Origin of the sequence: Hydrogenophaga sp. (assembly GCF_051860785.1) — a bacterium.
Classification (GTDB): Bacteria; Pseudomonadota; Gammaproteobacteria; order Burkholderiales; family Burkholderiaceae_C; genus Hydrogenophaga.
This window is the reverse complement of record NZ_JBIMLB010000003.1, coordinates 1-357,404: the sequence shown is the minus strand read 5'-3', so window position 1 is coordinate 357,404 and position 357,404 is coordinate 1. Positions and strand designations below refer to the sequence as shown.

The following is a 357,404-nucleotide window of genomic DNA, read 5'->3' as shown; positions in this document are numbered from 1 at the left end:
CCGGCCTTGGGGTAGTGCGGTTCGATGACCGAGCACAACTCCTGCCACGGCACGATCTGCTCCATCGTCGCCAGGAATGTGTCCCGCTTGGTGAGCTTGCGGTATTGCTCGTAGCCGTCGCCTTGATCGGCTGCCATCGCCAGGGTTTGCTGTTTCATCTTCACCTTCGTGTCTCTGGTGTCTCGATACATGCAAACCTCGCGCCACCTCTCAACTTGTTCAGCGTAGCCCTAAGCCGGCCGGAAAACCTTCCGCGCTGAGCATCGCCCGCAACGTGCACCAGAGCATCCTCAACCTGGATGCGCGGCTGGATCGCCTGGAGCAGGCGCCGACCGGCGACGACTACAACCGCCTGTACCAGCTTGCGAATGGCGGCCTGCTCGACCTGTTGAAGGCGCTGGGCGACCCGTCCTCTACCGCTGCCGACTGACCGGCTGCCACTTTATCCACCCGCTGGGGTTCAATCCCCAGCAGGGGATCGCCTCGGCCATCCTCTGCTGGAGAAATCCCATGTCCTACTCGAACAACAATCCCTTTATCCGCGGCTACGATGGCCTGTCGGTCGAGCGGCTGCTCGCCATCTCCTACGATGACGACTGCCCACTGACCTACCTGCCGCTGCATCCCTCGCAGTCGAATCTACCGGACAGCCAGATCGAACGGCGTAGCTGTGTCTTCTCGGACGACTTCGCGCTAATCACCGAAGACCAGGCCGTGCCTGCCGAGCTGGAAGCGCAATGCCGCAGTCACGGCCTCGCCCGCAACGTGGTCTATGCCGTCATGGCCGAGGAAGAAGGCAAGCCGCTGCACGTGGGCGATACCTACTCCGAGGAATCAGCCCGCGAAGTCGTGCAGCGCCTGCGCTTCGAGACCGGCTACTACAGCCGGTGCTGGGAGATCAGCAGCGCGCACCTCGACGTCGACGCGCATCGCTTCCTCGCCGAGCTGGCGGACATCGCCACGCCGACGCTGTTCCTGTTCGTCGCCTTCCGCATCCCGTACAGCCCGGCCATTGGGTTGAAGCTGATCGCCACGCCCTGGACCGACGAGAACCTGCGTGTGGTCGAAGGCATCACGGCCAAGCGGCTGATGCAGGAGCATCGCAAGAAGGGCATGCCGGAATCCCTCATGCACGTGCTGCACCTGGCCGCGCTCGCCGACGTGCGCATGCTGGTCTTCGATGCCGATGCGCAGGTGCTGGACGGCCTGCCGATCTACGACGACTGACACCACCTTTCGAGCCCCCACGCGGGGCTCGTATTCTTTCTGGACGAAGCCGGTGGACGCGCAGTGCCGATTCCCCCGCGTCGCTGGCCCACGCCTGACGCACGCTGCTCGCATGTTCGCTGGCGTTGCCGGCAAGCATGCCCAGGCAGTCGAGACCTTCGAGGCTGCGGCACGGTTCGCCGTGCTGGTTGCTATTCCTTCTCCGGGCGCATGTCGCGTCCATCCACCTCACCCCCAAGGGACACACCTCCCTTGCGGGCGGAAGTCCCTTGGTTGCCACAAGGAGTCTTCCATGGATACCCAAGCCATCCGCGCACAGATGCCGACGCTGGTTCGCGGCCACGTGCCTTCCAACGTCCGCAGCTTCAAGTTCAACATCTTCGACGGCCAGCCCAAGGTTTCGACGCTGGGCTTCCACGTTGATCCCAAGCCCTTCGAGGGCAAGGTCATCGCCACCACCGACGAGGCCATCGTCGTCAAGACGGGGCGGGCCGAGTTCGCGGTGCTCGACAAGGCCCTCGTCACCGACGTGCCCGACGAAGGCGCCAAGGTGCAGGTCGAACCGTATGCGCGGCGCCGCTTCGACGGCTTGCGCGCGGATACGCCCGAGGAGAGCACTGAGTTCACCGCCGACGGCCAGCCGTACACGGTGAAGCGGCTCATCCTGGGTTCCGCGCCGGCCAAGCTGCCGATCCCCGAGCCGCAGTGCCCCGAGCTGCAGGAGCTGATCCACCAACTGGAGCAGTTGCCCGCGCCCGATGGATTCCGCCGCATCACGCACCTGCTGGTGGATGCCGGCACGCGGGACTTCACGGTGGTCGATCCGAGCCCCAGCAACATCATCGCCACGCCGCCGGCCATCGGCTTCACCGTCGCTTCGGCGAAGTTCCAGGGGCGCGTCACCGTGCTCTACGAACGCGGCCTCGACACCTACGCGGTGGAGCTGCATCGCGAAGGCGAGCTGGTCGAGCGGGTCGATGAAGTGTTCTTCGACACCTTGGGCCAGGTGCTGGAGCGGCTGATCGACGACGGGAGCTGGCGCCTCATCCGCGTACAGCGCCTGTCCGGTCGCAAGCCCGTCCAGCACTGATCCCCTCACGTCCCCAAGCGGCTTCCCGTCCTCGCGGCGGGAAACCTTCTTCCTTCACCGTTGGAGACCACTTCCATGACTGTTCGATTCAAAGGCACCGAGCTTCGGCCCGTGCTTGCCGAGGCGGCGGCCAACCAGTGCCGCGTCATCCTGGTCAAGGACCAGGGCGTGTATTTCATGGCCGAGCACGGCGAGAGCCGGCCCGATGGGCGGCGCAAGACCATCGCCTACGCCGTGGGCTGCAACCCCGATGTCGATGCGTTCGACGACTGGTGGGAACTGGCGCGCGCCGAATTCGGCGGCGACGACTTCGGCGAGTTCTTCGCCCTGCAGGAACGGGTCCTCACCCGTATCCTGCACAGCGAGGACGACCTCGAAGTGTCGGCCACGGTCACGCACCTGTCGATGCAGGCGGTATCCGCTGCACCGGCCGGCCACTGACCGTACTGCTTCCCAGCCCCCTTCACGGGGGCTTCTCTTTATCTCGTGCCGCGGCCCATGGCCGCATCGCACGCGCTCGTCTCCAGTCCGGCTCGGGCCGCTCACGCCGGCATCTGCCGGTGCCACCGCCTGGTGACGCCTGCATGCGAGACCCGTTCAAGATCGAGCAACCGACCTGCATCAGCTTCAGCGGCGGCCGCACCAGCGCGTACATGCTCTGGCGCGTGCTGCAAGCCAACGGCGGCCTGCCCGCAGATGCCGTCGTCTGCTTCGCCAACACCGGAAAAGAAGTGGAAGCCACCTTGCGCTTCGTGCGCGACTGCGCCGAGCACTGGCAAGTGCCGATCCACTGGCTGGAGTACCGGCCCATCGAACCGGGCTTCGTGGTGGTGGACTTCGATACCGCCAGCCGCGCGGGCGAGCCCTTCGAGATGCTGGTCCGCAAGCGGCAGTACCTGCCCAACCCGGTGGCGAGAGGGTGCCACTAATGCGGACAGCCGCCGGTGCCGATTGCCGCTCGCGCGGGCGCGCGCCTGGCGCCACGCTGCCGCCATGTTCCGCTGACGCCCGTCAGCAGCATGCCCAGGCAGTCTCGATCTTCAAGACTGCGACGCGGTTCCGACCGCGTTGATCAACCAGTTCGCTCCGGCATCCCAGCGCGAACAGCCATCGGTTCTCCCGATGGTGATGCCACCCAAGCTGTTCCTTCAACCCACGCGGGGGTTCCACACCTTCCCCGCCTTGGGTCGGGTGTGTCTCCGCCTCATTGTTCTCAGGAGATTCACCATGACCACTTCCACCGACAAGTCCTACTTCGACCTGCACATCACCGGACTCGGGTATCTCAATCGCATCCGCGAAGTGAAGCCCAAGAAAGGCGATGCGTTCCTGGCCTGCGACATCGCGGCGCTCAACGGCCCCAGCGATGACGTGGCCTACGTGCGTTTCGACACGCGCGTCTCGGGCTCCGAAGCGCAGCACCTCGTGCGCCGCTGCATCCAAGCGGTCGATGCCGAGAAGAAAGTGATGATCGGCTTCCGTCTGGGCGACCTGTGGGCCGACACCTTCACCTACTCCAAGGGCAAGCGTGCCGGCGAGCAGGGGGTGAGCTTCAAGGCCCGCCTGCTGTTCGTCAGTTGGATCAAGGTCGACGGCAAGCTCGTCTACAAGGCCGAGCCCAAGCCGACCGATGCCGACCAGCGCGACGAACGCGACGTGCGTAACACGGATGTCCCCGCGACGTTCGCTGAGCCGCAAGCCGCTGCGTTCGAGCCCGCCAGGCCCGCCGCCGAAGCTGCCGACGAAGCCACTGCCGATGCGCCTGCATTGGAAGTTGCCGAGTCGTTCTGATCCGCAAGGCCCCGTCCCCTGGGGCCTTGTCTTCTTCCCACTCGCGTGCGCATGCGACCGTCGCCATGACGGCCGTGTGCGTGATCGCAGCTTCGTCCGCAGGAGTTCTTCATGATCACCATTCCCGGCCAATTGGCCATCAAGACCATCCACGGCCGTAACGGCGACTTCAACGTCGGGCGCCTTGCGACCTCCATCGGCGAGTTCGTCGTGAAGAACGCCGAACTCGACCAGTACGCCGAAGGCAAGTACGAGGGCGATTTCGCCATCGCGGAGATTCGCCCGTCCACGTACACCGCCAACGGCCGCATGGTCATTGAGATCCGCGCCCTCCTGGGTGGGATGACTTTGTCCAACATCGACGCCCTGAGCCGTGACGACGCCCGCCGGCTGAGTCCGCAGGAAGTCGATCCGATCGACGAGGAAGCGCAGACCGCCACGCCGACGCCGACGACCGCCCCCAAGGCGGCCGGCCGGAAGAAGGCGCGCAGCTCGCGCGACCCGCTGGTCGATACCACGCCGTTCGGCAGCGAGCCGGCTGCTGCGTCTGCCGAGGCTACGGCCCATGCGGACGACGACGGCGACGCGGCGCTGTTCGGCACACTCTGGCCGCTGGGCGATGTCGTCAAGCTCGATGCCACCGTGGATCGGCGCGTGCTGCGTCAGCAGCGCGACCGCCTCGGCGACCTGGGCTACGAGTTCGCTCCGCTGTCCCAGGACTGGCACCTCACCAGGGTCTGATCCCATCGCCATTTCACGCCGCATGCCTGCGGCTTTCCACCACCCGCCGGGGCTCCTTCCCCGGCGGGAGGACTCCGGCCCTTTCTCACAGGAGTCATTCCATGGGCTGGACATTCGTTCGATTGACGCGCGATCAGTTGATCCGCGAGCTGACCGCAACCGAGGAAACCGAGCGGTCGCGCAGTGAGGTCATCGACCACACGCTGGTCGGCAACGTGCTGTGGACGGTGGCGCGCGTCACCGCCAAGCAGGCCGGCGTCCTGGGTCTCGCACCCGGCGAGTCGGCCACCTTGATCGGCTGCCATCTGCTGGAAAGCGAGGGCCGCGAATGGGGCTACAAGTTCCTGGTCGAGGCCGAGCACCCGTACTACTACTCGTGCCCGCTGCGCTATCTCGACATGGCGCCGCAGCGCTGCGCCACCTGGCGCGCAAGGGTGCATGCCTTCCACCAGCAGCCGACGCGCAAAGCGGCCGGCGATGCAGCCACCGACTGAGGCGAACATGGACACCCTCATGTCGTCCTTGCCGCCCGAGCTGCTTCGCTTCGTCGAAGACCAGTTGGCCAACAACGAGGTTTCCGACGACGACGAACTGCGCGAGCACTTCATCGCCAACGGCCTGAGCGAAGAACAGGCGTGGCAGGCACTGACCTACCGCGCGCTGTACCTGCGACACGTCTTCCTCGACGGCTTCACGCCGATCCTCAAAGGCCAGGAAGCGCTTTGCTTCAACCCGCACAGCCGCGGCTGGGAGCCGGTTCCGAACCCATAGGCCGGCCTTCACGCGGCGCACTTCTTCATCCCTTTCATCAGGCCCTGTTCAGCAGGGCTTTTCTTCGTCCTACGCAATCGCGCGCATCCGGCCTCGGCCGCTGGATGCCGATTGCTCCATTCCGCAAGGAGATCATCATGCAACTCGCATCCCGCTTCGCCCCTCGTTCCCCGGTGCTGCGCGCCGACCATCCGTTGTCGGACGATCAGATTCGCACCGTGGCCCCATCCATCTTCGCGGACACCCCGCACGAAAGCCGCTCCGAACGGTACAGCTACATCCCCACGGCGGCTGTGCTGACCGAACTGCGCAGAGAAGGTTTCCAGCCGTTCATGGTGTGCCAGACCCGCGTGCGACACGAGGATCGCCGCGACTACACCAAGCACATGCTGCGCCTTCGCCACGCCAGCCAGATCAACGGCGCCGAGGCGAACGAGATCATCCTGCTCAACTCGCACGACGGCACCAGCAGCTACCAGATGCTCGCGGGCATGTTCAGATTCGTCTGCCACAACGGTCTGGTGTGCGGCGACACCTTCGCCGACGTGCGCGTGCCCCACAAGGGCAACGTCACCGATCACGTGATCGAAGGCGCCTACGAGGTGCTGCACGGCTTCGAGCGCGTGCAGGACTCGCGCGACGCCATGCGCGTCATCACCCTCGACGACGGCGAGGCCGAAGTCTTCGCCAGGTCGGCGCTGACCTTAAAGTACGACGAGTCGGGCAAGGCCTTGCCCATCACGGAGACGCAGATCCTGCGGCCTCGTCGTTTCGACGACAACCGTGCCGATCTTTGGTCGGTCTTCAACCGGGTTCAGGAGAACCTTGTCAAGGGCGGCCTGACCGGCTGTGCCGCCAACGGGCGCCAGCAGCGCACGCGACCCGTTCAGGGCATCGACCAGAACGTCCGGCTCAACCGGGCGCTTTGGCTGCTCGCGGATGGCCTGCGTCAGCTCAAAGCCTGACCCACAAGCGGATCGTGCCTCGCGGCATGGTCCGCTTTTTCTTTGGCGGCGCTGTGCTGCCAGCGCACCACGTTCAGTTTGGCTCGGTGTAACCCTAATGCGGCAATTCGCTGCCGCCGCGAAAATTGCGGTTCGACTGCATACCTCCCTGGCTTTTCCTCCCTGAGCCAAGCAGTCATCTTTGCCGCCTCGGTGTCCCCGGGGCGGTTTTCTTTTGTGGCCGTCCTTCCGGCGCCGCGGGCGATGCGCCAGAGCAAACAGGGTTGCGCGCCGGGTCGGTTTTCCGCTCCCGCGACACGCGCACCTTAGCGCAGGCTATGTCCCATGTCCGTCGGCGTTGCCGACAACATGCCCAGGTAGCCCAGACCTTCAAGGCTACGGCGCGTTGCGACGCACGGTCTGATTCTTCACCACGACGCTCACCGCGTCTTCTTCCATCCCCCTGGGGCAGTGACTGCCCTCGCGGGCGGTGCTGTCTCCGCTCACTTCGAGGACATCACCATGCCTGCACCTTCTTCCCCTAAGACGCTCTATCGCATCGACGAATGCCCCGACCTGATGGCCGATGGCGTCGTCGGTGACGAGAACGGCAACCTGGTCTTCATCTCCCTCTGGGCGCGCGACACCGCCGTCCAGGAATTCCTGGCCCGCCTTACCCTGGGCCGGGACGAACAGGGACTGGATCAGTTCCACCTCATCACCGAGCAGGGCGCGAGCATTCCGATCTTCGTCAGCAACGTCGAGAACCTGGAAAAGCGCAGCGCACGCGCCTACCGACGCACGCTGTTCGGCTCGCTGACCAACATCTGGCTGTTCGATCGGCGCTGCGTCAAGCCCGACAAGGCCAACGCCAGCGCGCTGGCGCTCCTGCCTCGCGATTCCACGCACCGGCTCGACCGGCTGTGGAAGCTGGTGCGGGATACCTGCCCGCTGCCGCTTCTTGATCCCTGGCGCGAACCCGTGCTGGAGCTGCTGCAGGCGAAGTCGATGCTGACGCGCCTGCCGTTCGCCCTCGGACCTCTGGAGGGCCATCGACTCGCCATCGACGTGCCGACGCTGACCCAGGTGCTGGGCGGCCTGATCCGCAGCGGCGCGCTCGTCGCGGGCACACCCGCCAGCCGCACCCCTTCGGCACGACCGCTCGAAGCGGTGGCTTGAGGTTTTCGCATCGGACATGCACGCGCGCATGTCCGCATCCCTTCATCTTCAATGCCAGGAGATTCCCATGGCCCTCATGTTCCCGCGGCTCGCCCGCAACTTCGTCAAGAACGGGTACTTCCCCACGGATGAACCCACGCTCGAAAGAGCACTCGCCGCACTGGCGCCCGCCGAATCCTCGAACGGGCCGCTGTGCATCATCGATCCCTGCGCCGGCGAAGGCGTGGCGATCGCCGAAGCCGCGCACGCCCTCGGGCGCGAGCAGGTCCAGGCCTTCGCCGTCGAGTACGAGGCCGAGCGTGCGCACCACGCCCGGCAACTGGTCGATCGCTGCATCCACGGCGACCTGATGGACACGCTGATCAGTCGGCAGAGCTTCGGCCTGCTGTGGCTCAACCCGCCGTATGGCGACCTGGCCAAGGACACCAACGGCAACGTCGGCTACCAGGGCCAGGGCCGCGCGCGGCTGGAAAAGCTGTTCTATCAAAAGGCGCTGCCACTGCTGCAGTACGGCGGCGTGCTGATCTACATCGTGCCGCACTACGTGCTCGATGCCGAGCTGGTCGGGTGGCTGACCCGGCACTTCGCCGATCTGCGCATCTACCGCGCGGTGGAAGCGCAGTTCAAGCAGGTGGTGATCTTCGGCCGCCGTGTTCGTCAGCGCGACCAGGCATCGGATTCGGTCAAAGCCACGCGCGCGCTGCTGCTGCAGATCGGGCAAGGCGACGCCGAAGCGGAGGAGCTGCCGGTCGAATGGCCGTTCCTGCCGTACACGGTGCCTGCCAGCCCGGCCGAGCCGGAGCACTTCTACCGCGTGACGATGGAGCCCGAGCAGTTCGCCGATGAAGTCGGCCGGCTGCAAGGGCTCTGGCCGACGCTCGACACGCACCTGGGCGCCGCGCAGCAATCGCTGCGGCCTCCGGCGCGGGCCTTGTCGCACTGGCATCTTGCCTTGGCGCTTGCTGCCGGCGCGATCTCCGGCGTGGTGAAGTCCAAGACGGGCCGCGTGCTCGTCGTCAAGGGCGACACCCACAAGGAGAAGACGCTGCAGACGGAATACACCGAACGCGACGACGGCTCCGTGGCCGAGACGCGCATCCTGACCGACAAGTTCGTGCCGGTCATCCGTGCCTGGGACATGACACCAGGCTCGCCGACCTGCGGCGAGGTGTTGACCATCCGCTGATCGCTGTTCCCTGACGGTTCGCCGTCGATCTGTTCTTCCACTGCGGCTTCGCGCCGTTCCCCTCTTCCCACCCCGGGGCATGCCATCGCCCCGCAGGGGAGGTGCATGCCCCATTTTCTTTGGAGCATCACCATGTCCCTCGATACCGACGTTGTTCCCGCCGCCGACAGCACGCCCATCCAGGGCGACCTGCTCGAAGCGGCCGCTTCTCCCTTGGCCTTGAGCCTTCAGGATTTCGTCGCCGAGTTCGGCGACGAGCTGCTGGATTCGCTCAACCGCGCCAACCCTCCCGTCTACACCGGCCAGGCCCGGTCGCACCGCCAGCTCGTGCTGGCCAGTCTCAAGCGCAAGCTGTTCCAGGCGCAGGCCGAGGTGGTACATGCCGTCACCGAGCTGTTGGCCGACCGTGGCGAACGCGCCGCGATCGTCAATGGCGAGATGGGCTGCGGCAAGACGACCGTCGGCATCGCCACGGCCGCCGTGCTGCACGCCGAAGGCTACCGCCGCACTCTGGTGCTGTCGCCGCCCCACCTGGTCTACAAGTGGCGCCGCGAAATCCAGGAGACGGTGGCCGGTGCCAAGGTCTGGGTGCTCAACGGCCCGGACACGCTGGTCAAGCTCATCAAGCTGCGCGAGCAGTTGGGCGTACCGGCGCGCGGCCAGGAGTTCTTCGTGCTCGGGCGCGTGCGGATGCGCATGGGTTTCCACTGGAAGCCCGTCTTCAACGTGCGGCGCACGCGGCACGGCGAAGTAGGCGCATGCCCGGACTGCGGCCAGGTCATCACCAACCTCGACGGCGAGCCGATCAACCCGGTCGAACTCGAAGCCGAGGACTACCGCCGCCGGTGCAGCCATTGCGCCGCACCGCTGTGGACGCTGATGCGACCGAGGAGCCTGTCCGCCAGCGACCAGTCCACGGCCGTCTTCAAAGCCTTGCAGCGCATCCCGACCATCGGGGAAGTCACCGCGCGGAAGCTGATGCGCAAGTTCGGCGACTCCTTCCTGGCGTCCATGCTCGGCGACAACATCCACGAGTTCATCAACCTCATGGATGCCAACGGCGAGCTGGTCTTCTCGGATCGCCAAGCGCACCGCATGGAGCGGGCGATGGCGAACATGGAGTTCGGCTTCGGCGAGGGCGGCTACCAGCCGTCCGAGTTCATCAAGCGCTACCTGCCGCAAGGCACGTTCGACCTGCTCATCGCCGACGAGGCGCACGAGTACAAGAACGGCGGCTCCGCACAGGGCCAAGCGATGGGGGTGTTGGCGGCCAAGGCACGCAAGACGCTGCTGCTCACCGGCACGCTGATGGGCGGCTACGGCGACGACCTTTTCCACCTGCTGTTCCGAGCCCTGCCGGGGCGAATGATCGAAGATGGCTACCGCCCGACCAAGAGCGGCAGCATGACCTCGGCCGCGATGGCGTTCATGCGCGATCACGGCGTCCTCAAGGACATCTATTCCGAGAGCACCGGCACGGCGCACAAGACGGCCAAGGGCAACAAGATTTCGGTGCGCACCGTCAAGGCGCCGGGCTTCGGCCCGAAGGGCGTGCTGCGTTGCGTGCTGCCGTTCACGGTCTTCCTCAAGTTGAAGGACATCGGCGGCAATGTGCTGTCGCCCTACGACGAGGAGTTCCGCGAGGTGGCGATGAACACGGCGCAAGCCGCGGCCTATCGCGATCTGTCAGGTCGGCTGACCACAGCGCTGAAAGAAGCGCTGGCGAAGCGCGACACGACGCTGCTCGGCGTGGTCCTCAACGTGCTGCTGGCCTGGCCGGATTGCTGCTTCCGGTCGGAGGCGGTGGTGCACCCGCGCACGCGCCAGACCTTGGCCTTCGTTCCGGCTCAGTTCAACGAGCTGGAGGTGATGCCCAAGGAGCGCGAGCTGATCGAGATCTGCAAGCAGGAGAAGTCTGCGGGTCGCAAGACGCTGGTCTATTCGGTCTACACCGGCACGCGCGACACCACGTCGCGCCTGAAGGTGCTGCTGGAGCAGGAAGGCTTCAAGGTGGCGGTGCTGCGCGCAAGCGTGGATGCCTCCCGCCGCGAGGACTGGATCGCCGAGCAGTTGGACCGCGGCATCGACGTGCTGATCACGAACCCGGAGCTGGTCAAGACGGGTCTCGACCTGTTGGAGTTTCCGACGATCGTGTTCATGCAGTCGGGCTACAACGTCTACAGCCTGCAGCAGGCGGCCCGGCGCTCATGGCGCATCGGCCAGAAGCTGCCGGTTCTCGTGATCTACCTCGGCTATGCGGCTTCCTCGCAGATGACCTGCCTGGGGCTGATGGCGCGAAAGATCATGGTCTCGCAGAGCACGTCGGGAGACGTGCCCGAGTCGGGATTGGACGTGCTGAACCAGGACGGTGATTCCGTCGAGGTAGCACTGGCCCGGCAACTCGTCGCGGCCTGATCCACCCACCCACGCCGGCTGCCCTTCGGGGCGCCGGCTTCTTTTTTCCGTGCATCGATGGCGCGCGATGAAGTCGGGCGCCTGCCAGTTCCCTTTGTTTGCTGCCCGAACGCTTCGCGGCGGCGATGGTGAGGGCTCCGTGTTCCAGGGAACTTGCCCCATGCAACCACTCACCTGCGTCGCCCACCGCCTGGCTGTGCCTGCATTGCTCGCCGGCTGCGTACTGATGGCCGGCTGCGCCACCACGGGCGTGGCGAATCCCCCGACGGCCGCTGCCACCGCGCCCGAGCCTTCGGCGTTTGTCAGGGCCATCGCCCCGGAGTCTGAGCCGAACCTGATCCCGGTGGCGCGCTACGGGCGCTACACGCTGGTCGAGATGGTGCCCGAGCCGGCGCAGCGCGACCTGCTGCGGCAGGTGATCGAGATTTCGATTCCGCCGACCTTGGACGCGAGCGTCGGCGATGCGCTACGGCACGTGCTGCTGCGCACCGGCTACCGCCTTTGCGACGCGCCGGACGCCGCTTCGCTGTTCACGCTGCCGCTGCCGGCGGCGCATCTGCGGCTCGGGCCACTGCCGTTGCGCGATGCCTTGCTGGCGCTCGCCGGGCCGGCCTGGGAGTTGTCCGTCGATGACGCTGCGCGCGCGGTGTGCTTCGCGCGCGTGACGACTGCGCGTGCGCCGAGTGCAAGCCCGATTCCCGCGCCTCCGGCACCGAGCGCGCCGGCCGACGAACCCGCCGATCCCCATGTGCCCCAGGAGGCCCAGCCATGACCATCCCGCAGCTTCCCGACGAGAATGCCGGCCGCGCGCGCTGGTTGAAGATCACAGCGGCCGCGTGGCTGCTGCTCGTGAGCATCCTCGCGGTGGTCAACAGCGTGGGCCTGTCGCGCCTGAGCGAGCAGAGCCAGGCCAGCGCCCAGGACGCGCACGTGCAGGCGCTCAACACGCGCGTCGCCGAACTCGAACAGCAGGCGGCGACCTCGAAGAATCAGCCCAAGCCTGTCACCCAGCCCGACTTCGAGGCCACCCGCAAGGCGCTGGACGAACGCCTGGCACAGGTGGAGCAGGCCCAGGCCACAGACGCCCATGCCGGCGACGTGCAGGCGCTGCAGGCCCGCGTGGGCGACATCGAAGCCCGCATGAAGCGAACCGCCGCGCCTGCCGCAGCACCCCAGCGCACCGCCGAGCCGGCCAAGCCCAAGGTGCCCGAACCGCCATTCAACGTCGTGGGTGTGGAGCTGCGCGGCGGCGAGCGCTTCCTGTCGGTGACGGCACCCAAGGCGTCGTCGGTGCTGGACGTGTGGCTGCTGCGCGAAGGCGATGCCGTGGGCGCGTGGCATCTGCTGGCGATCGAGGCACGCGCCGCCGTGTTCCGCGTGGACGGCCAGACCCAGCGCCTCGCGCTGCCGTAGGGCCCGGCCATGAAGCACGCCGCGATCTGCTTCGCCGCCATCCTCGCCGCTGTCGCAGGAACGGCAGGCACGGCCTCGGCACAGTCGGCGCCGGTCGCGTCCTCGCGCACGGTGCCCGCCCAGATTCAGAACAGCAGCGACGCCGCGCTGGACGAACGGCTGGCGCGCGATTGGGGCCTGCGCTCCGATGAGTGGGCGCGCTACCGCCAACTGATGCAGGGGCCGCTGGGCATCTATTCCCCGAACCTCGATCCGCTCACGGCGCTGGGCATCGAGGCGCGCAGCGACGAGGAACGCAACCGCTATGCGGAGCTGCAGGTGCAGGCGGAATCGAAGCGCGTGGGCAAGACGCTGGCCTACCAGCGGGCCTACGACGCGGCGTGGAAGCGGCTCTATCCGGGACAGCAGCGCGTGAACATGCCGGGTGCGAAGGCGCCGGGCGCCGGCAACCGGGGCTCGGGCCGGCTGGCGGTTTTCGTGAAGGCCGAGTGCCCGTCGTGCGAGCAGCGCGTGCGCCAGCTGCAGGTGGCCGGCACCGCCTTCGACCTCTACATGGTCGGCAGCCGCCAGGAGGACGCCCGCATCCGCCAGTGGGCGACGCAGGCTGGCATCGACGCCGGCCGCGTGCGCTCGCGCGCCATCACGCTCAACCATGACGCCGGGCGCTGGCTGTCACTCGGCCTGCCCGGCGATCTGCCCGCCGTGGTGCGCGAGGTCAACGGCCAATGGCAGCGCCAATAGCGGCATCGAGTTTGGCTCGCCGCGCCGGCCGCGCGGCAGTGGCCCTGGTGCTCTGCGCCTGCACGGCCATCGCCTTCGGCCAGGAGGTGCCACCACCCGCCTACCAGCTCGCCGCCCAGCAGGCGGGTGTGCCGTCGCCGGTGCTGTACGCGGTGGCGCTGCAGGAGAGCGGCGCGCGGCTGCGTGGCCGCCTGATCCCCTGGCCTTGGACGCTCAACGTCGCCGGCCGCGCCGAACGCTACGCCACACGGGCCGGGGCCTGCGCCGGCATTCGCCAGGCGCTCGCCCGCGTGCCGGCCAATCGCATCGACGCCGGACTCGGCCAAGTCAACCTCGGCTACCACGCGCAGCGCTACGAGCATCCCTGCGAACTGCTCGACCCGTACCGCAACCTCGCCATCGCCGCGGAAATCCTGCAGGAGCAGCACACGCCGGGCGAGGACTGGTTGATCGCCATCGGCCGCTACCACCGCCCCGCGGGCGGGGCGCCTGCCGCCCGCTACCGCCGCAGTGTCCACCAGCACCTGACCCGCGTGCTCGGGCCGGGCGCTGCACTTCCCACTGCCCGGAGCCCCATGTCATGAACCGCATCCTCCTTGCCGCCATGGCGGCACTGCTGGCCGCCACGGCCCACGCACAGGGCCGCGGCCCGGTCATCAAGAGCAGCTCCCCGCCGTTGATCGTCGTCGAGGACAAGGGCGGCAGCTCGGCACTGCCGCACTACCGGGCCTTGAACCCGCAGGATGCGCAGCCCAGTCAGCCAGCCGCGCCGCAACCAGCGCCGCAATCCAGGCCGCGCATTGGCGGCCCGACCGATGCCGAGGCGGCCATGCTGCCGGTGCGCTCGATGCGGCTGACACCCGGCGACGAGCCGCGCCGCGTGATCCGCGCGCCGGGCCTGACGCCGCTGTTCCTGGTCGGCGACGACGACCGCTCGCGCGACTGGCTCCAACAGCGGGGCAAGGACTTACAGGCGCTGCGCGCCGTGGGGCTGGTGGTCAACGTCGCGACACCCGAAGCACTGGCCGCGCTGCGCCGCCTCGCGCCGGGCTTGGTGCTGTTGCCCGTCTCGGGCGACGACCTGGCGCAACGCCTGGGCATCAAGCACTACCCGGTGCTGATCACCGCCACGGGCATCGAGCCCTGACGTGACGTGAAGCGCCCGCCATGGCCCAGTCCCAAGCCGTCGAAGTCCTGCTGCGGCCAGCGGTGGAGCTATACACCGTCGCGGTCTGTGCGGGCGCCGCGTTTCTGTGCCTGGTGGCCCCGTGGTCGCTCGCGCTGAGCCCCTTGCTGGGCCTGGGCAGCGCGCTGGCCTTCCTGACCTTCGGCGCGCTGCGCTTGCACGACGCCTGGGCCATCTTGCGCTACCGGCGCAACATCCGGCGCCTGCCGCGCTATGTTATGACCAGCCGCGACGTGCCGGTCAGCCAGCAGCGGCTCTTCGTCGGCCGGGGCTTTCGCTGGGACCAGCGCCACACGCACCGGCTGATGCAGACCTACCGGCCGGAGTTCCGACGCTACGTCGAGCCGACGGCGATCTACCGGATGGCGCGGCGCATGGAAGAGCGCCTGGAGTTCGCGCCGTACCCGTTGTCCAAGATGGCGAAGGCCCTGGCCTGGGACAACCCGCTCAACCCGGCGCGTCCGCTGCCGCCGGTGGGCGGTATGCCGCGGCTACACGGTATCGAACCGCACGAGGTCGACGTCACGCTGCCATTGGCCGAGCGCGTCGGCCATAGCCTGGTGTTAGGTACGACCCGCGTCGGCAAGACGAGGTTGGCCGAGCTGTTCATCACCCAGGACATACGGCGCAAGCTCAACGGACAGCACGAGGTCGTGATCGTCTTCGATCCCAAAGGCGATGCGGACCTCCTGAAGCGCATGTACGTGGAGGCCAAGCGTGCCGGGCGCGAGGGCGAGTTCTATGTGTTCCACCTGGGCTGGCCGGACATCTCCGCGCGCTACAACGCGGTGGGACGCTTCGGGCGCATCTCGGAAGTTGCCACGCGCATCGCCGGCCAGCTTTCCGGTGAAGGCAACAGCGCGGCGTTCCGCGAGTTCGCCTGGCGCTTCGTCAACATCATCGCGCGGGCGTTGGTCGAGCTGGGGCAGCGGCCCGACTACCTGCTGATCCAGCGCCATGTCATCAACATCGATGCGCTGTTCATCGAGTACGCCCAGCACTACTTCGCCCGGAACGAGCCCAAGGCCTGGGAGGTCATCGTCCAGCTCGAAGCCAAGCTGAACGACAAGAACATCCCGCGCAACATGATCGGCCGCGAGAAGCGCGTCGTCGCGCTGGAGCAGTACCTGTCGCAGGTGCGCATCTACGACCCTGTGCTCGACGGCCTGCGCAGCGCGGTGCGCTACGACAGGACGTACTTCGACAAGATCGTCGCATCGCTCCTACCGCTGCTGGAGAAGCTGACCACCGGCAAGATCGCGCAGTTGCTGGCGCCGAACTATTCGGACCTCGCCGACCCACGCCCGATCTTCGACTGGATGCAGATCATCAGGAAGCGGGCCGTGGTCTATGTCGGCCTCGATGCACTGTCGGACGCGGAAGTCGCGGCGGCGGTCGGCAATTCGATGTTCTCCGACCTCGTATCCGTCGCGGGTCACATCTACAAGTTCGGCATCGACGACGGCCTGCCGGGTGCCGCGACGGGCATCAAGGTGCCCATCAACGTCCATGCCGACGAGTTCAACGAACTCATGGGCGACGAGTTCATACCCATGGTCAACAAGGGCGGCGGCGCGGGCGTCCAGGTCACGGCCTACACGCAGACCCTCTCGGACATCGAGGCGCGCATCGGCAACCGCGCGAAGGCGGGCCAGGTCGTCGGCAACTTCAACAACCTGTTCATGCTGCGCGTGCGCGAGACCACCACGGCCGAACTGCTGACGCGCCAACTGCCCAAGGTCGAGGTCTACACGACGACGGTGATGAGCGGCGCCACCGACAGCTCAGACCCGACCGGCAACACCGCCTTCACGTCGAACACGCAGGACCGCATCAGCAGCAACAGCGTGCCGCTGATCGAACCAGCGCACGTCGTGGGCCTGCCCAAGGGCCAATGCTTCGCGCTGATCGAGGGCGGCCACCTGTGGAAGGTGCGCATGCCACTGCCGGCGCCCGACCCCGACGAGGCCATGCCCAAGGATCTGCAGGAACTGGCCGGCTACATGCGGCAGCACTACGTCGAGGCCGGCGAGTGGTGGGACAACAAGGGGCTTCCCGGCCTGCAGGACCAGGCGCTGCCCGACGATCTGCTGGCCGACTTCAAGCAGATGGCCAGCGCGGATGAAGGGGCCACGGCATGAGCGACCCCGCCGTCGCCGTCCAGCGCCAGCAGGTTCGCCAGCAGGGCCTGATCGCAGGCCTCATCACGCTCCCGTTCCGGCTGTTCGGGGTGTTGGCCGGTTCGCTGGTGCTGTGCATCGCGATCGAGTGCATCGGCATGCACTTCTTCTGGCCCGAGCAGGGCTGGCGCCATGCGCAGGGCATGCTGAACTACGAGCTGTCGCAGGTCTCGGAGCATTTCACGCAAAGCGTGCTGGTGCAGGAGCCGGGGCGCAGCGCCCTCCAGCTCGTCGAGTGGGCCTACCAAGGACTGTTCGTGAAAACGGGCCTGCTGGACTGGATACGCGACGCGGCGGCGCAATCGCGTGCCGGCGCGCGCAGCCAGGCGCAGGACTTCCGCTACTACATCGGTCAGCTCTACGTGCATGTCGAGAGCTACCTGATCGCCTCGGCGTACACAGTGCTGGTGTTCCTCGTGCGGCTGCTGGTGCTGGTCCTGACCTTGCCGCTGTTCCTGATGGCGGCCTTCACCGGCCTGGTGGACGGGCTCGTGCGCCGCGACGTGCGCGGCTTCGGCGCCGGCCGCGAATCGGGCTTCGTCTACCACCGGGCGAGAGCCAGCCTGATGCCGCTGGCGGTGCTGCCCTGGGTCACTTACCTCGCGCTGCCGGTCAGCGTGCATCCGCTGCTGATCCTGCTGCCCAGCGCGGCGCTGCTCGGCGTCGCGGTGTGCATCGCGTCGGCGACGTTCAAGAAGTATCTGTGAAAGCGGTTCAAGATAATCTCCGTCTCACTCTTCATGGCGACTCATCGACACCAAACATCTTTTGACCTTTGACACTGCATCCACCCTACATCTTCGAGGCCATGTGGCCACTCAGACACACGAACGCAAATGGCCTCAGCGGCGCCTGCTGCGTCCCGGCCACGGTAGCTGCCCAGTGAGTTCAGCCAAGCCACCGTCGTCCTCGACGCGTACACCGAAGCGGTTCACTTCGACCTCAGGTAAATCGTCGCTGTCGAACCAGAGCAGCGAGGTCGTGGTGTCAGTACGTGCGTAGTGCCTGGAGAGTTCCCAGAGATCGAGGCCCTTTTCCCAGTTGTCGAACCAGATGTCTTGTGCAACCTCATCTGTGTCGGCAGCACTGCTGCCTGAAGAACGGAGACGGTGAGCCACAGAGCCGACAGGAATGGCAGACCTGGGAGATATCCAAGCCCCAGCCTGTCGCAAACTGGTGGAGCGTGCCGCGTAGCGCACTGCACCGCGCTCCATGGTGACGAAGGCGCAAGGGATGTCGCTGAGGGAGGCGAACCGCGACGCAGCGGCGGGAAATGATGTGCTGAAAAGCGCCGCCATGCCCTGGATCAGCTCCAGCGAAGGTTCTTCCTTGGGCACAAGCGATAGCCATTGCTGATACGGCATCAGCAACTCGGCGGCGAAAGTGTCGCATGCGATTTCGTTCGGATGCCGCTTCGCATAGGACCAGGACGGCACCTCTTCGTGGCTCGATTCCAGCGCAAGGACGATATGCGCAATTTCGTGGCAGATGGTGAAGCGTTGGCGTTCTTCTGTCTCCAGCGAATTCACCGTGATCACGTGCTTGCCATTCGGCTTGGTGATCGTGTAGCCGGACTCCCCCTCACTAAGCTCCTCTTTCTTGACTTTGGCGTTGGCCGCGACCACATAGGGCGTCAGGTCTTCTCGGATGCCGGACACATCAACCTTCGCAACAAAGGCCCGTGCTTTCTGTGTGACATCCGCTTCATCCATATTCAGTCGTCCTCGTCCTCGAATGCTCGCTGTATCCGGGCGATCAGTGTCGCGGGATCGGGCCTTGTATTTCCACGATGCCTCACGCCTGCTGCAGCCGAAAAGATGTCGATGCTGATGGAAGGATCGTTCAGCACGAATTCAACAAGGCGGGGATCGGCCTCCGCATGGTCGACAAGCCACATCACCAGCGCAGCATCTCTTTCACCTGGTTTGAGAACCTTCAGCAGCTTCTCGACTAAGTCCACTGACGGATTTGTCTTTTCGCCGGACTCCAGCCGGTGGACATAGGCATGGTCCACCGAAGACAGTTGACCGATTTCGCGCAATGAGAGGGTTCTGCGCTCGCGTAGCGTCTTGAGGGCGACGCCCAGGCCTGTTTGTGACATCCGTTCCGTTCCTTGTGGCTGCGGCGGACAACGGTGTGTGTCCGGTCCGAAGCAGTTGCGTTCTGCGGCACCAAGCCCACCAATTGCAGCTTGGCACCAAGTCTGATACATTGTTGTCCAGCCAGACAACAGAAGTGAGTTCTACGACTGCAGCAAGTTGATTTGGCTTGACTCGCCCGTTGTCTGCAAGAGCAACGAATTTTGCTTCAACCGGTGGTCATTGGCAACCCGGCCGGCTGGCCGGGGTCTCGATGGTTCAACTTTAGGAAATTCGCCATGACAGGCAAAAATCAGCATGTAGTTCCTCACCAGGACGGTTGGGCCGTCAAGGGTGCCGGCAATCAACGGGCAACCTCCGTGCACGATACGCAGCAGCAGGCCATTGACGCGGCGCGGGACATCGCACGCAACCAGCAGTCCGAACTGGTCATCCACCGTCCGGACGGTCGCATCCGTGACAAGGACAGCCACGGTAACGACTCCTTCCCGCCGAAGGGCTGAGTGCCATGATGGGCGTGCCCACCTACCATGTGCTCGCCCTGTCTGGGGGCGGCTATCGCGGCTTGTACACAGCGACGGTTCTTGCCGAGCTTGAAGCCGTGCTAGGCCGCCCCATCGCTTCGCACTTCGACCTGATCTGCGGCACCTCTGCAGGCGGGATGCTGGCCTTGGGGCTGGCCGCGGAAATCCCCGCCATTGAACTCAAAGCCTTGTTCGAACGACAGGGCTCCCGCATCTTTGGTTGCCGAAGTCTCGCTCGGCGCCTTCTGGGCTTCTGGTTGACCGCCAAGCACGACTCCGCAGGGTTGCGGGGCGTGCTGACCGAGCGCTTTCAAGACGCCACGATCGGCAACTTGAAGCACCGCGTTCTCGTGCCAGCCGTCAACTACTCGACGGGGCGCGGCCAGTTCTTCAAAACGCCTCACCATCCCTCATTTGAGATGGACCACCGCATGAGGATCGTGGATGTGGCGTTGGCGACCGCCGCTGCGCCCGTTTACTTTCCGCTAGCGCGCAACGATCGTGGCGTCTTTGCGGATGGAGGACTGGTCGGCAATGCGCCAGGACTGTTCGGGCTGCACGAAGTCAATACGTTCCTCGCGCCGAAACAGAATGCACTGGTCCGGGTGCTGTCCATCGGCACGATGACGATCGGTGCAACCGTCCGTGGCGGCGCCAGCCTCGACCGCGGATTCGGCAAGTGGCGCGGAGGGCTGTTCGATCTGGTGATCTCTGCCCAGGAGTCGTCGGTGGACTACATGCTGCGCCAGTCGTTGGGTAGCAACTACTTCCAGATCGACGACAAGGCCACGCCCGATCAAAGCAAGGACGTAAAGGCGCTGGACCGGGTTTCCATCGGCGCCACGAATACGCTGAAGGACCGCGGCAATCATGCAGCGCAGCGCGCGCTTGGCGACCCTCTTTTCCAACCGTTTCGAGCGCACCAGGCCGGCGCACCCACCTTCTATCACGGCCCCAACAAGAATGTGCCGGAGGCCGAATGCTGAACCTGAGCCCGCTTTTCTTTACCACCGTCGATGACGAATCCTGCATGCATGACGAGCTGGATCTGTCGCCCGAGCAACGAGCCTGGATCGCCAGCGCCCGAAATGATGTCAGGAACTGCCTTCGCACCGGAATTCCGCGCGTGCTGCGCGAACGCGGGTACACGGACGACGTGCCGCAGCCACGCTTCTTCACGCAAGGATCGTGGGCGTACAAGACCTTGAACGGCCCGGCACAACGGCCCCAGCAGGCGGATGTCGATGATGGTTGCTATCTGCCGTTGAGTTTTGTCTCGCAGACGAAGCGTCCCAGCAGGGCCACAACGGTGTTCTTTGCAGCTGCTGAAGAAGCCTTGAGGCTGTTGGTCGAGGAGAAGCACTGGAAGCTTGTCACCGACAAGCCGACATGCATCCGGATTGTCATTGCGGCCTATGCCCACATCGACATTCCGTTGTACGCCATCCCCGACGAAGAATTCGTCACGCTCGCGAAAGCCTCGATGGAGCGATACGGCTATGACTCGCTGACGGAGGCGGTGAACATGGCAGAGCGGGATGCCTGGACGGCATTGCCCGCTGATAAAGTGCTCCTGGCTCACCGCGAGTGCAACTGGATGCCCTCCGACCCCAGGCCTGTGAAGGAATGGTTTTTGGGCGAGGTGGAGGCCAAGGGCGAACAGTTCCGCCGCGTGATTCGCTACTTGAAGGCGTTTCGCGATTGGCGGTGGTCGAGCGGTGGACCGGCTTCGATTCTGTTGATGGCCGCTGCGGCTCCGCTATTCGAGAAGCGGGATCGGCGCGACGACCTGGCGTTGCTGGATGTCGTCGCGGCATTGCCGGCCCGGCTGCGCGCGGGGGTGAACAACCCCGTTGATGAGTCGGAGTCGCTTACTGCACGCCTTGGTAAAGAGGGCGTCGAAGAGGCTGCGAAAGCGTTCGAAGCATTCGAAAAAGTGCTGCGCGGAGCCACCAACGCCGGCAGCCCTTCACAGGCCTGCGTCTGGATGCAAGGCGAATTCGGTCCGCGTTTTCCGAACGAGCCGGACCGGGTCAAGGTGGTATCCGTTGTCGCCACCATTGCCGCAGCGCCGGCTACGGCTGGTCCGAGCGAATTGGTCGGGCGCACGAAGGCCGGATGAGCAGCGTCGCCGTGGTCTCCGATGTGGTCGAAGCCTTCAGGCTGCAAGGCTTCGAGTTTGTCGGCAAGACGGACGACGGCTGGTTCAAGCTGAGGGGGCCGTTGATCCCGTGCGGCGCGGACGATGGCATTCCATGTGAGGTTCAGCTCGACCCTACCTTCTTCGACCTGCCTCGCATTCGGCTGCTCGAAATTCCGCCTGAACTGCCCAATGCAGTTCCTCATCTTGGCGCGGAGGGCGGCCTTTGCTATCTGGCCAAGGGAACTGTCGTGCTGGACATCTACGATCCTGTAGGGCAGTCCTTGGCGTGCCTGCAACGGGCGGCAGCGGTGCTCGGGCAGATCTTGAAGGGCGAGATGATCGAAGATCTCGCCGAAGAGTTCTTTGCCTACTGGAACGGCTGGCTTTGTTTTGTGGACATGCAAGGCGAAGATCTGGGGCGACAAAACTGTATCGTTGCGCAAGCCAATGGGAATCCACTCTGGTTCATCACCGACAACGAAGATCGAACAACAAGAAAGTTGCATTCACTCGGCTACCAGGTCACTGATAAAACGGTGCTGACATACCGGGTCAAGACCACCGCGCAACCCCGCCCACTAACCAGCCACTGGCCCCCCGAAACGGTGGGGGACGTCTTGGCTTGGCAAAGCACCCTGGACCCACGGTGTCGGCGCAAGATTCACGAACGAATCAAGGAAGGGCAAAGCAAAAAAGCAAATGGCGTCCTGATCATCATCGAATCGCCACTGATGACCTACGGCTTTGCCGTGCTCTTTGACCACCAAGTGAGTCAAAAGACCAAGCTTGCTGATCGCAGGGATTCGAGTTTTGGGCTGAAGGTAATGCCCGTCTCAGTGATCAGGATCGATGACCGGTATCTGGCCCAGCGCAACATCCCCAAGTCGAAAACGTTGGCGGGGAAACGAATCGCACTTGTGGGTTGCGGCACGATCGGCGGATACCTCTCGGACATGCTGGTCAAGGCCGGGGCAGGATCATGCGGAGGGAAACTCACGCTGGTGGATTTTGATGGCCTCCTTCCACAGAACATCGGACGGCATCGGCTCGGCTTCCCGGACCTGTTGTCGAACAAGGCTGAGGCGATGGCGAAGGAACTCAAGCGCTTGTCGCCAGGCGTCGAGGTTCATGCGCTCCCCGTGGACGTGAGACAGGCCCAACTGGGAAAGCTGGACCTACTCATCGATGCCACCGGCGAAGAATCCCTCGGGCATTGGCTGTGCGGCCGCTACAGGGCTCCCACGCCCATGCTTTCTGTTTGGATCGAAGGGCCGGGAACGGCTGTGCGTGCGCTCCTGAGAACGAACGCATCGGGTGCGTGCTACCGATGCCTATGGCAGAGCCACAGAAGAGGCGAACTTCGCTCGACCATTGATGCTCTGCCTAACATCTTGGCAGGCCACGGGTGCGAGGGCTTGTACGTGCCATTTCCGGCTTCGGTGTCGGTGCAGGCAGCCAGCTTGGGTGCTGAGATGGCCCTTGATTGGGTCAAGGGCGTCCACTCTCCTGCATTGCGGACCCGGCTGATCGACCAGACCCATCATCTGGCCACGCCTGACTGCGATCCTCTGCGAGATCATGATTGCCCTCTATGCAATTCCTAGGGTCCTGGGCAACTGGCGACAAGAGCAGGTTGCTGCATTTTTCGACCCAGACGCTGGAGACATTCAGTCAGCATATCCAGGCTAGTGATGCCGACTGCGAAGCGGGCGGACTCTTGCTTGGTTCTGTACATGGAGCCCATTTGCTCATTGAGCAGGCGACGGTTCCTACCGCGTGGGACAAGCGGTTTCGCTATCTGTTCGAGCGGATGCCGTTTGGTCATGAGGCTATTGCGTTGTCGCGATGGACGGCGAGTCAGGGAACTGTCCGCTATTTAGGCGAATGGCATACCCACCCGGAAGACCATCCCCAGCCTTCTAGCCTTGACAGATCTGAATGGACTTTGTTGGCAGCGCAGCGTCGGGACAAGCGGCCAGTGCTCGCTGTCATCATCGGGCGTAGATCTCTGTATGCAGAGTTGGTGCCGAGATCAGGCGAAGGGTCGATATTCTTCCCCGTGGAGTAGAGCACTAGCGCAACAACCATCATCGTCTTGACTTGCACCTCCACTCAGACGGTAGTGCATTAAAGACGACGTCATCGGGGAAATTCCTTCCTCTGCAGCGGAGTTTGCCGCGGAAAGCGGTGGCTGGCCGGTTCCGATTGATTGCGGCGCCGGAAGACCGGCCGTTTGAGCATCGAGCCATCCGCATCCCTCGGAGAACGGCTCGATGGAAACCACTCGCAATCCCGCGCAGGTTCGGCGCTTCGCCGTCGAGGCACCCTGGGCCGTGCGTGTTGCCGCGCTGCTGCTTGCCGCTGCCGGATTGCAGCCCGCCATCGCCGCTGACGCCTCCGACAACGCTGCGGAGCGCGAGATGCTCGCCGCGGTAACGCGCCAGCTCGAACTGCTGGACCGCCTCGCCGAGCACGCCGCCACCACCGCGCCGCAGGAGCGCGCCCGCTACCACTTCGACTACGCGCGGCTGCGCGCCGACCTGGAGCGCGTGCGCACCGGCGTGCGCGACTACCTCGTTCCGCAACGCGCCCAGCCGCGTGATCCCGTGCCGCTGGCCGGTGACTACACGCGCAGTAACGCGGCGCCTGCGACGTCGCCCAAGGAGGCGCCGTCGCCATGACGCCTTCCGCCGATCAGGTCGCCGCCTTCACGGCCAACGGCGGCTTCGCGCCCGGGGCCGTCTCCACCGTCGTGCTCGGCTTCGTCTTCGCCATCCTGCTGCTGTGGGGCGTGTGGGCGATGCGCACTGCCTATGTCGGCTGGGCCGAGCACCACCTGACCCAACGCCAGTTCCTCGGCGTCATCGTGCGCTTCGTCGCGATGTACCTGGTGCTGGGCTTTTTCCTCCTGTCCTGACCCCATGAAAGGTACTTCGCCATGAACGCTCCCGCTACTTCTCGCCGTCCCACGTCGCGGCCCGCCGCGCGCATCGCCGCGCTGCTGATCCCGCTGGGCATCGCCGCCACGCCGCTGCCGTCGTTCGCCGACCTTCCCACGCTGGAAGACCCGTCGCGCGGCACCGGCAGCGGCATCATGCAGACGCTGCAAAACTACGGCTACGACATCGTGCTGCTGATCGCGCTGCTCGTCGTCGCCTCGATGTTCGTCGGCGTCTGCTACCACGCCTACACGCGCTACGCCGAGATCCACACCGGCCGCGCAACGTGGGGGCAGTTCGGGTTGACCGTCGCGGTGGGCGCGATCCTGCTGGTCGTCGGCATCTGGCTGCTGACCAAGGCTACCGGCGTCCTGTAAGGCCCGGCAACGATGGCCGGCGCCCTGGAGAGTCCGTCGCGCGACGGGCTCGTGACCTTCCTGCCGCACCGCCTCAACCGCCACCCGGTGGTCGTGCGCGGGCTCACGGCCGACGAGCTGTGGGTCTGCGCCGGGCTGTCCGGCGCGGCCGGTCTCGTGGCCGGCGTACCGCTGGCCTGGCTGACGCACAGCATCGCGATGGTGCCCACGCTGATCGTCGCCGGCATCGGTGTCGGTGTCTTCGTGGGCGGCGGCCTGCTGCGGCGGTGGAAGCGCGGCCGGCCCGACACCTGGCTGTACCGCCAGCTCCAGTGGCGCCTCGCGCTGCGCTACCCCGCGCTGGCTGCGCATGCGGGCGGGGGCCAGCTCATCACCCGGTCGGGCTGGTGGTCCACGCGGCGCCTGCGGCCCGATCCGTCCCTGCGTCGAGGTAGACCATGAGCCGATTCAAGAACGAGGTCGCGCACCTGCAGGCGCATGTGAAGACCTTGCGCCTGGCTGGCGCCGCACTGTTCGTCGTGGCGCTGCTGCTCGGCTTCGGCTGGTGGAGCGCACCCAAGAGCCTGACCATCCACGTGCCACCCGACCTGCGCTCGGGCAGCACGCGCAAGTGGTGGGACGTGCCGCCGGAGAGCGTCTACGCCTTCACCTTCTACATTTGGCAGCAGGCCCAGCGCTGGCCGACCAATGGCGAGCAGGACTACCCGCGCAACCTGCATGCACTGTCTGCGTACTTCACGCCGAGCTGCCGTGCCTTCCTGCAGCAGGACTACGAATTCCGGCGCAGCAACGGCGAGCTACGCCAGCGCGTGCGCGGCATCTACGAGATTCCCGGCCGCGGCTACGGCGACGAGCCGGCCATGCGCGTGCGCACCGTGTCGGCCAACAACTGGATCGTCACGCTGGACGTGAGCGCCGACGAGTACCTGGGCGCCGAGCAGGTCAAGCGCGCGCTCGTGCGCTATGCACTCAAGGTTGTGCGCATGGACGTGGACCCCGAGCGCAACCCCTTCGGCCTGGCGCTGGACTGCCATGCACGCGCGCCGGAGCGCATCGAGACCCCGCCGCCTGCGGCGCCGCCCGGCCGGGCCGCAAGCGCCGGCTCCAACTTGCAGGGAGACACCCCATGAAGTCCCTCGTGAAGCGTTCATCTGCGGCGGCCCTGGCTGGCCTGCTGCTGTGCCTGGCCTTCGTGCCTGCGGCCCATGCCGTCGAAATCCTGCGCTGGGAGCGCCTGCCGCTGGCGGTGCCGCTGGTGGTCGGCCAGGAGCGCGTGGTGTTCATCGAGCGCAACGTGCGCATCGGTGTGCCGCCCACGGTTGGCGAGCAGTTGCGCGTGCAGAGCGCTGGTGGCGCGATCTACCTGCGCGCGAGCGCGCCGATCCCGCCCACACGGCTGCAACTGCAGGACGTGGAGTCGGGCGCGCTGATCCTGCTGGACATCGCGGCCGAGCCGGCGAAGGCGGGCCAGCCTGCACTCGAACCCGTGCGCATCGTCGAAGGCGACGTGCCGGCGACGCGCTACGGCGAGCCGGCCAAGCCGGCGGACGACGATGCGGAGCGCACCGTACCCGCAGCGAAGCGCGCCACGCCGGTGGCGGTTGTGCTCACGCGCTATGCGGCGCAGAACCTCTACGCGCCGCTGCGCACCGTGGAGCCCGTTCCCGGCCTCGGCCGCGTCAATCTGCGCCGTGGGCTGGAGCTTTCCACCTTGCTGCCCACACTGCCGGTGCGTGCGCAGGCGCTGGCCGCTTGGCGGCTCGAAGACCAGTGGGTGACGGCGGTGAAGCTCACCAACGCCTCCGGGCGCTGGCTCGACCTCGATCCCCGCGCGCTGCAGGGCGACTTTCTCGCCGCGACCTTCCAGCACCCGAATCTGGCGCCGGCCGGCCGCGCCGCCGACACCACGGTGGTCTACCTCGTGACCCGTGGCCACGGCCTGGCCGAGTCGCTGCTGCCCAAGCTCTCACCGATCGACGCGACGGTGAACCTGCCGCCGGCCGCGGCGGCCGGCCAGGCCGAAGGAGGTGCCCGCCATGAAAAGTAACCCCCTCCTGAAGTGGCTGCTGATCCCGATGGCGCTGGTGCTGCTGTTCGTCGGCATCAAGATGTTCTCCGGGGATCGCGGCGCCAAGCCCGTTCCGGCCGGCAGCGCCAACTCGCTCACGCCCGAAGAGATGAAGGCGCTGGGCATCGAGGGCGACACGCCGCGCGATACCGTTGCCACACTGGTGGCCCAGGTCAAGCAGTTGCGCAACGAGCTGCAGACGGCGCTCAACGACAACAAGAACCAGAAGAGCGAGAACGAGCGTATGCGCGCGCGGGAAAGCGCGATCGACCAGCGCATCCAGTCCGCGCTGGATGGTGAACGCGGCCGCCTGCAGCAGGACCGCGAGCAGTTGGCCGGCGACCGCCAGCAGACCCAGGGCCTGCTGCAAGACCTGCAGCGGCGCCTGGATGGGCTTTCCGGCAAGGGCGGCCAGGCCGATCTGCCGGTCGGGCTCGGCCTGGAGGACGGCGACGGCAAGGGCTTCAGCGGCAGCCAGGGCGGCGCCGCGCGCAGCACCAGCGGCACGCGCTGGGTGGAACCGGACGATGCGAAGCCTTCGGCGAAGAACGGCAGCAGCGGCGGCCTGAACTTTCCGACCAGCTTCGGGCCGGCGCAGAAGACGCTTTCCGACACGGCCGACAACGTGGCCAGCACCGTCGCGGATGCAGGCAGCCGCGCCGTGGGCACGTCGTCCAAGCCGGTCTACACGGTGCCGTCGAACTCGACGCTGATGGGCTCCATCGCGATGACCGCGCTGATCGGCCGCGTGCCGATCGACGGCACGGTCAACGACCCGTACCCCTTCAAGGTGCTGATCGGCCCGGACAACCTCACCGCCAACGGCATCGACATTCCCGACGTGGCGGGCGCGGTGGTCAGCGGCACGGCCTCGGGCGACTGGACGCTTTCCTGCGTGCGCGGGCAAATCCGCTCGGTGACGTTCGTCTTCAACGACGGCACGGTGCGCACCATGCCGGAGGACGGCAACCGCAACCAGAACGGCGGCTCGGGCGGCAACGCGAACAGCACCACGCACGGCGGCCTGGGCTGGATCAGCGACCCCTACGGCGTCCCCTGCGTCAGCGGGGAACGGCGCAGCAACGCGCAGCAGTACCTCGGTTCGCAGGCCCTCATCACCGCGGCCGGTGCCGGTGCGGCCTCCCTCATCAAGTCGGACAACGGCAGCGTGGCCGTGGTCGCCAACAGCAACGGCTCGCTCGGCACGGTGGGCATTACCGGCAACGAGGCCATGGGCCGCATCCTGGCCGGCGGTGTGCGCGACATGGCCGATTGGGTCAACAAGCTTTACGGGCAGGCCTTCGCCGCCGTCTACGTGCGCCCCGGCGCCAAGGTCGCCGTGCACCTGGAGCAGCCGCTCAACATCGACTACGACGCCAAGGGGCGCCGGGTCAATCACCGCATCGGAGGCAAGCATGCGTCGGATTTGGATTGAATCGGCCGTGGTGCTGTGCGCGGTCGTGGTGCTGGGCGGCTGCGCCACCAGCAAGGACAAGGTACTCCCGCACGGCGACTACACCATGCTCGACGTGTGGAACCAGGAGACGGGCGGCAGTGCCGGCGGCGGGCAAGCGGCGCGGCAACTGCTCGATGCACGCCAGGGCCTGCGCCGGCCGCTGACGGAGGCCGACGTGCATGCGGCGCCCGCCGCCGCTACCGCCTACACGCGCACCGCGGCCAACGAGATCTACCGCCAGTTCCACCGGCTCCCCAACCCCGATCTGGTCATGTACGTGTTCCCGCACCTGGCTGGCAGCGATCCGGTGCCAGTGCCTGGCTACACCACCGTCTTTCCCCTGTATCAGAGGGTCCAGTACGCCATGCCCGGCGAACGCCTGGAGGACTACTGATGGCCTGGACCTTGCCCTGGCCGCGCAAGGCCCTCGCATCGGCTGGCCCTGAGCTGCACGACGAGGATGCCTGGTCGCGGCATGTGACGACACTGGCGGCACACGGCATCCCGGAGCCGGGCACCGTCGCGGATGACCGGCTGCACCGTCCTGCTACCGAGGCGGACCAGCAGGCGCTCTACGGTGTGGCGCCGTCCTTCGCCGACCTGCTGCCTTGGGTGGAGTACCTGCCGGGTTCCAAGAGCATGCTGCTGGAAGACGGCCAGTCGGTGGCGGGCTTCTTCGAGCTGGCGCCGGTGGGCACCGAGGGCCGCGAGATGGCCTGGCTGTGGCAGGCGCGCGATGCGCTGGAGAACGCACTGCAGGACTCCTTCGACGAACTCGACGAGAACCCCTGGGTGGTGCAGCTCTATGCCCAGGACGAATCGAGCTGGGACAACTACCTGCGCGGGCTGGCCGACTACGTTCGGCCGCGCGCCCAGGACAGCGCCTTCACCGACTTCTACCTGCGCTTCTTCGGCCATCACCTGCGCGCCATCGCCAAGCCCGGCGGCCTGTTCGAGGACACGACGGTGACGCGCCTGCCGTGGCGCGGCCAGGTGCGGCGCGTGCGCATGGTGGTCTACCGGCGTGCGAGCGCTACGACCGCATCGCGGCGCGGTCAGTCGCCCGAGCAGGCACTGACGACGATCTGCGACCGGCTCGTGGGCGGCCTCGCCAACGCGGGCGTGAAGTCCCGGCGCATGGCGGCCGACGACATCCACGACTGGCTGCTGCGCTGGTTCAACCCGCACCCGACGCTGCTCGGCCCCAGCGCCGATGACCGCGAGCGCTTCTACGAGCTGACCCGTTACCCCGAGGAAACCGAGCAAGGCGAGATCGAGCTGGCCAGCGGGGACTTCGCGCACCGCCTGTTCTTCGGCCAGCCGCGCTCGGACATGGCGAACGGCACCTGGGTGTTCGACGGCATGCCGCACCGGGTCATCGTGATGGACCGGCTGCGCATGCCGCCCGCCACCGGCCACGTCACCGGCGAAACCCGCAAGGGCGGCGATGCGGTCAATGCGCTGTTCGACCAGATGCCCGAGGACACGGTGATGTGCCTGACGGTCGTCGCGACGCCGCAGGACGTGCTCGAAGCTCACCTGAACCACCTGAGCAAGAAGTCGGTCGGCGAGACGCTGGCCTCGGAGCAGACACGCCGCGACGTGCAGGAAGCGCGCGGGCTGATCGGCAGCGCGCACAAGCTGTACCGCGGCGCGCTCGCCTTCTACCTGCGCGGGCGCGACCTGGCGCAGCTCGACGCCCGCGGCCTGCAACTGGTCAACGTCATGCTCAACGCCGGTCTGCAGCCGGTGCGCGAGGAAGACGAGGTGGCGCCGCTGAACAGCTACCTGCGCTGGCTCCCGTGCGTGTTCGATCCGGCGCTGGACAAGCGCCAGTGGTACACGCAACTGATGTTCGCGCAGCACGCCGCGAACCTTGCGCCGGTGTGGGGCCGCAGCCAGGGCACGGGGCATCCGGGCATCACGTTCTTCAACCGCGGCGGCGGGCCGATCACCTTCGATCCCTTGAACCGGCTCGACCGCCAGATGAACGCGCACCTGTTCCTGTTCGGGCCGACCGGCTCTGGCAAGTCGGCAACGCTCAACAACATCTTGAACCAGGTCACGGCCATCTATCGGCCGAGGCTGTTCATCGTGGAGGCTGGCAATAGCTACGGTCTGTTCGGCGACTTCGCCACGCGGCTCGGCCTCAAGGTGCATCGCGTGAAGCTCGCGCCCGGCGCCGGCGTCAGTCTCGCGCCGTTCGCCGACGCGCACCGGCTGGTCGATACGCCCAGCCAGGTGCAGACCTTGGATGCCGATGCGCTGGACGAGGACCAGGAGCCCGCAGCGCAGGCGGCGAGCCGCAGCGACGAAGTGGACGAGCAGCGCGACGTGCTCGGCGAGCTGGAAATCACCGCGCGGCTGATGATCACCGGTGGCGAGGACAAGGAAGAGGCGCGCATGACGCGCGCCGACCGCAGCCTGATCCGCCAGTGCATCCTCGATGCGGCCCAGCGTTGCGTGGCCAACCAGCGCACCGTCCTGACGCGCGACGTGCGCGATGCGCTGCGCGAGCGCGCCCGCGATACGGCACTACCCGAGGTGCGGCGCGCGCGGCTGCTGGAAATGGCCGACGCGATGGATATGTTCTGCCAGGGCGTGGACGGCGAGATGTTCGACCGGCCCGGCACGCCCTGGCCCGAGGCCGACATCACCATCGTCGATCTGGCGACCTTCGCACGCGAGGGCTACAACGCGCAGCTTTCCATCGCCTACATCAGCCTTATCAACACGGTCAACAACATCGCCGAGCGCGACCAGTTCCTCGGCCGGCCGATCATCAACGTGACGGACGAGGGGCACATCATCACCAAGAACCCGCTGCTTGCGCCCTACGTCGTCAAGATCACGAAGATGTGGCGCAAGCTCGGCGCCTGGTACTGGCTGGCGACGCAGAACATCGACGACCTGCCCAAGGCCGCCGAGCCCATGCTCAACATGATCGAGTGGTGGATCTGCCTCTCGATGCCGCCCGACGAGGTGGAGAAGATCGCGCGCTTTCGCGAGCTGAACGCGGCGCAGAAGGCGCTGATGCTGTCGGCCCGCAAGGAGGCCGGCAAGTTCAGCGAGGGCGTGATCCTTTCCAAGAGCATGGAAGTGCTATTCCGCGCGGTGCCGCCCAGCCTGTACCTGGCGCTGGCTCAGACCGAGCCGGAAGAGAAGGCCGAGCGTTTCCAGTTGATGCAGCAGTACGGCATCGGCGAACTGGACGCCGCTTTCAAGATCGCCGAGAAGATCGACCGCGCCCGCAGCATCGAGCCGCTGGTGCTCGATGCGCTGGCGTGACGGGGAGTCCACGATGCGCATCCCTCGCTTCGCGCCGTCCCGCACCGTCCTTGTCGTCGCGCTGCTGATGGCCGCGGCCCTGACAACGGCCGCATGGCTCGGCCTGCGGCCGCAGTCGCCGCCCGCCGAACCCGATTTTCCTTCGGCAGAAGCAACGCCTGCGCCGGCAACGGCACCAGCCGGCCCGCCCTGGCGCTATGGCCGCGCCGATGCGCGCTTCACGGTGGTCGAGTACGCCGACCTCGAATGCCCGTTCTGCCGCGCCTACTTCGCAGTGCTCAAGCGCTGGATCGACGCGCACCCGGACGTGAGCTGGCAATGGCATCACCTGCCGTTGCCGTTGCACGAGCCGGCCGCGTCTGCCGGTGCGCGCCTGGTGGAGTGCGTCGGCGAGGCCGGCGGCCAGGCCGCGTTCTGGCAGGCCGCCGAGTGGGTCTACACGCACACCCGCGGCGACGGTCAGGGCCTGCCCGAGGGCCTGCGCTATCCCGACCTCACGCCGGCCGCGCAGCAGTGCCTCGACAGCGACCGCCCCGATGCGCTGATCCGCGCACAGTCGGCGAGCGCGGCGCAGGAGGGCATCAAGGTCACGCCCACGCTGCGCCTGCAGGATCGCCAGTCCGGCAAGACGCTGCTGCTGCACGGCCCGGTCGAAGGAGATGCCTTGCTGTCCGCGATCGACCTGCTGGCGGCCAGTGCAGCGGCCGAGCCCGCATCGAAGGAAATGCCTGCCGAGTCTCTCGGAGACATGCCCAGGTAGCCACGATCTTCAAGGCTACGACGCGGCTTGGCCGTGCTGATCGACCCCGTTCGCTGCGCATCCCTGGACGCGAACAGCCACTGTGCATGCGGTGGCGGATGCCCGCTCTTCTGCCGCTTGTTCTTCATCGTCCCCGGAGGGTTTGTCCCTCCCGGGACAGGCGTCCTCCGACTTCATCCCGTGGAGGTTCGCCATGTCCTATGTCGTCGCCGACTCGCGTCCCGAGTCGCTCAGCCTGATCGCCGCCCAGCACGAAGACTGGATCATCCGCCAGGCCATCGCCTTGCTGGAACAACGCATCTTCAAGGCCGGCCCGATGCTGAACAGTCCCGCCGCCGTGCGCGACTACCTGCATCTGAAGCTGGTCGCGGAGCCCAACGAGGTCTTCGCCGTCGTGTTCCTCAACTCTCAGCACCAAGTCCTCGCCTACGAGCCGATGTTCAAGGGCACGGTCGATCAAACCTCGGTGTACCCGCGGGTGCTGGTGCAGCGCGCCCTGGCCCTCAACGCCTCGGCGGTCATCCTGGCCCACCAGCATCCATCTGGCATGACCGTGCCTTCGGCCGCCGATCAGGCGCTGACCGACCGGCTCAAAGCCGCCCTGGCGATAGTCGATGTCCGGGTGGTGGATCACTTCATCGTCGGCAAGGGCACGCCGTACTCCTTCGCCGAATCCGGCCTGCTGTAGCGCCGCTGACCGCCTGGTCCCCGCGGGAGCCTCGGCTCCCGCTTTTCTTTCGCCTGTCTGCCCAAAGCGGAGCGCGCGCGGTGCGCATTCCTTGTCGCGGTTGGACTGCCTTCGGCGTTCGACTAGAGCCTTGCTCTCATTCCCAGGACGCCCGCCATGACGGCTCCCTTCTTGAAACCCATCCCGCGGCTGCGGTGTACGCGCATCGCCTGCGCGGGAGGGCTGCTGCTGTGCCTGCTCGGCCAGGACGCATCCGCAGCCGACGTGCTGGTCGTGACCGACAGCCGCCATCCCGTGCAGTCCGCATCCGGCGCGCGCGTGATCGAGCTGGATCTGCCCGAGCGCATCGAGGCCGAACTGGCCGCGGGCCTGCCTGCCGATCCGGGCCGCGCGGCCGCGCTCGTGCAGCAACGCCTGCGCGATGGCAGCCAGGCACTACAGCGCCGCATCGGCAGCGCCTACCAGGGCGTCGCCGATGCCTGGGGCTTGGGGCTGGCCAAGGTGCCTGCCGTGGTGGTCGATCGCCGCTACGTGGTCTACGGCGAGCCCGATGTCGCGCGCGCCGTGGCACGCATCGAATCACATCGGAGGGCACAGCCATGAACCGCCTGCTGTCGGCGTCGTCGCGCCGGGCCCGCCTTGCCATCGCTTCGGTGCTGCTCGGCGGCGCCGCTTCGAGCTTCGCGCTGAACACGGCTACCATCGTGTCCTCGGCCCTGTCGCCCGACTGCCTGGAATATCGCGTCGTCGGCATCTGCTACTGGCTGTTCTGCACCTGGACGGGCTGCAAGGTGCGCACCTCGGTGAAGGTGCGCCACTACATTCCCGACGCGGTGGTGTCGAGCTACAGCAACACCGGCGAGAACCCGTGGATCGAGGTGCGCGCCATGAGCATGCCCAATCCCACGGCGCAGGCCGGCGGCGACGGGACGACGAACCACGACAACGAGAACAACCTGGCGAAGTTCAAGAACGCCGACGTGATCGGGCATCCCGGCGGTTCGGTGTTCAGCCAGTTCGCCAGCGCGTCCGGCTACGCCTGCCAGGGCGCAGGCACGGCCTTCATGCCGTACCTGCTGAGCACCCTCGACACGCTGGCCTGGCGCTACAACGTCCCGGAGATGGTGTACCCCGAGGCGGTGATCCCCGGCATGCGCGAGATCGGCGGCCGCACGACGCTCAACCTGTGGGGCAACGTCTATCCGCGCGGCGGCTTCCTGCATCAGACCGACGACTACAAGAGCGGCGCCGTCGTCGCGCAGCGCGCGGGCGATGTCGTCACGCGGCGCATGCAGCCGCACGTCTACCAGCCGCTGCTCGCGAGTTCGAGCGACGGCTATTGGCCGGCCGGCGCCCTGGTGGAGAGCGATGCCTCCACCGGCAAGTGGCAGGAGCTGACGCCGACCCTCTCCAACTCCTGCGCCGTGTTCCCCCACTCCAACACGCGCGTGCAGGCCCAGCAAGGCGACTACGCCTGGGCGCTGTGGCGGCCCTATGCCTGCTGCCAGCGCCGCGGGCAGGTCTTCCTCGGCAGCGTCGATTTCCTCTGAGGTATTCCGATGAAAGCGTCTCTCTCCCGTTTCGCACAGCGCGCCAGGCCCTACGCGCTCAGCATCGCGCTCGCCTGCGCCGTCACGGCCGCAGCCGGCGTCGCGTGGGCGCAGACCCGCATCAGCCCCACCGGCGTCGGCGTGAGCGGCAGCGTCATCGGCGACGACGTGCTCTACAGCATCGGCGGCGGCCGGGCCGTGTCCATGGGCGGCGCCGGGAACATGCAGAGCATCGGCGTGGGCATCGGCTGGAACAGCAACCTGATCTGCGGAAACATGAGCATCACGACGACGCTGCAGAACCAGTTGAACGGCCTCACCAATGGCTTTCAGCAGATCATGTCCTCGGTGATCCAGAGCGCCACCAGCGCCGTGGCGTCGCTGCCGGCCCTGATCATCCAGCGCGCCGATCCGGGCCTCTACAACCTGCTGACCAACGGCGTGCTGCAGGCTCGGCTCGATTTCGACCGCAGCAAGTTGACGTGCAAGGCGATGGCCAACCGGATGGCGGACATGGCCGGCGGCCAGGCCGGGTGGGATCAGCTCGCCGAAGGTTTCGCGCTGCGCGATGCGGTGAGCAGCACCGATGCGGTGTCCGCCGTCGAGCAGGCCGAATCGAACAAGGGCAACAACGGCGTGCCCTGGGTGGGCGGCGGCAACGCGGGCGGCTCGGGCCAGGGTTCCATCAAGGTGGTCGGCGACGTGACCCGTGCCGGCTACAACCTGCTCAACAGCCGCGGCGTCAGCGACACCTCATCCATCCCGCGCGCGTCCTGCGGCAACCGGCTGACCTGCCAAACCTGGTCCTCGCCGCAGGCCGCAGCGGACTTCGCAACCCGCGTGCTCGGCGAGCGCGAGCAACGCACCTGCGAGACCTGCACCAAGACGCAGACCACGCCTGGCGTCGGCCTGACGCCGGTGATCCAGGAAGAGTACGAGACCAAGCTGCAGGCACTGCAGGGCCTCGTGACGGGCTCGACGCCGATGACGGTGGCAAACCTCGAAGCCGCCGGCAGCAACTCGCTGCCGATCACGCGCGGCGTGATCGAGGCGCTGCGCGACGAGCCCGATCAAGACCTGCTCGGCAAGCGCCTGGCGTCCGAAGCCGCGCTGTCGAGCGTGCTGGAGAAGGCCCTGCTGTTGCAGCGCACGCTGCTGACCGGCAAGAAGGAGCCGAACGTCGCCGCCAACGAGCTGGCCGTGAAGGCGGTCGATCAGGAGAACAACGCGCTGGAGCAGGAGATCAACAACCTCAAGACCGAGCTGGAGCTGCGGCGCACGCTGGCCGGCAATTCGGCGATGGCGATCGTGCAGCGCCACGGCACCCGCGCCGCGGGCTCGCGCGGCATCTTCGAGGGCGACACGACGCGCGACCGGCTCAAGGAAGTGCAGAAGCCGCGGAGCGGGCCATGACCAGCCGGGCCTGGCTGCGGCCGGCACGGCTGCTCGGCCGCCGCGTCGGCATCGTGCTGCTGTGGGTGCTGCTGGTGGCGGGCATCGCGGTCGGCGTGAACGTCGTCGGCCTCCACATCGTCGGCAGCATCGACGGCTGGGAGCAGTGGCTGCGCGAGCAATCGGGCCACTTCCTCGTCTGGCGGCTGCTGCTCTACGCGGCGACGGCCTACGGCTGGTGGTGGATGCGTCGGCCCCTGCGCGAACGCGAGCCATTGGCCGAGACCCATCAGCGCCTGCTGCGCGCCGAGATCGCGGCCGTCGCCACCCTCGTGCTGCTCGAAGGCAGCCAGCTACTGCGCAATGGCTGAGCCCTGGAGAACGCCATGACGCTCAACACAACGGACTACCTGGAGTATTACCTGACCCTGGTCGGGTGGATCGTCAGCAACGGCATCTGGAACATCCTCGTGGCCAGCGGCGTATTCGCGCTGCCCTTCGTGGTCATGGTGGTGCAGGAATGGCTGCGCGCGCGGGCCGAGGGTGCGGACGAGGGCAACAAGGGGGTGCTGTCATCGATGCGCATCGAGAACCGCGTGTGGGTGGCGATCGTCGTCATCCTGTTCGCCGGCATCCCCTTCATTCCGGTCGACCTCAGCACCATCAAGTTCGACACGACGCGCTCCGCGCAATGCCAGGTCAGCGTCCCGCAGCCCACCGACACGGGCTGGTCGAACGCCTACACCACGCTCAACAACCAGAGCGCGCTGGTGCCGGTGTGGTGGTTCTTCATGCACGCCATCTCGAAGGCGGTGACGGGCGGCGCGGTGGCGGCCATCCCCTGCGGAACGGATCTGCGTCAGATGCGCATGGACGTGGATGCCACGCGCATCGATGACCCGGTGCTGGCCCAGGAGGTCGGCGACTTCGTGCATGACTGCTACGGCCCCTCGCGCGCCAAGCTGTTCATGTCTCGGCCCACGCTCTCCGACGAGCAGATGAATGACGTGACCTGGATCGGTTCGAGCTACTTCCTGAACAACGCGGGCTTCTACGACACCTACCACTCGAACACGCCACGCACGGCCTGGCCCTACGACGCGACGCGCGATGCGGGGCTGGCCCAGGTGGATAGCGGCGGGGGCTACCCCACGTGCCGGCAGTGGTGGTCGGACGGCGGCAGCGGCCTGCGCGCGCGTCTGCTGGCCCAGGTCGATCCCGACCTGCTGACGCGCATCGGCCGCTGGGCGGGCTTCCTGTCGCAGAGCGAGGTGAACGACTCGGTGATCCGCGCCGTGGTCTCGCCGCGGCAGCAGAAGATGAACCAGGGCTCGGTCTACACCGACTACGGCGGCCAGATCGAGAAGACGCTGCCCAACGTCGTGACGCGCGGCGCCGGCGACCTGGGGCTGACCATGGGCTCGCTGGGCTTCTTTCCGGCGATGGACGTGGTACGCCAGGCGCTGCCGATGGTGCTGTCGCTGCTCAAGATGGCGCTGGTGATCTGCATCCCGCTGGTGCTGGTCTTCGGCACCTACGAGCTGAAGGCGCTGGTCGCGGTGAGCTGCGTGCAGTTCGCGCTGTTCTTCGTGGACTTCTGGTTCCAGCTCGCGCGCTGGCTGGACAGCACGATCCTCGACGCGCTCTACGGCTGGGGGTTCGGCGCGAACCGGCCGCACAGCAACTTCGATCCGCTGATCGGCCTGAACAACGCCTTCGGCGACATGCTGCTGAACTTCGTCATGGCGACGATGTTCATCGTGCTGCCTACCTTCTGGGTGGCTGCGCTGGGCTGGGTAGGCGTGCGCGCGGGAACGGCAATTCAAGGGCTGGCGGCAGGAACCAGGGATGCCCAAGCTGCTGGCGGCAGGGGTGCGGGTGTCGCTATGAAAGCAGCGAAGTAACGCCTCTAGGCTTGCTCGTCTTCTGGATCGTGGGGGTCGATCCGGTAATCGTCATGGGTGTAGAGGCCGTACCCGGCAGGGCCGTATCGCCATTCCGGCTTGTGTTCCTCGTCGTAGCTCCCATCGTCGTTGCGGACTACCCAGGCGCCGACCAGCGCGAACGCAAGCAGCAGTGCCAGCCAGAACGCGGTGTAGAGCAGGACACCGATCGCAGCGAGCTTGACGGCCAGCAGCGCGGCCTTGGCAATGCCAGGCGCCCATCCCTGCGCGAGCAGCCAGCCCTGCGCCCGCCGATCCAGACGCGCGCAGCCTCTCCACGCCCGGCCCAGTGTCCGGCCGAGGCGTTCTGCGAAGGTGGTCTGTGCGGCGGTCTTCATGGTGGCTACCTCATGTTCATCCTGTCGTGTGGCTGTGATCCCTGTCCGTGTCGCGATTGAAACCTGTGCTGTTCTTCAACCGCGGTCTAGTCCTTGTCTGCTGCGCGCCAGTCGGCCTGGCTTGCGGCCACCAGCGCCGCCCAATCGTCCGGCGGGTTGCCGCGTCCCAACATCTTCTCGAACACCGCATAGGGGTCGGACTTGCTGCCCGACGACCGCAAGGTCTGCTCGTCGTTGACCCAGGCGAACACGATCGCCTTGGCCTTGGAGTCGAAGCGGAAGAACAGCCGGAACCGCCTCCCGATCTTTGCGCGCCGCCAGTGCCGGTAGGCCGGCCCCAAGGTGTTGCCCTGGCGGAATTCGTCGCGCGCAGGATCGCTCGGCACGACATCCATGATCAACTGGCTCAACGCCCGGAACAGCTTGACGTTGGCGTTGCTCTCGAACCCCTGCGGGTCGTTCTGTTCGGCCCGTTCCGCGGCCGCGTGCAGCTTGCGCAACTGCTCGATCACGCCCTCGTGGAACAGGAGCGTCCAACCGTGCCGCTGCATCAGAGCGCCACTTCGCCTTCGATGTCTTCATCGAGGTTCACCGCGTGGTGCGCGTTGGCCAGCATGGCCCGCGCCAGATCGTCCGGCAGGGACTGGACGTGCCGCCCGGCCCGGATGTCCGCTTCCAGCAGCCCCAGGAAGGCGCCGATGGCCGGGTCTTCATGGTCGGCGTCGGCGCGGGTCACGACGACTTCGCCGCCGCGCAGGTCGAACGCCACCTTGCCGCCGGTGTCCACGCCCAGCGCTTGCCGGATGGACTTGGGCAGCGTGATCTGACCCTTGGAGGTCAGCGTCGCGACTTCGTGGATTTCGGGCATGGCGGCACTCCTGATGGCAATGCCTGGATGGTAAGGAAATTTCCTTACCTTGTCAATCTGGGTGTGCATGGTGCTCCGTCCGGTCGATGAAACGGCTCCATCGTAGGGGCGGCACAGCCAGCCTTCCCGCATCAATCCGACTTGGGCCAAACCCGCATTGGTTGTGGTTCGGCAGGCGTCGTTGCCCTATATCCAAAGGTTTCCGTAAAGGCCAAAGGGCTGGGGAAGGGGCAAGGGAATGGGGCCAAGGGGAAAGGCCCTACCCGAAAAGGCCAAAAGGCTCTCCCGACCGGCCCGCCGTCTGGGGTTCGCCATGCTCTCGCTGTTCCAACGCAAACGGGTGCCACCTGCCGCCAGTGCGCCACCGCCCAAACCTCCCGCCGAGCCCGGCAAAGGGCTGATGCGGCCGGAGCCGGCCGCATCGCTGCTGGCGACGCCGCGCCGGCAGAAGCTGCTGGAACACATCTGGCAGCGCACCTCGCTGTCGCGCCGGCAGTTCGCCACGCTGTACCTCGCCCCGCTGGAACGCTACGCCGAGCTGGTCCAGCAATTCCCCGCGTCGGAGGCCCATCACCACGCCTATCCGGGCGGCATGCTGGACCACGGCCTGGAGATCGTCGCCTACGCGCTCAAGCTGCGGCAGTCGCATCTGCTGCCCGCCGGCGCCACGCCGGAGGCGCAAGCCGCCCAGGCCGAGGCCTGGACCGCAGGCACCGCCTATGCTGCGCTGCTGCACGACATCGGCAAGATCGCGGTCGACCTGCACGTCGAGTACGCGGACGGCACGGTCTGGCATCCCTGGCACGGCCCGCTGCGGCGGCCGTACCGCTTCCGCTACCGCAGGGAGCGCGAATACCGGCTGCACAGCGCCGCCACCGGGCTGCTCTACGCCCGGCTGCTCGATCCGGGCATCTTCGACTGGCTCGCCGACTACCCCGACCTGTGGGCCGCGCTGCTGTACGTCCTGGCCGGCCAGTACGAGCACGCCGGCATGCTCGGCGAACTGGTCGTGCAGGCGGACCAGGCATCCGTCGCCCAGGAACTCGGCGGCGATCCGAGCAAGGCCCTGGCAGCGCCCCGGCACGCACTGCAGCGCAAGCTGCTCGATGGCCTGCGCTACCTCCTGAAGGAAGAATTCAAGCTGAACCAGCCCCAGGCCTCGGATGGCTGGCTGACCCAGGACGCGCTCTGGCTGGTGAGCAAGACCGTCTCGGACAAGCTGCGCGCGCATCTGCTGTCGCAGGGCATCGACGGCATCCCGGCCAGCAACACGGCGGTGTTCAACGTGCTGCAGGATCACGGCATCGCCTTGGCCACACCGGACGGCAAGGCGATCTGGAAGGCCACCGTCACCAGCGATGCCGGCTGGTCGCACAGCTTCACCTTCCTGAAACTGTCTCCGGCCATGGTCTGGGATGCGGCCGACCGGCCGGCGCCGTTCGCGGGTCGCGTGCAGGCCGACGAGGAACAAGGGGCGCCGACACCGCAGGCACCGGCATCCGAAGCGCCAGGCTTGGAAAGCGCCGATACGGCGCCACCAAGCATCGCGCCGACCGTCCCTATGCCCACCGACAACGGCGTGGCTGCGCTGCTCGATCTGCTGAGTGACACGGCCCCACCCGTAGCGCCGGAGGCCCCGAGCGAACCCGAGCCTGCCTCGCCACCGGCGCCTACGGTGCTGCCGCAGATAAGCCTCGCGCCATTTCAGGATCGGCCGGAGCCATCCGGCGAGCATTTCATGGCCTGGCTGCGTCAGGGCATCCAGACGCACAAGCTCATCATCAACGACGCCAAAGCCTTGGTGCACAGCGTCGCCGGAACGGCCTACCTGGTGAGCCCCGGCGTCTTCCAGCGCTATGCGCAGGAACATCTGCAAATCGCCGCACTGGCGAAACCGGAGAACCTGGAGGGATGGCAGTGGGTGCAGAAGCGTTTCGAGAAGCTAGGCCTGCACCGCAAGCAAGCCAGCGGGCTGAATATCTGGACCTGCGAAGTCACGGGGCCGCGCAAATCCAGGCGACTGCACGGCTACCTGCTGAGCGCTCCCGAAGCGCTGTTCCAGGAAATGCCTCCGGACAATCCATACCTGCGCCTCCTCACCGAGGCCGTAAAGCGCGAAAATTCAGCCGCCGGTAATAAGAACGACAACGAACAGGGGTAGACAAGGAGCCACGGCGCGGGCCGGCTTCAGTCCGCTGATTTAGGCGGAGCCGTCTCTGCCAGCTTGGCTTCAGTCAGCGCCATCAAGTGGGCAGAACTGCATTTCAGCGCACGGGCGATTTTGAGAATGAGGGGGAGCGTGGGGACATGCTCGCCACGCTCGATCTTTCCCATGTGCGAACGCTCGATTCCTGACAGATGAGCCAGCGTTTCCTGGGCGATGCCTTGACTGGTTCTTTCTTCGCGCACGGAGGCCCCAAACGCGATGGCTGGTTCCGCTTCGTAGGTTGTTGTCCCGGTGGGCCGGCCTCTTTGAATCGAACGCTTTTGCATTGCCAAAAGCGTCGAGGATTGACACGATATAAACCACGTTAAACTTAACTCAATAGAAGCGACTTCATCGGTCGCCGCGAGTTCACTGCCTGGAGGAACTGGACGTGAAATCGAGCGATGCCTCCACTGAAATCCGGGTGGCTGTGCTCGGCGAGTGGGTGCCTTCACCGCTTGCCGACTTGCTGGCGTTGCAGCGCGCCGAAGAGCCAGAGACCGCCACCGCCTTGATCGGATGCAGTTCCACAGCGCAGGCGCAGGAACTGCCGCACGATAACTTTGACTTGGCCCTGTCCACAGCCGCCTGGGAGTGGCCAGGCTGGGTGTGCGAGCCGTTGTGGCATGACACGCTGGCAGTCGCCGTCGCCAAGCGCTCGCACCTGCTGTCCTACCGTGAAGTGCCTCGCCAAGAGCTGCTCAAGCAGCCGTTGATCTGCGCGCAGTCAACGGCCGACGAGCCGTGGCGCGCGGTGGCGCATGGCCTGGTCGAGGATGCACCGCAGGGCCATGAGCAGACCGTCAGCACCTTCGACATGGCGATGACGCTCGTCTCCGCGGGCTACGGCATTGCCGTCGCACCCGCCGCGAGACTGACCTGCTACCTGCGTCGCGGCATCGCCGCGCGGCCATTGGCTGGCGCACCCATCATCGTGATGGCCTACCTGCTTCGCCCGTCCTCGTCCTTGACCGAGCCCCAGGAAAGATTCGCCCGCCGCGCGCGCTCCGTGTCCTGAGACAGGGGCGCGCACTGCTGGGCGCTGGCGCGCTACGCAAACGCCACCTGCTGCGGGGACCACTCGCTTTCCTTCACCGTCGTGCTCACCGCCATGATGATCTTGTCGAGATTTGTGGCACTGACGCTTTCCAGAGCCGAGCCGCCGCGCAGCTTCGCGCGCGGCTGCAGGAGCGCGTTGTAGATCTGCCAAGGGTCGGCGCCCCTGGTCAGCTTGAGGACCGCCTGGATCAGCGCGTGCTTGACCGGATCGAGATGCCAATCCGGCACGCGCTGACCACGGTTGCCCAGGTTCAGCGCCAGCAGGTTGCCGGCCTTGATCTCGTAGCTGATCCACCGGCGGGACTTGCCCGCCATCTTCGCGTACTCGGCGACTGGCAGGTTGTGTGGTGCCTCGAAGACATCGACCAGTTCCATCCGCTGGCGCTGTATGTCGGACAGCGGTTCCTCCATGACGGAACGCGGCAACGGCACTGCGGGCAGCCGATGCGTCTCGGCTGACACCAGTGGCATCGCGTCTCCCGGCCTGGTCACGATCAGGAGCGGCGCCGACGCGGCCGCTGGTTTGGGTGGCGCACTCGCGGCTTCCTCATCCGAGAGGACGGGCACGCCCTCCAAATGAATGGTGAGCGGCATGCTCGCTGCCTCGACCATGTTCTGCTCGAAGAGATCGAGCCGGTCGGCCCAATCCTGCATCATCCGCCGCCGCTGCTCGACGTACTCGGCGTGGTTGTACGTGGCACTGACCTTGTTGGGATCGACGTGCGAGAGTTGCGCGTCCACCCACACCTTCGGGTAGCCGATCTCGTTGAGCGCGGTGGACATCGTGCCCCGGATGCCGTGCCCGGTCAGCAGGTCGCGATAGCCCATGCGCTTGAGCGCGCCGTTGAGCGTGTTCTCGCTCATGCGCTTCTTCAACTCGCTGTCGTGGCGGAACAGATAGTGCTGGGCCGGTTTGAGCTGTTCGAGCAGGTGCCGGACGATCTCGATGGCCTGCACCGACAGCGGCACGATGTAGGGTGGAATGTCCTTGGGCAACTGGCGCTTTCTGCGCATGTCCACCTGGAGCTGCTTCACGACCTCGGGCGGGATGATCCAGAGGCCCCGATCGAGGTCGAACTGATCCGGCGTCGCCAGGCGCAGCTCGCCCGTGCGCACGCCGGTGAATAGCAGCAGCCGCAGACCGAGCTGGGTCTGCAGCCGGCCACGATACTTGCGCAGGCGCTGCAACAGCTTCGGCAACTCGGCCATGCGCAGGAACGGGTTGTGGTTCACCGGGGGCAGCGGCAGCGCCACCACGTCGAGGTCGGAAGCCGGGTTCTGCTCCAGGCCCGGCACGACCACCAGCGCGTAGCGGAACATCTGGTTGAACCACGTCCTGACTTTCTCGGCGACGGAGAGCGCCTTGCGCCGCTCGATCCTGGCGATCACTTCCAGCAGGTCAGGGCGTTTGATGTCGTAGATCGAGCGCTTGCCCAGCAAGGGCAGCACATCCTTGGCGAAGACGCGAGGGAGGATCGAGAGGGTGGTCTGCCGGCCCTTCTTGAGGCCGAGTTCGCGGTGGGCAAGCCACTTCTTGTAGATCGCCTCGAAGGTGTTTTCACCGGCGAGTTTGACCGCGGCGCGCTTTTGCTTGCGGTGAAGGCGCGGGTTGATGTCCTTGGCCACCAAGGCGCGCGCCTCGTCACGCAGGGCGCGTGCCTCACGAAGGGACACCTCGGGATAGGTGCCCAGCGACATGCGCTTGGGCTCCTTCATCCAGTAGTAACGGAAGTGCCAGCTCTTGCTGCCCGTGGCCGTCACGGCCAGGGAGAGACCATCGATGTCTGGAAGTGTGTAGGCCTTGCCGGTGGCTTTGGCTTGGCGGACCACCAAGTCTGAGAGTGCCATGCTCTAGCTCCTGAACATGAGTCAGGAACCAGATGCTTAACCCATCGACCTCAGCGCCCTAGCAACAATCCGGAAGCCGTCGTGCCCGCAAAAATGGACACAAAAATGGACATAAACGTCGTGGCTTCAGGTGGATTTCCGTGGAGCCCACTGGAACATCGAGGTGTCGAAAACTCAACCAGAATCAACGACTTACGATGCCTCTTGGACTTCCTCAGAATTCCCTGGAACGATGCAGTGGAGCGGGTGAAGGGAATCGAACCCTCGTATGAAGCTTGGGAAGCTGCCGTTCTACCATTGAACTACACCCGCGGCGCTGCGGATTCTAACGCTCTGCGCCTGAAAGACACGTGACGCTTCAGACGAAGTGAACCCGTGGTGCCGTGGTCATGAGGGCTTCGCCGCCGTTTTCGTTCACGAGCAGCGGAAACTCCAGCCGCATGCCACCGACCTTTGGCATGTAGAGGTGGGTTCCCAGTGCCATGACCATGCCGGGCTGCACCACGTCTTCGCTGCGCAGGTTGATGAACGGACGCGTGCGAGCGCAGGTGCCCAGGCCGTGCCCGAAGGTGGGCAGGCAATAGTCACTCAGGCCGTGGCGTTCGAAAACCGCCAATCCTTTCTTCACCACTTCCGGAATGGCGTTGCCGGGGCGCATGTGATCGATCATGGTTGTCACCACTTCTTCCCAGCAGTCAATCAGCTTGCGTTGCTGTGCATCAGGCTTGCCGATGAACACCGGGATGGATGAATCGGCCAGATAGAGATCGATCATCGGGTGCAGGTCGAGGATGACGAACTCGTTGTTGCCGATGGCTTTTTCCGAAGCCTGCTGCGTCACACCATGAAGGTAGCCCGTGCGATCGCCGGACCCGACCTCGGTGCCACCGGTGATGGCCCAGGCCCAGGTGCTTCCGTGGTCACGAATCGCTTTTTCGATCGCGCCGGCCACTGCGTTTTCTGTGACGCCCGTCTGCACCGCATCGCGGCCAGCTTCGAACCCCTTGTCGGCCACGCGTGCCGCAAAGCGAAGCCGCTCGATTTCCTGTGGCTCCTTGATCAGCATCACGTCGTCGATCAACCGCACGCCATTCTCGATGCGTGCACTGGGAAGTTCGACTTGCAACTCCACGTATTCACTGGCCGTGAGCATGCCCGGAGCAACCTGCGCTGCGCCGGGGTGTGAAAGGTCGATGCCGATGCGGCCCTGGCCCAGGCCGAGGTTCTTGAGGCGCGAGCCGATCGTCTTGACGAAGTCCGAGAAGGTGAAGCTTTCCAGGTCCAGGTCGTGTCCTTCTTCCCGCACTCGGCTCGAGTCCCATGCCCAATAGACGAACTTGCAGTCGCCGTTGGCCGTGATGATCACGGCGCCGCGCCAGGGCATGAAGGCGCCGCTGAAGTAGTGCAACGCGGCTTGCCGTGTACCGACGTAGGCGTCGAAACCGGCGGCCTTGACCGCCTTGGCCACACGGGCACGGCGCGCAGCGAAGTCAATGGGGGAAAAGTCTGGTGGTGTCATGTTGAAGGAGGCGGGTTGGAACGGTTCAGTCGGGTTTGATGTTGGCAGCGCGGATGATCTCGGCGGATTTCTTCACTTCGGATTCGATGAAGCTCTGAAACTGCTGAGGCGATCCGGCGACGATCTGCAGGCCGGCTTCCTGCAGCTTGCGTGAGATGTCGGGGTCGCGCACGGCATTCACGATGAGGCTGTTGAGGCGCGTCATGGTGTCCTGAGGGATGCCGGCGGGACCCACGAAGCCATACCAGGATCCTGCCGAGTACCCTTTGACGCCTGCTTCGTCGATGGTGGGTACGTTGGGCAGTTCGGTCAGGCGCTGTGTGCTGGCGGTGCCGAGCGCGATCAATTCGCCGCTGCGAACACGAGGCAGTGCCTGAGGAATGATGTCCATGAGCAGCGTGACGCGTCCCGCCAGCAGATCGACGTAGGAGTTGCCCGATCCCTTGTAGGGAATGTGGTTCATGCGGATGCCGGCCATGCTGGCGAACGATTCCATCGCCAGGTGCATGGACGAACCGCTGCCGCCAGAGGCGTAGACAATGGAATGCGGCGCGGCCTTGGCCTTGGCGATCAGTTCTGCCACGGTCTTCACACCCAGACTGGGGTGCGCCACCAGCACCATGGGGGCGTTCACTGCGAGCGAAACCGCCGCGAAATCCTTGACTGTGTCGTAAGGCACGTCCTTGTAGAGGCTGGCGTTGGCGGCATGGTTGCCGGGGGTCGCGATGCCGATGGTGTAACCGTCCGCCGGTGCTTTTGCGACCACGGACGAACCCAGCATGCCGTTGGCGCCTGGGCGGTTCTCGACCAGAACGGGCTGGCCGGTGTGGTCCGACACGTGTTTGCCCACAACACGCGCCAGCATGTCGGTCGTGCCACCCGCCGCGTAGGGCACGATGATGCGAATGGGCTTGCTGGGAAAATTGTTGGCGGTGGCTGCCATGGGCGCCAGGCCAGCGCCCATCAGCGGCAGGGCGCAAAACAGTCGGCGTTTCATGTGTCTCCTTCGTGTGGCTTATCGGAAAGTCCTGACCATATGACCGGGTTGGGTGTTCGCCAAGACGGCACCGGCTTTACCTGATATACGCTACACGCATGGCTACATCTTCTCCGGACCTCGACTCGCTGAGGCTGTTCATCAAGGTGGCAGAGCTCGGCAACATTTCCCTGGCGGCTTCGGCGGTGGGGCTGAGTCAGCCTTCCGTGAGCCGTTCCCTGCGCGCGCTGGAAGAATGCCTGCAGGCTCCGCTGTTTCATCGAACGGGTCGGGGCGTGCGTCTCACCGAGGTGGGTGAGCAGGCACTTTTGCGTGCGCGTGCCCTGGTGGAGAGCGCGGACCAGTTCGCCTCCGATATCCGCGACCAGGCGCAGGCGCCGAGCGGCGTGGTGACGGTGGCGCTGCTGACGGCCTACATGCGAGCGGTGGGCCCGGATCTCTTCGAAGAGGTGCGTCGACGCTTCCCTGGCGTGGTGCTGCGCCTGCTGGAGAGTTTCAGTGTGCAGCACGAGGACTGGCTGGGCACTGGCCGGGTGGATATTGCGTTGGTGACGCGTTATCGAAAGCCGAGCCGGGACGGTCAGGAGGTGCTGGCGGTATCCGATCTCGTCGTGGTGGGCAATCCCGCCATCGGTGGAGGTGGTGACACCATTCCGTTCAGGGAATTGGCCTCGGTGCCGCTGGTGCTGCCGGCCGCACCCAATGGCTTGCGGGTGCGGGTGGAGGAGGTGGCCAGGCGCCTGGGCATTCGCCTGAACGTGGTGCTGGAGGCCGATTCGGTGGAAGCGCAGCGCGCCATCATTGCCCGGGACCGTTGCTATGCCATGTGGAGCCAGCATTCAGTGAGGCAGGCCGGTGCCGACACCCTGTTCGCAAGCCGTCGGATCGTGGAGCCGCGCCTGCCGCGTTACGTGGTGATGCAGACCACCACGCACCACCCCCTCAGCCGCGCGTCACGCGAGGTGGCGCGCATCCTGCGGCGGTTGGTGTTGGCCGCACACGCGCACACGGCCTGAGGGCTTACTTCAGTACGTCACCCACGCAGAGGAACTTGATCTCCACGTAGTCGTCCATGCCGTGGTGCGAGCCCTCGCGGCCCAGGCCGGACTGCTTGACGCCGCCAAAGGGCACATGCTCGGTGGCCAGAATGCCCACGTTGATGCCCACCATGCCGTACTCCAGGGCCTCGCTCACGCGGAAGATGCGACCCACGTCGCGGCTGTAGAAGTAGCTCGCCAGGCCGAATTCCGTGTTGTTGGCGGCGGCTATCGCTTCCTGCTCGGTCTCGAACTTGAACACCGGGGCGAATGGCCCGAAGGTTTCTTCCTTCGCGCACAGCATGTCGGCGGTGGCGTCGGCCACCACGGTGGGTTCGAAGAACTGACCGCTGCCCATTGAAGACAGGCGTTTGCCGCCCGCCACCACGCGCCCACCTTTGGCCAGTGCGTCGTCCACATGGCGTTGCACCTTCACCAGCGCGGCTTCTTCGATCAGAGGGCCCTGGTTCACACCCTCGTCGAAACCGTTGCCGACCTTGGTGGTCTTCACCCGCGCGGCGAACTTCGCCACGAAGGCGTCGTACACCCCGGCCTGCACGTAGATGCGGTTGGAGCACACGCAGGTCTGCCCGGCGTTGCGGTACTTGCTCGCAAAGGCGCCTTCCACCGCGCTGTCGATGTCGGCGTCGTCGAAGACGATGAAGGGCGCATTGCCACCGAGCTCGAGCGACATCTTCTTGACCGTGGGCGCGCACTGCGCCATGAGAATGCGGCCCACCTCGGTGGAGCCGGTGAAGCTGATGTGGCGCACCACGTCGCTGGCACACAGCACCTTGCCCACCGCAATGGACTGATCGCTGTCGGCCGTGATGACGTTGAGCACCCCGGCCGGAATGCCGGCGCGGATGGCCAGTTCGGCCGCCGCCAGCGCGGTCAATGGCGTGAGTTCGGCCGGCTTGATGATCACCGGGCAGCCCGCGGCCAGGGCCGGCGCCACCTTGCGTGTGATCATGGCCAGGGGGAAGTTCCAGGGTGTGATGGCCGCGCACACGCCGATGGGCTGGCGCAGCACCAGCAGGCGGCGGTTGTTGTCGAACGTGGGCAGGGTCTCGCCGTTGACGCGCTTGGCCTCTTCGGCGAACCACTCCACGAAGCTGGCGCCGTAGGCCACTTCCCCCTTGGCCTCGGCCAGGGGCTTGCCCTGTTCGGCGGTCATGAGGCGGCCCAGATCGTCCTGATGGGTCATGAGCAGGTCGAACCACTTGCGCAGGATGTTGCTGCGCTCCTTGGCGGTCTTGCTCTTCCAGGCGGGCCAGGCGGCGTTGGCCGCTGTGATCGCTGCCTCGGCATGCTGGGGCCCCAGGTTGGCCACGTCGGCCAGCTTGCGGCCGGTGGCGGGGTCGTTCACGTCAAAGCGGGTGTGGCCAGGCACCCACTGACCATTGATCAGGCCATCGGTCTTGAGCAGGCTCGGGTCTTTCAGCAGCGCCAGGGGGGATGTCTTCATGTCCATGAGAGGTCTCCATCGGTTCGGTATTCGGGGCGGTGGCGATCATTTAACTTATTAAATAATTGAGCCGCGATTGTGCCGCGCCAAAGCCTGAAAGCATAGTGGGCCGGCATGTTGGAAAATAGCGGGTTTGGTGCCGCCGTGCGCCAGCCGCCTGCAACGACCTTCCACCCACAAGGCCCTCATGACCCGCCCCGCTTCCGTCGCCGACATCCGCAAGAGCTTTCTGGACTTCTTCGCCTCCAAGGGCCACACCGTGGTGGCGTCGAGCCCGCTCGTGCCCGGCAACGATCCCACGCTCATGTTCACCAACTCGGGCATGGTGCAATTCAAGGACGTGTTTCTGGGCACCGACAAGCGCCCTTACGTGCGCGCGGCCTCGGTGCAGGCCTGTCTGCGCGCGGGCGGCAAGCACAACGACCTGGAAAACGTGGGTTACACCGCGCGCCACCACACCTTCTTCGAGATGCTGGGCAACTGGTCGTTCGGCGACTATTTCAAGCGAGAGTCGCTCAAGTGGGCCTGGGAGCTGCTGACCGAGGTCTACAAGCTGCCCAAGGAGCGCCTGCTGGCCACGGTGTACGAAGAGGATGACGAGGCCTACGAGATCTGGACGAAGGAGATCGGCCTGCCGCCCGAGCGCGTGATCCGCATCGGCGACAACAAGGGTGGTCGCTACAAGTCCGACAACTTCTGGATGATGGCCGACACCGGCCCGTGTGGTCCCTGCAGCGAGATCTTCTACGACCACGGTCCCCACATTCCCGGCGGCCCTCCGGGCAGCCCCGATGAAGACGGCGACCGCTTCATCGAGATCTGGAACAACGTGTTCATGCAGTTCGACATGAAGGAGGACGGCAGCGTCACGCCATTGCCTGCACCCTGCGTGGACACCGGCATGGGCCTGGAGCGCCTGGCCGCGATCCTGCAGCACGTGCACAGCAACTACGAAATCGACATCTTCGATGCGCTCATCAAGGCCGCCGCGCGCGAGACGAAAACCGCCGATCTGGACAACCCTTCGCTCAAGGTGATTGCCGACCACATTCGCGCCACCGCCTTCCTGGTGAGCGATGGCGTGATCCCCAGCAATGAGGGCCGGGGTTACGTGCAGCGCCGCATCGTGCGCCGTGCCATCCGCCATGGGTACAAACTGGGCCAGAAGACGCCGTTCTTCCACAAGCTGGTGGCCGACCTGGTGAAACTGATGGGCGCCGCCTACCCGAGCCTGGCCAGCCAGGCCGACCGGATCACCGAGGTGCTCAAGGCCGAGGAAGAGCGCTTTTACGAAACGCTGGCCAATGGCATGGAAATCCTCGACGCCGCACTGGCGGGTGGCGCCACCGTGCTGCCCGGCGAGGTGGCCTTCAAACTGCACGACACCTACGGCTTCCCGCTCGACCTCTCGGCCGACGTGTGCCGCGAGCGCGGCCTGTCGGTGGACGAGGCGGGCTTCAAGGCCGCCATGGAGAAGCAGAAAGCTGCTGGCCGCGCCGCTGGCAAGTTCAAGATGGACCGCGCGCTGGAGTACGGCGGTGCCGGCAACGCCTTCACCGGTTACGAGCAATTGGCCGCCTCGGCACACGTGCTCGCGCTCTACCACGAAGGCACGCCGGTGCAGCAACTGGCTGAGGGCCAGAGTGGCGTGGTCGTGCTTGACAACACGCCGTTCTATGCCGAGAGCGGTGGCCAGGTGGGCGATGCCGGTGTGCTGACCGCCGAAGGCGTGCAGTTCGGTGTGGAGGACACGCAGAAGATCAAGGCCGACGTGTTCGGCCATCACGGCGTGCAGACGCAGGGCACGCTCAAGGTCGGTGACGCGGTGAACGCGCAGGTCGACGTGGCGCGCCGGCAGGCCACCATGCGCAACCACAGCGTGACCCACCTGATGCACAAGGCGCTGCGCGAGGTGCTCGGCACGCACGTGCAGCAGAAGGGTTCGCTGGTCGACGCCGACAAGACGCGCTTTGACTTCACGCACAACGCGCCCGTGAGCGAGGCACAGATCGCCGAGATCGAGAGGCGTGTGAACGCGGAAATCCTGGCCAATGCCGAGACGCTGGCGCGCGTGATGGATATCGAAGCCGCGCAGGCCACGGGTGCCGTGATGCTGTTCGGCGAGAAGTACGGTGACACGGTGCGCGTGCTCGACATCGGCAGCAGCCGCGAGCTCTGCGGCGGCACGCACGTGGGCCGCACCGGCGACATCGGCCTGTTCAAGATCGTCTCCGAAAGCGGCGTGGCCGCGGGCGTGCGTCGGGTCGAGGCCATCACCGGTGCCAATGCGCTGGCCTATCTGCAGCAGGTGGAAAGCGCGCTGCACCAGGCCGCCGGCAGCTTGAAGGCGCCGGTGGCCGAGCTTCAGACGCGCATCGCGCAGACGCTCGATCAGGTGAAGGCGCTGGAGAAGGAAGTGGCCGCGCTCAAGGGCAAGCTCGCGTCCAGCCAGGGCGATGACCTGGTGGCACAGGCGGTGGACGTGAAAGGCCTTAAGGTGCTGGCCGCGGTGCTCAACGGCGCGGACGCGAAAACTTTGCGCGACACGCTGGACAAGCTCAAGGACAAGCTCAAGACGGCGGCCATCGTGCTGGCGGCCGTGGACGGCGGCAAGGTGCAGCTCGCTGCCGGCGTCACGGCCGACAGCACGGGCAAGGTGAAAGCCGGCGAACTGGTCAACTTCGTGGCCCAGCAGGTGGGTGGCAAGGGCGGCGGCAAGGCCGACATGGCCATGGCCGGTGGCACCGATGCGTCGGGCCTGCCCAGGGCGCTGCAATCGGTGCAGGGCTGGGTGGCCGAGCGCCTGTGAGCGCCTGGAGCCGCCGCGATTGCCTGGGCGCTCTGGGTGCGGCCGTGCTCATGCACGCGGCGCGTGCGCAGGCTCCAGCCCACCGGCGCGACCCCTGGCCTCGTGGCAGTGCCACGCCCAGCCTGGAAACCGTCGATCTGCACGGTCAGGCCGTCCGCCTTGCGGACCTCGAGGGCCGCGCCGTGCTGCTGAACTTCTGGGCCAGTTGGTGTGAACCTTGTCGGACCGAGATGCCCACGTTGCAGGATCTGCCGGCCCTGCTGGGGGAGGACCGGCTGGCTGTCATTGCGCTCAATTTCAAGGAGCCACCACAGCGCGTGCAGCGCTTCGTGTCGCAGACCAGCCTCGTCCTGCCCGTGTGGCTCGACCCGCTGGGCGAGCACGCCAAGGCCTGGGGCGTGCGCGTGTTTCCCACCACGGTGCTGATCGACCGCCACGGTCGTGCACACGAGTGCGTGCGCGGGGAAGTCGACTGGAGCAGCGCGGAGGCACTGACCTGGGTCGAACGGCTGCTGGCACGCTGAGCGTCGTTCGCCGGCCCATAATCCCCGAGTTCGGCCCACCTGGTGTGGCCGGCTTGTCCCAAGGCGATGCACCGCACCCTGTGTCTGCGGTTCCGCCCGTCTGCCCAACATTCCGGAGTCCTTTCCATGACCACCGATCGCCGCACCTTCCTGCGTTGCGCTGCCTCGTCCGTTGCCGCCGCATCGCCCCTTTTTCACGCCACCGGCGCCCTGGCCCAGGCCAGCCCGGTGGTTCGACGCGAATTCGATCCCCAGCCGGGCGAATGGCGCACCTTTGACGTGACCACCCGGGTGGACATCGATCTGCCGCGGGGCGCCACGCAGGTCTGGCTTCCGCTGCCTTCCGTGGAGAGCGCCTGGCAAAGGTCCTTCACGAGCGACTTCCGCACCAATGGCACGGCGCGCCTGAACGAAGAGCGGCACTACGGCGCGCGCATGCTGCACGTGAGCTTCGCTGAAGGCGGTGCCACACCTTACGTCGAACTCAGCAGCCGGGTGCAGACGCGCAACCGCGCGACCGATCTGTCGCAGAAGGTAGGCAGCACCGAGGACGCCGCCAGCCTGCGTTTCTGGACCCGGCCCACGCGCCTGCTGCCCACCGATGGCATCGTGCGCGAGACCGCAATCAAGGCCACGCGCGGTGCGCGCACCGACGTCCAGAAGGCACAGCAGATCTACGACTGGGTGGTGGCCAACACCTACCGCGAACCCAAGGTGCGCGGCTGCGGCGAGGGCGACATCAAGACCATGCTCGAGACGGGCAATCTGGGCGGTAAGTGCGCCGACCTCAATGCCATCTTCGTCGGCCTGTGCCGCGCTGCCGGCCTGCCCGCGCGCGACGTCTACGGCATCCGCCTCGCCCCTTCGGCCTTTGGCTACAAGGAGCTCAGCGGCAATCCGGCCAGCCTCAAGAGTGCGCAGCATTGCCGCGCCGAAGTGCACCTGGCCGGTCACGGCTGGGTGGCGATGGACCCGGCCGATGTGGCCAAGGTCATGCGCCTGGAAACGTCGGACTGGATCAAGACCACGGAGCACCCCGTGGTGGCGCCCGTGAACCGCGCGCTGTTCGGTGGCTGGGAGGGCAACTGGATGGCCTGGAACATGGCGCACGATGTGAAGCTGCCGCAGGCCCAGGGCCCGGAGCTCGGCTTCTTCATGTATCCCGCGGCCGAGACCGGCGGGCAGCGGCTGGATTCCTACGCGCCCGACGACTTCAAATACCAGATCAAGGCGCGCGAAGTCCGGGCCTGAAGGTCGGCCAGGCGAGCTCGAGCGCGCTGCGAAAGCGACGTCGCTCGCCGGTCACCGGATCGTCCATACCGATCTCGCGTGCCAGCAGCCGAAGGGGTCGGGCGAAGTCTTCCACGTCGAGCGGCCCGCGCAGCACATGGGGATAGAACTGGTCGCCCGCGATCGGAAGGCCCAGCGCGTTCATGTGCACGCGCAACTGATGGCGTTTGCCGGTGAGGGGTTCGAGCCGGTAGCGCGCCCATTCGCCGCGCTGCTCCAGCAGGTCGATGCGGGTCTCGCTGTTGGGTTCGCCGTCGGCCTCGTTCATGCGGAAAAACACGCCGTGCTCTTCCACGATGCGGCTGCAACGCACCACGGGCCACGTGAGCGTGGCGTCGTGTGCGGCAATGGCCTCGTACACCTTGTGCACCGCGCGCTCGCGAAACAGTGCCTGGTAGGCGTCGCGGTCTTGCGGACGCACGCTGAACGCCACCAGCCCGGCGGTCTCGCGGTCGATGCGGTGGATGGGGCTCAGCGTGTCGATGTCCAACTGGCGCTTCAGGCGCACCAGCAGGGTCTGTTGCACGTAGCGCCCGCCGGGTGTGACCGGCAGGAAGTGCGGCTTGTCGACCACCAGCAGATGATCGTCTCGAAAGACGATGGATTCGGTGAACGGCACCTCAGGCTCGTGGTCCAGCGAGCGGTAGTAGTAGACACGCGACCCCGCCACAAACGGCGTATCCGGCCGCAGGGCTTCACCCGTTTCGCTGAGCACCTCGCCGCTGGCCAGGCGCTGGCGCCAGCCCTCTCGGTGAACGGCGGGCAATCGCTCGGCCAGGAAATCCAGCAGGGCGGGCCATGGCGAAGGCTTGTCGTATGGCAGTGCCACGCAACTCGGCGAGACGCCCCCGCTCGTGGGGATCTGCGGGTTCCTGGGCAGGCGGGTCACGGATGCCTGTTCAGAGCCGGCGAAACACCAGATCCCACACGCCGTGGCCCAGCTTGAGGCCCCGGTTCTCGAATTTGGTGAGTGGCCTGTAGTCGGGTTTGGGCACGAACCCGGCCCTGCCGGCGGGCGAGGTGCTTTGCAGCAAGGGCTCGGCGTTCAGCACGTCCAGCATCTGCTGGGCATAGGGTTCCCAGTCGGTCGCCAGGTGCAGGTAACCGCCGGGCTTGAGGTGGCGTGCCAGGCGGTTCACGAACGGCCCCTGGATCAGGCGGCGCTTGTGGTGGCGGCTCTTGTGCCAGGGGTCGGGGAAGAAGATGTGCACGCCGTCCAGGCTGGTCTCGCCGAGCATGTGGTCCAGCACCTCGACGGCATCGTGGCGCAGGATGCGGATGTTCTCCAGGCCCTGTTCGCCCACCAGCTTGAGCAGCGCGCCCACGCCGGGCTCGTGCACCTCGCAGCAGAGAAAGTTGTCTTGCGGGCGCACGCTGGCGATGTGCGCGGTGGCATCGCCCATGCCGAAGCCGATCTCCAGGATGAGCGGAGCGTCGCGACCGAATGCGGCCCGGGCATCGAAGCTGCCTGGAGCGTAGGTGAGCAGGAAGCGGGGGCCGTATTGCTCGTAGGCGCGGGCCTGGCCCGGGCCCACGCGGCCAGTGCGCAGCACGTAGCTTTTCACCTCGCGCAGGTAGGGCACGTCGCTGGGGGGAGTGCGCGGCAGCGCGTGGCGGGGGTCGGTCATGGGGCGCAGCAGTCGATCGGCGAAGGGATGGATTTTAGGCGGGCCAGGCCCTTGTCCACGCCTCGAGAGCCTGCGCTGGCATGTCGGCTTTCGCTGCAGGCAGGCCCAGGACTTGTGCCGCTTGTTCCAGCGCCGCCAGCGGATGGCTCAGGTCGAGCGCCTGGGCTCCGTTTTGCTTGCTGAGCTTTTCGCCGTTGGTCCCCAGCACCAGGGGTGTGTGCAGGTACGTCGGCGTGGGTAGGCCCAGGGCACGCTGTAGAAGGATCTGGCGCGCGGTGTTGTCGGTCAGGTCTTCGCCGCGCACGACGTGCGTGATGCCCTGTTCGGCATCGTCCACAACCACGGCGAGCTGGTAGGCCCAAAGGCCGTCGGCGCGCCGAAGCACGAAGTCGCCAACCTCCGTGGTCACGTCCTGGGTCTGCGGTCCCAGGCGTTGATCGGTCCATTTCACCGACGCCTGGATGGCGTTCACGGCGAAGCGCCATGCGCGTGCGGGTTTTCCGTGCAGGCCACCGCGCTCTGGGCGGCAAGTGCCGGGGTAGACGGCAGTTTGGTGGCGTTCTCGGCTCAGCCCTCGGACGAGCAGTGCGGTCTCGATGTCCTTGCGGGAGCAGGCGCAGGGGTAGGCCTGTCCGTTGACGATCAAGGCATCGAGCGCATGCTGGTACAGATCGCTTCGCACGGATTGCCAGACCACCGGCTCGTCGCTGACCAGGCCGCAAAGTGCCAGCTGTCCCAGGATCAGTTCGTCGGCACCTGGCACGCAGCGTGGCATGTCCACGTCTTCCATGCGCACCAGCCAGGTACCCCCATGGGCGCGCGCATCGAGCCAGCTGGCGAGGGCCGCCACCAGCGAGCCCGCGTGAAGGGGGCCGGTGGGAGAGGGGGCAAACCTGCCGCGGTAGATGGCCATCATGGCCAACGCACCATTGGCTTCAGGCGATGGCGAGGGCCATCTCCAGCCCGGAGACGAAGGCGTCTTCCACGCGGTGGCCCAGACACCAGTCGCCACAGGCGCCGATGCCGAGCGACTTGTCGATCAGGTGGGTCTTGCCCAGCGGCGTCTGCGTCTGGGCGAAACGCCAGCGATGCACCACGGCGTGGGTGGGTGTGACGCGAATGCCGGTGATCTCGGCGAAGCCCTTGAGCAGTTTGGCCTTGACGCGCTCGTTGTCGTCCTCCAGGTGCTTGGTGGACCACGTCGGGCTGGCCTGCACGGTCCAGCGTTCGATGGGTTCACGCCCGGGCTTGCTCGATTCGCGCGCCAGCCAGCTGATGCGGTGGTGCGTGCTGCGCGCGGCGTTCCATTGCGGCCCGAGGTGCGGCAGGCCGGGCTGCATGGCCTGCGGGTAGGCGACCATGAGCGTCCAGCAAGGCGCCACGTGCACCGGCGTGAGTGTCTGGCGCAGTTCGGGTGCCAGGCCCGACGTCAGCAGCAGGTCGTGGATCTGGGGGTGGGGCATGGCGAGCACCACGCGGTCAAAGCCCCCCAGCACCTGCTGGCCGCCCTGCGCGTCTTCAGCGCGCAATTGCCATTGCCGGGCGTGAAGGGCATCGCGCTCGATGCGGGAGACGTGCGTGTCGAGCAGGGCCCGGACCAGCAGGCCGCCATGCAGCTCGGGTTGCACCAGCGGCTGCGCCCAGAGGTTGACGAGGGCACTCATGCCGGGGGAAGCGACGAAGTGCGGTTCGGTGGGGGGCGGCGCGCTGGCGAGCACGTGACCGAACTCGTCGAGCACGCGCACGGTGCTCGCGCTCCAGGGCCGCACCACGGCGGTGGCGTTGTTGCGCAGCGCCGTTTCGAAACGCTTGTCGCGCACAGTGAAGTACTGGGTGCCATGGTCGAAGCCGCCGAATTCGGTGCGCCGCGTGGCCATGCGCCCACCGAACCCGCGGCTCTTTTCCAGCAGCGTGACGCGATGGCCCGCCTGCGCCAGCGTGCGGGCACACACCACACCGGCCATGCCGCCACCCACCACCGCGACGTGCATGGGCGCTTCCTTTGAACCGGCCGCCCTCGAGCGGGCCAGCGGTGTGGCAGATGCGCGGGGCTTTTTGGGTTTTTGCATGTCTCGTTGCGCTTTGTGTTGCGGTTGGGCGTGTGGCCGACTGTATCAGCCCGTTCGCTGAAAACGAGCACGCACTGCGGTCAAATCTGATGGTGGTTGTGGAGGAGGGCATCGCGCGTTTTGGGGCTCTGCAGGCGGTCCAGCCACCAGCGCAACGCACGACCGGTGTCGCCCGTGCTGCGCGGCTGGCGCCAGGCGTAAGCCACGCGCAGCGTCCGATTGGGGCGTTGCACGGTCTTGACAACCAGCCGCCCTGCGTTGATGAAAGGTTGCGCCAGCGGAAGCGGCAGGTAGCCGCTTCCGAGTCCGCGCAGTTGCGCTTCCAGCTTGTGCTGCATGGTCGGCACGGTGAGCACGTCTTGTCCCGGCAGCAGGTTGTGCGTGACGCCGCTTCCGCGCTGGGTGCTGTCGGCCACCGCGACGGCGCGGTGTTCACGCAGTTCTTCGTCGCACAAGCTGTGGGTGACCGCCGCCAGGGGGTGGTGCGGTGCCACGGCGTAGACGAACTGCAGCGTGCCCATGGGCGCGGACTGGAATTCGGTGAGTGACATCTCGCTCGGCACACCCAGTGCAATGTCGGCCTGGCCGCTCTGCAGGGCCTCCACGGTGCCGGAGAGCGTTTCCGCACGCAGCTTGAGCCGCGTGGGCGCGCCCTCAGCGTAGAACGCTTCGCAGAGTTCGAACAGCGTGGCGCGGGCGACGATGGCGTCGGCAGCAATGGTGAACTGCGACTCCCAACCAGTCGCCACGCGCTTGACGCGCTGGGCCACGGCGTCCAGTTCGTTCAACAGGTATTGACCCGAGCGCAGCAGCTCGGCACCGGCGGGCGTGAGCACGGCACGGCGGGCGCTTCGGTCGAACAGCAGCACGTCCAGCGCGTCCTCGATCTGGCGGATGCGGTAGGTGAGTGCGCTGGGCACCATGCCCACCTCGCGCGCGGCTGCGGCCATGCTGCCCAGCCGCGCCACGGCCTCCAGCAGGCCCAGGTTTTCGGGCGACAACGCGGCGCGCGGCGTGGAAGTGGCCATCAGGTTCCGCCCATCATTCAAATGATTTGAATGATGCCATCAAATCCGTGCGGTCAGAAGCGGTGTCGGGGCGCCCACAATCCATCCCATGCCAGCCCGATGCGCCACCGCGCAGAAGCCGGCCCCACCGAAGGAAAGGACCAGACCATGTTCCAGATTCGACGCTCCGACGCTCGCGGCTACGCCGACCACGGCTGGCTCAAGAGCCACCACTCGTTTTCTTTCGCCGAGTACTTCGATCCCGCCTGGATGGGATGGGGCAACCTGCGCGTGATCAACGAAGACCGCATCGCCCCCGGCACCGGCTTCGGCACGCACGGTCATCGCGACATGGAGATCATCAGCTACGTGCTGCAGGGCAACCTGGCGCACAAGGACAGCATGGGCAACGTCAAGGGCATCCCGCCGGGCGACGTGCAGCGCATGAGCGCTGGCAGCGGCGTGCGTCACAGCGAGTTCAATCACGCACCCAACAGCACCACGCACTTCCTGCAGATCTGGATCGAGCCCAATGTGCATGGGATCGAGCCTGGCTACGAGCAGAAGAGCTTTGCCGAGGCCGAAAAGCGCGGGCAACTGCGCCTGGTCGCTTCCAACGACGGCGCCGAGGGCTCGGTCACCATCCACGCCGATGCCGCCATGTACGCGGGCCTGCTCGACGGCAATGACGCAGCAGAACTCACGCTGAACCCGGCACGCAAGGCCTATGTGCACCTGGTGCGTGGCGAGCTTGACGTGAACGGCCAACGCCTGCACGGCGGTGATGCCGCTGCGCTCACGGGCGAAAGCCGTCTCGCACTGGCCAACGGCAAGGACGCCGAGGTGCTGGTGTTCGATCTCGCGGCCTGACCCTTTCCCAACCCTGAACCTTCCCTTTCCCTCTCTTTTTAAGGAATCACCATGAACGCTCTGCAAAATCCCCTGGCCCTGATTGGCCGCATCCTGCTGGCCATTCTTTTCGTGCCGGCCGGCTTCGACAAGATCGGCGGCTTTTCAGGCATGGTGGGTTACTCCACTTCCATGGGACTGCCCCTGCCAGAGGTGGGTGTGGCCATTGCGCTCGTGATCGAACTGATCGGTGGCCTGGCGTTGCTCGTCGGCTTCGGCACGCGCATCGCCGCGATTGCCCTGGCGGTGTTCACGCTGGTGGCCAGCTTCTACTTCCACGCCTACTGGGCCCTGCCGGCCGAGCAACAGATGATGCAGCAGCTCATGTTCTTCAAGAACATCGCGATCACCGGTGGCCTGCTCGCCTTCGCCGCCTTCGGTGCCGGTGCCTATAGCGTGGACGCTCGCCGCAAGGCCTGAGCCATCCCAGTTTATTTCAAGGAATCTTTATGTCCAAAGTTGTCGTCGTTTACCACTCGGGTTACGGTCACACCCAGCGCATGGCGCAATCTGTGGCTCAAGGCGCGGGCGCCGAACTCATCGCCATCGATGCAGAAGGCAACCTGCCCGAAGGCGGCTGGGAAGCGCTGGATGCGGCCGACGCCATTATCATGGGATCGCCCACCTACATGGGCACCGTGAGCTGGCAGTTCAAGAAGTTCGCCGACGCCTCCAGCAAACCCTGGTTCTCCCAGAAATGGAAGGACAAGATCGCCGCCGGCTTCACCAACAGCGCGGGCATGAACGGCGACAAGCTCGCCACGCTGAACACCCTGTTCACCCTGGCCATGCAGCACGGCATGATCTGGGTCAGCCAGGGTCTCATGCCCAGCAACACCAAGGGCGCGCAGCGCAACGACGTGAACTACCTGGTGAGCTACAGCGGCGCGATTGCCCAGAGCCCGTCGGATGCGGGCGCGGGCGACATGCTGCCGGGCGATCTGGAAACCGCGCGCCTGTTTGGCGAGCGAGTGGCCTCCGTGGCTGCGAGGTTCAAGCGCTGAATGTTTGATTCGGAGTTCATGCGGCGTATATTTGCCGGATGAAGTTCCTCAGCATCATCCCCTGGGCAGACTGGCTGGCGCTGGTCTGCTTTTTTGCGTTGTGGACCGGCTACGCCTGGTTTGCAAGGGTGTGGGGTCGCAAGGCGGGCTCGCTCATCCAGACCACCAACCGCTACCGTGCCTACTGGATGATGCAGACCACGGCGCGCGAGCCGCGCATGCTCGATGGCCTGATCACGCAGACCCTGTCCAACACCCCGGCCTTCTTTTCGTCCACGTCCATCCTGGTCATTGGTGGCCTGTTTGCCCTGCTGGGCACCACCGACAAGGCGACCGAGCTCATGAGCGAAATTCCGTTTGCGCAGACGACGACGCTGGTGGTCTTCGAGTTCAAGATCCTGGTGATGGTGGCGATCTTCGTGTACGCCTTCTTCCGCTTCTCGTGGTGCATGCGGCAGTACACCTTCGTGGCACTGGTCATCGGGGCGATGCCGCCGGCGGCCGATTTTGAAAGCGGCAAGGCGGATCGGGCGTCTTACGCCAGGCGCGCCGCCGGCATGGTCAGTGCCGCGGCCGAAACGTTCAACGACGGCCTGCGCGCGTACTACTTTTCGTTCGCTGCGTTGGCCTGGTTCATCTCTCCCGTGGCCATGGTGGTGGCCACGCTGCTGGTGGTGGCCATCCTCTACAGCCGTGAGTTCCGCTCTGAAGTGCTGCACCTTCTGAAAGAAGATGTGACACCGATTGTTTAAGCCCCCACGCTCCGCCGCTGCGCGGGTCGCTGCCCCCCAAGGGGGCTGATCCGGCTTGGGGCGGGCCGGCGCCGGATCGTATGAAGGCGTTCGACCGGTGCGGGCCTTCTAAAATGGCCCGATGTTCACCCACCTGCGCCTTCACACCGAATTTTCCGTCGTCGATGGAACCAACCGCATCGACGACGTGGTGGCCGCCGCGGCGGCCGACGGCCAACCCGCCCTGGCCATCACCGACCTGAACAACCTCTTCGGTGCGGTCAAGTTCTACAAGGCCGCGCGCGGTGCCGGTGTCAAGCCGCTGATCGGCGCCGAGGTGATGCTGCAGGGCTTCGCCGAGGAGACCCCCGGCGCCATGCCCGGCAGCCACCAGCCCGCCGCACCCCGCGTGCTGCTGCTGGTGCAGGACCATCAGGGTTACCTCAACCTGTGCGAGTTGCTGGCGCGCGCCTGGACGCGCAACGGCGCGCGCGACCAGGCCGTCGTGCACCGCGACTGGTTGCAGGAACTCAACGCTGGGCTCATCCTTCTTTCGGGCGCGCAGGCCGGGCCGGTGGGACAGGCGCTGCTGCAGGGCGATACGCAGCGCGCTTCTGATCTCGCCCTGCAGCTCTCCACCCTGTTCACGCACCGCTTCTACCTCGAGCTGCAACGCGCCGGCCGCGCCGACGACGAGCGCCACGTGAGCCAGGCGGTGCAGCTCGCTGCCCGCCTGCACCTGCCGGTGGTGGCCACGCACCCGGTGCAGTTTCTGGAAGCCGACGACTACGAGGCCCACGAGGCGCGCGTGTGCATTGCCGATGGCGAGATCCTGGGCAACAACCGGCGCGTGCGCCGCTTCACCCGCGAGCAGTATTTCAAGAGCGCGGAACAGATGCATGCGCTGTTTGCCGATGTGCCTTCGGCATTGGCCAACACACTGGAAATCGCGAAGCGCTGCAATCTCACGCTCACACTGGGCAAGCCGCAGTTGCCCGACTTTCCCACGCCCCTGGTGGACGGCGTGCCCATGCCGATGGAAGAGTTCTTCCGCCAGTCTTCGTTCGAAGGACTGGAGGAGCGCCTGGCCCACTTGTACCCAGACTCGGCCAAGCGCGACGCCGAGCGCCCGCGCTACGTGGAGCGGCTCGAGTTCGAGATCAACACCATCCTGAAGATGGGGTTCCCCGGCTACTTTCTCATCGTGGGCGACTTCATCAACTGGGCCAAGAACAATGGCTGTCCGGTCGGCCCGGGCCGGGGTTCGGGCGCGGGTTCGCTGGTGGCCTATGCGCTGAAGATCACCGATCTCGATCCTCTGCAATACAAGCTGCTGTTCGAGCGTTTCCTGAACCCGGAGCGGGTGTCCATGCCCGACTTCGACATCGACTTCTGCCAGTCCAACCGCGACCGGGTGATCGACTACGTCAAGGACAAGTACGGCAAGGACGCGGTGAGCCAGATTGCCACCTTCGGCACCATGGCCGCGCGCGCGGCGATTCGCGACGTGGGTCGCGTGCTCGATTTTTCCTATGGTTTCTGCGATGGCATCTCCAAGCTGATCCCCAACAAGCCGGGCATGTCGGTCACGCTGCAATACCCGCCGGTGCCGAAGAAGGAGGGCGACAAGAACAACTACGCGATCGAGATGGAGCCGGTGCTGGCCGAGCGCATCCAGAAGGAAGACGACGTCAAGACGCTGATCGAACTCGCGCAGAAGCTCGAGGGGATGGCGCGCAACGTGGGCATGCACGCCGGTGGTGTGTTGATCGCACCCGGCAAGCTCACCGATTTCTGCCCGCTCTACGCGCAGCCCGGTAGCGAATCGGCGGTGAGCCAGTACGACAAGGACGACGTGGAGGCCATCGGCCTGGTGAAGTTCGACTTTTTGGGCCTGGCCACGCTCACCATCCTGGAGATCGCGCGCGAGCTCATCATCAAGCGCCATCCTGGTCAGGAAAGCTTCCGCTTTGAAGACGTGCCACTCAATGACGCGAAGGTGTACGCCTTGTTCTCGCGTGGGCAGACCGAGGCCGTGTTCCAGTTTGAAAGCCGCGGCATGCAGGGCATGCTCAGAGACGCCAAGCCCAGCCGGCTGGAAGACCTGATCGCACTGAACGCGCTGTACCGGCCGGGTCCCATGGACCTGATTCCCAGCTTCGTCAACCGCAAGCACGGCCGCGAACCGGTGGAGTATCCGCATCCGGCTGTGGCGGAGATGCTGTCCGAGACCTACGGGATCATGGTCTACCAGGAGCAGGTGATGCAGACGGCGCAGATCCTGGGCGGCTACTCGCTCGGTGGCGCCGACCTGCTGCGCCGGGCCATGGGCAAAAAGAAGGCCGAAGAGATGGCCGAGCACCGCGAGAAGTTCCGAGCTGGTGCTCTCGAGACGCACAACATCCCCCAGGACAAGGCCGACGAGGTCTTCGACCTGATGGAGAAGTTCGCGGGCTACGGCTTCAACAAGTCGCATGCGGCCGCGTACTCGCTGCTGGCCTACCACACCGGTTGGCTCAAGGTGCACTACACCGCCGAGTTCTTCTGCGCCAACATGACGGTGGAAATGGACGACACCGACAAGCTCAAGGTGTTGTTCGAGGACGCGCTCAAGATGGGCATGACGTTCGAGGCGCCAGACGTCAATCGCGGTGTGCACCGCTTCGAACCCATCACCAACAAGTCCATCCGCTATGGCCTGGGTGCCATCAAGGGCACGGGACAACAAGCCATCGAAGCCATCGTGGCAGCGAGAGAAGGGCGCGGCGAAGGCCCTCGGGGTGAGGAAAAGGGCCCGTTCAAGAGCCTGTTCGATTTCTGCGTGCGCGTGGATCGCACGCGCCTGAACAAGCGCACGGTGGAAGCGCTCATCAAGGCCGGTGCCTTTGATTCACTGCACCTCAACCGCGCCGAATTGCTCGCCTCGGTGGATCGTGCCTTCGATTTCGCCGCCGCCAGTCTGGCCAATGCGAACCAGGGCGGCCTGTTCGACATGATGGGCGGCGACGACCACGGCTCCAGCACGCAGGAACCCGATCTGGTGTCCGTGACGCCTTGGGGCATCAAGGAGCGCCTCACGCACGAGAAGAGTGCCATCGGCTTCTATTTCTCGGGCCACCTTTTTGACGAGGTCGAACGCGAGGTGCGCCGGTTTGCGCGCACGCCACTGGGCGATGTGATGGAAGGCCGCGACCCGCAGATCCTGGCCGGCATCGTGACCGACTTCCGCGTCATCAACGGTCAGCGCGGCAAGCTCGCGCTCTTCAAGCTCGATGACAAGACCGGCGTGTTCGAGACCAGCGCCGACGAGAACCTCATCAACGCGCACCGCCATCTGCTCAAGGACGACGAACTCATCATCGTCCAGGCGGTGGCGCAGCCGGATCGATTCTCGGGCGGTGTGCGTCTGAAGATCCAGCAAGTCTGGGATCTGGCGGCGGCGCGCTGCCGCTTCGGCAAATATTTGCGTGTGGCGGTGAATGGCCATGCGCCCGCGGTGGCTCAACTGGTGCGCGAGTTCCCTCCGAAGCGCGAAGTCACGGAGCAGGGCGAACTCGTGAGGGGCTTGCCGGTGCGCCTGGCGTTGCTGCGCGAAGGTGCTCAGTGCGAGCTGCAACTGGACGACCGGGCGCTGTTCTTTCCTACCGATGCCGCGCTGGCGAGCTGGATGGCTCAGGCCCACGAGCAGCGGGCGGAAATTGTGTTTGAGTAGGAAGCACCCCCTGCGCCGCTGCGCGGCTTCCCCCTGAAGGGGGACAGTGCCTATGGCCCGGCAAAGCCGGTTCCGTGGCACTTCTGGATGGGTGACCGCGCTCCGGAAGGCTTTGATCAGTCGAGAGGGCGCAGGCTGATCGTCAACGGCTGCGGGATGGTGCCGTTGGTGTCCTTGGGCAGGCTGACCGTGCGGTCGATGGCGCGCAGCACGGCTTCGTCCCAGGCCGGGTTGCCGCTGCTCTTGACGAGGCGGCGCGAGGTGATGGTGCCGTCGGCCGATGTGCGCACTTCGACCTCCGCGCGCGGGTTGCCAGGTGCCACATCGGTGAACACCACGTTGGGCCGGATGCGTGCAGCCACCCGTCCGGCGTAACCAGGCGTCGGGCCGCTCGACTGCTGAGCGGTGCCGGTGCTCTGGGGGCCACCGGTGGCACCGGCCTGGCCCATCATGCGTTTGATCTGATCTTCACGGGCCTGGGCCAGGCGCTTTTCTTCGGCCGCTTCCCTGCGTTCCTGTTCCTGCTCGCGCTTCTGTTCGGCCAGTTTCTGCTGGCGTTCCTTTTCCGCTGCGGCCTTTTCCGCGGCCGCCTTCTTTTCGGCTGCGGCCTTTTCTGTCGCGGCTTTCTGGGCGGCCAGCTTCTTCGCTTCTTCTTCGCGTTCGCGTTTTTCCGCCTCGGCCTTCTTCTTGGCCTGAGCGGTTGCAATCTCGGCTTGCGTAGGACCAGGCGGCGGTGGCGCGGGGGTGGGCGCAGGCGCAGGTTTGGGTGGCGGCGTGGGTGTTTGCTGAACCTGAGGTGGCGGTGGTGGCGGCGCCACTTCGCGCGGCGCGGCCTGCTGTGGCGTCCTCGACCAGAGTTCGGCTTCGACCGACATGGGTTCGGCATCGTGCTGCCACTGCACGCCCATGGTGAGCGCGATCACCAGCAGGCCGTGCGCCACCAGTGCCAGGCCCAGTGGGCCCAGCCAGCGCCCGTTGCGCGGTGGTGCGAGGTCGAGGTGGTCGGCGGTGGATTGCATGCGGGTGTGGAAAGACTCAGCGTGAGGTTTGCACGGACAGACCCACGCGCGCAACACCCGCGCGCTGCAAGGTATCCATGACGCGAACAACGGCTTCGTACTTCACGTTCTTGTCGGCGCTGATCACCACTGGCACCCCGCCTTCGGGCATGCTGCCCTTGGCCATCTGCAATTGCTGCACACGCATGACCAGCTGGCCCAGGGCAACGGGTTGCGCCTCGCCGCTGGAAGATCCCTCGCGCGCGGTGATCTGTTCGTCCTTGTCGATCATCACGGCCACGAAGCGGTCGGGCTGGCGTCCTGCCTGGCCCACGCTGGGCAGCGCGATCTGGCTCGGCGTGATCAGCGGCGCCGTGACCATGAAGATGATCAACAGCACGAGCATCACGTCGATGAACGGGACCATGTTGATCTCGTTGATGGTTCGGCGGCCTCGGCCGCGGGAGGAGACGGCGGGCATGTTCAGTGACCCGAGGCTGTCTGGGACTGGGCGCCCAGGTTGCGTTGCAGGATGTTGGAGAACTCTTCCATGAAGGTCTCCATGCCGTTGGCCACGCGGTCGATGTCGTGGGCAAAGCGGTTGTAGAACACCACGGCCGGGATGGCGGCGAACAGGCCGATGGCGGTGGCCACCAGCGCTTCGGCAATGCCAGGCGCCACGGTGGCGAGCGTCACCTGGGCCAGGGCCGCCAGGCCTGTGAAGGCGTGCATGATGCCCCAGACGGTGCCGAACAGGCCGACGTAGGGGGCCACGGAGCCCACGGTGCCGAGGAAGGAGAGGTTGGCTTCCAGCGCATCCAGCTCGCGCTGAAAGCTCGCCCGCATGGCGCGGCGCGCGCCGTCGAGCAATGCCCCGTTGTCGGTGATGCGGCGCTCGCGCAGTTTCTGGTATTCGCGCATGCCGCTGGCAAAGATGCGTTCCATGGGGCCTCCATGGCGGGCGCTTTGCGCTGCGGCGGCGTACAGCTCGTTGAGGTTGGTGCCGGACCAGAATTCGCGCTCGAACTCATCGTTGTGGCCGCGCACGCGCTTCAGGGCAAAAACCTTGCGGAAGATGGCGGCCCAGCTGATCACCGAGACCACCACCAGCAGCACCACCACGGCCTGCACCACCCAGCTCGCATTGAGCATCAATTGAACGATGGAGAGATCTTGGGTCATGGGTTCTCGGAGACGGTTGATGGGAGAAAAGTTTCGAACAGGGCGCTCAAACCCCGGCTTGCAGGGCCTCCAGCACTGAGGTGGGTATGCGCTGAGGACGCAGGCTCTGGGCTTCGACCCAGCCGATGCGGATGTTCCCCTCACAGAGCAGCACGGGTGGCTCGTTCCCGTCGGGAGTGTTCAGCAGTGCGCGCTGCGTGATTGTCAGGGAGGCGCGGCCCGCTTCCTGCACCTGGGCTGTAACCAGAAGCAAATCATCCAGCCGCGCCGGGCGGTGGTATTGCACCCGGGTTTCACTCACGACAAACATGCCGCCCACCTGTTCGCGCAGGGCCTGCTGCCCGATGCCGAGGTGGCGGAGCCATTCGGTTCGCGCGCGTTCGAAGAACTTGAGGTAGTTGGCGTAGAAAACGATGCCGCCGGCATCCGTGTCTTCCCAGTACACGCGCACCGGCCATGTGAACGGAGCCACCACGCCTGCGTTCACCGCGCCTGCTCCAGACGTGCGACCGCTTCCTGAAGCTGGGCCATGGAGTTCGCCGTGGAAAAGCGCAGGTAGCGCCCTGGCTCGGCGGTGCCGAAGTCCCTGCCCGGCGTGGTGGCGAGCTGGCAGCGTTTCATGAGCTCGAAGGCCAGCGCCCAGCTGCCGCCTTTGTCCGGCCGCTCTCCGGTCGGCGGGATGCCCCAGCGAGCGCACAGGCCGCTGACGTCGGCCCAGGCGTAGAACGCACCGTCGGGCATCACGGGCACGTTCAGGCCCAGGCGGTTGAGCTCAGGAATGAAATAGTCGCGTCGCGCCTTGAAGGCTGCGCGGCGACGCTCGTACTCGGCCAGGCTGTCGGGTTCGAAGCAGGCCAGCGCGGCGTGCTGCGCGATGGTGCTGGGGCAGATGAAGAGATTCTGCGCCAGCCGCTCGACCGCAGGCACCAGGGCCGGTGGCAACACCAGCCAGCCCAGGCGCCAGCCGGTCATGCTGAAGTACTTGGAAAAGCTGTTGATGCTGATGACCTCGTCGCCCAGGCCATCGGGCAGGCCGAGGGCGCTGTGGCCATAGTCTTCTTCGTAGCTCAGGCCAAGGTAGATCTCGTCGACCAGGGTGATGCCGCCGCGCTCGCGCACCAGGCGCGCGATGCGTTCGAGTTCATCGCGTGCGATGGAGGTGCCCGTGGGATTGGAGGGTGAGGCCAGCAGCACACCCCGCGTGGCCGGCGTCCAGTTCGCCTCGACCTGCGCCGCGCTGAGCTGGAAACGCTGGCCCGCCCCGCTGGGCACCAGCACCGCGCGGCCTTCGGCCGCCTGCACGAACTGGCGATTGCACGGGTAACTCGGGTCGGGCATGAGGACTTCGTCACCCGCCTCGATGAGCGCCAGGCAGGCCAGTTGCAAGGCCGCAGAAGCGCCCGCCGTGACCACGATGCGCGCCGGATCGATGGACAACCCGAAGTGCGAGGCGTACCAGCCACTGATGGCCCGGCGCAGCGGGGGCAGGCCGGTGGCCGGCGTGTACTGGCTGCGACCCTCGCGGATAGCGCGTTCGGCGGCGGCAGCCACCAGCGGCGGCGCGGTGAAGTCGGGTTCGCCGATGTTGAGGTAGATCATCGGCCGCGCACCCACCGCCGCGTCGGCTGCCATGGAGGCGGCGGCCTTGGCCAGCTCCATCACGTAGAAGGGCTCGATGCGCCTGGCGCGTTGCGCGATCCTCATGGAGCGGTCTTGCGCGAGCCGCTGCGCACCGGTGGGGCGCTGACCTCGGCCGGCCTCAACTGGGCAGCGAGCTGGTGCAGCACGCCATTCACGTACTTGTGGCCATCAGTGCCGCCGAAAGACTTGGCCAGTTCAATGCATTCATTGAGCACCACGCGCCATGGCACGTCCGGACAGTGCTGGAATTCGTAGGCGCCGATCCAGAGCACGCCGCGTTCGATCGGCGAGACCTCGGGCAGGGGACGGTCGAGCCGGGGCGAGATCAGCGCGTCGAGTTCGCCTGCCTCGGCAATGCAGCCATGCATGAGGGCATCGAAGTGTGCGCTGTCGGCTTTGTGAAAGCCCGCCAGGTCGCGGGTGAAGCTGTCGATGTCGACCGACGCATTGCGGCCGACCAGGTGCTGGTAAAGGGCTTGCAGGGCGAACTCGCGCGCCCGTGTGCGGGCCGATTTGTCGGCGGCCTTGCGGCCGGTGGAGCCGCTCTTGCCTTTTTCCGCCGTCTGGCTGGGGGAATCCTGGGACATGTTCAGCCGATCTCTTGAAGCAGGTGGGCCATTTCCACCGCCACACGGGCGGCGTCGCGTCCCTTGTCGACCTGGCGGGCCACGGCCTGCTCCAGGTTTTCGGTGGTCAGGATGGCATTGGCGATGGGAATCTGGTAGTCGAGCGCAAGCCGCGTGACGCCGGCGCCCGACTCGTTGGCCACGAGTTCGAAGTGGTAGGTCTCGCCACGGATGATGCAGCCCAGCGCGATCAATGCGTCGAAGTCGTCGCGTTCGGCCATGGCCTGCAGCGCCACCGGCACTTCCAGCGCGCCCGGCACCTTCACGTGGGCGATGTTCTTTTCCTGCACGCCCAGCGCCAGCAGCTCGCTCAGGCAGGCGTTGAAGAGGGCATCGGTGATGGCTTCGTTGAAGCGTGCCTGAACGATGCCGATGCTGAGTTTCTTTCCATCGAGCAAGCTCGCTGAGCCTTTGTCTGCGCCGAACATGTGCGGATCCGTTTCCTAGTCGTTGTGGCCGAGATAGCCGGTGATTTCGAGCCCGTAGCCGGTCATGCTGGGCATGCGGCGCGGGTTGCCCATGAGCTGCATCTTGAGCACGCCGCACTCACGCAGGATCTGTGCGCCCACGCCGTAGGTGCGCAGGTCCATGCGCCCGCGCTCGGGCGCCTGCGCAGAGCGGGCCGTGCCTTCGAACTGGGCCAGCAGCTGTGCGGCAGACTCCCCGCAGTTGAGCAGCACCGCCACGCCGGCACCCGCCTGGGCGATGTAGCGCAGGCTGGCCTCCAGGCTCCAGGAATGCATGGCGCGGCCGACCTCGAGCGCGTCGAGCACCGACAGCGGTTCATGCACCCGCACGGCCACGCTGTCTTCCGGTTTCCACTGGCCCTTGACCAGGGCCAGATGCAGGGCGCCGCTGGGTTCGTCGCTGAAGGCGGTGGCACTGAACTCGCCGAAAGCGGTGTTGAGCGTGCGCGTGCCGAGCTTGCGGACCAGGCTTTCATGGCGGCTGCGGTGTTCGATCAGGTCGGCGATGGTGCCGATCTTCAGGCCGTGCTGAGCGGCGAAGACCTGGAGGTCGGGCAGGCGGGCCATGGTCCCGTCGTCCTTCATGATTTCGCAGATCACGGCCGCCGGGCTGCAGCCAGCCATGCCGGCGAGATCGCAGCCCGCTTCGGTATGGCCGGCGCGCATCAGCACGCCGCCTTCCACCGCCTGCAGGGGAAAGATGTGGCCCGGCTGCACCAGGTCGGCGGCCTGCGCGTTCGGCGCCACGGCCACCTGCACGGTTCGAGCGCGGTCGGCGGCAGAAATGCCGGTGGTCACCCCTTCGGCTGCCTCGATGGAAACGGTGAAGGCCGTGCCCATCTTGGTGCCGTTGCGCGGCACCATGGGCGGCAGGCGCAGGCGCTCGCAGCGATCGCGGGTCAGCGTGAGGCAGATCAGGCCGCGACCAAAGCGCGCCATGAAGTTGATGGCTTCGGGCGTGACGTGGTCGGCGGCGAGCACGAGGTCGCCCTCATTCTCACGGTCTTCTTCGTCGACCAGGATCACCATGCGCCCCGCTCGCATCTCGGCGACAATCTCCTCGACGGGCGAGATGGCCACCGGGGCCAGGTTTTCACGGGCGTTCATGAAGGTTCCTTCGGGGTGAGGGTACCGGCGCCCAGCATGCGTTCCACGTAGCGGGCGACGGTGTCGATTTCGAGGTTGACCGGGCTGCCCGCGGCCAGTTGGCCCAGCGCGGTGTTCTGCACCGTGTGGGGAATGAGGTTGATGCTGAACTCGCAGCCCCGGGCGGTGTCGCTGATCTGGTTGACCGTCAGGCTCACGCCGTTGACGGTGATCGAGCCCTTGTAGGCCAGGTATTTTCCGAGTTCGGGGGGTGCCATCACGCGCAGTTCCCAGCTCTCGCCCACTTGCGCAAAGTGCGTGACCGTGCCGACGCCATCCACGTGCCCGGAGACGATGTGTCCCCCCAGGCGGTCGTGGGCGCGCAGCGCTTTCTCCAGATTGAGGTGGTGGCCAGGTTGCGACAGCCCGGTGGTGCGGGCCAGCGATTCGGCCGAAACGTCGATGGTGAAGTGCTGGCGGGACAGGTCAAGCGAGGTGACGGTCATGCAGGCGCCATTGAGCGCAATGCTGTCGCCCAGGCCCACGTCGTCAAGATACCCGGCGGGCGCCTCGATGGTGAGTCGCTTGCCGTGTTCCAAAGAGCTGCCCAGGTCGTGGAGGGCGGCGATGCGCCCCACGCCGGTGATGATGCCGGTAAACATCGGCGTATTTTCGCAGGGTTTTCGCTGGGGCACTTTCCGACTGCTTGCGGACGTGGCTTCAGCGTTCCCAGCAGCTCCGGCTGCCCAGCGGCTCGGCCACCCGGGCGGTGGCGCTCTGGCTGCGCTGGCCGGTGTGGTCCATGTGGAAGTTGCCGCAGGCGTCGGCCGCCTGGGTGCCCGTGGGCAGGGCGCTCAGGCGATGGCTCCAGCCGGTTTCTGAACTCACCGCGAGGGTGTAGCGGCCGCCGTCCACCACAAGCCGACTGGCCGGGATCTCGGTCGTCAGTGGGTAGGCACCGCGCGCCGTGGCTTCACGCTCCATCCACTGCGCCAGCTGCAACAGGGCAGCCCGGGCGTGCGCTCGGTGGCCGCGCATCACATACTGGTTGTAGCCGGGCAGAGCAATCATCGCCAGCACGGCAATGATCGCGACCACGATGAGGGTTTCGATCAGCGTGAAGCCACGCACCTTCACCGCTGCACCTCGCGCCAGTCCATTCGCACACCTGGGCCGTTTGCACCGAGCAGGGACGTCTTGTCGGTGCAGGCACGTTCGGTGCATCCGGCACCCTGGCGCACGGAAATGAGATCGAGGCGGTTGCCGCTGCCCGGGAGGGTGATGAACTCCGAAGCCTTCGCGCGCATGCGGCTGACGCGGCTGGTGTTCGCGGTGACGCCGGGCAACGCGAAGACTGGCGTTGCCGGAGGCCAGCCAGAGATCATGTTGAGCACGGTCAGCCAGTGTTCGTCTTCAAGGGGTTCGGTATCGCAACTTTCGCCGGCATTGACGTTTGCGGGAGCGGTGCTGGTGATGATGGCCTTCTGGCCTTCAAAGTACACGGGCGTCTGCAGCACCCGTTCGCGTTCCCCCGGCAGGTCGAGGTACCAGCCGCGAGGACTGGTGGCGTTGGCGCCTCGGGTGTACGCCACGGCCCGCTCCGTCGTGTAGGACAGCTCAGGCACCGATGGCGCCGCGTCGTTGGCGCTTTCACTGCGCGGTGCGGTACCGAGCATCTCCTGCCGGACCAGGGCTTTGCGAGCGTCTGCGGGTGGGATCCGGGCGGTGTCCAGCAGGCTCAGTCGGCCACCACGTTCACCGAAACCGCTCTTGTCCCAGAGACTGTAGATCGTTTGCACCTGGGTGTCTGCGGCGTCGGACGTCTGCAGGTTGCGGCCGGTGCCGAACAGGAGCTGGATGCCGCCCAGCGGGTGTGCCAGCCACAGCGGTGGGGTGGTTATGGGCTGGCGCCTGGCCGGCTCCGCGTTGTCGGTGGACACGAAGAAGGGTTCGCATTGCGTGGAATCGCGACAGGTGTCGCCGCTACCGTCCCAGACGCTCACGCCCCAGTCGGCGTCGCTGTTGCCTGAAAGGTTGAACTTCCAGAGCTGGCCTTGCAGATCACCGGCGTAGGCGACGTCCACCTGGCCGTCGCTGTTCACATCGATGAGGCGTGGGGCAAACAGCCCGTTGGACTGCTTTTCCTGTGAATGGGCCACCAGACGCAAAAGGCTGCGGTCGCCGTCGAGGTACTGGATCAGCAGAACCGGTCGTTCATTGACGCTGTTGACGCCGTTGCCCATGACCACCGCCCACCGGCCGTTGTTGAGCTTGACCAGCTGCTCGCTGCGGCCGGCGTCATCCACCGCGGGTGCGGCATAAATGTGGCCCACATCCTCGTGGCCTGCGAAGTTGCCGCTGGCATCGCCAGCAAAGGTGTGATCGAGCAACACGGACTCGGCTGAGAACGCTTGGGGATCGGTCACGTCGAGCACGAAATATCCGCGCCCGCCGCCGGCGAGCCCACTGACCAGCACCGTGCGCCATTGGGGCTGCGTGCTGCCGCCGGTGCGAAGGTCGGCATCACCGGTAAAGGGATGGCCATCCACGCTGTAGCGGTGCGTGTAGGACGGCAATGTGTAGGCGCGCAGCGCGGCGTAGGCCGCCTGCGGCACGTAGGCCAGTCGCTCGGCGCCGGTGGATGCATCGAAGGCGTGCAGCATGCCGTCGTTTGCGCCCGCGTAGAGCATCGGGCGGCGGGTGGCCTCGCGCGAGCGGAAGTCCGCATGGCCTGCGTGATCAAAGGCCGGTCGAAGCGGGCGCCCGGTGTGCCACAGGTTGGCGTTGACGATGCCGCCCAGGCGGGAGCTGCGCTGGCGCATCGGTCCTCCGTACTGTGTCTCCAGGAACCGGTCGCCGCGAAGGTAGTCCACTCGCAGACGCCCGACTTTCGCGCTGTCTCCGCCTCGGAGCAATGTCTTTTGCGTGCTTGCCAGGCGTGCCCACTCGAATGCCGCACCCTGGCTTCCGTCGTGCGTCAGGATCAAGCGTTGCGCTGGCGCGTGCGCGGGTGAATCGAGCAGGGTGCTGGCGCGCCACACGGGGGGCTCGATTGGGGTGAGCGTGTCCGCGAGGATGCGATGGGCGCTGACCTCGCCGCTCCAGTGCCGTGCATCGAATCCCGCAATGAAGACCATGCCGTCGGCCCGCAGCCGACTGGCGCTGGCAACGAGGCTGGTGTTGGAAGCGGTTTTATGGCACAGGTGCGCAGGCTGTTGAGCGAGCTGAAGCGGAGCGGCAGCGACGACTTGGCACAGTGCGCTGCCAGCGAGCAAGCCCAGGCAGAAGCGGGAGATGCGATGCACGGAAAGACCTTTGCGGTTCAATGGAGTGGGGTCTGCGGATAGGGAACGAACACCGAGCGCAGGTGCACGCGGGTGCCTGGTTTGAGACCATTTGCATAGGCGGTGATCCGGTACACGAAGGAGTGCCGGCGATCGGGTATGGGGGTGTCTCCTGCGGGATTCAGGATGCCGGCGGCTTGCGAATAGCGGAACACCTCCACCCAATACCAGGCTCGGGGAGTGGTCGCGCCCAGCAAGGGGTTGCCGTCGTTCTGGGGAGCTGCCCCTGTGAATTGACCATACGTGGCGGCGATGGCACTGTCGCCCTGGCCGGATGTGAGGGCAGCGAGTTCGGTGGTCCATGCACCTTGCAGCGCTTCGACGTTGTCGGGGAGACAGATCCCCTGCAAACACTGCCGGTGTCCCGCCGACACGCGCGCGCGCAAGAGGTCGAGGTCTTCGTCGTCTTGCGGGAAGAACGGACCTGCGCCAATGCCGGTCCGGCAGGGCGGTTGCGCGGTCGGGTTGGTGTCGCAGCGCGTTCCGTCGGCACGCAGGCCCAGGATGTCCAGCTCCGCGTCGCGGATCAGTGCTTCGGCGGCGGCGAACGCGCGCTGGGTGTCGCTTTCGCTGCCGACGCGGCGCTCGGCAAGCCATCCCACCTGCAGGCTTCCCAGCAACGCGATGCTGGTGAGCAGCAGCGCCGCCAACACCACCAGGAGCGCCACGCCGCGCTGAGGCGATTTCGAGAGCCTCATGCACGCCCATTGCGCAGGTGGATCACGCGAGTGACGACGCGGCGCATGCGGCCGTCGTTGGCGACGGGTTCGTCCCGGCATCCGGTGAGCGTGCTTGAGGTGGTGCCGCGAGCGGGACTGACCAACCGCAGGCAGACTTTCACGCCTTGCACCAGCCCCCAATCGCCCGGCTTCTCGACGTATTGCACCCCCTGACCTGTTCGAATCGCGTAGAGCACCTGAAAATCCTCCACCCCTTCGATGAGCGGGGCAGGGGTGTCGTCGCCAGATCCCAGGCACCGCAGGTTGCCACCGAAGAGTTCAAAGCGGCTCAGGATGCGATTGCCTTCCGGTTCCTTGCCCAGACAGTCACGGGCGTCGATCGAGGTGTCGGCGTCCAGGCCGGTGCGCAAGGTGTCGGGCGCAGTTCCTGCGCCCTGAGTACCGTCCAGCATCGCGGGCTGGGCATTGGGGTTGATCTCCTGGAACTCGACCATGCCGCCCGCGGCGTTTTTCAGCTTGCGTGCGCCCGCCTGCCTCACCTGATGTTCGATGATGCGCATGGCAATGGCCGAGTCCTGGTGCAGGCGCATGGCTTCGCCCAGCGTGGCGGCGGTGGCGCGCGAGTGCGCCATGGTGCCGAGGGCCGCCACGGAAATCAGCAGTCCAATGACGAGGGCGACGAGGAGTTCGACCAGGCCCGTACCGCGTTGAAATCGCTTCGATCGCATGTTCAGGGACGCACATACACCAGGTGGCAGGTCAGCCCCGCCGGGCATTGGGCGTCGCCATCGTCACCTTCGGCAGGCTGCACGTTGGGTTGACTGAAGGGTGTGGCGCTCCCATCCGCCCACCCCAGCATCACACCCAATTGATTGCGATCACTTCGTGAAGGGAACACACGGGCGTCGGCACCCGGCAGCGCCGTCTGCCATGAACTTTTCCAGCGCGACAAATCGTGCTGCGCCAACTGAGCCCCCGTGCATGGGCTGCTCTGGCAGTCGGGCGCCTGCTCGACGCGCACGCCCCAGCCGACCTGGTACAGGGATGCGCCAGAGGGCAGATCGCGCACCGATGGATTCATTTTCATGCGCTCCAGCAGGTCGTTGGCCATCTGCACGGCGGCGGCGCGCGCATTGGCCTGGCGTGCCTGGGCGAGCGTGCCTGCCTGCAGGCCGGCCAGACCCAGCACGCCCAGGGCCAGGAGCAGCAGCGCCACCAGGCTTTCGATCAGGCTCACGCCGCGTTGGCCGCGTGGACGGCGGGCAAAGACGTTCAACATGATGCAGCGCCCTTCACGGTGCGGATGCGGCTACCCGCTGGAAAGCAGATCAAAACGCCATCCAGGGCCGAGAAGCCATCCCCCGCCGGGTAGATTTCCAGCCGAGTCCCGGGTTGAGAAACCTGACCATAGCGGTTGATGGCGACTACCCCCACGTTCACTGCACCCGCTTTCCTGAGGACCATGCCTGGTGGCATGTCAGCGGCCTGCAGCAGCGTTTCACCGTCGTCAAAAACCTGATTGCCGTTGACGTCCGCAAACACGCGCCAGCCGCACCGCCAATCGCTGTTCGAACTGGCCGTAGGACAGGGCTGTACGCGCCGCAGCACCACGGGTTGACCAAGGCGGATGGCCTCCATGCGTGCCAGATGCAGGGTGCCGATGACGTGATCTTTGAGCGCATCCACCCGATGGCGTCGCGCCATGCTGGCGAAGCTGGGTGCCGCGAATGCCACGACGACGGCCAGCAGACCCAAGGCCGCAACGAGCTCCACCAGGGTGAATCCCCTGGCAGTCCGGCCAAGGCTTCGGGAGGAGGGCAGTGCCGTTTTCATGGGCGGCACTGTAACGCAAAAAATAAAACTAAAGAACTATTTTATGGGAATGTTCTGTTTTTGCACCCGCGCCAGTATGCGGAGATCCCCACCCACATCCCGAGTGTCAGTGATCGACAGGCGGATGCTCTGGTTCAGTTGCTGGAGCGGGCCGAAATCAGCCACGCGCGCACCCACCCCGAGCAGGCACGGCGCAAGGTAGAGCAGCGCTTCGTCGACAAGTCCCTCACGCAGGAAAGACCCATTGAGCTTGCTGCCGGCCTCCAGGTGCAGTTCGTTGACCTCGCGTCGACCCAGATCGAGCAGCATGCCGGGCAGATCGACCTTGCCGCCATGACCCGGCATCGGGATGAGCGTGGCGCCGCTGGCTTGCAGCGCGGCCATGGCCGCTTCGTTTTTGCTGGCGTGGTAGATCCAGACCTGGCGTGGCAGGCCGTTGCCTGGAGAGCCAAACAGCCGGGCAGTGGGCGGTGTCTTGAGATGGCTGTCGACCACGACCAGGTGCGGCTGGCGTGGCGTTTCCACCAGGCGCGCGTCCAGCATCGGATCGTCTTCCAGCACGGTGCCCACGCCGGTCAGCACCGCGCACGCCCGGGCGCGCCAGGCATGGCCATCGGCGCGTGCGGCTTCACCTGTGATCCACTGGCTCACTCCGTTTTCCAGCGCACTGGTGCCGTCGAGCGACGAGGCCATCTTCATGCGAACCCACGGCTGGCCCCGCGTCATGCGGCTGAAGAAGCCGATGTTGAGTTCGCGAGATGCCAGCGCCGCAGGGTCGTCGGGCGACAGGAGCTCGACCTCGATGCCTGCGGCGCGCAGTCGATGAAGTCCCTGCCCGGCCACCAGGGGGTTGGGGTCCGTGGTGGCGATCACGACCTTGCCGATGTGCGCCTCGATCAGCGCGTCGCAGCAGGGCGGCGTGCGTCCGTGGTGTGAGCAAGGTTCCAGCGTGACAAAGGCGGTGGCGCCCCGTGTGGTTTCGCTTCGTGCGAGGGCGTTGCGCAAGGCCATCACCTCGGCGTGCGGGCCACCGGCCTGTTGTGTATGACCCTCACCGATCACGCGACCGCTGCTGTCCATCAGCACGCAGCCAACGCGCGGATTGGGGTTGGACAGGCGCAAGGAAAGTTGGGCCAGTTCCAGGGCCCGGACCATGCCGCCGGCATCGGCGCGCGCGGGCGCCATCACCTCCAGCAGCCGGCCGGGGTGGTGCCTGTGGCACCCTTGGCGCCCGCCTGGTTCAGCGTCAGGGTGGCGCAAGCGGTGTCGCCTGCCTGCGGGGCTCCGGGCACCGCTTGAAGGGTGTAGGCCGTGGCGGTGGGGTTGGCAGCGTAGCCGAAGGTGTAGATGCCCGCGAGGTCCGTGCGGCAGGTCAGGTTGGGGAGTTCGGCCGAGGTCAGGGCAGTGGCACAACCCGCACCCGTGCGGTTGTAGGCCAGGCAAGTGGTGAAGTTGCGTTCGGTCCACTGGGCCAGCTCCATCACACAGCCTGCCGCGGCAGCGCGCCGGGACTTCTGCATGTAGTTCAGGTAGCTGGGGTAGGCAATGGCCGTGAGGATGCCGACGATGGCCACCACGATCATCAACTCGACCAGCGTGAAGCCACGCTGTCTTCGTTGAGGTTCCCGGACGATGTGAAAGTGGTTGCTCATGGTCTTGAATCCAGTGAGGGACTGGGTCAGTCCCGGATGATCTCGCGCCAGGTCAGGCGACCCCTGACCGGTATGGCACCCGTGTTGACGCGGATGTCTTCCACCGTGCCTTTGGAGCCACCGACTGCGAGGCGGTTGCCCACCAGAATGGCCTCGCCCGGCATGCCCACGCCGAGATCGATCGAGCCTATGTAGGCGCCGCCAAGCAGGTCGTCGATGAAGCTGCCATTGTCATTGACATCGAAGAAGGGTCGGGTCAGGCGGCCGCCAGTGTAAGGGTTGATGGCATTCAGGTAGCCATTGCCGCCGGGCGTGCACTCGTCCACCACCGGAATGATCGAGCTCACCAGCAGGGTGGGTTCGGCCAGTCGGAAAATGTTGGACGCGGTCACGACGCGCTCGGCCCTGGAGGGCGGCGGGGGGGGGGGCCAGTCGATATAGAAGCCCGACCGCCCGGCCATGTCGCCCGCTGCGGCGGTGGCAAAAACGCGCACCGGTTTTCCTGCAAAAGTTCCTTGAGACGACACTGCGCGCCCCATCAGATTTGCACGACCGTTGACGAGGGTATCCCTGTCGATCAACCCGTACCAGGTCTGCTGGGCGTTGGAGCTCGCATCGGCCTGGGTGAAATAGCTGCCGGTGCCGAAGTGGACGAAGCGCTGGCCGAAGTTGACGTCGGTGGAGGCGTCGTTCCGGGTGATCCGCATCGGCGCGGTGATCGGTTGCGGCTGGTTGAGCGCATCCCTGGCCTGGAACATGGGCGCGCCGCCGTTGGCGATGCCCCAACTGGCTACCGTGGCACCCGATACATCGAATTTCCAGACATTGCCGTGCAGATCGCCTGCATAGATGAAGTCCACCCGGCCATCATTGTTGCTGTCGAACAGCCCTGGTGTGGCCAGGCCGTTGTCGCCGGCCACGCCAGTGTCGATCTTCGCCACCAGTGCGCCGGTGACGAGGTTGAAGATGTACAGGACCGCTTTCTGATCGGTGCTGTTGTAGCCGTTGCCGACGATGACCACACGCTCCCCGTTGTTCATGGTGGCCAGCACCGGGCGACCGACCATTTCACCGAGGTCGCGGTCGGTGGTGGAGAAATACTCCCACAGCACGTTCGTGGGCGCGAAGTTCACCGGGTCGGTGACGTCCAGACCGAACAGGCCTTTTCCACCCCGGCCCAGTGTGGCGACGAGATAGTTCCGCGTGTGCAAGGGTGTGCGCGAGGAAACCGCGATGTCGCCGTCGACAAAGTACTCATGATGGTCGTTGTAGGCTGGCAACGACAGGTTCCTGAGGCGGGGCAGCACGCTGCTGGGCACATGGGCGAACAGCTCGGCGCCTGTCCTGGCGTTGAAGGCATGCAGCATGCCGTCATTGGCGCCCACGTACACCGTGTCGGTCTCTCTCACATAGGCGGGAGAGGAATGACTGATGTCTCCAAGCACCGTGCCCGTGATATCGGGTTGCGAACGGTCTCGGAGCGTGCCGCCCCTGTGAACTTCCAGATCGCGAGCTCCACGCAAGTAGTTCAGGAGGTTCTCGGTGGGGACGTGGGTGCGCTCGTTCGCGGAAAGGTTGCTCCAGATGAACAACTTGCCTTTGTCTGGTCCGGTCGCGTCGGACCAGTAGGTGATTTTGCGTGCGCCATGAACAGGGATGTGTTCTGCGGCTCTCCACGCCGCGATCGATCCCACGCCCTCGCTCGTTGCAGGGTATGCCGACAGGTCGCCGGACCAGCGCATGCTGTTGAAGGTGGCCTGGTAAACGAGCGAATCGGTGGAGAGCACCGTGCTGTTGGCGATGATGTTGCCGCCGCTGCCGCTCGTCTCGATGATGTTGTCGAAAGCTCTCCGGAGCGCCTCGCGCAGCCTGAGCGGGTTCTGCACCAGGAAGTAGGTGTCGGGCACGCCATCGCCGTTGACGTCCCATTCCAGCGGGAGGTCGGGCGTGCTGCTGTTGTTGCGGTCCACGAAACCGCCCCACTTGGCCGCGTACCAGAGAGGGTCTTTCAGCAGGGTAGCGCCGCCCGTGCCCGTGTTGGGCGTGAAGACGAAGGTGTTGCCTGCCGCACCCACGCTGGGCAGCGTAGAGCAATCGGCTGGCGGCGTGGTCACGTCGCAGTAACCTGGTGTGCGGCCGGCCGGCACGTTCAGGAAGTAGGAGCCCGAGCCTGTCTCGTCACGGGCGACAAGGTACACGCCATCGTGGGTGCTGCCCGAGATCACGTAGCCCATGTTCTGGTAGATGCCACCGGCCTGGTAGGTCGGGCGCACCGTGACCGAGAGCGTGTTGTCCGCATTGGCCACCACGGTGTACTCGGAGATGGCGTCCATGTCGTGGTCGCCGCCTTGCTCCACGTCTTCGAAGTTGATCTGGAAGCGAGCGTAGTAGCGTCCATCGTTGATGGTGGGATTGGCGTCGGCCGCGCCCGAGTTGGCGATCTGTTCAACGTAGAAGTCGACGATCTGGTTGGTGGGCTGGTAGTTGCCCTTGGTGGCAGAAATGCCCGAACCACCGACCGACTTCGAGAACGGAACCAGATTGATCACGCTGCCATTGGGCAGCTTGGCCTCGATGCGCGGCAGCGGTGAGCTCAGGGCGACCACGTAGTTGTCGACCGTCTGTCTGCCCTGCAGTGTGGGCCGAAGGTCGGTGGTCTTGGCGTAGTACGCCATGGCGGCCGAGTAGTAGCTGCCCTGCTTGGTGGGTTCTTCGGGCGCCAGGCCGCGAATGGTGCCCAGGGAGGTCACGTTCTTTGGTGTGGGTGCCGCGTCGTATGAGCCCGTTCCGGTGCCCGACTGACCGATGAAGCGCATCCCGGTGATGTTGGATTCCACCGCCGTGATGGTCTCAGCAAGGGTGGTCACATTCAGGCCGGTGAGGTCTCCCGTGAAGTTGCTGAAGTGGCTGCCCGGTATGGAGTTCGAGTCGAACGACGGATTGATGTCGGAGATGGTCAGGAAGTTGGCGCGCGAGCAGAACGAGGCTCTCGCCGCGCTCGTGGTGCTGTAGGGATCGTCCCAGGTCGCGCTGCTCAGGCCCACTTGCGTGTCGATGGTGGTTGACGTGTTGAAGGCGGCGGTGGCCGATCCCATGCCCGCAAAGTAGCGCGTGGCTTCGTACAGCATTTCACCGATCGGGTTGCCCCAGTCCACCAGCTCGCCTTCGGTTGCTGCCTTGGCCGAATCGGCGTACGGGTTGGACTTCCAGTATTCGTCAGAATTGCTGCTCTGGTTGAAGCCACGAATGCGCAGCCGGTTGAAGGTGTTCACGATGCGCGCATTCGTTTCGAAAATGCCCGTGTTGGCCACCACTTCGTTGGAGAACGAAGAAACCACCTTGCGCAGCCGCCCGCCCGACATGTGGTTGTCGTAGCTGCCGGTGAGCAGGCCGAACAGCATGGCATCGTTCTCACCATATTCGTGCAGCAGGCCGATCGGCTTGTACTGGCCGTTGGGGTATTGCCTGCAACCGTCGTGGTAGGTGGCGGTGCACACCAGTACGCGAACCGTGCGGTCGACCTGAGCGTCGGTACCTGCGGGGAATCCGCCAGACGACAGGGTGTCGTGCAGCACTGGACGCTCTTTCGAGGCCCATTCCCACACACGGCGGTCATTGCCCACGTTGGTGCGCGTGCGCAGCAGCGGCGCCATGTTGCTGCAGTTGTCGAGCGTGCTGCAGTTGACGCCTCGGTTGGCAGTCAGGTTGCCGAAAAAGTGGCGGCGGTCTGCGGCGGTGGGCTGGGCCAGGGGCGTGTAGTCGCTGATCAGGTAGCCGTCGGTGGCCAGGCTGTGGTATTCCTTCGCCCAGCTGTGCGCATCTTGCGGAATGTAGGCGCGGCGCAGGATGGTCTGGGTGGTGGAGTCGACCTCACGGTGGCCACCGTAGAGCACCTTGCGCAGCGCGTCGATGCGACTGGTGGTGACGTAGTTGAGCCAGTTGCCCGACCAGCGGTGCGTGGTACTTGCAGAGCACCGGCCCAAGGCGTCGGCGGTGGCGCCGGGGCTGTACAGGCCGGTGAGGCCAGAGCCGCTGTACGCATAGCACAGCGTGGAGTCGAACAGGCCGTAGTACGTGATGCTCGGCTTGAATCGCGTGTCCAGCGTGCCGTCGCCGTCGATGTCGCTCGCGTCGTTGTAGGCTTCATAGAAGAACTTGTGATCGCGTCCTGCCACCAGCATCGTCATGGGCCTGGCGCTGATGGTGGCGCCCAATGGCTTGATGGGCCAGGTCAGCGCTTGCACGCCGAGCGTGGCCGACATGATGGCCGTCATGACGACGATCTTCAGGGCGGTGTTCAGGTGTGACAGACTTTTCATGGCGATACTCCGAGGAAAATCATTCGGCAGCAAAGATCGACTGCAGCGTCACGGCAGCCCGGTCGTTGCCGGCGTTGCTTCGAGCGGTGATGCGGTAGCGCTTGCAGTCGTTGCCGGCAGACGGGGTGCCCGGCTGGCAGGGAAAAGTGTTGCCCAGGTACTCGACGATGTACTGCGGCGTGATGCTGATGGGGCCGTTGGCCACCAAGGTGGCGTCCTGCCAGCCGGTGAAGCTTGCATCGGCCCAGCGCATGGTGGCTGCGGCGTCGGGTGCGCCGCAAACCCCCGCCACACAGGCAGCGAGCGCAGCTGGCGTGGGCACGGTGGTCTCCACCAGCGTTTCGGCTTCGCGCAGGGCGGCCTCGGCCGCCTGGAACGACAGGCTTCGGTCGAAGGTCTGCGCCGTCATCCTTTCCTCCAGCGTCACGGTGCGCAACGCGCTCAGGCCGACCAGGGTCATGATCACCAGCAGGATCAATGCAACGACCAACGCCACACCCGCCTGACGCTGGGGCAGGGTGGTGTGGCGCGAAGGGAGGCGGCGTGGAGGTTTCATCAGGCGGGCCTGTTGCGCAGGTTCACGACATGGATCAGTTGGCGTTCGACCGGTTGCTGGTTGGTGCCCACCGCAGCCTGCGTTTGCAGGGTGAGCCTCAGGCGCACGGCCACGACTTGCGCAGCCGCCCCCTGTGTCCAGTCGGTGATGGCTGAGGCGTTGACCCAGTTGGAATCCAGGTTGCCGGTGGCGCTGTTGCGCAGCAGGTAGTCCAGTTGCATGTCTCGGACGCCTTCTGCAATCTCTTCGGTGCCAGCGGCATTGACGCGGAAGAGCGAACGGCCACCGCGGGCGTTGTTGCCAACGTACCAGGTGCTGGCGGTCATGTGCGTGACGAAGCCGCCGGGCTGGAAGGCGCGCGAGTTGCCGGTTTCGCTCGAACAGTCGGTCGGAAAGTTCAGACCTTCGCTGCAGTTGTCATTGATGCCGGCGCCATTGTCGTGGGCGACCACGGCCGATGTACCTGAGGTCGCGCTGGTGAGCTTGGCCAGCGCGGCCGACTGCCCATCGCAGACCACCACGATGTTGTTGGTACCGAAACCGTGGTTGATCGTGCTGAGCGTGATCTGGGCGGTGCCTGCGTTGTGCGAGGTGATGGTCACGCCATCGAACATGCCACCGCTGAGCACGCGCACGGCATCGGTGTTGGCAACGCGCTCACCGACGGCCGTTCCCGTGGTCACGATGCCGGTGGCTACCTGCGCACCATCGAATCCCTGGAGCACGCCCGCATCCCAATTGGATGTCCAGGCCGTTCCTGCGTTGTTGAGCACGTTGGCCATCAGGGTGGCGCCACACAGGTTGCCGCCGGCCTGGCGCACTTCGCGCGCCATGAGTTCGAAGGAAATGCGGGCGTTCTCCTGCAGCCGCCCGAGGTTCTCGTTGGTGCGGAAGGTCTGCTGGTTGGTCATGAAAATGTTGATCACGCCGCCGATGAGCAAGAGGCCCAGCACCAGCGCGACCATCAGCTCGACAATGCTGAAACCCGCCTGGCGCATGCGACCCGGGCGGGAGAGCGGTTTTGAGGAAGGTGCAGTGCTGCTCATAGGCGGCTCGTGGTTTCGAAGCGCTGGGTGCCCAGACCGCCGGCCCGGCTGTCGTCCCACGTGATCTGGATGGTGCACAGGCCGGTGACATCGCAACTGATGGCGCCGCAAGTCGTGTCTTCGTTGCCCAGGCTCGTGCGAAGGCTCTGTAGCCAATCCCTGCGGTTGTTGTCCGACAGCGTGGCGCCCGTGATGGCCAGTGGGTTGCAGATCGGCGCGATGACGCCTGCGCTGACCGCACCCGTGTTGTAGGTCAGGGAAATGGCTGCGGCGCGGTCTGCGCGCATGGCGTCGAGCATGTAGTAGCTCAGCATCACGGCCTGGCCGCGTGCGTAGCTGCTCTGGTTGGTCTTGAGCGCATTGGCTTGCAGTCCGGCCATGCCCAGCAGACCAAGGGCCAGGATGAGCACGGCCACCAGGATTTCGATCAGGCCCACGCCACGCTGGCTTCGAGCGCTGCGGGGGCGATCTGGAAGGGTGCGGGCAGGGCGCATTCGGTTCCTCATGGTGCAGCGGGGCAAGTGGCGGCGACAGAAGCAGGCGTCGTGGTGGTGACCCGACCTGAAGCGGTGATGGCGATGTCGCGCGCGCGGCGCGTGTCGGCGAGGGATGCGGCGGTGCTGCAAACACGAAGCGTGCCCGCCTGCGAAGCCCCATTCATCAGCTTGGCCTGCCCGTCAGAGGCAAAAGAGACGAAGTTCGGGACACCTGAAGAGCCCAACATGGCGATGTTGCCGCTGGCGGCTGCGTTGCTCGCCAGGATCGCTTCGCCGCCGTCGACCGCTGCGTCGGCCGACGACCGGGTGGTGTCGACAAAAATGATCCAGCCCTGTGCCCAGCTGCCGGCGGTGGTGCAGCCGGTGGCATTGGCGCTCTTGCACATGGTCACGCGCGTGCCGCGACGAATGGCCTCGGTGCGAGCCAGCGCCAGGGCGCTGACCACATCGTTGGTGCTGCTGGTCAGCCGGTTGGATGCCACGGCCGACTGGAAACTGGGCACACCCACGGCCAGCAGGATGGCCATGATCGCCACGCCGACCATGAGCTCGATCAGCGTGAAGCCCGCCTGCGGGCCGCGCACGCGCCCAGGCCAATAGGTAAATGAATGTTTCACGTCCGAATTGTGGGCGGGCGCCACTCTCCGGGCCCCGGACAGACGCCGAAGTGCCGTCTGGAGAGGATGGACGGTCGACGCCGTACCGGACGTCACGAAAACCCGGGACGTTCAGCGCCGAACTTCGTCCACGAGGGCCCGGAATTCGTCGATGTCCTCGAAGCTGCGGTAGACGCTGGCAAAGCGGATGTAGGCCACCTTGTCCAGCTTTTTGAGTTCGCGCATCACCATTTCACCCAGGCGCGTGGCGGGTACTTCGCGCGCACCCAGGTTGAGCAGCTTTTCCTCGATGCGCTCGATCGCGGCGTCCACCACCTCGGTGCTCACCGGGCGCTTGCGCAGCGCCAGGGCGAACGAGGCGCGCAGCTTGGCGGGCACGTAGTCCACTCGCCGCCCGTCCTTCTTCACCACCGCCGGGAAGCTCACTTCGGGCCGCTCGTAGGTGGTGAACCGCTTCTCGCAATGCCCGCACTGGCGCCGCCGGCGGATGAAATCCGCGTCCTCGGAGACCCGGGTCTCAACGACCTGGGTTTCCAGATGGCCGCAGAAAGGGCATTTCATCGGTACACGGGAAAGCGCGCGGTCAACGCGTTGACTTTCGCACGCACCGCTTCAATGTTCGCCGGATCGCGCGGGTTGTCCAGCACGTCGGCGATCAGGTTCGCCGTCAGGCGCGCTTCCTCGTCCTTGAAGCCTCGCGTGGTCATGGCGGGTGTGCCGATGCGCACACCGCTGGTCACCATGGGCTTTTCCGGGTCGTTCGGAATCGCGTTCTTGTTGATCGTCATGTGTGCGCTGCCCAGCACGGCTTCGGCTTCCTTGCCGGTGATGCCCTTGGCGCGCAGGTCGACCAGCATCACGTGGCTTTCAGTGCGCCCGCTGACGATCCGAAGGCCGCGAGAAACCAGCGTTTCGGCGACGATGCGTGCATTTGCCAACACTTGTTGTTGATATGTCTTGAATTCAGGCGCAAGCGCTTCCTTGAAAGCCACCGCCTTGGCCGCAATCACATGCATCAGCGGGCCGCCCTGCAGGCCGGGGAAGATGGCGCTGTTGATGGCCTTTTCGTGCTGGGCCTTCATCAGAATGATGCCGCCGCGCGGGCCCCGTAGGCTCTTGTGGGTGGTGGAGGTCACCACGTCGGCGTGCGGCACCGGGTTGGGGTAGATGCCGGCAGCGATCAGGCCGGCGTAGTGCGCCATGTCGACCATGAAGATGGCGCCCACATCCTTGGCCACCTTGGCGAAGCGCTCGAAGTCGATGCGCAGGCTGTAGGCCGATGCCCCGGCGATGATGAGCTTGGGCTTGGTCTCGTGCGCCTTGCGTTCCATGGCGTCGTAGTCGATCTCCTCCTTGTCGTTCAGGCCGTAGGACACGACGTTGAACCACTTGCCGCTCATGTTGAGCGCCATGCCATGGGTGAGGTGACCACCTTCAGCCAGGCTCATGCCCATGATGGTGTCGCCGGGCTTGAGGAAGGCGAGGAACACGGCCTCGTTGGCCGATGCACCGCAGTGGGCCTGCACGTTGGCCGCTTCGGCGCCGAAGATCTGCTTGACGCGGTCAATGGCGAGCTGCTCGGCGATGTCGACGAACTCGCAACCACCGTAGTAGCGCTTGCCCGGGTAGCCTTCAGCGTATTTGTTGGTGAGCTGCGTGCCCTGCGCGGCCATCACAGCCGGCGAGGCGTAGTTTTCGCTTGCGATCAGCTCGATGTGGTGTTCCTGGCGCGCGTTCTCGGCCTGGATGGCGGCAAAGATCTCAGGATCGGTTTGCTCGATGAGGTGTTGGCGGTCGTACATGGCAGTCCTTCAAGACGTGAATCCTTGCGCAAAGACAAGGGCTGCCCAGGCGAACGGCTGAACACCGGTATCTTCGCGATCCCGGCGGTACGCTTCCCAGTGGTTGTCCCTGCGTCGATCGATGTGAACGGGTCAGGGGGGCCACGTCAGCGCCAGCCCCCGGCCTCTGTGGGTCGGGGTCGCGCGCCTATCGCCAGTTGCGTACCCGGCGAGTTTAGCCGAGCCCGCCAGGTCGACGCTTCGCTCAGGAGCGTGTCAGGCTTCCTGCCGGCAGGGAGGGCTGGGCCGGGCCTTCGGCTTCGAGCTCGGTCCCCGGCTTCGAAGGCGCCGGCACCACCGGCGCGGCGGGTGCCACCACCGGAATGGGGCGCGCCTGCGGCACGTAACGCTGCATGGGCTTGCCCTTGGCCACGCTCTGGATCCGAAGGTGCTCGCTCATCACCTTGTTGATGTACCAGCTGCCGTCGGTGCTGACCGCGCCCACGTACAGGCGCAGTCCGCCCTCCACGGAGCCGGCGCGCTTGATGCAGTCCTGCAGGACGCGAACACCCACGCGCAGGTTGGACATCGGATCGAATGCCGCCAGGTGGCCGCCGAAGTCTTCGTACTTTTCCGTGTGAACGCGGGTCAGCACCTGCATGAGGCCCTGCGCACCCACCGGGCTCTGGGCAAACGGGTTGAAGCGCGATTCAACCGCCATCACGGCCAGGATCAGTGTGGGGTCGAGGTTGGCCCTGGCGCCGATCTCATAGGCCTCTGCGACCAGCGCGCCCAGAGGTTCGGCAGCCACGCGGTATTTGCGGCTGAGCCAGTAGGCCACGTTGGCCTGCTCTTTGGGCAACGCGGCAGGCAGGGCGGCCGTCACACGGTCGATGGCGCTGGGCTCGGCGGCGTACACCGTGTCTTCGGCCAGGGCTTCCTGACGTTCCAGCAGCCAGCCCAGCAGTTGCTGTTCGGCGTTCTGGCGAAGGTCGGCGCGTGCACTCAAGGTAATGAGGGCCACGGCCAGCAGCGTGCCCAGCAGGGCCAGGCTGTTGTGCGTGATGTCGAAGAAGCCCTGATACGTGTCCCGCAGCGCGGTCTTCAGGGATGCCACGGCACGTGAGGTGCTCTGGTGTGGCGATGCGTTGTTCGCGGTCATTTGATCGCTCCTTGGATGGGGTCGCCATCGGCCGGTTGCCTCGTGGGGCGGGGGCCGACTTAGCCAGTCTGGCAGCGTTGCGGGTTAACCCTGAACGGGCAGGCGAGCGGATCGTAGGTGCTTATTAATACCCGGTCAATGTTTTTGAATCAATTTTTAACAACTGAAAGTTATAAACAAGTGTCAGCAAACGTAAGCGATTGGACTTCGCTAGCGCGGACCCTTGCATGCACAGGGGCTGCGGGCGGTTGCATTGGTAACGACCGTTTGTCGGCTGGCGACCACCTTTCATGTTTCGAAATGCGATTTTCAGGCCTCCGAATGGCGTCACCGGGGGTGATTGAAAATCTGCATGGCTTTCTCGCGCCGGCGTATTGATCCCATCGAATGAGGGGAGTAACCTGTGACTGCCTGTTCGATGACAGGCGCACGCTGGCAACGCGGTGAACCGCACGCCGGCACCCAACGGGAGCAATCTCTTGCTTCCAGGCTGGAGGGACATCCAACTCCCACCGCCAAATCGACGGCAAGAGCATTTCGCCCGCCGTCAACCCCGGCAGGCTTTGTCTGCCGGGGTTTCTTTTTGGCGGCACCCCGGCGCGAGCCGGCGCATCGGCGACACTGGCAGTGATACTGGCCCCCGTTTTCATCGCGATGAACGCCATCACCATTTCCCCTCGCATCAGGCCCTGGTTGAGGCGATTGCTGATCGCCCTGGGTGCGCTCCTTCTGCTGTGGGTGCTCGCCTGGCTGGCGGTGCCCCCGTTGCTGAAGTGGCAGTTGGAGAAGCGGGCGTCCGAGATGCTGGGCAGGGCGGTGACGGTGGAGCGCATCGACTTTCAGCCCTGGTCGCTGGCGCTCACCCTGGAAGGTCTGAAGGTGGCCGATGCCTCGGGCGGCGATGCGCAGTTTTCGCTGGCACGCCTGTACGTCAACGCCGAACTGCAATCGATCCTGCGCCTGGCGCCGGTGATTTCCGCGCTGACTTTCGAGCAGCCCCGGTTGAACTTGCGTCATCTGGGCGAGGGTCGCTACGACGTGGACGACATCCTGCAGCGCTTGCGCCCGAGTGAGAGCGCCGAGCCCTCAGAGCCCAGCCACTTTGCGCTCTTCAATATAGGTGTGCTCGGCGGCGCGCTGGATTTTGCGGACGACAGCACCGGCTCCATCCACCGGCTCACCGATTTCAACCTGGGGGTGCCGTTTCTCAGCAACCTGCCGTCCCGGCAGGAGGTGGTGACCGAGCCGCACGTGGCCTTCATGCTCAACGGCAGCGCGTTTGACTCTCGGGCGAGCAGCACGCCCTTTGCCCAGACGCGCGACACAGACGCCGTGCTGGACATCCCGGCCCTGGACCTGGCGCCTTACCTGCCTTACTGGCCCGCGCAATGGCCGGTGCAACCCAAGGCCGGCACCCTGCATCTGGCGCTCAAACTCGATTTCGATCAGCAGGCGCAACCGCGCCTGGCGGTCTCTGGCAAGGTGGGGCTTTCGGGGTTGCGCGTGGTCGAGCGTGCCGGAACGTCGGCCGACGCAGGCTTGTTGTCGTGGGACCGGCTGCAGGTGGACATCAACCGCCTGGAGCCGCTGGCGCGCATGGCCGACCTGGCTTTGTTGGAACTGCACGCCCCGAGCCTGGCGCTCGCACGCGACGCGCAGGGGCGCCTGAACCTCGAGCGCATCGGGACCGCATTCAGCCAACTGTCGCCTGCAGCCACAACCGAGCCGCCACCGGCCACCGCTTCCCCCTGGCAAGTGAAGGTGGCGCGGGTCTCGCTCGATGGCGGCACGCTGCCCTGGGCCGACGCTTCGGTCCGGCCCGCCGCGGATCTGGCCGTGACCGCGCTGAATGTGCAGGTGCAGAACCTGAACTGGCCCATGGAAGCCCCGGCGCCCTTCGAAGTCAGTGCTCGGCTCGGCGACACGCCGATCGGCTTGAAGGGCAGCGCCACTGCCAGTGAAGTGCAGGCGCTCTCGTCCATTGGAGAGCTTGAGCTGAGCACCCTGGCGCCTTACGTGGCTGATGTGCTGACGCCCGAACTCGGCGGACGCCTGCGTGCGGAACTGGGCCTCGTGTGGCGTGCCGCCCAGGGTGAGCAGCCCATGGTCCTCTCGGTCGACGTTCCGGACTTGCAAGTGGATGCCGTGCGGCTGGGCCCATCCCGGCGCCCGCTGGCCAGCCTGGGCACACTGCAGGTGAAGGATGCGCGGGTGGACCTCGGCGCCCGCACCGTGACGGTGGCCAAGGTGCTGGTCAACCGCCTGCAGGCGGGTATTCAGAGGGACAAGAGCGGTCGCTGGCAGGCGCAGGACTGGGCAAAGCCCAGCACTGCAAAGCCTGCCGACGCCGCAGCGTCCCCACCGTGGCAGGTCACGTTGGCCGATGTGGAAGTCGACGGCGGCAACCTGCTGCTGGACGACCGCGCGCCGACGCGCCCGGTGAATCTGGCCGTGAGCCAGCTCAAGCTGCAGTTGAAGAACCTGCAACCATTGGCGAGCAAGCCGCCCGACATGCCGATGTCCCTGCAACTGCGGGTGGGGCCAGCGCAGGCGGCGCGGGGCGAACCTGGCCGGCTCTCTGTCGAAGGTGCGCTGCGCCTGCCAGCCGCCAGCGATGGTCTGCGTGTGAAGGCCAGGGTGCAGGCCGATCGCCTCCCGTTGCACGAGTTCGAACCGTATTTCGGTGACCGACTGAACCTCGAATTGCTGCGCGCGGACGCCAGTTACCGGGGTTCGGTGGAAGCGGCGTTGCCCGCCTCAGGTCTGGCGTTGTCACTGGCGGGTCAGGTCTCGCTGGACGATCTGCGTGCCAACACGCTGTCCCCGGCCGAAGACCTGCTGGCCTGGAAATCGCTGCAGTTGCGCGGCCTGGCATTGACCATGGCGCCCGGCAAGGCGACCCGCCTGGCGGTGGAGGAGACTGTGCTCAGCGATTATTTCGCTCGCCTCATCATCGACGAGACCGGGCGCATCAACCTGCAAGGGCTGCTGAAGCCGGCGGAAGGCGAGCAAGCCGCTGTGGCGGCGCCTCCTGCCTCCGCGCCGGTGGCCGGTGTGTCCCCGGAGCCAGAGGCCGAGGTGCGCTTCGGACCGGTCAGCCTGGTCAACGGTCGCGTGTTGTTCTCCGACCGTTTCATCAAGCCGAACTACTCCGCCAACCTCAGCGAACTCACCGGCGGGCTCAGCGCATTTTCCAATGCCGGTGCCTCCGGCAGCGCCCCTCAGCTCGGCGACCTGACCCTGCGCGGACGCGCCGAGGGCACTGCCGCGCTGGAAATCGACGGCAAGCTCAACCCACTGGTCCAACCCTTGGCGCTGGACATCCGCGGCAAGGTGCGCAACCTGGAGCTGCCACCGCTCTCGCCCTACACCGTGAAGTACGCGGGGCATGGCATCGAACGCGGCAAGCTCAGCGTGGACGTGGCTTACAAGGTGGAGCCCAGCGGACAGCTGACCGCTAGCAACCAGATCATCCTCAACCAGCTCAGCTTCGGCGACCGGGTGGCGGGTAGCGAAGCGCCCAACCTGCCCATCAAGCTGGCGGTGGCCTTGCTGGCCGACCGCAATGGCGTGATCGACATCAACCTGCCCATCAGTGGCTCGCTCAACGACCCGCAGTTTCGCCTCGCGCCATTGATCTTCCGGCTCATCTTCAACCTGATCGGCAAGGCCGTGACCGCCCCGTTCTCGCTGATTGCCAGTGCCTTTGGCGGCGGCGGGCCCGAAATGAGCCAGGTGGCGTTTGGCGAAGGCCGCCAGACGCTGGACGCCGCCAGCCGCGAGCGGCTCGACGCGGTGGCCAAGGCGCTGGTGGAGCGGCCCGCGCTGCAGGTCACGGTGGTGGGGCAGGCCGATCTCGAATCCGAGCGCGCCGGCTACCAGCGCTCTCGACTCGATCAGCAGGTGCTGGCCGAGAAGCGACGCTCGCTCGCCCGCTCGGGCACACCGCCAGCAGAGGGGCTCACGGTCTCGGCGGCGGAATACCCTGCGCTTCTCAAAGAGGTGTACCGGCGCGCCGACATCCCCAAGCCGCGCAACGTGATCGGCCTTGCCAAAGACATTCCACAGGCCGAGATGGAGGCCCTGTTGATGGCGGCGGTCCCGGTCACGCCCGATGCGGTGCGTGAGCTGGCGGTGGCGCGTGCGGTGGCGGTGAAGGACTACCTGGCCAGCCGGGAATTGCCCGAGGAGCGCCTGTTTCTTGGCGCTCCCATGCTGGGGCGCCAGGGCGAGAACTGGCGTCCTCAGGCCGAACTCCGGCTCGCCCCGCGCTGAGTCCGCGAGCGCGGGTAGGGCTGCGCGCCAACTGCGGCGACAATACGCGCTGGTCGCGCCGCCGTGGCGCCGGCCACGAATCGATCAAATCTTTCCCCATGTCGCTGTTTTCCCTGCGCAAAGCCCCGTCTTCGTCCAACGCTTCCGAATCCGCTGTGAACACGCCCACCTCTCCCAAGTCCACCAGTGCCCATGCCGCTCACCCGCTGGACGCCATGACCGGCGGCGCATTCTCTGCGCCCACGTCGGGAGAGCGTGCCGCGCGCATTCGCACCTGGCTGGCCACCGATCCAGCGCTGGAGCAGATGAACGAGGTTTTCAAGGAACTCTCGCACCGCGACCGGGGCGCAGCCAAGCCGCTGAAGGAAAAGCTCGACGAGGTCAGGCGCCAGAAGTCGCAGGAGCAGATGTCGGTGGAATGGGCGCAGAAGGCCGAAGCGATGATCGGCCAGTCCCGCCTCAACCTGGCCGATGCGCTGGCCTGGCAGCGCGATGCCGCTCGCGCTGGTGCACCGCTTTCGCGCGAACCGCTGGCCGCGCTCAAGCAGGCGCTGGCCGAGCGGGTGAAGGCCATCGAAGATTTGCAGCATCGCGTGCAGGTCGAGCGCGAAGCCGCCGTGCTGATGGCCCAGCGCATTGAAGTGCTCTCCACCAAACCCTGGCGCGAAGCGCAGCAGATGGCCGAGACCCTGCGTGCCGATGTGGACCAATGGCAGCAGCAAGCCGGCGCGCTGACGCAGGACCCGCAATGGGCCAGCGTGGATGTGAAATTTCCGCCCATGCTCGATGCCTCGCGCCAGCAGCTCCAGATCGTGTGGGACGCTTTTGGCGCTGCGCTGGCGCAGACCGTGGCCGCCGATGCCAATCCCCAGGCACCCCTGCCTGCGGTGCCTGTGTGGGCCGACGAACTGCGTGCCGCGCGCGGGCAGGAAACGTCTGCCACCGCCGAGAAGAACGCACAGGATTCGCAAGCCCAGCAGGAACGCCGCGCCCGTGCAACCGCTGAGCTGGATGCTGCGCTGACCGTGCTGGAGCGAGAACTCGCAGAGGGCCACGGCAAGGCCACGCCCAAGGCCGCCGCCGACGTGCGCGCCCTGTTGAAAAGCCACGGCCGCCTGGTGGGCGCCGCGCTCGAAGGCCGTGCCAACGCTGCGCTGGCGCAAGCTGGTGAGCTCGAAGGCTGGCAGCGCTGGCGCGCCGACCAGTTGCGCGAGGAACTCGTGGTCAAAGCCGAGGGCTTGCTCCAGGCGCCCGAGGGCCAGCGCCTGGGCGGGCGCAAGATGCAGGAGACCTTGCGCGCGCTGCGCGACCAGTGGAAAACCACCGACCAGGGCGGCCAGCCCAACCACGCGCTGTGGAAACGTTTTGACGAAGCCTGCACCGAAGCCCACAAGGTGGTGGAGGCCTGGCTGGTGCAGGTTCGCCAGCAGAGCGAGGCGCACAAGGCGCAGCGCCTGGCCATCATTGAAGAGTTGCGCGCCTGGACAACGGCCCATGCCGAAAGCACCGACTGGAAAGCCCAGGTGCGCGAGTTGCACGGCTTTTCGGAACGCTGGCGCGAGGCGGGCCACTTGAGCGAGAAGGCTTTTGCCGACATCCAGCCGGTCTGGAAAGAGGCCATGCACACGGCGCACGGTCGCCTGGAAACCGCGCAGGCCGAGAGCACGGCGCGGCGCAAGGTGCTGATCGAGGAGGCCACGCAACTGGGTGCCGCGCCCATGCTGCGCATCGATGCCGTCAAGGCGCTGCAGCAACGCTGGCAGGCCGAGGCGCACGCCGTGCCGCTGGAGCGCAAGCACGAACAGAAACTCTGGGAAGCGTTTCGTCAGCCCATCGACGAGGCATTTGCCCGCAAGAGCACGGAGCGCGAAAAGGCCGTCACGGCGCTCAGCGCGCACGACCAGCGGGTGCTGGATGCGTCGCGCGCCCTGGAGACCGCCAGCGCTGGCGGCGACGTGCAGCAGATCCGCGCCGCCATGGCGGCGCTCGAGGCGGCGCTGAGTGCTCAGCCCGAGGTGGTGGCTGCGAAACCGGCGCCGGCCGATGCACCGGCTCCGGCAGCGTCCGTTGAATCGACCGGTGAAACGCCTGCCGGTGATGCACCGTCCGCCGAAGCGGTGCCCGCACCGGCACCGGCGCCGGCGCCCGCGGCACCACCGAAGAAGCTGGTGGCCATGCGCGGCGATGACCGCCCCGGCATGAAGAAGACCGAACCTGCGGGCCGCGATGCACGCCGCGACGGCAAGCCGGGTGGCCGGCCCGACGGGCGAGGTGGCCCGCGCGATTCCCGCGATGCACGTGGTGCCACGCCCTGGCGCGAAGAGCGCGAGCCGCGCGGCCCGCGCCTGGGCGATGCGGCCTTCCGCGCGCAGCGCCAGGCCGTGGAAGCGGCGCAGGCCAGCCTGCGAAAGCTGGCGGCACAAGCCCATGGTGAAGTGATCACGCAGCTCATGACCGCGTGGGAACAGCGCGATGCCGAACAACTGCCGGCTGCGCAGGCCCTGGGTGCGCGCGTGAATGGCCCGAGCAGAGCGGCCTGGGTCGCGGCGCTGGCCAAGCCCGCAGCCGCCTTGGGCGGCGAGACCTTGTTGCGCCTGGAGATGGCGGCCGAGGTACCCACGCCGGCCGAACACCTGAGCGATCGGCGCCTGCTGCAACTGCAGTTGCTCACGCGCCGCCACGCGGCCGCACCGGCCGACACCTGGGTGGAAGACGTTGGCGCCGTGCTCGCTTCGGCGTTCGACGCGTCGAACGCGCGTCGGCTTCAGAACGTGCTGAAAGCGCTGCTCAAGCGCTGAGCGTTCGCGCCGCCCGGAAGAAGCCGTCGTACAGCGGCATGAGTTCGGGGAATTCCTCGGCGAAGCGCTCGCGGTTGACGAAGTAGGCCTCGCAGGTCACGGCGAAGAACTCGGCAGGGTCCTTGGCCGCGTAATCGTCGAGCCAGGGCACTTCGCCACCGAATCGCTCGGCCATCGACACCGCCTCGCGAAATCGGTCGTAGCTGGCCTGCATGGTCTGGTGCCAGATCTGCTGGGCCCTGGCGCGCTGGCGCGTACCCATGAAGCCGGCCGGCAAGGGTGGCGCGCCATCGGGCGAATCGCCCAGGCGCAGGCCCAGCATGTCCATCTTGTGAGCGAACTCATGGATCACGACGTTGTGACCATGCTCGGCGCGTTCGCCCGCATGGGCCACGTCCTCCCAGCTCAGCATGAGCGGCCCCCGGTCCATGGCCTCGCCTGCGATCACTTCGTCGTAATGGTGCATCACGCCTGCGCTGTCCATGGTCTTGCGCCGCGCCACCACCGCGCCCGGCTGAACGACGATGCCGACGAAGTCGCCATACCAGTCCAGCAGGTCGCGCGGATCCTGCACCGCCTCGCCCGATACCCCGTGCATGTGCAACAGCGGCAGGCAGGCCTGCGCCGCGATGGCCAAGGCCATGGTGTCAGAAACCACCAGTCCGTTGGCGCCATGGAATTCCTTCTCCATCAGGAAATGCGCGCACAGCAGACGCAAACGTTCCTGCTCCAGAGCATTCAGTTCCATGAGAAACGGATGTCCGGCCAGCGTGCGGCGCCACAGCGCATCGGGTACGGGCGTGGGCCGGCGCAGCTTGCGCGGCAGCCAGCGTTGGATGAAGTCGATCATGACACCAGTGGTCGGCGGTGCAGACCCTGCGAGTCCAGGCGGAGCACCTCGGCGCGCGGCGGTATCGCGCTGGCATCCCAGTCACTGAGTACCACGCGCTGCAGCCCGTCGCCCAGCGCATGTTCGGTGGGCCGGTGCGTGTGTCCGTGGATCATCGTATGGGCTCGCGCATGCTGTAGCCAGTCGCGCGCGGCGTCGGTGTCCACATCGGCCCAGAGGGCAGGGTCGTTTCCGGTGAGCTTCTTTCGGGCCTCGCTCTGCGCGCGCAACTCGCGTGCGATGGCTTCGCGCTGTGCCAGAGGCTGGGCCAGGAACCCATGCTGCCAGGCTGCCTGCCGCACCTGCGCGCGAAAGCGCATGTAGTCGGTGTCGTCCAGGCACAGCGCGTCGCCATGGCTGAGCAGCCAGCGCCGTTCCCGGAACACCAGCACGGTGGGGTCGGCCAGGGCCTGCATGCCGCAAGCCTCGAGGGCGCGCGGGCCGAGCAGGAAGTCGCGGTTGCCATGCTGAAAAAACACTGGCGTGTGTCGACTGTGGGCGTGCAGGGCGGCCGCGCAGTCGCGCTGGAAACGGTGCTCGTCGGTGTTGGGTGTGTCGGCCTCCAGCACGTCATCGCCCACCCACACCTCGAACAGGTCACCCAGGATGAACAGCGCATCGGCCGTGCCGTGCGGTGGCATGGTCAGGTAGCGCTGGAAGGCCGCGAAGGTTTCGGGCTCACTGGCCTGCAGGTGCAGATCGGAAATGAAATCGACCGCTTGCCAGCTCGCAGTTGCGGTCAGCTCGGCAAAGCGGTCGATCGGGGTGTCGGGCATGGAGGCTGGGGCGTGATGCCCCGGTGATCAGAGCGCTACCGCTTTTTCGATCACCACGTCGTCCTTGGGCACATCGTCGTGGAAACCCTTGCGACCCGTCGGCAGCCCTTCGATCTTCTTGACGATCTCGGCGCCTGAGACCACCTTGCCGAACACGGCATAGCCCCAGCCTTGTGCGCTGGGAGCGGTGTGGTTGAGGAAACCGTTGTTGGCCACGTTGATGAAGAACTGCGCCGTGGCGGAGTGCGGGTCGCTGGTGCGCGCCATCGCCACGGTGTAGGTGTCGTTCTTCAGGCCATTGTTGGCTTCGTTGGCGATCGGCTTGTCGGTGGGCTTCTGGTTCATGCCCGGCTCGAAACCGCCGCCCTGCACCATGAAGCCAGGGATCACGCGGTGGAACACCGTGTTGTCGTAGTGGCCCTTGGCCACGTAGGCAAGGAAGTTGGCGGTGGACTGGGGGGCTTTCTCGGCGTCGAGCTCCAGCGTGATGACGCCGTGACCGGCAATGTGCAGTTCGACTTGGGGATTGGCCATGGTGTTATTTCTCCAGAGTGGCTTTGAGGATGGTGATGGGGGTCCGGGGCACGTTCTGGTGCATGCCCTGGTCGCCGACGGCAACGGCGCGGATCTTGTCGACCACGTCCATGCCCGCGACGACCTTGCCGAAAACGGCATAGCCGTATCCATCGGGCTTGGGGGCGTTCAGGTTGGGGTTGTCCACCGTGTTGATGAAGAACTGGGACGTGGCCGAATTGGGGTTGCCCGTGCGCGCCATGGCGATGGCGCCGCGGTCGTTCTTCAGGCCGTTGCCGGCTTCCAGCGGAATCGGGGCCTTGGTAGGCTTTTGCTGCAGATCGGGCGTGAAGCCGCCGCCCTGGATCATGAAGTCGCTCATGACGCGGTGAAACACCGTGCCGTCGTAGTGCTTGTCGCGCACATACTGCAGGAAGTTCTCCACCGTCTTTGGCGCCTTCGTCGGGTTGAGCTCCAGCACGATATCGCCCATGGAGGTGGTCACGCGGACCTTGGGCGCAGCGGCTTGAGCCAGTGTGCTCTGGGGCAGCGTGAGCGAAGCGCTGGTGATCAGCGCCGCCAGCAGAGCGCTGGCGCCACGGCGCGACAGGGGGAATGAATACATCAGATGGTTCCTTCAAAAAAGATCGTCCAGCGATCCTGCTCACGCGTCCAGTACTGGCGCTTGGTGACACCCCGGCTCTGGCCGACGGCCACTTCGCCGAAGGTGACGACGAGGGTGTCATCCTGGTCGCGCCAGCGCAGCACGGAAACGTCCTTGAGCTGGATCTGGCGCGAACCGCTGGATCGCAACTCGTTTTCCACGCGGGGCCACCATTGGGCCAGATCGCGGCCCTGGTTCATGAACCGGCTCGAATAAAACCCTTTCAGACCGTTGGCGTCACCCGCGCTGCGCGTCTGGCGCCACGACTCGAGAACCGTCTCGAACTGGCCGCGATCACCTGCCAGTGCCTCGGGTTGCACCCACTGGAGTTCGGGCGCGATCACCACAGGCGTGGTCCGGATCTGCACCGTGGCCAGCACGCGCTCCAGATCGGGGTTGGACAGCACCACACAGCCATCGGACGCCTGCGGCGCGCGCACGAACTGGTCGCTCGGCGTGCCGTGCAGCCAGATCCCGCTGCCGGTCTTGCCGCGCTGTACATCCAGTGGATTGGGGTAGTTGATGGGCAGTGCGCCCACGCCGTACAGGTCGGGCAGGTTGGCGGGGTTGAGCGTGCTGGTGATGTAGTACACGCCCAGCGGCGTGCGCTTGTCGCCTTCGGTCGTCTTCTCGATGCCGGAGAGCCCAACGGAAATGTAGAAGTCGCCGATCAGCTTCAGGCGTGGTGTGCGGTCCTGCTCGCTGGTGGACCGCGTCGAGGTCTGGTTCTCGAACAGGTAGAGCCGTGATCGTGAGGCGTCGATGGCGATGGCGTGGCGGCTCTGCGGGGACAGCGTAAGGAACTGCGTGGGCACGCCGCCTTCGGGCGGGCGCTCGGTCAGTGCGCGCAGCCGCCGGCTGGATTCTTCGCGCAGCGTGGCGAGCTGCTGTGCAGCAGCCAGGGCCTGGGTGTCGGGAACGTCGCCGAGGCGGCGAACCGGTCGCGCCTGCAGGCTGAGAAGGTCGCCGTGCACGAGGTGGGCGAGTTGGAAATTGGGATGGTCGCGCACCAGAGCCTCTGCGCGCTGGAGCGCCTGCCGGTGCCGCGCCTGGCCGATGAGCTGGTAGATCTCGATCAGGCGCGCTTCGGCCTGGCCCATGAGTGGCCGGGAGGCTTTCAACTGTTGATCGGTCAGGGCCACAGGCGCCAGGCCGGATCGCCCGGGTTCTGGCTGGCTCCTTACCGTGTCGTCCATGCGGGCCTGCGCCGCATCGATCAATTTGGGCGAAGCGCTGGGGGGGGCCGGGAGGTGGGAGGTGCCGAAGGAAGCGTACAGCCCAAGCGCCAGCGCCACCGCAAGCGCGGCCAGCCCGACACCCCGAGGCATGCGCCAACCGGTGCCACCGCCCGAGCCCATCACCGAGGTCGGGAAGCTGGCATGACCGCGTTGTGCGAACCGCCGACTGCCCATCAGGATCCCGTGGATTCCCGAACGATCAGCCAGCGGTTTCCGCTCCTCACCAGTTCCAGCGTCTTGCGACTGGTGATGTTCAGGTTGTCCGAGGTGTAGTCCTGGCGGAAGCGGGCGGTGGCACGGTCTGCGTTGACCGTGATCGCCAGGTCGCTCAATTCCACGCCGATGCGCGAGCGCGGTTCGATGCGCGCGCGCCGGTCAGCTTCCCAGGCGCTGCGCGACTGCCCACTCGGCGGCGTGAAGTTCGGGCCGTAGGCGGCCAGGTACTCGCTCATGTTGCGGGCCGACCAGGCCTTGGCCCAGCTGGTTACCGCAGATTCCACGTCGCGTTGGGCGTCGCCGGAGGCGGCGGGTGCGGGGGCAGGCGCCGGTGTGGCAACAGGGGCCGGCGCTGCCGCCACCGGCGGTTTCGCGGCGGGCGCGGGTGTGGCCGTGGCAGCAGGTGCCGGTGCAGCAGCCACCGACGTGGCCGGGCGCGCCGTGCCCGTGCCGTTGGCCGCGAACAGGTTGCGGATCAGGCTGAGCTTGGGCACCACAGCGGCGTTGCCGGCATCGAGCTGCAAAGCCTTGCTGTAGGCCTGGCTGGCCAGCTTGGCGTACACATCGCCCAGGTTCTCGTGGGCCGTGGCATAGCTCGGGTTGGTGCGAATGGCCATCTCGAGCGCGGCACGGGCCTTGTCGAACTGACTCTGGCTGGCATAGAGCACGGCCAGGTTGTTGTAGGGTTCGGGCAGCTCGGGGTAGTCTTCGGTGAGCTTGGTGAAGGTGGCAATCGCATCGGCGGCCTTGCCGCTTTCGGTCTGGATCACACCCTTGAGAAAGCGCATCTGCGGATCGCGCGGTTTGGCGGCCAGGTACTGGTCGGCCTTGTACATCGCCTCATTGAACTGGCCCGAACGGACCAGGCGATTGACCTCGGCGTAATCGTCGGGCTGTGCCCAGGCCAGTGGCGTGGCCAGGCTGAGCAATGCAACCGCAGACCATGTCAGGCGCCGCACCTGCGCAGACAGGGCGGGAAGGGTGGCAGCGTGGAACAGGCCGGTCGAGGATTTCACGGGGTGGTGCATGGGACCTCTGTTGATCGAAGGCCCGAAGCCGCACAGGAGCGAACCGACGGGCTGGATATACTGGCGGATTGTATCTGAGGGGGTCCGGTTCCATGGCCGCGCCAGACCACTCGCCGCCGTTCCATGACCCTGAAAATCCACAACACGCTGTCGCGACGTCTGGAGGCGTTCCAGCCCCTCGAACCCGGTCATGTGCGCATGTACGTCTGCGGCATGACGGTGTACGACCTGTGCCATCTCGGCCATGCGCGCTCCATGCTGGCTTTCGACGTGGTGCAGCGCTGGCTCAAGGCCACGGGCTACCGCGTCACCTATGTGCGCAACGTCACCGACATCGACGACAAGATCATTGCCCGCGCCATCAGGAACGGCGAGACCATCACAGCGCTGACCAACCGCATGGTGGATGCGCTGCACCAGGACGCCGATGCGCTGGGCATCGAGCGACCCACGCACGAACCGCGCGCCACCGAGTACGTGCCGCAGATGCTCGCGCTGATCGGCCGGCTTGAAAAAAAGGGGCTGGCGTATCGCGCTGAAGGTGGCGATGTGAACTTCGCGGTTCGCCGCTTCGAGGGCTATGGCAAGCTCTCGGGCAAGTCGCTCGACGAACTGCGTGCAGGTGAGCGCGTGGCCGTGAACGACGGGAAGCACGACCCGCTGGACTTCGTGCTCTGGAAAGCGGCCAAGGCCGACGAGCCAGCCGAGGCGAAGTGGGACGGTGCCTACGGCGAGGGTCGTCCGGGCTGGCACATCGAATGCTCGGCCATGAGCTGCGAGATGCTGGGCGAGACCTTCGATATCCACGGCGGTGGCGCCGACCTCCAGTTTCCCCATCACGAAAACGAAATTGCGCAAAGCGAGGGCGCCACTGGCCAGCCGCTGGCGCGCTTCTGGATGCACAACGGCTTCGTGCGCGTGGACAACGAGAAGATGTCCAAAAGCCTGGGCAACTTCTTCACCATCCGCGAGGTGCTGGAGAAATACGACCCCGAGACGGTCCGCTTCTTCATCCTGCGTGCCCACTACCGCAGTGCACTGAACTACAGCGATGTGCACCTGGACGATGCGCGTGCCGCGCTCAAACGCCTCTACACCGCGCTCTCACAGGTGACGCCCGTTTCGATGACGGTGATCGACTGGAGTCTGCCGCACGCGCAGCGTTTTCGTTCCGCGATGGACGAGGACTTCGGCACACCCGAGGCGGTGGCGGTGCTCTTCGAACTGGCCAGCGAAGTCAATCGCACACAGGACAAGGCTCTCGCCGGACTCTTGCGGGCGCTCGGTGGCACCCTGGGTCTGTTGCAGGCCGACCCGCAGCGCTTTCTGCAAGGTGGCAACGCCAACGACGAAACAGCCATCCAGGCACTGATCGATCAACGCGTCGCCGCCAAGGCGGCACGCGATTTCGCCGAAGCCGACCGCATCCGCAAGGTCTTGCTGGACCAGGGCATCGTGCTCAAGGACAATCCCACCGGCACCACCTGGGAGCGCGCCTGATGGCCACCAGCACTCTGCCTGACACCATTCCCGAGCCGCCTCCCTACTGGGTCGACGCCTGTCGCCACCTGATGAAGCGCGACCGGGTGCTGAAGAAGCTGATTCCCCAATACGGCAGTGCCTGCCTGCAGTCGCGAGGTGACGCTTTCGGCACGCTCGCACGCAGCATCGTGGGCCAGCAGATTTCGGTGAAGGCCGCGCAATCGGTCTGGGACCGTTTTGCGCTGTTGTCGAAAAAAATGACGCCGGGCCAGGTGCTCAAGCTCAAGGTGGACGACATGCGGGCGGCAGGCTTGTCGGCTCGCAAGGTGGAATACCTCGTGGACCTGGCCCTGCACTTTGCCAACGACCAGGTGCACGTGAAGGGCTGGGCCACGATGGACGACGAGGCCATCATTGCCGAGCTCGTGGCCATCCGCGGCATCGGCCGATGGACGGCGGAAATGTTCCTCATCTTCCACCTCATGCGGCCCAACGTACTACCGCTGGACGACATTGGCCTGCAGAACGGCATCAGCCGGTGTTACTTCTCTGGCGAGCCGGTGAGCCGCAGCGAGATCCGCGAAGTGGCCAACTCCTGGGCCCCTTTCTGCAGCGTGGCAACTTGGTATATTTGGCGCTCGCTCGATCCGCTTCCGGTGAGTTATTGAGCTTTCTTCCGGACTCACCGGGACGTCGTTGCAACAAGACCAAAGGAGCACACCTTGGCCAAAAGGAATTTTCTGGATTTCGAGCAGCCCATTGCCGAGCTCGAGACCAAGATCGAGGAGCTTCGTTATGTGCAGACCGAATCGGCGGTCGACATCTCCGAAGAAATCGAGCAACTGGCTGGCAAGAGCCTGCAGCTCACCAAGGACATCTACAGCAGCCTCACGCCGTGGCAGATCACCAAGATCGCTCGCCACGCCGACCGGCCTTACACGCTGGACTACGTGCGTGAGATCTTCACGCACTTCGTGGAACTGCACGGTGATCGCCATTTTTCGGACGACCTGAGCATCGTCGGGGGCATGGCGCGCTTCAACGGCCAGCCCTGCATGGTCATCGGTCACCAGAAGGGGCGCGACACCAAGGAGCGTGGCATCCGCAACTTCGGCATGACCAAGCCCGAGGGCTACCGCAAGGCGCTGCGCCTCATGAAGCTGGCCGAGAAGTTCAAGCTCCCGGTCTTCACTTTCGTCGACACGCCCGGTGCGTATCCCGGCATCGATGCCGAGGAGCGCGGCCAGTCCGAGGCCATCGGCCGCAACATCTTCGAGATGGCGCAGCTCGAGGTGCCCATCATCTCCACCATCATTGGTGAAGGCGGCTCGGGTGGCGCGCTCGCCATTTCGGTGGCCGACCAGGTGCTGATGCTTCAGTACTCGGTGTACTCCGTGATCAGCCCGGAGGGATGTGCCTCCATCCTCTGGAAGACCAGCGACCGCGCCAGCGATGCGGCTGACGCGCTGGGCATCACTGCGCACCGTCTCAAGGCCCTGGGCCTGGTGGACAAGATCGTCAACGAACCGGTGGGTGGCGCGCACCGCGACCACAAGCAGATGGCCGCCTTCCTCAAGCGCGCTCTGGGCGATGCCTGGCGCCAGGTGGCCGACCTCAAGGTCAAGGAGTTGCTGGACCGCCGCCATGCGCGCCTCAACAGCTACGGCCGGTTCACCGACACCAAGGCCGACGCCAAGGACAAGCGCTGAGGTGAAACCCGCCGGCCACGCATCGGCCAACCCCTGCGAGCAGGCGTTGGCGGCGTGGTGCGATCGGCATCCCCTGGCATCCAGCGCGGTCTCCGCCGTGGCCTTCAGTGCCGGCGCCGATTCCACCGCCTTGCTGCTGGCCGCGAACGCACGCTGGCCTGGAGGTGTGGTGGCCCTTCATGTACACCACGGATTGCAGCCGGCAGCCGATGGGTTCGAGTCGCACGCGCGCGATTTCTGCGCACGGCACGGCGTGTCGTTGCAGGTGGCTCACGTGGACGCGTCGAGCGACCCCGGGCAAAGCCCCGAAGACGCCGCGCGCCTGGCTCGCTACGCCGCATTGGCGCGCCTGGCGCAGGACGCGGGCGCGGCGTGCGTGCTGCTCGGCCAGCACGCCGACGACCAGGCCGAGACGCTTCTGCTCGCGCTCAGTCGGGGCGCGGGCCTGCCGGGCCTGGCCTCCATGCCCGAGCGTTTCGAGCGGCACGGCGTGGTGTTCGGCCGACCCTTGCTGGCGATTCCAGCGGTCGATTTGCGGAACTGGCTGCACCACAGCGGCCACACCTATGTGGACGACCCGAGCAACACCGACGAACGCTTCACGCGCAACCGCATCCGCGCCACGCTGATGCCGGCCTGGGATGCCAGCTTCCCGGGTTTCCGCCCCATGCTCGCGCGCAGTGCCCGGCATGCCGCGCAGGCGCAACGGCTGCTCGATGATCTTGCCGCCATCGACCTCGCGCACATCGGTAAGCCTCCGGTCATTGGGTCGTTGCAATCGCTTTCGCGAGACCGGCAGGGCAACGCCTTGCGCGCCTGGTTGCGGCACGAGGGTGTGGCCGCCAGCGCCGCGCAACTCGACGAACTGCTTGACCAGATTGCCGACTGCACCACACGCGGTCATCGCATCCGGCTCAAGGTGGCCGGTGGACTTGTCACCCGTGAAGGTGCACACCTTCGCTATGGGCCGGCATCGCAACCCCCCATCCTATAATCTCAGGGTTTTGCCTGATGGAGCCCGGGAAGAGGGCATCCAGAGACGACCACTCCACTTCGATTCAACCCCGATGGCTCTGATAGTTCACAAGTACGGCGGCACCTCCATGGGGTCGACCGAGCGCATCCGCAACGTCGCCCGGCGCGTCGCCAAATGGCACCGCGCGGGCAACCAGCTCGTGGTGGTGCCCAGCGCCATGAGCGGCGAAACCAACCGCCTGCTCGGTCTGGCCAAGGAACTGGCCCCCACGAAACCCGGTACGTCCTACGGGCGCGAGCTCGACATGCTCGCCGCCACTGGCGAACAGGCTTCCTCCGCCTTGCTCGCCATTGCCCTGCAGGCCGAAGGCATCGAGGCCGTGAGCTACGCGGGCTGGCAAGTGCCCATCAAGACCAACAGCGCGTACACCAAGGCGCGCATTGAATCCATCGACGATGCCCGCATCCGCGCCGATCTGAACGCCGGCAAGGTCGTCATCGTCACCGGCTTCCAGGGCATGGACCCCGATGGCCACATCACCACGCTCGGCCGTGGCGGCAGTGACACCTCCGCCGTGGCGGTGGCCGCCGCGCTCAAGGCGGCCGAGTGCCTGATCTACACCGATGTCGATGGCGTCTACACCACCGACCCGCGCGTCGTGCCCGAAGCACGTCGCCTGCAGCGCGTGAGCTTCGAGGAAATGCTCGAGATGGCCAGCATGGGCAGCAAGGTGCTGCAGATCCGCTCGGTGGAGTTTGCCGGCAAGTACAAGGTACCGCTGCGCGTGCTCTCCAGCTTCACGCCCTGGGACATCGACCTGAACGAAGAAGCCGCCTCCGGCACCCTGATCACTTTTGAGGAAGACGAAGACATGGAACAAGCCATTGTTTCGGGCATTGCATTCAACCGCGACGAAGCCAAGATCTCGGTGCTCGGCGTGCCCGACACCCCTGGCATCGCCTACCAGATCCTCGGCGCGGTGGCCGACGCGAACATCGAGGTCGACGTCATCATCCAGAACCTGAGCAAAGACGGCAAGACCGACTTCAGCTTCACGGTGCACCGCAACGACTACCAGAAGACGCTGGACCTGCTCAAGGCCAAGGTCGTGCCCGCGCTGGGTGCGGCCGAGGTGGTGGGTGATGCGCGCATCTGCAAGGTCAGCATTGTGGGCATCGGCATGCGCAGCCACGTGGGCGTGGCCAGCCGCATGTTCAAGTGCCTGAGCGTGGAGGGCATCAACATCCAGATGATCTCCACGTCCGAGATCAAGACCTCGGTGGTGATCGACGAGAAATACATGGAGCTGGCGGTGCGTTCACTGCACCGCGAGTTCGACCTGGACCAGACGGCGGACACCATCGCAAGCTGAGGCATAATACGCAGCTTCCGGAGCGATGACCGAGTGGCCGAAGGTGCTCCCCTGCTAAGGGAGTATGGGGTGTAGAGCCTCATCGAGGGTTCGAATCCCTCTCGCTCCGCCAACACATGCCAGCCACACGAAACGCGCCTCCGGGCGCGTTTTTCATTTCTGCGCGGCCATGTCCACATCCAGCACCACCCCCATCTCCACCACCGCGTTCGCCACGCTGCTGCTCATCGCTTTCATGATGGGCGCGAACCACGTGGCCGCACGCCTTGCGTTCGACAACGGGGTGAGCGTGGCCACGGCGGTGGCGTTTCGCAGTTGTGTCACGGCGCTGGTGGTCGGACTGATCCTGGTGGCCTACCGGGTACCGTTGACTCTGCAAGCGCGTCACCGCAAGGCACTGCCGTTGATCGGCCTGCTGGTGGGCGTGCAGAGTCTGTGCCTGTACGCATCGGTGGCGCGTCTGCCGGTGGCGCTGGCGCTGCTGGCGTTCAACACCTACCCGCTGTGGACGGCGTTGTGGGCGCGTGTGGTGTATGGCCAGCGTCCGGCGCCGCGCGTGTTGCGCGCCATGCCGGTCATGCTCCTCGGCCTCGCCCTGGCACTTGATGTGTTCGGTGCGGCATCGGGCCTTGGCGCGTCGGGCCACTGGTCGAGCATTGGCGTGGGCGTGGCCTTTGCACTGGCGGCGGCGGCCACCTTCGGCATGGCGCTGGTGGTCACCCAACACGAAACGGCGGACCTCGATGGCCGGCTGCGCACCACGACCACCATGGCCATCGTTGCGGTGATGGCGCTGGTCGCCACCAGTTTTCAGGGGGGTCTGGCGCTGCCGCAGGTGCCCATGGGCTGGGTGGGCCTGTTCGGGCTCACCTTCCTCTACGGCACGGCCTTCACCATCATGTTCACCGTGTTGCCCAAGCTGGGCGTGGTGGGCAACTCGGCCATCATGAACATCGAGCCCATCTTCGCGCTCGTGCTGGCCTGGGCCATCCTCGGTCAGTCGATTGCCCTGGTGCAGGTGGCGGGCGGGCTGGTGGTGGTGGCCACGGTGATGTGGTTGGGGCTGCGCAAAGGCTGAGTCGCGCCGTCACTCGGCGTCCATCGACGCGCTCCAGCGGTCGTTCCAGTCCGGGCGCGCGTCTTTCTTCATGCCCTCGATGTGGCGGCGGTCGCGTTTCGTGGGTCGGCCCAGTGGCTGGCTGTGCGCGGGTTCGGGTGCCAGGCGGCGGAGTTCGGCGGCTTCCTGGCGTTGCCGCAGCGATTCGGGTGTTTCCTCGAAGAGCAGGGCGGCCACCGGGGCCGGGCCGCGCACGCCACTGAGCGCTCTCACGACCACGGTGCGCACTTCATGGCCGATGCGCAGTTCCAGGACGTCGCCGGCCTTCACCTCACGCGAGGGCTTCACGTTCGCGCCGTTGAGCTTTACGCGGCCCTTGTCGATCTCTTCACTGCTGAGTCCGCGCGTTTTGTAAAAGCGCGCAGCCCAGAGCCATTTGTCCAGGCGAACCTTGGTGGAGGCGTTGTCGGAGGAAGCGATCTTCATGTCTCGTTGAAGGTGGATGACAAGGGCAGGCGCACGGTGGCATCCAGTCCGCGCACCTGGCCGTGCTGCACACGGTTGTCCAGGTCGATGCTGCCGCGCAGCGAGTTCACGATTTCACGGCAGATCGCCAGTCCCAGGCCCGAGCCGGAAAGGGTGGGGCTGCGGCTGTGGTCGGTGGCGAAGGGCTGGAAGAGCCGCTCTCGCAGGGCAAGCGAGATGCCCGGGCCGTCGTCGCTCACCGTGAGCGCAGCGGTTCGCCCATCGGTGACGAGCGATACCGCCAGCCGCGAGCCCACAGGTGTGTTCTTGATGGCGTTGTGCAGCAGGTTGCGGCTGAGTTCGCGCAAGGCCCACTCGTGCGCTTGCACCGGCGCTGGGCTTGCGTCGAGGGAGAAGTCGAGCGAGCGATCTCCGATCAGGGCGGAAAGGTCAAGGGCGACCGCCCGCAGCACGCCGGACCAGTCGACCACCGGCACGCTCTTTTCCTGGCGCAGTTGCTCCACCTTGGCCAGCGCGAGCATCTGGTTGGCCAGTTCGGTGGCGCGGTCGACGGTGTGGCCGATCTCTTCGAGTGCCTGCATCGGTTCCACGTCGCCACGCCGCGCCGATTGCACCTGCGTCTTGAGCACGGCCAGTGGTGTGCGCAACTGGTGCGAGGTGTCGCGCACAAAACGCTTCTGGTGATCGAGCAGGTGCGCCAGGCGCTGCATGTGCTGGTTGGTGGCGTCCAGCAAGGGCCGCAGTTCTCTTGGTGCGCCCTCCGTAGGCAATGGGGAAAGATCGTTCTCGCTGCGCGCGGCCAGCGCGTGGCTCACGGCACGCACCGGCCGCGTGGCGCGCTGCACCACGTACACCACCACCAGCGCGATCACGATCACCAGCACCGCCTGGCGCCAGAGCGTGTCGACCAGGATCTGGCGCGCGAGCGTCTGTCGCAACTCCAGCGTCTCGGCCACCTGGATGGTGGCCATGCCCAGGCCTTCCACGCCGGCCACGGGTTGCAGCAGCACCGCCATGCGCACCGGCACGCCCCGGTACTCGTCGTCGTAGAAGTTCACCAGCGCCGCGTAGATGTTCTTGGCGGGGATGTCGCCGCGCCTGGGCGGCAGGTCTTCGAAGCCCGACACCATTTCGCCGTCGAAGCCGCTCACGCGGTAGAACAGCCGGCTGCGGTTGTCCGCCTCGAAGGCTTCGAGCGCCGAATACAGCATGGTGGACTGCACGCTGGCGCCTGCGCCCTTGCCGGACACCTGCAGCTGTTCGCCCAGCGACTTCGCCGTGGCCAGCAGGGTGCGGTCGTAGGCGGTGTCGGCGGCCGCGAGTGCCTGCCGGTAGAGCACCACCGTGTTGATCAGCACGAAGGCAAACACCGGCAGCAGGATGCCCAGCAGCAGCGTGCGGCGCAACGAAGTGGTCGCCGGACTGTTCATGAAGGGTCGGACTTCAGCAGGTAGCCCAGACCGCGCAGCGTGACCAGTTGCGCACCGGTGTGAGCGATCTTCTTGCGCAGCCGGTAGGCCACCACCTCGATCGCTTCGGGCTGCACCTGGCTTTCGCCTGGAAACACCAGCTCGAACAGGCGTTCCTTGCCCATGGCGTGGCCCGGTTTGCCAAGCAGGGCGCGCAGCAGGGCCAGTTCGCGCGGCGCCAGCTCCATGGGCTGGGCCTCGAAATAGACCGCGCCGCTGTCTTTGTCCACCTGCATGCCGCACCACACGGGCGTGGCGGGCGCGGTGCTGGTGGTGCGGCGCACCAGGGCGCGCAGGCGGGCTTCGAGCTCGTCCAGGTCGAACGGTTTGGGCAGGTAGTCGTCGGCCCCGGTGTTCAGGCCCAGGATGCGGTCGCCCACGGTGCCGCGTGCGGTGAGGATGATCACAGGCGTGGTGAGACCTGCCGCGCGGGCCTGGCTGAGCACTTCCAGGCCATCCAGTCCGGGCAGGCTCAGGTCCAGCAGCACCGCGTCGGGCAGGCTGGCCTGCCACAGGGCCAGGGCCCGGGCGCCGTCGTCGCACCCCAGCACCTGCATGCCACGCCGCTCGAAACTGCGGCGCAGGGTGGTCTGCATGGTGGGGTTGTCTTCGATCAGGAGCAGCTTCATGTCTGGGGAGATTATGGGTGTGGGTCGTGCCGTCGGCGAAGCATGAAATGGGGTCGTCCTAGGGTTTTCACGGGGTCGATGGACAGCGAACTGACAGCGAGCAGGCGCAACATCCGGAGTGTCCGTTTCACCCACAAGGAGACAAGCCATGCGTCGCGATACCTTCCTCAAAACCCTGGCCGCTCTGGCCGCCGCGGGTGCCCTGCCGAATGCGGCCTGGGCCAACGCCAACATCAAGATGATGATTCCCGCCAACCCCGGCGGCGGCTGGGACGGCACCGGCCGTGCGCTCGGCGACGCCCTGCGCGACGCGGGCGTGGCGTCTTCCGTCACCTATGAGAACAAGGGCGGCGCGGCCGGTGCCATCGGCCTGGCCCAGTTCTTCAACGCCAGCAAGGGCGATCCCAATGCGCTGATGGTGATGGGCGCGGTGATGCTCGGTGGCCTGATCACCGGCAAGCCACCGGTGTCCATCACGCAGCTCACGCCCATTGCGCGCCTGACGACCGAATACAACGTGTTCGTGCTGCCCGAGAACTCGCCCCTCAAGACCATGAAAGACGTGGTGGAGCAGCTCAAGAAAGACCCCGGCAGCGTCAAGTGGGGCGGTGGTTCGCGCGGCGCCACGGAGCACATTGCCGCAGCGCAGATCGCGCAGGCCGTGGGCGTGCCAGCCTCCAAGATCAACTACGTGCCGTTCCGTGGCGGCGGTGAAGCCACGGCCGCGATCCTGGGCGGCAACGTCACCGTCGGCGGCAGCGGCTACAGCGAGTTCCAGCAGTACATCGAGAGCGGCAAGATGCGCGCGATCGCGGTCACTTCCGGCCAGCGTGTGAAGGGCATCGACGTACCGACGCTGAAAGAGCAGGGCATCGACGTGGAAATCGGCAACTGGCGCGGCGTGTACGGTGCGCCCGGCATCACGCAGGCGCAACGCGATGCACTGACCGCCATGGTCGTCAAGGCCACGCAGAGCAAGTCCTGGGCAGCCTCGCTGGAGAAGAACGGCTGGACACCCGCTCTGCTGACCGGCAAGGCCTTCGACGAGTTCGTGGACAAGGACTTCTCCTCGCTGCGCGCGACCATGGTTCGTGCCGGCATGGTCTGAATTCGGTCACCCCCCTGCGCCGCTTTGCGGCTTCCCCCCTCTCTGTCGCGCCTTCGGCGCTGGGAGGGGGGACGGCATCTTGGGCCGGCGTAGCCGGACCCTCGATGCCTCTGGTTTTGCGCGGCTTCGTTCGTTGCGCCTGGAGCATTGACATGGAAACTCTTGATCACCAACCTCAGAGCTCGCACCGTCCGGGCCAGCTCGCTGTGGGCATTGGCGCGCTCGTCGTGGCCGCCGTGCTGGCCTACGGTGCGACCGACATCTCGTCCGACTCGGGCTATGCGGGCGTGGGCCCGAACTTCCTGCCCTGGGTGATCAGCGCTGCGCTGGCCATCTGTGGCGTGATGCTGGTGGTGGAGGTGTGGCGCGGCGGCTACCGCAACATGCCGGAGCCTTCGGGCGCAGCGCGTGGCGACTGGCGTTCGCTCGCCTGGGTGTCGGCTGGCGTGCTGCTCAACGCCGCGCTCATCACCACCATCGGCTTCATCCTCAGTTGCGCGCTGTGCTTCGTGCTCGCGGTGCGCGGCCTGCGCGCCAGCGAAGGCAAGCCGGCGGGCGGCGTGCAACAGACCGTGAAAGACGCGGTCATCGGCATCGTCATTGCGGCGCCGGTGTTCTGGCTGTTCACGAAAGTGCTGGCGGTGAACCTGCCGGGCATCACGGCCTCTGGATGGATCTGACACCATGATGGACACCCTCAACCTGTTGCTCGGTGGCTTTGCCACGGCGGGCACGCCCATCAACCTGCTGTGGGCGTTTGCCGGCTGCGCGCTTGGCACCGCCATCGGTGTGCTGCCCGGCCTCGGCCCGGCCGTTACGGTGGCCATGCTGCTGCCCATCACCGGCCAGGTGGAACCCACCGCGTCGATGATCTTCTTCGCCGGCATCTACTACGGCGCCATGTACGGCGGATCGACCACATCGATCCTGCTCAATACCCCGGGCGAGACCGGCACCATGGTGACGGCGCTCGAAGGCTTCAAGATGGCCAAGAGTGGTCGCGCCGGTGCGGCGCTGGCCAGCGCCGCCATCGGCTCCTTCATCGCCGGCAGCATCGCCACCATCCTGGTCACGCTGTTCGCGCCGATCCTGGCGCAGTTCGCCGTGCGACTCGGGCCACCCGAGTATTTCTGCCTCATGCTGCTGGCTTTCACCACGGTGAGTGCGGTGCTCGGCCAGAGCACGCTGCGCGGCCTGACCGCACTGTTCTTCGGTCTGGCGCTGGGCCTGATCGGCATCGACCAGATCACCGGCCAGGTGCGCTACACGGCCGGCGTGCTGGAATTCATGGACGGCATCGAAGTGGTGCTGGTGGCTGTGGGCCTGTTCGCGGTGGCCGAAGCGCTCTACAACGCGCTCTACGAAGGCCGCAGCGAGGCCACCATGAACAAGATGACCAAGGCGCACATGACGCGCAAAGAGTGGCGCCGTTCTTGGCCGGCCTGGCTGCGTGGCACCGCCATTGGTTTTCCTTTCGGCACCATCCCGGCGGGCGGCACCGAGATTCCGACCTTCCTGAGCTACGCCACCGAACGCAAGCTGGCATCGCCCGAGCACAAGGCCGAGTTCGGCAGCACGGGCGCCATCGAAGGCGTGGCCGGCCCCGAGGCGGCGAACAACGCGGCCGTCACGGCCACGCTGGTGCCGCTGCTCACGCTGGGCATTCCCACGTCGGTCACGGCGGCCATTCTGCTGAGCGCGTTGCAGAACTACGGCATCAACGCCGGGCCACAGCTGTTCCAGACGTCCTCTGCGCTGGTGTGGGCGCTGATTGCCTCGCTCTACATCGGCAACGTGATGTTGCTGGTGCTCAATCTTCCGCTGGTGGGCCTGTGGGTGAAGCTCCTGAAGATTCCACGACCGCAGCTCTACGCCGGCATCCTGATCTTTGCCACGGTGGGTGTGTACGGCATGCGCCAGAGCGCGTTCGATCTGTTCCTCATGTACGGCCTGGGTTTGCTGGGCGTGGTGATGCGCCGCTACGACTTCCCCACGGCACCGGTCATCGTGGGCCTGATCCTCGGTCCCATGGCGGAGGCGCAGATGCGCAATGCCGTATCGATCGGCGAGGGCAGCTGGATGGTGTTCCTGCAGCGCCCGATGTCGGCCACTTTGCTGGCGGTGGTGGTGATGGTTCTGATCCTCCCTCGCTTGTTGTCGCGGCGTGTAGTGGTTTAAGACCTCGCGGGCTCGTGAGCGCAGGGCGCTCTGCTCCGCGAATGTCCTCCGGACCGGCTTTGCCGGTCCTCCCCCTTTATTTCGCTGCGCAGAGCGCCCTGCGCTCACGAGCCGGAGTGATGTTGGCACGCCCACAGAACGAGCGCCAACGAGGTCATCGTCGGCCATGGGACATGGCGCAGCGAAATAAAGGGGGAGAGGCGGCGAAGCCGACTCGGAGGACATTCGCGGAGCCGTGCCCCATGGCCGACGATGACCGGACCCACCACCAGGGGTACCATTCGAAAAATGACCCGAGACGACCGCCTCCCACGCGACGCCCAGAGCATTCTTGAGCTGGCCGCGAGGTCCATGTTCGAGCTGTTCGCCAACGCCAGCGAAGGCATGATGCTGGTGGACCGCGACGGCCGTGTGGTGTGGATCAACGACCAGTACCGTCGCTTCCTGCCCGCGCTCGGATTCGAGCGCGAAGAAGACTTCGTCGGTCACCCGGTGTCGCGGGTCGTGCAGAACACGCAGATGCACCAGGTGCTGGCCACCGGCAAGCCCATCCTCATCGACCTGCTCACCAACCGCGCCGGCACCTTCGTCGTCAGCCGCATTCCGCTGCGCGACGATGCGGGCGAAGTCATCGGCGTGCTGGGCATCGTGCTGTTCGACCACCCCGAGACCACGCTGCAACCCCTCATCAGCAAGTTTGCAAGGCTGGAGCAGGACCTGAGCGAGGCGCGCCGCGAACTCGCCAGCCAGCGCCGCACCAAGTACACCTTTGCCAGCTTTGTGGGCAGCAGCGCCGCCGCGCTGGAGGTGAAACGCCAGGCGCGCCGCGCGGCGCAGTCGGCCAGCCCGGTGCTGCTGCTGGGCGAGACCGGCACCGGCAAGGAGCTGCTGGCGCACGCCATCCACGCCGCCTCGCCACGTGCGGGCCGCCCCTTCGTGAGCGTGAACATGGCGGCCGTGCCCGACACCCTGCTGGAGGCCGAGTTCTTCGGCGTGGCGCCGGGCGCCTACACCGGCGCCGACAAGAAGGGCCGCGACGGCAAGTTCAAACTGGCCGACGGTGGCACGCTGTTCCTCGACGAATTGGGCGACATGCCGATGTCGGTGCAGGTCAAGCTGCTGCGCGCCCTGCAGGAAGGCGAGATCGAACCGCTGGGGTCGAACAAGCTGGTGCGTTTCGACGTGCGTGTGGTCGCCGCCACCTCGCGAGACCTGCAGCAGATGGTGCGCGACGGCAGCTTCCGCGAGGATCTGTACTACCGCCTCAACGTGCTGCCGATCCGCGTGCCGCCGCTGCGCGAACGGCAGGACGACATCACGCTGCTGATCGAAGCGCTGTGCGAAGACATTGCCGCTCGCGGCGGCGGCGCACAGCTGGAGCTCACCGCCGATGCGCAGGCCTTGCTCGGCGCGCAACCCTGGCGCGGCAACATCCGCGAACTGCGCAACGTGCTGGAACAACTGGCCTTGCGCAGCGACACCCACCACATCGAAGCCGCACAGGTCGACGCCGTGCTGCGCGAGGCCGGCCTGCCCGCGTTGACACCGAATGCGGTGGCCCGCAGCGCGCCGCGCACCTTGCCCGGTGGCGACCTCCGCCCCCTGCCTGAACAGATCGCCGAACTGGAGCAGCGCGCGATTGCGCTCGCGCTGGAGCGCACTGGCGGCAACCGCACGGCTGCTGCGAAGTTGCTCGGCATCTCGCGGGCCAGCCTGTACGACCGGCTGGGCGGGCAGAGTGAGGTGTCTGAAATTCAGACGATCGTCTGAAAATCAGACAATCAAACGTCGAAGGATTGTCTGAAATTCAGACGAATTTGGATTGGATTTTTGAAATCTGGTTTGAAATCAATGGCTTGAATCTCTGGCACGAAGTCTGCAAAGCAGGGTCACGGCGCTTGGCGCTGTGATCCTTCCAACCAGGAGACAAGACATGATTCACACCACCCGCCGTCTGGCGGTCATTGCGCTCGCCTGCGCGGCCGCACTCGGTACTTCCCTCGCATCCGCTCAAGCCAACAAGGGCGAGATCCGCATCGCCCACATCCACAGCAAGACCGGCCCGCTGGAGGCGTACGCCAAGCAGACCCAGGCCGGCCTGATGATGGGCCTGAGCTATGCCACCGGCGGCACCATGATGGTCGGCGGCAAGAAGATCGTGGTGATCGAGAAGGACGACCAGGGCAAGCCCGACGTGGGCAAGAGCCTGCTGGCCACCGCCTACGCCGACGACAAGGTCGACCTGGCCATTGGCCCTACCGCATCGCCCGTGGCGCTGGCCATGCTGCCTGTGGCGGAGGAATACAGGAAGATCCTGCTGGTGGAGCCCGCCGTGGCCGACTCCATCACCGGCGACAAGTGGAACAAGTACATCTTCCGCACCGGCCGCAACAGCAGCCAGGACGCTGCCGCGAACGCCGTGGCGCTCGACCAGGCCGGCAACGTGGTCGCCACGCTGGCCAACGACAACGCCTTCGGCCGCGACGGCGTGAAGGCCGCCAAGGAATACATCAAGAAGGCCAAGATCGTTCACGAGGAATACCTGCCCGTGGGCACGACCGACTTCACCGCCGGCCTGCTGCGCATCGTCGACAAGCTCAAGGACCAGCCCGGCAACAAGTACATCTCGGTCGGCTGGTCGGGTGCGCCCACGCCGTTCCCCAAGATCGCCGAGATGGAGCTGGAGAAGCGCTACGGCATCAAGCTCGCCACCGGCGGCAACATCCTGCCCGCCATGGTGGCCTACAAGCAGTTCCCCGGCATGGAAGGTGCGCTGTACTACTACTTCGGCATCCCCAAGAACCCGGTGAACGACGCCATGGTGGCCGAGCACTACAAGCAGTTCAAGACGCCGCCCGACTTCTTCACCGCCGGTGGCTTCAGCGCCGCGATGGCCGTGGTCACCGCGCTCAAGAAGACCAACGGCGACACCAACACCGACAAGCTCATCACCACCATGGAAGGCATGAGCTTCGACACGCCCAAGGGCAAGATGACTTTCCGCAAGGAAGACCATCAGGCCATGCAGAGCATGTACCACTTCAAGATCAAGGTGGACCCCGCTTTCGCCTGGGGTGTGCCTGAGCTGGTCCGGGAAATCAAACCGGAGGAGCTGAACATTCCGATTCGGAATAAGCGCTAACCCCCTGCGCCGCTCACGCGGCTTCCCCCTTGAAAGGGGGACAACGCCTGCGGCCCGGCGAAGCCGGTTCCGCGGCATTCACGAACTGTCGCCGCCTGCGCGGCTCCGGGACTCTCCATGCTTGAAACCCAAGACCTCACGGTCCGCTTCGGCGGGCACGTGGCGGTGAGTGCCGTCTCGTGCGCGTTCGCGCCGGGCACGCTCACTGCCATCGTCGGCCCCAATGGGGCGGGCAAGACGACCTACTTCAACCTGATCTCGGGACAGATCAAGGCCAGCGCGGGCCAGGTGCTGCTGGGCGGCAAGGACATCTCTTCGCTGGGTGCGCCGGCGCGGGCGCAGGCGGGGCTGGGTCGTGCGTTCCAGCTCACCAACCTGTTTCCCCGGCTCACGGTGCAGGAGAACGTGCGGCTGGCGGTGCAGGCCAGGGCGCGTGCCGGGCTGAACCTGTGGCGCATCTGGAGCGACCGGCGCGACCTGCTGGAGCGTGCCGACGCGGTGCTGGAGACCGTGGCCCTGGCGGACAAGCGCGACGCGCTGGCTTCAAGCCTGCCGCACGGCGACCAGCGCAAGCTGGAGGTGGGCATCCTCATGGCGCTGGAGCCCGAAGTGTTCATGTTTGACGAGCCGACCGCCGGCATGAGCGTGGACGAGGTGCCGGTGATCCTGAACCTCATCCGCAAGCTCAAGGAAGACAAGAGCAAGACCATCCTGCTGGTCGAACACAAGATGGACGTGGTGCGCGAACTCTCGGACCGCATCATCGTGCTGCACAACGGCGAGCTGGTGGCCGATGGCGACCCGGCCGAAGTGATCGCCTCGCCGGTGGTGCAGCAGGCTTACCTGGGCATCAACCCCGAAGAAGAGGTGCCGGCATGAGCGACAACCTCCTCACTCTCCAGGGTGTGCACACCCACATCGGTGCGTACCACATCCTCCATGGCGTGGACCTGGTGGTGCCGGCCAACCAGCTCACGATGCTGCTCGGCCGCAACGGTGCGGGCAAGACGACCACGCTGCGCACCATCATGGGCCTGTGGCACGCGAGCCAGGGCACGGTGACGCTCGACGGGCACGACATCACCCAGCGCCAGACGCCCGACATCGCACAGAGCGGCGTGGCCTACGTGCCCGAGAGCATGGGCATCTTCTCGGACCTGTCCGTGCGCGAGAACATGCTGCTGGCCGCGCGCGGCGCGCGCACGCTCGACGACATCGACACCCAGCGGCTCGAATGGATCTTCGGCCTGTTCCCCGCCATGAAGAAATTCTGGCTGCACCCGGCCGGCAAGCTCAGCGGCGGGCAGAAGCAGATGCTCGCGGTCTCGCGCGCCATCGTCGAGCCGCGCAAGCTGCTGCTGATCGACGAGCCCAGCAAGGGCCTGGCGCCCGCGATCATCCAGAACATGATCGCGGCCTTCCGCGAACTCAAGGCCGCGAAGACCACCATCCTGCTCGTGGAGCAGAACTTCAACTTCGCGCGCCAGCTCGGCGACACCGTGGCCGTGATGGACGACGGGCGCGTGGTGCACAGCGGGTCGATGGCGGAACTGGCCGCCGATGAAGTCATGCAATCGAAGCTGCTTGGCCTCTCACTCGGAGCCCACCAATGAAACTCAACGCCGACTTCGACTGGAAGCCGCTCGCGCTGGTGCCCGTGCTCGCGTTGCTGGCCCTGCCGGCCGTGGGCAGCGGTTCCACCTGGCTCACGCTCACCGTGGCGGGCCTGGCCATGGGCATGATCATCTTCATCATCGCCTCGGGCCTCACGCTGGTGTTCGGCCTCATGGACGTGCTGAACTTCGGCCACGGCGTGTTCATTGCGCTCGGTGCCTTCGTGGCCACCACGGTGCTGGGCAGCATGAACAGCTTCACCACGGCCGACAGCCTGTGGCTGAACCTGGTGGCGCTGCTGCCGGCCATGCTGGTGGCCATGGCGGTGGCCGGCGCGCTGGGCTGGGTGTTCGAGCGGCTCATCATCCGCCCGGTGTACGGGATGCACCTGAAGCAGATCCTCATCACCATGGGCGGCATGATCATCGGCGAGGAGCTCATCAAGGTGGTGTGGGGTCCCGAGCAGATTGCGCTGCCGCTGCCCGAGAGCCTGCGCGGTTCCTTCATCTTCGGTGATGCGGCGGTGGAGAAATACCGTCTGCTCGCGGTGCTGGTGGGCGGTGCCGTGTTCGCCGCCATGGTGTGGACGCTCAACCGCACCAAGGTCGGCCTGCTGGTGCGTGCCGGCGTGCAGGACCGCGAGATGGTCGAATCGCTCGGCTACCGCATCCGCCAACTCTTCATCGGCGTGTTCGTGGTGGGCAGCGCCCTGGCCGGCCTGGGCGGCGTGATGTGGGGCCTGTACCAGCAGAGCGTGGTGCCGCAGATGGGCGCGCAGGTCAACGTGCTGATCTTCATCGTCATCATCATCGGCGGCCTCGGTTCCACCACCGGCGCGCTCATCGGTGCGCTGCTGGTGGGCCTGATGGCCAACTACACCGGCTTCCTGGCCCCCAAGGTGGCGCTGTTCTCCAACATTGCGCTCATGGTGGCCATCCTGCTGTGGCGGCCACAGGGCGTGTACCCGGTGACGAACCGTTGAACGACAGGAGCGCCGCATGATTTCCCGACTCCTCTCCAACGACCTCCCGCGCAGCCGCTGGCTCAGCGTGCTGCTGATCGTGCTCTTCCTCGGCCTGGCGTTCGCGCCGTTCCTGTTCCCGGGCGTGAAGGCGCTCAACGTCGCGGCCAAGGTGCTGATCTTCGTGGCGCTGGTCGCCAGCTTCGACCTGCTGCTGGGCTACACCGGCATCGTGAGCTTTGCGCACACCATGTTCTTCGGCATCGGCGCGTATGGCGTGGCGATCGCGCTGAACTCGGTGGAGCAGGCCAGCTGGGGCGCCATGCTGGTCGGCATCGTCTGCGCGCTGCTGATCTCGCTGGTGCTCTCGCTGCTGATCGGCCTGTTCTCGCTGCGCGTGAAGGCGATCTTCTTCGCCATGATCACGCTCGCCGTGGCCTCGGCTTTCCTCACGCTGGCCTCGCAGCTTTCGGACTTCACCGGCGGTGAAGACGGCCTCACTTTCCGCGTGCCCGAGCTGCTTTCGCCCGGCTTCACGCTGACCGAAGAACCGCTGCAGACGCCGCTGGGTTCCGTGGATCTGAACGGCAGGCTCATCACCTACTACCTGATCTTCCTGGCCGTCACCGCCATCTTCCTCACCATCCTGCGCATCGTGAACTCGCCGTTCGGCCGCGTGCTGCAGGCCATCCGGGAAAACGATTTCCGCGCTGAAGCGCTGGGCTACCGCACGGTGGTGTACCGCACGCTGTCCAACGTGTTGTCGGCGTCCTTCGCCACGCTCGCCGGCTGCCTGCTCGCCATCTGGCTGCGCTACAACGGGCCGGACACTTCGCTCTCGTTCGAGATCATGCTGGATATCCTGCTCATCGTCGTCATCGGGGGCATGGGCACGCTGTACGGCGCGCTCATCGGCAGCGTGCTGTTCCTGGTGGCGCAAAGCTATCTGCAGGACCTGCTGCGCCTGGCCGGCCAGGCCACCGAAGGCATTCCCCTGCTGCCCGCGCTGCTCACGCCCGACCGCTGGCTGCTCTGGCTGGGCCTGCTGTTCGTGCTCTCGGTGTATTACTTTCCCACCGGCATCGTGGGCAGGCTGCGCGAGAGAGCCGTGCTCACCCGCCTGAAAGGCAGCAAATGAACACCGCCATCGCCACTGCCGCCGCCGTGGTGGTGCCCCGCTCGCGCTACCTGAAGTGCGAAGGCCGCGAAATCCACTTCATGGATTGGGAGCCCGAGGAGCCCGCCGGCCCCGTGGTGGTGGCCTGGCACGGCCTGGCGCGCACGGGCCGTGACATGGACCCGCTGGCCGAACACCTGTGCGCCCTGGGCTGGCGCGTGATATGCCCCGACACCATCGGCCGGGGCCTGAGCCAGTGGAGCCCGAAGCCCGAAGCTGAGTATTGCCTGGACTTCTACAGCCGCATCGCCACCTCGCTGGTGGATCAGCTCGCCCTCAAGCGCTTCCACTGGGTGGGCACCTCCATGGGCGGCGCCATCGGCATGGCTTGCGCCGCCGGGCCATTGCACGGGCGCATTGAAAGACTCGTGCTCAACGACATCGGCCCCAAACTGGCCGATCCCGCCGTGCAACGCATCCGCAGCTACGCGGGGAGCCCGCCAGGCTTCGACACGGTGAGCGAACTGGAACAGTACTTCCGCACCATCTACAAGCCTTACGGCTACATCAGCGACGCGCAATGGCGCCTGTTCACCGAGAGTTCCACGCGCCGCCTGCCGGACGGCCGCGTGACGCCGCATTACGACCCAGCCATGGTGAGGCAGTTCATCGACCACCCCGACGACTACGACCTCTGGCCCACCTACGACCGCATCGACGTGCCGGTGTTATGCCTGCGAGGCGCAGAGTCCGACCTGCTGCTGGCCGACACCGCAGAAGCCATGCGCGACCGGGGACCGCGGGCGCTGGTGGTGACCATTGCCGGCTGCGGACACGCGCCGGCCCTGAATGTGCCGGATCAACTCGATCTGGTGCAGCGTTTTCTGGCGGGGCACTGAGTGAAGACCCTGCTTTCAACCGCAGCCAAGCGCGAGTACGCTTGCCCACCCATCACCATCGATCGCTTCTGGCTCATGCCGACGCGTGCATGGACAAACCGTCGCCGGAGAATCAATTGACAGCAGAATGCATTCTTGAAACGCAGCGTCTGAGCAGGGAATTCAAGGGGTTCGTGGCGGTCAATCAGGTGGACCTGAAGGTGCAGCGTGGCCACATCCATGCGCTGATCGGCCCGAACGGCGCGGGCAAGACCACGTTCTTCAACCTGCTCACCAAGTTTCTTCCGCCCAGCAGTGGAAGCATCCACTTCAATGGCGTCGACATCACCCAGGAAAAGCCCGCACAGACCGCGCGGCGCGGCATCGTCCGTTCCTTCCAGATCTCTGCGGTGTTCCCTCACATGACGGTGCTGGAGAACGTGCGTGCGGCCCTGCAGCGCAATCTCGGCACCTCGTTCCATTTCTGGAAGCCGGAAAGCTCGCTGCATCACCTGCACGAGCGTGCACGCGAATTGCTGGCGGCGGTGGACCTGCAGGACTTTGCCGACGAGTTGACGGTGAACCTGCCCTATGGCCGAAAACGTGCGCTGGAACTGGCCACCACGCTGGCACTGGAGCCCGAGCTGATGTTGCTGGACGAGCCCACGCAGGGCATGGGCCATGAAGACGTGGACCGGGTGACGCAGTTGATCAAGAAGGTTTCGAAAGGGCGCACCATCCTGATGGTGGAACACAACATGAACGTCGTGGCTTCGATTGCCGATCGCATCACGGTGCTGCAACGGGGCGCGATCATCGCCGACGGGCCCTATGCAGAAGTGTCGAAGAATCCGCAGGTGATCGAGGCCTACATGGGCTCGGCCGACACCGCCTTGCAGGGAGCGCACTGACATGGCCAAGGAAATGCTCCGCATCGACGACCTGCATGCCTGGTACGGCGAGTCCCATATCCTGCATGGCGTGAACCTCACCGTGCACGAGGGCGAAGTCATCACGCTGTTGGGTCGCAATGGCGCCGGTCGCACCACCACCATGCGCGCCATCGTGGGCCTTACAGGCAAGCGCACGGGCTCCATCCGCATCCAGGGCACCGAGTCCATCGGCATGGCGCCGCACCGGGTGGCCCATCTTGGCATTGGTTATTGCCCCGAAGAGCGCGGCATCTTCGCCAGCCTGAGCGCCGAAGAAAACCTCATGTTGCCGCCCGTGCTGGGGCCGGGTGGCATGTCGCTGGACGAGATCTACGACATGTTCCCGAACCTGAAGGAACGCGCCAGCAGCCCGGGTACGCGCCTCTCGGGCGGTGAGCAGCAGATGCTGGCGGTCGCCCGCATCCTGCGCACCGGCGCCCGCCTGCTGCTGCTGGACGAAATATCCGAAGGCCTCGCGCCCGTGATCGTGCAGAAGCTCGCCGAGATGATCCTCGCCCTCAAGAAGAAGGGCTACACGATCGTGCTGGTCGAACAGAACTTCCGCTTTGCAGCGCCCCTGGCCGATCAGTTCTACGTGATGGAGCACGGCGTCATCGTCAAGCAATTCGAGAAAAAGGAATTGAGCCAGAACATGGCCATGTTGCAGGAGTACCTGGGCGTCTGACCGCGGCATCCGCATCGGAATTTCGTCCGGCTTTTTTTAACCCGAAGGAGACATCATGAAACTCAAACCCATCGTCATCGCCGCGTCCATCGCGCTGGCCACCGCCGCATCCGCGCAGGGCACCGGCCCGGTCAGGATCGGCTTCATCACCGACATGTCCAGCCTCTATGCAGACATCGACGGCCCCGCCGGCGCCGAGATGGTCAAGTGGGCGGCCGCAGACTTCGGCGGCAAGGTGCTGGGCCGCCCGATCGAGGTGCTGTCGGCCGACCACCAGAACAAGGCCGACGTGGCCAGTTCCAAGGCCCGTGAGTGGATCGACAAGGAAGGCCTGTCCATGCTGGTGGGTGGCACCAACTCCGGCACGGCCCTGGCCATGGCCAAGGTGGCTGAAGAGAAGAAGCGCCCGTTCATCGTCATCGGTGCCGGCTCGGCGCGCCTGACCAACGAAGCCTGCTCGCCCTACACCGTGCACTACGCCTACGACACCGTGGCACTGGCCAAGGTGGCGGGCAATGCGCTGGTCAAGGGCGGTGCCAAGAACTGGTACTTCCTGACCGCCGACTACGCTTTCGGCCACTCGCTGGAAGCCGACGCGTCGACGGTGGTGAAGGCCAACGGTGGCACCGTGGCAGGCTCTGTGCGCCACCCGCTCAATGCGTCTGACTTCTCCTCGTTCCTGCTGCAGGCACAGACCTCCAAGGCCGACGTGCTGGCGCTGGCCAACGCCGGTGGCGACTTCACCAATGCGATGAAGGCCGCCCGGGAATTCGGCATCAACAAGAGCATGAAGATCGCTGGCTTGCTGGTGTTCATCAACGACGTGCACAGCCTGGGCCTGGCCAACACCGAAGGCCTGCAACTGGCCGACAGCTGGTACTGGAACCAGGACGATGCCTCGCGCAAGTTTGCCAAGCGCTTCTTCGAGAAATACAAGCGCATGCCTTCGTCGCTCCAGGCCGCCAACTACTCGGCAACCACCACCTACCTGAAGGCGGTGCAGGCGACGGGCACCACCGACGCCGACAAGGTCATGGCTGCCATGAAAAGCACGAAGGTCAACGACTTCTACAGCAAAGGTCAGATCCGCGCCGATGGCCGCATGATCCACGACATGTACCTGTACCAGGTCAAGGGCAACAAGGAATCCACCACGCCGTGGGACTACTACAAGCTGGTGGCCAAGGTGCCGGGGGACCAGGCGTACACCACCCTGGCCGAGTCCAAGTGCACGCTGGTCAAGAAGTAAACGCTTGAAGCAGGGCGCGCCCCGATCGGGGCGCGCTCATGTCGAATCACTGGCTGCTTTTTTGAGTCTGGCCTGACCGGACGAGATTCCATGGAAATTTTCGGCATACCCCATCAGGCCTTCATGGGCCAGATCCTGCTCGGGCTCGTCAATGGCGCGTTCTACGCCATGCTCAGCCTCGGTCTGGCGGTGATCTTCGGACTTCTGGGCGTGGTCAACTTCGCGCACGGGACCCTCTACATGCTGGGCGCGTTTGCCGCCTGGATCATGCTCGACCAGTTCGGCGTGAACTACTGGATTTCGTTGCTGGTTGCACCGCTCCTCGTGGGGGCGCTGGGTGTGGTGATCGAGCGCCTCTTCCTGCGGCACCTCTACAAGCTCGACCCGCTATACGGCCTGCTGCTCACCTTCGGCCTCACGCTGATTCTCGAAGGCGTGTTCCGCGAGATCTACGGCGCCTCGGGCCAGAACTACCCGGTGCCTGATCTGCTGCAAGGTGCCACCAACCTGGGCTTCATGTTCCTGCCCAACTACCGTGCCTGGGTGGTCTTCGCATCGCTGGCGGTGTGCTTCGGCACCTGGTACCTCATCGAGCGCACGCGCCTGGGCGCCTACCTCAGGGCCGGCACCGAAAACTCCGCCCTGGTCCAGACCTTCGGCGTCAACGTGCCCCTGATGGTGATGCTCACCTACGGCGCGGGCGCGGCCCTGGCCGCGCTGGCCGGCGTGCTGGCCGCACCCATCATCCAGGTGAGTCCGTTGATGGGCTCGAACCTCATCATCGTGGTGTTCGCGGTGGTGGTGATCGGTGGCATGGGCTCCATCATGGGTTCGATCCTCACGGGGCTCGCACTCGGCGTGGTCGAAGGCATGACCCGCGTTTTCTACCCCGAGGCGTCGAACATCGTGGTGTTCGTCATCATGGTCCTGGTGCTCATGGTGCGCCCGGCCGGCCTGTTCGGCAAAGAGGCCTGAAGTCATCCTATGAAAAACCTGTCCAGATCCACCCGCGTCACCTACGCCGTCCTGCTGGCGATCGCCGTGGTCGCCCCTCTCGTGGGGTTGTATCCCGTGTTCCTGATGAAGCTGCTGTGCTTCGCGCTGTTCGCCTGCGCGTTCAACCTGCTGCTCGGCTTCACCGGTCTGCTGTCCTTCGGGCATGCCGCCTTCTTCGGCTCGGCGGCCTACATCTCCGGCCACCTCATCAAGGTCTACGCGCTCACGCCCGAATGGGGCCTGCTGGCCGGCACCGTGGGCGCCGGGCTCATCGGCCTGGTGGTGGGTGCGGTCGCGATTCGCCGCCAGGGCATCTACTTCGCCATGATCACGCTGGCCATTGCGCAGATGGTGTACTTCGTCTGCCTGCAGGTGCCGCAGACCGGCGGTGAAGATGGCCTGCAGGGCGTGCCGCGCGGCGAGCTGTTCGGGCTGATCTCGCTGGCGTCGGACACCAGCATGTACTACCTGGTGCTTGCCATCTTCGTCGCCTGCTTCATGGCCATCTCGCGCATCGTCCATTCACCTTTTGGCCAGGTGCTGAAGATGATCCGCGAGAACGAACCCCGCGCCATCTCGCTCGGTTACCAGACCGACAAATACAAGCTGCTGGCCTTCGTGCTCTCAGCCGCTCTGGCGGGCCTCGCCGGTTCGCTCAAGACCCTGGTGATGGGTTTTGCCACGTTGTCTGACGCGCACTGGAGCATGTCGGGCGAGGTCATCCTCATGACCCTGCTGGGCGGCGTGGGCACCCTGTTCGGCCCCGTGCTGGGCGCCGGCATCGTCATTGCGCTGCAGAACCTGCTGGCCGACAAGGTCGGCTCGTGGGTCACCGTGATCATCGGTGTGATCTTCGTGGTGTGCGTGCTGGCATTCCGCAAGGGGATCGTGGGTGAGCTGCGGGCGGCGCTGGAGCGGCGACCGAGCAACTAGATCAGCTGCGGTCCGCGTGCGACCAGCCGGGCACGTTGACAAAGTAGCGCAGCGCCTTGCCCCGGGTGAAGAGCAAACCTTCATCCATCAGTTGCGACAGGTCGCGCGTGGCGGTGGCTTTGGATATGCGGGTCATCTGGACTCGAACCACAGGTGCGCGATCGCCGCGCGGGCGATGCCATCCAATGGCGCTGCTTCTTGCGGCTGGCCGGGCCGCGTGCTCGCAAACCAGTTTTGCATCGGGTCTTCGTGATCGCGGTAGTTGCCCACCTGAATGCGCCGCAAGCCACTGGCCCCGTTGGGGAACAACGCCGCGTGCCAGCGGCACAGCCGGTCCTTGTCCAGCACATCGGAAAAACTGTGGGTCGCGTCTTCCATCACGTCCACCAGTCCATCCACCTGCCGGCTTACCGGCACTGAATCATCCGATTCCAGCACCCAGGTGCCTCAGCGCGTTTTTGGCACGACGGGCTGCTCGTACCAGGATCTGGAGCGGTTCACCACCGCCACCACCGCCAGCATCAAGGGCACCTCGATCAGCACGCCCACCACGGTGGCCAGCGCGGCGCCGGACTGGAAGCCGAACAGGCTGATGGCGGTGGCCACCGCCAGTTCGAAGAAATTGCTCGCACCGATGAGCGCCGACGGCCCGGCCACGCAGTGCTGCACGCCCAGTTTTCGGCTGAGGCCATACGCCAGGCTCGCGTTGAACACCACTTGAATCAGGATGGGCACGGCCAGCAGCGCAATCACCAGCGGCTGAGCCAGGATGGCCTCGCCCTGGAAGGCAAACAGCAGCACCAGCGTCAGCAACAGGGCGCCGATGGAGGCTGGCCCCAGGCGGGAAATCACCTTGTCGAAATGCGCCTGCCCGCGCTTGAGCAAGGCTTTGCGCCATGCCTGTGCCACGATGACCGGCACCATGATGTACAGACCCACCGAGGTCAGCAGGGTGTCCCATGGCACGGTGATGGAGGACAGGCCGAGCAGCAAGGCCACGATGGGTGCGAAGGCCACCACCATGATGGCGTCGTTCAAGGCCACCTGGGACAGGGTGAAGTACGGGTCGCCCTTGCAGAGCTGGCTCCAGACGAACACCATGGCGGTGCAGGGCGCGGCCGCCAGCAGGATGAGGCCGGCCACGTAGCTGTCAAGCTGGTCTTGCGGCAGCCAGGGCGTGAACACATGGCGGATGAAAATCCAGCCCAGCAGTGCCATCGAGAAGGGCTTGACCGCCCAGTTGATGAACAGGGTCACGCCGATGCCGCGCGCATGCGCGCGAACCTGACCCAGCGCTGCGAAGTCGATCTTCAGCAGCATTGGAACGATCATCACCCAGATGAGCACCCCGACCGGGATGTTCACCTGCGCCACCTCCAGCGCCGCAACACCTTGAAAGAAGCCCGGCATCCACTGGCCGAGCGCGATGCCGGCCACGATGCACAACGCCACCCACAAGGTCAGGTAGCGCTCGAAGAAACCCATGGTGGGCTGGGCGGCTGCGGACGCCGCCTGCGCTGTCGTGGTGGTGCTCATGGGTCAGTGTTTGGCCAGGCCGCGTGCGGCGTCTTGCAGCGCCAGCTTGTCCACGCTCGAAGCCGGCAGGTTCACCAGCAGCTCGATGCGCCGGCGGATGGCCAGAAGCGTCTGCCGAAAAGCCTCGAGCTGCTGCGCATGCGTGCCCTTCACCTCCGAAGGGTCCGCATAGCCCCAATGAGCGGTGGCCGGTTGACCCGGCCAGTACGGGCACACCTCGCCAGCGGCGTTGTCGCACACCGTGATCACCAGATCCATGTGGGGTGCATCGGGCTCACCGAACGTGTCCCAACTCTTGCTGTTCAGGCCTTCGGTGGAGATGCCGGCTCGCTGCAGCACCTCCAGGGCCAGCGGGTTGGGTTGCTGGTTCTCGCGAGGGCTGCTGCCCGCAGAGAACGCCTTGAAGCGCCCGCTGCCCAGGTGGTTGAGCGTGGCTTCGGCCAGGATGCTGCGAGCCGAGTTGTGTGTGCACAGGAAGAGCACGTTGAGAGGACGATTCATGGTGGTGGCTCAGCTTGATGCATCAGCACTTGCACGAGGCGCTTTCCACGTCGCACGCCGCGCCCTGGCAGCAGTTCTCGGTGAGGTAGGCCAGCAAGCCATTCATGTGGGCGTAGGCCGCGCGGTAGATGAGGTTGCGTCCATCCCGCTGCTGGGTGGCCAGGCCGGCGTTGACCAGTTCCTTCAGGTGAAAGGACAGCTTGGTGGCCGCAATGTCGAGTTGCTCGGTCATGACGCCGGGCGTGAGGCCTTCTTCTCCTGCCACGACCAGCGCGCGGAAGACGCGAAGACGGTGTTCATGGGCAAGAGCCGCGAGGGATTGGATGACGGTGTCTTCGTTCATGATTCTATCATACAAGTATTGTTGAATTATTTTTGGAAAGCATCAAAATTTGTTGGGGACATGCGGCTCATGGGTGGACGGTTTGATACCGTGGGGCGTTTGCTGGCTGCGAACCGCCTGCGGTAAAGTCGGCCCCGCTCACGAAAAAGGTGAGCCGGGCCTGAGAACCCGATGCATTGCAGCCTGAAAGGCTGCATCGATCCGACAAGGACTGCAGCCTTTGTCGTTCGTGCTCCATTTTTATGGCGGCCCGGACGGGAGGCTCGCGAGAGCCTGCCGGTTTCGCTGCGATGCCCGGTTCTCAGCCCGTTCGGGCCGCCGCCACTCTTTTGCAGTGGCGGCGGCAAACAAAGAACGAACAGGGGAGCGCCGAATGCCCAGCCGGCTGCACAAACAACGGAACCTCGCGGTTCTCATCGACGCCGAAAACGCGTCCCACACACTCACCCGCTCCATCCTGCTGCGCGCCGCGTGCTACGGCGTGCTCGCCGTCAAGCGCGCCTACGCAGACTGGTCCCGCCCCGGCATGCGCCACTTCAGGCAGGTGCTCAACCACAACGCCATCGAACCCGTCCACCTCTTCAGCTATACCGCAGGCAAGAACGCATCCGACATGGCCCTGAGCCTCGACGCCATGGACCTGCTGCACATGGGCCAACTCGACGGCTTCTGCATCGTGTCATCCGACAGCGACTTCACGCCGCTGGCGATCCGCATCCGGCGAGAGGGGTTGCGGGTGTATGGGTTTGGTGGGAGGCAGACGCCGAAGGCGTTTGTGGCGGCTTGCAATGGGTTCGTGTTTACGGAGACGATTTTGGGGTGAGGGTGTGATAACTCATGGGAGGCTGGTTTGCGGCGATAGCGGAAGCTCGCAGTACCCATGTCCGAGAAAGCGGTGGCTTGGGGTCTGAAACATGAGCGCCGCGGCGCTGCCGAACCTTTGCTACAACGCAATCACAGCGTATTGCTTGGAAAGACCTAGCCGTTCACATCTGGAGAAAAGGTAATAGGCTGCTCCTGATCTCGCGGGCCGGGAAAGCGAATGCGATCAGGACTGTTCGAGAATGCCGAGAGTACCCAACCGCGCACATCAACATGAGCCCACTGATCAGTATCCCGGTTTCCTCAGTAGCCGCACTCACGCCCGAACGAGCTGTGGAGCTGATCACGCGAATCTTGATGGCCGAGTCAACCTACGCCAGGCTCAGTCCGGCAGTAGTGACGATTTCTAACCGGTTGACCGTAGCGGACGGAGGCATTGACGCCGAAGTCGACGTGGCGCCGGATGCACTCATTCCTGCCGACTGCTTCTTTGCTCCTGGTTTGACTGGATTTCAGTTGAAATCCGGGGCCTCCTTTAAGCCTTGGACCGAAAGCTCGATTCGCGGCGAACTTATCAACAGCACAGGGAAGCTGTTCCCGGAGGTAGCGCGGCTGACTCAAAGAAGAGGTCGCTACGTCGTCGTCTGCACGGGACATGACCTGACTCCTCAGCAACGGAATGACGCCCGCGAACGAATTGTCGACGTACTTGCATCCGTAGGCGTACAGGGCTACAGCAGTTTGGTCGATGTTCTGGGCGCAAGCCAGCTCTCGATGTTTGCGGAGCGCTATCCGGGTATCGCAGCGCTGCTTTCGGTTGAAACCATCCACGAGGCTTGGGTGCTCGAAGAATGGGATCGCGATGCACACATGGCCAATTCCTTCCGGCCATCGCCGGAACAAGCTGATCTCATCGCGCAGATTCAGGCGGGCATCGAAGGAGACGCCAAGCACATTCGTGTGCTTGGAGAACCAGGTTTGGGAAAGACACGTATGGCCCTAGAGGCCCTGAGAGCGCCGCATATCGCGCCCTCAGTGCTCTATCTGTGTCACGGTTCCAAGTTCGGTCAGACGGCACTGTTCAGGCAACTACTGCGAACAGGCTGGACAAAGCCACTCGTGCTAGTACTTGACGATCTCTCAGAACCCGAGATGTCCGACCTATGGCGACATCTGAAGAATCGCTGCGGTGCAATGAAGCTGGTGACGCTCGATCATGGTCACGATGAAGGTCACGATGACGACATCCTCCGTCTCAAGGCCCCCCACCTTCCCAACGAAACGATCAAATGCATCCTTGCGAGAAGGGTCGGAGAATCACGGGAGCTTGATCGATGGGTCCCTATCTGTGAAGGGTCGCCGCGTGTAGCACATGCAGTTGCCGAAAATCTTTATGCAAACCCGGCTGATTTGCTGCGACCGCCTGCTACGGTTCCTCTATGGACCAGGTTCTTGCATGGATATGGCGTACAGGAGGACGCAGCGTCTAGACAGGTCGACTGTGTTGCGCACCACCTTGCCTTGTTCAGTCGGTTCGGATTTGAAGATCCGGTGTCCGACGAAGCTGCCTACATCTCGCGGTTGATTGACAAGGTTGATCCGACGATCGGCTGGGCCCGCTTCCAGGAGATTGTTCAGAGTCTCCGAGCCCGACGCGTCCTGCAAGGGAGTCGAACGCTGTTCTTTGTACCCAAGGCGCTGCACATCTATCTTTGGAAGCAGTTCTGGACTCGCTATGGACGCGGTTTCGACTTCGTTTCGACCTTCGAAACGATGCCTCCATCTCTTCACGCTTGGTTTCTGAACAAATTCAGGTTTGCCGGAGGTAAGGACGCGGCATTTGTAGTGGAAGAGATTCTCAAGCCCGATGGCGTCTTTTCAAGACGCGACATGCTGACCTCGGCGACCGGCTCGCGATTTCTTTCGACCCTCGCAGAGGCAAACCCAGCTGCAGTCTTGCGCCTGCTTGAGAACACAATTGGAACCTGGCCGGACACCGAACTCCTAGAGTTCAAAAATGATCGTCAGAACATCGTCTGGGCACTCGAGAAAATTGCCGTCTGGCCTCAGCTCATCGTGAGAGCCTTGAACGTGCTAGCTCGGCTGGCTGTCAATGAGAATGCCGACTTTTCCAACAACTCGACGGGCACACTGTTGAGCTTGTTTCGCATCGGCCCCGAAGCCGCTGCTACCGAAGCGAGCCCCGAGCAAAGGCTGCCCGCATTGCTTAAGCTGTTCAGAGGCACCACCGATGCAGAACGTTTGCTTGGACTAAAGGCGCTGACTTCGGCTTTGGACAGTCATGGTTTGGGATTTCGGACCGTGGGACCGGAGTATCAGGGGCTAAAGGAGCGAGCGAAGCTGTGGATCCCCGCGACATACGGCGACTGGTGGCACGCGCACTTCTTGTATTTCCAAACCTTTATCGATGAGACAGTCTCGTGGCCTTTGGCACTGCGCCCCCACGTCTGCTCAGCGCTGCTCGACGCTGTCGAAAATCAAATTCGCACACCGCCGTGCACTGAGCTTGCATTCCAGGTGCTAGAGAAGCTGACTTTCGACAGCGCCATCTCTCCAAGCAAGTTGAACCGGTTCTTTCGGCACTCACTAAAGTCCGATGAGAATGAGCAACAGCATGAACTGGCGGTTCGCCTCAAGCGCCTTGCCCGTCGATATGCGCGTCGCGACCTAGTCAGTCGGTTCCAGAGATACGTCCTCGATGTTGATTTTCTTGAATGGGAAGAGGAGTATCGTGATCTGCACAACAAGCCACCTTCGCATGCGAAGGCGTTGGTCGCAGCACTTGCGCGGCGAATAGCTTCGAACCCCGATTGCCTTGACGAAATTTCGCACCTTCTGGCTCCGGATGGCTATACGCCGGCGGTTTGGCATTTTGGCGAGCAATTGGCAGCGAGCGATGTAGCGGAAGCCCTTCTTCCTTTGCTTACGAGAATCGCTATAAGGTCACCACACGGCGCTTGTCTGCATGGCTATTTGGCATGTGTAAGAGCAAGGTCCTTAAAGCGATTCGAATCGTGGTTGATGGATATGTTGGCAAGTGTCGAGACGGCAAGTCTCGGAGTGGACACGGCCCTCCGATTTCCCTATTACGAAGAAACCTTCAACCGCTGTCTCGACGCACTTGAGGCGGGATGGGTCGAACCGACTTTGTTTGGCATGTTGCAGTACGGCAGGACGTTGGACTCAGTGCCAACAGCACAGGTAGAGCGGCTGCTTTGTCTGATTTACGCGCGAGCAACCCCAGAGGCCATTTGGTTGCTAATCGGCCTGCTTGATTCTCGTGAACCAAGTCAGCCATTTCCTTGCGGCCCGGACTTTGTGTTCGCAGTCGTGAAAAAGACGATTCCTAGTTCCCAACACTCGTGGCAATCCTCCGCGTTCCATTGGAAGCGAGTTTGCTCAAGACTGGTCAAGTCAGATATGGCATTCGCAGCCCCCCTGCTCGATGCGATCCTGACGGCCATGGGCGAGGTATACGAACTGAGCTATGACCACAACATCGAGGAGGTGAGCAGGAGTTTGGTCAGCATCGATCCCGAAAGTGCTTGGCAGGTCATCGCGAGGCAATTTGAGGCCACTTTGCCGAAATGGAGAAGTGACTTATACGGCTGGCTGAAGGGTGGACTTCTCTCGTTTGGCGAGGGAGCACAGCGAGGTCTCATCGCGGACCTGCCTGAGAGCAGCATTTTGAACTGGATCGAGTCCGATCCTGACGAACGAGCTGCCCTTGTCGCCCATGCCGCGCCACCCACGCTCGACGACGATTTCGGCGGAGGCCTGACGCGGCAGTTGTTGACGCGGTACGGGCACATCAAAGGCGTTTGCTCAGGGATCACTGCCTCGTTCCATTCAGGTTCATGGACTGGCCCTACAAGTCAGTATCTAAAGCGCAAGCGAGACACTCTGCGACGGTGGCTCACCGCTGGATTCGCCTTCGAGGTAACCCAATGGATTGAACTTGAGATCGAGCGGATTGATCGGGACATTCAACGAGAAGAGATCAACGAAGAACGTGATCGATTTGAGTGATGTTCTGTTCGGGCTGATAGCACTGCGCGTGAGTTTCTATCGGAACTGCGCGAGGCCTAAGGTTGGACGCAACCTCTTGGTAAGTGGCCGACTACCGCTTTCAGTGGCGGATTCAACCGGTCGATGCAACACATTCGCTGAACATCTCAGCGGGTGTGTTGCATCGACCGGTTGAATCCGCCGTCTCAAGCGGCCATTTGTCGAATGACTACGCCGACGCGTCCTAGTGGTCACCGTGCAAACTTGAAAATGTCAATCCGGATCTCGAGATTCCCCATCCGAGGGCTCCGCCATGAAACATAAAGTCGGCTGGTAAGCGAGCTGTGTTGCGCTTGCATGTGGCAAGCCTCGTTGAGGAAGTTAAAAAATGCCTCGATCAGCAGAAACACGGACTACTGGACCAGACGGTCGGAGAGAATCATCAAACCATGAACAAATCACTCGCTCGCATCCATCTGGGCCTCGCCATCTTCTACACCCTGATCGCGGTCCTGTTGATTGCAGTGCACCTGTCAGGCAGCAAGGCGAGCCTGGGCGGTGTGCTGATCATCCTGGCCATCTTCGGGGTGTTGCCCGTGCTGCATGTGCTGGCGCTGAAGGGCGTCCGCCAGGGGCGGCATTGGGGTCGAAATCTGTCCCGCGTGCTGGGTGTGCTGCTGCTGTTCGCCGTGCCCATCGGAACGATCCTTGGCGCCTTCATGTTGATGCGCACGGGCAAGATGGACTGGGAGCAGGCTGCTGCCTGACGCAACGCCAGATAGGTCTTTTTCAGCTGCTGGCCCCTTCGCAGTCCATCGCCAGTTCGTTAAGGGGACAGGTTTCAAAAACACCCCTGTGTTTACATAGGTTTCTCAAGAAACTAAACTACGTCCAGTTTCTTGGGAAACCTGATGCCTGACCAGAAAACCAAAATCGCTCCTTCACCGCTGGAAGCCCATCTGGGTTTCTGGCTGCGCTTCGTTTCCAACCATGTGTCCATGCGCTTCCAGCAACTGCTGGAAGAAAGAGGGGTCACCGTCACCGAATGGGTGGCGCTGCGCACGCTGTGGTCGCAGGACGAAACCACGCACGCTGCGTTGATCCAGGCCCTGGGCCTGACCAAGGGCGCGGCATCCAAGGTGGTGTCCCGCCTGGAAGAAAAGGGGTTGGCTGTGCGGCAACTGGCGGAAGGCCGGGCGCGTGAGCAGAGCCTGCGTCTCACAGCCGCTGGCAAGTCACTGGTGCCGAAACTGGCGGCGCTGGCCGATGCCAACGACACCCACTTCTTTGGCCATCTGTCTGTGCGGGAGCGCCGGGCGCTGACCCAGGCCATGCAGGCCCTGGTGCAACACCACCAGCTCAAAGACATTCCCACCGGCTGATCCAGCGGTCATTGCCTCACCCAAAAGACACCACCCATGAACGAATCCACCCGCGCCACCCTTCAGTCCACGTTTGACGCATCCAACCAGGGCAGCATCCACTTCGGTCAGGTGATCGGGCAGTTGATGGGCGCCGGGGTGGAGTCCTACCACGTGGACTATCGCTCCGGCCGCACCACTTACTACCTGCCCGATGGCAGCACCGCCGATTTCGGTTTTGAGCGCCCGCAACACGGCATTGGAGATGCCTTTGATGCAAACGCCTTGCGGGCCGCCATCCTGGGGGCGCAACAGGGCCGCGTGATGTACCCCGAATTCAAGAAACTGTCACAGCAAGCGGGGTGTGTCGGCTACACGGTGTGGATTTCAGGCCGCCACGTCACGTACCTGGGGCGCAGGGGGGAAGCGCACGTTGAGCGCTTCCCCGACTGAACGGTTCGGCTGCTGCGCTGAAGCATGAAATCGGCAGGACTACTGCCGAAGGATCTTCTCCATCTTCTTGCCCTTCGCCAACTCGTCGATCAGCTTGTCGAGTTGACGAATCCTCTGCATCAGCGGATCGTCGACCTCTTCGACGCGCACCCCGCAGACCACGCCTTTGATCAACGACGCGTTCGTGTGCATCGCCGGGGCTTTTGCGAAGAAGCTCTCGAAATCGTTGCCCTGTTCGATCTGTCGTTCCAGGCCCTTCTGGTCGTAGCCCGTCAGCCAGCGGATGATCTGATCGACCTCTTCTTTTGTCCGGCCCTTGCGCTCCGCTTTCTGCACATACAGAGGGTAGACCTTGGCAAAGGCCATCTTGAAGATGCGGTGTTCGGGCATGGTGTGGCGTTAGGCTTGAGGGGACAAGGTCGCATCATGAGCGATGTGGCTGGGGTGGTGCAATGGCCTGGGCTTGAGCCCGTGGAAACACCGATGACGGGCCTGGAATCCGGCCAACAGAATCCGGGGCAATTCCCCAATTCGAACAACGGACGTATGAGATGCGCATTCTTCTGGCAGAAGACGAGGCCGCCCTGGCGACCTGGCTGGTCAAGGCCTTGGGCCAGAACGATTTTCAGGTCGACTGGGTGGACGATGGCCGCATGGTGCGGCGCAGCCTGAAAGCCACGCGGTACGACGCGCTGATCCTGGACCTGGGCCTGCCGGGGCTCGATGGGCACGATGTGCTGAGCGACCTTCGCGAGGCGGACCAGCGCCTTCCTGTGCTGGTGCTGACGGCCCGCGATTCGCTCAACGAGCGGGTGACTTGTCTGCACGGAGGGGCAGACGATTTTCTCGCCAAGCCTTTCGATGTGGCCGAGCTGGAGGCTCGGCTGACGGCCTTGATCCGCCGTTCGAAAGGGCAGGAGCATCCGCGCTTTGCCTGTGGCCCGCTGAGCTACGACAGCGCTTCCAAGCAGTTTCGCCTGCAGCACGAGCGCCTGGTGTTGACGCCGCGTGAGCATGCGGTGCTGCGCGCCTTGATCCAGAACCCGGGCGAGCCGCTTTCAAAGCGCGAACTGCTCGACCGCGTGTTTTCGGATGAGCAGGACGTGCACCCGGAAGCCATAGAGGTGCTCATTCACCGCATCCGCAAGCGGCTGGAGCCTTCCACGGTTCGTGTGACCACGCTGCGCGGGCTGGGCTACATGCTCGAGGCCGGGGAATGATGCGCTTGAAGTGGCCGCTGGTCAGCATCCGGCGGGTGCTGCTGTTGTTGCTGATTCCGGGCATGGTGCTGGTGGCGGCGGCCGAATTCTGGGTGTCGTGGAAGACGGTGAACGACGCGGCGGACGCGGCCTACGACCGTTCCCTGCTGGGCGCTGTGAAGTCGATCGATTCCAGCATCTCCACCGCCAGCGGGGGCCTGGGCGTGGAGCTGCCTTACCGCATGCTGGAGTTCTTCGAGCTCACGGCGCAAGGGCAGGTGTTCTACCGGGTGGCCACGGAAGATGGCCTGGTGGAGATTGGCAGCCCGGGGCTGCCCGAGCCGCCCACGCCGCTGGCCACCGGGCGGCCGCAGTTCTACAACGGCGAGTACCACGGCCAGCCGGTGCGGGTGGGCAGCTATGCGCGGGTGTTGAACGAGGCGGTGGCGGGGCAGTTGGTGCCGCAGCGCGTGGTGGTGCAGGTGGCTGAAACGCTGGAGGCGCGCCAGGAATTTCAAAGGGGCTTGCTGCTGCGCACGCTGGTTCGCGATGTGGTGCTGATGGTTCTGGCCACCGGCTTGCTCGTGGTGGCCATTGCGCTGGCCATGAAGCCGCTCACGCGTTTTCGGCAGGAGGTGGAAGCTCGGGCGGCAGACGACCTCACGCCCATGTCGCCCGAAGGGGTGCCGGCCGAGGTGCTGCCGGTGGTTCAGGCCATCAACCACCACGTGGCGCGCGCGCAGGAGCAGGCAGAACTGCGCCGGCAATTCGTGGACGACGCTTCCCACCAGTTGCGAACGCCACTGACCGTGTTGTCGACGCAGGTGGCCTACGCCCTGCGCGAAGACGACGCCGTGGAGCAGCACCGCGTGCTGGAATCGATCCGCACGCAGCTCGACCAGACCATCATCCAGACCAACCAGTTGCTGGCGCTCGCCCGCGCGGATGGCGCGGCGCTGGACTCGCGCGAGTTCGATCTGGTGTGGCTGGCAGAAACCGTGGTGCGCCAGTGGTGGACGACCGCGCGCGACCAGTCGATCGACCTGGGGCTGGACGTGTCCACCCAGCCGTTGAACTTCTGGGGCGATGCCGACCTGTTGCGCGAAGCGCTGTCGAACCTCATCCACAACGCCATTCGGCACGGTGGTGCGGGCTGCCATGTCACGCTATCGGTGTTCGAGCGAGTGAACCCTGCGGGCGACTGCGTGGCCACGTTGCGCGTGGTCGACAACGGGCAGGGCCTGGTCACGGCGGAGCTGGCGCGGCTCGGTGAGCGCTTTTTTCGGGGGAGCGGGACGAGTGCGCCGGGCTCGGGGTTGGGGTTGTCGTTCGTGCAGACGGTGGCGCAGCGCCATGGTGGGCAGATGCGCGTGGTGCCGGGGCCCGAGGGGCGGGGGCTCGATGTGGCGATGGAGTTGCCGGTGGGTCGACACGCCCGACAACTGCGGGATAACCCCTAGTTTTTGACCCCTTGGCCTGAAAGCGGTCTGAAAGTCTCGGTTTTCTACATTGGCGTGCCGGTGCCATGGCGCCGTTCCATCCCCTTTCCAGACCGAGGAGACACATCATGAAGACGACGAAACACCTCCTGGCCGCTGCGCTGTCGGCCTGTGCCTTGACCGCGTGGGCCAATCCGCTGGCCAAGACCGAATGCATTGCGCCCGCCAAGCCGGGCGGCGGTTTCGACCTCACCTGCAAGCTCGCGCAGTCGGCGTTGTACGACGGCAAGTTCATCGCCGACCAGATGCGCGTGACCTACATGCCCGGTGGCATTGGCGCGGTGGCCTACAACACCATCGTGGCGCAGCGCCCGGACTCGGCCAACACCATCGTGGCGTTTTCAGGTGGCTCGCTGCTCAACCTGGCGCAGGGCAAGTTCGGTCGCTACACCGAGAACGACGTGCGATGGGTGGCGGCCGTGGGCACCGACTACGGCGCGGTGATCGTGGCGGAGAGCTCGCCGTTCAAGTCGCTCAAGGACGTGATGGCCGCCATCAAGGCCGATCCTTCCAAGGTGGTGCTGGGCGCGGGCGGCACGGTGGGCAGCCAGGACTGGATGAAGGCCGCGCTGACCGCGCGCGCCGGCGGCGTGAACCCCAAGACCATGCGCTATGTGGCGTTCGAAGGCGGTGGCGAAGCCATGACCGCATTGCAGGGCGGCCACATTCAGGTGTTCACCGGCGACGCGGCCGAGGCCCTGCAACAGATCAAGGCAGGCGCCAGGATCCGCATGCTGGCGGTCATGAACGACAAGCGCCTGACCGGCGAGATGGCGAACATTCCTACCGCGGCAGAGCAGGGCTTCGCGGTGGAATGGCCCATCGTGCGCGGCTTCTACGTGGGCCCCAAGGTGAGCGATGCCGACTACCAGGCGTGGGTGAGTGCTTTCGACAAGATGATGGCCACGCCGGCCTACGAGAAGCTGCGCGATGAACGTGGTCTGTTTCCCCTGGCCATCACCGGCGCGCCGCTCGATGCCTACGTGAAGAAGCAGGTAGCCGGCTACCGCAAGCTGGCTGAAGAGTTCGGCCTGTCCACCACGCCAGCCAAGTAAGCCATGAGCGACCGCATCCTGGGCGCTGTGTGCGTCGTCACGGCCGTGGCCATGGCCTGGGCGACGCGCGACTACGTGGCGCCTTATTCGTATGAACCCCTGGGACCCCGGGCCTTCCCGTTGCTGCTGGCGGTGTGCATGGGGCTCAGTGGCCTGTGGTTGCTGCTGCGCCCCGCAGCGGGAAGCACGGCGTTTCACGGCGTGCCCTGGAAAGGCACGCTGGTCTGCTGTGGTGCGGTGATGGTCTACGCGGTGCTGTTCCAGTCCCTCGGCTTCATCCTGGCCACGGTGTTGATGTCGTTCCCCGTGGGCATGGCTTTCGGTGGCAACTGGAAACAATCGCTCGGGGCCGGTGTGGGCCTTGGGGTGGGGTTCCACTTTCTCTTCGACAAACTGCTGGACGTGACCATGCCCGGCGGTCTGCTGTCTTCTCTGCTTTGAGACCCCGACATGGACACCTTCAGTCATTTGCTTGACGGCTTTGGCGTTGCCCTGAGCCCCATGAACCTGGCCATCGCGGCCATCGGTTCCTTCATCGGCACCGTGGTGGGCCTGCTGCCCGGCCTCGGGCCCATCAACGGCGTGGCCATCCTGATGCCGCTGGCCTTTGCCATGAAGCTGCCACCGGAGGCTTCGCTCATTTTGCTGGCCGCCGTCTACATCGGCTGTGAATACGGTGGGCGAATATCGTCGATCCTGCTGAACGTGCCGGGCGATGCCGGCGCCATCATGACGGCGCTGGACGGCTATCCCATGGCGCGAAAGGGCATGGCGGGCGTGGCCTTGTCCATCTCCGCGTGGAGCTCGTTTGTCGGCTCGCTGGTGGCCACGTTCGGCATCGTGATGTTTGCGCCGCTGCTCGCCGACTGGGCCTTGTCCTTCGGACCGTCGGAGTATTTCGCGCTGATGTGTTTTGCCTTCGCCTGCATTGCGGGCTTGCTGGGGAATTCGCCGGTGAAGGCTGGCCTGGCCGCCATCATCGGCCTGTCGATGTCGTGCGTAGGTCTGGACTCGAATTCCGGCGTCTACCGTTTCACGGGCGGCGACGTGCACCTGTCGGACGGCATCCAGTTCGTGGTGGTGGTCATCGGCGTGTTCTCCATCAGCGAGATCCTGCTCATGCTCCAGGAGCACCACAGCAGTTCGGGCCTGGTCACGCAGACCGGGCGGATGCTCTTCAACCTCAAGGAGATGGCCTACACATGGTGGAGCACGCTGCGCGCCAGCGTGGTGGGTTTTGTGGTGGGTGTGCTGCCGGGTGCGGGCGCCACCGTGGCCAGCGCCATGACCTATTCCATGGAGAAGCGGCTCATCGACAAGGAAGGTACGTTCGGCCAGGGTGACATTCGCGGCGTGGCGGTGCCCGAAGCCGCCAACAACTCGGCCGCCACCGGCTCCTTCGTGCCCATGCTGACGCTGGGCGTGCCGGGGTCGGGCACCACGGCGGTGATGATGGGTGCGCTCGCGCTCTACAACATCACGCCCGGCCCGGCGCTGTTCACGCAGCAGCCCGACCTGGTGTGGGGGCTGATTGCGTCGATGTTCCTGGCAAACATCATCCTGCTGGTGCTGAACATTCCCATGGTGGGGCTCTTCACGCGGATACTGAACGTGCCCTACTGGGTGCTCGTGCCCGGCATCCTCGCGGTGTCCAGCGTGGGCGTGTATGCGGTCCACGCCACCACGTTCGACCTGATGCTGATGGTGGTGCTGGGTTTTGCGGCGTACCTGCTGCGCAAGCAGGACGTGCCCATGGCGCCGCTGATTCTCGGCTTCGTGCTCGGGCCCTTGATGGAGCAGAACCTGCGCCGCGCGCTCTCCATCAGCAATGGCGATTACGCGATTCTGGTGCACAGCCCGATCTCGATCGGCCTGTGGATCACCGTGGGCATCACGCTGATCGTTCCGGCGGTGCTGCGGATGCGATCTGTGAAGAAGTAGCCCCATCCAGGATCTCCTCCATCTTGAAGCTTGAGTGAAATTGGCACATCGGCACAATGGCGCATTCCTGGACTCTGCCACCTGCCGCCGATGAAACACCGCACCGCCGTGCTTGCGCAAGGCGACCTGGCCACCCTGCGAGACATGCTCGCGATGTTTGGCGAGGCCTTCGAAGACGTTCCCACCTACACACAGGCCCAGCCGGACGATGCCTACCTGCGCGGCCTGCTGGCGGACGCGAGCTTCATTGCCGTCGCGGCGATGGTCGGGGAGCGGGTGGTGGGCGGTCTCGCCGCGTATGTGCTGCGCAAGTTCGAGCAGGCGCGCTCTGAGATCTACATCTACGACCTGGCGGTGGATGACGCGCACCGCAGGCAGGGCATTGCCACGGCGTTGATCGAAGCACTCAAGCAGGTAGCCCGGGAGCGCGGGGCTTATGTGATCTTCGTGCAGGCCGATCATGGTGACGATCCCGCGATTGCGCTCTACACCAAGCTCGGCATGCGGGAAGACGTTCTGCATTTCGACATCGACCCATGAGGTTCCCGCTCCTATCGCTGATCGGGCTGGTCGTGGTGGTGCTTATGGCCGCTTGCGCGCATGCGCCGCTGCCCATCGATTCCCTGGGCATTGCCTTCGTGCAGGTGCCCGCAGGCGAGTTCCTCATGGGCAGCGACGAATCACCCGAGGCGCTGGCGCTGGCCTATCCGGGGATGGAGCGTTCCCGCTTCGAAGGCCTGTCGGACGAAGCGCCGGTGCACCGCGTTCGCATCACGAAGGCTTTCGAAATGAGCCGGCACGAGATCACCGTGGGGCAGTTCCGGGCCTTTCTGAGGCGCTCGGGCCATGTGCCGGAGTCGGTGGCAGACGGCACCGGCGGCTATGGCTACAACCCCGCCTACGATCCCGCCACCAGCAGCCGGGGCGATGCGTTCGAGGGACGGTCGCCCAGGTATTCGTGGGAGAACCCGGGCTTTGCGCAAGGCGACGACCACCCGGTGGTGAACGTGACGTGGAACGATGCGGTGGCGCTGGCGCGCTGGCTGTCGCACGAAGAGGGCCGCACCTACCGGCTGCCCACGGAGGCCGAGTGGGAATACGCGTGCCGCGCCGGTGGCCGAGGCCGGTACCAGCATGGCGACGACCCCGCCGGACTCCTGCACGTGGGCAACACCTTCGATGAGGACTCGGCGGTGAACTGGCCGGCCTGGCGCGATCGTGCGCTGCCGGGGCGCGATGGCCATGCGTTCACGGCGCCGGTGGGTTCTTTCGCGCCCAACGCGTTCGGCCTGCACGACATGCACGGCAACGTGTGGGAGTGGGTATCGGACTGGTACGGTGAGGACACCTACGCGCGATCGCCCCAGGAAAATCCCACCGGTCCGCCCGATGGCAACGCGAAGGTGCGACGGGGTGGGTCGTGGCACACGTGGTCGCTGTACGCGCGCTGTTCCTTCCGCAACTGGAACACGGTGCAGACGCGCTACACGCTGGTGGGTATCCGGCTGGTTCGCGAGGTGTTGCCCTGACCCCTTCTCGCGAACCCTTGCCGGATGCCCTGCGCGCCCTCGCGCTGGTGGCCGTGCTGGTGGTGAACACCCTGGGCTATGCCCTCACGCCGGTGGGCCCGCAGCTGGGCTTGCGCCTTCCCGCCGACAGCACTTGGGCCGCCGTCACGCAGGGACTCGTGGCGGGCCTGTTGCAGGGCAAGGGCTACCCCTTGCTCGCATTCGTGTTCGGCATGGGGCTCTGGATGTCGGCCCGAAAGCGCTCGCGGGACGACGCGCTGCGGCATGGTGTGGTGCGGCATCGCCGCCTGCTGGGCCTGGGTGTGGTGCACGGCGTGTTCATCTACCTGGGCGACATCCTCACCATGTATGCGCTGGTGGGCCGGCAGTTGCTGGGGCGCCTGCACCTGCCGTGGAAGCGGTTTCGTCGCCATCTGCGAATCGCGCTGGTGTTTGCCGTGGTGGCCAAGCTGGTGCTGATCGGCCTGATCTTCAACCTGTCGGACCTGCCGCTGGTGGTGGATGGTCCGTCGCTGTCCAGTGCTTCCGGGGTTGGGCAGTTCCTGAGGCTGAACGCCAGTTCTTATCTGGTGGCGCAGGTGTCGGCCGCGGTGGTGTCGGCGCCGGTGCTGTATTTCTGCATGGCCTGCGGCGTGGCCGCCGCGCGCCTGAGGCTGCTGACGCACCGCCGCTGGCGGCCTGTGTTGATGCGCGGACTGAAACGCTTTGGTCTGCCGGTGCTGGCATTGAGCTGGGTGTACGGATGGGGTTACGCGACCATGCCGCCGGTCGACCCCATCAACCCCTTGCTTGAAGTGCTGGCCGAAGTGATCTCCCTGCCCATGACGGCCTTCTACATCATGGTGCTGGCGCTGGCGTCCGCCGGAGGCAGGGCGCGCTGGTGCCACTGGCTCAGCCCGCTCGGCCAGCGCACGCTGACGCTTTATGTGGGACACGGGCTGATCTGCATGGCCCTGTTCTCAGGCGTGGGCCTTGCCCTCGCGCTGACCACGGTGCAGACCGTGCTCTTCTGCCTGGGGCTGTGGTTGCTGGCTTGGGCCGCCGCCGCGCTCAGCGGCAAGACAAGGTGGCCGCTGGAGGCGTGGATGGCCCGGCGTTGAGAACGGTCAACAGCGTTGTTACTTCTGCAGTTCCGGCAGCGCCTGAGGGCGCAGTTCGCGCCATGCTTTGATGTCGCTGTCCACGGTGCGAGAGAAACGGTCTGCGTTTTCGAAGTCCGGCTCAAGTCCGACGCGGCGCAGCTTCTGCTGGGTATCCGGGCGCTTGAATGCCGCTTCGAGTGCACCAGAAAGGCGATCCACCACGGCCTTTGGCGTTCCCTTGGGCGCGAACACCCCGAGCCATGAATCCACGTCGATCGCCTGTCCCTGCTCGATGAGGGTGGGAATGGCTGGCGCGAGCGTGGCACGCTGACGACTGGTCACGGCCAACGCATTCAGCTTGCCCGCGGCAATGTGCTGCTCAACCGCCGTGAGGTCCAAAGCCGCAAAAGGGATCTGCCCTCCCAGCACGTCCACGATGGACTGACCAGCGCCTTTGTAGGGCACGTGTGTGAAGCGGGCGGTCGTCTTGACACCGACCAGTTCCACGGCAATGCGGTGGCTGGTGTATTGCCCCGGAGAACCAAAATTTAGTCCGGCCGGATTGGCCTTGCTCTTCTCAATCAGCTCCGCGACGGATTTGATGCCTGTGCTCGCGTTGGCCACGAACACGATGGGCACGCCGGCGATCTTGGCGATGGGTTGCAATCGTTCGCGTGGATCAAACGGGAGGCCTCCCGGTACCGTGGGACCAATCACGATCGGACCGCGCGGGCCGATGCCGATCGTGTAGCCGTCACCCGGTGCCTGTTCGACCGCAGTGAGGCCAATCACCATGCCCGCGCCTGGCCGGTTGTCCACCAGAACCGGCTGACCCAAGGCAGGGGCAAGTTCCTCGGCAATGATGCGAGCGATCGCATCCGCCGAGCCACCTGGAACGGCGGGCACCACGATCTTGATGGGGGCTTTGGGGTAGTCGGTCTGCGCATGGGAAAAGGCGCTGAACGCCAGCGCAGCACACGCCAGCACGGTGCGACGTTGAAGGAGGGGAGACAGGGAAGAGGTCAGGGATTTCATGGGTGATGAACTTTGTTGAGGGCCTTTTCTTTCAAGGCCGCGAGGGTTTTGGAGTCTGGAAGTTCGGCTTGCTGAGTGCAACGAAGATTTCCGAGTTTGCTCATGCGTTCTGCGTTAGTCAGGAACGTAGCCGGAGGCCTTGATCGGCTTCTCCCAGTACCTGTGTTGAGCACGCTGCACCGCAGTCACTTCCTGCGAGTCGAGGTAGTGAGGCTCCTGGCCGATGGCGTAGAGCGTGTCCTGCAGCTCTTGCACCTTGAGTGCTTCGCGCACGGCATCGCTCAGACGGCGCACGGTGTCCGGTGGCACGCCGGCTGGCGCGCAGAGGGCGAAATGCTGGTCCACCACCAGATCAACACCCAGTTCCTTGAGCGTTGGCACATCAGGCAGCTCACGGTAACGGCGTTCGCCGGAGGTGGCCACGATCTTCAGCTGGCGGCTCTTGTGCCGATCGACCCAGAGCGTGTCCGTCATCATCGGGAACTGCCCGCCGAGAAAGTCGTTCATCGCCGGGCCACTGCCTTTGTAAGAGATGTGTGTGAGCGACATGTTCAGCGCGTTCGCCAGCATCAGGCCCACGAAATGGGGCAGGGTGCCGGGCCCGGGGCTGGCGAAGTTCGCCTGGTTCGGGTGGCGCTTCAGGTAGCTGACCAGCGTCCTGAAGTCAGTGATCTCCGGGTTGCGCATGTTGATCATCACGCAGAAGTCCATCTTGGAGACACTGGCGATCTGCACGTAATCCTTCACCGGGTCGTACCCCAGTTTGTCGCCGGGATACAGCCATGGCCAGACCGTGAACGGGCCTGCCGGCGTCAGAAACACAGTGTTGCCGTCTGCCGGAGCGCGCCGGAGTTCGGTGATGCCAATTCGACCGCCGGCACCAGGCCGGTTTTCGACGATGACGGATTGGCCCAGAAGGGGCGACAGGCGCACGCCCAGGGCGCGTGCCACGGCATCGGCTGACCCCCCGGGTGCGAAGCCAACCTGAATCTTGAGCGGTGAGCGATTCTGTGCGTGCACCATCGGCGGCGCGATGCAACAGGCGGCAGCGGCCAAAGCCGTGCGGTGGAAATCCCGGCGTTTCATCTTGTCTCCTTCTTTTGTTTTTGCCTCGCACTCAGTGGCTCGACGTTCGAGGCCGCTTGATCATCAGGGTGCGTATTTGGTGCGTCAATCCAGCTTCGGCGATGCTCCTTATCGCCAACGGCGATGTGATCGTCGCTGCGGGGATCTCGAGGGAGAGCGGCGCGCAGCTGCGGGCCATCGCCGCTTGCGATATTGACTATCGCGGTCCTTCGTAGACCAAGGGGAGGGTTGAACCTAGGATTTGAAGTCTCCTCAACAAGGCTCCTTTCGATGGAAACAACCAACTCATGCCTGCAGCAAGAATCGAGCTGCGAAAGTACCGCCACGGTCTCGCCTGTCGCGATGCCGATGAAAAAACTCAAATGGCCCGAAGGTGGTGTCAGCCGCGTGCCGTTCCAGGTTTTCTCCGACCCTGCCATCTATGCCATGGAGCAGGAAAAGATCTTCAGGGGTCCGGTATGGCACTACCTGTGTCTTGAAACCGAGATCGCCAGGCAGGGCGATATCCGCACCACGTGGGTTGGAGAGACCCCGGTCATCGTGACCCGCGATGAACACGGCGACATCCATGCCATGGTCAACCGCTGTGCGCACAAAGGCGCGCTCGTGTGTCTGAAAGACCACGACAACCGCCAGTCGCTCACCTGCGTTTACCACGCCTGGAACTATGGACTCGACGGCAAGCTCAAGGGTGTGGCGTTTCAGAACGGCGTGCGTGGAAAGGGCGGCATGCCTGCCGACTTCGACCCTGCCAAGCACCGCCTGCAACCACTTCGCACGGCATCCTGCGCGGGCATCGTGTTCGGCACCTTTTCAGATGAGACGCCTGCGCTGGAGGAATACCTGGGTGAACGCATCACCAGTTTCCTCAAGCGAAACATGGATCATCCGCTGAAGATTCTGGGCACCCACAGCCAGATGATTCACAACAACTGGAAGCTGTATGCGGAGAACGTGCGCGATTCGTACCACGCCACGCTGCTGCACACCTTCTACACAACCTTCAAGGTCAACCGGCTGGACATGGATGGCGGCATCGTGTTGTCCGACAAGAAGTGGCACCACATCAGCTACTCCAAGCGCGCCACGCTCCAGGCCGCGGAGGAGTACAAGAGCGCCGAGGTGCACTCGGCGAAATACGATTCGGCGCTGGAAGGTCCGGCGCTGCTGGAAGCGTGGGACGCGTTTGACGATCAGATCACGCACAGCATCCAGACCATCTTTCCGACGTTGGTGCTGCAACTCACACTGAATTCGCTGGCGGTTCGCTTCTTTGTTCCACGCGGTGTGGACAAGACGGAGTTGTACTGGGTGTTCCTCGGCTATGAGACCGACACGCCTGTGCAGGAGAAGATGCGCATCATGCAGGCCAACCTGACTGGCGCTGCCGGCCTGGTTGCTCTGGAAGACGGATGCATCAACTCATTCGTGCAGCGCGGTACACATTCAAGCCCCGACAAGGCGGCTTTCATCGAAATGGGTGGCGTGACAGCCGAATCCAACGAATCCTCGCGTGCCACGGAAGCTGCGGTGCGCGGCTTCTGGCATGGCTACCGAAACATCATGGGGTTCGATCAATGACCGCCCGACCCGTTTTTGCCACCACGATGAATACCACGCCCTTCGACGCCATCGCCGATTTTCTGGAACGCTACTGCCACACGCTGGATGATGGCAGCGTTGACGACTGGAGTGCCTACTTTGAGCAGGACGGCGTCTACCGGGTGACCACCCGCGAGAACGTCGAAGCGAATCGACCCATCGGCATCGTGCTGTGCGAGGGGCGGGGCATGATGGACGACCGCATCAAGGCGCTGAAGATTGCCAACATCTTCGAGAGCCACACGTTCCGGCACATGGTCGGTCGACCGATCGTGGAACCGGAATTCGAAGGCCGTTTCACCGTCCGTTCGAGCTTCTCGGTGTTCCGCATCATGTACACCGGCAAGACCGATCTGTTCGCCACCGGCCGCTACGAGGACGTGGTGTCGGTTTCGGAGAGCGGCATCCTGTTTGCCGAGCGTTCGGTGGTGCTCGACTCTCGCCTCCTGGACACGTTGATGGTGTACCCGCTATGAGCCACGATCCCTGCACCAATGGAATTTCCCGACGCAAGGCCGCTGCGTTGATGGGCTTGGCCACGCTGGGCCTGGCCAGCCCGGCATACGCCCAGGAATGGCCTTCGCGCGCCATTCGCATCATCGTGCCATATGCACCGGGCGGCATTGCCGATCTTGTAGCTCGGCTCATCCAGCCGGGTTTGCAAGAGAGTTTGCGCCAGCCCGTCGTGATCGAAAACAAGCCTGGGGCGAGCGGCAGCCTCGGAACGGAATTCGTCGCTCGCAGCCAGCCCGATGGGTACACCCTGCTGCTCGCGCTGGCGGCACCGCAGACGCTTAACCAGTCCATTTACAAGGTCGGATACGACGGCGTGAAGGATTTCGCGCCGATCACGTTGATCAACACCAATCCTTTGGTGCTGATGGCCCATCCGGATCTGCCCGTGCGCAATGTTCAGGAACTGATCGCGTACGCCAAGGCGCGTCCCGGTGTGCTGAACTTTGCAGGCGCCGGCGGGCTGACCCAGTTCTCTGGGGAGATCATGAAGTACATGGCCGGTATCGACATGGTCCACGTGCCCTATCGGGGAGGCGCGCCGGCTGTGGCGGCCGCTGCTGCGGGCGATGTGCAACTGACCTTCGCCAACTACTCCGATGCGCTGACCTGGATGAAGTCCGGCAGGCTTCGCCCTCTGGCCATCACCAGCAGCAAGCGCTTTGCCCAGTCTCCGGAGTTGCCGACGATGGCTGAGTCCGGATTGCCCGGCTACGAGGTGACTGGCTGGAGCGGCATCCTCGCGCCCGCAGGCACACCTGCTGCGATCATCGACCGGCTTGCCGGTGTGTTGCGGCCACTTCTGACCTCGGCGGAGATGAAGAAGCGCATGGACACCATCGGTGCGGAACCCGGCGGGACTTCTCCGGCCGAGTTTGGCCAGCAGATAGCCGCGGAAACTGTCAAATGGGCAGACTTTGTGCAGCGCACCGGCATCAAGGTGGGCCAGTGAGCGCGAGCACGGATCCTCTGATTTCGACCGAAGAACTCGCCAGACGCCTGCATGAACCGGGCCTGCGGGTGCTCGACGCCAGCTGGTCCATGGATGGCGCCGATCACCGGGTCGCATTCGAAGCCGGGCATATCCCGGGCGCGAGGCGGTTCGACCTGGAAGGTGCCGCCCAGCCGGACGCGCCGCTTTCGCACACGCTTGCGTCCGAGAGCCATTTCGCTGCCTTCGCGGCCGCCTGCGGCGTGTCGAACGGCGACGAGGTCGTCATCTACGACGCCACCGGCATGTCGCCTTCCGCGCGGGCGTGGTGGATGTTCAAGGTACAAGGACATCACAACGTCCGGGTGCTCGATGGCGGTTTGGCGAAATGGACGCGCGAAGGCCGAAAGATTGAACAAGGCCGCGAGACCGGCGGATCGGGTTCCTTCGCTGCGCGCCGGGTACCCCATCGCCTTGCCGATATGGCTTCGGTGCGGGAGGCTGTGCGAGCCGGCGCCCAAGTGGTCGATGCCCGGCCGGCTGCGCGCTTTGCCGGTGACGCGCCCGAGCCGCGAGCAGGGCTGCGTTCCGGCCACATCCCCGGGAGTGTGAACCTCCCTTGGAGCCGGCTGGTCGATGCGACCACCGGCGCGTTCGTCGGTGTGGACGAGGCGGCGGCGCTTTTTCGTCAGGCGGGTATCGATCCCTCACGGGCTGTGGTCTGCACATGCGGCTCAGGCGTCACTGCCTGCGTGCTCGCGCTGAACCTGGAGCGGATCGGCAACACCGAGGTTGCCGTCTACGACGGTTCCTGGTCCGAATGGGCCACCCACCAACCGGCTTGATTTCTGATTGCCAAGGAAGAAATTTTTCATGATTCACGAACTGAAGCGCTACGAGGCAAACCTTCACAAGGCCGATGCATTGCGCGCCCGTTTTCTGACGGTCACCCTTCCCATCTTCAGCCGCCTGGGCATCACCGTCCGCCACTATTGGACGCATCCGAGCGAGCCGGACGCGATGTACTACCTGGCCGAATTTCCCGACGAGGCATCCCGCACGGCGGCTTGGGCTGCGTTTGGTGCCGATGCGCAATGGAAAGCCGCCAAGGCCGCAAGCGAGAAGGAGGGGCCTCTGCTTGCCAGCCAGACCACGGTACTTCTGCATCCGCAGCCACTTTCGATGCCGGAGATGCGCTGACACCGCGCGCTCATGCCGCAGATGCAACGCGGCCTGCCCATCGTGGTGGGCATCGCCTTTTTCATGGAGCAACTGGACGCGACCATCATCGCGCCGGCCATTCCCGACATTGCCACCGCTTTCCAGACCGATCCGCTGAACCTGAATCTGACGATGACGGTTTACCTGATGTGCGGCGTGGCCTTCATTCCGGTGGGAGGACTGTTGGCTTCCCGATGGGGGACGCGCACCGTGTTCCAGGGCGCCATGGCGCTGTTCGTTGTCAGCTCCGTGTTGTGCGCTCTTTCCACCAACCTGATCGCTCTTTGCGCGGCGCGCGCCTTGCAAGGTGTGGCCGCAGCGTTGATGGTGCCGGTGGGGCGCATTGCGATCGTGCGCAATACCCCTCGCGCCGAACTGGTCAAGGCCCTGGCCTGGATGATCACACCGGCCATGCTGGGGCCGCTGCTCGGGCCTCCGCTGGGTGGCTTGCTTACCACCTGGCTGACCTGGCACTGGATTTTCCTGATCAATGTGCCGATCGGGCTGGCCGTCCTATGGGGCGCGCGGGTGTATGTCCCCCAGATCTTTCTCGAAACGCCGGGTCGCTTCGATGTGGTTTCATGGTTGCTGCTGGCCGTGGCGCTGGCCTGCGCCATCCTGGGTCTTGAGATGCTGCGTCATGGAACGCCGACGCTGCACTGGCTGGTGTTTGGCGCGTTGCTGGTGTTTGCACTTGGTGGCTATGCAAGGCGTTCGAGGCGCGTGAGCACACCGCTGCTCGACTTCAGCTTGCTCAGCACGGCGACCTTTCGGATCTCTTTGGTGGCAGGTTCCCTGTTGCGCGTGGGTTACGGTGCCCTTCCGTTCCTGCTTCCGCTCATGCTTCAGCTGTCGCTGGGACTGAGCGCTCTGGAAAGTGGCATGGCCCTGTTGGCCACGGGGGCCGTGGCCTTCCTCACCAAGACACAGACGACCTGGATGCTTCGTCGCTGGGGTTTTCGCCGCGTGCTTCTCGTCAACGGTGTGTTTTGTGCGGCGGCGCTCTTTCTTTGCGGACTGTTTCGGGTGGGATGGGGTTTGCCGGTCATTGCTGGCGTGGCTGCCCTCGCGGGTTTCGTCCGGGCCATTCAGTTCAATGCGCTCGCGGCCATTGCATATGCCGATCTGCCGATGGACAAAGTCGCCCCGGCCACCACGCTGAACACCATGGCGCAGCAGTTGTCGGTCACGATCGGCATCTCCGTTGCCTCCCTGGTGGTGGCGTGGAGCAGCCGAATGGCCGGGCGAAGTTCTCCATCGGCAGAGGATTTCTCCATCGCGTTCTACGCACTGGCGCTGATCGGCGCGGCCGCGATCCCCAGCTACCTGGCGGTGCGGCGCGATGCCGGTCAGGCGCTGAGCGGACACACCGCCCGGAATTGAACGAAGCGCCGCCCGTTCACCCGTCCGTGGCGATCTGCTGCGTTCCGGCGACGGATGGCGGTTCTTCTTCCCGATCTCCGGGTGTTTCGGAAACCCCGTTGCGGTGATACCCACGGGCGCGGATGGCGGGGAACTGGTCGATCAACAGGCCGCGCAACCAGCGATTGCCTGCATCCTTGTGAGCGCTGCGGTGCCAGTAGAGGTTGACTTCAAAGGTCGGCGGAACGAACGGCAGCTGGACCTGCTGGATTTCGCCATGGCCCTTGATGAAATCCCCGAGCGCCTGAGGAATCACGGCGATCGTGTCGGTCTCCGCCACGATGATGGGCACGCTCATGAAGTGCGGCGTTCGCAGCACGATGCGCCGCTTCATCTGGTTGAGCTTGAGAAAGTTCTCAAACACTTCCTGACTTCGTCCCGGCGGCTCCACCACCACGTGGCCCAGCTCTGCGAACTGCTGCGCGGTCAGGCGGCCTGAGGCGTGCGGGTGGCCGGTGCGTGCAATGCAGGTGAAGGAGTGCAGGCCAATGCGCCGCATGTGAAACCGGTTGCTGGTGATGTCGGGAAAGTAACCCGCCGCCAGATCCACTTCCCCGGCGGCCATGGCTTCATCCAGCTGGCGCGCTGGCATGTAAAGGGATCGAAGCGTGATGCCTGAGTGCTTCTGGTAGAGGCTTCGAATGGCGCTGGGCAGGTAGATGCCTTCCCCGATATCCGACAAGGCCAGGACAAATTCACGGGTCGATTTTGCGGGGTCGAAGGCCAGTGGCGCCAGCAGATGTGACTCGATGTCGTGAATGATTTTTCGAGCAGGTCCGATCAATTCACGCGCTCGGGCCGTTGGCTCCATGCCGTTGGCCGTCTTGGTGAAGAGCGGGTCCTGCAGTTGCAGCCGCAGGCGAGCCAGCGCGGTGCTGACGCCCGATTGGCTGAGGTCGAGTTCCACGCCCGCTGCGCTCACGCTGCGCAGGTCGTGCACCGCAATGAATACGCGCAGTGTGTTGAGATCGAGGTTCGCTCTCTTCAGGTCCATGGAACGACAGGTCGGCTGGTTGGCCCCTCAGGTGGCGAGGGTTCGAATCCAGCGGCGCAGCAGGAGTGCGATCTCTTCGGGGACTTCGGCCGCGCTGACGTGCGCGGCATCGACTTCGGCCAGCCGTGCACCGGCAATGCTGGCGGCGATGTCTTGCGACATTTGCAGGGGTGTGGCCATGTCCTGGCGACCACCGATGACCAGAGTCGGCGTGCCGCTGCGGCGATTGCCGGCACGAAGATCCATGCCAGCAATGGCTTCGCAGGTTCTCACGTAGGCGATGGGGTCCGTGCGAAGCAGCACCTCTCGAAGACGGGTCGCCATGGCCTGTCCTTGCGCCGTCTGCCGGAATCCGGGTGTCAGCCAGCGATCGATCGAACCGTCTGCCACCGCAGCCATGCCGCCTTCTTTCACCGCCTTGATGCGCGTGTCCCAGATGCTGCGGTTGGGGTAGTGAGCCGCGGAGTTGATGACAGCCAGACCGCGCAGCAGGGCAGGGTGGCGCGTCGCGAGCGCCTGACCCACCATGGCCCCGAGCGAGAGACCGACGAACACCACGGGCTCGCCTGTGACCTCGCGGATCATCGCAGCGGCGTCGTCAGCCAGGTCTTCGATCGTGAAAGGTGCGTCGTCTGCAGTGTTCTCGCCATGACCGCGATGGTCATGGCACACCACCGTGAAGTTGCGGTCCAGGGATGCGGCGACGTCGGACCACATGGTGCGGTCCAGGGCCAACGCATGGCTGAGAACCACCACCGGGCCTTGTCCTTGTTTGCTCCAGTTCATCGGCTGTGCTCAGGGGATAAAGAGAGCGTCAGTCTAGTTCGCGACCGGTGATTTCTTCATCGGCCACAGCGATTCGCAGTATGTGCAAATCCATGCAAGGCGTCAGCCCGGCTCGGTGGCTCGCGCGTTGCGGTCGTACGCGCGAGCCCGAAGCATGGGGAAGCGCTTTATCAGCGCCTGTCGCAGCCATTGGTTGCCAGGGTCGGCATGGGCGCTTCGATGCCAGTACAGGTTGGACTGGAACACCGGTGGCTTGAAGGGCAGTGCCACCTGCCTGATCTGCGGATGGTGGGCGACGAAGTCGGCCAGGGCCTGAGGCACCACGGCGACGGCATTGCTGCCTGCCACGATGTAGGGCACGCTCATGAAGTGCGGTGATCGCAAGATCACGTGTCGGGATATCTTTCGGGTCTGCAGAAACCGGTCAAAGAGCTCCTGGCTTCGCCCGGTGGCTTCTACCGCCACGTGAGGCAGACTGGAGAACTGTTCCATCGTCATCCGGTCGCCCAGCTTGGGCTGCTGCTTGTTGGCAATGCAGGCGAACGAGTGCAGGCCAATGCGCCGATGCATCATGGCCGAGCCCTTGATGTCCGGGTAATAGCCAACGGCAAGATCGACCGTTCCGGAGGCCATCTCATCCTCGAGCTGGCGTGGCGACATGAAGACAGAACGCAGGCTGATGTGCGATGAGCCGGCCTGCAACGCCTGCAGCACGGTGGGCAGGTAGATGCCCTCCGCGATGTCGGTCAACGCGATACGAAACTCACGGGTCGAGGTTGCTGGGTCAAAGGTGGGCGGCGCGAGGACTTCCTGGTCAATGGCCCGCAGGATGTTGCGCACCGTATCGGCGAGCTCACGGGCGCGGCTGGTGGGCTCCATGCCCGACGACCCTCGCAGAAACAGGGGGTCCCCCATCTGCTTGCGCAGCCTTGCCAGCGCCGTGCTCAGGCCCGGCTGGCTCATGTTCAGCGCTTGTGCGGCGCCTCCGACGCTTCTGGCTTCATGGATCGCCATGAAGACGCGCAACAGGTTCAGATCCATTCGAGAGGCATTGCCCGTGGTCATGTTGGTCTCATCTGCCGTGAAGATATTTTAGATACGGGTCATCTTATCGACTTATCGAGATCGTAGACCTAGGATCGCCAAATTCCTTCACAAGACCTTGTCATGAGCGACATCATTCGACCCCCAATCTGCTTCACTGAATGCCTTGAAAGGGGCCCGATTCCGAGAACTTCCGATGGGAGCGCGAGCCGATGAACGCGAGCGACAGCGCATACATCGTCGGCATCTACGAGCACCCGACGCGAAAGGCCGAGAACACCACGACGGCCCAGTTGCACGCCGACGTGGCCAGGGGGGCTCTTGAGGATGCAGGCCTTTCGCTGCAGGACGTGGACGGGTATTTCTGCGGCTCTGACGCACCCGGCATGGGCGGCATGACCATGGCCGAGTACATCGGCCTCTCAAACCTGCGCTACATCGACAGCACGGAGACCGGTGGTTCCTCTTACGTCCTGCACTTGCAGCACGCCGTGCAGGCCATCGCCTTGGGCAAGTGCAACGTCGCGCTCGTGACGCTGGCCGATCGACCGGTGGCGGGGGCTCGCGGCGCTGGCCTGGCCGGTGTCGATTTTCGGCAGCTGCCGGAGTCGGAGTTTCAAACTCCCGTGCCCAGAAGTCCGGTGTCTGGTTACGCCATGGTTGCCCGGCGCCACATGCACGAGTTCGGTACGACCAGCGAGCAACTGGCGTGGGTGAAGGTGGCCGCCTCTCACCATGCTCAACACAACCCCCACGCGCTGCTGCGCCAGGTGGTCACGGTCGAGGAGGTGGTCAATTCGCCTCTTGTGGCCGACCCCTTGCACCGGCTGGATTGTTGTGTCGTTTCCGATGGGGGCGGCGCCTTCATCGTCGCCCGAGCCGACATCGCGAAGACGTTGCGGCGCCCCTTGGTCAAGGTGATCGGAACGGGGTCGGCGCTCAAGCACAACCATGGCGGCGTCATCGACCTGAGTTACTCGGCCGGGGCCAGTTCGGGTGCGCAGGCATTTGCCGAAGCCGGTGTCACGCCGAAGGACATCAAGTACGCCTCGCTGTACGACAGCTTCACGATCACCGTGATCATGCAACTGGAGGACCTGGGGTTCTGCGCCAAGGGTGCGGGCGGGCGCTTCGTACAGGACGGCAACCTGATTTCCGGTGTCGGCCAGTTGCCGTTCAACACCGACGGTGGCGGACTGTGCAACAACCACCCCGGCAACAAAGGGGGAATGACCAAGATCCTGGAGGCCGTGCGGCAGTGCCGCGGCGAAGCCCATCCGGCCGTTCAGGTCAAGGATCACTCGATTGTTCTGGCCCATGCAACCGGGGGCTTGCTGTCGAGCTACCACGTGGCCGGTACCGCCATCCTGGCAGCGGAGTAAGACATGACAACCAACACGCTCGAAGCCCTGGGCCTTCCGGTCTTTGCCGCACCTCAACCTGCCCCGAGCAGTGCGCCTTTCTGGCAGGCGACTGCTGAAGGCAAGCTGCTGATCAAACGGTGCGATGCCTGCGGAAAGAACCACTTCTATCCGCGTCCGCTGTGCCCGTTTTGCGCCAGCGATCGAACGTCGTGGATCGAGGCAAGCGGCAAAGGCCGGATCTACACGCTGACGACGGTCAGGAAGTGGGAGGTCAAGGCGGCCATCGCCTTTGTCGAACTCGACGAAGGCCCCAGGGTGCAGGCCCTCGTCGCGGATCAGGACCCTCAGAGCCTGCAGATCGGCGACACGGTGATGGCGCAGTTTGCGCCGGCCGAAGACAACTTCCGGGTTCTGGTGTTCACGCGCGTCGATCGCGGATGAACGTCATTCCCATTCAGACCCTGTTTCAAATCGGAGATTCCCAAGAATGAACAACGCCGTTCAGAACGCGCAGCCCGCCGCCGCGGAGGTTGTGCGCACGGCCCGCCACGGTGCCGTGGTGTGCGTCACCCTCGACAGCCCGCCGGTGAATGCGCTATCCAGTGCCGTTCGCAAGGGACTTTGGCGGGCCATTGAGGAGGCTGAGGCCGACAGTTCGGTGCAGGCCATTGTGCTGGTGGGGCAAGGAGGAAATTTCATTGCTGGCGCCGACATTCGCGAGTTCGGCAAACCGCCCGTGCCACCCACTCTGCCAGAGCTGTGCAAGCGAATCGAAGTCTGCAACAAGCCCGTCGTGGCGGTGTTGAATGGTGCAGTGCTGGGTGGCGGTCTGGAAATTGCCATGGCGGCGCACCACCGCATTGCGCTTGCCGACGCTCGGCTGGGACTGCCGGAGGTCCAGCTCGGCCTGATGCCGGGGGCGGGTGGAACCGTGCGCACGCCGTACCTCATTGGTGCGCAAGCGGCCCTGGACATGATGCTCAGCGGGCGGCACGTCAAGGCCCAGGAGGCGTTCGACCTCGGACTCGTGGACCGTCTGGTTGAAGGGGACAACGCCGAGACCGTTGGTCTGGCCTGTGTGCGTGAGTTGCTTGACCAAGGGCTGGTCGTGCGCCGCGCGCGCGACGCGGGCGGCCTGGCCAACGCGGCGGAGGCTCAGGCCGCCATCGACGCGGCGAAAGCGGACGTTGCGAAAAAGTCGCGGGGCTTGTTCTCTCCGGGGAAGATCGTTGAATCGGTGCAGGCCGCGCTGGAGTTGCCGTTCGACGAGGCCATTGCCTTTGAACGGCAGGCCTTTCTGGCTTGCCTGGACAGCCCGCAGCGTGCGGGCCTGATTCATGCCTTCTTCTCGGAGCGTGAAACGGCCAAGGTGCCCGAGGCGCGGGCGGCGACACCACGCAAGGTATCGGCACTGGGGGTGATCGGTGGCGGCACGATGGGTGTGGGCATCACGGTGGCCGCGCTGGACGCGGGCTTGCCCGTGACCATGGTCGAGCGCGACGCGGAGGCCATCGCCAGGGGTCAGGCCAATGTCGAGAAGGTGTACGACGCACTCGTTTCCAAGGGGCGCATGAGCGAAGCGGGCAAGTCGGCCGTCATGGCGCGCTACACCCCGAGCACGCGTTATGAAGACGTGCGGGACGCCGACCTCGTCATTGAGGCGGTGTTCGAGGATATCGAAACCAAAAAGGCGGTGTTCAAGGAACTCGACCGCGTGTGCAAGCCTGGAGCGGTGCTCGGCACGAACACGTCATTTCTGGACATCGATGCGATCGCGGCTTCCATCAGCCGTCCGCAGGATGTGATCGGCCTGCATTTCTTCAGCCCGGCGAACGTCATGAAGCTGCTCGAGATCGTGGTGCCTGCCAAGGCCAGTGCCGAGGTGGTTGCGACCGCGTTCGATCTGGCCAGGAAGCTCAGGAAAACACCCGTCAGGGCGGGCGTGTGCGATGGCTTCATCGGCAATCGCATCATGGCCGTGTACAAGCAGGCGGTGGACGGCATCATGGAAGACGGTGCCAGCCCCTATGAGATCGACGAAGCGCTGCGTGGCTTCGGCTACCCGATGGGTACGTTCCAGGTGGCCGACCTCGCCGGCGGGGACATCGGGTGGGCAACACGCAAGCGGCGTGCCGCCACACGAGATCCACGTGCCCGCTACGTCCACGTGGCGGACCGCCTTTGTGAGCGTGGTTGGTTCGGCCAGAAAACGGGACGTGGCTTCTACCTCTATCCACAAGGCGCGCGCACCGGACAACCCGATCCTGAAGTGCTGGCCATCCTGGACGAAGAACGCGACAAGAAGGGCATCATCCCCCGCAAGTTCACGCCGGAAGAGATTGTTCGCCGTTACATGGCCGCGATGATCAACGAAGGCGCGCGGGTCGTGGAGGAGGGCATCGCTCTGCGTCCACTGGATGTGGACGTCACATTCCTGGCCGGTTATGGCTTTCCGCGCTACCGCGGCGGCCCCATGAAGTATGCCGACATGGTGGGTCTCGACACCGTTCTCGCAGATCTGCAGGAATTCTCCAGAGAGGATCCCCTGTTCTGGAAACCCGCCGCGCTTCTGGAAAGACTGGTGGCAGAGGGCAAGAAGTTCGAGAGCCTCAACTGAGACCGGTATGCGCCTGAACACCTTTATCGACGCGCACGCCACCCGGACCCCGGACAAGACCGCCGTGGTGGTGGGCGAGTGCCGCTGGACCTATCGGGAGCTGTCGCAATCCATCGCCCATGTGGCGCGCGGGCTGCACAGGCTGGGCCTCAAGAGCGGTGACCGCATCGCCGTCTACCTGCCCAACGGCATTGAGTTCGTGACACTCACCTACGCGGCTTGGTCGCTGGGCGCCGTGATGATTCCCGTCAATACGCGAAACACACTCGAAGAGCTCGCCTATTTCGTCGCCGACAGCGGCGCCACCATGCTCGCCCTCCAGGGTTCATTGGCCGAAGAATTCCAGTCGAGATTCGAGACCGGAAGCCGGATGACCTTGATCTCGGTTTCCGGAGATAGGGCCCCCGGCGTGAGCTACGCATCCCTTGCGCAGCCATCCACCTTGGAGCTTCCAGACGTTTCGGTCGATTGCGACGACGCAGTCATCATGTACACGGCCGGCACCACGGGAAAGCCGAAGGGTGCCGTGCTCACCCATCCGAACTTCGTCATCACGAACGGCTTCTCCAACACCGTTCAATGGGGCATCACCGAGAACGACATCAACCTGGTGACCACGCCGCTCGCCCACAGGACGGGTCTGGCTCGCATGGTCAATGCACTCTGCCTGGGTGCCACTATGGTGGTGATGGAGCGCTTTGATGCCGAGAGCGCGCTCCAGCTGATCGAGGACGAAGGCGTGACGGTGTTGGGCATGGTGCCGACTGTGGGGCGCATGATGCTGTCGCTGCTGAAGACGCACCCCGATCGCGCCCGCAGCCTGCGTCACCTGCTGGTCACTGGAGAGGCTTTCCCCGTGGAGTTGAAGCGGGAGCTCGCCGCGATGCTGCCCCAGGTCCGCTTGTGTTCATTCTTCGCCATGACGGAGGCCGGTGCGGTCACCGGCTTGACGCACGAAGAACAGTTTTCCCACCCCACGTCCGTGGGCCGTCCTTCACCGGGCATCGAAGTCAAGCTCACGAACGAGACGGGTGACCGCGTCCAGCAAGGCGAGGTGGGCGAGATACTGGTTCGCGCCGGTGCACCAGGTCGCTTCACCATCATGAAGCAGTACCACGGTCGGCCGGAGGCCACGGCAGAAGCCATCACCGATGGATGGTTCCGGACCGGGGATCTCGGCCGGTTCGATGAGCAGGGCTATCTCTACATCGTTGACAGGAAGAAGGACATGGTGCTCAGTGGCGGCTTCAACATCTACACCAAGGAAGTTGAACAGACGCTGCTGCAGCACCCCGACATCGCGGACGCCGCAGTGGTGGGTGTGCCGGACCCCATCTTCGGAGAAGCGGTGGTCGCTTTCATCCAGTTGCAGGCGAACGCCCATCTGAGTGCGGAGTCGGTGCAGGCCTTTGCGAAAGAAAAGATCGCCAGCTACAAGAAGCCCAAGCATGTCTTCTTTCGCGACGACTTTCCGCGCAACGCGCTGGGGAAGGTTCTCAAGGCGGAGCTGCGAAACATTGCCGAACAGGAAGTTTCGCGGGCTCACTGACACGCAAGAGGAGAAGAGATCATGAACTCAATGAAGACGGCTCTGCTGGTCGCGGCTGGCGATGCGATCGGCGCTGGTGTGGCAAGGCGTTTTGCGATGGGCGGTTATGCAGTCTGCATTGCCCGACGGGAACCTGAGAAGTCCGCGAAACTGGTCGAGGAACTCCGTGCCCAGGGTGGCGACGTGAGAGCCGTTGCTGTGGATGCGAGGGATGAGCAGAGCGTCGCTCGTCTCTTCGATGAAGTCCAGTCTTCGATGGGCGGCATCGACATGTGCCTGTTCAACGGCGGCGCGAACACCCGCATGCCGATCGAGGACACATCGACCAAACTCTTTCACCGCGTCTGGGAGCTCGCCTGCCAGGCCGCTTTCGTGGTGGGCCGCGAGGCGGCAAAGCACATGGTGCCGAGAGAACGCGGATCGATCTTCTTCACCGGGGCCACGGCCAGTGTGCGCGGTGGCGCCGAATACGCCGCATTCGCTTCTGCCAAGTTCGCTTTGCGGGGTCTGGCGCAAGCCCTGGCGCGAGAGCTCGGGCCGCGCAACATCCATGTTGCCCATCTCGTCATCGATGGCGGCGTGGACAGCGAAGCGATCCGGCGCATTCTGAAAGCCAGAGGCGGTGCGGATGCCGCCGAACGACCCGCCGATGCGCTTCTCAGCACCCGTTCCGTGGCGGAGGCCTACTGGTTTCTTCATCATCAGAGCCGCGATGCCTGGACCCATGAGCTCGATCTTCGTCCGTCCGTGGAGAAATGGTGAACAACAGCAGCGAACTTACCCTGTGGGGAATCGGCACGAGCCGGACCATGCGGGCTCATTGGGCGCTTCATGAGGCCTCGCTCTCCTACGAGTGCGAGCAGATTCTTCCGCGCACGGGCCAGACGCAGACGGCCGAATACACCGCACTCAACCTTCGCCAGAAGGTGCCCTTGCTGCAGGATGGGAGTTTCACCATCGGAGAAAGTGCGGCCATCGCGGCCTACGTGGCGCGGAAATGTCCGCGCGGTGCCCTGATTCCCGAAGGACTTCACGAGCATGCGATCTGGCTTGAGTGGTGCTTCTTCCTCATGACCGAACTGGATGCGACCAGTCTGTATGTGATGCGCCGACACAGGGAGCTTGAGGCGGTTTACGGCGCGGCGCCTGAAGTCGTCGGCAAGGCGTCCCTCTATTTCCAGAAACAGCTTCAATTCGTGAGTCAGGCCATGCAGGACGGTCGGCCGTATCTGTGCGGCTCCTCTTTCACGATCGCCGACATCCTGCTCACCACCTGCCTGACCTGGGCGGCGCAGTACGGCATACCGGTGGGCCAGGACTTGATGTCCTACCTGCGCACCACCACGGCGCGCGAGACTTATCGCGCCGCGTTCCTCCGCAACCGTGGCGATGGTGATGCCATGCGCTACGACTCGGGCCATTGGCGGCATTTCGAATGACTGTCTGGCCCTTTGATGACTCAACCTATTCCGAAAGAAGACCATGAGCGGACCACTGACCGGGGTCAAGGTGCTGGATTTCACGGGCGTCGTGTCCGGGCCTTTGTCGACGATGTTCCTCGCCGATCAGGGGGCCGACGTGCTCAAGGTCGAGCCGCTGGGCGGCGACATCACGCGGCGCAGTCGACAACCCATTGACGAGGCCGGCGAGTTCTCGGCGTTGTTCGTCTCCTCCAACCGGGGGAAGCGTTCCATCTCCCTGGATGCCAAGTCGGAGGCGGGTCGCAAAATTCTGCTCAGGCTGATCGAGGATACCGACGTTCTGGTGCAGAACTTCAGGCCGGGTGCCATGGAGCGGCTCGACCTGGGTGCGGATCAATTGCGGTCACGCTTTCCGCGGTTGATCTACGTGTCGATCAACGGCGTGGGGGAAGACGGTCCGTACGCCAGCAAGCGCGTCTATGACCCCATCGTCCAGGCCTTGTCTGGCATCGCGGACATCCAGGCCGAACCCGTCACCGGTCGTCCTCGCATGATCCGGACCATCGTCGCAGACAAGACGAGCGCGATCTTCACGGCGCAGGCCATTTCCGCGGCACTGTATGCACGCGAGAAGACCGGCTTGGGCGACCACATCAAGGTCGCCATGCTGGACGCGATGCTTTCCTACCTGTGGCCAGAGGGGATGATGCAGTACACCGTGGTGGGCAAGGAAGCGACCACCGCCGACCCGAACCTGCGACCGGATCAGGTCTTCGAGACCGCCGACGGCTACATCACGGCCGGCACCATCTCGAACCTGGAGTGGAAAGGCTTTTGCGATGCGGTCGAACGGCCGGACTTGATCGACGACCCGCGTTTCTCTACCCCATCGGCGCGCACCGCCAACGGCACCGAGCGCATCAACTTGATGGGCGCCTTGCTGAAGGACCGGAGCAGCGAGGAGTGGTTGAACCGGCTCGACGCCGCCGACGTACCCTGCGCGCCGATATTGCGGCGCAAAGACATTGTCGGAAACGCGCACATCGTCGCCCGAAATCTGCTGGCTGAACTGGATCAACCGACCGTGGGCCTGGTTCGACAGCCCCAGCCAGCGGCGCGTTTCCAGCAGAACTTGCTGGCGCCTCTGCGACCCGCTCCACGGATCGGGGGCGATACGCAGGCCGTGCTTCGTCAGCTCGGTTTTACCGATGCGGACATCGAACGCCTGATCGCCGAGAAGGTGGTGAGAGCGCCGCGCCGATCTGTGTGACGGGGAGCGCTGACCCGTTCTCCGAGCCCATTGGCAACCGAATGCGGGCCCGTCCTACAACGAATGCTCCGGTATGAAGCTAAGGTGCAGGCTTCCAACCCCAAGGAGCCCCATCATGGTCGAGAGGACACGCCGCGCTGCTCCGGCAACCCCCGAAGTCACCCCTGTGCGCAAGCTCAAAGCCCTGGACGACGCGCGTCCCAGCGCCCCCGGCGAGCACTGGCTCGTACTGGGCGCCGGCATTGCGGCCTGGGCCATCACACGCAAGAGCCCGTCGTTTCTGCTGCGTACGGCCGGCTTGCTGGCTGGGTCGGCACTGGTCGGCCGTGCGGCCACGGGGCGGGATGGCTTGAGCAAGCTGCTTCGCTTCACGCCACTGGGTCGGCGCATCAAGTAAGTGCGGTTGACGAAGCCCGCTCCCATGGGCCGACTCCATAAAGCCCGCGACGGCGTCAAGCACTTTGCGTTGAACACACCGGGCTTGCGGGTTCTCGTTCGGGGCATTCGCAACTACATCCTTCACCAGAGCGCGAACCAGGCCGGCAGCCTGGCGTTTTCCTCGGTGCTGGCGATGTTCCCGCTGCTGATCCTGCTGTCGGCTTCGGCTGGCTACATCGGCAAGCCGGGTGACGCGGCTCAATTGGTGAGCCGGGTGATGGAATACGCACCGCAACTGGTGCGCGAGGTGATGCAACCGGTGATTGACCAGGTGCTCTCGCAGCGCAACCAGGCGCTGCTGGCCATCGGTGTGGTGGTGACGTTGTGGACGGCGTCCTCGGGCATGCAGGCGATCCGTTCTGCACTGAATCGCGCCTACGGCATCGAACGGGGCCTGTCCTTCTGGAAGGCGCGCATCAAGGTCACGCTGTTCACGGTGATCGTGGGTTCGGCCGTTCTGGTGGCGTTCAGCTCGGTGGTGATCCTGCCCTATGTATGGCAACTGCTGGCCGACAACGTGGGAGAAGGTCCGGATGTGCACTGGATCCGCCACGCCGTGCGCTATGCCCTGGCTTACCTGGTGCTGGTGGCGCTCTACGCGTTGATGTACGGCTGGCTGCCGGACATCCGCCAACGCATCTACACGGTGCTGCCTGGCGCACTGGTGGGCGCGGCCATGTGGGTGGGCGCGGCGGCCGCGCTCTCGTACACCTTGCGCACCGCCGGAAAGCTGGCGCTGCTGTACGGCAGCTTTGCGGGCGTGGTGGCCACGCTGGTGTTTCTCTACATCAGCGCCACCACGTTGATCTTTGGCGCGGAGATCAACGGCGTGCTGCGCAGCCGGCTGGAAGAGGAAAGGCAGAAGGACTGATATGCTGGCCTTTCGCTGCAACCTCAGGTTCCTTTCACCATGTTTCCTCCTGAAGTCCTTGGCCCCTACCTTGTCGCCGTGCTGGTCGTCGTCATGGCACCCGGGCCCGACAACATCCTTGCCATCAGCCGGGGCTTGAGCCAGGGCTGGCCCGCCGCGGCAGCGTCTTCCGCCGGAGCGGGGCTGGGCATCATGGTGCACTCCATCGCCGCCACGCTGGGCCTGGTGCTCGTGCTTCAAACCTCGCCGTGGGCCTTCTGGGCCGTCAAGCTCGCGGGTGCGACGTATCTGCTCTGGCTGGGCTACAAGGCCATCACCTCCCGAAGCCTGATCTCGTTCACGCCGGCCAACCGGCAACCCTTGCGCCGGGTCTTCACCACCGGCTTGCTCTCCAACGTGCTCAACCCCAAACCCGGGCTCTTCGTGGTCGCCTTCATCCCGCAGTTCGTTTCCGAGTCCCGCGGCTCGGTGCAGGTGCAGATGCTGGTGTACGGTGCCATCTTCGCTGTGCTCACCGCGCTGATCTTCACCTTGATCGGTGGCTTTGCCGGCCGGTTGTCCACGTGGCTCATGCGCAAGCCCAGGGTTTTGCTGTTCGCCAATGTCGGCGCGGGACTCACCTTCGTCGCGGCGGGCCTCTCCATCCTGGCACTGGATCGCCGCCGTTGATGAACATCGATTGGGCCCATTTCACACCGTGGGCATCGCTCTCCGGTGGCGTTCTGCTGGGCATGGCATCGGCCTTGTTCATCCTGCTCAACGGCCGGGTGCTGGGCATCAGCGGCATTCTGGGCGGCCTGTTGCCGCCGAAGGCGGGCGACGCGGGCTGGCGCATCACCTTTCTGCTCGGCATGCTGGCGGCACCATTGGTCTACGGCATGCTGGCGCCTGAAGGCTTTGCACAGGCTCCGCGCATCGATACCGGCTTCGCCACCATCGTGGTCGCGGGTCTGCTGGTGGGTCTGGGCACGCGCTACGGCTCGGGCTGCACGAGCGGACACGGTGTCTGCGGTCTGTCGCGTCTGTCACCCCGTTCCCTGGTGGCCACGCTGGCCTTCATGGGTGCAGGCTTCGCCACGGTCTTCGTGGTTCGCCACCTGTTGTGAGGAGCCTGCACATGCAACGCATCATCGAATTTGTTGTCGGGCTGCTGTTTGGCGTGGGCCTGCTGCTCTCCGGCATGACCGATCCAGGCAAGGTGCTGGGCTTCCTGGACCTCTTCGGCGCATGGGACCCGTCGCTCGCTTTCGTCATGGCCGGCGCCATCGCCGTGGGCTTCTTTGCGTTTGCGCTGGCGCGCAAACGGACCACCAGTTTTCTGGGGGGAGCCATGCACATGCCGAAGTCGAACCACATCGACAGGCGCCTGGTGCTCGGGAGCCTTGTCTTTGGCGCTGGCTGGGGCCTGGCAGGCTTCTGCCCAGGGCCGGGCATTGTCTCCATGGCTTCAGGCGAGATGAAGGCGGCCGTGTTCGTGGCAGCCATGGTGGCTGGCATGGTGATCTTCGAAGTTGCCGAGCGCATCGGCCGGCTGCGGCGCGCCAGCACCTGAGGCCGCTCGCGCTCCTCGGGCAGCCGCTTTCTGAAAGACCACTACAGTCAATCTCATGCAGACCAAATGGCTGGAAGACCTGATTGCTCTGTCCCACACGGGCAGCCTCACGCGCGCTGCCGAGCAGCGGCATGTGACCCATCCCGCTTTCGGGCGGCGCATCAAGGCACTGGAGGCTTGGGCCGGCGCGCCGCTGATCGAACGGAGGGGTACGTCGGTGAAGCTGACGGGCCAGGGTGAAAAGCTGCTTGGCTACGCACTGCAGATGGTGCCGGCCATGGCGCAGGCACGAAGCGAGATCGCGGGCGTCGATGGAGAGGGAGCGGGCGCGACGGTCACGCTGAGTACGGGTCGCACGCTCGCGCGCACGGTGGCCGCCGACTGGCTGGCGAGAATCCGTCGGCAGCGAACCGGCGTGCGCGTGGTGGTGCGCACGGGCTCCATGGCGGAAACGCTGCAGCGCTTCGAGCGTGGCGAGGCAGACTTCATGCTGACCTACCACCACCCGCAGATTGCCATGCGCTTGAGTTCGCACCAGTACCTTCAGCGCCGGGTGGCGAACGACCGGCTGGTGCCGGTGGGCAAGGTGAATGCGCTCGGGCAGGCGTCGTTCAGTTTTGATCACGCGCAGCCTGTGCCCTACCTGGCTTACGCCGACACGCTGGCGCTGGGACGTCTGGTTCGCGACCACCTGAGCAACCACCCGAAGGGGCCGCGGCTGACGGAGACGATCGAGTGCGATTCGGCCGATGCGCTGCTGGAGTACGCGCTCAAGGGTCTGGGTGTGGCCTGGTTGCCGTGGTCGCTGGCTGCGGGAGCGTGCAGGGCAAAGCAACTCGCCCCCGTGGGCAGCAAGGCGTTGGAGATCGGCTTCGAGATCCGCATGGTGCGGGCCAAGCGCAGGCTCTCCCCGGCGGCGGAAGCGTTCTGGCTCACCGTGGACCCGGCCTGAACGGTACGTTCCGGCAATGCCATGTGCCGAAATGGCACAACAGGCCGCGCAAGCCGAAACAAGAATCTGGGCTCTACAGGAGACCCGCCATGAAATTTTCGTTTTCCCTCGGCCTCGTTCCTTTACTGATGCTGTCCCTTCATGCAGGCAGCGCGGTCGCCCAGGACGCCAGTTACCCGAACAAGCCCATCACCGTGCTGGTGGGCTACCCACCCGGCGGCAGCACCGACCTCACGGGCCGTGCCGTGGCCGATCAGCTCGCGAAGAAGCTGGGCGTGCCGGTGGTGGTGGAAAACGTGGGCGGTGCAGGCGGCGCCATTGCCGCCATGCGCGCCACCCGCGCGCCCGCCGACGGCTACACGCTCTTTGTGGGCGCCAACAACGAGATCGCCATCAACCGGCTGATCACACCCGCCACGGTGAAGTACAGCTACCAGGACTTCACGCCCATCGGCCTGGTGGCCTCGCAGCCCATGGTGCTCGTGGCTTCACCTTCCACCGGCATCAAGGACACCAACGAGTTCCTGACCACCGTGCAAGGCAAGCCGGGCCGATTCAGCTACGGCAGCAGCGGCATCGGCACCGCGCTGCATCTGGCAGGAGAAATGGTGAAAGAGCAGGGCGGCCTGTTTCTGACACACATCCCGTACCGTGGTGTGGGCCCGCTCACCACCGACCTGCTGGGCGGCACGCTGGAATATGGCGTGTTCGTGCTCTCCAGCGGCCTGCCGCTCATCCGCAGTGGCAAGGTGGTGGCGCTGGGCGTGACGGAGAAAACCCGTTCGCCCGCGGCGCCCGACATCCCGGCGCTGGCGGAGATCCCGAAACTCAAGAACATGGACATCAGCGTGTGGTTTGCGTTGATGGCGCCGCCCAAGCTGCCGACGCCCGTGCTGACCCGGCTGCGCGCCGCACTCAACGAGATTCTTCAGACGCCCGAATTCCGCAAGACGCTGGAAGCGGCTGGTTCGACCATCGCCCCGCTGGACGTGGACATGCCACGCTTTCTGGCCGACGAAACGGCCAAGTACCAGAAGGTCGTGGACTTTGCAAAGATCAAGGAATGACGGACCTCCACTTCGAACTGGCCCGGCCAGACATCGGCCCCTGGCGTGTGGGCAACACGGGCACCGAGGGCGTCTGGCATTTCGATTCGGGCCTGCCGGGCCGCCATGTGCTGGTCACTGCGCTCGTGCATGGCAACGAGCTCTGTGGTGCCTGGGCGTTGAAGGGTTTGCTGGAGGCAGGCGTGCGCCCCGCGCGCGGCTGCCTCACGCTGGCTTTCTGCAATCTATCGGCGTACGACCGTTTTGACGCTACCGCTTTCGATGCCTCGCGTTTTGTCGATGAAGATTTGAATCGGCAGTGGAGCGATGATCGGCTGACCGATCCCCACACCACGGAGCGGCGCCGCGCGCTCGAGCTGCTGCCGTTCGTGCAGCGCGCCGACTGGCTGCTGGACCTGCACTCCATGCACGAGCGCGGCGAGGCCTTGCTGTTGACGGGGCCGCACGTCCGCAACATGGATCTGACCAGGAAGATCGGCGCACCCGAGCATGTGGTGGTGGACGAAGGCCACAGGGACGGCACGCGCTTGCGGGACTTTGGCCGGTTCGGCATGCCCGATTCACAGGCCGGCGAAACGCGCTCGCTGCTTGTGGAATGCGGATTTCATGGCGATGTGTCGAGCCGCGACGTGGCGCGAGACATCTCGGTTCGTTTCCTGGTAGCGGCCGAAGTGATTGACGCCGCCACCGCCGCCGGTGCGCTGGCCGGCTGGCGACGCCCTGACCCGCCACGGCAATGCGTGTTGCGCGTGACCGGTGGCGTGACGGCGCGCAGCAGTGGCTTTCGCTTTCTGGACGCGTACTCGGGCCTTCAGGTGATTGACAAGGCCGACACGCCCATCGGGGACAACGATGGGGAGGTCGTCACGACGCCTTACGATCATTGCGTGCTGGTCATGCCATCGATCAGGCAGGCGCGCGCCGGGGTGACGGTGGTGCGCTTCGCCCAGGCGACACCGTTGTGAAAGTGTCATCAGTGGCCGCGACGGTCGCGATCAATGGCGTCTGACACCAGATTGGCCATCGCCTGCGCCTGCTGGCACGAGGCCTTGCGCAGTGCGCTGACCGTTCCCAGCCGGTCCTGCATGTTTTCATCCTGACTGGCTTTGAGCTTGCCCTCAATCCGCTCGACGGGCATCTCGATGCCAACGATGGCATTCATCATGGCCTCGATGTACGGCGCCGGGGCATCCGTCACTCGCCATGGAAGGGGCTGACCGACCTCGTTCCGCTGGGTCAGGCGAACCAGCATGTCGCGCATCCATGAGCGGTCCTGCACGGCTCTTGCCACGCCGTGCGCGTGCGCCACCACGTAGTTCCATGTCGGCACCACCTTGCCATGCGCGGCTTTGCCCGGATAGGCGCTCGGGGAGATGTAGGCTTGCGAACCCTGGAAGATCATCACGGAAGGCCATCCGCCCGTCAGTTCGCGCCACACCGGGTTGGCGCGAGAAACGTGACCGATCAGTGTGCCGAATGTTCCCCGTTGGCGATCCAGATAAAAGGGCACATGATTCGCCGTCAGCCCGTTCGCGCCCTGGCAAACCCAGGTGGCCAATGGATGAGAATCCATCAGCGCACAGATGGCTTCGTGGTCGGTGAGTTGGTGGTGCTTCGGGACGTACATCGCTGAATCCTACACAGCCGGCAGCGCATGTCGCAGCAAGAGAATGGCCAGTGCCCACATGGTCAAACCGATCAGCGCGTCCAGCACCTGCCAGGCCTGCGGGCGAGCGAACATGGGCGCGAGCCAGCGTGCGCCATAGCCCAGCGAGACGAACCACAAGAGGCTGGCTGTGCTGGCGCCGGCCACAAACCAGCCGCGCAACGCGGCGGGTTGCTGCGCCCCGATGCTGCCCACCAGCAGCACGGTGTCCAGGTAGACATGCGGGTTGAGCAGGGTGAAAGCCGCCGCTTGCGCCAGCGCTGCACCCCGGCTGACGGCAAGGCCGTCGATGCTTGCCGTCATGGGTTGCGGATGGCGCGCACGCTGAAGAGCGCGCCATCCGTACGCAGCGAGAAACAGGGCGCCCGCGACCGCGAGCGCGCGTGCCATGCCGGGGTGATGGGCAAGTGCCTGCGCCATGCCCATCACCCCGGCCATGATCAGCGCGGCATCGGCCGCGGCGCAGAACAGCACCACGCTGCCCACGTGCTCCCGGCGAAGCCCCTGCCTCAGCACAAACGCGTTTTGCGCGCCAATGGCCACGATCAGCCCAAAGCTCAGGAACAGCGCCTGCATGAACACGGGCCAGGCGGTCTGCAGGGTGGATGCAAGGGTCGACATGCAGCGAGATTGCCAGCCCTTGACGGTGAAGGCAAACTATCTTTACTTGTATCGATTAAGAGAAACTGCATTTATGCTGGACTATTCCTCACTCTCTGCTTTGGCAACCGTGGTTCGGGAAGGCAGTTTCGAGCGCGCAGCCCGCGCGCTCCACGTCACACCGTCGGCCATTTCACAACGCATCCGCTTGCTGGAGGAGCGCGCTGGCTGTGCGCTGGTGGTTCGTGGCCAACCCTGCGTGGCCACCGAAACCGGTCGACGCCTTTGTCAGCACGTGGACCGTGTGCGGCTTCTGGAGCATGAGCTGCAGGGCGCGTTGCCCTTATGGGCTGAAGACAAAGTTGCGCGCATCACGCTTCCGGTGGCGGTGAACGCCGACAGTCTGGCCACGTGGTTTGCTCCCGCCGTAGCAGGATTTGCCGCGCACGCGCCGGTGTTGATGGGGGTCGCTGTTGACGATCAGGATCACACAGCCGAGTGGTTGCGAACCGGTGAGGTAGTGGCAGCGGTCACGTCGTCGAATCGACCCGCTGTGGGTTGCAACAGCCAGCCACTGGGCGCGATGCGCTACCTGGCCACCGCCAGTCCCCGCTTCGTGGCGGAGCATTTCGCCGAAGGCGTCGGTGCTGGCAGCCTGGCGCGTGCGCCCAGTCTTCAGTTCAACACCAAGGACGAGCTGCAGTCGCGCTGGGTGCGGCGCTTGTGCCATCGGCATGTGGAGTTGCCCCGGCACAGTCTGCCGTCGTCGCACGCGTTCGTGATTGCGGCGGTCGCGGGAATGGGTTGGGGTTTGCAGCCTGAGTCGATGATTCGCGCCCAACTGAAGTCGGGCGCGCTGGTGGAGCTGGTGCCGGACAGCCCACTGGATGTGCCCCTGCACTGGCAGCAGGCGCGTGTGGCTTCCTCGTTGCTCGATGGACTGACGCGGCACGTGGTGTCTGCAGCGCGCAGTGCGTTGTTGAACGCCTGACAGGCCTGCGCCGATCACTACAATCCGCGCCATGTTTTCCCGCCTGTTGCGCTTGCGCCTGACCTGGACCCTGGCCCTTCTGGCCTGGTTCACGCAATTGGGTTTGCCGGTGGGGCATGCAGCCATGCAGGCGGCGCCACCCGGCGCCATGTCGGCTTGGTGCGGCGATCCGGCATTGGCCCAGGAAGCGGCCGCGTTGCTGCCGCCCGAGATCCGCGATGCGCTGGCGCACGACAGCATCGGCCTGGACCACCTGGCGACTTGCGCCAAGCTGTGCGCGGTGGGCACCACGCCCGCGCTCCTGCCCATGGCCAGCCCGGCAGCCTTGCTGCAGGCCACTGCCGCACCGTTGGCCAAACCCCGGCCAGCCACGATCGCGATCCGTCGGCACGCGCTGCCGCCGCCATCGCACGGGCCTCCCGAGCACGCCTGACTCGCGTTTGCTCTCGTCTCGGCGGCCCAGCCCTGGTGGGTGCGGCCGTGTGTGCCCTTTCTCTTCGGAACTCGAAAACCATGAACCGATCTTCCTGCGCCGTGCTTTGCGCGGCGGTGCTGTCGCCTTGCGCGATCGCCCAGACCTCATCCTCCCCTTCCGCGCCTGCCCATGTGGCGGGCCAGTTGCCCGCCATTGAAATCAAGGCCAGTCGGGACGAAGCCCGTGTCCAGCTTGAGGCCGAACAGGCCCTCACACCTGGCGGTGTCTCGCTGATCGACGGTGAAAGCCTGCGCCAGCGCAGTGTGGTCAGCGTGGGCGACATGCTCCGCTACGTGCCCGGTCTTTGGACCGCTGGCGGCTCCACCGGCGACTCGTCCTTCGCCTCCAGTCGAGGCTCCAACCTGGACGCCACCAACTACGATGGCAACGGCATCAAGTACCTGCAGGATGGCCTGCCGGTTTCAGCGGCCGACGGCAACAACCACAACCGCCAGCCCAACCCGCTGGCGGCCAGCCACGCGGTGGTGGCGCGGGGCGCGAACGCACTGACCTACGGCGCCAGCACGCTGGGTGGTGCGATCGACTTCACCACGCCCACCGCGCGAGACGGCGCGCCGAACGAACTCCTGCTTCAGCTCGGCAGCCACGGCCAGCGCCAGGGCAGCGTGACGCTGGGCAAGGTGGTGGGCAGCTTCGACGGCATGGTGTCGGCCGAGATGCGGCGCTACGACGGCTACCGCCAGCACCAGAAGCAGGAGCGCAGCAGCTTGTACGCGAATGGCGGCTGGCAGCTCGGCGATGCGGTGCAGACCCGGTTCTTTGTCACGCACATCGACAACGACCAGCAACTGCCTGGCGCGCTCACGCGCCAGCAGTGGCTGGACGATCCGCGCCAGGCGGAGGCGGCAGCAGTAGCTGGCAACTACCGCTACAACGTGGAGACCTGGCGCCTGGCCAACAAGACGGTGTGGGATATCGACGCCGACAGCAAGCTCACGTTCGGCCTGTCGTACGAGAACCAGCAGCTTTACCATCCCATCGTCTACTCGCCACCGTTCTTCTCGCTGCTGATCGACACCGAGCAGCGGACCCTGGGCAGCACCGTGCGGTACCAGCGCCGCATGGGATCGCACGACCTGCTCGTCGGCATGAACCTTGCCCGGACCACTTTGGATGGCGGCAACTTCAGCTATGTGCCAGGTGGTGCCCAGACGCAGTTCGCGGCCGTGGCCAACCGCGCCAGCAGCCTGGAGCTCTTCGTGATGGACCGCTGGCAGTTCGCACCGGACTGGACGGCTGTGTATGGCGCGCAAGGCGTGTCCACCAGCCGCGAGGTGAGGGGTTCGAATCTCAAGGGTGATTTCAACAGCTTCAACCCGCGCGCCGGCCTGATCCGCCAGCTCTCGCCGTCGTCGCAGCTGTTCGCAAACGTCAGCCGCGTGTATGAAGCGCCGACCTTCTACGAACTGCAGGACGAAACGCCTGGTGGCGCGCCCAACACGTTGCTCGAGGCCATGCGCGGAACGGTGTTCGAAGTGGGTACGCGCGGCAGGCAGGAGCTCGGTGCGAAGCACCGCTGGAACTGGGACGTGGCCGTGTACCACACCCAGCTGCGCGACGAGATCCTCTCGCGCGACAACCCGACCGCACCCGGCACCAGTTTGTCCATCAACGCGGATCGCACGGTGCACGCCGGCGTCGAAGCCCTGGTGGGCGCGAGCTTCGCTCTCGGTGGCAGCAGCGCGCACCGCATCGAGCCGCTGGTCAACCTGACGCTCAACCACTTCCGTTTCCGGGGCGATTCGATCTACGGCAACAACGTGCTGCCGGCCGCGCCCAAGGTGGCCGTCAAGGGCGAGGTGCTGTACCGCCATGCCGACACGGGCTTCTTCTTCGGACCCACGTTCGATCTCGTGAGCAGCCGCTATGCCGATTTCAGCAACACCTACAAGGTGGACTCGTACGCCCTGTGGGGCTTGCGCGCGGGCTGGACCGGAAAGGACTGGGAGGTGTTTGCCGAAGCGCGCAACCTGGCGAACAGGAACCACGTGTCGCTGTTCAGCGTGCGTGATATGGCGGGGGCCAATGCGGCCATTCTCTCGCCCGGCGAACCCCGTTCCGTGTACGTGGGTGCGCGGTTCAAGTTCTGAGCGGCTTCAGGCCAGCGGCAGGACCAGGCTGGCGCGCAAGCCCCGGCCATGGTCCGCGCTGTCCAGTTGCAGATCGGAACCCAGCAACTGCGCGTAGCGGGCCACGATGGACAGGCCCAGTCCCGAGCCCTGGCCCAGTTGCACGCCTTCACGGCCCTGGGTCCAGCGCCGCATCAGGTCGCGGCGTGCTGCATCAGGGATGCCAGGCCCGTCGTCCACCACGGCCAGTGTGCAGGTGCGGGTTTCGGCGTTCACACCCATTTCCACGGTCAGCGTAGGCCCACCGTAGCGCAGCGCGTTGTCGATGAGGTTGTCCAGGATGCCTTCGATGAGCGCGGTATCGGCCATCACATGCACGTCTTCGGCGCCGCCCTCCAGGCCTCGTGCCCCCAGGTCCACGCCGCGTGCATCGGCCTTGTCCAGGTGGCGCAGCACGGCCTGGCCCAGCAGGGGCGCCAGCGCGATGCGCTCGGTCTGCAGCGCCAGCACGGCCTCGTGGGCCATGGCCAGATCGAGCAACTGATTCACCAGCCGGCCGGCGCGTTCAGCGCTGGCGGTGATCTTCTCCAGCTGCTGCCTTGCCAGGGTGGCGTCGCCGTGCGCAAGGCCATAGTCGGCCAGGGCACGAATGCGCGCCAGGGGGGTGCGCAACTCATGGGCCACGTTGCCGGCGAATTCGCGCTGGGCACGCACACTGCGTTGCAACCGGGCAAACAGTTCGTTCACCGCCAGGCCCACCTGCTCGATTTCATCCGTTGACGGTGAGATCGCCACCGGCGTGAGGTCTCTGGCGTCACGGTGGGCCAGAGAGGCTTGCAGGCGGCCCAGCGGGGCGAGGTCTCGGCGGATGCCGTGCCAGAGCCACCCGGCCAGCAAGGCAAGCAACAGCAGCAAGGGCAGGGCACCGAACAGCAGCATGCGTTGCACCAGCGCGGCGCGCACATAGGTGGTGTGAGCCATCACCACATGGTGTACCTGGCCCATCACCTCGTGGCGCAGCGTCACGGCGCGCACTGGCAGGCCCTGGTAGACGATGTCGCTGTAGCGGAACAGTTGGGCCGCGTCGGGCAGCGGTGTGGGGGGCAGCGCTTTGCCGGCCAGGACCGAGCCATCGGGACGCATCACGGAGAAGTGCACGGCCTCGGCCTGATCGAACAGGGCGGCGGTCAGTTCGCCCTCGGTGAGTTGCAGCACGACCTCGCCATCTTCCTGCATTTGCACATGCGATGCGATGGCATAGGCGTCGTCGAGCAGTGCGCGGTCAAAGGCCTGTTCGGTGAAGTGGCTGGCCACGCCCAGGGTGGCCACCGTGCCGACCAGCCAGGTGAGCGCCAGCGGCACCATCACATGCCGCAACATGCGAATGCGCAGCGAAGGTGGCGAGAGGCTCAAGCCTCGGGCTCCAGCAGGTAGCCAATGCCGCGCAGCGTGCGGATGGACGCACCGCTGCCCGCGAGCTTCTTGCGCAGGCGCGAGATGAAAGACTCCAGCGCGTTGTCGCCCAGTGCCTCGTCGAAGTTCGAGAGCTTGTCGGAAAGCGTGCGTTTGCTGACGGCGTGGCCGGGCGGGCTCATGAGTTCCCACAACACTTCGAACTCGCGCGCCGGCAGTTCCAGGTGCGCATCTGCCACGGTGAAGCGCCTCGCGCGCCGGTCCAGCCTGAGATTGCCCAACTGGGCCACATCGTCGCTGCCGGTGGCGCGGCGCACCAGCGCGCGCAATCGCGCCTCCACCTCGGCCAGGTCGAAGGGCTTGCCCAGGTAGTCGTCGGCACCGGCGTCCAGGCCCGCTATGCGCTCTTCGGTGCGGTTGCGCGCGGTGAGCACCAGCACCGGCGTGCGATCGCCACGCGAGCGCGCCTCGCGCAGCACACTCAGGCCATTGCCCTGCGGGCTGTCGGGTCGTTCGTGTCGCGGCAGGTTCAGATCCAGCAGCACGGCGTCGAACGGCTGCACGCGCCACAGATGATCGGCCTCGCGCACATTGCCTGCCGGGTCGACGCGGTGGCCCGCTTCCTCCAGGCTGCGCGCAATCACGTCGCGCAGCACCGCATCGTCTTCGACCAACAGGATCCGCATGACCCCGAGGCTAGCAGATGGGGTGTAGTGCCAGTTCAATCGGGTAGAGGGCGCAAGGCGTCGAGTTCTTCCTTGGCGCGCAGGCTGTTGCGGATCGTTGACCAGAAGGCCCACACCAGAAGGGCCGCGGTAAAGGCCAGCAGCGTGGCGCTGATGGGGCGCTCCAGGAAGACCATGGGATCGCCGCGCGAGATCAGCAGGGCGCGGCGCAGGTATTCCTCCAGCATGGGTCCGAGGATGTAGCCCAGCAACAGCGGCGCGGGCTCGAACTTCAGCACCATCAGGGCATAGCCCATGATGCCCAGGGCCGCCACGGAGTAGATGTCGAAGGTGTTGTTGTTCACGCTGTAGACACCCAGCGCCACGAACACCAGGATCGCTGGGTACATCCAGGCGAAGGGAATGCGCAGCAGCGCCACCCACAGGCCGATCGTGGGCAGATTCAGGATCACCAGCATGATGTTGCCGATGGCGAAGCTCACGATCAGGCCCCAGAACAGGTTGGGCTGTTCGGTGATGAGCATGGGCCCGGGCTGGATGCCGTGGATGATCAGCGCACCCAGCATCACGGCCATGACCGCGTCGCCCGGGATCCCGAGCGAGAGCGACGGCACAAAGGCAGTCTGGGCAGCCGCGTTGTTGGCAGATTCGGGTGCGGTGATGCCTTCAATGGCTCCGTGACCAAACCGGCTGGGGTCTTTGGCCACCTTCTTTTCAATCGCGTAGGACATGAAGGCGGCTATCGACGGACCCACGCCAGGCAACGCGCCCAGAGCCGAGCCGAGTGCCGATCCACGCGCCATAGGCTTGAGGGTTGCCTTGAATTCCTCGCCGGTGGGGGCCATTGATCGCAGCGTGACCTTCTCGACCTTGCGGTTGGCATCGGCGGAGTTGATGCAACGGACAACTTCAGCCACGCCGAACAGGCCCATGGCCAGGGCGACCAGGTTGACGCCGTCCATGAGCTCCGGCACATCGAAGGTGAAGCGCGATGCGCCGCTGTTCACATCGGTGCCGACCATGCCCAGCAGCAGGCCGAAGACCATCATGCACAGGCCCTTCATGGCCGAGCCCGCACTCATGGACGACGCGGCCACCAGGCCGAGCAGCATCATGGCGCAGAACTCGGCGGGACCGAACTTCAGTCCGACCTCGGAGATGGCCGGTGAGAACAGCGTGAGCAGCACAAGGCCGGACATGGCGCCGGCCAGTGAGGCGATGGTGGTGACGAACAGCGCCACGCCCGCCTTGCCTTTGCGTGCCATCGGGTAGCCGTCCAGACAGGTCACGGCCGACGACGGCGTGCCCGGCAGATTCAACAGGATGGAAGCGGTCGAGCCACCGTATTGCGCGCCGTAGTAGACGCCAGCCAGCATGATGATGGCCGCCGTGGGTGCGATGTGGTAGGTGAGCGGCAGCAGCAAGGAGATGGCCGCGAGCGCGCCAATGCCGGGCAGCACGCCGACCACCGTGCCAAGGAAGACGCCGAGAAAACAGTAGGCCAGGTTGACGGGTTCAACCGCCACTTGCAGGCCGAGCCAGAGGTTCGAGAAAAGATCCATGGTGTGGTGTCCGTCAAGGTCTCAATGGCTCCAGGGCCAGAGGGGCAGCAACATCTGCAGCCCGATCGGGAAGATCAACGTGGTGAGCAGCGCCACCACGGCACACACCATCAGGCGCGTGCGCAGCGGCATGGACGAAGGGACCAGCGAGATCAGCGCGGCGATGAAGGATGTGAGCACCACGCCCAGGAACTTCAGGGTGAAGGCAAACACCAGCAGACTGAGTACGCACCAGAGCAGGTTGCTCCATTGCACGGTGACCGCGGTGCCGCGCCGCCACCACGCTGGCACGGCGACCAGCAGGCCGAGCACGGCCAGCGTCCATCCCAGCACCACGGGAAAGTAGCCGGGCCCCATGCGTGCCATGGTGCCGAATTCGTATTGCTGCCCATACAGGGCGAAGAAGAGGCCGGTGGCTGTCATCAGCGCACCGCCCACCAGATCGTGAAGGTCTCGGGTCGTTTTCATGCCGGCAGCTTAGAAGGCGCTCCCTGACCGGAACCTGATCTCGAGACACCTCACCGCCGGGGTGAGTCCGGCATCAGTCCTTGGCGCCCATCGCCAGCGCGCGCTCGCGGCTGGCCTTTTGCGCCATGGGGTTGTCGGCCGCCTTGGTGGGCCAGCCCTGCAGGTGCTGTTCAGCCAGGTTGGCCAGTGCCCGGATCCATTCGGGGTGGTCGTTGAGGCACGGGATGTAGGCAAAACGTTCGCCGCCCGCATGCAGGAAAGCCTCGCGCGCTTCCATGTTGATTTCTTCCAGCGTTTCCAGGCAGTCGCTGGTGAAACCCGGGCAGACCACGTCCACGCTCTTCAGGCCCTTCTGCGCGAGTTCGATCAGTGTGGGCTCGGTGTACGGCTCCAGCCACCGGGCCTTGCCGAAACGCGACTGGAAGGTGACCTTGTAGCGGTCCCTGGCCAGGCCGAGCTGCTCGGCCAGCAGGCGCGCGGTCTTGTGGCATTCGCAGTGGTAGGGGTCGCCCAGCTGCAAGGTGCGCTCGGGCACGCCATGGAAGCTCATCACGAGTTGATCGCTCTGGCCGTGTGCAGCCCAGTGTGCACGGATGGTGCGCGCCAGTGCATGGATGTAGCCCGCGTCGTCGTGGTAGCGGTTGACGAAGCGCAACTCGGGCAGGTGGCGCACGTGGCGCGCCCAGTTCATGACGCCGTCGACCACGCTGGCGGTGGTGGTGCCGCTGTATTGCGGGTAGGCCGGGAGCACCAGCACGCGGCTCACGCCCTCGGCATGGAGCTCGTCCATCACCGACGCGATGGAGGGGTTGCCATAGCGCATGGCGTAGCGCACCGTGACCTGGTGGCCGCGTTCACCCAGGTAGCCGCGCAGCAGCGTGGCCTGCCGGTCGGTCCACACCTTCAGGGGTGAGCCTTCGGGCAGCCAGATGCCGGCGTACTTCGCGGCCGACTTCTTCGGTCGCGTGCGCAGGATGATGCCGTGCAGGATCGGCAGCCAGACCAGGCGTGGGATTTCGACTACCCGAGGGTCGCCCAGGAACTCTGCCAGGTAGCGGCGCAGGGCTGGGGCAGTGGGTTCGTCCGGCGTGCCCAGATTGCACAGCAGCACTGCGGTTCGGGCGGCTTTCCCGTGGGCGTGAGACGGTTCGGTCTTGAAGGGCATGCGCTATTCTCTCGCAAGCATGAACACGCTCCCGAGCACCCCCGCGATTCCCGCCACCGTCACGCTGGACCCTTCCCGGGTCCGCGCCATCACCCTCGATCTGGACGACACGCTCTGGCCCATCTGGCCCACGATCGAGCGGGCCGAGGCGGCGCTGGCGGCCTGGTTGCTGACCCACGCGCCGGCCACTGCCGCGAAGTGGGGTGACCCGGTGGCGCTGCGCGAGGTGCGCAACCAGATGCACACCTTGCGCCCGGAGCTGGCCAACGACATGAGCGCGCTGCGCCGCGAGTCGATCCGCCTGGTGCTGCAGCGCGAGGGCGACGACCCCGCACTCGCCGAGGCTGCATTCGAGGTGTTCTTCGCCGAACGCCAGCGCGTTGAACTGTTCGAAGACGCCTTGCCCGCGCTCGAATGGCTGGCCAGCCGTTATCCGGTGGTGGCGCTGTCCAACGGCAACGCCGATGTGCACCGCGTGGGCCTGGGCCAACATTTCCGCGCTTCGCTGAGTGCGCATGTGTTCGGCGTGGGAAAGCCCGATGTGCGCATCTTTCATGCCGCTGCGCAGGCCGCCGGTGTGCCGTCGGAGGCGGTGCTGCACATCGGCGACGACGCGCACCTGGACGCCGTGGGCGCCCTGCGCGCAGGCATGCAGGTCGCGTGGCTCAACCGGGGAGGGCACCCTTGGGATCACGCGCCACTGCAACCGCACGTCACCGTACCGGACCTGATGACGCTGTGCCACCAGCTCGGTGGAGCTGCCTTGCCAGCATGAGCCTCATGGCCTGCGGCATGGCGGCGTGGCGCGCAGGCCTGCGCCTTACCAGCCCCAGAGCAGTTGCTTCGCGATCCAGCCACCCACGCCTTCTTCGCGCTCGACGCGCACCCAGTCGGCCCGCTTCTCGCGCGTGCGCACCAGATCACCGTAGCTTGCCTTGCCCACGATGCGGTGCTGGGTGCCAGGGCCACTGCGGATGTTGGCGACCTTCGACTTGACGATGTGGTGCGGGGTGTTTCCTGTGAGCGAGCGCAACACCCAGCCGGAGTCGCCTTCAAAATCGCTCACCTTCACCCAGTTGCCTTTGCGCTGCGTGATCTGCAGCGGGTAACCTTTCTTCAACTCCCACAGCACAGGTGTGTTGGTGCCCGGACCTTCGCGCATGTTCAGCGTGCTGCCTTTGACGCTGACCATGTTCTGTGCGGTGGCCGCGCTGCTGGCAAGAGCCAGCAGACCGATGCCGAGTGCGGAGAAAAGAGGACGGGTGGAGATGGTGCCGATCATCCTGAGAGATTCCTTTCCTGGGGGTGGGTTGGTTGACGGGATGGCTCAAGTGGGAACGGTGGCGTCCGCAGAGGTTCCCGAGGCTGCCTGCAGACCGCTGCGGACAGCGCCTTCGAGTGTGGCAGGGTAGGGCCCCTGTACGTAATCGCCCGCTGCAAGCAGTCCAGGTGCGATGTGGGCGGGTGGCCGCTTCACGCCGGGCAGGCAGGCAAACGTGGCGCGCTTCTCTACCACCGTCTGCACGGCTTGCAGCGCGGGCAGGTTCAGCTCACGCGCCGCCTGTGCGAGCACATGGGCCTGCAGTTCGTCACGCTCACCGTGGCTGGCACTTACCACGAAAGCCAGCAAGCCCTGCGCGGCGCGGTGGGCCGCATCAAGCTGGCCGCGATCGAACACGAACTGCGCGGGACCCTCGCGCAGGGCGAGCATGGGTGCGGCGAGGCGGACGCCTCGGGCCCATGCATAGACGGTGGTGATGGCGGTGAACGACAGGCCCTCCGTCGTGGCGGCCCAGGTGCGCAGTTCCCCTGGTGCATCCACAGCGTCCGCCATGGCCTGCGCCGCCGGGCTGGCGGCGGTGGCCCAGATCACGCGGTCGAAGGCCTCCTCGTTGCCGTCGACTTGCAGCAACCACTGGCCCGCATGCGCTCGCAATCGGGTCACGCGGTGCCCCAGGCGAAGGCGGGTGCGTTCAGTGTGGTGCTTCGCCAGCCAGTCCGCCGCAGCCTGCGGAAACAGCGCGGAGAGATCGCAGCGCGGCAGCAGCAGGCTGGAGGCGCTGAAGCCATGGCTGCCCGGGCCGAAGAGGGCGTCGCGCATCACTCGCAGGAACACCGCGCCGCTGGCCTCTCGTGCGGGAACGTTCAGGGCCGAGACGCACAGAGGGTCGATCAGGTCACGCATCACGCGGCCTGGCAGGCCACAGCACACATCGGCTACGGTGTGCGCGGGCGGACAAAGAAAGCGGGTGCGTTGCCAGCGCAGCGATGCGCGCACGAGCGCGAGGCGATCACGCCACTGCCAGCCTCGCGCGGTGGCAATCGCTGCCAGCGCGTCGAGCGGCGCGGGCCAGCTCGATGCCCAGCCCGGTGTGCGCAGGCCTTGGCCATCGGGGTAGGGCAGCGCAAGCGGCAAAGCCAGCAGGGCACTTTGTGGATGCAGGCCCACGCGCTGCATCACCGCCAGCGTCTCGCTGTACGCACCAATCAGAATGTGCTGCCCGTTGTCCAGCGTGATGGGTGTGCCGTCGGGCAGGTGCGCAGGCAGCGCGCGTGCTCGGCCGCCGAGCACGCGCGTGGCCTCGAACACCGTCACATCCATGCCGCTGGACCCCGCTTCCACCGCTGCGGCCATGCCGGCCCAGCCTGCGCCGACGATGGCGAGTTTCATATTCAAAGTCGGCCGAGGGCTTGAACCTTCCAGGCCAGCCAGAATTTGCGCAGGGGTGTGAGACTCACGCGCTGCGTCAGCACCAGCATGGGATCGGTCGTGATTTCCTGCAGCAGCGTGCGGTAGATGCTGGCCATCATCAGGCCGGGCTTCTGCGCGCGGCGGTCGGCCTCGGGCAGCAGGGCCAGGGCGTCGCCGTAGAGCTGGAGGGCGCGCGAGCTCTGGAACTGCATGAGGGCGGTGAAGCGCCGGTTGAAGTCGGCGCTGTCGGTGCCGGGGGATTTGCCGCGCTGCAGCAGTTCGTGCGCCTTCACGTTGAAGCTTTGCAGCTCGTTGACCGGCAGGTAGATGCGACCACGCGCCGCGTCTTCGCCCACGTCGCGGATGATGTTGGTGAGCTGGAACGCCAGGCCCAGCCGGTGCGCGTATTCGGTGGTGCGCACCTGCGTCTGGCCGAAGATGCGCGCGGCGACTTCACCCACGATGCCGGCCACCAGGTGGCAATAACGTTGCAGGTTGGCGAAGTCGAGGTAGCGGTTCTGCTCCAGGTCCATCTGGCAACCGTCGATCACGGCAAAGAGGTGGCGCGATTCGATCTCATACGGTTTGCACAGCGGCATGAGCGCTTTCATCACCGGGTGGGTGGGCGTGCCGGCGAAGGCCTGGGCGACCTCGCGCCGCCACCAGGCGAGCTTGGTCTGGGCCACGGCGGGGTCGCTCACTTCGTCCACCACGTCGTCGACTTCGCGGCAGAAGGCATAGAACGCGGTGATGGCGGCGCGGCGCTCGGGCGGCAGGAACAGGAAGGCGTAGTAGAAGCTGCTGCCTGAGGCGGCGGCTTTTTGCTGGACGTAATCTTGTGGGCTCATCGGGATGTGTGTATCCGCCCAAGTGTAAGCACCACGCCTGGCACGCCGCCAGAGCGCGGGTGGCAATGGGTGAGTGGGGCAGTCAGGCCTTAAGTTGGCGTTCACAGAGCGGCTGTAGCATGCATCTGGCAATCTTGCAGTCCCCCACGAAATCCCTCATGAACGGTTCAAATCGTCGCATCTTCATGCTCCAGCTGGCGGCAGGTGGCTCGGCATTGCTGGCCGCCAGCGTCCACGCCCAGACCCCGCCCCCTCCCATGGTGACCGACCGGGATGCCACCGCCGCGGCACTGGGTTACACCGTCGATGCCACCAAGGTGGACATCAAGAAGTACCCGAAGTACGCCCGGGGCCAACGCTGTGGCAACTGCCAGCTCTACACCGGCAAGGTGGGAGAACCGGCTGGTGCCTGTGGCATCTTTCCCGGCAAGCTGGTCTCGGCCAACGCGTGGTGCAGCGCGTACGCGCAGAAGGCTTGACGGCGTTCAAGGCCTTCGGGCCCTGGCCACTTCCTCAGCCACCAGGGCAGCCAGTTGTTCGCGCCCGAAGCTGGGCAGGCCCCGCCCGTTGACGAAGAAGGTGGGCGTGCGCGTCACTTCCAGCGCGGTCAGGTCTTCCACGTCCTGCCGCAGCAGGGCATCGATCTCCGGCTTCTGCACGTCCTCCATGGCCCGCTCCACGTTGAGCCCGGCCTCCGCGGCCGCCTTGACGGCCAGGACGACGTTGGGTTGCCCGTGGTCGGCCCACTGCGGCTGCGCATCCAGTACCGCCTCGAGCACGGGCAGGTACTTGTCCTGCATTCGTGCCGCTTCCAGCAGCTTGACCACCAGATCCGATCCCTGGTGGAACGGCGCGTACCGGATCACCAGCCGCAGTTCCTTCGGATACTGGTCCATCAGATCCTTGACGATCGGGTAGAAGGCGCGGCAGGTCTCGCAGGCGGGGTCGAAGAACTCCACCAGCGTCACCGGTGCGTCGCGTGGGCCGAGAACCGGGGAGTGCATTCGCACGAGGCGCGCCTCCTGCTGACTGACCTTCTCCATCTGCGAGTTCTGCACCCGCCGCTGGTAGTTGTAGGCGCCGAGCGCGAAGGCCACGAGCACCACGCCCAGCAGCAGGAAGACAGTGAGTTTTCTGGACATCATGAGCGGGTCTTTCTCAAATACAGGGTGAGCAGGAAGGCGATGGCCAGGAAGGCTGCGAGCGAAAGCCAGGGAATCTGCAGGCCATCGAGGATGTCGAGCTTCTGGTCGGCGCACGAGACGCCGGGGCCGCAAGGCACCCAGGCCTTGGGCACGATGCCGGCGACCAGCAGCGTGTGGTACAGGGCGATGCCCGCACCCACCACGGCCAGCGGCAGCGCATACACCGCGCCGCGCCGGTCTTCGGTGAAGCAGGCCATGCCCAGCACAAGGGCGAGCGGAAACATGGCGATGCGCTGGTACCAGCAGAGCGTGCAGGGCACCATGCCCATCACCTCGCCGATGAACAGCGCGCCCGCGGTGGCAGCAACGGCCACCAGCCAGGCCATGAGCAGGAGCGTCCAGGTCGATTTCATGGAGACATCCTTTTTCAGGAATGAGAGCGATGGACAGCGGCCCGTGCGCACGGGGCCGATGCCGGAAAGGAGGGAGTGGGGAGGCGAATCAGGCCGCAGCTTGGGCGGCCGGGGCCCGGATCAGCCTCGAAGGCGCCACTGGGGCCGCTCGGGAAGATCGGCCGGCCTGGAGGTCGGCTGGGGCGTGGCAAGCGCCACCGGAAAGGCGGCGGGCATGACCGCCTGGGGGAGTGGCGCGCCGAGCAGGGCCAGGGAACAGCCATGGTGGCAAGTTCCGCAGTCGGTGGTGTGAAGCCCGGTATGCGAATCGGTGGCGGCGGCCTGGGCGACGTGGTGCGCCGCTGCAGGCCCGGCATGGTGACGCTCCATCGCTGAGGAAGCCGCCCAGGACCACTGCAATGGCATGCAGACCAGGAGGAAGATGGCGAGCCAGGAACGCATCGGCGGATTGTAGGGGGCTGGTTTTTTGTTTTCGGGGCAGCACGCCTTGAAAACCATGAAGTGACTACGATGTCAGACAGCAGAGGCCACTGTTGGCTCTGGAGCGAAACATGCAGATCAAGGAACTGGCCAGCGCCACGGGCGTGGACGTGGAGACCATCCGTTTCTATGAAAAGGAAGGTCTGCTGCCCGAGCCCGCGCGGCTGGACAACGGCTATCGCAACTACGCACAGGCACACCTGGAGCGCCTGTCGTTCATCCGGCATTGCCGCGCGCTGGACATGCCGTTGGCCGACGTGAAGCGCCTGCTGGGTTTCGTGGACGACCCGCAGGGGCATTGCCTCAACGTGGACGAACTGGTGGACGAACAACTCAGCCGGGTGCGTGCGCGCCTCAAGAGCATGCGCGCGCTGGAGAAGCAGTTGCTGCAACTGCGTTCGCGCTGCACGGGCGAGCATGGTGATGGCGGTCCCTGCGGCATCCTCGACGAGCTGGTGTCGGCGGCGCATGGCGAGGCCTGCGCCTGCCATCCATAAGGCAAACGGCCTCGTTTGTATCGACAGGTTGCGAGTGTTACCAGGTTGTTGCGACACGCGATCCATGCACCGCCGTAGCATGGATTTCCAGCTCCTGCTGGCGACGCAACTCTCAAACCTGATGGAGGACACCATGGCACAGACCGCACACATCATTGGCAAGGTCGAGTTCCGTGAGGGAGAAGGCCCGAACCTCGTCATTCGCCCCGGTCCGGTGAGCGTGGAGACCGGCTTGATCGATGCGACCTTGAGTTGGGAAGAAGAGGAAACGCACAACTCGGCCGCGATGCCGCTGATCGATTTCACGCGTTACATCGACGAAGGGAAGATCACGCTCAACGCCTGAGGTTGCGTGGCGGATCGGTAACTTTTACCGCAACTTCGGTTGCGGTTTTTCATTTCGCTTTTTCTCGGCAGTCTGGTGGAGCGGGAACGCTGCTTGCCCCTACGTGGTTCCAAACGAAAGACCACGCTGAAAGGGCTCTGCCATGACATCCACCATCACCCTGTTGCCGGGCAAGAACCAGTTGCTCGCCGCGATGTCGAGTGCCGAATGGCAACAGCTCGAACCCGATCTGGTCTGGGAAGAGTTGCGAGCGGGCGCGGTGTTGCACCAGGTCGGCACCGAAGTGCGCCACGTCTACTTCCCTGCCACCGCCACGGTGTCACTGGTGTCTTCCCTGGAAGACGGCGCTTCCTCTGAAGTGGCCGTGGTGGGCGGCGAAGGCGTGGTGGGCGTGTGCGCTTTCATGGGCAACACCAGCGCCCTGTGCGAGGCGATCGTGCAACGCCCGGGACTGGCCTACCGCATGAGCACGCAGGCCATTCTTCATCACACACGCCGCTCGCCCGCGTTCATGCAGAAGCTGCTGTCGTACACGCAGGCCCTGTTCACGCACATGGCGCAGTCGTCGGCCTGCAACCGCCACCATGCGCTCGACCAGCAACTCTGCCGCTGGCTGCTGCAGCACCTGGATCGCCAGGACAGCACCGAGATGCAGATCACCCAGGAGCGCATTGCCAGCCTGCTCGGCGTGCGCCGTGAGGGCGTGACCAACGGCGCGCTCAAGCTGCAGAAGGCCGGTGTCATCGACTACCACCGCGGCCACATTTCCATTCTGGACCGCGACGCATTGGAAACCCGCACCTGCGAGTGCTACAGCGTCGTGCGCCGCGCCTACGACAAACTGGCCTGCGAACATGGCTCGTCGCGCCACCACCCCTTCCGCGATGTGGGCCACGGCCAGCCCGCGCTGGCAGGCGCGCGCCGTCTGCTCACGGCTTGAACACTCCGGAAACCCCCATGACACAAACCCCACAGAACGCTCAAATCGTCGGCAAGGTGGAGTACCGCGAAGGCGACGGTGCGAACATCGTGATCCGTCCCGGGCCGGTGAAGGTCCAGATGGGGCAGAACGACGTGACCCTGAGCTGGGTGGATGAAGAGGTTCGCGGCTCCACGGCGATTCCCCTGGCCGACTTCAAGCGCTACGTGGCCGAAGGCAAGATCAAGCTCGCGGCTTGACAGCGCCTGCGCTTCAGATGTTCACGCGCGTACCCAGTTCGACCACCGCGTTGCCGGGCAATCGGAAGTAGTCCACCACACCGCCTGCATTGCGGCTCATGGCGGCAAACAGGTGTTCGCGCCAGGCCGCCATGCCGCTGCCCGGTGAGGGCACCACGGTCTCGCGGCTGAGGAAGTAGCTGGTCTCGAACACGGGCACGCGAAGGCCGTGTGATTCGGTGAGCGTCAACGCCTTGGGGACGTCGGGCGTGTTCATGAAGCCAAAGTGCAGCGTGACGCGCCAGAAGCCATGGCCCAGCGGTTCCACCTGCACGCGTTCGTCCATCGAGACCCAGGGCACCTCGTGGAACACCACGGTCAGGATCACGTTGCGTTCGTGGAGCACCTCGTTGTGCTTGAGGTTGTGCAGCAGCGCCTGTGGCACGGTGGCGGGATCGGCCACGGGATACACCGCGGTGCGCGAGGCACGGTTCGCGGTCGCGGGGTCGAGACCATCGATGAACGGTTGCAGCTCGAGTCCGTCGCTGCGGATGCTCTCCAGCAGGATGCCGCGCCCGCGTGACCAGGTGCTCATCACGCCAAAGAGCAGCAGCCCCAACGCCAGCGGGAACCAGCCCCCATCGAAGAACTTGATCGCACAGCCCGCCACCAACAGGGCGTCGATGACCAGGAAAAACACCGTGGCACCAACGGCCAACGGCCTGGGCAGGCGCCAGCCTTCGCTGACCACGAAATAGGTCAGCACGGTAGTGATCATCATCGTTAGCGTGACCGCAATGCCGTAGGCCCCGGCCAGCGCCGACGAGCTGCCGAAACCTACCACTGCAGCCACGACACCGGCCATGAGCGCCCAGTTGACAGCGGGCATGTAGATCTGGCCGGCTTCGCGTGCCGAGGTGTAGCGGATCGTCATGCGCGGCAGGAAGCCGAGCTGGATGGCCTGCTTGGTCATGGAGTACGCACCCGAGATGACGGCCTGCGAGGCAATGATGGCCGCCATGGTGGCAAGCACCAGCGCGGGCAGCACCCAGGCTTCGGGGAACAGGCGGTAGAAAGGGTTTTCGATGGCGGTGGGGTCGCCCATCAGCAGTGCGCCCTGGCCCATGTAGTTCAGTGCCAGGCCCGGCAGCACGAGGCCGGTCCAGGCGAGCTGGATGGGCCTGCGCCCGAAATGGCCCATGTCGGCGTAGAGCGCCTCGGCGCCTGTGAGTGCGAGCACGATGGCGCCCACGGCGGCGAACACCTTCCAGCCGCGCTCCGCCAGGAAGTTCCACGCGTGCACCGGGTTCAATGCGCTCAGGATGGCGGGCTGGTCCGCGATGTGCACGATACCAATGGCGCCGAGCGTGACGAACCACAGCACGATGATGGGACCGAAGAGCTTGCCCACCAGGCCGGTGCCGAAGCGCTGCACCGCGAACAGGGCGAGCACGATCGCCACGGTGATCGGGATCACATAGGGCGCCAACGCAGGGGCGACGAGTTGCAGGCCCTCCATGGCACCGAGCACCGAGATGGCGGGCGTGATGACGCTGTCGCCGTAGAACAGCGTGGCGCCGAACACGCCCAGCAGCAGCAGGCCGCGGCGCAGGCCCGGGCGAGAGCGCACCGCCTGCGCGGCGAGTGCGGTCAGCGCCAGGCCACCGCCTTCGCCCCGGTTGTCGGCGCGCAGGATGAGCGTCACGTACTTGAGGGTGACCACCAGCATGAGCGCCCAGAAGATCACTGAGACCGCACCGATGAGGTTGGTGGTGTTCAACGCCACGCCGGTGGCGGGCGCGAAGATTTCCTTGACGGTGTAGAGCGGGCTGGTGCCGATGTCGCCATAGACGACACCGATGGCGCCCAGGGTGAGGGCGGCATTGCCCTGGCGGCGCAGGGAAGGGGAAGGCAGATCGGCGTCGAGCGTGGAAGCGGTCGCGGACATGGGTGGACAGACGAAGTGGAGAGGAGCCGCAGCGTACCGAGGGGTGCATCAGGAACGCATATGGACCGCCTGTGTGCCGTCAGTCGTCGCCCTCCACGAGGCGGTAGCCCACGCCGGGCTCGGTGAGCAGGCGCTGGGGGTCGGCCGCATCGGCCTCCAGCTTCGCACGCAGCTGGCCCATGTACAGGCGCAGGTAGTGCGTGTGCTCGGTGAATTCGGCGCCCCACACGTCGGCCAGCAACTGCCGGTGCGTGACCACCTGGCCGGCGCTGCGCACCAGGCGCGCGAGCAGCTTGAATTCCGTGGGCGTGAGGTGCATGTCATCGCCACCGCGCTGCACGCGGTGCGCGCGCAGGTCGATGAGCAGGTCGCCCTGAGCGTAGCGCGTCACCGCGGGTTGCGTGGCCGTGCCGCGATGTCGCAGGGCCACGCGCATGCGCGCGAGCAACTCGCCGAGCGGGAACGGCTTGACCAGGTAGTCGTCGGCGCCGGCGTCGAGCAGGCGGATCTTCGGCGCTTCGGTTTCGCGCGCCGAGATCACGATCACCGGAGTGCTCCTGGCCTGGCGCAACGCGGCGAGCAGCGATTCGCCATCCCCATCGGGCAGGCCGAGGTCGAGCAGCACGATGTGGATGCCGCCCTGTGCATCCGCGTGGGCCATCAGCGCGTGGGCATCGGCCAGGCTGGCCGCTGGCAGGACGTCGTAGCCCTCCACGCGGAGCGATTCGCTCAGGGTGGCGCGGAGTTCGCGGTCGTCCTCCACCAGCAGCACGCGCAGGCTCATAGGAGCACCTCCGTGCTTCGCACTGCGGTGCGAGCACCCTTCGCAGCGGCCGGGCGGGTGCTCATGGTGGCGCTTCCGCCGCCGTCGCCTGCGCGTCCGAGGCCGGTAACGTGCATTCGAAGCTGCAGCCACCGCCTTCGCGATCGCGCAGCACGAGTTCTCCGCCGTGGGCGCGCGCGATGATGCGGCACAGCGCCAGGCCCACGCCGGCGCCCCGGCGCGGCGACGCTTCGGACGCACCGCGCTGGAAGGCATCGAACACGCGCTCGCGCCAGGCCGGCACGATGCCAGGTCCACGATCGCGCACGGCCATGCGCACCCGATCGGCTTCGCGCGTCACGTCGATCTCGACCGGTGTCGCATCGCCGCCGTGCTTGAGCGCGTTGTCCACCAGGTTGTCGAGAAGTTGCACCAGCAGCACCGCATCGCAGCGCAGCAAGGGCAGGGCGGGTTGCACATGCGCCAGCACCTTCCGCGAGGGGTGGCGCTGGCGCGTGCGGCGCAGCACGGTGCCGACGATCTCCTCGGCCGATTCCCAGTCCAGGTGCAGGACCAGGCCCGGCTGGTCCAGGCGCGCGAGCTGCAGCGTGTTGTCGGTGATGCGGCCCAGTTGGCCTGCCTCGTCGATGATGGTGGCGGCCAGGCGCTGACGTTGCTCGGGTGACAGCCGATCGGCCTGGTCGTGCAGGGACGAGGCCGCACCGAGGATGGTGGCCAGCGGCGTTCGGTAGTCGTGCGAGATGGCGGCCAGCAAGGTGTTGCGCAGGCGTTGCGCGCCGGCTTCCTCGCGCGCGGCGTGGGCCGCGTGCGTGGTCGCTGCGCGTTCGAGCGCCAGGCCCATCTGGTCGCACAGCGCCTGGGCGTGGGCACGCAGCGCCGCATCGGCTTCGGGCAGCGCGTCCAGCGGCAGCAAGGCCGCGCCCAGGCCGGTGCGCCGCCCGCGCAGCGGCAGGTACCACGCGGTCTGCTCTTCATGGCGTCCGCTGCCGGGTCCCATGGCCTGGCCTTGCCGCAGGCTGGTCCACAGACCTTCCCATTCGTCGCTGGTGGCTTCACCGATCCGGGTGGCGTCGCCACCCGGCAGCAGCAGCGCGACCGGCCGGTGCACCAGCGCCGCCAGTGCGGCCTGCAACTGGGGCAGTCGATCGCGCGGGTCGTCGGTGTCGCGCAGCAGGTCGCCGAACGCCTGCAGTTGCCGCGCCCGCTTCGCCAGCAGGCGCTCGGACTCGGCCAGCCGGCGTTGCCGCGCCATGAGCAGGGCCACCATCCAGCTCACCGACAGCATGGTGATGAGCAGCAGGGCGTGCTGGTGCAGGTCGACCGTGAAGGTGCCCAGCGGCGGCACGAAGACGAAATTGAAGGCAAGTACAGCCACCGCGCAGACCAGCAGGGAGAGCACCGGTGGCAGCCAGAGCGCCGCCAGTGCCGAGGCCAGCACCAGCAGCATGGCCAGGTTGGCCAGGTCGAGCGTGCGGTGCAGGGCCAGCATCACCAGCCAGGCGAGTGCCCAGACGACGGCGCCTGGCCAGCGGCGCGGCGTGTCGGGATGATCGGGTGGTGTGGCGGGCGGTGGCGTCATCGCCCGCAACGTAGCACACCCGGTATCAGGATCGCATCAGGATCGCGTGCAGATCAGGCCGGCTGGGGCTGCAGGAACACCCGCGCCTTCTTCGGCGAGACCACCAGCGTGTCGCCTTCCTTGAAGCCCAGTTCCTTGAACTGCTCGGACGACATGCGGGCTTCGATCAGCGGATCGTGTCCGCCCGGGGCCTGCGCGTCCACCGGCAGCAGTTCGAGGCGTGCAATCGGCCCCACGACCACCGCGCGGTCCAGCTTGGCCACGATGCCGGGCAGGCCGGCCTGGTAGCGCTGCACCTCGAGATCGTGCGGGCGCACGTAGGCGAAGGCCTTGGCGTCGCGCGCGCCGGCGTGCTCGGGCGAGTCGATGGACACACCGTCCAAATGCAGCAGGCCTTCGTTGGCGCGGCCGTGGAACAGGTTCACGTCGCCGAGGAAGCCGTACACGAACGGGCTGGCCGGGTGTTCCCACACTTCCTGCGGTGCGCCGATCTGCTCCACCTGGCCCTGGTTCATCAGCACCACGCGGTCGGCCACTTCCAGGGCTTCTTCCTGGTCGTGCGTGACGAACACGCTGGTCACATGCAGTTCGTCGTGCAGGCGGCGCAGCCAGCGGCGAAGTTCCTTGCGCACCTTGGCATCGAGTGCGCCAAAGGGTTCGTCCAGCAACAGCACTTTGGGCTCCACAGCCAATGCGCGCGCGAGGGCGATGCGCTGGCGCTGGCCACCGGAGAGTTGCGAAGGGTAGCGGTCGGCCAGCCAGTCCAGTTGCACGAGCTTGAGCAGGTCCAGCACCTTGGTCTTGATCTGCGCGTCGCTCGGGCGCTCCCCGCGCGGCTTCACGCGCAGGCCGAAGGCCACGTTCTCGAACACCGTCATGTGGCGGAACAGCGCGTAGTGCTGGAACACGAAGCCCACGTTGCGCTCGCGCACGTGCACGTCGGTGGTGTCTTCGCCGCTGAAGAGGATGTTGCCGGTGTCCGGCGTTTCCAGGCCCGCGATGATGCGCAGCAGCGTCGTCTTGCCGCAGCCCGAGGGCCCCAGCAGTGCCAGCAGCTCGCCGGAGTGGATGTCCAGGTTGACGTTCTTCAGCGCCTGGAAGGTGCCGAAGTTTTTGTTGATGTCGCGGATTTCAATGCTCATGATGTCTGTCCCAGCAGGGTCGGGTTGGCCGGTGTGGGCCGCTCGGGTGGCAATTCGGCCAGCGCCTTCATCTCGCGCTCCATCTTCCATTCGGCCACCGACTTGATCACCAGCGTGACCAGGGCCAGCAGCGCCAGCAACGATGCCACGGCGAAGGCGGCCACCGACTGGTATTCGTTGTAGAGGATTTCCACGTGCAGCGGCATGGTGTTGGTCTGGCCCCGGATGTGGCCCGAGACCACCGAGACCGCGCCGAACTCGCCCATGGCGCGTGCGTTGCAGAGGATCACGCCGTAGATCAGGCCCCACTTGATGTTGGGCAGCGTGACGTACCAGAAGGTCTGCCAGCCCGAGGCACCGAGCACGATGGCGGCCTGCTCCTCGTCGTTGCCCTGGGCCTGCATCAGCGGAATGAGTTCGCGCGCGATGAAGGGGAAGGTGACGAAGATGGTGGCCAGAATGATGCCGGGCACGGCGAAGATGATCTTGATGTCGTGCTCGGCCAGCCACGGACCCAGCCAGCCCTGCGCACCGAACACCAGCACGTAGATCAGACCCGCCACCACGGGCGACACGGAAAACGGCAGGTCGATCAGCGTGGTGAGGAACGACTTGCCTCGGAACTCGTACTTGGCCACGGCCCAGGCGGCAGCCACGCCGAACACCAGGTTCAGCGGCACGGCAACGAGTGCGGTGATGAACGTGAGGCGAATGGCAGACCAGGCGTCCGGGTCCTTGAGCGCTTCGAGGTAGGCATCGAGGCCCTTGCGCAGCGCCTCGGTGAACACGGCGGCCAGCGGCAGCACGAGGAACAGGAACATGAAGACCAGCGCCACGCCGATCAGCGTGCGCCTGACCCACGGGGCTTCGGTGCGGGCGGAACTGATGGAGGCGCTCATTGCAGATTCCCTCCCGAGCGCTGGCGCTGCCAGGCTTGCAGCCCGTTGATGAGCAGCAGCAGCACGAACGAGAACAGCAGCATGACCAGGGCCACGGCGGTGGCACCGGCGTAGTCGTACTGTTCGAGCTTGCTGATGATGATGAGCGGTGTGATTTCGGACACCATGGGCATGTTGCCGGCGATGAAGATCACCGAGCCGTATTCACCCACGGCGCGCGCGAAGGCCATGGCAAAGCCGGTGAGCAGGGCGGGTGCGATGCTGGGGAAGATCACACGCCAGAAGGTCTGCCAGCGCGTGGCGCCCAGGCAGGTGGCGGCTTCTTCGAGTTCCTTCTCCGAATCCTCCAGCACGGGCTGCACGGTGCGAACCACGAAGGGCAGGCCGATGAAGATGAGTGCGATCACCACGCCATTGGGGTTGAACGCGAGCGTGATGCCCAGCGGCTCGGTGAACTGGCCGATCCAGCCATTGCCGGCCAGCAGGGCGGTGAGCGAGATGCCGGCCACGGCGGTGGGCAGCGCAAAGGGCAGGTCCACCAGTGCGTCGATGATCTTCTTGCCCGGGAAGGTGTAGCGCACCAGCACCCACGCCACCAGCAGGCCGAAAAAGGCATTGACGGTGGCGGCGATGAGCGAGGCACCGAAGGTCAGCCGGTAGGAGGCCAGCACACGCGGTGCGGTCACGGCCTCCCAGAACTGCGGCCAGGTCATCGTGAAGGTCTTGAAGAACAGCGCCGAGAGCGGGATCAGCACGATCAGGCTCAGGTAGAAGATCGTGAAGCCCAGCGTGATGTTGAAGCCCGGCAGCACGCGGCGGGCCGGCCGCTTGCCAGCTGCCACGAACGGCAGCGGACCCGGCGCAGCACCCGCCAGCACGGCGGAAGGAACGGGAGCCATGGTTTACTTGCCGACGGTGTAGATCTTGTCGAACTGGCCACCGTCGTTGAAGTGCACCTTCTGCGCTTCGCTCAGTGAGCCGAAGTAGTCGCTGACGTTGAACAGCTTGATCGGCTTGAACGCGGCGGCGTACTTCTTCAGCACCGCTTCGTTGCGGGGGCGGATGTTGTGCTTGGCCGCGATCTCCTGGCCTTCCGGGCTGTAGAGGAAGTCGAGGTAGGCCTTGGCTTCTGCAGCTGAACCCTTCTTGTTCACCGTGCGCTCCACGACCGCCACCGGGTTTTCCGCCACGATGGAGATGCTGGGATGGATGGCATCGACCTTGCCGGCGCCGAACTCGTTGTTGACCGACACCACCTCGGATTCGAAGGTGATCAGCACGTCGCCGATGTTGCGTTGCAGAAAGGTGCCGGTGGCATCACGGCCACCACGAGCCAGCACGGGCACGTTCTTGTAGAGCTTGTTCACGAACTCGGCGGCCTGCTCATCCGTGCCGCCTTTGGCGCGGATGTGGCCCCATGCTGCCAGGTAGGCATAGCGGCCGTTGCCGCCGGTCTTGGGGTTGACCACCACCACCTGCACGCCGGGCTTGATCAGGTCGTCCCAGTCCTTGATGTTCTTGGGGTTGCCGTTGCGCACCAGGAACAGCATGGTGGACGTGGTGGGCGCGGCGTTGTTCGGAAAGCGCTTGGCCCAGTCGGCTGCGACCACGCCCTTGTCGGCGAGGAACTGCACGTCGGTCGTGGTGTTGAAGGTCACCACATCGGCTTCCAGGCCGTCGGCCACGGCGCGCGCCTGCGCGCTGGAACCTGCGTGCGATTGATCGACCTTGATGTCCTTGCCGGTGGTCTTCTTGTAGTTCGCGGCAAAAGCCACGTTGATGTCCTTGTAGAACTCACGCGCCACGTCGTACGACACGTTGAGCAAGGTGGTCTGGGCGGACGCCAGGGCAGAGGTGGAAAGGGCGACGGCGGCCAAGGCCACGCGCAGGGTGTTTTTCATGGGAAAGCTCCAAAGCGAAACAGGATGTGACGAATTCTGGGCGCCGGGCCTGAGAATCCAAACGACTTTGTTCTTGTTTCCTTATGTGAAACAGGAATAAGGGGTTCAGGCAGGCTCGGGTGCGCGGGCGGTGGCGGGGACGTCGGCGCCCAGGGATTGCAGCAGCGCCAGGCCCAGTGGCCACGCGCCGTGGCCTGAATCGACGTTGATGTGGCCCGCCTCGTTGAGCCGCACGAACTCGCTGCCCCAGGCGCGGGCGTAGGCCCCCGCCGTGCGCACCGGGCAATACGGGTCGTTGCCGCTGGCCACGAGGATGCTGGGGTAGGGCAGGCGTTGGTAGGGCACCGGAGCGAAGTCGGCCAGCACGCCCCGGCGTTCGGGGTCGGCGGGTGCCACCAGCAGCGCGCCCTGAATGCGGGTCGCCACCTCGGGTGGCAGGTGGGCGGTGGTGATGCAGCCCAGGCTGTGGGCCACCACCACCACCTGGCCTGGTGCCTGTTCGATGGTCTCGCTCAGGCGATCGACCCAGGCCCGCCTGACGGGTGCCACCCAGTCGTCCTGCTCCACGCGCAGCACCGAAGGCAGGCTGTCGGACCACAGCGTCTGCCAGTGGCCCGGGCCGGAGTTGCGCCAGCCGGGGATGATGATGACGGTCGGATAGGCCATGCGCGCTCGCTCAGCGGTTGGGCTGAGGCGTGAGACGCAGGTAGGGCCGCACGGCGCGGAATCCCTTCGGAAAACGCTGCGCGATCTCGGCCGGGTCCTGCAGCGCGGGCACGATCACCACCTCGTCGCCGTCTTTCCAGTTGGCTGGCGTAGCCACCTTGTGGCTGTCGGTGAGCTGCAGCGAGTCGATGACGCGCAGGATCTCGTCGAAGTTGCGCCCGGTGCTGGCGGGGTAGGTGAGCGTGGTGCGGATCACCTTCTTCGGGTCGATGATGAACACGCTGCGCACCGTGGCGGTGGCCGAGGCGTTGGGGTGGATCATGTCGTAGAGCGTGGCCACGGTGCGGTCCGCGTCGGCCAGGATGGGGAAGTTCACCGTGGTGTTCTGGGTCTCGTTGATGTCGAGCACCCATTTCCCGTGCGACTCCAGCGGGTCGACGCTGACGGCGATCGGCTTGACGTGGCGCCTGGCGAACTCGCTCGAGAGCGCGGCCGTCTTGCCCAGCTCGGTGGTGCACACGGGCGTGAAGTCGGCCGGGTGCGAGAACAGCACCACCCAGGCATTGCCCGCCCATTCGTGGAAACGGATCGGACCTGCCGTGGAGTCCTGTGTGAAGTCGGGGGCGGTGTCGCCCAGGCGGAGCGTGCTCATGGAATCTCCTTGAAATGCAAAAGTGCATTCTCTGGAGTCCATCCTCATAACCAAACGACTATGAAGTAGTTTGTTTATGGATTGCAGGCATATGGAGGCGATGGGCAGCGCGTGGTTCGAATTTGCGCATATGCAAACTTGAAAACCTTTGTTGTCCGATGGAGGTGAGCGCCGTTCAATGGGCGCCATGGCTTTTCTTCAGGTAGACCGACTCAGCAAGACATTCGATTCCGCTCGCGGCGAGGCGCCCGTTCGAGCCCTGGCCAGCGTGAGCCTGGAAGTGGTGCGGGGCGAGTTTCTCAGCATCATCGGCCCGTCGGGTTGCGGAAAAAGCACCTTGCTGCACGCCATCGCAGGCCTGGTCGAACCCACCTCGGGCACGGTTCGCCGCGATGGCGTGCCGATCAGCCGACCGGGTCCGGACCGCTCCGTGATGTTCCAGGAGTACGGCCTGTATCCCTGGCTCACGGTGTGGGACAACATCGAACTCGGCCTCAAGGCCAAAGGGTTGCCCAAGGGCGAGCGGCACGAGCGCGTGAGCGAGTTCATTGCGCTGGTGCAGTTGAGCGGCTTCGAACGGCACTACCCCGGCGAACTCTCCGGTGGCATGCGCCAGCGCGTGAGCATTGCGCGCTGCCTGGCGCCGGGGCCCGATGTGGTGCTGATGGACGAACCCTTCTCGGCACTGGATTCCCTCACCCGGGATGTGATGCAGGAGGAGATCCAGCGCATCCAGGCGAAGACCGGGCAGACCTTCGTGCTGGTCACGCACCACATCGATGAGGCCGTGTTCCTCAGCGACCGCGTGGTGGTGATGTCGCCGCGCCCGGGCCGCATCAAGGAGATCTTGAAGATCGACCTGGAGCGACCGCGCACGGTGGCCATGCGTGCGGGTTCGCCGGTGTTCATGGCGAGCCGGGAGCACCTGCTGCACACCCTGCGCGAAGAAGCGGAGGCGCTGGCATGAACGCGATCACCAGCACACAGGCGTTGCCTCAGACCGCTTCGAGCGAAGCGCTGCAGGCCACGGCCTGGCCCGTGCGCGCCGTGCGCAAGGGCTTCGAACTCTTTCGCCGACTGTTGCTCGTGTTCGGCATCGTGCTGGCCTGGGAAGTGGCTTCCAGGGCCGGCTGGATCAATCCGCAAAGCTTTCCTGCGCCCTCGGCCATCGGTAGCGCGATGGCGGCCCAGCTGGCCTCTGGCGACCTGTTGCTCGGCGCATGGGCGAGTCTTTCGCGCGTGTTCATCGGCGTGAGCATCGCGTCCGCGCTGGGCATCGCATTGGGCGCCTTGCTGGCGCGGTTCGACCGCGTGGCGTTCTACGTGTCGCCCATCGTCGAGCTGGTGCGCCCGATCTCGGTGATTGCCTGGATTCCCGTGGCCATCATCTGGTTCGGCCTGGGCGACGAGGCCTCCTGGTTCATCATCGCGCTGGGGGCCTTCTTCCCGGTCTTCACCAACACGTATTCGTCGGTGAGCCTGGTTCCCAGGGTCTACCTGCAAGCCGCGCAGACGCTGGGCCTCGGGCGCCGCCTGCTGCTCACGCAGGTGCTCCTGCCGGCGGCGCTGCCGGGCGTTCTCGCGGGTGTGCGCATCGGCCTGGGTGTGGGCTGGATGTGCGTGATCGCCGCCGAGATGATCTCCGCCACCTCGGGCCTGGGCTACATGATCCAGACCGCCCGCATCCTGATCGAGACCGAGCTCGTCTTCGCCGGAATGATCGTCATCGGCGTGGTCGGCTTCGCCATGAACTGGCTGATGTTGCTCATCGGTCGCCGCCTTACGCCGTGGCTGGAGCGAGGCCACTGAACGCGGCCGTCCTCAACCCAATCCCGTTTCCATACACACATCCAACCCAACAAGGACCCCTCATGCCGAACGCAGACTCTTTCCGCCGCGATCGCCGCCAGGCCCTGCGCCTGACCGGCGCAGCCGCCATCGCCATCACCGGCTTTCCCGCGCTGGCGCAGAGCAGCGCACCCAACAAGATCACGCTGGGCTACCAGACGCTGTGGGCGGGTGGTGGCGAAATCTGGGAAACGCTGCGCAACACCAACATCCTGGAACTGCACGGCATCGAGGCCGAGTTCAAGACCTTCACCTCCGGGCCGCCGCTGGGTGAAGCGGCCGTGGCCGGGGCGGTCGACAATTTCTTTGCTGCCGATGCCCCGGTGCTGCGGGCGGCCGCGCGCCTGCCGGGCTCCAAGGTGCTGGCGCGTTCGCACGATGCGCGTTACGCGGTGCTGGCCCAGCCTGATTTCAAGGGTGGCCTGGCCGACCTGCGCGGCAAGACGCTCTCGGGCCTCTTCGGCACCACGGTGTTTCCGCGCGCGGTGCGACAGATCACGGCGGCGGGCGTGGCCGAGCCTTTCAAGGAAATCCGCATCATCAACCAGGACGTGGCCGACGCTGCCGCGTCCCTGCAGGCGAAGCAGGTGGACGCCATCGTCACCTGGGACCCGACGCAGGAAAAACTGCAGCGCCTGGGCTACAAGTCCATCTACGACTCGAAGCAGGGCGAGAACTTCGGCTGGATCGGACTCACCGGCAACTGGTTGCAGAAGAACGGCGACGACGCTGCCGTGCGTTTCCTCAAGGCCTGGATTACGGCAGCCTGGTGGACCTCGAACAACCTGGAGCAATCGCGCACCTGGTTCGCGGGCACCTCGCGCATCGACAAGGACATCCTGCTCGTGGCGGAGAACGCAGACCGTTACCTTCGCAAGCCCGTTGCGGACATCGCCACCATCGACTTCCGCATCGACGCCGCCACCGCCCAGGGCTCGCAGGCGGTGATCGATTTCCTGGTGAGCCAGAAGCTGCTGGCCCAGCGCATCGACGTCAACGCCTTCGTGGATGTCAGCGCCATCGAGCGCGCGCAGGTCGACATCAAGGCCGGCCGGCGCATCGACCCAGCCCGCATCGCCGTGCGCCGCCCCGCCCAGTCATGAGCCTGGGTGCCGACGCCCGTTCCCCGGCGGATCACCTCGGCAGCCCGTTGTCGCGGGTGCTCGAACAGCCCTTGATCCTGGGCCTGTTCCTGCCGGTGTACGACGGCGGGTGGTCACCCTCCACGGCCGCGCGCACCACCACCTGGACCTACGAATACAACCAGGCACTGGCGCTGCGCGCCGAGCAGTTGGGCTTCGATCTGCTGTTCGGTCCCTCCGAGTGGGTGGGCCCCGGCGGTTATGGCGGCGAGATGCGGTTTCGCGAGAACTCGATCGATCCCTTCATCGCCACCGCCGCACTCAGTTCGGTGACGCACCGCATCCTGCTCATCTCCACGCTGCATGTGCTGTACGCCTGGCACCCGCTGAACCTGGCGCGTTTCGGTGCCACGCTGGATCACATCTCCGGTGGCCGCTGGGGCATCAACGTGGTCACGGGTCATTCGGTCCGCGAAGCCGCGATGTTCGGTCGCCATCGTCCCGAACACGATCTGCGCTACGAGATGGCCGATGAGTTCGTCGGCATCATGAAGGCGCTCTGGCAGCGCCATGGTGGCCTCGACCACGAAGGCCGCTTCTGGCAATTGCAGAACGCATTCGTCAGCCCCGCACCGCGCCACGGCCGCCCGATCCTGGTCAGCGCCACCGGTTCGCCTGCGGGCGCGGCCTTTGCGGGCAGGCACTCCGACATCGTGTTCATCACCAGCCCGGCAGGTGCCCGCCTGGAAAACGCCCTGGTGGCCTTGCCCGACCATGTGCGCGCCATCAAGGCCCATGGCGCTGCCAACGGCCGGAAGTTGCGCACCCTCATCAACCCGATGATCATCTGCCGCGACACCGAGGCCGAGGCGCGCGAGTACCACGATCACATCGTTCGTCATGCCGATCCGGAGGCGGTGCAGAACTACTTCAACCACTTCGCCATGGCCGACAGCAAGGCCTGGGGCAAGCACGACCTGCAAGGGCGGATCGTGGGTGGCAACGTGCAACTGATCGGCAGCCCCGAGCAGGTGGCCGATGGCCTGATCCGGCTGAGCCGGGCCGGGTGCGACGGCGTGCAGGTTTCGTTCTTCGACTTCCAGCCCGACCTGGAGTTCTTTGGCGCCCGCGTGCTGCCCCTGTTGAAGGAAGCAGGCCTGCGGGGCAGAGTCGCCCAGGTGAACGAGGCGCTTGTGTCCGCCTGAAGCAGATGACGGCCATCGCCACCTTCGACCACCAGGGCCAATGGCTCGACACATCGGTGTGCGAGGGGGCTGCGTGCCCGTGGGTCGGAGCGCTTGGCGTGAGTTGGGGGCGGTGCGCGGCGGTTACGGACGACATGGCCCGGGCGGAGGAGGAGGTGCTGCGCTCTCGCGAGTTGGCCGCCTTGCACAGGCGCTTGGGTGCCCACGTCTCGGAGCACGTGCACATCGACCCGCTGCCGCACGCAGGCGTTCATGCCGTTCCCCCGCCGGTCGAGATTGCCGGTGAGAACGCGACCGCCTGCGTCTTCATGCGCGGCACGGCGCTGCTGAGTGTGCGCACGTCCCAAGGCTTTACGTGCCTGCTGCTGGAGGCCGGCGAATGGGTGTTGCTGCCCGCCGGCGTGGCGCACGTGTTCGACGCCGGGCCGTCGCCCGACGTGAGCTTCCTGCGCCTGAGCGCCGGGCGGCGCGGCTGGTTTCCGCTGCCCACCGGCCGGCGCTTGCCACCAGCGTTGCCCGCCAGGGAGGCTTTCGTCGATCAACTGCTGATGGCGCTCGGCGAGTACATCGAGGAATAGCGCTTCTGCGCCATGGAGGCAGCCCCTATACTGCCGAAATGAACGAAACGGTACATTCCAGACGACGCAGCACAAGGGCCGCTCCGGTGGAGAAGGCGGTTTCCCGCACCAACGATCCCGAGCGGACCATGGCCAACATCATGGAAGTGGCCATGGCCGAGTTCGCGGAAAAGGGGCTGGCGGGTGCTCGCATCGACGAGATCGCCGCCGCCACGCGCACCAGCAAGCGCATGATCTACTACTATTTCGGTAGCAAGGAAGGTCTGTACCTGGCGGTTCTGGAAGAGTCTTATCGCCGTATGCGGGAAATCGAGGGCCAGCAGCACCTGCAGGACCTGGAACCCGAGGCGGCGCTGCGCCGGCTGGTGGAGTTCACCTACGACCATCACCACAGCCACGAGAACTACATCCGGCTGGTCATGTCGGAAAACATGAACCGCGGTCAGTTTCTCGAGCAGAGCAAGAGCATCCAGCAACTCAATGTGCCCGCGATCTCGTCGATCCGCCAGTTGTACGACCGCGGCGTGGCGGCCGGTGTTTTCCGCCCCGGCCTGGACCCGATCGACATCCATGCTTCCATCTCGGCACTGTCGTTCTTCAATGTCTCCAACCGCCACACTTTCGGCCTCATCTTCAAGCGGGACATGACCTCCCCCAAGGCGCTAGCCGAGCGCCGCGCCACCGTCACCGAAATGATCGTGCGCTTCGTGCGCGCCTGAGCTCCACGTCTGAAAAAACCCGAGCCGACGGGCGGCAGCCGGGCTCAGGGTTTTCCCTCATCATTCAAAACTAACCAGTTCGTACATTAACGTCTCCATTCCGCGAGGAGACAAAAATTGGTCCAGAAATTCATTGATCGGTACTGCCGCGCCCTGGGCTGGCTGATGGTGGGCAGCCTCGTGCTCATGGTCCTCATGGTGTTCGGCAATGTGGTCATGCGCTACGGCTTCAATTCCGGCATCACGCTGTCCGAAGAGCTCTCGCGCTGGCTCTTCGTGTGGATGACCTTCATGGGTGCGGTGGTGGCACTCAATGAACGCGCCCACCTCGGCACCGATTCGCTGATCTCGCGCCTGCCGGTGCTGGGCAAGAAGCTGTGCCTGGCGATAAGCCTGGTGCTGATGCTGTTCGTGTGCTGGCTGGTCTTCCAGGGTGCCTGGGAGCAGGTGAAGATCAACTGGGAATCCACCAGCGCCGTCATGCAGACCTCCATGGCGTACTTCTACGCCAGCGGCATGACCTTCGCCATCCTGGCCGCGCCCGTGCTGCTGTTGAACCTGTGGCGGCTGGTGTCGGGACAGATGACCGAGAGTGAACTCATCGGCATCCGCGAGTCCGAAGAAATGCCCATCGGCGATCCCCGCCCCTGAACGAGAGCGAGATCGACCATGACCATCGCCATCTTCCTCGGTTCCCTGCTGGCCGCCATGGCCGTCGGCATTCCCATCTCGTTTGCCTTGCTGCTCAGTGGCGTTGCCCTGATGTGGCACCTGAGCCTTTTCGACGCACAGATCCTGGCGCAGAACGTGATCGAGGGCGCCAACAGCTTCCCGCTGCTGGCCGTGCCGTTCTTCATGCTGGCGGGCGAGATCATGAACACCGGTGGCCTGTCCAGGCGCATCGTGAACTTCGCGATGGCGCTGGTGGGCCACGTGCGTGGCGGTCTGGGCTATGTGACCATCGTGGCGGCCTGCCTGCTGTCGGCGCTGTCGGGCTCGGCGGTGGCCGATGCGGCCGCGCTCACTGCGCTGCTGCTGCCCATGATGGTGAAGGCCGGGCACGACAAGGCGCGCAGCGGCGGCCTGATCGCAGCCTGCGGCGTGATCGGCCCCATCATCCCGCCTTCCATCGGTTTCGTCATCTTTGGTGTCGCGGCCAACGTGTCGATCTCCAAGCTTTTTCTCGCTGGCATCTTCCCCGGCATCCTGCTGGCCGCCGGCCTGTGGGCCACCTGGTGGTGGACCACGCGCAAGGAGAAGCTGGAGCCGCCGCCGCGCAAGTCCGCAGGCGAGGTGCTTGCCGCCATGCGCAGCGCGGGCTGGGCGCTGATGCTGCCGCTGATCATCCTGGTGGGGCTGCGCATGGGCGTGTTCACACCGACCGAGGCGGCCGTGGTGGCTGCGGTCTACGCCCTGTTCGTGGCCGGTGTGATCTACCGCGAACTGACCTGGAAGCAGTTGCACGAGGTGTTCCTGAACGCGGCCAAGACCACCGCCGTGATCATGTTCCTGGTGGCCGCCGCCATGGTCTCGGCCTGGTTGATCACGGTGGCCCAGCTGCCCGATCAGATCGTCACGCTCCTGCAGCCGCTGCTGGACAACCCGACGCTGCTGATGTTCGCCATCATGGTGCTCGTCATCGTGGTGGGTACCGCGATGGACATGACGCCCACCATCCTCATCCTCACACCGGTGCTCATGCCCATCGTCAAGGCCGCCGGCATCGACCCGGTGTACTTCGGCGTGCTCTTCATCATCAACAACTCCATCGGCCTGGTCACGCCGCCCGTGGGAACGGTGCTCAACACCGTGGCTGGCGTGGGCCGCATGCGCATGGACGACGTCACGCGTGGTGTGCTGCCTTTCATGCTGGTGCAGTTCGCCGTGATGTTCCTGATGGTGCTGTTCCCTCAGTTGGTGATGTGGCCCGCCAAGTTGCTGATTGGCTGACCTTCTTTTTCTTTTCGCTTTTTCTTCCGCTCAACTCACTGGAGACAACCATGAAACGCATGATGCTCAAGACCCTGGTGGCCGCCATGGCCGTGGCCGCTTTTGGCGCCGCCCAGGCCCAAGACAAGACCATCAAGTTCGCCACCCAGAACCCCAAGGGCCACCCCATCGTGATGGGGCTGGAGAAATTCGCCGAGATCGTGACGGCGAAGTCGGGCGGCAAGATCAAGGTCAACCTGTTCCCCGGCGGCACGCTGGGCAGTGACCAGGCCAACGTGTCGGCCATTCAGGGTGGCACGCTGGAGATGGCTTCCATGAACTCGGGCATCTTTGCCAGCCAGGTGAAGGAATTCGCGATCTACGACTTCCCCTTCATGTTCAACAATTCCGCGGAAGCCGACGCCGTGATGGACGGCCCCTTTGGCAAGAAGCTGCACGACAAGCTGCAGGAAAAAGGCCTGGTCGGCCTGGCTTACTTCGAACTGGGTTTTCGCAACATCACCAACAGCAAACGCCCCATCACCAAGGTGGAAGACCTGTCCGGCCTCAAGCTGCGCGTGATTCCCAACCCGATCAACGTGGACTGGGTCAAGGCGCTTGGCGCCAACCCCACGCCGCTGCCGTTCCCCGAGGTGTATGCCGCGCTGGAGCAGAAGGCGATCGATGGGCAGGAAAACCCGGTGACCGTGATCAACGCCAACAAGTTCTACGAGGTGCAGAAGCATCTGGTGATGAGCAACCACCAGTACAACCCGCAGTCGGTGATCATCAGCAAGAAGTTCTGGGACACGCTGGACGCCGCGCAGAAGAAGATCATTTCGGATGCCGCCGTGGAGGCTGCGAAGTACCAGCGCCAGCAGGCCAGGGACCAGGTCGCCGCTGCGCTGGACAACATGAAGAAGAACGGCATGCAGGTGACCGAGTTGCCGCCGGCCGAACTCTCCAAGCTGCGCGACATGATGCGTCCGGTGACCGCCAAGTACGCGGTCAACGTCGGCCAGGAAACCGTCAAGGAACTGCAGGCAGAGCTGGCCAAGGTTCGCAAGTGAATCCCGGGCTGCGCTGCCTATCGACCTGCTGACCATGATCAACGGCCACACCGAACTCATCGCCCACATCGGCTACCCGACGCACACGTTCAAGTCGCCCATGATCTACAACCCCTACTTCGAGCAGGCGGGGGTGAATGCGGTGGTGGTGCCCATGGGCTGTCGACCGCCCGACTACCCGGCGTTGTTGCGATCGGTGTTCACCCTGACCAATGTGCGCGGTGCGCTCATCACCATGCCGCACAAGGTGGTGACGGTGGACCTGCTCGACGAGGTCACGCCCACGGTGAAGGTGGCGGGCGCATGCAACGCGGTCAAGCGCACGGACGACGGCCGCCTGGTAGGCGACATGTTCGATGGCGAGGGCTTTGTGCGCGGCGTGCGGCGCAAGGGGCTGGTCCTGTCGGGCGCCCGCGTGCTGGTGGTGGGGTGTGGCGGGGTGGGGTGTGCCATTGCGGCCTCGCTGGCCGGTGCGGGCGTCAGTGCCATTGCGCTGCACGATGTGCAATCCGCATCGGCCGAGGCGTTGGCCCAGCGCCTGAGGGTGCACTATCCGGCCATCGAGGTCGCGACCGGCAACAGCGATCCGGCGGGCTTCGACCTGGTGGTCAATGCCACGCCCATGGGCATGAACGAAGGCGATCCCCTGCCTCTGGATGTCTCGCGCCTGGAAGCGCGAACCTTTGTGGGCGAGGTGGTGATGCGCACCGAGATGACGGCCTTTCTCTCGGCTGCGCAGGCACAGGGTTGCCGCGTGCAGGTGGGCACGGACATGCTCTTCGAACAGATACCGGCCTATCTGGAATACTTCGGACTTCCCACCACCACCGCCGACGTGCTGCGGTCGGTGGCCCGCCTGAGTTACTGAGCACGCGCTTCCAAGGCCCTTCTTGTCCGATCCGAGATTTCCGCATCCCGCGCGGGGCATTGCCCTGGCGGTCTGCGCCACGCTGTGTTTTGCCCTGCTGGACACGGCCTCGCAGTACGTGGGCGCCGTGGTGCCCGTGCTCATGGCGGTGTGGCTGCGCTTTCTGGTGCAGACGGTCATGACCCTGATGCTGCTGTGGCCGCGCCAGCGCACGGCACTTTTCAAGACCCGCCAGCCAGGCTGGCAACTGCTGCGCGGTGCGCTCATGGTGAGCTCAGGCACGGTGGCTTACATGAGCCTGCGCCACGTGCCGGTGGGCGAGTTCACCGCCATCCTCATGCTCGTGCCACTGGTGATCACGCTGATGGCTGCGCCGCTCCTTCACGAGCGCGTACCCCCCCTGACATGGTTGCTGGTGGCGGGCGGCCTCATGGGGGCGCTGATCGTGATCCGGCCCAAGGGCAGCGACTTTCAGGGCGCGATGCTGCTGCCGCTGGGGCTGGTGGTGATCAACGCCGTCTACCAGATCGTCACCAGCCGCATGGTGCGCACCGAAGACCCCGGCACCATGCATTTCTACACGGGCCTGACCGGCCTGGTGTTCGGCACGCTGTTGCTGCCCTGGTCGTGGGTGAATCTGGGCGACTGGACGCTCTGGGCCATCGTTGCGGTCATGGGCGTGTTTGGCTCTTTGGGGCATTACTTCATGATTCAGGCCTACCACCGCGCGCCGGCTTCGCGGATCACACCCTACATGTACGCGCAGATCGGCTTCGCCACGCTGGGGGGCTGGGTGGTCTTCGGCTACGCACCCGACGCGTGGTCGATTGCGGGCATCGCGCTCATCGCGCTGTGCGGCGGTCTGGGTGTGCGCGTGCGCCACGGCTGAGCGCCGCGCCTTCAGCCCTTCAGGCGCATCTGGTTGGGCAGGGGCACGGATCGGCGCAACACATCCTCGGCCAGCCAGAGGGCCGAGCGGCGCGCACGTTCTGCCACCATCGGCAGCGGCATCTGCTGGTAGTCGTCGTTGAACACCTCGAAGCTGTAGTCGCCTGTGTAGCCGAGGCGGTCGAGCTTGAGCACCAGGTCGACCAGTTGCTCGCTGTGCACGCCCTCGCCGGGAAACACGCGGAAGGTGCGCGCCGTGGTCATGCGTTCCTCGAAGGTGCGCGTCTCCTGCCACATGAAGTCGGCGAGCTGGACGAGGAAGATCTTCTCGGGATCCAGATAGTCGATCTCCTCCAGCGAGGTCTTGGCCGCGAAGATGTGGAAGGAGTCCAGGCCCAGGCCCAGGTTGGGGCAATCTGCGCGACAGACCACGTCCCAGGCGGTGGTGAACTCGTTGATCGTGCGGCCCCAGGACAGGCCTTCGTAGGCAATGCGGATGCCCAGCGGGATGGCCAGCATGGCCAGCTTGCGCAGGTCGCGCGCGAGGTGGTCGATGTCCTGCGAGGCGTGCGTGGACGTGGAAGAGCAGGCGAGCAGCACGCGGCAGTCCAGGGCGGCGCACATCTCGAGCATGCTCTTGGCGATGTCCATCTTGTACTGGTGCAGGTGGCCTGAGAGGCCTTCGAAGTCGCGCAGCACCTGGAAACCGGTGCCGCGCAGGCCACTGTCCTTGACGGCCTGCACCGCCGCAGTAAGGCCGCCCGGGTGACCCACGAGGTCGTTGGCCTTGAGCATGACCTGGGAAAAGCCAGCCGCCTTCATGGCCGCGAGCTTGGCTTCCAGCGGGCCTGCCAGCGTGATGGTGTCCATGCCGAAGCCGCTGATGGCCTCGCTCAGGTCTCTTTGGGCGTTCACGTGATCAGGCCTTTTCGCTGTGGACGAGCTCGAAGACCACCGAGCCCAGGTAGGTCTTGGTGATGGCACCTCGCTGCTCGGTGTGGGCCGCCGCGGTCTCGACGAACTCCACGCCAAGCGCACGCAGCGCCTTGACGGCCGCCAGCACATCGCTCACACCCAGGCCAATGCGCTGCAGGCGCTCCTCGGAGTCCACCACATTGATCTCGGGTTCGATGAGCTGCAGCATGAAGCGCCGACCGGGATCCAGCGCCGGCGTGCGCAGCAAAGTGCCCTTGGGCATGATGCCGAAGCGCTGTTCGTCCGGAATCAGTTCGGTACCGAAGAGCTCGTTGTAGAACTGGATCCAGTCGTTGCTGCGCCCGGGCCCGATGTATTGCACGACGCCGAAGAAATGCAGGCCCGCCGTTGCGGGAGGGCGCTGGTCGACCGACGGAATGGGCACGAAGTCCACGTCATAGATCGAGAACTCGGCGTAGCGGTCGACGAAGTAGATGCGGCTGTTGCCCGCGCCATGGATGGCCGGAATGTTGAGTTCCATCACCTCGGCGTGCGTGGGCACCGACCAGGCGCCGCGTTCCAGCACATAGTGGTACGCAGAGCGGGCATCGCGAACACGCAGGGCCATGGCCGAGATGAACGGCACCTCGCCGCCGTGGCCGCCACCGCGCGCATCGGTGGGGTGCGCATTGACCACGATGTTGAGCTCACCCTGGCGGTACAGCAGCACTTCGCGCGAGCGGTGCCGGCCGACGGGCCGGAACCCCATCATTTCCAGCACCTGGCCCAGGGCTTGCGGCTTGCTGGTCACGTATTCGATGAATTCGACACCGTCCAGACCTAGGGGGTTCGCGGCGTCGCTGAAGGAAGCTTGCAGCGGTTCGCGACTGGCTGCCGCGCTGAGGAGGAGATCACTCATGAAAACACTCGCTTCGGTGGAGGGAGAGTTCGATGTTCGCACACGCGCGTTCAGTTCACCATCACCAGCTTGCCCTTGACCGAGCGCGATCCCATGATGGCGTAGGCCTTGTGCAGATCGCGCATGGGCAGGGTCTGGTCGATCACCGGTTTCACTTCGCCCCTGGCGTACATGCCCGCCAGGGTCTGCATCATCTGGGCGTTGGCCTTGGGTTCTCGCCGGGCGAAATCGCCCCAGAACACGCCGACGATGCTGGCGCCCTTGAGCAGGGTCAGGTTCAGTGGCAGGCTGGGGATGGGGCCGCTGGCGAAGCCCACCACCAGGTAGCGCCCGCGCCAGGCGATGGAGCGAAACGCGGGCTCCGCGAAATCGCCGCCCACCGGGTCGTAGATCACATCGGGACCCTTGCCGTCGGTGAGCTGTTTGATGGCTTCGCGCAGGCCCTCCTTGGGGGTGTGCACGCTGTAGTTGATGGTGGCATCGGCGCCTTGCTGCCTGCACAGCCCGCATTTTTCGTCGCTCGACGCGGCGGCGATCACGCGTGCCCCGGCTGCCTTCGCGATCTGGATGGCCGAGGTGCCCACGCCACCCGCAGCACCGAGCACCAGCACGGTTTCACCCGCCTTCAGCGCGCCGCGGTCCATCAGGGCGTGCCAGGAGGTTGCGTAGATCAGGCCGAAGGCCGCGGCGTCCACTGCGGGGAAACCCGCCGGAAGAGGCATGCACAGCGCCGCGTTTACCACGGCATGCGTGCCGAAGCCCCCGGTGCCGGCCATGCACGCCACCATCTGGCCCACCTGGAGGTGCTTCACGCCATCGCCCACGGCGCGCACCACGCCGGCGTATTCCGAGCCCGGCACGAAGGGCAGGGGGGGCTTGGTCTGGTACTTGTTCTGCACGATGAGCAGGTCGGGAAAGTTCAGGCTCGCGGCCTGGATCTCGACCAGCACCTCACCGGCCTTGGGCTCGGGGGTGGGCAGCTCTTTCCAGGTCAGCGCCTCCACGCCCACGGGGTTCTCACACAGCCAGGCTTGCATGGCATCTCCTTGGTTGGTTGGTCAGCAATCGGTCCATGATAGGCAGCGTGGCGCTCCTGTTCGCAGCGGGTATGCCCGCTTTCTGTCCCGGGCGTGACCCGGGCGATCCACCTAAAATCGCGTCAATGAAAATTCTCATCTCCAACGACGACGGTTACCAGGCGCCGGGCATCGTGGCGCTGTACGAGGCCCTCAAGGGGCTGGCCGATGTGGAGGTGGTGGCGCCCGAGCACAACAACAGTGCCAAGTCCAACGCGCTCAGTCTGCACTCGCCGCTGTATGTGCACACCTCGCACAATGGTTTCCGCTACGTCAATGGCACACCGGCGGACTGCGTGCACATCGCGCTCACCGGTCTGCTCGGCTACCGACCCGACCTCGTGGTCTCAGGAATCAACAACGGCGCCAACATGGGTGACGACACCATTTACTCCGGCACCGTGGGCGCGGCCATGGAGGGCTACCTTTTCGGCATCCCGGCCATTGCCTTTTCCCAGACAGAGAAGGGTTGGGCACACCTGGATGACGCGGGGCGCATGGCCGCGCGGCTGGTGGCGCAACTGCTGCCTTCGCTGGAAAGCGGGCCACCGGCCGACCCCTGGCTGCTCAACGTGAACATCCCGAACCGTCCGCTGGCCGACATCCGCGGCTTCAAGGTGACGCGCCTGGGGCGCCGCCATGCGGCCGAGCAGGTGATTTCCCAGACCAACCCCCGCGGCGACACCATGTACTGGATCGGCAGCGCCGGCAAGGCCAAGGACGACGCCGAGGGCACCGACTTCCACGCCTCGCTGCAGGGCTATGCCACCATCACGCCGCTGCAGGTGGACCTGACCGATCATGATCGGCTGGCCTATTGGGCGCCCACGGCAGCGGCCTTGGCCGATTCCGATCCCACCGCGAAGGCGACGCGGTGAAGCCTCGTCCCGGTTTTCCCGCCCGTCTCAATGCCACGGCACCCGCGAGCCGTGCCGTGCCGCCCGTCATCAAGCGGGCCCACGCTGCACCAGCCATGCCCAGCGGCGTGGGCATGGATTCGCAGGCCGTGCGCGCGGCCATGGTGCGCAAGATCGAAGCTCAAGGCGTGACCCATGCGGGTGTGCTGGCTTCCCTGCGTGCCGTGGAGCGCCACCGCTTCGTCGACACTGCGTTGGTCAACCAGGCCTACGAAGACACCAGCCTGCCCATCGGCCTGGGCCAGACCATATCCAAGCCCGGTGTGGTCGCCCGCATGATCGAACTGCTCTGCCAGGGACGCGCTGAAAAGCTCGGCCGTGTGCTGGAGATCGGCACTGGCTGTGGTTATCAGGCTGCAGTGCTCAGCCATGTGGCGCGCGAGGTCTACAGCATCGAGCGGCTCAAGGGCCTGCACGAGAAGGCGCGGGAGAACCTTCGACCACTTCGACTGTCCAACGTCCACCTTCTGTTCGGCGATGGCATGCTCGGTTTTGCGCGCGGCGCGCCCTACGCGGGCATCATTGCTGCCGCAGGCGGGAACCAGATCCCCGATGCATGGATCGATCAGCTCGCGGTGGGTGGGCGCCTGGTGGCACCTGCTGTGACCGGGTCGGGTCGCCAGAACCTGGTGGTGGTTGAAAAGACCGCCACCGGCGTGGTGCGCACTGAACTGGAGGCCGTCCTCTTTGTGCCTCTAAAATCGGGGATCGCATGAGTTGGCGCGTGTCTCTGACAGCGCTGCAGTTTTTCTTACAGGGCCTGTGCATCGATGTCGCACAGTGTCCACGCCAACGGTGGGAGTTTTCATGAACAAGCGTGTTTTCCAGTTGTCGGGTCATCCCCAGGAGTCGGGGCGCTCGGCATGGCAAAGCGCCGCGGTCATGACCGTGCTGGCCGTGCTGCTGGTCACCGCCGGTTGTTCCACGCGCCGTGTGTCCGGCCCGGCTCCGGTGGAAGACCGGGGCGTCGTCCGCACCGGTATCGAGCAACCCGTGGTGGTGCAACCGGGCAGCGAGAACGCTGGCAAGCCGGGTTATTACACCGTCAAGGCGGGGGACACCCTGTTCCGCATTGCATTGGACAACGGCCAGAACTGGCGCGACATCCAGGCGTGGAACAGCCTGGCGAACGCCAATTCGATCGAAGTGGGGCAGGTGCTGCGCGTGTTGCCGCCTGTGAACGCGGCGTCCAGCGCTCCACCACCTGTCGTCGCACCCACTGGACCTGCGACCAGCCCCGTGGCCAGTTCGGGCGTGACCGCTCGGCCTCTGACCGAGGCTGCGCCACCCGCACCCATTCCGGCCGCGCCGCCCGCACAACCGCCTGCCGCTGCCGGCGACGAAATTACCTTTATCTGGCCTGCACAGGGCGCTGTGATCACCCCGTTCGACGAAGCCAACAACAAGGGCGTGTCCATTGCGGGCAAGATCGGTGACCCGGTGGTGGCTGCAGCCGATGGGCGCGTGGTGTATGCCGGTGCCGGCCTGCGCGGCTACGGCAACCTCATCATCCTCAAGCACAACAACACCTACCTCACGGCCTATGCGCACAACCAGGCGCTGCTGGTGCGGGAAGACCAGTCCGTGCGCCAGGGACAGAAGATCGCCGAAATGGGCAGCAGCGACACCGACCGCGTGAAGCTGCATTTCGAGGTGCGCCGGCTGGGCAAGCCGGTCGATCCCATGGGCCACTTGCCCAAGCGCTGAACCGGCGCGCGGCATGGCCTGGCCCGTCCTCGTCTTCGACATCGAGTCCATTCCCGACGTTGACGGGCTCCGCGCCCTTCGCGGTGCGAGCGCCGTCGACACGGACGAGCAGGTGTATGCGGCCTGGCTGGCCGAGCGCAAGGAAAAGGGCCAGAGCGACTTCACCCCGCTTCACCTGCAGCGCGTGCTGGTGATCAGTTGCGTGTTCCGCAACGCCGAGGGTCTGCGCATCCATTCCTTTGTCGATCGCGATGGTCAGAGCGAAGGCAAGGTGGTGCAGACCTTTTTCCATGCGGTGGAGAAGCACACACCGCAACTGGTGAGCTGGAATGGCGGCGGCTTCGACCTGCCCGTGCTGCACTACCGGGGTCTTCGCCACGGTGTGGAAGCCAGCAAGTACTGGGATCTCGGCGAGGACGACCGCGAGTTCAAGTGGAACAACTACATCAGCCGCTACCACATGCGTCACCTGGACCTGATGGACCTGCTGGCCATGTACTCACCCAAGAACAACGCGCCGCTCGACGCCATGGCCAAGCTCTGTGGCTTTCCTGGCAAGCTCGGCATGGACGGTTCACAGGTGTATTCGCAGTACCTTGCCGGCCAGACCGAGGACATTCGCCGCTACTGCGAAACCGACGTCATGAACACCTACCTGGTGTACTGCCGCTTCCAGAAGATGCGTGGCGGCCTGACCGAGGCCGAGTACGAGCAGGAAATCGCCATGGTGAAGGAAACGCTGGGTAATCTGGCGCCCACGGAATCGCACTGGGACGAGTACCTGCGGGCGTGGGTCTGAGCCAGCCTGAGACAATCGGTGGATGACAGCGTCCACCCCCCACGAAAACAGCCTTCTCACCACTGCCAGCGCGGCAGCCCACGAGACCTCGGAACACGCTCTGCCCGAGGGCTGGCTCGCGGTGGAATCCCTCGACATCGATGCCCAGGGCATCGCCCGCCGCCCCGATGGCAAGGTCGTCTTTATCGAAGGCGCGCTGCCGTTCGAGCAGGTCAGCGTGAGCGTGCACCGCAAGAAGAACAACTGGGAAGCCGGCACCGTCACGGCGGTTCACCGCGAGTCTTCGCAGCGCGTGCGCCCGGGCTGTCCGCATTTCGGCCTGCACGCCGGTGCCTGTGGCGGTTGCAAGATGCAGCATCTGCACGAATCGGCCCAGGTAGCGATCAAGCAGCGTGTGCTGGAGGACAACCTCTGGCATCTCGGCAAGGTCAAGGCCGAAACCATGATGCGCCCGATCGAAGGCCCTGCCTGGGGCTACCGCTACCGGGCGCGCCTGTCGGTGCGGCACGTGCACAAGAAAGGTGAGGTGCTGATCGGTTTTCACGAACGCAAGAGCCGGTACGTCGCCGACATGAAGGTATGCCCGGTGCTGCCGCCCGAGGTGAGCAACATGCTGCTGCCGCTGCGTGAGCTCATCTTCGGCATGGACGCGCGCGAGACCTGCCCGCAGATCGAGCTGGCGTGTGGCGACGAGGTGACGGCGCTCGTGCTGCGGCACCTTGAACCGCTGAGTGAGGACGACTGCGCGCGATTGCGCGCCTTCGGTGCGAAGCATGGCGTGCAATGGTGGTTGCAGGCCAAGGGGCCGGACACGGTGCGGTTGCTCGACGAAGGTGGAGCGGGCCTGTCGTACGCCTTGCCCGAGTTCGGCATCACCATGCCGTTCAAGCCGACCGACTTCACCCAGGTCAATCCCTTCATCAACCGCGTGCTGGTGGCACGCGCATTGCGCCTGCTCGATGCGCGCACCAATGAGCGCGTGATCGACTGGTTCTGTGGCCTGGGCAACTTCACGCTGCCGATCGCGACCACTGCTGGTGAGGTGCTGGGCATCGAAGGCAGCGAGACGCTGGTCGCACGCTCGCGCGAGAACCTCGCCCGCAATCAGGCGGGGCGGGATCGCCCGCTGGCGCCCACCACATTTGCCGCACGCAACCTTTTCGAGATGACGCCGGAGCAGCTGGTCGCCGACGGTGTGGCGCAGAAGTGGTTGGTGGATCCACCTCGCGAAGGCGCTTTCGCACTGGCCAAGGCCATGGCCGACCTGCACCAGAATCCGGCATTGCGCGCAGGCTGGACGCCGCCACAACGCATCGTCTATGTGAGCTGCAACCCCGCCACGCTGGCGCGCGATGCGGGCCTGCTGGTGCACCAGGCGGGCTACCGCTGCGTGGCGGCGGGCGTGGTCAACATGTTTGCGCACACGGCGCACGTGGAAAGCATGGCGGTGTTCGAGCTGGACCCGTCGCGAACACCGGGCGAGGCTGGGGTCTGACGTCGAGTCAGGAGGTGCGGGCCGCGGCGGCGGGCTTGTCGCCGTGGGCGGCTTCGCCACCCTTGCCCTGCGCGGGGCTCGTTGCCTCGGGCTGTGAGGGCATGCCCACGATCGAGTTCTCGCGCATGTACTCGTCCATTTCCTTCCACCCCGCGAACACGGCGGCCTTGCCCGCTCGAGGGTAGTTGCCGAAGCAGTCCTCGATGCTGCGCACCGCGTGGCGGCAGGCGCTGCCGATGGCCTTGCCTTCGGCGTCCTTCTTGGCATTGACCTGCGTGGCCGTCTCGATGCCCAGCGCCTCGCAGCCGCTCAGCAGGGCGGCGGCGCTCAGGATGCAAAGGGTGAAAACGGTGTGGCGCATGGCAGATCGGGTGGTTTCCATCCTGTTTCGGCCATTTCGGGCAGAACTTGACGCCGGGAAGCGGAATTTTTCCTCAGCCCCAGGGGCAACAAAAAAGGACCCGGAGGTCCTTTTTGTAGGGGAGGAGGGCGCTTACTCGCGGTCGCCGCCAAACAGGCCCAGCATCATCAGCAGGCTCTGGAAGATGTTGAACAGGCTCAGGTACAGGCCCAGCGTGGCCGTGATGTAGTTGGTCTCGCCTCCATCCACAATGCGCTTGAGGTCGTACAGCAGGTAGAGGCTGAAGACCACAATGGCCAGGGTGGCGATGGCGGCCATGCCGGCCGTGCTGCCCACGAACACGTTGATGATGGCGCCGATCATGATCGCCAGGGCGCCCACGAACAGCCACTTGCCCATGCCGGAAAGGTCGCGCTTGATCACCGTGGACAGATTGGCCATGATGAAGAACACGCCGGCGGTGCCACCAAAGGCGGTCATGATCAGACTGGCGCCGTTCGAGAAGCCCAGCACCATCGCCAGCAGGCGCGAGAGCATGAGACCCATGAAGAAGGTGAAGGCCAGCAGCACGGGCACACCGGCGGCGGAATTCTTGGTCTTCTCGATCGCAAACATGAAAGCGAAGGCGCCGCCCAGGAAGACGATCAGGCCCATGCCGCCCGTCAGGCTGGCGGTAATGCCGGTCTGCACGCCGATCCAGGCGCCCAGCACGGTGGGCAGCATGGACAAAGCCAGCAGCCAATAGGTGTTGCGCATGACTTTATTGCGCTGCGCATCGCTGGAAACGGCGGTGCCGAAGCGCCCGCTGGTCTGTACGTGGTCGGTCATGGTGGTGATCTCCTTCATCATCTGACACTCGGGGCCGGTGACTGCGGGGCAGAATGCCGCGCAACCGGTGAAGCTGCATTGTAGGGGTCAGGGTCGCCAGCGGGACAGCGCGGGTGAAAACGCCATTTTGGTAAGGTCACTTGTGTCCTCAAGGACCACAAAACCCGCGTTATCGTTCTCACTGCATACCTCTGGCAGCCTGTATCCCAGTCTGCACCATCCTCTGATTTCCAAAATAGGACCAAGTTCATGAAAAACAAGCCCTTTCTCGACAGTGCCGACGTCAAGCTCATCGCCGCGGCGGCAGAAGCCGAGGCGTTGAAGAACCAGTGGGCGGTGACCATTGCCATCGTGGACGACGGTGGTCACCTGCTGTGGTTGCAGCGGCTGGACGGCGCAGCCGCCATTTCTGCCCATATCGCACCAGCCAAAGCGCATACCGCGGCCATGGGCCGGCGCGAAAGCAAGATCTATGAGGACATCATCAACCAGGGGCGCACGTCGTTCCTGAGCGCTCCCACGCTCGCCGGTATGCTGGAAGGCGGCGTTCCCATCATCAAGGACGGGCAGTGCCTGGGCGCTGTGGGTGTGAGCGGCGTCAAGTCGACCGAAGATGCGCAGATTGCGCGCGCGGGGATTGCAGCCATCGGGCTATAAAAAAATGCCTGGCTAATGGGGTGGAGTACCCCTTGGCTGGCTAAAAACGACGCTCGGGGAAAGTGAGATCCCCGGGTCGCCCCACGATGAAAAAACGTTGGCCGGTGTGCTGTGTCGGCGCTATTTGGTCAGGATGAGCTTGCCCTGGCGCGTGGTCTGCAGGCGGTAGAGCAAGCCGTTGTGATCGATCGCCACCGCCTTCTGGCCGCGCAGCAGGGTGGCGCTGGGCAGCACCGGGAGCTCGGTGGCAGCAGCGTTGGGCTGCTGTGCGTCGCTCGGCAGCCCGCGCTCGGTTTTCTGAGAAGGCGATGTGGTGTTCATGGTGCGGCTGGCTCCGTGATGAAGCCGATCTTGCGCACGCCGGCACGCTGCGCCGAGGCCATGGCCAGCGCCACACGTTCGTAGCGCACCGACTTGTCGCCGCGAATGTGCAGTTCCGGTTGGGGATCCTGCGAGGCGGCAGCCTGAAGGCGGTTGGCAAACTCTGCGTCTTCCACGCGTTGTTCGTTCCAGAAGTAGGCGCCGTCGGCGTCCACCGAGAGGCGGATGTTCTCGGGCTTGTCCAGCACCTTCTCCACGCTGGCCTGTGGCAGCTCGATGTTTACCGCGTGCTTGATCACCGGCACGGTGATGATGAAGATGATCAGCAACACCAGCATGACATCGATGAACGGGATCATGTTGATCTCGCTCATCATTTCATCGCTGTCCTGGGTGGTTCCGATGGCCATGGCGGGGCTCCTTACAGGGCTTTCTTCATGGGCAGCACCTTGCCGTCGCCACTGGCGGTGACGCGTGCGCCGGTGACGAAGTAGGCGTGCAGGTCGTGCGCAAAGCGGTTGAGCTGGTGCAGGATGCCCTTGTTGCCGCGCACCAGGGCGTTGTAGCCCAGCACGGCGGGGATCGCCACCAGCAGGCCCAGCGCGGTCATGATGAGTGCCTCGCCGATCGGACCGGCCACCTGGTCGATGCTGACCTGGCCGGATGCACCGATGCCCAGCAGTGCGTGGTAGATGCCCCAGACGGTGCCGAACAGGCCCACGAAAGGCGCGGTGGATGCCACCGAAGCCAGCACCGAGAGGCCGCTTTGAGCGCGTGCGGTGAAGTCGTCCACGCTCTTGCGCAGCGAGCGTTCCACCCAGTCGCTCACGTCCAGGCTGTCGTGCAGCTGGCGCTGCGGTGGTGCGCCGTTGTGGCCGTCCTTGTGCAGGATGTGGCGGGTGGCTTCGCGGCCTTCGAGGGCCGCTGCGCGGAACGGGTTGCCATCGGAATCACCGAGCTTGGCCAGGCCTTCGGCGAAGTCCGCGCTGTGCCAGAAGCCTTCCACGCCCTTGGCTTGCGCGCGCTGGGCTCGCTGGTCCATGGCCTTCCACAGGATGATGACCCAGGTGGCGAGCGACATGACGAGCAGCACGAGGGCCACCGAACGGGTGACCCAGTCACCCTGGGTCCAGACGTGGGCGAGGCCCGATGATGCGAGTTGCGGTTCCATGATGCTTTGTGACTCCAGGGATCAGTGACTTAGTTTTTCAAAGTGAAATCGATCGGGACGTTGACCCACATGGGTTCGGGCACTCCGGCGCGCTTGCCCGGCACATAACGCCAGCGCAATGCAGCTTGAACAGCGGTCTGGTCCAGTCGCTCGAAACCGCTGGAGCGCTGCACTTCGGCGCGCGATGCAGTGCCATCAAGCTGGATGAAGACGCGAACCACGACCCGGCCCTGTTCGCCCAGGCGCCTGGACAGGGGCGGATAGGGCGGCGGCGGATTGCGCAGGTAGTCGGCGTTGCTGGAGGGCAGTTCGATGCGCGGCGGCGCTGGTGGCGCAGGCGGGGCCGGCGGCGGGGCGGAGACGATGGGCTCGGGCGGCGCAGGCGGAGCGGGCGGCGCCGGAGGCACCACGGGCGCCAGCGGCATGGGCTCGGGCGCAGCAACCGGTTGAGGTTGAGGCTGCGGAATCGGCCGTGGCTTGGGCTTGGGGGGCGTCGGCGCGGCCACCGGCGGCGGTGGTGCCGGTGGTGGCGGCTCGACCAGGGGCTGGGGCGGCTCGATGAGCTCGGCCATGACCTGCACGGGGATCACGATTTCCATCGCTCGGCGCAACAAACCGCTTTGCAGCGCCCAGACGGCCAGCACGTGCAATCCGAGGACCGAGAGCACGACAACAACGCGACGGTTCAGGCGGCGCGGTATGGCGTCCATGGGAGCGGGAAAGGTCAGCGCAGGGTTTGCGCGGGCGAGGGTCATGAGCTTATCGAAATCGGGAGTCGCAAAGGGTGTTCAATGGCGAAAAACCCACCACACGGCGAGCAGCAGCAGCATGAGGCTGCTTCCCAGAACGGTCAGTCCGGTGATCATCGGTCTTCCTTTCGCTCGGTGCGGGTGAATGAATTGTGTCCATATTCTAAACGAGAATGTTTCGCATTCTCAAGAAATCGTGAGATGGCGCTGAATGTTCATCTCCCCGGCTTGCGCACGAGCGCATCGCCGGCTTCGGCCAGCGTGCGGCAACCCGTCAGAGCCATGGCGATCTCGAGTTCGTCGCGCAGCAGGCGCAACACGTGCGCCACGCCCTGAGCGCCTGCGTTGGCGAGCCCGTGCAGCACCGGGCGACCCACCAGCACGGCCGACGCGCCCAGTGCCATGGCCTTGAGCACGTCGGTACCGCGCCGGATGCCGCCGTCCACCAGCAAGGGCACACGACCCTGTACGGTCTGAGCGAGTGCCGGCAGGGCGGCAGCCGTGGTGATGGCGGTGTCGAGGGTGCGACCGCCATGGTTGGACACGATCAACCCGGAAGCGCCGTGTTCGATGGCCAGAGCGGCATCCTCGGCATGCAGCACGCCTTTGAGGAGCACCGGTAGACGGGTGATCGAGCGCAGCCATGAAACATCTTCCCAGGTGGGGGCATGGAGCAGCAGGTCGTCGAACAGGGCGCTTTGCGTTGGACCGAGCGTGGGCGAGGGCGGCAGCCGCATGCCGTCGAGGTTGACGGCGCGCACGCCGGCGGGGAGGCGAAAGCCGGTGCGCCGTTCGCGGTCCCGCGCACCCTGCACGGGTGCGTCGACCGTGAGCACCAGCGCTTCGTAGCCTGCCGCCTCCGCACGCCGCACCAGATCGCGCGTGAAGGCACGGTCGGGTTGCAGGTAGAGCTGGAACCACAGAGGGCCGCGATCCGTGCCGGGGAGGAAGGTGCCGGCCACATCTTCCAGTCGACAACTGGCCTGTGTGCTCACCACCAGCCCGGCACCGAGTGCGGCAGCGGCCAGCGCGGTAGCGAGCTCGCCCTCTGGATGTGCGAGGCGGTGGTAGGCCATGGGCGCCACCAGGATGGGATGAGGCCGTTCGTGTCCGAACAGCTCGATTCGGGTGTGGCCACCCGCCAGCGGCCGCAGCACGCGCGGCAACAACGCCAGCTCGCGCCAGGCTTCGAGGTTCCGTCCGTGGGTCAGCTCATCGGCGGCGGCGCCGAAGAGGTAGGCCCAGGTTTTTTCGTCGAGTGTTTCCCGGGCTTGGTGTTCATGGTCGGCCAGCGTCGCGAGGCCGCTGGGCAGGTCGTTCGTGACTGTGGGCATGAAATGCTCGATATAATTAGGAACAATTCTCATTATCGTTCAGCGACTCGTCGCTCAGCCGGTCATCATGCGACACCTTTCCAGCCGAAGCCTTGTGAAGGCCACCCTCTGCTGCGGGGCATGGGCGCTTCCCGTCCTCGCTTCTGCGCACAGCCTCATGCTCCATTGCAAGCCGGCCGCCGAAGGCACGGTGCGTTGCGTGGGTGAGTTCTCCGACGGCAGCGATGCGGTAGGCATGTCGGTGCAGGTGAAGTCTTACGACGAACGCGTGCTGTTCAAGGGCACGCTGGGTGGCGACTCGTCCTTGCAGTTCAAGCGGCCTGCCGGCGAGTTCTTCGTGCGCCTCGAGGACGGCGGCGAACACTCGGCCGAAGTCGACCACACCGATATCAAGCCATGACCACACAGGTGGTGCGGCCAGCGGGTGCGGGTCACGAAACGCTCTGGGTGGTGTTGGCCGCGACGGTTGTGCTGGCGGTTGCAGCCATGGTGATCGGTGCGCGGGCACAGCCAACAGCGTCGGCTGCGCTGTTGCCTCACCAGATTGATGCTCGGACTCAACTCAATGCCGCAGAGCAGGGCGTGCATGCCGACCTGCTGGTGGCCGCCGAGGAGATCACCGCGTTGGCCCAGGCCGACAAAAAGCTGCCGCGTGTAGAGCAACTGCGCGAGATGGACCTGCCGCCGTTTGCCAGCGGAGCGGGCGCCACCGCGCGCGGTGCCCACGAATGGCGCACCACTGCGCAGGGGCATGAAGTCGCCTACGTGGGTCGCAGCGCAGCGCCGGATGTCGCGGCCTCGTTCCTGCTGCGCCTGCCGGCCTCGGATGCGGCGAGCACGAAAGATGCGCACGGGCACGACGACGTCGCCGAGGTCTGGGTGCAGCGTGAAGGCCCGCAGGCCTGGCCCGAGCAGCTCGATGACGCATCGCTCACGCGCCAGGGTTGGCGTCAGGTGGTGGTGCGCTACGACGCTGGCGTGACGCGCAAGGACGCTGCGCGCTGACTTCCATGCCTTCGTGCTTCCGTTTCATTTCCGGGATTTCATTCATGCAAGACCCTCTTTCGCCTTCCGCGCGCCGCCGATACCTGATGTCCGCTCTGGCCTTGATGCCCGTGGCGCTGGTCGCGCCCAGCCTGCCGGCCCGGGCGCAGGCGCGCAAGCTGCGCATCGGTGTGACGCTGCACCCTTACTACAGCTATGTCGCCAACGTGGTGGGTGACCTGGCCGAGGTGGTGCCCGTCATTCCCGCGGGCTTCAACCCGCATGCCTATGAGCCGCGCACCGAAGACATCAAGCGCATCGGCTCACTCGATGTGATCGTGGTCAACGGCGTGGGGCACGACGATTTTGCCGGCCGCATGATCACGGCGAGCGATAAGCCAGACCTGAAGGTGATCGAAGCCAACGCACAGGTGCCGTTGCTCGCGGCCGTGGGCACGGGCCGTGGCACCTCCGGCAAGGTGGTGAATCCACACACCTTCCTGTCGGTGACGGCATCGATCTCGCAGGTCAACACCATCGCGCGCGAACTGGGCAAGCTGGATCCTGCGAATGCGGCTGCCTACACCACCAACGCCCGTGCCTATGCGCAGAAGCTGCGCAAGCTGCGTGCCGATGCACTGGGTCAGCTTGCACAGGCGCCGGCAAGCGGCATGCGCATCGCCACCATTCACGGTGCGTACGACTACCTGTTGCGTGAGTTTGGCCTTGAAGTGGCGGCCGTGGTGGAGCCTGCGCACGGCATCGAACCCAGCCCCTCGCAGCTCAAGGGCACGATCGACCAGATCCGTTCGCTCGACGTGAAGGTGATCTTCTCCGAGATGGATTTCCCCTCGGCCTATGTCGACACCATCCGTCGCGAAACGGGCGTGCGCTTGTACGCGCTCACGCACATATCGCATGGCCCTTACACGGCCGACAAGTTCGAGCAGGAGATCGCCCGCAACCTGGCCACCGTGGTGCGCGCGATCCGGGAGTCGGTTTGATGGCCGCAGGTGGACCTGGCATCGCCTTCGAGTCCGTCGACCTCACCCTTGGGCACACCGAAATCCTCCGGCAGGTGAGCTTGCGGGTGGAAGCGGGCAGCGTGCATGCGCTGGTGGGTCCCAACGGCGGTGGCAAGAGTTCGCTGTTCAAGGCCCTGCTGGGCCAGGTGCCGCATCGGGGCAGCATCAGCCTGACCTGGCCCGGCGAGCAGCCGGGCACCGTGGGCTACGTGCCGCAGGCGCTGGCCTTTGACGCAGGCCTGCCGATGACGGTGATGGATTTCATGGGTGCCATGTGCCAGCGCCGGCCGGTGTTCCTGGGACTCTCGCCGCGCTGGAAGGCGCCGGTGGAGCAGGCCCTGCGACAGGTCGGCATGTGGGAAAAATCGGGTCGTCGCATGGGTGCGTTGTCTGGTGGTGAGCGCCAGCGCGTGCTGCTGGCTCAGGCACTCATTCCCGCGCCCGATCTCATCCTGCTCGACGAACCCATGTCCGCACTGGACGAAGCGGGCGTGGAAACCTTTGAGACCCTGCTCGCGCACTGGCGCGAGACTCGGGTCACCGTGTTGTGGATCGAGCACGACCTTGACGCCGTCACGCGCCTGGCAGACCGGGTGACGGGCTTGAGCCGGCAGGTGCTGTTCGACGGCCCCGCTGCGCAAACGCTGACGCCGCAACGCGTGCTGGCGCTGTTCTCCAGCCGGCACCGGCGCGAGGAAGAAAAAGACAAGGCGGTGGCGTGATGAGCGCGTTCGACGCTTTTCGGCAGTTCATCCAGCACCTGGCCGAGGAGGGCACCTTACCGGCTTCGCTGGCCTACGGCTTCGTGGTCAACGCCGTGCTGGCGGGTCTGTTCATCGGCCCCGTGCTCGGCGGCCTGGGTACGCTGGTCGTGGTCAAGCGACTCGCATTTTTCTCCGAGGCTGTCGGCCATGCCGCGCTCACCGGCGTGGCCATCGGCATCCTGCTCGGCGAGCCCTACACCGGGCCATACGGCAGCCTGTTTGCCTACTGCCTGCTGTTCGGCATGCTGCTGAATTACCTGCGCAATCGCACCGGGCTCTCGCCCGACACGCTGATCGGTGTGTTCCTGGCGGTCTCGCTGGCCATGGGTGCGAGTCTGTTGCTGATGCTCTCGGGCCGCGTGAACATCCACATTCTTGAGAACGTGCTGTTCGGTTCGGTCCTCACCGTGGACGCAGGCGATTTGCTGGTGCTCGCGGTGGTCGGTTCGCTGGTGGTGGCCCTCACGGTGCCGCTCTACAACCGCTTCATGCTGGCCAGCTTCAACCCGCAACTGGCCAGTGTGCGCGGTGTGCGCGTGAAGCTGCTGGACTACCTGTTCGTGGTGCTGGTCACGATCGTGACCGTGGCATCGGTCAAAGTCATCGGCGCCATTCTGGTCGGGGCCTTGCTGATCATTCCTGCCGCAGCGGCGCGCCTGCTCAGCCTCTCGCTGCGCGGCTTCTTCTGGCTGAGCGTGGGCATCGCCACGGTCAGCACGCAGATCGGCATCCTGGCGCCCATCGAACTCGAACTGCCGGTGCCCTCAGGCGCCGCCATCATCCTCACCGCCGGCGGACTGTTCGCGCTCGCAGCGGTCATCCGCGGATTCACGCCCGCATTGAAAGGACATGCCGGATGAAGGCTGCTTCGCTTCTTTTCGCCCGGCGTCTGATCGGTCTGCTGGTCCTCTCTGTCGGTGTATCCACCGCCGTCGCGCAGACCACTGCCGCGCCCACCCGGCTGCTGGTGGCCCATCCGGTGGTGGCCGCGCTCACGACCGCGCTGGTGCGCGACACCGGCATCGTGGTCTTGCGCCCGGTGCCCGAGACGTTGCCACCCAACCGCCATCTGGCCTTCTTCACCGGCCGCGGCGCGGTTGGGCTCGGTGATGCCGCGCGCCAGGCAGACGCCGTGATTGCCCTGCGATCCATCTGGCCGGACGATCCTCTGTTCCCGCTGGCGCGCCGGCAGAACATCCGCTTGATCGAGATCGACGCGGCCCGCCCGCTGGACGCATCGCTGCCCGGCATGGCGCTGCAGGAGGGCGAGGCATCCGCGAACGCGCAGCCCTGGCTGGATCCGGTGAACTTCGGCCGCATGGCCGACGTGATCGCCAGCGACGTGGCTCGCCTGGTGCCTGCTGCGAAGCCGCGCCTGCTGGCCAACGTGGCCACGCTGCGCCAGCAGGTGCTGGCCATTACCGCGCAGAGCGAAGCGCGCCTGGCGGCTGCGAGCAACCTCACCGTGTTCAGCCTCTCGGATCGACTCGACTACCTGGCCAATGGCTTCAACCTCGACATCGCGGGCGCCGATACGCGTGCCGACGAAGCCTGGACGCCCGAAGCCTTGCTTGAGTTGACCCAGCGCTTGCGAGGCGCGTCGGTGGCTGCTGTGCTGCACCACCGCGAGTTGCCACCTGCACTGGCGCAAGCGGTGCAACAGGCCGGTGCGCGCACCATCGTGCTGCTGACCGAGGGTCGCGATCCGTTGGGTGAACTGCGTGAAAACGCTCAGCGCCTGGGCGCCATCGCCAGCCGATGAACGCTCAAGGCTCGTATTTGTAGCCGAGCCCGTAGACGGAGTGGATGAGGTCCTGGCCCGGTAGCCGTTCTTCGATCTTGCGACGCAGCTTCTTGATGTGGCTGTCCACCGTGCGGTCGGAGACGATGCGCTCGTGCTTGTACATCGAGTCCATGAGCTGTTCGCGCGAGAAGATGCGGCCAGGCCGCGCACTCAGCACCTTGAGCAACTGGTATTCCACGGCGGTTAGGCCCAGGTCATGTCCGGCGATCGTGGCGCGCCACTCCGCATCCTCCAGCTTCAAACCGTCCGGCAAACCTTCGGTGGGCGGGGCCGCATGCGTGCCGCGCCGCAACACCGCCTTCACTCGGGCCACCACTTCTCGCGGGCTGAAGGGTTTGCAGATGTAGTCATCGGCGCCGAGTTCGAGGCCCAGGAGGCGGTCGATTTCTTCCACGCGCGCGGTGACCATGATGATGGCCGGCGTTGGTCGCCCTGGAATGCCGGTGCGCAGCGCCTTGCAGATGTCCAGCCCGCTCTTGCCAGGGAGCATCAGGTCCAGCAACACCAGATCGATGTCGTGGACCTCCAGCCAGGGCTCCACCTCGTCACCGCGCGTGAGATGGTGCACGTCGAAGCCGGATTGCTTGAGGTAGTCCAGCAGCACGCTGGCGATCTTGCTTTCGTCTTCGACGATCAGGATGCGGTCAGCCATGCGCAGCTTCCGTGTTCAGGGGCAGCCAGATGTCCCAGCGCAAACCGCCAAGAACACTGGCAGACGCCTGCATGCGGCCGCCATGGCCTTCGACGATGGCGCGTGCAATCGCCAGGCCCAGGCCCGATCCACCACTCGCGCTGGCGCGCGATTCGTCCACGCGGTAGAGCCGCTCGGTCAGGCGCGGCAAGGCCTCAGGCGGTACGCCGGGTCCGGTGTCCTCCCATGTCAGCTGGGCTTCGTTGTCGTGGCGGCGCAGCTGCACGCTGAGCGTGGCGGGATCGGCGCTGTAGCGCTGCGTGTTCTGCAGCAGGTTGGACAGCACCTGATCCAGGCGGTCGCCATCGGCGCGGATCTCGACGCCCTCGGCGAGTTCGCTGCGCACTTGCAGGGGCTTGCCAGGCAGGCCAGAGGCATCGCTCAGGTGATGGCCAACGAAGCGACCCAGATCGACAGGAGCGAAACGGTAGTCGAGCGCGCCCAGGTCGGACAGGGACAGCAGGCGAAGGTCTTCCACCAGCCGGGTGAGACGGCTGACCTCCTGTGCGAGCGAATCGAGGTTGGCCGTATTGGGCTGACGGATGCCGTCCTGCAGGGCTTCGATCTCGGCGCGCAGGGTGGCCAGCGGCGTGCGCAGCTCGTGTGCGATATCGGCGATCCATTGTCGTCGGGCCTGCTGCGCGGCCTGCAGCGAGATGGCCATGTGGTTGAAGGCCTCGGCGAGCTGGGCCAGTTCGTCGTGTCCACGTGCGGGCAGCCGCACGCTGTAGTCGCCCTGCGCTACGGCAGCCGTGCCTTCGCCCAGCACATGCAGGCGTCGCGAAAGCCAGCGCGCGATCAGTGCGGCGTTCAGCAACACAGCGGCCAGCATGCCCAGCGCAATGGCGGCGAAGGTGCGGGTCTGCTGGGCCAGGAAGACGCGTTCGAGCGAGGCCACCATCTGCAGTCGCGGCACGTAGCCGAGGTAGCCCACGAGTTGCTCGTTGACCAGAATGGGCTTGAGAACGGCTTGTTCGGTGCGGCCTTCCGGGCCCGCCAGCAAGTTGCGCTCGGGATCCAGCAGCAGCAGCCTGGGATCGATCGTGAAGGTCGGCGGCACGTTCGGCGCTGGCTGGGCGGGCAGCGGCACGCCTGGCGCAGGAGGTGGGGCGATCGCGCCCGGTGCGGGCGGGGAGAGTTCTCCGGCGCGGCGCGGCATGCGGCCCGTGCCCAGCACTTCGCGCGAAAGGTCTTGCCAGCGCTGGCGGTCGTCGGTGATCCAGGCCCAGTTACCGTGCTGCCGATAGCCATCGGCCAGTCGCACGATCATGGGCTGCAGCCGGTTTTCATCGGCCTTGTTCAGGTATTCGACCAGACCCTTGTCGAAGCTCCAGCTGTAGATGAAATAGGCCGACATCACCAGCACGATGTTGGCGCCCGCGATGGCCAGGAACAGTTTGACGCGCAGGGTGTCGAATCGCGAGAGCCAGGCGCGCGGGCGGTTGGGCAGGGTGGCACGGTCGTTCGACATGGTGAGCCCAAGCCTAAACCCAAATCTTTCAAACTTTGTGCAAACCTGGTGACCGGGCGTGCTCATTCTTTCCATATTTCTCGGGCACCATGCGGGCTCATTTCCGGCACATGACCATCACGAACTCCAACCATATGAACGAAGTCAATGCCCCTGTCGTCCGCCGTCGCCGCCCCTGGCGGCTGGCGCTTGTCGCGCTGGTGGGCCTGGCCGTGCTGGGCGCAGGCGGTTACTCGTGGTACCGCTGGGGGCCGGGCGCCAAGACCGAGAGTGCCTACATCACGGCCACCGTGCAACGTGGTGACATCGAAGACCAAGTGAGCGCCACCGGCTCCCTGCAACCTCGCGACTACGTCGATGTCGGTGCTCAGGTTTCGGGTCAGTTGCGCAAGATCCATGTGGAAGTGGGCAGCGAGGTGAAGGAGGGCGACCTGCTGGCCGAGATCGATGCCGAGACTTCTCAGGCGCGCGTGGACGCCAGCAAAGCCCAGTTGCGTTCGCAGCAGGCACAGATGGCCGAGCGGGAACTCAACCTGGCCAAGGCCGAGCGCGACCTGCAGCGCCAGAAGAACCTGATGGTGGAAGAGGCCACCACCGCCGAGACGCTGCAGAACGCCGAGACCGCTGTGAAGACTGCGCGTGCGCAGATCAATTCGCTCAAGGCTTCGATGGAGCAGTTGCAGGCCAGCATGCGGGTGGAAGAGGCCAACCTCAAGTTCACGAAGATCTACGCGCCCATGGCAGGTACCGTGGTGAGCATCACCGCACGCCAGGGCCAGACGCTCAACACCAACCAGTCCGCACCCACGATCCTGCGCATCGCCGATCTCTCGGTCATGACGGTGCAGACCCAGGTGTCGGAAGCCGACGTGAGCAAGCTGCGCGGCGGCATGCCGGTGTACTTCACCACGCTGGGTGGCCAGGGGCGCCGCTGGTATGGCGAACTCAAGAAGATCGAACCCACCCCCACGGTGACCAACAACGTGGTGCTCTACAACGCGCTGTTCGAGGTGCCCAACAACAACCGCAGCCTCATGACGAGCATGACTGCGCAGGTGTTCTTCGTGGTGGCCGAGGCCAAGGACGTGCTGGTGGTGCCCATGTCCGCACTGACGATCCAGCGCGGAGCACAGGGCAACCGAAGCGGGCAGCAGGGAGGTCCTGGCGCCCGCACGCCCGGTGCGACCCCACCCGCGCCAGCTGCGTCTTCCGGCGCCACGCCGGCACCGGCCGCACCGGCCAGCGCGCCCGCAACGCCGCGCGGTGCCAACACGTCTTCCCTCATTCCGGATGCGGCGTTCAAGACCGTGGCCGACACGGTCGTTGCGCAGGCCAGCGGTGCCGCCGGAGAACGCCCGCGCATGGACCGCGAGGCGTTCCAGAACATGACCGAGGAAGAGCGCGCCCGTTTCCGCGAGCAGCGCCGCAAGGAGCGTGAGGCCGCGGGCGGCGCCGCGCCTGCTGGAGGCGATCGTCCGCGCATGGGCCCAGAAGCCTTTCAGAACATGTCGGAAGAGGAGCGAGCCCGCTTTCGCGAGCAGCGTCGCAAGGAACGCGAGCAGGCGCAGTCCGCCGGCGGCAACGGTGCCGCTGCGCCGGGCGCAGTCACAATGCCGCGTGTACAGCCTTCCCGCGATGCCGCATCTGCGCCCAGCAAGGACGCCGCCCGCTCGGCCGCTTCCAATGTGAGCGGCATTCCCCGCAACGATGCCCCCACGCGTCCTGTGCGCGGTCCGCGTCAGGCCAAGGTCAAGGTGATGGCCGAGGACGGCACGATCGAAGAGCGTGACATCACCATCGGCATCAGCAACCGCGTGCATGCCGAGGTGTTGTCCGGCCTGAAGGAGGGCGACCGCGTGATTGCTGGCGTGCGCGAGCCCGAGCGCCGTCCTGCGACCCAGCAGCAGGGCGCGGGCGTGGGCCAGGGGGGGCCAGGTGGCATGCCGGGTGGCATGGGCGGTGCCGCAGGCGGGGCGCGTCGATGAGCCAGTTGCCGCAGTCGCATGAGGCCGAGGCGTTGCGCGCTGCGCCGCATCGTGCGGGCGTGCCGTTGATCGATCTGACCGGTATCACCAAGACCTATCAGAACGGCGATCTGTCGGTCGAGGTGCTGCACGGTATCGACCTGCAGATCTATCCGGGCGAACTGGTCGCCATCATGGGGGCCTCGGGTTCGGGCAAGTCCACGCTGATGAACATCCTGGGCTGCCTGGACAAGCCCACCACCGGCCACTACCGTTTCATGGGTCGGGACGTTTCCGAGCTGGAGCGCGACGAACTCGCCGAGCTGCGCCGCGATGCCTTCGGTTTCGTGTTCCAGAGCTACAACCTGATCGCCACCGGCACCGCGGCCGACAATGTGGAAGTGCCTGCTGTCTATGCGGGCATCCCCCCGGCCGAGCGCCATGCGCGTGCGGCCGAGCTGCTCGGTTCGCTGGGCCTGGGCGATCGCATGCACCACCGGCCCAACCAGCTCTCGGGTGGCCAGCAGCAACGCGTGTCCATCGCACGGGCGCTGATGAACGGTGGCCGCGTGATCCTGGCCGACGAGCCCACGGGTGCACTCGACAGCAAGAGCGGTGCCGACGTGATGGTGTTGCTCAAGGACCTCGCCGCACAAGGTCACACGGTGATCCTCATCACCCACGCCGCCGAAGTGGCGCAGCACGCGCAACGCGTCATCGAAATCAAGGACGGCAACATCGTGGCCGACCCAGGCCCGCGCCCGCCCGAAGGGCCGGCGGCTTTGGCCGCGCAGAACTGGACGGCGCGTGCAGGCCGCATCTCGCACCTGAGCGATGTGGTCGAAGCCGCCAAGACCGCGCTGCGTGCGCTGCGCGCCAACGTGTTCCGCGCCATCCTCACCCTGTTGGGCATCGTGATCGGTGTGGCTTCGGTGATCGCCATGCTCGCCATCGGCGATGGCGCCAAGCAGGTGGTGATCGACCGCATCAGCGCGATGGGCTCCAACCTGTTGCTGGTTCGACCCGGCGCACCGAACCAGCGAGGCTTCCAGAACATCGCCACTCTGGTGCTTTCGGACGTGAATGCGATCGACAAGGAAGTGCCCAATGTGCTGGCGGCCGTGCCCGAACAGAGCAGCACCGCCACGCTGCGCTACGGCGAGTCCGATTACTCGAGCAGCATCCTCGGCACGTCCTCGAAGTTTCCGCTGGCGCGCCAGTGGAAGGTGGCTCGCGGCACCTTCTTCACCGACGAGGACGAGCAGGAGTACGCCACCGTGGCGGTGCTAGGCCAGACCGTGGCCAGGGCGCTGTTCCCGGGGGGCGAGGAACCGCTGGGCAAGTTCGTGCTGGTGAACAACCTGATCTTCCAGGTGGTCGGCGTGATGAGCGCGCGCGGCGCTTCACCCAACGGGCAGGATCAGGACGACGTGGTGCTGGTGCCTTACGCCACCAGCCAGTTGCGCCTGTCGGGCCAGCGCTTTCTGCGCAACGTGACGGTGGCGGTGGCCGACGTGAGCCGCATCGACGAGACGCAATCGGCCGTGGAGTCGCTGCTGGCCGAGCGCCACGGCGTGATCGATTTCCAGATCCGCAACATGGCCTCGATCATCGACACAGCGACCGAGACGCAGAACACCATGACCATCCTGCTCGGGTCCATCGCCGCGATCTCGCTGCTGGTCGGTGGCATTGGCGTGATGAACATCATGCTGGTGAGCGTGACCGAGCGAACACGGGAGATCGGCATTCGCATGGCCACCGGCGCACGCATGCGCAACATCCTGCAGCAGTTCCTGATCGAGGCGCTGGTGGTGTCTGCGCTCGGTGGCCTGATAGGCGTCGTCATTGGCCTGGGCGTGGCCTTCGTGATTGGCGCTACGGGCACGGCGGTGCAGTTCTCGATCACGCCGGTGGTGCTGGCGTTTGGCTGTGCGTTTGCTACCGGCCTCATCTTTGGTTATCTGCCTGCGCGCAAGGCTGCGCAACTCGATCCTGTCGTGGCCCTGTCTTCCGAATGAGCACAGTGATGAAACCGTTTCAAATCCCGTTGGCCAGGCCCCTGGTGCTCGCCGTGGCCCTGGCGCTGCAGGCCTGCGCCACGACCGAGTCGGCCCGTGGACCGGTGGTCGAAATGCCTGCCGCCTGGAGCCCGGCCGTGCCGCCGACCGAGGCGCCGCAACTGACCTCGGCATGGTGGCAGTCCTTTGGTTCGCAGCCGCTGGAGCGCCTGATCGAAGAAGCCCAGGCCGGGAGCCCCGACCTGCGCATCGCCATCGAGCGCATGCGCCAGGCCGACATCGCCCTGCAGCAGGCTGGCGTCTCGCGCCTGCCTTCTGTCAATGGCAGCGTGGGTGCCTCGGCGGGTCAGACCGATGCCCCTGGCAGCCCGTCCACGTCGCGTGAGTCGAGCAGTGTGGGTTTGTCGGTCAGCTACGAGGTCGATCTCTGGGGTCGCATCGCGGCTGGCGTGCGCGCGGGCGAGGCGTCGTTCCAGGCCAGCCAGTACGACTGGAAGACCGCGCGCCTCACGTTGCTCACGGCCGTGGCCAACAACTACTTCCTCTGGCTCAACACCGCGGAACGCCTGCGCATCGCGCGCGAGAATCTGGCCATCGCCGAGCGCGTGCTGGCCATCGTGGAAGCGCGCCAGCGCAACGGCGTGGCCACCGCACTCGAGGTTTCGCAACAACGAACCACCGTGCTGTCGCAGCGCACGGCCTTGCTGCCCATCGAACTCCAGCAACGGCAGACCGCCACGGCGCTGGCGCTGCTGCTGGGCCGGGTGCCGCAGGGTTACGTGCCCGAAGCGGGCGAATTCACCGAGTTGCGTGTGCCCGCGCTCTCGCCGGGCCTGCCGGCGTCGCTGCTCACGCGACGGCCTGACCTGGCCTCCGCTGAAGCGCAACTCGCCGCGGCCGATGCCAACGTGGAGGCGGCGCGCAAGGCATTGCTGCCAAACCTGTCGCTGTCCTTGTCGGGCAGCCTGGGCACCTCCGCCTTGCTGAGCCTCGCGGATCCCACGCGCAGTGTGTCGCTGGGCATCTCGCTGGCGCAGTCGATTTTCGATGGAGGTCGTCAGCGCCTGCAGATCCGCAGCACCGAATCGCAGCGTGTGGTGCTGATCGAGAACTACGGCAAGGCCATCCGCACCGCGCTCAAGGAAGTCGATGACGGCCTGGGCAACGTGGACCGCAGCCAGCGGCAGGAAGCCCTGCAGCGCGAGGTGGTGGCGCAGGCCCGTCGTTCGCTGCAGCTGGCCGAGTTGAGGTACCGGGAGGGCAGTGGTGACCTGCTGTCGGTCCTCGACGCACAGCGAACGCTGTTTTCCGCGCTCGATGCGCTCGCCACGCAGAGCCTGTCGCGCCTGAGTGCGGCCCTCGATCTGTACAAGGCGCTGGGCGGGGACTGGTCGGGTCCGCCCCCTCCGTTGTCCTGAGTGTCGCCAGCCCTGGCGAATTTTCAGCGCTTCCAGCATATTTCTAAATGAGAATCGTTATAATTCTCAGGCTGATAAGCGCAGGCGGTTTCCGCCCTCGCGATGTGCCTCCCTCCGTTGGCTCCCGACCCGTTTCTGCGTTTGCCTTACTCCCGTGAAGAACCCCTCGGCCGCTCCTGCGGCGTCCAACCGTGCCTACTGGCTCAAGACCCTGCACCAATGGCACTGGATCAGTTCGGCCCTCTGCCTGATCGGCATGTTGCTGTTCGCCATCACGGGCATCACGCTCAACCACGCAGCAGACATCGCGGCCGAACCGAAGGTTCAGCAGAAGGTGGTGCAGTTGCCGGCCGAACTGCAGACCGCGCTGGCGCCCAGGGACGACGAGCCGGAGAACGCCGCGCTGCCACCAGCGGCGCATCGCTGGCTGGCCCAGGCGCTGGATGTGAGCCTGCCGGATGCGCAGGCCGAGTGGTCACCCGAAGAAATCTACCTCTCGTTGCCGCGCCCGGGTGGCGACGCGTGGCTTCGCATCGAGCGCGAATCGGGCAGCGTGGAATACGAGCGCACCGATCGCGGCTGGATCTCGTACCTGAACGACCTGCACAAGGGCCGCCACACCGGGCTGGCCTGGAAATGGTTTCTCGACATCTTCTCGGTGGCCACGCTGGTGTTCTGCATCACCGGCCTGTTCATCCTCAAGTTCCACGCGACGAACCGCCCCTCGACCTGGCCCTTGGTGGGCATGGGGCTGGTGGCGCCCCTGTTGCTCGTGATCCTGTTCATCCATTGACTGTCGAAGGAGCTGCGTTCCCATGTTGATCCGATACGCCACCGCCATTTCCGCGGCGGGGTTTGCATTCCCCGCACTGGCCGCCGACATGGCGCTCAAAGTCGAGATTCCGCGCCTCACCGTGGCGGAATACCACCGTCCCTACGTGGCGATCTGGATCGAGAAGAACGACCAGTCCTTCGCCGGCAACCTCGCTGTCTGGTACGACATCAAGATGCGCAACAACGAGGGCACGAAGTGGCTCAAGGACATGCGCGCCTGGTGGCGCAAGAGCGGCCGTGAGCTGACGATGCCGGTCGATGGCCTTAGCGGCGCCACGCGCGCGCCGGGCGAACAGACCGTGCAGTTCGCCGACACCACCGCGCTGGGCAAGCTGGCCCCGGGTGAATACAACGTCGTGCTCGAGGCGGCGCGCGAAGTGGGTGGCCGAGAAGTGGTGAAGGTGCCCTTCGTGTGGCCTCCCAAGGCCGCCACCACCACACAAGCCCGTGGCGAACACGAGCTCGGCGCGATCAGCGTCACCGTCAAACCCTGACCCGACTGGAGACCCTCATGAAAAACACTTCCGTTCGCGCACGCGTTCTCACGCTGGCCGCTGCGGCTGCCCTCGCGTTGCCCGCTGCCGTACATGCTCACCGCTCGTGGTTGCTGCCCTCGGGCACCATCTATTCGGGCCAGTTGCCCTGGGTGTCGGTCGATGCCGCCGTCTCCAACGACATCTTCTATTACGAGCACAACGCCGCAGGTCTGGACAACCTGGTGGTGATCGGCCCCGATGGCCAGCCCGTGCAGGCCGAGAATCAGGCCAAGGGTCGCTACCGCAGCATGTTCGACGTGAAGCTCGAGAAGCAGGGCACGTACCGCATCGCGCTGGTCAACGAAGGCATGACCGCCAGCTTCAGGGTGGGTGCGGAGACCAAGCGCCTGCGTGGCACGGCGGAGTCGCTGGCCAAGGAAATCCCGGCCAATGCGGAGGATCTGCGCGTGAGTCAGTCGCAAGGCCGCGTCGAAACCTTCGTGACCTCGGGCAAGCCCACGACTGACGCCCTCAAGCCCACGGGCCGTGGCATCGAGTTGGTGCCGGTGACGCACCCGAACGACCTGGTGGAGGGCGACACCGCCACGTTCCGCTTCATCGACAACGGCAAACCCGCCGCTGGGTACTCAGCCACCGTGATCCTGGCCGGCCTGCGTTACCGCAGCGAGCTGGGCGAGATCCGCACCACCACCGACGACAAGGGCGAGATCAAGGTCAAGTGGCCTGCCGCCGGCATGTACTGGGTCAACATCGCCCCGCCCCGGGCGCCTGGCATGGGTGGCCCAGGTGGTCCGGGCGCCGGAGGCCCTGGCGCTGCTGCAACCGCGGCAGATGCACAGCGTCCTGTGCCCACCGGCCCCGCCGGCACACTCGCCGAACCCGTGCGTCGCTCGGGTTACAGCCTCACGCTGGAAGTGCTGCCGCGCTGATGAATCGCGTGTTGGTGCCGTTGCAGCTGGACGGCACAGTGCCCGTGCTGGGTGCCCGCAAGCACACCCTCTGCGGCGAGACCATGGGCACCACCTGGCGGGTGCTCTGTGCGACGTCGCAAGCCTGCCCGGTTGAAGTTCTGCGGGTCGCCATTCAGGAAGAGCTGGACCTGGTGGTGGCGCAGATGAGCACCTGGCTTCCCGGCTCCGATCTGGATCGCTTCAACCGGGCGCCAGCAGGCACCTGGCACGCGCTGCCCGAACCCTTCGCCGGGGTGCTTGAGGCAGCGGTGTGGATGGCCGATGTGTCCGGTGGTGCCTTCAATCCTGCGGCGGGTGCGTTGGTCAATCTCTGGGGTTTCGGCCCCAGCCCCCGATACACCGATCCCGGTTTCAAGGTGCCCACCGAGGCGGCCGTGCAGACGGCGCTCGCCCACACCGACTGGCGCGCGCTGCGGTGGGATGCCGACCTGCGCCAAGCCTGTCAACCCGGCGGCGTATGGCTGGACTTCTCCGCGATTGCCAAAGGCCATGCAGTGGATCGCGTATCGCGGCGGTTGACCGATATGGGCGTGCGAAACACCCTGGTGGAGGTGGGGGGTGAACTGCGCGGCCAGGGCTTTGGTCTGGCGGGTCAGCCCTGGTGGGTGGATCTTGAGTCGCCGCCGGCCGCGCAAGGCGCACACGCGCTGTTGCCCACGCGCGTGGCCCTGCACGGGCTGTGCGTGGCGACCTCGGGCGACTACCGGCGCGCTTTCACGCATGGCGGCGCGCATTGGCCGCACACCATCGACCCACGCCAGGGCCGTCCTGTGGACCATGGCCTTGCTTCGGTGAGCGTGCTGCACGAAGAATGCCTGTGGGCAGATGCCTGGTCCACGACGCTCACGGTGTTGGGACAAGAGGAGGGCATGGCGCTGGCCGCCGAGCATCGCATTGCCGCGCTGTTCGTGCAGCGGGAATGCGATGGCAGCCTCCGCGAGACGCTCACGCCCGCCATGGAAGAACTCACCGGATGACGCGAGAACAGATCGCACAGGCCCTGGCCACGGTGCTGTGTTACGCCCTGATGTGCGGCGCCATCGCCTGGCGCTACCGCCAGCGCCAGCGCGAAGCACAGCGCCGTGTGGACGCCCTGCTGCCCGCCACGCCGGGCGCCCCGGCGTGGTGGGTGACTTACGCCAGCCAGACTGGTCAGGCCGAAGAACTGGCCCTGCAGACCGCGCAGGCCCTGCACACCGCTGGCGTGCCGGTGCGGCTTGCGCCTTTGAGTCAGGTCAGCCTCGCCGATCTGCAATTGGCCGATCGCCTGCTGTGCATTGCCAGCACCTATGGCGAAGGCGACCCGCCCGACAGCGCGGTGCCTTTTGCACGCCAGGTCATGGCCAGTGCGGCGGTGAACCTCTCGCACCTGCATGTGGGTCTGCTGGCGCTGGGTGACCAGACCTACGCGCACTACTGCGGCTTTGGTCGCGCGCTGGACGGCTGGCTCATGGCCCGTGGCGCGCAGCCGCTTTTCGAGCGGATCGACGTGGACAAGAGCGACCCGCAGGCCCTGCAGCGCTGGCGCCAGCACCTCGCCCACCTGGCCGGCACCAACGACCTGCCCGACTGGGAAGCGCCCGCCTTGCAAGTCTGGCGTTTGCAGGCGCGTGCACACCTCAACCCTGGCAGCGCGGGTGAGCCGGTGTGCCATCTCGTGCTCGTGCCCGACGCGGGTGACGCCTTGCCTGAGTGGCAGGCAGGCGATCTCGTGCAGATCGAGGCGCCCAGCGCGCCCGGCGAGCCGCGCGACTACTCGATTGCGTCGGTGCCGCAGGACGGTGCTTTGCACCTGCTGGTGCGCCAGAGCCGGCGTGCCGACGGCGGCCTGGGCGTGGCCTCGGGCTGGCTCACGCAGCACGCAGACCTGGGTGCATCGATCATGCTGCGCGTGCGTGCGCACAGCGGGTTCCGCATTGGCGACAACGCGGGCCGACCGCTCATCCTGATCGGCAACGGCACGGGGCTGGCAGGCCTTCGCGGCCACATGCGGGGACGCCTTGCCGCCGCCGGATCATTGACCACTGATGCGGCGCGCCCCGAGAGCGTGGCACCCATGTGGCTGCTGTTCGGTGAGCGCAACGCGCGTTGCGACGCCCACCATCGTGATGAGATCGATGGCTGGCTCCAGCGAGGCTGGCTCAGCCGTGCGGACTGGGTGTTCTCGCGCGACCAGGAAGAGCGCCGCTACGTGCAGCACGCGCTGGCCGAATCTGCAAGCGGCGTGCTGGAGTGGGTGGAGAAGGGCGCCGCCATCTACGTGTGCGGCAGCCTGGAGGGCATGGCAGGCGAGGTGGACCAGACGCTGCAATCCATCCTGGGTGAACAGGCCTTGCAACAGCTGGCGGCCGACGGCCGCTATCGGCGCGACGTGTATTGAACCCAGAGCGCCCGCGGAACCGGCTTTGCCGGGCCGCAGGGTGCGCCCCCTTGAGGGGGTGACGCCGCAGGCGGCGCAGGGGTGATCGCTAAGCCTCTGCCCATTGCTGGAGGAGCTTGTGGTAGTGACCGGTCAGTGCCACCACTTCCGCGGTATCGCCCAACTGATGACGCAGCTTGAGGATGGTCATGTCCAGTTCGAACAGCATTGAGCGCCGCCACGCGTCGCGCACCAGACTCTGTGTCCAGAGGAACGACGCCACGCGCACGCCGCTCGTCACCGGCTCCACGCGGTGCAAGCTGGTGGACGGGTAGACGATGGCGTCACCCGCATCGAGCTTGATCTCATGCGTGCCGAAGCTGTCTTCAGCAATCAGTTCGCCGCCTTCGTACTCATCGGGCGCGCTGAGAAACACAGTAGTGGACACATCGGTGCGCACCTTCTGGCCGCTGAAGCGGTCGGTCTGGATGGTGTTGTCGATGTGGTTGCCGTAGTGCCCGCCACCTTCGTAGCGGTTGAACATCGGCGGAAGCATGGTGTTGGGCAACACCGCCGAGACGAACAGCGGGTGGCGCTGAAGTGCAGAAGCGATGCGTTGGGAGAGTGGCGCAAAAACCGGTGATGCGGCGTCGAGCTGCAGGTTCTGTTTGACGTTGGCCGCCTGCGGGCCGGTGGACCGCAGGCCGTCGACCCAGCCCTCCGTGTCCAGCGTGCGACGGATGTCGGCGACCTCGGCCGCGGTCAGTACCTGGGGAATGTGCAGCAGCATGAGCCTGGGTTCCTGAAATGGGAAGAGGCCCGCGTGGGCGGACCTCTTGAGGAAAGCATTCTGAAGAAGTGGTCAGTGCATCAGAACTTGTAGTTGGCCGTGACGGCGGCAGAGCGCGGAGCGCCCAACCCGATGCGCGAACCACCGTTGTTCAACACCTGGAGGTAATCCTTGTCGAACAGGTTGTAGACGTTCAGGCGGAAGCTGAGCTTGGGATTCACCTGGTAGGTCGCCATGGCATCGGCTACCCAGAAGGACGGGATGTTGGGCACGCCCGCAGCGACCGGCTGGCCGACCGTGATCACGCGCTTCTGTTCCGAGGAGTAGCGTGCGCCCAGGCCCATGGTCAGCTTGTCCAGCTGGTACGAGGTCCACACCGTGGCGGTCAGGTCGGGCGACCAGCGCACACCGGTGGTGGTGACGGTGGCGGACTGCTGATTGAGCTGCTTGGTGCTGGTCTTGGCCAGGCCGGCGGTGATCTGCCAGAAGTTGGTGATCTGGCCCACGGCCGACAACTCGATGCCCTGCACCCGCGTCTTGCCAAACTGCTGCGTCGTGCCGCTGATGGTGTCGTACGTGGTCTGCTTGTCGTTGTCGGTGCGGAAGATCGCCGCCGCCACGTTCAGGCGCTTGTTCAACAATTCCCACTTGGTGCCCAGTTCCACCGACTGGGTTTCCTGGGGGTCCAGTGCCGAGTTGTTGATGTTGCCGGCCGTTGCGCTGAGCTGGAAGTTGTTGCCACCAGGAGGGGTGGCCGAAGTGGCGTACGACACGTAGACGCTGCCGTTTTCCGCCGGCTTGTACACAGCGCCCAGATTCCAGCTGGTCAGCGTATCCGAGTCGTCGGCGTTGACGGTGGGTGTGCGCGTGCTGACGGAGTAGTTGTCCAGCCGCAGGCCGCCATTGAGCGAAAAGCGTTCGGTGAGTTGAGCGTTGTTGAACACGTACAGGCCCACCGTGCTGGTCGAGCCGCCCGTTTGCGCACCCGTGCGAGGACCGAACGTGGACATGGGGTCGTTCGGATTCGGGTTGTACAGGTTGGCCGCGGTATTGGTGCCGGTGGCCGTGTGTGCATAGGTGGTCTGGCGCTCGTTCATCAGCTCCAGACCTGCGGCCAGAGAATGCTGGACGCTACCGGTCTTGAACTCACTGTTCAGGCTGGTCTGGTTGGCGAAGATGGAGTTTTCCTGGTCCACGTTCTGGCGCGAGCGTGCGACCGTCCAGGTGGCAGGGTCACCGGGAACCACGGCGGTGAACGCGCCGGTGCCGGTGAGCACGCGGTCCATGCGCGTCTTGCCGTAGCGCGTCACGTTGCGGACCGTGAGGCCCGGGCCGACGTCGTGCTCGACCTTCACCGTAAACATGTCCGCATCGATCTTCTCGTAGTCGCTGGGACTGCCGTAAAAGTTCTCGCGATTGACTTTGGGCGCTCCCGCAATCACCGGTGTGGCGTTGAAGAAGTTCGGGTAGCCGATGGAGGGAATGCCGCCATCGGGCGTGTTGTTCTGCCGGATGTGCTGTGAGTAGAGGTGCACGCGAGTGGGCGTACCCAGACCGGCGACATATGACAGGCCAAGCCCGCCGCCCGAGTTGTCCACGAAGTTGCGCCCGTCTACACCACTGTCCTGCACCATGGCATTCACGCGGAAGGCGGAGGTGTCGCTGAGCTGACGGTTCAGGTCCAGCGTGGCGCGCTTGCGTTTGGCCGTGCCCAGGGTACCGGAGACGCTGCTCTCGTCACCCAGGTGGGCTTGCTTGGAAATCAGGTTGAGGGAGCCCGTGGTGGCGCCACGACCGGTTTCTGCACCAGCGGGGCCCTTGATGATTTCGATCTGTTCCAGGTTGAAGACGTCACGTGTCACGGCGCCAAGGTCGCGGATGCCGTCCACGAAAGTGGATTGCTGCAGCGAGAAGCCGCGCAACTGGAAGGTGTCACCGGCAGAAGTGTTGCCGTTTTCACCCATCTGCATGGTGATGCCGGGCGTGTTGCGCAGCGCTTCCATCAAGGTGATGGCGCCTTGCTCTTCCAGCGTTTCCTTCTTGATGATCTGGATGGTCTTGGGCGTGTCCAGCAGCGGCTGGGTGATCTTTTCGTTGGCCGACTTGTCGGCCTTGTAGGGGACTTCGGGCGTCTCCGTGACGGTCACAGTGGGCAGGGTGGGTGCCTGCTGTGCCATGCCGGCGGCGGGAACGGAGGCGGCCAGGAGAGCCAGGAGGTGGAAGGGCTTGCTGTGCTTGCGGCTGCGGATGTGTGCCATGGAGGGTCCTTGCTGAGGAGGGTGAGATGGCTGGCTGCATCCATCACACGGGCTCATTGCAGGAATGGCGCGCGGCGAAAGGCTATGGCTGGCTTTGGTCAGAATTATCAATAATAAAAATCATTCTCATTCACATTTTTTGCGAATTGTTGTGAATAGGCATCGGAAAGGGGCGACGGCGCCAGGGTTGAAAAAGCCGTGGCGCCGTGAAGGGTCGAGAGCAGAGGGGGCTTGCGCACCGACGCTTGTTAGTGTCAGGTGGCGGCCGTCAGGGCGTCAGAAAGTGATGTTGGCGGCGAGCCAGAAGGTCCGGCCGGCCGGCGTGGTGCCAGCAACGGATGCGCCGCCCTGGAAGTACTCGTTGACCCATGTGGGCGTGCCGTTCAGGTCGACCAACCGGTATTGGCGGAAGTCCTTGTCGAACAGGTTGAAGATGTTGGCGGTCAGCGTCACGTTCCTCGAGACCTTGTAGGAGCCACCGAGGTTGAAGATGGCGTGGGGCTGGATGTCGCCAACGGCCTGGTAGATCGCCAGGTTGTTGCCAGTCAGGTTGGCCGGATTGCCGCTGAAACGGGGGCTTTTGCCGCGGTATTCGCCGCGCAGCCACAGGCGCAGCTTCTCGCTGGTGTCCCAGTTCAGTTGCGCGTTGGCGATGTGCTTGGCGGTGTTGGCGAGCTGACCGTTCTTCACGCCGCCTTCGATGACTTCGCTGTTGGTCCAGGTGTAGCCCACCTTCAGACCCCAGGTCGGCGCCAGCTTGTAGCGGGTGGCCAGCTCCAGACCCCAGGTCGTGGCTTCATCGACGTTGATCGAATAGCTGGCGGTGGGGTTGGCCGAGCAACTGGAGATGAGGACCGTCGCGCAGTCGCCACCGCCACTGATCTTGTCTTCGACCTTGTTGTGGAAGAAGGTGGCGGACGCGTTCAGCCCCTTCTGGTTGTCGAACAGCGCCGAGAGTTCGGTGCTGGTACTGGTCTCCGGTTTCAGGGTCGGGTTGCCGATGTTGATGGTGGCACCCTGGCCACTGACACCGCTCACCCCATCGATGAGCTGGTTCAGGCGCGGTGCGCGGAAACCCTGGCTGACGCCGCCCTTGAAGGTCCAGGCGTCGGTGGCGTTCCAGACCAGGTAGGCGCGCGGGCTGACCTGGCCGCCGAATGCGCTGTGGTGGTCGTAGCGGGCGCCGAAGGTGGCGGTCAGGTTGTCGCGCAGGCGCCATTCGTCTTCAGCGAACAACGACCACAGAGTCTGGTCGTGGGCCTGGGGAAGCAATCCGTCAACGAGCTTCGCGTCCCACCACTGAACGCCCGTGGTCATCACATGGGAATCGCCCAGCGGGGCGACCAGCTTGCTGTCGAACACCACGTTGGTGGTTTCGAGCTCGCGGTGCGTGCCGCGGCGAGGATCCCCAGCCGGCACGGCGCCGCCGGGGATGGTGCGCCCGATGGTTTCCGTCACGGTGCGCATCAGGCTGCTCTCGACCAGCCCGATGTCCAGCCTTGACGCATGTCCGACGGCAAACTGATCGCGGTTGAAGCGCAGGTAGTCCCGGTAGCCGGGAGGGTTGTTGCCGAGCAGGTTGGTGGTGGCGTCTCGCGTGCCCAGGCGCCCGTCTTCGTTGTTGTACCAGGTGCGGCCTTGCTCCACATCGAGCCAGAGGTCGTGCTGGCGGTTGGGGGTGAGCGTGAGACGCGCGCCCAGGTTGTGCTGGCGGGTTTCGGGCGGTGCCGGGTTGCGGGCGGCCGCAGGCTGTGCTGCACCAGGGGCGAGCACGTAGTCGGCCGCGTCCCGGCGGTAGATGTTTCCGCGAATGGCCAGGCCGAGCATGTCCTGCTTGATCGGGCCGCTGGCGTAGAGGTTGGTGCGGTACTGCGATCCCCAGGTGCTGTCTTGCGGCAGGCCGGTTTCCAGCGTCAGCTCGCCGCCCCATTCTTTTGCGACCTTGCGCGTGATGATGTTGATGACGCCACCCATGGCATCGGAGCCATAGAGCGTGGACATGGGACCGCGGATGACCTCGATGCGTTCGATGGCGGCAATGGGGGGGATCAGGCTGGTGTGTGCAGCGCCAAAGCCGTTGGGCGTCACGTCACCGGCCACGTTCTGCCGTCGGCCGTCGATCAGGATGAGCGTGTATTCGCTGGGCATGCCGCGGATCGAGATGTCCAGGCCACCGGTTTTTCCGGTGCCGCCCTGCACGTCGATGCCTTCGACGTCGGTGAGCGCTTCCGCGAGGTCGCGGTACTGCCTGGTCTCCAGATCCTGGCGTGTCACCACGGAAATGGAGGCCGGTGCCTGCTTGATGTCCTGCTCGAATCCGGAAGCGGAGACGACGACTTCCTTGAGGGATGTCTCGGCCTCCTGCGCCTGGCCGGTGCCGAGCGCCGAGAGGTACAGGCTGCAGGCCATGGTCGTGGCTTGCAGCGGAAAGCGAAGGGCCAGGGAAACGCCTCGCCGGGCTGCCGGCAGGGTGGATGCTTTCGACATCGGGTGTCCTTATCTGTGGATGCGGTGGAAGAGAACTGGCTGGCTGCTTCCACTGGGCGCCGCGCATCACTGCAAAGGACGGGGAGGAGGTCTGGCTGGCTACTTTTACTATTATTACAAATGAAAAGCATTCTTGTTAAGATTTTGATAATTTTCTTGTGATAGAGCAATTTGGTACCGCCAGGAAAAAACAGCGAGAAATGCCGAAAGCGCCGAAAAACAGCTTGCTCAACGGGGTTTCCCATGAAGTGTGGTAAACAAGAATGGTTCCCATCGGCCGAATTGCTGCGGGGCAACATAAAAGCTATGAGGCGGATAAAGACTATCAATGCAGAATATCGATACATTTAAGCTATCATTTGCCTGTCGTCTCGCCAAACCGGCTTTCTTTTCTTTCCATCCAACCAACTCACTGAACTGGAGAAACACATGTCCCTGATCAACACCACCGTTCCGGCGTTTTCCACCACCGCCTTCCACAACGGCAAGTTCGTGCCCGTCTCCGATGCCAGTCTGCGTGGCGAGTGGTCCGTGCTGATCTTCATGCCGGCCGCCTTTACCTTCAACTGCCCCACCGAAGTGGAAGACGCGGCCGACAACTACGCCGAGTTCCAGAAGGCCGGCGCCGAGGTCTATATCGTCACCACCGACACCCACTTCTCGCACAAGGTGTGGCACGAGACCTCGCCCGCCGTGGGCAAGGCCAAGTTCCCGCTGATCGGTGACCCCACGCACCAGCTGACCCGCGGTTTCGGCGTGCACATCGAAGAAGAAGGTTTGGCGCTGCGCGGCACCTTCATCATCAACCCCGAAGGCGTGATCAAGACCGCCGAGATCCACGACAACGCCATTGCCCGCGACGTGAAGGAAACCCTGCGCAAGCTGAAGGCCGCCCAGTTCGTGGCCAACAACCCCGGCCAGGTCTGCCCGGCCAAGTGGCAGGAAGGCGCCAAGACCATCGCGCCGTCGCTGGAGCTGGTTGGCAAGATCTGATCGTTCAGGTCAGTACCGCAGCCCGATGGGTGGCGGTCCTTCGCGGACTGCCACCCATCCACCGGCGGCATTGAAGCCAACCCTCATTCAAGGAGATCCTTATGCTCGACACCACCATGAAGACCCAGCTCCAGGGCTATCTGGAGATGCTTCGGCAACCGATCCGCCTCATCGCATCGCTGGATGGCAGCGAGGCATCGGTCGAACTGCGTGGCCTGCTGCAGGACATTGCGAGCCTCTCGGACAAGGTGTCCTTTGACGAGAGCGGCACCGATGCGCGCAAGCCATCGTTCCTGATCGCGCGTGAAGGCGACACCACCGGCGTGCGATTTGCCGCGATCCCGCTGGGCCATGAATTCACCTCGCTGGTGCTCGCGCTGCTGTGGACCGGCGGCCACCCGCCCAAGGTGGAAGCCGCCACGCTGGACGCGATCGACGCGCTCCAGGGTGACTTTCGTTTCGAGGTCTACATGAGCCTGTCCTGCCACAACTGCCCGGACGTGGTGCAGGCGCTGTCGCTGATGGCGATCCGCAACCCGGGCGTGCAGACGACCGTGATCGACGGCGTGCACTTCCAGGACGAAGTCAATGAGCGTCAGGTGATGGCCGTGCCCATGGTGTTTCTCAATGGCGAGGTGTTCGGCTCGGGCCGCATGACGCTGGAAGAGATCGTCGCCAAGCTCGACGTGAACGCCGACCAGCGAGAAGCCGAGAAGCTCGATGCCAAGGAAACCTTCGACGTGCTCATCGTCGGCGGTGGCCCGGCCGGTGCGGCCGCGGCGGTGTACGCCGCGCGCAAGGGCATCCGCGTGGGTGTGGCGGCCGAGCGTTTCGGTGGCCAGGTGAACGACACGATGGCGATCGAAAACTACATCAGCGTGCTCGAGACCGATGGCCCGAAGTTCGCCACGGCGCTCGAAGCGCAGGTGCGCCACTACGACGTCGACATCATGAACCTGCAGCGCGCCGACAAACTGATTCCGGCCAACGAGCCGGGGGGTCTGGTGCAGGTGCAGATGGCCAACGGCGCCACGCTGAAGGCGCGCAGCGTGATCCTGTCCACCGGTGCGCGCTGGCGCAATGTGAACGTGCCCGGCGAAGCTGAGTACCGCAACAAGGGCGTGGCCTACTGCCCGCACTGCGATGGCCCGCTCTTCAAGGGCAAACGCGTGGCCGTCATTGGCGGCGGCAACTCCGGTGTGGAAGCGGCCATCGATCTGGCGGGCATCGTGCAGCACGTGACGCTGGTCGAGTTTGCCGATGCCCTCAAGGCCGACGCGGTGCTGGTGAGCAAGCTCAAGAGCTTGCGCAACGTGAGCATCCACGTGAATGCGCAGACCACCGAGATCACTGGCGCAAGCGGCAAGGTCAACGGCCTGTCGTACAAGGACCGCGTGAGCGGCGAGGTGCACCACGTGGAGCTGGAAGGCGTGTTCGTGCAGATTGGCCTGGTGCCCAACACCGAGTGGCTCAAGGGCACGGTCGAACTCAGCCGCTTCGGCGAGATCGAGGTGGACGCCAAAGGACACACCAGCCTGTCCGGCGTGTTCGCTGCCGGCGACTGCACGACGGTGCCCTACAAGCAGATCGTCATCGCCGCAGGTGAGGGATCGAAGGCCGCGCTCAGTGCCTTCGACTACCTCATCCGCCAGCCGGTGGTGAGCGTTGCGGACGAGGCAGTCGCTGCCTGACCCGCATCACCTCTCGCTTGCACTGGCCTGAGGAGCCCGAAGCGACGATGCCGGTTTCCGAGCGCACCGGTTGCGCCAGCAAGCCAGCGCGGGCGATGCTCGCGCGGCTACCACCACCAGCGTGTCCGTTGCTTCTCGTCGAAACGGAACGCGGCCACGTCGGCGAAAGTGGACTTGCCGAGCATTCGCGAGCACTCGGCCAGGAATGCTTGCCAAGTGCTGATGTGAATATGAAGAGCTCTTAAAAATCGGTGCTCCTTCGGAGCCTCCGAGTCGGTGTACTTGCTCTCAATTTGAAAGCTTCACGTCAGCTTGAATGCTGGCTCGTAGGGGCTTTCCCTAGATTCACTGGTTGGTCGGGCGCTTGCAATTTTTCAGTAAGCAAGCGACCAGACACTCGCCGCCGGAGTCACAGAACCCGCCGCAGTCGCCTGTGGTTGGAAACCGCCTGGCCGGAGTGCCGGACCTACTTGGAGCAAGCAAAAATGGCAACAGCCGACATGTCAATAAATGTGCGGGAACGGTCCCGTCCCATGACCCGCGAAGAGAAAAAAGTCATCATGGCCTCTTCGGCCGGCACCATCTTCGAGTGGTACGACTTCTATCTCTACGGTTCGCTCGCCGCCATCATCGGCGCGCAGTTCTTCACTGCCTTCCCCGAAAGCACGCGCAACGTGTTTGCGCTGCTGGCGTTTGCAGCCGGCTTCATCGTGCGCCCCTTCGGCGCCCTGGTGTTCGGCATGCTGGGCGACATGATCGGTCGCAAGTACACCTTCCTGATGACCATTGTCATCATGGGTGTCTCGACCTTCCTCGTTGGCGTGCTACCCAACTACGAAAGCATCGGCACGGCCGCCCCGATCATCCTGATCATCCTGCGCATGGCGCAGGGCCTGGCTCTCGGAGGTGAGTACGGCGGTGCAGCCATCTATGTGGCGGAACATGCACCTGCCAACCAGCGTGGCTACTTCACCGCCTTCATCCAGACCACGGCGACGCTGGGTCTGCTGTTGTCGCTGATCGTGATCCTTTCGGTGCAGGGCTACGTCAACGGGGCCTATCCCGATGTGCCCCTGCTCAAGGATGGCGTGGCCGTGCTGATGGCCGACGGGAACCCGACCATGGTCAAGGCGTTCAACGCCTGGGGCTGGCGCATCCCGTTCATTGGTTCGATCTTCCTGCTGGCCATTTCGCTGTACATCCGCCTGCAGATGAACGAGAGCCCCGCCTTCAAGAAGATGAAGGAAGAGGGTCGCGCCTCCAAGGCACCGCTGAGCGAAGCCTTCGGCAACTGGAAAAACGGCAAGATCGCCCTCATCGCGCTCCTCGGTTTGGTCGCAGGTCAGGCGGTGGTCTGGTACACCGGTCAGTTTTACGCGCTGTTCTTCATGCAGAACGTGATCAAGGTCGACAGCTTCACCGCCAACGTGATGGTGGCGTGGTCTCTGATTCTCGGTACCGGCGGTTTCCTGGTCTTCGGTGCGCTGTCCGACCGCATCGGCCGCAAGCCGATCATCCTGGCGGGCTGTCTGCTGGCCGCGATCACCTTTCTGCCCGTGTTCACGCTGTTGACCAAGACCGCCAATCCGTCACTCTATGCAGCGCACCAGACGCCTGTCACGGTGACCGTGTCGCCTGAAGACTGCTCGTTCCAGTTCAACCCCACAGGAACGGTGAAGTTCACGTCGTCTTGCGACATCGCCAAGGCGCAACTCGCCCGGACTTCGGTGAACTACGAAACCGTCGAGACGACACCTGGCGCAGTGACCACGGTGAAAGTGGGAGACACCTCGATCGAGTCCTATGACGCGAGCAAGCTGACCGGCGACGACCTGAAAAAGGCGAAGGCCACCTTTGACAGCAGTCTGAACAACGCGCTGAAAAAGGCGGGCTACCCGCTGGTGCCCTCGGACAACACCACCATCGCCAAGGCCCAGCACTTTTTCGACATCTTCACGGCGCAGAAGCTGACGATCGTGATCATCCTGACCTACCTCGTCATCCTGGTGACGATGGTCTACGGTCCGATCGCAGCGATGCTGGTCGAACTGTTTCCCACGCGCATCCGCTACTCCGGCCTTTCGCTGCCGTACCACATTGGCAACGGCTGGTTCGGTGGCTTGATGCCTGCGACGGCGTTCGCGATCTCTGCGCAGACCGGCAACATCTACTCCGGCTTGTGGTACGCGATCGTGATTGCGGTCATGACGGTGATCATCGGCTCGCTGTTCGTGCCTGGCGGCACGCACAAGAAGGACATCTTCGCCGGCGATTCGACCCGATAATCCTGGATCAACAACCGGGCCAGGCTTCCGTTCCGGACCCTGGCCCGGTTCCCATTTGAGAGCCCCACGTGACCGATCTTGTGATTTCGCAATTGAGCGACCTGTTCAGAATTGGCCTGATCGTCGCACTGGTGATCACCATGCGCCGAACTTCTGCGGTAACGGGACGCATCCTGCCCCTCGCCCTGGGTGTGGTGTTCGTCGCCGTGATTCTGCCCACGACGATGCCCGGTGGCTCGGCCAGCCTGACCGATGCCATCCTCGCTGGACTCGTCTCCAATCTGCTCATCCTGGCGGTGGTCCTCACCATGGCAAGCTTGATCGCAAGACTGCGTCGCTGAACCGCCTTCTCCCTGTTTTCGAATTCTCCGTCGCCTCAATACTCCAGGCGCTCGGGCCGGATCTCCTGCAGGATCGTGGTGGCGATTTCCTCGATCGATTTCGTTGTGGTGGAGAGCCAGCGGATGCCCTCGCGCCGCATCATCGCCTCGGCCTCGCTCACCTCCATGCGGCAGTTGTCGAGCTGGGCGTAGTGCGAATTGGGGCGCCGCTCGTTGCGAATCTCGCTCAGTCGCTCGGGTGCGATGGTCAGGCCGAAGATTTTCTTGCGGTGCGGCACCAGCGCAGGTGGCAGCTTGCGGCGCTCGAAGTCTTCTGGAATCAGCGGGTAGTTCGAAGCCTTCAGACCGTACTGCATGGCCAGGTACAGCGAGGTCGGCGTCTTGCCACTGCGGCTCACGCCCACCAGGATCACATCCGAGCCTTCCAGGTCTTTGTGGCTCTGGCCGTCGTCGTGCGCCAGCGAGAAGTTGATCGCCTCGATGCGATCGTGGTAGGCCTGGCTTTTGGAGGCATCCGAGAAGCGGCCCACGCGGTGGTTGGACTTGATGCCCAGTTCCTGCTCCATTGGCTCGACAAAGTTGCCAAACATGTCCAGCAACATGCCCCGGCAATGGTTCTTGAACACTGCCAGCACGTCCATGTTGGCCACCGTGGTGAACACCAGCGGGCTTTTGCCCTCCAGCTCGGCGGTGTGGTTGATCTGGCGCACCGCCTGATGGGCTTTGTCCACGCTGTCCAGAAAGGGCAGTCGGACCCGCCTCACGGTGATCTCGAACTGGGCGAGCAGGGCGTTGCCGAAGGTTTCGGAGGTGATGCCGGTGCCATCGGAGATGAAGAAAACGGTTCTATTGGGCATAAAGGGCGCGTCTTTACAATACCGAGTGGTGTGTATCGGGGCATTATCAAGCCCCGAGCCAGTTCATTTGCGTCCCTGCCCGGTGCCAGACCCACAACAGAACCACAGGTCGTCCCTGGCGCATGGAACCCCGGTTTTTCAACCTTAGGAGCTTTCCCATGTCCAACCTGTTTGGAGCGACCGATCTGGTCGTGCCTTTCGAAAAACTGCGAATGAGCGACGTCGAGTCGGTCGGCGGCAAGAACGCCAGCCTCGGCGAGATGATTTCGCAACTGCCCACCGGCGTGAAGGTGCCCACGGGCTTCGCCACCACGGCGCACGCTTTCCGCGAATTCCTCAAGCACGATGGTCTGGCCGACCGCATCAATGCCCGGCTCGATGCGCTGGACACCGAAGACGTGCGTGCGCTGGCCACAGCCGGTGCGGAGATTCGTGCCATGGTCGAAGCCCAGCCTTTCCCGGCCGATCTGGAAAAGGCGATCAGGGAGTCCTTCGCCACCTTGAGTGCGGGCAACGCCAAAGCGTCTTTCGCGGTGCGCTCTTCCGCCACCGCCGAAGACCTGCCCGACGCTTCCTTTGCAGGTCAGCAGGAAACCTTCCTCAATGTGATCGGTGCCGATGAGGTGCTGCACAAGATGAAGGAAGTTTTCGCCTCCCTGTACAACGACCGCGCCATCAGCTACCGCGTGCACAAGGGTTTTGCTCACGCGGATGTGGCTCTCTCGGCGGGCGTGCAACGCATGGTGCGTTCCGATCTGGGCGCAGCCGGCGTGATGTTCACCATCGACACCGAGAGCGGTTTCGAAGACGTGGTCTTCATCACGTCCAGCTACGGCCTGGGTGAAACGGTGGTGCAGGGCGCGGTGAACCCCGACGAGTTCTACGTGCACAAGCCCATGCTCAAGGCCGGCAAACGCGCGTTGATCCGCCGCAACCTGGGCTCCAAGCTGATTCAGATGACCTTCAGCACGCCCGAGGAAAAGGCCGCCAGCGGCAAGCTGGTGAAGACGGTGGACGTGCCGGTGGAGCTGCGCAACCGCTACAGCCTGAGCGATGCCGACGTGGAGCAACTGGCGAAGTACGCCCTGGTCATCGAGCAGCACTATGGCCGGGCGATGGACATCGAATGGGGCAAGGACGGCAGTGACGGGCAGATCTACATCCTTCAGGCCCGACCCGAAACCGTGAAGAGCCAGAGCGCCGGAAAGACCGAGGTGCGCTACAAGCTCAAGGGCAAGGGCGCGGTGCTGGCCTCTGGCCGTGCCATCGGCCAGAAGGTGGGCACTGGCCCGGTGCGCCTGGTGCACAACATCAGCGAAATGGACAAGGTGCAGCCGGGTGACGTGCTCGTGACCGACATGACCGACCCGAACTGGGAGCCGGTGATGAAACGCGCCAGCGCCATCGTGACCAACCGGGGTGGGCGCACCTGCCACGCTGCCATCATCGCGCGCGAGCTCGGCATTCCGGCCGTGGTCGGCTGCGGCGATGCCACCGAACTTCTCAAGGACGGCACGCTGGTCACCGTCAGCTGCGCCGAAGGCGACACCGGCAACATCTACGACGGCCTGCTGGAGACCGAGATCACCGAAGTGCAGCGTGGCGAAATGCCGCCGATGGACGTGAAGATCATGATGAACGTGGGCAACCCGCAGCTCGCTTTCGATTTCGCGCAGATTCCGAATGGCGGCGTCGGCCTGGCGCGGCTGGAATTCATCATCAACAACAACATCGGTGTGCACCCCAAGGCGATCCTGGACTACCCCGCGGTCGACGCCGACCTGAAGAAGGCCGTGGAGTCCGTGGCGCGTGGCCACGCCTCGCCGCGTGCTTTCTACGTGGACAAGGTGGCCGAAGGCGTGGCCACCATCGCCGCGGCCTTCTGGCCCAAGCCGGTGATCGTGCGCCTCTCGGACTTCAAGAGCAACGAATACCGCAAGCTGGTGGGCGGCAGCCGCTACGAGCCCGAAGAAGAAAACCCCATGCTGGGTTTCCGGGGCGCAGCGCGTTACGTCAGCGAGGACTTCCGCGAGGCCTTTGCCATGGAGTGCGAAGCGCTCAAACGCGTGCGCGAAGACATGGGCCTGACCAATGTGCAGGTGATGGTGCCCTTCGTGCGCACGCTGGCCCAGGCCGAGCGCGTCACGCAACTGCTGGCCGACAAGGGCTTGAAGCGCGGTGAGAACGACCTCCAGGTCATCATGATGTGCGAGATCCCCAGCAACGCGGTGCTGGCCAGGGAGTTCCTGAAGTTCTTCGACGGCTTCTCCATTGGCTCCAACGACCTGACCCAGCTCACGCTCGGTCTGGACCGCGATTCAGGCCTGGAGCTGCTCGCGCACGACTTCGACGAGCGCGATCCTGCCGTCAAGGCGCTGCTGACCCTGGCCATTGGCGCCTGCAAGGCCGAAGGCAAGTATGTAGGCATCTGCGGTCAGGGCCCGAGCGACCATCCCGATTTCGCCCAGTGGCTGCGCGACGAAGGCATCAGCTCGATCTCGCTCAACCCGGACTCGGTGGTCGACACCTGGCAGTTGCTCGCGTCGAGTTGACCGCAGGCGCTGCGGGCGCCCCTCGTGCACAATGGCTCGCAAGGCGCGTGGCCACGGACCCCGAGCGCCGCATGAGGAGACCTGCATGTTCCAAGGCCTCACCGCCCAACGTCTGGTAGCGCTGTTCTTCGCTGCTGCAGCGCTGTTCAATTTCCCCTTGCTCGCGCTGTGGGACCACGATGCCCGGGTGGGGGGGCTGCCGCTGTTCCCGCTGGCCCTGTTCGTGATCTGGGGCGTGTTGATCGCGGCGCTGGCCTGGGTGGTCGAGCGGGATCCGGACGCTGGCAAGTCCGACTGAGACGGCTTCATGCTCTCTGCCTCGCTGGTCATTGGCGTCTCGTTTGCCTACCTGCTGCTGCTGTTCGCCGTGGCGCATTGGGCCGATGTGCGGGCGACGCAGGGTCGCTCGGTCATCGCCAGTCCCTGGGTCTATGCCTTGTCGCTGGCGGTGTATTGCACCGCCTGGACCTACTTCGGCAGCGTGGGTCGCGCTGCCACGTCCGGTGTGTGGTTCCTGCCCACCTACCTTGGCCCCATGCTGGCGATGCTGCTTGCCTGGATGGTCGTGCGCAAGATGATTCGCATCGCCAAGACCTGGCGCATCACGTCCATTGCCGACTTCATCGCCAGCCGCTATGGCAAGAGCCAGTTGCTCGCCGGGTTGGTGACGCTGATCACGGTGGTGGGCATCGTTCCCTACATTGCACTGCAGCTCAAGGCGATTGCCAGCGGCTACGCGGTGCTCACTTCGCCCCTGGGGCAGGTAGCCAGCCAGAGTGTTTCGTGGTGGAACGACAGCACGCTCTACGTGGCGATCGCACTCGCCGGTTTCACCATCGTCTTTGGTGCCCGGCATCTGGACAGCACCGAGCGGCACGAGGGCATGGTTGCGGCCATCGCATTCGAGTCGATGGTCAAGCTGGTGGCATTCCTCGCGGTTGGCCTGTTCGTGACCTTTGGTCTGTTCGGCAGCCCGGCTTCACTGTTCGGTCAGGCACAAGCCATTGATGAGCTGAGCCGCCTGCTCCAGTTCGGTCAGGGCCAGCCTTTCGCCTATGCCCAGTGGCTGGGCCACACCTTGCTGGCCATGCTCTCGGTGATCTTCCTGCCACGCCAGTTCCAGATGATGGTGGTGGAAAACGTGGACGAGCGGCATCTGCGGCGTGCGGTGTGGGCCTTCCCGCTGTACCTGTTGCTCATCAACCTGTTCGTGCTGCCGATCGCCGTGGGCGGGCTGCTGCACTTCGGCCTCGGTCAGATGGACCCCGAGACCTTCGTGCTTTCGCTGCCCCTCTCGCAAGGCCACCACGCGCTGGCGCTTTTCGCGTTCGTGGGCGGACTATCTGCAGCCACCGGCATGGTCATTGTGGAAGCGATCGCAGTCTCCACCATGGTCTGCAATGACCTGGTCATGCCCTTGTTGCTGCGCATGCGCCGTTTCGGCGCGCGAGCCAGCGGCGACCTGACCGCGCTGCTGCTTGCGATCCGGCGGCTCGCCATCCTGGGCATCCTGCTGCTGGGTTACCTGTATTTCCATCTGGCGGGCGAAGCCTATGCGCTGGTGAGCATCGGACTCATCAGCTTCGCTGCGGTGGCGCAGTTTGCGCCGGCCATGCTGGGCGGCATGTACTGGAAGGGCGGCACGCGGGGTGGCGCCCTCACCGGTCTGCTGCTGGGCTTCGGGTTCTGGGCCTACACGCTCATGCTGCCCTCACTGGCCAAGTCGGGTTGGTTCCCGGCTGACTTTCCCCAGCATGGCCTCCTGGGCGTGGTCTGGCTCAAGCCGGAGGCTTTTCTGGGGCTGACCGGGCTTGACAACATCACGCACTCGCTCTTCTGGAGCCTGCTGGCCAACCTGGTGGGCTACGTGGGCGTGTCGTTGTGGCGCCCGCCCAGCGCGCGTGAGACCAGCCAGGCCTTGCTGTTCGTGGACGTGTTTCACCGCGCCTCGGGATCGCGCCCGGTGTTCTGGCAGGGCAAGGCCCAGGTATCGGCCCTGCTGCCGCTGGCCGGACGGTTTCTCGGGGTGGAGGCCGCCGAGCGCCTGTTCGCCGGCTACGCCCGACGCGTGGGTGTGGCCTGGATCGACCAGATCCCCGCGGATGCTCGGCTGGTGCATTTCGTGGAAACGCAACTGGCCGGCGCGATTGGCAGTGCCTCGGCGCGCGTGATGGTGGCGTCGGTGGTGGAGGAAGAGGCGCTGGATCTGGACGATGTGATGCGCATCCTGGACGAAGCCTCGCAATTGCGCGCCTATTCTCACGCGCTGGAAGACAAGTCACGCTCGCTGGAGCGCGCCACCACCGAACTGCGTCAGGCCAATGAGCAGTTGAAAAGCCTGGATCGCCTCAAGGACGATTTCATGTCCTCGGTGACGCACGAACTGCGAACGCCTTTGACGTCGATCAGAGCGCTAGCCGAGCTGATGCGCGACGATGAACGGATGGAGACCGCACAACGCCAGCAGTTCGTGGGCATCATCGTGGGTGAGACCGAGCGGTTGAGCCGCCTCGTCAACCAGGTGCTGGACATGGCCAAGATCGAATCCGGCCATGCGGAATGGCACACCACCACCGTGGATTTGCGCGAACTGGTGGAGCAGGCTGCGCGCACCATGTCGGAGACATGCCGCGAACAAGGCATTGCGCTCGTACTGGAGTTGCCGGATCGCGTTCGTCCGCTTCAGGCCGACGCTGATCGCCTGACCCAGGTGGTTCTCAACCTGCTCTCCAACGCGGCGAAGTATGCGCCCAGGGGCACCGGGCGTGTGGTGTTGAGCCTGAAGGACGACGAGGGTGGCGTAGAGGTGGAAGTGAGTGACAATGGCCCTGGCATCGCGACGGAGCAGCAGGCGATGGTCTTCGAGAAGTTCCGGCAGGTGAGCGGTGACGCTCACTACCGGCCTGGCGGTACTGGCCTGGGACTGCCCATCAGCCGCCAGATCGTGACGCACTTCGGCGGGCGCATGTGGTTGCATTCAGCGCCAGGCGAAGGAGCGGTGTTCGGATTTTCGCTGCCGCGCCGGTTGCAGACAGGAGCACAAGTGCCTTGAGAGACATCATGAGCACCAAGATACTGATCGCAGACGATGAGCCCAACATCCTGATCTCGCTGGAGTTCCTCATGAAGCGCGAGGGCTACGAGGTGGTGCTGGCGCGCGACGGTCAGGAAGCCATCGACGCCATCGCCCGGGAGCGACCGGACCTGGTGCTGCTGGATGTGATGATGCCGGTGAAGACCGGGTTCGACGTGTGCCACGAAGTGCGCAACAGCGAGACACTGCGCGACACGCTGATCGTGATGCTGACCGCGAAGGGTCGCGACACCGACGTGGCCAAGGGCCTGGCCCTGGGCGCCAATGCCTATATGACCAAGCCTTTCTCCACTCGCGAACTGGTGCAGAAGGTCAAGGAGATGCTGGAGCCTGTTTCATGAAGCCCGGGGGGATGGACCGGCGCCTGCCGCTGGGCGTCGCGGCCCTCGCCGTGGGGGTGGCGCTGTGGCTGGCCATCACGCTTTTCATGGTCTGGTCGTCCCTGAGTCCGGTGCTGCGCCTTCAGCTTGCACCCTTGCTTGGGCGTGTCCTGGAGGCGGGCGGTGTGGTGCTGGCCCTGATGGGGGTGGTGTGGCTGTTCGTCAGCGCATGGGCGGTGCAAGCCCTGCTGCGCGGATTCGTCGAACCTGCTGCCCGGTTGGCAGAAGAGGGTAGGTTGCTGGTGAACACGGAGGTGGAGCGCGTGTTGACCCTGGAAGGCCATACCGAGAATCAGGCGCTTGCGCAGGTGATTGAGCAACTGGTGGCCCAGCGCACGCGCCTGCGCAAGGAGATGGACGCGCGTGTGGCCGAGGTCAGCCAGGGCATCGAGCGGGAACGCAGCCGGCTGGCCGCGCTCATGTCCGAGCTCACGCAGAGCGTCGTGGTGTGCAATCTGGATGGCCGTATCCTGCTCTACAACCACCGTGCCCGCGTACAGTTCAAGGCGCTGTCGCTGGCCCCCGAGGTGGCGGGTGGCGCCGAACTCATCGGTCTGGGCCGCTCCATCTACACGGTGTTCGACCGCAAGCTGGTGGCGCACGCGCTGGAAAGCATCCAGCAGCGCATGCTGCGCGGTGCGGGTGAACCCTCCGCGCAGTTCGTCACCTCCACGGCGGCCGGCCAGTTGTTGCGCGTGCAGATGGCGCCCGTGCGCTCTGTGCAGGCCGACAGCCTGCCGCAGACCGAAGATTTCGTTGCCGATCGGGCCGAGCTCACTGGCTTCGTGCTGATGCTGGACAACATCACGCGCGAGTTCGAAACCGAGTCCGCACGCGACCAGGTGTTGCACACGCTCACCGAAGGCACCCGATCGGCGCTGGCAAACATGCAGGTGGCGCTGGATGTGCTGGACTATCCCGACCTGGAGGCATCGGCGCGCGAGCGCTTCCAGCGCGTGATCCGTGAAGAGACGCGCTCGCTTGCCCAGCGCATCGCCTCGCTCGAGGCGGATGCCGCGCGCGCACTCAAGACGCGCTGGCCACTGGAAGACATGCTGGGCGCCGATCTGGTTGGCGCGGCCATGCGCCGCATCGAGACCGTGACGGGCCTGCCGGCGTCGGCGCTGGACGTGGACGCCACGCTGTGGCTCAAGGTAGAGAGTTTTTCGCTGTTGCAGGCACTGGTGTACCTTTCGGCACGTCTGGCTGAAGAGTTCCATGTGAGCTTTGTCCAGTTGCGTCTTTCTCCTGCGGCTGACAGTCCGGGCTGGGCGCAGCTCGATCTGATCTGGGCGGGCCAGATGATGAGCACCGAGACGGTGATGAGCTGGGAGATGGACGCCATGCGGGTGGGAGGCGAAACCATGCGCCTGACCGTGCGCGATGTGGTCGAACGCCATGCCGGGGCGTTCTGGTTCGAGCGGGAGCGCGTTCGCCACCAGGCCTTCTTCCGCCTTCTTCTGCCCATGGCCGATCCACGCGAGCAGATGGCGGCCGCCACCCTCGTGCGCGGCGACAGCCGGCCTGAGTACTACGATTTCGACCTCTTCAGGGTCACCGAGCAGACCCGCTCGCTGGACGAACGGCGGTTGAGCGATCTGGTGTACACCGTGTTCGACACCGAGACCACTGGCCTGGACCCGGCACAGGGCGACGAGATCATCCAGATTGGCGCTGCGCGCATCGTCAACGGCAAGTTGCTGCACCAGGAATGCTTCGAGCAACTGATTGATCCCAGGCGTGCCATCTCGGCGGCATCCATCCCGATCCACGGCATCACCCGAGACATGCTGGAGGGGCAGCCTGTCATCGAAGACGTGCTGCCCGCCTTCCACGCCTTCGCGCAGGACACTGTGCTGGTCGGACACAACGCGGCGTTCGACATGCGGTTCCTGCAGCTCAAGGAAAAGGCCTCCGGCGTGGTGTTCGGTCAGCCGGTGCTCGACACGCTGCTGCTTTCGGCCGTGGTCCATCCGAATCAGGAATCGCACCGGCTTGAGGCCATTGCCGCACGTTTCAACGTGCCTGTCATCGGTCGCCATACCGCCATGGGCGACGCCATGGTCACGGCGGAAATCTTCCTCAAGCTCGTGCCGCTGCTGGCCGAGCTCGGCATCGTCACCCTGGGCCAGGCCCGCGAGGCCGCGCAGAAGAGCTACTACGCGCGGCTCAAATACTGAGCTTCAGAACCGGCCGACCTCGAACTGCTGGCCCAGCAGCGTTTGCAAGGTCTGCACCACGCTGAACGCATCCTTGAGCTGGGTGCGTTCGAAGTTCGATATCTCCTGTGGGTCGAGGAAGTTGTCGGGCGGCAAGCCTTGCGCGATCTGGCGAGCCTGGTGGCGAATGCGAAGCGAGGCCAGGAACTCCAGCGCTTCACGCAGGTCGCGCGCGCTCTGTTCACCCACGGGCCCACCCTCGCTCGCCACAAGCAGGCGTTCGTGTGTATTGACCGCCGCATGGCCCTGGGCCAGGGCGTGCACCCGTGCCAGATCCACGATGGGGGCGATACCGTTGAGCTTGAGGTCGATGGTGCCTTTGTGTTCGCCGCTGCGCAGGGGCGCAAGGCGCCTGAACAGGCCCAACGCTGGCTGACGGCTCAGCGCGTTGCTCACCATGTGGGCCAGGAAAATGGTGTTGCCCCGGGTGCGCTCGAGCACGTTGGCCCGCAGTCCGTCGAGCAGGGCGGTATTGCCATGAACGGCGCGCATGTCGAAAAACACGCATGTGAGCATCAGCGCGGTCGGATCGGGCTCGCTGGTCCAGTGCGCAAACAGCTCGATCCAGTCACGGACCGGTATTCGCCAGGTGTCGTTGCAGGCCATCATCTCGCCCGGACAATGCACATAGCCGCAATCATTCAGCCCGTCGCATACAAATCGCGCCAGCGCTTTGAAGTAGCTGCCGTGTCGTGTTGCGTCGTAAGCGTCGTCCAGCACCATGCAGTTGTCCTGGTCGGTGCGTGCAGTCTGCTCCTGGCGTCCCTGCGAACCCGCAGCGATCCATACAAAATCCACGGGCGCCGGTCCGAGTTGTGCCTCGGCAAGGTGCAGCAGGCGGATGGTGATGGCGTCGGTGATGGCGGTGACGATCTGGCCGGTGCTCAGAGCCGAGGCGTCGGCTTCGACCAGGCTTTGCTGCAGGCGGGGAACCCGGGCGCTGGCTTGCTGAAGGCTCTTCACGGAGTGCTGGCGGTGGATCTCGCCCACGAGGTACACGGCCGAAGCGCTGTGCTGTTCTGTCAGATCGGTGGCTGTGATCATGCCGACGATCCGCTGCTCGTCGAGCACGGGCACGTGGTGGATGTTGTGCCGCGCCATCAGCAGCAGGGCCTCGAAAGCGGGGCTGTGAAGGCCGACGGAGAAGGGCGCAAGGGTAGCGATGTCCAGAATCGGGCGCTGTGTGTCCATGCCGGCTGCCACTGCGCGGTCGCGCAGGTCGCGGTCGGTCACCAGACCGAACAGCAGCCCCTGCTCGACGATCAGGATCGAAGACACGTTTTGTTCACACATGGCTTGCGCGGCTTCGCGAATGCTGGCTTGTGGTGGCAGGCACACAGGCTCCCGGCGGATGAGTGTGTGCACCGGCGTGGCCATGAGCCCCAGCACGGGCTCGGAGGAGGTGGTGGTCATCGGGGATGGAGAGGAGCGTGAACTTCCGGAAAGAGTACTTTGGTCATCGTGGCTGGGCTTGTCCCTGAGTTTTGCGGGTTTTCCCTCACAGGGTTTGACCTGCCTCCAGCAGCGACCCTGACGATTTGTAAGAACTCGGTAAGTTCCAAATTCAGAATGGCGCGAACCCTTAAAGCTACCTTATGTTGTTGCTCATTTCCGCCATCAAGCTCATCGCCGAAATCGCCCTGCTGGCTCTGGCGGGTCAGTGGCTGCTGGGGCTTCTGGCAGGGCAGAAGCGCGACAAGAACATCTTCTATCAGATCCTCCAGCAAGTGGGTCGGCCATTTGTGCAGGTGGCCCGGAAGATGACGCCGCGCAAGGTGGTGCTTGAACGCCACCTGCCTCTGGTGGCGTTTCTGCTTCTGGCCTTCCTCTGGGTGGGGGTCACTCTGCTCAAGGTCAATCACTGCCTGAAAATCGGAGTGCAGCTGTGCCAATGACCACGTCGCTGAATCGCTGGTATGCCCGCTGGCTGGTCCGGGCACTGCTTCTGCTGGGACGCCGGCAGCAGGCGCTGGAGCAGATCGACGCGCAACTTGCCAGCGACAAAGGGAATCTTCATGCCCTGGCGACGCGGGCCCATGTGCTCGCGGAGATGGGCGACAAGCCCGCTGCGCTGCAGACGCTGCATCGCCTTGTCGAGGTTGCCCCCGGCCAGGCCGCGGGCTGGTTCAACCTCGGCTACCTCAGCGAGGAAATGGGCGAGCTGGAGCAGGCGGAAGCAGCCTTTCGCCGCGCCACTGAAATCGAACCCAAGCTGGACCGTGCCTGGTACGGCCTGGCCCTCGCCCTCATTCGCCAGCGCCGCTTCGACGAAGCCGTGCCCGCCCTGCGCAAGAACACAGAACTGCAACCCATGAGCCCCTACGGCTGGTACCAGCTGGCCCGGGTTCATGTCGACCGGCAAGAGCCCGAAGAGGCGGTGAAGATCATTCACCACCTGCGCAGGTTCGAGCCCAAAGTGGCGGCACAGCTGGTGCGCGAGACGGGTCTGGGTCAAACCCAGACCTGAGGTTTCGCGCAGCCGTTGTGCTGCTGGAAAAAGGGGTGCGTGGCGCCAGCCATCCACCGAAAAACGCGGACCGGTTGCAGGCTGCCCGGGGGACAGGGCGGTGTTCGTGACGTGCCCGAGAGGGTCTTGTTGATGGAGGTCGATCGCATGGAACTGAGTGACAAGCACCGCCGGTATTGGCGGAAAAACCTGAATATCACAGCCATATTGCTCGCAATCTGGTTCGTGGTGACGTTCGTCGTGAGCTATTTCGCCCGTGAGCTGAGCTTCAACTTTTTTGGTTGGCCGTTCAGTTTCTGGATGGGAGCCCAGGGCGCCTTGGTGGTGTACTGCGTGATCATTGGGTACTACGCCTGGTACATGAACAAACTCGACATCGAACACGGTGTTGAAGAGACCGAGGAGTAACACCATGGCAGGTATGTTCGAAACAGGTGCCGGTGGTGCAGCCGGCAACAAGGCCTTCAAGCAACAGCTGAACAAGGTGTACACCTGGTACACCGGCGGCTTCTTCATCTTCGTGGTGGCGCTGGCCATCCTCGAGCAGCTGGGCCTCTCTCGCGAGTGGATCGGCTTCATCTTCCTCCTGGCCACCATCGGTCTCTACGCAGGTATCGGCATCATGAGCCGCACCACCGACGCGGCCGAGTACTACGTGGCGGGTCGACGCGTTCCTGCGGTCTACAACGGCATGGCAACGGGTGCGGACTGGATGTCGGCCGCGTCGTTCATCGGCATGGCCGGTACGCTCTACCTCACGGGCTACAGCGGCCTGGCCTTCATCATGGGCTGGACCGGTGGCTACTGCCTGGTGGCGCTTTTCCTGGCGCCTTACCTGCGCAAGTTCGGCCAGTTCACCATCCCCGACTTTCTGGGCGAGCGTTACGGCGGCAACCTGCCCCGTTTTCTGGGCATCTGCGCGGCCATCCTCTGCTCGTTCACCTACGTGGTGGCACAGATCTATGGCGTGGGTCTCATCACGTCGCGCCTGACCGGCGTGGCCTTCGAACTCGGGATCTTCCTGGGCCTCGGCGGTATTCTGGTGTGCTCGTTCCTGGGTGGCATGCGCGCCGTGACATGGACGCAGGTGGCGCAGTACATCATCCTGATCGTGGCTTACATGATTCCGGTGGTGTGGCTGTCGGTGAAGCAGACCAGCGTGCCGGTACCCCAGGTCATTTATGGAGCCCAGCTTGAAAAGGTCACGGCGAAAGAGAAGTTGCTGACCAACGACCCCAAGGAGCTGGAAGTCCGCGAGATCTTCAAGCAACGCTCCGCCGCCCTGGCCGAAAAGCTGAAGGATCCCGCTGCCGCCCTCGTCGCAGACAAGACCGCAGCCGAAGGCAGGTTGGCTCAGCTTCGGGCTGCCAATGCGCCCACCGCAGAGATCTCTGCGGCCGAGAAGGCCGTGGCCGATCTGCCCAAGGACGCCGCAGCTGCTACCGCCGCCTGGACTCGAGCCAAAGCGGCGGCAGACACCAAGGCCCGTCCGCTCAACGGCATGCCACCGCACGCGCAGCAATACTCGGGGGACCCGAAGGGCGATGCCAAGGCGGTGGAAGCCTACGACACCTCGCGCCGCAACTTCCTGGCCCTGATCTTCTGTCTGATGATCGGTACCGCCGCGCTGCCTCACATCCTGATGCGCTACTACACGGTGCCCAGCGTGAAGGAGGCCCGCCAATCGGTGACGTGGTCGTTGTTCTTCATCTTCCTGCTCTACTTCACCGCGCCGGCACTGGCGGTGCTGGTGAAATACGAGGTGTTCCACGTGCTGGTGGGCACTCCGTTCGACCAGTTGCCCGCCTGGGTTGCATCGTGGAACAAGGTGGATCCGAGCCTGTTGGCCATCTCAGACATCAACAAGGACGGCATCCTGCAGCTCAACGAGATGACCATTGGTGGCGACATCATCGTGCTGGCGACCCCGGAAATCGGTGGCTTGCCCTACGTGATCTCCGGCCTGGTGGCTGCCGGTGGCCTGGCTGCTGCTTTGTCCACCGCCGATGGTCTGCTGCTGACCATCGCCAACGCGCTGTCGCATGACCTGTACTACAAGATGATCGACCCGAACGCCTCCACGGCGCGCCGCGTGACGATCTCCAAGGTCCTGCTGCTGGTGGTGGCGCTTGCAGCTGCCTATGTGGCGGCCCAGAAACCGGCGGACATTTTGTTCCTGGTCTCGGCGGCGTTCTCCTTTGCGGCAGCGGCATTCTTCCCGGCACTGGTGCTCGGCATCTTCTGGAAGCGCGCCAATGGCATCGCCGCCTCGTTGGGCATGGTCGCCGGCTTGGGTCTGACGTTCTACTACATGGTGACCACACAGCCCTGGCTGCGCGGGATCTTTGGCGTGACCTCGCCCATTGAACTGTGGTGGGGCATCCAGCCCATCTCGGCCGGCCTCTTTGGTGTGCCGCTGGGATTTGCCGTGATCATCCTGGTGAGCCTGGTGACCCCAGCGCCCAGCAAGAAGATTCAGGATCTGGTGGAGCACGTGCGCTACCCCAACTTGAAGTTGTCTTGACGCCTGGGGGCGTCAGCGCCCCCAGACTTTCCCGCCGGAACCCGGCCAGTTTTGCGACTGGCCGGGTTTTTTGTTAGAATCGTGGGCTTGCCTTGCTGCACCCCAACCGACGCGGGGGCAGCTTTCATTCACAAGGAGAGTCCATGCGTCACTATGAAATCGTCTTGCTGATCCATCCGGATCAAAGTGAACAGGTTCCGGCCATGCTGGAACGCTACAAGGGCATGATCACCGCTGGCGGCGGCAAGATCCACCGTGTTGAAGACTGGGGTCGTCGCCAGATGGCTTACCAGATCAACAAGCTGTCCAAGGCCCACTACCTGTGCGTCAACATCGAGGCCGATCAGGCCGTGATGGCCGAACTCGAGCACGCGTTCAAGTTCAACGACGCCGTGCTGCGCCACCTGACCGTGCTGCGCAAGAAGGCCGACACCGGTCCTTCGGCCATGATGCGTTCGGTCGAGCGTGAGGAAGCCCGCAAGCTTCAGCAGCCTTCCGGCCAGCAGCAGCACCAACCGCAGGAACAGGCCGCCGCTTGAGCCCGCGGCGCGGATTCGTCATCGGGTGAATCTTCTCCAGTTGTCCGCCGTGGTGGTGCAGGTGCAGAGCCTGCGATACACACCGGCAGGCATCCCGGCCGTCAACCTCGTGCTCGAACACGAGTCCCAGGTCGTCGAGATGGACACCCCGAGACAGGTGAAATTGCAACTGAGGGCCGTGGCCTTCGGAGCACAGGCCGAAATTCTCTCCCGACAGGGGCTTGATTCGGTTTGTGAGTTTCACGGTTTCATGACGAATGGGCGCAACGGCAAAGGCGTGGTGTTCCACATCCAGGATTTCAGCAAAACATAGGAAGGCCCATCATGGCTGCACCCAAACGTTTCAACAAAGACAAGCGCCCCAAGCGCAACACCCAGTCGCTGCTCTTCAAGCGCAAGCGCTTCTGCCGCTTCACCGTGGCCAACGTCGAGGAAGTCGACTACAAGGATATCGACGTCCTGCGCGACTTCATCGCCGAGAACGGCAAGATCATCCCCGCGCGCCTGACCGGCACCCGCGCCTTCTACCAGCGCCAGGTCAACACCGCCATCAAGCGGGCTCGCTTCCTGGGCATGCTGCCCTACAGCGACCAGCATCGCGTCTGAAAGAGAGCCTGACATGCAAATCATCCTGCTCGACAAAGTTGTCAATCTCGGCGCCTTGGGCGACGTGGTCAAGGTCAAGGACGGCTACGCCCGGAACTTCCTGATCCCCTCGGGCCGTGCCCGCCGTGCCACCCAGAACGCCATTGCCGAATTCGAAGCCCGTCGCGCGGAACTCGAAAAGGTCGCTGCTGCCAAGCACGCTGAAGCCCAGGCAGTGGGTGAAAAGCTGGCGGCCGTCACGCTCAAGCTGACACAAAAGGCTGGCGTGGACGGCCGTCTTTTCGGTTCCGTGACCAACCACGACGTGGCCGAAGAGCTGAACAAGCAAGGTTTCAAGGTCGCCAAGTCGCAAGTGCGCATGCCCAACGGTCCCCTGAAGAACGTGGGCGACTACACCGTCAGCGTCAACCTGCACACCGACGTCAACGTCGAAGTCAACGTCTCGGTGCTCGGCGAAACGGCCTGATCCCGACGCAGGTTTGCTTGCAAAAAGCCGCTGCCCTCGGGCAGCGGCTTTTTTTCTGCTGGCGCCGTGTTGTCCCGGGTTCCCCACCCGATTCCCACCGCATTTCCACAGGGTTGTCCACCCCCGATCGGTGCCCCCGGGCGTACCATCGTCCTTTGCCCAGAGACCCCCATGTCCGCCGTTTTTTCGAACCCTTTTCCCGACTTCGACGCCGGTGACGGCGATACCGGAGATCGCCAGATCGCCCAGTTGCGGGTACCCCCTCATTCCATAGAGGCCGAGTCCAGTGTGCTGGGTGGTTTGCTGCTCGACAACGGGGCGTGGGACCGCGTGGCCGACCTGGTCACGGATTCCGATTTCTACCGGTACGAACACCGACTGACTTATTCGGCCATTGCCACGCTGGTCAACGCCAGCAAGCCCGCCGATGTGGTCACGGTGTTCGAGCACCTGCAGAACCTGGGCAAGGCCGAGGAGGCCGGAGGCCTGGCCTATCTGAATTCGCTGGCGCAGTACGTGCCGAGCGCAGCCAACATCCGGCGTTACGCCGAAATCGTGAGGGAGCGCGCCATCTTGCGCAAACTGGTGGCAGCGAGCGACGAGATTGCCACCGCTGCCTTCAACACACAGGGCAAGGCGGTCGACAAGATCCTGGACGAGGCAGAGCAGAAGATCTTCAACATCGGGGAGGAAGGCTCCCGCATGAAGGAGGGTTTCCAGGGCATGGACACGCTCGTGGTCGACCTGCTCGACCGCGTGCAGGAAATGGCCGACAACCCCAACGACATCACCGGTGTGCCCACGGGTTTTATCGACCTGGACCGCATGACTTCCGGCCTGCAGGCGGGCGACCTGGTGGTGCTGGCCGCACGTCCGTCCATGGGCAAGACGGCATTCGCCATCAACATTGCCGAACACGTGGCGCTCAACGAGGGCCTGCCGGTGGCGGTGTTCTCCATGGAAATGGGCGCCTCGCAGCTCGCGGTGCGTATCGTGGGTTCGATCGGTCGCATCAATCAGTCCCATCTGCGCAACGGCAAGCTGACCGACGACGAGTGGCCGCGCCTGACCGAGGCCATCGAGAAGCTGCGCAACGTGTCGCTGCACATCGACGAGACGCCGGGACTGACCACCAGTGTGTTGCGCGCCAACGCGCGGCGGCTCTCGCGCCAGTGCGGCAAGCTCGGGTTGATCGTGGTCGACTACCTGCAGCTCATGAGCGGCAGCGGCGGGGATGGCGACAACCGTGCTTCGGAGCTGGGCGAGATCTCGCGCGGCTTGAAGATGCTGGCCAAGGAGCTGCAATGCCCGGTGATCGCACTCTCGCAGCTCAACCGCAGCGTGGAGACCCGTACCGACAAGCGCCCCATGATGAGCGACCTGCGCGAGTCCGGCGCCATCGAGCAGGATGCGGACATCATCATGTTCATCTACCGCGACGAGTACTACACCAAGGACGCCTGCAAGGAGCCCGGCGTGGCGGAGATCATCATCGGCAAGCAGCGAAACGGGCCGACCGGCACGGTGAAGCTGGCCTTCCTGAACATGCTCACCCGCTTCGAAAGCCTCGCCGGTGGCGGCATGGGTGGCGGCAGCGACTACTGATGCGCGGCGCCCATGAAAAAGCCCGGCCAGAGCCGGGCTTTTTCATGGGCAGGGGAGCCGCGGGCTCAGAGCACCTCGCTGGCGAAATCGGCCAGCCGCGAACGTTCGCCGCGCGCGAGCGTGATGTGCCCGCCGTGCGGCCATCCCTTGAACCGGTCGACCGCAAACGTCAAGCCCGAAGAACCTTCAGTGAGATACGGCGTGTCGATCTGCGCCAGGTTGCCCATGCAGATGATCTTGGTGCCCGGGCCCGCCCGGGTGATCAGCGTTTTCATCTGCTTGGGGGTCAGGTTCTGCGCCTCGTCGATGATGACGTACTTGTTCATGAAGGTGCGGCCGCGCATGAAGTTCATGCTCTTGACCTTGATGCGGCTGCGGATGAGTTCGTTGGTGGCCGCGCGGCCCCATTCACCTGCGTTGCCACCATCGCCCTTGGCGAGGAACTCCAGGTTGTCGTCCAGCGCGCCCATCCAGGGCCCCATCTTTTCTTCCTCGGTGCCAGGCAGGAAGCCGATGTCCTCGCCCACGCTCACGGTGGCGCGGGTCATGATGATCTCGGTGTAACGGCGGTCGTCCAGCACCTGCGTGAGCCCGCTGGCCAGGGCCATCAGCGTCTTGCCTGTGCCGGCGGTGCCGGCCAGCGTGACGAAGTCCACCTCGGGATCCATCAGCAGGTTGAGCGCGAAATTCTGTTCGCGGTTGCGGCTGGTCACACCCCACACGGCGTTCTTCAGGTGGGTGTAGTCCTTGAGCGTCTTGAGCACCGCGGTCTTGTCGCGGATCTCGGTCACGCGCGCATACAGCGAGGGCTCTCCTGGCGCTTCGAAATACACGAACTGGTTGATGTAGAACTGGCCCACCGACGGACCGCTCACGCGGTAGAAGGTGTGGCTGCCGCTTTGCCAGCTCTCGATGGTCTTGCTCTGGCGCGTCCAGAAGTCCTGCGGCAGCGCCAGGGCGCCGGCATAAAGCAGTTCGCCGTCGTCCAGCGTCTTGTCGTTCTGGTAGTCCTCGGCGGCCAGGCCGAGCGCCCGGGCCTTGACCCGCATGTTGATGTCCTTGGACACCAGGATCACTTCGCGCTCAGGATGGCGTCCGCGCAGCGCATGCACCACGCCCAGGATCTGGTTGTCCGCCTTGCCCTGGGGCAGGCTGGAGGGCAACTGGTTGTCCAGCGGCTCGGTCTGGAAGAAGAGCAGGCCGCGCGCCGACTGGTGGCCGGTGGCCGAGAGCTTGAGGCCCTTGGTCATGTCGCCACCTTGCTGGGCCACCAGGGCGTCCAGGGTGCGGCTGGTCTGACGACCATTGCGGGCGACCTCGGTCATGCCTTTCTTGTGGCCGTCGAGTTCCTCCAGCACGATCATGGGCAGGAAAATGTCGTGTTCCTCGAAGCGGAACAGGCTCATGGGGTCGTGCAGCAGCACGTTGGTGTCCAGCACGAACAGCCGGGCAGGGCCACTGCCGGCAGACTTGCCACCGTTGCGCCGGCGGTTGCTGGCCACTGGCGATACCCTGGAGGTTGCGTCGGGCAGCGGCGGTGAGGTTGGGCGCGATTCCGAAGGGGCGGTGCGGGGCGCTTCTGCACGCGCGGCGGGGACCGGTTCAGCCGTCTTTCGCCCACGTCCACGCGATGATGGCGAGCGTGCCTCTGGCGCATTCGCGGGGGCGACCTGGGCGGCAGGCGCTGATGCAGGGCGTTTCTGTTCCAGTACGGCTGCGGTGAAATCGAGCGACTCTTCGGCGGCTTTGAGTGAGTAGGCGTCGGGGGCGAGGAGGGCAGCGCGTTTGGTGGGGGCGGGCGGCAGTGGCATGAGGGCTTGGGTTCAGCGAAGGGCAGGAAAACAAAAAGCCGCCGGGGTGACCGGGCGGCTTTCGGAGCTGCGGAGTTTTCTGGCGAAAGGGGGCGGAGCGCAGAGGCTTCCCGTTGTCATGAATTCATTATGCATGAGTCCGATGACAGTCAACCCCCATGCATCAAGAGGTAACGACTGCCTGTCGGGAGCGTGCGTTTTCAGGCCGCTTTCTTCAGAGCCTTGACGGCTTTGAGAACTTCTTCCACGTGGCCAGGCACCTTGAGACCACGCCATTCCTGCTTGAGGACGCCATCCGGGCCGATCAGGAAGGTGCTGCGCTCGATGCCCTTGACCTTCTTGCCGTACATGATCTTGTTCTTGACCACGCCGAACATGTGGCACATCTTCTCTTCGGTGTCGGCAATGAGCTCGAAGGGCAATTCAAGCTTGGTCTTGAAATCGTCGTGCGACTTCATGTTGTCGCGCGAGACGCCGAACACCTGGGCACCGGCCTTGACGAAATCACGGTACTTGTCCCGGAATTGCATGGCTTCGGTGGTGCAGCCCGGCGTGTTGTCCTTGGGATAAAAGTACAACACGATGGTCTGACCAAGGTGGGTCTGGTTGCTGACCTTGATGCCACCGGTGGCCAGGGACTCGAATTCGGGAATGGGTTTGTTGACAACGACTGCCATACTGCGTGGACCCCTGACGTAAGTTGGTGGTGATGCGTTGGCTTCCCGGGCTGCTTCACGGCACACCCGGCATGCTGGATGCGAGGAAGGCTCGGCAGGAAACAATCTGCTATTTTACCCTGAACGGTATGGCCCGTCCGATATGAGGTCGCGCTCACCGCAAAGGCGAGGTCAGGCTTCGATGAGAAGGGCCGCCACCACGCGGCGACCTTCGCCCGCCAGGATGTTGAACGTGCGGCAGGCGGCGGCCGTGTCCATGGTTTCCACGCCGATGCGGCGGGCCATCAGGCCTTGCAGCAAAGCCGGGCGCACGAATCGCAATCGAGCGCCGCTGCCAAACACCACCAGTTCAGGCGTCTCACCGCCGAAGTCGCCCAGTTGCTCGAAATGCTCGGCCGTGAGGTCTTCAAACCGGGCGCAATGCCAGGCTTGCAAAGGCTGGGTGGCGCTGAGCACCAGACTGCTTTCCTGGCGCTGGCCGTTCACGGCGATCCAGCCCGGGCCATAGGCGGTGATGGACTGGCTGTCTGGCTGGTCGGCGTGAAGTTTCATGGGGCAGCAGCCGAACTGATGGGCCTGGGAACTGTGGTCAAATTGCAGGTTTTCCCTGACGGAGGGGCCGAATATACCCCCGTTGGAACCGCCCGCGACTGCGGTCGCCTCATGACTCCTGACCCCTTCGGAGGGACTTTGAAAACCATCCAGAAATCCGCCAAGCTCGCCAACGTCTGCTACGACATTCGTGGGCCCATCATGGACGCGGCGCGCCAGATGGAGGAGGAGGGCCACAAGATCATCAAGCTCAACATCGGCAACCTGGCGGTGTTCGGTTTCGATGCGCCCGAGGAAATTCAGCAGGACATGATCCGCAACCTGCCGAACTCGGCCGGTTACTCCGACAGCAAGGGCATCTTCGCGGCTCGCAAGGCGGTGATGCACGAGACGCAGAAGCAGGGCATCAAGGGCGTCACGCTGGACGACATCTACCTGGGCAATGGCGCTAGCGAACTGATCGTGATGGCCACCAACGCGCTGCTGGACGACGGCGACGAGCTCCTGCTGCCCGCGCCCGACTACCCGTTGTGGACAGCCGCCGTGAGTCTTTCGGGTGGCACGCCGGTGCACTACATGTGCAACGAGGCCGACGGCTGGATGCCCGACCTGGACGACATCCGCCGCAAGATCACCCCGGCCACCAAAGGCATCGTGGTCATCAATCCCAACAACCCGACCGGTGCGCTCTATTCCACCGAATTGCTCAATGCCATCGTCGAACTCGCGCGCCAGCACGGCCTGGTGATCTTTGCCGACGAGGTGTACGACAAGGTGCTGTACGACAGTGTGCAGCACACCGCCATCGCCAGCCTGTCGGACGACGTGCTGACGCTGACCTTCAACTCACTGTCAAAGAGCTACCGCTCATGTGGCTATCGCGCTGGCTGGCTGGTCGTGTCCGGCGACAAGAAGCCCGCCCGGGATTACATCGAGGGCCTGAACATGCTCTCGAACATGCGGCTGTGTGCCAACGTGCCCGGCCAGTGGGCGATCCAGACGGCGCTGGGCGGCTATCAGAGCATCAACGACCTGGTGTGCGAGGGCGGGCGTCTGCGCCGCCAGCGCGACCTGGCCTACGAACTCATCACCGCCATTCCAGGCGTGAGCTGCAACAAGCCATCGGCGGCGCTGTACATGTTCCCCAGACTCGACCCGAAGATGTACCCGGTCGAGGACGATCAGCAGCTTTTCCTGGAACTGCTGCAGGAAACCCGAGTGATGCTGGTGCAAGGCTCGGGCTTCAACTACCCCGACAACCAGCACTTCCGCATCGTTTTCCTGCCGCACGAGGATGACCTGCGCGAAGCCATTGGCCGCGTGGCCCGTTTCCTCGAAGGCTGGCGAAAACGCCACGCCGCCTGACATTTCCGTTCCGCAACCAACACCGACATGAAACCGATCCAAGTAGGCCTTCTGGGCATAGGCACCGTGGGCAGCGGCACGTTCAACGTGCTTCAGCGCAATCAGGAAGAAATCCGCCGCCGCGCCGGTCGTGGCATCGAGATCACCATGGTGGCCGACCTCGATACCGAGCGTGCCCAGTCCATCGTGGGGCCTGGCGTGAAGGTGGTGAAGGACGCCCGCGAGGTGATCGCCAACCCGGACATCGACATCGTCATCGAGCTCATTGGCGGTTATGGCATTGCGCGGTCGCTGGTGATGCAGGCCATCGCCGCTGGCAAGCACGTGGTGACTGCCAACAAGGCGTTGCTGGCCGTGCACGGCACCGAGATCTTCGACGCTGCTTCAGCCCGGGGCGTCATGGTGGCCTTCGAGGCCGCCGTGGCCGGGGGCATCCCCATCATCAAGGCGCTGCGTGAGGGCCTGACGGCCAACAGCATCCAGTGGATCGCCGGCATCATCAACGGCACGACCAACTTCATCCTCTCCGAGATGCGCGACAAGGGACTGGACTTTGGCGTCGTGCTCAAGGAGGCGCAACGACTGGGCTACGCCGAGGCCGATCCCACCTTCGACATCGAAGGGGTGGACGCCGCGCACAAGGTCACGTTGATGAGCGCGATCGCCTTCGGCATTCCGGTGCAGTTCGACAAGGCCTATGTGGAGGGCATCACCCAGCTGGGGGCCACCGACATCAAGTACGCCGAGCAACTGGGTTATCGCATCAAGCTGCTGGGCATCACCAAGCGCGTGGCCCAGGGCATTGAATTGCGTGTGCATCCCAGCCTGGTGCCGTCCAAGCGGCTCATCGCCAACGTGGAAGGCGCCATGAACGCCGTGGTGGTCCATGGCGACGCTGTGGGCGCCACGTTGTATTACGGCAAAGGCGCGGGCAGCGAACCCACCGCCAGCGCGGTCATCGCCGACCTGGTCGACATCACCCGCCTGCACACGGCCGACCCGCACCACCGCGTGCCGCACCTGGCTTTCCAGCCCGATGCGATGAGCGACCTGAGCGTGCTGCCCATGCGCGAGGTGGTGACGAGCTACTACCTGCGCTTGCGCGTGGCCGATCAGGCCGGCGTGCTGGCCAAGGTCACGGGCCTGCTGGCAGATGCTGGCATCAGCATCGACGCGGTGCTGCAGCGCGAGGCCGACGAGGTGAGTGGCGAGGGCGGTACCTCCACCGACCTGATCATCCTCACGCATAACACGCGCGAAGGCACCATGGACGACGCATTGGCTCAACTGCAGCAACTGCCCACCGTGCTGGCGCCGATCGTGCGCATCCGCAAGGAAGAACTGAACTGATGCGGTACCTGTCCACGCGAGGCGATCCGGGGCGCAAGCGCTTCTGCGAGATCCTGCTCGAAGGGCTGGCACCCGATGGGGGGCTGTACCTGCCCGAACACTATCCTCAGGTCGATGCCACGAAGCTCGCGCGCTGGCGCCAGGTGTTCAACGGCGGCGCAGCCGGTGGCTACGCCGCACTGGCGTTCGAGATTCTCTCGCTCTACATCGACGACATCCCTGCCGCCGACCTGCGAGCGCTGTGCGAGAAGACCTACACCCAAGCGGTGTACGGCACGCCGCAGATCGTGCCGCTGAGGAAGCTGGAGACCGGGTTCTGCCTGGAGGCTTTGTCCAACGGCCCCACGCTGGCCTTCAAGGACATGGCCATGCAATTGCTGGGCAACCTGTTCGAATACGAACTCGGTCGGCGGGGTGAAGAGCTCAACATCCTTGGTGCCACCAGCGGCGACACGGGCAGCGCGGCCGAATACGCGATGCGGGGCAAGCGGGGCGTGCGCGTGTTCATGCTCAGCCCCCATGGCCGCATGAGCCCGTTCCAGCAGGCGCAGATGTTCAGCCTGATGGACGAGAACATCCACAACATCGCCATCGAAGGCGTGTTCGACGACTGCCAGGACATCGTCAAGAACGTCAGTAACGACCTGGGTTTCAAGCGCGTCTACCGGATCGGCACGGTGAACTCGATCAACTGGGCGCGGCTGCTGGCCCAGGTCGTGTACTACTTCGCCGGCTACTTCCAGGCGACCACCAAAGACACTGAAAAGGTCAGCTTCACGGTGCCCAGCGGCAACTTCGGCAACGTCTGCGCCGGCCATGTGGCGCGCCAGATGGGGCTGCCCATCGACAAGCTGGTGGTGGCCACCAACGAGAACGACGTGCTCGATGAGTTCTTCCGAACCGGCGTCTACCGCGTGCGCGCCAGCGCCGACACGCACGAAACATCCAGCCCGTCGATGGACATTTCCAAGGCCAGCAATTTCGAGCGCTTCGTGTTCGACCTGCTCGGGCGCGATGGTGCGCGCGTCAAGGCGCTCTTCGGTGACGGTCTTTCACGCACCGGCCGGTTCGACATCGGTGGCGAGCCGGCCTTTGCCGAGGCCGCGGGCCGCTATGGTTTCAGAAGCGGCAAGAGCACGCACGCAGACCGTCTGGCCACCATTCGCGATGTGTTTGAGCGCCACGGCGTGATGATCGACACCCACACGGCGGACGGCGTGAAGGTGGCGCGGGAACACCGCGACGCGGCCGCGCCCATGATCGTGCTGGAGACCGCCTTGCCGATCAAGTTTGCCGAAACCATCGTCGAGGCGCTGGGGCGCCAGCCCGATCGGCCACCGCAGTTCGAAGGCATCGAGCAACTGCCCAAACGCGTGAAGGTCATGACGGCGGACACCGCAGCGGTGCAGGCATACATCGCCGAGCACTGCGCGCCTCACGCATGAAAGTCGCCGGGTTCGCGGGCTTCTCCGGTTCCGGCAAAACCACGCTGGTGGAGCAGCTCATCGGTGCGCTGCGCTTGCGAGGCCAGCGCGTTTCCGTGATCAAGCACGCGCACCACCGTTTCGACATCGACCACCCCGGCAAGGACACCTGGCGCCACCGCGAGGCCGGCGCCTTCGAGGTACTGGCCGCCTCGCCCCGGCGCGTGGTGATCATGCGCGAACTCACCGAACGTGTGGAGCACGATGTGCACCTGCTGCTGGCCGAGCTTCATCCCGATGTGGACTGGGTGCTGGTCGAGGGCTTCAAGGAAAGCAACCTGCCCAAGATCGAGGTGTGGCGCGAGACCAGCGGCGTACCGGTGCGCTACCCGGGCGATGCCGGCGTGGTGGCCATCGCCACCGACAGCCCGCAGGCGCTGCCCGAGGCCGCCCTTCGCCCGGTGCTGGATTTGAACCGCGCCGATGACGTGGCCGCCTGGTTGCTCGACAATGCGGAACGGTTCGAGTACCGCCGCTGCGACCGAGACACCTGCCCACCATGAACTCCCCTCAGAAACCTGCTGCCCGCGCACCCCTGCTGTCGCTGGACGTGGCGATGGCCGATCTGCTGGGTCGCGTCGAAGCACTAGCCGCTGTGGAGACCGTGGCCACCTTCGACGCCGATGGCCGCGTGCTGGCCGAAGAACTGGTCTCGGCCTTGCAGGTTCCGCCGAACGACAACTCGTCCATGGACGGCTATGCCGTGCGCGCGGCCAACGTCACCGAACCCGGCGTGGTGCTGCGCGTGAGCCAGCGCATCGCCGCGGGCCATGCGGGCCAGGCGCTGGAGCCTGGCACGTGCGCGCGCATCTTCACCGGCGCGCCCATGCCCGAGGGGGCAGACGCCGTGGTCATGCAGGAAGACACCATCGAGGTCGGGGGCGACATCCACGGCGTGCACATCCAGGCAGTGCCAGAGGCAGGCCAGTGGGTGCGCAGGGCCGGGGAAGACGTGACGCGCGGCGCCGTGGTGCTCGCGCGCGGTCAGCGCCTTTCACCCGCCGGACTCGGCCTGGCCGCGAGCCTGGGCCGGGCGCAGTTGAAGGTGATGGCGCGGCCGCGCGTGGCCCTGTTTTCCACGGGCGACGAACTCGTGATGCCTGGCGACGTGCCGCCCGAGGCCATGAAACCCGGCGCCATCTACAACTCCAACCGCTTCTTCCTGCGCACCCTGCTCAGCCGCATGGGTTGCGAGGTCAGCGACCTCGGGATCGTGCCCGACCGGCGCGATGCCACGCTGGCCGCACTCAAGACGGCCGCCGATCACCACGATCTCATTCTCACCAGCGGTGGCGTTTCGGTGGGCGAGGAAGACCACATCAAACCCTCGGTGCAGCAGCTCGGCAGCCTGGACCTGTGGCAGATCGGCATGAAGCCGGGCAAGCCTTTTGCCTACGGCACCGTGCGGCGCGATGCCGGTGCAGGGCAGGGCGCAAATACGCCCTGCCATTTCATCGGGCTGCCCGGGAACCCGGTCTCCAGCTTCGTCACCTTTCTGCTGCTCGTGCGGCCTTTCCTGCTGCGCTTGCAGGGTGTGCCGTTCGACGTCTCGCAGGCATTGCCCACCGCAACGCGGCTGCCTGCGCACTTCACCGTGGCGCGGGCCGACAAGCGCCGCGAATTCCTGCGCGTGCGTCGCAATGCGGCCGGCGGGCTCGATTTGTTTCCCAACCAGAGCTCGGGTGTGCTCACCTCGGCCGTGTGGGGCGATGGCCTGGTCGATAACCCGGCCGGCGCGACCATTGCGCACGGTGATCTGGTGTCCTACATCTCCTTTGCGGATCTGCTCGCATGAAAGTCCAACTGCGCTACTTTGCTTCCCTGCGCGAAGCGCTGTCCACCGGTGCTGAATCCGTGGATACGCAGGCCGCCACGCTGGGTGCCTTGCGTGCCGAGCTGGTGGCACGCGGTGGCGCGTACGCCGAAGCCCTGGCGCCGGGAAAATCGGTGCGGGTGGCGCTGAACCAGACCATGAGCGATGAGTCGGCGGTGCTCTCCGAGGGTGCCGAGGTGGGCTTCTTCCCGCCCGTGACCGGGGGCTGAGATGGGCCCGCGCGTCAGCATCCAGACCGAAGATTTCGATCTCTCCACCGAGGTCGCGAAGCTGCGCCTGCAGGACCAGCGCGTGGGCGCCGTGTGCAGCTTCATCGGCACAGTCAGGGACCGCAACGACGGTCAGAGCGTGAGCACCATGGAGCTGGAGCACTACCCTGGCATGACGGAGAAATCCATCGAAGCCATGATCGACGAAGCCCTTCAGCGCTTCGACCTTTTCGGTGTCCGCGTGATCCACCGTGTCGGTCTGCTGCAGCCGCTGGACCAGATCGTGCTGGTGGCGGTGACCTCTGCGCACCGGGGCGAGAGTTTCCAGGCCTGCGAATTCCTCATGGACTACCTCAAGACCCAGGCGCCGTTCTGGAAGAAGGAGCAGACGCCCGATGGCGCGCGCTGGGTGGATGCCCGCGTGAGCGACGACGCGGCCCTGGCCCGCTGGGGCATCGAAGCCCGCAATGGTTGAGGATGGTGTGCGCATGCAGCTGAGCACCACCGATGTGGAGTCCCTGGAGCGCGCCACGCTGCAAGCGGTGGCGCCCGAGGCGGTGGAGGCCTTGCCCGGCTGGCTTCTGCCCATGGACCGAGGCACGGTGGGCCGCGCCCACAGCGCCGTGCCCCTGTCGCACGAAAGCCCGGAACCCTCAGCATTGAACGCGATCGTGGCGCGCTACGCCTCGCGCGGCTTTTCGCCGGTCTTCCGTCTGCCCGATGTGCCTGCGTTCCACGGCTTTCAGCGCGCCCTGCAAAAGCGGGGTTTCGTGCGCCGCCAACCCACGCTGACCCAGGTTGCCCGTGTCGCGGATCTGCGTGCGCTGGCCGGCACCGGGCTTTCGGGCGGTGAACTGGCCGAAGCGCCCGATGCCGCCTGGATGGCCATGTTTCTCGGACCGGGACTGGACCCGGTGGACGGCGCCAGCCGGGCCCGCGCGCTCAGCCGCGCCCATGGCATGCTTTACGCCAGCCTGCGCGAAGGGGGCCAGACGCTGGCCTGCGGCGCGGCCTCTTTCGGCCACGGATGGCTCGGCGTGCACGGCATGCGCACCGATGCCGCCCAACGAGGGCGTGGCCTGGCCCGGCAACTGATGGGCATGATGGCCGAAGAGGCCCTTGGGCGCGGCATCGAGCGCGTGTTCCTGCAGGTCGACGCCAGCAACGCGCCAGCGCTCTCGCTCTACCGCCGTCTGGGTTTCACCACCGCGTGGCCCTACGCCTACTGGCGCCGCCCCGACACGCGCTGACTTGAAAATCGGGTCGCCAGACCCATGTGTGCGGTAATTCTGAATACCGGAGAGCCCACCCATGCGACTCGACAAACTCACCACCAAGTTCCAGGAAGCCCTGAGCGAAGCCCAGACGCTGGCGCTGGGCAGTGACCACGCGTACATCGAACCCGCCCACCTGCTGCTGGCCTTGCTGCGGCAGGCCGACGGGCCGCAGTCGCTCTTGCAGCGCGCTGGTGTGAATGTGCCTGGCCTCATCAAGGCCACCGAAGCCGCCGTCAAGCGTTTGCCCGAAGTGCAGGGGCAAGACCAGGTGCAGGTGGGCCAGGAACTGGCCAAGCTGCTGCAGGCCACCGAGAAGGAGGCCATCAAGCGCGGCGACCAGTTCGTTGCCAGCGAACTGTTCCTGCTCGCCGTGGCCGACAGCAAGGGGGAGCTGGGCCGCATCGCCAACGAGAACGGCCTGAACCGCAAGAGCCTGGAGTCGGCCATCACGGCCGTGCGCGGTGGCCAGAAGATGGACAGCCCCGAGGCCGAAGGCCAGCGCGAGGCACTCAAGAAATACACGCTCGATCTGACCGAACGTGCCCGCCTGGGCAAGCTCGACCCGGTGATCGGCCGCGACGACGAAATTCGGCGCGCCATCCAGGTGCTGCAACGCCGCACCAAGAACAACCCGGTGCTGATTGGCGAACCCGGCGTGGGCAAGACCGCCATCGTCGAAGGCCTGGCCCAGCGCATCGTGGCCGGCGAAGTGCCCGATTCGCTCAAGGGCAAACGCGTGCTCAGCCTGGACATGGCCGCGCTGCTGGCCGGTGCCAAGTTCCGCGGCGAATTCGAGGAACGCCTGAAAACCGTGCTGAGCGAGCTGGCCAAGGACGAAGGCCAGACCATCGTCTTCATCGACGAGCTGCACACCATGGTGGGTGCCGGCAAGGCCGAAGGCGCGATGGACGCGGGCAACATGCTCAAGCCTGCACTGGCGCGCGGCGAGCTGCACTGCGTGGGTGCCACCACGCTCGACGAATACCGCAAGTACATCGAGAAAGACGCCGCGCTGGAGCGCCGCTTCCAGAAGATCCTGGTGGGCGAACCCAGCGTGGAAGCCACCATCGCCATCCTGCGCGGCCTGCAGGAAAAGTACGAGGTGCACCACGGCGTGCAGATCACCGATCCGGCCATCGTGGCCGCAGCCGAGCTCAGCCAGCGCTACATCACCGACCGCTTCCTGCCCGACAAGGCCATCGACCTGATCGACGAAGCCGCGTCCAAGATCAAGATCGAACTCGACTCCAAGCCCGAGGTGATGGATCGGCTTGACCGTCGCATGATCCAGTTGCAGATCGAGCGCGAAGCCGTGCGCCGCGAGAAGGACGAAGCCTCGCAGAAGCGCTTTGGCCTGATCGAGGAAGAGATTGCCCGACTCAAGAAGGAGATCGCCGACTACGACGAGATCTGGCAATCCGAAAAAGCGGCTGCCCTCGGCTCCAAGGACGTGATGGAAGAGATGGATCGCATCCGTTCGCAGATCAAGACCTTCACCGAGAAGGGCGACTTCAACAAGGTCGCCGAACTGCAATACGGCAAGCTGCCCGAGTTGGAGAAGCGCCTGAAGGACGCGCAGGCCGTGGAGTCGGGCAAGGCGCTGAACAAGGATGGCAAGGGCCGCCCGCAACTGCTGCGCACGCAGGTGGGTGCGGAAGAGATCGCCGAAGTCGTGGCGCGCGCCACCGGCATCCCCGTGTCCAAGCTCATGCAGGGAGAGCGCGACAAGCTGTTGCTGATGGAAGGCAAGCTGCACGAGCGCGTGGTCGGTCAGGACGAGGCCATCAGTGCTGTGGCCAACGCCATCCGCCGTTCGCGCTCGGGCCTGTCCGATCCGAACCGCCCGACCGGCTCCTTTCTGTTCCTCGGCCCGACAGGCGTGGGCAAGACCGAGCTGTGCAAGGCGCTGGCCGGCTTCCTGTTCGACAGCGAAGACCATCTCGTGCGCATCGACATGAGCGAGTTCATGGAGAAGCATTCCGTGGCCCGCCTCATTGGCGCGCCGCCTGGCTATGTGGGCTACGAGGAGGGTGGTTACCTCACCGAGGCCGTGCGCCGCAAGCCCTACAGCGTGTTGCTGCTCGACGAGGTGGAGAAAGCCCACCCGGATGTCTTCAACGTGCTGCTGCAGGTGCTCGACGACGGCCGCCTGACCGACGGCCAGGGCCGCACCGTGGACTTCAAGAACACCGTGATCGTCATGACGAGCAACATCGGCTCGCCCATGATCCAGGCCATGGTGGGCTCGCCGTACGAGGAGGTGAAGGAGGCCGTGTGGGACGAACTCAAGAACCACTTCCGGCCCGAGTTCCTCAACCGCATCGACGAAACCGTGGTGTTCCACGCGCTGGATGCCCAGCACATCGAATCGATCGCCGCGATCCAGCTCAAGGTGCTGGAAGCGCGCCTGGCGAAGATGGACCTGCACCTGCAGGTGTCGCCCGCCGCGCTGGCCGAGCTGGCCAAGGTGGGTTTTGACCCGGTGTTCGGCGCGCGGCCACTCAAGCGCGCCATCCAGCAGCGCATCGAGAACCCGCTCTCGAAGTTCCTGCTGGAAGGCCGTTACCCCCCGAAGTCGGTCATTCCGGTGGAGGTGGATCCGGTGCGCGATCCTGGCGTCTTCCAGTTCGGTAACGCCTTGTCCGAAGCCTGATCGAACGGGCCGGGGCGCCATCCATCGCGGATGGGGGCCCGGCTCTACCCATGGGGGAGCCTGCGACCTATCATGCCTCTCATGACGCAGATACCCCCCACCATTCCCCTGCAGGCGCTGTTCGACGCGCAGTTCAACGCCAGCCGCGCTCAGATCGACGTGCCGCTGGCGCTGCGGCGCGACCGGCTGGGTCGGCTGCGTTCGCTCATCGAAACCCACGCCGGCGCGTTGTCGGAAGCCATCGAATCCGACTTCGGCGTTCGTTCACGGCAGTTGACCGAAGCGGCCGACCTGTTCGTGCTGCGCGCCGCCATCGGCCAGCTCCAGAAGGAACTGCCGCGCTGGATGAAGACCCGGCGCGTGGCCACGCCGATCTACCTGCTGCCCGCCAGCGCCCACATTCAACGACAGCCGCTCGGTGTGGTGGGCGTCATCGGCCCGTGGAACTACCCGCTGCAGCTCAACCTGGGGCCTGCCGCCACCGCGCTGGCCGCCGGCAACCGTGTGATGCTCAAGCCCAGCGAGCTCACGCCGCACACCTCGGCGCTCATGGCCTCGCTGGTGCAGCAGTCTTTTGCGGCCGAGGAATTCAGTGTGGTGCTCGGCGGCGCCGACGTGGCCCAGGCGTTTTCCGCCTTGCCGTTCGATCATCTTTTCTTCACTGGCTCCACCTCGGTTGGCCGCCTGGTGGCCGCCGCCGCCGCCGCCAACCTCACACCGACCACACTGGAGCTCGGCGGCAAGTCGCCATGCGTCGTCGATGCGTCGTGCGACCTGAACGACGCGGCCATCAAGATCGCCCACGGCAAGCTCCTCAACGCGGGACAGACCTGCATTGCGCCTGACTACGTGCTGTTGCCGCGTGGCCAGGAGGCCGCTTTCGAACAGGCCTACACAGCGGCCGTGGCAAAGCTGTTCCCCACGCTCGCCGGCAACCCCGACTACGCCGCCATCGTCAGTGACCGTCACCACGCGCGTCTGGTCGCACTGCTCGACGAAGCGAACGAGAAGGGCGCCCGCGTGGTGGATGTGGCCCCACCGGCCCTCGGCTCCAGCGCGCCGACCCGTCAGATGAATCCCACCCTCGTGTTCAACCCCGCGCCCGATCTGCGGCTGATGAAGGAAGAGCTTTTCGGTCCCATCCTGCCTGTGCTGCCCTACGACACGATCGACGAAACCATCGCCTTCATCAACGCGCGCCCGCGCCCACTGGCGCTGTACTGGTTTGGCGCCGACACCAGCGCGCGCGACCGGCTGTTGGGCAGCACCGTCAGCGGCGGCGTCACCGTCAACGACACGCTGATGCACGTGGCTCATGAAGGCCTGCCGTTTGGTGGCGTGGGCGAAAGCGGCTGGGGCTCGTACCACGGCGAATCCGGCTTCCTGCGCTTCACCCAGCAAAAGCCGGTGCTGGTGCAGTCGCGCTGGGCCATGGGCAAGCTGTTCTACCCGCCGTATGGCGCCGCGTTTGATCGGGTGATGGGTCTGCTCAGACGCTGGCTCTGAGCTTGCCGCTGCCGACTTCCTCGTCGTCCACCTCCGGCGTGGGGAGATGCGAGGGCATGTCCTGCAACAGGCCACGCTGCTGCAACTGACTTGCCATGTCGGTCACGTCTTCGCCCAGCAGCAACGAGAGTTCCTGCGTGCTGCGCCGGCCGTTGGCCATCAGCAGCAAGGTGTGCGCCCGCCGGCCCACCAGGTCAGGGCGTGCCAGGGCCTCCCAGGCTTGAGGTGTCTTGGCGTAGCGATGGATGTGGCTCATTGTTCAGGTCCCCGGCCCAGAGTGCCTGCGTGATGTGACAGGGTCTTGACCGCAGGTTGGCACGAGCAAGCTGCGTGCCTGAGGGCGCGGGCGCCGTGATGCCGCTGGTCTGACGCGGGCTCAGGCCTGAGCGGGCATTTGCGAGCTCCAGCGCGTGGGGGCATGGCCCATGGCAGCCTTGAACATCGCGCTGAAGGCGCTGTCGCTGGCATAGCCGGTGGCGGCGGCCACCTGGCCAATGGGCACGCCGCGCGCCAGCAAGGGCAGGGCGTGCGCGATCACCGCCTGCTGGCGCCAGCGCTGGTAGGTGGTGCCCAGTTCATCGCGAAACAGCCGCGCCACCGTGCGCTCGCTCGCACCGGTGTCGGCCGCCCACTCGGCCAGCGTGGCCCGTTCGCCGGGCGCGTTCAACACCGCTTCGCAAAGGGCGCGCAGGCGCTTGTCGCGCGGTAGCGGCACGCCCAGGGGCTGCGTGTCGGCGTGGGCCAGTTCGTCCAGCACCAGGCTGGCCAGCAGACGGTCTCGCGCGGGTTCAGCGGCTCGTCGGGTGGCCGCGTCCATGGCCTGGACCAGTTCGCGCAGCAGCGAAGACACCACGATCATGCGGGCGTCTTGCCAGCCCGTCGGCGTTGCACCACCGTCGATGTAGAGCGTGCGCAATTCGGCGGTCTCGCGCACGGTGACGGCGTGGCGCATGCCGGGCGCGATCCAGACGGCGCGTGAGGGCGGCACGATGTAGGTGACGGCCTGCAAGGCAGGGTCTTCGGGCACCGTCATCACCTGCACGATGCCCGTGGCGCAGTAGGCCAGCTGGCCCCAGGGGTGGCTGTGGGGCTCGAAGTGGGTGTCGGCACTCAAAGCGCGGGAGCGCACCCGCACCGGGCGGGCCGCGTCGGGCGTGAAGGGGTCGGAGTCGCCGAGGGGGGTCGGGCGCAAACGGCGGGATGCGGACATGGTGGCCTTGGGTTGGCTGGTATTCGTGGAAAAGTGTCAGATCGTCGCGATCCAGCAGAAGCGCTTGAGTCTACGATCGTGGCATGTCTTCCTCAAGCACCGCCCATCCCTTGCCCCCGGTCGCCCTTCGTCAGGACGCCAGCCTGATCGGCCTGGTCGGCCTGGCCCACCTCATCAGCCATTTCAGCCAGCTTCTGCTGGCGCCGCTGTTTCCGTGGCTCAAGGACGCGTTCAACGCCAGCTATGCCGAGCTGGGCTTCCTCATGACGGTGTTCTTCGTCACCTCCTGCGCGGTGCAGACCGCTTCGGGTTTCGTGGTGGACCGTCTGGGGCCGCGCCCCGTGCTGTTCGCCGGGCTCACGCTGCTGGGGCTGGCGGCTTTCGGCTTCGCGGCCAGCACCGGCTACTGGATGATGGCCTTCTTCGCCATCGTCGCGGGCGTGGGCAACGGGGTGTTCCACCCGGTGGACTACACGCTGCTCAACCGCAAGGTGAGTGCGCCTCGCCTGGGGCACGCCTACAGCGTGCACGGCATCACTGGCAGCCTGGGCTGGGCGCTGGCGCCGGCCATGATGGTGCCGATCGCCTTTGCGTTTTCCTGGCGCGTGGCGCTGGCCAGTGCGGGTGTGCTCGCCTTCGCCGTGCTCGCCGTGCTGTGGTTCAACCGCGAGCGCCTGAGCCTGCCTGTCGCGCCGAAGCCTGTGCAGGGCAGCAGCACCCTGCCCACCGAAAACCCCATGGCCTTCCTGCGCATTCCAGCGGTGTGGATGTGCTTCGGTTTCTTCTTTTTCTACGCCATGGCGCTCAGCGTGGTGCAGGCGTTCGCGCCCGTGGCAGCCGGCCAGTTGCATGGTGTGCCGCTGGCGCTGGTGGCGGTGTGCCTCACCACCTACATGGTGTGCGCGGCGGGTGGCATGGTTCTGGGGGGCTTTCTGGCGTCGGATCCGGCGCGCTGCGAGCGTGTGGTGGGCATCGGTTTCGGACTCGCGGCGGGCGTGGCACTGCTGCTGGCACTGGGCGACGTGCCGGCCGCAGCGGTGCCGGTGCTGTTTGGTGCCATGGGTTTCACTTCCGGTATCGCGGGGCCATCGCGCGATCTGCTGGTGAAGAAATCCACCCCCGAGAACGCCACCGGCCGCGTGTATGGCGTGGTGTATTCGGGGCTGGACATCGGCCAGGCCATTGCGCCGCTGATCTTCGGCCTCCTCATGGACCACGGCCAGTTCCGTGGCGTCCTCCTGGGCCTGGCGCTGCTGCAACTGGTGCTGATTGCCAGTGCGTTCAACGTGCGGCGCGTGCGGCGCACCGTGCTGGTGCCTGCCGCCGGTACCTGAAGTCTTTCTTCTGCATATCGAGGGGTCGATCCGCGCAGCGGTGGCTGCCATGCGACCTCCGGTGTGGGTGGCACTCCAGATGGTCACGCCGGTTGCCGATGCAGCAGGTATAACAATGCCTTACCCTTTTTTCATCCCGCGGCAGACCACCGCAGACAGAGTCCATGACGGTGCCCTCCCGATTGCTGCAGCAGTGCTTCCAGGAAGCTCGCAACAGCGCCTCCGAACTGATCGCGCGTTGCGTCGACACGGCCATTGCCAGCTTGCAGGCGGCCGAGAAGACCTCGAAGGAGGTCAAGCAGCGCGACCAGCTGGCCCTGGCCTGGTGGGGATTGCTGCAAAACAAGATTCATTGGGGCTCGTCCTTTCCGCAGCACCTGCACGAAGCGCTCGAAGCCTCGCCCGAGGTGCAGACTTCGCGCCCCGCCTTGCTCGGCGAGTCCTCGCTGCTTTCACTGGTGGAAGAAGAAGCCGTCAACGAGTCGCTGGAGTCGGCCCGCCTGGTGCACAGCCTGTTGCCCGCCGTGGAGCAGCAGCTTGCCGTGCTCGACGCCCTCATGAGCTCGGTGCTGAGCCTGCCCACCGTGCAGCCCGAGCGCAATCCCATGCGCCCTTCGGTCTTCGTGCGGGCCCTGCGCGAAACCATGGCCACCGTGGAGCAGGACCCGCAGATGCGCGGGTTGTGGCTGCGCCACATGGGCGAGCCGCTGGGGCGCGAACTGCAGAAGCTCTACGAGCGTGTGGCGCTGATCCTGCAGCGCGCCAACGTGCGCGAAGCCGGGTACCGCGTGCGCCTGGCCACGGAAGGTGGTCACTCCACCCGCTCGGGTGGTCTGTCCACGCGCTCGGGCGGCCTCTCCAGCCGGGTGGGTGAACTCAACCCCGCATCGAGCGGATCGGGCGCCAGCCACTGGCACGACATCAACGATCCGGTGAGCCTGCCCAGCCGTCCTTCGTGGGCCATGGCCGAGAGTCTGCCGCCCATGCCGGAGCTGGCGCGTCTGAACAGCCACGTCGACAACGAGGTGTTCCACGAATTCCTGAGTCATGGCGGCAGCCACTACGACCAGCCGCTCACGCACGACTACTACGACCAGGTGAGCGAAGAGCTCGCCGCCATCGAAGCGTTCGCCGCCATCCCGGTGCTCGACGAGTCGATGATCCTGGAGCAGAGCACCCGCTACCGCGACCTGCCGGTGGTGGACCGGCCCGCACGCGAGGTGGGCACCGCGAGCCAGCTCAGCCGCAAGGCCTGGGGCGAGTTCGCCGCTGCCCACGAGCGCGCGCGTGTGCTCATGCACCTCAAGCAGAAGGCGCAGCGCGTGGCGCAGGCGGTGGGCCTGGACCTGGTGCGCACGCTGGTCGCGCAGGTCGCCAGCGACCCGCTCCTGCTCGCACCGGTGCGCGAAGCCGTGGTGGCGCTCGAGCCCGCGCTGCTGCGCCTGGCGTTGGCCAATCCGCGTTTCTTCAACGAAGACAGACACCCTGGTCGCCGCCTGATCGAGGGCGTGGCGCAGCGCAGCTTCAAGTACAACGACGAGTTCTCCAGTGAGTTCGAAGGCTTCTTCCTGCCGGTTCAGAAAGCCTTCAACGACCTCAACGCCAATGGCAGCAGCGAGCCGGAACCTTTCGCGCAAGTGCTCAGCCGCCTCCAGGCCATCTGGGAAGAGGAAGACCGCAAGGAACTGCTCGTTCAGGACCCGGGCCTGCAGTCCATCCGCTACGCCGAGGAGCGCCAGGCCCTGGCCGACCAGATCGCCTGGGACCTCAGCCAGCGCCCCGATGTGGACAACGCGCCCGGCGTCATCCTGGATTTTCTCTACGGTCCGTGGGCACTGGTCATCGCATCGGCCCAGCTCAACGACACCGAGTCGCAGGCCGACCCGGGTGGCTACCGCAAGACCGTTTCCAACCTGCTCTGGAGCGTGAAGAAAGAGGTCACGCTCAAACGGCCCAAGGAACTCTTCGCCATCATTCCCGGCATGCTCGCCAAGCTGCATGCGGGGCTGGAGATGCTGGGGAAGACGCGCGAGGAAACCAAGCCATTCTTTGATGCCCTGATGCGCCTGCACCAGCCGGTGCTCGGCCTGCGCCGTGCGCGCATCCGCAACGACGCGAACAATTCCGATCCCGCACCGCTGGAAGCCGCCGCGTCGGAGATCCCGAGCTCCATGTCGATGGAGCTCGACGAAACCCTGCCGGCCACGCCGGAGCAGCGCAAACCCAGACCCAAGGCACAGCCCTGGCTGGGTCAGCGCGAACTGGAAGCCGCGGGCTTCGAGGACACGCTGCCCACCGACTATGGCGATCTGGTGGAGCCTGCGAGTGCCGAACCCGTGGAGAGCGGGCCCGATGCCGAGGCTGAAGTGGTCGGGCTGAGCGGACAGGAAAGCGTGGACCTCAACGCCGCAGCCATCCTGTCGGGTCTGCGCGAGGGCGACTGGGTCGACCTGTTCTCGCGCCGCGAATGGCTTCGCGCCCAGCTCATCTGGGCCAGCAGCAAAGGCACGCTGTTCATGTTCGTCAGCCGCGGCGGTCGCCCGCACTCCATGACCAAGCGCAGCTGTGAACGTCTGATCGCCAACCGGCTGCTGCGACCGATCGACGCGCAGGGTGTGGTGAAGAAGGCACTCAAGGCCATGCAGAAGACCGACCCCGCTTCGTCGTCGCGCCCGGCGGAGTCGGCCACGGCCTGAGGGCCGGTCAGCGACCCGAGTTCCAGCGCCGCAGCACGATCTGCGTGCCCGTGGCCGGGAAGAACTGACCCCAGCCCAGCACCGCGTTGCCGCTCGCGTTCATGGCGAGCGCCGGGTTGTACGAAGGATCGGGGTAGGACTCCACGACTTCCGGTGCGGACCAGCCCGTGCCCGGCGTGAGGCGTGAGACGGTCACGCTGCTGCCCACCGGTTCCACAAAGGCAAGCATCGCGCCGCCCGCATCGTCCATGCCGATCACCGGCAGGCTGTCCCACGGACCGCTGCCCGCATTGCGCAGGGTGGCCGGGCTGCCGAAAGTCATCGCCTGTGGGGCGGCGCTGGCAGCGCGCAGCGAGTTGTCGACGTCTCCCCACGCCACCACCGCCGCACCACCTGCGTTCATGCGCAGCACCGGTGTGCTCACGAAGCCTTGCGTATTGGGCACCGCCGTTGCCACGGTGCTTGCGCCGCTCTGCCAACTGCCGCCCGTGAAGCGCTTGAACCAGATGGCGTTGTTGCCCGCACCGCCTGAAATGTCGAGCTGGCCCCAGACGAGCATGCCGTTGCCGGAGGCATCCAGCGCCAGGTCGTGCCGGGCAATGGTCTGGTTGGCGCCCGCGTCGGCCACGATCTGGCTCGCTGTTCCCCAGCCGGCACCGAGCGTGAAGCGATTGCCCCAGAGGTCACCGCCGCCGCCCGAGCGTTTCCACACCGCCACGGCATCGCCAGTGGGTGTGACGGCCACGATCGGATCTCCATCCACGCTGCCCACCACTTCGTTGGTTTCGATCAGCTGTGGCGAACTCCAGCCGCCGCCGGGCGAGTACCGGTTGGCGTAGATGCTGAAGCGCGTTGCCGGCCCGATCTGCGACCAGACCGCCACCGCATTGCCGTTCACGTCCACGCCCACGCTGCTCACGCCCACCTGGCCCGCGCTGCTCTCCACCAGCGCGGCGGTGCCCCAGCCCGTTACCGGGTCCAGTGGGCGCGCGTGCAGGTCCACGGTGGGGCCGGTCTGGATCCACACCAGCATGCCGCGTCCCGTGGTCGCATCCACCGACAACCGCAGTTCGCTCACGTTGCCGGGGTTGGATTCCAGCCGCTCAGGCGTGGACCAGGCGCCACCAGCGGCCGCGCGGCTGCTCCACACGTGGTGCTGCGTCGTGCCCGCATCCAGCTGGCGCCACACGGCGGTGGAACGGCCTGCGTTGTCGATGGCCACCACCGGCGTTGCCGCGCCCGCGCCGGCCAGGCGCACCAGTTCACCCCAGCTTCCCTGCGTGGTTTCTGTTCTGAACCCGGCCGCCACGGCGCGTGCCGCGCTCATCGTCACGTCGCAGGTCAGGGCCTGGCTGCGGCAGGCGCCGCTCCAGCCGTCGAACACCTGGCCAGCGGCCGGGCTGGCCGTCAGCGTGACCAGCGTGCCCGCAGCGAACTGTGCTTCGCAGGTGCTGCCGCAATCGATGCCAGCTGGCGACGACGTGACGCCGCCGCTGCCCGTGCGTGTGACCGACAGGCCGAAGCGGCTGGCCGTGGTGGGCGCGAAGGTCGCTGTGACCGAACGCGCCTGGCTCATGGTGACGGTGCAGGTCAGCGCCGCACCGCTGCACGCGCCGCCCCAGGTGGCCAATTGCTGGCCCGCTGCCGGGGTGGCCGTCAGCGTCACGGAGCTGCCGGTGGCAAAGGGTGCGCCGCAGGCGTCGCTGCATTCCAGGCCGGCGGGCAGCGAACTGATCTGGCCGCTGCCCACCACCGTCACATCGAGCCTGCTGGTGCCTGGGGCAGGGACGTTGCCTCCGCCGCTCGTGCCTCCGCAGGCTGACAACACGGCCGCCACCAGCACGGACAACAGTCCGATCGAACCTTGCAATTTCATTCATCTGCTCCTGGGTTGTACAGGGGGCGGATGCTAGGAATGAACGCCACTCGGCTCCATAGCACCATCGGGCAGTGCGATGCGCACACGCATCACATGCCCGAAGGTGCTGTTCCGTGGCAGCGGGGTCCTGCATAGGATGGCCCGGCGGCAGTTGCTGTCGCCTGGCGCCCTGGTCTCTCAGGGCGCGAGCCACACCCTTTCCATGTCAGGAGAACCCATGCCATCACCCAGACTCTGGGTACCCGCCCTTGCCGCGCTGCTCACCGCCGGTTGCGCTTCCATTGCCGTGACCGACGAGGCCATCGTCGATCGCACCGCCTTTGCGCTCAACCTCGACAAGAGCGCCTTCACCGTGAGCAATCGCGTCAACGACGGCACCACCACCCGCTACGCCGTGCGCACCAGGACCGGCCAGGAATTCAACTGCTTCGTGGGAGGATCCATCAGCGTGCTGGGACGCTCGGTCTCGGAGGCGGTCTGCAGCCGCAAGGGCGCTCCACCGGCGGGCAACCCGCTGTTGCGCTGAGGCGCTCAGGCTGCCGGTGGTGCGTGTTCCCTGGCAAACACCTGCCCGAGGAACGCGCGCAACTGCACCGGCCGCACCGGCTTGACCATCACCGTGAGGCCGGCGTCCTGCGCCAGCCGCATGTGGGCGCTGCCGGCGTCGCCCGTCACCATCACGGCCGGCACCTCGTCACCCAGCAGCGCGCGCACGTCCCGCAGGGCGTCGATGCCGCTGGCGCCGTCGGGCAGGCGCAGGTCCACCACCAGCGCGTCGGGCACGAAGCCGGCGCGCAGTTGCGCCAGGCTGGCGGTCGCATCCGCCGTGGCCAGCACCTCACATCCCCATGAACGGAGCAGGCCCGCCAGCGCGGTGCGCGAATTGGCGTCGTCCTCGATCACGAGCACACGGTGGCCAGGGAGCAGCGCATCGGCCGTGTGCGTTTCGGCACCCGGCAGGGTCGACGCGGTTTCGTCCCTGTCCACCCGTTGCAACTTCAAGGAAAACACGCTGCCCTTGCCGGGCGCCGAGCGGAGCACCGACACATCCATCGAGAGCAGGTCGCTCAGGCGCTTGACCGTGGCCAGACCCAGTCCAAGACCCAGGTTGCGATCCCGTGCCGGGTTGCCCACCTGGTAGAACTCTTCGAAGATGCGCGGCAGATCTTCGTCGTCGATGCCGATGCCGGTGTCTTCCACGTCGAGCCACACGTGGGCCACGTCGCTCGACAAGGCACACGTGACGCGCACCGAGCCTTGTTCGGTGTAGCGGATCGCGTTGGAGACCAGGTTGCTCAGCACACGGGCCAGCAAGGCGCGATCGTTGTGCACCGCCATTCGGGGCACGTCGATCTCCAGGCGAAGTCCCTTGGCCAGCGCCAGCGGTTCGTGTGGCCGGCAACATTCGCGAACCAGCTCGTCCAGCCAGAAATCGGACCTTTGCGGCACCACGTTGCCCACGTCGAGCCGTGTGATTTCCAGCAGGTCGTCGATCACCTGTGTCATGCCCTCCACGCATTCGACGAGATGGGTCGATACCGCGGGCACATCGACCTGCTGACCCCGTTCCATCAGCGTCTGCGACAACAGGCGCATGGCGTTCAGGGGCTGGCGCAGGTCGTGGTTGGCCGCAGCGAAGAAGCGGGTGCGCGACGCGTTCGCTGCTTCGGCGGCGTTGCGGGCGGCTTCGCTGCGCTCGTTTTCCACTTGAAGTGCACCGATCAGTTCTTCGTTGCGCTGGCGCTGGATGTGGAGCTCGCGCAAGGCCACCGACTGGTTGCGGCCACTGACCAGCGCGTAGATGCCGATCAGGAACACCAGGAACGCCAGCAGCGCGTAATGGGCGTTGCCTGACCACAGGTCGCGCAGGATCAACGGTGCCAGCACCAATCCCACATGGGCAACCAGCGTGAGCCGAAATCCTGGCAGGCGCACCGAGCCTCCCATGGCAATGGCCACCAGCGTGACGTGCAGGATGGCTTCTGCCTGGGGTGCGCCTGGCGTGAGCAGCACCGCACTGAGCAGACCCCACTGCGCGGCGTGCACCAATGTGCTGCTCAGCCACCAGCGGATCAAGCGCATCGAGCGCGGTACGCGGTAAAGCAACAGCGCTGCGAGCAGGCGCAGCGTGGTGATGGCGCAGAAGGTGCCCAGCCACCAGTCAAGGTAGGAATTGTTCTGCACCGATGCGAACTGGAAATAGCAGATCAGCGCGCCCAGCGTGCTCAGCAGCCACGCCACCGGGGTGGTGCGCACCAACTGATCGATCTGTTCGATCTCCAGTGCGGTCGGGTCACGGGGGCGGCGTTGCCAGTCCATTCAAACGAGACCCGATTCGCGTGCCAGCACCAGCAGGTGGGTGCGGTTGCGCGCACCCAGGGCGTCCAGCAGCGCGGTCACGTGCAGCTTCACGGTGCGCTCGGCAATGCCCAGTTCGTGGGCGATCTGCTTGTTCTGCTGGCCCCGCGCAATCAGCAGCAGCACCTCGAGCTGGCGCGCCGTGGGGCTCTGGCCCGCCGTCCTGCCGGCCGCGGGCGATGTGCCGGGCGGCTGGAAATGCTCACCACCGGCCACCACCTTCTCCAGGGCTGCCAGGATGTCCGCAATGGGCAGCGACTTGCCGAGGAAACCCGCCGCGCCGGCCGCGCGCGCCTGCGCCATCAGCGCCAGGTCTTCCTGGCCCGAGATCAGCACCCGTGCCACCAGCGGGTGCTGCGCGCCGAAGCGCCGCAGGCCGGCCAGACCATCGTCGCCCGCCAGGCGGTAGTCGATCAGCACCACGTCCAGCGCGGGCCAGCTTCGAGCCAGATCCAGTCCCTGTTCCAGGTGCAGAACCGACCGGGCGGCAATGCCCGTCTGAAGGTGGGTGAGGGCATGAACGAACCCGACACCAAACATCGGGTGGTCATCGATCAGAAGGAGGTTCATGGGCGCACCGATTCTGACCCGAGCCTGCACTTTTGGGCACTGCCCGAAGGGGCATGTCGCGGTTTTGCGGGAATATCCCCCTGTTTTCTTGACATACTCGCCAACGATTCCACTCCACACGGATGAACCCGAATGCGTTCCAGAAAGGAAGCCGACTCGCCCTTCAAGGGCTGGATAGACACCGCATCGGTGCGCGCCAAGCCGTCGCTGACCGACTTCGATCTGTCGGGCGGTGCAGGCGAATTGAGTGGTGTGCAGTGGTTCGTGTTCGGCAACACGGACGAGTTCATGTCCCACCCGGCCCTGCGCCCGCTCGGTGTGGCCGAAAGGAACCGGCTGTATGCCGAGCGGCTGGTGCACTTCCTCGACGACATGGCGCTCTCCGAGCACCGCATCGTCAACCCGGCGGCCCAGGTGATTGCAGAAGGGCGCCTGCGTGTGTACCTGCCCGAGGCGCTCGCGCTCGACGCCTTGAAGCTCTATACCGACGAGGGCTACCACGCCTGGTTCACGGCGCAGGCGAGCCGTGCGATACGCGACGTGTTCAGGCTCGAAGCGCATGACGGGCCGAACCTCAAGGTCGCTGCCATCGAAGCGCTGGTGGCCGATGTCCCACCCGATCGGCGCGACATGACCTGGTTCATGGTCGGCTTCGTTGGCGAGACCATGATCACCCAGGCCCTCGTCGAAGTCATGCGCAGTTCTGCGCATTCCGCCATCCAGCGCATGCTGCTCGCGCACCTGGAAGATGAATGGGTGCACGCCAGGTACTTCGGCCACTTGTTCGCCCTGATCTGGCCGCAGCTGGATGCCCGAAGCCAGGCCTTCTTTGGCCAGATGCTTCCCCGCATCATGGCCGCGTTCCACACCTGGGACGACCCCTTCCACCAGCGAATCCTGGCTCACGTCGGCCTGGACGCCCACGCCCGCGACCGCGTGCTGGCCAAGCTCGCCGGCGAGAGCCACCAGCTTGCGCGCATGCGCCACCGGTGTGGCAACACGCTGCAGGTGCTCGAGCGCGCTGGTGTGTTCAAGGATGACGACTTGCGCGCGCACTTCGTGCTGGCAGGCCTGCTCGACCGAGGCCACGCGTAAGCATCGTCCTACATCACCCGGCGCCGTGCACCGACAGCCACGCAGCGCGCTCCCTGGAATCATGCGTTCAAGACCAACAACGCCCCGAGGAGCACGCCATGAACCGCATGAACGCCTACCTGGCCAGCCGCAGAGACGACGCCTGGCAGAGCTATTTCTCGCACATGTGGATCTGGCTGGCAGCAGCCATCGCCGGCTTGTTGCTGATGTGGTTCGTCTCCGTGCTCAACGACATCACCGATCGCGGCGAGCAGCGCCGGATGCAGCAGCGCACGTCCGGCACCTTCTTGCTGCCAGACGAGTTGCGGGCACGCGGCGCGGCGGCTGGAGCCAATGCGCTCTCCGCGAACACTGAGAGTGTGGCGTTGCGTTAAGGCGGCACTGGCCCAGTTGGGCAGCAGAAGGCCTTCAATGAAGGCCTGCCTCGTTGGCCGCTATCCCATGCAGGACGCTGGTATGGCGCACCAGCGCATCCACCTGCCTCGCGAGGTCTCCGTTCAGTGCTCGCATGAGTGCGCCCAGGTCGGCTCGAAGGAGCGAATGACCATCGGTACTTTCTCGGAACTCGTGCGTGATAAGCCTTTCCAGAACCACGTAGGTCTCTACCATGAGGGCCAGCGCCGAAGCCTGATCTAAAGCCTGTGTGGCCAGGATAAGGCTCCGGGATTGGGTTTCGTCGCGAGTGGGCTTGGAGCGGAAGATGGACCTGGTCAAGATGGCCTCCATTGATAGTCATATGAATAGCAAACTCCGTGGATGCAAATGTAGCATTTTGAGATTCTCGCGCGGTGTCCGCGAAACCCACTCCACCCAAGAAGAAGCCGGCAAAAGGCGACCTGAGAGGCATCCTTGCGTGGCACGTGCGCACACTCAGGGTCGAAAAAGGGTGGTCGCAGGAAGCGCTTGCCCACGCCTGTGAACTCGATCGAACCTATGTCTCTGCGATAGAACGCAGCGTCTGGAACGTCTCACTCGCCAACATCGAGCGTCTGGCGGAAGCGCTTGGGGTGGAGGCCTGGGAATTGCTCAAACCGCTTTAGTCACCGATCTCTGATCCGAGGTTGGTTTCGTTTTTTGGAGATCGAGGAGACAAACATGTCCACCCCTACCAATGCCCTGAACTGGTTCGAGATCCCGGTCCTGGATTTCAAGCGCGCGCAGACGTTCTATGAAACGGTGCTGGCCCGCCGCGTCGAATCAATGTCGATGGGCACCGTCACGATGGGCATGCTCTCATCCGACCAGCAGGGTGTGGGCGGTGCCATCGTTCATGGCGAGGACATGTCGCCTTCCCAGCAAGGCACCCTGGTCTACCTGAACGGCGGTAACGATCTGACGGTGATGCTGGCCCGGGTGGAAGGCGCGGGCGGAAAGATCGCCGTGCCCAAGACCGAGATCGGCAACGGCTTCGGCTTCTTCGCGCACTTCGTCGACACCGAAGGCAACAAGGTGGGCTTGCATTCGATGGGGTGAGAGGACGCTTGATGGGCAGTGAGTTGATGACGGCACTTGACCATCAAGAGACACTCGATGCGGCCGAGCCGACAGGCGCCGCCCGAACCAGCACATTCATCAACCGTCTGGCCGCAGGCGATACATATGCGTCCCGCCGGTAGCAAATGACCAGACGTCTGCAAAGCACGCAGCCGGGCACGTTGATTTGTCGGAGTGGTGCATCCGCCCCGAGCTGAAGTTTGGGCAGCACGGTCAGAAGCCCGCTGGACGCGACCAGCTGCGGCTGCAAGTTCAGCATGTTGGTCTCGACCTGCACATGCGGTGGCGGAAGGCCGGCTTGGCGGAATGCGTCCTCGATCCACTGCCGGTGCGGAAACGTACGCGGCTGAAGGATCCAGCGGTAGAGCGCCAGGTCCGCGAGCTTCGGCTTCGCAAGCTGAAAGACCGGATGGTCAGGTGCAGCCGCCGGCACGATTTCGTCCGGTGCCAAGGGCAAGGAGACCACGCCATCGGCCGGATGGCTGTCGCCCACCACAATGAAATCGAACTCCCCCGCATGCAGCCGGGGATCGAGCATCGCAAACGTGGCCACCTCGGTCTTGAGAAGCACGTCCGGCATGTCCTGGAACACGGCGCGGACGATCTCGGGCAACAGAAACTGTGCGGCTGACGGCACAAGGCCCAGCTTGACCTCGCCGCTCAGGCCCGCGGCCGCACTGCGCAAGGCGACTTCAGCGTCGCGGATGGACAGCCGCGTTTTCACTGAAAAATCCCGCAGGGCCTGCCCCGCCGCGGTGAGCCGGATCCCACGCCCGGCCCGCTCGACCAGCGCACAACCCACCTGCTTCTCCAGGCGTCGGAGGCAACTCGTCAGTGTCGGCTGGCTCTTGTGCAGCACGCGTGCTGCCTCGCCCACGTGCTGCAGGTCGGCGATCACTTCAAAGTAGTGCAGATCACGAAGGTCCATTGCAAAAATTCCATCGTTGGTTCAGAAAAGAATAAACGATTGGACGCGAGCTCATGTGAAGCCTAAATTCGAAACCGTCGTGCAGCTGGCGCGGCATTTACAGGAGACTTGCCTTGTTGAACCACCCCCCGAAGCGCAGACATGTCCTGCTGGCTGCTGTGGCGTCCGCCCTTCCGACCGTCACGCTGAAGGCACAGGGCCAGGAGCAATACCCCTCCCGCGCGGTGAAAGTCCTGGTGCCGTTTGTGCCAGGCGGCAACGCCGACTCCACCGCGCGAATCTTCACTGAAGCCTTGTCCCGGCAGATGGGCCAGCCGTTTATCGTCGAGAACAAGGGCGGTGCTGGCGGCATGATCGGCACGGCTGCGGCCGTGAAGGCCGAACCGGATGGCTACACCGTGCTGTGTGCGACACCGGGACCGATCCTGTCGGCCTGGCAGATGAGCGGACCCTCGGCCAACTACAGCCTGGCCGATATGCGCGCAGTCGCACTGCTGACGACCGTGCCCAACGTGCTGATGGTGAACGCGGCCTCGCCCATCCAGGACTTCGCTGGCTTGGTCACGCGCATCAAGACCGGGCCAAAGCCGCTCACGGTGGGTCACCCAGGGAACGGCACCACGGGCCATGTGAACCTGCTCCAGTTGCAAAAGGGGGTGGCCAGTGAGTTCACGGTCGTGGGCTACAAGGGGTCCGGCCCCGCCGTCGTGGATCTGCTGGGAGGGCAGCTCGACATGGTGGTCACTGATTTGCCGTCGGCCCATCAGCTCATCAAATCGGGCAAGCTGCGCGCGATCGCTGCCGTCGGCCGTCAGCGTGCTCCGGCGTTGCCCGAGGTGCGCACCATGGCCGAGCTGCAACTGCCAGAGGTCGACGCGACCAACTTCACTGCGATCATGGCACCCAAAGGGGTGCCGGATGCTGTGGTGCGACGCCTGGCCGATGGCGTGCGCTCTGCGCTGGACACTGACACCATTCGCAAACAGATCGAGGACCTGGGTGCCATCCCGGTGCGCATGGGTACGTCGGAGTTCGAGGCCTTTTTGCGGCAACAGGCGGCTACCTACGCATCGCTGGTGAAGGCCGGACTTTTGAAGGCAGACTGAATGACGGAGGGCACGCTCCAGCTGCTGGCCGCCGGCGGCTCCGAGCTTGTCGCTCTCATGATCGGAGCACACGGGGGGCTTGCCCGTACCTGCACCGTTCGCGTCGACGAGCCCATCCAGCATGGGGCGGCGACGGGCTGCTGTACGCGCATCTACCTGGCATGCAGCGATGGCGGCATCGGCCGGCGAGGCACCCGGCACGCTCTTGAGATGGTTCAAGCCGACGCGCAGGGCCGATGGCGACGTGCGGGCACGCTCGCGCTGCCCCAGCGGCCGGTGCATGTGGCTGTCGACGCGGCGAACGCACGGATACACCTGGCCTTCAATGTGCCTTCTGCCTATGCCAGCGTGGCGCTCGATGCGCACGGTGCACCGGCGGCCATCGAGCACCATGTGCACGGGCCGGACAGGGCAGGGTGGTTCGCCCACCAGGCACTGCCGATCGCCAGCTCCGGCTGCACGCTGCTGGTATGCCGGGGCGACGATGCCACGGACAGTGCACCGGAGAACCCGGGTTCGCTGCGGGTCCTGAAGGACGTCGGCGGCGATGTCCGTGTGTTGCAGCAGATCGCACCCGGACGCGGCTTCGGCTTTGGCCCACGCAACGGCGCGTTCTCGCCCAATGGTCGATTCCTGTACCTGGTGCTCGAACGTCAGAACCGACTGGCCGTGTTCCCCTGTGACCGGGACGAGCTTGCCTCCACACCCTCCTGGGAGGTCAGCACGCTGGCGCTCCGCCCATCACAGGCGACGCACCAACTGGCGGGAGACATCTGCCTGCACCCCTCGGGGCGTTTCGCCTATGTGCTCAACCGCTCACGCGACGTGGCGGGGGAAAACAGCGTGGTCACCATGTCGATCGATCCGGCAACTGGCCAGCCGGTTTGCATCGACACCCTGCTGCTGCCCGGCAGCCACCCCCGTACCGTGCGCATGAGCGCCGACGGCGCCTGGATGGCGATTGCCGTCATGGAAGCCGACACGCTCAGAGCCCACCGTCCTGGCGTTTCATTGCTCGCTGTCAATGCCGAGGGTCGTCTGGTCCATCGTCACCATTGGATGCCCACCGCACATCCTCAACCCATGATGTGGGCGACGCTCTGCCAGCGCCCGACGTGACTTTCGTTTCTCTTATGCCCTCCCTGCGTTCCATCTATTCCCTTGATGACTTCGAGCGTGCCGCCCGCCGCCACTTGCCCCATCCCCTCTTCGCCTATGTATCCGGCGGTGCAGAGGACGATGTCTCGCGCCGCGACAACCGCGCCGCTTTTGGCGAATGGGGGTTTGTCACGCGCGTGCTGCGCAACGTTTCCGGCCGCAGCCAGGCGATCGATTTGCTCGGGCGCCGCTACACATCACCGTTCGGCATTGCCCCCATGGGCATCAGCGCGTTGAGCGCCTACCGAGGCGATCTCGTCCAGGCGTCAGCAGCAGCACGGGCCGGCATTCCGATGATCATGAGCGGCTCTTCGCTGATCCGACTCGAAGACGTGATGGCCTCCGCACCCGACACCTGGTTTCAGGCCTATCTGCCCGGGGAGCCGGAAAAGATCGATGCGTTGATCGACCGCGTGGACCGCGCGAACGTGCAAACCCTCGTCATCACGGTGGACACGGCCGTGCTGGCCAACCGCGAGAACAACCTGCGCGCCGGGTTCTCGACGCCGCTCAGGCCCAGCATGCAATTCTGTTGGGAAGGCCTTGCGCATCCGCGTTGGCTCTTCTGTACCTTTCTGCGAACCTTGTGGCACCACGGGATGCCGCACTTCGAGAACTCGTCGGCCACGCGCGGTGCACCCATCCTGTCGGCCCGTGCGCGGCGCGACTTCGGTGCCAAGGACCATCTGGCGTGGGAACACATTGCACAGATCCGCCGCCTGTGGCCACGGCAGCTGGTCATCAAGGGCGTGATGCATCCCGAGGATGCCCGGCTGGCGCGCGATCATGGCGCGCAGGGCGTCATCCTCTCCAACCATGGCGGTCGCCAGCTCGACGGCACCGTGTCGCCGCTGCGCGTGTTGCCGCAGGTGCGCGAGGCGGTCGGCCCCGACTTTCCGCTGATGATCGACAGCGGTATCCGGCGCGGCACCGATGTGCTGAAGGCCCTGGCGCTGGGTGCAAGCTTCGTCTGGGTAGGCAGGCCGTTCAACTATGCCGCCGCCATCGGCGGAGAAGAAGGTGTGTTGCACGCCATCCGCATCCTGGCTGCTGAGGTGCAGCGCGATCTGGGCTTGCTGGGGTTGCTGGGCCCAGGCGAGTTGCGCGACACGCATCTCGTTGCGTTGCGATGAGGGGCAGCACGGCGCTGCCCCCGAATCGTCAGTCGACCTTGATCTGCGAGCTGCGGATCACGGTCGCCCACTTCGCGGACTCGGTGCGCACGAAGTCGCCGAGTTCTTTGGAACCACCGGCTGCCGGCAGTGCGCCGAGTGCGGCAAGACGCTCGCGCATGGCGGGCGTGGCCAGCACGTCGCGCATTTCTGTTTCCATGCGCCCCACCACGTCTGCGGGCGTCCCTGCGGCTGCAAAGATGGCGTTCCACTCGTAGGCGCTAAAACCCTTGAGGCCGGTTTCTGCGACGGTCGGCACCTCTGGCATCGACTCCACGCGGCTGTCGAACGCGGTGGCCAGCACGCGCAACCGGCCGGCCTTGACCATGGGTCCCGATGCGGTGACCGCGCTGAACATCAGGTCCACCCTGCCGCCAGCGAGATCTGTCAACGCGGGCGCACCGCCCCGATAGGGAATGTGGACGATGGACACACCGTAGCCGTGTTTGAACAGCTCGCCGCTGAGGTGCGCAGCGCCGCCATTGCCGGCCGATGCGTACGACAGCTTGGCAGGGTGCGACTTGGCGTACTGCACCAGATCGGCCACGCTCTTGAACGGCGACGATGCTGGCACGACGAGCAATGTCGGGATCCGCGCGACCATGGACACCGGGACGAAGTCACGGCCGTAGTCGAACGCGAGCTTCGGATAAAGGCTTGGGTTGACAGCGAAAGACGTTGCGTCGTAGAGAAAGGTGTAGCCATCGGGCGTGGCTGAGGCCACGGATTGCGCACCGATGGTGCCGCCGGCGCCGGGTTTGTTGTCCACGATCACCTGCTGCTTCAGGCGCTGGCTGAGTTCGGTCGCGACGGTGCGTGCCAAGGCATCGGCCGCGCCACCGGCCGAATACGGAACCACCAGTCTGATGGGTTTTTCTGGCCAGACGGCGTGGGCGTTGCCAGCCATGCAGGCTGCGGCCAGGAGGATTTTCGAAATGAGTTTCATGTTGTCTCCAAAGGGTGTCTACACGGTGGCAATCGGTGTTGCGGGGGACCCCACGGCACCGGGCAACCGCAACGGGGGCGCAGTCAGCAGGAAACGCGAGCGGCCTGCCAACCGCAGCCATCGCGCAAGTTCTGTCAGGTACCAAAGCTCGCCCAGATGGATACCGTTCTTGAACAGGCAGTGCTCGTGCAGCGGCAGGCGCGGCTGACGCAGGCCGTTGCCCGCGCGCGTGGGCGAGGCAAGCTTGGGCACCACCAGTTCCACCGCCGGGTTGTCCGCGAGCAGGCAAGCCAGGCGCGCGTCGACGATCCAGTTGAGCAGTCGGTCATCCCAACCGTCGAGGCCTGTTCCTGTCTCGTGCAGGCGAGCGAGGTCTGGCTGGCGGTTCATGGACAAGAGCGTGTCGGCAAATCCGGTGTGCAGGCAGACCATGTCGCCTTCTTCAATGACGACACGGTCGGCCTCGAGGATGCGCATCAATGCGTCATAGCCGACCGCCTGTCGCTGGCGGCCCAGATGGTGCTCCAGATCGACCATGACGCCCCGACCCTGTACGCCGTGCTCGGCCAGGTGCTCGATGCCCAGTGCATCGGCCTGCGGGCCCGGGTAGCGAGCGAAGGGCTCGGTCGCCTGAAGGTCCTCGATGCCGGGCCGGATGTCGACGCCGGCGCGAAACCCGTTGTAGAAGACGGCCTCCGCCACGCCATCCCCGTCCGCGTCGAACCGGCTGCCCATGTGCGCGAAGCTGTCCCACTGTGTGGAGTACTGCAGGCTCATGAGCACGACGTCGTCGTTGACCACATCCGTGAGGTCCGGGTCCTCGGCGGCATAGGGCCAGCAGAAGCCTTGCTGTCCCGCACTCTTGCCATCGCGCACGACGGAGAAGCGGCGCGGCATCTTGCGTCGCGGGTTCATGCTCTCGCCGCCGGGGTAGTCGAGCGGCAGCGACAGGCAGAAAGTGCGGCCCTCCTGGACCTCGCGCACGCCTTCGAGCACCTTCGCCGCCGTCACCAGGTTCATGCGGCCGCGCTGATCGTCGGGTCCGAACTCGCCCCAGTTCGATCCGGCGGGCGCCCGTTGCCATCGCTGAGCCATGGCCTACCCGCGCAACACCGACAGGACGTTTTCGGCGGCGGCGACACCCATCTTCACGTAGGCGTCGGCGGTCACGCCCCCGACGTGCGGGCTGAGGATGATGCGGGGCTCGCCCTGGAAAGGATGGCCGGTGGTCATGGGCTCCACGGCAAAGCTGTCCAGTCCTGCGCTGGCCACGCGGCCAGAGCGAATGCTTTCGAGCAAGGCCGTTTCGTCGATCAGTCCGCCGCGCGCCGTGTTGACGACGATGACGCCGCGTTTGCACTGCGCCAGCGCGTCTCGCCCGAGCAGCCCCCGGTTCTCGTCGGTCAGAGGGCAATGGAACGAGATCGCGTCGGCAGATGCCCACAGCGTCTTCAGATCGACCAGCTCCACGTCACGCGGTGCGGTCTTTGCGTAAGGATCGAAGCCGATGACTCGCATGTCCATGCTGGCGGCCATCCGCGCAAATCGTCCACCGATCGCCCCGAGACCGACCAGACCGATCGTGCGGCCGCCGAGTTCGATGCTTTTGTGCGTGGCCTTGTCCCAGTGACCATCATGCAGGCGTGCGTTCAACTGCGGGACGGATTTGGCACAAGCCAGCAGGAGCGCCAGCGCCTGCTCGGCCACGGCTGCCGCGTTGGCCCCGATGGCCGCTCGCACTTCCACCCCCCTGGCCTGGGCGGCGACCTTGTCGATGGTGTCCGTGCCGCTCCCATGCTTGGAGATGACGCGCAAGGCGGGTGCCGCCGCGATCGCCGCTGCGCCGACCTTGCCGTAGCGCACGATGATGGCGTGCGGGTTGTGTTGCCGGCACAGAGCGACAACGTCGTCATCGGACGGTGTCTTGCCGGCATAGACGATCTCATGGTCTTTCAGCAGTGCCAGCGCCTGGGGCGCCAGGTCCGCCGCGGTGATCAGGATCACGGGCTTCGTTGCTGCGGCGCTCACAGCGATTCACCCGGCTTGAGCACGCCCGCCGCGCGCAAGGCGGCGTCGAGCCACTTCGCCGCGACGTCACCGCCTTTGATCGCCTCGATGCGATGGGCCTCGTCCCTGACCTTCTTCGCGGCCAGTGGAATCAACGACTCGATCCTGGCCCGCTCGACCACCACCACGCCGTCGGCATCGCCCAGGACGAAGTCGCCCGGGTGAACGGTCACGCCGCCGACGCTCACGGGGTGCCCGATCCGTCCGGGCATTAGCTTGGTGGGACCGTTGGGGTTCGTGCCGACGCTGAAGACAGGGAATTCCATCTCTTCGATTTCCAGCGAATCCCGAACGGCACCGTCGATCACGACGCCGGCGATGCCCAGCTTGCGGCAAGCCGTCATCATGATCGTGCCCATCAGTGCCGCCGTCTGATCGCCCTTGCCGTCGACGACCAGCACGTCGCCGGGCTTGGCCAGGGACATCGCTGCATGGATCATCAGGTTGTCGCCCGGTCGTACGTCCACCGTGAAAGCGGTGCCGACCACGTGCATGTCGGGACGCAGCGCCTTGATGCGGCCATGAAGTGCGCCGCGCCGTCCTGCGACGTCAGCCAGGATCGCGGCCTGGAAGCCGGCAGCCTGTTGCACCACAGATGCGGGGACCCTGTCGAACTCTCGAATGATGTCGGGCAAGCTCATGTATTTTTCCTGGGATGAAATCGGGCACGCTGGCGCCAGCCTCACAGTAAGGCCGGCATCTTCATAGTCCGGTGGTTAGTCGATCTTGGCGCCCGATTCCTTGACGACACGGCCCCACTTGGCCGTCTCTTCACGGATGTAGTTGGCGAATTGCTCGGCCGTCGAACCTGCGACTTCCGCGCCCTGATCGTTCAGGCGCTTGCGCAGATCGGCCGAAGTCAGTGCCTTGTTGATTTCATCGTTCAGGCGCGCACTGACGTCCTTGGGCAATCCGGCCGGCCCGAGCACGCCGAACCAGGTGATCGCTTCGAAGTTCCTGTAGCCAGACTCCTCGACGGTCGGTGTCTGTGGCAGGTCGTCGGTGCGCTTGGCCGAGGTCACGGCGAGTGGTCGCAGTTTGCCGTTGCGGATATGCCCGATCAGCGTGGGCACGGAGGACACGTACATCTGCACCCGTCCGCCCATCACGTCGTTGATGCCCTGGGCAGCACCCTTGTAGGGCACGTGCATGAGCTTGACGCCGGCCTGGTTCTGGAACAGCTCGGTGGCCAGATGGGCCACCGTGCCGTTGCCCGAGGTGGCAAAGGTGACTTCGCCGGGCTTGGCCTTGGCGGCAGCGACGACGTCATTCATGGACTTGAGGGGAGATTCGGGTGCGACCACGATCACCAGCGGCGAGCTCGCGACCATCGAAATCGGTGTCAGGTCCTTGGCCGGGTCGTAGGGCAGCTTCGTGTAGAGACTGGGATTGATCGCCAGGTTGCTGGTTTGCCCGAGTACCAGGCTGTAGCCGTCCGCCGGGGACTTGGCCACGTTGTCGATGCCGATGTTGCCGCCCGATCCCGGCTTGTTGTCGATCACGAAGGCCCACTTGGTGTTTTCGGAGACCTTGTTGGCCACATCGCGCGCAATGATGTCCGTGCCACCTCCTGCCGGGAAGGGGACGACGAGCCGGATCGGCTTCGTGGGCCAGGACTGGGCGAAAGCGGTGGCCGACAGCACGGTGGCCGTCAGCATGATGATGGCTTGGCGTTTCAGCATGACGTTGTCTCCTTTGTAGTGGTTCGCGCAGTATGTGAAGATGCGCCAAAAGAATCCAATCGATAATTCCTTGAATTTCATAAATGGGACTTTTGCGATGGATGCCCGTGATCTGAGGTACTTCGAGACGATCGCCGAGTTGCTGCATGTAGGCCGTGCTGCACAAAAGCTGCACCGTACCCAGCCTGCGCTGACGTCGTGCATCCGGCGTCTGGAAGCCGAATGCGGCTCCGCCCTGTTCGAGCGCGCGGGACGTGGTATCCAGCTGACACAGGCAGGTCATACCCTTCTGCGGTGGGCGCAGCGCGTGCGCAACGACATGGAAGATGCGAAGCGCGAAGTCACTGCGCTGGGCAGCGGCTCAACCGGGCACGTGCGAGTCGGCGTCGTCCCGACGGCCGCTCAGTTCCTGCTGCCATCGGCGGTGCGGCGCCTGCTTCAGGAAGCGCCCGAGGTGACGTTTGGCACCGTCGTCAGCTTGGTGGATAACCTGAAGCAGATGTTGCTGCAGGGCGAACTCGATATCGTCATCGCGTCGGAGACGCACTCGCACCCCGGGCTGGTCTCACGTGTGCTCGCTGAAGACGCCATCGTGGTGGCGGCCAGTGCCAGTCACCCCGTCTTCCGCACGCCCCCCACGCTCAAGCGGCTGACACAGTACCGCTGGGCACTTCAACCTGTGGGGGCACCCCTGAGAGACTGGCTCGACCACACCTTCGACCGCCGCCGCCTTCCGCGCCCGAACGTGCAGGTGGAAAGCAACGTGCTGCTGATGCTTCCGACCCTCATCGCAGAGACCGGGCTGCTGAGCTTCATCTCCCGGCATCACCTGACGTCGAGATCGGCGCGAACCGGCTTGATGGAGGTGGCGCTGAAGGAGACCACGATGATCCGCACGATGGTGGTCATGCACCGTGATCAAGCCTACCTGTCGACGGCCGCCCAGCGGCTCATCGACATGCTGGACGCTCAGAAACAGGCGGGTTGATGTCTCAGGTATCGGGTCACACCGCGCTGCGGTGCCGCTCGATGCAGGTCTTCAACACCTCGTCGCGATCCCGCTTCCACCAGTTCCCGGTGGAGAAGATCTCCACTTCGCTGAAGCCGTCGAAGCCCTGGTCTTCGACCCAGCCGCGGATGCGTGGGATGTCGATCACGCCGTCGCCCATCATGCCGCGGTCGTTGAGCAGGTCGGTGGTGGGGGTGAGCCAGTCGCACACGTGGAAGGCGAGCAGGCGGCTCTTTCCGGCGCGCTGAATCTGGGCTTGTAGTTTCGGATCCCACCACACGTGGTAGACGTCCAGGGCCACGCCGAGCGCGCCGCTCTTCGTGGGGTCCAGCAGGTCGCAGAGGTCGAGCGCGTGCTCCAACGTGTTCACACAGGCGCGGTCGGCGGCGTACATGGGGTGCAGGGGTTCGATGGCCAATGGCATGCCGTTGGCCTTCGCGTAGCCCAGCAGTTCGCCGATGCCGTCCTGCACTTGCTGGCGCGAGAGCGCAATGTCCTTGTGTGCGGCTTTACCGGCGAGTGCGCCGGGCAGGGCACCGACCACCAGCACGAGGCAGGTGGCGTTGAGTTCGCAGGCTTCGTCCACGGCGCGGCGGTTGTCGTCGTGCGCGGCCTGCAGGCCGGCGGCGTCGGTGGCCGGGAACATGCCGCCACGGCAGTAGCCCGAGAGCTTCAAGCCGTGGGTCTTCACCAACTGGCTTACTTCCTTGAGGCCGCTGGCGGCCACCTGGTCGCGCCAGGGCGAGATGGCCTGGATGCCGAGCCGGGCGCAGGCTTCGATGATGTCGGTGAGTGGCTGTTCCTGGCCATGGCTCTTGCGAACCGTGGCGGTGTTGATGGAGAGCCAGCGGTGGTCCAGGGAGAAGTCGCGCATCAGTTGTTCACACCATGCAATGCCAGCAGCGTGTTCATGCGCCGCACGGCGAGCTCGGGCTGTTCCAGCAGGTTGGCCGCGTCGGCCAGGCGGAAGAGCTCGGCGAAATGGGGCAGGGAGCGTGTGCTCTGCTGGCCGCCCACCATGGTGAAGTGGCTCTGGTGGCCGTTGAGCCAGGCCATGAAGACCACACCGGTCTTGTAGAAGCGCGTGGGCGCGGCAAAGATGTGGCGCGAGAGCGGCACGGTGGGGCCGAGGATGTCGTGGAATTTCTGCAGGTTGCCTTGTGCGAGTTCGCCCAGCGCGGCGCTGGCGGCGGGCGCGATGGCGTCGAAGATCCCGAGCAGGGCATCGCTCTGGCCGTGCGTTTTCTCGCAGCCCCAGTCGTCGCCGGCGATCAGTTCGGCGTAGTTGAAGTCGTCGCCGGTGTACATGCGCACGCCCTTGGGCAGGCGGCGGCGCATGGCGATCTCCTTGTCCTTGTCGAGCAGCGAGATCTTGATGCCGTCCACCTTGTCGGGGTGAGCGGCGATCACGGCCAGGGCGGTGTCCATGGCCTTGTCCGGATCGTTGCTGCCCCAGTAGCCCTTGAGCGCGGGGTCGAACATGTCGCCCAGCCAGTGCAGCACCACCGGTTGCTTGGCCTGGCTGAGGATGCGGTCGTACACGCGCTCGTAGTCGGCCGGGCTCTTGGCCACGCGGGCGAGGGCGCGGCTGGCCATCACGATCAGCTTGCCACCGAGTTTCTCGATGGCGGCCATCTGCTCCTCGTAGCCGGCAATGACTTCATCGACCGTCTTCACGTTCTCCAGCACCAGGTGGTCGGTGCCGCAGCCGGAGGCCACCAGCGCGCCGGGCACGTCCTTCGCGGCGTCGAGCGATCGGCGGATGAGCTCCAGTGACGTGGGCCAGTCCAGTCCCATGCCGCGCTGTGCGGTGTCCATCGCTTCGGCCACGCCGAGGCCGAGCGACCAGAGGCGCTGGCGGTAGGCGATGGTGGCGTCCCAATCCACCGCGCATTGCAGCCAGGGGTCGATGGCGGCCAGCGGGTCGGCCACCACGTGGGCGGCGGAGTAGGCGATGCGGTTGAACTTCACACCCGGTGCGGGCTTCACCGGCGTGGTGCTGCGCAGGGTGTAGGCCTCGATCTTTCCGGAGGCGTTGGGGAGTTTGAGCGAGAGGGCCATGGGTTCAGACTTTCAGGGGCTCGACGTCGACCCAGCGGCGTTCTTTCCAGCTTTGCAGTGCAAGCTCCACCAGTTGCACGCCCTTGGCACCTTCGGGCAACGTCCACTTGTAGGGTTCGTTCTCCACCACGTGGCGGATGAAGTGCTCCCACTGGATCTTGAAGCCGTTGTCGTAGACCTGCGTGTCTGGCACGTCCTGCCACTGCTCGGAGAAGTTCATGGTGTTCTTGACGTCCGGGTTCCACACCGGGCGCGGCGTGTTCACGCGGCTCTGTGCCTTGCAGCCGGTCAGTGTGGCCACGGCCGAGCCGTGCGTGCCGTCGACGTGGAAGGTGACGAGGTCGTCGCGGTTCACGCGGGTGGCCCAGCTCATGTTGAGTTGCGCGATCACGTTCTCGCCGTTGTGTCCGGTGAGTTCGGCCGTGGCGTAGGCGGCGTCGTCGGCCGTGCATTCGTAGGGCTTGCCGGCTTCGTCCCAACGTTTCGGAATGTGCGTGGTGCCCAGGCACGAGACCGACTTCACTTCGCCGAACAGGTTGTCCAGCACGTAGCGCCAGTGGCACATCATGTCCAGGATCATGCCGCCGCCGTCCTCTTGCCGATAGTTCCAGCTCGGGCGCTGGATGGGCTGCAGGTCGCCTTCAAAGACCCAGTAGCCGAACTCCAGGCGCACGCTGAGCATGCGGCCGAAGAAGCCGGCGCGGCGCAGCATGTCGAGCTTGCGCAGGCCGGGCAGGAACAGCTTGTCCTGCACCGCACCGTGCTTGAGGCCGGAGCTTGTCGCCAGGCGCGCGATCTCCACCGCCTCGTTGAGGTTGGTGGCGATGGGCTTCTCGCAATACACGTGCTTGCCGGCACGGATGGCCTTGGCCAGCAGGGTGGGGCGCATCTGCGTGGTGCCGGCATCGAAGAACACGGTGTCTTCCTTGTTCGCGAGCGCGGCATCGAGATCGGTGCCCCAGCGTGCGATGCCGTGGGCCTTGGCCAGGGCTTCCATCTTCTCGGCGTTGCGGCCGATCAGGATGGGATCGGGCATGACCTTGTCGCCATTGGAGAGGGTGACGCCACCCTGGGCGCGAATGGCGCAGATGGAGCGGATCAGGTGCTGGTTCATGCCCATGCGACCGGTCACGCCGTGCATGATGAGGCCGAGTTTCTTGGTTGCCATGTGGGTTCTCCGTGAAGGCGGTGTGAATCAGTGGATGGCCTGCAGGCTGTGCCACAGCGGCGCGGCCGCGCTGGCAAAGCCCGGGATGTGCAGGGAAGTGAGGTCGATCCGGCCGTCGTGCACGGCAAGGTGCGGGCGGCCGCTGGCGTCGGTGTCGTAGAGCCCGGGGTGAGCGGCAGCAAAGGCCTGGGCTTCCTCGGGTGGTGCCGTGCCGAAGCCGTCCACATAGTGATGCCCATTGCGTTCGATGTGCGTGACGCCCAGGCTGGCGGCCAACAGCGTGTCCTGCTGCACGGCCAGACCGGCCTGGCAGGTGAGGTCTTCGCCGGAGAGCAGCAGGCGCGCATCGTTCGCCATGCGGTGGGCGTTGGCCAGCGATCGGTAGATGCCCTTGCAGGCCTTGCTGGAAATGCCGCGGTAGCCCAGCGCCAGCCCCTGCTCGAAAGCACCGGCATGGTCGTCGGATTCGTCCAGGATCACGGGCACACCGATCGGCAGCGAGGCGATGGACTCGCGCAGCGCCACGGCCCGCGCCAGCGGTTGCTCGAGCAGCAGCGTGCGGCGCATCAGGTCGGTCAGCGGCGTGCTCGCCTGCAAGGCACGCCAGTAGGCGCCGAGCGTGGTGGCATCGGCAAAGGTCTCGTTGCCGTCCAGCGTGGCGCGGTAGTCCACACCCAGGCGCTGCAACACCGCGGCGATGCGCGCGAGGCGATCCAGGTCGGGATCGATCTGGCCGCTGAGCTTGAGTTTGAAGTGGTGCAGCCCGTGGCGGCGAATCGCGGATTCGAGGGTGGTGGGCAAACCATCCTGCGGATCGGGGCCGGGCTCGTCGTCGCTCAGCCGATCGGCCAGGCCGACCGTGTGGCGCAGCACCACTTGCGTCGGTCTGGCGATGTCCAGGCGCTGGCTCCACGGGTCGCCCAGCACGCCGGCGCGCAGCCCGTCTACCCATGAAAACCCAGCGGCGCGCAGAGCGGCGTCGGCCACGGCCTTGTCCATCAGCGCCGGGCCGAACTGCGCTGCCAGTCTTGGCAGCCCCCGCGCCACCGACACGCCCAGCGCGCCTTCGCCCGCGGTCTGCGAATGCGCGTGAGGACTCATGGTGTGGCCGGTGGCCAGCAGCGCATCGCGCGCGTTGCGAAGCGACTCGCGCAGTTGTTCGAAGTTCTGCTCGTGGGTCAGCGCGGGCGACTTGTCGAACCACTTGGGCACCATCAGCTCGGCGCTGGCGCCTTCGAAGCTTTTGCCACCCACCTCGGCGCGCACGCGCACAAAGGCTTGTGGACACTGCGTGACGGTGGCCGCGCCGAAGCGGAAGGGCAGGCGCAGCGTGACATGGCGCTGAAACAGCAGTGCTTCGGTGATGCGCAGGGAAACGGCGGTCATTGAAGTGTTCTCCAGAGATCCCGCACGTGGCGCGCGGAAGCCTCGGCGCAAGCCGGGCCGTCGGGCAGGTATTCGAACGGCTCCACGGCCATCCAGCCTGCGTAGCCTTGTTCCCTGAGCACTTGCAGCACCGGGCGCTGGTCGGTGTCGCCCTGGCCGGGGCCGCGCCGGTTGCGGTCGTTCAGTTGCACGTGGGCGATGTGACCACTGGCGAGGAAACGGCGCAGCACCTCGTGCACCGGTTCGCTCTCGCTGTGCGAGGCCGCGCTCACATCGAGCATGGTGCGCAGCGCAGGAGAGCCCACGCTGTCGACCAGTGCGGCGGCTTCGGCCACGGTGTTGATCACGGGGGTTTCAAAGCGACCCAGCGGTTCCAGGCAGTACACGACGCCGGCGGCCTGCGCGTGGGGTGCCAGTTCGGCCAGCGCGGCTTCCAGCCGCAGGGTGGCATCGGCCACGCTCTGGCCCGGCGCGGGCGAGCGCTGGCGGGGCGAGCCATGCACCAGCACCTGCGCGCCGCAGGAGGCGGTGAATTCGATCAGGCGGCGCAGCAGGTCCAGCGTTCGGCGCAGCAGTGTCATGTCGTCGGTGACGAGCGACAGCCCTTCGGGTTTCACCAACAGCCAATGAAGGCTGGAGATCGCCAGGCCGTGGCTGTGCGCGGTGGCGCGCACCCGGCGGGCGGTGGCTGTGTCCAGCTTTTCAGTGTCACCAGTCAGCGTGAAGGGCGCGATTTCAAGTGCGTCGTAGCCCATGCGCGCGGCGGCCTGACATTGCGCGTCCAGTGGCAGCGGCTGCAGCACCTCGTTGCACAGCGAGAGCTTCATGCTGGCGCCTTGTTGGCGGGCTTGCGACCATACAGGGACCACAGTTTCCATGCAATGGTGACGAAGATCATCGCAGCGACCGTGCCGGCAATGGGGCGTGTGAAGAAGGGCGAGAGGTCGCCGTCGGAGAGGATGAGCGCGCGGCGCAGGTTCTTCTCCATCAGGTCGCCCAGCACGATGCCCAGCACCAGCGGTGCCATGGGGTAGCCATAGTGGCGCAGGAAGTAACCGATGAAGCCGAAGGCCAGCATCACGTAGACGTCGAACAACCGGCCCGAAATGGCGAAGCTGCCCACCGCACAGAGCACGAAGACGATGGGCACGATCAGGTGCTGGGGTACGCGCAGCACCTGCACCAGCGCCTTGGTGAGCACCAGGCCGTAGATGAGGATACCGATGGTGGCCAGCAGCATCATGGCCACCACGTCGTACACGAACGAGGGGTTCTCCACCATGATCAGGGGGCCCGGCTTGACGCCGTGGATGATCATGGCGGCCATGAGCACGGCGGCGGGCGCGGAGCCGGGAATGGCCAGCGTGAGCACGGGAATGACCGCACCGGGCACGCAGGCGTTGTCGCCGGTCTCGGCGGCCATCAGGCCTTCCACCGAGCCCTTGCCGAACTTTTCCTTCTCCTTGCTCGCGCGCTTGGCGGCGGCGTAGGAAGACCAGGCCGCCACGTCCTCACCCACGCCCGGCACGATGCCCACACCGGTGCCGATGAGGCCCGAGCGCAGGATGGTGCGCCAGTACTGCGTCACGTCGCGCAGGCGCGGGATCACGCGGTCGAAGGCGCTGATCTTCACCGGCGCCTGCCGCGAGCGCATGGCGGTGAGCAGCTCCGCAAAGCCGAAGGCCCCGACCAGCGCGGGCACCAGCTGGATGCCACCGGCGAGGTCGCGCACGCCCCAGGCGAAGCGCTCGTAGCCGTACTGCGGCTCCTGGCCGATGGTGGCGATGAACAGGCCGGCGATGCCCGCGATCCAGCCCTTGAGCGGGTCGTCGCCGGTGAGCGTGCCGGCGATGATGACGCCGAAGAACGCCAGCCAGAAGAACTCGTAGGCGCCGAACTTCAGCGCCATGCCGCCGAGCACGGGCGTGAGCGTGGCAAGAAAGAACATGCCGATGAGCGTGCCCATGACCGAGCCGGTGGTGGCGATGCCCATGGCACGGCCCGCCATGCCCTGGCGCGCGAGCGCGTAGCCATCGAGACAGGACGCGGCCGAGGCGGGTGTGCCGGGGATGTTGAGCAGGATCGCCGAACGGGAGCCGCCGTAGATGGAGCCCACGTAGGTGCAGATGAGGATGAGCAACGCCTGCTCGGGCGGCAGCTTGAGCGTGAGCGTTGTCATCAGCGCCAGTGACATGGTGGCGGTGAGACCGGGCAGTGCGCCCATGATCACCCCCACCAGCGAAGCCAGGAGCGCGTACAGCAGCAACTCGGGATCGCTGAAGCGGGCGATCGACTGCCCGAACATGATCAGTCCGTCAAACATGATGAGAACCTCAGGGCAAACGGACGAGGAAGATGTGTTGGAACACGAGCGTGACGACCGCCGAGGTGATGACCCCGGCCGCGATGGACACGACGGCGCGCCGCATGCGCGTATGGGTCTCAGGCGCGTACAGCGCGACGAAGGCCGTCACATACAGCGCGGTGACCAGCCAGAATGGCGCGCGTCCGATCAGGAGGCCTGCGTACACCAGCGAGAGCGACAGCGTGATCAGCACCCGCGCGTTGAACAAGGGCTGGGGTGTGTCGTCGGACGCTGTCTCCCGAACCTGCAGTCGCCAGCCACGCAGGATCAGCACCAGGCCTAGAAGCGCGATCACGATCCCGAACATGCCGGGCACGAAGCCGGGCATGGTGTAGAGCACCGCGCCCATGTTCTCGTAGCGGTCCATGCGCCACGATGCACCCACGATCAACAGGCCAAAGCCCATCCACGCCGCTCCGCCCCAGAGGTCGGAGCGGGCGGTTTTTCCGCCCTCGCTCATGTCCGGCTCCGCGTGTTGGTATCAGGGCTTGGGAATGCCCACGGTGTCGGGCGACACCTTGGCTTTGCCGGCGGCCTGCTGTGTCCAGGCGTAAGACTGGATGGCTGGGAACACCGCCTTCTGTGCGTCATCACCCGCCATCGGTGCGAACATGGCGCCGCGCGCCTGCGCGTACTTCTTCAGGGCGTCGCTCTTCACCATCTCCGTGTTCCAGATCCTGTCCAGCGTCTGCTTCACTTCGGGCGGCGCGGCCTTGGGCACGAAGATGCCGAAGTAGTTAATGGGGTCCTTGAAGCCCGGGATGAACTGCGACAGCGGCGGGATGGTGCCGAAGCCTTCGATCTCGATCGACTTGTCGCCGACCACCGCCAGTGGGCGGATCTTCTTGGCGCGGATCATGTCGGTCTGCTCGGCGGCGAGCTGGGTGGTCACCTGCGTTTCACCGGAAGCGGCGGCCACGGCAGCGGGTGCGCCACCGTCGTAGGTCACGTGCTTGTAGGTGACGCCGGCCGCGCGCGAGAGCGCTTCGATGGCCGAGTGGCCGCTGGAGTTCACGCCGGCGGTGGCCACCGAGATGCTGTTCGGATTCGCCTTCATGGCGGCCAGCAGCTCGGGCATGGTCTTGTAGGGCGTGTCGGCATTGACGCCAACCACCGCAATGTGCGCCACGTTCAGGTAGAGGTTCCAGTCGGCCGCGGAAGTATCGAGCATGCCCAGCACCTTGTAGGTACCCAGGTCCTTGGCGCCGCCAGCGGTCCAGGTGTAGCCGTCCGCAGGGGCTGCCATCGCGTTCTTGGTGCCCACCGAGCCCGAAGCGCCGGGCTGGTTCATGATGACGATCTTCTGACCGAGGTGCTTCTCCAGCTCGGCGGCGGTCACGCGGGTGACCTGGTCGGTGGAACCACCGGGTGCCCAAGGCACGATCAGCGTGATCGGGCGGTCGGGCTTCCATTGGGCCATGGCGCTGGCCGAAGCCACGGCCAGCAGGGAAGTGATCAACAGGCGGCGAAAGGGCAGGACGGTCTTCATGCGTTGTCTCCAGGGTTAATTCACTGACTGGTGAATCGTAGGAGGCGCGAATTCCAGCGTCAAGGCGCCCGATCGTTCAGCTTCTAAGGACATACCCTAGGATCACGTCGCACATGTGCGAGAGCCGTTCGCTGTGCGCCTTGGGGGTCATGAGGTCGCGCCCGAAGATGGCTGAGAGGGTGTGGTTGTTGGAGAGGTAGAAGTAGGACAGGCCGGCGATCGACACGTAGAGTTGCACCGGGTCGATGCCGCCGCGGAACGTGCCTTCCACGCGGCCGCGCTCCAGGATCTCGCCCAGCGTGGCCACCAGCGGGGAGTTCAGCTGGCGGGCGCGCTCGGACTGCTGGAGGTGGCGCGCGCGGTGCAGGTTGGCGCTGTTGAGCAGGGTGAGGAACTCGGGGTGCTCGAGGTAGTAGTTCCAGGTGAACTCCACCAGCCGGCGAACCGCACTCTCAGGCTTCAGGTGCAACAGGTTGAGCTTTTGCTCTTCCTCCCGGATGTCGCGGTAGACCTGCTCCAGCACCGCCTGGAACAGCTTTTCCTTGTCCTCGAAGTAGTAGTAGATGAGGCGCTTGTTCAGGCCGGCGCGTTCGGCGATGCGGTCCATTCGCGCGCCGCCCAGGCCGTGCTCCGAGAACTCGTCGCGGGCCGCCATCAGGATGGTATTCTGGGATCGGTCTGCGTCGCGCAGGCGCTCTTCCAGCAGGGGTGTGGGTGCAGAGCTCATGCCACCATAATTCACCAATGAGTTAATAAAGTCAATCGCATGCCTCAGATCGCTGGCCACTTGCTTGTCGAATGCCTGATTGCGCAGGGTGTCACACACGCTTTTGGCGTGCCGGGTGAAAGCTACCTTGCCGTGCTCGACGGTTTCCACGTCCATGCGGGGCGCATCCAGTTCGTCACCAACCGTCAGGAGGGCGGCGCGGCCTTCATGGCCGAGGCACAGGGCAAGCTTACAGGGCGCCCAGGCGTGTGCTTTGTGACACGTGGACCGGGCGCCACCAACGCGTCCATCGGCGTGCACACCGCGTTCCAGGATTCCACGCCCATGGTGCTTTTTGTGGGCGACGTGGCCAGCGATGCGCGCGACCGCGAGGCCTTTCAGGAAGTGGACTACGCCTCGTTTTTCGGCCCCAGCACCAAGGGCATGGCCAAGCGCGTGGAGCGCATCGACGACGCGCGCCGCATTCCCGAATACGTGGCGCGTGCCTTCGCCACCGCCATGAACGGACGGCCCGGCCCGGTGGTGCTGGTGCTGCCCGAAGACATGCTCACGCAGACCGTGGACGCCGAGCCGCTGCCCCGCGTGGAGCCGGTGCAGGCCTGGAGCGATCCGGGCGCGTTGCGCGAACTGCGCACCCTGCTGCTGGCCAGCGAGCGCCCGCTGGTCATTGCCGGTGGCGGTGGCTGGTCGCCGCAGGCCGCCGCGGCGCTGCAACGCTTTGCCGAGAACTGGCAACTGCCGGTGGCCAACGCCTTTCGTTTCCAGGACACCTTCGACAACCACCACGCGCTCTATGCCGGCGACGTGGGCCTGGGCATCAACCCGGCGCTGGCGAAACGCGTGCGCGAGAGCGACCTGCTGATCGCCCTGGGCCCGCGTCTGGGCGAGTCCACCACGGGCGGCTACACCTTGATCGAGGCGCCGCTGCCGAAGCAGAAGCTGGTGCATGTGCACGCCAGCGCCGAGGAACTGGGTCGGGTTTACCGGCCCACGCTGGCGATCAACGCCACCATGAACGCGGCGGCCCGCAGCCTGGAAGTGCTCACCGCACCGCCCGATGTGCCGTGGAGTGCGTGGGCGCAGGCCTCCCACGCCGACTACCTCGCCAACATCGACCCGGCCAACGGGGGCGTGGTGCTGCCCGGCACCATCGACATGCCTGCCGTCATTCACACCCTGCAGCAGCACCTGCCTGCCGACGCCGTGCTCACCAATGGCGCCGGCAACTTCGCGAGCTGGCTGCACCGCTTCTTCCGCTACCACGGCCTGGTGAAAGGGAAAAAGACCCAGCTGGCTCCCACCAACGGTGCCATGGGCTACGGTGTGCCGGCCGGCATCGGCGCGGCCATTCTCACCGGGCGCACGGCGTTCACCATCGCTGGCGACGGTGACTTCCTCATGAACGGCCAGGAACTCGCCACGGCCGTGCAGCACGGCGCGAAGAGCATCGTGCTGCTGCTCAACAACGGCAGCTACGGCACCATCCGCATGCACCAGGAGCGCGAGTACCCGGCGCGCGAAAGTGGTTCTGGCCTGAGCAACCCGGATTTCTGCGCGCTGGCGCAGGCCTACGGCTACGCCGCCGAGCGCATCACCCACACCGCCGAGTTCGAGCCCGCGCTGTTGCGCGCCCTGGCCGCACCCGGTGGCAGCCTGATCGAGGTGATGATCGACGTGGACGTGATCACCACGCGCGGTACTTTGAGCGCCATCCGTCAGAGCGCCCTGCGCGCGGCTTCCAGCTAGCAATGTGAATACATCACAAACCGTGGGGTACCTGCACACACCCTGATTCCACACCGCCTGCCTAGACTGGCCCATCCATCTGAAAGGGGATCGGCATGTGGCAGACAAATGACACGGTTTGGAGCCGCAGCGGCGGCATCGGCATCGAGACGCCGCCGGAGTCCTCCGGACCCAGGCCTCCCCAAGTGGATCAACACGTGCTCATGCGCGTGTTCGACGAGATCGACTACGGCATGCTCGTGATCGATGCGCAGGGCCGCATCCTGCACGCCAACCACCTGGCGCGGCACGAGCTGGCCAGCGGGCGCGTGATCATGTCCTATGGCAACAACCTGCTCGGCAGCAACGCCGGCTTCACCGGGCAGATCCAGCAAGCCATGGAATCCTCTTTCCGCGGCCAACGCAAGCTGCTGCTGATGGCGCAGGGCGATCGTGAGCTCTCGATGGCTTTCACCCCCCTGAGTCACCCGCTGGAGGCAGACCCGCCTTCGGTGCTGGTGCTGCTGTCGCGCCAGAGCACCTGCGACAACCTGGCCGTGCGCATGTTTGCCCGCACGCTCAACCTGAGCCCGAGCGAGGAAGCGGTGCTCATGGGCCTGTGCCGAGGCCTGGCGATTCCAGAGATCGCGCGCCAGCATGGCGTGGCGCAGTCCACCGTGCGCAGCCAGATCAAGACCCTGCGCGAGAAAGCCGGGGCGCCCAGCATCCGTCGGCTCCTGCATCGCGTCAACAGCCTGCCGCCGGTGGTGCCCGCCTTGCGCATCATCACGCCGATGTCGCACAATGCCACGGAGTTTTCCCACCCGTGAGCCCGGATGCCTGCTGCCGCTGTCGCACTGACCCGTTCCCCCAGTTCCCACCACATTGAAGCCCTGGCCGCCCTTGGCGTTGCGCGGCGGTACCGCCGCGGCGCGCTGCTGATCCAGGAGGGCGAGACCGGCGACACACTCTACATCGTGCTGCAAGGCCGGCTGCGCGCGTTTGTGGCCGACAACCAGGGTCGTGAACTCACGCTGGGCATGTACGGACCGCTCGAGTACGTGGGCGAGATGTCGCTCGATGGCGGGCCACGCTCGGCCAACGTGGAGGCTGCAGAGGCGAGCACCTGTGCCGTCGTTTCACGCGCCACGCTGCTTGACTACATTGCCGCGCATCCCGAGTTCGCGCTGGAGCTCATGGCCCGGTTGATCCGCCGCGCCCGCCTGGCCACCGACAGCGCGCGCAGCGTGGCCCTGATCGACGTGTATGGCCGGCTGGTGCGCCTGCTCAATGAGATGGCCCGTGAGCCCAACGAGCACGGCGAGCGCTGCCTGAGCGAGCGCCTGACCCACCAGCAGATGGCCCAGCACCTCGCCTGCTCGCGCGAGATGGTGAGCCGTCTGCTGAAAGATCTGGAGACGGGCGCCTACATTGCCGTGCGCGACCGCTGGATCTGGCTGGTCAAACCGCTGCCAGCCCGGTGGTGAAACTCAGCCGCCGTTGATCATGTCGCGCGCGAGCTGTGGCGCGGAAGAACTGGTGCCCGCCAGCCGCACCACACTGCCACTGCGGCTGCCTGCACCCAGCACGCCCCACAAGGCCGGGTTGTCGTCGCTCGGGTAGAGCGTGTCGGGCACCTTCTTCACATGAGGCCGCTGTGGGCGGCTGGCGTCCGGGTCGGGTCGGCGCGGCGAGTAGAGCGCGAAGTGCCCGCTGGGTGAGGCGTGCCGGCGTGTGCCACCCGCGCTCACCGTGCGTTGGCCGGTCGAGAGGCTGTTGAAGGTGCCGCTGCGGCGGATGAGGCTCGGGTTGGTGGGATGGTCCACGAACGAGTGGATGTTGCCGCTGGTGTCGTAGAACTCGTCTTCCAGGTACGACTGACGCGCGCCGGTGTTGACGCCGAGCGCCACGTCGTCGCGTTCGATGTAGGCGTCCCACACCACCGGCTTGCCGCCTGTGTGGGTGAGCGTGACCTGCCACGCACCGAAAGGCGCCGTGGCTTTGCCCGCGCGTCGGCTGAACGTGGGGGCGATGGCGAGCAGCGCACAGGTGCCTCGGCGACCGAGCGCGGAATCCTGGGGAAAGATCAAGCAGCACAGTGGCTCCCCGTCCTCGTCCAGCCAGAGGCCCGACTCGCCCATGCTGCGCAAGGGCAGGGCGGGGCCACCGCCCGGTGGGGTGACCGTGATGTGCACGTTCTCCGCCCCATCGCCGAGCCAGATTTCCAGGAAGCTCTGGGTGCGGTCGTCGGGCTGCACGCGCCAGTGCAGGTGCTGCGGCTGGCTGCGTTTCAGTTTGCCGTTGGCATGCGTCCGGCTCTGGTACCCATTGCCTGCGGGCACGGCAATCCTCAGCCGCCCGTCGTACAGGTCGATCAACTGGTCCATGGCGGCTTCGAGAATCGAACTGCCGTCATGCGGCCCGGCCAGCGTGCCCCAGCTGATGTTCACCACCACCTCAGCACTCGGCGCGCAGCGCGCCAGGATGTACATCAAGCCATCGAGCACGCTCACGTTCATCGCACCCCCCGAGGTGTCGAGCACGTTGGACCAGTCCAGCTTCACTGCCACGATGTCGCAGCGGCTGGCTTCGTCGTCCCTGGGTTGCAGCAGGTTGCCAGCGCCGCAGGCCTGGCTGGCCACATGCGTGCCGTGGTTCACCGGCTTGCTCAGGTCCCACAGCTGCAGGTGCTGGTAGAGCGCCTCTTCGTCCAACTGGTGATGGCGCGTGTAGAACGCCATGGCCGCGTCGATGGCGGCGCCCGAAAGCTCGTGGCCGTAGCCCATGTCGCGCGGTGTCGGGCCGGCGCGCTCCGGGTCCAGGGGTTGGCGGTGGCGCGGCTGGTTGCCCGGCCAGTTGCCATTCTGGAACGCGTCCTGGCGCCAGAAATGCTTCACACGGGTGCGACCATTCGCGGCCAGGAAAGCGCTGTTGGCCACCGCCAGCCCGCCGTCGATCAAGCCCATCACAGGGCCTGTGAGCAGGTGCCGTGGCGCGATGGGATGGCAGCCGTGGGTGCAGGGATCGATGATGGTGTTGGCATGTTGGTCCACCGGGAGGCCGAGTTCGATGCGCTCGATCAGGCTGTTGAAGTGGGCGCTCTCGCGCATGCGCTGGAAAAAGCGCGGCTTCACGCGAGCACTGCAGAAACGCAGCCCAGGCACGTTGAGGTAAACACGCGGAATCTGCAGCCAGGCGGTGGACGAGGCGGCCACCAGCGCGGGCACGTCGGTGCCTGCGGTCAGCTCGATCACGATGGGCAACCACTTCGGTGGCTTGTGACCGCGGCCGCGGTGGTAGCCCGCAAAGTGGTCGGCTTCTGCCCAGGCCAGATAGGGATCCTGGCCGTCGATCTCGCCTGGCGCGCTCCAGGGAATGCCCGTGAAGACACCGGTGGGCAGCGGCGTCCAGTCGATGGCGCTCATTTCCACTCCTTGAGCGCTTCCTCCCAGAGCCAGTTCAGCAAGGGCGCGTTGCCCACGCTCAGGGTGCCCGCCGACCGCGTGTAGGCGTTGCCGTGTGTGTGGTCCATGGACTGGTGCAGGCTGAAATCGAGCGGTGCGCCGTCGGCACCTTCAAACAGGCGTCCGTCGAATCCGCGCTCGTGCACACGCGTGCCGGTGGCGCGTGCCACCAGGAATTCGGCCAGCGCGGTGCCGAGCAGCCGGCCCACCGCACTGTCCACCGGATAGTGCACGCCTGCCACCACGCGGTTGGTGGCAATGCGCGCGGCCAGGCGCTGCAGTTGCTCGTGGCTGAGACTTCCATTGGGTGGATGGCCTGCATCCGGTGCATGGTTCATCAGGGCCTCGAGCAGCACCGCCACCGCAAACGCCTCGGTGGCATGGCCGCTGGGCCAGCTGCCGTGTCCAGGCGTCTCGATCATGGGCTGGATCTGCGGCGAGAACTGCACCGGGCGGATGCTGGCGAAGATCTGCTTGAAGCGCATCTCCACCAGCACACTGAGCGAGAACACCAGGTCGAGGAGTTGCAGCGTCTTCTTGTGGCGGTGCGGCGTGAGGCCTGCCACGGCGGACCAGAACGCAAAGGGTGGCACTTTCTGGTCCACGATCTCGACCGCGCGGTCGGCGCGGAGATCGGCGTACGCGGCCACCAGATCCAGCTGCTTCTGGAACTGCGCCTTGCTGGGAGCCCGCAGTCGAACCAGTGTCTTGCGCTGGATGTTGCTGGCCTGCAGGTTGGCGAATTCCAGCGATGCGTCCTTCGGACCGGAGCGGGTCTTGAACAACAGACCCTCGACGAGTTCGCTGAAACACGCCTCATGGCGCGGGCCTTCGGCCCAGAGCGCGAGATTGGCCGGTTGGTTGAAACCGGGCTCGTTGACGTGCAGCACCGCCCCGTTGAATGGCCCGACGATAGCGGCACGACTGAGAATAAGTGCTTCCGGAATGGAGGGAGGTCCTCCTCCGCTTTGGCTCCAGCCACCACTCCAGCCGCCACTCCAACCACCGCTCCAACCACCGCTCCAACCACCGCTCCAACCACCGCTCATAGCAGACTCCTCCAAGAAAGTTTATTGATAAGGTACGCCCATGCTGGTCATGACTTGGGCAATTCTTCGTCGCAAATTGCTTTCGCGGCCGACCGATAGATATCTGGCGACAGTCAATCCGGGGTCGAGGGTGCGCAGCTCTGTCAGCGTTTCCTGTGCTTGCGACAGAAGACCACTTTCAAACTGGGCAATCAACAAGGATCGAAGTGTAGGCAGCTGGTAGCGATTGCGTCGGAGGGAGGCTCGGCTGGCTTCGATCGCTTTGTCCCATTGGCCTACGGCTGCATAGCAACCTCCAAGGCTCATTTCATAGTAGAAGCGCAGGGGATCCAGCGGCGAGAGATTCAGTGCATTTTCAGCCTCGCGAACGGCATGCTCACCATCGCCCCACATCACAGACCACACGCTGCTGTAGAGCCAGGCCATGGGGTCGTTCGGGTTGTTTTGCGTCGCTTCCTGCAGAAGGCGGCGTGACGCCTCCACGTCTTCACCGAGGTGGCAAAGCGCATGCCCTTTGATTGCCATGGCCAGCGAGCTCGAGGGTTCGAGGTCAAGCGCACGATCGGCCGTGTCGATGGCGCGCTTGAAGTCTCGCGTGGGTTCCCCGGAGAGACCTTGCACCACCTGCATGATGTGCCACTTGGCCAGCCAGGCCCAGGGAGTGGCCACGCGCTTGTGGCGCTGCAACACGGCTTCCAGCAGCTGCTGGCTGCGCTGCAGGTCGCGCGGCGTGGAGCGGTGCATGAGCGTGATGCCGCCCAGCATCAGCGCGTTGCTGTCGAGTCGTGGCACTGGCAGCACCAGCGTGCGTTGCACCAGTTCGTTCAGCAGCGCCTTGGCACAGGCGCCACAGAGTGTGTCGAGCAGGTCGCTCTGTGTCTCCAGCAGATCGTGCGTACTGCCGGTGAGGCGTTCGGCCCAGATCACCTCGCCGCGGCGGTTGTCGGAGAGCTCGGCCATGATCACGACCTTGTCGCCATAGGTCACATAGCTGCCGCCGAGCACGAAGGACGCATCCAGGCACTGACCGATCTCGTCGGCCGTTCGCTGGCGGCCCCGGAATGCCGTGGTGGACATGCGCGAGATCACGCGCAGGTTCTGGCTGCGAGAGAGCTGCGCGATCACGCCATCGGCGATCAGTTCGCCGATCACGTACTGCTCAGCGGCGTGGCTTCGCGTTTCGAACGGTATCACCGCAATCGAAGGCCGGAAGTCGGCGGCCGCGCCTTCGGGCACGCGCGGTCGCACGGCAGCCGAGTCTCTGGAGACCGGGTAGAGCAGCCAGGTGCGCACCGGTTCGGGCCAGTGCTTGAGATAACTCTCTCCCCGGTCCTCCACCTCGGCGTCCACGCCGATCACGATGTTGTCGAACACGCTGGCGGTGACCAGCGTCTCACCGGGCGAGGCAAGGTCTGCCACGCGCGCGGCCAGATTCACGCCCTGGCCATAGACGTCGTTCTCATCCACGTAGAGGTTCGTGGCGTTGATGCCCGCGCGCAGGTGCAGTTGCTGAGGCGGGGGCAGCGTCTCGTTGAGCGGAGCGAAGTAGCGGTGCAGAGCCAGTGCCGCCTGGACCGCTTCGGTGGGCTGGTCGAACTCGGCCAGCAGGCCATCGCCCAGGCTTTTGACCAGACGACCGTGGCAGGCTGGCAGCACCTGCGTGGTCGCGTGATGCATGAAACCACGCCATTGGTTGATGACGGCAGCTTCGTTGGCGGCCATGAGGCGCACGGATTCCACCAGATCGATCACCAGCACCACTTTGTGGCGCTGTTGCGGCAGGGGCGGCACGGCCGACATTTCCTCGTGCAGGACGGTAGGTGTCGGGGGTGACGATTGGGTGCTCGGGGTCATGCCTGTGGGGGTATTTTCATCTGGTTGCAGTTTCTCACATGTCCGTGCCAGCGTCGGCAACTTCCCCGGCAAAAACAGCAAAGCCGGCGAGCGCCGGCTTTGCTGGGAACCTGCGCACCCCTATGGGGCACGCGGGAGAGGATCACTTCAGGTGGTCGTTGACCAGCTTGGTCATTTCGAACATGGAGGCCTGGGCCTTCTTGAAGATTTCCTTGAGCTTTGCGTCGGCATTGATCATGCGACGGTTCACCGAGTCCTGCAGCTTGTTCTTCTTGATGTAGTCCCAGATCTTCTTGGTGACTTCGGTGCGCGGCAGAGGGCTGCTGCCCACGATCGCGGCCAGGGCGGCGCTGGGGGTCAGCGCTTTCATGAACGCGGCGTTGGGGGTGCGCTTCTTGGCAGGGGCCTTCTTGGCCGGCGCCTTTTTGGCAGGAGCCGCTTTCTTCGCAGGAGCCGCCTTCTTGGCCGGAGCCGCTTTCTTCGCCGGAGCCTTCTTGGCCGGAGCGGCCTTCTTCGCAGGAGCGGCCTTCTTGGCCGGAGCCGCCTTTTTAGCGGGAGCTTTTTTCGCAGTTGCCATGGTTGAATTTCCTTCTAGAAGTTGACTTGCTTTCCCAGCGGAAAACGCGCTTTCTCGCTGGTGTCTCGGATGCTAATGGAGATGCACCCGCAATCCAAGATGGAGAGCGCAGTTTTTTCAAGCTTTGCGCAGGGGGAGAGGCGGTTTTTGGCCGGGAAAACAACACTTGCGTGACCGGCGCGCGCTCTGCGCCCGCGCCGGGATGTTTCTCCCCTGTGGCGCACGCACAGTTTCTGCTTCAATTCTTCACGGCTTTTTCCCGTGTTCTTTTGCGAGTTTGTCCATGACTTCAACGCTTTTCATCCCCACCTGCGACCTGTGCGATGCGCACAAGAACGACACCAGCGGCGCCTTTCGTGTGCTGCCGCCGGTGTGGCGAAGCTTTGGCGCGGTGACGCGCTGTGCCGGTCCGGTGGTCACCATCAAATGCTTCGAGGACAACTCGCTCGTGAAGTCGGCGGTCGAGAGCGCCGGTGAGGGGCAGGTGCTGGTGGTCGATGGCGGCGCCTCCATGCGCCGTGCGCTGCTCGGCGGCAACCTGGGTGCTGCGGCCGCACGCAACGGATGGGCCGGCGTGGTGATCGATGGTTGCGTGCGCGATGTGGCTGAACTCGCGCAATGCCAGACCGGCATCTTCGCGCTGACCAGCATGCCGTTGCCCACCGAGCGTCGCAACGAAGGCCAACGCGATCTGGCGGTGCGCATCCAGGGCGTGTGGGTGCGACCCGGAGACTGGCTCTATGCCGACGAAGACGGCATCGTGGTAGCGGACCGGCAGCTGTAGGCAGGCCGCGCAGTGCCTGCCTAAGCTGTGATGCCCTTGTAGAGCATGTAGGCCGCCAGCAGATAAAGAAGGCCGGCGAATACCCGCTTGAGCGACTTCACCGGCAGCGCATGCGCTGCCTTCACGCCCAGCGGTGCCATCAGCACGCTCACACTGGCGATCACCACCAGCGCGGGCACGTAGATGTAGCCGATCGATCCTGCTGGCAGGTCTTTCACACCCTGGCCTGCAACCACATAGCCAAGGGCGTTGGCCAGCGCGATCGGAAAACCGAGTGCGGCACTGGTGGCCACGGCGTTGTGGATGCTCACGTTGCACCAGGTCATGAAGGGCACGCTGACGAAACCGCCACCTGCGCCCACCAGGCCCGAAAGAAAACCGATCACACCGCCGGCGCCCAGAAGGCCGGGCGTGCCTGGCAGCGTGCGCGTGGGTTTGGGCTTCTTGTCCAGCAGCATCTGTGTGGCCGAGAAGCCCACGAACGCGGCAAAGAACAAGGCGAGCCAGGAGCCTTTGAGCAACGCGAACACGCCCAGGCTGGCTGCAATGGAGCCGAGCACGATGCCGGGCGCCAGGCCCTTGACGACGTCCCAGCGCACGGCGCCGCGCTTGTGGTGCGCGCGCACGCTGGAGATGGATGTGAAGATGATGGTGGCCATGGACGTGGCGATGGCCATCTTGACGGCGAGGTCCGCCTCCACGCCGCGTCCTGCGAGGATGAAGGTGATGAAGGGAACCATCACCATGCCTCCGCCAATGCCGAGCAGGCCGGCGAGGAAACCAGTGGCAAGGCCGAGCACGGCCAGTTCGAGAATCAGCAGGAGATCTAAGGACATGAAGGGTGTCTGCAAGTGCCACCGGACCGGCATCCTGAACCGGGGTTCAGGTGGGCGAGGGCAGCGTGGCTTCGGGTTCGTCTGACGCGAGACGCTCGCACCAACCACGCAATGTACCAAGCCCGGGCTCTATGAGCATTGGTTCAAGGAAATATAAAGCCCGGCGCGCACTGCAGACGGTATGAATTGTAGGCGCGTCATGCGCGCGATGCGGACCATCGGTCGATCAACGTTCGTGCAGTGACGAGCGGTGATCAAAGCAGTCGACCGTCCTTGTCGAGGGTCTGGTCGAGCCGGCGCATCAGCTCGTCCACGCGTGCCTGGGTCTGCGGGTCCAATGGCTCGCTCTCGAACGCGCCGCCAGCTTCGGCGAACGCGCTGTTCTCGGGCTGTCCGAAAGAAGATGCCTGAAAGGCCACGGCTTCCTTTTGCGAGAGCTCGAACGCGAGGTTGAGCGAGGCCAGCACCGCGATGCGATCGCGTGCCTTGACCTTGCCCGCATCGCGGATGCGGCACATGGCCGTGTCCACGCGCTCGACGGCGTCGAGCAGCGAGGCCTCGCCACCGGGCGGGCAGGAGAGCAGGTAACTCTGGCCCATGATCTGCACTTCGATCTGCTTGCTGCCGGGTTTGTTCATGTACGTTCCTTCGGTGCGCCCTTGATGGCGTCGCCCATTCCGGGGGGCAGTCGCTCGAGCAATGCGTCGATGCGCGCGCGCGCGGCCATGAGCCGGGATTTCAGCGAATCGCGCTCGGCCTGCAGGGCATGCACCTGCTCGACCAGCAGCGAGTTGGTGCGCTGCAGTTCTTCGTGGCGCAGCAGCAGCCGCTCCACGCGCTCGGTGATCTGGTCAATGTGCTTGGGATCGGCCATGGTTGGGATTCGCAGTTTTCACATTGTAGGGTTGCCCCAAGCCGTCGCGGCTTAGAATGCCCGCTGTTGGTGCTCGCGGTGTGGTTCACATGCCGCAGTTCAACGGGAAGCAGGAGGGAATGTCTCATGAGACGGACCTAACCTGCGCTGCCCCCGCAACGGTAAGCAGACGAGAAGCCTGGCACACCCTGCCATGGCCACTCCGCTTTCATCACGCAGCCACTGGACGACATCGCCTGTCGTCTGGGAAGGCGATGAAGGTTGTTCTGCCAGCCCGGATACCGGCCAACAAGGTGGTGGTGCGTCCGGCAACGGCGCGCTGCCGTGACGCCCACGCACCGTCGGGGAAGACGGTGAGGGCACTCAAGCTTGTGTTCTCTTTCATGAAAAACCGCAATCTGCGCGCGCCCCTGGCCGTGCTGCCTCTGGCCATGCTGGCCACGTTCCCTTCCCACGCCCAGACCGACACCGTCGCCTTGCTCAAGGAAACGGTGGTCACCGCCACACGGGTCGAAACCCGGACCGATGCCGTGCTCAGCGACGTCGTCGTGATCGAGTCCGAAACGCTGGAGCGATCCGTGGGTCGCACGCTCTCCGAAGTGCTGGCCCGCGCCGCTGGTCTACAGATGTCGTCCAATGGCGGCCTGGGCAAGCAGTCGGGCCTGTTCGTCCGTGGCACCGAGTCGCGCCATGTGCTCCTGCTGGTCGACGGGGTGCGCTATGGCTCGTCCACCGCCGGCTCGGCTTCGTTCGACAACATTCCACTGGGCATCATCGACCGCATCGAGGTGCTCAAGGGTCCTGCATCTGCGCTGTATGGCAGCGACGCCGTGGGCGGCGTGGTGCAGATCTTCACCAAGCAGGGCGAGAAGGGCTTTCACCCTAACGCCAGCGTGACGCTGGGCAGCTACGGCCACCGTGCCGCGAGCGCCGGCTTCAGTGGCGGTACCGACACGGTGACCTACTCGTTGAGCGCAGGCACTGTGCACGAACGGGGTTTCTCGGCCACCAACCCGAACGTGGCCTTTGGTGGTCACAACCCGGACGACGACGCCTTCGATCAGGACAGCGTCTCGGGTTCGCTGCGCTGGGCGATCGCACCCGGCTGGACGACCAGCCTGCATTTCACCCAGGCCGATGGCACGACGGAATACGACAACGGCCCCACCGCGTTCAATGCGCGCACGGACATGACCACGCGCATCGCTGGCTGGGGTCTGGAGCGCAAGTGGTCGGCCGACTCGCGCACGCAGTTCAAGCTCTCGCGCAGCGACGATCGCGCCACGACATTCAACGTCACCGACACCTCGCGTTTCGAAACCGCCCAGACGCAAGCCACGCTGCAGCACGACTGGAACACCTTTGCAGGCAATGTGGTCGTGGGGCTGGAATCCATCAAGGAGGCCGTTTCGGGCACGCAGGCCTATGCCGTCAACAGCCGCACCACACGCGCTGCATTCGCCGGCGTCCAGGGCCAGGCCGGCCAGCACCTGTGGCAGGCCAACCTGCGACGTGACAGCAACTCGCAGTTCGGCGGTGCCACCACGGGCTTTGCCAGCTACGGTTTCCAGATCACGCCGAACTGGCGCCCTCACGTCGCCTATGGCACGTCGTTCAAGATGCCATCGTTCAACACCCTGTACTGGGTGTCGCCTTTCTTCAACGGCAATCCCAGCACCCAGCCTGAGCGAGGCAAGAACGCCGAGGCCGGCCTGACCTACACGCAGGGCCTGCACGAGATCAAGCTCACACGTTTCGACAACCGGGTGCGTGGCTTCATCACCACGCAGCCGGTGGTTGTGAACGTGCCGCGAGCACGCATGGAAGGGTGGTCGCTCGGTTACATGGGAGCGTCTGGCGACTGGACCTGGAATGCCCATCTGGAGTTGCTCGACGCACGCAACCAGGTCAACCGCCTCAAGTTGCAACGCCGCGCCGACGAGAACCTGACGCTGGCGCTGGATCGTCAGACGGGGGCCTGGACCTGGGGCGGTTCGCTGCTGGCGATGTCCGATCGTTTCGACAACGCGGCCAACACCGTGCGTCTGCCGGGCTTCGCCACGCTGGATCTCTACACCGCCTACCGTGTCACCAAAGACTGGTCGGTGAACCTGCGGCTGAACAACCTGGCCGACAAGGCCTACGAAACCGCCCGCGGCTACAACCAGCCTGGCCGAGCTGCGTACCTGACGCTGGAATGGAAACCCCGCCCTTGAGTTCGACCTGCCCGGCCGTCCTGGTCGCGGCCCCGGCGTCGGGCCAGGGCAAGACCACGGTGGCTGCCGCGCTGGCGCGCCTGCACGCACGCGCTGGCTGGCGCGTGCGTGCCTTCAAGTGCGGACCCGATTTCCTGGATCCGCACTGGCTCGCGCTGGCCACCGGCCAGCCGGTGCACAACCTCGATCTCTGGATGACGGGTGAGGACGACGCGCGAGCGAGGCTGCATGCGGCCGCTCTCGAGTCGGACCTCATCGTGGTCGAAGGTGTGATGGGCTTGTTCGATGGCGAGCCCAGCGCGGCCGATCTCGCTCAGCGCCTGGGTCTGCCCGTGCTGGCGGTGATCGACGCCTCGGCCATGGCGGGCACATTCGGTGCCCTGGCGTTTGGCATGCAGCATTTTCGCCCCGGGTTGCCCTGGGCCGGTGTGCTGGCCAACCGCGTGGCCAGCGCGCGCCATGCGCAGATGCTGGAAGGTGCAGAGGGCTTTCTTGGCGCGGTGATGCGCGACGCCGCGTTCACGCTGCCCGAGCGGCATCTTGGCCTGACGGTCGCGGCCGAGCTGCCGGATGCGCTCGCCCGCCTGGACGCCGCCGCCGATGCCCTGGCGCAAACGCCGCTGGGTCGCATGGATGGGGCCGCGCTCTCGCGCTGGGTGGTGCCTTTCGAAGCACCCGCGCCGCGTGCCACCGTACCACCGCTGCTCGCGGGCAAGACCGTGGCCGTCGCTCGCGACACCGCGTTCTGCTTCATCTACCCGGCCAATCTGGACGTGTTGCGATCACTCGGCGCACAGCTGGCTTTTTTCTCGCCGCTCGCCGGCGAGCCGCTGCCCGCTTGCGATGCCGCCTGGTTGCCGGGCGGTTATCCGGAGCTGCATGCGGCCACGTTGGCCACGGCCACGACCTCCCGCGCCAGTCTGGTGGCTCATGTGCAGGCCGGTCGCCCCGTGTGGGCAGAATGCGGCGGCATGATGCCGCTCTTCGATCAACTCGCCACGCTGGATGGCGAAACCCACGCGATGTGGGGCGTTCTGCCCGGACGCGTGACCATGCAGCCGCGGCTGGTGGCCCTGGGCCCGCAACAGCTTGTGCTGCCCCAGGGCGTGTTGCGGGGCCACACCTTTCACTATTCGCGATGCGAGTCGCCTCTGGAGCCCGCGTGCCGGACCGAGTCCACGCGCGGCGGCGCTGGAGGACGTGGCGAGGCGGTGTACCGTTGCGGCTCGCTGCGGGCCAGTTACTTTCATGCCTGGTTCGCCTCCAGCCCCGAAGCCACGGCCTCGCTGTTCCTGGCAGGAGAGGCCGCATGAACACCCCGGCTCTCGGTCCGCAGCGCATCGTCTGTCTCACCGAAGAAACCACCGAGTGGCTCTACCTGCTCGGGCAGGAGCACCGCATCGTGGGCATTTCGGGCTACACGGTGCGTCCCCGGCGTGCGCGCGAGGAGAAGCCCAAGGTGAGTGCGTTCCTCAGCGCAAAGATCGACAAGATCCTCGATCTGAAACCCGACTGCGTGTTCGGTTTTTCCGACCTGCAGGCCGACATCGCGGCCTTGCTGATCCGTGCGGGCGTGCAGGTGACGGTGTTCAACCAGCGCAGCGTGGAAGAGATCCTGTCCATGCTCTACCAAGTGGCGGCCATGGTGGGTTGCGCCGAGGAAGCGCAGCGCTGGATCGAGGCCACGCGGGTTCGGCTCGGCTGCATCCGCGATGCGGTGACCGCGCTGCAGGCCAGTGGCAAGCGCCGGCCCCGCGTATTTTTTGAGGAATGGGACGAGCCGCACATCAGCGGCATCCGCTGGGTGTCCGAGCTGTTGGGCATTGCGGGTGGCGATGACGTGTTTCCCGAACTCTCATTGATGCCGCTGGGCAAGGACCGCATCATCGGCGACGGCCTGCAGATCGTGCAGCGCAACCCGGACATCGTCATCGGCTCCTGGTGCGGCAAGAAATTCCGGCCCGAGAAAGTGGCCGCGCGCGAAGGCTGGCAGGACGTGAACGCCGTGAAGAACGGCCAGTTGTTCGAGATCAAGTCGGCCGACATCCTGCAGCCCGGCCCTGCCGCGCTCACCGATGGCGTGGACCAGATGCACCGCATCGTGGTCGACTGGATGCACCGCCATGGTTGAGATCGCGCACAGCGAATTCATCCTCGGGGGTCAACGCAGTGGCAAGTCGCGCCGCGCGGAATCCCTGGCCCGGCAATGGCTTGACGGCGCACCCGCGCGCCAGGCGGTGCTGATCGCCACCGGCCAACCGTGGGATGACGAGATGCGCGAGCGCATCGCCCGCCACCAGCGTGACCGTGCCGAGCGCGTGCCCGGCATGGTGACGGTGGAGGAACCCATCGCCCTGGCCGACGCGCTGCACGCGGGCAGCACGCCGCACACCCTGGTGGTGGTGGACTGCCTCACCTTGTGGCTGACCAACCTGTTGATGCCCGCCGCGGGCGAAGCCGTTGATGTCGAGGCGCCCCGGCTGGCGCTCTGCCGGGCGATTGCGGCGGCGCCCGGGCCGGTGGTGCTGGTGGGCAACGAGATCGGCCTGGGCGTGATCCCCCTGGGGCGCGAGGTGCGTGCCTTCGTGGATGCGCTCGGCGGCCTGAACCAGGCGGTGGCTGCTGCCTGCCAGCGCGTCACGCTGATGGCGGCAGGACTGCCGCTGACCCTGAAAGATTCAAGTTGATGAGATTCATGCTGACGCTTCTTCGCCTGTCTGCGCTGTGGCTGTGCGGTTTTTCCGTGGGGGCGCTGCACGCCGCCAGCGTGCAAGTGACCGACGACCGGGGTGTCACCGTGACGCTGGCGCAGTCGCCGCAGCGCATCGTTTCGCTGCTGCCTTCGCTCACCGAAACGGTCTGTGAGCTGGGCCAGTGCCACCGGCTGGTGGGCGTGGACCGGTACTCGAATTTCCCCGCATCCGTGCGCGCGCTGCCCCAGACGGGTGGCGGCATCGATCCCAACATCGAGGCCATCGTGGCGCTCAAGCCCGACGTGGTGCTGATGGCCACTTCGTCGCGCGGTGTGCAGCGGCTGGAGGCGCTCGGCCTGAAGGTGCTGGCGCTGGAGCCACGAACCTCGAAGGATGCCCAGCGCGTCATGGCTTTGCTGGGGCAATTGCTCGAGGTGCCAGATGCACTGCGCATCTGGCGCGCCATCGATGCCGGCGTGTCGGCCGCCGCACAGTCGCTGCCGCCGCGTGCGAAGAACCTGCGCGTGTACTACGAGGTCAGCTCGGGTGGCTACGCGGCAGGCACGCAGTCCTTCATCGGCGAGATGATGGCGCGCCTGGGTGTGCAGAACATCATCGAACCGAAGATGGGGCCGTTTCCGCGCATCAACCCCGAGTACGTGGTGCGTGCCAACCCCGACCTGATCATGATCGGCTCGCGCAACGTGCAGGGCCTGGAGCAGCGCCCCGGCTGGGCGGGCCTGCGAGCCATTCGCGGGCAGCACATCTGCGTGTTCACGCCCGAGGAGTCCGACGTGCTGGTGCGCCCGGGCCCACGCATGGCTGAGGCCGCGCGCGTCATGGCGCGCTGCATCGCGCAAAAAGGTGCGCCATGACGGGTGCGCAGCGCAGCCTGTGGCTGGGTGCCGGCCTCCTGCTGGCGGCGCTGGCCGTGCTGCTGTTGGGCGCTGGCGTGGGCAGCACGGGGTTCGATAGCGTGCTCAACGCGCGCCATGATCCGGTGGCCTGGCAGATCCTGTGGGACATCCGCCTGCCGCGCACGCTGGGCGCGTGGATGGCAGGAGGACTGCTCGGACTGGCGGGTGCCGTGGCCCAGGGCCTGTTCCGCAACCCCCTGGCCGACCCCTACCTGCTGGGCAGTGCCTCGGGTGCCGCGCTGGGCGTGGCCCTGGCGCTGGCCCTGTTCGGCACCTCGCCCTTTGCCACCCAGTGGCTGGTGCGCCTGGGCCTAACAGGCGCCGCGTTCGCTGGCGCCGTGCTCGGCGTGGTGCTCACGCTGGCGCTGGCCAAGGGCGTGCAGCACACCTTGCGCCTGCTGCTGGCCGGTGTGATCGTCGGCGTGGTGCTCGGCGCCGCGCGCGATCTCGTGACCATCGCCGCGCCCGACATCCTGCAAGCCATGCAGGGCTTCACGCTGGGCAGCACCGGGTTCGTGGGCTGGGCTTCGTGCGGTGTGATGGCCGGTATGTTGCTCGTGGCGGTGCTGATTGCCGCGTCGCTGGGCCGCGTGCTCGATGGCCTGGCCCTGGGCGAAGCCACGGCCATCAGCCTTGGCCTGCCGCTGGCTGCGGTGCGCGTGGCGCTGGTAGCGGTGCTCGCCATGGCCACCGGTGCGGCGGTGGCGCAGACGGGGTTGATCGCTTTCGTGGGCCTGGCCTCACCGCACCTGGTGCGCTCCATCGTGAAAACAACGCACGCCCGGCTGGTCGTGCTGAGCGCCTTCATGGGGGGGCTGCTGCTGATGGCTGCAGACGTGCTCGCGCGCTGGGTGATCGCACCGCAGGAACTGCCCGTGGGCGTGCTCACGGCGGTGCTCGGTGGCAGCTACCTGCTGTGGCTGATGCACCGTCGCCGACAACCGGGGGGTGTGCTGTGACGCACGCGATGCAGGCACACGGTATCGGGGTGGCGCTGGGTGGCGTGCCGGTGCTGCACGGCATCGACGTGGCTTTGCCCACCGCGCGCTGGACCAGCGTGGTCGGACCCAACGGCGCCGGCAAATCCACGTTGCTCAAGACACTCGCTGGCCTCCTGCCGCATGGTGGCCAGGTGCAACTGCTGGGTCGCCCGCTCGGGCAATGGCGTGGCCGCGAGCGGGCGCGCCGCCTGGCCTGGCTGGGGCAAGGCGAGCAGGGTGCGGACGACCTCAGCGTGTGGGACGTGGCCATGCTCGGGCGTTTGCCGCACCAGCCCTGGCTGGCGCCGCCCTCCGAGGCCGACCGTGCGGCGGTGGAAGCGGCGCTGCACGCCACCCAGGCCTGGGACTGGCGCCACCGGTCGCTGGGCGCGCTTTCGGGCGGTGAACGCCAGCGCGTGCTGCTGGCGCGCCTGCTGGCGGTGAACGCCGACGTGTTGCTGATGGACGAGCCCCTGGCCAACCTCGACCCGCCTCACCAGGCCGACTGGCTGCTGCTGGTGCGCGATCTGGTGGCGAACGGCAAGACCGTGGTGAGCGTGCTGCACGAGATCGGCATGGCGCTGCACGCGGACGAAATGGTGGTCATGGCAGAAGGTCGTGTGCGGCACCACGGCGGTTGCAATGACCCGGGCACGCACCAGGCGCTGGAAGAAGTTTTTGACCACCGCATCGCGATCCATCCACTGGGTGACCAGTGGGTCGCGCTGCCCCGCTGATGACACAGGAGACCCGCATGCAGATCGAAACCCCTCCCACCGAGAAGCGCTACCAGAAGCCAGAAGGCGAGCGGCGTGGCCTGGTGATCGTGCACACCGGTGACGGCAAGGGCAAGAGCACGGCGGCTTTCGGCCTCGCGCTGCGTGCTTTCGGCCGGACGCATGTGCACGGCAAGTTGGTGAAGATCTTCCAGTTCATGAAGGTGCCCAGTGCACGGTTTGGCGAACATCGGGTCTTCGAACAGCTAGGCCTTCCCATCGAGGGGCTGGGAGATGGGTTCAGCTGGAAGAGCCAGGACCTCGAGCATTCCGCGCAGCTTGCGCGCGATGGCTGGCAGAGAGCACGCGCTGCGATTCTGGGCGGTGACCATTTCATGGTCACGCTCGACGAACTCACGTACCCGCTCATCTATGGCTGGTTGCCGCTGGACGATGTGTTGCAGACGCTGCGCGAAAGGCCCCGTCATGTTCACGTCGTCATCACCGGCCGGCGCTGTCCGCCCGAGATCATCGAACTGGCCGACACGGTCACCGAGATGACGCTCGTCAAACATGCGTTCAAGGCGGGCATACCTGCCCAGCGCGGCATCGAAGACTAGGATCGCCCGGCACCATGGGAACCGATCTGCTGGCTGCCGGTATTGCAGGGCCATTGGCCATGCTGGTGGCGCTTGGCGTGGATCGTGTGTTCGGCGAACCCTCGCCGCGCTGGCATCCGGTGGTGGGCATGGGTCGCTACCTGGAAATTTCGGCTCGGTGGGTTGCGCCGTCATCGAGCGGTCGGCGCGCCGGTGCCTTCGTGCGCGGGGCGCTGGCCTGGTGCTTCGGTGCGGCGCTGGTGGTGGGCGCATCGGTGGCTCTGCTGATGTGGCTGTCGTCGTGGTGGTGGTGGCTGCAGGCGCTGGCGCTGGGCCTGTTGCTCAAGCCGCTGCTGGCCTGGCGCATGCTGCGCGACGAAGTGCGAGCGGTCGAGGCGGCGCTGAGCGAATCCCTTTCAGCCGGACGCGAGCGACTTGCGCGGCTGGTAAGCCGCGACGTGTCCACACTCGATGCCTCGCAGGTGCGCGAGAGCGCCATCGAATCGCTGGCCGAAAACCTCAACGACTCGGTGGTCGCGCCGCTGTTCTGGTTCGCCATTGCCGGCCTGCCGGGCGCAGCCTTCTACCGCTTTGCCAACACGGCCGACGCCATGTGGGGCTACCGGGGTGAGCGCAACGGCCGCGACTGGACCTGGGCCGGCAAATGGGCGGCGCGGGCCGATGACGTGTTGTCCTGGCTGCCCGCCCGCATCACGGGCGCGCTGCTCGGTCTGTTGGGTTCGCTGCGCGGGTGGCGCGCCTGGCCTGCTCAGGCGCGGCTCACGCCGTCGCCCAACAGCGGCTGGCCGATGGCGGCCATGGCGCTGGCGCTGGACGTGCGGCTGGCCAAGCCCGGTGTGTACGTGCTGCACGCCGAAGGCCGACTGGCGCAGCGCGAGGACACCGCCAGGGCCTTGCAACTGGCGGGCCGTGTGGTCGGCCTGCTTGCGCTGGCGGCTTTGCTCGTGGCGCTGTGTATCGGGAGCGCACGGCCATGACGCGCATGCACGGCGGTACCGACGCTCTGGGCGTGCCGGAGTGGGACTTCTCCACCAACGCGAACGCCTGCGGGCCTTGCCCGGCGGTGTTGGCTGCGGTGCAGCAGGCCGATACCCGGCACTACCCCGACCCTTCTTACGCGGCGTTGCGCGAATCGCTCGCAGCCTTTCACGCGGTGGACGCGGCGCGCATCGTGCTCGCCGCCAGCGCAAGCGAATTCATCACACGGATCACCGCCTGTGTGACGCGCGAAGGCGGCCAGCGCGTGTGGCTGCCCGAGAAAGCCTACGGCGACTACGCAGCCGCTGCGGGTGCGTGGCGGCTGGAAACGGTGAGGGAGCCCGCGCAGGCCCAACTGGCCTGGTTGTGCGAGCCGAGCAGCCCGCTCGGCGGGGCAGAGCCCTTCGCACCGCAGGTGCTTTCCACCGACGCGGTGATCGTGATGGACCTGGCCTACGAGCCCTTGCGCCTGGAAGGCAAGAGCAGCGTGCGGGGCGATGCGCTGGATCGCGTGTGGCAACTCTGGACGCCCAACAAGGCGATGGGTCTCACGGGGGTGCGCGGCGCTTACGCCATTGCACCGCGTCACGCAGATGCACTGGGCCGCGCTCTCGACGGATTGGCGCCGTCGTGGCCGCTGGGCGCGCACGCCGTGGCGCTGCTGCAGGCCTGGTTGTCGCAGGCAGCGCAGCACTGGCTGGCTCAGAGCCGCAAGCAACTGGCCGAGTGGAAGGCCCGCCAGCAGGCTATGCTGGCCGGGCTGGGCTGGCACTGCCTGCCCAGTGAGGCCAACTACTTCTGTGCCAGCGCGCCGCACGCGATCGATGAGACCGCGCTGCGCGCTGCAGGCATCAAACTGCGCGACACGCGTTCGTTGGGCCTGGCGGATCACTGGCGGCTGAGCGTTCAGCCGCCGCAGGCCCAGGCCGCGCTGCACACGGCCTTGCGGCTGCAACGGGAGACCCTGACATGAAGGCGCGCTGCGTGATGGTGCTGGGCACGACGAGTGGGGCCGGCAAGAGCTGGCTGACCACGGCCCTGTGCCGTTACTACGCACGCCAGGGTTTGAAAGTAGCGCCCTTCAAGGCGCAGAACATGAGCAACAACGCCCGGGTCGTGCAGGGCGGCGAGATCGGGTCGGCCCAGTATTTCCAGGCGCTGGCCGCGCGCGCCGTGCCAGAGGTGCGCATGAACCCGCTGCTGCTCAAGCCCGAGGCCGACACGCGCAGCCAGGTGGTGCTGATGGGGCAGGTGAGCGAAGACCTTTCCGCCCTGCCGTGGCGCGGGCGCAGTCTGAAGGTGTGGCCGCAACTGGCCGCCGCGCTCGATGCCTTGCGCGAGGAAAACGACGTGGTCGTGATCGAAGGCGCCGGCTCGCCCGCCGAGATCAACCTGCACGACAGCGACGTGGTGAACATGCGCGTGGCGCTGCACGCGAAGGCGCGCTGCCTGCTGGTGACCGACATCGACCGGGGCGGCGCGTTCGCACACCTGTACGGCACCTGGGCGCTGCTGCCACCCGAGGAGCGCGCGCTCATCCAGGGCTTCGTGCTCAACCGCTTCAGGGGTGATGCCAGCCTGCTGGCGCCTGCGCCGCAGCAGTTGCAGGAACTCACCGGCGTGCCCACGGTTGCCACGCTGCCGATGTGGTGGCAGCACGGCCTGCCGGAGGAAGACGGTGTGTTCGATGACCGGACGCGTGCGGCCGGCGCGGTAACGAAGACCGTCGCGGTGCTCGCGTATCCCCGCATCAGCAACCTCGACGAATTCCAGCCCCTGAAGAACGTGCCCGGTGTGCGCCTGGTCTGGGCGCGCACGCCGGCCGACTGCGCGGGTGCCGACTGGATCGTGCTGCCCGGCAGCAAGGCCACGGCCGCCGATCTGGCCTGGCTGCGCACGCAGGGCCTGGACCGTGCCGTGGCTTCGCACGCGGCGAAGGGTGGGGCGGTGCTGGGCGTGTGCGGTGGGCTGCAGATGCTGGGGGAAGCGTTGATCGACCCGCATGGCATCGACGGCAACGCGCCCGGCCTGGGCCTGCTGCCGCTGGTCACGCAGTTCGAGCGGGACAAGACCGTGCAGGGCACACAGGCACGCTTCGGAGGCGTCCTGGGTCCATGGGCCGCGCTCTCGGGTGTGTCCGTCACCGGCTACGAGATCCACCATGGGCAGACCGCGCAGCATCCGGCCATGGCCGCCGCCGGCGACCTGGCGCGCGCGGTGCTGCCCGACGGCCTCGGCTGGCAGAACGCGGCGGGCAACGTGCTGGGCGTGTACCTGCACGGCCTGTTCGAAGACCCGCGCGTGCTGCATGCGCTGTTTGGCGCCAGCGCGCCCACGCTGGAGACCGTGTTCGACGGCCTGGCCGATTTCATCCAGACCCATTTCGAGCAGGGCGTGCTCGACCAACTCATTGCGCCCCGACCATGACGAACATCGACGACCTTCACGACCCCGAGCTCGCCGCCGCGCTGCAGCGCGCGCTGGACAACAAGACCAAGCCCATAGGATCGCTGGGCCGCATCGAGGCGCTGGCCCTGCGCATCGGCTTGATTCTGGGCAACGCGCGGCCGCAACTGCGCGATCCGCAGATGCTGGTGTGCGCCGCCGATCATGGCCTGGCTGCGCGCGGTGTCTCGGCCTACCCGAGCGACGTGACCTGGCAGATGGTGGAGAACTTTCTGGCCGGTGGCGCGGCGGTGAGCGTGCTCGCGCGCCAGCACGGCATCGGTCTCACGGTGGTGGACTGTGGTGTGAACCACGATTTCGCCGAGCGTGACGGCCTGGTGGTGAAGAAAGTGGCGCACGGCACGGCCGACGCGCTGGCGGGACCTGCCATGAGCGCTGCGCAGTGCGAGCAGGCCATCCGGAACGGGCGCGAGGTGGTGAGCGGCCTGCCGGGCAACGCGCTGCTGCTGGGCGAAATGGGCATTGGCAACACCTCCGCCGCGTCGATGCTGCTGGCGCGGCTGGGTGGTTTGGTGGTGGCCGACGTGACTGGCGCGGGCACCGGGCTCGACGCCGATGCGGTGCTGCGCAAGATCGAGGTGCTGCGCGACGTGCTGGCGCTGCACGCCGATGCCCGGACGCCGCTGGAGGCCCTGGCCGCCTTCGGTGGCTTCGAGATCGCCACGCTGGTGGGCGCGGTGCTGCAGGCCGCCGCCGAGCGCCGCGTGATCGTGGTCGACGGTTTCATCGCCAGCGCGGCCGTGCTGGTGGCGGCCAAGTTGCAGCCCTTCGTGTTGCAGCGCTGTGTGTTCGCTCACCGCTCGGGCGAGCGGGGCCATGCGCTGATGCTCGCGCACCTCAAGGCCGAGCCGCTGCTCGACCTGGGCCTGCGGCTGGGCGAAGGCTCGGGCGCGGCGCTGGCCTGGCCGCTGCTGGTCAGCGCCTGTGCGCTGCTGCGCGAGATGGCGAGTTTCGAGGCCGCTGGCGTGTCGCGCAGCGACGCGCAGGAACCGATCAAGACATGAGTGGCTTCGTTCGGCACTTCCTGCTGGCGGTGCAGTTCTTCACCCGCATCCCGGTGACGGGGGCGCTGGCGAACTGGGTGGGCTTCAGCCCGGCGATGCTGCGTGCGAGTGCCGCGCATTTTCCCGGCGTTGGCTGGATCGTGGGCGGGTTGAGTGCGCTCGTGTTTCTTGCCTTCCTCTGGGCTTTGCCGCCTTTGCCCGCTGCGTCCTGGGTGGCGGCCGTGGCCAGCACCGTGTTCAGCGTGCTGCTGACGGGCGCGTTTCACGAAGACGGTCTGGCGGACCTGGCCGACGGGCTGGGGGGCAGCCCGGATCGCGAACGCGCGCTGGCGATCATGAAGGACTCGCGCATTGGCAGCTATGGCGCGATCGCGCTGGTGATGGTGCTGCTGACCAAGGTGGCGCTGCTGGCCTTGCTGGCGCAGGCGGGCGCCGTGCTCGCTGCGCTGGTGCTGTTCGCCGCGCACGTCACCTCGCGCGCCGCTCCGCTGGTGGTGATCCGCACGCTGCACCACGTGGGCGACACGCCGCAGTCCAAGAGCAAGCCGCTGGCCGAAAGCATCGGCAACGCCGGGCTGCTGGTCGGGCTGCTCTGGTGGGCGCTGGCCATGGCGCTGGTGTTCTGGTGGCTGCCTGGGGCCGTCTTGTGGGCGCAGGCCGTGCTGGGCGCGCTGCTCGGGCTGGCGTGGATGTGGCGCCTGCTGCGCCGCCGCCTGCAGGGCTTCACCGGCGATGGCCTGGGCGCCACGCAGCAGGTGAGCGAGGTGCTGTTCTACCTGGGTGCTGCGCTCGCCGTGCCGGCGTTGTCATGAAGCTCTGGCTGCTGCGCCATGCCCTGGTGACACTGCCACCGGGCCTTTGTTACGGCGCCAGCGACGTGACTGCCGACATGGCGCTCACGCGGGAGGCGGCGAAAGCCATCGCCCCCTTGCTGCCCGAGGGCACGCCAGTGTGGGTGTCGGGTCTCGTGCGTGCGCAGCAGATGGTGGGCGCCCTGCAGGCCGAACGGCCCGACCTGGGTGCGGCGCGCATCGACACGCGCCTGAACGAGATGGACTTTGGCCATTGGGAACTGAAGCCCTGGGCTGACGTTCCGCGCAGCGCCTTCGATGAGTGGATGGCCGACTTCGCGCACCACCGCTTTGGCGGCATGGAGAGCACGCAGCAGTTGCTCTACCGCGTGGCCGCTGCGCTGGCCGATCTGCTCCCGGCCACCTCCAGCGACGTGCTGTGGGTCACCCACGCCGGCGTGATCCGCGCGGTGCGCCATATCGTGGACAGCGGCGGCCCGCACATCCGCGAGGCGGGCGAATGGCCGAAGGAAGGACCCGAGCCCGGGGGCTGGACCGCCATCTCGCTCTGAAGCCGCGCTTTCAGGCAGCGACGGTCTTGTCCTTGAAGTCGCAGTACGCCGCTACCGTGCAGCGTGGGCAAAGCGGCTTGCGTGCCTGGCACACATAGCGCCCATGCAGGATCAGCCAGTGGTGCGAATCCACCGCGTAGGCCGCAGGCACGCGCTTCATCAACTGCTGCTCCACGGCCATCGGCGTCTTGCCCGGCGCAAGGCCGGTCCGGTTGCCCACGCGGAAGATGTGCGTGTCCACCGCCATGGTGGGCTCTCCGAAGGCCACGTTGAGCACCACATTGGCGGTCTTGCGGCCCACACCCGGCAGGGCTTCCAGTGCTTCGCGCGAGTCCGGTACCTCGCCGCCATGGCGTTCCACCAGCATGCGGCAAGCCTCCATCAAATGCTTCGCCTTGCTGCGGAACAGGCCGATGGTCTTGATGTAGCTCTCCAGCCTTTCGAGCCCCAGGTCCAGGATGGCCTGCGGCGTGTTGGCCACCGGAAACAGCTTGCGCGTGGCCTTGTTCACGCCCACGTCGGTGGCCTGGGCCGAGAGCAGCACGGCGGCGAGCAGTTCGAAAACAGTGGTGTATTCCAGTTCCGACTGGGGGTGGGGATTGGCTGCCTTCAGGGTGGAAAAGAAGGCTTCGATGGCGGCGGCGTTCATCGGCGAGGAGTCTATCCAATGAATTGGCGACAATGCGGACTGGTTTTTTCCTGAATCCAAGAGAGCAACCGCCATGTCCTTCACTGTTCCCTTTGCCGACCGCCTCAACAACGTAGAAACCTCCGCCATCCGCGAACTCTTCAAGCTGCTGGGCAAGCCCGGCATCATCAGTTTTGCCGGTGGGTTCCCCGACAGCGCCCTGTTCGACGTGGAGGGCATCCGCGAAGCGGTGAACGCAGCGCTCACCGAGGAAGCGGGTGGGGCCTTGCAATACGGCGCCACCGAGGGCTACCAGCCGCTGCGCGAACAACTGGCCGCCTTCATGGGCAGCAAGGGCGCGCAGGGCGTGAGCGGCAACGACCTGATCGTCACCACCGGCAGCCAGCAGGCGCTGGACCTGCTGGGCAAGACCCTCATTTCCCCTGGCGACAAGGTGATCGTCGAAGGCCCCACGTTCCTCGCCACCATCCAGTGTTTCCGCCTCTACGGTGCCCAACTCATCAGCGCGCCGGTGGATGGCGATGGCGTGCAGACCGACGTGCTGGAAAAGCTGATCGAGCAGCACAAACCCAAGTTCGTCTATCTCATTCCCACCTTCGGCAATCCCAGCGGCGCCATGCTCAGCCAGGCGCGGCGCCAGCGCGTGCTGGAGATGGCGGTGAAGCACAACACGCTGATCGTGGAGGACGATCCGTACGGCGACCTGTACTTCGCCGATGCACCGCCGCCCAGCCTGCTGGCCCTGAGTTCCACCGTGCCGGGCAGTCGCGATCGACTCGTGCATTGCGGCTCGCTGAGCAAGGTGCTGAGCCCCGGCCTGCGTGTGGGCTGGATGGTGGGGCCAGCGGATCTGCTGGCCAAGGCCACCATGTGCAAGCAGTTCAGCGACGCCCACACCAGCACGTTTGCGCAGTCCACGGCCGCGCAGTACCTCAAGGCCGGCCGCATGCCGGCCACGCTGGCGCGGGTGCGGCAGGTGTATGCCGAGCGCGCCACCACCATGGGCAACGCGCTGCGCCGCGAGTTGGGCGACGCCATCTCCTTCGTGCAGCCGCAGGGGGGTCTGTTCGTGTGGGCGCGCCTCACGGGTGCCGGTGGCAAGGTGAAGGACGGCGGCGAATTCGCGAAACGCGCCATCGACAAAGGCGTGGCCTTCGTGCCGGGCGCACCGTTCTACGCCGGTCAGCCCGACCTCTCGACCCTGCGCCTGTCGTTTGCCACGGTGGGCCTGGACAAGATCGAGGAAGGTGTGGGACGCCTGGCGCAGGCACTCTGAGATCTCATGAGCCAAACCCTGCGGGTCGACGGCATCGACGTGATCGCGGAAGGCGAGGGCGTCCACACGGTGGTGATGCTGCACGGCTGGCCCGACACGCCTGCGATGTGGGACAGCACCGTGGCGGCCTTGAAGGACGGCTACCGCTGCGTCCGGTTCTGCCTGCCGGGTTACGACCTCACGCTGCCGCCGAGGCCGATGTCGGTGGTCGATCTGACGGCGTTCGTCCGGCAGGTCGTCGACGCGGTGAGCCCGGACGAGCCGGTCACCTTGCTGTTGCACGACTGGGGTTGCTTCTTTGGCTATGAGTTTGCCGCGCGCCACACCGACCGGGTGGCCCGGGTGGTGGGCGTTGACATCGGCGACACGGGCTCGGGCGCCTATTTCAAGAGCTTGAGCATGAAGGAAAAGCTCATGATTGCGGGCTACCAGCTCTGGCTGGCCCTGGCCTGGAAACTGGGTGGCTGGGCGCCGCGGCTTGCCGACCGCATGACCCGCTTCATGGCGCGCAGCATCGGTTGCCGCAATCCGCCCGCGCACATCGGCTGGCAGATGAACTACCCCTATGCCATGGGCTGGTTCGGCGCCTTCGGCGGTCTGCGCGGCGTGGCGCGGGTGGACCACCTGCTGGGCAGCCGGCTGTCCGCGCTCTACATCTACGGTCGACGCAAGCCTTTCATGTTTCATTCGGCGCGCTGGCTGGAGCAACTGGCCGTATCGCCGGGCTGTGCGGTTCACGCCATGGACACCGGGCATTGGGTGATGCGCCAGAAGCCGGCCGAGTTCAACGCCTGCGTGCGCGCCTGGCTGGACCGTTCAAACCTGCCGGTATGAAGCCGGAGGATCTCGAGCGTCTGCTCACTGTGGAGATGCCGTACGGCAAGTACAAGGGACGCCTGATCGCGGATTTGCCGGGCAACTACCTGAACTGGTTCGCGCGCGAAGGGTTTCCGCCAGGCGAGATCGGTCGCCTGCTGGCGCTCATGAACGAGATCGACCACAACGGTCTGGGTGATCTGCTCACCCCGTTGCGCCGCCGCTGAGCTTCAGCCGAGGCCCAGCGCCTCGTGCACCCGCGCGGCGGCCCACGCGTCGTTCGCGGCATAGATCAGTTGGGCCTCGCTCAGCCGTGGGTTGGCCCAGTTCGAGGTGGCGGCTTTCTTGGACTTGATGAACCGGCGGTTGAACAGCACCGCCACCGCACCCTTCACGCCCATGTCCTTGCGGTAGCCGCGTGCGCGAAACACCGTATTGAGTTCGAGCACGCCCGCGGGCTCCACCGCAAGCTTGCTCACGATGCGCCGGGTGTCATCGCCCAGGCCGAAGCCGGCCTTGGTGTGCTCGCCGTTGGCCAGCAGGGCCGCCACCTGCGCCAGGCAGGCGGGATCGTGCAACTGGAACACCCAGGCGCGCTGCAGCGTGGCCAGCTGGACGATGTGTGGTCCGTCGGAAACCTGGTCCTTGAAGAACGTGGGCTTGGATTCGGTGTCGAAGCCCCACACACGGTGGTCCGCCAGCTCGGCGCAGGCCTCCCGTGCCTGTGCGGCCGTGCTCACCAGCGCGATGCGATCGAGATCCAGGCGCTCGAAGGGATCGAGCAGGGCGATCTGGTCTTTGTCGGGCGTGGGGTGTAGTTCGCGGGGCTGCATGGGCGATCGAGGATACCTCGGCGCGCATAATCGCGCCCTCCCTCTTCGACACCGACCGCACTGCGCCCGACCGACCGCCATGAGAAAAATCTTCCCCCTGACCCAAGAAGGCCGTCACCGCGACCGCGTGCTCGAAGCCGTCAAGCACGAGATCCGCAAGTACCTCAAGCGCGAACGCCGCCGCGAACTGCCCGAAGGCGTGGATTTCCTGGATTTCGATTGCCGCTTCGGTGCCACCAAAGAGACGGCGGAGGTGGTGCACCTCTCGGCCCTGATCGGCCAGCTGGACGCCGTGGCGCGTGAGGGTGGGGCGCAGGCCTACGTGGAAATCCTCGCCAAACCGGGAGTGCGCAGACCGAGGGCCGATGCTGACCGCAACCATCCGGCACAATCTCCCGATGCCCCAGACGACACTGCCGCCGACGCCGAAAGACCCGCTGCCTGAGGGCCTGAACGAATCGCCCCCGGAGGGCGAGTTCCTGAAGTTTCCTGGCTCGCCGTTCGAGCTTTTCCTGCCGTATCCACCTGCAGGCGACCAGCCCGAGGCCATTCGCCAACTGGTGGAAGGGGTGAACGACGGCGAGGTGTTCCAGACGCTGCTCGGCGTGACCGGCTCGGGAAAGACCTTCACCATGGCGAATGTGATCGCGCGGCTGGGCCGCCCGGCGATCGTGTTCGCGCCCAACAAGACCCTGGCCGCGCAGCTCTACAGCGAGTTCCGCGAGTTCTTCCCGAAGAACGCGGTCGAGTACTTCGTCAGCTATTACGACTACTACCAGCCCGAGGCCTACGTTCCGCAGCGCGACCTGTTCATCGAGAAGGACAGCGCGATCAATGAGCACATCGAGCAGATGCGGCTCTCCTGCACCAAGAGCATCCTGGAACGGCGCGACGTGGTGATCGTGGCCACCGTCTCGGCCATCTACGGCATCGGCAAGCCCGAGAGCTACCACCAGATGGTGATGACGCTGCGCACCGGCGACAAGATCGGCCAGCGCGACCTGATCGCCCAGCTGGTGCGCATGCAGTACGCGCGCAACGAGCAGGATTTCTCGCGCGGCAAGTTCCGCGTGCGCGGCGACACCATTGACGTGTTTCCCGCCGAGCACTCCGAGATGGCGATCCGCATCGAGCTGTTCGATGATGAAGTGGAAACGCTGCAACTGTTCGATCCACTCACCGGCAAGGTGCGCCAGAAGATCCCGCGCTTCACGGTCTACCCCAGCAGCCACTACGTGACCCCGCGCGAACAGGTGCTGCACGCGGTGGAAGCCATCAAGCTGGAACTGGCCGACCGGCTCAAGCAACTGGTGGGCGACGGCAAGCTGGTGGAAGCCCAGCGACTGGAGCAGCGCACCCGCTTTGATCTGGAAATGCTCAGCGAAGTGGGGCATTGCAAGGGCATCGAGAACTACTCGCGCCATCTCGCCGGCACCGGACCGGGCGAACCGCCGTCCACGCTCACCGACTACCTGCCCAAGGATGCGATCATGTTCCTGGACGAGAGCCACGTGCTCATGGGCCAGTTCGGCGGCATGTACAACGGCGACCGCGCGCGCAAGACCACCTTGGTGGAATACGGCTTTCGCCTGCCCAGCGCGCTGGACAACCGGCCCCTCAAGCTGGAGGAGTTCGAGCAGCGCATGCGCCAGGTGGTATTCGTCTCCGCCACACCGGCCGACTACGAAAAGACCCACGCGGGACAGGTGGTGGAACAACTGGTGCGCCCCACCGGTCTGGTGGATCCGGAGCTCGAAGTGCGCCCGGCCATCCACCAGGTGGACGACGTGCTGCAGGAAATCCGCATCCGGGTGGAGAAGAACGAGCGCGTGCTCATCACCACCCTGACCAAGCGCATGGCCGAGCAGCTCACCGACTACCTGACCGAGAACGGCGTGAAGGTGCGCTACCTGCACAGCGACGTGGACACGGTCGAGCGCGTGGAGATCCTGCGCGACCTGCGGCTGGGCTCGTTCGACGTGCTGGTGGGCATCAACCTGCTGCGCGAGGGGCTGGACATTCCCGAGGTCTCGCTAGTGGCCATTCTGGATGCGGACAAGGAGGGCTTTCTGCGCTCCGAGCGCAGCCTGATCCAGACCATTGGCCGCGCGGCGCGCAACCTCAACGGCCGCGCCATCCTGTACGCCGATCGCGTGACCGACTCCATGCAGAAAGCCATGGACGAGACCAACCGGCGCCGCACCAAGCAGATCGCGCACAACCTGGCCATGGGCATCGAGCCGCGCAGCATCAACAAGCGGATCAAGGATCTGATTGACGGCGTCTACAGCGAAAAGGCCGGAAAGGAAGCCGATCGGCTGGCCGCAGAGAGCGCCCACCGCGCCAGCTTCGACGACATGAGCGAAAAGGACGTGGCGCGGGAGATCAAACGCCTGGAAAAGCTCATGCTCGAACACGCACGCAACCTCGAGTTCGAAAAAGCGGCTGGCGTGCGAGACCAGCTGGGTCGGCTCAAGGCGCAGGTGTTCGGCGCTCCGGGGCTGGACAGCCCGACTTGAACTCATCAGTCCCGGACTGATCGAACAAGTTCATTGGCACCCGCAGGGGTGTGTTCTGCTCGGTGGCGCACCGTCGCCGAGCAAATCATTCGGGTTTACGCTATACTCGACGAAAACAGTCGGGAAAGCCTTCAATCAAAAGACCTTCAACAGGTCGGGGTGGGTGGAGAAGGGGTTCAAAGGGTGCTTGCAGGCCTTGAACCATGCCACGACGGTCAAGCCAACACATCAAGGAGCTTGAATATGCGCCTCACGACCAAAGGCCGCTTTGCGGTCACCGCCATGATCGATCTGGCCCTGCGCCAGAACAACGGTCCCGTCACGCTCGCGGCTATCAGCCAGCGTCAGCAGATTTCGCTTTCCTATCTGGAACAGTTGTTCGGCAAACTGCGCCGTCACGAACTGGTGGAATCCACCCGCGGCCCCGGCGGCGGCTACACCCTCGGTCGCAAGGCGGTCGACATCACGGTGGCCGACATCATCGTTTCGGTGGATGAACCCATCGACGCCACCCAATGTGGCGGCAAGGAAAATTGCCTTGGTGAGGGCCATCGGTGCATGACCCACGAACTCTGGGCCGCGCTCAACGCCAAGATGGTCGATTTCCTCGACTCCGTTTCCCTCCAGTCGCTGGTGGACGAGCAGCTCGCCAAGGGCGTGGTGGTGGAAAACGCGCCGATGATCAAGCGCGCCATCTCCAGCGCGCCGGTGGTCAAGCCGATCCGTGTGAACGCCCCCAATTCGGTGTTTGCCCTGGGCGGAGCCGCGTTGTCCACGAAGTAAGACCTGGCACGAATCAAAAAACTCTCTTCAAGCCATGAGCACTCCGCACTTCCCCATCTACATGGATTACAGCGCCACCAACCCCTGCGACCCGCGGGTGGTGGACGCGATGATTCCCTGGCTGCGTGAGCATTTCGGCAACCCGGCTTCGCGCAGCCATGCGTGGGGCTGGGAGGCGGAGAAGGCGGTGGAGACGGCGCGCGAGCAGGTGGCTGCGCTGATCGGTGCCGACCCTCGCGAAATCGTCTGGACGAGCGGGGCGACCGAATCCAACAACCTGGCGCTGAAGGGCGCCGCCCACTTCTACAAGACGAAGGGCAAGCACCTCATCACGGTGAAGACCGAGCACAAGGCCGTACTGGACACCATGCGAGAACTGGAGCGCCAGGGTTTTGAAGTGACCTACCTTGATGTGAAGGAAGATGGTCTGGTCGATCTCGAGGTCTTCAAGGCCGCTATCCGCCCCGACACCATCCTGGCCTCGGTCATGTTCGTGAACAACGAGATCGGTGTGATCCAGGATGTCGCGGCCATCGGTGCGATCTGCCGCGAGAAGGGCGTCATCTTCCATGTGGACGCGGCCCAGGCCACCGGCCGCGTGGACATCGACCTGCAGACGCTGCCGATCGACCTGATGAGCCTCACCTCGCACAAGACCTACGGCCCCAAGGGCATCGGTGCCCTGTACGTGCGTCGCAAGCCGCGCATCCGCATCGAGGCGCAGATGCATGGCGGCGGTCACGAGCGTGGCATGCGTTCGGGCACGCTGCCCACCCACCAGATCGTGGGCATGGGCGAGGCCTACCGCATCGCCAAGGCCGAGATGCATGAAGAAAACCAGCGCATCAAGGCCCTGCACGACCGCATGGTCGCTGGCCTCCGGGATGTGGAAGAGGTGTTCATCAACGGCCACGAAACGCGCCGAGTGCCGCACAACCTCAACATGAGCTTCAACTACGTCGAAGGCGAGTCGCTCATCATGGGTATCAAGGGGCTGGCGGTGTCTTCGGGTTCCGCTTGCACCTCGGCCAGCCTCGAACCCAGCTACGTGCTGCGCGCCCTGGGCCGCAGCGACGAACTCGCCCACAGCAGCCTGCGCATGACCATCGGCCGCTGGACGACCGAAGAAGAGATCGATTACGCGATCGCCACCATCAAGGAAAACGTGGCCAAGTTGCGCGAGCTCTCCCCGCTGTGGGAAATGTTCAAAGACGGTATTGACCTGTCCACCATCCAGTGGTCAGCGCATTGAAGGAGAAAGACCATGGCTTATTCAGAAAAAGTGGTTGACCACTATGAGAACCCCCGCAACGTCGGCTCGTTCGAAAAGGGCGATGACTCGGTGGGCACCGGCATGGTGGGTGCACCGGCCTGCGGCGACGTGATGAAGCTGCAGATCAAGGTGAACCCGACCACGGGCGTGATCGAGGACGCGCGCTTCAAGACCTACGGCTGTGGTTCGGCCATTGCTTCGTCATCGCTCGTGACCGAGTGGGTGAAGGGCAAGACGCTGGATCAGGCCGCCGCGCTGAAGAACAGCCAGATCGCTGAAGAGCTGGCGCTGCCGCCCGTGAAGATCCATTGCTCCATCCTGGCCGAAGACGCCATCAAGGCGGCTGTGGACGACTACCGCAAGAAACATCTGAACTGAGTCCCGGGTTCCCATGGCCATCTCGATTTCTGAAGCCGCTGCGCGGCACGTCAACCGCTACATCGCCAAGCGTGGCAAGGGCGTGGGCGTGCGCCTGGGTGTGAAGACCACGGGTTGCTCGGGCATGGCTTACAAGCTGGAGTACGCCGACGAGATCGCACCGGAAGACGTGGTGTTCGAGGACAACGGCGTCAAGGTGCTGGTAGACCCCAAGAGCCTGGCCTACATCGACGGCACGCAGCTCGACTTTGTGCGCGAAGGCCTCAACGAAGGCTTCCGCTTCAACAACCCGAACGAGCGCGACCGTTGCGGTTGCGGCGAGAGCTTCAGAATCTGATGCGTCTGTCCTTTTTCACGAAGCCGCCCGTGCTGTCCAGTGCTGGCGGCTTTTGCTTTCCATGAGCCTGAACCTTCAATCGAACGACTTCGAGCTGTTCGGCTTGAGTCCGCGCTTCGAGGTCGACCGCGCCGCGCTCGACGAGCGCTGGAAGACGCTGCAGCGCGAAGTGCATCCCGACCGCCATGCCACGGCCGACGCGCCGTCGCAGCGCCAGGCCATGCAGTGGTCGGTTCGCATCAACGAGGCCTACCAACGCCTCAAGGATCCGCTCAAGCGCGCGGCGTATCTTTGCGAACTTCATGGCGTACCCATCGAGGCCGAGAACAACACGGCCATGCCCACCGAGTTCCTGATGCAACAGATGCAGTGGCGCGAAGACCTGGACGAGGCCAACGGCCTCGCCGACCTGGAACGCATGGCCGACGAGGTGGCCGCCACGCGCCGCACGATGCTGAAGGGCCTGCAGGCCACGGCCGACGAGCGGCACGACTGGCCCGCACTGGCCAGCCAGGTCAGAGCCCTTATGTTCGTTGAGCGCTTTGCCAGCGATGTGGAGAACCGGATCGAACTGCTGGGACAATAGCCGGCTGTTTCCCGTTCCTGACTGATTTCTCATCCATGGCGCTTCTGCAGATTTCCGAACCCGGCCAATCCCTCGACCCGCACCAACGCCGGGTCGCCGTGGGCATCGATCTGGGGACCACGCATTCTCTGGTGGCGGCCGTGCGTCACGGCATCGCGGAATGCCTCCCTGACGCCGATGGCCGTGTGATCCTGCCCAGCGTGGTGCGCTACCTCGACCCGGCTCAAGGGGGTTCCGGTCGGCAGATTGGCTTTGAAGCGCTGGCAGCGCAGGTACAGGATCCCGCCAACACGGTGAGCTCGGTCAAGCGCCTGATGGGCCGCAGCCGTGCCCAGGTGGTGGACGCGGACAAGCTCTCTTACAACGTGGTCGAGCAGGACGGCATGGCCGTGGTCGACACCGTGGCTGGCCGCAAGACGCCGATGGAAGTCAGCGCAGAAATCCTGGCTACCTTGCGCTTTCGCGCCGAGGACAGTTTCGATGACGAGTTGTATGGCGCGGTGATCACCGTGCCTGCGTACTTCGACGATGCCCAGCGCCAGGCCACCAAGGACGCAGCCCAACTCGCCGGCATCAACGTGCTGCGCCTGATCAACGAGCCGACGGCCGCCGCCATTGCCTACGGCCTGGACAACGGATCCGAGGGCGTCTACGCCATCTACGACCTGGGCGGCGGGACCTTCGACATCTCCATCCTTCGCCTGAGCCAAGGCGTGTTCGAGGTCATGGCCACCGGTGGCGATTCGGCATTGGGGGGCGACGACTACGACCAGGCCCTGGCGGCCTGGGTGCTGGCGCAGCAGGGAATGAGCACGCCGCTCGATGCGTCCGAGCGAGCAGCGGTCCATGCCGAGGCTCGGCGTGTGAAAGAAGCCCTGTCATCAACGGCCAGCGAGACCTTTCGCGTGAGCGTGGCGGGGCGCCCGATCGAGCAAGCCGTCGCACCATCCGATTTCGAAGCCTGCACCAGCGCGCTCACCGCCCGCACCATCACCGCCGTGCGCAAGGTGCTGCGGGATGCGGGTGTGGCCAAGGATGAAGTTCAAGGCGTGGTCATGGTCGGTGGCTCCACCCGCATGCCGGTGGTCCGTCGCACGGTCGGTGACTTTTTTGGACGGGAACCGCTGACCAACCTCAATCCTGACGAGGTGGTTGCCCTGGGCGCTGCCATTCAGGCCAACGCCCTGGCCGGCAATAGCCGCGACGGTGACCTGCTGCTGCTCGATGTGATCCCGCTCTCGCTGGGCATCGAAACCATGGGTGGCCTGGTCGAGCGCATCGTGCCGCGCAACAGCGCCATCCCCACTGCGCGCGCACAGGACTTCACCACCTACCAGGATGGCCAGACGGCGCTGGCCTTGCACGTGGTCCAGGGTGAGCGCGACCTGGTGGCCGACTGCCGCAGCCTCGCGCGCTTCGAACTGCGCGGCATTCCGCCCATGGTGGCCGGCGCCGCGCGCATTCGCGTCACATTCACGGTCGATGCCGATGGGCTGCTCTCGGTGAGCGCCAGGGAGCAGGGCAGTGGCGTGGAAGCGAAGGTGGACGTGAAACCCGCTTACGGCCTGAGCGACGAGCAGATCGCCGCCATGCTGCAGGACAGTTTTGCCACCGCCGAGCAGGATATCCAGTCGCGTGCACTGGTCGAGGCACGCGTCGACGCCGATCGCATGATCGCCGCCACGCGAACCGCGCTGGCGGCCGACGCCGACCTGCTCACGCCCGTTGAGCGGGAGCAGATCGACGTCTTGATGACGGCCTTGGCGGCGACGGTCGGTGGCGAAGACGCTGCGGCCATCGAAGCCGCCACCACCGCGCTCGCCAAGGGCACGGAGTCCTTCGCGGCGCTGCGCATGAACCGTGGCATCCAGCAGGCCCTCTCCGGCAAGAAACTCGAAGAAGTTTGAGCAATCCATCTCCATGCCCACGATCAAGATCCTCCCCCATCCCGAGTACTGCCCCCAAGGTGCCTCCATCACGGCGCCCGCCGGCACCTCGATCTGCGAAGCCTTGCTGGACAACAGGATCAACATCGAGCATGCCTGCGACATGAGCGCCGCGTGCACCACTTGCCACGTGATCGTGCGTGAAGGCTTCAACAGCCTGAACGAACTCGACGAAACGGAAGAAGACCTGCTCGACCGCGCCTGGGGCCTGGAACCCGATTCGCGCCTGTCCTGCCAGGCGCTGCTGGCCCAGACCGACGTGACCGTCGAGATTCCCAAGTACTCGATCAACCACGCCAAGGAAAATCACTGATGCGTCAAATCGTCCTTGATACGGAAACTACGGGACTCTCCGCCGAAAACGGCGACCGCATCATCGAAATCGGGTGCGTGGAACTGCTCAACCGCAAGCTCACCGGCAACAACCTGCATTTCTACGTGAACCCCGAGCGCGACAGCCACGAGGACGCGCTCAAGGTGCACGGCATCAGCAACGAGTTCCTGAAAGACAAGCCCAAGTTCGCTGCCATCGCAGACGAACTGCTCGAGTACCTGCGCGACGCCGAGCTGATCATCCACAACGCGCCGTTCGACATCAGCTTCCTGAACAAGGAACTGCAGCGCCTGGGCATGTCGCCCATCCACACCGTCATCGGCCAGGTCACCGACAGCCTGGTGATGGCCAAGGAAATGTTCCCCGGCAAGCGCAACGGCCTGGACGCGCTCTGCGACCGGCTCGGCGTGGACAACTCAGGCCGCACGCTGCACGGCGCCTTGCTCGACGCCGAACTGCTCGCCGATGTCTACATCAACATGACTCGCGGGCAGGACGCCTTGCTGATCGATCTGGGCGACAGCCCCGGCGAGGGCGGCGTGTCTGAGCAGGTGGACCTGAGCCGATTCGAGTTGCCCGTGCTGCTGGCCAACGCACAAGAGACCCAGGCGCACGACGCACTGCTGGCCGACCTGGACAAGGCGAGCAAGGGCAAGACCTTGTGGCGCGCGCTGCAGGCGGCCTGATGGGGTCCGAAACCCGGCTATAATCTGAGGCTTCCGAAAGATCGGTCCAGATCAATCGGGCGGTTAGCTCAGTGGTAGAGCACTGCCTTCACACGGCAGGGGTCGCAGGTTCGAACCCTGCACCGCCCACCAAGGATTTCTCCTTTTGAATCAAGCCATTGCGACACAATCGCCGGGGCTTTTTTCTTGCCTGCTCGCCGGCCCTGTGTAATTGCCTGTGTAATTTAGGCAAAGGCCTTGGCCAAAGCTGCACGCTGAGCATCCACGTCATGGTGCGCATACCGCTCGGTCGTCTTGATGGTGGTGTGCCCCAGGATCTTTGCCACGGTGTAGATGTCGGCACCATTGGCAATGAGGATGGTGGCGCAGGAATGCCGCAGGTCGTGGAAATGCACATCAGGCATCCCCGCCTTTTCGCGCGCACGGCGGAACCCTGTTTTCAAGCCTTCGAAGTTGATCTCCAGCGGAAGGCGGCCGAGCCACGGGCGCAGGGCAGGGATGATAGGCACGATGCGCGTGCGCAGCGTCTTCGTGTTTCCCGCCTGGATGGTAATCGTGTCCTCACCAATGTCGTTGGGCGCGATCTTCAACACCTCTCCGCGCCGACACCCCGTGAACAGCGATACCCACATGGCTGTGCGCACCTGCTCGCTGGCGTGGTCGGCGATGGCCTTGACCTGTGCAACGGACAAATGCGTGTCGCGCTGGTTGTTTTCCGGCAAGCGCTTGACCTGTGCGCCGTAGTCCTCCGGTGTGATGCCGCGTTCCCAGGCGAGGTTCAGCGCCTTCTTGAGTGCGCCCAAGCTGCGGTTGATCGTGGCCGGCTTGTAGGATGCCTGAGCCTCTGCCACGAACGTGGCGGCGCACTGGCGCGCATCGCTGGCGCGGAAGCCCTCAGCCCATGGGCCGATCCGGTTGGCGTGGTGTACGGCGGTTTCCGGGCTCCGCATCGTGCTGGTGTGCTGCAGGTACAGGCCCAACACCTCGATGATCATGGGATCGCCGGGAATCACCGGCCCTTTGCCCTTGCCGAGGGCGGTCCTCAGTTCGCCTTCGATGCGCTTGGCATCACGCGCAGATGTGCCTTCCGGAATGATTCGGTGAACTCTCTTCCCGCCGACCATAAGGCCGATGTGGCGGCGACCGTCTTTGTCGATCCAGATTGACATCCTTGATGCTCCCGCAGCCAGCGCCGTGTTTCGTCCAGGTTGTAACGCTTCCCCCGGCGCCCGATCGGAGTGTATGGCAGGCCGTCAACCTCCCAGCGGCGCACCGTGGACTCGCTGACGGTCAGCTCAGCGCAAAGCTGTTGCCTGGTCAGGTCGGTCATGTCTTCTCCTGGGTAGCAGCGGCAACAAAGCCCAAGCCGGCGTCAGGCAGGTGCTGAGGGCCGCCATAGGCGACAAGGCAGATTGGGGCGCCAGAGTTGAACGAAGCGCGCTCGCCGCTGACATGGTGGAAATGAGGGCGACCCCGGATGAACAGCACCGAGTGGGCGACACCCCAGACGCATTCGTAGAACATGGCGGTTTCGGTCCGAGCAGGGATCAGTGCCACGCCGTTGCCGTGCTTGGCCATGCGACGGAGCCACTTGACGGCCTCTTTGCCGAACGGCGGATTGCACCAGACCCGGCCATGCCATAGGTGCGCCAATCCATCGTCCTCAATGGTCAGGTGGCGCGCTGCGGTGGGCCACGGCCTGTTGACTGGCGCGCAGGGATCGAGATCGAAAGCGCCCAACCGTTCCAGGATCTCGGGTGGCGTGAGCCATTCGTCCTTGCCCATGGCTGCGCTTTGATGGCCGGACAGGCTCATTTGGTCTTCCCTTCATCTTGAGAGGGGGCGGCAGACAGCACAGCTTTGATAACCCTTGCCTCATCGTCCGCGTGGATAAGATTTCGGAACAGCGCTCTGCACATCTCCGGCGTCGGCTCCACTGGCACCATTTGCCACCCTGTGGGTGCAGGTAGAGAGGCGCGGGCACGCCAGCCTTCCCATGCTGCTGCCGTGTCGGCGTGCTTGTACTCGTCTGGGTCAGATGGATCGCGGGCGAACCAGTCGGCCTCGCAGGGCATGGCATTGGACTCGTACCACGCCTCAAAGCTGGCGCGCTCGCTATCTGATGGGGCGGGGTGGGTCATGACGACCTCGCTTTCAAAAGCTGCTCTAGCATCGTCACGCGGTCCTGAAGGCCGGTCAGGGTGGACGGTTGTTGTTTGATGGCGCTCTCCAGCTCGCGAACCCGCGCGCGCAGCCGAACGCACTCATTGACGGCACGCTTTGCAAGGTCGGCTTGCATGTCGAAAAGCGAGGCGTCCCAGCCGTCTTGTTCATGCGGCGACATGCTCATGGCTTTGCCCTTTCAACATCAGCGATAGATTCGTCCACGAACCTGTCGAGCACGCGGCGGGCCTTGGCGTACTTGTTGGGGTCGATCCAGATGCCAATTTCGCGCAGGTGGCGATAGCGCTCAGCATCCTTGAGGTCCTCCCCACCAGGCGCAGGAGCAGCGCGGCGGTTCCAGGCTTCGATGGCTGTGATTTCGTCACCCCAATCCTTTCCATCGACGCTGACTCCACATGCGCACCGTGCTACCGGGAAGGCTCGGTCTCTGGCGTCGTATGGTGATTTGCGGTCGCAAGTGCGGGGGTGGATACGCACATTGCTGGTCAAGCAAAACGGGCACGGCAGCAGTTCCGGATACGGGCGATCAGCCATGGTCTGCTCCCTCGAAGTCGGCGCGCGGGCAGAACCAGTCGTCTTTGACAATGTGCCCAATGGCTTCGATGCCGCCACGGTCGCCGCGCACACGGATGGTCTTGCCGGGCAGCTTGCTCCATTCGGTGACGCCTGCGACCTCCATGCAGCGCCAAATGAAGTGTCCGGCGGGGCCGTTCATCTTGTGGTGCGTGAAGCTCTTCGGCAGGTAGAGCGAGTAGCCACCAAATCCTTGACCGCTGCCACCGTAGTCCAGGAACAGCCAAGCGGACAAGCAGCCGTGGTCGTCACTGGTGAGCTTCACGCTCTCGATCACCGCATTCTTGGTTTCATTCATGGCCTGCTCCCTTGCGTCGATGCTCACGCCATCGTTGAAGTTTCACGTAGGACAAGACACCGATCCAGAAGAGGATGACGATCGCCCAAACGGCAAAGACCAGGATGTCGCCGATGGTGTAGATGAACATCACGTTGCTCCCTTCACGCCGATGCCGTGGGCGCGCTCAGCAGCCCAGACAGCCTTTCGCATCGACTTGCTGTCCACCGGGCAATAGGGGTTGTTGGTGCTGAACGTGTCTCGGCGCAGGTCTTCGATCTGGGCATCGGTCAGCGGCTTCTGCGGCTCTCGCTGCTCTGCTGCTTGGGTGGTGGCGAGGGCTCGAGCACTGTTCTCGACCGCCTGCCACGCTGCGAGATTCACCCTGGAATCTCCGGGAGTGGACATAAGCTTTTGCGCGTACACCAGCACCAGCGCCATGTGAGCTTTGATCACCTCCCCCTGCACCACTGGAGCCAGAGCTGGTGATGGTGCGGAGAGGGCGGCGAAGCGCGCAGCGGGGGGCCAGGTGTCTGCACTGCCTTTCGTCTTCACAGAAGCCACGCCGTTGGTGGGCACGTCGGCAGGCCGCCAGATGCATCCGCAGTCGTGGCACAGGTGTGAGCGGTGCGCCGGGTTGGTCCAAGCGTCTGCGTAGAGAACAGGCCGCGCCTCGTTCACCTGCTCTGGTGCGTCGATGTGCTGCTTCCCGCAGTTCGGGCAGAACAGCACCATGTCGATCGGCCAATCCGCTCCCGGTGGTTGAGAGGCGGCTTCAAGGGCTGCGCGGCATTCGATCAACAGGTCGCGCACTGCGTCATGGTCGGCGAGTTCGGGATTGAACAGCCCGCCGCCGCTCAGGTATGCTGTGATGCGCGCGGAGAGGTCTTGGTGGGTGGTGGTCATGACTTGTATTCGTAGTAGGTGACGGCGTGCAGGCCCTCGGCATCGAGAATCTTTTTGCCGGGCAGCTTCTCGCCGTTGAGCACGCGGGAGAGGTGGGTGTGGTCGTAACCGCAGATGTCGGCGTATTCGCGCTGAGACACGCCCATGGCTTCGATCTTTTCGCGGATGTGGGTGCGGACCATGTCAGCGTCCCAACTGGCCGGAATTCCTTTACCCATGGCTGGCTCCTTCACCACGGGTGCGGGCAGCGCGGATGATGGCTCGGATGCGATCCATGCCAAACGGCGAAAGCACAGAGCTAATTTGAGGGTTGTCCTTGGCGCACCAGATGCCGTTGATTTCGTCGTCGGTAAGATCCTGCGCCACCTGCTCGGGCTGCGCCGGGTCGACGAAAGCGAGGTAGCGGTCCTGATCGTCGGTCGGCATGCGATCTGCAATCCAATACAGCTTGTCACCTTCGGCGATAGCCACGGGCTTCCGCACCTCCTGCGGCTGTGTGGCGAGGGCGGCGCGAAGCGTGCGGGCCGCATTGCCTGCCTCTTCACACCAGCGCAGTGTGTGTTGCGCCCATTCCTCTTTTCTGTGGCGAGCGGCTAACGAGCGAATGTTTTCAAGTGCCAGCCATTGGGCATGATTCAGTTCTGTGATGGCGTCGACCTCACTGCTCAGCCGGGCCTCTCGCTCTCCCACAGGGCTGGCCGTGGGTGTTGCGCCGCCAAACTCACGATCCAACGCGTTGCGCGGCGCTGCCTGCCGATACCGTTGCACCAAGTCGGTCAGCGCGGTCTGAGCGCCCGGCGTCAGCGCATCCCACTCGGCGCGCTTGATCAGCACATCGCTCGGTGCAGGGCTGGCCGTGGGAGGGGTGGCGCCGTACTTCCGCAACACAGCGCGGGCAAAAGCCGGATAGTTCGTCATGGCGTGCGAGCCGTTGAACCAGGTGTGGTGTTCGGCCAGCTTGTTCAACTCGGCATCGCTCGGCGCTTCGGCCTGCACGGGCTTGCTGGCCTCGGCAGGCAAGTGCTTTTTGACGAGCGCGATCAGTCGCTTGGCCTCATCCTCGTATTTCAGCCATCGATCACCCCATGGTTCGGGAATTGGGCCGCCTTCCCAGATCAGTTGGTTGCAGGATTCCTCGCCGTTTTCATCGGCGCACAGCTCCCAAGCAAGGGACTCCCAGCCCTCTGAGTTTTCCCAAGCCGCAGACGCGTGGGCTCCCCTCTCTGCTTCGTGAGAACGGATGGCTTCGAGTGGCTTCGCGTTCAGGATCTCATCCAGCATTGCCGCTGCCTTCATTGAGTGACCGGTGCGAATATCTGGCGTCAACAGTGACAACGCCAGATGCGCCTCTTTCATGGCTCGGTACATTGCCGCCAAATCAACTTCGGCGGGCAGCGGTGGGAGGTCTTGTTTGTTCGTCATGCTGTTTCCTTAAGGGCGGTGATCACGTCGCAGGCAACGATCGGTACGACGGCATTGCCCAGCATGAAATTGGCCTCGGCCACGCCATCGGGCAGTTGGTAGTCGTCCGGGAAGCCCATGAATGCGCGGTTCTCGGCAACCGAAGCCATGCGCATCCGGTCGCCATCCACGACGCCCCAGCGGCTTTTCGTTGTGATGGTCCCGATGGGGCGTGACAGGCAGCGACCAGTCAGCCCGGAACCGCCGCCGTAGTAGGGCATCACGAAGCGCTCGCCGAACCTGGCGCGGCCATGGCAGGCCCTTGCGCGGGTGGCGGGCACCTTGTCGTTCACGAGGGTCCATTCACCCGCTCCGAAGTCGATAACGCTGGATGCCGGGGAATGTGGACGGCGGGGCAGTTTGAGTTCGATCGGGTGCTTCGTTCGCGTGCCCACGATGAACAGGCGCAGGCGGTGCTGAGCTACCCCATGATCAGCAGAGTCCAGCACCATGGGTGCCAGCGCATAGCCCAGGGCGTGCATGGCGGCGCACCACGCCTCGTAGAGCACCCACCGGGTGAACTCTTTCACGTTCTCGACCGCGAAGACTTGGGGGCGGTGGCACTCGACTGCATCAACGACAGCCCAGGCCGTAGAGCGCATGGCGTCGTGGTGTGCACGTTCCTTGCCGCGTGCTGGGCTGTGCCCTTGGCAGGCCGGCGAGGCCAGGAGGATGTCGTGGGCCGGCACTCGCGTCCAGTCGGCCTGCTGCAGATCCTGGCAGACGTGCAGGGTGTCGGGGTGGTTGTTGGCGTGAACCTGAACAGCCGCTGGCCAGTGGTTAGCCGCCCACACGACATCACAGCCGGCCATCTTGGCGCCAGTGCTGAAACCGCCAGCGCCCGCAAAGAGGTCGATTGCCCGGGGGGCGGTCATTGAGGACTCCCAGTAGCGCGGGCGCGGGCGGTGATTGCCGCGACATATGCAGCGCGGCCTTGGGCGGTGCTGTGCTCCATGTGCTCGATGCAGCCAACCAACGCCTCCAGCAGATCAGGAGCGGCAGCGCATAGGCGCGTGTCAGCCAACGCGCGGCGACCAACTTCTGAGTCCTCCGCGAATGAAGGCCCGTAGATGAAGCCGAGAGGCTCAAGGCCAATTCCTTGCTTTTTGCCAAACACGAAATTGGTGTTTTGACTCACGGCCCACGGTCCCGGCGTATGCCCTGCTTCATTTGGATGGGTCATGACAGAGCCTTGGCTTGTTCGAGGGCGGTGTCAATTTGTTCTTCAACCCAGCCTACCCCGACGTATTGACGTGCAGTCTGCAGCGCCTCTACCTGCCTCTTGTGGCTTGCGTCGAACTCCTGCAGGATCAGACGCGGGATGACCATCTGGTTGATGTCGCGCACATCGCCGGTAGCGTCGTACATGCTGCGCGCATAGCTCTCAAGCGTCTTCGTGCGCGCTTCTTTTGTGGAGGCTCCATCACAAATTGAGCGCAGTCGGAGCAATGTCGCTTCTCCGCCGCCGTTTATTTTGTGGCCGCAGTAAAGTGCCCCATCAATAATGACGATCGCATCGCGAAGCGCTTCATCGAGGGCTCGGAGGTGGGCGGCGCTGTCCAAGAGCACGCCATCAAAATCCATCGACGCCATGCTGCCGAGCTTTTTGGCAAGGGTTTCAGCTTTATTCATGTATCTCTCCAGTTGGGGCGGATCAGCCCAACACCGCCAGTTCGTTTTGATCGGCGGGATTGCCACCTTTGGTGAGGGACTGATCCATAAGGGGGGATCAGACGACGGCAGCGCCGGTCTTGACCGATTTCTTGAGCGCCGCTTCGGGCGTGAGCTTTTCGGGTTCGTCGATGCGCTTCTGGCTCACCGGCTCGGCGGGGATCAGTTCGATGTCGCGCGTGAGGGATTTCAGGACGCCGAGGGCGCCGATGGTTTCCTGGTCAACGTCGGACGTGTAGACCTGCAAGTCCCACTCGACGGCGCCGCCTTCCTTGGGCTCCACCTTCACCTTGCGGACCGTGCAGTCGCTGAGCGTGATGTCCTGGTCACCGGTCACGCCCTGGTAAATCTTGAGCGTGGCGCCGGTCTGCTCGCCGGCCCAGTGCAGGGCGCCCACGGCCACGGCAATGTCGGTGAGCTGCGGCATGTCGGAGACCACGGGCACGCCTTCGAGGGCCTGCTGGGTGGCCGCGCCGTTGCCCTTCTGGAACAGGAACGGCAGCAGTTTCTTGTCCAGCAGGGCCAGCGTGCTGTTGGCCAGGGTGCACTTCAAGTGCAGGACCACAGCGGGCACGACATCGGTCTGGCCTTGCTTGAGGGACTGGATGTCGATGGCTGCGATGACGGCTTTGTGCTTGGGAACGAATTCAAGGCGCATGGTGGTCTTTCAGGTTGGTGGGGGAAGGGGTTAGGCTGCAAGGGGCAGCGCGTGGGCGGTGGTGAACTCGTCGAGAACCTGGGCGGCGTACACGCGCGCGGCCTTGATCTTTTCGACCATCGCCTCTTCCAGCGCCTTGTCGCGCGTGACGGTCCAGGTGGTCAGGCGCAGGTGCTCAGGGATGTGGTCCACGAAGTGCATGGACGCGGGTTCCCAGCGCGCCAGGTGTTCGGGCGTGGACAGCAGGGCGTAGTTCACCTCCCATGAGTCGGCATCCCACAGCCACATGTAGCCGCGCATCTGCCATTCGTAGAGCTTGTCCTCGCAGTCCACGAGGGCGATGGGAAAGGTGGCGACGGACCATGAGCACTTGAGGTCGTGGCCGCGGCGCGCGCCAGCGTCGAACAGATCGGCTTCACCCGTGATCCAGTCGTTGAATCGCCACTCGATGTTCTTGACCAGCGACAGGCCGCGCACACGATTGAGCAGGGCGATGGCCTCGGGCTCCATCAGGTTGCCCTTCTCAATTTCCTTGCTCGAGACTTCGAAGTCCACGCCGAACAGGTCTTGGCTCACGAGGCTGCGAATGTGGGTCTTGGCGCCCACGGACAGCGGCCCCTCGGCCTTGGTCCTTGGTTCGGTCATGAGCTTGCCGATGCTGCTGCAGCGGATCCGGAGGTTCTGCATGTCAGCCTCCACGGTCCGCGCGCTGGGCAACGCTGCGCAGGCCCGGAAAATCGCCCTGCAGCGCCTTGCGGTCCTTCGCGGTCAATCCGCCCCACCATTTGGTCAGCGAGTCCATGCCGCCCATGGCGGCATCGCGGCCTGCCTGCAGATTGGGATGCTCGTGACGCGGCTCGGTTTCGGAGCCGTCGCCAGAGCCTTGTCCGGGCCGGTGGCCACCGTCGTCATCGTCGTCCTGCTCGGACAGGCCGGTGATGGCCTTGAGCGTGTAGCGCTCGAGGTAGGTGACCGTGGAGGCGCGCGCCATGATGGCGTTCTTTGCGCCGCCGGCATCGGGTGGGCCGCCCATGCTCACGGTCTCGAAGTGGCCGCCCTCGTGCTTGAGCGTGCAGGTTGCGCATTCCACTGATGGCGGACAGTGATTCCATTCCCATCGCGGACAGCGTTCCAGACGATGGCGGACACGCTGCGCGGGTGTCCTGAGTGACGAGCAAATCGTAGCCGAAGTGTCCGCCATCGGCGTGGAACCGGTGGCCGGTCGGTGTCCTTCAAGCGGCCTTGGCGACCTTTCTCATGGACTCGCCTTTGAGGGCCATCTTGTGCGAGCCGTGCACGATGCGGTCCAGGATGGCGTCGGCCAGCGTGGGCTCGTCCAGCCAGGCGTGCCAGGCCGTCACCGGCAGTTGGCTGGTGATGAGCGTTGAGCGCGTGCCCACACGGTCGTCCAGCAGTTCCAGCAGGTCATTGCGCTCGTGTGCAGCAATCGGGGCAATGCCGAAGTCGTCCAGGATGAGCAAATCCAGCTTGGCCAGTTGCGCCAGCCGTTTGCCAAAGCTTCCATCACCGTGGGCCACATGCAGCTCCTCCAGCAGGCGCGGTGCGCGGGTGTAGAGCACCGAGAAGCCCAGGCGTGCGGCCTGCTGGCCCAGCGCACACGCCAGCCATGTTTTGCCGCAACCTGTGGCGCCGGTGAGCAGGATGTTGTGGCCATGGCGCAGCCAGTCCCCGCCGGCCAGGCTGGTGATGACTTCCCGACTCAAGCCTCGGCTGCCCCGCCAGTCGATGTCCTCCAGGCAAGCGCTGGAGACCTTCAGCCGGGCGGTCTTCAAGAGGCGCTCCAGGCGT

At 65.3% G+C, this 357,404-nt stretch carries 368 protein-coding genes, 3 tRNA genes, 1 other RNA gene, 1 pseudogene and 1 riboswitch; of the genes and pseudogenes, 221 read left to right on the top strand and 152 right to left on the bottom strand.

Annotation, left to right across the window (positions count from 1 at the left end):
• Positions 1-158, bottom strand: a pseudogene (locus ACTIF6_RS07020) (IS5/IS1182 family transposase); the annotation flags it as partial.
• 116 nt (positions 159-274) lie between these two features.
• Here ACTIF6_RS07020 and ACTIF6_RS07015 point away from each other — a divergent pair.
• The 20 genes from ACTIF6_RS07015 (at position 275) to ACTIF6_RS06920 (ending at position 17,571) form a co-directional block, all read left to right on the top strand.
• Entirely contained in the window at positions 275-430 is a 156-nt protein-coding gene (locus tag ACTIF6_RS07015; protein WP_439587246.1) for a hypothetical protein, read from the top strand.
• An 80-nt stretch (positions 431-510) separates the two neighbouring features.
• A complete protein-coding gene (locus ACTIF6_RS07010) occupies positions 511-1,227 on the top strand; it encodes a hypothetical protein (RefSeq protein ID WP_003454888.1) in 717 nt (238 codons plus the stop codon).
• Positions 1,228-1,519: 292 nt separating this feature from the next.
• Positions 1,520-2,317: a GTPase gene (locus ACTIF6_RS07005; protein ID WP_439587245.1), complete on the top strand. Its 798-nt coding sequence runs from the start codon at positions 1,520-1,522 to the stop codon at positions 2,315-2,317.
• Between the two features lie 75 nt (positions 2,318-2,392).
• Positions 2,393-2,758 carry a DUF3085 domain-containing protein gene (locus tag ACTIF6_RS07000; RefSeq protein WP_003454886.1) on the top strand — a complete coding sequence of 122 codons (366 nt, stop codon included), beginning with the start codon at positions 2,393-2,395 and terminating at the stop codon, positions 2,756-2,758.
• 143 nt (positions 2,759-2,901) lie between these two features.
• A complete protein-coding gene (locus ACTIF6_RS06995) occupies positions 2,902-3,246 on the top strand; it encodes a hypothetical protein (RefSeq protein WP_003454883.1) in 345 nt (114 codons plus the stop codon).
• A gap of 298 nt (positions 3,247-3,544) precedes the next feature.
• Complete coding sequence (locus ACTIF6_RS06990; RefSeq protein WP_003454879.1) at positions 3,545-4,108, top strand: STY4534 family ICE replication protein; 564 nt, start codon at positions 3,545-3,547, stop codon at positions 4,106-4,108.
• A 111-nt stretch (positions 4,109-4,219) separates the two neighbouring features.
• A complete protein-coding gene (locus ACTIF6_RS06985) occupies positions 4,220-4,849 on the top strand; it encodes a DUF3275 family protein (RefSeq protein WP_003454876.1) in 630 nt (209 codons plus the stop codon).
• A 101-nt stretch (positions 4,850-4,950) separates the two neighbouring features.
• Positions 4,951-5,343, top strand: coding sequence for a hypothetical protein (locus tag ACTIF6_RS06980; protein WP_003454873.1), 393 nt, complete (start codon positions 4,951-4,953; stop codon positions 5,341-5,343).
• Between the two features lie 7 nt (positions 5,344-5,350).
• Positions 5,351-5,620: a hypothetical protein gene (locus ACTIF6_RS06975; protein WP_003454871.1), complete on the top strand. Its 270-nt coding sequence runs from the start codon at positions 5,351-5,353 to the stop codon at positions 5,618-5,620.
• Between the two features lie 137 nt (positions 5,621-5,757).
• Entirely contained in the window at positions 5,758-6,585 is an 828-nt protein-coding gene (locus tag ACTIF6_RS06970; protein WP_003454853.1) for a DUF932 domain-containing protein, read from the top strand.
• A 501-nt stretch (positions 6,586-7,086) separates the two neighbouring features.
• Positions 7,087-7,743 (top strand): hypothetical protein, encoded by a 657-nt coding sequence (locus ACTIF6_RS06965; protein WP_003454850.1) that lies wholly within the window; start codon positions 7,087-7,089, stop codon positions 7,741-7,743.
• A 67-nt stretch (positions 7,744-7,810) separates the two neighbouring features.
• Complete coding sequence (locus ACTIF6_RS06960) at positions 7,811-8,929, top strand: DUF6094 domain-containing protein (protein WP_003454847.1); 1,119 nt, start codon at positions 7,811-7,813, stop codon at positions 8,927-8,929.
• A 132-nt stretch (positions 8,930-9,061) separates the two neighbouring features.
• Complete coding sequence (locus ACTIF6_RS06955; RefSeq protein WP_439587244.1) at positions 9,062-11,344, top strand: DEAD/DEAH box helicase family protein; 2,283 nt, start codon at positions 9,062-9,064, stop codon at positions 11,342-11,344.
• A 160-nt stretch (positions 11,345-11,504) separates the two neighbouring features.
• Complete coding sequence (locus tag ACTIF6_RS06950) at positions 11,505-12,116, top strand: PilL N-terminal domain-containing protein (RefSeq protein WP_003454835.1); 612 nt, start codon at positions 11,505-11,507, stop codon at positions 12,114-12,116.
• Positions 12,113-12,757 (top strand): hypothetical protein, encoded by a 645-nt coding sequence (locus ACTIF6_RS06945; RefSeq protein ID WP_003454833.1) that lies wholly within the window; start codon positions 12,113-12,115, stop codon positions 12,755-12,757. Before ACTIF6_RS06950 ends, ACTIF6_RS06945 begins: the two co-directional genes overlap by 4 nt.
• Positions 12,758-12,766: 9 nt before the next feature.
• On the top strand, positions 12,767-13,498 hold the full coding sequence (locus ACTIF6_RS06940) for a TIGR03759 family integrating conjugative element protein (RefSeq protein WP_003454822.1): 732 nt from the start codon (positions 12,767-12,769) through the stop codon (positions 13,496-13,498).
• Complete coding sequence (locus ACTIF6_RS06935) at positions 13,483-14,082, top strand: transglycosylase SLT domain-containing protein (protein ID WP_033873711.1); 600 nt, start codon at positions 13,483-13,485, stop codon at positions 14,080-14,082. The genes ACTIF6_RS06940 and ACTIF6_RS06935 overlap by 16 nt, the downstream gene beginning before the upstream one ends.
• Positions 14,079-14,645: an integrating conjugative element protein gene (locus tag ACTIF6_RS06930; RefSeq protein WP_112778074.1), complete on the top strand. Its 567-nt coding sequence runs from the start codon at positions 14,079-14,081 to the stop codon at positions 14,643-14,645. Before ACTIF6_RS06935 ends, ACTIF6_RS06930 begins: the two co-directional genes overlap by 4 nt.
• 20 nt (positions 14,646-14,665) lie before the next feature.
• On the top strand, positions 14,666-16,825 hold the full coding sequence (traD, locus tag ACTIF6_RS06925) for a type IV conjugative transfer system coupling protein TraD (RefSeq protein WP_003454810.1): 2,160 nt from the start codon (positions 14,666-14,668) through the stop codon (positions 16,823-16,825).
• Entirely contained in the window at positions 16,822-17,571 is a 750-nt protein-coding gene (locus ACTIF6_RS06920) for a TIGR03747 family integrating conjugative element membrane protein (RefSeq protein ID WP_004265580.1), read from the top strand. Before traD ends, ACTIF6_RS06920 begins: the two co-directional genes overlap by 4 nt.
• A 135-nt stretch (positions 17,572-17,706) precedes the next feature.
• Here the strand turns inward: ACTIF6_RS06920 and ACTIF6_RS06915 are convergent, their stop codons facing one another.
• Together ACTIF6_RS06915 and ACTIF6_RS06910 are read right to left on the bottom strand one after the other, a co-directional pair.
• Positions 17,707-18,576: an ImmA/IrrE family metallo-endopeptidase gene (locus tag ACTIF6_RS06915; RefSeq protein WP_003454806.1), complete on the bottom strand. Its 870-nt coding sequence runs from the start codon at positions 18,574-18,576 to the stop codon at positions 17,707-17,709.
• A gap of 2 nt (positions 18,577-18,578) precedes the next feature.
• Entirely contained in the window at positions 18,579-18,965 is a 387-nt protein-coding gene (locus tag ACTIF6_RS06910; protein ID WP_003454804.1) for a helix-turn-helix domain-containing protein, read from the bottom strand.
• A 276-nt stretch (positions 18,966-19,241) separates the two neighbouring features.
• Between ACTIF6_RS06910 and ACTIF6_RS06905 the strand changes: the two genes are divergently transcribed.
• From ACTIF6_RS06905 to ACTIF6_RS06805, 21 genes are all read left to right on the top strand, one after another.
• Positions 19,242-19,466, top strand: a complete 225-nt coding sequence (locus ACTIF6_RS06905; protein ID WP_003454802.1) for a DUF2188 domain-containing protein — start codon at positions 19,242-19,244, stop codon at positions 19,464-19,466.
• A 5-nt stretch (positions 19,467-19,471) separates the two neighbouring features.
• Positions 19,472-20,473 carry a CBASS cGAMP-activated phospholipase gene (locus ACTIF6_RS06900; RefSeq protein WP_003454800.1) on the top strand — a complete coding sequence of 334 codons (1,002 nt, stop codon included), beginning with the start codon at positions 19,472-19,474 and terminating at the stop codon, positions 20,471-20,473.
• Positions 20,467-21,609 (top strand): CBASS cGAMP synthase, encoded by a 1,143-nt coding sequence (locus tag ACTIF6_RS06895; RefSeq protein ID WP_003454798.1) that lies wholly within the window; start codon positions 20,467-20,469, stop codon positions 21,607-21,609. Before ACTIF6_RS06900 ends, ACTIF6_RS06895 begins: the two co-directional genes overlap by 7 nt.
• Positions 21,606-23,234: a ThiF family adenylyltransferase gene (locus ACTIF6_RS06890; protein ID WP_003454796.1), complete on the top strand. Its 1,629-nt coding sequence runs from the start codon at positions 21,606-21,608 to the stop codon at positions 23,232-23,234. The genes ACTIF6_RS06895 and ACTIF6_RS06890 overlap by 4 nt, the downstream gene beginning before the upstream one ends.
• On the top strand, positions 23,222-23,698 hold the full coding sequence (locus tag ACTIF6_RS06885) for a Mov34/MPN/PAD-1 family protein (RefSeq protein WP_003454794.1): 477 nt from the start codon (positions 23,222-23,224) through the stop codon (positions 23,696-23,698). The genes ACTIF6_RS06890 and ACTIF6_RS06885 overlap by 13 nt, the downstream gene beginning before the upstream one ends.
• 205 nt (positions 23,699-23,903) lie before the next feature.
• Positions 23,904-24,311, top strand: coding sequence for an RAQPRD family integrative conjugative element protein (locus tag ACTIF6_RS06880; protein WP_003454792.1), 408 nt, complete (start codon positions 23,904-23,906; stop codon positions 24,309-24,311).
• Positions 24,308-24,547, top strand: coding sequence for a TIGR03758 family integrating conjugative element protein (locus tag ACTIF6_RS06875; protein WP_003454790.1), 240 nt, complete (start codon positions 24,308-24,310; stop codon positions 24,545-24,547). Before ACTIF6_RS06880 ends, ACTIF6_RS06875 begins: the two co-directional genes overlap by 4 nt.
• Positions 24,548-24,568: 21 nt before the next feature.
• Entirely contained in the window at positions 24,569-24,946 is a 378-nt protein-coding gene (locus ACTIF6_RS06870; RefSeq protein ID WP_003454787.1) for a TIGR03745 family integrating conjugative element membrane protein, read from the top strand.
• 12 nt (positions 24,947-24,958) lie between these two features.
• Positions 24,959-25,387, top strand: a complete 429-nt coding sequence (locus ACTIF6_RS06865) for a TIGR03750 family conjugal transfer protein (RefSeq protein ID WP_003454784.1) — start codon at positions 24,959-24,961, stop codon at positions 25,385-25,387.
• Positions 25,384-26,076 carry a PFL_4703 family integrating conjugative element protein gene (locus tag ACTIF6_RS06860; protein ID WP_003454780.1) on the top strand — a complete coding sequence of 231 codons (693 nt, stop codon included), beginning with the start codon at positions 25,384-25,386 and terminating at the stop codon, positions 26,074-26,076. The genes ACTIF6_RS06865 and ACTIF6_RS06860 overlap by 4 nt, the downstream gene beginning before the upstream one ends.
• Positions 26,073-26,993, top strand: a complete 921-nt coding sequence (locus tag ACTIF6_RS06855) for a TIGR03749 family integrating conjugative element protein (protein ID WP_003454777.1) — start codon at positions 26,073-26,075, stop codon at positions 26,991-26,993. Before ACTIF6_RS06860 ends, ACTIF6_RS06855 begins: the two co-directional genes overlap by 4 nt.
• Positions 26,983-28,449 carry a TIGR03752 family integrating conjugative element protein gene (locus tag ACTIF6_RS06850; protein WP_003454772.1) on the top strand — a complete coding sequence of 489 codons (1,467 nt, stop codon included), beginning with the start codon at positions 26,983-26,985 and terminating at the stop codon, positions 28,447-28,449. The genes ACTIF6_RS06855 and ACTIF6_RS06850 overlap by 11 nt, the downstream gene beginning before the upstream one ends.
• Positions 28,430-28,864 (top strand): TIGR03751 family conjugal transfer lipoprotein, encoded by a 435-nt coding sequence (locus ACTIF6_RS06845; protein WP_033873709.1) that lies wholly within the window; start codon positions 28,430-28,432, stop codon positions 28,862-28,864. The genes ACTIF6_RS06850 and ACTIF6_RS06845 overlap by 20 nt, the downstream gene beginning before the upstream one ends.
• Positions 28,864-31,758 carry a conjugative transfer ATPase gene (locus ACTIF6_RS06840; protein WP_003454755.1) on the top strand — a complete coding sequence of 965 codons (2,895 nt, stop codon included), beginning with the start codon at positions 28,864-28,866 and terminating at the stop codon, positions 31,756-31,758. Before ACTIF6_RS06845 ends, ACTIF6_RS06840 begins: the two co-directional genes overlap by 1 nt.
• A 13-nt stretch (positions 31,759-31,771) precedes the next feature.
• The gene (locus tag ACTIF6_RS06835) at positions 31,772-32,518 is read left to right on the top strand and encodes a DsbA family protein (RefSeq protein ID WP_003454752.1); all 747 of its coding nucleotides are present in this window, start codon (positions 31,772-31,774) and stop codon (positions 32,516-32,518) included.
• Positions 32,519-32,711: 193 nt separating this feature from the next.
• The gene (gene radC, locus ACTIF6_RS06830; protein WP_003454748.1) at positions 32,712-33,206 is read left to right on the top strand and encodes a RadC family protein; all 495 of its coding nucleotides are present in this window, start codon (positions 32,712-32,714) and stop codon (positions 33,204-33,206) included.
• Positions 33,207-33,362: 156 nt separating this feature from the next.
• Positions 33,363-33,809, top strand: a complete 447-nt coding sequence (locus ACTIF6_RS06825) for a TIGR03757 family integrating conjugative element protein (protein WP_003454745.1) — start codon at positions 33,363-33,365, stop codon at positions 33,807-33,809.
• Positions 33,806-34,756, top strand: a complete 951-nt coding sequence (locus tag ACTIF6_RS06820) for a TIGR03756 family integrating conjugative element protein (RefSeq protein ID WP_096068856.1) — start codon at positions 33,806-33,808, stop codon at positions 34,754-34,756. The genes ACTIF6_RS06825 and ACTIF6_RS06820 overlap by 4 nt, the downstream gene beginning before the upstream one ends.
• A 9-nt stretch (positions 34,757-34,765) precedes the next feature.
• A complete protein-coding gene (locus ACTIF6_RS06815; RefSeq protein WP_003454739.1) occupies positions 34,766-36,169 on the top strand; it encodes an integrating conjugative element protein in 1,404 nt (467 codons plus the stop codon).
• Entirely contained in the window at positions 36,166-36,519 is a 354-nt protein-coding gene (locus tag ACTIF6_RS06810) for a hypothetical protein (RefSeq protein WP_439587243.1), read from the top strand. The genes ACTIF6_RS06815 and ACTIF6_RS06810 overlap by 4 nt, the downstream gene beginning before the upstream one ends.
• 15 nt (positions 36,520-36,534) lie before the next feature.
• Complete coding sequence (locus ACTIF6_RS06805) at positions 36,535-38,052, top strand: conjugal transfer protein TraG N-terminal domain-containing protein (protein ID WP_003454733.1); 1,518 nt, start codon at positions 36,535-36,537, stop codon at positions 38,050-38,052.
• A 5-nt stretch (positions 38,053-38,057) separates the two neighbouring features.
• On the opposite strand, the gene ACTIF6_RS06800 is transcribed toward ACTIF6_RS06805, so the two are convergent.
• The 3 genes from ACTIF6_RS06800 to ACTIF6_RS06790 all read right to left on the bottom strand — a co-directional run bounded on the left by ACTIF6_RS06800 (position 38,058) and on the right by ACTIF6_RS06790 (position 39,297).
• Positions 38,058-38,429 (bottom strand): DUF3742 family protein, encoded by a 372-nt coding sequence (locus ACTIF6_RS06800; protein WP_003454730.1) that lies wholly within the window; start codon positions 38,427-38,429, stop codon positions 38,058-38,060.
• A gap of 86 nt (positions 38,430-38,515) precedes the next feature.
• Complete coding sequence (locus tag ACTIF6_RS06795) at positions 38,516-38,980, bottom strand: type II toxin-antitoxin system YhaV family toxin (protein ID WP_003454727.1); 465 nt, start codon at positions 38,978-38,980, stop codon at positions 38,516-38,518.
• On the bottom strand, positions 38,980-39,297 hold the full coding sequence (locus tag ACTIF6_RS06790) for a type II toxin-antitoxin system PrlF family antitoxin (RefSeq protein ID WP_003454724.1): 318 nt from the start codon (positions 39,295-39,297) through the stop codon (positions 38,980-38,982). Before ACTIF6_RS06790 ends, ACTIF6_RS06795 begins: the two co-directional genes overlap by 1 nt.
• A gap of 313 nt (positions 39,298-39,610) precedes the next feature.
• Here ACTIF6_RS06790 and mobH point away from each other — a divergent pair, with 313 nt between their 5' ends.
• On the top strand, positions 39,611-41,458 hold the full coding sequence (gene mobH, locus ACTIF6_RS06785; RefSeq protein ID WP_031329115.1) for a MobH family relaxase: 1,848 nt from the start codon (positions 39,611-39,613) through the stop codon (positions 41,456-41,458).
• Positions 41,459-41,484: 26 nt separating this feature from the next.
• Here mobH and ACTIF6_RS06780 read toward each other — a convergent pair whose 3' ends face one another.
• Positions 41,485-41,790: a helix-turn-helix domain-containing protein gene (locus ACTIF6_RS06780; protein ID WP_003454714.1), complete on the bottom strand. Its 306-nt coding sequence runs from the start codon at positions 41,788-41,790 to the stop codon at positions 41,485-41,487.
• Between the two features lie 104 nt (positions 41,791-41,894).
• On the opposite strand from ACTIF6_RS06780, the gene ACTIF6_RS06775 reads away from it, so the two are divergent.
• On the top strand, positions 41,895-42,521 hold the full coding sequence (locus ACTIF6_RS06775) for a LysR substrate-binding domain-containing protein (protein ID WP_003454711.1): 627 nt from the start codon (positions 41,895-41,897) through the stop codon (positions 42,519-42,521).
• A gap of 32 nt (positions 42,522-42,553) precedes the next feature.
• Here ACTIF6_RS06775 and ACTIF6_RS06770 read toward each other — a convergent pair whose 3' ends face one another.
• The 4 genes from ACTIF6_RS06770 to ACTIF6_RS06755 form a co-directional block, all read right to left on the bottom strand.
• The gene (locus tag ACTIF6_RS06770; protein WP_003454710.1) at positions 42,554-44,410 is read right to left on the bottom strand and encodes a tyrosine-type recombinase/integrase; all 1,857 of its coding nucleotides are present in this window, start codon (positions 44,408-44,410) and stop codon (positions 42,554-42,556) included.
• A 238-nt stretch (positions 44,411-44,648) separates the two neighbouring features.
• A tRNA-Gly gene (locus ACTIF6_RS06765) sits at positions 44,649-44,722 on the bottom strand.
• Between the two features lie 46 nt (positions 44,723-44,768).
• Positions 44,769-45,929 carry a M24 family metallopeptidase gene (locus ACTIF6_RS06760; protein ID WP_439587242.1) on the bottom strand — a complete coding sequence of 387 codons (1,161 nt, stop codon included), beginning with the start codon at positions 45,927-45,929 and terminating at the stop codon, positions 44,769-44,771.
• 25 nt (positions 45,930-45,954) lie between these two features.
• Positions 45,955-46,926 (bottom strand): Bug family tripartite tricarboxylate transporter substrate binding protein, encoded by a 972-nt coding sequence (locus tag ACTIF6_RS06755; protein WP_439587241.1) that lies wholly within the window; start codon positions 46,924-46,926, stop codon positions 45,955-45,957.
• 98 nt (positions 46,927-47,024) lie between these two features.
• On the opposite strand from ACTIF6_RS06755, the gene ACTIF6_RS06750 reads away from it, so the two are divergent.
• On the top strand, positions 47,025-47,942 hold the full coding sequence (locus tag ACTIF6_RS06750; protein ID WP_439587240.1) for a LysR family transcriptional regulator: 918 nt from the start codon (positions 47,025-47,027) through the stop codon (positions 47,940-47,942).
• 4 nt (positions 47,943-47,946) lie between these two features.
• On the opposite strand, the gene ACTIF6_RS06745 is transcribed toward ACTIF6_RS06750, so the two are convergent.
• A complete protein-coding gene (locus ACTIF6_RS06745; RefSeq protein WP_439587239.1) occupies positions 47,947-49,437 on the bottom strand; it encodes an NAD-dependent succinate-semialdehyde dehydrogenase in 1,491 nt (496 codons plus the stop codon).
• A gap of 181 nt (positions 49,438-49,618) precedes the next feature.
• Here ACTIF6_RS06745 and alaS point away from each other — a divergent pair, with 181 nt between their 5' ends.
• The 3 genes from alaS (at position 49,619) to ACTIF6_RS06730 (ending at position 54,015) form a co-directional block, all read left to right on the top strand.
• Positions 49,619-52,240 (top strand): alanine--tRNA ligase, encoded by a 2,622-nt coding sequence (gene alaS, locus ACTIF6_RS06740; RefSeq protein ID WP_439587238.1) that lies wholly within the window; start codon positions 49,619-49,621, stop codon positions 52,238-52,240.
• The gene (locus ACTIF6_RS06735; protein WP_439587237.1) at positions 52,237-52,764 is read left to right on the top strand and encodes a TlpA family protein disulfide reductase; all 528 of its coding nucleotides are present in this window, start codon (positions 52,237-52,239) and stop codon (positions 52,762-52,764) included. The genes alaS and ACTIF6_RS06735 overlap by 4 nt, the downstream gene beginning before the upstream one ends.
• 126 nt (positions 52,765-52,890) lie before the next feature.
• The gene (locus ACTIF6_RS06730; protein WP_439587236.1) at positions 52,891-54,015 is read left to right on the top strand and encodes a transglutaminase-like domain-containing protein; all 1,125 of its coding nucleotides are present in this window, start codon (positions 52,891-52,893) and stop codon (positions 54,013-54,015) included.
• On the opposite strand, the gene ACTIF6_RS06725 is transcribed toward ACTIF6_RS06730, so the two are convergent.
• The 5 genes from ACTIF6_RS06725 to ACTIF6_RS06705 form a co-directional block, all read right to left on the bottom strand.
• Positions 53,990-54,883 (bottom strand): pseudouridine synthase, encoded by an 894-nt coding sequence (locus ACTIF6_RS06725; RefSeq protein ID WP_439587235.1) that lies wholly within the window; start codon positions 54,881-54,883, stop codon positions 53,990-53,992. The genes ACTIF6_RS06730 and ACTIF6_RS06725 overlap by 26 nt on opposite strands.
• 70 nt (positions 54,884-54,953) lie before the next feature.
• Entirely contained in the window at positions 54,954-55,682 is a 729-nt protein-coding gene (trmB, locus tag ACTIF6_RS06720; protein WP_439587234.1) for a tRNA (guanosine(46)-N7)-methyltransferase TrmB, read from the bottom strand.
• Between the two features lie 34 nt (positions 55,683-55,716).
• Complete coding sequence (gluQRS, locus tag ACTIF6_RS06715; RefSeq protein WP_439587233.1) at positions 55,717-56,598, bottom strand: tRNA glutamyl-Q(34) synthetase GluQRS; 882 nt, start codon at positions 56,596-56,598, stop codon at positions 55,717-55,719.
• Between the two features lie 19 nt (positions 56,599-56,617).
• Positions 56,618-57,646, bottom strand: coding sequence for an NAD(P)/FAD-dependent oxidoreductase (locus ACTIF6_RS06710; RefSeq protein ID WP_439587252.1), 1,029 nt, complete (start codon positions 57,644-57,646; stop codon positions 56,618-56,620).
• A 185-nt stretch (positions 57,647-57,831) separates the two neighbouring features.
• Positions 57,832-58,779: a LysR family transcriptional regulator gene (locus tag ACTIF6_RS06705; RefSeq protein WP_439587232.1), complete on the bottom strand. Its 948-nt coding sequence runs from the start codon at positions 58,777-58,779 to the stop codon at positions 57,832-57,834.
• 147 nt (positions 58,780-58,926) lie between these two features.
• Between ACTIF6_RS06705 and ACTIF6_RS06700 the strand changes: the two genes are divergently transcribed.
• From ACTIF6_RS06700 to dnaE, 5 genes are all read left to right on the top strand, one after another.
• Positions 58,927-59,628, top strand: coding sequence for a pirin family protein (locus ACTIF6_RS06700; RefSeq protein ID WP_439587231.1), 702 nt, complete (start codon positions 58,927-58,929; stop codon positions 59,626-59,628).
• Between the two features lie 51 nt (positions 59,629-59,679).
• A complete protein-coding gene (locus ACTIF6_RS06695; protein ID WP_439587230.1) occupies positions 59,680-60,087 on the top strand; it encodes a DoxX family protein in 408 nt (135 codons plus the stop codon).
• Positions 60,088-60,116: 29 nt separating this feature from the next.
• Positions 60,117-60,671 (top strand): flavodoxin family protein, encoded by a 555-nt coding sequence (locus ACTIF6_RS06690; RefSeq protein WP_439587229.1) that lies wholly within the window; start codon positions 60,117-60,119, stop codon positions 60,669-60,671.
• Between the two features lie 38 nt (positions 60,672-60,709).
• Positions 60,710-61,423, top strand: a complete 714-nt coding sequence (locus ACTIF6_RS06685) for a DUF599 domain-containing protein (protein WP_439587228.1) — start codon at positions 60,710-60,712, stop codon at positions 61,421-61,423.
• Positions 61,424-61,544: 121 nt separating this feature from the next.
• A complete protein-coding gene (dnaE, locus tag ACTIF6_RS06680) occupies positions 61,545-65,114 on the top strand; it encodes a DNA polymerase III subunit alpha (protein ID WP_439587227.1) in 3,570 nt (1,189 codons plus the stop codon).
• A gap of 116 nt (positions 65,115-65,230) precedes the next feature.
• Here the strand turns inward: dnaE and tolA are convergent, their stop codons facing one another.
• From tolA to ACTIF6_RS06555, 25 genes are all read right to left on the bottom strand, one after another.
• A complete protein-coding gene (tolA, locus tag ACTIF6_RS06675) occupies positions 65,231-66,133 on the bottom strand; it encodes a cell envelope integrity protein TolA (RefSeq protein WP_439587226.1) in 903 nt (300 codons plus the stop codon).
• A 16-nt stretch (positions 66,134-66,149) separates the two neighbouring features.
• Positions 66,150-66,593, bottom strand: coding sequence for a biopolymer transporter ExbD (locus ACTIF6_RS06670; protein WP_439587225.1), 444 nt, complete (start codon positions 66,591-66,593; stop codon positions 66,150-66,152).
• Positions 66,594-66,595: 2 nt separating this feature from the next.
• Positions 66,596-67,294: a protein TolQ gene (gene tolQ, locus ACTIF6_RS06665; protein ID WP_439587224.1), complete on the bottom strand. Its 699-nt coding sequence runs from the start codon at positions 67,292-67,294 to the stop codon at positions 66,596-66,598.
• Between the two features lie 46 nt (positions 67,295-67,340).
• The gene (gene ybgC / locus ACTIF6_RS06660) at positions 67,341-67,781 is read right to left on the bottom strand and encodes a tol-pal system-associated acyl-CoA thioesterase (RefSeq protein ID WP_439587223.1); all 441 of its coding nucleotides are present in this window, start codon (positions 67,779-67,781) and stop codon (positions 67,341-67,343) included.
• Positions 67,778-68,998, bottom strand: a complete 1,221-nt coding sequence (locus ACTIF6_RS06655; RefSeq protein WP_439587222.1) for a pyridoxal phosphate-dependent aminotransferase — start codon at positions 68,996-68,998, stop codon at positions 67,778-67,780. Before ACTIF6_RS06655 ends, ybgC begins: the two co-directional genes overlap by 4 nt.
• The gene (gene nusB, locus ACTIF6_RS06650; RefSeq protein ID WP_439587221.1) at positions 68,995-69,522 is read right to left on the bottom strand and encodes a transcription antitermination factor NusB; all 528 of its coding nucleotides are present in this window, start codon (positions 69,520-69,522) and stop codon (positions 68,995-68,997) included. Before nusB ends, ACTIF6_RS06655 begins: the two co-directional genes overlap by 4 nt.
• Positions 69,523-69,524: 2 nt before the next feature.
• Positions 69,525-69,989, bottom strand: coding sequence for a 6,7-dimethyl-8-ribityllumazine synthase (ribH, locus tag ACTIF6_RS06645; RefSeq protein ID WP_439587220.1), 465 nt, complete (start codon positions 69,987-69,989; stop codon positions 69,525-69,527).
• 15 nt (positions 69,990-70,004) lie between these two features.
• Entirely contained in the window at positions 70,005-71,135 is a 1,131-nt protein-coding gene (gene ribBA, locus ACTIF6_RS06640) for a bifunctional 3,4-dihydroxy-2-butanone-4-phosphate synthase/GTP cyclohydrolase II (RefSeq protein WP_439587219.1), read from the bottom strand.
• Positions 71,132-71,776 carry a riboflavin synthase gene (locus tag ACTIF6_RS06635; RefSeq protein ID WP_439587218.1) on the bottom strand — a complete coding sequence of 215 codons (645 nt, stop codon included), beginning with the start codon at positions 71,774-71,776 and terminating at the stop codon, positions 71,132-71,134. The genes ribBA and ACTIF6_RS06635 overlap by 4 nt, the downstream gene beginning before the upstream one ends.
• Positions 71,777-71,834: 58 nt before the next feature.
• A complete protein-coding gene (locus ACTIF6_RS06630) occupies positions 71,835-72,251 on the bottom strand; it encodes a type IV pilin protein (RefSeq protein WP_439587217.1) in 417 nt (138 codons plus the stop codon).
• The gene (locus ACTIF6_RS06625; RefSeq protein ID WP_439587216.1) at positions 72,248-74,419 is read right to left on the bottom strand and encodes a pilus assembly protein; all 2,172 of its coding nucleotides are present in this window, start codon (positions 74,417-74,419) and stop codon (positions 72,248-72,250) included. Before ACTIF6_RS06625 ends, ACTIF6_RS06630 begins: the two co-directional genes overlap by 4 nt.
• Before the next feature lie 17 nt (positions 74,420-74,436).
• Complete coding sequence (locus tag ACTIF6_RS06620; RefSeq protein ID WP_439587215.1) at positions 74,437-75,156, bottom strand: pilus assembly PilX family protein; 720 nt, start codon at positions 75,154-75,156, stop codon at positions 74,437-74,439.
• Positions 75,153-75,866 (bottom strand): PilW family protein, encoded by a 714-nt coding sequence (locus ACTIF6_RS06615; RefSeq protein WP_439587214.1) that lies wholly within the window; start codon positions 75,864-75,866, stop codon positions 75,153-75,155. The genes ACTIF6_RS06620 and ACTIF6_RS06615 overlap by 4 nt, the downstream gene beginning before the upstream one ends.
• Positions 75,867-75,868: 2 nt before the next feature.
• Positions 75,869-76,417: a type IV pilus modification protein PilV gene (pilV, locus tag ACTIF6_RS06610; protein ID WP_439587213.1), complete on the bottom strand. Its 549-nt coding sequence runs from the start codon at positions 76,415-76,417 to the stop codon at positions 75,869-75,871.
• Positions 76,411-76,971 carry a GspH/FimT family pseudopilin gene (locus ACTIF6_RS06605; RefSeq protein ID WP_439587212.1) on the bottom strand — a complete coding sequence of 187 codons (561 nt, stop codon included), beginning with the start codon at positions 76,969-76,971 and terminating at the stop codon, positions 76,411-76,413. The genes pilV (ACTIF6_RS06610) and ACTIF6_RS06605 overlap by 7 nt, the downstream gene beginning before the upstream one ends.
• Positions 76,972-77,007: 36 nt before the next feature.
• The gene (gene ribD, locus ACTIF6_RS06600; protein WP_439587211.1) at positions 77,008-78,156 is read right to left on the bottom strand and encodes a bifunctional diaminohydroxyphosphoribosylaminopyrimidine deaminase/5-amino-6-(5-phosphoribosylamino)uracil reductase RibD; all 1,149 of its coding nucleotides are present in this window, start codon (positions 78,154-78,156) and stop codon (positions 77,008-77,010) included.
• Positions 78,156-78,623, bottom strand: coding sequence for a type IV pilin protein (locus tag ACTIF6_RS06595; protein ID WP_439587210.1), 468 nt, complete (start codon positions 78,621-78,623; stop codon positions 78,156-78,158). Before ACTIF6_RS06595 ends, ribD begins: the two co-directional genes overlap by 1 nt.
• A gap of 26 nt (positions 78,624-78,649) precedes the next feature.
• Positions 78,650-82,942: a pilus assembly protein gene (locus ACTIF6_RS06590; protein WP_439587209.1), complete on the bottom strand. Its 4,293-nt coding sequence runs from the start codon at positions 82,940-82,942 to the stop codon at positions 78,650-78,652.
• Positions 82,943-82,961: 19 nt separating this feature from the next.
• Entirely contained in the window at positions 82,962-83,498 is a 537-nt protein-coding gene (locus ACTIF6_RS06585) for a pilus assembly PilX family protein (RefSeq protein WP_439587208.1), read from the bottom strand.
• Entirely contained in the window at positions 83,498-84,544 is a 1,047-nt protein-coding gene (locus ACTIF6_RS06580) for a PilW family protein (protein WP_439587207.1), read from the bottom strand. The genes ACTIF6_RS06585 and ACTIF6_RS06580 overlap by 1 nt, the downstream gene beginning before the upstream one ends.
• Positions 84,541-85,038: a type IV pilus modification protein PilV gene (gene pilV / locus ACTIF6_RS06575; protein WP_439587206.1), complete on the bottom strand. Its 498-nt coding sequence runs from the start codon at positions 85,036-85,038 to the stop codon at positions 84,541-84,543. The genes ACTIF6_RS06580 and pilV (ACTIF6_RS06575) overlap by 4 nt, the downstream gene beginning before the upstream one ends.
• An 8-nt stretch (positions 85,039-85,046) precedes the next feature.
• Positions 85,047-85,658 (bottom strand): GspH/FimT family pseudopilin, encoded by a 612-nt coding sequence (locus ACTIF6_RS06570; protein WP_439587205.1) that lies wholly within the window; start codon positions 85,656-85,658, stop codon positions 85,047-85,049.
• Positions 85,659-85,769: 111 nt separating this feature from the next.
• A complete protein-coding gene (gene nrdR / locus ACTIF6_RS06565; RefSeq protein WP_439587204.1) occupies positions 85,770-86,219 on the bottom strand; it encodes a transcriptional regulator NrdR in 450 nt (149 codons plus the stop codon).
• The gene (glyA, locus tag ACTIF6_RS06560; RefSeq protein WP_439587203.1) at positions 86,216-87,460 is read right to left on the bottom strand and encodes a serine hydroxymethyltransferase; all 1,245 of its coding nucleotides are present in this window, start codon (positions 87,458-87,460) and stop codon (positions 86,216-86,218) included. Before glyA ends, nrdR begins: the two co-directional genes overlap by 4 nt.
• Before the next feature lie 244 nt (positions 87,461-87,704).
• The gene (locus ACTIF6_RS06555; protein ID WP_439587202.1) at positions 87,705-88,601 is read right to left on the bottom strand and encodes a transglycosylase SLT domain-containing protein; all 897 of its coding nucleotides are present in this window, start codon (positions 88,599-88,601) and stop codon (positions 87,705-87,707) included.
• 654 nt (positions 88,602-89,255) lie between these two features.
• Between ACTIF6_RS06555 and ACTIF6_RS06550 the strand changes: the two genes are divergently transcribed.
• On the top strand, positions 89,256-92,876 hold the full coding sequence (locus ACTIF6_RS06550) for a DUF748 domain-containing protein (protein ID WP_439587201.1): 3,621 nt from the start codon (positions 89,256-89,258) through the stop codon (positions 92,874-92,876).
• Between the two features lie 98 nt (positions 92,877-92,974).
• Complete coding sequence (locus ACTIF6_RS06545; RefSeq protein WP_439587200.1) at positions 92,975-95,674, top strand: DUF349 domain-containing protein; 2,700 nt, start codon at positions 92,975-92,977, stop codon at positions 95,672-95,674.
• Here ACTIF6_RS06545 and ACTIF6_RS06540 read toward each other — a convergent pair.
• From ACTIF6_RS06540 to ACTIF6_RS06515, 6 genes are read right to left on the bottom strand one after another with little or no spacing between them, the layout of a single operon-like run.
• Positions 95,664-96,524, bottom strand: coding sequence for a zinc-dependent peptidase (locus tag ACTIF6_RS06540; RefSeq protein ID WP_439587199.1), 861 nt, complete (start codon positions 96,522-96,524; stop codon positions 95,664-95,666). The two genes, ACTIF6_RS06545 and ACTIF6_RS06540, sit on opposite strands and share 11 nt — an antisense overlap.
• The gene (locus tag ACTIF6_RS06535) at positions 96,521-97,339 is read right to left on the bottom strand and encodes a UDP-2,3-diacylglucosamine diphosphatase (protein WP_439587198.1); all 819 of its coding nucleotides are present in this window, start codon (positions 97,337-97,339) and stop codon (positions 96,521-96,523) included. Before ACTIF6_RS06535 ends, ACTIF6_RS06540 begins: the two co-directional genes overlap by 4 nt.
• A gap of 27 nt (positions 97,340-97,366) precedes the next feature.
• A complete protein-coding gene (locus ACTIF6_RS06530) occupies positions 97,367-97,873 on the bottom strand; it encodes a peptidylprolyl isomerase (RefSeq protein WP_439587197.1) in 507 nt (168 codons plus the stop codon).
• A gap of 4 nt (positions 97,874-97,877) precedes the next feature.
• Positions 97,878-98,477 carry a peptidylprolyl isomerase gene (locus tag ACTIF6_RS06525; RefSeq protein WP_439587196.1) on the bottom strand — a complete coding sequence of 200 codons (600 nt, stop codon included), beginning with the start codon at positions 98,475-98,477 and terminating at the stop codon, positions 97,878-97,880.
• Complete coding sequence (locus ACTIF6_RS06520) at positions 98,477-99,928, bottom strand: L,D-transpeptidase family protein (RefSeq protein WP_439587195.1); 1,452 nt, start codon at positions 99,926-99,928, stop codon at positions 98,477-98,479. Before ACTIF6_RS06520 ends, ACTIF6_RS06525 begins: the two co-directional genes overlap by 1 nt.
• A complete protein-coding gene (locus tag ACTIF6_RS06515) occupies positions 99,928-100,986 on the bottom strand; it encodes a L,D-transpeptidase Cds6 family protein (RefSeq protein WP_439587194.1) in 1,059 nt (352 codons plus the stop codon). The genes ACTIF6_RS06520 and ACTIF6_RS06515 overlap by 1 nt, the downstream gene beginning before the upstream one ends.
• Before the next feature lie 135 nt (positions 100,987-101,121).
• Here ACTIF6_RS06515 and cysS point away from each other — a divergent pair, with 135 nt between their 5' ends.
• The 7 genes from cysS to ACTIF6_RS06480 all read left to right on the top strand — a co-directional run bounded on the left by cysS (position 101,122) and on the right by ACTIF6_RS06480 (position 107,615).
• Positions 101,122-102,498, top strand: coding sequence for a cysteine--tRNA ligase (cysS, locus tag ACTIF6_RS06510; protein ID WP_439587193.1), 1,377 nt, complete (start codon positions 101,122-101,124; stop codon positions 102,496-102,498).
• Entirely contained in the window at positions 102,498-103,148 is a 651-nt protein-coding gene (locus tag ACTIF6_RS06505) for a DNA-3-methyladenine glycosylase family protein (RefSeq protein ID WP_439587192.1), read from the top strand. Before cysS ends, ACTIF6_RS06505 begins: the two co-directional genes overlap by 1 nt.
• A gap of 54 nt (positions 103,149-103,202) precedes the next feature.
• Entirely contained in the window at positions 103,203-104,189 is a 987-nt protein-coding gene (locus ACTIF6_RS06500) for an acetyl-CoA carboxylase carboxyltransferase subunit alpha (RefSeq protein WP_439587191.1), read from the top strand.
• Between the two features lies 1 nt (position 104,190).
• On the top strand, positions 104,191-105,183 hold the full coding sequence (gene tilS, locus ACTIF6_RS06495) for a tRNA lysidine(34) synthetase TilS (protein WP_439587190.1): 993 nt from the start codon (positions 104,191-104,193) through the stop codon (positions 105,181-105,183).
• A gap of 73 nt (positions 105,184-105,256) precedes the next feature.
• Positions 105,257-106,537 (top strand): aspartate kinase, encoded by a 1,281-nt coding sequence (locus ACTIF6_RS06490; protein ID WP_439587189.1) that lies wholly within the window; start codon positions 105,257-105,259, stop codon positions 106,535-106,537.
• Between the two features lie 19 nt (positions 106,538-106,556).
• Positions 106,557-106,649 (top strand) — tRNA-Ser (locus ACTIF6_RS06485).
• A gap of 57 nt (positions 106,650-106,706) precedes the next feature.
• On the top strand, positions 106,707-107,615 hold the full coding sequence (locus ACTIF6_RS06480) for a DMT family transporter (protein WP_439587188.1): 909 nt from the start codon (positions 106,707-106,709) through the stop codon (positions 107,613-107,615).
• 9 nt (positions 107,616-107,624) lie between these two features.
• Here ACTIF6_RS06480 and ACTIF6_RS06475 read toward each other — a convergent pair whose 3' ends face one another.
• The 3 genes from ACTIF6_RS06475 to ACTIF6_RS06465 are packed head-to-tail and all read right to left on the bottom strand — an operon-like array spanning position 107,625 to position 110,178.
• Complete coding sequence (locus ACTIF6_RS06475; protein ID WP_439587187.1) at positions 107,625-108,080, bottom strand: RNA-binding S4 domain-containing protein; 456 nt, start codon at positions 108,078-108,080, stop codon at positions 107,625-107,627.
• Positions 108,077-109,510 (bottom strand): sensor histidine kinase, encoded by a 1,434-nt coding sequence (locus ACTIF6_RS06470; RefSeq protein WP_439587186.1) that lies wholly within the window; start codon positions 109,508-109,510, stop codon positions 108,077-108,079. The genes ACTIF6_RS06475 and ACTIF6_RS06470 overlap by 4 nt, the downstream gene beginning before the upstream one ends.
• Complete coding sequence (locus ACTIF6_RS06465) at positions 109,507-110,178, bottom strand: response regulator transcription factor (protein ID WP_439587185.1); 672 nt, start codon at positions 110,176-110,178, stop codon at positions 109,507-109,509. The genes ACTIF6_RS06470 and ACTIF6_RS06465 overlap by 4 nt, the downstream gene beginning before the upstream one ends.
• Positions 110,179-110,326: 148 nt before the next feature.
• Here ACTIF6_RS06465 and ACTIF6_RS06460 point away from each other — a divergent pair, with 148 nt between their 5' ends.
• The 15 genes from ACTIF6_RS06460 (at position 110,327) to ACTIF6_RS06390 (ending at position 125,971) form a co-directional block, all read left to right on the top strand.
• Positions 110,327-111,286, top strand: a complete 960-nt coding sequence (locus tag ACTIF6_RS06460; RefSeq protein WP_439587184.1) for a Bug family tripartite tricarboxylate transporter substrate binding protein — start codon at positions 110,327-110,329, stop codon at positions 111,284-111,286.
• A 152-nt stretch (positions 111,287-111,438) separates the two neighbouring features.
• Positions 111,439-111,966 carry a tripartite tricarboxylate transporter TctB family protein gene (locus ACTIF6_RS06455; protein WP_439587183.1) on the top strand — a complete coding sequence of 176 codons (528 nt, stop codon included), beginning with the start codon at positions 111,439-111,441 and terminating at the stop codon, positions 111,964-111,966.
• Positions 111,967-111,973: 7 nt separating this feature from the next.
• Positions 111,974-113,464 carry a tripartite tricarboxylate transporter permease gene (locus ACTIF6_RS06450; RefSeq protein WP_439587251.1) on the top strand — a complete coding sequence of 497 codons (1,491 nt, stop codon included), beginning with the start codon at positions 111,974-111,976 and terminating at the stop codon, positions 113,462-113,464.
• 288 nt (positions 113,465-113,752) lie between these two features.
• Positions 113,753-115,234: a sigma-54 interaction domain-containing protein gene (locus ACTIF6_RS06445; RefSeq protein ID WP_439587182.1), complete on the top strand. Its 1,482-nt coding sequence runs from the start codon at positions 113,753-113,755 to the stop codon at positions 115,232-115,234.
• Between the two features lie 163 nt (positions 115,235-115,397).
• Complete coding sequence (locus tag ACTIF6_RS06440) at positions 115,398-116,606, top strand: substrate-binding domain-containing protein (protein ID WP_439587181.1); 1,209 nt, start codon at positions 115,398-115,400, stop codon at positions 116,604-116,606.
• A 117-nt stretch (positions 116,607-116,723) separates the two neighbouring features.
• A complete protein-coding gene (locus tag ACTIF6_RS06435; RefSeq protein WP_439587180.1) occupies positions 116,724-117,485 on the top strand; it encodes an ABC transporter ATP-binding protein in 762 nt (253 codons plus the stop codon).
• Positions 117,482-118,219, top strand: a complete 738-nt coding sequence (locus ACTIF6_RS06430) for an ABC transporter ATP-binding protein (protein ID WP_439587179.1) — start codon at positions 117,482-117,484, stop codon at positions 118,217-118,219. Before ACTIF6_RS06435 ends, ACTIF6_RS06430 begins: the two co-directional genes overlap by 4 nt.
• On the top strand, positions 118,216-119,202 hold the full coding sequence (locus ACTIF6_RS06425; protein WP_439587178.1) for a branched-chain amino acid ABC transporter permease: 987 nt from the start codon (positions 118,216-118,218) through the stop codon (positions 119,200-119,202). Before ACTIF6_RS06430 ends, ACTIF6_RS06425 begins: the two co-directional genes overlap by 4 nt.
• A gap of 16 nt (positions 119,203-119,218) precedes the next feature.
• The gene (locus ACTIF6_RS06420; protein WP_439587177.1) at positions 119,219-120,319 is read left to right on the top strand and encodes a branched-chain amino acid ABC transporter permease; all 1,101 of its coding nucleotides are present in this window, start codon (positions 119,219-119,221) and stop codon (positions 120,317-120,319) included.
• A complete protein-coding gene (locus tag ACTIF6_RS06415; protein ID WP_439587176.1) occupies positions 120,316-121,197 on the top strand; it encodes an alpha/beta fold hydrolase in 882 nt (293 codons plus the stop codon). The genes ACTIF6_RS06420 and ACTIF6_RS06415 overlap by 4 nt, the downstream gene beginning before the upstream one ends.
• Positions 121,198-121,313: 116 nt before the next feature.
• Positions 121,314-122,087: an ABC transporter ATP-binding protein gene (locus ACTIF6_RS06410; RefSeq protein WP_439587175.1), complete on the top strand. Its 774-nt coding sequence runs from the start codon at positions 121,314-121,316 to the stop codon at positions 122,085-122,087.
• A 1-nt stretch (position 122,088) separates the two neighbouring features.
• Positions 122,089-122,793, top strand: a complete 705-nt coding sequence (locus ACTIF6_RS06405) for an ABC transporter ATP-binding protein (protein ID WP_439587174.1) — start codon at positions 122,089-122,091, stop codon at positions 122,791-122,793.
• Between the two features lie 55 nt (positions 122,794-122,848).
• Positions 122,849-124,042, top strand: a complete 1,194-nt coding sequence (locus tag ACTIF6_RS06400; protein WP_439587173.1) for an ABC transporter substrate-binding protein — start codon at positions 122,849-122,851, stop codon at positions 124,040-124,042.
• Between the two features lie 90 nt (positions 124,043-124,132).
• Entirely contained in the window at positions 124,133-125,017 is an 885-nt protein-coding gene (locus tag ACTIF6_RS06395) for a branched-chain amino acid ABC transporter permease (RefSeq protein ID WP_439587172.1), read from the top strand.
• A gap of 9 nt (positions 125,018-125,026) precedes the next feature.
• Positions 125,027-125,971: a branched-chain amino acid ABC transporter permease gene (locus tag ACTIF6_RS06390; protein ID WP_439587171.1), complete on the top strand. Its 945-nt coding sequence runs from the start codon at positions 125,027-125,029 to the stop codon at positions 125,969-125,971.
• Between the two features lies 1 nt (position 125,972).
• Here ACTIF6_RS06390 and ACTIF6_RS06385 read toward each other — a convergent pair whose 3' ends face one another.
• The 5 genes from ACTIF6_RS06385 to ACTIF6_RS06365 are packed head-to-tail and all read right to left on the bottom strand — an operon-like array spanning position 125,973 to position 128,351.
• A complete protein-coding gene (locus tag ACTIF6_RS06385; protein ID WP_439587170.1) occupies positions 125,973-126,107 on the bottom strand; it encodes a hypothetical protein in 135 nt (44 codons plus the stop codon).
• On the bottom strand, positions 126,104-126,409 hold the full coding sequence (locus ACTIF6_RS06380) for a hypothetical protein (RefSeq protein WP_439587169.1): 306 nt from the start codon (positions 126,407-126,409) through the stop codon (positions 126,104-126,106). The genes ACTIF6_RS06385 and ACTIF6_RS06380 overlap by 4 nt, the downstream gene beginning before the upstream one ends.
• A gap of 9 nt (positions 126,410-126,418) precedes the next feature.
• Positions 126,419-127,507, bottom strand: a complete 1,089-nt coding sequence (gene arsB, locus ACTIF6_RS06375) for an ACR3 family arsenite efflux transporter (RefSeq protein WP_439587168.1) — start codon at positions 127,505-127,507, stop codon at positions 126,419-126,421.
• Between the two features lie 3 nt (positions 127,508-127,510).
• Positions 127,511-128,008, bottom strand: a complete 498-nt coding sequence (locus ACTIF6_RS06370; RefSeq protein ID WP_439587167.1) for an arsenate reductase ArsC — start codon at positions 128,006-128,008, stop codon at positions 127,511-127,513.
• Positions 128,009-128,030: 22 nt separating this feature from the next.
• Positions 128,031-128,351: an ArsR/SmtB family transcription factor gene (locus tag ACTIF6_RS06365; RefSeq protein ID WP_439587166.1), complete on the bottom strand. Its 321-nt coding sequence runs from the start codon at positions 128,349-128,351 to the stop codon at positions 128,031-128,033.
• A gap of 373 nt (positions 128,352-128,724) precedes the next feature.
• Between ACTIF6_RS06365 and ACTIF6_RS06360 the strand changes: the two genes are divergently transcribed.
• From ACTIF6_RS06360 to ACTIF6_RS06340, 5 genes are all read left to right on the top strand, one after another.
• Positions 128,725-129,174: an NYN domain-containing protein gene (locus ACTIF6_RS06360; protein ID WP_439587165.1), complete on the top strand. Its 450-nt coding sequence runs from the start codon at positions 128,725-128,727 to the stop codon at positions 129,172-129,174.
• A 272-nt stretch (positions 129,175-129,446) separates the two neighbouring features.
• A complete protein-coding gene (locus tag ACTIF6_RS06355) occupies positions 129,447-133,223 on the top strand; it encodes a hypothetical protein (protein ID WP_439587164.1) in 3,777 nt (1,258 codons plus the stop codon).
• 428 nt (positions 133,224-133,651) lie between these two features.
• Positions 133,652-133,969 carry a hypothetical protein gene (locus tag ACTIF6_RS06350; protein ID WP_439587163.1) on the top strand — a complete coding sequence of 106 codons (318 nt, stop codon included), beginning with the start codon at positions 133,652-133,654 and terminating at the stop codon, positions 133,967-133,969.
• A gap of 144 nt (positions 133,970-134,113) precedes the next feature.
• Positions 134,114-134,584 (top strand): MarR family winged helix-turn-helix transcriptional regulator, encoded by a 471-nt coding sequence (locus ACTIF6_RS06345; RefSeq protein WP_439587162.1) that lies wholly within the window; start codon positions 134,114-134,116, stop codon positions 134,582-134,584.
• Between the two features lie 36 nt (positions 134,585-134,620).
• A complete protein-coding gene (locus ACTIF6_RS06340) occupies positions 134,621-135,016 on the top strand; it encodes a DUF1398 domain-containing protein (protein ID WP_439587161.1) in 396 nt (131 codons plus the stop codon).
• Between the two features lie 39 nt (positions 135,017-135,055).
• On the opposite strand, the gene ACTIF6_RS06335 is transcribed toward ACTIF6_RS06340, so the two are convergent.
• Positions 135,056-135,382 (bottom strand): DUF2200 domain-containing protein, encoded by a 327-nt coding sequence (locus ACTIF6_RS06335; protein WP_439587160.1) that lies wholly within the window; start codon positions 135,380-135,382, stop codon positions 135,056-135,058.
• Positions 135,383-135,567: 185 nt separating this feature from the next.
• Between ACTIF6_RS06335 and ACTIF6_RS06330 the strand changes: the two genes are divergently transcribed.
• The 8 genes from ACTIF6_RS06330 to ACTIF6_RS06295 all read left to right on the top strand — a co-directional run bounded on the left by ACTIF6_RS06330 (position 135,568) and on the right by ACTIF6_RS06295 (position 143,339).
• The gene (locus ACTIF6_RS06330; protein ID WP_439587159.1) at positions 135,568-136,236 is read left to right on the top strand and encodes a response regulator; all 669 of its coding nucleotides are present in this window, start codon (positions 135,568-135,570) and stop codon (positions 136,234-136,236) included.
• Positions 136,233-137,675, top strand: a complete 1,443-nt coding sequence (locus tag ACTIF6_RS06325; RefSeq protein WP_439587158.1) for a sensor histidine kinase — start codon at positions 136,233-136,235, stop codon at positions 137,673-137,675. Before ACTIF6_RS06330 ends, ACTIF6_RS06325 begins: the two co-directional genes overlap by 4 nt.
• A 107-nt stretch (positions 137,676-137,782) precedes the next feature.
• A complete protein-coding gene (locus ACTIF6_RS06320) occupies positions 137,783-138,769 on the top strand; it encodes a Bug family tripartite tricarboxylate transporter substrate binding protein (protein ID WP_439587157.1) in 987 nt (328 codons plus the stop codon).
• Positions 138,770-138,772: 3 nt separating this feature from the next.
• Positions 138,773-139,210 (top strand): tripartite tricarboxylate transporter TctB family protein, encoded by a 438-nt coding sequence (locus tag ACTIF6_RS06315; RefSeq protein ID WP_439587156.1) that lies wholly within the window; start codon positions 138,773-138,775, stop codon positions 139,208-139,210.
• A 9-nt stretch (positions 139,211-139,219) separates the two neighbouring features.
• Positions 139,220-140,710 (top strand): tripartite tricarboxylate transporter permease, encoded by a 1,491-nt coding sequence (locus ACTIF6_RS06310; RefSeq protein WP_439587155.1) that lies wholly within the window; start codon positions 139,220-139,222, stop codon positions 140,708-140,710.
• A gap of 90 nt (positions 140,711-140,800) precedes the next feature.
• Positions 140,801-141,250, top strand: coding sequence for an AAC(3)-I family aminoglycoside N-acetyltransferase (locus tag ACTIF6_RS06305; protein WP_439587154.1), 450 nt, complete (start codon positions 140,801-140,803; stop codon positions 141,248-141,250).
• Positions 141,247-142,239 (top strand): formylglycine-generating enzyme family protein, encoded by a 993-nt coding sequence (locus tag ACTIF6_RS06300; RefSeq protein WP_439587153.1) that lies wholly within the window; start codon positions 141,247-141,249, stop codon positions 142,237-142,239. Before ACTIF6_RS06305 ends, ACTIF6_RS06300 begins: the two co-directional genes overlap by 4 nt.
• 17 nt (positions 142,240-142,256) lie before the next feature.
• Entirely contained in the window at positions 142,257-143,339 is a 1,083-nt protein-coding gene (locus ACTIF6_RS06295; RefSeq protein ID WP_439587152.1) for a DUF418 domain-containing protein, read from the top strand.
• Positions 143,340-143,357: 18 nt separating this feature from the next.
• Here the strand turns inward: ACTIF6_RS06295 and ACTIF6_RS06290 are convergent, their stop codons facing one another.
• Positions 143,358-144,356: a Bug family tripartite tricarboxylate transporter substrate binding protein gene (locus tag ACTIF6_RS06290; RefSeq protein WP_439587151.1), complete on the bottom strand. Its 999-nt coding sequence runs from the start codon at positions 144,354-144,356 to the stop codon at positions 143,358-143,360.
• A gap of 114 nt (positions 144,357-144,470) precedes the next feature.
• Positions 144,471-145,442, bottom strand: coding sequence for a tripartite tricarboxylate transporter substrate-binding protein (locus ACTIF6_RS06285; RefSeq protein ID WP_439587150.1), 972 nt, complete (start codon positions 145,440-145,442; stop codon positions 144,471-144,473).
• A gap of 348 nt (positions 145,443-145,790) precedes the next feature.
• Here ACTIF6_RS06285 and ACTIF6_RS06280 point away from each other — a divergent pair, with 348 nt between their 5' ends.
• The 6 genes from ACTIF6_RS06280 to ACTIF6_RS06255 are packed head-to-tail and all read left to right on the top strand — an operon-like array spanning position 145,791 to position 151,092.
• A complete protein-coding gene (locus ACTIF6_RS06280) occupies positions 145,791-147,023 on the top strand; it encodes a Rieske 2Fe-2S domain-containing protein (RefSeq protein ID WP_439587149.1) in 1,233 nt (410 codons plus the stop codon).
• A complete protein-coding gene (locus tag ACTIF6_RS06275) occupies positions 147,020-147,520 on the top strand; it encodes an aromatic-ring-hydroxylating dioxygenase subunit beta (RefSeq protein WP_439587148.1) in 501 nt (166 codons plus the stop codon). Before ACTIF6_RS06280 ends, ACTIF6_RS06275 begins: the two co-directional genes overlap by 4 nt.
• The gene (locus ACTIF6_RS06270; protein WP_439587147.1) at positions 147,517-148,509 is read left to right on the top strand and encodes a Bug family tripartite tricarboxylate transporter substrate binding protein; all 993 of its coding nucleotides are present in this window, start codon (positions 147,517-147,519) and stop codon (positions 148,507-148,509) included. Before ACTIF6_RS06275 ends, ACTIF6_RS06270 begins: the two co-directional genes overlap by 4 nt.
• A complete protein-coding gene (locus tag ACTIF6_RS06265; protein WP_439587146.1) occupies positions 148,506-149,333 on the top strand; it encodes a sulfurtransferase in 828 nt (275 codons plus the stop codon). Before ACTIF6_RS06270 ends, ACTIF6_RS06265 begins: the two co-directional genes overlap by 4 nt.
• Positions 149,334-149,361: 28 nt before the next feature.
• Positions 149,362-149,688 (top strand): NIPSNAP family protein, encoded by a 327-nt coding sequence (locus ACTIF6_RS06260; protein ID WP_439587145.1) that lies wholly within the window; start codon positions 149,362-149,364, stop codon positions 149,686-149,688.
• A gap of 12 nt (positions 149,689-149,700) precedes the next feature.
• Positions 149,701-151,092 (top strand): MFS transporter, encoded by a 1,392-nt coding sequence (locus ACTIF6_RS06255; protein ID WP_439587144.1) that lies wholly within the window; start codon positions 149,701-149,703, stop codon positions 151,090-151,092.
• Between the two features lie 16 nt (positions 151,093-151,108).
• Here the strand turns inward: ACTIF6_RS06255 and ACTIF6_RS06250 are convergent, their stop codons facing one another.
• From ACTIF6_RS06250 to ACTIF6_RS06240, 3 genes are all read right to left on the bottom strand, one after another.
• Complete coding sequence (locus ACTIF6_RS06250; protein WP_439587143.1) at positions 151,109-152,125, bottom strand: LysR family transcriptional regulator; 1,017 nt, start codon at positions 152,123-152,125, stop codon at positions 151,109-151,111.
• A 27-nt stretch (positions 152,126-152,152) separates the two neighbouring features.
• Positions 152,153-152,911 (bottom strand): alpha/beta fold hydrolase, encoded by a 759-nt coding sequence (locus ACTIF6_RS06245; protein ID WP_439587142.1) that lies wholly within the window; start codon positions 152,909-152,911, stop codon positions 152,153-152,155.
• 102 nt (positions 152,912-153,013) lie between these two features.
• The gene (locus ACTIF6_RS06240; RefSeq protein ID WP_439587141.1) at positions 153,014-153,976 is read right to left on the bottom strand and encodes a LysR family transcriptional regulator; all 963 of its coding nucleotides are present in this window, start codon (positions 153,974-153,976) and stop codon (positions 153,014-153,016) included.
• A 191-nt stretch (positions 153,977-154,167) separates the two neighbouring features.
• Between ACTIF6_RS06240 and ACTIF6_RS06235 the strand changes: the two genes are divergently transcribed.
• The 15 genes from ACTIF6_RS06235 (at position 154,168) to ACTIF6_RS06165 (ending at position 168,021) form a co-directional block, all read left to right on the top strand.
• Complete coding sequence (locus ACTIF6_RS06235) at positions 154,168-155,337, top strand: thiolase domain-containing protein (RefSeq protein ID WP_439587140.1); 1,170 nt, start codon at positions 154,168-154,170, stop codon at positions 155,335-155,337.
• Positions 155,338-155,340: 3 nt separating this feature from the next.
• Complete coding sequence (locus tag ACTIF6_RS06230) at positions 155,341-155,760, top strand: Zn-ribbon domain-containing OB-fold protein (RefSeq protein WP_439587139.1); 420 nt, start codon at positions 155,341-155,343, stop codon at positions 155,758-155,760.
• 46 nt (positions 155,761-155,806) lie between these two features.
• Positions 155,807-157,936, top strand: coding sequence for a 3-hydroxyacyl-CoA dehydrogenase NAD-binding domain-containing protein (locus ACTIF6_RS06225; RefSeq protein ID WP_439587138.1), 2,130 nt, complete (start codon positions 155,807-155,809; stop codon positions 157,934-157,936).
• A 7-nt stretch (positions 157,937-157,943) separates the two neighbouring features.
• Entirely contained in the window at positions 157,944-159,485 is a 1,542-nt protein-coding gene (locus tag ACTIF6_RS06220) for a class I adenylate-forming enzyme family protein (protein ID WP_439587137.1), read from the top strand.
• A 21-nt stretch (positions 159,486-159,506) separates the two neighbouring features.
• Positions 159,507-160,247, top strand: coding sequence for an SDR family NAD(P)-dependent oxidoreductase (locus tag ACTIF6_RS06215; RefSeq protein ID WP_439587136.1), 741 nt, complete (start codon positions 159,507-159,509; stop codon positions 160,245-160,247).
• Positions 160,241-160,924 carry a glutathione S-transferase family protein gene (locus ACTIF6_RS06210; RefSeq protein WP_439587135.1) on the top strand — a complete coding sequence of 228 codons (684 nt, stop codon included), beginning with the start codon at positions 160,241-160,243 and terminating at the stop codon, positions 160,922-160,924. The genes ACTIF6_RS06215 and ACTIF6_RS06210 overlap by 7 nt, the downstream gene beginning before the upstream one ends.
• A gap of 43 nt (positions 160,925-160,967) precedes the next feature.
• On the top strand, positions 160,968-162,176 hold the full coding sequence (locus ACTIF6_RS06205) for a CaiB/BaiF CoA transferase family protein (protein WP_439587134.1): 1,209 nt from the start codon (positions 160,968-160,970) through the stop codon (positions 162,174-162,176).
• Positions 162,177-162,291: 115 nt separating this feature from the next.
• On the top strand, positions 162,292-162,573 hold the full coding sequence (locus ACTIF6_RS06200) for a hypothetical protein (RefSeq protein ID WP_439587133.1): 282 nt from the start codon (positions 162,292-162,294) through the stop codon (positions 162,571-162,573).
• Positions 162,574-162,597: 24 nt separating this feature from the next.
• Positions 162,598-163,485, top strand: coding sequence for a YihY/virulence factor BrkB family protein (locus tag ACTIF6_RS06195; protein ID WP_439587132.1), 888 nt, complete (start codon positions 162,598-162,600; stop codon positions 163,483-163,485).
• Positions 163,486-163,524: 39 nt separating this feature from the next.
• Positions 163,525-164,154, top strand: coding sequence for a LysE family translocator (locus tag ACTIF6_RS06190; RefSeq protein ID WP_439587131.1), 630 nt, complete (start codon positions 163,525-163,527; stop codon positions 164,152-164,154).
• The gene (locus tag ACTIF6_RS06185) at positions 164,154-164,591 is read left to right on the top strand and encodes a YeeE/YedE family protein (protein WP_439587130.1); all 438 of its coding nucleotides are present in this window, start codon (positions 164,154-164,156) and stop codon (positions 164,589-164,591) included. The genes ACTIF6_RS06190 and ACTIF6_RS06185 overlap by 1 nt, the downstream gene beginning before the upstream one ends.
• Before the next feature lie 11 nt (positions 164,592-164,602).
• Complete coding sequence (locus tag ACTIF6_RS06180; protein ID WP_439587129.1) at positions 164,603-165,037, top strand: DUF6691 family protein; 435 nt, start codon at positions 164,603-164,605, stop codon at positions 165,035-165,037.
• A 55-nt stretch (positions 165,038-165,092) separates the two neighbouring features.
• Entirely contained in the window at positions 165,093-165,989 is an 897-nt protein-coding gene (locus ACTIF6_RS06175) for a LysR family transcriptional regulator (RefSeq protein WP_439587128.1), read from the top strand.
• An 89-nt stretch (positions 165,990-166,078) separates the two neighbouring features.
• Positions 166,079-167,056, top strand: coding sequence for a Bug family tripartite tricarboxylate transporter substrate binding protein (locus ACTIF6_RS06170; protein WP_439587127.1), 978 nt, complete (start codon positions 166,079-166,081; stop codon positions 167,054-167,056).
• Positions 167,053-168,021 (top strand): succinylglutamate desuccinylase, encoded by a 969-nt coding sequence (locus ACTIF6_RS06165; protein ID WP_439587126.1) that lies wholly within the window; start codon positions 167,053-167,055, stop codon positions 168,019-168,021. Before ACTIF6_RS06170 ends, ACTIF6_RS06165 begins: the two co-directional genes overlap by 4 nt.
• 8 nt (positions 168,022-168,029) lie before the next feature.
• On the opposite strand, the gene ACTIF6_RS06160 is transcribed toward ACTIF6_RS06165, so the two are convergent.
• Positions 168,030-168,683, bottom strand: coding sequence for an FMN-binding negative transcriptional regulator (locus tag ACTIF6_RS06160; RefSeq protein ID WP_439587125.1), 654 nt, complete (start codon positions 168,681-168,683; stop codon positions 168,030-168,032).
• Positions 168,684-168,692: 9 nt separating this feature from the next.
• A complete protein-coding gene (locus tag ACTIF6_RS06155) occupies positions 168,693-169,343 on the bottom strand; it encodes a LysE/ArgO family amino acid transporter (protein WP_439587124.1) in 651 nt (216 codons plus the stop codon).
• 73 nt (positions 169,344-169,416) lie between these two features.
• Here ACTIF6_RS06155 and ACTIF6_RS06150 point away from each other — a divergent pair, with 73 nt between their 5' ends.
• The 3 genes from ACTIF6_RS06150 (at position 169,417) to ACTIF6_RS06140 (ending at position 172,899) form a co-directional block, all read left to right on the top strand.
• The gene (locus tag ACTIF6_RS06150; RefSeq protein WP_439587123.1) at positions 169,417-170,313 is read left to right on the top strand and encodes a LysR family transcriptional regulator ArgP; all 897 of its coding nucleotides are present in this window, start codon (positions 169,417-169,419) and stop codon (positions 170,311-170,313) included.
• Positions 170,314-170,344: 31 nt separating this feature from the next.
• Entirely contained in the window at positions 170,345-170,746 is a 402-nt protein-coding gene (locus ACTIF6_RS06145; RefSeq protein WP_439587122.1) for a hypothetical protein, read from the top strand.
• Positions 170,747-170,826: 80 nt separating this feature from the next.
• On the top strand, positions 170,827-172,899 hold the full coding sequence (locus tag ACTIF6_RS06140) for a TonB-dependent receptor family protein (protein ID WP_439587121.1): 2,073 nt from the start codon (positions 170,827-170,829) through the stop codon (positions 172,897-172,899).
• A gap of 6 nt (positions 172,900-172,905) precedes the next feature.
• Here the strand turns inward: ACTIF6_RS06140 and ACTIF6_RS06135 are convergent, their stop codons facing one another.
• From ACTIF6_RS06135 to hemH, 5 genes are all read right to left on the bottom strand, one after another.
• Positions 172,906-174,291, bottom strand: coding sequence for a sensor histidine kinase (locus ACTIF6_RS06135; protein WP_439587120.1), 1,386 nt, complete (start codon positions 174,289-174,291; stop codon positions 172,906-172,908).
• The gene (locus ACTIF6_RS06130; protein WP_439587119.1) at positions 174,288-174,977 is read right to left on the bottom strand and encodes a response regulator transcription factor; all 690 of its coding nucleotides are present in this window, start codon (positions 174,975-174,977) and stop codon (positions 174,288-174,290) included. The genes ACTIF6_RS06135 and ACTIF6_RS06130 overlap by 4 nt, the downstream gene beginning before the upstream one ends.
• Before the next feature lie 35 nt (positions 174,978-175,012).
• The gene (locus ACTIF6_RS06125; RefSeq protein WP_439587118.1) at positions 175,013-176,539 is read right to left on the bottom strand and encodes a tripartite tricarboxylate transporter permease; all 1,527 of its coding nucleotides are present in this window, start codon (positions 176,537-176,539) and stop codon (positions 175,013-175,015) included.
• 21 nt (positions 176,540-176,560) lie between these two features.
• Complete coding sequence (locus ACTIF6_RS06120) at positions 176,561-177,007, bottom strand: tripartite tricarboxylate transporter TctB family protein (RefSeq protein ID WP_439587117.1); 447 nt, start codon at positions 177,005-177,007, stop codon at positions 176,561-176,563.
• 73 nt (positions 177,008-177,080) lie between these two features.
• Complete coding sequence (gene hemH / locus ACTIF6_RS06115) at positions 177,081-178,172, bottom strand: ferrochelatase (RefSeq protein ID WP_439587116.1); 1,092 nt, start codon at positions 178,170-178,172, stop codon at positions 177,081-177,083.
• Positions 178,173-178,191: 19 nt separating this feature from the next.
• On the opposite strand from hemH, the gene ACTIF6_RS06110 reads away from it, so the two are divergent.
• Positions 178,192-178,947 carry an HAD family hydrolase gene (locus ACTIF6_RS06110; protein ID WP_439587115.1) on the top strand — a complete coding sequence of 252 codons (756 nt, stop codon included), beginning with the start codon at positions 178,192-178,194 and terminating at the stop codon, positions 178,945-178,947.
• Between the two features lie 45 nt (positions 178,948-178,992).
• Here the strand turns inward: ACTIF6_RS06110 and ACTIF6_RS06105 are convergent, their stop codons facing one another.
• From ACTIF6_RS06105 to hpnD, 3 genes are read right to left on the bottom strand one after another with little or no spacing between them, the layout of a single operon-like run.
• Positions 178,993-179,454: an SH3 domain-containing protein gene (locus ACTIF6_RS06105; protein WP_439587114.1), complete on the bottom strand. Its 462-nt coding sequence runs from the start codon at positions 179,452-179,454 to the stop codon at positions 178,993-178,995.
• A gap of 45 nt (positions 179,455-179,499) precedes the next feature.
• Entirely contained in the window at positions 179,500-180,843 is a 1,344-nt protein-coding gene (gene hpnE, locus ACTIF6_RS06100) for a hydroxysqualene dehydroxylase HpnE (RefSeq protein WP_439587113.1), read from the bottom strand.
• 2 nt (positions 180,844-180,845) lie between these two features.
• Complete coding sequence (hpnD, locus tag ACTIF6_RS06095) at positions 180,846-181,712, bottom strand: presqualene diphosphate synthase HpnD (RefSeq protein ID WP_439587112.1); 867 nt, start codon at positions 181,710-181,712, stop codon at positions 180,846-180,848.
• A gap of 158 nt (positions 181,713-181,870) precedes the next feature.
• On the opposite strand from hpnD, the gene ACTIF6_RS06090 reads away from it, so the two are divergent.
• The gene (locus tag ACTIF6_RS06090) at positions 181,871-182,191 is read left to right on the top strand and encodes a high-potential iron-sulfur protein (protein ID WP_439587111.1); all 321 of its coding nucleotides are present in this window, start codon (positions 181,871-181,873) and stop codon (positions 182,189-182,191) included.
• 6 nt (positions 182,192-182,197) lie between these two features.
• Here the strand turns inward: ACTIF6_RS06090 and ACTIF6_RS06085 are convergent, their stop codons facing one another.
• The 3 genes from ACTIF6_RS06085 to ACTIF6_RS06075 form a co-directional block, all read right to left on the bottom strand.
• Entirely contained in the window at positions 182,198-182,857 is a 660-nt protein-coding gene (locus tag ACTIF6_RS06085; protein WP_439587110.1) for a DsbA family protein, read from the bottom strand.
• Positions 182,854-183,270: a disulfide bond formation protein B gene (locus tag ACTIF6_RS06080; protein ID WP_439587109.1), complete on the bottom strand. Its 417-nt coding sequence runs from the start codon at positions 183,268-183,270 to the stop codon at positions 182,854-182,856. The genes ACTIF6_RS06085 and ACTIF6_RS06080 overlap by 4 nt, the downstream gene beginning before the upstream one ends.
• Positions 183,271-183,390: 120 nt before the next feature.
• Positions 183,391-183,711 (bottom strand): hypothetical protein, encoded by a 321-nt coding sequence (locus ACTIF6_RS06075; protein ID WP_439587108.1) that lies wholly within the window; start codon positions 183,709-183,711, stop codon positions 183,391-183,393.
• 110 nt (positions 183,712-183,821) lie between these two features.
• Here ACTIF6_RS06075 and ACTIF6_RS06070 point away from each other — a divergent pair, with 110 nt between their 5' ends.
• From ACTIF6_RS06070 to ACTIF6_RS06055, 4 genes are all read left to right on the top strand, one after another.
• Positions 183,822-184,247: a Cd(II)/Pb(II)-responsive transcriptional regulator gene (locus tag ACTIF6_RS06070; RefSeq protein ID WP_439587107.1), complete on the top strand. Its 426-nt coding sequence runs from the start codon at positions 183,822-183,824 to the stop codon at positions 184,245-184,247.
• A gap of 79 nt (positions 184,248-184,326) precedes the next feature.
• Positions 184,327-184,593 carry a hypothetical protein gene (locus ACTIF6_RS06065; protein WP_439587106.1) on the top strand — a complete coding sequence of 89 codons (267 nt, stop codon included), beginning with the start codon at positions 184,327-184,329 and terminating at the stop codon, positions 184,591-184,593.
• 142 nt (positions 184,594-184,735) lie between these two features.
• Complete coding sequence (locus tag ACTIF6_RS06060; protein WP_439587105.1) at positions 184,736-185,533, top strand: Crp/Fnr family transcriptional regulator; 798 nt, start codon at positions 184,736-184,738, stop codon at positions 185,531-185,533.
• Positions 185,534-185,550: 17 nt separating this feature from the next.
• Positions 185,551-185,772 carry a hypothetical protein gene (locus tag ACTIF6_RS06055; protein WP_439587104.1) on the top strand — a complete coding sequence of 74 codons (222 nt, stop codon included), beginning with the start codon at positions 185,551-185,553 and terminating at the stop codon, positions 185,770-185,772.
• A 13-nt stretch (positions 185,773-185,785) separates the two neighbouring features.
• Here the strand turns inward: ACTIF6_RS06055 and ACTIF6_RS06050 are convergent, their stop codons facing one another.
• The 9 genes from ACTIF6_RS06050 to ACTIF6_RS06010 all read right to left on the bottom strand — a co-directional run bounded on the left by ACTIF6_RS06050 (position 185,786) and on the right by ACTIF6_RS06010 (position 195,322).
• A complete protein-coding gene (locus ACTIF6_RS06050) occupies positions 185,786-187,699 on the bottom strand; it encodes a potassium transporter Kup (protein WP_439587103.1) in 1,914 nt (637 codons plus the stop codon).
• 79 nt (positions 187,700-187,778) lie between these two features.
• Complete coding sequence (locus tag ACTIF6_RS06045; RefSeq protein WP_439587102.1) at positions 187,779-188,483, bottom strand: response regulator; 705 nt, start codon at positions 188,481-188,483, stop codon at positions 187,779-187,781.
• A 61-nt stretch (positions 188,484-188,544) separates the two neighbouring features.
• A complete protein-coding gene (locus ACTIF6_RS06040; protein WP_439587101.1) occupies positions 188,545-190,062 on the bottom strand; it encodes a sensor histidine kinase in 1,518 nt (505 codons plus the stop codon).
• Positions 190,063-190,115: 53 nt separating this feature from the next.
• The gene (locus ACTIF6_RS06035; RefSeq protein WP_439587100.1) at positions 190,116-191,204 is read right to left on the bottom strand and encodes a sulfate/molybdate ABC transporter ATP-binding protein; all 1,089 of its coding nucleotides are present in this window, start codon (positions 191,202-191,204) and stop codon (positions 190,116-190,118) included.
• Positions 191,201-192,103: a sulfate ABC transporter permease subunit CysW gene (gene cysW, locus ACTIF6_RS06030; protein WP_439587099.1), complete on the bottom strand. Its 903-nt coding sequence runs from the start codon at positions 192,101-192,103 to the stop codon at positions 191,201-191,203. Before cysW ends, ACTIF6_RS06035 begins: the two co-directional genes overlap by 4 nt.
• Positions 192,100-193,002: a sulfate ABC transporter permease subunit CysT gene (cysT, locus tag ACTIF6_RS06025; protein WP_439587098.1), complete on the bottom strand. Its 903-nt coding sequence runs from the start codon at positions 193,000-193,002 to the stop codon at positions 192,100-192,102. Before cysT ends, cysW begins: the two co-directional genes overlap by 4 nt.
• A gap of 3 nt (positions 193,003-193,005) precedes the next feature.
• Positions 193,006-194,004, bottom strand: coding sequence for a sulfate ABC transporter substrate-binding protein (locus tag ACTIF6_RS06020; RefSeq protein ID WP_439587097.1), 999 nt, complete (start codon positions 194,002-194,004; stop codon positions 193,006-193,008).
• A 105-nt stretch (positions 194,005-194,109) separates the two neighbouring features.
• A complete protein-coding gene (locus ACTIF6_RS06015) occupies positions 194,110-194,670 on the bottom strand; it encodes an RBBP9/YdeN family alpha/beta hydrolase (RefSeq protein ID WP_439587096.1) in 561 nt (186 codons plus the stop codon).
• A 10-nt stretch (positions 194,671-194,680) separates the two neighbouring features.
• Entirely contained in the window at positions 194,681-195,322 is a 642-nt protein-coding gene (locus tag ACTIF6_RS06010; protein ID WP_439587095.1) for a peroxiredoxin, read from the bottom strand.
• A 187-nt stretch (positions 195,323-195,509) separates the two neighbouring features.
• On the opposite strand from ACTIF6_RS06010, the gene ACTIF6_RS06005 reads away from it, so the two are divergent.
• The 11 genes from ACTIF6_RS06005 to ACTIF6_RS05955 all read left to right on the top strand — a co-directional run bounded on the left by ACTIF6_RS06005 (position 195,510) and on the right by ACTIF6_RS05955 (position 205,510).
• Positions 195,510-196,289, top strand: a complete 780-nt coding sequence (locus ACTIF6_RS06005; protein WP_439587094.1) for an ABC transporter ATP-binding protein — start codon at positions 195,510-195,512, stop codon at positions 196,287-196,289.
• The gene (locus ACTIF6_RS06000) at positions 196,286-197,131 is read left to right on the top strand and encodes an ABC transporter permease (RefSeq protein WP_439587093.1); all 846 of its coding nucleotides are present in this window, start codon (positions 196,286-196,288) and stop codon (positions 197,129-197,131) included. Before ACTIF6_RS06005 ends, ACTIF6_RS06000 begins: the two co-directional genes overlap by 4 nt.
• A 62-nt stretch (positions 197,132-197,193) precedes the next feature.
• On the top strand, positions 197,194-198,273 hold the full coding sequence (locus tag ACTIF6_RS05995) for an ABC transporter substrate-binding protein (RefSeq protein WP_439587092.1): 1,080 nt from the start codon (positions 197,194-197,196) through the stop codon (positions 198,271-198,273).
• On the top strand, positions 198,270-199,457 hold the full coding sequence (locus ACTIF6_RS05990; RefSeq protein WP_439587091.1) for an LLM class flavin-dependent oxidoreductase: 1,188 nt from the start codon (positions 198,270-198,272) through the stop codon (positions 199,455-199,457). Before ACTIF6_RS05995 ends, ACTIF6_RS05990 begins: the two co-directional genes overlap by 4 nt.
• A gap of 134 nt (positions 199,458-199,591) precedes the next feature.
• Complete coding sequence (locus ACTIF6_RS05985; protein WP_439587090.1) at positions 199,592-200,035, top strand: hypothetical protein; 444 nt, start codon at positions 199,592-199,594, stop codon at positions 200,033-200,035.
• A 38-nt stretch (positions 200,036-200,073) separates the two neighbouring features.
• Entirely contained in the window at positions 200,074-200,754 is a 681-nt protein-coding gene (locus ACTIF6_RS05980; protein ID WP_439587089.1) for a TetR/AcrR family transcriptional regulator, read from the top strand.
• A gap of 117 nt (positions 200,755-200,871) precedes the next feature.
• Complete coding sequence (locus ACTIF6_RS05975) at positions 200,872-201,405, top strand: TRAP transporter small permease (RefSeq protein WP_439587088.1); 534 nt, start codon at positions 200,872-200,874, stop codon at positions 201,403-201,405.
• Positions 201,406-201,423: 18 nt separating this feature from the next.
• The gene (locus ACTIF6_RS05970) at positions 201,424-202,704 is read left to right on the top strand and encodes a TRAP transporter large permease (protein WP_439587087.1); all 1,281 of its coding nucleotides are present in this window, start codon (positions 201,424-201,426) and stop codon (positions 202,702-202,704) included.
• A gap of 50 nt (positions 202,705-202,754) precedes the next feature.
• On the top strand, positions 202,755-203,753 hold the full coding sequence (locus ACTIF6_RS05965; RefSeq protein ID WP_439587086.1) for a TRAP transporter substrate-binding protein: 999 nt from the start codon (positions 202,755-202,757) through the stop codon (positions 203,751-203,753).
• A 34-nt stretch (positions 203,754-203,787) separates the two neighbouring features.
• On the top strand, positions 203,788-204,621 hold the full coding sequence (locus tag ACTIF6_RS05960) for a shikimate dehydrogenase family protein (RefSeq protein ID WP_439587085.1): 834 nt from the start codon (positions 203,788-203,790) through the stop codon (positions 204,619-204,621).
• 22 nt (positions 204,622-204,643) lie between these two features.
• Positions 204,644-205,510: a DMT family transporter gene (locus tag ACTIF6_RS05955; protein ID WP_439587084.1), complete on the top strand. Its 867-nt coding sequence runs from the start codon at positions 204,644-204,646 to the stop codon at positions 205,508-205,510.
• 11 nt (positions 205,511-205,521) lie between these two features.
• On the opposite strand, the gene ACTIF6_RS05950 is transcribed toward ACTIF6_RS05955, so the two are convergent.
• Genes ACTIF6_RS05950 through ACTIF6_RS05940 form a run of 3 tightly spaced genes read right to left on the bottom strand, consistent with a single transcriptional unit; the run spans position 205,522 to position 208,380 of the window.
• Positions 205,522-206,379: a sugar phosphate isomerase/epimerase family protein gene (locus ACTIF6_RS05950; protein ID WP_439587250.1), complete on the bottom strand. Its 858-nt coding sequence runs from the start codon at positions 206,377-206,379 to the stop codon at positions 205,522-205,524.
• Positions 206,380-206,428: 49 nt separating this feature from the next.
• Positions 206,429-207,343, bottom strand: coding sequence for a VOC family protein (locus tag ACTIF6_RS05945; RefSeq protein WP_439587083.1), 915 nt, complete (start codon positions 207,341-207,343; stop codon positions 206,429-206,431).
• Between the two features lie 50 nt (positions 207,344-207,393).
• Entirely contained in the window at positions 207,394-208,380 is a 987-nt protein-coding gene (locus tag ACTIF6_RS05940; protein WP_439587082.1) for an NADPH:quinone oxidoreductase family protein, read from the bottom strand.
• Between the two features lie 125 nt (positions 208,381-208,505).
• Between ACTIF6_RS05940 and surE the strand changes: the two genes are divergently transcribed.
• From surE to rlmD, 5 genes are all read left to right on the top strand, one after another.
• Positions 208,506-209,297, top strand: a complete 792-nt coding sequence (gene surE / locus ACTIF6_RS05935) for a 5'/3'-nucleotidase SurE (protein WP_439587081.1) — start codon at positions 208,506-208,508, stop codon at positions 209,295-209,297.
• Positions 209,294-210,052 (top strand): protein-L-isoaspartate(D-aspartate) O-methyltransferase, encoded by a 759-nt coding sequence (locus tag ACTIF6_RS05930; protein ID WP_439587080.1) that lies wholly within the window; start codon positions 209,294-209,296, stop codon positions 210,050-210,052. The genes surE and ACTIF6_RS05930 overlap by 4 nt, the downstream gene beginning before the upstream one ends.
• 166 nt (positions 210,053-210,218) lie before the next feature.
• The gene (locus ACTIF6_RS05925; protein ID WP_439587249.1) at positions 210,219-211,043 is read left to right on the top strand and encodes a peptidoglycan DD-metalloendopeptidase family protein; all 825 of its coding nucleotides are present in this window, start codon (positions 210,219-210,221) and stop codon (positions 211,041-211,043) included.
• Between the two features lie 13 nt (positions 211,044-211,056).
• A complete protein-coding gene (locus ACTIF6_RS05920) occupies positions 211,057-211,842 on the top strand; it encodes a 3'-5' exonuclease (protein ID WP_439587079.1) in 786 nt (261 codons plus the stop codon).
• A 22-nt stretch (positions 211,843-211,864) separates the two neighbouring features.
• Positions 211,865-213,337 carry a 23S rRNA (uracil(1939)-C(5))-methyltransferase RlmD gene (gene rlmD / locus ACTIF6_RS05915; RefSeq protein WP_439587078.1) on the top strand — a complete coding sequence of 491 codons (1,473 nt, stop codon included), beginning with the start codon at positions 211,865-211,867 and terminating at the stop codon, positions 213,335-213,337.
• A gap of 7 nt (positions 213,338-213,344) precedes the next feature.
• On the opposite strand, the gene ACTIF6_RS05910 is transcribed toward rlmD, so the two are convergent.
• Together ACTIF6_RS05910 and ACTIF6_RS05905 are read right to left on the bottom strand one after the other, a co-directional pair.
• Positions 213,345-213,698 carry a hypothetical protein gene (locus tag ACTIF6_RS05910; RefSeq protein ID WP_439587077.1) on the bottom strand — a complete coding sequence of 118 codons (354 nt, stop codon included), beginning with the start codon at positions 213,696-213,698 and terminating at the stop codon, positions 213,345-213,347.
• A gap of 132 nt (positions 213,699-213,830) precedes the next feature.
• Positions 213,831-214,526, bottom strand: coding sequence for a Bax inhibitor-1/YccA family protein (locus tag ACTIF6_RS05905; protein ID WP_439587076.1), 696 nt, complete (start codon positions 214,524-214,526; stop codon positions 213,831-213,833).
• A gap of 249 nt (positions 214,527-214,775) precedes the next feature.
• Between ACTIF6_RS05905 and ACTIF6_RS05900 the strand changes: the two genes are divergently transcribed.
• Positions 214,776-215,183 carry a GlcG/HbpS family heme-binding protein gene (locus ACTIF6_RS05900; RefSeq protein ID WP_439587075.1) on the top strand — a complete coding sequence of 136 codons (408 nt, stop codon included), beginning with the start codon at positions 214,776-214,778 and terminating at the stop codon, positions 215,181-215,183.
• Positions 215,184-215,303: 120 nt separating this feature from the next.
• Here ACTIF6_RS05900 and hemP read toward each other — a convergent pair whose 3' ends face one another.
• From hemP to ACTIF6_RS05875, 5 genes are all read right to left on the bottom strand, one after another.
• On the bottom strand, positions 215,304-215,504 hold the full coding sequence (gene hemP, locus ACTIF6_RS05895; RefSeq protein ID WP_439587074.1) for a hemin uptake protein HemP: 201 nt from the start codon (positions 215,502-215,504) through the stop codon (positions 215,304-215,306).
• Positions 215,501-215,914: an ExbD/TolR family protein gene (locus tag ACTIF6_RS05890; RefSeq protein ID WP_439587073.1), complete on the bottom strand. Its 414-nt coding sequence runs from the start codon at positions 215,912-215,914 to the stop codon at positions 215,501-215,503. Before ACTIF6_RS05890 ends, hemP begins: the two co-directional genes overlap by 4 nt.
• 11 nt (positions 215,915-215,925) lie before the next feature.
• Entirely contained in the window at positions 215,926-216,675 is a 750-nt protein-coding gene (locus tag ACTIF6_RS05885; RefSeq protein ID WP_439587072.1) for a MotA/TolQ/ExbB proton channel family protein, read from the bottom strand.
• A 29-nt stretch (positions 216,676-216,704) separates the two neighbouring features.
• Positions 216,705-217,430, bottom strand: coding sequence for an energy transducer TonB (locus ACTIF6_RS05880; protein ID WP_439587071.1), 726 nt, complete (start codon positions 217,428-217,430; stop codon positions 216,705-216,707).
• A gap of 209 nt (positions 217,431-217,639) precedes the next feature.
• Positions 217,640-218,758 (bottom strand): alpha-hydroxy acid oxidase, encoded by a 1,119-nt coding sequence (locus ACTIF6_RS05875; protein WP_439587070.1) that lies wholly within the window; start codon positions 218,756-218,758, stop codon positions 217,640-217,642.
• 157 nt (positions 218,759-218,915) lie between these two features.
• Here ACTIF6_RS05875 and ACTIF6_RS05870 point away from each other — a divergent pair, with 157 nt between their 5' ends.
• The 6 genes from ACTIF6_RS05870 (at position 218,916) to ACTIF6_RS05845 (ending at position 223,293) form a co-directional block, all read left to right on the top strand.
• A complete protein-coding gene (locus tag ACTIF6_RS05870; RefSeq protein WP_439587069.1) occupies positions 218,916-219,158 on the top strand; it encodes a hypothetical protein in 243 nt (80 codons plus the stop codon).
• Positions 219,155-219,763, top strand: coding sequence for a DUF6162 family protein (locus tag ACTIF6_RS05865; RefSeq protein WP_439587068.1), 609 nt, complete (start codon positions 219,155-219,157; stop codon positions 219,761-219,763). The genes ACTIF6_RS05870 and ACTIF6_RS05865 overlap by 4 nt, the downstream gene beginning before the upstream one ends.
• 86 nt (positions 219,764-219,849) lie before the next feature.
• Positions 219,850-220,746 carry a metal ABC transporter solute-binding protein, Zn/Mn family gene (locus tag ACTIF6_RS05860; RefSeq protein ID WP_439587067.1) on the top strand — a complete coding sequence of 299 codons (897 nt, stop codon included), beginning with the start codon at positions 219,850-219,852 and terminating at the stop codon, positions 220,744-220,746.
• Complete coding sequence (locus tag ACTIF6_RS05855; RefSeq protein WP_439587066.1) at positions 220,746-221,489, top strand: metal ABC transporter ATP-binding protein; 744 nt, start codon at positions 220,746-220,748, stop codon at positions 221,487-221,489. Before ACTIF6_RS05860 ends, ACTIF6_RS05855 begins: the two co-directional genes overlap by 1 nt.
• Complete coding sequence (locus ACTIF6_RS05850; protein ID WP_439587065.1) at positions 221,489-222,391, top strand: metal ABC transporter permease; 903 nt, start codon at positions 221,489-221,491, stop codon at positions 222,389-222,391. The genes ACTIF6_RS05855 and ACTIF6_RS05850 overlap by 1 nt, the downstream gene beginning before the upstream one ends.
• Positions 222,388-223,293, top strand: a complete 906-nt coding sequence (locus ACTIF6_RS05845; protein WP_439587064.1) for a metal ABC transporter solute-binding protein, Zn/Mn family — start codon at positions 222,388-222,390, stop codon at positions 223,291-223,293. The genes ACTIF6_RS05850 and ACTIF6_RS05845 overlap by 4 nt, the downstream gene beginning before the upstream one ends.
• Before the next feature lie 4 nt (positions 223,294-223,297).
• Here the strand turns inward: ACTIF6_RS05845 and ACTIF6_RS05840 are convergent, their stop codons facing one another.
• Together ACTIF6_RS05840 and ACTIF6_RS05835 are read right to left on the bottom strand one after the other, a co-directional pair.
• The gene (locus ACTIF6_RS05840) at positions 223,298-223,987 is read right to left on the bottom strand and encodes a response regulator (RefSeq protein ID WP_439587063.1); all 690 of its coding nucleotides are present in this window, start codon (positions 223,985-223,987) and stop codon (positions 223,298-223,300) included.
• Complete coding sequence (locus tag ACTIF6_RS05835) at positions 223,980-225,497, bottom strand: ATP-binding protein (RefSeq protein ID WP_439587062.1); 1,518 nt, start codon at positions 225,495-225,497, stop codon at positions 223,980-223,982. Before ACTIF6_RS05835 ends, ACTIF6_RS05840 begins: the two co-directional genes overlap by 8 nt.
• Positions 225,498-225,631: 134 nt before the next feature.
• On the opposite strand from ACTIF6_RS05835, the gene ACTIF6_RS05830 reads away from it, so the two are divergent.
• The 8 genes from ACTIF6_RS05830 to ACTIF6_RS05795 all read left to right on the top strand — a co-directional run bounded on the left by ACTIF6_RS05830 (position 225,632) and on the right by ACTIF6_RS05795 (position 235,582).
• Positions 225,632-227,482, top strand: coding sequence for an efflux RND transporter periplasmic adaptor subunit (locus ACTIF6_RS05830; RefSeq protein ID WP_439587061.1), 1,851 nt, complete (start codon positions 225,632-225,634; stop codon positions 227,480-227,482).
• Positions 227,479-229,482, top strand: coding sequence for a MacB family efflux pump subunit (locus ACTIF6_RS05825; RefSeq protein ID WP_439587060.1), 2,004 nt, complete (start codon positions 227,479-227,481; stop codon positions 229,480-229,482). Before ACTIF6_RS05830 ends, ACTIF6_RS05825 begins: the two co-directional genes overlap by 4 nt.
• Before the next feature lie 8 nt (positions 229,483-229,490).
• On the top strand, positions 229,491-230,900 hold the full coding sequence (locus ACTIF6_RS05820; RefSeq protein WP_439587059.1) for an efflux transporter outer membrane subunit: 1,410 nt from the start codon (positions 229,491-229,493) through the stop codon (positions 230,898-230,900).
• Positions 230,901-231,054: 154 nt separating this feature from the next.
• Positions 231,055-231,693 (top strand): PepSY-associated TM helix domain-containing protein, encoded by a 639-nt coding sequence (locus ACTIF6_RS05815; protein ID WP_439587058.1) that lies wholly within the window; start codon positions 231,055-231,057, stop codon positions 231,691-231,693.
• A 22-nt stretch (positions 231,694-231,715) separates the two neighbouring features.
• On the top strand, positions 231,716-232,228 hold the full coding sequence (locus ACTIF6_RS05810) for a DUF2271 domain-containing protein (RefSeq protein ID WP_439587057.1): 513 nt from the start codon (positions 231,716-231,718) through the stop codon (positions 232,226-232,228).
• A 17-nt stretch (positions 232,229-232,245) separates the two neighbouring features.
• Positions 232,246-233,160: a DUF4198 domain-containing protein gene (locus ACTIF6_RS05805; RefSeq protein ID WP_439587056.1), complete on the top strand. Its 915-nt coding sequence runs from the start codon at positions 232,246-232,248 to the stop codon at positions 233,158-233,160.
• Positions 233,160-234,179: an FAD:protein FMN transferase gene (locus ACTIF6_RS05800; protein ID WP_439587055.1), complete on the top strand. Its 1,020-nt coding sequence runs from the start codon at positions 233,160-233,162 to the stop codon at positions 234,177-234,179. The genes ACTIF6_RS05805 and ACTIF6_RS05800 overlap by 1 nt, the downstream gene beginning before the upstream one ends.
• Positions 234,176-235,582, top strand: a complete 1,407-nt coding sequence (locus tag ACTIF6_RS05795) for a sulfite reductase subunit alpha (RefSeq protein ID WP_439587054.1) — start codon at positions 234,176-234,178, stop codon at positions 235,580-235,582. Before ACTIF6_RS05800 ends, ACTIF6_RS05795 begins: the two co-directional genes overlap by 4 nt.
• A gap of 88 nt (positions 235,583-235,670) precedes the next feature.
• Here ACTIF6_RS05795 and ACTIF6_RS05790 read toward each other — a convergent pair whose 3' ends face one another.
• The 3 genes from ACTIF6_RS05790 to ACTIF6_RS05780 form a co-directional block, all read right to left on the bottom strand.
• Entirely contained in the window at positions 235,671-236,351 is a 681-nt protein-coding gene (locus ACTIF6_RS05790) for a Fe2+-dependent dioxygenase (RefSeq protein WP_439587053.1), read from the bottom strand.
• Positions 236,352-236,431: 80 nt separating this feature from the next.
• A complete protein-coding gene (locus tag ACTIF6_RS05785; RefSeq protein WP_439587052.1) occupies positions 236,432-238,609 on the bottom strand; it encodes a TonB-dependent siderophore receptor in 2,178 nt (725 codons plus the stop codon).
• Positions 238,610-238,885: 276 nt separating this feature from the next.
• Positions 238,886-241,096 (bottom strand): TonB-dependent receptor domain-containing protein, encoded by a 2,211-nt coding sequence (locus ACTIF6_RS05780; protein ID WP_439587051.1) that lies wholly within the window; start codon positions 241,094-241,096, stop codon positions 238,886-238,888.
• Positions 241,097-241,525: 429 nt separating this feature from the next.
• Here ACTIF6_RS05780 and ahpC point away from each other — a divergent pair, with 429 nt between their 5' ends.
• The 4 genes from ahpC (at position 241,526) to ACTIF6_RS05760 (ending at position 246,406) form a co-directional block, all read left to right on the top strand.
• A complete protein-coding gene (gene ahpC / locus ACTIF6_RS05775) occupies positions 241,526-242,089 on the top strand; it encodes an alkyl hydroperoxide reductase subunit C (RefSeq protein ID WP_439587050.1) in 564 nt (187 codons plus the stop codon).
• Between the two features lie 101 nt (positions 242,090-242,190).
• A complete protein-coding gene (gene ahpF / locus ACTIF6_RS05770) occupies positions 242,191-243,780 on the top strand; it encodes an alkyl hydroperoxide reductase subunit F (protein ID WP_439587049.1) in 1,590 nt (529 codons plus the stop codon).
• A gap of 533 nt (positions 243,781-244,313) precedes the next feature.
• Positions 244,314-246,065 (top strand): MFS transporter, encoded by a 1,752-nt coding sequence (locus tag ACTIF6_RS05765; RefSeq protein ID WP_439587048.1) that lies wholly within the window; start codon positions 244,314-244,316, stop codon positions 246,063-246,065.
• 68 nt (positions 246,066-246,133) lie between these two features.
• Positions 246,134-246,406 (top strand): hypothetical protein, encoded by a 273-nt coding sequence (locus ACTIF6_RS05760; protein WP_439587047.1) that lies wholly within the window; start codon positions 246,134-246,136, stop codon positions 246,404-246,406.
• 35 nt (positions 246,407-246,441) lie between these two features.
• Here ACTIF6_RS05760 and ppsR read toward each other — a convergent pair whose 3' ends face one another.
• Entirely contained in the window at positions 246,442-247,263 is an 822-nt protein-coding gene (ppsR, locus tag ACTIF6_RS05755) for a posphoenolpyruvate synthetase regulatory kinase/phosphorylase PpsR (protein WP_439518619.1), read from the bottom strand.
• Positions 247,264-247,421: 158 nt separating this feature from the next.
• On the opposite strand from ppsR, the gene ppsA reads away from it, so the two are divergent.
• The 5 genes from ppsA to ACTIF6_RS05730 all read left to right on the top strand — a co-directional run bounded on the left by ppsA (position 247,422) and on the right by ACTIF6_RS05730 (position 255,469).
• Positions 247,422-249,815, top strand: a complete 2,394-nt coding sequence (gene ppsA, locus ACTIF6_RS05750) for a phosphoenolpyruvate synthase (protein ID WP_439587046.1) — start codon at positions 247,422-247,424, stop codon at positions 249,813-249,815.
• A gap of 85 nt (positions 249,816-249,900) precedes the next feature.
• Positions 249,901-250,113, top strand: a complete 213-nt coding sequence (locus ACTIF6_RS05745; protein ID WP_439587045.1) for a hypothetical protein — start codon at positions 249,901-249,903, stop codon at positions 250,111-250,113.
• 9 nt (positions 250,114-250,122) lie between these two features.
• Entirely contained in the window at positions 250,123-252,867 is a 2,745-nt protein-coding gene (locus ACTIF6_RS05740) for an ATP-binding protein (protein WP_439587044.1), read from the top strand.
• Positions 252,868-252,875: 8 nt separating this feature from the next.
• Positions 252,876-253,250: a response regulator transcription factor gene (locus ACTIF6_RS05735; RefSeq protein WP_439587043.1), complete on the top strand. Its 375-nt coding sequence runs from the start codon at positions 252,876-252,878 to the stop codon at positions 253,248-253,250.
• The gene (locus ACTIF6_RS05730; RefSeq protein ID WP_439587042.1) at positions 253,247-255,469 is read left to right on the top strand and encodes an exonuclease domain-containing protein; all 2,223 of its coding nucleotides are present in this window, start codon (positions 253,247-253,249) and stop codon (positions 255,467-255,469) included. Before ACTIF6_RS05735 ends, ACTIF6_RS05730 begins: the two co-directional genes overlap by 4 nt.
• A gap of 3 nt (positions 255,470-255,472) precedes the next feature.
• Here ACTIF6_RS05730 and ACTIF6_RS05725 read toward each other — a convergent pair whose 3' ends face one another.
• A complete protein-coding gene (locus ACTIF6_RS05725; protein WP_439587041.1) occupies positions 255,473-256,921 on the bottom strand; it encodes a putative nucleotidyltransferase substrate binding domain-containing protein in 1,449 nt (482 codons plus the stop codon).
• A gap of 182 nt (positions 256,922-257,103) precedes the next feature.
• Between ACTIF6_RS05725 and ACTIF6_RS05720 the strand changes: the two genes are divergently transcribed.
• From ACTIF6_RS05720 to dnaB, 9 genes are all read left to right on the top strand, one after another.
• Positions 257,104-257,403, top strand: coding sequence for a hypothetical protein (locus tag ACTIF6_RS05720; protein ID WP_439587040.1), 300 nt, complete (start codon positions 257,104-257,106; stop codon positions 257,401-257,403).
• On the top strand, positions 257,400-257,975 hold the full coding sequence (locus tag ACTIF6_RS05715; RefSeq protein WP_439587039.1) for a tetratricopeptide repeat protein: 576 nt from the start codon (positions 257,400-257,402) through the stop codon (positions 257,973-257,975). Before ACTIF6_RS05720 ends, ACTIF6_RS05715 begins: the two co-directional genes overlap by 4 nt.
• A 147-nt stretch (positions 257,976-258,122) precedes the next feature.
• The gene (locus ACTIF6_RS05710) at positions 258,123-258,383 is read left to right on the top strand and encodes a DUF4212 domain-containing protein (protein ID WP_439587248.1); all 261 of its coding nucleotides are present in this window, start codon (positions 258,123-258,125) and stop codon (positions 258,381-258,383) included.
• A 4-nt stretch (positions 258,384-258,387) separates the two neighbouring features.
• On the top strand, positions 258,388-260,499 hold the full coding sequence (locus ACTIF6_RS05705) for a sodium:solute symporter family protein (RefSeq protein WP_439587038.1): 2,112 nt from the start codon (positions 258,388-258,390) through the stop codon (positions 260,497-260,499).
• A 143-nt stretch (positions 260,500-260,642) separates the two neighbouring features.
• Positions 260,643-261,038 (top strand): 30S ribosomal protein S6, encoded by a 396-nt coding sequence (rpsF, locus tag ACTIF6_RS05700; RefSeq protein ID WP_439518630.1) that lies wholly within the window; start codon positions 260,643-260,645, stop codon positions 261,036-261,038.
• Between the two features lie 40 nt (positions 261,039-261,078).
• Positions 261,079-261,351, top strand: a complete 273-nt coding sequence (priB, locus tag ACTIF6_RS05695) for a primosomal replication protein N (protein ID WP_439587037.1) — start codon at positions 261,079-261,081, stop codon at positions 261,349-261,351.
• 11 nt (positions 261,352-261,362) lie between these two features.
• The gene (rpsR, locus tag ACTIF6_RS05690) at positions 261,363-261,644 is read left to right on the top strand and encodes a 30S ribosomal protein S18 (RefSeq protein WP_066270073.1); all 282 of its coding nucleotides are present in this window, start codon (positions 261,363-261,365) and stop codon (positions 261,642-261,644) included.
• A gap of 13 nt (positions 261,645-261,657) precedes the next feature.
• A complete protein-coding gene (gene rplI / locus ACTIF6_RS05685) occupies positions 261,658-262,110 on the top strand; it encodes a 50S ribosomal protein L9 (protein ID WP_439587036.1) in 453 nt (150 codons plus the stop codon).
• A 171-nt stretch (positions 262,111-262,281) separates the two neighbouring features.
• Entirely contained in the window at positions 262,282-263,715 is a 1,434-nt protein-coding gene (gene dnaB, locus ACTIF6_RS05680; RefSeq protein WP_439587035.1) for a replicative DNA helicase, read from the top strand.
• Between the two features lie 65 nt (positions 263,716-263,780).
• Here dnaB and ACTIF6_RS05675 read toward each other — a convergent pair whose 3' ends face one another.
• From ACTIF6_RS05675 to ACTIF6_RS05665, 3 genes are all read right to left on the bottom strand, one after another.
• On the bottom strand, positions 263,781-265,526 hold the full coding sequence (locus ACTIF6_RS05675) for a PhoH family protein (RefSeq protein WP_439587034.1): 1,746 nt from the start codon (positions 265,524-265,526) through the stop codon (positions 263,781-263,783).
• 200 nt (positions 265,527-265,726) lie between these two features.
• On the bottom strand, positions 265,727-266,203 hold the full coding sequence (locus tag ACTIF6_RS05670; protein WP_428289515.1) for a peroxiredoxin: 477 nt from the start codon (positions 266,201-266,203) through the stop codon (positions 265,727-265,729).
• A 171-nt stretch (positions 266,204-266,374) separates the two neighbouring features.
• The gene (locus ACTIF6_RS05665; protein WP_439587033.1) at positions 266,375-266,755 is read right to left on the bottom strand and encodes an Mth938-like domain-containing protein; all 381 of its coding nucleotides are present in this window, start codon (positions 266,753-266,755) and stop codon (positions 266,375-266,377) included.
• Between the two features lie 138 nt (positions 266,756-266,893).
• Between ACTIF6_RS05665 and ACTIF6_RS05660 the strand changes: the two genes are divergently transcribed.
• The 10 genes from ACTIF6_RS05660 to ACTIF6_RS05615 all read left to right on the top strand — a co-directional run bounded on the left by ACTIF6_RS05660 (position 266,894) and on the right by ACTIF6_RS05615 (position 278,433).
• Positions 266,894-268,120 carry a pyridoxal phosphate-dependent aminotransferase gene (locus tag ACTIF6_RS05660; protein ID WP_439587032.1) on the top strand — a complete coding sequence of 409 codons (1,227 nt, stop codon included), beginning with the start codon at positions 266,894-266,896 and terminating at the stop codon, positions 268,118-268,120.
• A gap of 27 nt (positions 268,121-268,147) precedes the next feature.
• Positions 268,148-269,470, top strand: a complete 1,323-nt coding sequence (locus ACTIF6_RS05655) for a homoserine dehydrogenase (RefSeq protein ID WP_439587031.1) — start codon at positions 268,148-268,150, stop codon at positions 269,468-269,470.
• Complete coding sequence (gene thrC / locus ACTIF6_RS05650) at positions 269,470-270,915, top strand: threonine synthase (RefSeq protein ID WP_439587030.1); 1,446 nt, start codon at positions 269,470-269,472, stop codon at positions 270,913-270,915. The genes ACTIF6_RS05655 and thrC overlap by 1 nt, the downstream gene beginning before the upstream one ends.
• Entirely contained in the window at positions 270,912-271,457 is a 546-nt protein-coding gene (gene mobB / locus ACTIF6_RS05645; RefSeq protein ID WP_439587029.1) for a molybdopterin-guanine dinucleotide biosynthesis protein B, read from the top strand. The genes thrC and mobB overlap by 4 nt, the downstream gene beginning before the upstream one ends.
• Positions 271,454-272,749 (top strand): molybdopterin molybdotransferase MoeA, encoded by a 1,296-nt coding sequence (locus ACTIF6_RS05640; protein WP_439587028.1) that lies wholly within the window; start codon positions 271,454-271,456, stop codon positions 272,747-272,749. Before mobB ends, ACTIF6_RS05640 begins: the two co-directional genes overlap by 4 nt.
• The gene (gene moaD / locus ACTIF6_RS05635; protein WP_439587027.1) at positions 272,746-272,997 is read left to right on the top strand and encodes a molybdopterin converting factor subunit 1; all 252 of its coding nucleotides are present in this window, start codon (positions 272,746-272,748) and stop codon (positions 272,995-272,997) included. The genes ACTIF6_RS05640 and moaD overlap by 4 nt, the downstream gene beginning before the upstream one ends.
• Before the next feature lies 1 nt (position 272,998).
• Entirely contained in the window at positions 272,999-273,472 is a 474-nt protein-coding gene (gene moaE / locus ACTIF6_RS05630; RefSeq protein WP_439587026.1) for a molybdopterin synthase catalytic subunit MoaE, read from the top strand.
• A 13-nt stretch (positions 273,473-273,485) separates the two neighbouring features.
• Positions 273,486-274,247 (top strand): GNAT family N-acetyltransferase, encoded by a 762-nt coding sequence (locus tag ACTIF6_RS05625; RefSeq protein WP_439587025.1) that lies wholly within the window; start codon positions 273,486-273,488, stop codon positions 274,245-274,247.
• A 61-nt stretch (positions 274,248-274,308) separates the two neighbouring features.
• Positions 274,309-276,927, top strand: coding sequence for an ATP-dependent chaperone ClpB (gene clpB / locus ACTIF6_RS05620; RefSeq protein WP_439587024.1), 2,619 nt, complete (start codon positions 274,309-274,311; stop codon positions 276,925-276,927).
• Between the two features lie 81 nt (positions 276,928-277,008).
• Positions 277,009-278,433, top strand: a complete 1,425-nt coding sequence (locus tag ACTIF6_RS05615) for a coniferyl aldehyde dehydrogenase (protein WP_439587023.1) — start codon at positions 277,009-277,011, stop codon at positions 278,431-278,433.
• Here ACTIF6_RS05615 and ACTIF6_RS05610 read toward each other — a convergent pair.
• Complete coding sequence (locus ACTIF6_RS05610) at positions 278,417-278,689, bottom strand: hypothetical protein (protein ID WP_439587022.1); 273 nt, start codon at positions 278,687-278,689, stop codon at positions 278,417-278,419. The genes ACTIF6_RS05615 and ACTIF6_RS05610 overlap by 17 nt on opposite strands.
• Positions 278,690-278,809: 120 nt before the next feature.
• A complete protein-coding gene (locus tag ACTIF6_RS05605) occupies positions 278,810-279,643 on the bottom strand; it encodes an AraC family transcriptional regulator (protein WP_439587021.1) in 834 nt (277 codons plus the stop codon).
• A gap of 83 nt (positions 279,644-279,726) precedes the next feature.
• Between ACTIF6_RS05605 and ACTIF6_RS05600 the strand changes: the two genes are divergently transcribed.
• Entirely contained in the window at positions 279,727-280,977 is a 1,251-nt protein-coding gene (locus ACTIF6_RS05600) for an MFS transporter (protein ID WP_439587020.1), read from the top strand.
• A 164-nt stretch (positions 280,978-281,141) separates the two neighbouring features.
• Positions 281,142-283,673, top strand: coding sequence for a DUF1631 family protein (locus tag ACTIF6_RS05595; RefSeq protein WP_439587019.1), 2,532 nt, complete (start codon positions 281,142-281,144; stop codon positions 283,671-283,673).
• A 7-nt stretch (positions 283,674-283,680) separates the two neighbouring features.
• Here ACTIF6_RS05595 and ACTIF6_RS05590 read toward each other — a convergent pair whose 3' ends face one another.
• Positions 283,681-285,549, bottom strand: coding sequence for an InlB B-repeat-containing protein (locus ACTIF6_RS05590; RefSeq protein WP_439587018.1), 1,869 nt, complete (start codon positions 285,547-285,549; stop codon positions 283,681-283,683).
• A 220-nt stretch (positions 285,550-285,769) separates the two neighbouring features.
• Here ACTIF6_RS05590 and ACTIF6_RS05585 point away from each other — a divergent pair, with 220 nt between their 5' ends.
• Positions 285,770-286,078, top strand: a complete 309-nt coding sequence (locus ACTIF6_RS05585) for a hypothetical protein (protein ID WP_439587017.1) — start codon at positions 285,770-285,772, stop codon at positions 286,076-286,078.
• 5 nt (positions 286,079-286,083) lie between these two features.
• Here the strand turns inward: ACTIF6_RS05585 and ACTIF6_RS05580 are convergent, their stop codons facing one another.
• Complete coding sequence (locus tag ACTIF6_RS05580) at positions 286,084-287,871, bottom strand: ATP-binding response regulator (protein ID WP_439587016.1); 1,788 nt, start codon at positions 287,869-287,871, stop codon at positions 286,084-286,086.
• On the bottom strand, positions 287,872-288,480 hold the full coding sequence (locus tag ACTIF6_RS05575; RefSeq protein ID WP_439587015.1) for a response regulator transcription factor: 609 nt from the start codon (positions 288,478-288,480) through the stop codon (positions 287,872-287,874).
• A 132-nt stretch (positions 288,481-288,612) separates the two neighbouring features.
• Between ACTIF6_RS05575 and ACTIF6_RS05570 the strand changes: the two genes are divergently transcribed.
• Both ACTIF6_RS05570 and ACTIF6_RS05565 read left to right on the top strand, forming a co-directional pair.
• Positions 288,613-289,575, top strand: coding sequence for a diiron oxygenase (locus ACTIF6_RS05570; RefSeq protein WP_439587014.1), 963 nt, complete (start codon positions 288,613-288,615; stop codon positions 289,573-289,575).
• Positions 289,576-289,673: 98 nt separating this feature from the next.
• Entirely contained in the window at positions 289,674-289,949 is a 276-nt protein-coding gene (locus ACTIF6_RS05565; RefSeq protein ID WP_439587013.1) for a hypothetical protein, read from the top strand.
• Between the two features lie 34 nt (positions 289,950-289,983).
• On the opposite strand, the gene ACTIF6_RS05560 is transcribed toward ACTIF6_RS05565, so the two are convergent.
• Positions 289,984-290,289 carry a hypothetical protein gene (locus tag ACTIF6_RS05560; RefSeq protein WP_439587012.1) on the bottom strand — a complete coding sequence of 102 codons (306 nt, stop codon included), beginning with the start codon at positions 290,287-290,289 and terminating at the stop codon, positions 289,984-289,986.
• 74 nt (positions 290,290-290,363) lie between these two features.
• On the opposite strand from ACTIF6_RS05560, the gene ACTIF6_RS05555 reads away from it, so the two are divergent.
• Positions 290,364-290,615 (top strand): helix-turn-helix domain-containing protein, encoded by a 252-nt coding sequence (locus tag ACTIF6_RS05555; protein ID WP_439587011.1) that lies wholly within the window; start codon positions 290,364-290,366, stop codon positions 290,613-290,615.
• Between the two features lie 55 nt (positions 290,616-290,670).
• On the top strand, positions 290,671-291,048 hold the full coding sequence (locus ACTIF6_RS05550) for a VOC family protein (RefSeq protein WP_439587010.1): 378 nt from the start codon (positions 290,671-290,673) through the stop codon (positions 291,046-291,048).
• A 43-nt stretch (positions 291,049-291,091) separates the two neighbouring features.
• On the opposite strand, the gene ACTIF6_RS05545 is transcribed toward ACTIF6_RS05550, so the two are convergent.
• Complete coding sequence (locus ACTIF6_RS05545) at positions 291,092-291,997, bottom strand: LysR family transcriptional regulator (protein WP_439587009.1); 906 nt, start codon at positions 291,995-291,997, stop codon at positions 291,092-291,094.
• 113 nt (positions 291,998-292,110) lie between these two features.
• Between ACTIF6_RS05545 and ACTIF6_RS05540 the strand changes: the two genes are divergently transcribed.
• From ACTIF6_RS05540 to ACTIF6_RS05530, 3 genes are read left to right on the top strand one after another with little or no spacing between them, the layout of a single operon-like run.
• Positions 292,111-293,103 (top strand): tripartite tricarboxylate transporter substrate binding protein, encoded by a 993-nt coding sequence (locus ACTIF6_RS05540; protein ID WP_439587008.1) that lies wholly within the window; start codon positions 292,111-292,113, stop codon positions 293,101-293,103.
• Complete coding sequence (locus tag ACTIF6_RS05535) at positions 293,104-294,222, top strand: lactonase family protein (RefSeq protein WP_439587007.1); 1,119 nt, start codon at positions 293,104-293,106, stop codon at positions 294,220-294,222. It begins immediately after the preceding gene.
• A gap of 14 nt (positions 294,223-294,236) precedes the next feature.
• On the top strand, positions 294,237-295,394 hold the full coding sequence (locus tag ACTIF6_RS05530) for an alpha-hydroxy acid oxidase (protein WP_439587006.1): 1,158 nt from the start codon (positions 294,237-294,239) through the stop codon (positions 295,392-295,394).
• A 28-nt stretch (positions 295,395-295,422) separates the two neighbouring features.
• On the opposite strand, the gene ACTIF6_RS05525 is transcribed toward ACTIF6_RS05530, so the two are convergent.
• From ACTIF6_RS05525 to ACTIF6_RS05505, 5 genes are all read right to left on the bottom strand, one after another.
• Positions 295,423-296,379 carry a tripartite tricarboxylate transporter substrate binding protein gene (locus tag ACTIF6_RS05525; RefSeq protein WP_439587005.1) on the bottom strand — a complete coding sequence of 319 codons (957 nt, stop codon included), beginning with the start codon at positions 296,377-296,379 and terminating at the stop codon, positions 295,423-295,425.
• A gap of 18 nt (positions 296,380-296,397) precedes the next feature.
• A complete protein-coding gene (locus ACTIF6_RS05520; protein ID WP_439587004.1) occupies positions 296,398-297,474 on the bottom strand; it encodes a cyclase family protein in 1,077 nt (358 codons plus the stop codon).
• A 3-nt stretch (positions 297,475-297,477) separates the two neighbouring features.
• The gene (locus ACTIF6_RS05515; protein ID WP_439587003.1) at positions 297,478-298,383 is read right to left on the bottom strand and encodes an NAD(P)-dependent oxidoreductase; all 906 of its coding nucleotides are present in this window, start codon (positions 298,381-298,383) and stop codon (positions 297,478-297,480) included.
• A gap of 20 nt (positions 298,384-298,403) precedes the next feature.
• The gene (locus ACTIF6_RS05510; RefSeq protein WP_439587002.1) at positions 298,404-299,087 is read right to left on the bottom strand and encodes an RraA family protein; all 684 of its coding nucleotides are present in this window, start codon (positions 299,085-299,087) and stop codon (positions 298,404-298,406) included.
• A 75-nt stretch (positions 299,088-299,162) separates the two neighbouring features.
• Positions 299,163-300,128 carry a Bug family tripartite tricarboxylate transporter substrate binding protein gene (locus tag ACTIF6_RS05505; RefSeq protein WP_439587001.1) on the bottom strand — a complete coding sequence of 322 codons (966 nt, stop codon included), beginning with the start codon at positions 300,126-300,128 and terminating at the stop codon, positions 299,163-299,165.
• Positions 300,129-300,168: 40 nt separating this feature from the next.
• Between ACTIF6_RS05505 and ACTIF6_RS05500 the strand changes: the two genes are divergently transcribed.
• Positions 300,169-301,116: a LysR family transcriptional regulator gene (locus tag ACTIF6_RS05500; protein WP_439587000.1), complete on the top strand. Its 948-nt coding sequence runs from the start codon at positions 300,169-300,171 to the stop codon at positions 301,114-301,116.
• Between the two features lie 16 nt (positions 301,117-301,132).
• Here ACTIF6_RS05500 and ACTIF6_RS05495 read toward each other — a convergent pair whose 3' ends face one another.
• The 9 genes from ACTIF6_RS05495 to ACTIF6_RS05455 form a co-directional block, all read right to left on the bottom strand.
• Positions 301,133-302,011, bottom strand: a complete 879-nt coding sequence (locus ACTIF6_RS05495) for a sugar phosphate isomerase/epimerase family protein (protein ID WP_439586999.1) — start codon at positions 302,009-302,011, stop codon at positions 301,133-301,135.
• Positions 302,011-303,198 carry a dihydrodipicolinate synthase family protein gene (locus tag ACTIF6_RS05490; RefSeq protein ID WP_439586998.1) on the bottom strand — a complete coding sequence of 396 codons (1,188 nt, stop codon included), beginning with the start codon at positions 303,196-303,198 and terminating at the stop codon, positions 302,011-302,013. The genes ACTIF6_RS05495 and ACTIF6_RS05490 overlap by 1 nt, the downstream gene beginning before the upstream one ends.
• A gap of 4 nt (positions 303,199-303,202) precedes the next feature.
• Positions 303,203-304,366: a Gfo/Idh/MocA family protein gene (locus tag ACTIF6_RS05485; RefSeq protein ID WP_439586997.1), complete on the bottom strand. Its 1,164-nt coding sequence runs from the start codon at positions 304,364-304,366 to the stop codon at positions 303,203-303,205.
• Positions 304,367-304,393: 27 nt separating this feature from the next.
• On the bottom strand, positions 304,394-305,752 hold the full coding sequence (locus tag ACTIF6_RS05480) for an enolase C-terminal domain-like protein (RefSeq protein WP_439586996.1): 1,359 nt from the start codon (positions 305,750-305,752) through the stop codon (positions 304,394-304,396).
• A complete protein-coding gene (locus ACTIF6_RS05475; RefSeq protein ID WP_439586995.1) occupies positions 305,749-306,579 on the bottom strand; it encodes a sugar phosphate isomerase/epimerase family protein in 831 nt (276 codons plus the stop codon). Before ACTIF6_RS05475 ends, ACTIF6_RS05480 begins: the two co-directional genes overlap by 4 nt.
• Positions 306,576-308,075, bottom strand: a complete 1,500-nt coding sequence (locus tag ACTIF6_RS05470; protein WP_439586994.1) for a tripartite tricarboxylate transporter permease — start codon at positions 308,073-308,075, stop codon at positions 306,576-306,578. Before ACTIF6_RS05470 ends, ACTIF6_RS05475 begins: the two co-directional genes overlap by 4 nt.
• A 10-nt stretch (positions 308,076-308,085) precedes the next feature.
• On the bottom strand, positions 308,086-308,577 hold the full coding sequence (locus ACTIF6_RS05465; RefSeq protein ID WP_439586993.1) for a tripartite tricarboxylate transporter TctB family protein: 492 nt from the start codon (positions 308,575-308,577) through the stop codon (positions 308,086-308,088).
• 21 nt (positions 308,578-308,598) lie between these two features.
• A complete protein-coding gene (locus ACTIF6_RS05460) occupies positions 308,599-309,606 on the bottom strand; it encodes a Bug family tripartite tricarboxylate transporter substrate binding protein (RefSeq protein WP_439586992.1) in 1,008 nt (335 codons plus the stop codon).
• A gap of 76 nt (positions 309,607-309,682) precedes the next feature.
• Entirely contained in the window at positions 309,683-310,333 is a 651-nt protein-coding gene (locus ACTIF6_RS05455) for a TetR/AcrR family transcriptional regulator (RefSeq protein ID WP_439586991.1), read from the bottom strand.
• 39 nt (positions 310,334-310,372) lie between these two features.
• Here ACTIF6_RS05455 and ACTIF6_RS05450 point away from each other — a divergent pair, with 39 nt between their 5' ends.
• From ACTIF6_RS05450 to ACTIF6_RS05440, 3 genes are all read left to right on the top strand, one after another.
• Positions 310,373-312,079, top strand: coding sequence for a thiamine pyrophosphate-binding protein (locus tag ACTIF6_RS05450; protein ID WP_439586990.1), 1,707 nt, complete (start codon positions 310,373-310,375; stop codon positions 312,077-312,079).
• Between the two features lie 95 nt (positions 312,080-312,174).
• Positions 312,175-312,888, top strand: a complete 714-nt coding sequence (locus ACTIF6_RS05445; RefSeq protein WP_439586989.1) for a helix-turn-helix transcriptional regulator — start codon at positions 312,175-312,177, stop codon at positions 312,886-312,888.
• Positions 312,889-312,894: 6 nt separating this feature from the next.
• A complete protein-coding gene (locus ACTIF6_RS05440) occupies positions 312,895-313,545 on the top strand; it encodes a Crp/Fnr family transcriptional regulator (protein ID WP_439586988.1) in 651 nt (216 codons plus the stop codon).
• A gap of 3 nt (positions 313,546-313,548) precedes the next feature.
• On the opposite strand, the gene ACTIF6_RS05435 is transcribed toward ACTIF6_RS05440, so the two are convergent.
• The 4 genes from ACTIF6_RS05435 to ACTIF6_RS05420 all read right to left on the bottom strand — a co-directional run bounded on the left by ACTIF6_RS05435 (position 313,549) and on the right by ACTIF6_RS05420 (position 319,002).
• On the bottom strand, positions 313,549-315,483 hold the full coding sequence (locus tag ACTIF6_RS05435; protein WP_439586987.1) for a S8 family serine peptidase: 1,935 nt from the start codon (positions 315,481-315,483) through the stop codon (positions 313,549-313,551).
• Complete coding sequence (locus ACTIF6_RS05430) at positions 315,480-316,412, bottom strand: phosphatase PAP2 family protein (RefSeq protein ID WP_439586986.1); 933 nt, start codon at positions 316,410-316,412, stop codon at positions 315,480-315,482. Before ACTIF6_RS05430 ends, ACTIF6_RS05435 begins: the two co-directional genes overlap by 4 nt.
• Positions 316,413-316,592: 180 nt before the next feature.
• The gene (locus tag ACTIF6_RS05425) at positions 316,593-318,425 is read right to left on the bottom strand and encodes an adenylate/guanylate cyclase domain-containing protein (RefSeq protein ID WP_439586985.1); all 1,833 of its coding nucleotides are present in this window, start codon (positions 318,423-318,425) and stop codon (positions 316,593-316,595) included.
• A gap of 142 nt (positions 318,426-318,567) precedes the next feature.
• Complete coding sequence (locus ACTIF6_RS05420) at positions 318,568-319,002, bottom strand: SWIB/MDM2 domain-containing protein (protein WP_439518670.1); 435 nt, start codon at positions 319,000-319,002, stop codon at positions 318,568-318,570.
• Between the two features lie 283 nt (positions 319,003-319,285).
• Here ACTIF6_RS05420 and rraA point away from each other — a divergent pair, with 283 nt between their 5' ends.
• Entirely contained in the window at positions 319,286-319,786 is a 501-nt protein-coding gene (gene rraA / locus ACTIF6_RS05415; protein ID WP_439586984.1) for a ribonuclease E activity regulator RraA, read from the top strand.
• A 20-nt stretch (positions 319,787-319,806) separates the two neighbouring features.
• Here the strand turns inward: rraA and ACTIF6_RS05410 are convergent, their stop codons facing one another.
• The 4 genes from ACTIF6_RS05410 to ACTIF6_RS05395 all read right to left on the bottom strand — a co-directional run bounded on the left by ACTIF6_RS05410 (position 319,807) and on the right by ACTIF6_RS05395 (position 321,496).
• The gene (locus ACTIF6_RS05410) at positions 319,807-320,622 is read right to left on the bottom strand and encodes a sulfite exporter TauE/SafE family protein (protein ID WP_439586983.1); all 816 of its coding nucleotides are present in this window, start codon (positions 320,620-320,622) and stop codon (positions 319,807-319,809) included.
• A gap of 2 nt (positions 320,623-320,624) precedes the next feature.
• A non-coding RNA gene (ssrS, locus tag ACTIF6_RS05405) (6S RNA) lies at positions 320,625-320,804 on the bottom strand.
• 72 nt (positions 320,805-320,876) lie between these two features.
• On the bottom strand, positions 320,877-321,260 hold the full coding sequence (locus ACTIF6_RS05400) for a cell division protein ZapA (RefSeq protein WP_439586982.1): 384 nt from the start codon (positions 321,258-321,260) through the stop codon (positions 320,877-320,879).
• The gene (locus tag ACTIF6_RS05395) at positions 321,257-321,496 is read right to left on the bottom strand and encodes a DUF904 domain-containing protein (protein ID WP_439586981.1); all 240 of its coding nucleotides are present in this window, start codon (positions 321,494-321,496) and stop codon (positions 321,257-321,259) included. The genes ACTIF6_RS05400 and ACTIF6_RS05395 overlap by 4 nt, the downstream gene beginning before the upstream one ends.
• A gap of 50 nt (positions 321,497-321,546) precedes the next feature.
• Positions 321,547-321,800, top strand: a riboswitch (cobalamin riboswitch).
• 79 nt (positions 321,801-321,879) lie between these two features.
• Here ACTIF6_RS05395 and ACTIF6_RS05390 point away from each other — a divergent pair.
• From ACTIF6_RS05390 to ACTIF6_RS05325, 14 genes are read left to right on the top strand one after another with little or no spacing between them, the layout of a single operon-like run.
• Positions 321,880-323,712 (top strand): TonB-dependent receptor domain-containing protein, encoded by a 1,833-nt coding sequence (locus tag ACTIF6_RS05390; RefSeq protein WP_439586980.1) that lies wholly within the window; start codon positions 321,880-321,882, stop codon positions 323,710-323,712.
• Complete coding sequence (locus ACTIF6_RS05385; protein ID WP_439586979.1) at positions 323,694-325,025, top strand: cobyrinate a,c-diamide synthase; 1,332 nt, start codon at positions 323,694-323,696, stop codon at positions 325,023-325,025. The genes ACTIF6_RS05390 and ACTIF6_RS05385 overlap by 19 nt, the downstream gene beginning before the upstream one ends.
• A complete protein-coding gene (locus ACTIF6_RS05380; RefSeq protein WP_439586978.1) occupies positions 325,022-325,843 on the top strand; it encodes a cobalamin-binding protein in 822 nt (273 codons plus the stop codon). The genes ACTIF6_RS05385 and ACTIF6_RS05380 overlap by 4 nt, the downstream gene beginning before the upstream one ends.
• Complete coding sequence (gene cobU / locus ACTIF6_RS05375; RefSeq protein WP_439586977.1) at positions 325,836-326,399, top strand: bifunctional adenosylcobinamide kinase/adenosylcobinamide-phosphate guanylyltransferase; 564 nt, start codon at positions 325,836-325,838, stop codon at positions 326,397-326,399. The genes ACTIF6_RS05380 and cobU overlap by 8 nt, the downstream gene beginning before the upstream one ends.
• An 8-nt stretch (positions 326,400-326,407) precedes the next feature.
• Positions 326,408-327,280 (top strand): ABC transporter substrate-binding protein, encoded by an 873-nt coding sequence (locus ACTIF6_RS05370; protein ID WP_439586976.1) that lies wholly within the window; start codon positions 326,408-326,410, stop codon positions 327,278-327,280.
• Positions 327,277-328,281 (top strand): FecCD family ABC transporter permease, encoded by a 1,005-nt coding sequence (locus tag ACTIF6_RS05365; protein WP_439586975.1) that lies wholly within the window; start codon positions 327,277-327,279, stop codon positions 328,279-328,281. Before ACTIF6_RS05370 ends, ACTIF6_RS05365 begins: the two co-directional genes overlap by 4 nt.
• Before the next feature lie 8 nt (positions 328,282-328,289).
• A complete protein-coding gene (locus ACTIF6_RS05360) occupies positions 328,290-329,039 on the top strand; it encodes an ABC transporter ATP-binding protein (protein ID WP_439586974.1) in 750 nt (249 codons plus the stop codon).
• 17 nt (positions 329,040-329,056) lie between these two features.
• A complete protein-coding gene (gene cobO, locus ACTIF6_RS05355) occupies positions 329,057-329,638 on the top strand; it encodes a cob(I)yrinic acid a,c-diamide adenosyltransferase (RefSeq protein ID WP_439586973.1) in 582 nt (193 codons plus the stop codon).
• A 14-nt stretch (positions 329,639-329,652) separates the two neighbouring features.
• Positions 329,653-330,615 carry an adenosylcobinamide-phosphate synthase CbiB gene (cbiB, locus tag ACTIF6_RS05350; RefSeq protein ID WP_439586972.1) on the top strand — a complete coding sequence of 321 codons (963 nt, stop codon included), beginning with the start codon at positions 329,653-329,655 and terminating at the stop codon, positions 330,613-330,615.
• Positions 330,612-331,589 (top strand): aminotransferase class I/II-fold pyridoxal phosphate-dependent enzyme, encoded by a 978-nt coding sequence (locus ACTIF6_RS05345; RefSeq protein WP_439586971.1) that lies wholly within the window; start codon positions 330,612-330,614, stop codon positions 331,587-331,589. Before cbiB ends, ACTIF6_RS05345 begins: the two co-directional genes overlap by 4 nt.
• Positions 331,586-333,043, top strand: coding sequence for a cobyric acid synthase (locus tag ACTIF6_RS05340; protein WP_439586970.1), 1,458 nt, complete (start codon positions 331,586-331,588; stop codon positions 333,041-333,043). The genes ACTIF6_RS05345 and ACTIF6_RS05340 overlap by 4 nt, the downstream gene beginning before the upstream one ends.
• Entirely contained in the window at positions 333,040-334,086 is a 1,047-nt protein-coding gene (gene cobT / locus ACTIF6_RS05335) for a nicotinate-nucleotide--dimethylbenzimidazole phosphoribosyltransferase (protein WP_439586969.1), read from the top strand. The genes ACTIF6_RS05340 and cobT overlap by 4 nt, the downstream gene beginning before the upstream one ends.
• Positions 334,083-334,898, top strand: a complete 816-nt coding sequence (locus tag ACTIF6_RS05330; protein ID WP_439586968.1) for an adenosylcobinamide-GDP ribazoletransferase — start codon at positions 334,083-334,085, stop codon at positions 334,896-334,898. The genes cobT and ACTIF6_RS05330 overlap by 4 nt, the downstream gene beginning before the upstream one ends.
• The gene (locus tag ACTIF6_RS05325) at positions 334,895-335,449 is read left to right on the top strand and encodes a histidine phosphatase family protein (protein WP_439586967.1); all 555 of its coding nucleotides are present in this window, start codon (positions 334,895-334,897) and stop codon (positions 335,447-335,449) included. The genes ACTIF6_RS05330 and ACTIF6_RS05325 overlap by 4 nt, the downstream gene beginning before the upstream one ends.
• 10 nt (positions 335,450-335,459) lie before the next feature.
• Here the strand turns inward: ACTIF6_RS05325 and nth are convergent, their stop codons facing one another.
• Positions 335,460-336,098 (bottom strand): endonuclease III, encoded by a 639-nt coding sequence (gene nth / locus ACTIF6_RS05320; RefSeq protein ID WP_439586966.1) that lies wholly within the window; start codon positions 336,096-336,098, stop codon positions 335,460-335,462.
• Positions 336,099-336,171: 73 nt separating this feature from the next.
• Here nth and ACTIF6_RS05315 point away from each other — a divergent pair, with 73 nt between their 5' ends.
• The 3 genes from ACTIF6_RS05315 to ACTIF6_RS05305 are packed head-to-tail and all read left to right on the top strand — an operon-like array spanning position 336,172 to position 338,417.
• The gene (locus ACTIF6_RS05315) at positions 336,172-337,374 is read left to right on the top strand and encodes a PLP-dependent aminotransferase family protein (RefSeq protein WP_439586965.1); all 1,203 of its coding nucleotides are present in this window, start codon (positions 336,172-336,174) and stop codon (positions 337,372-337,374) included.
• A gap of 6 nt (positions 337,375-337,380) precedes the next feature.
• Entirely contained in the window at positions 337,381-338,208 is an 828-nt protein-coding gene (locus ACTIF6_RS05310; protein ID WP_439586964.1) for an alpha/beta fold hydrolase, read from the top strand.
• Complete coding sequence (locus ACTIF6_RS05305) at positions 338,205-338,417, top strand: DUF3820 family protein (protein WP_439586963.1); 213 nt, start codon at positions 338,205-338,207, stop codon at positions 338,415-338,417. Before ACTIF6_RS05310 ends, ACTIF6_RS05305 begins: the two co-directional genes overlap by 4 nt.
• A 3-nt stretch (positions 338,418-338,420) precedes the next feature.
• Here ACTIF6_RS05305 and ACTIF6_RS05300 read toward each other — a convergent pair whose 3' ends face one another.
• Complete coding sequence (locus tag ACTIF6_RS05300) at positions 338,421-339,023, bottom strand: 3'-5' exonuclease (protein ID WP_439586962.1); 603 nt, start codon at positions 339,021-339,023, stop codon at positions 338,421-338,423.
• 79 nt (positions 339,024-339,102) lie between these two features.
• Here ACTIF6_RS05300 and ACTIF6_RS05295 point away from each other — a divergent pair, with 79 nt between their 5' ends.
• The 11 genes from ACTIF6_RS05295 (at position 339,103) to ACTIF6_RS05245 (ending at position 347,997) form a co-directional block, all read left to right on the top strand.
• The gene (locus tag ACTIF6_RS05295; RefSeq protein WP_439586961.1) at positions 339,103-339,468 is read left to right on the top strand and encodes a DUF6172 family protein; all 366 of its coding nucleotides are present in this window, start codon (positions 339,103-339,105) and stop codon (positions 339,466-339,468) included.
• Positions 339,422-341,542, top strand: a complete 2,121-nt coding sequence (gene uvrB / locus ACTIF6_RS05290; RefSeq protein ID WP_439586960.1) for an excinuclease ABC subunit UvrB — start codon at positions 339,422-339,424, stop codon at positions 341,540-341,542. The genes ACTIF6_RS05295 and uvrB overlap by 47 nt, the downstream gene beginning before the upstream one ends.
• Before the next feature lie 243 nt (positions 341,543-341,785).
• Positions 341,786-342,325 carry a Fe-S cluster assembly transcriptional regulator IscR gene (gene iscR / locus ACTIF6_RS05285; protein ID WP_439586959.1) on the top strand — a complete coding sequence of 180 codons (540 nt, stop codon included), beginning with the start codon at positions 341,786-341,788 and terminating at the stop codon, positions 342,323-342,325.
• Between the two features lie 34 nt (positions 342,326-342,359).
• Entirely contained in the window at positions 342,360-343,577 is a 1,218-nt protein-coding gene (locus ACTIF6_RS05280) for an IscS subfamily cysteine desulfurase (RefSeq protein WP_439586958.1), read from the top strand.
• A 12-nt stretch (positions 343,578-343,589) separates the two neighbouring features.
• Positions 343,590-343,976 (top strand): Fe-S cluster assembly scaffold IscU, encoded by a 387-nt coding sequence (iscU, locus tag ACTIF6_RS05275; protein WP_305339558.1) that lies wholly within the window; start codon positions 343,590-343,592, stop codon positions 343,974-343,976.
• Between the two features lie 13 nt (positions 343,977-343,989).
• The gene (gene iscA / locus ACTIF6_RS05270) at positions 343,990-344,313 is read left to right on the top strand and encodes an iron-sulfur cluster assembly protein IscA (protein WP_291127139.1); all 324 of its coding nucleotides are present in this window, start codon (positions 343,990-343,992) and stop codon (positions 344,311-344,313) included.
• Between the two features lie 67 nt (positions 344,314-344,380).
• Positions 344,381-344,899 carry a Fe-S protein assembly co-chaperone HscB gene (hscB, locus tag ACTIF6_RS05265; protein ID WP_439587247.1) on the top strand — a complete coding sequence of 173 codons (519 nt, stop codon included), beginning with the start codon at positions 344,381-344,383 and terminating at the stop codon, positions 344,897-344,899.
• A gap of 35 nt (positions 344,900-344,934) precedes the next feature.
• Entirely contained in the window at positions 344,935-346,806 is a 1,872-nt protein-coding gene (gene hscA, locus ACTIF6_RS05260) for a Fe-S protein assembly chaperone HscA (protein WP_439586957.1), read from the top strand.
• Positions 346,807-346,819: 13 nt separating this feature from the next.
• Positions 346,820-347,158 carry an ISC system 2Fe-2S type ferredoxin gene (gene fdx, locus ACTIF6_RS05255; protein ID WP_439586956.1) on the top strand — a complete coding sequence of 113 codons (339 nt, stop codon included), beginning with the start codon at positions 346,820-346,822 and terminating at the stop codon, positions 347,156-347,158.
• Positions 347,158-347,865, top strand: a complete 708-nt coding sequence (gene dnaQ, locus ACTIF6_RS05250; protein ID WP_439586955.1) for a DNA polymerase III subunit epsilon — start codon at positions 347,158-347,160, stop codon at positions 347,863-347,865. The genes fdx and dnaQ overlap by 1 nt, the downstream gene beginning before the upstream one ends.
• Before the next feature lie 57 nt (positions 347,866-347,922).
• Positions 347,923-347,997: transfer RNA gene (locus ACTIF6_RS05245), tRNA-Val, on the top strand.
• Positions 347,998-348,089: 92 nt separating this feature from the next.
• On the opposite strand, the gene ACTIF6_RS05240 is transcribed toward ACTIF6_RS05245, so the two are convergent.
• The 17 genes from ACTIF6_RS05240 to istB all read right to left on the bottom strand — a co-directional run.
• Positions 348,090-349,034 (bottom strand): tyrosine-type recombinase/integrase, encoded by a 945-nt coding sequence (locus ACTIF6_RS05240; protein WP_439586954.1) that lies wholly within the window; start codon positions 349,032-349,034, stop codon positions 348,090-348,092.
• A 157-nt stretch (positions 349,035-349,191) separates the two neighbouring features.
• On the bottom strand, positions 349,192-349,680 hold the full coding sequence (locus ACTIF6_RS05235) for a DNA N-6-adenine-methyltransferase (RefSeq protein ID WP_439586953.1): 489 nt from the start codon (positions 349,678-349,680) through the stop codon (positions 349,192-349,194).
• Positions 349,677-350,006: a hypothetical protein gene (locus tag ACTIF6_RS05230; RefSeq protein WP_439586952.1), complete on the bottom strand. Its 330-nt coding sequence runs from the start codon at positions 350,004-350,006 to the stop codon at positions 349,677-349,679. The genes ACTIF6_RS05235 and ACTIF6_RS05230 overlap by 4 nt, the downstream gene beginning before the upstream one ends.
• Positions 350,003-350,215, bottom strand: a complete 213-nt coding sequence (locus ACTIF6_RS05225; protein ID WP_439586951.1) for a hypothetical protein — start codon at positions 350,213-350,215, stop codon at positions 350,003-350,005. Before ACTIF6_RS05225 ends, ACTIF6_RS05230 begins: the two co-directional genes overlap by 4 nt.
• Positions 350,212-350,583, bottom strand: a complete 372-nt coding sequence (locus ACTIF6_RS05220; protein ID WP_439586950.1) for a Lar family restriction alleviation protein — start codon at positions 350,581-350,583, stop codon at positions 350,212-350,214. The genes ACTIF6_RS05225 and ACTIF6_RS05220 overlap by 4 nt, the downstream gene beginning before the upstream one ends.
• Entirely contained in the window at positions 350,576-350,920 is a 345-nt protein-coding gene (locus ACTIF6_RS05215) for a hypothetical protein (protein ID WP_439586949.1), read from the bottom strand. Before ACTIF6_RS05215 ends, ACTIF6_RS05220 begins: the two co-directional genes overlap by 8 nt.
• The gene (locus ACTIF6_RS05210; RefSeq protein ID WP_439586948.1) at positions 350,913-351,050 is read right to left on the bottom strand and encodes a hypothetical protein; all 138 of its coding nucleotides are present in this window, start codon (positions 351,048-351,050) and stop codon (positions 350,913-350,915) included. The genes ACTIF6_RS05215 and ACTIF6_RS05210 overlap by 8 nt, the downstream gene beginning before the upstream one ends.
• On the bottom strand, positions 351,050-351,805 hold the full coding sequence (locus tag ACTIF6_RS05205) for a hypothetical protein (RefSeq protein WP_439586947.1): 756 nt from the start codon (positions 351,803-351,805) through the stop codon (positions 351,050-351,052). The genes ACTIF6_RS05210 and ACTIF6_RS05205 overlap by 1 nt, the downstream gene beginning before the upstream one ends.
• Positions 351,802-352,023 carry a helix-turn-helix domain-containing protein gene (locus tag ACTIF6_RS05200; protein ID WP_439586946.1) on the bottom strand — a complete coding sequence of 74 codons (222 nt, stop codon included), beginning with the start codon at positions 352,021-352,023 and terminating at the stop codon, positions 351,802-351,804. Before ACTIF6_RS05200 ends, ACTIF6_RS05205 begins: the two co-directional genes overlap by 4 nt.
• Positions 352,016-353,227, bottom strand: coding sequence for a hypothetical protein (locus ACTIF6_RS05195; RefSeq protein WP_439586945.1), 1,212 nt, complete (start codon positions 353,225-353,227; stop codon positions 352,016-352,018). The genes ACTIF6_RS05200 and ACTIF6_RS05195 overlap by 8 nt, the downstream gene beginning before the upstream one ends.
• Positions 353,224-354,141, bottom strand: a complete 918-nt coding sequence (locus ACTIF6_RS05190; protein WP_439586944.1) for a DNA cytosine methyltransferase — start codon at positions 354,139-354,141, stop codon at positions 353,224-353,226. The genes ACTIF6_RS05195 and ACTIF6_RS05190 overlap by 4 nt, the downstream gene beginning before the upstream one ends.
• Positions 354,138-354,404 carry a hypothetical protein gene (locus ACTIF6_RS05185; RefSeq protein WP_439586943.1) on the bottom strand — a complete coding sequence of 89 codons (267 nt, stop codon included), beginning with the start codon at positions 354,402-354,404 and terminating at the stop codon, positions 354,138-354,140. Before ACTIF6_RS05185 ends, ACTIF6_RS05190 begins: the two co-directional genes overlap by 4 nt.
• Before the next feature lie 41 nt (positions 354,405-354,445).
• Entirely contained in the window at positions 354,446-354,898 is a 453-nt protein-coding gene (locus tag ACTIF6_RS05180; protein WP_439586942.1) for a hypothetical protein, read from the bottom strand.
• A gap of 97 nt (positions 354,899-354,995) precedes the next feature.
• Positions 354,996-355,595, bottom strand: a complete 600-nt coding sequence (locus ACTIF6_RS05175; protein WP_439586941.1) for a hypothetical protein — start codon at positions 355,593-355,595, stop codon at positions 354,996-354,998.
• A gap of 30 nt (positions 355,596-355,625) precedes the next feature.
• The gene (locus ACTIF6_RS05170) at positions 355,626-356,282 is read right to left on the bottom strand and encodes a hypothetical protein (protein ID WP_439586940.1); all 657 of its coding nucleotides are present in this window, start codon (positions 356,280-356,282) and stop codon (positions 355,626-355,628) included.
• Between the two features lies 1 nt (position 356,283).
• Positions 356,284-356,628: a hypothetical protein gene (locus ACTIF6_RS05165; RefSeq protein WP_439586939.1), complete on the bottom strand. Its 345-nt coding sequence runs from the start codon at positions 356,626-356,628 to the stop codon at positions 356,284-356,286.
• Positions 356,629-356,827: 199 nt separating this feature from the next.
• On the bottom strand, positions 356,828-357,404 hold a 577-nt coding region (gene istB, locus ACTIF6_RS05160), incomplete at its 5' end, for an IS21-like element helper ATPase IstB (RefSeq protein WP_439586938.1).

Bases quoted from the DNA above. Each gene is read 5' to 3' on its own strand.
- ACTIF6_RS06340 (WP_439587161.1), top strand. From the start codon at position 134,621: ATGAACGAATCCACCCGCGCCACCCTTCAGTCCACGTTTGACGCATCC.
- hemP (WP_439587074.1), bottom strand. From the start codon at position 215,504: ATGAACACCACATCGCCTTCTCAGAAAACCGAGCGCGGGCTGCCGAGC.
- ACTIF6_RS06580 (WP_439587207.1), bottom strand. From the start codon at position 84,544: ATGAGCAGCACTGCACCTTCCTCAAAACCGCTCTCCCGCCCGGGTCGC.
- ACTIF6_RS06905 (WP_003454802.1), top strand. From the start codon at position 19,242: ATGACAGGCAAAAATCAGCATGTAGTTCCTCACCAGGACGGTTGGGCC.
- ACTIF6_RS06360 (WP_439587165.1), top strand. From the start codon at position 128,725: ATGCCCAGCCGGCTGCACAAACAACGGAACCTCGCGGTTCTCATCGAC.
- ACTIF6_RS05885 (WP_439587072.1), bottom strand. From the start codon at position 216,675: ATGGAACCGCAACTCGCATCATCGGGCCTCGCCCACGTCTGGACCCAG.
- ACTIF6_RS06960 (WP_003454847.1), top strand. From the start codon at position 7,811: ATGGCCCTCATGTTCCCGCGGCTCGCCCGCAACTTCGTCAAGAACGGG.
- ACTIF6_RS06160 (WP_439587125.1), bottom strand. From the start codon at position 168,683: ATGTACGTCCCGAAGCACCACCAACTCACCGACCACGAAGCCATCTGT.
- ACTIF6_RS06760 (WP_439587242.1), bottom strand. From the start codon at position 45,929: ATGACACCACCAGACTTTTCCCCCATTGACTTCGCTGCGCGCCGTGCC.
- ACTIF6_RS05965 (WP_439587086.1), top strand. From the start codon at position 202,755: ATGAAACGCATGATGCTCAAGACCCTGGTGGCCGCCATGGCCGTGGCC.
- ACTIF6_RS06525 (WP_439587196.1), bottom strand. From the start codon at position 98,477: ATGTATTCATTCCCCCTGTCGCGCCGTGGCGCCAGCGCTCTGCTGGCG.
- ACTIF6_RS06310 (WP_439587155.1), top strand. From the start codon at position 139,220: ATGGACACCTTCAGTCATTTGCTTGACGGCTTTGGCGTTGCCCTGAGC.
- ACTIF6_RS06185 (WP_439587130.1), top strand. From the start codon at position 164,154: ATGAACATCGATTGGGCCCATTTCACACCGTGGGCATCGCTCTCCGGT.
- ACTIF6_RS06315 (WP_439587156.1), top strand. From the start codon at position 138,773: ATGAGCGACCGCATCCTGGGCGCTGTGTGCGTCGTCACGGCCGTGGCC.
- ACTIF6_RS05445 (WP_439586989.1), top strand. From the start codon at position 312,175: ATGTGGCAGACAAATGACACGGTTTGGAGCCGCAGCGGCGGCATCGGC.
- ACTIF6_RS05735 (WP_439587043.1), top strand. From the start codon at position 252,876: ATGAGCACCAAGATACTGATCGCAGACGATGAGCCCAACATCCTGATC.
- hscA (WP_439586957.1), top strand. From the start codon at position 344,935: ATGGCGCTTCTGCAGATTTCCGAACCCGGCCAATCCCTCGACCCGCAC.
- ACTIF6_RS06420 (WP_439587177.1), top strand. From the start codon at position 119,219: ATGATTTCCCGACTCCTCTCCAACGACCTCCCGCGCAGCCGCTGGCTC.
- ACTIF6_RS06875 (WP_003454790.1), top strand. From the start codon at position 24,308: ATGACGCCTTCCGCCGATCAGGTCGCCGCCTTCACGGCCAACGGCGGC.
- ACTIF6_RS06705 (WP_439587232.1), bottom strand. From the start codon at position 58,779: ATGGCCACTTCCACGCCGCGCGCCGCGTTGTCGCCCGAAAACCTGGGC.
- ACTIF6_RS06940 (WP_003454822.1), top strand. From the start codon at position 12,767: ATGAAGCACGCCGCGATCTGCTTCGCCGCCATCCTCGCCGCTGTCGCA.
- ACTIF6_RS06190 (WP_439587131.1), top strand. From the start codon at position 163,525: ATGTTTCCTCCTGAAGTCCTTGGCCCCTACCTTGTCGCCGTGCTGGTC.
- ACTIF6_RS06505 (WP_439587192.1), top strand. From the start codon at position 102,498: ATGGCCACCAGCACTCTGCCTGACACCATTCCCGAGCCGCCTCCCTAC.
- ACTIF6_RS05830 (WP_439587061.1), top strand. From the start codon at position 225,632: ATGAACGAAGTCAATGCCCCTGTCGTCCGCCGTCGCCGCCCCTGGCGG.
- ACTIF6_RS06530 (WP_439587197.1), bottom strand. From the start codon at position 97,873: ATGGCCAATCCCCAAGTCGAACTGCACATTGCCGGTCACGGCGTCATC.
- ppsA (WP_439587046.1), top strand. From the start codon at position 247,422: ATGTCCAACCTGTTTGGAGCGACCGATCTGGTCGTGCCTTTCGAAAAA.
- ACTIF6_RS06020 (WP_439587097.1), bottom strand. From the start codon at position 194,004: ATGAAAAACACCCTGCGCGTGGCCTTGGCCGCCGTCGCCCTTTCCACC.
- thrC (WP_439587030.1), top strand. From the start codon at position 269,470: ATGCGGTACCTGTCCACGCGAGGCGATCCGGGGCGCAAGCGCTTCTGC.
- ACTIF6_RS05585 (WP_439587017.1), top strand. From the start codon at position 285,770: ATGCCATCACCCAGACTCTGGGTACCCGCCCTTGCCGCGCTGCTCACC.
- ACTIF6_RS06405 (WP_439587174.1), top strand. From the start codon at position 122,089: ATGGCCAAGGAAATGCTCCGCATCGACGACCTGCATGCCTGGTACGGC.
- ACTIF6_RS05730 (WP_439587042.1), top strand. From the start codon at position 253,247: ATGAAGCCCGGGGGGATGGACCGGCGCCTGCCGCTGGGCGTCGCGGCC.
- ACTIF6_RS05625 (WP_439587025.1), top strand. From the start codon at position 273,486: ATGCAGCTGAGCACCACCGATGTGGAGTCCCTGGAGCGCGCCACGCTG.
- ACTIF6_RS05825 (WP_439587060.1), top strand. From the start codon at position 227,479: ATGAGCCAGTTGCCGCAGTCGCATGAGGCCGAGGCGTTGCGCGCTGCG.
- ACTIF6_RS05305 (WP_439586963.1), top strand. From the start codon at position 338,205: ATGAAGCCGGAGGATCTCGAGCGTCTGCTCACTGTGGAGATGCCGTAC.
- ACTIF6_RS06980 (WP_003454873.1), top strand. From the start codon at position 4,951: ATGGGCTGGACATTCGTTCGATTGACGCGCGATCAGTTGATCCGCGAG.
- ACTIF6_RS06900 (WP_003454800.1), top strand. From the start codon at position 19,472: ATGATGGGCGTGCCCACCTACCATGTGCTCGCCCTGTCTGGGGGCGGC.
- ACTIF6_RS05380 (WP_439586978.1), top strand. From the start codon at position 325,022: ATGAACACCCCGGCTCTCGGTCCGCAGCGCATCGTCTGTCTCACCGAA.
- ACTIF6_RS05785 (WP_439587052.1), bottom strand. From the start codon at position 238,609: ATGGCACACATCCGCAGCCGCAAGCACAGCAAGCCCTTCCACCTCCTG.
- trmB (WP_439587234.1), bottom strand. From the start codon at position 55,682: ATGACCGACCCCCGCCACGCGCTGCCGCGCACTCCCCCCAGCGACGTG.
- ACTIF6_RS05715 (WP_439587039.1), top strand. From the start codon at position 257,400: ATGACCACGTCGCTGAATCGCTGGTATGCCCGCTGGCTGGTCCGGGCA.
- ACTIF6_RS06440 (WP_439587181.1), top strand. From the start codon at position 115,398: ATGATTCACACCACCCGCCGTCTGGCGGTCATTGCGCTCGCCTGCGCG.
- ACTIF6_RS05485 (WP_439586997.1), bottom strand. From the start codon at position 304,366: ATGGCAACCAAGAAACTCGGCCTCATCATGCACGGCGTGACCGGTCGC.
- ACTIF6_RS06950 (WP_003454835.1), top strand. From the start codon at position 11,505: ATGCAACCACTCACCTGCGTCGCCCACCGCCTGGCTGTGCCTGCATTG.
- fdx (WP_439586956.1), top strand. From the start codon at position 346,820: ATGCCCACGATCAAGATCCTCCCCCATCCCGAGTACTGCCCCCAAGGT.
- ACTIF6_RS05205 (WP_439586947.1), bottom strand. From the start codon at position 351,805: ATGACCACCACCCACCAAGACCTCTCCGCGCGCATCACAGCATACCTG.
- ahpF (WP_439587049.1), top strand. From the start codon at position 242,191: ATGCTCGACACCACCATGAAGACCCAGCTCCAGGGCTATCTGGAGATG.
- ACTIF6_RS05200 (WP_439586946.1), bottom strand. From the start codon at position 352,023: ATGGGTAAAGGAATTCCGGCCAGTTGGGACGCTGACATGGTCCGCACC.
- ribH (WP_439587220.1), bottom strand. From the start codon at position 69,989: ATGTTCGGCGCAGACAAAGGCTCAGCGAGCTTGCTCGATGGAAAGAAA.
- ACTIF6_RS06365 (WP_439587166.1), bottom strand. From the start codon at position 128,351: ATGAACGAAGACACCGTCATCCAATCCCTCGCGGCTCTTGCCCATGAA.
- rplI (WP_439587036.1), top strand. From the start codon at position 261,658: ATGCAAATCATCCTGCTCGACAAAGTTGTCAATCTCGGCGCCTTGGGC.
- ACTIF6_RS06085 (WP_439587110.1), bottom strand. From the start codon at position 182,857: ATGATGTCCAGAAAACTCACTGTCTTCCTGCTGCTGGGCGTGGTGCTC.
- ACTIF6_RS05860 (WP_439587067.1), top strand. From the start codon at position 219,850: ATGTCCGCTCTGGCCTTGATGCCCGTGGCGCTGGTCGCGCCCAGCCTG.
- ACTIF6_RS06210 (WP_439587135.1), top strand. From the start codon at position 160,241: ATGGTGAACAACAGCAGCGAACTTACCCTGTGGGGAATCGGCACGAGC.
- ACTIF6_RS06850 (WP_003454772.1), top strand. From the start codon at position 26,983: ATGAAAAGTAACCCCCTCCTGAAGTGGCTGCTGATCCCGATGGCGCTG.
- ACTIF6_RS05705 (WP_439587038.1), top strand. From the start codon at position 258,388: ATGGCAGGTATGTTCGAAACAGGTGCCGGTGGTGCAGCCGGCAACAAG.
- ACTIF6_RS06045 (WP_439587102.1), bottom strand. From the start codon at position 188,483: ATGAGCCTGCGCGTGCTGCTGGTGGAGGACGACCGCGAACTCCGCGCC.
- pilV (WP_439587213.1), bottom strand. From the start codon at position 76,417: ATGTTGAACGTCTTTGCCCGCCGTCCACGCGGCCAACGCGGCGTGAGC.
- ACTIF6_RS06965 (WP_003454850.1), top strand. From the start codon at position 7,087: ATGCCTGCACCTTCTTCCCCTAAGACGCTCTATCGCATCGACGAATGC.
- ACTIF6_RS05845 (WP_439587064.1), top strand. From the start codon at position 222,388: ATGAAGGCTGCTTCGCTTCTTTTCGCCCGGCGTCTGATCGGTCTGCTG.
- ACTIF6_RS05455 (WP_439586991.1), bottom strand. From the start codon at position 310,333: ATGAGCTCTGCACCCACACCCCTGCTGGAAGAGCGCCTGCGCGACGCA.
- ACTIF6_RS06200 (WP_439587133.1), top strand. From the start codon at position 162,292: ATGGTCGAGAGGACACGCCGCGCTGCTCCGGCAACCCCCGAAGTCACC.
- ACTIF6_RS05295 (WP_439586961.1), top strand. From the start codon at position 339,103: ATGAGAAAAATCTTCCCCCTGACCCAAGAAGGCCGTCACCGCGACCGC.
- ACTIF6_RS05500 (WP_439587000.1), top strand. From the start codon at position 300,169: ATGCGCCAAAAGAATCCAATCGATAATTCCTTGAATTTCATAAATGGG.
- ACTIF6_RS06325 (WP_439587158.1), top strand. From the start codon at position 136,233: ATGATGCGCTTGAAGTGGCCGCTGGTCAGCATCCGGCGGGTGCTGCTG.
- ACTIF6_RS06825 (WP_003454745.1), top strand. From the start codon at position 33,363: ATGACGGCTCCCTTCTTGAAACCCATCCCGCGGCTGCGGTGTACGCGC.
- traD (WP_003454810.1), top strand. From the start codon at position 14,666: ATGGCCCAGTCCCAAGCCGTCGAAGTCCTGCTGCGGCCAGCGGTGGAG.
- ACTIF6_RS06835 (WP_003454752.1), top strand. From the start codon at position 31,772: ATGCGCATCCCTCGCTTCGCGCCGTCCCGCACCGTCCTTGTCGTCGCG.
- nusB (WP_439587221.1), bottom strand. From the start codon at position 69,522: ATGTCCCAGGATTCCCCCAGCCAGACGGCGGAAAAAGGCAAGAGCGGC.
- hpnD (WP_439587112.1), bottom strand. From the start codon at position 181,712: ATGAGCCCACAAGATTACGTCCAGCAAAAAGCCGCCGCCTCAGGCAGC.
- ACTIF6_RS06010 (WP_439587095.1), bottom strand. From the start codon at position 195,322: ATGAGCACGCTCCGCCTGGGCGACACCGCCCCCGACTTCACACAGGAC.
- ACTIF6_RS05440 (WP_439586988.1), top strand. From the start codon at position 312,895: ATGCCTGCTGCCGCTGTCGCACTGACCCGTTCCCCCAGTTCCCACCAC.
- ACTIF6_RS06000 (WP_439587093.1), top strand. From the start codon at position 196,286: ATGAACGCGATCACCAGCACACAGGCGTTGCCTCAGACCGCTTCGAGC.
- ACTIF6_RS05470 (WP_439586994.1), bottom strand. From the start codon at position 308,075: ATGTTTGACGGACTGATCATGTTCGGGCAGTCGATCGCCCGCTTCAGC.
- ACTIF6_RS06180 (WP_439587129.1), top strand. From the start codon at position 164,603: ATGCAACGCATCATCGAATTTGTTGTCGGGCTGCTGTTTGGCGTGGGC.
- hemH (WP_439587116.1), bottom strand. From the start codon at position 178,172: ATGCCCTTCAAGACCGAACCGTCTCACGCCCACGGGAAAGCCGCCCGA.
- ACTIF6_RS05740 (WP_439587044.1), top strand. From the start codon at position 250,123: ATGCTCTCTGCCTCGCTGGTCATTGGCGTCTCGTTTGCCTACCTGCTG.
- iscU (WP_305339558.1), top strand. From the start codon at position 343,590: ATGGCTTATTCAGAAAAAGTGGTTGACCACTATGAGAACCCCCGCAAC.
- ACTIF6_RS05235 (WP_439586953.1), bottom strand. From the start codon at position 349,680: ATGAGCCTGTCCGGCCATCAAAGCGCAGCCATGGGCAAGGACGAATGG.
- ribBA (WP_439587219.1), bottom strand. From the start codon at position 71,135: ATGAACGCCCGTGAAAACCTGGCCCCGGTGGCCATCTCGCCCGTCGAG.
- ACTIF6_RS06090 (WP_439587111.1), top strand. From the start codon at position 181,871: ATGAACGGTTCAAATCGTCGCATCTTCATGCTCCAGCTGGCGGCAGGT.
- ACTIF6_RS06005 (WP_439587094.1), top strand. From the start codon at position 195,510: ATGGCTTTTCTTCAGGTAGACCGACTCAGCAAGACATTCGATTCCGCT.
- ACTIF6_RS06880 (WP_003454792.1), top strand. From the start codon at position 23,904: ATGGAAACCACTCGCAATCCCGCGCAGGTTCGGCGCTTCGCCGTCGAG.
- ACTIF6_RS06110 (WP_439587115.1), top strand. From the start codon at position 178,192: ATGAACACGCTCCCGAGCACCCCCGCGATTCCCGCCACCGTCACGCTG.
- ACTIF6_RS06455 (WP_439587183.1), top strand. From the start codon at position 111,439: ATGGAAACTCTTGATCACCAACCTCAGAGCTCGCACCGTCCGGGCCAG.
- ACTIF6_RS06415 (WP_439587176.1), top strand. From the start codon at position 120,316: ATGAACACCGCCATCGCCACTGCCGCCGCCGTGGTGGTGCCCCGCTCG.
- ACTIF6_RS05670 (WP_428289515.1), bottom strand. From the start codon at position 266,203: ATGGCAGTCGTTGTCAACAAACCCATTCCCGAATTCGAGTCCCTGGCC.
- ACTIF6_RS05805 (WP_439587056.1), top strand. From the start codon at position 232,246: ATGAAAAACACTTCCGTTCGCGCACGCGTTCTCACGCTGGCCGCTGCG.
- ACTIF6_RS06335 (WP_439587160.1), bottom strand. From the start codon at position 135,382: ATGGCCTTTGCCAAGGTCTACCCTCTGTATGTGCAGAAAGCGGAGCGC.
- ACTIF6_RS06690 (WP_439587229.1), top strand. From the start codon at position 60,117: ATGTCCAAAGTTGTCGTCGTTTACCACTCGGGTTACGGTCACACCCAG.
- ACTIF6_RS06275 (WP_439587148.1), top strand. From the start codon at position 147,020: ATGACCGCCCGACCCGTTTTTGCCACCACGATGAATACCACGCCCTTC.
- ACTIF6_RS06745 (WP_439587239.1), bottom strand. From the start codon at position 49,437: ATGGACATGAAGACATCCCCCCTGGCGCTGCTGAAAGACCCGAGCCTG.
- ACTIF6_RS05780 (WP_439587051.1), bottom strand. From the start codon at position 241,096: ATGTCGAAAGCATCCACCCTGCCGGCAGCCCGGCGAGGCGTTTCCCTG.
- ACTIF6_RS06895 (WP_003454798.1), top strand. From the start codon at position 20,467: ATGCTGAACCTGAGCCCGCTTTTCTTTACCACCGTCGATGACGAATCC.
- ACTIF6_RS05240 (WP_439586954.1), bottom strand. From the start codon at position 349,034: ATGTCAATCTGGATCGACAAAGACGGTCGCCGCCACATCGGCCTTATG.
- rraA (WP_439586984.1), top strand. From the start codon at position 319,286: ATGACTTCAACGCTTTTCATCCCCACCTGCGACCTGTGCGATGCGCAC.
- ACTIF6_RS05220 (WP_439586950.1), bottom strand. From the start codon at position 350,583: ATGGCTGATCGCCCGTATCCGGAACTGCTGCCGTGCCCGTTTTGCTTG.
- ACTIF6_RS05665 (WP_439587033.1), bottom strand. From the start codon at position 266,755: ATGAAACTTCACGCCGACCAGCCAGACAGCCAGTCCATCACCGCCTAT.
- ACTIF6_RS05795 (WP_439587054.1), top strand. From the start codon at position 234,176: ATGACGCGAGAACAGATCGCACAGGCCCTGGCCACGGTGCTGTGTTAC.
- ACTIF6_RS06595 (WP_439587210.1), bottom strand. From the start codon at position 78,623: ATGAGCAACCACTTTCACATCGTCCGGGAACCTCAACGAAGACAGCGT.
- ACTIF6_RS05675 (WP_439587034.1), bottom strand. From the start codon at position 265,526: ATGCCACTGCCGCCCGCCCCCACCAAACGCGCTGCCCTCCTCGCCCCC.
- ACTIF6_RS06490 (WP_439587189.1), top strand. From the start codon at position 105,257: ATGGCTCTGATAGTTCACAAGTACGGCGGCACCTCCATGGGGTCGACC.
- ACTIF6_RS06460 (WP_439587184.1), top strand. From the start codon at position 110,327: ATGCGTCGCGATACCTTCCTCAAAACCCTGGCCGCTCTGGCCGCCGCG.
- ACTIF6_RS05870 (WP_439587069.1), top strand. From the start codon at position 218,916: ATGCTCCATTGCAAGCCGGCCGCCGAAGGCACGGTGCGTTGCGTGGGT.
- ACTIF6_RS06305 (WP_439587154.1), top strand. From the start codon at position 140,801: ATGAAACACCGCACCGCCGTGCTTGCGCAAGGCGACCTGGCCACCCTG.
- ACTIF6_RS06395 (WP_439587172.1), top strand. From the start codon at position 124,133: ATGGAAATTTTCGGCATACCCCATCAGGCCTTCATGGGCCAGATCCTG.
- gluQRS (WP_439587233.1), bottom strand. From the start codon at position 56,598: ATGATGGCCATCTACCGCGGCAGGTTTGCCCCCTCTCCCACCGGCCCC.
- ACTIF6_RS05590 (WP_439587018.1), bottom strand. From the start codon at position 285,549: ATGAAATTGCAAGGTTCGATCGGACTGTTGTCCGTGCTGGTGGCGGCC.
- ACTIF6_RS06400 (WP_439587173.1), top strand. From the start codon at position 122,849: ATGAAACTCAAACCCATCGTCATCGCCGCGTCCATCGCGCTGGCCACC.
- ACTIF6_RS06195 (WP_439587132.1), top strand. From the start codon at position 162,598: ATGGGCCGACTCCATAAAGCCCGCGACGGCGTCAAGCACTTTGCGTTG.
- ACTIF6_RS06820 (WP_096068856.1), top strand. From the start codon at position 33,806: ATGAACCGCCTGCTGTCGGCGTCGTCGCGCCGGGCCCGCCTTGCCATC.
- ACTIF6_RS06855 (WP_003454777.1), top strand. From the start codon at position 26,073: ATGAAGTCCCTCGTGAAGCGTTCATCTGCGGCGGCCCTGGCTGGCCTG.
- ACTIF6_RS05745 (WP_439587045.1), top strand. From the start codon at position 249,901: ATGTTCCAAGGCCTCACCGCCCAACGTCTGGTAGCGCTGTTCTTCGCT.
- surE (WP_439587081.1), top strand. From the start codon at position 208,506: ATGAAAATTCTCATCTCCAACGACGACGGTTACCAGGCGCCGGGCATC.
- ACTIF6_RS05505 (WP_439587001.1), bottom strand. From the start codon at position 300,128: ATGCTGAAACGCCAAGCCATCATCATGCTGACGGCCACCGTGCTGTCG.
- clpB (WP_439587024.1), top strand. From the start codon at position 274,309: ATGCGACTCGACAAACTCACCACCAAGTTCCAGGAAGCCCTGAGCGAA.
- ACTIF6_RS05330 (WP_439586968.1), top strand. From the start codon at position 334,083: ATGAGTGGCTTCGTTCGGCACTTCCTGCTGGCGGTGCAGTTCTTCACC.
- ACTIF6_RS06260 (WP_439587145.1), top strand. From the start codon at position 149,362: ATGATTCACGAACTGAAGCGCTACGAGGCAAACCTTCACAAGGCCGAT.
- ACTIF6_RS06075 (WP_439587108.1), bottom strand. From the start codon at position 183,711: ATGCGTTCCTGGCTCGCCATCTTCCTCCTGGTCTGCATGCCATTGCAG.
- ACTIF6_RS06245 (WP_439587142.1), bottom strand. From the start codon at position 152,911: ATGAACTGGAGCAAACAAGGACAAGGCCCGGTGGTGGTTCTCAGCCAT.
- ACTIF6_RS05790 (WP_439587053.1), bottom strand. From the start codon at position 236,351: ATGCTGCTGCACATTCCCCAGGTACTGACCGCGGCCGAGGTCGCCGAC.
- iscR (WP_439586959.1), top strand. From the start codon at position 341,786: ATGCGCCTCACGACCAAAGGCCGCTTTGCGGTCACCGCCATGATCGAT.
- ACTIF6_RS06770 (WP_003454710.1), bottom strand. From the start codon at position 44,410: ATGGCACTCTCAGACTTGGTGGTCCGCCAAGCCAAAGCCACCGGCAAG.
- cysT (WP_439587098.1), bottom strand. From the start codon at position 193,002: ATGGCTCCCGTTCCTTCCGCCGTGCTGGCGGGTGCTGCGCCGGGTCCG.
- ACTIF6_RS06635 (WP_439587218.1), bottom strand. From the start codon at position 71,776: ATGTTTACCGGCATCATCACCGGCGTGGGGCGCATCGCCGCCCTCCAC.
- moaE (WP_439587026.1), top strand. From the start codon at position 272,999: ATGGGCCCGCGCGTCAGCATCCAGACCGAAGATTTCGATCTCTCCACC.
- ACTIF6_RS06055 (WP_439587104.1), top strand. From the start codon at position 185,551: ATGACACAAACCCCACAGAACGCTCAAATCGTCGGCAAGGTGGAGTAC.
- ACTIF6_RS05480 (WP_439586996.1), bottom strand. From the start codon at position 305,752: ATGACCGCCGTTTCCCTGCGCATCACCGAAGCACTGCTGTTTCAGCGC.
- ACTIF6_RS06080 (WP_439587109.1), bottom strand. From the start codon at position 183,270: ATGAAATCGACCTGGACGCTCCTGCTCATGGCCTGGCTGGTGGCCGTT.
- ACTIF6_RS06840 (WP_003454755.1), top strand. From the start codon at position 28,864: ATGGCCTGGACCTTGCCCTGGCCGCGCAAGGCCCTCGCATCGGCTGGC.
- ACTIF6_RS06955 (WP_439587244.1), top strand. From the start codon at position 9,062: ATGTCCCTCGATACCGACGTTGTTCCCGCCGCCGACAGCACGCCCATC.
- ACTIF6_RS06915 (WP_003454806.1), bottom strand. From the start codon at position 18,576: ATGGATGAAGCGGATGTCACACAGAAAGCACGGGCCTTTGTTGCGAAG.
- ACTIF6_RS05175 (WP_439586941.1), bottom strand. From the start codon at position 355,595: ATGCGCCTTGAATTCGTTCCCAAGCACAAAGCCGTCATCGCAGCCATC.
- cysS (WP_439587193.1), top strand. From the start codon at position 101,122: ATGACCCTGAAAATCCACAACACGCTGTCGCGACGTCTGGAGGCGTTC.
- ACTIF6_RS05855 (WP_439587066.1), top strand. From the start codon at position 220,746: ATGGCCGCAGGTGGACCTGGCATCGCCTTCGAGTCCGTCGACCTCACC.
- ACTIF6_RS06120 (WP_439587117.1), bottom strand. From the start codon at position 177,007: ATGAAAACGACCCGAGACCTTCACGATCTGGTGGGCGGTGCGCTGATG.
- ACTIF6_RS06430 (WP_439587179.1), top strand. From the start codon at position 117,482: ATGAGCGACAACCTCCTCACTCTCCAGGGTGTGCACACCCACATCGGT.
- ACTIF6_RS05840 (WP_439587063.1), bottom strand. From the start codon at position 223,987: ATGGCTGACCGCATCCTGATCGTCGAAGACGAAAGCAAGATCGCCAGC.
- ACTIF6_RS05640 (WP_439587028.1), top strand. From the start codon at position 271,454: ATGAACTCCCCTCAGAAACCTGCTGCCCGCGCACCCCTGCTGTCGCTG.
- ACTIF6_RS06475 (WP_439587187.1), bottom strand. From the start codon at position 108,080: ATGAAGATCGCTTCCTCCGACAACGCCTCCACCAAGGTTCGCCTGGAC.
- ACTIF6_RS06755 (WP_439587241.1), bottom strand. From the start codon at position 46,926: ATGAAACGCCGACTGTTTTGCGCCCTGCCGCTGATGGGCGCTGGCCTG.
- ACTIF6_RS06555 (WP_439587202.1), bottom strand. From the start codon at position 88,601: ATGACCGCGAACAACGCATCGCCACACCAGAGCACCTCACGTGCCGTG.
- ACTIF6_RS05190 (WP_439586944.1), bottom strand. From the start codon at position 354,141: ATGACCGCCCCCCGGGCAATCGACCTCTTTGCGGGCGCTGGCGGTTTC.
- ACTIF6_RS06320 (WP_439587157.1), top strand. From the start codon at position 137,783: ATGAAGACGACGAAACACCTCCTGGCCGCTGCGCTGTCGGCCTGTGCC.
- ACTIF6_RS05475 (WP_439586995.1), bottom strand. From the start codon at position 306,579: ATGAAGCTCTCGCTGTGCAACGAGGTGCTGCAGCCGCTGCCACTGGAC.
- nth (WP_439586966.1), bottom strand. From the start codon at position 336,098: ATGAACGCCGCCGCCATCGAAGCCTTCTTTTCCACCCTGAAGGCAGCC.
- ribD (WP_439587211.1), bottom strand. From the start codon at position 78,156: ATGGCGCCCGCGCGCGCCGATGCCGGCGGCATGGTCCGGGCCCTGGAA.
- ACTIF6_RS06970 (WP_003454853.1), top strand. From the start codon at position 5,758: ATGCAACTCGCATCCCGCTTCGCCCCTCGTTCCCCGGTGCTGCGCGCC.
- ACTIF6_RS06270 (WP_439587147.1), top strand. From the start codon at position 147,517: ATGAGCCACGATCCCTGCACCAATGGAATTTCCCGACGCAAGGCCGCT.
- ACTIF6_RS05875 (WP_439587070.1), bottom strand. From the start codon at position 218,758: ATGCCCACAGTCACGAACGACCTGCCCAGCGGCCTCGCGACGCTGGCC.
- nrdR (WP_439587204.1), bottom strand. From the start codon at position 86,219: ATGAAATGCCCTTTCTGCGGCCATCTGGAAACCCAGGTCGTTGAGACC.
- ACTIF6_RS05315 (WP_439586965.1), top strand. From the start codon at position 336,172: ATGTCCTTCACTGTTCCCTTTGCCGACCGCCTCAACAACGTAGAAACC.
- alaS (WP_439587238.1), top strand. From the start codon at position 49,619: ATGACCCGCCCCGCTTCCGTCGCCGACATCCGCAAGAGCTTTCTGGAC.
- ACTIF6_RS05970 (WP_439587087.1), top strand. From the start codon at position 201,424: ATGACCATCGCCATCTTCCTCGGTTCCCTGCTGGCCGCCATGGCCGTC.
- cobT (WP_439586969.1), top strand. From the start codon at position 333,040: ATGACGAACATCGACGACCTTCACGACCCCGAGCTCGCCGCCGCGCTG.
- cbiB (WP_439586972.1), top strand. From the start codon at position 329,653: ATGGGAACCGATCTGCTGGCTGCCGGTATTGCAGGGCCATTGGCCATG.
- mobH (WP_031329115.1), top strand. From the start codon at position 39,611: ATGCTCTCGCTGTTCCAACGCAAACGGGTGCCACCTGCCGCCAGTGCG.
- ACTIF6_RS05395 (WP_439586981.1), bottom strand. From the start codon at position 321,496: ATGGCCGATCCCAAGCACATTGACCAGATCACCGAGCGCGTGGAGCGG.
- ACTIF6_RS05180 (WP_439586942.1), bottom strand. From the start codon at position 354,898: ATGAATAAAGCTGAAACCCTTGCCAAAAAGCTCGGCAGCATGGCGTCG.
- tolQ (WP_439587224.1), bottom strand. From the start codon at position 67,294: ATGACCCAAGATCTCTCCATCGTTCAATTGATGCTCAATGCGAGCTGG.
- ACTIF6_RS05530 (WP_439587006.1), top strand. From the start codon at position 294,237: ATGCCCTCCCTGCGTTCCATCTATTCCCTTGATGACTTCGAGCGTGCC.
- ACTIF6_RS06155 (WP_439587124.1), bottom strand. From the start codon at position 169,343: ATGTCGACCCTTGCATCCACCCTGCAGACCGCCTGGCCCGTGTTCATG.
- ACTIF6_RS06910 (WP_003454804.1), bottom strand. From the start codon at position 18,965: ATGTCACAAACAGGCCTGGGCGTCGCCCTCAAGACGCTACGCGAGCGC.
- ACTIF6_RS06035 (WP_439587100.1), bottom strand. From the start codon at position 191,204: ATGAGCATTGAAATCCGCGACATCAACAAAAACTTCGGCACCTTCCAG.
- rlmD (WP_439587078.1), top strand. From the start codon at position 211,865: ATGACAGCGTCCACCCCCCACGAAAACAGCCTTCTCACCACTGCCAGC.
- ACTIF6_RS05210 (WP_439586948.1), bottom strand. From the start codon at position 351,050: ATGTTCATCTACACCATCGGCGACATCCTGGTCTTTGCCGTTTGGGCG.
- ACTIF6_RS06805 (WP_003454733.1), top strand. From the start codon at position 36,535: ATGACGCTCAACACAACGGACTACCTGGAGTATTACCTGACCCTGGTC.
- ACTIF6_RS06870 (WP_003454787.1), top strand. From the start codon at position 24,569: ATGAACGCTCCCGCTACTTCTCGCCGTCCCACGTCGCGGCCCGCCGCG.
- ACTIF6_RS05360 (WP_439586974.1), top strand. From the start codon at position 328,290: ATGCAGGCACACGGTATCGGGGTGGCGCTGGGTGGCGTGCCGGTGCTG.
- ACTIF6_RS06810 (WP_439587243.1), top strand. From the start codon at position 36,166: ATGACCAGCCGGGCCTGGCTGCGGCCGGCACGGCTGCTCGGCCGCCGC.
- ACTIF6_RS05945 (WP_439587083.1), bottom strand. From the start codon at position 207,343: ATGAGTGATCTCCTCCTCAGCGCGGCAGCCAGTCGCGAACCGCTGCAA.
- ACTIF6_RS05170 (WP_439586940.1), bottom strand. From the start codon at position 356,282: ATGCAGAACCTCCGGATCCGCTGCAGCAGCATCGGCAAGCTCATGACC.
- ACTIF6_RS06540 (WP_439587199.1), bottom strand. From the start codon at position 96,524: ATGATCGACTTCATCCAACGCTGGCTGCCGCGCAAGCTGCGCCGGCCC.
- ACTIF6_RS05810 (WP_439587057.1), top strand. From the start codon at position 231,716: ATGTTGATCCGATACGCCACCGCCATTTCCGCGGCGGGGTTTGCATTC.
- ACTIF6_RS06370 (WP_439587167.1), bottom strand. From the start codon at position 128,008: ATGAATCGTCCTCTCAACGTGCTCTTCCTGTGCACACACAACTCGGCT.
- ACTIF6_RS05910 (WP_439587077.1), bottom strand. From the start codon at position 213,698: ATGCGCCACACCGTTTTCACCCTTTGCATCCTGAGCGCCGCCGCCCTG.
- ACTIF6_RS06685 (WP_439587228.1), top strand. From the start codon at position 60,710: ATGAAGTTCCTCAGCATCATCCCCTGGGCAGACTGGCTGGCGCTGGTC.
- ACTIF6_RS05925 (WP_439587249.1), top strand. From the start codon at position 210,219: ATGACCGTGCTGGCCGTGCTGCTGGTCACCGCCGGTTGTTCCACGCGC.
- ACTIF6_RS05385 (WP_439586979.1), top strand. From the start codon at position 323,694: ATGGAAACCCCGCCCTTGAGTTCGACCTGCCCGGCCGTCCTGGTCGCG.
- ACTIF6_RS06815 (WP_003454739.1), top strand. From the start codon at position 34,766: ATGAAAGCGTCTCTCTCCCGTTTCGCACAGCGCGCCAGGCCCTACGCG.
- ACTIF6_RS06425 (WP_439587178.1), top strand. From the start codon at position 118,216: ATGAAACTCAACGCCGACTTCGACTGGAAGCCGCTCGCGCTGGTGCCC.
- ACTIF6_RS06585 (WP_439587208.1), bottom strand. From the start codon at position 83,498: ATGAAACCTCCACGCCGCCTCCCTTCGCGCCACACCACCCTGCCCCAG.
- ACTIF6_RS06885 (WP_003454794.1), top strand. From the start codon at position 23,222: ATGCAATTCCTAGGGTCCTGGGCAACTGGCGACAAGAGCAGGTTGCTG.
- ACTIF6_RS06795 (WP_003454727.1), bottom strand. From the start codon at position 38,980: ATGCAGCGGCACGGTTGGACGCTCCTGTTCCACGAGGGCGTGATCGAG.
- radC (WP_003454748.1), top strand. From the start codon at position 32,712: ATGTCCTATGTCGTCGCCGACTCGCGTCCCGAGTCGCTCAGCCTGATC.
- ACTIF6_RS06470 (WP_439587186.1), bottom strand. From the start codon at position 109,510: ATGAACAGTCCGGCGACCACTTCGTTGCGCCGCACGCTGCTGCTGGGC.
- ACTIF6_RS05465 (WP_439586993.1), bottom strand. From the start codon at position 308,577: ATGAGCGAGGGCGGAAAAACCGCCCGCTCCGACCTCTGGGGCGGAGCG.
- ACTIF6_RS06230 (WP_439587139.1), top strand. From the start codon at position 155,341: ATGACAACCAACACGCTCGAAGCCCTGGGCCTTCCGGTCTTTGCCGCA.
- ACTIF6_RS06750 (WP_439587240.1), top strand. From the start codon at position 47,025: ATGGCTACATCTTCTCCGGACCTCGACTCGCTGAGGCTGTTCATCAAG.
- ACTIF6_RS05215 (WP_439586949.1), bottom strand. From the start codon at position 350,920: ATGAATGAAACCAAGAATGCGGTGATCGAGAGCGTGAAGCTCACCAGT.
- ACTIF6_RS06065 (WP_439587106.1), top strand. From the start codon at position 184,327: ATGGATTTCCAGCTCCTGCTGGCGACGCAACTCTCAAACCTGATGGAG.
- ACTIF6_RS05435 (WP_439586987.1), bottom strand. From the start codon at position 315,483: ATGAGCGCCATCGACTGGACGCCGCTGCCCACCGGTGTCTTCACGGGC.
- ACTIF6_RS05880 (WP_439587071.1), bottom strand. From the start codon at position 217,430: ATGACCCTCGCCCGCGCAAACCCTGCGCTGACCTTTCCCGCTCCCATG.
- ACTIF6_RS06215 (WP_439587136.1), top strand. From the start codon at position 159,507: ATGAACTCAATGAAGACGGCTCTGCTGGTCGCGGCTGGCGATGCGATC.
- ACTIF6_RS05570 (WP_439587014.1), top strand. From the start codon at position 288,613: ATGCGTTCCAGAAAGGAAGCCGACTCGCCCTTCAAGGGCTGGATAGAC.
- ACTIF6_RS05345 (WP_439586971.1), top strand. From the start codon at position 330,612: ATGACGCGCATGCACGGCGGTACCGACGCTCTGGGCGTGCCGGAGTGG.
- ACTIF6_RS05575 (WP_439587015.1), bottom strand. From the start codon at position 288,480: ATGAACCTCCTTCTGATCGATGACCACCCGATGTTTGGTGTCGGGTTC.
- uvrB (WP_439586960.1), top strand. From the start codon at position 339,422: ATGCCCCAGACGACACTGCCGCCGACGCCGAAAGACCCGCTGCCTGAG.
- ACTIF6_RS06480 (WP_439587188.1), top strand. From the start codon at position 106,707: ATGTCCACATCCAGCACCACCCCCATCTCCACCACCGCGTTCGCCACG.
- ACTIF6_RS06445 (WP_439587182.1), top strand. From the start codon at position 113,753: ATGACCCGAGACGACCGCCTCCCACGCGACGCCCAGAGCATTCTTGAG.
- ACTIF6_RS06545 (WP_439587200.1), top strand. From the start codon at position 92,975: ATGTCGCTGTTTTCCCTGCGCAAAGCCCCGTCTTCGTCCAACGCTTCC.
- ACTIF6_RS06590 (WP_439587209.1), bottom strand. From the start codon at position 82,942: ATGAAAAGTCTGTCACACCTGAACACCGCCCTGAAGATCGTCGTCATG.
- ACTIF6_RS06985 (WP_003454876.1), top strand. From the start codon at position 4,220: ATGATCACCATTCCCGGCCAATTGGCCATCAAGACCATCCACGGCCGT.
- rpsF (WP_439518630.1), top strand. From the start codon at position 260,643: ATGCGTCACTATGAAATCGTCTTGCTGATCCATCCGGATCAAAGTGAA.
- ACTIF6_RS06130 (WP_439587119.1), bottom strand. From the start codon at position 174,977: ATGCGGATCCTGTTGGTCGAAGACGATGCGGTGCTGCGCGACGTGATT.
- ACTIF6_RS05525 (WP_439587005.1), bottom strand. From the start codon at position 296,379: ATGAAACTCATTTCGAAAATCCTCCTGGCCGCAGCCTGCATGGCTGGC.
- ACTIF6_RS05325 (WP_439586967.1), top strand. From the start codon at position 334,895: ATGAAGCTCTGGCTGCTGCGCCATGCCCTGGTGACACTGCCACCGGGC.
- dnaB (WP_439587035.1), top strand. From the start codon at position 262,282: ATGTCCGCCGTTTTTTCGAACCCTTTTCCCGACTTCGACGCCGGTGAC.
- pilV (WP_439587206.1), bottom strand. From the start codon at position 85,038: ATGCGCCCTGCCCGCACCCTTCCAGATCGCCCCCGCAGCGCTCGAAGC.
- ACTIF6_RS05535 (WP_439587007.1), top strand. From the start codon at position 293,104: ATGACGGAGGGCACGCTCCAGCTGCTGGCCGCCGGCGGCTCCGAGCTT.
- ACTIF6_RS06935 (WP_033873711.1), top strand. From the start codon at position 13,483: ATGGCAGCGCCAATAGCGGCATCGAGTTTGGCTCGCCGCGCCGGCCGC.
- ACTIF6_RS06280 (WP_439587149.1), top strand. From the start codon at position 145,791: ATGAAAAAACTCAAATGGCCCGAAGGTGGTGTCAGCCGCGTGCCGTTC.
- ACTIF6_RS05460 (WP_439586992.1), bottom strand. From the start codon at position 309,606: ATGAAGACCGTCCTGCCCTTTCGCCGCCTGTTGATCACTTCCCTGCTG.
- ACTIF6_RS05835 (WP_439587062.1), bottom strand. From the start codon at position 225,497: ATGTCGAACGACCGTGCCACCCTGCCCAACCGCCCGCGCGCCTGGCTC.
- ppsR (WP_439518619.1), bottom strand. From the start codon at position 247,263: ATGCCCAATAGAACCGTTTTCTTCATCTCCGATGGCACCGGCATCACC.
- ACTIF6_RS06255 (WP_439587144.1), top strand. From the start codon at position 149,701: ATGCCGCAGATGCAACGCGGCCTGCCCATCGTGGTGGGCATCGCCTTT.
- ACTIF6_RS06250 (WP_439587143.1), bottom strand. From the start codon at position 152,125: ATGGACCTGAAGAGAGCGAACCTCGATCTCAACACACTGCGCGTATTC.
- ACTIF6_RS05165 (WP_439586939.1), bottom strand. From the start codon at position 356,628: ATGGGCGGCCCACCCGATGCCGGCGGCGCAAAGAACGCCATCATGGCG.
- ACTIF6_RS06945 (WP_003454833.1), top strand. From the start codon at position 12,113: ATGACCATCCCGCAGCTTCCCGACGAGAATGCCGGCCGCGCGCGCTGG.
- ACTIF6_RS07005 (WP_439587245.1), top strand. From the start codon at position 1,520: ATGGATACCCAAGCCATCCGCGCACAGATGCCGACGCTGGTTCGCGGC.
- ACTIF6_RS05820 (WP_439587059.1), top strand. From the start codon at position 229,491: ATGAAACCGTTTCAAATCCCGTTGGCCAGGCCCCTGGTGCTCGCCGTG.
- ACTIF6_RS05900 (WP_439587075.1), top strand. From the start codon at position 214,776: ATGAAAAACAAGCCCTTTCTCGACAGTGCCGACGTCAAGCTCATCGCC.
- ACTIF6_RS06990 (WP_003454879.1), top strand. From the start codon at position 3,545: ATGACCACTTCCACCGACAAGTCCTACTTCGACCTGCACATCACCGGA.
- hpnE (WP_439587113.1), bottom strand. From the start codon at position 180,843: ATGAAACTCGCCATCGTCGGCGCAGGCTGGGCCGGCATGGCCGCAGCG.
- ACTIF6_RS06930 (WP_112778074.1), top strand. From the start codon at position 14,079: ATGAACCGCATCCTCCTTGCCGCCATGGCGGCACTGCTGGCCGCCACG.
- ACTIF6_RS06520 (WP_439587195.1), bottom strand. From the start codon at position 99,928: ATGGGCAGTCGGCGGTTCGCACAACGCGGTCATGCCAGCTTCCCGACC.
- ACTIF6_RS06015 (WP_439587096.1), bottom strand. From the start codon at position 194,670: ATGGCCTATCCGACCGTCATCATCATCCCCGGCTGGCGCAACTCCGGC.
- ACTIF6_RS06700 (WP_439587231.1), top strand. From the start codon at position 58,927: ATGTTCCAGATTCGACGCTCCGACGCTCGCGGCTACGCCGACCACGGC.
- ACTIF6_RS05425 (WP_439586985.1), bottom strand. From the start codon at position 318,425: ATGACCCCGAGCACCCAATCGTCACCCCCGACACCTACCGTCCTGCAC.
- ACTIF6_RS06105 (WP_439587114.1), bottom strand. From the start codon at position 179,454: ATGATCGGCACCATCTCCACCCGTCCTCTTTTCTCCGCACTCGGCATC.
- ACTIF6_RS06670 (WP_439587225.1), bottom strand. From the start codon at position 66,593: ATGCCCGCCGTCTCCTCCCGCGGCCGAGGCCGCCGAACCATCAACGAG.
- ACTIF6_RS05655 (WP_439587031.1), top strand. From the start codon at position 268,148: ATGAAACCGATCCAAGTAGGCCTTCTGGGCATAGGCACCGTGGGCAGC.
- ACTIF6_RS05920 (WP_439587079.1), top strand. From the start codon at position 211,057: ATGGCCTGGCCCGTCCTCGTCTTCGACATCGAGTCCATTCCCGACGTT.
- ACTIF6_RS06060 (WP_439587105.1), top strand. From the start codon at position 184,736: ATGACATCCACCATCACCCTGTTGCCGGGCAAGAACCAGTTGCTCGCC.
- ACTIF6_RS05615 (WP_439587023.1), top strand. From the start codon at position 277,009: ATGACGCAGATACCCCCCACCATTCCCCTGCAGGCGCTGTTCGACGCG.
- ACTIF6_RS05230 (WP_439586952.1), bottom strand. From the start codon at position 350,006: ATGACCCACCCCGCCCCATCAGATAGCGAGCGCGCCAGCTTTGAGGCG.
- ACTIF6_RS06800 (WP_003454730.1), bottom strand. From the start codon at position 38,429: ATGAAGACCGCCGCACAGACCACCTTCGCAGAACGCCTCGGCCGGACA.
- ACTIF6_RS06655 (WP_439587222.1), bottom strand. From the start codon at position 68,998: ATGAGGATCGCGCAACGCGCCAGGCGCATCGAGCCCTTCTACGTGATG.
- ACTIF6_RS05595 (WP_439587019.1), top strand. From the start codon at position 281,142: ATGACGGTGCCCTCCCGATTGCTGCAGCAGTGCTTCCAGGAAGCTCGC.
- ACTIF6_RS05390 (WP_439586980.1), top strand. From the start codon at position 321,880: ATGAAAAACCGCAATCTGCGCGCGCCCCTGGCCGTGCTGCCTCTGGCC.
- cobU (WP_439586977.1), top strand. From the start codon at position 325,836: ATGGTTGAGATCGCGCACAGCGAATTCATCCTCGGGGGTCAACGCAGT.
- ACTIF6_RS05905 (WP_439587076.1), bottom strand. From the start codon at position 214,526: ATGACCGACCACGTACAGACCAGCGGGCGCTTCGGCACCGCCGTTTCC.
- tolA (WP_439587226.1), bottom strand. From the start codon at position 66,133: ATGCAATCCACCGCCGACCACCTCGACCTCGCACCACCGCGCAACGGG.
- ACTIF6_RS05495 (WP_439586999.1), bottom strand. From the start codon at position 302,011: ATGCGCGACTTCTCCCTGGACCACCGCTGGCTCTCCATCAACACCGCC.
- ACTIF6_RS06920 (WP_004265580.1), top strand. From the start codon at position 16,822: ATGAGCGACCCCGCCGTCGCCGTCCAGCGCCAGCAGGTTCGCCAGCAG.
- ACTIF6_RS05985 (WP_439587090.1), top strand. From the start codon at position 199,592: ATGGCCCGGGCGGAGGAGGAGGTGCTGCGCTCTCGCGAGTTGGCCGCC.
- ACTIF6_RS06535 (WP_439587198.1), bottom strand. From the start codon at position 97,339: ATGCCCGACACCCCGATCGACCGCTTTGCCGAGCTGACCGCAACTGCG.
- ACTIF6_RS06890 (WP_003454796.1), top strand. From the start codon at position 21,606: ATGAGCAGCGTCGCCGTGGTCTCCGATGTGGTCGAAGCCTTCAGGCTG.
- ACTIF6_RS05990 (WP_439587091.1), top strand. From the start codon at position 198,270: ATGAGCCTGGGTGCCGACGCCCGTTCCCCGGCGGATCACCTCGGCAGC.
- ACTIF6_RS05865 (WP_439587068.1), top strand. From the start codon at position 219,155: ATGACCACACAGGTGGTGCGGCCAGCGGGTGCGGGTCACGAAACGCTC.
- ACTIF6_RS05600 (WP_439587020.1), top strand. From the start codon at position 279,727: ATGTCTTCCTCAAGCACCGCCCATCCCTTGCCCCCGGTCGCCCTTCGT.
- ACTIF6_RS06235 (WP_439587140.1), top strand. From the start codon at position 154,168: ATGAACGCGAGCGACAGCGCATACATCGTCGGCATCTACGAGCACCCG.
- ACTIF6_RS05510 (WP_439587002.1), bottom strand. From the start codon at position 299,087: ATGAGCTTGCCCGACATCATTCGAGAGTTCGACAGGGTCCCCGCATCT.
- ACTIF6_RS06145 (WP_439587122.1), top strand. From the start codon at position 170,345: ATGTTTTCCCGCCTGTTGCGCTTGCGCCTGACCTGGACCCTGGCCCTT.
- ACTIF6_RS06050 (WP_439587103.1), bottom strand. From the start codon at position 187,699: ATGTCCGCGACCGCTTCCACGCTCGACGCCGATCTGCCTTCCCCTTCC.
- ACTIF6_RS06995 (WP_003454883.1), top strand. From the start codon at position 2,902: ATGCGAGACCCGTTCAAGATCGAGCAACCGACCTGCATCAGCTTCAGC.
- ACTIF6_RS05420 (WP_439518670.1), bottom strand. From the start codon at position 319,002: ATGGCAACTGCGAAAAAAGCTCCCGCTAAAAAGGCGGCTCCGGCCAAG.
- ACTIF6_RS05605 (WP_439587021.1), bottom strand. From the start codon at position 279,643: ATGTCCGCATCCCGCCGTTTGCGCCCGACCCCCCTCGGCGACTCCGAC.
- ACTIF6_RS05710 (WP_439587248.1), top strand. From the start codon at position 258,123: ATGGAACTGAGTGACAAGCACCGCCGGTATTGGCGGAAAAACCTGAAT.
- ACTIF6_RS06865 (WP_003454784.1), top strand. From the start codon at position 24,959: ATGGCCGGCGCCCTGGAGAGTCCGTCGCGCGACGGGCTCGTGACCTTC.
- ACTIF6_RS05565 (WP_439587013.1), top strand. From the start codon at position 289,674: ATGAACCGCATGAACGCCTACCTGGCCAGCCGCAGAGACGACGCCTGG.
- rpsR (WP_066270073.1), top strand. From the start codon at position 261,363: ATGGCTGCACCCAAACGTTTCAACAAAGACAAGCGCCCCAAGCGCAAC.
- ACTIF6_RS06220 (WP_439587137.1), top strand. From the start codon at position 157,944: ATGCGCCTGAACACCTTTATCGACGCGCACGCCACCCGGACCCCGGAC.
- ACTIF6_RS06450 (WP_439587251.1), top strand. From the start codon at position 111,974: ATGGACACCCTCAACCTGTTGCTCGGTGGCTTTGCCACGGCGGGCACG.
- ACTIF6_RS06605 (WP_439587212.1), bottom strand. From the start codon at position 76,971: ATGAAAACGGCACTGCCCTCCTCCCGAAGCCTTGGCCGGACTGCCAGG.
- ACTIF6_RS06205 (WP_439587134.1), top strand. From the start codon at position 160,968: ATGAGCGGACCACTGACCGGGGTCAAGGTGCTGGATTTCACGGGCGTC.
- ACTIF6_RS05980 (WP_439587089.1), top strand. From the start codon at position 200,074: ATGAACGAAACGGTACATTCCAGACGACGCAGCACAAGGGCCGCTCCG.
- ACTIF6_RS06225 (WP_439587138.1), top strand. From the start codon at position 155,807: ATGAACAACGCCGTTCAGAACGCGCAGCCCGCCGCCGCGGAGGTTGTG.
- ACTIF6_RS05545 (WP_439587009.1), bottom strand. From the start codon at position 291,997: ATGGACCTTCGTGATCTGCACTACTTTGAAGTGATCGCCGACCTGCAG.
- ACTIF6_RS06170 (WP_439587127.1), top strand. From the start codon at position 166,079: ATGAAATTTTCGTTTTCCCTCGGCCTCGTTCCTTTACTGATGCTGTCC.
- ACTIF6_RS06040 (WP_439587101.1), bottom strand. From the start codon at position 190,062: ATGACGCCACCGCCCGCCACACCACCCGATCATCCCGACACGCCGCGC.
- ACTIF6_RS05995 (WP_439587092.1), top strand. From the start codon at position 197,194: ATGCCGAACGCAGACTCTTTCCGCCGCGATCGCCGCCAGGCCCTGCGC.
- ACTIF6_RS05720 (WP_439587040.1), top strand. From the start codon at position 257,104: ATGTTGTTGCTCATTTCCGCCATCAAGCTCATCGCCGAAATCGCCCTG.
- ACTIF6_RS06125 (WP_439587118.1), bottom strand. From the start codon at position 176,539: ATGGATCTTTTCTCGAACCTCTGGCTCGGCCTGCAAGTGGCGGTTGAA.
- ACTIF6_RS06860 (WP_003454780.1), top strand. From the start codon at position 25,384: ATGAGCCGATTCAAGAACGAGGTCGCGCACCTGCAGGCGCATGTGAAG.
- ACTIF6_RS06790 (WP_003454724.1), bottom strand. From the start codon at position 39,297: ATGCCCGAAATCCACGAAGTCGCGACGCTGACCTCCAAGGGTCAGATC.
- ACTIF6_RS05280 (WP_439586958.1), top strand. From the start codon at position 342,360: ATGAGCACTCCGCACTTCCCCATCTACATGGATTACAGCGCCACCAAC.
- ACTIF6_RS06390 (WP_439587171.1), top strand. From the start codon at position 125,027: ATGAAAAACCTGTCCAGATCCACCCGCGTCACCTACGCCGTCCTGCTG.
- ACTIF6_RS05890 (WP_439587073.1), bottom strand. From the start codon at position 215,914: ATGGCCATCGGAACCACCCAGGACAGCGATGAAATGATGAGCGAGATC.
- ACTIF6_RS06345 (WP_439587162.1), top strand. From the start codon at position 134,114: ATGCCTGACCAGAAAACCAAAATCGCTCCTTCACCGCTGGAAGCCCAT.
- ACTIF6_RS06695 (WP_439587230.1), top strand. From the start codon at position 59,680: ATGAACGCTCTGCAAAATCCCCTGGCCCTGATTGGCCGCATCCTGCTG.
- ACTIF6_RS06330 (WP_439587159.1), top strand. From the start codon at position 135,568: ATGCGCATTCTTCTGGCAGAAGACGAGGCCGCCCTGGCGACCTGGCTG.
- ACTIF6_RS06300 (WP_439587153.1), top strand. From the start codon at position 141,247: ATGAGGTTCCCGCTCCTATCGCTGATCGGGCTGGTCGTGGTGGTGCTT.
- ACTIF6_RS05370 (WP_439586976.1), top strand. From the start codon at position 326,408: ATGCTGACGCTTCTTCGCCTGTCTGCGCTGTGGCTGTGCGGTTTTTCC.
- ACTIF6_RS05490 (WP_439586998.1), bottom strand. From the start codon at position 303,198: ATGGCCCTCTCGCTCAAACTCCCCAACGCCTCCGGAAAGATCGAGGCC.
- ACTIF6_RS06465 (WP_439587185.1), bottom strand. From the start codon at position 110,178: ATGAAGCTGCTCCTGATCGAAGACAACCCCACCATGCAGACCACCCTG.
- ACTIF6_RS06355 (WP_439587164.1), top strand. From the start codon at position 129,447: ATGAGCCCACTGATCAGTATCCCGGTTTCCTCAGTAGCCGCACTCACG.
- ACTIF6_RS07010 (WP_003454888.1), top strand. From the start codon at position 511: ATGTCCTACTCGAACAACAATCCCTTTATCCGCGGCTACGATGGCCTG.
- ACTIF6_RS05195 (WP_439586945.1), bottom strand. From the start codon at position 353,227: ATGACGAACAAACAAGACCTCCCACCGCTGCCCGCCGAAGTTGATTTG.
- ACTIF6_RS06385 (WP_439587170.1), bottom strand. From the start codon at position 126,107: ATGACCCGCATATCCAAAGCCACCGCCACGCGCGACCTGTCGCAACTG.
- ACTIF6_RS06285 (WP_439587150.1), bottom strand. From the start codon at position 145,442: ATGAAACGCCGGGATTTCCACCGCACGGCTTTGGCCGCTGCCGCCTGT.
- ACTIF6_RS06435 (WP_439587180.1), top strand. From the start codon at position 116,724: ATGCTTGAAACCCAAGACCTCACGGTCCGCTTCGGCGGGCACGTGGCG.
- ACTIF6_RS06710 (WP_439587252.1), bottom strand. From the start codon at position 57,646: ATGGCCGGTGTGGTGTGTGCCCGCACGCTGGCGCAGGCGGGCCATCGC.
- dnaQ (WP_439586955.1), top strand. From the start codon at position 347,158: ATGCGTCAAATCGTCCTTGATACGGAAACTACGGGACTCTCCGCCGAA.
- ACTIF6_RS06615 (WP_439587214.1), bottom strand. From the start codon at position 75,866: ATGCGATCGAAGCGATTTCAACGCGGTACGGGCCTGGTCGAACTCCTC.
- mobB (WP_439587029.1), top strand. From the start codon at position 270,912: ATGAAAGTCGCCGGGTTCGCGGGCTTCTCCGGTTCCGGCAAAACCACG.
- ahpC (WP_439587050.1), top strand. From the start codon at position 241,526: ATGTCCCTGATCAACACCACCGTTCCGGCGTTTTCCACCACCGCCTTC.
- cobO (WP_439586973.1), top strand. From the start codon at position 329,057: ATGCAGATCGAAACCCCTCCCACCGAGAAGCGCTACCAGAAGCCAGAA.
- ACTIF6_RS06975 (WP_003454871.1), top strand. From the start codon at position 5,351: ATGGACACCCTCATGTCGTCCTTGCCGCCCGAGCTGCTTCGCTTCGTC.
- ACTIF6_RS06620 (WP_439587215.1), bottom strand. From the start codon at position 75,156: ATGAGGCTCTCGAAATCGCCTCAGCGCGGCGTGGCGCTCCTGGTGGTG.
- glyA (WP_439587203.1), bottom strand. From the start codon at position 87,460: ATGTACGACCGCCAACACCTCATCGAGCAAACCGATCCTGAGATCTTT.
- ACTIF6_RS06240 (WP_439587141.1), bottom strand. From the start codon at position 153,976: ATGACCACGGGCAATGCCTCTCGAATGGATCTGAACCTGTTGCGCGTC.
- ACTIF6_RS07000 (WP_003454886.1), top strand. From the start codon at position 2,393: ATGACTGTTCGATTCAAAGGCACCGAGCTTCGGCCCGTGCTTGCCGAG.
- ACTIF6_RS05450 (WP_439586990.1), top strand. From the start codon at position 310,373: ATGCCTCAGATCGCTGGCCACTTGCTTGTCGAATGCCTGATTGCGCAG.
- ACTIF6_RS05850 (WP_439587065.1), top strand. From the start codon at position 221,489: ATGAGCGCGTTCGACGCTTTTCGGCAGTTCATCCAGCACCTGGCCGAG.
- ACTIF6_RS05580 (WP_439587016.1), bottom strand. From the start codon at position 287,871: ATGGACTGGCAACGCCGCCCCCGTGACCCGACCGCACTGGAGATCGAA.
- ACTIF6_RS05300 (WP_439586962.1), bottom strand. From the start codon at position 339,023: ATGCAGCCCCGCGAACTACACCCCACGCCCGACAAAGACCAGATCGCC.
- ACTIF6_RS05365 (WP_439586975.1), top strand. From the start codon at position 327,277: ATGACGGGTGCGCAGCGCAGCCTGTGGCTGGGTGCCGGCCTCCTGCTG.
- ACTIF6_RS06730 (WP_439587236.1), top strand. From the start codon at position 52,891: ATGACCACCGATCGCCGCACCTTCCTGCGTTGCGCTGCCTCGTCCGTT.
- ACTIF6_RS05610 (WP_439587022.1), bottom strand. From the start codon at position 278,689: ATGAGCCACATCCATCGCTACGCCAAGACACCTCAAGCCTGGGAGGCC.
- ACTIF6_RS05800 (WP_439587055.1), top strand. From the start codon at position 233,160: ATGAATCGCGTGTTGGTGCCGTTGCAGCTGGACGGCACAGTGCCCGTG.
- ACTIF6_RS05725 (WP_439587041.1), bottom strand. From the start codon at position 256,921: ATGACCACCACCTCCTCCGAGCCCGTGCTGGGGCTCATGGCCACGCCG.
- ACTIF6_RS05520 (WP_439587004.1), bottom strand. From the start codon at position 297,474: ATGGCTCAGCGATGGCAACGGGCGCCCGCCGGATCGAACTGGGGCGAG.
- ACTIF6_RS05950 (WP_439587250.1), bottom strand. From the start codon at position 206,379: ATGGACACCATCACGCTGGCAGGCCCGCTGGAAGCCAAGCTCGCGGCC.
- iscA (WP_291127139.1), top strand. From the start codon at position 343,990: ATGGCCATCTCGATTTCTGAAGCCGCTGCGCGGCACGTCAACCGCTAC.
- ACTIF6_RS05310 (WP_439586964.1), top strand. From the start codon at position 337,381: ATGAGCCAAACCCTGCGGGTCGACGGCATCGACGTGATCGCGGAAGGC.
- ACTIF6_RS06070 (WP_439587107.1), top strand. From the start codon at position 183,822: ATGCAGATCAAGGAACTGGCCAGCGCCACGGGCGTGGACGTGGAGACC.
- ACTIF6_RS06290 (WP_439587151.1), bottom strand. From the start codon at position 144,356: ATGAAATCCCTGACCTCTTCCCTGTCTCCCCTCCTTCAACGTCGCACC.
- ACTIF6_RS05765 (WP_439587048.1), top strand. From the start codon at position 244,314: ATGACCCGCGAAGAGAAAAAAGTCATCATGGCCTCTTCGGCCGGCACC.
- ACTIF6_RS06175 (WP_439587128.1), top strand. From the start codon at position 165,093: ATGCAGACCAAATGGCTGGAAGACCTGATTGCTCTGTCCCACACGGGC.
- ACTIF6_RS06550 (WP_439587201.1), top strand. From the start codon at position 89,256: ATGAACGCCATCACCATTTCCCCTCGCATCAGGCCCTGGTTGAGGCGA.
- ACTIF6_RS05550 (WP_439587010.1), top strand. From the start codon at position 290,671: ATGTCCACCCCTACCAATGCCCTGAACTGGTTCGAGATCCCGGTCCTG.
- ACTIF6_RS06350 (WP_439587163.1), top strand. From the start codon at position 133,652: ATGAACAAATCACTCGCTCGCATCCATCTGGGCCTCGCCATCTTCTAC.
- ACTIF6_RS05225 (WP_439586951.1), bottom strand. From the start codon at position 350,215: ATGAGCATGTCGCCGCATGAACAAGACGGCTGGGACGCCTCGCTTTTC.
- ACTIF6_RS05410 (WP_439586983.1), bottom strand. From the start codon at position 320,622: ATGTCCTTAGATCTCCTGCTGATTCTCGAACTGGCCGTGCTCGGCCTT.
- ACTIF6_RS05400 (WP_439586982.1), bottom strand. From the start codon at position 321,260: ATGAACAAACCCGGCAGCAAGCAGATCGAAGTGCAGATCATGGGCCAG.
- arsB (WP_439587168.1), bottom strand. From the start codon at position 127,507: ATGAGCACCACCACGACAGCGCAGGCGGCGTCCGCAGCCGCCCAGCCC.
- moaD (WP_439587027.1), top strand. From the start codon at position 272,746: ATGAAAGTCCAACTGCGCTACTTTGCTTCCCTGCGCGAAGCGCTGTCC.
- ACTIF6_RS06150 (WP_439587123.1), top strand. From the start codon at position 169,417: ATGCTGGACTATTCCTCACTCTCTGCTTTGGCAACCGTGGTTCGGGAA.
- dnaE (WP_439587227.1), top strand. From the start codon at position 61,545: ATGTTCACCCACCTGCGCCTTCACACCGAATTTTCCGTCGTCGATGGA.
- ACTIF6_RS05960 (WP_439587085.1), top strand. From the start codon at position 203,788: ATGATCAACGGCCACACCGAACTCATCGCCCACATCGGCTACCCGACG.
- ACTIF6_RS05940 (WP_439587082.1), bottom strand. From the start codon at position 208,380: ATGCAAGCCTGGCTGTGTGAGAACCCCGTGGGCGTGGAGGCGCTGACC.
- ACTIF6_RS05340 (WP_439586970.1), top strand. From the start codon at position 331,586: ATGAAGGCGCGCTGCGTGATGGTGCTGGGCACGACGAGTGGGGCCGGC.
- ACTIF6_RS06140 (WP_439587121.1), top strand. From the start codon at position 170,827: ATGAACCGATCTTCCTGCGCCGTGCTTTGCGCGGCGGTGCTGTCGCCT.
- ACTIF6_RS06165 (WP_439587126.1), top strand. From the start codon at position 167,053: ATGACGGACCTCCACTTCGAACTGGCCCGGCCAGACATCGGCCCCTGG.
- ACTIF6_RS06845 (WP_033873709.1), top strand. From the start codon at position 28,430: ATGCGTCGGATTTGGATTGAATCGGCCGTGGTGCTGTGCGCGGTCGTG.
- cysW (WP_439587099.1), bottom strand. From the start codon at position 192,103: ATGAGCGCCTCCATCAGTTCCGCCCGCACCGAAGCCCCGTGGGTCAGG.
- ACTIF6_RS06780 (WP_003454714.1), bottom strand. From the start codon at position 41,790: ATGCAAAAGCGTTCGATTCAAAGAGGCCGGCCCACCGGGACAACAACC.